Source organism: Streptomyces sp. Z423-1 (assembly GCF_013009255.1).
GTDB classification, from domain to species: Bacteria; Actinomycetota; Actinomycetes; order Streptomycetales; family Streptomycetaceae; genus Streptomyces; species Streptomyces gossypiisoli.
Genome location: NZ_CP053109.1, coordinates 2956184 through 3417556, shown reverse-complemented (window position 1 = coordinate 3417556; position 461373 = coordinate 2956184). Strand labels below are relative to the sequence as shown.

Here is a 461373-nt window from a genome sequence, read left to right as displayed (position 1 = left end):
TCCTGCGCGGTACGAAGCCGGAGGATGCGGCCGTCACCGCCCTCAACACCTCGGGCCGCGCGGTGCTGTTCGCGGGCGGCACGGTCTGCATCGCGCTGGCCGGCATGCTGGTGATGAACCTGCGCTTCCTGGACGGTGTGGTCATCGCGACCTCCCTCACCGTCGTGTTCAGCGTCCTCGCGGCCGTCACGCTGCTGCCCGCGCTGCTGGGCCTGCTCGGCATGCGGGTGCTCAGCCGCCGGCAGCGGCACCGGCTGGCCCATGCGGGACCGGAGCCGGAGGAGGCGAGCGGACTCGCGGCGCGCTGGTCGTCGTACGTCCAAAGGCGCCCGCGTGCGATCGCGGCACTGGCGCTCGCGGTCATGGTGGTGTTGTCCCTCCCGGTCCTGTCCATCCGGCTGGGCGCCACCGACCAGGGCAACCACCAGGAGACGACGACCACCCGGCAGGCGTACGACCTGCTCGCCGAGGGCTTCGGCCCCGGCGTCAACGGCCCGCTCCAGGTCGTGGTGGACGGCCAGGCCCCCGACTCGCTCGTCTCACGCATCGAGTCGACCGAGGGCGTCGCCCAGGTGGCCGCCGTACCGCCCGTGAACGACGTCACCGTGATCCAGGTGGTGCCGACGACGTCACCGCAGTCCGAGGAGACCGACCGGCTGATCGACGTACTGCGCGACGAGGTGATCCCGGCGTCCGGCGCCGAGGCCCATGTAGGTGGCGTGACGGCGGTCTTCAAGGACTTCGCGTCGGTGACGGGCGACCGGCTGCCGTACTTCATCGCGTCGATCATCGCGCTCGGCTTCCTGCTGTTGCTGGTGGCCTTCCGCTCACTGGTGGTCCCGCTGACGGCGGCGGTGATGAACCTGATCGCGGCGGCCGCGTCCTTCGGTGTCCTGGTGGCGATCTTCCAGTGGGGCTGGGGCACGGAGCTGCTCGGCATCGGCAAGGAGGGCCCGATCACGGCGTTCCTGCCGGTCATCATGCTGTCCCTGCTGTTCGGCCTGTCCATGGACTACCAGGTGTTCCTGGTGAGCCGGATGCACGAGGAGTGGGTGCACACGAAGGACAACGCGCGGGCGGTCCGGGTCGGCCTCGCGGAGACCAGCCGGGTCATCAACTGCGCGGCCCTGATCATGATCTGCGTGTTCAGCGCCTTCGTCCTGAGCGGCGACATGGAGGGCGCGATGGCGGGCATCGGCCTGGCGGCGGCGGTCGCGTTGGACGCGTTCATCCTGCGTACGGCGCTGGTGCCGGCGGCGATGCATCTGCTGGGGCGGGCCAACTGGTGGCTGCCGGCGGGGCTGGAGAAGCGGCTGCCGCATCTGGCGGTGGAGCCGAAGGAGGAGCCGGTGGAGACGGTGCCCGAAGGGCCGTCGTCGGTGATCCACGGCTTCATCCGCACGGCGGACGGCGATCCGGTGGAGGGAGCGGCGGTGACGCTGCTGTCGCGTGGCGGCCGTCAGCTCGACCGGGTGACGTCCCTGGCGGACGGCTCGTACATCGTCGCGGTGCCGGGGCCGGGGGCGTATCTGCTGGCGGCGACGGCGAGCGGGCTGGGCTCCCGGGCACGGCATGTGGTCGTGGAGGAGGGGCCGTTGGTGTACGACGTGGAGTTGGCGGAGGTGGCTGAGGGGGAGGTGGACGCGGTCAACTAGCTGTCCGCTGTCCGCTGTCCGGCTTTCAGGATCTTCTCGACATCGAGGGTGACCTTGGCGCCGATGGATTCAGGGAGCGTGACGATCTCGCCTGGGGCGTGGACGCGGTGGTTCGCGTACTCGTCCTCGGCGGGGTCGGTAAGGACGTGGAGGCGCTGGTGCTTGCGGTCGACGATGACGTAGACCGGGACCTTGGCGTTGGCATAAGCGGTGACCTTGGTCTGGAGATCGATCTTCCAGTTGCTGGAGGTCACCTCCAGAACCAACCGGAAGGCGACGGGGTCGTAAGCGTTGTTCTCGACGTAGTAGTTGTCGATGTCAGCATCCACCACGGACAGGTCAGGTGTGGCGTAGTCCTCGGGACCATCGGGGAGCCAGATGCTGATGTTCTGCAGGACTTCGGTCTCGCTTCCGGCCAGCCCAGCCTCGGCGAAGGGGTCCCTCAGCCGGTCCAAGGCCCGTGCATGGGGGGCGTCCGGGGACGGGGTCACGAGGATCTGGCCTCCGATGATCTCGACGCGATAGCCCGGACGTCGCTCCATGATCTCGTCGGCCAGGACCGTTAGCGGCCGAGCACCGAAGGGCCGCTCAACAGCTGCTGCGGACATGACGTGCCTCCCGTGGGCTGGTGTCGAGAGCATCATCGTAGGCAGCCCTGATGCATGGTGTCCCGTGACGGACGCTTCACCCCAAAGTGGATCACTCCCCCCGCCGCTTGACTGCCGGATCCGGCAACACCCGCGTCATCCCCGGCAAGAAGTCCGTGAACAGCTCATGCACCTCCAGCACAAGCGGCCGCAGCACCCGGAACCGGGCCAGCGCCACCCCCCGCGCGGTGAGCCGCGCCCCCCGCTCGGCCAGCCGGTAGCTCCGCTCGCGCCCCTCGGTCCTGTCGAAGATCCAATAGAGCACGAGGCCCATCTGGGACAGCCACATCAGCTCCGGCAGCACGTCCCGCAGCTCCTGGGGGACCTTGGTCTTCGTGGCGCCCGCGAGCACCTCCCTGTGGACGCTGATCGCCTCCACGCGCGCGTGCTCCGACTCCGGGGAGAACGGGCTGAGCGGGCTGTCGGGATCGGCGGCGTTCTTGAAGAACTGCACCGCGAACTCGTGGTACGGCTTCGCCACGTCCAGCCATGCCCTGAGGACGCCCGCGAGCCGCGCCTCCAGGTCGGTCTCCCGGTCCAGCACCTCCCGGACCGCCGCCTGGTGCTCGGCGGCGATCCGGTCGTAGAAGCCCTGGATCAGGTGTTCCTTGCCGGCGAAGTAGTAGTACGCGTTGCCGACGGAGACCCCGGCCTCCTGCGCGATGGCCCGCATGGTGGTCTTGTCGTACCCGCGCTCCCGGAACAGCCGCATCGCCGTCTCCAGGATCAGCGCACGGGTCTGCTCGGACTTGGTGGGCACGTTCTGCGGGTTCTTGGCGTCCTCGGGCACGGAAAGAGCCTAGTCAGTGGGACAGGCGCCGCCCGCGCAGCCCGGTGGGACGTACATCCAGCCCAGGTCCGGCTCGTACGTCCACCCTTCCGCGCGCGGGTACGCCTGCCCGCCCCACTGCCCGCCGCGCCACTTCGCGGCGGCCAGCGCGGCCTTCCTGGCGACCCGCATCCCCGCCGGGGTGCTGAGGCGATGCGCGAGTCCCCTGTGCTCGCGCAGCGCCCACAGTGTCACGATCCAGGCGGCGGCGCCCTGATACACCTGGCCGCCGTCCCCGACGACGGTGACGTCGTCGAGGGTGGCGCGGTGATCGAGGCCGGGAAAGCGCTGACGGGCCTCGGCGGAACCGGCCGGCACCAGGTCCAGCGGCACCAGCTGCCGCTGCCGTACGAGCCAGTCGCGCAGGAAGGTGCACAGGGCGCACTCGGCGTCGTACAGCACGGTCAGCCGGCGAACCGGGACGCGCACCGCGCCCCGGCCCCCCTCCGGGACCGTTGCGGTGCTCCCGCCCCGGTCCCCCTCCGCGCCCGCGGTCCCCACGGTGCTCACGCCTTGGCCGTCGGAGCGACCCAGCCCTGCGGCGGGACCGGCGGCAGCTGCTCCCGCTCCATCGCCCCGCGCCGCCGGATCCGGTTGAGCACATACACGTTGCCCAGGTGCATCACCCCGAGCACCAGCAGCACCACGCCCAGCTTGGTCGACAGCGCCTCGAAGACGCCGCGCGTGTCGGTGATGGTCTCGTCGCCGCTCAGGTACAGCGCGACGAAACCGAGGTTGACGAGGTAGAAGCCGACCACCAGGAGGTGGTTGACGGCGTCGGCCAGCTTCTCGTTGCCGTGCAGTACCTCGGCCAGGAAGATCCGTCCGTTGCGGCTGAGCGTACGGGCCACCCAGACGGTCAGGGCGATGCTGACGACCAGGTAGATGACGTAGGCGACGACCGTGCGGTCCATGTCCCCCCACCCTTTCTTGAACGCGTTCAAAACGCTGACAGGGGAGACTGTAGCCCTGTTTTTGAACACGTTCAAGGTGGATGTGCGGGCGCCTGGCGTCAGGATCTTCGGCCCAGCTCCGGCCGTTTGCTGTAGTCCGTGAAACCGAGGACGTTCCCCCAGGGATCGGCGATCTCGACGGCCCACCCGGTGGCCACGGGGCTCGGCTCGTCGAGCAGAGGGATGCCCGCGGCGGTCAGCGCCTCGGCCGCCGCCCGCGCGTCCGGCACCTCCACCCACACCCGCGGGGACGGCCACGGCGGCGGCCGGTGCCCGAACTCGTCCTCCTGGCGCAACAGGAGCCCGGGCGTCTCGCCCCCGACCTTCAGCAACGCGATCCCGGCCTCGTCGAGCCGGAACCCCGTCGTGAACCCGGCCCGCTCGTAGAACCCCACGGCCTCACCGAGGTCCCCGACGGGCAACAGCACGTTGTCGAAACCGAGCAGCTCGTACGACTCGTCATCTGACATGCCGTCAGCGTAGGGCGGCGAGCGGCCGAACCCCGGCATTGTCAGTGGCGGCCCGTACTGTCGTCGGCATGGCAATCGTGACGTTCGTCGACGAGACGACGACGGGGGACAGGGGCGCGGGCTGGGAGCTCGAGGTCGCCGAGGAGTGGCTCACCGTGGGTGAGTTGATCCGGCGCCGGGTGTTCCAGGAGGTCGCCGAGTACAACGCGCGCACGCCGGGCGTGTTCCAGGGCCTGGTGCAGCCCTCGGACACCGAGCGGGTGCTGAACGGATACGCGCTGCGCACGGCCCGGCGGATAGACCCCGAGGCGCAGACCGAGCTGGCGCTGAAGGCCTTCGCGGGCAACGGCTTCCTGGTCCTTGTGGGGGACCGTCAGGTCACCGACGCGGACGAGGAGATCGAGCTGGCGTTCGGCACCGAGGTCACGTTTCTGAAGCTCGTCCCCCTGGTGGGTGGCTGATGATCACATCGACTTCCGAGTACGCCGCACAGGTCCGCGGCATCCTGGACCTGGTCGCCGCCGGGGACGCCGAAGGGGCGGTGCCCGAGCTGCTCGCCCTGGCCGAGACGATCGACGACGACTGGGGCTGGGAGGGCCGCAAGGTCCTCGACGCGGTGCGCGCCACCGACCGCCGGTTCCAGGCGGTCCTGCTGCACCACCTGGCCGCCCGCTACCACGAGGTGGAGGAGAGCGCGGTCGTACGCCGCCGGATCGTGCACCTGCTCGCCACCATCGAGGGTGCGGAAGTCGTCGAGGACCAGCCGCGCGCCACTCGCTCCGCGCTCATCCGGCTGGCCGCCGAGCGGGAGGCGCAGTACAACACCCTGCACCTGGTCCGGCTCGCGGAGCTGGAACTGGCAGAGGGGCGTGATCTCCCCGGCGACTTCGTCGCCCTGATCCGCCGCTCCCACCTCCTGCTCTGGAACGGCCCGGGCGAACTCGGAGCTCTCGTGAAGCGCCTCACCCACCCCGTCGTCAATCCCGGCGAGGCCTGGTCCGACCAGGCGCTGGCGGACCTCTCCGGCCGCGGCGAGGACTGGCACCGGCTGCTCGCCCACGCGGCCACCGCCACGGCCGCCCGCCCCTCGGCGAAGTGGGAGCGGACGGGCCGGTCCCTGATCGACGCCATCGGGCCGGAGACCGTGCGGGAGCGGGTGCTGCCCTGGCTGGGCCTGGTCGGCCGGCCGCGTACGCGCCCGCTGCTGCCCGCGTACTACGGCGCGAACCCCAACGACACCCTCGATCCCTACAACGCCACCGCGTTGCGCGGCCTGACCTGGCTGCTTTCCTTCCTGCCCGCCCACGCCGAGACCGCGCGAGCCCTCGGCACGCTGGTGGAGACCTGCCTGAAGAAGGTCGCGGGGCTCGGCCCGCGCAACCCCAAGGTCGCCAACGCCGCCGTCAACGCCCTGTCCCGCATCGACGGCGAGACCGCCCTCGCCGAGCTGGCCCGGCTCACCACCCGCGTCACCTACAAGGCCACGCTCAAGCTGCTCGACACCGCCCTCGACACCCGCGCGGAGGCACTCGGCCTCGGCCGGGACGAGATCGAGGAGCTGGCCGTGCCCGCGTACGGCCTCACCGAGGTCGGCCACGCCCGGTACGCGTTCGGGGACGCCGCCGCCGAGCTGCGCGTCGACGGCTCCCGGGCGGTGTTGAGCTGGCAGAACGCGGCGGGCAAGCCGGTCAAGGCCGTCCCGGCCGCCGTCCGCCGCGACCACGCCGACGAGCTGAAGAAACTCAAGGCGGCGGTCAAGGACATCGACAAGATGCTCACGGCCCAGAGCGAGCGGCTCGACCGGCAGTTCCTCGCCCGGCGCACCTGGACGTACGCCGCCTGGCGCGAGCGCTACCTGGACCACCCCCTCGTCGGCACGCTCGCCCGCCGCCTGTTGTGGACCGTCGACGGCACGACCGTCGGCTACGCGGACGGCGCCCTGCGCACCCTCACCGACGACCCGGTCACCCAGGGCACCGAGGTGGAACTGTGGCACCCGGTCGGCCACGAGCCCGCGCAGATCGTCGCCTGGCGGGACTGGCTGGAACGCCACGGCATCACCCAGCCGTTCAAGCAGGCCCACCGCGAGGTGTACCTGCTGACGGACGCCGAGCGCGCGACGCACACGTACTCCAACCGGTTCGCGGCGCACATCCTGCGCCAGCACCAGTTCCACGCCCTGGCCGCGATCCGGGGCTGGCGCAACAAGCTCCGCCTGTGCGTCGACGACGAGGCCCCGCCCGCCACCCGCGAACTGCCGCAGTGGGGCCTGCGCGCCGAGTACTGGATCGAGGGCGAGGGCGAGACCTACGGCGTCGACACCACCGAGTCCGGCAGCTACCTGCGGCTGCGCACCGACCAGGTCCGCTTCTACCCGATCGGCGCCCCGGAGAACTCGGCGCACTGCTGCGGCGGCGAGTACCGCATGTGGCTGCGCGACGGCGCCGCCCCGGTCGACCCGATTCCCCTCGCCGACATCCCGCCCCTCGTCCTGTCGGAAGTCCTGCGCGACGTCGACCTGTTCGTCGGTGTCGCCAGTGTCGGCAACGACCCGACCTGGCAGGACGGCGGCCCCGACGGCCGCTTCCGCGAGTACTGGACGTCGTACGGCTTCGGCGAACTGGGCCAGAGCGCCGAAACCCGCCGGGTCCTGCTCGAACGCCTGATACCGAGGCTCGCGATAGCCGACCGCTGCACGCTGGAGGGCCGCTTCCTGCAGGTGAAGGGCGAGCGCCACACGTACCGGATCCACCTCGGCTCGGGCAACATCCTGATGAGCCCGAACGACCAGTACCTGTGCATCGTCCCCAAGTCCGCACCTGGCGCCCCGCAGGCCGGTTACCTGCCCTACGAGGGCGATCGGATGCTCGCGGTCATCCTCAGCAAGGCGATGATGCTGGCGGACGACACGAAGATCACCGACCCGACCATCCTGAGCCAGCTCTAGGACCTGTCTGACAATTCCCGCCTGCCGGGCGACGCCTGGCACGCGCGGGGGCCCCGCCTCCGGTGCGTCACCGGTGGACGGGGCCCTCACCGCACGGAGCGGGACGGAGCGTGCAGCAGCTCAGTAGCGGCGCGTGATCAGTGCCTTCTTCACCTCGGCGATCGCCTTGGTGACCTCGATACCGCGCGGGCAGGCGTCCGTGCAGTTGAACGTCGTACGGCAGCGCCACACGCCGTCACGGTCGTTGAGGATCTCCAGACGCTGCTCACCGGCCTCGTCACGCGAGTCGAAGATGAACCGGTGGGCGTTGACGATCGCCGCCGGGCCGAAGTACTGCCCGTCGTTCCAGAACACCGGGCACGAGGAGGTGCAGGCCGCGCACAGAATGCACTTCGTCGTGTCGTCGAAACGTTCCCGGTCCTCGGCGGACTGCAGACGCTCACGCGTCGGCTCGTTGGTGTCCTTCGTGATCAGGAAGGGCATCACGTCCCGGTACGCCTGGAAGAACGGCTCCATGTCCACGACCAGGTCCTTCAGGACCGTCAGCCCCTTTATGGGCTCGACCGTGATCGGCTTCTCGGGGTTGATGTCCTTGATCAGGGTCTTGCAGGCAAGACGGTTCTTGCCGTTGATCCGCATGGCGTCCGAGCCGCAGATGCCGTGCGCGCAGGAGCGACGGAACGTCAGGGTGCCGTCCAGGTCCCACTTGATCTTGTGCAGACCGTCGAGGACGCGCTCCTTGGGGTCGATCTCCAGCTGGAAGTCTTCCCAGGTCGCGTCCGCCGAGACCTCCGGGTTGAAGCGGCGGACCCGGAAGGTGACGGTGATGTAAGGCGAGGCGGCGGAGTCCGCTTCGACCTTGTCCAGAACGGGGGTAGCCATCAGTACTTACGCTCCATCGGCTGGTAGCGGGTCTGGACGACCGGCTTGTAGTCGAGACGGACGGTTTCGGATCCGTCGGCGCCGACCTCGCGGTACGCCATGGTGTGGCGCATGAAGTTGACGTCGTCGCGGTTGGGGTAGTCCTCGCGGTAGTGACCGCCGCGGGACTCCTTGCGGGCCAGCGCGGACACCGCCATGACCTCGGCCAGGTCGAGCAGGTTGCCCAGCTCGATGGCCTCCAGCAGGTCCGTGTTGAACCGCTTGCCCTTGTCCTGGATCGCCACGTTCCGGTACCGCTCGCGCAGCTCGGCGATCTTCTCGACGGCCGTCTTGATCGTCTGCTCGGTGCGGAACACCATGACGTTGGCGTCCATGGTCTCCTGCAGCTCACGCCGCAGGGTCGCCACCCGCTCGGTGCCCGTCGACGTCCGCAGCCGCTCGATCTGCTCCAGCACGAGCGACTCCGGGTTCTCCGGCAGCTCGACGAAGTCCGCCTTCTGCGCGTACTCCGCCGCCGCGATGCCCGCGCGCTTGCCGAAGACGTTGATGTCCAGCAGCGAGTTGGTGCCGAGGCGGTTGGCGCCGTGCACGGACACGCAGGCGACCTCACCGGCGGCGTACAGGCCCGGGACGACGGTGGTGTTGTCCGCCAGGACCTCACCCTCGACGTTGGTCGGGATGCCGCCCATCGCGTAGTGCGCGGTCGGCTGGATCGGGATCGGGTCCGTGTACGGCTCGATGCCCAGGTAGGTGCGCGCGAACTCGGTGATGTCCGGCAGCTTGGCGTCCAGCTGCTCCGGCGGCAGGTGGGTGAGGTCCAGGTAGACGTGGTCGCCCTCGGGACCGCAGCCGCGCCCCTCACGGATCTCGGTGTAGATGGAGCGGGACACGACGTCACGGGACGCCAGGTCCTTCATCACCGGCGCGTACTTCTCCATGAAGCGCTCGCCGTCCTTGTTGCGCAGGATGCCGCCCTCACCGCGGGCGCCCTCCGTCAGCAGGATGCCCATGCGCCAGATGCCGGTCGGGTGGAACTGGAAGAACTCCATGTCCTCCAGCGGCAGCCCGCGCCGGTACACGGCCGCCTGGCCGTCACCGGTCAGCGTGTGTGCGTTCGACGTCACCTTGAAGAACTTGCCGCAGCCGCCGGACGCGTAGATCACGGCCTTGGCCTGGAAGACGTGGATCTCACCGGTCGTCAGCTCGTACGCCACGACACCGGCCGAGCGCTTGATGCCGTCGACCTCGGTGATCAGCTGGTCCAGGACGTAGAACTCGTTGAAGAACTCCACGCCCTCCTTGACGCAGTTCTGGTACAGCGTCTGGAGGATCATGTGGCCGGTGCGGTCGGCGGCGTAGCAGGAGCGGCGGACCGGGGCCTCGCCGTGGTTGCGGCTGTGACCGCCGAAGCGGCGCTGGTCGATCGTGCCGTTCGGGGTGCGGTTGAACGGCAGGCCCATCTTCTCCAGGTCGAGGACCGAGTCGATGGCCTCCTTCGCCAGGATCTCGGCGGCGTCCTGGTCGACCAGGTAGTCACCGCCCTTGACCGTGTCGAAGGTGTGCCACTCCCAGTTGTCCTCCTCCACGTTCGCCAGCGCGGCGGCCATACCGCCCTGCGCGGCGCCCGTGTGGGAGCGGGTGGGGTAGAGCTTGGTCAGCACGGCGGTGCGGCTGCGCTTGGTCGCCTCGATGGCGGCGCGCATGCCCGCGCCACCGGCGCCGACGATGACGGTGTCGTACTTGTGGATCTTCATGAGTAGTACCTCAGCCCCGTGCCTAGCGGATGTTCGGGTCGAAGGTGAAGATCACCAGCGTGCCCAGCAGGATCGTGAACACCGTGGCGGTGTACAGCAGGCCCTTCAGCCACAGGCGCGTGTTCGCGCGCTCCGCGTAGTCGTTGATGATCGTGCGCAGACCGTTGGCGCCGTGCAGCATCGCCAGCCACAGCATCAGCAGGTCCCAGACCTGCCAGAACGGGGACGCCCAGCGGCCGGCCACGAAGGCGAAGCCGATCTTGGAGACGCCGCCGTCCAGCACGAGCTGGATCAGCAGGTGGCCGATGACCAGGACGACCAGCACGATGCCGGACAGCCGCATGAACAGCCAGGCGGCCATCTCGAAGTTGCCGCGCGTGGACTTCGGGGTCTTCTTGGTGCGCTTGCGCGGGGGCTCGATGAGCGGCGCCGGGTTGTCGACCGTGTAGACGGAGGCGCCCTCGACGGGGCCGATACCGGAAGCGGTGGTCTCAGTCGTGACTGTGTTGTTCGACATATGCGCGCGTCAGCTCCCGAAGACTTCACGAGCGGCGTGGCCGAGGACGGGGTAGATCGCCCCGAGCATCAGCACGACCCAGACGGCCATGACGGTCCAGAGCATGTGCTTCTGGTAGCGCGCGCCCTTCGACCAGAAGTCGACGGCGATGACGCGCAGGCCGTTGAGCGCGTGGAAGAGGATGGCGGCGACGAGGCCGTACTCCAGCACGGCGACGAGCGGCGTCTTGTAGGTGGCCACGACCTCGTCGTATGCCTCGGGGGAGACACGGACGAGAGCGGTGTCCAGCACGTGTACGAACAGGAAGAAGAAGATGAGGACGCCGGTGACTCGGTGAGCCACCCAGGACCACATTCCTTCCCGGCCGCGGTACAGCGTTCCAGCCGGCACGGAAGAACCCTCCGGGAGCGGGGACTGGGGCCTGCCGGCTTCGGTGTCGGACGGGCCCGGCCGGGTACGGTCCACCGGCCCCCAGCATCGTAGCGACGCGCTGCCGCTGGGCTGAGCCGGGGTCTGGCGGTGTGATCAAAGTGGCACGCGGATGGGTGAGGTTTGCGGCTTATGGGGTGGGGTGTCCTGTTCAAGTGCCGGGTGCGGCGCCGTTTGTGCTGGTCGCGCAGTTCCTCGCGCCCCTGAGTAGCTCCACCAGCCGCCCCCTTGCCAGCCGGCGGAGTTCTTCTGCCGCTATGACCCGTTCCTCTTCCGGATCGTTTGTCAATCGTGACCGGATGGCTGCCAGGAGGCGGTCGAGGATCTCGGCCTGGGGCGCGTCGTCCAGGCAGATGACGAACACGTGTCCGAAGCGGGCCTCGTAAGCCGCGTGTGCCGCGCTCAGGGCCGTGTGGGCGGCGGAGTACGTGTCCGCCGGGAGCGTGGGCAGGGACTCGGCCGCCAGGGCCTCTGCCAGATCCGCCGAGGTCAGGTCGTACGCCGCCTCGTCCGCCGCCGCCAGCAGGGCGTCCGCGTCAGGGTACGGACGGTGGTCGGCGACCCGCCGGGCCCAGTGGAGGCTGTGGAGGCAGCTCAGCAGCATGCGCCGCAGGTCGTCGGCGGGGGCGGTGTTGAAGTGGTCCACCGGTATGGCGGTGCCGGGGAGGTCTGGGAGACGGTGCGCAGGCAGCGTGGGTCCTCGTGGGCGTCACATGTGTCGGCAGGCAGGGGATGCTGTGAGAGATGTGCCGTCACGCTATCGAGAGTGGTCACGGCGTGTCCGAGGGATGCCTGAAATTCACCCGGACGGGAGAGTTTAAGGACGCGCGGTGGACGCTGTTGGTCGTACGTTGGCGGGGTGAGCCAGCACAGGCGCCGGGCGTCGGCGCGGAGCGTGACGCGGAGGCGGTGGCTGATCGCGGTGGTTGTCGCCGCGGTCGTGCTGACCGGACTGGGCCTGGGGCTGTGGGCCGGAGGCGATGGCGCCGGACCGGCCGGTACGGCAGCCCGGGCGCCGGGCGTCACGTCCGCGAGCCCGTCCGACCCCGCGGCGGCGGCCGCGCCGACCCCGACGCCCACCCGCTCGTACCCCCTGTCCACGACCCCGCGCACGATTCCGGCCGTGCAGGACCACTCCCCGGCGCGCGGCCCCGGCTGGCGTCCCGAGCGGGGGCAGCGGGTCGTCGTGAGCGACGCCGGGCTCGCCGACGAGGGGCGGCTGATAGCCGGTGAGCTGGGGCTCACCTACGCGGGGGAGAAGGGGGACACGAAGGCGGGGGATCTGCGGCTGGCGCTGAGCGGGGCCGCGGGGGCGAACCAGGAGTCGTACACCATGACCGTCCGCGGCGGGCGGGTCAGCATCAGCGCGGCCGGGGAGGCGGGGGTCTTCTACGGGACCCGCACGCTGAAGCAGACCGTGCGCGGTGGGGGTACGGCGCCGGAGGGGGTCGTGCGGGACGGGCCCGCCAAGGAGCGGCGCGGGCTGATGCTGGACATCGCCCGCAAGCACTTCACGGCCGACTGGATCGAGGACCGGGTGCGGGAGCTGGGCGACCTCAAGTTCAACGAGCTGGGGCTGCACTTCTCCGACGACCAGGGCTTTCGTATCGAGTCCGACTCGCATCCCGAGGTCGTGTCGCAGCAGCATCTGACCAAGGCGGAGGTCCGGCGGATCGTCCGGCTGGCCGAGAGCCGGCACATCACCGTCGTACCGGAGATCGACTCGCCGGGGCATCTGGGTGCGGTGATCGCCGCGCATCCCGATCTGCAGTTGCGCAATGCGCAGGGGACCGCGGCCACCGGGGCCGTCGACATCTCCGATCCGGCGGCCGCGAAGATCGTCGACGAGCTGCTCGCCGAGTACGCCGGTCTCTTCCCCGGCAACCAGTGGCACCTCGGCGGCGACGAGTACCGGGCGCTCATGGCGTCCGACCCGGAGGCCTCGTACCCGCAGCTCGCGGCCGCCGCGCGCGAGGAGTACGGCCCCGGCGGGACCGTCGCCGACCTCGCCACCGGCTGGCTCAACGACCGCGCCGCCACGGTCCGCGCCCACGACCGCACCCCGCGCGCCTGGAACGACGGTTTCTACGCCGGTACGTCCGTGCAGGCCGACAAGGACATCCAGGTCGCCTACTGGACGGGCAAGGAGATCGGGGCGCGGCTGCCGGTGGAGTATCTGAGGGCGGGGCGCCAGGTCATCAACTACAACGACGAGTTCCTGTACTACGTCCTCGGGCAGCCGCAGACCTTCGTCTATCCGACGGGTGAGCGGATATACGAGCAGTGGACGCCGCGGGTGCTGCGCGGGACGCAGCCGGTCGCGGCGCGCTACGACGGGCAGATACTCGGCGGTTCGTTCGCGGTGTGGTGCGACCTCGCGAACTCCCAGACGCAGGCACAGGTCGCGGCGGGGATCCGGATGCCGCTGCGGGCGACCGTCCAGAAGCTGTGGGACGAGGGCGAGCCGGAGCTTTCGTGGGCGGAGTTCCACAAGCTGGCGGATCGGCTCGACTGAGGCTTCGCCGGTTCGACTGGGGCTTCTTCGGGGCCTGGCCGAGGCTTCTTCGGGGGTGGCCCAAGCCTCTTCGGGGCCTGGCCGAGGCTTCTTCGGGGCTGGCCGAAAACCGTTTCTTCCGATTCCTTCACCGACTCGGCGTCGTGCCGGTGTGACAGTAGGGCAGGATGGCGCGCAGTAAGGGGAAGTGCGGGCTCCGTAACGATGGCGCCCCGGGACGGGAGGCGTGGATGAGCCTGGTGGAACTGATCGCGCAGGCCGACGAACGGGGGCTGGCCGTCAGCGCGCTGGCTTGTTTGGATCGGTGCGTGCCTCTGCTGGGTGGCGACGACGAGGTACTGCGGCCGCTATGGGCGAACCTGGCGGACAACGGCGACGCCGGGGAGTGGGGTGCGCTGCTGGACAAGGCGCGCGGGCAGCTGGGCGTCGCGGACGTCGTGGACGCGGAGGACGTCGAGGACGAGGCCGCGTTGCTGGTCCGGCGGATGCTGGCCGCCGCCCCGGCCATGCGCTCCGGCGCCGAGGCGCGGGCGTGGGCCGACGGCTGCTCGGTGGCGTCCTTGCAGGTCCACCGGCTTCTCGACCCCGCGGGGGACGGCGCGGCCTCCGTCGACACGCGGCGCGAGGGCGGTACGGAGGCCATGTCCCCGCTCGTCGCCGCCGAACTGCGCCGCCAGATCACCGTCCTGGAACTCCTCACCGAACACGGCACAGCCGGCCTGCGCCGCGCCCTGGAGATCTCGACGGAGGGCCGCCGGGTCCTCCGCGCGGTGGTGTCCCGCCGGGCCCGGCAGGTCTGAGCTGATCCGAGTGCGGTGACTGTCCTGAGGGCGCGTCGGGGTCCGCGTGGGCTGTGTGCCGGGTGGCTTGGGGGTTTCACGTGATGCCGGGGTTCGCGATCGCGCGGTTGACCCCCGGAAGGCCCCGCAGGACCCCGCAGGGCTGAGTCCCGGATCCGGGATTGTCATCCGGCCCCTGCGAAGGGACTTGTGACTGTTCTGAGAGCGCGTCGGGGTCCGCGTGGGCTGTGTGGCGGTGGCTCGGGCATTCCGCGTGGCGCCGTCGTCCGCGCGGTTGGCCACCGGAGGGCCCGCAGGACCCCGCAGGGCTGAGTCCGGATCAGGGATCGTAAACCCGCCCCGGCGCAAGGATCCTGTGGCTGTCCTGAGAGCGCCTTGGGGTGGTCCTGCGCCGGTTGCGGGCAGTGGTCGAAAGCGCGTGACGAAACGGTGTCGCGGAGCGCTTTACCCAGTGTGACGACCGAGACTGTGACGACGACCCAAGCGGGGGCGACCCCGGAGAACAGGCCCTCGGCCGCGGCGAAGCCGGTGCGGTGGGCGGCGGACGCGGTGGCGACCCTGCGTGAGGGAGCGCGGCTGCGCCTCGACTACTCCGCGCCGTCCCTGTGGCGTGCCGACCGGATGATCGACGACCTGCGCCGGGAGGGGACGCCGTACGCCGCCGTGGAGAACATGCTGCGCGGGCTCGGGGCGTATGCCGGGGAGGTGATCGTCCGTCAGACCGGTGCCGAGTGGTGGGCGAGCGGCGGCGACCACTGGGTCCGCACGCCGGACGGCCGCCTGTGGGATCCGATCGACGAGGCGCGGCGGTGTTTCGCGGGCGACGGGTCGCTGCGGTTGCTGTGCCGGGACGCGACGAGCGGGGAGTCGCGGGGGTAGGCGCCGATGAGGCATGACGCGGCCGGGACCCTGTGAGTGAGTGAGTGAGTGAGTGAGTGGGTGGGGTCCCGGCCGCGTCGGGCCGGACCGGTCCTGCGATATCCAGGTCGAGCCGAAGCCGGTCAGGCCGGACGAGGTGCCCTTGAGGAGCATCGCCATGCCCGAGTTGGCGCGGTTCAGCGCCTGGGCGTGCCCGGGACCAGGTGTTTGGTTCAGTGTCTGGTTCAGCCGATGGCGATGCGCGGGCGGGCGGACGGCGTGATCCAGCTCATGATGCGGTCCATGGTGGCCCGGGGCACCGACACGCAACCCGCCGTCGCACCGCTGCCATTGACGTGCAGGAAGATGCCGGCGCCGCGGCCGGGGGTCGCAGGCCACCGGTTGAAGTTGATGACCAGCGCCTTGGCGTACTGGGTCGGGTAGTTGATGAGGTGCTCGCTGCCGCGGTCGCCGGACTCGGTGAGCGGGAAGTCCGCGCCCTCCTCGCCGTGCATGGAGTTGTAGAACTTCGACTCGGGGTCCTGCACCCACCAGTCGTCGTCGGTGACCACGTGATACGGCATCGCGGTGCCGCCGGCCACATGGCCGAAGCCCTCGGTGATCGTGTACGTGCCGGTGGGGGTGGTGTACGTGCCCTGCTGCCGGGTCGCCCCGTCGGTCACGCCGTTGGAGCCGACCCGGCCCGCGCTGGTGCTGAACTGCGCCTTCCAGCCGGAGGAGCCCTTCGCCCAGGCGGTGACGGTGGCGTAGGAGCCGCTGGCCTTCACGGTGATCAGCTGGGTGGCGTCGCCCACCTCGACCGGCACCGGGAAGTCCGGGGCGGCGGGTGCGGCCGGCGCCGGGTCCTGCTGACCGCCGGATGCCGAGCCCGAGCCCGAGCCCGCACCCGCACCGTTGTCCGCACCCGCACCCGCACCCGCACCCGTGCCCGCGCCACTCGCCGCGGTGCCGGTCTCCTTCGCGGCGGCGCCGGACGCGGAGGCGGAGGCGGAGGCGGACGGCGAGGCGGACGCGTCGCCGGAGGCGGACGGGCTGGCGGACGTGGAGGCGGAGGAGTTCGGCGACGCGGAGCCGGAGGTGTCGACAGAGCTCCCGTCCGGCGTTTGTGATATCTCGACCGAGTCGGCCGCCGCCTGCTGGTCGCCCGGGCCACCGCAGGCGGACATCACCCCCACGACGCTGACGACGGCGGCGCTGATCAGAACCTGACGGGGGAAGGCCTGCACGCTGGGCTCCTTACCAATGGGCGGATGTGTTCGGGGGGGCGGACGGTCCGCGGAGACGGCACGGCGACGAAGCGGGTGGGCGTCACGGCACGACGGAGGGACCGCGCGGGCGTATGCCGCACGGCCTGGGAGAGGTCGTGCAGAACCGGGCCCGGTTTTAGTTACGTGGCCGAACCGGTGTCAAGCGATGCGACAAAGAGGCCGATATGGGGCAGCGCGGACGTCAGCCCTCGTCAGTTCTCGTCAGCTCTCGGTCGGGTCCGCCCGCCCGGGCAGCGAGCCGGCGCAGGTGGCGCGGCCGAAGGTGCCGGTGGCGGTGGCGCTTTGCACGTGCCTGCCGCGGATGGTGAGGGCGCAGCGGGCCTGGCCGCCCTTCTCGCCGAGGACGATGCTGACGGTCGGTTCCTTGCCGAGCGGGACGTCGACGGTCTTGCGCCAGGGCAGAGCGGCGGCCTTGACGACGACGGCCTCTCCTGAGGCGCTGCGGGCCTGGTAGGTGATGTCGGCGGTGCCCTCGCCGGTCACTTCGTACGTCACCGCGGCGGTGGGGGTGCGGCCCTCCGGCTTCTTGTCGAACGGCCGTCCGTCCCGCCTCCTGGGGGATACGGGGCGGACGGCCGATCGGGGTGGCTACCGGGCGCGTGGGCCGTGGCCGGTGCGGCAGCGGGGGCAGTGGCATGGGGGCCAGGCCAGGGAGTCGGCGACTCGTTCCGGGTCCGGGGTGGCCGTGACTGTGCGCTGCCGGGTCCGGCCGACGTGTTTCCCGTCCGGGCCGACCCGGTAGGTCTCGATCGTCATGCGGGATGTGCCCGGCTCGGGCGGGGTTCCGGCGTTCACCGCTCACCACCCTTGCCGTGGCATGAGCAGCCACAGCGGCGCTGCAGCAGCAGGCCCCTGCTGTGGGGCAGGGGCACGTCCTTGGTCTGGCGGCACTGGCCGTGCAGGCTCCGGTACTCGCGCCGCTGCGCGAGACGGCATTCCGCCGACATCGTCGTCTCTGCGGCACTCGCGCTCATCGGACCAACCCCTCAGTGCCGGCCATGTGTCGGTCAAGGTCGACGCCGAAGTCCATCGCAAGGACCAGAGCGACCCGTCGACGGCGCTTCAGCGTCTGCTCTCGCTCGGCTTCGAGGACGTACGGCCGTACCAGTGCCGCCGCGTGCCCGTCGAGAAGCACGTCACGGCCGTACGGGGACCGGTGGGTGGGAAGGCTCGGGGTGGTGGTCGTGGGGGGTGCCTCGTGCCTGTGCTCGGGGGCCGGTACGGCGGGGTGCGCCGCCCGGCGCCTGCCGGTACCGGGCACGAGTGCACCGAGGATCCGGCGTAGGAACGCGTGGATAATGCTCACTGTCATCAACCTCCATGGGGTTGGTGGCCACGCCCCCGGACGGCGCCCACCGTCGCGGGGGTCTTCTGTGTCCTCTGATCGTGGGCCCCCTCACGGGACGTTTCTCCGTATGAGCGGGGACAGTTGGGCCTTACGGCGGTAGGGTCTTAAGAAGGCCCAAAGGTCCCTGTCGAGGGGGTTGACTTGAACGTCAGACTTCGTTCTGCCATGGATGAAGCGGGGCTCTCCGCTCGACAGCTTGCGTACCGGGTGGGGGTATCGCCGAAGCAAGTGGAACGATGGGTTTCGAATGAGGCGTTAACACCGCACGCCAGGAACCGCGAAGACGCCGCCCGCGCGCTGGGAGTGGACGAGGAAATGATCTGGCCCCAGGTAGTCAAGGACCGCATCAAGACCGGCACGGACCGCGAGATCACCCACAGCTACCCATACCGATCAGCAGCGCCGTCCTCCGTGTGGTCCGAACTGACCGAGGGCGCCACGCAAGAGATCTACCTCGCCGGGTACACGAACTACTTCCTCTTTACGTCCGTCCCGGCGTTCTCTGAGACGCTGCGCCGCAAGATCGATTCAGGGGTCCGGGTCCGTTTCCTGATCGGCGACCCGGAGGGCGAGGTGACGCGGCAGCGCGAGTCCATCGAGGACACGGCTCTGACGGTCTCCACCCGGATCCGAATCTCCTTGGAGCACCTGGACCGCCTCGGCTCCCTGGAAGGGCTGGAGACGCGATTCTCGGCCCCCGAGGACGCCGTGAACCACGTGAGCCTGAGCGTCTTCCGGTTCGACGACGACGCCCTTGTGACGCCCCATCTCGCGCGGCTGGTCGGCCACGACTCGCCCCTGCTGCACCTCCACCGGCAGGGCGACCGCGGCATGTTCGACCGCTTCCGTGATCACGCCGAGGAACTGTGGACCCGAGCTGTTCCGATCACACCCTGACGCAGAGAACGACGCGCGGCCCCCGTCACCATTTCACGATGAGGGCCGCGTACGTCGCCGACATGACCAACGAACGGGCCGCCGACCATCTCCCGCGTCATCCTGCGCCGCCTGCCCGACTAAGGCGCGTGGGCCGAGGCGGGCGAGCTTGAGCCGGCATGTAGCTGCAGGCCGCGGCCCCGGCCTGGGTCCAGATCACGCGTTCGAGGACACCCACCGCGGCCAGAAGGTCCACAACCTCACCGTCGACGGACAGCACACCTGAGAGGTGGTACCGCCATGGGGCTTTCCATGCGCATGCGGCGAATTGACCCGTCCGGCGTGGATGAAGGTCTGGACGCCCTTGAAGCAGAGTTCGAAGCAACTCTGGACGCTTCGGTCTACGAGGAGGAATGTGCCGCGGGAATTCTCTGCGACCTCGCCGAGGAGTGGCGAGCGGTTGAGACGACATTCAAGGGCCGGGGCAGCGGTTACGGTCCGATCAGCGATGTGCCCGTCATGGGCGGGATTCTTCTTGGACATGTGGACACTCCGCCGGACGCGATCGTGCTTCTGCCTCAGGACGGCGTCCGGGCGGCGGCGGATTTCCTGGCGCAGATCGACGTTCCTCGGCTGATCGAGGCCAATCGGGAGGAGCTGACGTGGCAGAACGCCGGCTCGCTGTCCGACTGGGTGATCGAAGGGATCATCAGGGACGCGGAGAACCTCAAGCGTTTCTACGGCCTCGCGGCAGCCGCCGGGCAGGTGGTCGTGAAGCGGATCTCCATGGAGTGACGTTCAGCAGCACGCCGGCCCAGCCAGGAGGCCGCCATCACCATCTCCCCGCCCATACCATCGGCCGAGCGCGAGCCGCTCTTCGTACCGAAGGCGATGACGACCGTGGTCGTGGCCGGTTCGTATGCCGCCTCTGAGCGGACACGGCCAAGACGGCGAGTGCGGGGCGGAAGGGGTTTGATGCCGCGTACGGGGAATGCTCGCTGTCAGTCACCGGAGAAACCCCAGAAGTAGATCTCTGCGGGTTTTCCCTCAGAGTCGTGCAGCACGACACATCGGCCGAACCAGCGTCGGCTCGCGAGGGGGCGAAGAGCCTCAACGTGGGCCCTGGTGAGTCGATCGGTGCCGACGACCCGCAGCGCCTCGGCTGATGAGACCGGTTGCACGGTGAAATAGTCGGGCTCTTCGGTTGGTTGGAGGACCCGGTGCATGTCCAGGATGGAGTGGGTGCCCTCCTCCTGGACCGTTTCGTCTTCCCACAACTCCTCCAGGGCTGCCGGCCTTGGCTTGGTGACCCCGTCGGGGAGGTCGTGGTCGCAGGGATCCCAGTAGTAGTCCTCAGTTTGGAAGACCTTGTGGCGCAGGTCGCGCAGTGCGGCCCCGAGGTCTTCCTGGTAGGGCACGTAGTAGTCCCATCCTGATGCGCCCACGACGCACCTGCTTTCTTGTGGTGTGTGCGACAGCGAGCCGGTAGCCAGCACGGTCGGCTGACAACGGCCCTGGGAGAGGGCGTGACCAGGCGTCGAGTGATGTGGGAACGGCGGTCTGCGCATCGAACGTCGTGCGCACCACGGCGTGGTGTCACCGTCCGCCACACTTCTTCAGGACCTGGGCGGCGCTGTAGTCGCGGACGCGGACATAGTCCTCGGCCAGGTCGTTTCCCGCGTACGACCAGGGCTCGGCGTCGATGTAGCCGTCCACCAGGCGGAACTGCTCGACCGCCGCCTCGTAGCGGTCCTGCCAGAACAACAGGCTCGCCAGGATGTGGCGCACCGGCGGGATCCGCGGATCGTGCGGGTTCGTCGCGGCCGCCACCGCGACGTCGGCCAGTGCCGCGTCCACGGCGGCGACGATCTCCGGGCGCTTGTAGTACTCGTCCTCGTCGAGGTCGTCATGCGCGATCTCGTACTCGAAGTACGCGTACAGCGGCAGCACGCTCAGCAGTTGGCCGGGGGCACCCTTTGCGGCCCCGGCCCGTGCGAAGGACTGCGCCAGTTCGTGCGAGCCGCGCCACTTGGCGCACCAGTACTGCAGCGCGGCGGTGTGGGCGGCCAGGTGGTACGGGTCGCGCTTGTCGATCTCGGCCCAGAGCGCCTCGAAGGCGGCGTGCGGATAGCCGAGGCCCATGGCCAGGGGGATCTCCACGATGTACGGGCAGGGGTCGTCCTCGCCACCGAGCGCCTGCGCCTCCTTGCAGGCCCCGTGTGCCCGCTCCAGCATCCGGTGGAAGCCCGCGAACTGCTCCTCGGTGGTGTGCCGTGCCGTCTGCGAGCCGCGGATCTCCCAGGCCAGGTCGATGAGCGACTCGGCCTGCACCAGGGCCGCGCCGGGGTCCTGCGGATGGGCGGTACGCCAGGTAAGCAGCCAGGAGTCGTCCTTCACGGCCTCGTTGGCCAGCAGGCTGGAGCGGCGGTCACGCTCATGCCAGTCGCGGCCCGCCTCAGCCAGATACGCCGCCCCCGCCTGCCAGTTCCCCGCCCGTACGGCCTCCAGAACGGCCTCGTCCCGTGGATCGGGGGCGGAGGAGCGCTCGGTGTCGAGCCGCTCGGCGGGCAGAAAGCCCAGCTGGGCGGCGGCCTTTGCCAGGTCTCGGCTGTGGGTGCGCCCGGTTGAGGATCTCCACCTGCGGTACCCGAACCAAACGGCGACGAGGATCCCGACGATCGGGATGATGCGGTCCATGGACCTTCCTTGAGCAGTAGGCGATCAGTGAGTGGGAGCGAACAGTTGGCGCAGCGCGCGTGTGTCCGGTACGTCGGCGACGGCCGCGTCCAGCGCGGACTTCAGCCACTCCTCGTAGCCGTCGGGCATTCGCAGCTTCGCGGACTCGGTCCAGGACAGCTCCCAGTGTGCCCAGCCGCGTCGTACCAGCTCATCGGCGACCAAACCGGACAGTGCCGCACGGATTTCCGGGCGGGCGAACTCCCGCGCCACACGGCCCGTCGCGCTCGCGGCCTCCTCCGACGTGGGCAGCCGTTCGGCCATCTGCCACAGCCGACCCGCGTCGATCGCGTCCAGCGCGGCCTCCAACGAGCCGTCGCCACCGTGCACGTCACGCACCGCCTGACGGAACGGTTCGGCGGACTCGGCCGCGTACTGTGCCATCGACGCGTGCACCAGCTGCGGCCAGTCCGCGGCCCGCCGCAGCTGCCGAGCCGCGGGCGACAGCGCCGCGTGCTCGACCTCGACGAAGGCGCGGGCCGGGTCGGAGAGCAGGGCCAGCGCCGGGCGCGCGCCGGCCGGACTCCGTCCGTCGTATGGCAGTTGCTCGATGCGGGCGACGCGGTCGGCGATCGGCGGGTGGGAGTCGTACGCGGAAGGCTCCTCCCGCGGCACCGACCTGCGCATCTCCTCCAGCTCTCCGGCACGCGCGGCGAGCAGATGACGCAGGCCGCCGAAGACCTCTCCGGGCGGTGGCAGTAGCCCGGCGCCGGTGCCGAGGGTCGCATACGACTCCATGTAGAAGCCGAACGCGGCGTCGAGTACAGGGATCTCACGGAGCGCCGACGAGGTGGCGTCGCGGCCGGCGATACGGGCGGCGGCGAGGTCGGCAGCGTACTCCTGCTGCCGCATGGTGCCGAGCATGGCGCGGACGTAGAGGTGTCCGTATGCCTTGAAGGGCATGGCCGCGAGCCGGTAGCTCAAGCCTGCGAAACCGATGTCGGCCTCGCGGGCCTCCTTGCCCTTGGCAGCCCTCCTCGCCTCCTTCTTCTCCAGCCGGGCCTGCTCCTTGGCGGCCTTCTTCGCGGAGCGGTCGTGGAGCGCGGCGACGGTGCGGGTGACCTGGGTCCAGCCGCGCCGGTTGATCGCGGAAAGCCGGGTGTCGTGGTTGCTGTAGTGGCCGAACTCATGGGCCAGGACAGCCGTCAGCTGCGGCTCGCTGAGCCCGGTCATCAGCGGCAGGCCGATGATCAGCCGCCGTTTGCCGGGCCGCAGCCCGAACAGCCTGGCATCCTCCGAGACGGCCGCGTTGACCTGCGTCACGAGATGGACCTCATCGGGCGCGCGGGTCCCGATCTGCTCGGCCAACGAGCGGACGAGAGCCCAGAGCTCGGGCTCCCGCTGCTCGGTCACCGGCACCCCGCCCGGATCGTCGCTCCGGGGTGCGCGCAGGGTGAACATGCCCTGCACGATCGGGATCGCGAGCAGGGCGGACACGATCCAGATCTTGAGGTAGGCGGTGCCGGAGGTGGACTGCGCGGCGGCCCAGTCGATGGCGACGAGGGCGCCGAGCAGGATGAAGCCGAGCAGGTAGAAACCGGCGAGCAGGACGAGAGCGCGCGCGGCGCGCAGAGTGGCTCCCACTACGGGCAGAGCTCCCCCCAGGGTGGGACATGGCAAGCAGCGTGGGGGGCCGGCGCGGGAGTATGCCCCGCCTCTGGATGTGGCTGCAAACGCTTGCGCATAGCGGCTGATACGCATACATCGATGACAACAGGGGCCAAACAGCGGGTAGCCGAGCCCATCCCGACCCAATGTCAGTGATCGCTGCCCTGCTGCCCGGCAACGTCGACAGCACGGGAGCACAGCATGGTGGAGCAGGCAGTACGACCCATAGTCGAGGCGATCGTCTCGCAGGCCCCGAACGGCTGGACGCACGCAGTACTGCACGGCCGGACAGGGCGGGGCGGTACCTCGGTGACCGCCTGGCTAGACCCCGCAGAGGGGCCGGTGAGCTGGCCGTGGCGTCCACTTCGGTCCCGCGTGCGACGGCAGCGAGAGAGGGGTCTGCCCGCCGGGAGCGGTCTTCGCGGCCCGAGAAGCTGACCCCGGCCGAGCGTGCCAAGAGCGACCGCGCCGGCCAGACCACCCATCCCGCCCGGTCCGACCCGGGCCGCGCAGCCGCTGCCGGCCCGCACGCCTGTACCAGCGTGCCGAGCCTCGAATGCCTCTGGCCGGGGGCATCAACGGTCTTTGGTGGGAGCATCGCAACCATGACGACCCCGCATCACATACCTCAGCCTCCGGACGATCTGGAGGCGTTGATACCCGAACTGGCCGGGCTCGGGAAGCGGACGACCCTGCTGCTGACGAAGGACGGGGACCCCACGGCCCGGGAGAGTTCCGTCGGTGGGCCCCTCCTATGGCCCGCCGGTGAACCCTGGCCGTACTGCGATCGGCCCGGGCATGAGGCCGGATGGCCGCACGTGACACCCCCGGCGGGGCCGGTGCCGATGGTCCCTGTGGTGCAGTTGTTTGCGCGGGACGTGCCTGAACTGCGGTTCCCCGAGGGTAAGGACGTGCTGCAGATTGTGTGGTGCGCGCTGCTGCATTGCGAGGATCCGATCTGCGCCGCGCGGCCCCGCATTCACTGGCGCAGCGAGGCGGAGGTGGTCGCGGGCGGGTTGCTCGGCGAGGTCCCCGTTCCGGGCGAGGGTGAGTACTGCGAGGACTTCATGCCGCGGCCAAGGAGGATGTCACCGACCAGTGCTCTGGAGTACCCGAACTGGGACATGCCCCGTGAGGTCAGGCAGAAGATCCAGCCCCGGATCGAGGAGATCGAGGCGCGGTACGGGTGTTACTACGTGGAATGGTGCGCACTCCAGACCAAGGTCGGCGGATACCCGGCCTGGACCCAGCCACCGGACTGGCCCTCCTGCGACCGCGGGCACCGTATGGAGCATCTGCTCAGTGTGACCGGGGAGGAGGACATGGACATGGGGGACGCCGGGGGAATGTATTTCTTCGTCTGCCGGGGGTGTCCGGGGCCGGAGCTGCCGTACGCGTTTCGGTACGACTGTCACTAGTCACTAAGGGCGTGGCCCGGTGGCGTCTGAGGCTGTGAACAAGGCGTGCAGATACGCAACCGCCGTGCGGCCGACTGACCGGACGCGCCCGGTGGCTGGTTCTCCGCACCCGGCAAGCGGCCGGCGCACGGCGGCCTGGTGGGTACGGGTCCGCAGGTGGCCGGTCGGCGTGTCCTCGACACGGCACCGAGGCGTGGCCGGTCAATGAGGAGGCGGGGCCGCGTCCTTGGCGGACGCGGCCCCGCGTGGTCCGCAGGGCGTCAGGCCGCCCAGACCTCGGCCTCGTCGGCCGGGACGGTGGTGGCCAGGCCCAGTTCCTTGCGGGCGGCGACCGTCTTGTTCGGGTCGAGGCCGGTGAACGCCGGGTCGTAGGTGAGGTAGAACGCGTTGACGTCGGTGGCGCTCGCGGCCTTCTTCCAGTGCTCGGCCGTCTTCTTCAGCTGCTCGCGGAGCTTGCCGATCTCCGTGCCCTCGATGTCCTGCAGGCCTTCGAGGTGGGTATCGAGGGCGCCCGCGACGGCCTTGGCCTGTGCCTTGTAGCCGTCGAGGTCCTCCTCGACGGAATCCGCGTCGGGCTGGTTCGCCCACAGAGCGTCGTAGACGGCGTTCGCACCCTTCAGGTACGCGGTCTGCTCGGGCTTCAGGGACTTCGCGTCGGCCTGCAGCGAGCCGGTGAACTTGCCCGACTCATTGGTGTAGGTGCAGCTCACGGCGCGGTCACCCGTCGCCCAGCTCTCCTTGGTCGGGGTGTAGTAGTAGAGGTCGACCCCCTTGGGGAGCGCCCAGGTGTCCTGGGCGAACTTCCCTGCCTCGACCGGGCACCGCTCGTCGGCGATCGCCGCGACCGCGTCGTTGCCGGGGTACGTCTTCTCTCCGTCGATGTCGAATTCGCCGACGACCTGACCCGCGTGCGCCTCGTCGCAGGGCACGATCTCGACGGCGAACGTCTCGCCCTCGACCTTGCCGTTCGGGTTGTAGCAGTCCCCGACGCCCAGCGAGAACACCGATCGCTGGCGGGCCATCTTCTTCGCGCCGTCCTTGGCGCTGTCGACGGCATCCGAGACGTCCGAGCACCCCACCGCGCCGATCGCGAGCAGGGCGACGACGGCGGCTATGCCGCGAACAGGACGGTATGGGGCGCGAATTGCCATGACGTGCACATCCTCTTACGGAAACCTTATGAAGGGCGTGCGCATCGTATGTCACTCCTGTGACGGGACGGTGCGAAGGTTCTCGCCGGTCAGGGCGACCCTGCAGGGCGACCGCGCAGGGCGGGCTCCCTGGCCGGGTGCGGGCGTGGGTGTCCCTCTGCAGTCCGGTGCGTACGGGGTGACGGCCGTTGGCGGCCCGCCCGATCTCGCCCGGAATCTGCTGTTTATCCCCTTGGTTGACGTGAACGCGCCCCGCTTGTTACCCGTCTTTTCCGGGCGAGGGGATCTTGCACCTGGGGGAGAGGGGCTGGGTCGCCGCGCCGCTGAAGCCGAGTCGTACCACTGATACGGGGGGAATTCCGCCGTGGGTAAGCGTGCCAGAAACCAGAGGCCTCGGGAGCGCCGGAAGGGGGTGCCCGAAGCTTCGGCGAGAAGTCGGGGCCGTAGAGCCCGTTCCGGCGTCCGGGGGCAGTCATCCGGCCGTCGCCGCGGCCTCGTGCGGACCGTCCTGTCCGGGGCCACCTTCACCGCTGTGATGCTCGCCTCCGGAGCCGCCGTCGCGTACTGGCAGGACAGCCGTGGGGCCGACGACCGGGCGGTGGCGGAGGACGCCGGGGACATGCTGGAGGCGCACGTCGACGAGGCCGACGCGACACCCGTCCCGGAGCCGAGCACCAGCCCCTCCGGCATCCCCCGCGCCTCCCCCTCCCCCTCCCCCTCCCCCTCCCCTTCCCGTTCCCCCTCCCCCTCCGCTTCCCCGTCCCCCTCCCCATCGGCCACGGCCGGCACCATCGACATCCCGGCCACCGGCCCCGGCACCTTCACCACCGCACAGGCCGACGGGACGGTCGTCGGCACCGGCAGTCGCGTCCGGCGCTACATGGTGATGGTGGAGGACGGCATCGACGTCTCCGCGAGCGCGGCCGCCGCCGAGATCTCCGCGGTGCTCGCCGACGACCGGGGCTGGACCCGCGACGGCGTGAACTCCTTTCAGCTCGTCAGCTCCGGGTCGTACGACTTCGTTGTGAGGATCGCCACGCCAGGCACTGTGGACGGCATCTGCGGGGCCGCGGGTCTGCTGACGCGCGGTGAGGTCAACTGCAGCGTGGGGACCGACGTGGTGGTCAACCTCAAGCGGTGGGTGCTCGGTTCGCCGCAGTTCGACGGGCCCATCGGCGAGTACCGGGCGCTGATCGTCAACCACGAGGTCGGTCATCGGATCGGGCACGGACACGAGGGATGTCCCGGGCCGGGGCAGTCGGCCCCCGCGATGATGCAGCAGATCAAGGGTCTCGACGGCTGCGTCGCCAACGCCTGGCCCTACGACCGCGGCGGCCGGTACCTGGGCGGGCCTGCCGTTCCCTGACGTGCGGTGGATGCGCCGCCTCGCGGACGTATCAGACGCCGAAAGGTTGTACGTCTGCTGTGACGTCGCTGTGTGCGAATGAACACGTTCGTTACCCGTGATGCTCAGGAGGCGACATCCGCTTGGTCAGCGGGAGGACAAGAAGGAGTCCTTGCGTTGACCGAACAGAGGGTGGTGTCCCGATGAGCAGAGCGGACGAACGCATACCGTGCGCACGTGAGATGCGCCCCTACGCCGCGACCTTCGTCGCCCGGGTCACCGCCCGCAACCGGTTGCCGCTGGACTACTCCGTGGCCAGCCTGCGCCTCGTCGACTTCCTGATCGACGGGCTGCGCAAGGGCGGCGGCGACCGGGAGCGGGCACGGAAGACGCTGGTCGGGCTCGGGGTGTACGTCGGTGAGGTGCTCGTGCGCCGCGCGGGGGCGGTGTGGGTGGACTTCGACGCCGACCAGTGCGCCTACTTCGGCCAGCGGGTCGGCGTGCGCATGCCGGACGGGCGGATCTGGAATCCCCTCGGCAAGGTCCGCAACCGGTTCGACGTCGGCGGCCCCGGGGAGTCGCTTCAGACCTTCTATCTGACCCTGCACGGTCGGTCCCGGAGCGCCGTCGCATGAGAAGGCGCCTCGCCGCGACGACCGCGATCCTGGTCTCCGCCGTACTCCTGGGGTGCTCGGCAGCCGACGTGCCGCCCTCCGAGCCGAGCCACCAGGACGCCGCACCCACCGGGGCCGAGCCCGCACCCACCAGGGCCGAGCCCGCACCCACTCCCGAGACCGTCGCGGAGTTCCTCACCCGGGCCAAGGAGGCGATGGCCGCGGAGGAGGGCTGGCGATTCACCGTGCGGGGGAGCGAGGAACTGGTCCTGCAGGGGCAGAAGAGCGGCGCGACCTACTCGGCTGACGTGTACCGGACCACCGGCGATCCGTGGGCGCTGCACTCCACGGGCAACATCCGGAGCAGCAAGGGCGTGACCAAATCCGAGGAGATCTACGTCGTCGACGGCGTCGGGTACGTGAAGGAGGGCGACGCCGCCTGGCGGCACGGGCCCCTCTCCGACCCGGAGATCGCGGACAAGGTCGAGGATCCGGTCGCCGCGCTCGACGCGTTCGAGGGCTACGGCGACGCGGTCTCCCTCACCGTCTCGGACCGGCGGATCGAGCTGCGCGTCCGCACGGCGTCCGGCGCGCTGACCGCCGTACGGGACCAGGGCGTCGTACGCAAGGCCCTGCGTGAACTCGCCCCGACCCTGGAGCAGCTGCGCGCAGCCGGGGTCACGGCGCCGGAGAGCGGGATCACCGTGGAGCGTGCCGAGGAGTCGCTCGTCCTCGACTCCTCGACCTACCAGGTCACTTCGCACACCTTCCGGTGTGTCCTCCGCATCCCCTACGAGGGTCGGACCATCCGCTACGGCCAGGACGTGACCGAGCGGACCTCGGGGCCGTACGAGGAAGCCGTCGTGCTGCCGGACGGGGTGGGGTGACGGACGCGCTGTGACACTTGCCTCCCGACCGACGCTGAGGACCGTGGAGGGCAAGGGCGGCCGTGCCGCACGGTACGGACCCGCTGTGAACCGGTACGGACGAGGACAGTTCTTGGGCCAGGCAGGCGAACCCCGCCGCGTGCACGCGTACGACGGGGAATTGGGCGCGGCCGTCGCGCGGGCCCAGGAAGGTGACGAGGCCGCCTTCGCGGTCGCGTACCGGCTGGTGCAGCCAGGACTGCTCGGGTACCTGCGCGGGCTGGTCGGCGACGACGCCGAGGACGTCGTGTCCGAGGCCTGGCTGGAGATCGCCCGGGACCTGGGCCGGTTCAAGGGCGACGGGGCCGGGTTCCGGGGCTGGACGGCGACCATCGCCCGGCACCGGGCGCTGGACCATCTGCGTCGGCAAAAGGTGCGGCCCCAGTCGTCGGCGCTCGAACAGGACATGCTGGAGCTGCCCGGTCCGCACAGCACGCACGACCAGGCGCTGGAGTCGATCTCCACGGAGCATGCCCTGGAGCTGGTCCGCGGCCTGCCACGGGACCAGGCCGAGGCCGTGCTGTTGCGGGTCGTCGTCGGCCTCGACGCCCCCGCGGCCGCACGCGTCCTCGGCAAGCGCCCGGGCGCGGTGCGGACGGCCGCGTACCGGGGGCTGAAGCGCCTGGCCAAGCAGCTGGGCGTCGAAGGTGTGACGGATGACGGCCCTCGGACGCTGGGGGAATCGAAATGAACAGCGAGTGTGACGGCGGCGGCCGGAGCGGCTTATCGCGACGTGTGCGTGAGTCCTGCGGGGCATGAGGGACGTACAGCTCTACGGGCCCCCACACTCACAGCTGTCACATCAACCGCATAAGCCACAGAAGAATCACATGGCGCACCTGGATCACGGAGACGGCGTGGGCCGGAGAGCCATACGGGCCGAGCAGGGGCAGTAAGTCACACAAGCCCCACAGGCCACATCCAAACAGGTCGGACAAGGACGGGAAGCAGACATGGGTGAACGGCAGATCGGCGGTGGGTCCCCCGGCCGTCGGCGTGTGCACCCTGACGGCTTCGCTTCCGGGCACGAGCGCGGGCACGCGGCCGGCCCGAAAACAGCCCCCGACGCCGCCGCGCTGGAGGCGCTGCTCTCCGCCGCCGTGCCGCGCGGGCACCGCCCGGACACCGAGGGCGAGCAGCGGGCCGTGGCCGCGTTCCGGGCCGCCCGGGACGCGGGGGCACACCGGGCGCGCACCCGCCGCCGGGACGACTGGCGGCCCCGCGAGCAGCGGCGGCTGGTGCTGCCGGTGAAGACCATGCTCTCCCTCTTCATCGCGAGCCTCGCGCTGGGCGGCGTAGCGGTCGCCGCGATCGGCTCGTCCGACTCGCCGGACGGCCGCGTCGACGACCGGGGCAGGCCCGCCCCGCCGACCAGCGCCCCCGACCTGCCGGGCGCCGAGCCGTCCTCCGCGGCGTCCGACGCCGCCCCCGCGAAGCCCGGCCACCCGTCCACCGCTCAGGACACCGAGGCCAGGTGCCGCGCCTACGACCAGGTCGAGGGCCGCGGCAGCGCGCTGGACGCCAGGGCCTGGCGGCGGCTCGCCACGGAGGCGGGCGGCGAGGACAGGGTGGCCGCGTACTGCGCCGAGCAGTTGGCGGGGGCGGCGGCCAAGCGCCGGCCGAGCCAGGCGGCCACGCCGGGCGGCGGAGCCGCCAACGCGACGAACGGTGCCGGCGACAACAGTGCCGGCAACGCGGAGAGCGGCGCCGGGAACGCGGAGAGCGGCGCGGGCAACGCGAACAGCGGCGCCGGGAACGCGAACAATGGCACGGGTGGCGACCAGGCCGAAACGGCCACCGGCAGCGGCAAGAAGGACTGACCCACGGGGAAAGAGGCCTGGCCTCGCGCGCTCCCGTGTCTCCACTCGGGGCGCCACGAGCCATGCGCCAAAGCACGTGAGCCATGCGCCAAAGCAACGGCCGGGGCCGCCACCCCCCACAGGAGAGGCCCCGGCCGTCGCGCGGCACGGGCCGCGCGGCGGCCCGTACTTTCTTCAGCGTCTTGACTGCGTTTTCTGTCACACCCCGGCGCGTCACGAGTCAGTTGCATCGACGACGGACATGGACGAAGAGCGGTTTCAAGACGTAACGTGCCTTTCGCGCCGGAGTGCGGAGGCGGAAGACCGCCGCAACCACAGCCGTCCTTGAACGGCAACCACTCATTGAGGAACCACAACGGCGAGAACCCGGTCCGCGAGAGCGGCGCCGGTTTAGGCGCAAAGAAGGGCGCGCGCGGTGGGGGACGACGCGGAGCTGACGGCCGCGGTGCTCGCGGCACAGGGCGGGGACGAGACCGCGTTCCGGACGGTGTATCGCGCGGTGCACCCGCGGTTGCTGGGGTACGTACGGACGCTGGTCGGCGACCCCGACGCCGAGGACGTGGCGTCCGAGGCCTGGCTGCAGATAGCCCGGGACCTGGAGCGGTTCGACGGTGACGCGGACCGGTTCCGGGGGTGGGCCGCCCGGATAGCCCGCAATCGTGCGCTGGATCACATACGGATGCGTGGGCGGCGGCCCGCGATCGGTGGTGACGAGACCGAGCTGACCGGCCGGGCCGCCGAGTCCGACACCGCCGGCGAGGCGATCGAGGCCCTGGCCACCGACCACGCCCTCTCCCTGATCGCCCGGCTGCCGCAGGACCAGGCCGAGGCCGTGGTGCTGCGGGTGGTGGTGGGCCTGGATGCGAAGACCGCCGCCGAGACCCTCGGCAAACGAGCGGGAGCCGTGCGCACCGCGGCGCACCGGGGCTTGAAACGACTCGCCGAGCTGCTCGGTGACCTCGGCGGCGATCCGGAATCGGCCGGTGTGCTCGATGCCCTGCCGCCCCAGCGAGAACCGCGCGATCGCGCGGTGACGTCCGCGACTGTGACGCCTACGCGCACGCGGACGCAGAAGGACATGTGATGGCCGATGAGCAGTACAGGTGGCTGGACCGCGAAACGGCGGAGCGTTTGCTGAGCGGAGAGCCACTGGACGCTGCCGACACCGCCACCCCCGAGGAGGCCGCCCGGCTCGCCCACACGCTTGGCGCGCTCTCCGCGAAACCCCCGCTGACCAGCGACGAACTCCCCGGCGAGGCCGCCGCCCTGGCCGCCTTCCGCAAGGTGCGGGCGGACCGCGACAGCGAGCGCGCCGCCCTTGACGAGCCCGGCCGGGTACGGCCGTCCGACGCCGGACTGGTGCGCATCGGCGGCCGCACCGGTGGCCGTACGACCCCTGCCCGGCGCCCGCGCTGGGGCCGTCCCGTGCGGCTGGGGGTGGCCGCGGCGCTGGCCGCCGCCATGGCCGGCGGGGTGGCCGTCGCGGCCGGAACCGGAGTGCTGGGCACGCCGTTCCTCGACGACGAACCCGGCCCCGCCGCCTCGGTCTCGGCCGCCGAGCCGCCCGAGCGTGCGCCGGTCTCGCCCCCGCCGACGCAGCGCGAGCGGCCCGGCTCGGCCACGCCGGACGGCAGCACGAGCGGCCCCGCCGGCGAAAGCGCCGATCCCTCCGGCGACGACACCCCCGCCACCGGCGGGGACACCGGGAAGCGCACGGGCGATCGCGGCCACTGGCGGAAGGTGGTCACCTCGGCCTGCCGCGACCTGCGCGACGGCAAGAGCCTGGACGCCAGGCACAAGCGGGCCCTGACGGAGGCGGCGGGCGGTTCCTCGCGCGTGCGCACGTACTGCGCCGCCGTCCTCGGCGGCTCCGACGCCCAGGAGGACAAGGGCTGGGGCAACGGCGACAACGGCGACAACGGCGATAAGGGCGACGGCGCGAAGGCGGGCGGCAAGGACGGCGACGAGGGCCGCAGCAGCGGCGGCGACGGCGGCCAGGACGGCGGCGAGGGCAGCGGCGAGGACGACGGGGAGAACGGCACAGCCCCCGGCCTCGGCGGCTCGGGTTCCGGCACCTTCTCGGGGTCGCGGGGCCTCGCGCCGGGCCTGCCCAGGAAGGCGCAGTCGCTGCCGGTGACCCCGAATCCCTCGTAGTCACTCTCCTGACCTGCGATTTTGTCATCCCCCAGAGATTTTTTCGCCCGGGGTGTGACATTTTCGGCCGCGGCGGCGCAGTACTGAGTGAGCCGACTGGTCATCGGCTGTCGCACGGAGCCGGGGTTCCCCCCGTACCCACGGCTCGTGCATCAGAGCGCGGGCGGGACACGTTCCCCCGGTCCCGCCCGCGCCCCGAACCTCACCAGTGGACGACGACCTTGTCGCCGTTCCGCACCTCCCCGAACAGCTGCGCGATCGCTGCCTCGTCCCGGACGTTGACACACCCGTGCGAGGACCCGGCATAGCCCCGGGCCGCGAAGTCGGACGAGTAGTGCACGGCCTGCCCACCGCTGAAGAACATGGCGTACGGCATCGGCGAGTCGTACAGCGTGGAGTGGTGGTGACGGGACTTCCAGTACACCTGGAACACGCCCTCCCGGGTGGGCGTGTTCGCCGAGCCGAAGCGCACCGGCAGCGTCGTGACCGTGCGGCCGTCGATCATCCAGCGCAAGGTGCGGCTCGACTTGCTGATGCACAGCACGCGGCCGGTCAGGCAGCGCGCGTCGGGTGCGTCGGCGGGCTGGCCGCCCATCAGGTACAGGTCCCACTTGCCGGGCTCGCGGGTCATCTTCAGCAGCCGCTGCCAGGTGACGGTGTCCGTGGTGCCCGTCTGCGGCAGCCCGCGCTTGCCCTGGAAGCCACGGACGGCCTGCTCGGTCAGCTCGTCGTACGTCCCCGTCGGGCCGTCGAACAGCCAGGCGATCTGCCGCAGCCTGGCCTGGAGTTCGCGCACGTCACGGCCGGAGTCGCCGGGTGACCACAGGACCGGCGGCGGGGCCGGGGCCGGGGCGGTCGGCTTCTCGGGGGCCTTGGTCGTGTTCTCCGGGGTCTTGGTCGTGTTCTCCGGCGCCTTGGACGTGGCGGGTGGCGGCGCGGCGGGCGCCGCATCGGTGACGTCGACATGGATCGGCCCCCGTGGCTTTCCGTCCGTGTCCACGGCCTGCGCGGTGCAGCCGCACACCGTCACCAGCGCCGCCAGCGCGGCGATCGCCCTCCCCGTACCAGCACTGCGCATGACAGCCCCCGTCTTCTCACCGAACTGCACTGCTGTCCCCTGAGATGGCTTCCCGCGCGTGACGGGTTGCGAACGGCACGGCATCGTTATGAAGGAAGGAGTGAGTCACTGCTCGGCGGAAGGCACCCACCATGGCGCGCGAGTCGGAGTCCGGACTGCCCATCGAACCGGTGTACGGGCCGGACGCCCTGGACGGCTGGGACCCGGCCGTACGGCTGGGCGAGCCCGGCGCGTACCCCTTCACGCGGGGCGTGTACCCGACGATGTACACGGGCCGCCCCTGGACCATGCGCCAGTACGCGGGCTTCGGTACGGCGACGGAGTCCAACGCCCGCTACCGGCAGCTCATCGCACACGGCACGACCGGCCTGTCGGTCGCCTTCGACCTGCCCACCCAGATGGGCCACGACTCCGACGCGCCCCTCGCGCACGGCGAGGTCGGCAAGGTGGGCGTCGCCGTCGACTCGATCGACGACATGCGCGTGCTGTTCGGCGCGATCCCGCTGGACCAGGTCTCGACATCGATGACGATCAACGCCCCGGCCGCGCTGCTGTTGCTGCTGTACCAGCTGGTCGCGGAGGAGCAGGGGGTGCGGGCGGACCAGCTGACGGGCACGATCCAGAACGACGTCCTGAAGGAGTACATCGCGCGCGGGACGTACATTTTCCCGCCCAAGCCCTCCCTGCGGCTGACCGCCGACATCTTCCAGTACTGCCGGGCCGAGATCCCCAAGTGGAACACCATCTCGATCTCCGGCTACCACATGGCCGAGGCCGGCGCGTCCCCCGCGCAGGAGATCGCGTTCACCCTCGCCAACGGCATCGAGTACGTCCGTACGGCCGTCGCCGCCGGCATGGACGTCGACGACTTCGCCCCGCGCCTGTCCTTCTTCTTCGTCGCCCGTACGACGATCCTGGAGGAGGTCGCGAAGTTCCGCGCCGCCCGCCGCATCTGGGCCCGGGTGATGCGGGAGGAGTTCGGCGCGAAGAACCCCAAGTCGATGATGCTGCGCTTCCACACCCAGACGGCCGGAGTGCAACTGACGGCACAGCAGCCGGAGGTGAACCTGGTCCGCGTCTGCGTCCAGGCCCTGGCCGCGGTGCTCGGCGGCACCCAGTCCCTGCACACCAACTCCTTCGACGAGGCCATCGCCCTGCCGACCGACAAGAGCGCCCGCCTCGCCCTGCGCACCCAGCAGGTGCTGGCCCACGAGACCGACGTGACCGCGACCGTCGACCCCTTCGCCGGGTCCTACGCCATCGAGCGGATGACGGACGACGTCGAGGCGGCCACCGTCGAGCTCATGACGAAGGTCGAGGAACTGGGCGGCTCCGTCGCCGCGATCGAACGCGGCTTCCAGAAGAGCGAGATCGAGCGCAGCGCCTACCGGATCGCCCAGGAGACGGACGCGGGGGAGCGGGTCGTGGTCGGCGTGAACCGCTTCACCATCGACGAGGAGGAACCCTACGAGCCGCTGCGCGTCGACCCCGCCATCGAGGCCCAGCAGGCGGAACGCCTGGCCAAGCTGCGCGCCGAACGCGACCAGCGGGCGGTGGACTCGGCCCTGGCGGCACTGCGGAAGGCGGCCGGGGGCGAGGAGAACGTGCTCTACCCGATGAGGGAGGCGCTGCGGGCGCGGGCGACCGTGGGGGAGGTATGCAACGCGCTGCGGGGGGTGTGGGGGACGTATGTGCCGAGCGATGCGTTCTGACCTGGGCGATTACTTCGTACGGGTGATCGGGGGCGGAAATGGCCCATCCCCGGTTACGCTCGTGAAGAGTGCTCCCGAAAGGAGGTTGCCGTGGCCGTGATAGAGCGTGAGATGACAATCGACGAGGCTGCCGACCGTCTCTCCGCCTGGCTGCCCGGGCACCGTGTGGAGATCCTTCGAGGGAGCCTTGTCGTGACGCCGCCGCCGGATGGGCCGCACCAGGGCACGGTGTTCGAAGTCGGCTACGAGATTCGGCGGGCCGGGGCCAAGGAGGCGGGTCTCAGGGTGCTTCCCGGCGTCGGACTGTGGCTGCCCACAGGGCCAGCGGATTATGCGATTCCGGACCTGTCCGTGGTGGACGCCGACTACCGCGACGCCTTGGTTGAGAAGAACTGCTACGCCCCACATGTCTTCCGGTTGGTGCTGGAGGTGACTTCCTCCAACTGGACCGACGACACCGCCAACAAGGTCGAGATCTACGCCGAGACGGGCATCCCTGTCTACATCGTGGCCGACCGCAAGCACGACGAGGTACTCCTCTACACCGACCCGGCCGACGGCAAGTACCCCGACCCGCAGCGCTTCGAGCGCGGTCAGAGGGTGCCGGTGCCGGAGTCCGTCGGCGTTCGCGTGGAACTCCCGGTCGACACCCTCCTCGACGGCTGACCGTCTCCACGCCCGTTCAGCGCGCCGCCGAACGCCGGGCGGCGCGGGCCTTGCGGAGGGTGCGGGTGAGGAGCGGGGGCAGCAGGTCGGTGGCCAGGCGGCGGGCGCGGCTGCGGGGCGTGCGGGGCGGGGACGGACGGGTCGTCGCGGAGGCGGTGGCCTGCGCGGCGGGCTTGGGCACGGTGGGCCCGGGGTCCTCCTGCGCATGACGGGACGGCGGGAAGTCGGGGGCCTTCATGCCGTTGGACTTCAGGCGGACGAGGCGGTGTCCGGCGGCCTGCTGCACGCTGAGCCCGCAGTCGCCGCGGCCGCGAACCATCGCCAGCAACTCCTCCTGCACCGGCTCGGGGGCGCCCCAGGTGCCGTAGAGCTTCTGCGTGCTCAGGCAGATCGGGCGCAGACCCCGGCTGAGCACGGCCTCCCAGACGGCGACGGAGACACCGGGCGTGTGCTCGGAGCGGAAGTCGTCCAGGACGACGATCCCGTCCGGCAGCAGGACATCCCGTGCGGCGCCGATGTCGTCGTACACATGCTCGTACAGATGCGAGCCGTCGATGTGCACGAACCGGCAGGAGTTCCGCTCGACCTCGCCGGGCACGAGCGAGCTGGGGCCCTGCACGACGCGCGGGAGTTCGTCGTGGAAGGCGAGGTAGTTGACCTCGAAGGCCTGGCGGGTGAGCGCGCTGTACGACTTCGTCGACTCGGCCCGGTTGGCGTCGTCCGGGGCGTCGCCCTCGAAGAGGTCGCACACGGTGTAGCGCTCGCCCTCCCGGAGATGGCGGCCCAGGAAGATCGCGCTCTTGCCCATGTAGACCCCGACCTCCAGCAGGTCGCCACGAACGCCCGCGGCCTCCTGCCGGTTCAGGAGCCAGTCGAAGAGCACCTGGTCGAGTACGGGGAACCAGCCCGGGACGTCGTCGAGCCGGCGGGGCCGCGGGGGTGCCTCATGTGCAGTGGTCATGGAAGGCGAGCACTTCCTCGTTGCGGTGATCCGGTCAGGAGCTGCCCGGCGCCTGCCCGGGTGGACAACCCGTCCAACCCCCGAGAAGGTGAATACCGGGTCAATTCGCTACGTACCGTACGCGGTCCTGGCCGTGCCGGTGGTGCGAATGGCGCCGCGCCCGGTGAACGATTACCGGATTGCTTCAGTTACCCCCGTCCGGGCCGAGTATGCCGCGAGTCCCGCGCCCGTCTCGCCCGCCCAGCCGGCGAACGCCCGCACCCGCGCCGCCCGCGGCAGTGCGGAGAGGGTCCGTCAGCAGGCTGACGGACCCTCATGTCATCGAAAATGCTGCCCTTGAGCCCTACTCCCCTACAAACCGGAGAAATCGGTGGGGGCGCCGCAGGCATTCGTGGCAAAGCGCCATCAGCTTGTCCGCGAATTCTTCCGGCATGATGTCCGGATCGGATCTCACTTCGGAAATCTCCGCCAGTAGGGATTCGACTTGCAGTCGGTTGAGCACCGTATCCCCGTAAGGATCCAAGTGTCCGAGGATGGGATACCTTTTGCGATCCACCCCTCGGAGGACCGGATCAAACTCCGGGTCTGCGGCAACCGATGCCACAAGCTCCCCTCTGCCTGATCTCACGTCGACCCTGATCATCAGCGGTCCACGTCGCTCGGGAGTCCCGGGTGCATGGTGACCAATTCTCCATCCCGACCACTGCGGACGATTGTGTAGATTCTAGTCGGCAGGCCGTGCCGATCGGTCCCCACTATGCCGTTGGCCGTGATGAAGTACCGAATGTTTCCCGTGGCCTCCTGATAGACGCCGATCTGCCCGGCGCTTCCCGTAGCCAGTTCTCCGAGGTCTACGCCATCGTCGAACAGAGACTTCGTAGCATCTGCCTCGGCACCGCCTCGCATATGGCGAGGAATGACGTGGTCCTCGATGGTATAGACGTCCTCGGCGCAACCGCCACTGTTATGCACCAATACCGGCGTCGCCCCCGCCAGCACATAGTACGTGTGGGTTTCGGCGATGGCGAGGTTGTAGGTGCGTGCGTGCTTGGTGAAGGCGTGGTTGGCCTGCACACGGACGGTGGACCTGTCGCTGCTCAGGAGGGTCATTCCCGGCCTGAGCCTGCTCGCCTTGATCCAGTCGTGCTCCGAAGGGCTCCAGAACGGATGCTCGGCGGTGGCGGTGAGCTCTTCGGGACCGTTGCGGCTCGCGATCGTCAGCGTGTTGAAGTCCTTGTCGTCTTCGGTGACGATCCGGCGCTGGACCTGGCGTGAGGCCGTTTCGCCGGTGAGTGGATCTGTCGCGAGGACGTCCTCGCCCTGCTTGATGTCCTCGATGTTCTTCTTGGAGCCATCTGCCATGAGCACCTTGGTGCCGGCCAGGAAGCACTGGCTGCAGCCGCGCCTGACCAGTTTCAGGTTGTCATAGGCCTTTTCCAGTGCCTTGAGCTTGGCGCTGATGAGGACGTCGACCGCGAGGGCCCCGCAGTGCTCGAAGTCCTTCTGGCCGAGGCAGGCTTCGAGTTCGCCGAGGCCGGTGAGCTCTTTGGTGACGCCCCACAGCTGCTCCATGGCGGCGCCGAATTCGTCGCCCATGGAGAGGATGTCGCACTCGACTTCGTTGTGCTGGCACCAGCGGGCGAAGCCCTGCGGGTCGCAGGGGACGAGCGCCTGGCCGCAGCGGTAGATCTCGCGGGCGCGCGCCCCGGCCTCGTTCATCGCCTTCTGCTTGGCCGCGACCGCGGCCTTGCGCCGGGCCTCTTCCTCCTCCCGGTACTTGGTGACCGCGATGGTGAACGCCTCGGTGGCCGCCCTGAGCGCGGCCTTTGCGTCCTCGCCGGCGGCGATCGACGACTGCCGTGCCTGTTCGGCGGCGACCCACGCGCTGGACGCCGAGGCCTGGGCCATCTCCGAGGAGAGCGTCGCGTCCGTGGCCGATCGGGCCGCGTCCTCGGCGGCGACGTTCGCGCTGTCCGCCGCCGGTGATGGTCGCGGCGTCGCCGTCCAGGGCGGCCTCGGCCGCGGCACGCCCCCATGCCGTGCCGTTCTTCATCGCAAGGACGGCCAGCTCACGACCCTGGCGGGCGACGGCCGCCAGGTCGGCACCCGGCTCGGCAGCCGCAGCGACCAACCGGTCCCGCTCGGTGTCCCGGTCCCGGGCCGCCTGCTCCAGCACGGCCAGCTGGGCGGTCCTGGCGTCGTGGGCCGCCTTCTGATCCCTCGCACGCTCGATACCGGCGTTGGTACGGCCCAGCAGTTCCTCGGCCTCGACCTCACGGGCGAGCGTGTAGACCCACTGCGCCTTGACGACCGCCCCGCTCGCCGCGTTCGCGGCCGCGGTGGCCGCGTTGGCATGCTCGGTCGACTTCGCCGCAGCGGTGGCGGCCTCGCCCGCGTGGTCGGCGGCCTCGTCCGCCGCGGTGGCAGCGTTGTTCGCGTGCGTCGCGGCGGAGCGGGCGGCATCCCGCGCCTCACCCGCCGCGGTGGCGGCCTTTCGGGCCAAAGCCTCGGCGGCGGACGCGGCACGGTTGGCCTCGTCGGCGTGGCGCCGGGTGGCCGCGGCGGCGGCGCGCGCACCCACCAGCCCGGGCTGAACGGCCTGCCGCTCACCGGCAAGGCATTCGGCATGACGATCCGCTAGCGGCAAACATCGCCTGCCGGGGCCCTGAACCGCCGATGGTTCAGGGCCCCGGCGGCGGACGGCCCCGGCAGCGCGGTGCGGGAGGCGGCGAACGCCGCGCCGGACCTCAGCCCTTCACCACGCGCCGCCCGACCGAAGCCCCGGTCAGCGACCGGCGCAGCAGCGGCGTCGCCCACTTCTCCACGTACCGGTTGAGCAGCCACGCCACCAGCAGCATCAGCGCGACGGTCGAGGTGACCGTGACCCAGGAGGACAGTCCGAAGTCCTGGTGCAGAACTTTGATCACGACCCACCCCAGGTGCTCGTGGACAAGGTAGAACGGGTAGGTCAGCGCGCCCGCCACCGTCAGCCACCGCCAGTCGGCCCAGCGCAGCCAGCCCAGGGCGACGGCGAGGACCGCGGCGAAGCCGAAGGTGACGATGAGGATGATGACGAAGGACGAGCGGTAGGAAAACTGGTCCGGCGTCTGCGGGTGCCACAGGTCGGCCACCGCGTAGTGCTGACCGGTCAGCCAGCTCACCGCCACGATGCCCCACGCGGTGATGTCCCGCCGGTCGCGGTGCAGCAGGTAGATGCCGATGCCGCCGATGAAGAACGGCGCGTACTCGGGCATCAGGACCAGGGACAGAATCGGTTCTCCGGAGGACTGCGCGATGGCCGCGGCCAGCGTCCACACCGCGCAGAACAGCACGATCCGCCGCCGGTTGGCCCCGGGCAGCACGATGAACAGGGCGAACAGCGCGTAGAAGCGGACCTCCACCCACAGCGTCCAGTCCACGCCGAGCACCCGGTCCGCGCCCAGCGGCTCCTGAAGCAGGGTCAGGTTCAGCAGCGCGTCGCTCGGCGACACCGCCTCGTAGGCCACCGCGGGCAGCGCGAACACCGCCGTCACCAGGATGACCGCCACCCAGTACGCGGGCAGCAGCCGCGCGACGCGCGAGGCGAAGTACGAGCGCAGCGACCGGCCCCAGCCGCTCATGCAGATGACGAAACCACTGATCACGAAGAAGATCTGGACGCCGAGGCAACCGTAGGACAGCAGCGTGTGCAGCGTGGGGAACTGGAACTTCGGCGACGATCCCCAGGCCTCGGTGACGTATCCGCCCCGGCCGCCGTAGTGGTACCCCGCCACCATCAGCGCGGCCAGCAGCCGCAGTCCGTCCAGGGCCCGGAGCCGGCCGCCCGCGGCCTTGTCCCGCTTCCTGTTCTTCGACGTCGGATGCTCCGGCGGCGACGAGGTCTGCCCGGCCGGTGCGTTCGTGAGCGCTGCCGTGCCGGACTGCGCTTTCGTCGTGCTCACGACCGTTTCGGTCACGCTGACACCCCTCGTACCGCATCTGCGGGCCGTGCCCGGCGCAGCCGGTGATCGAAATGCGCCGGTTCGAAAAGAACGAATGTACGTGCCAACCCTAGGGCTCGAAATGGCGTGGCCCCGTGCACGGCAGGTGTGATTAGCCCATCGGACCCCTGTAGTTCATCTTCCGGAAAGATGAAGGGCTGCTGTGAGTTCGATATCACAGGAGTGATGCCAGGGCCCGGTAGGGCGCTCAAGAGGCCCGCAGAAACGCCGAACGGGCCGCCTTGCCGAGGTAGGTGAAACGCGACTCGCCCGCCAGGTGCTTGTCCATAGCGTCCTTGACGCCCGGCCAGTTCGGGTCACCGAAGTCGTCGAGCACCACGATCGCGCCGGGCGCCGCTATCTCCTCGGCCCACTGCAGATCCGCGAGGACACCCTCGGCCGAGTGGTCGCCGTCCACGATGATCACACCGTAGCTGCGGTCGGACACGGCCGCGCGGGTCTCGGGGTCCTCCGAGAAGCCCTGCTGGATGCGGGCGGCGCTGCCCGCCTGCCCGGCCAGCGCGAGGTTGGTCCGTACGGCGTGCTCGTCGACCGGGGTGCCCGTCGGGTCGTTGCGCTGCTCGGTTCCGGGCTGGAGCTGCACACCGGCGAACGGGTCGACGATGGTCAGGCTGGGGCTGCGGCCGGAGCGCTCCATCATCCGTATCAGCCCGGCGGAGAACATGCCGTACAGCGTGCCGATCTCCAGGATCTCGTCGTTCGGCGGGTCGAGCAGGGGGATCGTGCCGAGCTTGCCGCAGATGTTCATGGTGCCGCCGGCGATCCGGCCGACCCCCAGCGACTCCAGCGCGACCAGCAGTCGGAACGCCGCGGCGACGTTGCGCTCCGCCGCCTCGCGGTCACCGCCGCCCAGCTTCGCGACCTCGGCCTGGAGGCGGTCCAGGGCGCCAGGGACCACTACCCGGGAGATACCGCGCGCCCGGGGGCCGACCAGCAGGTCGAAGGTGAACTGATGCTGCCTCAGCAGCTGGATGTCCCGCTTGAGTTCCTCGTTCTCCAGCTGTGCCCGGGCGACTGTGGAGCGGACCTGCCGCTCGATGCGCTTGTCGATGAGGTCGGCCACGGGGCGCAGGACGCGTCGGGAGACCGAGCTGCGAAGCAGGGAGCGGCTTTTCATGGAACCGATGACCTCTACATCTCTCTGAGAGTTGACCCCGGCGTCAGTTCGGATCACGGGTGGGGCAAAGGGTAGGCGTGCGACTGTCGAACGGAAGGTCTGCGAAGATGTCCTGCTGGGAAACTTCTGCCGAACCCCGAATGCCTCCTACGTGGAGGCAGGGTGCAAATGCCGTCCACCTGCGCGAACGGTGTGTCTGTAGGAGGAGACGATTTGCTCCCCAGTCCCACGCAGTTCACCGGATTGTCGTCTTGGTTTCTTAGTGTTCTCCAACCTTCCTCAACCTCTTGGCAAAGCCTTGCCATCTTTCGTCACACCCAGAGCAGGAGCACCATGACGAGGGTTCGCAGCAGATGGTCACGTCCCCGGACCGGGGACCTGGCATCCGCGCCCACCGACGCCGGCCCGCCGACTGCCGAAGTCACCCCGGCCGAGCTGGACGACTGCCTGCGCGCATGCGCCGTGCACAGCGGCAAGCTCGTGGGGAGCCTGCACTCCCGGCGCATCGGCCTCGCCGAGAAGCTGCGCGAGCTGCTCGCCGTCTGGGCCACCCAGACGCAGGCCGCCCCGGCCGTACCGACGGCGGGGGGACTGCTGCGGCGTGGCGCGAAGGCGGTCAGCGGCGGTGGCAGCATCACCAACGAGCTGCTCGACGCCCTCCTCGCCGTCGGAAACAAGGCCGTGGACTGCGGCTACGACGACGAGCTGAACCTCGCCCTGCTCATCAGCGACACCATCCTCACCCAGCGCAAGAACTCCCGCGCCGGCTGGCGGCTGCGCGGTCGGCTGCTGGAGGCCATGGGCCGTCCGGCGCACGCGGCCGAGGCCTTCGAGCGCTACCTGGACCTCACCAAGGACGACGGCTACGGCGTCCGCGCCCGGGTGACCGGCATTCGCACGGCCCTGGACCGGCGCGCCGAACTGCTCGCCCTGCTGGAGCGCTCCACTCCCGACGCCACCCGCTTCACCGGCGGCCCGGCGACCGATGTCTGGGCCGAGGGACTCGCCAAGCACGCCGCCGGTGACTGGGACGCCGCCCGGGCCCGCCTGGTCGGCGCGCTCATCGCCATGGACCGCGGGGAGGCTGCCGAGCAGGACTTCCAGGAGGCGCTCAGCCACTACCTGGACTTGTGCACCGGCGCCGCGGGCCGCCCCACGCCCGAGCTGACGGAGGCGATCGGCCTGTACGCCGAGTCCCGCCGCGTCCGGATGCGGGGCCCCTTGGCCGACCCCCTCTTCGGCGGTGTGCAGTGGCTCAGCCTCGGCGAGTTCCGCAACCGGATCGCCGGGAAGTCCATCTGCCTGATCGCCAACTCCGCCAGGGTGGGCGAGAGCTCCATGGGCGCCGAGATCGACTCGTACGACCTGGTGATGCGCTTCAACTCGTACCGGATCGATCCGGTGCACACGGGCAAGAAGACGGACATCCACGTCTCCATCCACAAGCACGCCTTCAACTGGGACAAGCCGGTAGACATCCGCCTGGTCACCGGCGGCAACTCGGCCGACTGGAAGTACTCGATGCGCAACAAGCTCGTCCCGGGCGCGCAGCAGTACGTCGGGGACGAGTCGCTGCGCTGGCCGGTGCGCAACATCGGCGGCTGGACCTCCGAGCAGTTCCCCGGCATCCCGACGTCCGGCTTCAACATGCTCTGGCTGCTCGACTTCCTCGACGTCAGCCCCACCATCGACCTGATCGGCTTCGACTTCTACGAGAGCGGCGCCTACCGCATCCCCGAGGCGATGAAGCTGCCGATCACGAACGTTCACGAATACAGCAGCGAGAAGGCATGGGTCATGGAACGGGCCCAGAGCGTCTCCGGCGTGAGGATTTCCCTGAGATGACCGCGACCCACATATCCGCCCCCGTCACCGCTGCCCGGCCAGCGGCACCCACCCCCGACGAGGGCTCCGCCCGCGCGCTCACCGGCAAGCGCCGGATCGCCTTCGCCAGTTTCGTCGACGAGAACTACCTGCCCGGCTTCCTCGTGCTGCTGCGCTCCCTCGCCCTGACGAACCCGGACGTGTGCGAGGACTTCATCGTCCTCCACGACGACCTGCGCCCGTCGTCCGTGGCCCGCATCCGCGCCCTGCACCCACGAGTGGTCTTCCGCCGGGTCGACGCCGACCACTACGACTCGTACAAGAAGGGCGACCAGGACAACTACCTGGTCCGCAAGGCGTACTTCATCCTCGACGTCTTCAAGATCCGCGACTACGACACCGTGATCACCCTGGACACCGACATGGTGGTCCTCGGCCCGATCAACGAACTGCTGTCGATGCGTAAGGGACTCGGCGCCGTCGCCCAGTTCTTCCACGGAGACAGCACCCGCATGCTCAACAGCGGTCTGCTCGTCATCCAGAAGGAGTTCCTGACCGACGAGTTCTGCGCCAAGCTGGACCAGGTCGGCCGCAGTGGGGCGTACGAGCTCGACAAGCACGACCAGGGCATCCTCAACGCCCTGCTCGACGGCGACTTCGTCGACCTCGACCCCAAGTACAACTTCGTCAAGCGGCGGCTGTCCGGCGACCTGCCGGTGCCCGACGACACCGCGATCCTGCACTTCACCGGCCGCCACAAGCCCTGGCAGGGCGGCGAGGCCGGTTACAGCCAGGCGCAGGAGCGCTGGCGCGAGTTCGACATCAGCGACGCCGAACTGCACGCCGCCTACGTTTCCCGCCCCGGCGCCCTCCACCACGACCTGCTCGTGCACTTCGGCACCCCGCACGTGGAGCGCACCGGCGACGTCGACACCGCCCGGAAGGTAGCCCTCGCGCACATCGGCGCCGGCGACTACCAGGCCGCCGTCGACATCCTGGAGCAGGTGCACATCCCGGTCGACGAGGCCTGGCCGCACGAGGTCTACGGGCACGCCCTGATGAGCGTCTCCCGCTACGAGGAGGCCCGCGCCCAGCTGCTCCTCGCGACTTCCGCGCCCAACCGCGCCGCTACCGCCTTCGCCCGCCTCGCCCAGATTGCCTGGGTGCACGGCGACGACGCCACCGCGCAGAAGTACGCGCTGCAGGGCCTCACCGTCGACCCCACGCACCGGGCCAGCCGCATCTGGCACCAGCGCGCCATCGGGGTTCCGGCCCAGCCGCAGGGCAGCCCCGACGACCAGCTCGCGCACGTCGCCTTCTACATGGACCGGCAGGGCAACGCCGGCGACAAGCTGCTCCCGGAGAGCGTCCGGCTCGCCTTCGACCCCGACACCACCTCCCGCCGCTGGCACTCGGTGCACGCCCACCGCCTGTTCGACGAGGCGGCCCTGGAGCGGGTCAACGCCCGGCGCGGCCTGGTCATCGGCGGCGGCGGCCTGTTCATCCCGGACACCATGCCCAACGGCAACAGCGCCTGGCAGTGGAACGTCCCGGACGAGCTGCTGGAGCGTATCGACGTCCCCATCGCGGTGTACGCCGTCGGCTTCAACGCCTTCGACGGGCAGTCCTACCGCGCCCAGCGGTTCCGGGAGTCGCTGCGCAAGCTGGTGGAGCGCTCCGCCTTCTTCGGGCTGCGCAACCACGGCTCGATCGAGAAGGTGCGCGCCATGCTCCCGGCGCACCTGCACGACAAGGTGCGCTTCCAGCCGTGCCCGACCACGGTCACCCGCCAGCTCGTGGCGAACTGGCAGGACCCGGTGACACGCGACGACACCATCCTCATCAACGCCGCCTACGACCGTGCGGGCCTGCGCTTCGGCCATGACTACGCCTACTTCCTGGCGCAGATGGCCAAGGCCGTCAAGGACCTCGGCACGCTCGGCGAGGTGCAGTGCGTGGCACACTCCCTCGACGACGAGAAACTCGCCTTCGACCTGCGCCGTGAGCACGGCGTGTCGATGCCGGTCATCCCGATGTACGACTTCGAGAACGACGACATCCGCGACCTGTACGCGCGCACCAAGCTGGTCATCGGCATGCGCGGCCACGCGGGCATGATCCCGTTCGGCTGTGGCACGCCCATCATCAGCCTGATCTCGCACCCGAAGATGGCGTACTTCCTGCGCGACATCGAGCGCCCCGAGTGGGGCGTCTCGGTCCACGACCGCGACCTCGCCGTGGTGCTCGTGGAGCGCTCCCGCGACCTGCTCGCCGACCACGCCAAGACGGTGGCCGACGTGCACGACCGGCAGCAGGAGCTGTGGAAGGTCACCCAGGCCAACGCGGCCGAGCTGCGCACCCTCCTGGGCGGCTGATCCATGACGGCCCTTGTCGTCGACGACGCTCCCGGGGCCACCCGGCCCCGGAAGCGCATGCGTCGCTCACCCCTGTGGTGGGCGGTGGTCGCCCTGCCTGCCGCCGCGGCCGTGGCGTACGCCGTCCTCACCCGCCGTCTCACCGGCGACCTGCACTACGTCCTCGGCGCCCTGCGCACCGGGGAGGCCGCGGGCTACTCACCGTCCGAGGTCTTCACCCACCGGCCGTTCTTCTACCGCTGGTTCGTCGCCGGCCTCGACGGGCTCACGTTCGGCGGCGTGATCACCCGCGAGACGATCATGGAGGCGGCGGGCGTCCTGCTGGCCGCCGCGGCCGCCTACGCACTCCACAGCGCGCTGCTGCGCCGGCTGACCGGCCGCGAGGCCGGCCTCACCGCGGGTGCCACCGGCCTCGCCCTGGCGCTCGCCCCGCGCACCGACTTCCTCCAGCCGGAGTGGGCGGCCGTGGTGCTGACGGTGTTCGGCATTGCCGCCGTGCTCGGCGTCGACCGCCCCTGGCCCGCGGCGCTGCTCGGCACGCTGCCGATGGGCCTCGCGGTGATGATGAAGTACTCCACCGCCGCCACGGCCGCCATCGGGCTGCTGCTGGTGTACGTCGTGGATCGCGGGCGGGCCGTACGGCTCGGTCTGCTCACGGCGGCCGGTTCGATCGCCCTGTTCGGGCTGAGCCTGCTCGCCGGGTCCCGCGAGTGGCAGTGGACCAAGGACATGCCGCAGATCAACCAGCAGGCGCTCAGCCGTACCGGCCTCGACCTCCCGGCCACCTTCCAGACTTCCGTGGACTGGCTTGCCGACCGGGCCCTGCTCTCCCCGGTGCTGCTCCTCCTGCCGGGAGCGCTGCTGCTGGTGCTGGCGCGGGTCCGGGGGCGGCGCCGGCTGGCCGAACTCCTCCTGGTCGCCGTGACGATCGGGCTCGGCGCACTGGCGGTCGTGGTCGTGCAGGGCAACTGGTTCTCGTACCACGGAGCCCAGCTGCCCGTCCTCGCCGCCGCGCTGTGGGGCCTCGCCGTGGGCGGCGCCCGCCGCTCACCGCCGTGGCTCTTCGGAGCCGTATCCCTCGTGTACGGCGTGCTGCCCGTGCTGTACACCGACAATCCGGCGGACCTGCAACGGCCCGCCACCCTCTGGGCGCTGGGCTTCGTCGCGCTGCTCGCGGCGGGTGTGGACGCGCTGGTCGAGGCGCGCCGGAAGCGGGCCGGCCGCAAGGGCCCGCGGGGCGTGTGGGCGGGCGCGTTGATCGCGCTGGCCGGGGTGGTGTGCCTGGCCGGGGCGATCTGGCCCGGCTCGCCGCACCGGGTGCTGGACGGCAAGGTGGTGGCGACCAGCGCGGAGTATCTGCGCGGGATGCGCAACAGCGAGGCTGTCGCCGAGCGGATGGACGCCGAGATGCCCAAGGATGCGCCGGTGCTCTACCTGGTGTTCGGCGACTCGGCGTACTACCTGGACCACCCGGCCCAGTGCCGCTACCCGATCGCCACGTTCCTCCAGCGCACCCGCTACATCGCGGACGTCGCCGAGCTGCCGTCGTACAAGGAGAACGCGGACTGCGTCGACCATGACACGGCGCCCTACGCGGTGCTGGACTGGCGCTGGTTCCGGCCCGGGAGCGTCGACCCGGCGCTCGAACGGCGGATCTTCGCGGTGTACGACTGCCCGCCCGCCCCGGCGGCCGGTGACAAGACGGTGCTGTGCACCCGCAGGAGCGGCGAGGGCCAGGCGGGCTGAGCCGCACACGCACGGGCGGCGCGGACCAGGCGAACTGATCCGCGCCGCTCCGGCGTCGCAGTGAGCTAGCTGTACTCGGTCATGACTTTGGTGACAGTCGGCTGATCGGTGGCTGGCCTCCGAGCGCAGTGTGTCGGCGGCCAGTGTTGTAGAAGTGCAGCCAGGGCGCGAGTGCGTCGGCGCGTTGAACTTCTGCTTCACACCCAGGCTTTGGCAGGCATCCTGGAATGCGCCGGATGTGCGGTAGTTCCTGGCGTTGTCGGTCATCACGCGCTCGATGCGGGCGATGCCGTGGCCGGCGAAGAACGCGGCCGGGCGGTTGAGGAAGGCCGCGCAGGTGGTGCCTTTCTCATCGGCCAGGATTTCGGCGCAGGCCAGGCGGGAGTGGTCGTCGACCGCGGCGTGCGCGTAGTCGTAGCCGATGCCCCGGCCCGGACGTCCTCGCTGCGGCCGTGGGCCCGCCAGCCACCGCCGTCGGGGATCTTCCCGAGCTTCTTGACGTCCACGTGGACCAGGCCGCTGGGCTGGTTGCACTCGTAGCGTGCGGTGCTGGTGCGCACCGCGCGGATCACCTGCCCGGTCAGCGGATCGCAGGCCGCCAGGGGCGGAATGTGGTGGCGGCGCAGGATCCGGCTCACCGTTCGGGCAGGGACCTGGGTGGCCTCAGCGATCTGCTCGGGTCCCCGGCGCAGGCATCGGCGGGCTTCAAGGACGCGTTCCTCAAGCTCGGGCGGCGTCCGTCTGGGACAGGTGCGGGGCGGCTGGAGCGGTCGTGCAGCCCCGGCCGGCCCTGGGCCCGGTAGCGGTTGACCCAGCGATGAGCACATTGCCGGGAGACTCCCAGCTCCTTGACGACATGCGCGACCGGACGCCGGTCGAAGACGACGCGACGCACCAGCAGGCATCTGCCGTGAAAGGTCAGCCGGGCATTAGCGTGGGCCACCAGGACCTCCGAGGTGAGTGAAGACGGCAATCTCCACTACGCCCGGAGGTCCCTCCATGATCAATAACCGGAGGCAGGCGTGTCGCCAACCTCCCGGCCGAGTACACCTAGCGCAGGCCCAGAGAGGCGGTGACCTTACGGGCCAGGGCCACCGAGTAGCTCTGGCCCCGGTCCTGCGGGTAGATCTGCGCCATCGTGACCAGCTTGACCCGGCTCATCGGCGTGTCGTGGCCGGGGATCAGCGACCGGTACTCCGGGGTCACCACCGGCTGGGCGAACCCGGCCTTCGAGAAGTGCCAGTTCTGGATCCAGGACTCCTCGAAGGCCGGGTTGATCCGCTTCAGATACGGCACGAACGCCTTCAGCAGCTCCGCCGGTTCGGTGGTGAAGCGCCAGTCCTCGCGCTCGACGTAATTGCCCACGTAGAGGATGTGCCGGCCGCCGTAGACGGCCGGGTCGATCATCCGGGTGTGCTCGACCACCGCGAGGAAGGGGAAGTCCGGCTCGTTGATGTTGAGCCAGTAGTACGGGATGACGCTGCGGTCCAGCTCCAGCACGAAGCAGGTGGCGCCCAGGTACTGGTTCTTCCACACCGTGTCGTTCGCGGGCAGCCCGGCCGCCTTGGCGAAAGCGGGCTGCGGGGTGGTGACGATCAGCTGGTCGAACTCGTAGCGCGAGCCGTCCGCGCAATCCACCACGGCGGGCGCGGCGTCCCCGTCCTGCCGGATGGTCCGCACTGCTTTGCCGAACTCGACCTTGCCGCCGCGCTCCTCGATCCCGTCGCGCAGCGCGGCGTACACCCGCTCGAACCCGCCGTCCACATAGCCGAGTTCGAATGTACGGCAGTGGATCCGGGCCCACAGCCACGCCATCGACACCTGCTCGGCGCGGTCGCCGAACTTGCCGCGCAGCAGCGGCTCCCAGATCGCCGCGGTGGCCTTCTTGCCGGCCCACTTGCGCAGCCAGGCCAGCGCGGTCAGGTCGTTGTACCGCTCGCCGCTGCGCACGGCCTTCAGCACCGCCGACGACCCGGCGAACCGCACCGCGTCGACCGGCGAGAACTCCGGGAAACGCAGCATGTCCACCGGCGAGGTGAAGTCGATCAGCTTTCCACCCCGGTAGATGCCGGTCGTCGGCTTGTGGAAGCGCAGCGCCTCACCGAGCCCCAGCTCCTCGATCAGAGCGATCATCGCCTTGTCGCTGCGGAAGATGTGGTGGTAATAGCGCTCCAGCGGAACGCCGTCCGGCTCCCCGCCGATGGCCAACGACGCGGCAAGACCGCCGAGTTCACCGGCTGCCTCCAGGATGGTGACCTGGTGGCCGGCGCGTACGGCGTCCCAGCCGGCCGTCAGGCCGGTGGCACCCGCGCCGATGATGCCGAGGTTCATGCGAAGCTCCACTTTCTGTTGAGCACGAACTGCAGCGCCAGGACCAGCGGCAGTGAGCCCGCCTTGACCAGGTTGGGGTCGATTCCCAGCGCGTCGGTGAAGACGACGAACAGCAGGTACGTCAGGGCGATCCCGGTCAGTCCCACGGCGTAGAAGCGCAGGAAGCGCACCACGATCCGGTCGCGCCGCTCGAAGGTGAACAGCGAGTTGAGGACGAAGTTGTTGGTGATGCCGAGGGTGGTGCTGATGACGTTGGCGACCTGCTCGTGCATCCCGGCCACGTTGTGCAGCAGCAGGAACGCCACGAGGTCGAGGGCGACGCCACTGCCGCCGATCAGCGTGTAGCGGAACAACTGGCGCAGGGTGCGCGCTCGGTCGCTTTTCGTCCGTACCTCGGGGACCGCTGCCTCCGTCGTGGTGTCAGACGCCACCTTGCTGGTCCCTCCGGCCACCGATGACCTCACGCACCAGATACAGCGGACGCCCCTGTGCCTCGCTGTAGATGCGCCCTATGTAGGTGCCGAGCACGCCCAGGGACAGCATCTGGGTGCCGCCGAGGAACAGCACCACGACCATCAGCATCGTCCAGCCGGAGACCGTGATGTCGGGCCGGAAGATCTTCATCCCCAGCGCGTAGAGGATGCCGAGCAGCGACAGCACCAGCACGACGAAGCCGAGCCGGGTGATCATCCGCAGCGGCACCGTGGAGAAGCTGGTCACGCCGTCGATGGCGAGCTTGGCCATCTTCTTCAGCGGGTACTTGGTCTCGCCCGCGAACCTCTCGTCGCGGTCGAACTTCACCTCGGTCTGCCTGAAGCCCATCGAGGCGACGATGCCGCGCACGAACCGGCTGCGCTCGCGGTACTTGCGCAGCTCGTCGGCGACGCGCCGGTCGATCAGCCGGAAGTCACCGGTGTCCAGCGGGATGTCGACCTCGGCGCAGGCGCGCAGGACGCGGTAGTACAGCGACGCGGTGGCCCGTTTGAAGGCGCTGTCCTGCCGGGTACGACGCCTGGCGTGCACGATTTCCGCGCCCTCCCGCCAGGCGTCGACCAGTTCCAGGCTGACCCTGGGCGGGTCCTGGAGGTCGGTGTCCATGACGATCACGGCGTCGCCCTGGGCGATGTCGAGACCGGCGGTGATGGCGATCTGGTGCCCGAAGTTGCGGGCGAAGTCGACCACCCGGACCCGCTCGTCGTTCTTCGCGAGGTCCTTGAGGATGCCGAGCGAGCCGTCGGCGGAGCCGTCGTTGACGTACACCAGCTCGAAGTCGAGTTCGGGGCGCTCGGCGAGGGCCGCGGTCAGTTCGGCATGGAAGGCGGCGATGCCATCCTGCTCGTTGTAGACCGGCAGCACGTACGAGATCAGGGGGCGCCCACTGGGCTGCTCGGGCTCGGCCGGCGTGAGCGGGGCCGGAGCCACGACCTGGGCGGGCGGACGTATGTCCTGCTGGGTCATCTCGATCCGCCCGCTTGCGCCAATGCTGTGAAGTGAAAAGGGGGTTGAACCATTGGGGGAAGCTATGGAACGTGTGTGAACATATGACTAACGAGTCGCGACAAGAAGTCGTCTTCCCTGTTTCACTTAATCGCGCGGCGTGAACAGCAGATTCCGTGTTCCGCTCGGCCGCCGCCGGTCCGAGGGAATGAGCGTGTCCTCCTTCTCGGCCACCCAGTGGGCGTCGTAGCCGAGCGGTCCGAACTCGGCGAGGAGCGGGTCCAGCGGGGCGCCCAGCAGTGCCTCCAGCATCACAGTCGGCCGGTCCCGCTTCAGCACTCGACGGGCGCCCTTCAGCACCGACATCTCATGACCTTCGACGTCGATCTTGATCAGGTCGAGCCTGGTGCCGGTGAACACCTCGTCCAGCGTGAGCAGTTGGACCCGCTTCAGCTCGGCGTCCCCGGCCGCGTGCTCCAGGGAGGAGCCCGTCGACAGCAGGTTCCCGGAGAAGCGGATGCCGATGTCGGCCCAGCCCGGCTCGCTGGAGAGGCCCGCCTGGTAGCGGCGGATGTTCTGCACGTTGTTCAGCCGGATGTTCACCGCCAGCCTCGCGTGCACATGGTCCACCGGCTCGAACGCGTGCACTTTCGCTTTCGGGTTGGCGAGTGCCGCGATCATCGAGAAGTACCCGACGTGCGCGCCGACGTCGGCTATCGTCGCGCTCTTCGCGGCCAGCCGTGACCAGGTGGCCATGCTGCCGGGTTCATACCTGAATCTCCCGTTCCACAAGGTGTCCAGGGCGACCGCGTCGTCGTTCACGCATAACATGACGAACGGCGGGCAGTGCGGGGAGTCGATCTCGGCGAGGCCCCGGTACGGGTGCTTCTTGCGGTGGGTGCGGATGATGTCGCTCGTGGAGACCGGCCGGACGGACGTCGCGTGGGCCAGCATCCGGGCGTTGGCGGTTTCGACCTGGGAGATACGCATGGCCGCGATCGTAGGGCCGTGATCGTCGTCTCTTGAAGGACTCGGACGTATTCCGTGCAGAATTGCCCATAACCACTGGTCAGAGCGCGGCGGCCCCCGAGATCAAAAATCAGGGAAGCCGCCACACCGGGGAATGAGACCCCTTGGCGAAGGGCGAACGAAGCGCGATTCTCTTTTCTGTTTCCGCGACTTTCGCGCCCTGTTCACCATCTCTTTACTTACCGCTTCACGGCCTTCTTCAGCGCCCGCGCCCGCCGCACCACCCGCCGTGCCGTGGAGTTGCGCGGCAGGAACGACAGCCGTGCCGGGATGCCGCCCGGCAGGCCCAGCGAGGTGAGCCGGCGCTTCCTGAAGTAGCGCTGGGTGCGCGGGTCGAAGTGCTGGGCGAGGAACCGTTCCGCGGCCGGGCGCAGGCTCGGGTAGATCTGCGGCTGCATGGTGAACCCGAGCGCGTTGATCAGACCGTTCAGCAGCTCGCCCGGCAGGGTGTCGGCGCCCTTCGTCTCCTCCAGGTCCGGCAGCAGCGCGTCGGCCAGCGCGACCGGCACGCGGTTGCTGTTCTGATACGGCGTCAGCCGGTCCAGCAGCTGCTCGGTGCCGATCCGGGCGACCGGCAGGTCGTAGAACGCGGACGCGGTGAACAGCGCGGTCGAGAAACAGCCGACGACCAGCGCGGGCCGCGCCTGGGCGAACAGCACCTCGGCCAGGACGGGGGTGTCCAGCACGGTGAGCTCGACGCCCAGCTTCTCCGCCTCGGCCTCCAGGGCGCGGCTGTAGCGGGCCGGCGCGGTGGGGTGCGGCTTGAACACGATGGCGCGGTGCCCGCGCTGCACGGCCCCGCGCATCATCCGCACATGCAGGTTCTCCTCCTCGGCGGGGGAGAGGATGTTCAGCGCGGACAGGTACTGGCCGAGCAGCAGGGCGGCGTTGTCCGGGAGGTCGGGCAGTTCCCCGGCGGCGCCGGTGAGCCCGCTCATGACCTTGAGGAACGCGTCCGACGGCACCACCTGCGCCGGCACGCCGAACTCGGTCAGCAGCAGCGGGGTGAGACCGGGCACGAGGTCCAGGTGGAGCAGGCGCCGGACCCGGGTGCCGACCAGCGGGTCGAGCTTGTTGCGGGTGGGGCCGTAGCTCATCAGGCCGTCGGCGTAGACGTGCACCGGGGCGCCGGTGAAGATCTGGGCCAGGCCGAGCGCCGGGTTGACCTGGATGGACTCCAGGACCAGCTCGACCCGGTCGTCGCCCAGCCCCCACAGCAGCCGCAGATAGCGCTCGAACAGCGGCAGGTCGTCGGGGCGCGGCGCCCAGGCACCGGGGTGGAAGGGGCGGATCGCCTCGTTGAAGGACAGTACGTCGTCGAAGTGGTCGCGCAGCGTGCCGAAGCCCGGCATCTCGTCGACGGCCGGAGTGGTCTCCGGCGTTGCCGAGTTGTTGAACACCAGCAGTACCCGGCGGTCCGGCGCCTCGAAGCAGTCGGAGTCGATCGCGGCGGCGAGCGTGGCGGCGCCGTACAGCGTGGAGACGCAGAAGATCTGGGTGGTACGGGACATCAGGCAGCCGCCTTCGCTGTGGTGATCCGGCGCCGCAGCCGCCGCAGCTTGGAGGCGCGCCGCAGGTCCATGGTGTCGAGTACGTCGCCGAGGGCGTCCTGCGGCATGCGCTTTATGGCCGCCGCGCTCATGATCCGCAGTTGCTTGGCCACGGACGGTTCGAACTTGTCGATCTCCGACAGATGGTGGGCGATGATCGCGCAGTAGGTGCGCACGGCCTTGGGCAGCAGCCGGTCGGCGTCGCGGTCCGCCGCCGTCTCCTCGATCACCTGGTCGAAGGCGCGGATGAAGTCGAGCTGACGGACGTCACCGATCTGCGTGAGGGAGCCGGTGACCCCGCGCCGGTAGAACACGCCGAGCAGGCTGACCACGGCGAAGGACTCCGTCTCGCGGTGCAGCTTCCAGATCCACGGCCGGTCCTCGGCCGTGCGCAGCCCGTCGGTGAAGTGCAGCACGCCCTTGTCCAGCAGCCGGCGGTGGAAGGCGCCGGCCCAGGCGTAGGCGTAGTCCACGGAGGTCGTGCGGTCGGCGGGCAGGATGTGGTCGCGCGGGTTCATCACCTCGTCGCGGAGCCCGACGGGCGCGCGGTGCACGGTGCGGGCGCGGTGGGTGGCCTGGACGTGGTCGGTGCGGACGAAGTCGCAGCCCAGCTCCTCGATGGCCGCGACCAGCTCGCTGTAGTAGCCGGGGGCGAGCCAGTCGTCACCGTCCAGGAAGGTGATGTACTCGCCGGTCGCGACGTCGAGGCCGGTGTTGCGTGCGGTGGCCAGCCCCCCGTTTTCCTCTCTGCGGATATAGCGCACCTGAGCGACCGCGGAGAGTTCTTCGGCCGCGCGTTCGAGGATCGCGGGCGTTTCGTCCTTCGATTTGTCGTCGACCAGGATGAACTCGAAGTCCGGCCTGGCATTCGCGCGAAGGCTTCTCAGGTTGTCCGGGGCGTATTGCTGCACGTTGTAGAACGGCACGATCACGGAAAGCTTGGGCACCTGCGAAACCCTAGGAGGCGGCCCTGCTGCGGACTTTTCCGCTGAGGGTACTGTGGGTGAACTCGATGTGTCGGAACGGTGCATGCCGTGTACTTCCTGGGCTTCGGCGAGCCAGTTCGGCTCTCAGTGGGGTGCTGTTAACTTTTCGTTGACACGAGGTTAGCCAGCAACTAGGAATTGCTTCCTAGCGTCTGGGGTGTGCCACCAAGTACAACGAAGCCCACGCGGATCGCAGTACTCGCCGACTCGGACACCCGCTGGAAATGGGGTGCGCTGACGGCGAGCCGTATCGCTCCGGGCCCGTCCATGGAAGCCGGACCGCAAGGCGAGGCGCAAGTTGCCCCTGCCCTGGACGGATTTCTGCTGCGCGGCCGGGCCACCCCCACGCCACGCCAGCTGGCCGAAGTGGGCGTCCGCGCCGACTCCCTCAAGGAAGTCACGGCCGTCGAATTTCTGCGCACCATGGCGCAGGAGTCGTACGACGTACTGGTCCTGTCCCTGGTCGGCGGCGGTGTGCAGGCGATGCTGCACGGCCTGAAGCGCGTCTGGGAGGACCGCGAGCAGCGGCCCGTCGTCGTCACCGGCTATGTCGGCGTCGTCTACGAGAAGCTCGCCGACGGTCTGCTGCTGCGGCACGGCGCGGACCTCGTCCTCGCCAACTCCCGCCAGGACGCCGAGCGTTTCCGCGCGGTGTACGACGGGGTCGGCGCCGACTCCACCGCGGTCACCGAGGTGGCACTGCCCTTCCTGGGCGGCGCGAAGTACGCCGGCGAGCACGACCCCTACACGGTGGTGTTCGCGGCGCAGCCGTCGGTCCCCGAGAACCGCAAGGACCGTACGTACCTGCTGAACCGCCTCATCCAGCACGCGCGGCTGCACCCCGAACGCGAGGTGCTGCTCAAGCTGCGCTCCAGGCCGGGCGAGCACACCACCCACATCGAGGAACTGCCGTACCAGAAGCTGGCGCAGAGGTTCGGCGAGCTGCCCCCCAACTTCCAGCTGGTCTACGGCAACATGGGCGAGGTCCTGGACCGCACGGACCTGCTCGTCACGGTCAGCTCGACGGCCGCGCTGGAGTCGCTGCACCGCCGGATCCCCACCGTCGTGCTCACCGACCTCGGCGTGCGTGAGGTACTCGGCAACCACCACTTCGTCGGCTCCGGCTGCCTGGCCTCCTGGGACCAGCTCGACGCCGGGCACCGGCCCACGCCGGACGCCGACTGGGTGGCCCGGCAGGGCGTCGCCGCCGACGGCTCGTACGAGACCGCCTTCGACGCGGCCCGGGAACGGATCGCCAAGCTGCTCGCGCAGCCCGGCGGACTGCCGCCCCTGACGCCGTACTACACACCGGCGACCGCCCCCGGCTATCTGCCCGGCATCCTCGCCCGGCACCACCTCGGCCCCGACGGCACCCCGCTGCCCGGCGCCCCCGCGCACGACAAGGAGCCCGGCCCGGTGCGGCAGATAGTGCGCCGCGCCGCACGCGGCGCCTACCGGCACGGCGTCCAGCGGGTCGCGCCCGTCATCCGGCGGATGGGGGAGCTGTGAGCCGCACCAACCCTGCTCAAGGAGTAGTTCCCATGTCCAACCCGGAAGCGGGCCGAGGCGCGACGGTGCGCCGGGTGCTCGCGGTGATCCCCGCGCGTGGCGGCTCCAAGGGCGTGCCCGCGAAGAACCTCGCCCCGGTCGGCGGCGTACCGCTGGTGGCGCGCGCGGTGCGTGAGTGCATGGCCAGCCGCCTCGTGACCGACGTCGTCGTCTCCACCGACGACCAGGCCATCGCCGCCGCCGCCCGCTCGGCCGGCGCCGAGGTCGTGCTGCGCCCCGCCGCCATCGCCGGTGACACCGCCACCTCCGAGGCCGCCGTCCTGCACGCCATGGACGCCCACGAGGCGCTGCACGGCTCCCCGGTCGACGTGGTGGTGTTCGTGCAGTGCACCAGCCCCTTCCTGATCCGCGAGGACATCGACGGGGTCGCGGCGGCCGTCGTGGAGAACGGCGCGGACACCGCGGTGACCGTCGCGCCGTTCCACGGCTTCATCTGGCGCAACGCCGACGACGAGGCGACGGAGGACGCCGGCGCCCCGGCCACCGGCGGCTACGGCGTCAACCACGACAAGTCCTTCCGCCCCCGCCGCCAGGACCGCCCCCAGGACTTCCTGGAGACCGGCGCCGCCTACGCGATGGACGCGGCAGGCTTCCGCGCGCACCAGCACCGCTTCTTCGGCCGCACCGAACTGGTGCGCACCGACCCCGCGCGCGTGCTGGAGATCGACGACCCGCACGACCTCGCCCGCGCCCGCGCCCTGGCCCCGCTGTTCGACGCGGACCGCCCCGGCGCCCTTCCGACCGCCGCCGACATCGACGCGGTCGTACTCGACTTCGACGGCACCCAGACCGATGACCGGGTGCTGATCGATGCCGATGGACGGGAGTTCGTCTCCGTGCACCGCGGGGACGGCCTCGGCATCGCGGCCCTGCGGCGCAGCGGCCTGAAGATGCTGATCCTGTCCACGGAGCAGAACCCGGTCGTCGCCGCCCGGGCCCGGAAGCTGAAGATCCCGGTGCTGCACGGCGTCGACCGCAAAGACCTCGCGCTGAAGCAGTGGTGCGAGGAGCAGGGCATCGCGCCGGAGCGCGTGCTCTACGTCGGCAACGACGTCAACGACCTGCCGTGCTTCGCCCTCGTCGGCTGGCCCGTCGCGGTCGCGAGCGCCCACGACGTCGTACGCGGCGCCGCACGCGCGGTCACCACCGTCCCTGGTGGTGTCGGCGCGATCCGAGAGATCGCCGGCTGGATCCTCGGACCCTCTCTCGACTCTCTCGACCCCTCCACGAAGTAAGGAACGTTCCTGCCATGAGCACCAACACCCGCCTCCGTACCTTCGGTTCCCGCGAGGTCGGCCCCGGCAAGCCCGTCTACATCTGCGGCGAGATCGGTATCAACCACAACGGCGAGCTGGAGAACGCGTTCAAGCTCATCGACGTGGCCGCCGAGGCGGGCTGCGACGCGGTCAAGTTCCAGAAGCGCACCCCGGAGATCTGCACCCCGCGCGACCAGTGGGACATCGAGCGCGACACCCCCTGGGGCCGGATGACCTACATCGACTACCGCCACCGCGTGGAGTTCGGTGAGGACGAGTACCGCCAGATCGACGAGTACTGCAAGTCCAAGAACATCGACTGGTTCGCCTCCCCGTGGGACACCGAGGCCGTCGCCTTCCTGGAGAAGTTCGACGTCCCCGCCCACAAGGTCGCCTCCGCGTCCCTCACCGACGACGAGCTGCTGAAGGCGCTGCGCGCCACCGGCCGTTCGGTCATCCTGTCCACCGGCATGTCGACGCCGAAGCAGATCCGCCACGCCGTCGAGGTCCTGGGCAGCGACAACATCCTGCTCTGCCACGCCACCTCGACCTACCCGGCGAAGGCCGAGGAACTCAACCTCCGCGTGATCAACACGCTGGAGAAGGAGTACCCGAACGTCCCGATCGGCTACTCCGGCCACGAGACCGGCCTGCAGACCACGCTGGCCGCCGTCGCCCTCGGCGCCACCTTCGTCGAGCGTCACATCACCCTCGACCGCGCCATGTGGGGCTCCGACCAGGCCGCCTCCGTCGAGCCGCAGGGCCTCACGCGCCTGGTGCGCGACATCCGCACCATCGAGGCCTCCCTCGGTGACGGTGTCAAGAAGGTCTACGAGTCCGAGCTGGGCCCGATGAAGAAGCTGCGCCGTGTCACGGGCGTCGTCGCCGAGGCGGAGATCGCCGCCGCGGCCGGCGAGCCGGTCCAGGTCTGACGCCCACGTCAGCCCCTGCAACCCCCACAACGCCCTACGACGGGACGGTCGTACGCCGATGAGCCCCCGCGCCGGGAATGCCGGCTCCCATACTCTCGCCTTCGTCGAGAGTCCGGTACAGCTGCTGAACGTGCTGGAGTGGGCGCATGTCCACGCACCCGGCGCGGGGCTCACCCTCGTGGTCCTCTCGCCCGTCGATCCGATGACCCGCGGCCAGCTGCGGCGGATGGCGGAACTGGCACGCGAGGAGGGCTACGAGGTCCGCTGGGAGGAGGCGCGCGGCGGCGCGTCGGCACCCTTCCAGACGATCGGCGGGCTCATGGGGGTACTGCGCCGTGCGGAACGGATCGTGATGGGCGATCCGTTCTCGCGGTACGTACAGCTGCTGCTGACCATCACGCGGGTGCGTGACCTGGTGGTCGTGGACGACGGGACGGCGACGATGGAGTTCGTCACCCAGCTCGCCCGCGGCGAACGCCTGGTCCGCTGGCACCGGCGGGGCGCCCGTCCCGGCCCGCGCGATCTGCTCTTCGCCCCGGTGTCGTCCTCCGCCCGGCGCCGCCTGACGCCGGGCGGGCGCCGCCGGGTCGAGGTGTTCTCCTCCATGCCGATCGACGAGACGCCGGGCGGTGTCACGGTCACCGCGAACGACTTCGCCTGGACCCGCGCCCGCTTCGGCCCGCCGCGCATCACCAAGGGCGCGGACATGGTCGGTACGTCGCTGGTGGAGACCGGCGTGGTGGACGGCGACCGCTATCTGGAGGCGGTGCGCTCCCTCGCCAAGACGCACGGCGCCCGCCGCTACTTCGCCCACCGCCGCGAGAGCGCCGAGAAACTCCACCGGCTGGCGGTCGAGGCGGGCCTGGAGGTGGTCCGCCCCGACCTCCCCCTGGAGCTGATCGCCCGCCGCGGCCCGGTGGGCCGCACGATCCTCAGCTTCCCGTCCACCGTCGTCCACACCCTCCCGCTGGCCCTGGCCGGCACGGACGTCCGCGTGGCCGTCTGCGACATCGACCCCGACTGGCTCACCCGGACGGCCTCACCCCGCGCCCAGGGATTCCTGGACGGGGTGACCGGGACGGCACGGGATGTGCATCGGCTGTCGGCGGTGCAGTCGGTCTAGGTACACCCGGCTGGGCGGTCCAGGTGCACCCGGCTAGGGCGCGGGCTCGCGGAGGACCAAGCAAGGACGCGGGTTTGCGGACCAAGCCAGGACGCCGGTTTGCGGACCAAGCTAGGACGCGGGCTTGCGGACCAGCACGAAGGCCTTGGGGAGTTTCTCGTCCTCCCCCGGTTCGCGCACGACGCGGGCGTACGGGGCGAGGCCGGCCTTGACCAGCAGATCCGCCACCTTTTCGGGCGTACGCCAGTAATAGTCGAGGGCGATCTCGTGCCCGAAGCGCTCCGTCAGGTGCATGCGCTCCTCCGTGTCGGCGGTCTGGAAGGCCAGCAGAACGGGAGCACCCGGCCGCAGGACGCGATGGAACTCGGCGAACGTGGTCGGCAGGTGGTCGTCGGGCACGTGGATGATCGAGAAGAGGGCTGCGATGCCGCCCAGCGCAGCGTCCGGCAGGTCCAGACGGGTCATCGTGCCCACGTGGAAGCGGAGCCCGGGGTGCGCCCGGCGGGCCAGAGCCACCATCCGGGGTGACAGGTCCACGCCGAACACCGGAACGCCGAGGTCGTGCAGCAGCGCGGTGACGTGCCCGGGCCCGGAGCCGAGGTCGGCCACCGGGGCGGGGGAGTGGGCGCGGGTCAGCTCCGCGAAGGCGCTGACCAGGGCCCGGTCGAGCGGGACGCCGCCCATCGCGTCCGGGAAGCGGGACGCGTAGTCGGCGGCGATGGTGTCGTACGAGGTACGGGTGGTCGCTAAGAAGGCCGTGTCCAGATCCAGATCACTCACGGTCGCGCACGCTACCGGGCGAGCGCCCGCCGTGGGCGTCCGTCAGGTGAACGGACGCGCGCGGGTGGGGCCCGGCGTGGTATGCGTGGAGAAGACGGTGGTACCCATGATCCGCCCGACCCGAGGAAAACGGGCGAGTTTACCCACCCCAACCGACACCTATGCGTCCGGCGGCCAGGTTTTCTTCCCCTAACGGGTTGAACTTTTGTTGATCTCGGGGCAGTTGACCGTCCGGGCGTCCTACCCTTCAGAGGGTGAAGCAACTGATGTCACTGGAGTCCGACGCCGATCTCCTGAAAGCGGCCGGAGCGGCGGGAGCCGTACTTCCCGGCACGCTCCCCGAGCCACTGCGTGCCGAACTCGTCGCGTTCCGTCGCGACTTGCACATGCACCCGGAGCTCGGCAACCAGGAGTTCCGCACGACCGCCGCGATCAAGGCCCGGCTGGAGAAGGCCGGCCTCCGGCCGCGCGTCCTCGCCTCGGGCACCGGGCTCGTCTGTGACATCGGCGTCGACGGCGACCAGTGGCGCGACGGGCCCGAGATGCTCGCCATGCGGGCCGACATCGACGCCCTGCCCATCCCGGACGCCAAGATCGAGTGCCCGTACCGTTCGACCGTCCCCGACCGGGCGCACGCCTGCGGCCACGACGTCCATACGGCCGTGGTGCTGGGCGCCGGGCTGATCCTCGCCGACCTGCACCAGCGGGGTCTGCTGCCGCAGCCCGTACGGCTGGTCTTCCAGCCCGCCGAGGAGGTGCTGCCCGGCGGCGCCGCCGACGCCATCGACTTCGGCGTGCTCGACGGGGTGAAGCGGATCATCGCCGTGCACTGCGACCCCCGGGTGGACGCCGGGATGATCGGCCTGCGCGAGGGCCCGATCACCTCCGCCTGCGACCGCCTGGAGATCGCCCTGGACGGCCCCGGCGGCCACACCGCCCGCCCTCACCTGACCACCGACCTCGTGACCGCCGTCGCCCGCGTGGTCACCGACGTGCCCGCGCTGGTCGCCCGGCGCGTCGACACCCGCAGCGGCCTCGCGGTGACCTGGGGACGCATCGAGTCGGGCCACGCCCCGAACGTCATCCCGCAGCACGCCGAGCTTTCCGGGACCGTGCGCTGCCTCGACATGGACGCGTGGCGGGAGGCCCCCGACATCGTCCACGCGGCGATCGACGAGGTGGCGAACCTGCACCGCGCCAAGTCGGAGATCAACTACGTCCGCGGGGTCCCTCCCGTCGTCAACGAGCCCGGCGTCACCCAGCTCCTCGCCGACGCCATGACCGCCCGCCGCGGCCCCGAGTCCGTCGAGAACACCGACCAGAGCCTCGGCGGCGAGGACTTCTCCTGGTACCTCGAACAGGTCCCCGGCGCCATGGCCCGCCTCGGCGTCCGCCCACCGGGCGAGCGCACGGTCCGCGACCTGCACCAGGGCGACTTCGACGTGGACGAGTCCGCGATCGCGGTCGGCGTGGAACTGTTCACGGCCGCGGCCCTCCTCGACGCAGGCCGGTAGCCACCCCCGGGGGCCTCTTCGGTAAGGGACCCGTCCGGTTGCGCCGCCTGTTCAGCAGGGGCAGCCTGGTGCGCGTAGCGGGCGGACTCTGCCCTGAAGCGCGCCGGGATCGCCCCAGGTGCACACCATTCGAGCCGGTGGTTCACAAGGACGTAACCGGCCATCGGCACGAATGGATAACGGCCGCGCAGAACCCCGTTCCCAGGAGTGTCTACGCGCGTTAATGTGCGCCGAACCGAGCACCCACTGCGGGGCTTTGGAGAATGGGGAGCTTCACGATGCGTCGGATATCCAAATTGACCCGCGTCGCGGTGGGGGTCGCGTCGCTCGCACTCGCCGCGACGGCCTGCGGTACCACCAGTGGTGAAAGCGGTGGCGATTCAGGTTCCAAGGAGGACCTGGGCCTCGCCATCGCGTACGACATCGGCGGCAAGGGCGACCAGTCCTTCAACGACGCCGCGTACGCCGGCCTGCAGAAGGCGGCCACCGAGTTCGGCTACAAGACCGCCGACGTGGAGCCCACCGAGGGCGAGACCGACGCCGACAAGGAGCAGCGTCTGGCCTCCCTGGCCCGGCAGGGCTACAACCCGGTCATCGGCGTCGGCTTCGCCTACGGCCCCGCGATGGAGGCCGTGGCCAAGAAGTACCCGGACACCACCTTCGGCATCGTCGACTCCGTCGTCAAGGGCGAGAACGTCGCCTCCCTCGTCTTCGCCGAGGAGCAGGCCTCCTACCTCGCCGGCGTCGCCGCCGCCAAGGCCACCAAGACCAACACCGTCGGCTTCGTGGGCGGTGTGGACATCCCGCTGATCCACAAGTTCGAGGCCGGCTACAAGCAGGGCGTCGAGGAGACGAGCGGCGGCAAGGTCAAGGTCATCTCGCAGTACCTGACGCAGACGGCCGAGGAGGGCGGCTTCTCCAGCCCCGACAAGGGCAAGGCCGCCGCCGAGGGCCAGATCGAGAAGAAGGCCGACGTCGTCTACCAGGCGGCCGGCCTGTCCGGCCAGGGCGTCATCGAGGCCGCCGCGAAGGCCAAGGTCTGGGCGATCGGCGTCGACTCCGACCAGTACCAGCAGGAGGCGCTGGCGGCGTACAAGGACTCCATCCTCACCTCCGCGCTCAAGGACGTCGGCGGTGCGGTGTACGCGCTGGCCAAGTCGGTCGAGGACGGCAAGCCGCTGACCGGCACGCAGACCTTCGACCTGAAGGTGAACGGTGTGGGCCTGTCCGACAGCAACCCGGAGTACGCGAAGATCGCGGGTCTCCAGGAGGCCGTGGAGAAGGCCAAGGAAGGCATCATCGACGGGTCGATCAAGGTCAGGACCGAGTAAGCGGCGCCGCCCGGAAGGGCCGGCGCGAGAAGCGGGTGGGCGTGCGGGAGCGTCCGCCCGCTTCCGGGTTTTGGGGCCCGGGCCATGCCTGCGGCGGCCCGTGCCGCTGTGTGGGGGCTGGTGTCGCGCCTTCCGGCCGCGGTGGGGTCGGGGCCGCGCCGGGGGGTGTCCGTCCTCGGTCTGCCGATGACCTCTCTTGGCAGGGCGCCGGGCGTTTACGGCAGCCGCTGCGGGCGGACACCCCCCGACACGTCCCCTTCCGCCGTGGGCGGCTGCGGGGCCGTGTCATTCCGCGTAGCCACCTCCGTTTGCGTGCGGCACGGCCTCGCACCACTTCGCGGAACACGATCGTGTGCGGCAGCCGCTGCGGGCGGACACCCCCCGACACGTCCCCTTCCGCCGTGGGCGGCTGCGGGGCCGTGTCATTCCGCGTAGCCACCTCCGTTTGCGTGCGGCACGGCCTCGCACCACTTCGCGGAACACGACCGTGTGCGGCAGCCGCGGGGCCGTGTCATCACCCATCGCCACCCTCCCTTCGCAGGCCGCAAGGCTCCGACCTGGGCCCGAGTGGCGTTGGCCACGGCCGCATAACAAGGTGGACAGAAGGGGTTTTCAGGCAGGTCTACGCGCGTTAATCTGCGGCGGAGCCAGCGCCGAAGCTGAACCGTACGGCGCTAAGCGATCCCGGGGAAGTGCCGGCACGCCCCCCGGACCCGCCAGTACGACAGGAGCACCACACATGCGCCGGGTTTCCCGCCTCGCGGTCGCAGGCGCAGCGACCGCCTCCCTCGCCCTTGCCCTCTCCGCCTGCGGCGGTACCTCGACCCAGAGCTCGTCCGCGGAGTCGAAGGGCGACAAGGGCCTCGCCATCGCCTACGACGTCGGCGGCAAGGGCGACCAGTCCTTCAACGACGCCGCGTACGCGGGCCTGGAGCAGGCGAAGAAGGAGTTCAAGTACGAGACGGCCGACATCGAGCCCACCGAGGGTGAGACGGACGCCGACAAGGCGCAGCGCCTGGCCTCGCTGGCGAAGCAGGGCTACAACCCGGTGATCGGCGTCGGCTACGCCTACGCGCCGGCCGTCAAGGAGGTCGCGGCCAAGTACCCCGACACCACCTTCGGCATCGTCGACGACGCCCAGGTCCAGGCGGACAACGTCGCCGACCTGGTCTTCAGCGAGGAGCAGGCCTCGTACCTGGCCGGCGTCGCCGCCGCCAAGAGCACCAAGAGCAACGTCGTCGGCTTCGTCGGCGGCGTGGACATCCCCCTGATCCACAAGTTCCAGGCGGGCTTCGAGCAGGGCGTCAAGGACACCAACCCCAAGGTCAAGGTCCTCTCGCAGTACCTCACCCAGACCGCCGAGGAGGGTGGCTTCTCCAGCCCCGACAAGGGCAAGACGGCCGCCGAGGGCCAGATCGAGAAGAAGGCCGACGTCGTCTACGCGGCGGCCGGTCTGTCCGGTCAGGGCGTGATCGAGGCCGCCGCCGCCAACAAGGTGTGGGCGATCGGCGTCGACTCCGACCAGTACAAGCAGGAAGCCCTCGCCAAGTACAAGGACTCCATCCTCACCTCCGCCACGAAGGACGTGGCCAAGGCGGTCTACAACCTGGCGAAGTCCGTCGAGGACGGCAAGCCCGAGACCGGTATCGTCAAGGGCGATCTGAAGACCGGCGAGGTGGGCCTCGCGGACTCCAACCCGAAGTTCGCGAACAACGCCGAGCTCCAGGAAGCCATCGAAGCGGCCAAGGAGAAGATCATCAGCGGCGAGATCAAGGTCAAGAGCAGCTGACAAGCAGGTGCCGAGCAGTCGGTAACCGCGGGGTTACGTCCGCTCAACGGGGTACGGGGAGGCTGTCTCCCTGTACCCCGTTGGCTCGGCGCGTCACCCCTTCGTATGCCGTAGGGGCGCTACGCGCGTAGACGACCCCCGTCCCCAGGAGAGTGCGCCATCAACGCGTCCAGCAGCCCTCCGGCCGGAGCGGCGGTCCACGGTCAGGCGACCGCCGTCGAACTCGCCGGGATCACCAAGCGTTTCCCGGGCGTCGTGGCCAACCACGACATCCACCTCACCGTCCGCAAGGGCACCGTGCACGCCCTCGTCGGCGAGAACGGCGCCGGCAAGTCGACGCTGATGAAGATCCTCTACGGCATGCAGAAGCCGGACGAGGGCACCATCACCATCGACGGTGAGCAGGTCACCCTGCACAGCCCGGCCGACGCCATCACGCGCGGCATCGGCATGGTGCACCAGCACTTCATGCTGGCCGACAACCTCACGGTCCTGGAGAACGTGGTCCTCGGCAGCGAGAAGCTCTACGGCATCGGCGCCAAGGCCCGCCGCAAGATCCAGGAGATCTCCGACCGCTACGGCCTCGGCGTGCGCCCCGACGTCCTGGTCGAGGAGCTCGGTGTCGCCGCCCGCCAGCGCGTGGAGATCCTCAAGGTCCTCTACCGCGGCGCCACCACGCTGATCCTCGACGAGCCGACCGCCGTGCTCGTGCCGCAGGAGGTGGACGCGCTCTTCGCCAACCTGCGCGAGCTGAAGTCCGAGGGCCTGTCGGTCATCTTCATCTCCCACAAGCTGGGCGAGGTGCTGTCGGTCGCCGACGAGATCACCGTCATCCGCCGCGGTACGACCGTCGGCACGGCCGTCCCCTCCGAGACCACGCCGCGGCAGCTCGCCGAGATGATGGTGGGCAGCGAACTGCCCACGCCGGAGACCGCCGAGTCGACGGTCACCGACCGCCCGGTCATCAGCGTCGACAAGCTGCGCCTCGCGGCCCCCGGCGGCAAGGCCCTGCTGGACGACATCACGTTCACCATCCACGCGGGCGAGGTCCTGGGTATCGCCGGCGTGGAGGGCAACGGCCAGACCGAGCTGGTCGACGCGCTGATCGGCCTGCGGCACGCCGACTCCGGCACGATCACCCTCGCCGACGAGGAGATCACCGCCTGGCCCACCCGCAAGCGCCGCGAGCAGGGCGTCGGCTACATCCCCGAGGACCGCCACCGCCACGGCCTGCTCCTGGAGGCCCCCCTCTGGGAGAACCGCATCCTCGGCCACGTCACCGAGAAGCCCAACGCCAAGGGCGTATGGCTGGACCCCAAGGCCGCGCAGGAGGACACGCGCCGGATCGTCGAGAAGTACGACGTCCGCACCCCCGGCATCGACGTCACCGCCGCCTCCCTCTCCGGCGGCAACCAGCAGAAGCTGATCGTCGGCCGCGAGATGAGCCACAAGCCGCGCTTCCTCATCGCCGCGCACCCCACCCGTGGTGTGGACGTCGGCGCGCAGGCCGCGATCTGGGACCACATCCGCGAGGCCCGCCACGAGGGCCTGGCCGTGCTGCTGATCTCCGCCGACCTGGACGAGCTGATCGGCCTGTCCGACACGCTCCGGGTGATCTACAACGGCCGGCTGGTCGCCGACGCCGACCCCGCCACCATCACCCCGGAGGAGCTGGGTTCGGCCATGACCGGTGCCGCCACCGGCCACCTCGAACACGAAGAGACCCCCGAGACCTCGGCCGACGTGTCCAAGTCCCCCGAGTCTCCGGAAGACGAGGCCCGCTGATGAAGAAGTTCGACAAGGAGCGGGTGCTCCTCGCGGTGGCCGGACCGGTCATCGCGCTCGCCGTGGCCTTCGTGCTGAGCGCGATCGTGCTGATCGCCTCCGGCAAGAACCCGGTCGAGCCGTTCGCCGTGATGTTCGAGCAGGCCGGCTTCTCCGACATCCAGGTCCTGATCATCAACCAGGCGTCGATGTACTACATCGCCGCGCTCGCGGTGGCCATCGGCTTCCGGATGAACCTGTTCAACATCGGCGTCGACGGCCAGTACCAGCTCGGCGCCATGCTGGCCGCGATCGTCGGCGCCCACATGAACCTGCCGGCGGTGATCCAGATCCCGCTGCTGCTCCTGACCGCGGTCTTCACCGGTGCCTTCTGGGCCGGTATCGCCGGTGTCCTGAAGGTCACCCGGGGCGTCAGCGAGGTCGTCGCGACGATCATGCTCAACGCGATCGCCACCTCCGTCATCGGCTACCTGTGGCTGCCGACCGTCTTCGGCGTCAAGGTCGGCAACAACAACACCACCGGCGAGATGCACTCCTCCGGCTGGATCCCCGGCATCGACATGGGCCCGGCCGGCGAGATCTACGGCCTGGTCGTCCTCGCCGTACTCCTCGGCATCGGCTACTGGGTCGTCCTCAACCGCACCCGCTTCGGCTTCGACCTGCGCGCCTCCGGCGCCTCCGAGACCGCCGCCGCGGCCTCCGGTGTCGACCCCAAGCGGATGACGCTCACCGCCATGCTGATCTCCGGCGCCATCGCCGGTCTCGCGGGCCTGCCGATCCTGCTCGGCGACACCCACACCTACAGCCTCAACTTCCCCACCGGCATCGGCTTCCTGGGCATCGGCATCGCCCTGCTCGGCCGTAACAGCCCGGTCGGTATCGCGTTCGCCGCCCTGTTGTGGGCCTGGCTCGACAAGGCCTCGCCGGAGCTGGACTTCCACGGCTACGACAAGGAGATCGCGGTCATCATGCAGGGCCTGATCGTGCTCTCGGTCGTCGTCTCGTACGAAGCCGTCCGCGAATGGGGTCTGCGCCGCCAGCAGCGCCGCGTCGGCGCCGAACTCGCCGCCGGTCACGTCCTCGGCGCCCACAACACGAAGGAGGTGGCTGGCCGATGACCACCGCGACCGACCTCAACCAGCCCACGCTCAAGCCCGGGGCGCCGACCGGCCGCCGCCTGTCGTGGCCCGTGCTGCTGCTGGTCATCGCCGGAGCCCTGGCGCTGACCTCGCTGGTGCGGATCATCACCGGCGCCGACGGCATCACCAACGTCAGCCAGATGTCCACCGCGCTCCAGCTCGCCGTCCCCATCGGCCTCGCCGGTCTCGGCGGCCTGTGGGCCGAGCGCGCGGGCGTGGTCAACATCGGCCTCGAAGGCATGATGATCCTCGGCACCTGGTTCGGTGCCTGGGCCGGCTTCCAGTGGGGCCCGTGGACGGGTGTCCTGGTCGGCATCATCGGCGGCTGCCTCGGCGGCCTGCTGCACGCCTTCGTGACCATCACCTTCAACGTCAACCACATCGTCTCCGGTGTGGCCATCAACATCCTCGCCCTCGGCGCCACCCGCTACCTGGCCCCCCTCGCCTTCGAGGGCCACGCAGGCGGCTCCGCCAAGCAGTCCCCGGCGGTCGACTCCCTCGGCCACTTCACCGTGCCGGGCCTCTCCGACGGCCTGAGGGAACTCAACAACCAGGGCTGGTTCCTGATCTCCGACATCGCGGGCCTGCTCGGCGGCCTGGTCACCGACGTCTCCTGGCTGACCCTGATCGCCATCGCCCTGATCCCCGCCACCTGGTGGATCCTGTGGCGCACCCCGTTCGGTCTGCGGCTGCGCTCCTGCGGTGAGAACCCGGTCGCCGCCGAGTCGCTCGGCGTCAACGTCTACAAGTACAAGTACATCGCCGTGATCATCTCCGGCGGCCTGGCCGGCCTCGGCGGCGTCTTCCTCTCCATCGTCGCCAACCCCTTCTACCTGGAGGGCCAGGTCAGCGGCCGCGGCTTCATCGGCCTCGCCGCGATGATCTTCGGCAACTGGATGCCGGGCGGCCTCGCCCTCGGCGCGGGCCTGTTCGGCTACACCGACAGTCTCAACCTGCGCGGCGGCGCGGAGAACGTCCACGCCCTGCTGCTGCTCGGCGCGCTGCTGCTGATCATCGGCGCGATCTGGATGGCGATCCGCAAGAAGTACGTCCCGGCAGTGATCACCCTGGTCGTCGGCGCCCTGGTCTTCGCCTGGTACGCCACCACCGACGAGGTCCCCAACCAGGTCGTCTCCGCCACGCCGTACGTCATCACCCTCGTCGTCCTGGCCCTCTCCGCCCAGCGGCTGCGGATGCCGAAGGCCAACGGTCTGCCCTACCGGAAGGGACAAGGCAAGTGACACCGACGGCCGACGTCGACTGGGAGGCGCTGCGCACGGTGGCCCGGGAGGCCATGACCCACGCGTACGCCCCCTACTCCGGCTACGCCGTCGGCGTCGCCGCCCTGGTCGACGACGGACGCACGGTCACCGGCTGCAACGTCGAGAACGCCTCGTACGGCATCTCCCTGTGCGCCGAGTGCGGGCTGGTCTCGGACCTGCAGCGCACCGGCGGCGGCCGGCTCACGCACTTCACCTGCGTGGACGGCCGGGGCGAACTCCTCGTCCCGTGCGGCCGCTGCCGGCAGCTGCTGTACGAGTTCGGCGGCCCCGACCTGCTGCTGGACACCCCGGCGGGCATCCTGCCGCTGTCGGAGATGCTGCCCCAGGCCTTCGGACCGGGCCACCTCAGCTCGTAACTCCCGTACGGCCCCTGGGACTTGACTCGCAGGGGCCGTACTCTTCGCAATCCCGGAAGGAAAGCCAGCCATGGCCATGGACGCCATCTCCGTCATCCGCACCAAGCGGGACCGCGGTGAACTCAGCGACGAGCAGATCGACTGGGTCATCGACGCGTACACACGCGGCGAGGTCGCCGACGAGCAGATGTCGGCGCTCGCCATGGCCATCCTGCTCAACGGCATGAACCGCCGCGAGATCGCCCGCTGGACGGCGGCGATGATCGCCTCCGGCGAGCGCATGGACTTCTCGTCGCTGTCCCGCCCCACGGCGGACAAGCACTCGACGGGCGGCGTCGGCGACAAGATCACCCTGCCGCTGGCCCCCCTGGTCGCCGCCTGCGGCGCGGCGGTCCCCCAGCTCTCGGGCCGGGGCCTGGGCCACACGGGCGGCACGCTGGACAAGCTCGAATCGATCCCGGGGTGGCGGGCCCTGCTCTCCAACGAGGAAATGCTGTCGGTCCTGGACGGCGTCGGCGCCGTGATCTGCGCGGCGGGCGACGGCCTGGCCCCCGCCGACAAGAAGCTGTACGCACTGCGCGACGTGACCGGCACGGTCGAGGCGATCCCCCTGATCGCCTCCTCCATCATGTCGAAGAAGATCGCGGAGGGCACGGGCTCGCTGGTCCTGGACGTGAAGGTGGGCTCCGGCGCCTTCATGAAGACCCTGGACGACGCCCGCGAACTGGCCTCGACCATGGTCGGCCTGGGCACGGACCACGGGGTGAAGACGGTCGCGCTCCTGACGGACATGTCGACGCCGCTGGGCCTGACGGCGGGCAACGCGCTGGAGGTCCGCGAGTCGCTGGAGGTCCTGGCGGGCGGCGGCCCCGCGGACGTGGTGGAACTGACCCTCGCCCTGGCCCGCGAGATGCTTCAGGCGGCGGGCGTCCGTGACGCCGACCCGGCGAAGGCCCTGGCCGACGGTTCGGCGATGGACGTCTGGCGCCGCATGATCGCGGCCCAGGGCGGCGACCCGGACGCCCCGCTGCCGACGTCGCGCGAACAGCACGTGATCAAGGCCCCGTCCTCCGGTGTCCTGACCCGCCTGGACGCCTACGACATCGGCATCGCCGCCTGGCGCCTGGGCGCGGGCCGCGCCCGCAAGGAGGACCCGGTACAGGCCGCTGCGGGCATCGAGCTGCACGCCAAGCCGGGCGACACGGTGACGGAGGGCCAGCCCCTGCTGACCCTGCACACCGACACCCCGGAGCGCTTCGAGTACGCCCTGCAGGCGGTGCAGGGCTCGTACGACATCGCGGCGCCGGGGGCGGACTTCACGGCGTCGCCCGTCGTGCTGGAACGTATCGCCTGACCTGGGGCTTCCTCATTCGGATGAACGGGATCGGTGGACCACCACCGGTCCCGTTCGGCATGCTGGGATCGGTGACGAACCGATAGGAGACCGCCATGGGCGCACTCGCCGCCGAGTCCGGCTCCCCCGGTAACACGGACTGGGACCAGCTCGTCCGTGTCTGGGAGGAGACGAACGCTCCCGAGGGCAGCAAGGTGGAGATCATCGAAGGGATCGTCACCGTGTCGCCTCCGCCGTCCGAAGAGCACAACGACACTGCTGAGCTGGTTCAGCGCCGTCTCTACACGGCGATTCCGGATGATTGGGGCATCTATCAAACACTCGGCCTCGCGTGCCCGGAGACGGGCGGCCTCTTCATGCCCGACCTGTGCGTCGTGCCAAGGGCTGCCCTGCGTCGCGGAACGCGCGTGCACGCCGGCGAGGCGGAATTGGTCGTCGAGGTCACATCCAAGAGCAACGCGAACCACGACCGCATCAAGAAGGCCCACGGCTACGCTGTCGCGGGCGTGCCGCTCTACCTCCTCTTGGACGCGTGGCAGTCGGGGCGCCCCACGGCGACGCTCTACGGGGAACCGCAAAGCGGTACATACCGAGTCCTTGCTTCGGTGGAATACGGTGAGGAGCTGACGCTCCCGGCACCGTTCAAGCTGGTCCTCGACACTGGAGTCTTCCCGCTCAGCTGAGACCTGATCAGCCCAACACCGCCGCCACCACCACCAGAACCGGCACCGAAAGCACCGTCGACAACAAAATCGCCTCCCGCGCCAGCACCTCGCCCACCCGATAGCGGCTCGCGTACGTGAACAGGTTCTGCGCCGCCGGCAGTGCCGACGTCACCACCACGTCGAGCAGGGCCGCCCCCCGAAGGCCGAAGACACTCGCCGCCAGCATCCACGCGAGCAGCGGCTGGGCGACCGCCTTGAGGCCCACGGCGAGGAGCACCGGCCCCCGCTCCCCGCCCCGCAGCGGCAGTGTGCTGCCGCGCAGGGAGATCCCGAAGGCGAGGAGGACGGCCGGAACCGACATGTTCCCGATCAGCGTCAACGGATCCATGACGGGACCCGGAACATGCACACCCGTCGCCGACACCGCCACCCCTGCCAGCGACCCCAACGCCACCGGATTACGCAGCGGCGTGAGCAGACGCTGCCACAGCGGCCGCTTCTCCCCACCACCCGCGAGATCCAGGATCGTCAGCGCGATCGGCGTGACCCCGACCAGCTGGAACAGCAGCACCGGCGCCACCAGCGAAGCGTCGCCCAGCACATACACCGCGATGGGAATGCCGAGGTTGCCCGAGTTGACGTAACTGGAGCACAGCGCACCGATCGTCGTACGGCCCACGCCCCAACGGCGTACGACACCCACCGCCACGAACACGCCCGCCGCGGCCGCCGTACTCAGGGCCGTGACCAGCAGCCGACTGGAGAAGATCACCGACAGGTCGGCCCCTGCCAGGGTGGTGAAGAGCAGGGCCGGTGAGGCCACATGGAAGGCGAGCTTGGTCAGAACTTCGCGCCCCTGGCCGCCGAGGTAACCCCGCACACCGATCGCGTAACCGACGCCGATGACAATCGCGATCACGGCGAAGCCGCTCAACACCCCCTGCACAACGCCTCCTTGGCGAGGAGACGCGCACCGGACATCGCAGGCGGGGTTGATCCATGGGTCATACAGCTAACCCTCTGGGGCGGCCCTCGCCCAGGTCAATGTGATCCTCGAGGCGCGGTCGCCCGCGATGAGTTATGAGACCTGAGCCGGTCTACCGGTCGTGGATGCCATGACCCCCGCCGAAATCGTGCTGGCCGGCCCCGTCACCCGGGACGAGGTGACAGGGCTCTGCGATGACGTGCGGGCGTTGCTGGAGGCCACAGGGGCGCCAGTGGTCGTCTGCGATGTCGGAGGTCTCGGACCACCGGGCCTCGCAACCGTCGACCTCCTGGCCCGGCTGGCGCTGACGGCCAAACGGGCCGGGCGCGCCATCCGCCTGCGCGATCCCGACCCCGCCCTACACGCCCTCCTCGACCTGGTCGGCCTCCGCTTCGAGGTGGAGGGGCAGCCCGAACAACGGGAACCAGCGCTTGGTGTCGAGGAAGCAGTGGAACCCGATGATCCGGCCGTCTGAGATCTCCAGCACCTGCACCGCCCACGGGGCGAAGCCGCCCGACTCCGGGTCCGGCTTGTAGTGCGCGAAGCCCGGCAGCCCGTTGACCTCGACGGCCCGCAGCCGGGAGCCCGCGCAGTCTGCACCGAGGGTGGTCATGAAGCCGGTGATGTCGCCCGGGCCGCGCAGCCACAGGTCGAACGGCGGCATCGTCATCACGGCGTCCTCGTGGAGCAGGGCGGTCAGCGCCGTCATGTCATAGCCCTCGAATGCCGTGACGTACCGCTCCAGGAGCTTTTGCTGCTCTTCATCCAGGGCATCCGACACCGCCGCGTCGGCCCCCTTGTCGTCCCGCTCCGCGAGGGTCGCGCGGGCCCGCTGCAGCGCGCTGTTGACCGACGCGACCGACGTGCCGAGCAACTCGGCGACCTCGCTGGCCTTCCACGCCAGCACCTCGCGCAGGATCAGCACGGCCCGCTGCTTGGGCGGCAGTTGCTGAAGGGCGGCCATGAAGGCCAGCCGCACCGACTCCTTGGCGATCGCCGCCTCCGCCGGGTCCGCGGTCGAGGGCAGCACACGGGCGTCCGGCATCGGCTCCAGCCAGGTGTGGTCGGGGCGCGGGGACAGGGCGGCCTGGGCGAGCGGTGTGGACTCCGACAGGTCCATCGGCCGGGCGCGCTTGTTGCCCGCGTTCAGCATGTCCAGGCACACATTGGTAGCGATCCGGTACAGCCACGACCGGACGCTGGAGCGCCCCTCGAACTTGTCGAAGCTGCGCCAGGCGCGGACGAGGGTGTCCTGAACCGCGTCCTCCGCCTCGAAGGAGGAGCCGAGCATCCGGTAGCAGTAGCCCGTCAGCTCGACCCGGTGCTTTTCCAGTGTGGCGTCGAGGTCTGTCGTCGCCGTGCCGTTGCTCATGTCCACCCACCCCTGTGGCCGTCCCAGTGCCGCGCGCCCTTGCACCCAGCACTTCGGAAGCTACCGCAGCCCACTGACAATGGCGCCCCGAGTGGAGAAATGGCCAGTTCAGAGGGGGTGTGTGGTCATCTACCCGGCGTCGATGCCGAGGCCGCCACCACGGCGATGGCCGCACTCGCCCACGGCGGGAAGGGGCCGTGTCGGGGGGTGTCCGCCCGCAGCGGTTGGCGCGTCAACACGGGTGAGTTGGTAAGTGACCGATTTCGCGCCGTTCCGAGGACGGACACCCCCCGGCGCGGCCCCGACCCACATCCCGCACCGTAGGCGCGACAGCAACCACGCACACCACGCGCGCAGGCCGCCGCAGGCATCCGCACCCGCTGCCTACACCTGAACCGCAGCCACCCGAGCCGCCCGCGACCCCAGCACCGTAATCCCCACAACCCCCACCACCGCCAGCAGCCCAACCCCCACAGTCCCGGCCCAGCCCCCCGCGTGAAAGGCCATCGCCCCCACCGTGCTCCCCACGCTGGACCCGACGTAGTACGCCGACTGGTACAGCGCCGACGCCTGCGCCCGCCCCTGCGTCGCCGTCTTGCTCACCGCCGACGAGGCCACCGCATGCCCCGCGAAGAACCCCGCCGTGATCAGCACCAGCCCCAGCAACACCAGCACCAGGGAGTCGGCCAACGACAGCACCAGCCCCGCCGCCGTCGTCCCACCGCCCAGATACAGCGCACCTCGCCGCCCCAGCCGACCAACCAGCCGCCCCGCCGTCGACGCCGACACCGTACCCACCAGGTACACGAGGAAGACCGACCCCACCACACCCTGCGGCAGCCCGAACGGCTCCTCCGTCAGCCGATACCCGATCACCGTGTACACACCGCCGAACACGGTCATGAACAGCGCACCGATCGCGTACAGCCGACGCAGCAGCGGATCGCCCAGATGCCCACGCACCACCCGGAACAGCGTCCCCGGCCGCAGCGACCCCGCAGCGAAGTGCTTCGGCGCCGGCAGCAACACCCGGAACGCGACCGCACAGCCAACGGCGAGCACACCCAGCGCACCGACCGCCACCCGCCAGCCCCACTCCTGCGCGACCCACCCGGTGATGACCCGGCCGCTCATCCCCCCGACGCTGTTGCCCGCGACGAACAGCCCGATCGCCGTGACCAGCGCCTTCGGCCGGACCTCCTCCGCCAGATACGCCGTCGCCGACGCCGGCAGCCCCGCCAGCGCAGCACCCTGCACCGCCCGCAGCACGACCAGCGTGGTCAGCGACCCGGCGAACGGCACCAGCAGCGCCACGATCACCGCCACCGCCAACGACGCGGTCATCGCCGTACGACGCCCGTACCGCTCGGACAGCGCGGCCATCGGGATCACGAACAGCGCCAGACCACCCGTCGACGCCGCCACCGTCCAGCTCGCCTCGCTCGCCGTCACCCCGAGGTCCCCGGAGATCAGGGGGAGGAGAGCCTGCGTGGAGTACAGCAGCGCGAAGGTGGCCACACCCGCGAGGAAGAGGGCGAAGCTCATCCGGCGGTAGCCGGGGCCGCCCGGGGCCATACGAGAGTCGACGGCAGGAACGGAAGCAGCGGCGCCCACGGTGGTGGACGCCCCGGTACTGGCGGGAGTCATGCCTCGAAACTACGTACGCCCCCGCTCATCCGTCCAATGCATGGAATCGCCATAATCGTTCCCATGATGCATCAGCCAAGCTCACAGCCCCGACTGTCACCAACCAGTGACACAAAAGACAAAGACAAAGGCAAAGACAAAGGAACGGACGACATCGTCCCCCTCCTCGCCCCCCGCCTCGCGTACTTCGCCGGCGTCGCCCGCACGGAGCACGTCACCCGGGCCGCGCAGGAGATGAACGTCCCCCAGTCCACCCTCTCCCGCGCCATGGTCCGCCTCGAAGAGGACCTGGGCGTCGACCTGTTCGCCCGCCACGGCCGTACGGTCTCCCTGACCCCCGCCGGCCGCACCTTCCTCACCTCCGTGGAACGCGCCCTCGCCGAGATCGAGCGGGCCGCGGACGAGGTGCGCGCCGACGCCGATCCGACCACCGGCAAGGTCGCGTTCGGGTTCCTGCACACGATGGGCGCGGAGACCGTCCCCGGCCTGCTGCACGACTTCCGCGCGGACCACCCCCGGGTCCGCTTCAGCCTGGTCCAGAACTACGGCGAGGCCATGCTCGAACGCCTCCGCGCCGGCGAACTGGACCTCTGCCTGACCTCCCCGGTCCCCGACGCCCCCGACCTGGTGGCCCGCCGCCTCGACGAACAGAAACTCCGCCTCGTCGTCCCCGCCGACCACCGCCTCGCCGCCCGCAAGCGCGTCCGCCTCGCCGAGGCCGCGGAGGAAACCTTCGTCACCCTGGAACCCGGCTACGGCCTGCGGCGCATCACCGACGCCCTCTGCCGGGAGGCCGGCTTCAAGCCGCGCATCGCGTTCGAGGGCGAGGAGGCGGAAACCCTGCGCGGCCTCGTGGCCGCAGGCCTGGGCGTAGCCCTCCTCCCACCGCCGGCAGTGGCCCGCCCGGGCGTGGTGGAACTGACGGTCACGGCCCCACGCGCGGCCCGCGAAATCGGCGTGGCCTGGCTGGAGGGCCGCCCGGACACCCCACCGGTGGCGGCTTTCAAGAGGTTCCTGCTCTCAAGAAGGGGCAACTTGCTCCCAACCTGATCCTCCCAACCTGATCCTCCTGACCTGTGCGTCGCTACCGCCGCAACGACCGCCCGAACCCCGCGGCCAACGGCATCCGCAACCCCAACGGCGGCGGAGCAGCCAACGCATCCTGAACAGGCCGGGAAAACCCCCGCCCGAACAACACCCCCATCACGAAGTCCGCGGCCAGCGCCAGCACTTCATCCCGATGCTGACGCAATCCATGCCGATCCGAGTGGACTTCGAACCGGCACACATCCCGATTGACCTTCTTCACCCGCGCCGCATACCGAAACGACAGTTCGGGATCCGTCCGCTCGTCATTCGTGCCGTGCACGATCAACACCCGCCGCCCCACCAACTGTTTCACCGGTTCGGGCGAGGCCGCCATATCGTCCTCCGGCAGCCAGGGAGCGATCGCCAGCACGGAGTTGACGGCCTCGTGCCCGCCCGCGTGCAGCGCCGCCCGCCCGCCCATGTCGATCCCGGCCAGGCAGACAGGGACGTCGCCGTACCGTCGTACCGCCTCGTCCGCCGCCCAGGAGGCGTCCCGGGCCAGCTGCGCCTCGCTGCCGTTCCACCCGCGACAGCGGTAGTGCACGACATGCGCGGCCAGCCCCTCCGTGCGCCCCGCGCGTACCAGTCGGCGCCCCAATCCCCGTACGGACGCGGCCGCGAGCAGGGGAGAGGGCCTGCGGGCGGAGTCCGTCTCACCGCCGGGGAGCAGCAGCACCACTCCGCTCACCGCCGTCGGTTCCGGACCGAATGCCCGCCCCAGCCGGGCCGTGCGAACCGGCGTCGCTTGCTGTGCCATGACAGAACAGTGTCAGAAGCGCCGGTGTACGCCACCCGTCCGCACGGTCACCGTTACGTATCGACGGAAACGTCAACCCGGCGATCTACGCGCGTAGGAGTTAGAGTGCGAAAATGACGAGCCAGACTGACCGGATGGGGCACGCCCCGAGCTCGGACCAGATCCGCCGGGCGCCCAAGGTTCTGCTGCACGACCACCTCGACGGCGGGCTGCGTCCCGGCACCGTCGTCGACCTCGCCCGCGAGACCGGCTACTCCCAGCTCCCGGACTCGGACCCCGACAAGCTCGGTCTCTGGTTCCGCGAGGCCGCAGACTCCGGTTCCCTGGAGCGGTATCTGGAGACCTTCTCGCACACCGTCGGCGTCATGCAGACCCGCGACGCGCTCGTCCGGGTCGCCGCCGAGTGCGCCGAGGACCTCGCCGAGGACGGTGTCGTCTACGCCGAGGTGCGCTACGCCCCCGAGCAGCACCTCGAAGGGGGCCTGACCCTCGAAGAGGTCGTCGAGGCCGTCAACGAGGGCTTCCGGGAAGGGGAGCGGATCGCCCGCGCCAACGGCCACCGCATCCGCGTGGGCGCCCTGCTCACCGCGATGCGGCACGCGGCCCGCGCCCTGGAGATCGCCGAACTCGCCAACCGCTACCGGGACCTCGGTGTCGTCGGCTTCGACATCGCGGGCGCCGAGGCCGGCTACCCGCCCACCCGGCACCTCGACGCCTTCGAGTACCTCAAGCGCGAGAACAACCACTTCACCATCCACGCCGGCGAGGCCTTCGGACTGCCGTCGATCTGGCAGGCCCTGCAGTGGTGCGGCGCCGACCGGCTCGGGCACGGCGTGCGGATCATCGACGACATCGAGGTCGCCGAGGACGGCAGTGTGAAGCTCGGCCGGCTCGCCTCCTACGTCCGGGACAAGCGCATCCCGCTGGAGATGTGCCCCAGCTCCAACCTCCAGACCGGGGCCGCCTCCTCGTACGCCGAGCACCCGATCGGGCTGCTGCGGCGGCTGCACTTCCGGACGACGGTGAACACCGACAACCGGCTGATGTCGCACACCAGCATGAGCCGGGAATTCGAGCACCTTGTCGAGGCATTCGGTTACACGCTCGACGACATGCAGTGGTTCTCGGTCAATGCTATGAAGTCAGCATTCATTCCATTCGATGAACGGCTGGCCATGATCAATGACGTGATCAAGCCCGGTTATGCCGAGCTGAAGTCCGAATGGCTGTTCCAGCAGACCGCGTCCACCAGGGGATCTGCGACTTCCGAGGGCTGATCGGGGATCGGGGAATGCGGGCGGGCCTTCACGGTCCGTCCGCATTTCGATGTTTGCGGGGGCTGCCCTCGCGTGTTTACGGTCTGGGACCACTCCCCATTTCACGTCAGTCAAGGACGCAATTCACCATGAAGCAGTCTGCTGCCAAGACCCTCGGTGTCGCCGCCCTCGGTGCCGCCTTCGCCGCCGCCGGTGCGGGTGCCGCCAACGCCGCTCCGGCCGCACTTCCCGACGCCGGTCAGACCCTGGACACCGTCGCCCGGACGCTGCCGACCGAGCACCTCAACCAGGCCCTGCCGGGCTCCGCCGAGGCGCTGCTCACCCACGGCTCGACCGGTCCGGCCGCCACCCTGCTCGGCGGCCTGCCGATGCAGACCCTGCCCGCGCACGGCACCCCGGTGACCGGCGTCCAGCTGGCCTGAGCCAGACCACGTGCCGATGGGGCGCACCCTTGTCCGGGGTGCGCCCCATCGGCGTGTGCCCCTGAGGGAGGGCAGATCCGGGGGTATCAGGGGGCGTCACCAGGCCGTGCGGGCGGCCTTGTCCTCCGACGGGAGCAGGATCCACAGCGCGATGTAGAGCAGGAACTGCGGACCGGGCAGCAAGCAGGAGAGCAGGAAAATCACACGCATCGTCGTCGCGGAGGTGCCGAAGCGCCGTGCCAGCGCTGCGCACACTCCGCCGATCATCCGACCACTGGTGGGGCGGGCAAGGCGGCTCATCGTGGCTCCTTCGTGAGCGTCCGAGGCCTCCCTTCTGGCTGCCTCGTTCTGACATCCACGCTACGGCGACGAAGGGGGCAAAGCGTCGCTCCATGGGGCGATCCCGACCCTGGGAATCGTCGGGGTACGACCCTGAGAGGCGTCCTCCCTGGGAGGCAGCGCCCGGCGCCGGGCCTCCGCCCTGCGGCGCAGCCAGTAACGGCCCGCCGGGACGACGGCGACATGGGTGAGGGTCACGCCCGTGGTGTTGAGCAGCAGCGAGTCGACGTCCACGACCTGGCCGGGCACGCCGGTCTGCAACAGCTCTATGCCGAGCGAGATCAGCGCCCCGGCGGCGACCGTGCGGATCAGGGAGCCGAGCGGCGAGACCCGCAGTCTGCCGCCCACCATCGGCAGCAGCACACCCAGCGGCGCCAGCAGCCCGACTCCGGCGCCGATACTGCGTGCCGCCTGCGGCCAGCCCAGCGCGAGATCGGCGCGGATACCGGCGAGCGGATGCAGATTGGCGGGCATCACCCAGGGCACGTCCAGCGGACGCAGCGTGTACCAGGCGACGAACGCGAGGTGCGCGGCGAGGAGGACACCCCCCGTCACCCGCACGCGGATCGCGGCGCTGCCGCCCCTGGAGCCTTGACGCTGCACGCCTCCCAAGACGCGGTCTTCGGCAGGATCGGTTCCGGGTCGGCACCCCCTACCCGGGTGAGGCCTGCGCCACACCTGCCGTCAGCCGTCCGTGACCTCCGTCGACGGCGGATCCGCCTCGCCCGGGCGGGCGCGGACGTCGTCCGTGCACTCGTAGCTGCGGGGCGGCGCGGCACCGGGGCCGCCGAGGATCACCGAGCCGTCGCCCTCGGCCGCCGCCGAGTCGGAGAACGTACAGACGATCTGGGCGAGCGCGGACGACGTGAGGTCCTCCGGGGCGGTCGACAACCGCAGCGTGTCCTCCGGATCCCGCGGCCGCGGCCCGCTCACCGTCATACCGCCGCGTACGTCCGAGGAGTACCCGGCCTGCTTCTCGGCCGCCGACGGCGTCTTGGCGAGCTCGTTCAGCAGGCCCTGCGCGACCAGCACCCGCCGCTCGGAGTCCTCCGTGCCCTGCGGCACCCGCACCGCCCGGTCGACGGTGACCAGCGACGAACCGCACAGCAGGAACACCTGTACGGGCAACCCGGGCGTGGACTGCGTGCTGATGTCCGGCGCGGCGAGCGAGCAGTGCGCCCGCGACGGCGCCGGCCCGAAGTCCGTCGGCACCTCGGTGGCCCGGATGCCGCAGCCGGCGAGCAGCGCTGCGAACACCGGCACCACCAGCAGACGAGCCTGCCTCACGAGTCCCCCTTCTTCTCCGAGCGCTTCTCCTCCGCCGCCCGCACCATGTCCGACGCGTCCCGCGGTAGCCGCAGCGTGAACACCGCGCCGCCCTCGGGGGAGTTGGCGGCGGTGATGTCGCCGCCGTGGATGTGGGCGTTCTCCAGGGCGATGGACAGGCCGAGGCCGCTGCCCTCGGAGCGCGGGCGGGAGGCGCTGGCCTTGTAGAAGCGGTCGAAGACATGCGGCAGGACGTCCTCGGGGATGCCGGGCCCGTGGTCGCGGACCTGGATGACGACCTCGCTGTCCTCCTCGCGCACGGCCACCCGCACCGGCGAACCGCCGTGCTTGAGCGCGTTGCCGATCAGGTTGGCGAGTATCACGTCCAGGCGGCGCGGGTCGAGGCGGGCGTGGATGCCGCGCTCGGCGTCCAGCTCGACCGCGTCCAGCCAGGCGCGGGCGTCGATGCAGGCGGTGATCTGGTCGGCGACGTCGACGTCGTCCAGGACCAGCCGGGCGGTGCCCGCGTCGAAGCGGGTGACCTCCATCAGGTTCTCGACCAGGTCGTTCAGCCGCCGGGTCTCGCTCACCACCAGCCGTACCGCGGGCTCGATCATCGGGTCGAGGCCGCCGCCCTCGGAGTCCAGCTCCTCCTCCAGCACCTCGGTCACGGCGGTGATCGCGGTGAGCGGCGTGCGCAGCTCATGGCTCATGTCGGCCACGAACCGCCGGGACGCCTCGTCCCGCGCGGCCATGTCCGCGACCCGCTTCTCCAGCGCCTCGGCCGCCCTGTTGAACGTCCGGGACAGATCGGCCAGTTCATCCGTCCCCGACACCCTCAGCCGGGTGTCCAGCTCACCCTCCCCGAGCCGCCGCGCGGCGACCCCGAGCCGGTGCACGGGCTTCAGCACGGTCGTGGCGGCGGCCTGCGCGAGCAGCGCGGAGCCGATCAGTGCGAGACCGGTGGCGATGCCCAGCGACCAGGCCAGCGAGTTGAGGTCCTTGGCCTCCGGCTCCAGCGACTTCACCATGTAACCGGTCGGCCCGCCCCCGATCACCCGGGTGCCCGCCACCAGATACGGGGTGCCGTCGTCGACGATCCGCTGCCAGTACAGGTGGTACGGCGACTTGTTGTTCGACGTCAGCGGCTGCCGCTTGTTCACGGCCGTGCGCAGCGACTGCGGTACGTCCGCCAGCGCGAAGCCGTCGTTGAGGCCGCCGGAACTGCCGTACACCGCCTTGCCGCTCGCGTCCTCGGCGACCAGGAGCACGCTGAAGCGCTGGCTGCTGCTGGCCATCTGGCCCGCGGTGCGCTGGAGTTCGTCCTGGGTGGGGTGGACGGGCAGGGCGCCGGCGCGGTTCTTCATCTCCTGCTCGAAGTCGCGCAGCACCGCGTCCTGGGTGCGGGTGAGCACGGCCTCGCGGTTGAGCCAGTAGGCGATCCCGGACGCGGACACCGCGGCCGTCAGCGCCACCAGCCCGAACACGACGACAAGCCGCAGCCGCAGACTGGTGAAACGCAGCGTCGACAGAGCTCCCTTGCGTGCCGCGGCCAAGCCGCGGAAACCCCCTTGCTGATCTGTCACTGAGGCGGGTCCAGCCGGTAGCCGACACCCCGCACGGTGCGGATCAGCGTCGGGGACGATGGCACGTCCTCGACCTTCGCGCGCAGCCGCTGGACGCAGGCGTCCACGAGCCGCGAGTCACCGAGGTAGTCGTGCTCCCACACCAGCCGCAGCAACTGCTGCCGGGACAGCGCCTGACCCGGCCGCCGGCTCAGTTCGAGCAGCAGCCGCAGCTCGGTCGGGGTGAGCTGCAGGTCCTCGCCGTTCTTCGTCACGGTCATCGCCGCGCGGTCGATGACCACACTGCCGAAAGTCGCCGCGTCGTTCGCCTCCCGCTCGCCGCGCCGCAGCACGGCCCGGATCCGCGCGTCCAGCACCCGGCCCTGCACCGGCTTGACGACATAGTCGTCGGCCCCGGACTCCAGCCCGACCACGACGTCGATGTCGTCGCTGCGGGCGGTCAGCAGGATGATCGGCAGCTGGTCGGTGCGCCGGATGCGCCGGCACACCTCGAACCCGTCGATGCCGGGCAGCATCACATCCAGCACGATCAGATCCGGTCGCTGCTCACGCAACAGCTTTAGACCGTCCTCACCGCTGGCAGCGGTCGCCACCCGGTGTCCCTGGCGCGTCAGTGAGAGCTCCAGGGCCGTGCGGATGGCGTCGTCGTCCTCGATCAGCAACAGGGAAGGCACGGGCTCATTCTGGCCCATGGTGGGTCGGCGTTTCGACACTCGGGCGACTGCGTAGCCGTATCGCTCTCCTCTGTGACCGCGCTGTGGGTGCGCTGCGCACGACATACGACCCACCCCTGTGACAGGTCTGTGACAGTCGGCGGACACGGCCATGAAGTGGGCTCGGCAAGCTTTTCGGCACAGGCAAGGAAGCAAGACCGAGCAAGGCCGACACCGGCAAGTCCACGACGGGGGGCGCGAGATGAACACGCTGCACGGCACCAGCACCAGCGCAGTGGTCACGCGTCTGCACGACGTGAACGGGGGCCGGGGTTCCGAGAAGTCCGGTGCCGTGAGCGGGCGGGGGTGCGCTCGCGGCACCGGGCGTCAGCACACCGCGTACATGACGGTGGTTGACGGTCTCACGGGGGAGACGCACGGGGGAGCCGCGTACAGGGAGGAGTCGGGGGAGAGGCGCTCGCTGACCGAGGCGGAGTTCACCGCCTACGTCCAGGAACGCCGCGCCTCCCTGTACGCAACCGCCTACCACCTCACCGGCGACCGCTTCGAGGCCGAGGACCTGCTGCAGAGCGCGCTGTTCTCGACGTACCGGGCGTGGGACCGGATCAGTGACAAGGCGGCGGTCGGCGGATACCTCCGCCGCACCATGACCAACCTGCACATCAGCGCCTGGCGGCGCCGCAAGCTCAACGAGTACCCGACCGAGGAACTGCCGGAGACGCCCGGCGACACGGACGCGATGCGCGGCACCGAACTGCGCGCGGTCCTGTGGCAGGCGCTCGCCCGCCTCCCCGAACTCCAGCGCACGATGCTGGTCCTCCGCTACTACGAGGGCCGCACGGATCCGGAGATCGCGGAGATCCTCGACATCAGTGTCGGCACGGTGAAGTCCAGCATCTGGCGGTCGCTCCGCCGGCTGCGCGAGGACGAGGTCCTCAGCTTCGGCCGTGACGAGCAGCACGCCTTCGGGGAGCTTGTCGCCTGAAGGCCGGGCCCCGGGGGAGTACGGGGGAGTACGGGGCCGGGGGGGATCACGGGGGAAGCACGGAGGGGGATCACGGGGAATACGGGGGAAGGGGAACACGGGGGAATACGGGGGAGCGGGGCTGGAGGGCCGGGGGGTCCGTCCAGTCCCGCCTTCGTGTGTGTGCCCTTGCGGTGCTACGCCGCCGTACGCGCCGTCGTGCAGCGCCCCGCCGCCGCTGCGGCCAGGCGGCCCATCGCCTCGTCGCGGTCGCAGGCGTACGCGCCGAGCGCGGTCTGGCGGGCGACGATGGAGCGCTCGGCGCGCATCAGGCGCCAGCCGCGGCGCAGCAGGAACGGCACCGACTTGCGGCCCTCCTTCAGATCGCGCACGAAGCGGCGGCGGAAGGTGCGCACCGGGCCGCGGCTCAGGCACAGCGCGTCGGCCAGCACACCCAGCTCACGGCAGCGGGTGACGATCTCGGCGGCGAAGATGCCCTCCGCGATGAACAGCGGGGTCCGCCCGATGTCGAGGATCTCGGCGCCGGTGCGGGCGCTGAGCGCGATGTCGTAGACGGGGATGTCCGTACGGCCCGTGCGGCACAGTTCCTCGATCGCGGCGACGGCCGCGGCCGCGTCCCACGAGTCCGGGTGGTCCCAGTCGATGTCGGAGCTGCCGGTGACGAGCGGCAGCGTCGGGTCGGTGCCCTCCTTGTAGAAGTCGTCGAGCCGCAGGACCGGCAGGCCGGAGCGGGCGGAGAGGAGGGACTTGCCGGAGCCGGACGGGCCGCACAGCAGCACGACCCGGGTGGGTATGGGCGGATGGGAACCCAATGTGTTGTCCTTCTCACCTGCGGTCTCGGGGCGGTCCGGGCGTAACTCTCGCCCGCGGGCATCGGGCCATTATCCCTGCTGCCGCCCGGGCCCGGGAGCGTGCGTCACGAGGCGACGGGATCGGTGGGCGGCCGGGCGTACCGTGCCACCGTGGATACCGATCGTCTCGCCCAGCAGCTGTCCGCCGTGGTCGGCCCGGACCATGTGCTGGGCGACCCCGCGCTGTGCGCCTCGTACGAGACCGACTTCACCGGCCGTTACCGCGGCCGGGCCCGGCTGGTGGTGCGGCCCGCCGACACCGCGCAGGTGGCTCAGGTGCTGCGCTGCTGCCATGCGGCCGGTGTGCCGGTCGTGACGCAGGGCGGCAACACGGGGCTGGTCGGCGGGTCGGTGCCCACGCCGGACGGCGGTGAGGTCGTGCTGTCGCTACGGCGGCTGGACGGCATCGGCGCGGTCGACACGGCGGTGGGGCAGGTGACCGTGGGCGCCGGTGTGGTGCTGTCCGACCTGCACCGCCGCGTCGCCGCGCACGGGCTGGAGTTCGGCGTCGACCTGGCCGCCCGGGACTCCGCGACGCTGGGCGGGATGATCGCGACCAACGCCGGCGGCGAGCGGGTCGTGCGGTACGGCACCACCCGGGCCAACGTGGTCGGGCTGGAGGCCGTGCTGGCCGACGGGACCGTGCTGGACCGGCTGGGCGGGCTGCCCAAGGACAACACCGGGTACGACCTGACCAACCTGCTGATCGGCAGTGAGGGGACGCTGGCCGTGGTGACGCGGGCCCGGTTGCGGCTGGTGCCGCGGCTGCCGGAGCGGGTGACCGCGCTGGTGGGGCTCGACTCGCTGCAGAGGGCGCTCGATGTGGTGGCGCGGCTGCGGGTGCTGGAGTCGCTGGAGCTGGCCGAGTTCTTCATGGCCGAGGGGCTGGCGCTGGTGCTGGCGGCGAGCGGGCTGCCCGTTCCCTTCCGTACGGCGTACCCGGTGTATCTGCTGGTGGAATGCGCGGGGCGGCGTGATCCAGCCGAGGAACTGGCCGGCGTACTCGACGCGGCGGGGCCGGGGGAGACGGCGGTGGCACTGGCGGATGCCGACCGGCGGCGGCTGGCCGCCTATCGGGAGCGGCACACCGAGTCGATCAACGCGGCGGGCGTTCCGCTGAAGCTGGACGTGACCGTGCCCTTGGCGGAGCTGCCCGGCTTTGTCGCCGACCTGCCCGGCGTGCTGGCGGGGCGGGGGCGGCCGTATCTCTTCGGGCATCTCGCGGAGGGCAACCTGCACGTCAACCTGCTTCAGGTGGCGGCGGAGGACGAGGAGGCGGTCACCGCCGCGGTGCTGGAGCGGGTGGCGGCCGTGGGCGGGAGCATCAGCGCCGAGCACGGGGTGGGGCGGGCCAAGGCACGCTATCTGCACCTGAGCCGGTCGGAGGCGGAGATCGCGGTGATGCGGTCGGTGAAGGCGGCGCTGGATCCGGCGGGGGTGCTCAATCCGGGGGTGGTGCTGGCGGGAGACACGGCACGGCCCTTGTCCGGGTGCGGCCCCCGTTTGTAGCGGCCCCCGTTTGAAGGGACTCGCATTACTCTCCAGCCTGCGGTGGGGCCCCAGCCGAAGTCGCGGCTGTCGCCTGCGTCGCCGCGGCCCCCTCCTCGGCCTCCCACCGCAACAGATCCCCCGGCTGACACTCCAGCACCTCACACAGCGCGGCGAGCGTCGAGAACCGGACGGCCTTCGCGCGGCCGTTCTTGAGGACGGCCAGGTTGGCGGGCGTGATCCCGACGCGTTCCGCGAGCTCGCCCACGGACATCTTCCGCTTGGCCAGCATCACGTCGATGTCGACGGCGATCGGCATCAGATCACCCCCTTCAACTCGGCTTCCATCCGCGCCGCCTCGACGTCCCGCGCAACGGCCTGCGCCAGCAGCATCCGCAACACCAGCACGATGAGCGCAACGCCCAGCACGGCCACGACGACCCCGCCGATGAGCAGTACGATGCCCGGCGCAACGGCCTCACCCGGCGCGAGCATGTACCCGAAGGCGCTCAGGAGAACGGCGGCCGCACCGATCGCCCAGATCACGACATCGACGTATCGAAAGGCGGCGTGCGAGAACACGGTGCCCCGCTGAACCATGGTCACCAGCCGCCACACACAGGCGAGTACGACCTGCACGGTGACCACACCCAGGATCAGCACGACGAGATACGCGGCCCGCGGATACGCCAGTTCCGAGCCGCCCTCCTCCAGATCGGCCCCCACCAACGGCACCATCACGGCCTGCACAAACACGGACCCCGCCAGCAACACCACCAACACGATCCGCAAAGCAAGCGTCGTCAGCTGCCCCATTGCCTCTCCTTCCATCGACGTACGATAGAAACCTATCGAAAATCGATAGACTGGGCAAGTGGTGACCGTTCCACTCCGTCCGTGCATGCGTCGATCAGGCCCCGGCGTCGGCCTCGCAGCCGCCGCCGAACGCTCGGCCCACGTCATCGGCATCGATCCCTCCGAGGTCATGCGCGCCATGGCCCGCCGCCGCTGCGCCCCGCTGATCACACGCGGCCGCCTCCGCCTCAGCCCCGGCACCGCGGCCCGCACCGGCCGACCGGACGCCTCCGTCGACGTCGTGATCTCTGTCAACAACCTCCAACTCTGGCCCGATCTCCCCGCCGCACTCGCCGAACTCCACCGCGTCCTGCGCCCCGGCGGCCGCCTCCTCCTCTCCGCCCACGAGAAGTGGCTCCCCACCGACCTCCGCACCCTCGCGGCCACGGTCCAAGCAGCCGGCTTCGGCACAGTCCACACCTGGACCTGGGAGCCCCCGACCCGCATGGCATCGACGGCGACGCTGCTGAGCGCGGTACGCACCTAGAAACCACGGAGCACCGGTCGCAACCACAGGGGCGTGTCACCCAGCTCAACGACCAGGGACACCGGCCGCTGCGGACCGTGGCCACCGACGGGCCCGGAGCCGGACTGAAACCGCACCCAGAGGGATTTTGTGATCTGCTGGAGGAGTCGGGCCGACGCGTCGTCCCGCGGCCGACAGCGGTCGGTGCGGCCGGCCGGGAGCCCCGCGGTGAAGCGCCGGGTGGTCGCAGCGGGGCGGCGGGACGGCCCCTGGGAGGAGTTCCATGCTGCACCGCCGCATTGCCGCCCCCGCGCCGGCACAGCCGGGCAACCTCCTGCCGCGGCGTGATCTCGCTGCCGCGTGGATCCTCATGGTCCTGCTCGCCGGGCCGGCATGGGTACTCACTGTCGCCCAGTCTCGCGACATGGCCATGGAGCCGGGAACGATGGGTCTGGCGCTGCCGCTCTTCCTGCTGCTGTGGGTGACCATGATGGTGGCGATGATGTTCCCGTCCATGGCGCCGGTGGCGATCACCTGGGCCCGGGCGATCGGTAGGCAGTCGGTCGGCGTCGCCCGCGCTGCTCGGATTGCCCAGTTCGCCGGGGGCTATCTGCTCGCCTGGACGGCATTCGGTCTGGTCGCGTACGCGGCATTGGCAGCGACCGCGAGGCTGGTGGACGGCCATCCCGATGCGGGTCGCTGGCTGGGCGCCGCCGCATTCCTGCTCGCGGGGCTGTACCAGTTCGGGCCGCTGAAGCGCGTATGTCTGCTGCATTGCCGCAATCCGCTGTCGCACCTCGTCCGGTACGCGCGCTTCCGGTCGTGGGCCCGCGATCTGCGTGTGGGGGCGCATCACGGGCTCTACTGCGTGGGCTGCTGCTGGGGCCTGATGATCGTCCTCGTCCCGCTCGGCGTGATGAACGTGGCGGCCATGGCCGCGTTGGCGGCGGTCGTCTTCCTGGAGAAGCTGTGGCGGTGGGGCCTGTGGCTCACCTGGGCGGTCGGCATCGCCTTCCTGGTCCTGGCCGCACTCGTACCCTTCCAGGAATGGCTGCTGCCCGGCCTGCAGATGTCCGAGCCCGCGATGTAGCCGTTCGCCTCCTGGGCCGGTGAGGCGCACGCTGGAATGGAGGCCGCCTCGCGAACCCGAGAGCGGGCTCGGGACACGCGGTCTCGCCGTTCCCAGTGAGCTCGTCCGGGCTCGTCAGGAGGGAAGCGAGATGACAGAACAGGCCACTACCGGTACGCGCTGGCACCTGGCCGGCGACTGGTTCGACGTGTGCAAGTGCGCCATTCCGTGCCCCTGCACGTTCGCCCAGCCCCCCACCTACGGCGACTGCGAGGGCGTGCTGGCCTGGCACATCCGGGAAGGCAACTTCGGCGACGTGCGGCTGGACGATCTCAACGTGCTGATGCTCGGCTCCTTCGTCGGCAACGTCTGGGCCCGCGAGCACACCGACGCGTACGCCGCGGTCTTCTTCGACGAGCGCGCCGACGACCAGCAGCGCTCCGCCCTTCAGAGCATCTTCGGCGGTGAGGCGGGCGGATGGCCGGCAGAGTTCGGTGAGATATTCGGCCCCGAGATGCGAGGCATGGAGTTCGCTCCCATCCGAGTCGAGATCGACGAGGGCCTGGGCGCCTGGCGCGCGGAGATCCCCGGGCGGGTATCGGCAAGTGCCGAGGCGCTGACCGGGCCGACCACTCCGGAGGGCGCACGCGTACAGGTGCACAACGCACCCGGCGCTGAGGTCGGGCCCGGCCAGGTCGCGACCTGGGGACGGGCCACCACCGACCGCGCCGACGCCTACGGCTTCTCCTGGGAACGCTCGGGGAAGTCGAGCAAGTACTTCCCCTTCGACTGGAGCGGCCCGGACTGAGAGTCCGCGCCGCGGGACACACGACCACCTGGTCTCACCCACGCCACACCAAGATGAAACGGACATCAGTGCATCTGCTGACGATCAGCGGCTTGGGGCCGGTGCCGGCTCCGCGGTGCCGGCCGGTCGGCGGACTGGCCGGGTGGCCGGCGCGGCTGCGAGCACATGGGGCTCTGGTCGTACATCGGCGAAGCGGCTGTGCGGGTTCCAGGTGGGGAAGGCGCGGGCCAGGTCGCGGGGACCGGTCACCGCGATGTGGCCGGACCGCACCGCCTGGGCCCAGGTATTCCAGCCCATGTGCCATCGGGTGAACGCTGCCGGATCGGCGACCACGACCAGGTCCTCCTCCCCGCCCGGGCTGTGCACGCATACCTCGGCGCCGCCGTGCTCGTACAGCAGCCAGAACCGGTTCGGGGGCCTGAGCGCCGGGAAGTCCAGGCGCACCACTACGCGGTGGTCGGGGAGCGCGGCGGGGTCGGCGGAGCGGCACATCGCCCACAGCACCGGGTACGGGTCGAGGTGCTCGGGTGCCAGCTCCAGCCAGCGGACGCCCCACGCGCCCAGCGCCAGGCACACCTGCCACAGGTCCGTGCCGGCCTCGGTCAGGCGGTAGCGGACGGAGTGTCCCGGTCCCTGCTCGCGGCTCAGCAGGCCGTGCCGCTGAAGCTCACGCAGCCGGGCGGCGAGCAGCGTGCGGGACAGGCCCGGCGCGCCGCGCAGGATGTCGCTGAACGTCTCGCAGCCCAGCGCCAGGTTCCGCACGATCAGCGGTGTCCAGCGCTCGGCGAACACCTCGGACGCGCGAGCGATCGGGCAGTACTGGCCATAGCCGCGCACGCACTCCAGTGTGCGCTCACCCCGCCGAGCTGGTCCAGATCCTGGACTTCCGCAGGGCTCGGCGGGCGGCGAGGGTGGATCTGTGGGGGGCCAGGACGGACTGGGCGGAGGAGACAGTGATGCGGGAGATCCCGGGCTTCGCGGGGCAGCTCATCACTCCCTGCGACACGGAGTACGACAACGCGCGGGCGCTGTGGAACGGCGCGATCGACCGGCGGCCGACGGCGATCGCACGGTGCGGCGGCGCGGCCGACGTCCAGGCGGTGGTCCGCTACGCCCGCGAGCGCGGCCTGCCGCTGTCGGCACGCGGCGGCGGACACGGCGTCGGCGGTGCGGCAGTGTGCGACGGCGGGCTCGTCGCCGACCTGAGCCGGATGCGCACCGTCCAGGTCGATCCGCGCACCCGGACGGCGACCGCGGCGGGCGGCGTGCTGTGGGGCGAGCTGGACCAGGCGGCGCACCGGTTCGGCCTGGCGACCACGGGCGGGATCGTCACCCACACCGGCATCGCCGGCCTGACGCTGGGCGGCGGGATCGGCTGGCTGATGCGCGCCCACGGGCTGACCGCGGACAACCTGCTCCACGCCGGACTGGTGACCGCCGACGGAGAGCGGCTCACCACCGATGACCGCCCCGAACTGCTGTGGGCCCTGCGCGGCGGTGGCGGCAACTTCGGCGTGGTGACCCGGTTCCGGTACCGGCTGCACCCGGTCACCGAGGTGCTCGGCGGGCCGGTGCTGTGGCCCCTGGACGACGCCCCCGGCCTGCTGCGCCACTACCGGGACTGGATCTCCGAGGCACCCGACGAGCTGACCACGATCGTCAGCCTCCGCAAGGCCCCGCCCCTGCCCGCCCTGCCCGAGGCGCTGCACGGCCGGCTGGTGTGCGCGATCACGTCCTGCTGGTGCGGCCCGCCGGAGGCGGGAACCGCCGTGCTGGCACCGCTGCGCTCCTACCGGCGTCCGCTGGCCGACCTGACCAGGCTGCGGCCCTACCCGGAACACCAGGCGCTGCAGGACCCGACGGTGCCGCACGGCTGGCACTACTACTGGAAGTCCAGCGAGGTGGCGGCGTTGCCCGACGACCTGATCGACGTGCTGGTCGAGCACACCGCCCGGGTCGCCTCGCCCCGCTCGTACACGCTCGTCTTCCAGCTCGGGGGAGCGATCGCCCGGGTGCCCGAGGACGCCACTGCCTACCCGCACCGCGACGCCGGCCACGCGATCAACATCAACGGCGCGTGGCTGCCCGAGGAACCGGTGGCCGACCGGGAGACGGCATGGGTGCGCGACTTCTTCCACGCGGTCGCACCCCACCAGGCCGGCGTGTATGTGAACTTCCTGGGGAACGAGGGCCAAGCCCGCGTCCTCGCGGCCTACGGTGAGGCGACGTACCGAGAGCTGGTGCGGATCAAACGGATCTACGACCCGGAGAACGTGTTCCGGCACAACCAGAACATCGACCCGGCGTCCGCCCCACTGGCGACCGCCCAGGACGTCGTGCAGGGCCGCGCAGACAACCGTGGTGCCGAACGAAAAGTCAGGGCGGGGCCGGCCATGGCGGTGCGGGCCGGGCCGTACCGCTCGACGACCGCCCCCACGGCGATGGCGAGCCGGTCCAGCACCACTTCGTCGAGCGAGTCGGGCGTGCCGAGGCGTTCCAACCAGACGGTGCCGATCTCCTCCTCGTCGAGGGCGCCGGCATCGTGGTGGCGGCGGGGCACGGCGGGGTGATGGTCGGTCGGCCTGCCGTCGGGCGATACGCGGATCTCCGCCCGTGCCGTGCAGCCGGAACCCGGTCACGCACTCGGCCAGGCCCGCCGAGGCCCGGGCGAGCGCCGGGAGATCCACCCGCCGGCAGCCACAACGCCCGAACCCCGCCCGGCGGTCCCCGCTACCCCACCGCCAGCAATATCGCCAGCAGTACCGCCCCAGCCACCGCCGGCCCCGCGAGCTCGTACGCCCAGCGGACGGTCACCTCGCCCTGTGCCGTCCGGTCCTTCTCGCGGGCCTCCAGCGTCTGGCGCAGGTCGTGCATGATCTGGTCGCTCTCGGCGCGGGCAGGGCCGTCGTGGACATCGACGTCCGTCAGTCCGCCGAGACCACGGCGGCGGGCCTTCCCGTCCCCGGCGGCCTGGGCCGCGCGCCGTGCCTCCTTGCGGGCGGCCCGGCTTCGGGCGCGGATGGAGACGGGTATCGCCCACAGCTGGTACTTGGCGCCGGCCTTGGTGATGACCTCGTTGGTGTACCCGGAGCGCAGGGAGGCGACCTCGCCCCAGGGCAGCACGATCACGCGGAAGGGGTTTCGGACGCGCAGCCTGTCCTCACCGGCGTACACGGCGGGCCGCACGGTGAAGGCGACGACCAGCGGCACCACCAGCAGCAGCGTGGCGAGCGCCAGCCACGGGGTGCGGCCTTCGCCCACGATGATCGCGTCCACACCGAGCCATCCGGTGAGGCCGAGCAGCAGGACGCCGCCGACGAGACCCATGGGCGACCGGTAGATCCGGTCCCGGGTGGTGGGGCGCGGAGGCTGCGGCGCTGGTGACTGCTGGTCCGGGGTCGTCATGCCTTCGATTCTGCCCGACGCCACTGACAGCGCCCATCGCGGCACCTCCACCCGCAGCCGCCCGCCGCCCCGCCCGCAGCCGCCTGCCGCCCCGCCTGCAGCCGCGCGCCGCCCCGCCCGCAGCGGCCCGCCGCCCCGCCTGCAGCCGCGCGCCGCCCCGCCCGCAGCCGCGCGCCGCTCATGCGCGCACCGCCCCCACGCTCATGCGCGCACCGCCCCCACAGGATGAGCATCGGGGGCTGTACAGCCGCTACGCGCGTAGATATGCTCGTCTGGTGACCATGCCCACCACTGCACACACCCTCACGGACGCAGCGGCCTCCGACAGTACGCTGCGCCGCTTCCTGCACGGGCTGCCCGGCGTCGACGCGGTCGGCCTGGAGGCGCGCGCCGCCTCCCTCGGCACCCGTTCCATCAAGACCACCGCGAAGGCGTACGCCATCGACCTCGCCATCTCGATGGTCGACCTGACGACGCTGGAAGGCGCGGACACCCCGGGCAAGGTCCGGGCGCTCGGCGCCAAGGCGGTCCACCCGGACCCGACGGATCGTACGACCCCGGCGACCGCGGCCGTCTGCGTCTACCCCGACATGGTGGCCACCGCCAAGCAGGCCGTCGCCGGCTCCACCGTCAAGGTCGCCTCGGTCGCCACCGCGTTCCCGGCCGGCCGCGCCCCGCTCTCCGTGAAGCTGGCGGACGTGCGCGAGGCCGTGGCCGCCGGCGCCGACGAGATCGACATGGTCATCGACCGCGGGGCCTTCCTCGCGGGGCAGTACATGAAGGTGTACGACGAGATCGTGGCCGTGAAGGAGGCCTGCGGGACGTCGGCCCGTCTGAAGGTCATCTTCGAGACCGGCGAGCTGTCGACGTACGACAACATCCGCCGCGCCAGCTGGCTCGGCATGCTGGCGGGCGCCGACTTCATCAAGACGTCGACCGGCAAGGTGGCGGTGAACGCGACGCCCGCGAACACCCTGCTCATGCTGGAGGCCGTGCGCGACTTCCGCGCCCAGACGGGTGTCCAGGTCGGTGTGAAGCCGGCCGGCGGCATCCGCACCAGCAAGGACGCGATCAAGTTTCTCGTCCTGGTCAACGAGACCGCGGGCGAGGACTGGCTGGACAACCACTGGTTCCGCTTCGGCGCCTCCTCGCTGCTGAACGATCTGCTGATGCAGCGTCAGAAGCTGGCCACCGGCCGCTACTCCGGCCCCGACTACGTGACGGTGGACTGATCACCATGGCACCTGTATTCGAGTACGCACCCGCGCCCGAATCCCGCGCGATCGTCGACATCGCCCCGTCGTACGGCCTCTTCATCGACGGTGAGTTCGTCGAGGGCTCGGGCGAGGACCGCAACAAGACGATCAGTCCGGCCACCGAGGAAGTGCTCGCCGAGTACACCCAGGCCACCGAGGAGGACGTCGACCGCGCGGTGAAGGCCGCCCGGAAGGCCTTCGGGAAGTGGTCGGCGCTGCCCGGCTCCGAGCGCGCCAAGTACCTGTTCCGTATCGCCCGGATCATCCAGGAGCGCAGCCGCGAACTCGCCGTCCTGGAGACCCTGGACAACGGCAAGCCGATCAAGGAGACGAGGGACGCCGACCTGCCCCTCGTAGCGGCGCACTTCTTCTACTACGCGGGCTGGGCCGACAAGCTGGAGCACGCCGGCTTCGGCCCGAACCCCCGGCCGCTCGGCGTGGCGGGCCAGGTCATTCCCTGGAACTTCCCGCTGCTGATGCTGGCCTGGAAGATCGCCCCGGCGCTCGCGACCGGCAACACGGTCGTCCTCAAGCCCGCCGAGACGACCCCGCTCTCCGCCCTCTTCTTCGCGGACATCTGCCGCCAGGCGGGCCTGCCGAAGGGTGTCGTCAACATCGTGACCGGCGACGGCCGGACCGGCGCCGCCCTGGTCGCCCACCCCGACGTCAACAAGGTCGCGTTCACCGGCTCCACGGCGGTCGGCAAGGAGATCGCGCGCACGGTCGCGGGTACGAGGAAGAAGCTCACCCTGGAACTGGGCGGCAAGGGCGCCAACATCGTCTTCGACGACGCCCCGATCGACCAGGCCGTCGAGGGCATCGTCAACGGCATCTTCTTCAACCAGGGCCAGGTGTGCTGCGCGGGCAGCCGTCTCCTCGTACAGGAGTCGATCCAGGACGAGCTGCTGGAGTCCTTGAAGCGGCGCCTGTCCACCCTCCGCCTCGGCGACCCGCTCGACAAGAACACGGACATCGGCGCGATCAACTCCGCCGAGCAGCTCGCCCGGATCACCGCGCTCGCCGACCAGGGCGAGGCGGAGGGCGCCGAGCGCTGGTCGCCGGCCTGCGAACTGCCGTCGTCCGGCTACTGGTTCGCCCCGACGCTCTTCACGAACGTCACGCAGGCGCACACGGTCGCCCGCGACGAGATCTTCGGCCCGGTCCTGTCGGTGCTGACGTTCCGTACGCCGGACGAGGCCGTCGCCAAGGCCAACAACACTCCGTACGGCCTCTCGGCGGGCGTCTGGACGGAGAAGGGCTCCCGGATCCTGGCGGTCGCGAACAAGCTGCGCGCGGGTGTCGTCTGGTCCAACACGTTCAACAAGTTCGATCCGACCTCGCCGTTCGGCGGCTACAAGGAGTCGGGCTTCGGCCGCGAGGGCGGCCGCCACGGCCTGGAGGCGTACCTCGATGTCTGAGAAGTCCGAGAACAACCGTCTGACGGTCTTCAAGACCTACAAGCTGTACGTCGGCGGGAAGTTCCCGCGTTCCGAGAGCGGCCGGGTGTACGAGGTGACGGACTCCAAGGGCAACTGGCTGGCGAACGCGCCGCAGGCGAGTCGTAAGGACGCCCGGGATGCGGTCGTCGCCGCGCGCAAGGCGTTCGGGGCGTGGTCGGGGGCGACGGCGTACAACCGCGGGCAGATCCTCTACCGCATCGCGGAGATGCTGGAGGGGCGCCGGGACCAGTTCGTGCGCGAGGTCGCGGACGCGGAGGGCCTGTCCAAGTCCAAGGCTGGGGCGGTGGTCGACGCGACGATCGACCGCTGGGTGTGGTACGCGGGCTGGACCGACAAGATCGCCCAGGTGGTGGGCGGCGGCAACCCGGTGGCGGGCCCGTACTTCAACCTCTCGACGCCCGAGCCGACGGGTGTGGTGGCCGTGGTCGCCCCGCAGGACTCTTCCTTCCTGGGCCTGGTCTCGGTGATCGCGCCGGTGATCGCGACCGGCAACACGGCGGTGGTGATCGCCTCCGAGAAGGCGCCTCTGCCCGCGCTGTCTCTGGGCGAGGTCCTGGCCACCTCGGACCTCCCCGGCGGCGTCGTGAACGTCCTCTCCGGCCGTACTGCGGAGATCGCCTCGCCGCTGGCCGCGCACCAGGACGTCAACGCGATCGATCTGGCGGGCGCGGACGACGTACTGGCGAAGGAGCTGGAGATCGCCGCGGCGGACAATCTCAAGCGGGTGCTGCGTCCACAGCCTGTGGATTACACCGAGACGCCGGGGACCGACCGCATGACGGCGTTCCTGGAGACGAAGACGGTGTGGCATCCGACGGGGGCGTTGGGGGCGTCGGGGTCGTCGTACTGACCGCAGCCGACTTGGAGGGCCGCGCCTCACCTTTGGGTGGGCGCGGCCTTTCGGTGCCGGAGACGACGACGTGATCCGTATCCTCGTCACCCAACTCCGCCGTACCGCCTGACTGCTGCTGCTGCGGGTGCGGGCGTCTCCGTAGTGGTCGGCGGGTTGCGGCGGAGTTGGTTCCAGTGGTCGCCCAGTCGTCGGCTGCGGTCGCAGTGGCTGTCGTCGGATCTGCAGATCCAGCACTTCGTCCCGTGAATGGCCCAGCGGCGGAAGGCCAGTTGGGCAGGGCTCCAGTGGTCGCCCGTCACCTGCCCGCAGTTCAGGGCCTCGTACTGGCGGCACAGGGCGTCGATCGAGCGGGCCGGCCGCTGGGCGTGGGCGATGTCGGCGGGCTGGCTGCGGCCGGGCTCGACGCCCATATGGCGCCGCGCCTCACTGATGCAGGCGAGAGCTGCCGTGCGGGCTTCCGTGTCCTCCGGGACGGCCAGGGTGGCGGTCTCGACCTCGGGGGTGGCGAGCATGAGGTGAGCAGGCGGTGTGCGGTGGTGCGCATGGTCTCGATGTCGATCGGGAGCGGGGTGTTCAGGGTCATGGCAGTTCACCCCTGGAACGGGCGTTGGCGGCAGCGACGGCGGCCCTGAGGCTGTCGGTGGTGGTGACCGGCCTCAGGTTCTGCGGTTCGGCGTCCCACTCCATGCCGCCCGCGGCCGGGCGCAGTTGCACGTACGGGCCCTGGAAGCCCATCACCTTGCCGATCTTCCTGGCGCCGGCGTCCTCGACGGTCTCGCCGAGACGTGGCTCGTACGGCGTCGTCACTACTGCGCCTCCCCAGTGGGCGCGACCAGCAGGCGAGCGCGCACCCAGGGCGACAGCACGTAGGCACGCACCAAGGGCCCGGCGTCGTCCGGTGCAGTGGTCGGCTCGGTGATCGGCCACAGGTTCGGTGCTCGCTCGCGCCGAGATGGAGACCGGGTCACCGAGCGAGTCGGACGCGGCGCGCGTCCTGGCTCGACGGACGATGAGGGCCTCGCCGAGTGTGGTCGGCTTCAGTCCTCTTTGGCTGGCGTCCCACTCCAGTTCGCGGCCAGCCACTGCAGTGGGCGAAGGCGGAGGCGTCGTTGGTATGGCCGGGCGTGAGCACGATCGACAGCGGCAGGCCACGGCCGTCGATGGCGAGGTGGACCTTGGTGGTCCGCCCGGACACACATGAAGTGAACCGAGTTACCTCCCGCGGGTCTGACGCGCTCGCCATCTGAATCAGGGCGCGCTCGGCCACACCAGGATCATGTATGCGCCGCAGTACGCCGATCCGAGCACCGCCCCTGTGAGGGCGAGCGTGCGCAGTCGGCGGGAGGCTCTGGACAGGTGCAGGGCGAGGGGGAGCAGGAGGGGGAAGGCGGGGAGCAGGAAGCGGGCCCGGGGGAAGTAGACGCCGCCGCTGCCCAGGACGATCGCCAGCATTACGCCGGTGAAGACGAGAAGGGGGAGCGGCTGGCGGTCCGCGAGTGACAGGGCGAACAGCGCGATCGAGGCGAGGAGTGTGCCGGTCACCATGAGCAGGAACAGTTCCGGCGTCGAGTCCTCGAACAGCAGGTGCCGTAGTTGTTCGACGGTCCGTACGCCGCCGTCCCACTCGTTGCGCCACAGCCGCTGTACGGCGAAGTAGCCGTCCCAGCGGTCCAGGCGCAGGCCCACCCAGCCGACGTACCCGAGCCAGCCGAGGGGTGCGAGCAGGGCGGCCAGGAGGGCTCTGGGGTGACGGAACGACGTCAGGGCGGTGACCGTGACCGCCGCGGCCACCGCGATGCCGGTCGGGCGGGTGAGGCCCGCGAGGGCGGCGAGGGTGGCGGCGGTGAGCCAGCGGCCGGTGAGGACGGCGTACAGCGACCAGGCCGCGCAGGCCGTGAACAGGGACTCCGTGTAGCCCATCCACTGGACGAGGCCCACCGGCAGTGCCGCCCACAGGGTGGTGAGCAGGATGCCGGCCCGGCGGCCGTGCAGGTGGTCGCCGATCGCGAAGATGCCCCAGGCGGCGAGCAGGGAGGCGGCGATCGCCAGGGTCAGGCCGGTGGAGGCGGGGGAGAGGGGGGAGACCGGGGTGAGGGCTCTGAGGAGGAGGGGGTAGAGGGGGAAGAACGCGAGGTTGTTGGCGTCCTGGCGGGTGCCGAGTTCTGTGGTGTAGCCGTGGGCCGCGATGCCGAGGTACCACTCGGTGTCCCACTCCGCCGCGAGGGCCTGCCAGACGTCCTGGTCCCGGATGTGTGACCAGAGGGTGAGGGCGAGGAGGCCGGTGGTGCGGACGCCGGTGTAGGCGAGGAGGGCTGGGGTGGCGTGGCGGAGGGCGGTGCGCAGGGTGGTGGTGACCGGCGTGCGGGTGGGCGGGAGGCAGGCCGTGGGGGTTCGCGTCGAGGCCAAGGAGGGTGCTCCAACCAGGTACTCGGCTGTGGTGCGGTACCGGTCCACCGTTCACCCGGGGGTGGGGTGCGGTGGGGAGCGGGTGTGGTGTGCGGCGGGTCAACCACCCGATGGGGTGCCTCCGGCCGGGGGAGGCACCCCGGTTCGTCAGATGCCTGCCGCTTCCGACAGGTCCCGCTTGATCGCCGTCAGCAGGGTCGTGGCCTTGGCGCGGGCCGTCGGGAGGTCGGCGTGCGTTGCCACCGGGACCACCACCTCCAGGTAGCACTTCAGCTTCGGTTCCGTGCCGCTGGGGCGGACGATGACGCGGGCGCCTTCGAGGGTGTAACGCAGGCCGTCCGTGGGCGGGAGCTTGTCCGTGCCCTGGGTGAGGTCCTCGGCGTTCGTGATCGGCAGGCCCGCGAGGTGGGTGGGGGGCTGCTCGCGGAGCCTTCGCATGGCGTCGGCGATGACCGAGAGGTCCTGGACGCGGACCGAGAGCTGGTCGGTTGCGTGCAGGCCGTGTTCGACGGCCAGGTCGTCGAGCAGGTCGGGGAGGGTGCGGTTGTCCGCTTTGAGTACGGAGGCGAGTTCCGTGATCAGGAGGGCCGCCGTGATGCCGTCCTTGTCGCGTACGCCGTCCGGGTCGACGCAGTAGCCGAGGGCCTCCTCGTAGCCGTAGCGGAGGCCCTCGACGCGGGCGATCCACTTGAAGCCGGTGAGGGTCTCCTCGTGGGCCAGGCCCGCCTTCGCGGCGATGCGGCCGAGGAGGGAGGAGGAGACGATCGACTCGGCGAACGTGCCCTGTGCTCCGCGGTTGACCAGGTGGGCGGCGAGCAGGGCCCCTACCTCGTCGCCGCGCAGCATGCGCCATTCGTCGTTGTCCTTGACGGCCACGGCGCAGCGGTCGGCGTCCGGGTCGTTGGCGATGATCAGGTCCGGGTTCGTCTCGCGGGCCTTGGCGAAGGCGAGGTCCATCGCGCCGGGCTCTTCCGGGTTGGGGAAGGCGACGGTGGGGAAGTCCGGGTCGGGGTCGGCCTGCTCGGTGACGAGGGTGGGGGGCGGGAAGCCCGCGCGGGCGAAGGCGGCGAGGAGGGTTTCCTTGCCGACGCCGTGCATCGCCGTGTAGACGGTGCGGGCGGTGCGGGGGGAACCCTTGGACAGGACGGCGTCCGTGCGGGCCAGGTAGGCCTGCAGGACGGTGTCGTCGAGGGTTTCCCAGCCCTCGGTGGGGCGGAAGACGGTGGTGAGGGACGGGATCGCGGCGATCTCGGCGGCGATGTCCGTGTCGGCGGGCGGGACGATCTGGGAGCCGTCGCCGAGGTAGACCTTGTAGCCGTTGTCGCGGGGTGGGTTGTGGCTGGCGGTGACCTCTACGCCGGCGATCGCGCCGAGGTGCCTTATGGCGAAGGCCAGGACGGGAGTGGGGAGGGGGCGGGGGAGGAGCGCTGCGCGGAGGCCGGCGCCGGTCATGACGGAGGCGGTGTCGCGGGCGAAGTCTGCCGACTTGTGGCGGGCGTCGTAGCCGATGACGACGAGGCAGTCTTCGTGGCCCTGCTTCTTGAGGTACGCGGCGAGGCCGGCGGCGGCGCGGATGACGACCGAGCGGTTCATGCGCATGGGGCCGGCGCCCAGTTCACCGCGGAGGCCTGCGGTGCCGAACTGGAGCGTGCCGCTGAAGCGGGCGGTGAGTTCGGTGACGTCCTTGGTGTCGATCAGGCGGGCCAGTTCGGCGCGGGTTTCCGGGTCGGGGTCCTCGGTGAGCCATGCCTGGGCCTGTGCGAGGAGGTCGTCTTGCACGGTCGGTCAGCCTCTCGTTGTGGGTGGTGCGGGGGCGGGTGCGGGTGCCTGCGGCGGCCTGTGCGGGTGGGTGGGGGGTGCTGTAGCGCCTACGGTGCGGGTTGTGGTGGCGGGGCACTTTTGCCTGCGGCGGCCTGCTCGGCTGAGTGGGGCTTGCTGTAGCGCCTCCGGTACGGGTTGTCGTCGGGGCCGCGCCGGGGGGTGTCCGTCCTCGGAACGGCGCGACTCGGTCTCTTACCAACTCGCCCGTCTTGACGCGCCAACCGCTGCGGGCGGACACCCCCCGACACGGCCCCTTCCCGCCGTGCGCGAGTGCGGCGCCGTGGGCCCGACCGTAGTCCGACACGGTGGCCGAGGGCGGGACCGTCGCCCGCGTGGCTGCCCAGCCAGCTGCACCCGTTGTGGCGGGTTGCGTAAGTTCCGGGGGCAGCCGCTACGCCGGGTGGGTTACAGCCGTCCCAGGACCCGGGCCAAGAGGGAGCCCATCCGCGTCGCCGAGTCGCGGCCTGCCTGGAGGACCTCCTCGTGGTTCAGCGGCTCTCCGGTCATGCCGGCGGCGAGGTTGGTGACGAGGGAGATGCCCAGGACCTCCGCGCCCGCCTCGCGTGCGGCGATCGCCTCCAGGACCGTCGACATGCCCACCAGGTCCGCGCCGATCACGCGGGCCATGCGGATCTCGGCCGGCGTCTCGTAGTGCGGGCCGGGGAACTGGGCGTAGACGCCCTCCTCCAGGGTGGGGTCGATCTCCTTGCACAGGGCGCGCAGGCGGGGGGAGTAGAGGTCGGTGAGGTCGACGAAGTTGGCGCCGACGATGGGGGAGGTCGCCGTGAGGTTGATGTGGTCGCTGATCAGGACCGGCTGGCCGGGACGCATGCCCTCGCGCAGGCCGCCGCAGCCGTTGGTGAGGATGATGGTCTTGCTGCCGGCCGCTACGGCGGTGCGCACGCCGTGGGCTACGGCTGCCACTCCTCGGCCCTCGTAGTAGTGGGTGCGGCCGAGGAAGACCAGGGCGCGCTTGTCGCCGATCCGGTACGTGCGGATCTTGCCGCCGTGCCCTTCGACCGCCGGCGGCGGGAAGCCGGGGAGCTCGGTGACCTGGAACTCGGCGTCGGGGGCGCCCAGCGCGTCCACGGCCGGTGCCCAGCCGGAGCCCATCACGAGAGCGACGTCGTGGGACTCGGCGCCGGTGAGTTCGCGCAGGCGGGCGGCGGCGGCGTCGGCGGCGGCGTAGGGGTCGCCCTGGATGTCGTCCGGAAGAAGAGATGCGTTCACGCGGATGAGGGTAGCCGGTTTGGTCCTACGCGCGTAGATGACGGAGGTCACGGGAGTGCGATCGTTGTCTTGTCGTTTCCGACGAAACGATCGCGGTGGAGGGCGTTACTCGTCCGGGATGAGGACGTCCTTGTCGTTGAAGACCTCGACGATGAAGATCAGCAGTCGGCCACGGCTGACCGTGTACTCCACCAGGATGTTCTGCGTCAGCCGGATCGTACGGTCGTCACCGGTGGAGCTTATGGGGCGCGACACCGACAGGAAGGGGTCGCGGGCCAGCATGGCGATGCCCTTGTCGAACGCGGTGCGCTGCCGGTCGTCGAGCCGGTCACGGGCCTCGGCGGCCTGCACCGTGAAGAAGACGTCGTACGTGGTGGGGGCCATGCGATCTCCCGTTCGGGGCGACGGTCTGCCAAGTCTAGGAGCCGGTCTGTGTCAGCAGGGCCGCTTTCGTAGCTCCATCACGTAATCGTGCGGCGCGCCGGCCGATTCTGCCGCGTCGGCGATCTCGCCCAGGTAGCGGGCCGACGGGAGGCCGCCCTCGTAGCCGTTCAGGACGTACACCCAGGCCGGTTCCTCGCCGTCGAGGGTGTGGACGCGGACGCGGAGGCGGCGATAGACGTCGAGGCCGGCGCCGACCCATCGGTCGAGTGACTCCTCGTCCATGGGTGCGATGTCGTAGAGCGCGACGAAGACCTGGGACATCGGGTCCTCGACGAGCGTCGCGAGCGCGCCCTCCCAGCCCATGTGCTCGCCGCCGAACGTCAGCCGCCAGCCGTTCAGCCACCCCGTGGCTCGCATCGGCGAGTGCGGGGCGCGGCGGGACATCAGCCGCGCGTCGAGATTGCCGGCGTAGGCGGCGTAGAGCGACATGGATCGAGGGTACGGCAGTCGGCTCGCCTGCCACTTTCGTGTCACGGGTACCTGTGGTAGCTCGGGCGAGCCCCCCGGGCGGTCGCACATTGATGGGTGCGGGACAATGGGGTACGTGACTCGGATCGTGATCATCGGTGGCGGACCCGGCGGATACGAAGCGGCGCTGGTGGCCGCCCAACTCGGTGCGGAGGTGACCGTCGTCGATTGCGACGGTCTGGGCGGAGCGTCGGTGCTGACCGACTGCGTGCCGTCGAAGACGCTGATCGCCACGGCCGAGGTGATGACCAACTTCGACTCCTCCTACGAGGAGCTCGGCATCATCGTCGCGGACGACACGCCGCCGGACGAGATGGCCGCCCGGATCATCGGGGTGGACCTGGGGAAGGTCAACCGCCGGGTGAAGCGGCTCGCGCTCGCCCAGTCGCACGACATCACCGCGGCGGTGACGCGGGCCGGCGCGCGGGTGATGCGCGGGCGTGGGCGGCTGGAGGGCATGCAGGCCCTCGACGGGTCACGGAAGGTCGTGGTGCGGGCCGCGGACGGGAGCGAGGAGACGCTCACCGCCGACGCCGTGCTCATCGCCACCGGTGGGCATCCTCGGGAGCTGCCCGACGCCAAGCCCGACGGTGAGCGGATTCTGAACTGGACCCAGGTGTACGACCTCGACGAGCTCCCCGAGGAGCTGATCGTGGTCGGGTCGGGTGTGACCGGTGCCGAGTTCGCGGGTGCCTATCAGGCGCTCGGGTCCAAGGTCACGCTGGTGTCGTCCCGGGACCGGGTGCTGCCGGGTGAGGACCCGGATGCCGCGGCTGTCCTGGAGGACGTGTTCCGGCGGCGCGGCATGAACGTCATGGCGCGGTCGCGGGCCGCCTCCGCCAAGCGGGTCGGGGACCGGGTCGAGGTCACCCTCTCCGACGGGCGGGTCATCACCGGGTCGCACTGCCTGATGGCCGTCGGCGCCATCCCGAACACCGAGGGCATGGGGCTGGAGGAGGCCGGGGTCCGGCTGAAGGACTCCGGGCACATCTGGACCGACAAGGTCTCGCGCACGAGCGCTCCCGGCGTGTACGCCGCCGGTGACGTCACCGGCATCTTCGCGCTCGCGTCGGTGGCGGCCATGCAGGGCCGTATCGCCATGTACCACTTCCTCGGCGACGCGGTGGCCCCGCTGAACCTGAAGACCGTCTCCTCCAACGTCTTCACCGATCCGGAGATCGCCACCGTCGGCTACTCCCAGGCCGACGTCGACGGCGGGGTCATCGACGCCCGGGTGGTGAAGCTGCCGCTGCTGCGCAACCCGCGCGCGAAGATGCAGGGCATCCGGGACGGCTTCGTCAAGATCTTCTGCCGTCCGGGTACGGGGATCGTGGTGGGCGGTGTGGTGGTGTCGCCGCGCGCGTCCGAGCTCATCCATCCGATCTCGATCGCCGTCGACAACAATCTGACGGTCGAACAGATCGCGAACGCGTTCACCGTTTATCCCTCCCTTTCGGGGTCGATCGCGGAGGTGGCCCGGCAGCTCCACACCCGGAAGGCGACCGCCGAGGCCTGACCGTTCCGGCGACGGAAAGCGATTCCTCGCTGGTCACGGGGAGTTGCCGACCATGCGTTCGGCATAAGCGGCGGGAGTAGGCTCCTATACCACTTCCCGCTGTTGTGTGCGAACAACTTCTGTTATTCGGCGCAAACTGCTGAAAGCAGACGGTCGTTGGGGTTACTGTCAGTTTCGTGTTCGCTGCAGAACGTCGCCAGTTGATCCTCGAAATGGTGCGAGCGAACGGGGCCGTGTCGCTCCGTGAGCTCGCCCGCGTCGTCCAGACCTCCGAAGTGACCGTACGGCGGGACGTGCGCGCACTGGAGGCAGAAGGACTCCTCGACCGCCGGCACGGCGGTGCGGTATTGCCGGGCGGATTCACGCGGGAATCCGGCTTTCCGCAAAAGTCACATCTCGCGACCGCCGAGAAGACCGCCATCGCCGACCTCGCCGCGAACTTCGTGGAGGAGGGCGAGGCCATCGTGGTCGGGGCCGGTACGACCACCCAGGAGCTGGCCCGCCGGCTCGCCCGGGTCCCCGGCCTGACCGTCGTCACCAATTCCCTCCTCGTGGCGCAGGCCCTGGCCCACGCCAACCGGGTGGAGGTCGTGATGACCGGCGGCACGCTCCGCGGTTCCAACTACGCCCTCGTGGGATCGGGAGCGGAACAGTCCCTCCAGGGCCTGCGGGTGTCCCGGGCCTTCCTCTCCGGAAGCGGCCTGACCGCCGAACGCGGTCTGTCCACGTCCAACATGCTCTCGGCATCCGTCGACCGGGCCCTCGTCCAGGCCGCCGCGGAGGTCGTGGTCCTCGCGGACCACACCAAGCTCGGCACGGACACGATGTTCCAGACCGTCCCGACCGATGTGATCACCCGCCTCGTGACGGACGAGCCGCCGGCCCACGACGACCGTGCCGCCACCGAACTGCAGGCGCTGGCCGACCAGGGCGTGCAGATCGCCGTGGCCGGGACGGGAGCCTCGGGAAACGCCGGGAACGCGGGCGGTGAGGGGGCTCCGACGCGCCAGCAGCGCCGGGACGTGGCCCTCCCGGGCCCCCGGCGCGGCCAGGTTCCGGGGCCCGGATCGCCGCTGCGTACGGCGGCCGTCCTCGGCGAGCAGGCACCGGGCGGCGAGCGGGCCAGGGTGGCCGATCTGCGGCGCCGTTAGGCTGCGCGCGCCGGTGGGTCCGGGCGCCTGTTCGCCGTAGGGGTTGGGGTGTGAGTGCGAGTGCGGATTGTTCGCGGTTGCTCGCGCAGTTCCCCGCGCCCCTTTGGGTGGGCACCGGAACGTGTGTCGCAGGTATGCCGTCAGTCTCTGTAGGGGCTGGGATGTGTGCGCGAGTGCCGGTCGTCTGTGGTTGCTCGCGCAGTTCCCCGCGCCCCTTTGGGTGGGCGCGGGGAACGTACGTCGCACGATCTGCCGTCAGTCCTTGATCTCGCAGATCACCGCGCCCGACGTGATCGACGCGCCGACCTCCGCGCTCAGGCCCTTGATGGTGCCGGTCTTGTGGGCGTTGAGGGGCTGCTCCATCTTCATCGCCTCCAGGACGACGACCAGGTCGCCCTCCTTGACGGCCTGACCCTCCTCCACGGCGATCTTGACGATGGTGCCCTGCATCGGCGAGGCGAGGGTGTCGCCGGACGCGACCGGGCCGGACTTCTTCGCGGCGCGGCGCTTCGGCTTGGCGCCGGCGGCGAGGCCGGTGCGGGCCAGGGACATGCCGAGGGAGGACGGGAGGGAGACCTCCAGGCGCTTGCCGCCGACCTCGACGACGACCGTCTCGCGGCCCGGCTCCTCCTCCGCCTCCAGATCGGTGGGGGCGGTGAAGGGCTTGATCTCGTTGACGAACTCGGTCTCGATCCAGCGGGTGTGGACCGTGAACGGGTCGGTGGAGCCGGTGAGCTCGGGCGCGAACGCCGGGTCCCTGACGACCGCCCGGTGGAACGGGATGGCCGTCGCCATGCCCTCGACCTGGAACTCCTCCAGCGCCCGCGCGGCCCGCTGCAGGGCCTCCTTGCGGGTGCGGCCGCTGACGATCAGCTTGGCGAGCAGCGAGTCCCAGGCGGGGCCGATCACGCTGCCGGACTCCACGCCCGCGTCCAGCCGGACGCCCGGCCCGGACGGCGGGGCGAACGTGGTGACGGTGCCGGGGGCCGGGAGGAAGTTACGGCCCGGGTCCTCGCCGTTGATGCGGAACTCGAACGAGTGACCGCGCAGCGGCGGGTCGTCGTAGCCCAGCTCCTCGCCGTCGGCGATGCGGAACATCTCGCGGACGAGGTCGATCCCGGCGACCTCCTCGGTGACCGGGTGCTCCACCTGGAGGCGGGTGTTGACCTCCAGGAAGGAGATCGTGCCGTCGAGGCCGACCAGGAACTCGACGGTACCGGCGCCGACGTATCCGGCCTCCTTCAGGATGGCCTTCGACGCCCGGTACAGCTCGGCGACCTGGGCCTCCGACAGGAACGGCGCCGGGGCCTCCTCGACCAGCTTCTGGTGGCGGCGCTGGAGCGAGCAGTCACGGGTGGAGACGACGACGACGTTGCCGTGCTGGTCGGCCAGGCACTGGGTCTCGACGTGCCGGGGCTTGTCCAGGTACCGCTCGACGAAGCACTCACCCCGGCCGAACGCGGCGACGGCCTCGCGGACCGCCGAGTCGTACAGCTCGGGTACCTCTTCGAGGGTCCGGGCGACCTTCAGGCCACGGCCACCGCCGCCGAACGCGGCCTTGATGGCGATCGGCAGCCCGTGCTCCTGAGCGAAGGCGACGACCTCCTCGGCGCCGCTCACCGGATCGGGCGTACCGGCGACGAGCGGGGCGCCCGCGCGCTGGGCGATGTGCCGGGCCGCCACCTTGTCACCCAGGTCGCGGATGGCCTGCGGCGGCGGGCCGATCCAGATCAGCCCGGCGTCCAGGACCGCCTGGGCGAACTCGGCGTTCTCCGACAGGAAGCCGTAACCCGGATGGATGGCGTCCGCCCCGGACTCGCGGGCGGCCTTCAGGACCTTCTCGATGTCGAGGTAGCTGGTGGCGGGGGTGTCACCACCCAGGGCGAACGCCTCATCCGCGGCGCGGACATGCAGAGCGTCCCGGTCCGGGTCGGCGTAGACGGCCACGCTCGCGATCCCGGCGTCCCGGCAGGCCCGGGCTACGCGGACAGCGATTTCGCCACGGTTGGCGATGAGCACCTTGCGCACGATTGAGGCTCCCTCCTTGAAACAAGCCGAGTTTAGGGACTGCCGACACGGCACTTCGACCCGTCCCCAATGGTGAGCTTGCCCACACGGAGCGTGATGCGAGGCTCGCTCGACCCACGAAATCCCTTGTCGCGGCGCGGTACGCAGGACTCCTCCGGAAAACCCTAGCCGTCCTGTGTGGTCAAGGTCTCTGTGAGAGCGTGCTGCGGCCCACTCCGATTCTTTGTCGAGTCCCTACGAATGGCCCAATGATTCTTTGCTCGCGGCCGAACCCTTGTCCCGCGGTTTACCCGTTAGTAGCGTTCGCGATGTATTCGAACGTACTCGGGGTAACGGCACCCTGTGGCGGTGCGGCGGTTCGAAAGTGGGTGGGGACCGGTGGTGCGCAGGCCGGTGGCGTGGATCGTGGCGCTGGTGCTCTTCGCCGAGGCGTTCGGCATCGCGGCACTGCAGTGGTTCATGGGGGTGGTGGTCGACAACCAGGACATGTCCCTGGCGGGCCTCGACCCGGACGTGATGTCCCTGTCCTCGAAGATCGGCGGCGTGGCCTTCGGGCTCTACTTCGCCCTGTGCGGGCTGATCGCCCTCCTGGTCGCCGTGCGCGACCGCACCCCGGCCGGCCTCGGCCGCGTTCTGCTGATCAGTGCGGCCGTGGTGCACGGCGTGCTGGGCGCCGTCACCTGGGGGCTGGTGGGCCGGTACGCGTTCCTGTTCATGATGGTGGTGATGGGCCTCGTCGTACTGCTCCTGATGACGTACGACGGTCAGCAGCGGCCCGCGTCCGGGAAGCCCCAGGACGGCACGGACGGCGACGCCCCGGTCACCGACGGCCCGGTCAGCCCTCCGCCGGCGCCCACAGCTCCGTGATGCCCACGCCCAGCTCGGCCAGCAGCCGCCGTACCAGGGGCAGGCTGATGCCGATCACATTGCCGTGGTCGCCGTCGATGCCGTCGATGAACGGCGCCGAGCGGCCGTCCAGGGTGAAGGCCCCGGCGACGTAGAGGGGCTCGCCGGAGGCGACGTACGCGGCGATCTCCTCGTCGGTGGGGTCACCGAAATGGACCACCGTGGAGGCGGTCGCGGACGCGTACCGCCCGCTCAGCGTGTCGTAGACGCAGTGGCCCGTCTGGAGCGTCCCGGCGCGGCCGCGCATCGCCTTCCAGCGCGCGGTGGCCTCCTCGGCGTCGGCCGGCTTGCCGAGCGCCTCGCCGTCCAGGTCGAGCACCGAGTCGCAGCCGATCACCAGGGCGCCCTTGACGTCGGGCCGGGCGGCCACGACGGAGGCCTTCGCCTCGGCGAGGGCGAGCGCCAGCTCGGCGGGCGTGGGTGCGGTCACGGCGTCCTCGTCGACGCCGCTCACGACCACCTCGGGGTCGAGCCCGGCCTGCCGCAGCAGCCCGAGCCGGGCGGGGGACTGGGAGGCGAGCACGAGGCGGCGGCGCGGCTGATCAGTCATGCGGCCAGAGTATCGGCGTACTCCGAACGGCTCATCCCAGCCCGAGCACGATCATCGTGAGCACCACGGCCAGCGCCATGAGAACGCCCAGCCGCCGCAACATCTCCTGCGCGTCGCGCAGTTCCTTCGGCGGCTCGTTCTCCGGGTCGGACCACAGCATGCCTTCGATCGTCAGTCGGCGGCGCCGGGCGGCGCCTGAGTACGCGTACTCAAGTTTTGAATAAACGGGTCCTGGGTTCCATTAACCGAAGGGAGGGCTTCTGGCGTCAGTCGCTGCGTCAGGTCATGCGGCTGACGGCGGGCGGCGACCGGCTGCGCGTGCGGCTGTCGAACACGTACGGCACCTCACCCGTGCGGCTGGCGGGCGCCACGGTGGGGCGCGGGCAGCTGCTGAGCGAAGTCGTGGACCTCGCGGTGGGCGCGCTCGCGTCGGTCGGTAGCTGGTGGTGAAGGCCCGGGCGTGGAAGGTTGCGGGGTCGGCGACCGCGTCCAAGTGCAGCGTCACGGTGGTACTTCGTGACCGCCGTCGAGGTGGACGCCGGGCGCACCGACGGGATCGCTCTCTTCGGCGACTCGCTCACCGACGGCTTCGGCTCCACTCCCGGCACCGACCGCCACATCGGCCGATCCGGCGGACCCGGACCGGCCGCACCCGGCGTACGACTTCGGCGATCACCTGCACGCGGACGACGCGGGCTACGAGGTGATGGCCGAAGCCGTCGCGGACGTGCTTCAGGCCGGCCAGTAGGTACGCGCCCACGCCGTCGGCCCCGGCTGGGGCACACGCCGGCCGGCGAGGCGGGCCGGGTCGGACCAGGAGTCCCGCGGGCCGGGTGCGCCGGGCGGCACGGCCGATGCCGCCGCGGCGCGGGCCCGGACCACCGCCAGGGCGGCGGCCAGCTCCTCGGGGGTCGGGTTGCCCCGTACGACTCTGATCGTCACAGCGGCTCCTTACAGGGGGATGTTGCCGTGCTTCTTCGGGGGCAGGGATTCCCGCTTGGTGCGCAGCTGACGCAGGCCGCGCACGATGTGGCGGCGGGTGTCCGACGGCATGATCACCGCGTCGACGTAGCCGCGCTCGGCCGCGATGTAGGGGTTGAGGAGATGGTCCTCGTACTCCTGGATGAGCCGCGCCCGGGTCGCCTCTCCTTCTCCTGTGTCCTCCGCCTCGGCGATGGTGCGGCGGTGCAGGATGTTCACGGCGCCCTGGGCGCCCATCACGGCGATCTGCGCGGTCGGCCAGGCCAGGTTGAGGTCGGCGCCCAGGTGCTTGGAGCCCATGACGTCGTAGGCGCCGCCGAAGGCCTTGCGGGTGATGACGGTGATGAGCGGGACGGTGGCCTCGGCGTACGCGTAGATCAGCTTGGCGCCGCGCCGGATGATGCCGTCGTGCTCCTGGTCGACGCCGGGCAGGAAGCCGGGGACGTCGACGAAGGTGATCACCGGGACGTTGAACGCGTCGCACGTCCGGACGAACCGCGCCGCCTTCTCGCTGGCGGCGATGTCCAGGCAGCCCGCGAACTGCATCGGCTGGTTGGCGACCAGGCCGACCGGGCGGCCCTCCACGCGCCCGAAGCCGGTGATGATGTTCGGCGCGAACAGCGGCTGCGTCTCGAAGAACTCGGCGTCGTCCAGGACGTGTTCGATCACCGTGCGCATGTCGTAGGGCTGGTTCGCGCTGTCCGGGACCAGCGTGTCCAGCTCACGGTCCTCGTCGCTGAGGGCGAGGTCCGCCTCCTCCGGGAACGCCGGGGGCTCGCTGAGGTTGTTGGACGGCAGGTACGACAGCAGCTGCTTGACGTACTCGATGGCGTCCTTCTCGTCCCCGGCCATGTGGTGGGCCACGCCGGAGGCGGAGTTGTGGGTGCGGGCGCCGCCCAGCTCCTCGAAGCCGACGTCCTCACCGGTGACGGTCTTGATGACGTCCGGACCGGTGATGAACATGTGCGACGTCTGGTCGACCATGATCGTGAAGTCGGTGATGGCCGGGGAGTAGACCGCACCGCCCGCGCAGGGGCCCACGACGAGGGAGATCTGCGGGATGACACCGCTGGCGTGGGTGTTGCGGCGGAAGATCTCGCCGTACGCCCCGAGGGAGGCCACCCCCTCCTGGATGCGGGCGCCGCCGGAGTCGTTGATGCCGATGACGGGGCAGCCGGTCTTCAGCGCGAAGTCCATCACCTTGACGATCTTCTGCCCGTAGACCTCGCCGAGCGCACCGCCGAACACGGTGAAGTCCTGCGAGAAGACGGCGACGGGACGGCCGTCGACGGTGCCGTAGCCGGTCACCACACCGTCTCCGTAGGGGCGGTTCTGCTCCAGGCCGAAGTTGGTGGAGCGGTGCCGGGCGAACTCGTCCAACTCCACGAAGGAGCCCTCGTCGAGCAGCAGCGTGATCCGCTCACGGGCCGTCAGCTTGCCCTTCGCGTGCTGCTTCTCGACCGCGCGAGCGGAGCCGGCGTGCGTCGCTTCCTCGATGCGGCGCTGGAGATCCGCGAGCTTGCCCGCGGTAGTGTGGATGTCGATCTCGTGACGCTCTTGACGCTCTTCCGGCTCGGACATCGGGATGCGGCTCCCTGCCTGCTCAAAAGGGGGGACGGTTACTCATCCGTAGCGTAGTGGGGGGCCTACCGATCAGCAGTGCGGCGTTTACCACACCTAGGGTGGCTTGCATGACGCCCCGAGATGCATCAGAGCCGAACAACCGCTGGACCGATCTGGAGCGGCCGCCCCTGAACGCCGCGGCGCTGCGCAAGGCGCTCGTGCGGGCAGGCGGGCTGTGGTCCGAGGTGCACGTGGTGCAGCGCACCGGTTCCACCAACTCCGACCTGGTGGCCCGGGCCGCCAAGGGCCTGGCCGAGGGGGCGGTGCTGGTCGCGGAGGAGCAGACCGCCGGGCGCGGCCGGCTGGACCGCGAGTGGACCGCTCCGCCGCGCTCCGGCCTGTTCTTCTCCGTCCTGCTGCGCCCCACGGAGGTGCCGGTGACCCACTGGGGCTGGTTGCCGCTGCTCACCGGCGTCGCCGTGGCGACGGGCCTGTCCCGGGCGGCGGGCGTCGATACGGCACTCAAGTGGCCCAACGACCTGCTGGTGACCGTCGGCGGCGAGGAACGCAAGGCCGGCGGCATCCTGGCCGAGCGGGCGGCGGACGACGGCGTGGTGATCGGCGTCGGCATCAACGTCACGCTCCGCGAGAACGAACTGCCGGTGCCCACGGCGGGCTCGCTGGTGCTGGCCGGGGCCGTGAACACGGACCGGGACCCGCTGCTGAGGGCCGTACTGCGGTCGCTGGAGGAGTGGTACCGGCGGTGGCGGACGGCCGGCGGTGACGCGGCGTCCAGTGGCTTGCAGGAGACGTATGCCGCCGGGTGCGCGACGCTGGGGAGGGTGGTGCGGGCCGAACTGCCCGGAGACCGGACGATCATCGGAGAGGCGGTCGCGGTGGACGGGGACGGGCGGCTGGTGCTGGCGACGGAGAAGGGCGTGCAGGAGCCGGTCGGCGCCGGCGACATCGTGCACTTGAGGGGCGTTTAGCCGCGATGCAGGCAGGAGTGACCTGGGGCACAGCTGACGTAAAGTTGGGGCCGGTCGATATCTGACCGCGGCAGATCGGAAGGGCAGCAGGCGTGACCGTCGACGACACGGGCTCCGGTAGGGACCCGCAGGGCGCCGACTCCGGCGAGGACCCGCTCGCCCTGCGGCTCGAACAGCTCATCCTGGGCGCCGAGCGGCGCTACACGCCGTTCCAGGCGGCCCGCAGCGCCGGTGTGTCCATGGAGCTGGCGTCCCGCTTCTGGCGGGCGATGGGCTTCGCCGACATAGGCCAGGCCAAGGCGCTCACCGAGGCGGACGTCCTGGCGCTGCGCCGCCTGGCCGGTCTGGTCGAGGCGGGACTGCTCAGCGAGGCGATGGCCGTGCAGGTCGCCCGGTCCACCGGGCAGACCACGGCCCGGCTGGCCGAGTGGCAGATGGATTCCTTCCTGGAGGGCCTGACCGAGCCCCCCGAGCCCGGCATGACGCGCACCGAGGTGACCTATCCGATCATCGAGCTGCTCCTGCCGGAACTGGAGGAGTTCCTCGTCTACGTCTGGCGGCGCCAGCTCGCCGCCGCGACCGGGCGGGTCGTGCAGGCCGCCGACGACGAGGAGATGGTCGACCGCCGCCTGGCCGTCGGCTTCGGGGACCTGGTCGGCTTCACCCGCCTGACCCGCCGCCTGGAAGAGGAGGAGCTCGGCGAACTCGTCGAGGCCTTCGAGACCACCGCGGCCGACCTGGTGGCCGCGCGGGGCGGGCGGCTGATCAAGACGCTGGGCGACGAGGTGCTGTACGCCGCGGACGACGCGGGGGTCGCGGCGGAGATCGCGCTGCGGCTCGTCGAGACCCTGGCGAACGACGAGACGCTGCCCGAGCTGCGGGTGGGCATCGCCTTCGGCACGGTGACCACCCGAATGGGTGATGTGTTCGGTACGACGGTGAACCTGGCCTCCCGGTTGACGTCGATAGCTCCACGGGACGCGGTCCTGGTCGACAGCGCGTTCGCCGAGGAGCTGATCCGCATCGGCGAGGCCCCCGCCTCCGAGGCGGCGGCGGCCGAGGCCGCGGCGGCCGCGGAGAAGGAGGGCGAGGAGCCGCCGACGTACCGCTTCGCACTCCAGCCGATGTGGCAGCGGCCGGTGCGTGGGCTGGGCGTGGTCGAGCCGTGGCTGCTCACGCGACGGGACGGGATGTCGTAGCGGGGGGTGCGCCTCAGCGCCGGCCCAGAGGGCCCAGGCACAGGTCGATGACCGGCAGGCAGAGGCCGGGGTCGTCGGGTGGGGTGGTGGGGGTTCCGGGGTTGGGTGGCGGGGTGGGGCTGGTCGTGGGCGGGCCCTGGGGTGGGGCGGGGCGGCTGGTGCTGCCGGGAGTGGTGCTCGCGTCCGGGGCATCCGGGACGGTCGTGGCCTTGCCGGAGGGCGGGGGTGGGGCGTAGGGCTGTGCGACGGCATTCGAGGACGACGGGACGGGGATGGTGTGCGTCGTTCCGTGCGTGGGGAACGCGCTCGGCCTGCCCAACGGGGCGGGTACGGAGGCGCCCGCGGCGGGGGCGGTGGCGGAGGTGTTGGTCGCCTGCGCGTGCTCGCTGTCGACTGCCGCATCGGGGCTGGGTCCCGCCGCCGTGGCTCCGGCACTGCCGTTTCCGGAGTCGGGCGACGCCAGGCGTACGAGGCTCAGCACACCGGCGGCGAGAGCGAGGCCGCCGGCGGTGAGGAGGGCCTTGCGGGGGCGGGGGCGACGGTGGCGGCCGCGGCCGGTGGGGGCGGCGGTGTCGGGGTGGTTGGTGGTGGCTGCCGTGCCCTGGGGTGTACGTCCCGCCGTCGTGGCCTGAGGCGTACGGCCCGGCGCCGGAGTGGCGCCGTCGACGCGGCCGTTCGCGCCCGAAGGCGCTGCCCCGCGTTCGCTCGTGCCGTCGTGTCCCGTGCCGTTGCTCCGGCCGTTCCTCGTCCGGATGTTCGTCGACGTGTCGGTCCTCATGGCGGTTCCTCCCCGATGCGCTCGCGCCCCCCGGTGCGCCGTAGCGGTGCGCACGCTATGCGCTCCCCCGGGGCAGGGAGAGGGAGTCGGGCCTGATGTCACTCGAACGGGGTGTCGGGGGGTGAGTCGGGAACCCGGGACGCGCGGGGGCTCGGCCTTCCCCCGGAGGGGCGGGGCTGGAATGATCGGGGCGAGTGTTGTTAACCCGCGTTAACCGGGAGGGTGTCGTGAGCGAGGAGCGGTTCGGGGAGTTCGTGCTGGTGCGGCGGCACGAGGACGGGCATGTCGCGGAGCTGGCACTCGACCGGCCCAAGGCCATGAACGCCGTGTCGACGGAGATGGCCAGGTCGATCGCCGGGGCGTGCGCGGCGCTGGGGGCGGACCGGGACGTACGGGTGGTCGTGCTGACGTCGACGCATGAGCGGGCGTTCTGCGTGGGGGCCGACCTGAAGGAGCGCAACTCGTTCAGTGACGCCGAGCTGGTACGGCAGCGGCCGGTGGCGCGGGGGGCGTACACCGGCGTACTGGAGCTGCCGGTGCCGACGGTGGCGGCGGTGCACGGGTTCGCGCTGGGGGGCGGTTTCGAGCTGGCGCTGTCGTGTGACGTGATCGTGGCGGACGGTACGGCGGTGGTGGGGCTGCCGGAGGTGTCGGTGGGCGTGATTCCGGGGGGCGGCGGTACGCAGTTGCTGCCCCGGCGGGTGGGGGCGGCCCGGGCGGCCGAGCTGATTTTCACGGCGCGGCGGGTGGCGGCGGCCGAGGCGCGGGAGCTGGGGCTGGTGGACGTGCTGGTGGAGGAGGGCCGGGACCGGGAGGAGGCGCTGGCGCTGGCGTCCCGTATCGCCGCGAACTCGCCGGTCGGCCTGCGGGCGGCGAAGCGGGCGCTGCGGCTGGGGCACGGGCTGGACCTGCGGGCGGGCCTGGAGGTGGAGGACGCGGCGTGGCGCTCGGTGGCGTTCTCGCGGGACCGGGCGGAGGGGGTCGCGGCCTTCAACGAGAAGCGGAAGCCGCGGTGGCCGGGGGAGTGAACGGGGCGCGCGGCTTTCCAGGCGCCCGGTGTCCCAGGCACCCGGCGTCGCGCTGACCGAGGCTTGGCCGCGCAACCCGGCGTCGACGGGGCGCGGCTCGCGCCCACGCGTGCCGTCGGGGGTCGCGCACAGGCGCGCGTTTTTGCAGGCATCCGGTGTCGCGGTGGGCCGGGCGTTGGTCGCGTGATCCGGCGCCGAGAGGCGCCGCCCGCGCCCGTCCGTACCGCCCCAGCGGCATGACAGCCTGCGGTATGACGAACTCCGCCCCGCTGCCCGCCACGGCACAGCCCGGCCCGCGTCGCAGTGGCGGGGGACGAGGTTGTCGATGGCGTACGTCGTCTCACCCCACCGCCCCCGAAACATCCCCATTCCCCCCAAACCTCCCTAGCCTGGAGTGATGGGTGAGGAGAGCCGGCTTGCGGCTGTGGTGGCGTTGGCGCAGGGGATGGCTGCGGCGCAGTCGGTGCGTGAGGCGTGGCGGGCCGCCGCGCTCGGGGCGTGTCGGGCGTTGGACGGGAGCTTTGCCGCGCTGTCGGTGTGGGAGCGGGACCTCGGGCGGCTGCGGGTGCTGGTCAATGTGGGCGAGCGGGCGGACGACGAGGAGGAGTTCCCGCAGGACGAGGCCTACCCGGTCCACCAGTTCGCCGAGATCACCGAGTTCCTGCACGAGCAGTGGGCCGGCGGCGGCGAGCCCGACGCCTGGGTGGAGACCGCCGACGGGCCCACCACCAGGCGCGCCGGTTTCTGTCATCAGCGGGTCGCCGCCCTGCGGCGCAGGGGACGCGGGTGCTGCGTCGTCGCCCCCGTCGTCCTGCACGGCCGCGCCTGGGGCGAGCTGTACGTCGCCCGGCCCCTCGGCGTCCCCGTCTTCGACCGCGCCGACGCCGACTTCGCCACCGTCCTGGCCGCCGTCGTCGCCGCCGGGATCGCGCAGACCGAGCGGCTGGAGGAGGCCCGCCGGCTCGCCTTCACCGACTCCCTCACCGGCCTCGCCAACCGCCGCGCCGTGGACATGCACCTGGACGAGGCCATCGAGCGGCATCGCAGGGACGGCGTCGTGGTCAGCCTGGTCGTCTGCGACATCAACGGGCTCAAGCGCGTCAACGACACCCGAGGGCACGCCTTCGGCGACCGGCTGCTCGAACGGTTCGGCTCCGTGCTCTCCCTGTGCGGCGCCATGCTGCCCGGCGCCCTCGCCGCCCGCCTCGGCGGCGACGAGTTCTGCCTGCTCGCCGTCGGTCCGCCCGCCGACGACGTCGTCAAAGTCGCCGACGAACTGTGCCGCCGCGCGGCCGAGCTGGAACTCGGCGACGGTGTCGCCTGCGGCGTCGCGTCCACCGAGCACCCGATCGGGCCGGTCCGCTCCGCCCGCCGCCTCTTCCGGCTCGCGGACGCCGCCCAGTACCAGGCCAAGGGCATCCGTGCCGCCAAGGCGGTCGTGGCCGGCCGCGAGGGCCCCGACGACCCCGTCGTACGCCTCGCCGACGCACCCCCGGAGGGCCCCACCCCCGAACGCCGCAGCTTCCGCGGCCGCCGCTGACCGAAGAGCCCGCAATCGGCACCCGCCGCCGGGCGAAGTGCATGCGGCCCGTGTCCGCCCGCCGGGCGAAGTGCACGCGGCCCGTGTCCGCCCGCCGAGCTTCCTCCGGGCCGCCCAGTCCTCTCCTGCGGCCCAGTGTCCTTCCCGCCGTCGCGCCTCCCCGCGCCGCCAGGTCCCTTCGCGCTGTCGGGCCCTCCCTTTGCGCCGCCGAGTTCTCTTCGCACCGTCGAGCACTTCTTCGCGCCGCAGGGCCCCCCTCCGCCCAGCCCCCTTCCGCGCCGCCCAGCCCTCTTCGGGCAGCTCAGCCCTCTCCGCGCCGCCCAGATCCTCCAACGCCGCCCAGATCCCCCCGCGCCGCCGAGCCCCCTCCGCCCAGTCCCCTTCGCCCCGTCGCGCATTCCGCGCGTCCCAGATCCCCCCGCGCCGCCCAGTCCCCTTCCGCGCCGCCGAGCTTCCCGCGCCGCCCAGTCCCCTTCCGCGCCGCCGAGCTTCCCGCGCCGCCCAGTCCCCTTCCGCGCCGCCGAGCCTCCCCGCGCCGCCGCCCCCCCGCTTCCGCCCCCCCGCTTCCGCCCCACCCCCTCCGCCCCGCCCAGCCCCAAGCAATACCCCCCCCCGGAATTCGCGACACCAACCCCACCCGGTAAGGGCCACGTCCCACCCCCACCCGTGACATCCTCGAATTCACTGCGTACGCTCCTGAATATGGATATGCACACTGTGGTGGTAGGGACGTCCGGTGTCACCGCGTCCGACGTCCTCGCCGTGGCGCGCGCCGGCGCCCGGGTCGAGCTCTCCGGCGAGGCGGTGGCCGCCCTCACCGCGGCCCGCGAGATCGTGGACGCCCTGGCGGCCAAGCCCGACCCGGTCTACGGCGTCTCCACCGGCTTCGGCGCCCTCGCGACCCGGCACATCGGCCAGGAACTGCGCACCCAGCTCCAGCGCAACATCGTCCGCTCGCACGCCGCCGGCATGGGACCCAAGGTCGAGCGGGAGGTCGTACGGGCGCTGATGTTCCTGCGGCTGAAGACCGTCTGCTCCGGGCACACCGGCGTACGCCCCGAAGTCGCGCAGACCATGGCCGACGTACTGAACGCCGGGATCACCCCCGTCGTGCACGAGTACGGCTCCCTCGGCTGCTCCGGCGACCTCGCGCCGCTGTCCCACTGCGCCCTCACCCTGATGGGCGAAGGGGACGCCGAGGGTCCGGACGGAGTCGTCCGCCCCGCCGCCGAACTGCTCGCCGCGCACGGCATCGAGCCCGTCGAGCTGCGCGAGAAGGAGGGCCTCGCCCTGCTCAACGGCACCGACGGCATGCTCGGCATGCTGCTCATGGCGCTCGCCGACCTCGACACCCTCTACAAGTCCGCCGACGTCACCGCGGCCCTGTCCCTGGAAGCCCTCCTCGGCACCGACAAGGTCCTCGCCCCCGAGCTGCACGCCATCCGCCCGCACCCCGGCCAGGCCGCCAGCGCCGCCAACATGCTGGCCGTACTGAAGGGGTCGGGTCTGACGGGGCATCACCAGGACGACGCGCCCCGCGTCCAGGACGCCTACTCCGTGCGCTGCGCCCCGCAGGTGGCAGGCGCCGGACGGGACACGATCGCGCACGCCCGCCTCGTCGCCGACCGCGAACTCGCCTCCGCCGTCGACAACCCGGTCGTCCTGCCCGACGGCCGCGTCGAGTCCAACGGCAACTTCCATGGCGCCCCGGTCGCCTATGTGCTCGACTTCCTCGCCATCGCCGCCGCCGACCTCGCGTCCATCGCCGAGCGGCGCACCGACCGGCTGCTGGACAAGAACCGCAGCCACGGGCTGCCGCCGTTCCTCGCCGACGACGCCGGGGTGGACAGCGGGCTGATGATCGCCCAGTACACGCAGGCCGCGCTGGTGAGCGAGATGAAGCGGCTCGCCGTACCGGCGTCCGCGGACTCGATCCCGTCCTCCGCGATGCAGGAGGACCATGTGTCGATGGGCTGGTCGGCGGCGCGCAAGCTGCGCACGGCCGTGGGCAACCTCACGCGGGTCGTCGCCATCGAGATGTACGCCGCCACGCGCGCCGTCGAGCTGCGCGAGGGGCTGACCCCGGCCCCTGCCACGCAGGCCGTCATCGACGCCGTACGGGCCGCCGGGGTGGCCGGTCCCGGGCCGGATCGTTTCCTCGCCCCGGACCTGGAGGCCGCCGACGCGTTCGTGCGGGACGGGCGGCTGCTGGCGGCGGTGGAGACGGTCACCGGACCGCTCCAGTAGGACGATCGAGGACGGTTGAGGGGCCCTGCCGTACGACCGGCAGGGCCCCGGGGACTACTTGAGCTTGGCGACCTGCGCCTTGACCACGGCCGCCGGGATCTCGGCCGTCTCGCCGGTACCGAGCGCGGCGAAGTTCACGGTGTAGAACGTGGCGATGGTGCTGCCCTTGCGCACCACCTCGGTGTGGAAGGTGGCCTTGCCCTCGCCGTCCATGTCGACGTCCTCGGCGAACGCCACGGACTCGTCACCCAGCCCGGAGCCCTGCACCGCGGCGACCTTGGTGACCTTCGAGTCCTCGCCCCCGGTGGCGAGTCCGTACCCGCCGGAGCAGGCCGAGACGCCGTCGGACACGGCCTTCATGGCCTGCTCGGCGCCGTCACCTTCGTACGAGGAGAGGCCGACGAACGTCATGTTGACGTTGAAGGCGTCCGCGATGTCCTCGGGCTGCGCGGTGGCGGTCGACGCCTTGTCCTCCGCGACGGTGTTGCTGGCGTTCGCGTCCGTGTCACCCGGGGCGAGAGCGGCGGTGGCCCAGGCGAGCGGGTCGCACTCCGCCTTGTCGGTCTTCACCTCGGTCTTGGACTTCGGGAGGGTGTCGTCCCCCGAGGTGACCTTGTAGCCCTTGACCTCGCCCTCCGCGAGGAGCAGCTTTTCCAACTCGGCCGCGCTGAGCGCCTTGGCGGCGGCCTGAGTGGGCGAGGAGGAGGACTCCGTGTTCTTGGAGTCGTTCTTGGAGTCGCTGGAACCGTCCGACTCCCCGCCACAACCGGTGATGAGGGCGAGCGACAACGCGCTCACGGCGACCGCGGCGCCCATGCGCGCCCTCGATGATCTCTTCATGAGCGGACTATGAGGCTCCGGTCAAGGACACGTCAAGTCAAGTTTTCCCAACCTTTTCAGAACCCAAGGCGCTCTCGGCGCACCGAATACACCACAAAACCGGCGCCGAGGGTCAAGAACAGCGTGCCGCCGACGACGTACGGGGTGCTGTTGAAGCTGCCGGTGTCGGCGAGCCGGGGCCCGTCGGTCGTCGAGCCGGCCGTGTCCGTGGTCAGGGGCCTGGCCTGAGTCGTCGGCGTCACCGTGGACTGCTCTCTGGCCGGGCCGTCCCCCGTCGCGTTCGCGGAGGGGACGAACCACAGGGCCCCCAGCAGGGTGCCCGCGGCGGTGGCGGTCAGCAACGGACGGCGAGCGGATGACACGGAATATCGATCCCCTTGTGACGCTGGCGAATTGGCCGTGTGGGGCGATGCTAGTGAAAGCCGCGGGTCGTGGGAAAGTCGCGGGGGCCCCTGGCCGTACCCTCCGATCATGAGCACTCCAGAGACATCAGGTTTTGTACGGCTTCGGGTGGAACTCGTCCTCCAGGTCGACGACCCGGAGGCCGTGACCCGGGCGGCACAGCGGCGGATCTCCGAGGACGTCGACATGCAGGCCGAGGAGCGGGCCCACGCCGAGAGCGCTGTGACGGAAGACACCGCGGAGGCACTGGCGTATCTCGTGGATCCGTTCGACCTGGTCAGCGAGGTGCCCGGGGTCGAACTCCAGCAGGCCTCCTGGAGCAGCGAGCAGGTGGACTACGACCCTGACTCGCCGGACTGGGACCTCGACGACGATGATGTGGACGACGACGAAGACGAAGAGCGGGTCGGCTGACGCGGCTTGGGGAAAACGTGACCTCGGGCGGCAACCGCCGTCCGGGGTTTTGTCGTCTCAGGGGGCGCACGGACCGCACTCGCACCACCTGCCACCGTCCCCGGGGGACGTGGTGAGCCCCACACATCGAGGGAATGTGGAACGGGAGGAACCGGTCGTAGCGTTGAAAGTCTTGACGGGGACTCTTGGGGATCTGGGGAATTGGCAACGATGGAGAAGCGTGTGATGACGAACAGTAAGCGGCGCAGGGGCCTCCGGGCCGCGACCGCACTGCTCGGCGGCGTACTGGTGCTCTCGGCGTGCTCCAGTGGCGAGGAGGCCTCCGGCAGCGACGGCGGCAACGACACCTCGCAGGCCAAGGTGGACGAGGCGGCGGCGCAGAAGACCTCCGAGGCCCAGATCGAGATCACCCCCAAGGACGGCTCGACCAACGCCTCCATCAACAACTCCGCCGCCGTGACCGTGAGCAAGGGCACGCTCACCGAGGTGACGATGACGACGGCCGACGGCACGGCCGTCGAGGGCGAGATCTCGGCCGACAAGACCAGCTGGAAGCCCAGCGTCCAGCTGGAGCGCTCCACGCGCTACAAGGTCGCGGTGACCGCGAAGGACGCCAAGGGCCTGGAGGCCCACGAGAACGCGTCCTTCACCACGGTCTCCCCGAAGAACAGCTTCATAGGCACCTTCACGCCGGACAACGGCACCACCGTCGGCGTCGGCATGCCGGTCTCGATCAACTTCGACAAGGCGATCACCAACAAGGTCGACGTCCAGAAGGGCATCACCGTCACCTCCAGCAGCGGCCAGGAGGTCGTCGGCCACTGGTTCAACGCCAACCGGCTCGACTTCCGGCCCGAGGACTACTGGAAGGAAGGCTCCACCGTCACGCTGAAGCTGGCGCTCGACGGCGTCGAGGGCGCCGCGGGTGTGTACGGCGTCCAGCAGAAGACGGTCTCCTTCACCATCGGCCGCAACCAGGTCTCCTACGTCGACGCGCAGACCAAGCAGATGAAGGTCACGCAGGACGGCAAGGTCGTCAAGACCATCCCGATCTCCGCCGGCTCGCCCGAGAACAAGACGTACGAGGGCCAGATGGTGATCTCCGAGAAGTTCAAGGAGACCCGGATGAACGGCGCGACGGTCGGCTTCACCGACGACGACGGCGAGGGCGAGTACGACATCAAGGACGTCCCCCACGCCATGCGCCTGACCACGTCCGGCACCTTCATCCACGGCAACTACTGGGGCGCCGACTCCATCTTCGGCAACGTCAACACCAGCCACGGCTGCGTCGGTCTGAACGACACCAAGGGTGCCAACGACCCCAAGACCGAGGGTGCGTGGTTCTACAACAACTCGATGATCGGTGACGTCGTGGTCGTCCAGAACACCGGCGACAAGACGGTCGCGCCGGACAACGGACTCAACGGCTGGAACATGAGCTGGGAGCAGTGGAAGGCCGGGTCCGCGGTCTGACGCACGCCCTCTGACGCACGCCCTCTGACACAGGCTCAATACGAAGGCCGCCCGACCCAGGGCGGCCTTCGTGCTCCTTCGCGCTTCCTGACTCCTTCTCATCCGCCTCTTATTCCAGCCTTATCCCGTCATCACGGTGCGTCCCTAGCTTGCGGCGCATGTTCTTCACCTACCTGAGGCGCGAACTGCGCCGCCGCAGAAAGGCGGCCCTCGTCGTCGCCTCCGGCCTCGCGCTTGGCATCGCGCTGGTCATCGTCGTCAACTCCGTGGCCTCCGGCATGGGGCAGGCCCAGGACAAGGTCCTGCAATCGCTGTACGGCCTCGGCACCGACATGACCGTCACCAAGGCCGCCGATCCCCAGGAGGAGGGGCAGGCGCAGCGGCCGAGGTTCCGGTTCGACGCGCAGGACGGCGGCTCCGACGAGGAGCAGAGCAGCGACCGGGTGATGGTCCAGGGCTTCGAGACCCTGGCGAGCTCGACGGTGGCGAAGGTCGGCTCGCAGGACGGCGTCTCGAACGCGGTCGGCGGTCTGAGCCTGCAGGTCGTCAAGGTCAGCGGCCAGTTCACCCGCGGCCAGTTCCAGCAGGGCGGCGGTGGCGCCGGCGGCGACCAGCCGTCCGTTCAGCCGGGCGAGGGCCGGGTCCAGGGCGGCGGCGCGGACTTCGACGTCAACAGCTACTCCGTCTTCGGCACCGACGTCACCGAGCCCGAACTCGGCCCGCTGACCTCCTCGAAGATCACCAGCGGCCGTACCTTCACGTCCTCCGAGACCGACGCGAAGGTGGTCGTCGCCGACGCCTCCTACGCCAAGGAGAAGGAGCTGGCCGTCGGTGACACGGTCACCGTCAAGGGCGTCGAGTACGAGGTCATCGGCATCGCCACCCCGGAGAGCGGGGACGCCGCGGCCAACCTCTACATCCCGCTCAAGCAGGCGCAGACCCTCAGCGACTCGGCGGACAAGGTCACCACGATCTATGTCCAGGCGACCGACTCGCAGCAGATCGACGCCGTCAAGTCGGAGATCCAGAAGAACATCTCCGGTACGACCGTGACGACCTCCGCCGACCTCGCGGACACCGTCTCCGGCTCCCTGTCCACCGCCTCCGACCTCGCCACCAGCGTCGGCAAGTGGCTGTCGATCGTGGTGCTGGCGGCGGCGTTCCTGGTCGCCGGGCTGCTCACGTCCTCCGCGGTGTCCCGGCGGGTGCGGGAGTTCGGCACGCTGAAGGCGCTGGGCTGGCGGTCGGGGCGGGTGACCCGGCAGGTGGTCGGGGAGGCCGTCGTCAACGGGCTGGTCGGCGGTGCGCTCGGGATCGCGCTGGGGCTGGCGGGGGCGTACGTCGTCACCGCGATCAGCCCGACTCTGCAGGCCGAACTCGGCGGCGGTGGCGGGACGACCGGTCCCGGTGGCGGCGGATTCGGCGGCGGTCCCGGCCGGCAGGCGGCGGCCCGCACCCTCGACGTCGCCCTCACGGCCCCCGTCAGCGTGACGACCATCGCCCTCGCGGTCGCCCTGGCCGTGACCGGTGGGCTCGTCGCGGGCGCGTTCGGCGGGTGGCGGGCGTCGCGCCTGCGGCCGGCGGATGCGTTGCGGCGCGTGGAGTAGTCAGGCGAGTCGCGCTCCGGCGCTCCGGCGCAACGGTCAACACCCCCAACGCATCCCGCATCCCAGGAGTTGCACCACCATGTACCAACTCAGAGGCGTCACCAAGCACTACAGCCGAGGCAAGGACACCGTGCACGCGCTGGACGGCGTCGATCTCACCATCGCCGACGGCGACCGGCTGGTCATCCAGGGCCCCACCGGCGGCGGCAAGTCGACGCTGCTGCAGATGCTCGGCGGACTCGACCGGCCCACCTCCGGTGAGGTCGTCCTCGACGGAACCGACCTGGCCCGGCTGCCCGAGGCCCGGCTCACCCGGGTGCGCAGCGAGAACATCGGCTTCGTCTTCCAGAGCTTCAACCTCATCCCGACGCTCACCGCCCAGGAGAACGTCGAGACCGCCCTCGTACCCCTCGGAGTCAAAAACAAGGAACGGCGTGAACGGGCCGCCGAGGCGCTGCGGTCGGTCGGGCTCGCTGAGCGGCTCGGGCATCTGCCCGGGGAGATGTCCGGCGGCCAGCAGCAGCGGGTCGCCATCGCGCGGGCGCTGGTGAAGCAGCCGAAGGTGCTGCTGGCCGACGAACCCACCGGAAACCTCGACGAGTCGATGCGCGACGAGATCATGGACGTTCTCGAACGCACCTGGAAGGAGCTGGGGTTGACCTTCGTCATGGTCACCCACGACTCCGCCATCGCGAAGAAGGCCCCGCGGGTGGCGACGATCCGCAAGGGGCGGATCACGGTGAAGGAGAACGCCAACTCATAGGGCTGCGCGCCCTCTTGGCCAACTCCTGTTCACGGAGATGTCGTCCTTCCGGCCAACTCGTGACGGACCGATCTATTGAGGTCGCTGATCACCCCCCGGCATACTGCATGATTCCGGGGGGTGCACGGACATCTGTGCAGAACCACCCCCGGCCGGGTGAACGGGGAATTCGCCCGGTTCCTCAACTCCAGGGGGAGTTTTGCGCAAACAAGTGAAGAGAGCCGGCGCCGCCGCGGTTGCCACCGCGGCCGCCGTCGCCCTCGCCGCGGGACTGACCAGCCCGGCGAGCGCGAAGCCGGAACAGAGCCCGAACGGCCCTGCGAAGCTCACGTCTCACCACCGCATCACCCTGATCACCGGCGACCGGGTCTCCGTGGACGCCAAGGGCCGGGTCGTCGGCGTCGACCGAGCCGAGGGCCGCGAGCACATACCGGTACAGATCCGTAAGGCCCAGGGCCGCACGCTCGTGATACCCGCCGACGCGGCCCGTCTGGTCGCCACCGGCAAGCTGGACCAGCGGCTGTTCGACATCACCGAGCTGAACAAGCCTGCGACCCGCAAGGCCCAGAAGAACGGCCTGAAGGTCATCGTCGGCTACCAGGGCGCCGCCACCGCCGCCAAGGCCGACGTCCGCGACGCGGGCACCCTGCGCCGCAGCCTGAAGACGCTGAACGCGGACGCCGTGCAGACCGCGCCCAAGGACACGGCCGAGCTGTGGGACGCGGTCACCAACGGCGACAAGACCGTCTCCGGCATCGCGCACGTCTGGCTCGACGGTGTCCGCAAGGCCACCCTCGACAAGTCCGTGCCGCAGATCGGCGCCCCCAAGGCCTGGGCCGCCGGCTACGACGGCAAGGGCGTGAAGATCGCCGTCCTCGACACCGGCGTGGACGCCACGCACCCCGACCTCAAGTCCCAGGTGAAGGCGTCGAAGAACTTCACCACCGCCGCCGACGCCACCGACAAGCAGGGCCACGGCACGCACGTCGCCTCCATCGCGGCCGGCACCGGCGCGAAGTCCGGCGGCAAGTTCAAGGGCGTGGCGCCCGGCGCCGAGATCCTCAACGGCAAGGTCCTCGACGACAGCGGCTTCGGCGACGACTCCGGCATCCTGGCCGGCATGGAGTGGGCGGCCGAGCAGGGCGCCGACGTCGTCAACCTCAGCCTCGGCGGCATGGACACCCCGGAGATCGACCCGCTGGAGGCGGCCGTCAACCGGCTCTCCGCCGACAAGGGCATCCTCTTCGCCATCGCGGCCGGCAACTCCGGCCCGGAGTCGATCGGTTCGCCCGGCAGCGCGGAGGCCGCGCTGACCGTCGGCGCCGTGGACGACAAGGACACGCTGGCCGACTTCTCCAGCACCGGCCCGCGCCTCGGCGACGGCGCCATCAAGCCGGACGTCACCGCGCCCGGCGTGGACACCACCGCGGCCGCCGCCAAGGGCAGCGCCATCGCCCAGGAGGTCGGCGAGAACCCGGCCGGCTACCTGACCATTTCGGGTACGTCGATGGCGACCCCGCATGTCGCGGGCGCGGCGGCGATCCTCAAGCAGCAGCACCCGGACTGGACGTACGCCGAGATCAAGGGCGCGCTGACCGCGTCCACCAAGGGCGGCGCGTACACGCCGTTCCAGCAGGGCTCGGGCCGTATCCAGGTCGACAGGGCCATCAAGCAGACCCTGATCGCCGACCCGGTCTCGGTGAGCTTCGGCGTCCAGCAGTGGCCGCACACCGACGACACCCCGGTCACCAAGCAGCTGACGTACCGCAATCTCGGCACCACCGACGTCACGCTGGACCTGAAGGTCACCGCCACCAACCCCAAGGGCCAGGCGGCCCCGGCGGGCTTCTTCAAGCTCGGCGCGACGAAGGTGACCGTCCCGGCGGGCGGCAGGGCCTCCGTCGACATGACCGTCAACACCAAGCTGGGCGGCACCGTCGACGGCGCGTACTCCGCGTACGTGACCGCGACCGGCGGCGGGCAGTCCGTCCGTACGGCCGCCGCGGTGCAGCGTGAGGTGGAGTCGTACGACGTCACGGTCAAGCACATCGGCCGGGACGGGAAGGGCACGGGCGACTACAACACCGCGCTGCTCGGCTACTCGGGCCTGGGCAACGGCCGCGCCTACCAGGTTCCGGTCGCCGCGTCCGGGACCACCACGATGCGCGTGCCCAAGGGCACCTACCTGCTGGACGCCTGGATCGCCAAGGACTTCGTCGACCTGAAGGGCGGCCTCGACTGGCTGGTCCAGCCGCAGCTGACCGTCACCAAGAACACCTCGGTGACGATCGACGCCCGTAGGACCAAGGCCGCCACCATCACGGTCCCGGACGCCGTGGCCAAGCCCCGGTCGGCGCAGATTTCCTACTTCCTGGAGAGCGCGGGCATCGGCTTCGGCTTCGGCGCCGGCTCCTTCGCCGATCTGCGGATGGCCCACCTGGGCGGCGAGATCGCGAACGGCCTCAGCCAGACCTGGGGCGGCCAGTGGACGAAGGGCGCCGCCACCGAGTACGACGTGGCGACCACCGCCAACGTCAAGAAGATCCAGGGTGACAAGGTCCGGCGGTTCAGCAAGAGCGAACTCGCCACGGTGAAGGGCTACCTCGGGGCCTCCTCCTCCGGCAAGACCGGCGCGCTCGTCCCCGTCGGCTTCTTCCCCGCCGACTTCTACGCGGGTGAGCCCGTCGAGCAGAAGCTGCCCGGCAGCCGCACGGTGTACCTGTCGACGACCCAGGGCATCGAGTGGACGTTCGACTTCGAGCAGTACGGCGGCAAGGACGCCCAGGGGAACCCGATTCCCGAGGCCTACTACACGCTCGGCAACCCGCTGAAGCTCAAGGCGGGCAAGTCGTACACGCGGCACTTCAACAAGGCGGTCTTCGGTCCGACCCTGAACTCCGAGTTCGGCCTGTACCGCGAGGGCAACGACATCTACGGCTATCTGCCGCTGTTCGCCGACAGCTCCAAGCACCCGGGCTCGTCGCTGTTCAGCTCGGTGACCACCACTCTGTACCGCAACGGCACCAAGGTCGGCTCCCACGACGACCCGCTGTTCGGCGAGAAGGCGTTCACAGTCCCGGCCGGTGACGCCGAGTACCGGCTGACCACCTCGGTGAAGCGGGACGTCAAGGTCGCGGCGACGTCCCCGCGGATCGACGCGAGCTGGACGTTCCGCTCCAAGAAGCCGTCCACCGAGCAGGCCAAGCTGCCGGCGTCCACCGTCCGGTTCAACGCGCCGCCCGGCCTGGACGGCCGCGCCCCGGCCGGCCGCACGGTCACCTTCCCGGTCACCGTCGAGGGCGCGGCCAAGGGCAGCAACCTCAAGTCGCTGGGTGTGTGGGTGTCGTACGACTACGGCAAGACCTGGAAGAAGGTCACCGTCAAGAAGGGCAAGATCACCGTCAAGAACCCGGCCAAGGGCAAGGGGATCTCGTTCCACGCGAAGATCACCGACAAGAAGAACAACAAGTCGACGATCTCGATCTACAACGCGTACTACGGCAAGTGATCGCGTGTCGCTGTCGCCGGCTTCGCTGAAGCCGTGAGCGAAAGCCCGCCGGACGTTCTGCTTCCGGCGGGCTTTCGTGCGCGGTGCGCCGTATCGGGGCTGACGGGTGGTCAGCGAGGCGACATGACCTCGTAGAGATTCCCGGCCTCATCCACGAAGTACAGCCCACGCGCGCACAGCGGGTGATCGACGCGGCCGTTGTCGGGGGCGGAGGGGTCGTTGCCGAAGGGCACACCGAGCGCGCCCAGCCGGGCGAGGACGCCGTCGAAGGTCTCGGGGTCGACGTCGAAGGCCAGGTGATGCCCCTCCGGCCGGTCCACGGTCATGAAGTCCAGCGTCAGCTGGTCGTTGACCCGAACGGGCGCGAAGTGACCGCCGTGCCCTTCGGATGGCAGCACGTCCAGCCCCATGACCGTGGCGAAGAAGCGGGCGGCGGCCGTGTTGTCGAGGGCCGGGACGATGGTGTGGTTGAGGGTGATGGTCATGTGTCGTCGTCGCTCCTTGACCGGTCGGTGGGGTCGAGTACGCCGTGCAGGATGACGTCGGCGAGTTCGGCGGCGGTCGGCCCGAACTCGCCGAGGGCGTTGCCGCGGAGCTGGGCGAAGAGGGTGCCGAGGAAGACGGCGGCGACCTTTTCCGGCGGAAGCCGGAGGGCGTCGCGCTCGGGTGCGAGCAACTCGGCGACGGCGTCGCGCAGGGCACGGTTGGCGGCTTCGCGGGCGTCGGGGCCGGCGATTTCATGGGCCCCGGGGTCGGGCTGCTCGGTGGAGGGGCGGCCGGGGCGGCGCCCCGACGCGTGCAACGCGCCGATGACGGTGCCCATCCGCTCCAGGTGGGCGTGCATCGCCTCGGCGGCCTGGGTGAGCCGTTCGTGCGGGGGCAGTTGGAGGTCGATCGAGGCCAGCTCCCGCACCACATGCTCGGGCCCGACCGCCTCGGCCACACAGGCGTCCAGCAACTCGTCCTTGTCCGCGAACACCCGAAAGATCGTGGCCTCCCCGATCCCGGCGGCCCGCGCGATCCGTCCGGTGGTGACGGCGGCACCGTACTCGGCGACGAGGGGCAGCGCAGCGGCGACGATCATCTTCCGCCGCTGATCGGGAGTCATGCCGGGGGCGCGGCGGCGGGGGGTTTCGGGCATGCGACGACGGTATGGAGTGAGTACTCACTCCGTCAAGAGGTCGCCTGCGGCAAGGGCTGGACGGAGTACGGCGCGAAGGAGCGCCTCAGCCCCCACTTCCATAAGGCCGAGTGATGATCTCCAGGTTGTGCCCGTTCGGGTCCTCGAAGTACGTGCCCCGGCCGTCGTCTCTGTGGTTGATCTCGCCGGGGCGGGTGTGCTTCGGGTCCGCCCAGTAGGTCAGGCCTGCCTGCTGGATGCGGGCGAAGATCGTGTCGAACTCGGACTCCGAGACCAGGAAGGCGTAGTGCTGGGGCGTGATGTCGCCCTGCGTGTTCATGTAGTCCAGGGACACGCCGTTCGGGATCTCGACGGGGGTGAAGGGGCCGTACGGCGGGCTCACCTCAAGGCCGAGGAGGTCGGCGAGGAAGCGGGCCGAGGTCTCCTTGTCGTGGGCGGCGACGATGGTGTGGTTCAGCTGGACCGTCATGGGGGCCTCCTCCGGTCTGCTCCGGATCCACCGGTCACGTTCCGACTTCCACGCTAGACCTGCCGGTCATCGGCTCACAGCGGCGCCCTCACCTCGCTCGTCGGCGGCCCGTACCTCCTCTGGGTACTGGGCCGCCGACGAGCGACGTGAACGATCAAATCGTGGCGGTGTCGATCACGAACCGGTACCGGACGTCGCTCGCCAGCACCCGCTCGTACGCCTCGTTGATCTGGTCCGCGCGGATCAGCTCGATCTCGGCGCCGAAGCCGTGCTCGGCGCAGAAGTCCAGCATCTCCTGGGTCTCGGCGATGCCGCCGATCGCGGAACCGGCGAGCGTCTTGCGGCCCATGAGCAGGGGGAAGACGTTCAGCGAGATCGGCTCCTCGGGCGCGCCCACGTTCACCAGCGCGCCGTCGGTCTTCAGCAGTCCGAGGTAGGCGCCGAAGTCCAGCGGGGCCGACACCGTCGACAGGATCACGTCGAAGCTGCCCGCCAGCTCCTCGAAGGTCTTCGGGTCGCTGGTGGCGTAGTAGTGGTCGGCGCCCAGCTTCAGCCCGTCCTCCTGCTTGCGCAGGGACTGGGAGAGAACGGTGACCTCGGCGCCCAGGTGGTGCGCGATCTTCACGGCCATGTGGCCGAGACCGCCCATGCCGAGGACGGCGACCTTCCTGCCGGGGCCGACGTTCCAGTGCTTCAGCGGGGAGTACGTGGTGATGCCGGCGCACAGCAGCGGCGCGGCCTCGTCCAGGGACAGGCCCTCGGGGATGCGTACGACGTAGTTCTCGTCGACGACGATCTTCTGCGAGTAGCCGCCGTAGGTCGGCTCGCCGTTCTTGTCGAGCGCGTTGTAGGTGCCGACCATGCCGATGCCGGTGCAGTACTGCTCCTGACCGGCCTTGCAGTTGTCGCACTCACGGCAGGAGTCGACCATGCAGCCGACGCCCACCCGGTCGCCGACGGCGAACCGGGTGACGCCGGGCCCGACCTCGGCGACGATGCCGGCGATCTCGTGGCCGGGCACCATGGGGAAGATGGCCTCGCCCCAGCCCTCACGGGCCTGGTGAATGTCGGAGTGACAGATTCCGGCGTACTTGATGTCGATCAGGACATCGAACTCACCGACCTCCCGCCGCTCGATCGTGGTCCGCTCCAGCGGAGCCTTGGCGGCGGGGGCGGCGTATGCGGTGACAGTGGTCATGCCGGGGGTCTCCTAGCGATGTGATCGCGCCCGGCTGCCTTCTTGACCGGGCACGCCCTCCAGGCTGCCGCCGGATCGCACATCCACCCAGGTCACGGCTTTGCGTACGTCCGCCGTGCCTACCACTGGCGGGGACAGGTTCATGTACGTACGACCATGAATACTGGACGTATGGACGAACAGCCCCTGCCCCTGCCGGAGCCCGGCGGCGGACCGGCCGTGCCCGTGCCGGACCTCGGCGGCGGCCTGGACCGGCGCGCCGAGCTGAGCGAGTTCCTGCGCAGCCGGAGGGCCCGGCTGAAGCCGGAGGACGTGGGGCTGGCGGACTACGGACGGCACCGCAGGGTCCCGGGACTGCGCCGCGAGGAGCTGGCACAGCTGGCCGGGGTGTCGGTGGCGTACTACACGCGGCTGGAGCAGGGCAACGGGCGGAACGTGTCGGCGGAGGTGCTGGACGCGATCGCCCGGGCGCTACGGCTGACCGACGCCGAGCACGCCCACCTCACGCACCTGGCCAAACCGAAGCAGCACAAGAAGAAGCCGGCGGCACGCAACCAGCCGGTGCGGGGCGCGCTGCGGCAGCTGCTGGACATGTTCGACAGCGTCCCGGCGTACATCGCGGGCCGTCGTTCGGACATCCTGGCCTGGAACCGGATGGCCGCGGCCGTCTTCGGCGACTGGGCGGAGCTGCCGGCGCAGGAGCGTAACTGGGCGCGGCTGGTGTTCCTGAAGCCGGAGTACCGCGACCTGTTCGTGGACTGGGACCAGAAGGCGTCCGACATCGTCGCCTTTCTGCGCATGGACGCCGGCTGCCACCCGGACGACCCGCGCCTGTCGGCCCTGGTGGGCGAACTCTCCGTCAAGAGCGCGGAGTTCCGGCAGCTGTGGGCCACCCACGACGTGAAGGAGAAGAGTCACGGCGTCAAGCGGTTCCATCACCCGCTGGTGGGTGAACTGTCCTTGTCCTTCGAGACGTTCCGCCTCGTCGACGACGCCGAGCAGTCCCTGATCACGTACCACGCGGAGCCGGGCTCCCCGTCCGCGGAGGCACTGCGCCTCCTGGCCAGCTGGGGCCGGGACGCGACCCGGGCCGGGACGGGGTCCTCGACGTCGTCGAACTGAGCCGACGGCAGCCCGCCGGGGGCCGGCGGCAGCCGACTGAGGGCTAGAAGAGGCCGTTCAGGCCCCACCACTCGCCGTCGGTCCGCTCGCCGGGCAGCAGGCCGCCGCCGGTGTCCCGGCCCCGGTAGGTGACCAGCCAGCCCAGGTGGCCCGGGTAGCCGTCGATCACGTACTTCTCGTTGGTCACCGTGGCGAGGTCGGGGCGTCCGTCGCCGGAGAAGTCTCCCACCGCGATGAGGTTCGCCATGGCGTTCCAGCCGCCCGAGCCGATCAGCTTGCGGGCGCCGAGCCTGGCGGTGGAGGTGCCCGGGTAGAGCCACAGCTTGCCGGTGGACGCCTCCCGCGCGTACAGGTCGGGACGGCTGTCACCGGTCACGTCGCCGATGCCGACGAGGGCGTTCATGCTGTTCCAGCCGCCCGTGCCAATGAGCTTGCGGGCGCCGAGCCTGGCGGTGGAGGTGCCCGGGTAGAGCCACAGCTTGCCCGTGGCCTTCTCGACCGCGATCAGGTCGGAGCGGCCGTCGCCGGTGAGGTCGCCGAAGGCGGTGATCTTGTTCATGGCGTTCCAGCCGCTCGCACCGAGCAGCATGCGGGCGCCGAGGGAGCCGGTGCCGGTTCCGGGGTAGAGCCACAGCTTGCCGGTGGACGCCTCGCGGGCGAGGACGTCCTCCCGGCCGTCACGGCTGAAGTCGCCGTGCCGGGTCAGGGCGTTCATGCTGTTCCAGCCGCCGGTGCCGATGAGCTTGCCGGTGCCGTTGCCCGGCGTGAGCCAGAGCCGTCCGGCCTTGTCCCGGGCGATCACGTCGGCCTTGCGGTCGCCGTTCATGTCCCCGAAACCCTGCACCTTCGGGGAGGTCTCGGAGTACCAGCGCGGGTAGGCGGTCTGGCTGCACTCCCGCTTGGTACGGACGAACTTGATCGAGCTGGTGGTCGCGACCGGATCCCCGTTGTACTCGCCGGGCGTGTTCGGATCCTGGGCCCAGTAGCCGCCCCACGGCTCGTAGTTCTTGTCCTCGTAGACGCAGGCGATCGACTTCGTACGGTTGACGTACGAGCGGATCTTGTTGTCCCAGCTGCCCAGGTCCGCGACGCTCTTGTTCGTCTTCCACATCGTGCCGTTGGCGCTTTCGCCGGTCCACCCGCAGAAGTAGCCCGCCGGGCAGTCGTACGAACTCGCGGCCGCCGGAGCGGCGTTCACGGCGGCCAGGCCGGTGCCGGCGAGCGTGATGCCGACGAGTGTGGCCACGCTCCGGTTGAAACGGTTCTGCATATGCGGTTTTTCCCTCCCATTGACGCGCGCCGGAATCTCGCCCCGTGGGCCCGCCGGCGCAGCCAGGTGATGGTAAGGCAGCGACGCGCCGCACCGCGCCGAGGCTCACGCATTTCCGTTGCGCTGAATGGCCCCGTACAGTGCGCGGCGGTCATGGGAGCTGCTTAGCCTCACGACAGGCACAGTCACAAGGAATGGAATGGTCCTATGCCTGTCGTAGAGATCAAGGTCATCGAGGGCGTCTTCACCCATGAGGAAAAGCGCCAGCTGGTGGAACGCCTTTCGGAAACACTCATCGAGATCGCGGGTGAGCCGATGCGTCAGTCCACGCACGCGTTCATTACTGAGACCCCGAGCGCCGAGTGGGCTATCGGCGGCGCCGCGAAGAAGGCCGATGACATCAAAGCCATGCGGGGCTAGTCAGGCGTCCGACCCGGGGCGATGCCCGTCGGGCACGACGCCCCGCGTTGGTCCCGAACGGGGTACTTAGCAGGAGTGGCGAGGACGACGTCTGCGCCGCCGTCGTACGGATGGTGGATGCGTCGAAGTCCCGTGTCGGTGATGAACACCTCTACGAGCGCCTCGTCGGCGACGGCGCGCAGCAAGTCATCAGCGCAGCCGTGTCGCCACCGGCGCCGATCGGCGTAGAGGCGCGTGTGGATGTGGAACTCCGGGTCCGGGTCGTCGTCATCGGACTCGATCCACCAGCGGACGCCGTCGGGGTGCAGTTCCTGTCGTGGTGTCCGGTAGCCGGCCGACCCGGTCGTTCTCGGACTCCGGGTAGCGCTTCGAGCCGGGGAGACCGTGGAAGCGTACCCAGCGATCCGCGTACGTGCTGCGGAACGTGTGGGCGATGGGCGGGCCCGACGGCCGTCGTTCCCGCCACAGCGCTTCCAGCAGCGTCGGTGTGACGCCAGTGCTCACCCGTCGGCCTTGGCGACACCGATCGGGCACGACACCCCCGTGCCGCCGATCCCGCAGTAACCCGCCGGGTTCTTGTCCAGGTACTGCTGGTGGTACCCCTCCGCCGGATAGAACGGCCGGCCCTCCGCCGGGAGGATCTCCGTCGTGATCCTGCCGTAGCCCGAGCCGGTCAGGACCTTCTGGTACGCCTCGCGCGAGGCCTCCGCGGTCGCGGCCTGCTCCGGGGTGTGGGTGTAGATCGCCGAGCGGTACTGCGTGCCGACGTCGTTGCCCTGGCGGAAGCCCTGCGTCGGGTCGTGGGCCTCCCAGAAGGTCTTCAGGAGGCGGTCGTACGAGATGACCTTCGGGTCGTAGACCACGCGGACGGCCTCCGTGTGGCCGGTCAGGCCCGAGCAGACCTCCTCGTACGTGGGGTTCTCGGTGTGGCCGCCCTGGTAGCCGACGAGGGTCGTCCACACCCCCGCCGGGAGCTGCCAGAACTTGCGCTCGGCGCCCCAGAAGCAGCCGAGACCGAAGTCGGCGATCTCCAGGCCCTCGGGGTAGGGACCGAGCAGCGGATTGCCCAGGACGGTGTGGCGGTCGGGGACCGTGAAGGCGGGCTCCGGGCGGCCCTTCAGTGCCTGCTCGGAGGTGGGCAGGGTGGGCGTACGGCCGAACAGCATGTCGGGGCTCCTTCTTCCCGGGCTTACAACGGGGCCTTCCCGGTCTCCGCGGGGCGGCACCTGAGGAACATCCGAGCGCTGCTCCGCATTCCGTCGTGCATCGGCCTGCCCGCGGCCACCACCTGCGCCGACGCGTCGCGGTGGCGGCCGCGGGCGTATGCGGCAGTCCGGTTGGTGACCAGCCCCGGGCCCTCCCCCTCAGCGCAGCAGCGTCGCCGGGCTGCCGCCGTTCGCCTCGTACCCGGCCACCGCCAGCGCCCGGTAGACCGCGAACTCCGCGGCCGGGTCCGGGGACAGTGTCCAGGGCAGGGCCCCCACATGGCCGTCGATGTGTATCAGCTGGCTCATGGCCTCCGCCCAGCGCTCGGAGCGGACCAGGAAGAACACCAGCAGATGACGCACGTGCGCCAGCATCGGGTCGTCGGTGCGGGCCGAGTGGACCGCGTGCAGGGCGCCGTGGATCGCCTTGGTCACGACCTCGCTCTGGTAGAAGCCGGCGACCAGGTTGACCTCGGGGAGGTGCTCGAACACCGCGAACAGCGGCATCGCCGCCAGCAGCGAGCCCTGCGGCGCGCGGGCCGCCGCGGCCTCCGCGAACTGGGTCGCCAGCTCACGCGAGCCGTGCCACTTCTCGCACCAGTAGTGCAGCGCGGCCAGGTGCGCGCCCATGTGGTTCGGCGCGCGGTCCAGGATCTTCAGCCAGAGCTGCTCGAACTCCGCGCGCGGGTAGGCCAGGCCACGGGCCACCGACAGCTCGATGATGTACGGGATCGGGTCGCCGGGGGCGAGCAGCGCCGCCTCGCCGCACGCCGCCTTCGCCTCCTCCATGATGATCCGGAACTCGTCCGTGCCGGGCGTCGCCGTCCGCCAGGCCTGCTGCACCAGGAACTCGGCGTGCACCGTCGCACCGCCCGCGTCCTTGGGCGCCTCGGCCCGCCACACGCGCAGCCACTGGCCGCCCGGCGCCTCGCTGACGCCGCCCGGCCGCTGCTGCAGCTCCAGTGCCGCGGCACCGGCGAAGGCCTGCACACGCTGCCAGCGCCGCTCACCCTCCGCCTCCGTACCCGCGAGGAGCTGCGCGGCGGCCCGATGGTCCTGCGTGCGCTGCACCAGGTCCAGGACGTCCAGCAGGTCCTGGTCGGGGCCGGGCATGCGGACGTCCAGCTCCTCCTGCCGCACGAAGCCGTAGTTCGCGGGGTCCGCGGCGTCCGGGTGGCCCGGCTTGACCAGCTCTATCCCCCTGCGCCGGCGCATCACGAACGGACCCAGCACGAAGCCGATCATGAGCAGGCCCATCAGGACCCAGAGAATCTCCATGCCTCAAGCGAACCAGACGCCGCCGACAATTGGCCAACTCCCTCAGCCGGGCCTGTGGACAACTTCGCCGGGCCTGTGGGCAACCACGACGGACGTGCGGTGCGTGCCGCGTCTCGCGGGGGTGCGCGGAACCGGGCGACCAGCGACGAACGACCCGCCGACTCGCGAAATACCCCCCCGGGCCCTGCGGCACCCCCGGCGGAGCGCTTACGCTCGGTTCCCATGAGCGACAGGCACATCAGTCAGCACTTCGAGACGCTCGCCATCCACGCGGGCAACACGGCCGACCCCCTCACCGGCGCGGTCGTCCCGCCGATCTACCAGGTGTCCACCTACAAGCAGGACGGGGTAGGCGGTCTGCGCGGCGGCTACGAGTACAGCCGCAGCGCCAACCCGACCAGGACCGCCCTGGAGGAGAACCTCGCCGCCCTGGAAGGCGGCCGCCGCGGCCTCGCGTTCGCGTCCGGACTGGCGGCCGAGGACTGCCTGTTGCGTACGCTGCTCAGCCCCGGCGACCACGTGGTCATCCCCAACGACGCGTACGGCGGCACGTTCCGGCTGTTCGCGAAGGTCGTCGCCCGGTGGGGCGTGGAATGGTCGGTGGCCGACACCAGCGATCCCGCGGCCGTACGGGCCGCCATCACCCCGAAGACCAAGGTGGTGTGGGTCGAGACCCCCTCCAACCCGCTGCTCGGCATCACCGACATCGCCGCCGTCGCCCAGGTCGCCCGGGACGCCGGAGCCCGGCTCGTCGTCGACAACACCTTCGCCACGCCGTACCTCCAGCAGCCCCTGTCGCTCGGCGCGGACGTCGTGGTGCACTCCCTGACCAAGTACATGGGCGGCCACTCGGACGTCGTGGGCGGCGCGCTGATCGTCGGCGACGCGGAACTCGGCGAGGAGCTGGCCTTCCACCAGAACGCCATGGGCGCGGTCGCCGGGCCCTTCGACTCCTGGCTGGTGCTGCGGGGCACCAAGACCCTCTCCGTGCGCATGGACCGGCACAGCGAGAACGCCGTCAAGATCGCCGACATGCTCACCCGGCACGCGCGCGTGACGCGTGTGCTGTACCCGGGGCTGCCGGACCACCCCGGTCACGAGGTCGCCGCCAAGCAGATGCGCGCGTTCGGCGGCATGGTCTCCTTCCAGGTCGAGGGCGGCGAGGAGGCGGCCGTCGAGGTCTGCAACCGTGCCCGGGTGTTCACCCTGGGTGAGTCGCTGGGCGGCGTCGAGTCGCTGATCGAGCACCCCGGCCGGATGACGCACGCCTCCGCGGCCGGCTCGGCCCTGGAGGTCCCCGGCGACCTGGTGCGCCTGTCCGTGGGCATCGAAAACGCCGACGACCTGCTGGAGGACCTCCAGCAGGCGCTCGGCTAGGTCCTGTCGGCACATTCCCGTCGTCCGCGCCCGGAGGGCGGGGCCGGCCGGCGGCGATGGGGGTGCCCCCGCGCGAGCCGGTTCGAGCGTGGGGGAGCGTGCGATCGCAAGGCGTCGGGCCGCCCGCGATGGGGTCCCCCCGCTCGAGTGAAGCCGAGAGTGGGGGAGTGGGGGAGGAGTCACGTGGGCGGTTCGGCAACGCGGCATGGAGGTCGGTCCCCCGCCCCTAGGGCGTAGCGGCTACCAGCCGGTGAGCGGTGGAGTCGTCTCCGACGGCGGCTCCACCCACGGCCGCACGGTCAGTGCCCAGACGGTGAACGCCACGGTCGCCGCGCACAGCAGCAGCCAGGCCAGACGCAGGGCGAGGGCCCGGCGCCGCAGCAGTCGGTCGCCGAGGCGCACGGCGTCGGCGCAGAGGTCCGGCGGCACCCGGGGTGGCGTCTGCTCCATGATCCGCCGTGCGGCGGCCTCCCGTTCGGCCCGGCTCACCGCGGCCTCCCGATCATGACGCCGCCACCTTCGCGCCCGTCACGGCGGGCGTGGGCGGCCGCGGCGGGTGCAACAGGGTCGCCGTGGCCCGGTCGCAGATCGCGTGGACGCGTTCCGTGGGCAGTCCGAGCAGCGCCGCCGTCTGTTCCTCGGGGACCCCCTCGTACAGCCTGAGCACCAGGACCAGACGCTCCTGCGGGGCGAGGTTCGCGAGCGTGCTGCCGGGGTGCGGGCGGGCCCGGCCGAGGGCGCCGTACTGGTGCCAGGCGCGGTGCGCGAAGCGGACGGCGAGGTACGCGCGCGTGCGGTTGTACGGGTCTTCGCCGCGCAGCCGGTCCCAGGAGGCGTACGTGTGGGCCAGGGCCAGCGTCAGCAGGTGCCGCGCGCGCGGGTTGGCGTTCGGGGTCTCGGCGGTGAGCAGCGTGGCGGTGTGCAGCAGCCGCCCCGCCGCCCCGGCGACGAACGCCTCGAACTCCCGGGCCCGGCGGGCACCTTGGGACGCTTGCCGTTCTCGCACCGCGCCTCCCGCCTGAGGCCGACCTGAGGAAGCGGATCCCGCCGCCGCACCGGCGCATTCGGCGTACCGGCTGCGAACCCGCGCACGAGGACCCGGTCTCATATGAGGGCAGCCGCGCCCTTTCGGTCAAGAGCCGCGCATGGTGGGGATGCCGATTGCCGGGGCATGTATTGCAGGGGGCATGTATTTCGGGGGCGCGCACGCCACCGCTGAGGGCACCCGCCCTGACCCGGGCGCCACGCGCGCGTGCACATCCCTGACGCGCGGCACCCCCCTCCCAGTAAGCCAACAGCTCCCAATAGGGCAGCGGCTCTCAGGAACCCGACGGCGCTTCCGCCCCCGGCATCCCGTGGGCCGCCATCCGGGCCGAGAGGGCGTGATTGAAGCGGGTGAGGAGCGTGCAGAACGCCTCGCGCTCCTCCGGCGCCCAGTCGTGTGTCAGCTCGGCCATCAACTGACGCCTCGACGAGCGCACTTCCTCCAGTCGCGCCGACCCGCGCGGGGACAGCTGCAGCACCACCGCCCGTCCGTCCTCGGGGTGCGAGGTCCGCTTGACCAGGCCCGTGTCGACGAGCGGAGCCACCTGCCGGGTGACCGTCGACGAGTCGATGCCCATGCTCGCGGCGAGCGCCTTGACGCCCATCGGCCCTTCCTTGTCGAGCCGGTTGAGCAGCAGGTACGCGGCACGGTCCATGGAGTTGCGCACCTGCCCGACCCCGCCGAGCCGGGTCTGTTCGGCACGCCGGGCGAACACCGCCACCTCGTGCTGCAGCGCGTCGAGAAGGCCGGTGTCACCGACGGTCGTCATGTCCATCGACATTTCAGGTGTTGTGGGCATGGCCGGGGGCTCACTTCATGCTGGGTGCTGGGTTGGGGGACAGGGTACGCGGCCGGGCGGCAGGCCGTACCGGCGCTGCACAAACCCGTCTCGGACGTTGGTCACAGCGGCTGTCGCGGCGTGTGAACTGCGAGACTTGACTCATGAACTACCGCAAGGCCGACACCTTGCCCCCGGTCACCCTCGACGACGTGCGCGGAGCGCAGAAGATGCTCACCGGCGTCGCACGTGTCACCGCGATGGAGGGCAGCAGATATCTGACCCAGCTGGTGGGCGCCCCGGTCCACCTCAAGTGCGAGAACCTCCAGCGGACCGGCTCCTTCAAGCTGCGCGGCGCCTACGTCCGGATCGCCGGCCTGCTGCCCGAGGAGCGCGCGGCCGGTGTGGTCGCCGCGAGCGCCGGCAACCACGCGCAGGGCGTCGCCCTGGCGTCCTCACTGCTCGGCGTCCACTCCACCGTGTTCATGCCGAAGGGCGCCCCGCTGCCGAAGATCAGTGCGACGCGTGACTACGGCGCCGAGGTGCGCCTGTACGGACAGGTGGTCGACGAGACCCTGGCCGCCGCGCAGGAGTACGCCGCCGAGACCGGCGCCGTGTTCATCCACCCCTTCGACCACCCGGACATCATCGCCGGTCAGGGCACCGTCGGCCTGGAGATCCTGGAGCAGTGCCCGGAGGTGCGCACGATCGTCGTCGGCATCGGCGGCGGCGGTCTCGCGGCCGGTATCGCGATCGCGGTGAAGGCGCTGCGGCCCGATGTGCGGATCGTCGGCGTGCAGGCGGCGGGCTCGGCGGCGTACCCGCCGTCGCTGGCGGCAGGCCGCCCGGTGTCGATCGAGAACCCCGTGACGATGGCCGACGGCATCAAGGTCGGGCGGCCCGGCGACGTGCCGTTCGCGATCATCGGAAACCTGGTGGACGAGGTCCGTACGGTCAGTGAGGATGCGCTGTCCACCGCGCTGCTGCTCTGTCTGGAGCGGGCGAAGCTGGTCGTGGAGCCGGCCGGGGCGAGTCCGGTGGCGGCGCTGCTGAGCGATCCGGGGGCCTTCGAGGGTCCGGTCGTGGCGGTGCTGTCCGGCGGCAACGTGGATCCGGTGCTGATGCAGCGCGTGCTGCGGCACGGCATGGCGGCGCAGGGCCGCTACCTGGCCGTACGGCTGCGGCTGACGGACCGGCCGGGTGCGCTCGCGACGCTGCTGGGGGTGTTGTCAGTGGTGGACGCTAACGTCCTCGACGTGAGCCATGTGCGGACCGACCCACGGCTCGGGCTCACGGAGGCGGAGGTCGAGCTGCACCTGGAGACGAAGGGCCCGGCGCACTGCGTCGAGGTCGGCGAGGCCTTGCGCAAGGCGGGGTACACCGTCATCGACTGAGCTGCCGGGACGGCATACGACCGGCAAAGGCCGAGGTCAGGCCGGTTGCCCGGTCAAGATCGTGAACTCTTCGCCGCTCGTTCGGGTGAAGTCCATTGAGAGACGCGATACATCGCGTTATGGTGTGTCTCGTGGCCCCACCCATCAGGCGGAACAAACCCCACAGACCCAGTTTTTCCGAAGCATCCCCGACGACGTGGAGACTCATATGCCAGGCGCTATCTATGCCGAAGGCCTGGTCAAGACCTTCGGCGACGTAAGGGCACTGGACGGCGTCGACCTCGATGTCCCCGAGGGCACGGTCCTCGGCCTGCTCGGGCCGAACGGCGCGGGCAAGACGACGACGGTCCGCTGTCTGACGACCCTGTTGCGCCCCGACAGCGGCCGTGCCGTCGTCGCGGGCATCGACGTACTCGAACATCCCGACCAGGTGCGGCGCTCCATCGGCCTGTCCGGCCAGTTCGCCGCCGTCGACGAGTACCTCACCGGCCGGGAGAACCTCCAGATGGTCGGCCGGCTCTACCAGATGAACGCGAAGGCCGCGAAGGCCCGCGCGGGCGAGCTGCTCGACCAGTTCAACCTCGCGGACGCCGCCGACCGGCCCGCCAAGACCTACTCCGGGGGCATGCGCCGTCGGCTCGACCTGGCCGCGGCGCTGGTGGTCTCGCCGCCCGTGATGTTCATGGACGAGCCGACGACCGGCCTCGACCCGCGCAACCGCCAGCAGCTGTGGGACGTCATCAAGCAGCTCGTCTCCGGCGGTACGACGCTCCTGCTGACCACGCAGTATCTGGAAGAGGCCGACCACCTCGCGCACGACATCGCGGTGGTCGACCACGGCCGGGTGATCGCCCGTGGCACCTCCGACCAGCTCAAGGCCCGCACCGGCGGCGAGCGCGTCGAGGTCGTGGTGCACGAGCGCGAGCACATCACGGCCGCCGCCGAGGTGCTGGCCGGCTTCGGCAAGGGCGACACCACCGTCGAGGAGCACACCCGCAAGCTCACCGTCCCCGTCACCGGCGGCGCCAAGCTCCTCGCCGAGGTGATCCGGGAGCTGGACGTCCGAGGCATAGAGATCGACGACATCGGCCTGCGCCGCCCGACCCTCGACGACGTGTTCCTGTCCCTGACGGGACACGCGGCCGAGGCCAAGGACGCGGACGAGCACGACGAGGGCGGTACGTCCGCCGACACCAGGGGCCGCAAGCGCAAGAAGGAGTCCGTCAAGTGAGTGCCGTCACCGACGCCGCCCCGCGGGCCGCCCGCCCGCATCCGCTCGGCCAGTCCGTCCGGGACTCCCTGGTCGTCGCCAAGCGCAACCTGATCCGGATGTCCCGGATCCCCGAGATGATCATTTTCGGGCTGTTCCAGCCGATCATGTTCGTGGTGCTGTTCAGCTATGTATTCGGCGGCTCCATGAACATCGGCGGCAGCACGGACCCCGGCGTCTACCGCGAGTTCCTGATGGCGGGCATCTTCGCCCAGACCGTGACCTTCGCCACGGCCGGCGCAGGCGCGGGCATCGCCGAGGACATGCACAAGGGGCTGGTCGACCGTTTCCGCTCGCTGCCCATGGCCCGCGGGGCGGTGCTGACCGGGCGCACCCTCGCCGACCTGATGCAGACCGCGCTCACCCTGCTGGTGCTCGCGATAGTCGCCCTGCTGGTCGGCTGGCGCACCCACACCAGCGTCGGCGAGGTGCTCGGCGCGTTCGGGCTGCTGCTTCTGATGGGATACGCGTTCACCTGGATCGGCGCGCTGATCGGTCTGTCCGTGCGGACGCCCGAGGCGGCCACGTCCGGCGGACTGGTCTGGCTTTTCCCGGTCACCTTCGTGTCGAACGCGTTCGTGGACTCCAGCCGGATGACGCCCTGGCTGCGGCACATCGCCGAGTGGAACCCGTTCAGCGCCACGGTCCAGGCCTGCCGAGAGCTCTTCGGCAACCCCGGGGTCTCCAACTCAGGGGCCTGGCCCATGGAGCACCCGGTCTGGGCGTCACTGATCTACTCCGCGCTGATCATCCTCATATTCCGGACCCTGGCGGTGCGGAAGTACCGCTCGGCGACGGCGTGAGGCGCCTGTGCCGGGGCCAGGTGGGCTGACCTGGGTATGGCGAAACCCCCGGCATCACGCGGGACGCTGTCTCGCGTGGACGCCGGGGGCCTGTCAAGAACGGGCGGACCGAGGCCGGTGCCGCAGCGGCTCATCGCCGCGTCCGCGGGGTCAGCCGCTGTACGGCTCGGCCTTCAGGATCCTCACCGAGGCCTTCTTGCCGTTCGGCAGCTCGTACTCCGCGTCCTCGCCGACCTTGTGTCCGATCACGCCGGACCCCAGCGGGGACTGCGGCGAGTAGGTCTCGATGTCGGCGCTCGCGTACTCGCGTGAGGCGAGCAGGAACGTCAGCGTGTCGTCCTCGTCACCGTCGAAGGCGATCGTCACGACCATGCCGGGCGCCACCTCGCCCTCCGCCGATGCCGGAGCCTCGCCGACCTTGGCGTTCTCCAGGAGCTGGGTCAGCTGGCGCACGCGAAGCTCCTGCTTGCCCTGCTCCTCCTTGGCCGCGTGGTACCCGCCGTTCTCGCGCAGGTCGCCCTCCTCGCGCGCGGCCGCGATCTTGGCGGCGATCTCCGTGCGCGCAGGACCAGTAAGGTACTCAAGCTCGTCCTTGAGCTTGTTGTACGCCTCCTGGGTCAGCCAGGTGACGTTCTCGCTGGTCTGGGTCACAGGTGCTCCTCGTCGGTACTGGGAATACAAAGCATCGCCCTACCCAGAAGAATGTTCCTTCATGAGTGGGCGAAACCACGAGCCTAACAATTCAATGGCGGAAGGGGGAGGACATTAGTGCCCAAAATCACGTCAACGCAGGTCAGGGCTGCGTATAAGGAATGACGTCAGTCGGCGTGACAGCCCAGCAGCTCCGCCGTGGTGCCCGGCGCCGTGGTGCGCAGCGTGACCACCTCGGTGATCCGGGTGGCGTCCCCGCCGAAGCGGAAGTCGGCCCGGCCGACCTCGGCGCCGTCGGCCGCCTGGGAGCGGACCGTGCAGTAGCCGGAGGCGCCCGCGTCCTTCTCGACCGCCAGCTTCACCTTCACCGCATCGTCCGAGAGATCGAAGCTGATCACTTCCGCGCTGATCTTGTTCTGCGCGATGTAGTGGTAGGCGAAATAGCCGATCACCGCGATGAGCAGCGCGCCGAGGACCGTTCCGGCGACCTTGAGGGTGCGGTCGGCGCGCTCGTCCGAGGATCGGCCGTAACGGCCCTCGGGCAGTCGCGTGCTCGCCGTACTCATGATCGTCCTCTCGGCCGGAGCGGGATGAAGGTCCCGAAGGGGGCTTCCGGGCCGTACCCCGGAATTAATCGCGCCCCGATTCGGTCACTATAGAAGCCGCCGTTCGCACCCGGTCACACCGGGCGCCGACCAAACGAGGATTGAGTCTTGACTGACCACTTGCGACTGATGGCCGTTCACGCGCACCCCGACGACGAGTCGAGCAAGGGCGCGGCCACCATGGCGAAGTACGTGTCCGAGGGGGTGGACGTGCTGGTGGTGACCTGCACGGGCGGGGAGCGCGGCTCCATCCTCAATCCCAAGCTGCAGGGCGACAAGTACATCGAGGAGCACATCCACGAGGTACGCAAGCGAGAGATGGACGAGGCGCGCGAGATCCTCGGCGTCAAGCAGGAGTGGCTCGGCTTCATCGACTCCGGCCTGCCCGAGGGCGACCCGCTGCCGCCGCTGCCGGAGGGCTGCTTCGCCCTGGAGGACGTCGACAAGGCGGCCGGTGAGCTGGTGAAGAAGATCCGCTCCTTCCGTCCGCAGGTGATCACCACCTACGACGAGAACGGCGGTTACCCGCACCCCGACCACATCATGACCCACAAGATCACGATGGTGGCGTTCGAGGGCGCGGCGGACACCGAGAAGTACCCGGAGAGCGAGTACGGACCGGCGTACCAGCCTCTGAAGGTGTACTACAACCAGGGCTTCAACCGGCCGCGCACCGAGGCGCTGCACCAGGCGATGCTCGACCGCGGCCTGGAGTCCCCCTACGGCGAGTGGCTCAAGCGCTGGGACGACTCGGGCCACAAGGACCGCACGCTCACCACGTACGTCCCGTGCGCCGACTTCTTCGAGATCCGCGACAAGGCACTGATCGCGCACGCCACGCAGATCGACCCCGACGGGGGCTGGTTCCGGGTGCCGATGGAGCTGCAGAAGGAGATCTGGCCGACCGAGGAGTACGAGCTCGCGAAGTCCCTCGTGGATACCTCCCTCCCCGAGGACGACCTCTTCGCGGGCATCCGCGACAATGCCTGACATGAGCGCAAGCGCGAGCCTGGCAATGACCCACCTCGTCTCCCTCGCCAAGGAGGTCGACGAGGACAAGGTGACCCCCGGCGTCCTCGGCTTCATCGTCTTCGCGGTGATGGCCCTGGCCGTCTGGGGCCTGATGAAGTCCATGAACCGGCACATGGGCCGAGTCGACTTCAAGGAGGCTCCGGACGCGGCGGAGGCCTCCGGCAAGGGCACCGCGGAGACGGGCACCTCGGGGAAGACGTCACAGGGCTGAGCCATCCCGCGCGGTCTGCGGGCGCAGCTGATCGGAGCGTGCGCCCGCCGACCCGCCGGTCCGTGCGGCGTCCGCCACTCAGGACACCGCCGCCACCGCCTCAGGACACCGCCGCCACGGCCTCAAGACACACCGCCGCCACCGCCTCAGGACACCGCCGCCACCGCCACCCCCATGACCTCCCGGGCATGCCGTCGGGGCACCATGCCCAGGCGCCAGGCCTGCCAGCCGGCCTCCAGTTCCACGCCCCGCTCCAGCAGCAGCTGGTACGTCTCCAGGTAATCGTCGAGCTTCTCGTCCCGCGCGGTATGCCCGGCCCGGGCCAGCTGGGCCAGCTCCTCCTGCGCCACCGCCGTACCGACCTCCGCACCCCCCGGGGAGGCATACGGCAGCAGCGTGCAGCGCAGGAAGCGGGCCCAGTCCTCGCCCCGGCGGTCGCCGTACGACGTGAAGAGGCCGACCGCCTCGTCGCACAGCGCCAGCGCCGCCGCCGTACGGGCGTTGCCCGCGTCCACCACCGCCAGCTCCAGGCACGTCCACGCCTCCCCGTGCGCCACCCCGATGCGCTGGAAGTCGGCGCGGGCGTCGACCAGCAACTGGCGGGCGAAACCGGAGTTGCGCAGGGAGCCCGTCTGGGCCGCGCGCTGGTCTCTCGTCGCCCGCGCCGAATGGTGCCGCGCGCAGGCCAGGCCGTACACGTCGCGCATCCGGGAGAACATCGTCCGTGACCGCTCCAGTTCCCGGACCGCCTGATCCAGGTTGCCGGACTCCTCCAGCGCCTGTCCCAGGTAGTACAGCGTCCACGCCTCGCCCCGCGCGTCCTCGTTGTCGCGGTGCCGGGCCGCCGCCTGGCGCAGCTCCTCCAGCGCCGGAAGCGCGTCGCCCGCGACCAGCCGGGCCCGGGCCAGCTGGGTCAGGGCCCACGCCTGCCCCCGGGCGTCGCGCGTACGGCCGTACAGCTCAAGGGCCCTGCGCAGCTCGGTCTCCGCGCGGGGGACGTCGCCGAGGCGCAGGTACAGCTGGCCGAGCTGGAAGTGCGCCCAGGCCTCGCCGTGCAGGGACTCGCCGGCGCGGTGCAGTTCCAGGGAGCGGTTCAGCAGGTCCAGGGCCTCGGCGAGGTGGGCGCGGTCGCGTTCCACCGCCGCCAGCGCGTGCATCGTCCAGGCCCGGTCCGTGGCCAGCGACGGCGCGGCCTGCATGTCCAGCGCCTCGCGCAACCGCGTCGCCGCCTCCGTCAGATTGCCCTGGTGGTGCAAGGTGATGCCGAGCGAGCACAGGGCCCGCGCCGCGCCCGCGTCATGGTGTGCCTCCCGATACAGGTCCACCACGGACGTCAAGGTCGTCCGTGCTTTGTCCAGCTCACCCAGTTGCCTCGCCGCGATGCCGGTGCGCCACTGGACCGAGCGGATCAGCAGGCCCTGGTCGACGGCCTGGGCGAGTTCGCTGATCTCGCCGAGGCGGTAGAGGTCGCCGCGCAGCAGGCAGTAGTCGCACAGCGCGCCCAGCAGGTTCAGCACCGCCCCCTGGTTGACGCCCTCCGCGTGCCGCAGCGCCGCCGTGATGAAGCTGGACTCGTCGTCCAGCCAGCGCAGCGCCTCGTCCAGGGACGTGAAGCCGTGCGGGCCGAAGCGGTCCGAGCGGGTCGACATGTTGCCGTCGACCAGGCGCAGCACCGAGTCGGCGAGGTCGGCGTAGTTCACGATCAGCCGCTCCTGCGCCGCCGCCCGCTCGCCCGGATCCTCCTCGTCCGCCAGCCGGGCGTGCGCGAAGGCGCGGACGAGGTCGTGCAGCCGGTAGCGGTTGCCGCGGACGTGGTCGATCAGGCCCGCGCGGGACAGCGCGACGAGATGCCGGGTCGCCTCGGCCTGGTCGGTGGCGAGCAGGGACGCGGCGGCGGCGGCACCGAGCGAGGCCCGCCCGGCCAGGGCGAGGCGCCGCAGCAGCCGCCGGGCCGGTTCGCCCTGGTCGGTGTAACGCAGCCACAGGGCCCGTTCGACCGGCTCCACGGGGCCGTACGCGCCCAGGTCCGACGCCAGTCGGCGGGGCGAGCGCGGGCCCAGGGAGGAGCCCGCGATGCGCAGCGCCAGCGGCAGGCCGCCGCACAGCTGCCGGATCCGGTCGGCGGATTCGGCGTCGTACGGCCCTGTCTCGCCCTGCGCCGCCGCGCCCATCAGCTCCTCCGCGCCGGCCGCGTCGAGCGGCTCGACGGGCAGCTGGTGCACCCACGCCGGAAGGTCGCCGGGCAGGTCGAGCGGCGCCCGGGCGGTGACCAGGACCAGGCTGTCGGACCGCTCGGGGATCAGCGCGCGCACCTGTTCGGGGTCGGAGGCGTCGTCGAGGACGACGGTGACGGGTACGCCGGTCAGATGCTGGTGGTACAGCTCGCTCAGCCGCTTGACCTGCTGGTCCGCCGACGAACGCTCCCGGAACAGCAGTTGCTCGCGCGGCGCGCCGAGGCGGTTCAGCAGGTGCAGCAGTGCCTCGCGGGTGGACAGCGGCGGCTCGTCCCGGCTGTCGCCGCGCAGATCGACCACGCACGCGCCGCGGAACTGGTCCTTCAGGTCGTGGGTGGCGCGCACCGCGAGAGTGGTACGGCCGCTGCCGGGCGCCCCGTGCAGGACGACCACCGTGGGCCGGGTCTGCGTACTGGCGCGCGCCGCCTGCACCCACTGCCGGATCCGCGCGATCTCCTGCCGCCGCCCCGCGAACGGGCCGACCGGCTCCGGGAGTTGACCGAACGACTGTGCCAGCACACTCCGCCCGCGCGCCGCCCCGCTCTTGTCGGCGCCGAGCAGCTTGGGCCCCGGCTTCTTCGGCCCGGTCGACGCGGCCAGCACCCGCTGCTGATCGAGGAACGGGCGGATACCCCGTACCTCCAGTGCCGTCAGCCACTGCAACCGCAACTGTTCCGGTCCGCCGGGCTGTCCCACCGCTCCGGCACGCTGGTGCGCGGCGGGCAGATGGGAACCGGCCACCTTCACCACGGTCGTCGCCGCGCCCACCACGCCGACGGTCACGCCCGCACCGAGCGCGGTCGTCGTGCCCGTACCGAGCGCCAGATCGGCCACCACGGCGGCCACAGCGGCCACACCGGCCACAACCAGCGGCGTCCCGGCGCCCTCGCGCGCATACCGCTGCCCGAAGGTCAGCCGGCCGGCCTCCGTCTCGTCCAGGGCCCGCGTGTAGGCCTCGTACTCCTCGGCGGCGGTCTGCGCCATCGCGTCCAGCGCGCCGCGCGCCCGGGCGAGGAGCACCTTCCCGTCGGTACGGCCGCCCGACCGCCGTACCTCCTCCTCCACCGCCCGCATCAACAGCCGCTCGGCCTCCGCCCGATGACTGTCCCGCATGTCCCGTCCCCCTCCGGCGACAACTGCTCCGGCTACGAGTGTCCTTCCGCGAGCCCGCGATGGCGAGAGGGCGGCGATCACCGGTCGGGGAAGATGCCCGGCCGGTCGTTTCGGCAGCCCCCACCCCGTCGGGCAGGATGGAGGTATGCCGAACCGACTGGCGCACGAGACGTCCCCGTACCTGCTGCAGCACGCCGACAACCCCGTCGACTGGTGGCCCTGGTCGGACGAGGCGTTCGACGAGGCGCGCAGGAGTGACAAACCGGTCCTGCTCAGCGTCGGCTACAGCAGCTGCCACTGGTGTCACGTCATGGCCCACGAGTCCTTCGAGGACGAGGCCACCGCCGCCTACCTGAACGAGCACTACGTCAACATCAAGGTCGACCGCGAGGAGCGCCCCGACGTCGACGCCGTCTACATGGAGGCCGTGCAGGCGGCCACCGGGCAGGGCGGCTGGCCCATGACGGTGTTCCTCACGCCGGAGGCCGAGCCCTTCTACTTCGGCACCTACTTCCCGCCGGCCCCCCGGCACGGCATGCCCTCCTTCCGGCAGGTCCTGGAAGGCGTCAGCCACGCCTGGCGGGACCGCCGCGACGAGGTCACCGACGTGGCCGGGAAGATCGCGCGGGATCTGGCGGCACGGGAGATCGGGTTCGGCGGCACCGAGGCGCCCGGCGAGCAGGAGCAGGCGCAAGCGCTGCTCGGGCTGACCCGGGAGTACGACGCGCAGCGCGGCGGCTTCGGCGGGGCGCCGAAGTTCCCGCCGTCCATGGTCATCGAGTTCCTGCTGCGCCACCACGCCCGGACCGGCGCCGAGGGCGCGTTGCAGATGGCGCAGGACACGTGCGAGCGGATGACCCGGGGCGGCATCTACGACCAGCTCGGCGGCGGCTTCGCGCGGTACTCCGTCGACCGGGACTGGGTGGTGCCGCACTTCGAGAAGATGCTCTACGACAATGCCCTGCTGTGCCGGGTGTACGCCCACCTCTGGCGTGCCACCGGTTCCGGCCTGGCCCGGCGGGTCGCGCTGGAGACCGCCGACTTCATGGTCGCCGAACTCCGCACCGAGCAGGGCGGTTTCGCCTCCGCGCTGGACGCCGACAGCGACGACGGTACCGGCAGGCACGTCGAGGGCGCCTACTACGTCTGGACCCCCGCGCAGCTGCGCGGGGTCCTCGGCGACGACGCCGACCTCGCCGCCCAGTACTTCGGCGTGACCGAGGAGGGCACCTTCGAGGAGGGCGCCTCGGTCCTGCAACTCCCGCAGTCCGACGCTGTGTTCGACGCCGAGAAGGTCGAGTCCGTCAAGCGGCGGCTGCGGGCGGCGCGCGCCGAGCGGCCCGCGCCCGGACGGGACGACAAGATCGTCGCCGCCTGGAACGGCCTCGCGATCGCCGCCCTGGCCGAAACCGGCGCCTACTTCGATCGCCCCGACCTGGTGGAGGCCGCCGTCGCCGCCGCCGACCTGCTGGTCCGCGTCCACCTCGACGACCACGCCCGTCTGGCCAGGACCAGCAAGGACGGCCGGGTCGGCGCCAACGCGGGGGTTCTGGAGGACTACGCCGACGTCGCCGAGGGCTTCCTCGCGCTGGCGTCCGTGACCGGCGAGGGTGTCTGGCTGGAATTCGCCGGTCTGCTGCTCGACCACGTTCTCGTCCGGTTCACGGACGAGAAATCAGGCGCGCTGTTCGACACCGCCGCCGACGCCGAGCAGTTGATCCGCCGGCCGCAGGACCCGACCGACAACGCCACCCCGTCCGGCTGGACGGCCGCCGCGGGCGCCCTGCTGAGCTATGCCGCCCAGACCGGCGCCGAGCCCCATCGCACCGCCGCCGAGCGGGCGTTGGGCGTGGTGAAGGCGCTCGGGCCGCGTGTGCCGCGGTTCATCGGCTGGGGCCTCGCGGTCGCCGAGGCCCGGCTGGACGGGCCGCGCGAGGTCGCCGTCGTAGGGCCCGCGCTCGATGACGAGGCGACAAAGTCCCTGCACCGCACGGCACTTCTGGGGACCGCGCCGGGTGCGGTGGTCGCGTACGGCGTGCCGGGGAGTGACGAATTTCCGCTCCTCGCCGACCGTCCGCTGGCCGGCGGTGAACCGACGGCGTACGTCTGCCGTAATTTCACCTGTGACGCCCCGACGACTGACCCGGAGCGGCTGCGGGCCGCGCTGTACACCTGACCGGATACCGAACACGGCTGCGCAATTGCACCCGTGTTCGGACACGTCCACCTAGGCGCCGTACCGTTCCGAAACAAGCTATTTATCGGAACAGCTACCGCGCTTCACAGTTCCCCCCTACTCTCTCCACAGTGCCGAGGTGGACGGACAGTGCCGTCGCGGCAGGGGGGATTTTTCAAGATCTGGGGGGATCTTTTGCTCACGTCTGTCTTCATTGCCGTTGTTTCGCTGGCCTTGTTCGGGATGGCGGCTTTCACTCTGTGGTGGCAGATGCACGCGTGGCGCACGCCCGAAGTGCTGGCCTCCACCCGTTTCAGCCGGCCGGACGGCGCCGAGCACGTGTCGTTCTCGCTGCTGCTTCCGGCGCGGCACGAGCAGGCCGTGCTGGACCACACCATCCAGCGGCTGCTGCAGTCCACGCACACCGACTTCGAGATCATCGTCATCGTCGGGCACGACGACCCGGAGACCACCGAGGTGGCCCGGCGGGCGGCGACCCGTGACCCGCGTGTGCGGGTCGTCGTCGACACCCACGAGAAGAAGAACAAGCCGAAGGCCATGAACACGGCGCTGCCGCACTGCCGCGGCGACATCGTGGGGGTCTTCGACGCCGAGGACCAGGTACACCCCGAGCTGCTCGCCCATGTCGACCACGCGTTCCGGTCCACCGGCGCGGATGTCGTCCAGGGCGGCGTGCAGCTGATCAACTTCCACTCCAGCTGGTACAGCCTGCGCAACTGCCTGGAGTACTTCTTCTGGTTCCGCTCCCGACTCCATCTGCACGCGCAGAAGGGCTTCATCCCGCTCGGCGGCAACACCGTCTTCGTGCGGACGGACGTCCTCAAACAAGCAGGCGGCTGGGACCCCAACTGCCTCGCCGAGGACTGCGACCTGGGCGTGCGCCTGTCCAGCGTCGGCAAGAAGGTCGTCGTCGCCTACGACTCCGACATGGTCACCCGCGAGGAGACCCCGGGCAGCCTGATGTCCCTGCTCAAGCAGCGCACCCGCTGGAACCAGGGCTTCCTGCAGGTCTACCGGAAGCGGGACTGGAAACAGCTGCCGGGCTTCCGCCAGCGGCTGCTGGCCCGTTACACCCTGATGACGCCGTACCTCCAGGCCATCTCGGGCGTCATCATCCCGCTCAACGTGGCCATCGCGCTCTTCCTCGACGTCCCGGTCGGCGTCGCCTTCATCACCTTCCTGCCGGCCGTCACCGCGCTCGTCACCTTCGTCTTCGAGCTCGTCGGGCTGCACGACTTCGGCAAGCAGTACGGGCTGCGGGTCCGCTTCGTGCACTACCTGAAGCTGATCATCGGCGGCCCCTTCTACCAGGTGCTCCTCGCCGGAGCCGCCGTGCGCGCAGTGTGGCGCGAGCAACGCGGCCGTAACGACTGGGAGTTGACCAGCCACGTCGGCGCACACCTCGCGCACGTGAACCGAGAGGATGTTCCTGCGTGACCTCCACCCTTCCCGCGGCGACCGGAGTCAAGGTCCCCGCGCAGCGGACAGCTGCGCCCAGAACCGGGCCCACACACCGCGCGACGCCGCCCAGAAGACTCCGTTCCTCCCGTCCCGACCTCATCCTGTGCGGCGTCCTGCTCGTGGCGATCCTCGTCGTGCAGGGCTGGAACATCGCCGACTACCCGACCCTCAGCGACGACGAGGGCACCTACCTCGCCCAGGCCTGGGCCGTGCAGGAGGGCCGGGGCCTGGCCCACTACACGTACTGGTACGACCACCCGCCGCTCGGCTGGATCCAGCTCGCCCTGCTGACCTGGATCCCCGCGTACGTCGCGCCGGAGTCGATGACCGTCGGCTCGATGCGGGCCGTGATGCTGCTGATCAGCGCGATCAGCGCGGTCCTCGTGTACGTCGTCGCGCGCCGGCTGTCGCTGCCCCGCTGGGCTGCCGGGCTCGCCATGGCGCTGTTCGGGCTCTCCCCGCTGTCGGTGGTCCTGCAGCGCGAGATCTTCCTGGACAACATCGCGGTGATGTGGACGCTGCTCGCGTTCGCCCTCGCCGCCTCCCCGAGCCGCCACCTCTGGCACCACTTCGGGGCGGGCATGGCGGCCGCGGCCGCGGTGCTCACCAAGGAGACGATGCTGCTCGTGCTGCCGGCCGTGCTGGTGACCATGTGGCGCCACAGCCACCAGGACACCCGCAAGTTCGCCATCACCGGCGCCATCACCGCCTGCGCGCTCATCGGCATCTCGTACCCGCTCTTCGCCCTGCTCAAGGGCGAGTTGCTGCCGGGCGACGGGCACGTCTCGCTGTGGGACGGCATCGTCTACCAGATGAGCCGCCCCGGTTCCGGCTTCATCCTCGAACCCGGCACCGGCTCCTACGGCGTGCTCCAGTCCTGGCTGTACTACGACCGCGTGCTGCCCCTCGGCGGACTCGCCGGCGCGCTGCTGCTCGTGGTCACCTGGCGCTGGTCGGTGACCGCGCGGGCGCTCGCCGGGCCCGCGCTCGCCGTGGCGATCCTCGCCGGGATGGCCCTGCGGCCGGGCTATCTGCCCGCCATGTACATCATCCAGGCGCTGCCGTTCCTCGCCCTGGTGCTCGCCGGGGGCACGGCCTCCGTCGCCCACGCCGTGCTGCGCCGGTGGCGCCGGGCGGGCGAGAAGAGATACGTGACCGGCGGGCGGTACGCGCTCGCCGCCGTCCTGGCGATCGCCGCGGGCGCCTACGTCGTACCGAAGTGGTACGACGGCGACCGCACCGCCATGACCGCCGACGCCAACGCCCCCTACCGGGCCGCCTCCGAATGGATGGCCACCGAGGTCGAGGACCCGGAGGACACCCGGGTGCTGGTCGACGACGCGATGTGGCTGGACCTCGTGCACCAGGGCTACCGGCCCGGCCTCGGCGTCATCTGGTTCTACAAGGCCGACCTCGACCCGGCCGTGACGAAGACCATGCCGAACGGCTGGCGCGACCTCGACTACGTGGTCGCCTCACCGACGGTACGACGGGACGCGGTCGACCTGCCGAACGTCAAGGCCGCGATGGAGCACTCGACGCCGGTCGCCGTGTTCGGCGCCGGTGAGGACCGGATCGAGATCCGGCAGATTGTCAGCGCCGGGACGGGAGGCGACCGATGAGCCAGGAGTCCGTGGTCCCCGGCGAGCTGGGCGATCCGGCGGCGTATGCCGCGGACGTGCCCGAGCCGGGCGCCGTCACCATCGTCGTACCGACCTTCAACGAGTCCGCCAACATCCGCCAACTGCTGCACCAGATCACCGAGTCGGTGCCGTCCCGGCTGCCCTGCGAGGTCGTCTTCGTCGACGACTCCACCGACGACACCCCGGAGGTGATCCAGAAGGCCGCCCAGGACTGCCCCTTTCCGGTGACCGTGCTGCACCGCGAGGAGCCCGTCGGCGGGCTCGGCGGCGCGGTCGTCGAGGGCATCAAGGCGGCCGGGTCGGACTGGATCGTCGTCATGGACGGGGACTGCCAGCATCCGCCCTCCCTGGTGCCGGAGCTGGTCGCCACGGGGGAGCGGGCGAACGCCGGACTGGTCGTCGCCTCCCGCTACATCAAGGGCGGCAGCCGCGCCGGGCTCGCCGGCAGCTACCGCGTGGCCGTCTCACGCGGGGCGACCTGGCTGACCAAGTCGCTGTTCCCGCGCAAGCTGCACGGCATCAGCGACCCGATGAGCGGCTTCTTCGCCATCCGGCGCAGCGCCGTCACCGCCGAGATCCTCCAGCCGCTCGGCTACAAGATCCTCCTCGAACTCGCCGTGCGCAGCCGCCCCCGCGAGGTCACCGAGGTCCCGTTCGTCTTCCAGGACCGGTTCGCCGGGGAGTCCAAGTCGACCGCGCAGGAGGGCCTGCGTTTCCTGCGCCATCTGGTCGGGCTGCGCACCGCCTCGCCGGTCGCCCGCATGATCGTCTTCGGGCTGATCGGCGTGACCGGCTTCCTGCCCAACCTGCTCGGCCTGTGGGCCCTGACCAGCCTCGGCATGCACTACCTGCCCGCCGAGATCCTCGCCAACCAGCTCGGCGTCGCCTGGAACTTCCTGCTCATCGAGCGGCTGCTGTTCCGTGACCGGCGCCGGCACCGGGCCTGGTGGGACCGGCTGGGGCGGTTCGCGTTGCTGGCCAACGCCGATCTGGTGCTGCGGATTCCGCTGATCGCGCTGCTGGTCGGTGTGTTCGGGATGGCCGTGCTGCCCGCCACCGCGCTGGCGCTGGTCATCACCTTCGTCCTGCGCTTCGTAGGGACCGAAGCGCTGGTGTACCTGCCTCGCAGGAGCCGCACAGCAAGGAGCACCGTATGAGATCAAGACGCAGAACCGCACTGCTGGCCGTGGCAGGCCTCACCGGCGGTCTGCTGCTGACCGCGCCCCAGCCCGCCTCCGCCGCCAACCTGATCAAGAACCCCGGCTTCGAGACGGCCGGCACCGGCGACATGCCGTACTGCTGGTCGAAGTCCGGCTGGGGCGACAACGACTTCACCTACGAGACGGTCGCCGACGCCCACTCCGGCAGCAAGGCGATGAAGGTCGAGCTGACCCGCCGCGTCGACGGCGACCGCAAGGCGCTGATCACCGAGTCCGCCGACTGCGCGCCGGTGGTCACGCCCGGCAAGCAGTACGACCTGTCGCTCTGGTACAAGACGACCACGCCGGACGCCAACATCACCGTGTTCCGGCACGACGCCACGGCCGGCTGGCAGTACTGGACCGACCTCAAGACGCTGGAGATGGCGGGTGCCTGGACCGAGGCCACGGTCCGCACCCCGGAGGTCCCGGCCGGCACCGACCGCATCTCCTGGGGCGTCTCCGTCTACGGCACGGGCTCCGCCACCACCGACGACTACACGATGGAACAGGTCGCCGACCCGGTCCCGGAGCCGGAGTGCACGGGCACCGCGGAGGAGTGCGCCAACGGCAAGTGGGAGGTGCTGCCCGCGCAGAACCCGGTCCGCTCGATGCACTCCGTCGTGCTGCACAACGGCAAGGTGCTGCTGATCGCGGGCTCCGGCAACGACCCCGAGATGTTCGAGGCGGGCACCTTCACCTCCGCGGTCTACGACCCGGAGAACGGCACGTACAAGGTCATCCCCACGCCGGACGACATGTTCTGTGCCGGGCACGTCCAGCTCCAGGACGGCCGGGTGCTGATCATGAGCGGTAACAAGGGCTATCCGTCGGCGGACGGCACGATCGGCTACCAGGGGTACAAGGACTCGTACATCTTCGACCCGGCGACCGAGACGTACATCAAGACGAACGACATGAACGACGGGCACTGGTACCCGTCGGCGACCATCCTCGGCAACGGTGACGTGATCTCCTTCGGCGGGCTGAAGGAGGACTCCACCGGGTCGGTGACCGCCGAGTTGTTCTCCGAGGCCGAGCAGCAGTGGCAGCCGCTGTGGAAGGTCAACCAGACCTGGTCCTACTGGGGCCTGTACCCGTCGATGATCCTGATGCAGGACGGCCGCCTGTTCTACTCCGGCAGCCATGTCTTCGGCAACAACATCCCCGGCACCGGCTCGGCGATCTACGACTACGACGCCAACACCGTCACCCAGGTGCCCGGCCTGCAGAACAAGGACGAGCGGGACCAGTCGGCGAGCGTGCTGCTGCCCCCGGCGCAGGACCAGAGGGTCCTCACCCTCGGCGGCGGCAACATCGACTCCAACCCGGAGGGGAACCGCCTGACCGACATCATCGACCTCAAGGAGCCGAACCCGACGTACGTCGCCGGACCGCCGATCCCGCAGGGCACGGTCGACCTTGGCAACGGGCCCGTCCCGCAGACCGGTGACCAGGGCAAGATGTACGTCTCCGCGGTGCTGCTCCCGGACGGCAAGGTCCTGGAGACCGGTGGCGCCCTGCACAACCGCGCCAACCCGGTCTACGAGTCGTCGATCTACGACCCGGCCACCAACACCTTCGACCCGGTGGCCGCCGACCCCGAGGCCCGCGGCTACCACTCCTCGGCGTTCCTGCTGCCCGACGGCCGGGTGATGACCACCGGCGACAACCCGGGCAACGGCAGTTGGAACCACAACGTGTCGATCTACACCCCGCCGTATCTGTTCAAGGGCGAACGCCCGACGATCACGTCGGTGATCGACACGGAATGGAACTACGGCGACACCCAGCGGATCACGGTCGACCGCCCGATCGCGAAGGCGGAGCTGATCCGCCCGGCGGCGGTGACGCACTCCTCCGACCCGAACCAGCGGTTCGTGGACCTGCCGCTGAGCGTGGACGGCAACAACATCGACCTCAACGTCACGAGCAACCCCAACCTGGCCCCGCCCGGCTGGTACATGCTCTTCGCGGTCGACGCCAACGGCGTGCCGTCGGTGGCCAAGTGGGTGCACCTGTCGGGGCCGCAGGCCCTGAAGGCCACCGACGCCTCCGCACACGTCCACTCCTTCGCCGACGACCTGTCCGGCAAGGTCACGGGGCCCGGCAAGAAGCGGGCGTCGCAGAAGGTCCCCACGACCGTCTCCGGCTGCGACCGCCACTACGGCTCCGCCAACGTCTGCGTGCCGACCACCTTCCCGGCGGACGTGAAGAAGACGACGGCGGCCCGCTGCACCTGGCTCAAACAGCACGACTACGGCCGCCTGAAGGTCAACGGCAAGGACGACCCGCTCCTCCTCGACCCGAACAAGGACGGCGTGGCGTGCGGAAAGGGTGATGTGCGCCGGCGTTAGCCCCGGCTCGGGAACTCGGTGAGGGCGCGCTCCACGATGGCCACCAGCTGCTCGTGGTGTGCGCCCTTCCAGTACGCCCGGCCGCACTCCCGGCACTGGGCGAAGACGTCGTACGACCGCTGTGTCCCGCCCTTCAGTTGCTGCGCCACCTCGTCCTTGGTGGCTTCCCGGAGCAGGCCGTTGCAGGCGGTGCACCGGGTCCAGGGGCGCAGTTCGGGGGAGAACCGGTCGAGGACGTCGCGGAGTTGGTCGTCGGGGCGGGTGCTGTAGACGTAGGCGCCCGCCCACAGTTCGCGGCGGCGCAGCAGACCCCGGTCGCGGCTGAGCATGACGCGCCGCTCGGCGGCCGAGCGGGCGGCGAGGGCCGGGTCGCCGATGTCCGTCGACTCGTAGGCCGTGTCCACGCCGAGCAGGCGCAGCCGGCGGGCGAGGGTGCCGAGGTGGACGTCGAGGAGGAACCGCAGCGGGGCGCCGGGGACGTGCTGCGGGCGCTCGACCGCGCGGACGGAGACCGTCTCGCCGTCCTTCGGGATGTGCGCCGGCCGCACCTGGCGGCCGTCCACGACGAGCGCGCCGACCTCGGTGAGCGGGACGCCGAGGGACTCGACGACATGGCCGAGCGTCGAGACCCCGTCCGTGCTGAGCGCGGTGGCGCCGCGCCGCCGGCCGTGCGGGACGAACAGGTGCAGGTCGGTGGCGAATTGGACGTGGATCTCGGGTCGGTTCACGGGACCAGGATGTCAGGCGGGCGCTCGTAAAGGGCCAGGGCCCGGTCGACGAGGTCCGCGAGGTCGTCCCGGAAGCCGGTGCGGGCCCAGTACTGGGACACCTCCATCAGCCCGCCGATCAGGGACATCGCGAAGACCCGCACCTCCAGGCTCTGCGGATCCCGGCCGGTGCGCTCGCCGATGGCCTCGGCCAGCACGTGCCCGGTCTCCGACATGCTCTCCGTCATCCGGGACCGCACCGCCGGTACCTCCGCCAGCAGTCGGCACCGCAGCCGGGTGACCTCGCGCGCCTCGCCGGTGCCGAGGCCGATGGCCTTGTGCATGATCTGCCGCATGAACTGAGGCCAGGGCTCGTCCGCCGGACGGGCCCGGAGCTGCTCCAGCAGCAGCGGGTCGTGCTCGTCCGTGAGGACGATGTCCTCCTTGGCCGGGAAGTAGCGGAACACGGTCGACGGCGACACCTCGGCGCGGTCGGCGATCTGCTCGATCGTCGTCGCCTCGTACCCCTGCTCCTCGATCAGCGCGTAGGTGGCGGTGCGGATCGCCTCCCGCGTCTTGATCTTCTTCCGCTCGCGGAGCCCCGGCCGGGGGCGGTCGGCGGGGGTGGAGGAGTGCGCAGCCGTCATGACAATGAGAGTAGCTCCATGATGAGAGTTGCTCTCAAAAGATGCCGACTGTTACGCGTGCTGGTACGCCACCATCGAGATCCCCACGTAGTGCACGACGAACGCCGCCAGCGTGAACGAGTGGAACACCTCGTGGAAGCCGAACCAGCGCGGTGACGGGTTCGGTCGCTTGATGCCGTAGACGACCCCGCCCGCGCTGTAGAGCACCCCGCCGACGATCACAAGGACCAGCACCGCGATACCGCCGGTGCGCAGGAAGTCGGGCAGGAAGAAGACCGCCGCCCAGCCCATCGCGATGTAACAGGGCGTGTACAGCCAGCGCGGGGCGCCGACCCAGAAGACGCGGAAGACTATGCCCGCCAGCGCCGCCGCCCAGATCCCCCACAGCAGCCAGCGGCCCTTGCTGCCCGGCAGGAGCAGCAGGGTCAGCGGGGTGTAGGTGCCGGCGATGATCAGGAAGATGTTGGAGTGGTCCAGGCGGCGCAGGACGCCGTCCATCCGCGGGCTCCAGGTGCCCCGGTGGTACAGCGCGCTCACGCCGAACAGCAGGCAGGCCGTGAGGGCGTAGATCCCGCAGGCTATGCGGCCGCGTGCCGAGTCCGCGAGGGCGGTCAGGGTCAGGCCCGCGACCAGCACCGCCGGGAACATGCCGAGGTGCAGCCAGCCGCGGAGCTTGGGCTTGATCGGGTGCGGCAGGGAGAGCGCGCTGGAGATCCGGTCGGCGACCGGCGAGTCCTTGGGCGCGTCGGAGGCGGACGCAGTCATGTGCCGCATCGTACCTACGGAACCGTAAGTGACGGGTCAGTGTGCCGAGGGTAGTGGTCATCGTCTCACGGCAGTTGGAGCCCGCGAGACGGCGCCCGCATCCCTCAAGAGTCGGTCATTCGAACCCAACGTGCATGTAAAGAAACAAACGGGAACACGGAGGTGGTGGCCTTGCTCACGCCGCTCAGGTGGGCGGTCCTCTGGACAAATGGGCGGTCACCTCGGATGATCAAATGAGTGCGGTCGGCACCGGATGAGCGCCAAAGGGAGTAAGCGAAGCATCCGGGTCGCGGCCCCCACGGGGCAGACAGACAAAAAATCCCTCACTTAGGAGCGATCGTGGCGCGCGACATCGCGGCTCCCCCCAGTACCGTCCCGACCAACCACCAGGAGCTCGTCTCCTGGGTCAACGAGATCGCCGAACTGACCCAGCCGGACAACGTGGTCTGGTGCGACGGATCCGAGGCCGAGTACGAGCGACTGTGCGGAGAGCTCGTCGAGAAGGGCACCTTCCGTCAACTCGACCCGATCAAGCGCCCCAACTCCTACTACGCGGCGTCCGACCCGACGGACGTCGCCCGCGTCGAGGACCGGACGTTCATCTGCTCCGAGAAGGAGCAGGACGCCGGCCCGACCAACCACTGGAAGGACCCCGCCGAGATGCGGGAGATCTTCACCGGTGACAAGGGCCTGTTCCGCGGTTCGATGCGGGGCCGCACCATGTACGTCGTGCCCTTCTGCATGGGCCCGCTCGGCTCCTCGCTGTCCGCGATCGGCGTCGAGATCACCGACTCGGCCTACGTCGCCGTGTCCATGCGCACCATGACGCGCATGGGTCAGCCGGTCCTCGACGAGCTCGGCTCCGAGGGCTTCTTCGTGCGAGCCGTGCACTCGCTCGGAGCCCCGCTGGAGCCCGGCCAGCAGGACGTCTCGTGGCCCTGCAACCAGACCAAGTACATCTCCCACTTCCCGGAGACCCGCGAGATCTGGTCCTACGGCTCCGGCTACGGCGGCAACGCCCTGCTCGGCAAGAAGTGCTACGCCCTGCGCATCGCCTCCGTGATGGCCCGCGACGAGGGCTGGCTGGCCGAGCACATGCTGGTCCTCAAGCTCACCCCGCCGCAGGGCGAGCCCAAGTACGTCGCCGCCGCCTTCCCGAGCGCCTGCGGCAAGACCAACCTCGCCATGCTGGAGCCCACGATCTCCGGCTGGACGGTCGAGACGATCGGCGACGACATCGCCTGGATGCGCTTCGGCGAGGACGGCCGCCTGTACGCCATCAACCCCGAGGCCGGTTTCTTCGGCGTCGCGCCCGGCACCGGTGAGCACACCAACGCCAACGCGATGAAGACGCTGTGGGGCAACTCGGTCTTCACCAACGTGGCGCTCACCGACGACAACGACGTCTGGTGGGAGGGCATGACGGAGGAGACCCCGGCCCACCTGACCGACTGGAAGGGCAACGACTGGACGCCCGAGTCCGAGACGCCGGCCGCCCACCCCAACGCCCGCTTCACGGTCCCGGCCGCGCAGTGCCCGATCATCGCGCCCGAGTGGGAGGACCCCAAGGGCGTGCCGATCTCCGCGATCCTCTTCGGCGGCCGGCGCGCCACCGCCGTACCGCTGGTGACGGAGTCCTTCGACTGGAACCACGGCGTGTTCCTCGGCGCCAACGTGGCGTCCGAGAAGACCGCCGCGGCCGAGGGCAAGGTCGGCGAGCTGCGCCGCGACCCGTTCGCGATGCTGCCGTTCTGCGGCTACAACATGGGCGACTACATGGGCCACTGGGTCGACGTCGCCAAGGACAAGGACCCGCGGAAGCTCCCGAAGATCTACTACGTCAACTGGTTCCGCAAGAACGACGACGGCGCGTTCGTCTGGCCCGGCTTCGGTGAGAACAGCCGCGTCCTGAAGTGGATCGTGGAGCGGCTGGAAGGCAAGGCGGAGGGCGTCGAGACCCCGATCGGCATCGTGCCGACCAAGGAGGCCCTCGACACCAACGGCCTGGACCTGGCCGACGAGGACCTGGACTTCCTGCTCACCGTGGACAAGGAGGTGTGGCGCGAGGAGGCCGCCCTCGTCCCCGAGCACCTCAACACCTTCGGTGAGCACACGCCGAAGGAGCTGTGGGACCAGTACCACGCCCTGGTGCGGCGGCTGGGCTGAGGCCCACCCGAAAGACTCCACGGCCGGTCTTACCGACAGTGCCCTGACCAGCAACATCGTCACGGCCGGCCGTGGTGACACAGGAGACCGGGGCCCCGCACAACGGCGTGCGGGGCCCCGGCCCTGTTCAGTTGGAGCGGTCCTCCAAGTAGCGGGTGTGCGACTCCTGCCGCCGGGCCTCGATCTCCCTCAGCTCCGCCGCCAGCTTCGCCGCCTCCTCGTGCAGCAGCGCCAGCTGCCGCTCCAGATGGCGCTCCGGCGGCTCCTGGCCCGGCGTCATCCGGTGCCACCACCGGGTGCGTACGAACGCGTCGACGGCCTCGGGAATGTCCTGCCGCACCGCCCGCGACAGCGCGTGCACGCCCTCCGGGTCCTGGGCCAGCACCTCGGCGACCCAGCCCGGCTCCAGCAGCGCCGCCAGCAGGTCGGTCAGCTCGGTCAGGCGCCCGGACGCGGCGGGCGGCAGCTCCACGTCCGCGAGGTAGGCGCCCAGCCGCTCGAAGTCGCCGCGCAGTTCGCCCAGTTGGGCGGACGGATCCGGGAAGTCGGGCAGCGCCGGCCGCTCCGGCGGTGCGATCAGCGCGCCCGCCCCGTACAGACCGGCGACGACGACGGGCCAGTACGGGCCCGCCACGCCCGTGAACGTCAGCACCAGCCCGAGCAGTCCGCAGGCGCAGCCGGTGAGGTTCTTGCGGGACTCCAGGTACGTCAGTGCCCTACTGGTAGCCACGGATCTCCTCGAAGGCGCCGTCCAGAGAGCCCTGCTGGGCGTCGAAGAGACGGCCGCCGGTCAGCTCGGCGATGTGCTCCAGCTCGGCGCGGTCGGAGTCGCCGAAGAGGATCGGGAAGACGGGGATGTCGCGCTGTTCACCGGTGAGCGAGCCGTGGAACGCCTCGAAGTCCTGGGCGCTCGCGCCGACGGTGTTCTCGCCGTCGGTCATCAGCACGATCGACGTGAACATGTCCTCGTCGGCGCCCAGATGCTCGTACGCCTTCTCCAGCGAGGTGTAGATCGCCGTGTCGCCCTCGGCCTGGAGTGCCCGGGTGTCGCGGCGGATCGCGTCGAGGCCGGTCTTCGGGTTCGCGGGGTCCACGACATGGGTGCGCACGCTCTTCACGTCCGACCCGAACGGCATCAGCGTCACCTCCTCGCGGTCCCGGAAGTCCCCGGTCAGTCCGGTGAGCGCCGACTTCAGCCGGTCCAGCCGGTCGCCCTGCATGGAGCCGGAGGTGTCCAGGACGTACACCGTGCGCGAGGGGCGGCGCAGTTCGTTCTCGTACGAGTCGAGCAGTCCGTCGGCGACGGAACGGCTGCCCGGGAAGGGCAGTTCGCGCCGCCGGGTGGTCTCCAGGCCCGGTGCGGGGGTGACGGAGGCGACGACCGGGCGGCGGTGGGTGCGGTCGGTGATCGCGCGCTGGGTCTCCGGCGTGCGCAGGGCCTCGGCGAGGCGGCGGACGTCCTCGCGGGCGGTGGCACTGGCGGAGGCGAGCGAGGAGAGCGGGTAGTCGGCGGTGACCACGCCGTCCTTGGGGCGGATCACGGTCAGGTCCGGGATGCTCTTGAGGACCGACTCGTAGTTGAGCAGCGCGTCGACGTTGCCGCGCCGCGTGTAGGCGCTCGCCAGCCAGCCCGACGAGCCCGAGGTCAGCTTCTGCCCCTGGAAGAACTCCCGCAGCCGCGGAGTCGCCTTGCGCACATCCGCGTCGGTGAGCGCGGACTGGGCGCCGGACAGGGCGGAGGCGACGGAGACCAGGGTGGAGAAGCCGGAGTTGGAGCGGGCCGGGTCGGTCATGCCGTACGTCAGCTCGCCGTCCCGGACGGCCTTCTCGACCTGGGACCAGGTGACGTCCTCGGGGGTCCAGCCGAGGGCCCGGACGGTGGCCGGCTTGACGCCGATCGCGACCGGGCTCGACATGATCGGCGTCTCCGAGACGACCTTGCTCCGGGCCTCGGGACGCAGCCGCAGATAGTCGTTGGAGGCCAGCCACACCGCGTCGTACGCCTGGTCCGCCTTGCCCTCCGCCAGCAGGTCGACGGCGTCGATGGTGCCCGTGTAGGTGGGCCGGACGGTGATGCCGGTCTGCTCGCGGAGCTGGTCCAGGACCGGGGACATGTCGCTGAGCTCGCTGGAGGCGAGGACGCGCAGCGTGCCGGGCGTGTAGGCGGTGGGATCGTCGTCGGGATCGTCCTGCCCGGTGGTGCAGGCGGTGAGCAGGGTGAGCGCGGCGAGGGTGAGGGCGGCGATCCGGCGTCTCATATCTGGCCTCCTTCCAGGGCGCCCTGCGAGCGGCTGCGCTCCAGATGGGCACTGGCGTTGTGGAGTTCGTTCGTCAACGACTCGACGGTGGCGGCCATCGCCTCGGTGGCCTGCACCTTGTAGGTGTCGATGGCGTCGAGCGTGCGGTAGATCTGCTGGAAGGCGGTCCGCAGGGTCTCCGCGCCCACCGCCGGGTCGGCGGCGATCCGCTGGATCTCGCCGGACTGCGTGGCGAGCATCTCGGCGTTGCCCCGGATCAGGCCCTCGGTGGTGCCGCGCAGGGCGTTGACCTGGTCGACGACCTTCTTCTGGTTGTCCAGGGCGGAGGCCAGCATGACGGAGATGCGCAGCGCCGAGACGGTGGTCGTGGCGGCCCGGTCGACGCCCTTGATCAGCTCCTCGTTGTTGCGGCGTACGACATCCATGGCGAGGTAGCCCTGCGCGCACACCGCGAGCTGGGTGAGCAGGTCCTGGTGCTTCTGCCGGACGGGGAAGAGGACGTCGGCGCGCAGGGTGTCGGCCTGCTGGGGGTCGGTGACCCCGCCGATGTGCTCCTCGACAGCCCGGTCCAGGGCCTCGGTCAGCACGACGTACTCCTGGAGCTTGCCCATGGTCTCCCACAGCCGGACCCGCTCGGTCTGCAACGCTGCGTTGTCGCGGCGCAGTTCGTCCTGCCCGCCGCGCAGCGACCCCACGATCTTGTTCAACGTTCCCTGCGCGGAGGCGTACTTGGCGACGTGATCGCGCAGCTTGTTCCCGCCGGGCAGCCGGGACAGGAACTTGCGTCCCTTGGCGGCGGGCAGGTCGCGCGGGTCGAGGTCCTCGACGACCCGGCGCAGCTCCACCAGCGACCCGGCGACCTGCGCCTGGGCGTCGCCGCCCTTGCTGGGCAGGCTGCGCACGGTCCGCTCCAGCATGCGGTTGGACTGCGCGGCCGCGGTGCGCATCTCGCCGGCGCCGAGCGCGGTGATCTCGCCGACCTTGCCGGCGAACTCGGGGGAGCGGGCGTCGAGGGCGGCGAGTCCGGCGACGTACTCGGCGGCCTTGCGGGCCATGTCCGTACGGACGCCGTCGTCGACGGGGACGAGTCCGCCGGCCTTCTCGCGCGGGACGGGCGGGACGGGCTCGGGTGGGGTGAGGGTGAAGGAGTCGTCGCGGCCGGCGCTGGTGTTCTGGCTGGCGCTGTGGCCGAGGTCGTAGTCGCTCATCTGGCTGCTCCCCCTATCCGCGCGCCCGGCGTGCCATCTCGTGCAGCACCTCGTAGGTGGGCACGGGCGCCTGCCGTACGCCGGTCAGCTTCTGGTTGAGGTAGTCGGTGTGGTCGGCGGTGGCCGCGGTGAACTCGGCGGTGGCGCCCTGCGGGCGGAATCCGTACCGGACGGCCAGCTCGCGCAACGTCGGGTCGGTGGACAGCAGTCGGCCGAGCTCGCGGCCCTCGTCGTTCAGCGGTACGACGGTGTGGTCGCTGGTGGCGGTGGTGTCCGGGTAGAGGACGGTGAGGTCGTCGATGCCCTGACCCTGGGCCAGCAGAGCGGCGACCTGCGACTCGTAGACCAGGACGAGCGGGTTGCCGGCGCCGCTGATGAAGTCCCGGAAGGGACCGTCCGAGCTGGACTGCTGAGCGCCCTGCACGGTGACCAGCTTGCGCAGCAGCGGCGCGGTGCGCTCGACGTCGGCATCGCTCGCGACCACCGTGCCGTCGTTGTCGACGTAGGAGGCGGCGGCGAGGTAGAGGGCGCCGGAGTTGGAGGCGACGGGATCGGTACTGGCGATGAAGAGCGTCCCGCTCAACTCGCCGTACCTCTCCGCCCCCTTGAGCTGCTGCCAGGTGCGGTCGTCGCGGGCGGCGTCGAGATAGGCGCTCATCCTCAGCGTGCCGCGGTGGGGTGCGTCGAGCGTGACGAGCCCGTTGGCCTCAAGCACCTCGGCGGCGTTGCGGTGGGCGACGACGACGAGGGGCGAGTAGAAGGGGCGCGGCAGCGGCTGCTGCGCCTTGTACTTCTCCGCCAGCGCGTCGGCGGGTGCCTTGCTGGACGGGAAGGCGAAGTCGTAGCCCTTCAGGTCCAGGCCCTCCATGGCCCACGAACCGGACGGCTCCGCCCGCACGGTGTAGCCCTTGGCGGCAAGGGCGTCCACCACCTGGGGATCGGCGAAGAACTCCATCTTCTCCGACCCCACCACGCCACGCACGGTCTTCGTTGCCGCGCTCTGTTCCCCGTTGTCCCGGCCCGCCACGACGGCCGCCACCACGCCGCCGATCAGCAACACCGCGAGGACAATACCTGTGATTCGTCTCACGCCCGGAGCGTGCTCCCGGAACCCAACGTTCCCCGTGTCCTGGGGTGAACGGGGGGTGGCGGACGGATCCCGGTATGCAACAGGAACCAGGGATTCCGCTACGTCGTGCGTGGTGGTACGTACAGCTGTTTGATGGGCCTGTCCCCTCTGCCTGGGAGGACACCGTCCTGGCGCGCGGCTTCCACCATCTCGCGTGCGCGGCGCTCCGCGTCCTTCAGGAGCGTCTGGGCCTCCAAGCGGAGCTGCTCGGCGCGGCCTTCGATCTCGGCGAGGTGTTTCTCGGCCTTGGTCTGACGGGCCGTCAGGTCACGTTCGGACTGCTCGCGGCGTTTGGCGAGATTGGTCTCGAAGTCGGCGGCGGCCTGGGCGGCCTTGGCGCGGGCCGCCTCGTAGACGGCGTCGGCCTCCTCCCGCTTGGCCTGTGCCTCACGAGTCGCCTGGTCACGCAGGCGCTCCGCCTCGCGAGCCGCCCGCTGGAGTTCCACGAGGCGCCCCTGTGCGGTCTGCGACGCGTCGGCCATCTCCCGCCGCACCTCCGCCACCCGCTCCTCCAGCTCCTCGCGCTCCGCGTCCTCCTCGGTACTGGCCAGCTTCCGCTCCAGCTCCGCGCAGCGGGCCCGCGCGTCGTCACGGTCACGCTCGGCCTGTTTCAGTTCCGCTTCCAGCCGGTCGATCTCCCCGCGCAGCTCATGGCACTGAGCTTCCAGGTCCCGTTGCCGACCGCGATAGACCTCGATCTGCGCGGCCGTACGCCCCCGCTCCTCGGCCGCACTGCGCGCGATCTCGCGCTGCTGCCGCTCCAATCGGTTCAGTTCGCGTTTCTGGTCGGAAACACTGAGCGTCAGGTCCCGGATCTGGAGTTCGGCCTGCTCCCTGGCGAGGATCGCCTCCTCCAGTTTGTCGCTGGCCATCTGCAGCCGGTAGCGGCCCGGCTGCTGGGCGAGCAGTGCCTCACGGTGCAGGCGGTAGGCGTAGGCCTGTACGTCGGGGCTGATGTCGACGCCGTGCGCCTTGCAGGCGGACTTCAGCAGGGCGTCGATGAAGTTCTTGTCCGGGAGGCGCTTGCCGCTGAGATACCGGGAGACGGACGGCGGGCTGACGTGGTGGTACGCGGCGAACTGCCGGAGGGATTTCCCCGTCGCTTTGAACAGGCCGCGCAACGCGCGGACGAAGTCACGGACTTCGGGCTGGAGACCGTCCGGGAGGGGACCGAGCCCGGCGACGTCCTCCACGTCCTCGAACGGCGTTCCCCGGCCCCCGTCGCCGCCCGCCCAGCGATCGTCACCGCGCACATGCCCTCCTCGCGCCCAGCGTTTGCTCGTACCTCCAACTGTGGCCGCTCACAGGGGGCGCCGACCTCGGTTCGGCGAAGACTTGTGTTGCCGATCCCGGGAAACGGTGACCGTTTCCGTTCCGCAACACCGCGCGTCACCGCGAGGGTGAAGGCGGAGGAACGGTGTGACGCACGCCGTTGTCGACGGTCGAAGGAGTCGGAGTGAAAAGTCCGTTGCTGTCCCTGCGCGCGGCGGTGGTCCTGCTGATGGGAGTACTGGTCGGGGTCGGCGCGGGAGTGCTCGGCGCTCTCGGCGGAGCCGCTCCGGCCCAGGCGGTCCTCACGGGGGTCGCGGCCTTCGGTGTCGCGGTGCCGTTCTTCGACCACCTCGTCGGATGAGCCGGGAATCGCCCAGGGCTCTGTGGTGATCGGGGAGGGTGATGTGTGGCGCCCGGTCCGCGCGTCGCTGCGGGTGCGCGCGGACCGGGGCCGTTCGGGAGAGCCCGGCAGGGCTCAGTGCGCGGCGAGTTCGTGCGGTTCGAGCAGCGCCGCGTGGGCGTCCATCCGCTCGGCCGCCAGAATCGCCGCCGCCGTGTCCGCCCGGGACGCCGCGACGACCAGCGCGCGCCCGGCGAGGGCATGGGCCCGCCGGTGCAGCGCGGCGAGGTGTGGCGCGGCGGTCGCGGTCGCCGAGGTGCGGGCCGGCGTACGGCCTCCCCGCAGCCGGGCCACCTGCTCCGCGAGCCGTGCGGCGGCGGTGTCCAGGTCGTCGGACGGGGCCAGCGCGCGCAGCTCGTCGGTGACGGCGAGCAGTGCCGCGAGGTGCCCCGCGAGCTGGATGTCCAGCTCTTCCTCACGTGACCGGTGGGGGAAGTCGGAAGGGGTGCCGGCCATCGTGTGGACCGACTTGGCGCGGATCGGTTCGTACATGGGATGGCCTCCTGGTGCTTGGCAGAAACCATCCTAGCTTGGATTTCGTCTAAAGTTGAGCCGCTCACAAATAAGGAGTGCCTGCACACCCGGCGTGAGCGTCAGTGCTGGCTGTAGCCGTCCAGGAAGGTGCCGATCCGGCCGATCGCGTCCCGCAGATCGCCGACCGTCGGCAGGGTGACGACCCGGAAGTGGTCCGGCTCCGTCCAGTTGAAGCCGGTGCCGTGCACGACCATGATCTTCTCGCGCCGGAGCAGGTCGAGGACCATCCGGCGGTCGTCCTTGATCTTGAAGACCTTGGGGTCCAGGCGGGGGAAGAGGTACAGGGCGCCCTTCGGGCGGACGCACGTCACGCCCGGGATCTGCGTCAGCATCTCGTAGGCGACGTCCATCTGGTCGCGCAGGCGGCCGCCCGGCAGCACCAGGTCGTTGATCGACTGGCGTCCGCTGAGTGCCGCGACCACCCCGTGCTGCCCCGGCATGTTGGCGCACAGGCGCATGTTCGCCAGGATCGTCAGGCCTTCGATGTAGGAGTCGGCGTGCGCGCGGGGGCCGGAGATCGACATCCAGCCGACCCGGTAGCCGGCCACCCGGTACGCCTTCGACATGCCGTTGAAGGTGAGGGTGAGCAGATCGGGGGCGACGGCCGCGGTCGGGGTGTGCCGGGCGCCGTCGTACAGGATCTTGTCGTAGATCTCGTCCGAGCAGACCAGCAGGTTGTGGCGGCGGGCGATGTCGGTCAGGCCCTTGAGCATCGCCTCGTCGTAGACCGCGCCGGTCGGGTTGTTCGGGTTGATGATCACGATCGCCTTGGTGCGGTCGGTGACCTTGCGCTCGACGTCGGCGAGGTCCGGCATCCAGTCGGACTGCTCGTCGCAGCGGTAGTGCACGGCCGTACCGCCGGACAGGGACACGGCGGCCGTCCACAGCGGGTAGTCCGGCGCCGGTACGAGGACCTCGTCGCCGTCGTCCAGCAGGCCCTGCATCGCCATGGTGATCAGCTCGGAGACGCCGTTGCCGATGAAGACGTGCTCGACGTCCGTCTCGATGCCGAGGGTCTGGTTGTGCATGACGACCGCCCGGCGCGCGGCCAGCAGGCCCTTCGCGTCGCCGTAGCCGTGGGCCGTCGACACGTTCCGGAGGATGTCCTCCAGGATCTCCGGCGGGCACTCGAAGCCGAAGGCGGCCGGGTTGCCGGTGTTCAGCTTCAGGATGCGGTGACCGGCCGCTTCCAGGCGCATCGCCTCTTCGAGTACCGGGCCCCGGATCTCGTAACAGACGTTGGCGAGCTTGGTCGACTGGATCACCTGCATGTCTGGGAGCTTACGGCCGCGTAACGCATCACGGCTCGTGCTTTCCGCCACATGAGACGCGGGGTTGGGGTGGGCGCATGCCGCCGCTGTCCCTCTGAAGCCGCTGCTGTCCCTGCGGTCACGCCAGTCCCTAGAATGCGTGGCCATGTCAGAGCCCCCCAGAACGGGTGAACCTCAGGGTCCCCCGAAGGTGTACCTGCCGCAGTCGCAGCCGGAGCGGATACCGGCCTACGAGGAGTACGCCGACCCGGCGGCCGCGCACGGCTGGCAGAACGCCTACGACGAGACGCGCGAGCTGCCGCCGGTGCCGGCCCCCGGGCGACCCCGGGGCTCCCGCCGCAAGCCCAGCCCCTGGCGGCAGCGGCGGGTGGCGGTGGCGGCCGGTGCGGCGGGCGCGGTGTCCGTGGCGGCGCTGATCGCCGGGTTCTCCTTCTCGGGGTCGTCCTCCGGCGGCGGCACGCAGGGCAAGCAGGACCGGACGAACTCGACGTCGGACGACCCGGAGGAGGCGGCGACGCCGTCCCGTGCGAAAGCGGGCGGCGACGACGGCACGCCCTCCGCGCCCGCCTCGGAGAGCGCCCGCGTTCCCGTCCCGGCTCCGGCCCCGAACTCCTCGAAGGGCGGCGACGGCGTCTCCCAGGCCCCCGGCACTGCCCCCGCCACCAAGGCGTCCACGACCGCGCCCGCCGCGACTCCGACTCCCACGGCGACCGCCCCCGACGATGGTCCGGGGAACGCCAACGGCAACCCGGGGAACGGCCGGGGCGGCACCAAACGGCCCAAGTAGCCCCGGATTCACGCGCGATGACGCGTCACCCGAGGACCTGAACGCCTTCTTGTCCCCTCCTGTCATGCACCGAACAATGTGCATGACAGGACAACAGAGGGGACCCCACATGAACAAGCCTCTCCTGGCCGCACTCGCCGCCCTGGTGTTAACCGGGGCAGCCGCGGCCCCCGCGGTCGCCGCCACCCCGGACACGGAGGCCGCGCCCGCGATCCAGGCCGTCGACTTCGCCGGTACCGTCGCGCTCAGCAACTGCTCCGGCTCCGTGATCCGGATGCCGGACTCCGCCGACGACGACCCCGCGCTCGTGCTGAGCAACGGGCACTGCCTGGAGAGCGGCTTCCCGGAGCCCGGCGAGGTCATCGTCGACCGGCCCTCCACCCGCTCCTTCGGGCTGCTGAACTCCGCCGGGACCCGCGTCGCCACGCTGCGCGCCGGCAAGATCGCGTACTCCACGATGACCGACACGGACGTCGCGGTCTACCAGCTCACCCGCACCTACGCGCAGATCCGCGGCTCCTACGGCATCGACGCGCTCACCCTTGACGACACCCGCCCGGCCGCGGGCACCGCCATCAGTGTCGTCTCCGGGTACTGGAAGCGGATCTACACCTGCTCGATCGACGGCTTCGCCCACCGGCTGAAGGAGGGCGACTGGACCTGGAAGGACTCCGTCCGGTACACCTCCGCCTGCGACACCGTCGGCGGCACCTCGGGCTCCCCGGTCGTCGACCGGTCCACCGGCCGCGTCGTCGCCGTCAACAACACCGGCAACGAGGACGGGCAGCGCTGCACGCTGAACAACCCGTGCGAGGTCGACGCCAACGGCAACGTCACCGTCCGCCGGGGCATCAACTACGCCCAGCAGACGTATCAGCTCACCGCCTGTTTCGGCCTCGACAACAAGCTCGACCTGTATGCGAGCGGGTGCACCCTGCCCAAGCCGTAGCTCAGGCCGGGGCGGGCGATCACACCGGCGTCCTGCGGACCGCCCGCCCCGCCAGTACGTCCGTCCGCCGGCCGTCCTCCATCACGAACCGGCCGTCGATCAGGACGTACGGGATGCCCGTCGGGAGCGTGCGCGGCTGGTCGAAGGTGGCGCCCGCCGCGACCGTGGCCGGGTCGAAGAGCACCAGGTCGGCCCGGTACCCCTCACGGATCACGCCCCGGTCCGGCAGCCGCAGCCGGGCCGCCGGGCGCCCGGTCAGACGGGCCACGCACTCCTCCAGCGACAGCACCCCCAGCTCGCGCACGTACCGGCCGAGATAGTGCGGGAACGTGCCGTACGCGCGCGGGTGCGGCTTGGCGCCCTGCAGGATGCCGTCCGAGCCGCCGGTGTGCACCCGGTGCCGCATGATCGCCCGGACGTTCTCCTCGTGGCCGACGTGCTGGAGGATCGTCGGCCCGAGCCGGTCCTCGACCAGCAGCCGGCGGGCGGTCACCCAGGGCGCCTCGCCGCGCAGGGCCGCCGAGTCCTCGACCGTACGGCCCACATACGCCTGAAGGGCCGGTTCGGTCACGCCGGAGATCTCGATCGTGTCCCACTCGACCGGTACGCCGTGACAGCCGTCCGCGCCGACCACCTCCAGGTCGTGGCGGATCCGCTCGGCGGTCGGGTCGTCCGTCAGCCGCCGCAGCACCTCCTCCGGGCCGCCCTCGCTCGCCCAGCTCGGCAGCAGCGCCACCAGGGTCGTACAGCCGGGCGTGTAGGGGTACGTGTCCAGGCTGATGTCCGCTCCGGCCGCGAGGGCGTCGTCCAGCAGCGACAGCAGCTCGGGCGCGCGGCCCTTGTTGACGCCGAAGTTCATCGTGGCGTGGGCGAGGTGCAGGGGGCAGCCGGCCTCCCGCGTCAGGGCGACCATCTCCTCGTACGCCTGAAGGGCCCCGGCCCCGTACGAGCGGTGGTGCGGGCAGTAGTAGCCGCCGTACCGGGCCACCACCCGGCACAGCTCCGTCAGCTCGGCGTCCTCGGCGTACATGCCGGGCGTGTAGGTGAGCCCGGACGACATCCCGACCGCGCCCTGCTCCAGGCCCTCCGCCACCAGCTGCCGCATCCGGTCCAGCTCCTGCGGCGTGGCCTCCCGGTCCTCCCAGCCGACGGCCAGCGCGCGGACCGTCCCCTGGGGGACGAGGTAGGCCGCGTTGACCGCGATGCCCCGGTCCAGCCGGTCCAGGTACTCGCCCACCGACCGCCAGTCGAAGTCGAGGCCGTCGCCGTGCCCGTTCCAGCCGGTGATGGCACGGCGGACCTCGGCGAGGGTGCGGTCGTCGACGGGGGCGTACGACAGCCCGTCCTGGCCGATGACTTCGAGCGTCACGCCCTGCGCGGCCTTCGCGCTGTGGTCGGGATCGCGCAGCAGGGCGAGGTCGCTGTGCGCGTGCATGTCGATGAAGCCGGGGGAGAGGACCAGGCCCTCCGCGTCCAGCTCCCTCGTCGCGCTGGGGCGTTGACAGCCCGCCGCCGCTGCCTCCTTGACGACCGACACGATGCGGCCGTCGTCCACCACCACATCGGCGCGGTACGCGGGGGCGCCGGTGCCGTCGACGACGTCCGCGTCACGGATGACGAGGTCTGCCATGCCGGGCCTCCTAGAAGAACGTACGGACGTAGTCGACGACCGTGCCGTCCGCCTCGGCCACCGGGATCAGCTGCCACTTGTCGAACGACGTGCACGGGTGGGACAGCCCCATGCCGAGCCAGTCCCCGACCTCCAGGTCCGCCTCGGGGGCGGTGCGCAGCCAGGCGTGCTGGTCGGAGAGCGCGGTGACCTCGACGCCGGTCGCGGGGCGCTCGGTGCCGCCCCGGCGGGTGACCTGCGCGAAGGGCAGATCCAGGTCGTACGCCGCGTCCCGCTTGCCCGCGTTGACGAAGGCCTGCTCCGGCGTCGGCCGGGACACCACCTGCGCCCACAGCCGGAACGCGGGCTCCAGGGCGCCCTCCTCCGCGACCCGGTTGAAGGGGGTCAGCTTGCGGTAGTGGCCGTCGTCGTGCGAGACGTACGCGCCGGAGCGGAGCAACTTCAGTACCGGGGCGCTGAGTCCGGGGATCTCCGCGAAGACGTCCGCCACCGCGTCGAACCACGCGCTGCCGCCCGCGCTGATCACGATCTCGTCCAGGCCCTGGAAACGCCCCGCCTTGTCGAAGTCCACCGCCAGCGTCACCAGCCGGCGCAGCCAGGCGTGCACCCGCTCGGGGTCGGCCTCGGGCACCTCGCCCTCGTAGCCCGCGACGCCGACCAGGCGCAGGGTGGGTGCGGCGGCCACCGCGTCGGCGATCGCCGCGGCCTCGGCCTCCGTGCGGACACCGGTGCGGGCGGCCTCACCGGCGGCGAGTTCGACGACGACGTCCAGGGGGCGGTCCGGGCCGCCGCGCAGTGCGGCGTCCATCAGCTCGACGCCGCGCACGGAGTCGACGTAGCAGACGAACTCGAAGGCGGGGTCGGTGGCCAGCTCGCCGGCGATCCAGCGCAGGGCGGCCGCGTCCACCAGTTCGTTCGCGAGGAAGATCCGCCGGATCCCGAACGCCCGCGCCACCCGCACCTGGTGCGGCACCGCGAGGGTGATGCCCCAGGCGCCGCGCTCGATCTGCCGCTGGAAGAGCTGCGGGGCCATGGTCGTCTTGCCGTGCGGGGCGAAGGCGAGGCCGTGGCGGGTGGCGTACGTCGCCATGAGGCGGAGGTTGTGTTCCAGGTGCTCGGCGGAGAGGGCGAGGACCGGGGTGGTGAAGCCGTCGGTGAAGAGGTTGCGGCGCTGGGCGGCGAGTTCGGCGACGGTCAGGCCGTGGGCGTCGGGCGGGAGGCCCTTGAAGCGGTGGTCGACGCGTTCCTCGGCGAGGCGGGCGAGCGCTTCGGTGGCGGGCGTGGAGCCGGGGTCGACGGCCATGGAGCCTCCCTGATCTGGTGCGTTGCCGCTGCGTTGCACTTTGTGCAACGCTCGTTGCGTATGTCGCTTACTGCTGTCTAACATCTCGGCCAACGCGGGGTCAACGGAGCCGCCACGACCCGCGACGCCGACCGAGGAGTCCCCACCATCGTGACCGCCAACGCTGACCGCACCGCCCCCGACGTCGTGGACGTCGTCGCGCTCGGCGAGTCCATGGTCACGTTCCTGCCCTCCCGCCCGGGCCGCCTCGCCGACGTGCCGTCCTTCGACCGGGGGATCGGCGGGGCGGAGTCCAACGTGGCGTGCGTGCTCGCTGCCGCCGGGCATTCCGCGCGGTGGGTCAGCCGGGTCGGCGCCGACGGGTTCGGTGACCATCTGGTCGAGGCGATCGGCGCGTACGGCGTCGACGTGTCCTGCGTGGGGCGTGACCCGGCGCGTCCGACGGGCGTGTACTTCCGCACGGCGGGGGACCGGGGCGGGGACGGGCATGAGGTGGCGTACTACCGGGCGGGGTCGGCGGCTTCGGCGATGGGGGTGGAGAACGTGGACATGGCGGCCGTGCGGGCGGGCCGCGTGCTCCATCTCTCCGGCATCACGGCCGCGCTGTCGGCGGACTGCCTGAGGCTGCTGCGCGAGCTGACGGCTCCCGCCGCCGGGCGCCCGCTGGTGTCGTTCGACGTGAACCACCGGCCGGGGCTGTGGCGGGACACCGACGGTTCGCGGGTGCTGCTGGAGCTGGCGCGGGGCGCGGACATCGTGTTCGTGGGCACCGACGAGGCGGAGGCGGCGTGGGGTGTCACCGGCGGGCCGGAGAAGATCCGCGCGCTGCTGCCGGAGCCGCCCGTGCTGGTGGTGAAGGAGGGGGCGCGGGGGGCCACGGTGTTCGAAACCGTCAAGCCGCGGGCAGTCGTGCCGCCCGGGGCGATGGGGGTCCCCCCGCTCGAGCGAAGCCGAGAGTGGGGGAGGGTGGGCGCGGGCGGCACCCCGCCAGCGCCGGGCTGCGCGACCGACCCCACGCCAGCCCAGACGCCGCCCGCCTTCGTCCCGGCCCCCCACGTCACCGTCGCGGCAGCGATCGGTGCAGGCGACGCCTTCGCCGCCGGTTTCCTCTCCGCCACCCTGCGAGGCCTGCCCGTAAAGGACCGCCTCCGCCACGGCCACCTCATGGCGGCAGCCACCCTCACCGTCCCCGGCGACCTCGCCACCCCGCCCTCCCGCGACCACGCCGACCGGTTGGCCGCCCTGGACGACGACGCGTGGGGGAGACTTCGACTCGGCCCCGGTTGGACAGACGCCAGGGACCGGGCCGAGGAGGAGGTACGTACGCCATGAGTCAGACCGTCGACCGCGCGCTGAGCATCCTGCCGCTGCTCGCCGAGGGCCCCGCCGACCTCGGGCAGGTCGCCGACCGCCTCGGCGTGCACAAGTCCACCGCGCTGCGCCTCCTGCGCACCCTCCACGAGCACGGCTTCGTCTACCGTCAGTCCGATCAGCGCTACCGCCTCGGCGCCCGCCTGTTCGCGCTCGCCCAGGAGGCGATGGAGAACCTCGACATCCGCGAGATCGCCCACCCCCATCTCGTACGGCTGAACGAACAGTGCGGGCACACCGTGCACCTCGCGGTGTACGAGGAGAACGAGGTCCTCTACATCGACAAGGTGGAGAGCCGCTACCCGGTGCGCATGTACTCGCGGATCGGCAAGCCGGTCGCCATCACGGTCGCCGCCGTGGCGAAACTCCTCCTCGCCGACCTCCCCGAGCACGAGCGCCGCGCCCTCGCGGAGAAGCTCGACTACCCCATGTACACGTCCCGTTCGACACCGAACCCCGAGGCCTTCCTCAGGGAGCTGGCCAAGGTGCGCGAACAGGGCTGGGCCACCGACCTCGGTGGCCACGAGGAGTCCATCAACTGCGTCGCCGCACCGATCCGCGGCGCCGACGGCCGGGTCGTCGCCGCGATGTCGGTCTCCGCGCCCAACGTCGTCGTCACCGGCGACGAACTCCTCGCCCTGCTCCCGCTGGTGCGCCGCGCCGCGGACGCCGTCAGCGGCGAGTACTCCGGCAGAACCCCGACGAAGGACGTCGTATGACCGAGAAGATCGCCCTCACCCCGAAGACCCACACCACGCCGCCCGCGAAGTTCTCGCACGGCGTGAAGAAGGGCAACATCCTTCAGGTCGCCGGCCAGGTCGGCTTCCTGCCCGCCGTCGAGGGGCAGCCCCCGACACCGGCCGGCCCCACCCTGCGCGAGCAGACCCTCCAGACCCTCGCCAACGTCCACGCGATCCTCCAGGAGGGCGGCGCCACCTGGGACGACGTGATGATGGTCCGCGTCTACCTGACGGACGTGGACCACTTCGCCGAGATGAACGACATCTACAACGCGTACTTCGAGGAGCAGGGCCTCACCCAGCCGCCCGCCGCGCGGACCACCGTCTACGTCGGGCTGCCCGCCGGGCTCCTCATCGAGATCGACGCCCTCGCCGTCCTCGGCTGACGGCCTCGAAGGATCCTCGAAGAACCCCTCAACTCCCGCACACCGTACGCCGTCACGGCACGGCGCCCCCTCCCCTTGGGCGCCGTGCCGTGATCCCGCCATGCCCGAAAGCATCATGTGTTCACGCAGAGGACCCCCGAATGCCCCATATATCCCTCCCGCTCGCTGCCTCCGCCCCGGCCGAGACCCCACCCCACACCGGCGGCCTGCTCCTCCTCATCGACGGCACCGCGGGACTGCTGACGGTCGCCGCGCTCGGTATCGCGCTCCTGCTCTTCCTGATCATCAGGACCCGGCTCCAGCCGTTCGTCGCGCTGCTCGCGGTCTCCATCGCCGTCGGCCTGATGGCGGGCCTGTCGGTGACCGAACTCTTCGGCACGGTCCAGCGCTCCGACGCCGTCTCGACCATCGAGTCCGGCATGGGCGGCATCCTCGGCCATGTCGCGATCATCATCGGCCTGGGCACCATGCTCGGCGCGATCCTCGAAGTCAGCGGCGGCGCCGAGGTGCTGGCGTCCCGCCTGCTGAACCTCTTCGGCGAGAAGCGAGCGCCCCTCGCCATGGGCCTCACCGGCCTGATCTTCGGCATCCCGGTCTTCTTCGACGTGGGCATCTTCGTCCTCGCGCCGATCGTGTACGCCGCCGCCAAACGCTCCGGCAAGTCGATCCTGCTCTACTGCCTGCCCCTGCTCGCGGGCCTGTCCATGACCCACGCCTTCCTGCCCCCGCACCCGGGGCCCGTCGCCGCGGCCGGTCTGCTGCACGTGGACCTCGGCTGGGTCATCCTCATGGGCATCGTCTGCGGTATCCCGGCCGTGCTGGCCGCCTGGGCGTTCTCGGCGTGGATCGGCCGCCGGATCTTCGTGCCGGTTCCGCAGGACATGGTGGAGGCGGCGGAGGAGGCCAAGCGCGCCGTGCTGGACGAGCAGCGCGCGCCGAGCGAGCGGCCGGTCGCCCTCGGCACGGTCCTCGCCATCATCGGTACGCCGCTGCTGCTGATCCTCGCCGCCACCTTCTCCTCCATCGCGCTGGACCCCTCCACCCCGCGCTCGGTGATCGAGTTCTTCGGCCACCCGTTCGTGGCCCTCACGATCGCCCTGCTGCTGGCGTACTACGTCCTCGGCATCCGGCGCGGCTGGTCCCGCAAGTCCCTGGAGATGGTGTCGACCTCGTCGCTGAAGCCCGTCGGCAACATCCTGCTGGTCGTCGGCGCGGGCGGCGTCTTCGGCGCGGTCCTGAAGGCGAGCGGTGTGGCCCAGGCCCTGTCCGACACCTTCAACGACGTCGGCCTCCCGGTGATCGTCCTCGCCTACCTGATCTCGCTCGTCCTGCGGGTCGCCCAGGGCTCGGCGACGGTGGCGATCGTGACGACGGCGGGCATCGTCGCCCCGCTCCTCGCCGAGGGCGACCACTCACAGGCGTTCGTGGCCCTGGTCATCATGGCCATCTCCGCGGGCTCCATCTTCGCCTCCCACGTCAACGACGGCGGCTTCTGGATCGTCGCCAAGTACTTCGGCATCAGCGAGCGGGACACGCTGAAGACGTGGACGGTGCTGGAGTCGGTGCTGTCGGTGGCGGGGTTCGTGGCGGCGGCGGTGCTCAGTCTGTTCGTGTAACCGCCTCGTTCGTGTAACCGCCTTTGTACGAGGGCGCGTCCGGGGCCCGGTTCGGCCCTGGACGCGCCCTGATTCCGCCCCGTTCGCGACCGGCTCGTGCGCTGCAATGGAAGGGCGGAACGGGCTTGTGAGCGGCCGCGGGCCGGTGCGATGCTGATCGTCATGCCGTCGCCGCCGCCTCACCCGCTCGAACACGGAGTGGTCCTCGCGGAGGTGCGCAAGGTGCGACGAGCCGGAGTCGTCAGGCTGCGGGAGCTCGCCCTGCCGGTGCTCGCCGAGGTCGCCCGTGACCTTCCGCGGGGAGACGGCGAGTTGCCTGAAGGGCCGGTGGAAAAGGTGTTACGGCTCGCCGTCTCCCGGATGGGCGGCGGCACCCTGCAGACCGCCGCCGAGTACAGCCTCGGCCTCGCCCAGGGCACCCGGGACTGGCCGGCCGCCGACCGGCGCCGGCGGGCCGCGCAGGTGTACGGGGTGAGCGTCGAACGGTTCCGCAAGCACCACGAGTTCATGGTCCTCGGGCAGGTCGCGGAACAGATCGTGCAGGTCGCCGGGCGCACCCCGGTGACCGACGGTCCCGCCCCGGCGCCGTACGACCGCATCCCCGCCGCCCACCGGGCGCTGCGCGTCCGCGTGGAGCGCCGTACCGTGCCCGTCACCGTGCACGTCCACTCCGTGGACCTGCTGCGGGACATGGACGTCGTGGTCTCGCCCACGAACACCTACTTCGCGCTGCCCGCGCCCTACAAGTCGTCCATCTCCGCGACCCTGCGCCGGGCGGGGGCGCGCAGGGACCCCACCGGGGGACTCGTCGAGGACCGTATCCACGACGAGTTGGGGTCATGGGCCGCCCGGCACGGGGCTCCCGGCCGGGCGGCCCTGCCGGGCACGGTCGCCGTCACCTCCGCGGGCGCGCTGGCCGGTCAGGGCATCCGGCGCATCTACCACGTGGCCGTCGCCGTGCCCCGCCCCGAGACCAACGACTACGACGTACAGCCCGCCGACATCACAAGAGGCGTGGCCCGCGTCTTCGCCCTGCTCGCCGAGGAGGCCCGCCGGTACGACCCGCCGCTGCGGTCGGTGTGCCTGCCGCTGCTCGGCGCGGGCCGCGGCGGGCTGACCCCGCTGGAGAGCTTCGGCGCGCTGTGGACGGCCGTCGAGGCCGAACTCGCCCGGGGCGCCGACTGGGACATCCATTTCGTGGTACGCCGCCATGCGCGCGCCGATCTGCTTCAGCGGCTGCTGACATCCGTGGGGGAGGAGTGATGGGGAATCCTTCGTTCGAACCGGCCGACCCGTACGTCACCCTCGCCGCCGCCGCGGCCCGCTGGGACCGGGTCGCCGGGCGGCTCGGGCCGGACACCCGGGCCCGGCTGGCCGAGCTGCTCACCGTCGTCCGCCACGCCGACGCCCCCGGCCGCCACGACTGCGCGGTGCGGGCCGCCGGACTGTTGCGGGAGCGGTTGCCCGACGAGTTCGGGGCGGACGCGCACGCACGGCTCGTCGCCGTGCAGCAGGCACAGGGCGGAGCGCCGACCGTGCAGGGGTTCGCGACCGAGGACCTGGCCGTGCTGCTGATCGACGGGCACCGCATGGTGGGGCCGGTGCTAGGGCCGGTGCGGGAACGGCTGCTCGCGGAGCCCGCGCTGGACGCGGACACCGTGGAGCGGGGCGGCGGTGAGCCGTACGCGCCGGACCTGATCCGGCTGCGCGGCGCCGGAGGCCGGTTGCGGCTGCCGCGGTTCCAGTTCTCCGAGGAGACCCTGCCCTGGCTGGTCGTCCTGGAGGTCAACGCGCTGCTGGACGCCGACCGCGACCCCTGGGGCGCCGCCGACTGGTGGCTGTCCGCCAACGCCTGGCTCGGCACCAGCCCCGTCCGTCTGCTCGGCACCGGACGGGACCGGCAACTCGTGGAGACCGCCCGGTTTCTGATGGACAGTGAGGGTTGACCGACGTGCCCAACTACCGGCCGCCCGAGGCGCTCACCGGCACCCCCGGCAAGGTCACGCTGGCCCGCGGCACTCTGCTGTACCGCATCCACGGCTCCCACCGCGGCGCCGCCGACTTCAACCCCAGGCCGGCGCACTGCCTGTACGGAGGCGGCCGCTTCGACGCCACCTCCTGCGACCGGTACGGCTATCTGTACGCCGGCCTGAGCGCGGCCGCCGCCGTGTGCGAGACCCTGCTGCGCTCCCTGCCCTTCGACCCCGCCGGCGGCCCCCGCCTGCTGCCACGCCGGGCCGTCGAGGGACGCCGCCTCAGCACCCTCCGGCTCACCGCCGACCTGTGCGTGCTTCCGTTGATGACCGCGCAGGACCTGGCCGCCGTCCACCAGGACACCTGGCTGGTGCACACCGAGGCGCACGAGTATCCGTACACCAGGGACTGGGCGCACTGGATCCGCCGGCACACCCGGCCGTGGGCGCAGGGGATGGTGTGGTCGTCCAAGCGGGAACCGGCGGACCGGACCGTGGTGCTGTTCGGCGACCGCTGCCCGGACGGCGCGCTGCGCTGCGAGGAGGACGAGGCCGTGGACTTCGGCACGGCCGAGGGCCGGGAGTGGCTCAACTCCGTCCTGTTGCCCTACTACGTCCAACTCGCCCCGTAGGGCGGCATGTTGGTGACGATCCTGGAAAGCTCGACCCGTGACCGCTGACGACGCCCCCGGCCTCGTCGACGAACTCCGCGCCCAGCGCGAGGAGATCCTCGACGCCCTCTCCGCGACCGCCTCCGACGACCCGGAGGCACCCGCCCTGTGCGCGCTGGCCGGTGAGCTCAGCTACCGGCTGCACCTCCTGGCGGACGACCCCGACGACCTGGAGCTGGCCGCCCAGGCGTTCGAGCTCGCCTTCAAGGCGCCCGGCGACGACGAGGACTGGGCCGCCTGGCGCGTCGCGTTCGGGCACGTCCGGGCCCTGCAGTACGACATCGAGCCCCGCGCCGACCTCATCGACGTGATCTGGGCGCTGCTCACCGAGGGCACGGCCGCCCTGCCCCCGGACGACGCCGACTACACCTCCGTACGCGAGGTCGGCGCGCAGTTGCTCGCGGCCTGTGCCAAACAGCGCTACCTGCACTGCGACGGACCCGCCCGGCAGCGTCTCGAACTGCTCGACGAGGCGCTGCGCCGGCACGAGGCGGCCGCCGCCACCCTGGAGCCGGGCAGCCAGGAGGCCGTGGACCTGGCGGAGGCCCGCGGCTTTCTGTATCTGGAGCGCTGCGAGCTGGACCGGGTCACGGCGGACGCCGAGGCCGCCGCCGCCCACTACCGGTCCGTGCTCGACGCCGCGCTGCCCACCAGCGACCTGCCGCTGGTCCGCTACAGCCTGGGCCTCGCCCTGATGGTGCACGGCCGGGCGACCTCCGACCGGGAGGAACTGGAGCGGGCCCGCGAGGAGTTCGGCACCGCGCTGCTCGAAGCGCGGCAGCGGACCGGCCGTGAGCCGTCCTGGGCGTGGGAGGCCCAGATCCGCAGCGCCCTCGTCCGCTTCCTGCTCTGGGCCAACTGGAAGGACCAGGCACAGGCCGCCGCGGCCGAGGTCGAGCTGAACGGGCTGCTCGCCGACCCGGCCGACGTCGAGCGGCTCACCCCGGTGTTCCTCGACAGCTTCGGGCGGCTGCTGTACGAGCGGGCGAGCGCGCGGGGCGACGCGCCGGGACGGGACCGGGCGATCGGGCTGATCCGGCGGGCCATCGACATCTGGGTGCCCGAGCGGGACGGGCTGGTCACCGTGACCGCGTTCTTCCTCGGGCTGTTCCAGCAGAGCCGCTACCGGGACGACCCCGACCCGCGGCGGCTGCACGACATCGCCGAGGCCGCCGCGCTGGTCCTGAAGGACGAGAACTTCTCGGGCGAGCTGAGCAATGTCGCCCGTGCGATGGGCAGCTGGGCCTGGCACGCCCTGGAACAGGACCACGGCATCACCCCCGACTCCCCGGACGACATCCCCGAGGCGCTGCGCCCATCGAGCGCCCCCGACACCTATCTCGGTCTGCTCGGCGACCTCGAAGGCGGCCTCGGCTCCCTGAACTTCGCCGACACCGACGACGACTTCCCCGGCATCTTCAAGGGCCTGGGCGGCTCCGGTGTGGCCGCGGAGACGTTCGACCAGGGGTACGCGTTCTTCGCCGCCCAGGAGAAGCAGTCGGACCGCGCGGTCCTCGCCCTGAACCTGCTGTCCCACGGGATGCTCCTCGACCCGCACGGCACGCTCATCAGCGAGGCGCAGAAGACGGAACTCATCGACACCGTCCTGTCGTACGGGCAGGACGACCCCGAGTGGCAGCGCAAGGCGCACGCCGTCGTCGCCCAGGTCCGGCTGCGCGAGCAACTCAGCGGCTCCGGCCGCGGCATGGACACGGTCCTCGACCACCTCGCGCGGGCCGACGCGGCGGGCGCGGGCCCGGCACCGGGCGCCGACGACGGGGCGAACGCGGCGGGCGCGGGCGCCGTCCCGGCGCGCGGGACCGGCGACCGGCTCGGGCACGGCATCGACCTCGCCCGGTTCGCCGCCATGAGCCACCGGGGGCAGACCGCCGGAGCCCGCGACGACCTGGAGACGGCCGGCGAGATGTGGCGGCGGCTGCGCGACAGCCCCGCCCTGTCCCCGTACGAGCGCCGTGTGATGAGCGGCCAGCAGGCCGGGTTCGACGCACAGGCCGCCGCCCAGCGCGGCGAACTCGCGGCCACCGACGCGCACATCGCCGAACTGCTCGCCGTGCACACGGAACTCGACCCCGACGACGGCACCCGTATCGAACTGTGGACGATGCTGGAGAACGCCCGCTCCGCCCGCGACCGCCTCGCCCAGGAGCTGGGCGCCCCGCCCGCGCCTCCGCTCGCCGGCCGCCCCTCGGTGCCCGAACTGCGCCGGTCGGCCCGCGGGCTGCCGCGCGACCACCGGGCCTGGGTGCTCGGCGACAACGGCATCAACCGCTTCATGCGGGCCGGAGCGACCGGCGACCCGGCGGCCATCACCGAGGCGATGGAGCTGATCCAGGAGGCCTACGACCTGGTCGACGAGGGCAGCGACAGCAAGCTGCGCTACGGCTACTGCCTGGGCGTCGGCCACTGCGGGCTCGCCGAGACGCAGCGCTTCCCCACGGCCCGCGCCCGCCATCTCGCCCAGGGCATCGCCCTGCTGGAGGAGGCCTTCCGCACCGCCGGCGGCCCCGAGCACCGGCTCTACGCGGGCGCCGGACTCGCCCTCGGCCGCGCCTACCGCACCCGCGGCGAACTCCGCCGGGACGACAAGGGCCTCGGCCGCCGCACCGGTCTGGACGCGCTGCGCGGGCACGCCTGGGCGGCGCTGCTGCAGTCCGGTACCGAGCACGCCGCGCAGGCCGTGGCCATGGCGACCACGACCGCGCTGGAGGTCGCCGGCTGGTGTCTGCGCGACAACGCCCTCGACGAGGCCGTGCAGGCCCTGGACGCCTGTCGCGGCCTGCTGCTGCACGCCGCGACCACCTCCCGCACGGTCCCCGAACGTCTCGTCGCGGCCGGCCACGACGCCCTGGCTCAGGAGTGGCGTGCCGCGGGCCTCGCCACCGAAGCGGCCGACCCGTTCACTGCGATGCAGGCGCCGATGTCCGTCCCGAGCGCCCTGCGCCGCCGCGTCCTGGCCGCCCTCACCGGCACCGACGCCACCCAGGACCGCCTCCTCGACCCGCCGGCCCCGGACGAGATCGGCACCGCCCTGCGCACCCTGCGCAAGGACGCCCTCGTCTACCTGGTCCCGGCCGGTGAGGACACCCCCGGCACCGCCGTCGTCGTCACCTCCACCGGTGCCGTCCACTCCGTGCCCCTGCCGACGCTCACGGAGGACGCGGCCGCGCTGCGCGACTACGCCCGCGCCCCGCACGCCGACGCCGTACGGCTCGCGCAGGACGCACGCGACGCGGCGCCCTTCGTCGCGGCCCCGCAGGACCAGCGCGTGATGGGACCCGTCCCCGGCTGGTCCGGCACCCGGCCCGACCTGCCCTCCCTGCGGGAGCGGCTCGACCGGCTGTGCGGCTGGGCCTGGTACACCGGGATGCGCCCCCTGCTCGACGTCTTCGCCACCCGCACCGGGCGGGCACCCCGGCTCGTGTTCGTGCCGATGGGCACCCTCGGCCTGGTCCCCTGGCACGCCGCCTGGGCCCAGGGCCCGGACGGGCGGCGCCGCTACGCCCTGCACGAGGCGGAGATCTCCTACGCCGCCTCCGCCCGCCTGCTGTGCGACGTGGCCGCCCGGCCCGAGGCCGCCCACTCGGGCGCCGCGCTCGTCGTCGGCAACCCCACCGGGGACCTGCACTGGGCCGGTGCGGAGGCCGACGCGGTGCAGCGGGCCTTCTATCCGCGCGGCCGGTTCCTCGGGCGGCGCGAGGGCGGCGGCGCCGACGGGCCCGGCACCCCGCGGGAGGTGCTGTCCTGGCTGACCGGCACGGACGGTCCCGACGAGCAGGGTGCCGTACTGCACCTCGCCTGCCACGCCTCCATCGCCCGCACCGCCCGCCGCACCGCCCATCTCTCCCTGTACGACGGTGAGCTGGCGGCCGAGGAACTCACCGAGGCGGTCGCCGGGGCGAGCCGGGGCAGGCTCGGCCTGGTGGTGCTGGCCGCGTGCCGCAGCCATGTCTCGGGGCGCGGGCACAACGAGGCGTACAGCCTGGCGACCGCGTTCCTGGTGGCCGGTGCCCGCTCGGTGGTCGGCTCACTGTGGCCGGTGCCGGACGACGCGACGTCGGTACTGATGTTCCTGACCCACCACTTCCTGCGCACCGAGGGCGAACCGCCCGCCCGGGCGCTGCGCCGGGCCCAGCTGTGGATGCTGGACCCCGCCCGCGAACTGCCCGAAGGCCTGCCCGCCCGGCTCGCCGAACGGGCCGCGCACATCGACCCGGACGACCTGAGCGCCTGGGCCGGGTTCACGCACCTCGGCCAGTAGGCGGCACGACCGTGCGCAGGGCGATCGTCCGGGTCGCCCAGCGCCCGGGCGTGCCTCCGGTGACCGGACCCGCCTCGCGAGCCCCGGCGGGCGGCGCCTCGAACCGCAGGACTCCGGCAGGATCGCCCATCGCTTCCCGGCTGCCGGGACCGTCCGGGTCCCACGCCCCCAGCCGGAACGGGGCCGTGCTCAACTCTGCCTCCGCGACGATCAGTTTCAGCCAGTCCCGGCACTCCGCGCCGGGTACGACGGCCCGGTCGGCGGGCAGCGAGAGCTGGACGGGGTCGCCGTCCAGGGCGTACCCGGTGCGGCCCGGGCCGATGAAGTGGCCGGGGAAGAGTGCCGGGTCGGCGGCGTAGCGGTCGGTGAGGTCGAGCAGCACGCACCACAGCGAGCGGTGCGGGGAGCGGTTGTGCAGCCGGATCGACACCCACGGCTCGCGCGGTCCGGGCGTGCCCTCCGGGGCGTAGGAGCAGACGAGGTCGCCGCTGCCGTCCGGGACCAGGGGCCCGCCGTCGGCCGCGTCCCACGGGACGACCTCCACCTGGACGAGGTTGTCCAGCACGGAGGGCCGGGAGGTGAGGTCGCGCAGCTGGTGCCAGCGGGCGAGATGGACCAGGCAGTCCACCACGCGCCGGGCGTCGCCGTCTCCGGTGAACGGCAGCGGGGCCACGAAGTCCGTCCCGTCCCGGCCCAGCACGCGCGCACTGTCCCCGCGTACGACCACCCGGAAGTGCGGATCCCCGTACTCCTCGGGCCGGTCCACGACCCGCAGCAGCGGTGCGGGGCCGCCGCCGGGGCCGTGCGAGGCCACCGCCGCCCGCAGCAGGTCCGCCGCGTCGCCCTCGGCCACGCTCACCGTCGCGGGCGGGGTCGCCAGCGCGGTCAGGCTCACCGGGTACACCCGCTCGGGGTCGGGTGCCCAGCCGACCGGTTCCACCAGCGTCCGGTCGGCCCGCACCGAGCGGGCCCGCACGACCTCGCCCGGCAGCGCACCCTCCGGCCCGACCACGCCGAACTCCGTACCCTCGGCGCCCTCGCCGTCCCGCAGCCCGTGACCGGTGCCGCAGTCCACCTCCCAGCCCTGCGCCGCGCACCGCAGCAGATGCTCACCGGCCGCCTGCCCGACCGCACCCCCGAGGAACGGCAGATCGGCGGCCCCGCCCGGCGTCTCCGGATACAGCACCGGCCGCTGCCGCCCACCGGAACGCTGCACGCGCGCGTCGGCCGCGGACAGCAGCTGCCGGTACGTGGCGTCCGGGCCCGCCGCACGCACCGCGCTCAGCAGGGCGTACGTGAACGCCCCGTGCCGCCGGCCGCCGTAGTGCCCCTCGTACGACAGCTGGTCGAGCCGGCTCGCCGCCAGCAGCACATGCCGGGCGGGCCCCTGCGGCAGCCCGACCTCCCGGCCACCCGGCCCCGCCCACCCCGGGCGCGGTGGCGCGAACCGCGCGGTCAGACCCTCGGGCAGGTCGTCCCGGCTGGCGCCCCCGGAGTAGCAGCAGTCCAGCACCGCCACCACATGCGCCCCCCGGGCCGCGACCGCGTCCAGCAGGGCGCCGAGCCGCTTGTCGGGCAGCGGGCCGTCCGCGCACACCAGCGCCTGGTTGAAGCCGGTGGCCTCGATCAGCAGGTCCGCGCCCGTGGCGACCTGCTGCGTGCCGTGCCCGGAGAACCAGAACAACGCCGTGTCCCCGGGCCCGGCCGCCCCCAGGAACGTACGGATCCCGTCCTCGACCGCCGCCACCGTCGCCGCGCCGTCCAGCACGGTCCGCACCCGCGCGGCCCCCGCCGTACGGGCGGACAGCAGCCGGTGCGCCTCGGTGACGTCGTTGACACAGCCCTTCAGGGGCGGTGCGATCTCGGACGGATAGTCGTTGATGCCCGCCATGAACGTGTGGATCGACCCCATGCCGGGCAGTCTGTCAGCCCACCCCGGCCCGTGACGTGAGTGAACTGGGCGGCACCGGGGCGAGTTCGGGGCAGGAACCGGTTTTCCGCGTGCCAAGTTGCGGATCAGGTCGCACTATTGACTCAACGTCACTACTCTTCATCTCTCGCCATCGCTCATGCACTAGCTCGGGGGACACATGGGCCACTTGGAGCGGCCACGGCGCATCGTGCAGCCAGGCGGTGCCGGGACACCGCCGTCCACCTCGTCGGACGCCCTGCGCCGCACGGACCAGGGCCTCACCACCTCGGGCGGCGCCCGCCGCACCGTCGGCGCGCCCGGCCCGGCCGCACCCCTGCGCCGCGAGCGCCTCGCCCCCCGCCCGCAGGGACTGCGCGACGCCGTCGGCCGCCTCGACGCGGGCCTCGACGAGCAGGCCCGCCGGCAGCTCGCCCAGTGGATCGGCGAGGAGTACCAGGCCAGTTACGGCGAGGTACCGCTCGGCTTCTTCGCCCGCTGCTACCTCGGCCCGCCCTACGTGGACCACCAGCTCAACCTCTTCCAGGTGATCATCCGCCACTTCGCCCCGTCCGAGGCGGTGCCCGAGCCGTTCGCGGGCGCCCGGATGCTGGTGCGCTCCGGCGGCTACGCCTTCGTCGAGGTGTACTCCGGCGGACTGCTCCTGCCGGTCCTCGACGACGGGACCGTCGTACGTCCCTGAGCCCTCCCGGCGCGGCAGGCGCCCCTCGTACCCCATGTCATCGTGATCGGAGAACCGCATGTCCGAGGTGGACTACGCCCTGCACCAGAAGGTGCAGCAGGTCAGCAACCTCGTGGTCCGGCTCAGCGAGCAGGTCGGCTCCGTGTCCGGCCAGGTCTCGGCCGTCGAGGCCAACCAGCAGCAGACCCGCACCGAACTGCAGCAACTGCGCGACGAATTCCTCGCCTTCGTCAAGAGCGCCCAGCTCACCGCCAACGTGCAACGCGCCGAGACCCGCGTCGGCGTGATCCAGGACCAGGTCGACCACGAGTTCGGCCACCACAAGACGGTACGGCGCACCGCGGTCGGCATGCTCCAGGCCTTCGACGTCGGCCTCGTCTCCGAGGAGAACGTCCGCGCGGTCGGCGACCAGCTGATGATCCAGACGCCCCGCTACTGGCTGGCGCCCGCCCTGGTGGCGCTCGCCTCCTGGTCCGCCGACGACCGGACGCTGTGCGAACGGGCCGTCGAGGAGGCCTTCCGGCGCTCACCGGACCGCACCTCGCTGTTCTTCGCGCTGGTGCTGCGCCGCCAGAACCGCAGGGAGGCCGCCGTACGCTGGCTGCGGCACTACCTGCTCGCGCAGGACCCGACGGCGCTCGGCCGGGAGTTCGCCGTCATCCTGGAGTCCATCGCCCAGGGCGCCTTCGGGCTCGCCGGACGCGAGCTGCTGCACACCACCCTGGCCGGCTGGCGCGAACAGCTCATGGACAGCGCCGAGGGCCAGCAGAAGCAGATCGACCGCTGGCGCCAGGAGATCGACTCCCTCGCCCAGCCCTCCGCGGCCGCCGAGTTCCCGCGCATCGCCCAGGTCAGCCCGCAGTGGCCGCAGCTCGACGCCGTCCTCGGCAGAGCCCGCGCCCACCAGGTCGTCCTCGACAAGTACCGGGCCGTCATGGACCGCGAGTTCCAGCCCTCCGAACGGCTGGAGGACGCCGTCGACGACATCCTCGACCGGCTCGTCTCCGAGTACGACAGCGAGGAGCTGCCGCTCCGCCGCGACCTGGCGTTCAACCACGCGGTGATCGACCACGGCGGCGACCTCGACGCCGCCCGCAAGGCCGCCGACGCGGACTCCGCCTCGTACGACGAGACCCTCGACTATCTGACGGTGCAGACCACCGCCGCCCTCAACCCCACGGCCATCGGCGCCTCGCCCGCCACCCAGCGGCTCTCCGTCGCCGCCTGCCAGGAGTGGTTCCTCCAGGCGCACGCCGGGTTCACCCGCGACTACCGGGCCGCCGTCCCGCAGGATGTGCAGGCCCAGTTCGGCACCGCGTACACGGTCGCCGCGCAGACCTTCCAACTCCCGCCCTGGCAGGGCTCCTTCACCCGACCGCTGCCCGAGCTGGAAGCCTCGCTGTCCGCCCACTGGGACCAGCACATGGAGCCGTTCATCGCGGCCTACGCCTACCCGTGGACCAAGAAGGCGACCCCGCTCGCCCTCGTCGTCTTCGGCATCCTGGTGATCGTCGGCTCCATCTCCTTCCCCGTCGCCCTGGTGGTCGCGCTGATCGTCGGCGGCGTGTGGGGGCTCGTCCTGCACAACGGCGCCCAGGCCGCGACCCGCCTGCAGAACAACGCCCGGCAGATCCTCCAGCAGGCCAAGCAGGAGTCCGTGCACCACCTGCGCGCCGCCTCCGCCGAACTCACCGACTGGAACACCAAGTTCCGCGCCGCCGACGCCGTCGAGCCGCAGTGCCGGGAGTTCATCAACTCCCTCGCCACCGCGACCCGCGGCGCCTCACCCTTCGAGGGCCGCACCGTAGCCAAGGAGGACACCGCGTCATGAGCACCGCGCCCGGCCCCACCCCGGTGACCCCGCCCCCACCCCGCAGGCCCCAGGGCGACCCCCAGTACGCAACGCCCGGCATCTCACCCTGGGGCGCCAGCCGCAGGCCCGCCGGGGAGCGCGCCACCAGCAGGGTCCGCAAGATCGCCGAGGGCCTGCCCGACTGGGAGCCCCTGCCCCCCGGCGAGACCGTCGTCCGCAGGCCGGGCGGCACGGTGTGAATACGTACTCCTACTGGGGACACGGCGGCCCCTACGAGACCTGGGTGGACTTCCTGCACCGCTGGGCCGCCGCCGAACAGGCCGCCGACCCGGCCACCCTGCCGTCCCTGTCCGAGGACGACTTCCCCGGCGAGACCTGGGAACGCTTCGCGCTCCACCTCGGCGAGGCCCTCGACAAACGCCTGAAGTCCTGGGACCGCCACCTCGCCCAGGCACTCCTCGCGGCCCCCGACGAGTTCTCGGCGGGCCGCGCCCTGGCCCAGGCGCGGGCAGGCCTCGAGGAGGTACGGGCGGTGGCGGGCCACCCCGGTCTGCCCGAAACCCTCCGCACCCGGTTCACCGAACTGGTCGAGTCCCAGATCACCGACTTCCAGTCCCAGATCGAACGCAACCTGAACAACCTGGCGGCGACGAACGGCTCGGACATCCGCTGGATCGAACAACGCAGGCGGACGGTGCGGGACAACGCCTTGACGGCACAGCCGAATGCACCGACGGCGGACCCTTGGGCACAGGCCCACGTGGGTGACCGCCCCCGCCGCAGAGTCGTGACGGATTAAACGAACGTGACTGTCCCCACCTAGGGGCGCGGGGAACTGCGCGATCAACCACAACGCACCCGCACCCGCCCACGATGCGAAGGCCCCCATGTCGAACTACACCGAAAGCCTCCACCACCTAGACAGCTACATCTCCGCCCGTGTCCCGGTGATCGGCATGCGGACCATCGAACAGCAACGCGCCCTCCGCCTCCTCAGGGACGCCGCCCTCCAACCCCGCCGCAGCAGCATGCCGTTCTGGATCTACACCAGAGCCACCGGCCTGCGCGACCTGCGCACCAACGCCGCCGTCCAGGACGACCGCTCCCTCACCGGCGCCATGGACTTCGCCGCCGCCCAGTTCAGCAGCCGCGCCAACGCCACGATCGTCCTCGTCGACCCCGACCACCTGGAGTCCGACACCCCCGTCACCCGGCACATCGCCGAACTCGCCCGGCTCGCCGACAACAACATGGGCAGCATCGTCCTGATCACGGACGCCCCCATCTGGAGCGGCCTGCAACGCCTCGGCATGAGCCTGCACCTGGACCTGCCGGACGCCGACGAGATGTACGGCACCCTCGCCGGCTTCCTCGGCGACCACCGGGGCCACATCCCCATCGAGTGGGACGAGGACGACACCCGGCGCGCCGCCGAGTTCCTCAGCGGCGTCACCGAGGCCGAGTGCATCAACCTCATGGCGACCATCGCCGCCAAGGGCTCGATCCTGAAGTCCGACGTCCTCGGCCTCGCCCAGGCCAAGGACCGCATCTTCAGCAATCTCACCGGCCTGGAACGCGTCCAGCTCAAGGAAGGCAACTACACGGTCGGCGGACTGACCAGCCTGCGCGAGTGGCTGCGGCGCAAGCACGACATGCTCCACGCCGACCTGCGCGACTCCGAACTCCGCCCGCCGCGCGGCGTACTGCTCGTCGGCGTGCCCGGCTGCGGCAAGTCACTGTCCGCCAAAGCCATCGCCCACGAGTGGCAACTGCCGCTCTACCGGCTCGACATGGCCAGCATCCACGGCAAGTACCTGGGCGAGTCCGAGGGCCGGTTCCGGGAGGCGCTGTCGATGGCGGACCGGGTGGCGCCCTGCATCCTGTGGATCGACGAGATCGAGAAGGGCCTCGCGGGCAAGGACGACATGTCCGGCGTGCCGCAGCGGATCATCGGGCAGTTCCTGTTCTGGCTCCAGGAGTCCCGGTCGCGGGCCTTCGTCGTGGCCACCGCCAACGACATCCGCAGCCTGCCGCCCGAGCTGCTGCGCAAGGGCCGGTTCGACGAGCTGTTCTTCGTCGACCTGCCGGACAGCCAGGACCGGCGGGAGATCATCGAGCTGTACTACCGCCGCTATCTCAAGACCGACCCCGAACCCGAGCAGGTGGACCGGCTGGTCGACCTCTCCGAGGGCTTCGCGGGCTCCGACATCGAGTCCACCCTGCACGACGTGGGGGAGGAGGCGTACCGGCTGGGCGGCGCCGACCGGCTGAAGCCGTCGTTCGTGCTGGACACCTTCGCCAACACCGTGCCGCTGAGCCGGGTCAACCCCGAGCAGATCGAGGAGATCCGCGCGTGGGGCCGGGAGCGAGCGGTACCGGCCGGCCGTTCGGTGACGACCGCGGCGGCGGGCGCGGCCACGCCGTCCCGGAGGATCGTCTTCATGGACGAGTGACCTCTGCCGCCCCCGGCGCCCCACGGCACAGCAATGTCCGCCATACTGCCCGCTGTGGAGCAGCGCATAGGTACGAGCAGTCAGCCCCTGGACGCCGGGGTGAACCCGGCCCACATCCCCGGGCTCACCGGCCCGGAGAAGGCCGCCGAGCCTGAGCCCGAGGATGCGGCGCCGGTCGAGGAGGAGGTCACCGAGGAGGCCTCCGACGCAGTGGAGCCCGAGGCCGAGGAGGCCGACGAGCCGGAGGCCGAGGAGCCGGAGGCGGCCGACGGCCCCGTGTTCGAGGCCGCCGACCGCCGGGCCCGTATCGTCGCCGACGCCAGGGGCGTACGCCTCAGCCTCGACGACGAGAACTGCGAGTTCCGCTGGGACGAGATCGGCGCGATCGAGACGGAGTCACCGCGCTTCGGCAAACGGTTCACCGTGACCGTGCACACGCCGGACCGCCGCTGGTACCCGATCGAGATCGAGGCGAAGACGAAGTCCCAGCACAAGGAGTGGGACGAGCAGCTGGACGAAGTCCTCGACGCCTACTTCGAAGAAGACGCCAAGGACGACGCCAAGGACGACGCCGAGGACGACGACTAGCAGTACTGGTCTTCCTTCCCGATCGACCGGTACATACAGTCCGCGTTCTCCAGCAGCTGCAACACCGCGTCCCGGTTCCGCGAGGTCTCCCGCTCGATCACCTCATCGGGCGGGTAGAACCCACCCCCGGAGAACCCGCGCGGATACATCTCGAACGTGTACCCGAAGATCTTCTGCGAGCCCCACAGATAGTCGTCGATCGACCCGTCCGTGATGTACAGGTCGCTCGACTGCTCCGGCGTGTAGCCGTTGCTCGCGGCCATCTTCTGCCCCACCGCGGCGAAGGCGTTCCGGTCGTCCGCCGTCATCCCGGGGGCCGTGTCGGAGTACGTGTACCCGAACGGCCAGAGCACCAGCTCGCTGTACGTGTGGAAGTCGATCCCGGCCTTGATCTGCTGCGTCCCGCCCACGACGCGGCTGCGCACGAAGTTCGCGACGACCTTCACCTCGGGCGCCGACTCGGGCGCCGAGCCGCGGTAGGTGTCGGAGGACGGCGAGCCGGAGGACCCACCGCAGCAGCCCCAGCGGTAGTTCCAGTTCCGGTTCAGGTCGGTACCGACGTACGACGACCCGGAGTTGGGCTGCCGGTTCTTGCGCCACGACCGGTAGGAGCCGGTGGCGATGTCGTACTCGCCGCCGTCCGGGTTGAGGTCGGGGATGATCCAGATCTCGCGGCCGTTCACCATGTTCGTCACCCGCGAGTCGGTGCCGTAGTCGGACGTCAGCTCGCGCAGCAGATACAGCGCCATCTCGACCGTGAGGTGCTCACGGGCGTGCTGGTGGTGGGTGAACAGCACCTCGGGCTCGGCCTCGTCCGTGCCGACGTTGTCGCTGATCTTGATGGCGACGATGTTCCGGCCCTGGTACGACGTGCCGATCACGCGCTGGCTCGCGATGCCCGGGTTCGCCGCGACGACCGAGTTGATCTCGCTCGTCATCTCCGCGTAGTTGTGGTAGCGGGAGTCGGCCGACGGGAAGTCGTAGAGCCGGACGTCGTCCTCGCCGGCGGACCGGTCGGGGACGGCGCCGAGCGGGGCGATCTCGTAGCCCTGCGCCCGTAGTTTCCTGATCTGGTCCGCGCGGCCGGAGACGACGACGGTGTGGTCGTCGGCCTCGTCCACGGTCACGCCCGCCCGCTGGATCGCCGTACGGTCCTTGGCGGACGAATGCGTGTGGATCTCGTACTGGCGGATGTCGTCCGCCGAGGCCGCCGCCCTGCCCGCGCTGTCGGCGGTGGCGTCGGTGGCCGTCGCCGAGATCGGGGCCGCGAGGGCGAGGGTCAGCAGGGTGGCGAGGGCGGCGGTGCGTCGGCCGCTTCGGACGCCTGAGCCGCGGATGCGAAGTCGCATGAAATCTCCTTGGTTCTCCAGGAATTCCGGGGTCTCCGGAAGTGGGGAGTGAGCTGGAGTGGAGCTGTGGGGGTGGTTCTCCGTGCGACGTACGACGTTCTGGTGCGGGTGTGGCGCTCATCGTGAGCGCCTGGCATGACCAGGTCAAGAGTGGGCCGCCAAGTGGCCGCCGGAACCGGTGCAAATCCGCCGGGCGAGGGGCCGCGCAGTGTACGCGGGCCAACCCCACCGGAATGAGTCCCCGGCAAAGAACACCCGCGGGTGTGAGCGGCGCGTGCATATGTGTACGCGTCGGGGAAGAGTGAAGTTCGCGCACACGACCCCACCCACCCCCGAAGGACTGGCTGATCATGGGCGGATCAGCGCCACGACGGGATTGCCGGCTGCCGGTCGAGACGACCAGCTTCGTCGACCGGCGGGCCGAACTGGCCGAAGGCCGCGAACTGCTGGCCCGGGCCCGTCTGGTCACGCTCACCGGACCCGGCGGCGTCGGCAAGACCCGGCTCGCCGGACGCATCGCGGCCCGCGTCGCGCGCGCCTTCCCCGACGGCGTGCGCGTCGTCCACCTCTCCGGCCTGCACGACCCGGCGCTCGTACCGGTCGCCGCCGCGGACGCCCTCGACCTGCACGACCACTCCGCACAGCCACCGCTGGAGGCGCTGGTGGCCCAGGTACGGGAGCGGAGGCTGCTGCTCGTCGTCGACAACTGCGAGCATCTGCCGACCGCCTGCGCGGAGTTGGCGGCGGCGCTGCTGCACGGCACCACCGGCGTTCGCGTGCTCGCCACCAGCCGTCACCGGCTCGGCCTCACCGAGGAACACCTCCTGGAGGTACGGCCCCTGCCCGTGCCCGACCCCGACGGCGACCTGTCCGCCGCCGAACCGGGCCCGGCGCTCGCCCTGTTCGCCGACCGGGCCGCCGCCGTCGTCCCCGGCTTCCGGCTCACGCCCGCCAACCGGCCCGCCGTGGCCCGCCTGTGCCGACGCCTCGACGGCCTCCCGCTCGCCATCGAACTCGCCGCCGTGCGCATGCGCGTGCTGTCGGTGGAACAGCTCCTGGAACGCCTCGATGACCGCTACCGCCTGCTGTCCGCCGGCAGCCCCTCGGTCCTGCCCCGGCACCAGACGCTGCGCGCGGCCGTCGACTGGAGCCACGACCTGTGCACCGAGCGGGAACAGCTGATGTGGGCGCGGCTGTCGGTGCTGGCCGGGAGCTTCGACCTGGAGACGGCGGAGGCGGTCTGCGCGGACGGTGCGCGGGTGCGGTCGTACGACGTCCTGGAGGCCGTGGCCGGCCTGGTCGACAAGTCCGTACTGTGCCGCGAGCCCGGCCCCGACGGCGTGCGCTACCGCCTTCTCGACACCCTGCGCCACTACGGCCTGGAACGGCTCCGGCAACACCCCGGCGAGGAACTCGCCGCCCGCCGCCGCCAACGGGACTGGATGCAACAACGGGCCGCCGCCTGTGAACGGGCGTGGTTCGGCCCGGGCCAACGCGAGATCGTGGCGCGGCTGCGGGCGGACCAGGACAACCTGCGCGCGGCCCTGGCCTTCGGCCTGACGGGTGCCGACCCGATGCCTGGCCATGCCCTGGGCTCCGCCGCGGACGGCGCCCCGATCCCTGCCGCTGGTGACGGCCCGGCTTCAGCCGACGCGTTGACCGTGCCCGCCGAGGCCGGTCCGGCTTCAGCCGACGCGTTGGGCGTGCCCGTCGAGGTCCGCCCGAGGCCTGCGGCGGAGGTTGGTCCGGCTTTCGTCGATGGCTTGGCCGTCTCCTCCGAAGTTGGTCCGGCCTCTGCCGACGCGTTGGGCGTGCCCGGCGAGGTCCGCCCGAGGCCTGCGGCGGAGGTTGGTCCGGCTTTCGTCGATGGCTTGGCCGTCTCCTCCGAAGTCGGTCCGGCCTCCGCCGATGCTCTGGCCGTCCCCGCCGACGCCCTGGCCGTCCCCGCCGACGTCCGCCCCACCCCCGCCGACGCCCTTGCCAGCCTTCGGCTGGCCGGGACCCTCTGGTTCTACTGGCATGCCTGCGGTGCCCCCCGTGAGGGCCGGTACTGGCTCGACCGGGCCCTCGACGCCTGCCCCGAGCCCACGCCCGAGCGCGCCCGGGCCCTGTGGGTCGCCGGGCTGCTCGCCGATTGTCCCGAGGACCTCACCCGGGGCCGCCGACGCGCCGAGGAGGCCCGAAGCCTGGCCCGGCGGCTCGGGGTCGAGGCCGAGGCGGCGCACGCCGAGTACGTGCTCGGCGTCATCCTGCTGTTCAGCGACGACCTGCACGCCGCCCTCGCCCACTTCCGCGCCTGCGTCGAACGCGGCCGCGTCCCCGGCCAGCACCTCAGCCTCGTCGGCCTCGACCGCGTAGAACTCGCCTGCGCTCTCGGCTTCCTGGGCGAGGCCGACCAGGCCATCGCGGTCTGCGAGGACGCCCGCCGGCTGTGCGAGCGGCACGGCGAGGAGTGGGTGCTGTCGTACGTCCACCGCATGCTCGCCCTCGCCCACACCGTCAAGAAGGACCGCCGCCGGGCCGAACGGCACGCCCGCGAGGCCCTGCGTCTCAAACTCGCCGTGAACGACATCGTCGGCATCGGCCTCACCCTCGACCTGCTGGCCCAGATCGCGGCCCAGAACGGCGCCCACGACCGCGCGGCCGTCCTGCTCGGCGGCGCCGACCGGATCTGGGCCGACGTCGACCGCGACCGCTGGGGCTCCGCCGCCCTCGACACCACCCGCCGCGGCACCGAGACCCGGGCCCGCGAGGCACTCGGCGCGGCCGCCTACGAGCGGTCGTACGAGCACGGCGCCACCCTCGGCCTCACCGGCATCGCCGGCTACGCGCTGGACGAGCACCCCGAACAGCAGGGCCCGGAGCAACCCACTGCCCAGCGCCCCCAACCCGGCGTCCGCCTCACCCGCCGCGAGACACAGGTCGCCGAACTCGTCGCCGAGGGCCTCGCCAACCAGCAGATCGCGGACCGCCTGGTGATCGCCCGCCGCACCGCCGAAGGCCACGTCGAACGCATCCTCAGCAAGCTCGGCTTCAGCAACCGCAGTCAGATCGCCGCCTGGATCACCGCCCAACGCTGACCGCACCACCCACACCCGCACTACCCGAAACCCGCCCGCACTACCCGAACACCCGAACACCCGCACACCCACACACCCGCACATCCGACAGGAACACCCCATGCCCACCCCACCCGCACTCGCCCAAGGCACCTTCGACCACCGCATGGCCGTCTTCGCCACCGACGAGGAGTTCGTCGCCGCCGCCCTGCCCTTCCTCACCGAGGGCCTCGCCGCCCCCGACGAGCCCCCGCCCGTCGCCATCGTCGCCCCCGGCAAGCTCGACCTCCTCCGTGACGCCCTCGGCGGCGACGCCCGTCGCGTCGGCTTCGTCCCGCACACCGAGTGGTACACCGGGTCCGCCGCCAACGCCGTGGCGCAGGGCGCCGGTTACCTCACCGCACACGCCGGCCCCCAGGGCCGTATCCACCTGCTGATGGAACCCGACTGGGGCGGCCGCGCCGGACGCTCCGCCCGCGAGAGCAGCGAGTGGATCCGCTACGAGGCCTTCGCCAACCTCCTCTTCGCCCCGCTCGCGACCACCGCCCTGTGCGCCTACGACACCCGCGTCGCGGGCCCGGCCGTGGTCGCCGCCGCCCGCCGTACCCACCCCGGCACCGGCGTCTACGAGGACCCGCTGCGCATCGCCGCCGAACTGGACGCCGTACCGCTGGCGCCGCCCCCGCGCGACGCGCACCCGCTGCCCGCCCCCGAACCGCACGCCGTGCGCACCTGGGCCGCCGACCACGGCCTGCCCGCCGCCGACGCGGACCTGTTCGCCGCGGCCGTCTCCGAGGCGGCGGCCACGCTCGACGTCGTCAGCCACGTCCTGCTGTGGGACGAGGCGCCGAACTGCTTCTGCGAGCTGCGCTCACCGCGCCGTGTCGACGACCCGCTGGCCGGTTTCGTACCGCCGCCCGCCACCGAGCCCGCCCCCGGGCAGGGGCTGTGGTTCGCGCGGCAGGTGTGCGCCTACGTCGACGTACGCGACGACGCGTCGGGCGCGGTCGTCCGCCTGCAGTACGCGTAGCCCGATCCGTATGCGCACCCCCACGCAGGTATGGAAACAGGTAGTCCTCCCCGTGTGCACCAGACCCGATACGCCGCACTCTGAAGCCATGCTGCAACTCTCCGGGGGAGGCCGCCCGGACCCCGACCCCCGGTACGGCGCCTACCCACAACCACCCATGGGCGCGGGCCACTTGAGCGTCGAGTACGACCCGCGTCCGTCCGCCGTCCGCGAGGCCCGCGCGGAGGTCCGGCGGCAGCTGGAGAGCTGGGGCCTGGCCGACCGGGACGGTATCGGCGACGACCTGGTGTCCACCGCCGAACTGCTCGTCAGCGAACTGGCCACCAACGCCCTGCTGCACGCCGCGAGCCGCTTCCGGCTCACGCTGACCGCCGCCCACGGCGTGCTGCGCTGCGAGATCTCCGACGGCGGCCGGCGGGTCCCGCAGGTGCTCGACGCGGGCACCTCGGAGAGCGGCCGGGGGATGTTCCTGGTGGAGGCGCTCGCCCGGCGCTGGGGCTGCCACCAGGACGGGCCGGGCAAGACCGTCTGGTTCGAGCTCGGCACGTGCGCGTGCGACGGCTGCGGTCGGCGACAGCCGTAGCGCTCGGCCCGGTCGGCGGTCCCGGCGGCACGCCCAGCCGCCGGGGCCCTTCCCCGAATACCCGGGGCCCCTTCCCCGAATACCCGGGGCCCCCTTCCCCGAACACATCGAGTGAAGATCCCGCACGCCCTCTTGTCGCCCGCCCGTCCATGGGCTTACTTGACCTTCATGGCGGACACCACGGGAAACACCAGCGACACCGGGGCGACACCCGGTTCCCTCTCCACCTCCGACTCCACCCCACGTAAAGCCAGTTGGAAGTACATCGGCCCCGGAATCGTCGTCGCGGCGACCGGTGTCGGGGCCGGCGACCTGGTGGCGACCCTGATCGCGGGCAGCAACTTCGGCTACACCCTCCTGTGGGCCGCCGTCATCGGCTGCCTGGTGAAGATCTCCCTCGCGGAGGCGGCCGGCCGCTGGCACCTGTCCACCGGCCGCACCCTCTTCGACGGCTGGGCGAGCCTGGGCCGCTGGACCACGTACTTCTTCGCCGTCTACGTCGTGATCTGGGGTTTCGTGTACGGGGCGGCGGCGATGTCGTCGAGCGCGCTGCCGTTGCAGGCGCTGTTCCCGGACGTGATGGACCTGAAGTGGTGGGGGATCGCCTGCGGTCTGGTGGGCCTGGTCTTCGTCTGGTTCAACAAGTACGCCGTCTTCGAGAAGGTCATGACGGTCCTGGTCGGCGTCATGTTCGTGGTGACGGTGTACCTGGCGATCCGGGTCACCCCGAATCTGGGAGATGCCTTCGCGGGCCTTCTGCCCGTTCTCCCCGACGAGAAGGGCTCCATCCTCAACACCCTCGGCCTGATCGGCGGCGTCGGCGGCACCATCACGCTGGCCGCGTACGGCTACTGGGTCAACGCCAAGGGCTGGACCAACACCGGCTGGATGAAGGTCATGCGGCTGGACAACCGGGTCGCCTACGCCACCACCGGCGTCTTCGTCGTCGCGATGCTCTTCGTCGGCGCCGAGCTGCTGCACGCGGCGAACATCGCCATCGAGAGCGGCGACAAGGGCCTGATCCAGCTGGGCGGCATCCTGGAGGACGAGTACGGGACGGTGACCGCGAAGTTCTTCCTGATCGGCTTCTTCGCCACCTCCTTCACCTCCCTGATCGGCGTCTGGCACGGCGTGAGCCTGATGTTCGCCGACTTCGTCGCGCGCTACCGTCGCCGCGACGCGGCCAAGGGCGAGGAGATCGCCTCGGGCAAGCGGGAACGCTCCTGGCCGTTCCGCGCGTACCTGCTGTGGCTGACCTTCCCGCCCATGGTCCTGCTCTTCCAGGGCCAGCCGTTCCGGCTGGTCATCATCTACGGCGTCCTCGGCGCGGCGTTCCTGCCGTTCCTCGCCGGCACGCTGCTCTGGCTGCTCAACACCGACCGCACGCCCAGGGAGTGGCGCAACGGCTGGGTGAGCAACGGGATGCTGGTGATCGCGGGGCTGCTGTTCCTGGTGCTGTGCGTGAAGCAGATCTGGGACCAGCCGTGGTCGGAGTTCTTCTAGCGGTCGGAGTTCTTCTGGCGGTCGGAGTTCTTCTGGCGGTCGGAGATTTTTTGGTGGTCACTTGAGCTGGGCGGCCCACTGGGGGTCGAGGGCGATCTCGCGGAGCTGCTCGATGGTCAGGGCGGGGGCTTCGCGGGTCGCGGGGCTGTGCTGGGCGCCGGAGTTGAACGCGCTGATCACGACACGGAAGCCGTTGGTGCGCATGGTGTCGGCGGTCCACATCACGACCCCTGCGCCGCCCTTCTCGCCGGGCCCCTGCCGGGTGGTGACCAGCGTGCCGTCGGGGAGGGTCTCGGCGTCGCCGTAGAGCTCGTCGGCCACGTCCCGCATGTCGGGCTGCACGTTGATCTGTACGAGGCTCTGCCCCTTGCCGTCGTCGACGACGACGTACCCGAAGTCGCCCTCGCCGCCCTTGCTCACCACTTTCGCGTCCTCGGGGAGGAGCGTTACGAGCGTGTTCACGGCGGAGCCGGTGAGCGTCGCCTGAGGGGCGGCGGGCTTCCCGGAAGCCCCCGGCTCCTTCCAGCCGTCCGGGGCAGCCGGGACGAGGGGCAGCCACTGCGAGGCCGTGACGATCACCTTCAACTCCGCCAGGGACAGCGGCGGTTCGGGCCGTGTGAGCGGCGCGTCCTTCTCGGCCTCGGCGTTCCACTCAGTCACGGTGACCTGCTCGCCCTCGGGGGTCACGAGTTCCGCGCGCCACAATTTGGTGTCCACGCGGCGGTCCGGATACTCGTACCCCTGGAAGAGCATGAGCATCGAGCCGTCGGACAGCCGGCTGGTCGTGCAGCTGTCGTGCGGGACATAGACCTTGTCCGGGCAGGTGGTGGCCTCTTGGGCCGTCCGGCTGCCCGGTTCGACCCGGTTCAGCGCGACGCTGACCGCGCCGCTGCCCTCGCCGTCGTCGTAGACGAGCCGCACGGACGGCATGGTGCCGCCCGAGCCCTCCGCGCCGCTGACCTTCCCCGCGGGCAGCAGCTGCTTCAGCGTGGCGATCATGTGTTCGGCGGAGACGGCCTGCGGGGCGGTGGAGGTGGCGGGCGCGAAAGGCGTACGACCGGAGCCCACGGACTGCTGCTCGGCGGCGTCCGTGACCTTCCCGGTTCCGCTCCCCGGCAGGACCAGCGCTCCCGCGACGCCCACGAGGGCGATGCTCGCCGCGCCGCCGGCCACCGCGGCCCGGCGCCGCAGGCGCAGCTTGCGCCCGCGGGCCCGGCCGGCGGCGATCAGGGCGGGGCGGTCGGTGTCGAAGGTGTCCCCGGTCTGCCGCAGGGCGGCGCCGAGCCGCTCCTCGAAGGGGTCGTCGTAGTGCTCTGTGGGCATGCCGAATCACCGTCTCTTGAGGGTGGGTGGTGAGGTGAAGTGACGAGGGCGAAGGTCAGGTCGCCGCGTACTCGGCGAGGTCCTCGCCGAGCGACATCCGCAGCCGGGCGAGGGCGCGGGAGCAGCGGGTCCGTACGGCGGCCGAGCTGGTGTTCATCGCCTCGGCCGTCTCCTGGATGCTGCGGTCCTCCCAGTAGCGCAGTACGACGACCGCCCGGTCCTTGGCGGGCAGCCGCGCGAGCGCCTCCAGCAGGGTCAGCCGCAAGGTCGTGTCGCTGTCGGCGGCGGCCGTCTCCGGCAGTACGTCGGTAGGCCGCTCGGTGCTGATAATCGGGTCGCCGCCGGTCGGGGCCCGCTGATAGACAGAAGCGATGGAGGACGACGACCCGCATGGGTTCCAGGCAGGGCAGTCGGGGCTGATCGTGAGGGTCCCGGAGGCGGAGCCTGCAGTGCGAGCGTGGCGTGACCGGCTTGACCCCTCGGCCCGTGCCGGTGTTCCGGCCCATGTCACCGTGCTCTTCCCGTTTCTCGATGCGAGCCGGATCGACCAGGGAGTCTGCGCCGCGATCGGCGAGCTACTCGGTCGGCATCAGTCCTTCGAGGCCCGGTTCGACCACTGCGGCCGGTTCCCCGGAGTGCTGTATCTCGCCCCCGAACCGGACACCCACTTCCGGCGCCTCACCGAGGCGATCGTCGAGCGGTGGCCGGAGCACCCGCCGTTCGGCGGGCAGTTCGACGATGTCGTCCCGCACCTGACCGTCGCCCAGGGCCAGGACGAGGCTGTCGTGGAGAAGGCCGAGGCCGACCTGCTCACCGGTCTTCCCATCGTTGCCCAGGTGTCTTCGGTCGATTTGCTGGTCCACGACGGGAGGCGGTGGCGGCAGCGGTCCTCTTTCCCGCTGGGACAGGCCCGATTGCGGTGATCCGTCAGCCGTTGCCCCTGATGCCCAGAGGTCGACGCGGCCGTAGCGGGCGATGGTCCGGCAACAGAACAGCGCCGGCCGCGTCCCATCACCCACGGCCGGCGCCAAGAGCAGTTCAAGGGCTACGGCAGCCCCTCCACATGCGGCCCCACCGCGTTCGACCACGCGTTGCCGCTCGCCGCGTCCCAGTTCGTCGACCACGTCATCGCGCCGCGCAGGTCCGGGTACGTCCGCGGTGGCTTGAAGGAGCCGCAGTTCGTCGCACGGGTCAGGCAGTCCAGGGCGTTGTTCACCACCGTCGGTGAGACGTACCCGCTGCCCGCCGCCCGCGTCGAGGCGGGGAGGCCGAGGCCCACCTGGGACGGGGCGAGGCCGTTCTCCAGCTGGATGCAGGCCAGCGCCGTCAGGAAGTCCACCGAGCCCTGGCTGTAGACCTTGCCGTCGCAGCCGAGCATCGAACCGCTGTTGTAGTACTGCATGTTGACGACCGTGAGGATGTCCTTCACGTTCAGCGCCGTCCGGAAGTACGCGTTCGACGTCGACTGCATGTCGAGCGTCTGCGGCGCCATCGTGAGCACCATCGACGGGCCCGCCTTCGCCGACAGCGAGCGCAGCGCCTGCGTCATGTACGTCGCGTTGAGGCCGTTCTCCAGGTCGATGTCCACGCCGTCGAAGCCGTACGTCTGCATCAGCGAGTAGACCGAGTTCGCGAAGTTCGTCGCCGATGTGGAGTCGTTCACCGATACTCGGCCCAGCTCGCCGCCCACCGAGATGATGACCTTCTTCCCCGCGCCCTGCTTGGCCCTGATGTCGGCCTTGAACTGGTCCACCGTGTAGCCGCCCAGCCCCGCCGAGTCCAGGTTGAACGTCACGGCCCCCGGCGTCGCCGTCGCGTCCGCGAACGCCACCGCGATGATGTCGTAGTGGCCCGGCACGTCCGACAGCCGCTGCACGGTCGCCCCGTTGTTGAAGTTCTGCCAGTAACCGGTCACCGCGTGCCGGGGGACATCGGAGCCGCCACCGCCCGTCGGCGCCGTCGTCCCCGTCACCGCCACCGACTTCGGCGACTCACCCGCCGCGTTGGTCGCCGTGACCTGGAAGCTGTACGACGTCGACGCCGCGAGCCCGGTCACGGTCGCCGACGTGCCGGTCACGGCCGTCACCTTCGTACCGTCACGGTAGACGTTGTAGCCCGTCGCGCCCGAGACCGTGTTCCAGGACAGGGACACCGACGAGGATGTCGTCCCCGACACCGACGGACCGCTCGGCGCGCCCGGGATCGTCGGTGCCGGGTCGCCGCCCCCGCCGCCGTCGGGGCCGAACACCGAGACGTCGTCCGCGTAGTAGGCCGCCTGGCCGTACCAGCCGTGCGTGTAGATCGTCACCGAGCGCGTCGAGGAGCCCGTGGTGAAGGTCGTCGACAGCTTCTTCCACGAGGACGAGTCGGGGGTCCACGTCGAGACGTCCGTCGTGCCCGTGCCCGTCGCGCCGAGGTAGGCGTAGCCGCCCTGCACCCACGCGCTCAGCGTGTACGTCGAGCCGGGCTGCACCGCCACCGTCTGCGTGCAGCGCGCGTTGTCCTGCCCGGCCGGCGTCGCCTTCAGCGCGGAGGAGCCGCCGTGCACCGGCGAGGAGACCGTCGTACCGCTGCCCGCGGAGCAGGTCCAGTTGCTCAGGCCCGACTCGAAGCCTGCGTTCTTGGCGTTGTTGATGTCCGCGGCGGATGCCTGGCCGATCGTCGACACGGTGAGCGCGAGGGCGGCGGTCACCGCGCCCGACCAGATGCGTGTACGTCTGCGTCTGCGTGCGTGGTCCATGGGTGCCTCCGGTGGGGGGAGAGGGGGCTTCCGGGTTTCCGGGCCTACCCAAGTTGGTCCAGACCAATTCAACTGTCAAGAGGTCCAGACCAATTCGGCCCACACGTCAGCCGCCCGTCGGTGCCTCACCCTCTCGGGTTCGGTCCGGATGCACACCCTGCCCCGATTTGACATCTCTTGTGCAATGCGAGTTGCCGTCCGGCTACGGAAACGCTGTTCTCCGGTCACGGGGGCGTGGTTACAGTGCTCAGGTAGTCACGCAGTGAAGTCGTCCCGGTGCACAACAGTTGCGCCGGCGGGCCGGACTTGGGTGGGAACGGGGAGCTGCGCGTGCCAACAGCCGTTGCCGTGACCAGTGCCGACATGGCGCTGCCGCCGCAGGACGAGCGGACCCTGCCCGCCGTCGTCCTGCACGACGTGGACAGACGCCCGCTGGAGCAGGTGCTCGCCGAGATGCAGGCTCTGATCGAGACGCACGGGCATGTGATCGTCGCCTGCTCGCGGGCCGTTCCGGCGGCAGTGGAGCGGCGGCTGCACACCGTCCGCTCCCTGCTGGAGAGTGACCGGATCGCCCTCTTCCGCCCCGATCTGCCACCGCTCGGACTCGCCGTCCTCGCCCGCCAGTTGAGACAGCTCGCCTCCTGCGACCTCGGCCCGGGCGTCCTCGCCTCGGCGGGCCGGCTGCTCACCCACTACGTCCACGCCGGAGCACTCCTCGGCTCCGTCGCCCGGCTCGACCGCGTTCCCGTCGGCCTCAAGTCGCACGCCAAGTCCTGGGTTCCGGGCAGCCAGTTCGGCGTGATCGCCCACCCCGAGCCGCAGCTGGTCCGGATCGGCCCCGAAGCGCGGCTCGCGGGACCGGAGTTCGGCACCTGCATGCTGCTTGCCCGAGGGCAGCTCCAGTCCGACTGGGTCACCGCCGCGCTGGCCCCCGCCTGGCGCGTGCAGGGCCTGCGCGAGGCGCAGCTGCCCGCCGAGTCCGCCGCCTGGTGGGGGACCGGCAAGCTGATCGAGTTCTGCACCTATCTGCCCGACCTGCCGGTGCTCTACCAGCTGGTCAGCTCCGTACGCCGCAGCAGCTGCCACTGGTGCGGCATCGACGTCATCGGCGACCGGTGCGTGTTCTGCTCCGCGACGGCACCGTCGTACGAGAACCAGCTCCAGCTTCCGGCGGGGTGACCCGCTGCCCGACAAGGCCCCCGACAAGGCCCCCGACAAGGCCCCGACGGGACCCCCGACGAGACCCCCGACGAGACCTCCGACGAGACCCCCGACCCGTTCGACCCCACCCCCCAACGAGGTTGCACGCTTCATGAACTCCCGTCAGCGCCGCGGCGTGATACTCCTGCTTCTGTCCGTCCTGTGCGCCCTCGGCGCGTTCGCGGGCGTGCTCTCCGTCATCAACGACGTGCAGTCCAAGGTCGGCCCCGAGGTCACCGCGTACCGGCTGAAGGACAACGTGGCCCCCTATACCGCCCTCACCGCGGACAAGTTCGAGCAGGTCAAGATGCCCGAGCGCTGGCTGTCGGAGACGGCGGTCACCGATCTGCGGCAGATCAGGGGCAAGATCGCCGTCACCACCCTGCGCGAGGGCTCCCTGCTGCAGAGCGACATGATCGTGGATCAGCCCGCCCTGCGGCCCGGGCAGCAGGAGGTCGCCATCATGATCGACGCGGCGACCGGAGTGGCCGGCAAGATCACGCCCGGATCCACCGTCAACGTGTACGCCACCTTCGCGGGTGAGCGAGAGGGCGCCCCCGCCCAGTCGAAGATCATCGTGACGAACGCCCAAGTGATCGACGTCGGCGATCTCACCGCCCTGGAACCCGACGCCGACGACCGCACCCGGCGCGCCACCGAGGCGGTGCCCATCACCTTCGCGCTGTCCACCATCGACGCCCAGCGCATCACGTACGCCGAGTCGTTCGCCGAGCGCGTCCGGCTCGCCCTGGTCGCGCCCGGCGGCGACACCACCGTCCCCGACGAGGACCGCACCTACGAACTCGCGAAGGACAAGTGAGGCCCGCATGCCCACGAGGATCCTGCCGGCCGTCGGCGACGCGGACGCGGTCCGTTCGGTCACGACCCTGCTCAGCCAGCTCCCGGACGCCGAACCGGTGGCCCCGGTCGTCGACTCCACCCAGCTCATCGACACCCTCGCGCGGCTGGCCGCCGAGTCCGTCGACGAACTGCCCGAAGTCGTCGTGGTCCACGAACGCATCGGCCCCGTCCCGGCCCTGGAGCTGATCCGCGAGGTGGCGCTGCGCTTCCCGGCCGTCGGCGTCATCCTCGTCACCTCCGACGCGAGCCCCGGCCTCTTCCAGGCCGCCATGGACTCCGGCGCGCGCGGCCTGGTCGCGCTGCCGCTGTCGTACGAGGAACTGGCCAACCGTGTGCAGGCGGTCGCCCAGTGGTCGGTTGGGGTACGACGGCACCTGGGCCACGGCGGTGACGTCTTCACCGGCGTCGGCGGCACCGTCGTCACGGTCAGCGGCGCCAAGGGCGGGGTCGGGGCGACGCTCGCCGCCATCCAGCTGGCGCTCGCCTCGCAGGCGTCGGGCCGCTCCACCGTGCTGGTCGACATGGACCTCCAGGCCGGGGACGTCGCGTCGTATCTGGACGTCCAGTTCCGGCGTTCCGTCGTCGACCTCGCCGCCATCACCGACATCTCGCCGCGCGTCCTCGCCGACGCCGTCTTCCGGCACGACACCGGCGTCGCCCTGCTGCTCGCGCCCGCCGAGGGCGAACGCGGCGAGGAGGTCACCGACCGCGCCGCCCGGCAGATCGTCAGCGCCCTGCGCTCCCGCTACGAGACCGTCGTCATCGACTGCGGCGCCCAGCTGAGCGGCGCCGGCGCGGCGGCGGTGGAGATGGCCGACACCGCCCTGCTGGTCACCACGCCGGACGTGGTCGCCGTCCGGGGCGCCAAGCGGACGGTGCGGATGTGGGACCGGCTGCAGATCCGCAAGGCGGAGGAGACCACGGTCGTCGTCAACCGGCACACGCGCGGTACGGAGATCCAGCCGCCCCTCATCCAGAAGATCACCGGCACGTCGGTCGCCGCGACGGCCGTGCCCGCCAACTTCAAGGAACTGCAAGGGGTGGTGGACGCCGGGCGCGTGCACGAACTGGACAACAGGAGCGCGGTGAAGCAGGCCCTGTGGGGGCTCGCCGGGGAGCTGGGGCTGGTCAAGGCGCCGGTGGGCGACCGGAAGGGCGGCCGGCTGCGCGGGGATCGCGGGTCGGGGAGCTTCCTGCGGCGGAGGGACGGATGAGGGCGACTCGTCTTGTCCGGGGCCGGGACCGGGACCGGGGGCAGGTCACCATCGAGTTCCTCGGGATGACACCGCTGATCATTGTGACGCTGGTGCTGCTGTGGCAGTTCGTACTCGTGGGGTACACCTACGCGCTCGCGGGGAACGCTGCGGACGAGGCGGTACGGGCGGGCACGGCGGCGGAGGACCGCCAGGCGGCCTGCCAGGAGGCGGGCGTACGGCATCTGCCGTCCGCGTGGGAGGGGGGTGCCGAGGTGTCCTGCGGCGAGAGCGGCGGCCTGGTCACGGCCGACGTGCGTCTTGAGGTGCCGGTGCTCTTCCCCGGCTCGGTCGGCTTCCCGTTCCCGGGAGTCGTCGGCCACGCGGGGGCCGTCGTGGAGGAGTCGGACTGATATGGCGTACGACTACGAGGGCCGGACTGGAGCGGCGTACCAGCGCAAAAGCCGCGATCACGGGCAAGTCGCCCTCGAATACCTCGGGTTCATCCCGATCCTGATCCTCGTCGCGATGGCCGCCGTGCAGATCGGCCTGATCGCCTACGTCGCGCAGCAGGCCGGTACGGCCGCCCGCACCGGCGCGCGCAGCGCCTCGCTCGACGGACCCTACGCGCAGGACTGCCGGAACGCCGTCAGCTCCTGGCTCGACGCCGCCTGTACGAGGGCGGATCTGGGCGACGAGGTCGAGGTCACCGCCACGATCGACATCCCGTCGATCGTCCCCGGCTGGGACTTCGGCCCCGCTCGCAAGACCGCCACCATGCCGATGGACCGCTGAGCAGGGAGTTACGGCGATGAGTCTGCGGGCACGGATCAACTCCCCGGAGGAGAACGGCAGCCGGGGCGAGGACGGGCACCTGGTCGCCTCGTACCGGGCCAAGCTGCTGGAGGAGATCGACCTCGCGGAGATGAGCGCGCTCGCGGCAGCCGAGCGCAGGGCGCGGCTGGAGCGGGTGCTCGGGCACATCATCAGCCGTGAGGGCCCGGTGCTGTCGACGGTCGAGCGGGCGCAGCTGATCCGGCGGGTCGTCGACGAGGCGCTGGGCCTGGGCATCCTGGAGCCCCTCCTCGAAGACGCGTCGATCACCGAGATCATGGTGAACGGCCCGGACGCGATCTTCGTGGAGCGCGGCGGCCGCGTGGAGCAGCTGCCGCTCCGCTTCGCCTCGAACGACCAGCTGATGCAGACCATCGAGCGGATCGTCTCCACGGTCAACCGCCGCGTGGACGAGTCGAATCCGATGGTCGACGCCCGCCTCCCGTCCGGTGAGCGCGTCAACGTCATCATCCCGCCGCTGTCCCTCACCGGCGCCACGCTCACCATCCGCCGCTTCCCGCGCTCCTTCACACTCCAGGAGCTGATCCAGTTCGGCTCGCTGGACGAGCCGATGGTGTATCTGCTGGCGGGGCTGGTGCAGGCGCGGTTCAACATCATCGTCTCGGGCGCCACCGGCACCGGCAAGACGACGCTGCTGAACGCGCTGTCCGGGCTGATCCCCGAGAGCGAGCGGATCATCACCATCGAGGACTCGGCGGAACTCCAGCTCCAGCAGCACCACGTGGTCCGGCTGGAGTCCCGGCCGCCCAACGTGGAGGGCCAGGGCCAGGTGACCATCCGCGACCTGGTCCGCAACTCGCTGCGCATGCGCCCCGACCGGATCGTCGTCGGTGAGGTCCGTGGCGGTGAGTCGCTGGACATGCTCCAGGCGATGTCGACCGGCCACGACGGCTCGCTGGCCACCGTGCACGCCAACAGCGCGGAGGACGCGCTGATGCGATTGCAGACCCTGGCCTCCATGTCCGACGTCGAGGTGCCCTTCGCGGCGCTGCACGACCAGATCAACAGCGCGGTCGATGTGATCGTGCAGCTCACCCGGTTCGCGGACGGGGCCCGCCGGGTCACCGAGGTCGCGCTGCTCGACAGCCACGGCGGAGATCCGTACCGGCTGGCCACGGTCGCCCGCTTCAACGCCCGGCCGATGGCCGCCGACGGCCGGATCCACGGCAGTTTCGAGTACTTCCCGCTCACCCGCCGCACCGCCGACCGCCTCTACATGGCGAGCCAGCCCGTCCCCCAGGCCTTCGGCGTCGCCCAGTCCGCGCAGCAGCTGGCCACCCGAGAAGCCAGGTAGGCAGGAGCCGACCCATGGAACTGACGACCCTCGTCTCCCTCACCACCGGCGTCACCCTGCTGACCTGCGTCCTCGCCGTGGCCGGCCTGCACGCCTACGCCATGGGCAGGGCCCAGCGCCAGGCCCTCGTGGAGCGCCTGTCGTCCACCGGCCAGGTCCAGGTCACCGGCCGCCGACGCCGGTTCCGCACTCTGGACCGCCGCCTGCGCCGTACGCAACTGGGCCGGAAGCTGGAGCTGCGGCTGCTGGCGACCGGCCTGGACGTGACCCCCGGCGAGTTCTTCGTCGCGATGCTCGCCGCGGTCGCCGGGCTGTGGCTGATCGGCCAGGCCACCCTCGCCCCCTTCTTCGGCCCGATCGCCGGGCTGCTGGGCATCTGGGTGGCGATCCAGTTCCTCAACTGGCAGCGCCAGAAACGCATCGAGAAGTTCATCAACCAACTCCCCGAACTGGCCCGCATCCTGGCCAACGCCACCCAGGCCGGCCTCGCCCTGCGCACCGCGATCAGCATGGCGGCGGAGGAGCTGGAGGCGCCGGCGGGTGAGGAACTGGCCAAGGTGGCCAACCAGTTGGCGGTGGGCGCGTCGATGGACGAGGCGCTGGGGGAGATGGCCGACCGGTTGCCGTCCCGGGAGCTGGTGGTCCTGGTCACCACCCTCGTGCTGTCCAACCGGGCCGGCGGCCAGCTGGTCAGCGCGCTCAGAAACCTCACGGAGACGCTGGAGGAGCGGAAGGAGACCCGCCGCGAGATCCGCACCCAGCTCTCGCAGGTGAGCATGACGTCGTACGCGGTCCCGGTCATGGGCGTGGGCTCGCTGCTCCTCATGAACGGCGTCAAGGACGGCGCCCTGGACCGGATGACGGGCTCCCCGGTCGGCCAGGCCTGCGTGATCATCGCGTTCGCGCTGTACGCCGTCGGCTTCGTGATGATCCGCCGTCTGTCCCGTATCGACGTCTGAGCGGCTTGGAAGGGAGGGATCCGGCATGGCACTTCTACTGGCACTGCTGATGGGTGCGGGCGTCTGGGGGATCTTCGCCGGAATCCGGATGTACCGGGCGGAGGCGAAACTCCCCGGCGACCTCGTCCTCGCCCTGGAGGTCGGCTCGACCCGCACGGGTGCGGTGGACTCGCTCATCGACCGGATGGGCATGCGGTACGCCCCCGCCGTACTGCGTCTGATGGGCCCGAAGCAGGTCGCCAAGTACCGCCGCAAGATCGACCTGGCGGGCAACCCCGGCGGCCTGACGATCGACCGCTACGCGGCGCGCAGGGCGGTGTACGGCTTCCTGGGCGGCGTCGGCGGCCTGGTGTTCCTGGTGCAGGGCAACGTACTGATGACCCTGCTGCTGTTCGCCTTCGGCGCGTTCTGGACGGAGGTCGGTCTCTGGTCGGCGATCCGGGTCCGCAAGGACGTGATCGAGCGGACCCTGCCGGACTTCCTCGACGTCCTCGCGGTCGTGGTCAGCGCCGGGCTCGGCTTCCGCCAGGCCCTGGACCGGGTCGCCTCGCGCTACGAGGGCCCCTGGGCCGACGAGCTCCGCATCACCCTGCACCAGATGGACCTCGGCATGAGCCGCCGCCAGGCCTTCGCGGAACTGCGGCGACGCAACGACTCCGAGCAGGTCGCGATGTTCGTGACGGCGTTGCAGCAGGGGGAGGAGCTGGGGGCGCCGATCGTGGACACGCTGGTGTCGCTGGCGAAGGACATGCGGCGCACGGACGCGCAGAACGCCCGGCGCAAGGCGGCGCGGGCCGTGCCCAAGGCCACGATGATGATCACGACGTTCATGGTGCCGGCGACGATGCTGCTGCTGGGGGCGGGGTTGCTGCTCGGCTCGGGGACGGACTTCGGCACGCTCACGGGTGAGTGACGGGGATGACGATCACGCCGACGCCGCCGGTGGGGTGGGTGCGGGAGGGACCGTCGGGACTGACCATGGCGCACGAACGGAAAGCCGCCGATGGCGCTGAGCACCCACAGGGGCCACCCGCACTGTCGATCCAGCTCAACGCACTCCAGGCAATGTGCCGCCAGGTCTTCGGGTTCCGCCTGGCCATGATCGCCCTGGCCGCCCCAGCAGCCCTCCTCAACGCCTCCCCCGGCATCGGCGTACGCCTGGTCGGCGCAGCAGTCGTAGTCACCTTCATGGCCTCCTACGTCCTCTTCAGGGACTGGGAACGCTTCGGCCCCTTACTCCTCCGCCACCCCACCCTCCTGGCCCTGGACACCCTCGTAGGCTCCTTCCCCCTCATCTCCGCAGGCCCCGACAGCACCCTGGCCTACGTCAGCGTCTGCACCCCCCTCCTCGCCGGCCTCGTCTACAGCTGGCGAGGCGCCGCGGTCTTCGCCTCCCTCCAGTCCCTGATCCTCCTCCTGGTCCACGCCACCCTCACGAAGACCCCCGACGCGACCCCCGCCGAAACCCTCCTCCTCCCCGGCCTCTGCGTGATCACGGGCGCCCTGGGCTCCACCCTCCGCAACCTCATGCTCCGCTTCGGCGAAGCCACCCACGCCCTGACCACAGTGCAGGCCCGCCTGGCCGTCACGGAGGCGGTGGCGGCGGAACGCGCCCGTCTGGCCCGCGAACTGCACGACTCGGTGGCCAAGACCCTGCACGGCGTGGCCCTGGCGGCGGACGGCCTGGCGGGTTCGGCCGACAAGCTGAACCCATCCCTGCTCAAACACCAGGCGGAGTTGGTGGCCCGCTCGGCCCGCAGAGCCGCAGCCGAGTCCCGCGAACTCCTCACGGACCTACGCCGCGTATCCGACCCGACGCACGGCACGGCGCTCCTCGCGGAACTGGCAGCCCGCACAGCGGACTTCACCACCCGCACCGGCGTCCCCGCCACCGTCCACCCCACCGGCGGCACGGCCGTACCCCCCGTCCCCCCGGCGGCGGCCCGCCAACTCCTCACGATCGCGGCGGAGGCCATGGAAAACGCCCACCGCCACGCAAGCCCCACCCGGATCGACGTAACGGCGGGCATCCACGGCGACCTGCTCGTCCTCAGCATCCACGACGACGGCCGCGGCCTCCCACCCGGAACCACCCTCGAACAACTCCGCCGAACAGGCCACTTCGGCCTGGTCGGCATGGTCGAACGCGCCGCCTCGGTAGGCGCCCGTATCCGCATCGGCCGGGGCAACCACCCCAAAGGCACGGAGGTACGCCTGGAACTCCCACTGGCGGCCCTCAACACCCACCACCACCCATCCTGACCCCCTACCCATCCACCCGAGAGGAGGCCGACGATGACATCCCTGCGTGTGGTCGTGGCCGACGACAACCCCGTGGTCCGCGCGGGCCTCACCGCGCTCCTCTCGGGCCGTGAGGACATCACGGTCGTGGCGGAGGCGGCGGACGGCCGAGAGGCGTACGAGGCGGCCAGGGCCCACCACCCCGACGTGATCCTCCTGGACGTCCGCATGCCGGGCGTGGACGGCATCGCGGCGCTCCCGTACCTCGTGAAGCTTGCCCCCGTCGTCATGCTCACCTACAGCCGCGAGCCGGAGATCGTCGAGGAGGCGCTGCGGCGAGGGGCGGACGGTTACCTGGTCCACGGTGAGTTCACGGCGGACCAACTGGTGGCGGCGGTACGGGACATCGAGCAGGGCAGGCCGCACTTCACCCCGACGGCGGCGGGGGCGCTGCTCGCCCAGCTCAGAGGCACGCAAAGTGCGACTGCAAACTCCGAACCCCATACCTCGCCAGAACGCTCCCCCGTGGGGCTGGGCCGTACCCCAACACCCCCTATTTCTCCGGAAAACCTTTCGCAAGTGCAACCGGCTATGGCACAGTCGTCGTCATACCGGTCACGGTTCCAACTCAGCGCGAGGGAGGCGGAGATCATGGACCTCATCGCATCCGGCATGAACAACCAGCACATCGCCGCCACGTGCTTCATCAGCGAGAAGACGGTCAAGAACCACATCAACCGCATCTTCGCCAAGCTCCACAGCACCAGCCGCTCGGAAGCCACGGCGAAGTGGCTGGGGTTGGGGTGACGACGATGGACCGTCCGTCAGCGCAAGATTGGGCCCACGATTGGGCCCCGGGGCCCTCTGCCAACCCTGGTGTTCCGCCGTACGCTCCCGGCACCGAAGCCGAGTCACCCGGAGGGGAACGCCATGAACAACTGGATGAACACCACGGTCTCGCACCTTCGCGCCCGCGTCGCCCGCAACGACAAGGGGCAGACGGCGGTGGAGTATCTGGGGATCATTGCGGTTGTCGTGGCGATTGTGTTGGCGATTACGGGGACGGATATCGGCAACACGATCTACACCGCGATCACCGACAAGATCGCAGAGGTCGTAGGCGGCTGACACGGCCGAGCAGGTACGACGACACAGGGCAGGCCTTCCCCATCTACATCACGGTGGTGGCGGGCCTGCTCTTTCTCGCATTCGCGTACCTGGCGGTCGGCCAGGCCGGGGCGACTCGCAATGAGGCTCAAACGGCTGCGGACGCGGCGGCGCTCGCAGCAGCCCAGGATCTCCGGGACCAGCTCGGGGACCAGTGGCTGGAGAACGTGTTGGACCCGGACTCGTGGCCAGGCATCTTCGACGGCAACGTGGGGGCTGCCAACTCCTGCTGGCGCGCAGATCAGCTTGCCGCGCAGAACGACGCGCGAGTAACTGGCTGTGACCGGGAACTCCTCGGCTACACGGTCGACATCGAGACCACTGAGCCCGTCGGAGACACCATCGTGCCCGGCACGGAGGACATGCACGCGGCGGCAACCGCCACGGCCGTCATCGAGCCGCGCTGCACCTTCGAACTCCCCGGCGAGGACGCGGGAGACGACGTCCTGCCGACCCTCAACTGCAAGGACAGAGACTGGAACCTGGACCCGGAGGACCTCGACATCCTGCCGGAACCTGAGGAACTTTTCGACGTCCACCTGGCCGAGTCGCAAGCGAACGACGAGTGATGAAGGAAGCGGAGTCATGAGCATTCGGTTCACGACGAAGGCCCGCAAGGGGATGGTCGCATTGACCGTCGCGGCCGGATTGGCCCTCGGTGTGGCCGGCTGTGGTGGTGGCGGTGGCAGCGAGGACGAGAAGCCGGACAGTTCGGCCTCCGCTTCACAGGACAGGGGATCCCAGCCGAGCGCCCAGGAGGGCCAGGACGAGGTACCACTGGCGGAGCTGAAGGGTTCGAACGGCCTGCTCCTCCAGATCACCTCAGCTCAGCGTGACGCGGGAGGCTTTGTCACGGTAAGTGGCAACCTGAAGAACGACGGTGCCGAGCGAGTCACTGTGAACGGTGCGGTAAGGGGCAACGAGACCGAGATTCTTCGGCACGGAATGTCACTCGGCGGTGCGACCCTCGTCGATAGCAAGGACAAGAAGCGCTACTACGTGTTGCGCGACACGGACGGCCGCCCACTGACGACCACAGGCTTCTCCTCGCTCAAGGCGGGCGAGTCCCTGGCTGTATTCATGCAGTTCCCGTCTCCGCCTACCAGCAGCGCCGAAGTCGCGCTGCAGTTGCCGACCTTCGCCAGCGCCACCATCACGATCTCCGGGTGAGGCCAAGATGACCGCAACCTCACGCCTCCCCCTGACTCTCACCACCGCCACATTCCTCCTCGCCACGACCCTCACCACCACCACAACAGCCCACGCCAAAGACGACCCCAGCGTCCCCCCAGGCACCGAAGCCACCGCCTCCGCCCCCGTCGAAGTCGACCCCAACGACCCCGACCTCAAGCTTCCGGAAGGCGCCACCCTCGCCGAACCCAAAGTCCTGGACATCAAGCAGGTCGTAGAAGACCAGAGCGGCGACGAACGCCGCGAGGACACCAACGCGGACGTCAAGTTCGCCCTCCAGGCCGAAGTCCTGTTCGGCAAGGACAGCGCAAAGCTCAGCGCCGAGTCGAAGGCCCGCATCTCCGCGATCGCCGAGGAGATCAAGACCCAGAACGCCACAAAGGTCCGCGTCTTCGGCTTCACGGACAACCTCGGTTCCTCCGCCCACGGCGACGCCCTGTCCCGCCGCCGCGCCAACGCCGTACACGACGTCCTCGACTCAGAGCTCAACGACCCCAACATCACCTTCGAGGTACGCGGCTACGGCGAGCAGTACCCCATTGCCGACAACTCAACGGAGTCCGGCCGCAAGAAGAACCGCCGGGTGGAGGTGTCCTTCCCGCGCACAGACAGCTGATGCGACGGCGATGACCCCCGAGCAGATCAAGACCTGGTCACCGCATGAGTACAGATACTCAGGTGCCGTGGTCGCCGGCGCGGATGGGGCCGTGAGGAAAGGCCGCTACCGTACCCCTCGATCACCACAACGTCGCTGTCGCGCGTTCGCATCAGCTCATTGGCGCACGACAGGACACGGGGAGAGGGCACACATGGCGTGGGATGAGTGGGAGCAGCTCAAGACCGCGGCGGTCGAGCGCCACTCTGCGCAGATGCAGCTCAATCAGCTGTCGGCCGATCAGCAGGCTTCGGGCTCGGACGGCAGCGGTGGTCGCGGAGGGCCCTGGGACAGCGGCGGTGGTTCCGGCACGCTCAGGTCCGTCAAGGCCGCGTGGACCAAGGCGGGTGAAGGTGTCGGCTCGTTGCGGGAGAGCATCAGCCAGGCACTCGCGAATCTGGAGGAGGGCCAGACGGGCCTCGGCAAGGATCACGGATGCCTGACAGCTGCTGCCCAGCGGGACGTCTACGAGTCCTGGCAGCGCTACGTCAAGAGCGTGAGCGGTCGGTGTGGCGCACTGGCGGAGATCCTTGAGAAGACGGGCAGCGACCAGCTGAAGACCGACGAGGCGGTCAAGGCGGAGATCGCGAAGCTGAAGATCGAGTACGAAGACACGCCCGCTCTCGGCGGTCAGGCCAAGGGCCGGTGATCGGGGGGAGCCATGGACTACGCGACGTTGAAAGCCCTCAAGCCAACCGAGTTCTCGGATGCGGCGGACGGGTTCCGCAGAACGGGCGACATGGCCAGTGCGGCCCAGGACCGTATTGAGAAACAGATCACCGCAGCCATGCGGAAGTCCCTGGAGGGCGAGGCCGCGAACGCAGCGCTGGGCCAGTTACGGGAACTGGCGGAGAACTTCCACTACACCCGGGTCGAATGCGGTCTGATCAGCACGGCGCTCGACGGGTTCGCGTACGACCTGGAGGCGGCCAAGAAGAAGCTGGACGCGGCGGTCGAGGGTGCACAGGCCGAGAGGTTCACCGTGAACTCCGACGGGTCGATCAACTATCCGCCGGGCGGGGAGAAGGTCGACGGCGAGCTTCCCAAGGGCGGCACGGTGACCGGCTTGACAGACGCGACGGCCTCCGCGCTGGGCCGTCAGGCCGCCAACTTCGATCCCAACCCCCATCACGGCCGCGCCCAGCAGTACGCCGACCAGATCGCCACCGCCCTCAAGGAGGCCACTGAGGCCGACGAGAAGTGGGCGCCGAAGCTGCGGGCGCTGAAGGCCGATGACGACCTGACGGTCTCCGACCGGGACTGGGCGGACGTGAAGAAGGACGCAGGCGGTGTCCTCAAGGTAGCCGGAGACTATCTGGACAGCATCAAGGAACCGCCCAAGGACGGCAGTCCGAAAGAGAACGCGGAGTGGTGGGACAGCCTTACCGCAGAGGAGCAGGCCGCCTACGTGGCCCTTCACCCCGCTGCTGTCGGTGCCCTCGACGGACTGCCGTCCGACATCCGTGACGAAGCCAACCGCGCGGTCCTGGCGGAGACCCAGGCGACGTATCAGCTGGAGCTGGCCTCCATTCCCCAGGAACCGAACAAGTTCGCGCCCAATCCCAACGGCAGCTATCCGGCCGTAGTCCAGACCCAGGCTTGGCAGGATTGGAACGAGAAATACGGGGAGCGGCACGCCTTCCTGACAAATTCTCTCAAGGGCATGAACGCCATCCAGAGTCGATTCGACGCCACTGGCAAGGACGGCCTGCCTCCGGCATACCTCCTCGGCTTCGACACCAAGGGCAATGGTCACGCGATGGTCGCCAACGGCAATCCGGACACGGCGGATCATACGGCGGTATACGTGCCGGGGACCAAGTCGCGGTTGGAGGGGGCCGGTGGAGACATCGGTCGAATGCAGGAAGTGTGGGACGCGAGCGATCAGCTGGCTCCTGGGGAGTCGGTGTCGACGATCACATGGATCGGCTACGACGCCCCGCAGAGCGTAGCCCCAGAAGCCATGGATAAGCACTGGGCCCACGAGGGAGCCCCCAAACTGAATCAGTTCCTCGACGGACTCCAAACCGTTCAGGGCGGCGCTGACGCCAGCCATACCACGGTGATTGGTCACAGTTACGGGTCCACCACCGTTGGTGCCGCATCGCAACAGGGCGACCTGGCCGCCGACGACATCGTGGTGGCGGGCAGCCCAGGCATGCTCGCCCCCGACGCGGACGATCTCGACGTCGGTAGGGACCACGTGTGGTCCGAGGCCGCGCGTGACGACCTTGTGCCGGTCGGTGGCAAGGTGGCCGGGCTCGGCGGCCTGAAGTGGGACGTCGAGACCTGGAACGGCGTGCCCTACAACGTTGGGTACGTCCAGGTCGTCCCCTCCGACGAAGCTTTCGGCGCCCACCGTATGGACGTGGACACAAGTGGGCACAGCGGCTACTGGGACCACGGTTCCCAGAGTCTCTGGAATCAGGCCGCGGTTGTTACTGGTCGCTACAACCAAGTCAAGGAAGACGATTGATCTCCCCTACCACCCTGCGGCGGAATTCACTGCGCTATGCCGGCCTGGCCGCGGCTGTTGCTCTGTCACTCCTCACGGCAGGATGTTCGAAAACGGTGAACAATACTGGACAATCTCCCACCCATGGATCTGCTGACTCTGCGGCTGCCACGGTCAATGTGGACGAGGCCCGCGAGAGGGCCAAGACCGTCTCCAGTGAGATTCACGACATGATCGGCATCCGGAAGGGAGAGGTAACCAAACGTGGTCCAGGCGTGTCGACATGCGAGGACGACCCAGAACACCTGTACAAGACTCGTCATCCATGGTCGCTCTACGGCGTCCCCGAGGAAGACCTCAAGCAAGGCTTCCAGCGCCTCAGGGATGCGCTCCCCAAGAATGGCTGGAAGATTGTGGACTATGGCCCGAACAGCAGCAAGGCCAAGTCCCTTGAACTCACGGCAGACTCAGAGACCGAACCCTATTCAGTGAACGCCGTACTGATCGTTTCTACGCCCACCAATCCCAACGAGAAACAGCCACTGCTCGCCGTAACCGTCGTCTCCGGCTGCTTCCGTGCGCCCGAGGGGACCAAACTCGACCAGGAGTTTTAGTCCGGCTCGTGATCTCCGAACCCAGCGGGCTTGCGGTCGCGATCCGCATCGTCTTTCTCGACGTCGCCTGGAGGCGGTGCCTGGTCCGCTTCGCCCGTGACGCCAGCGGCACCTCGTGCGATGGTCCGGGGAACGCCGGCCGGCCGAGCGCCCTCGCTACAACAGGTGGTCCGCCTTACCCGCCTTGATGTCCCGGATGAGGGTACGGAGGGCCTCGCGGGTATCGGTGAGGTGGCGGTCCTCTTGGCCGGCGACGGCGATGTAGGCGTTGCCTTCGGTGTCGGTGCCTATGCGGAAGCAGTTGGCGCCTTCGGCGCAGAAGGGTTCTTCCCAGGTGATGTCTGACATTGGGGATCCTCAGAGGTCGCTGGCGATACTGCGGACAAAATCGCGTGAGTCGGTTGACGAGAGCGAGGCTGCCTCCATCCAGTCCAAGTGGGCACGGTACTTTTCGAGTTGGGACTGGCCGTGGAGGAACTCGGGACCATGGGCCGAGTCGAGTTCCACGGTGTCGAGTTGCGGCACCACACCCTCTGCGTAGATCACCGCCTGCCCGGCTCCGGGGAATGCCCCGGCCTTGAACGGGATGACGCGTACGTCGATGTTCTCGCGCTCGGACAGTTAGCAGGGGTGGTCGAGCTGCCCCCGCATCACTTTGGCGCCACCGAACTCGACGCGCAGCGCGGCCTCGTGTACGTAGCCGACGTACGTGATCGGGACCTCCCGGTGCAGTACTTGCTGGCGCTGCATGCGCAGGGCGACGCGCAACTCGACCTCCATGGGGGACAGGGGCGGCAGCGCGGCGGCGAACAGGGTGCGGGCGTAGGCATCGGTCTGGAGGAGGCCAGGGACGTGCATGGCCAGACCGGCGCGCACCCCCTTCGCATGCCACTCCAGTTCGGCGATGTCCAGTAGTTCTGAGGGGAGTTGGCCCCGGTACACCTCCCACCACCCGCGCTTGCGGTCCCCGGCCATGTCGGCCAGCGCGTCGACGTACGCGGTGTCGCGGCAGTCATAGTTGCAAGCCAGGGTCTTCAAACGATCCGGAGAGATGGCCCGAACGCCTGCCTCGATGTTGGAGATCTTCGTCCTGTCGAGGCCCAGCAGCCCTGCCGCGTACTCCGTGGACACCTCCGCCGAGAGACGTATCTTCCGTAGCTCTGCGCCAAGTCGCTTCTGACGTTCGGTGGGTGTTGCCCTCGGCGGCATGTGCACTTCCTCCAGTGGTCGCGGCGCCAGTGTGCCCCTTGCGCGTCCGCCTCCGCCGCCAACGGAAGCGCATCACGCGTGCCCGCCCGCACCCTCCTCCCCTGGGAGGGGCGGGCCGCGTCAGGGAGACGAGCCACCGAGCGGAGCCAAGTCGCCTACTGACTCCCGCAGTTTCCATGTCCGCAAGCCTGACGTCCTGCCCGGTCGCCCCCGCCCGCGTCGATCTCCCGTCCACACCCCCGCCTCCCGAGGCCCTCTCCTACAGCCTCACCCTCCTCGCCGCCCCGCCCACCCCGGCGATCGCCCGCGCTGCGACCCGTACGATCCTCAAGGCGCACTGCCTGGAGGACGTGACCGACGCGGCGGTGCAGGTGGTGAGGGAACTGGCCGCTCTACGACAGTTATCCCCGCCACACCCACCCCCGCCTGGCGGCGGCCTGCGAGGCGCGACGCCGGGCGGCGTTGCGGGTGCTGGCCTGTGTGGTGCGGGCGTGCGAGGGCGATTGGGGGTTCGGGGAGGCGCGCGAGCCGGGTGGCCGCACGCGTATGTGGGCGCCCTGCGCCCCGATCGCCCCTGAGCGGTCCCCGACCCGACCCCGAAAAGACCCTGACAGGGGCACCACGTGGGCGGCAGTGCACCTAACGTGACGGCGGTGCCCCGGCCGGGTCCGCACGCCCTGACACAACCGCTCTCTTCACGAGGAGGATCCATGCCGTTAACGGGCAGATCCGCACTGCGGCGCATCGCCGCGCGGGGCACGACCATGGCCGTGGGAGCCGCCATGGCCGTCATCACCGGCCTCGCCGCCGCTCCTGCGGTCCACGCGTCGCCGCCTGCCACCGGGGCCCTGCGGTGGGCACCGTGTGACGACCCGGCGAAGCCGGGAGCGGAGTGCGCCACTCTTTCGGTGCCGGTCGACTGGGCCCACCCGGACGGGCCGAGACTCGACCTGGCTGTGGCCCGCCGCAAGGCCACCGACCCCGGCGAACGCGTCGGCTCGATGGTGTTCGGCCCCGGTGGGCCGGGCGACTCGGGTGTGGAGATGGTGGTGCGCCGCATCAGCCGGTTCAGCCCCGAGGTCCGCCGCAGGTTCGACATCGTCAGCTTCGACCCGCGCGGCGTGGGCGGCAGCAACCCGGTGACCTGCTCCGGCGACCTGCTTGCCGAGCGGCCTTCCCCGGAGCTGAAGAGCCAGGCGGACTTCGACGCCACCATGGCGTACAACAGGCGGCTCCGTGCCGACTGCCGGGCCCGTACCGGCCCGGTGCTCGACCACCTTGACACCGCCCAGACGGTCCGGGACTTGGACGCCCTCCGGGCCGCCCTCGGCGAGCGGAAACTGACCTTCCACGGAAGCTCGTACGGCACGCTGCTCGGGGCGCAGTACGCCGAGACCTACCCGCGCCGCGTGCGCGCGATGGTGCTGGAGAGCGTCATGGATCACAGCGTCCCGACCACCCGCGACTTCCTGCAGTCCGCGGCGGCCACGGCAGAGGATTCATTCCAGGAGTTCGTGAAGTGGTGCGACGGTGCCGCGGACTGCGCGCTGCACGGCCGAGACGTCCGCGCCGTCTGGCAGGGGCTGTTGGCCCGGGCCGGTCGCGGCGAGCTGGAGGATCCGGCGAAGCCGGGCACCTCGCTGTCGTCTTCGGACCTGGTCAACAAGATCGCGTTCCGGAAGTTCTACGGGGCCGACTACGCGGGCCTGGCCACGGCGATCGCGGGGATGGACGCGAGCAAGCCGCTGCCCGCGTCGCCCACTTCGGTAGCGCCGCTGCCTCCGGCCACCCCGGTCTTCTGCGCGGACTGGCACCTGCCAGTGCGGGACTACCGTGAGTACGCCTCACTTGTCGCCATGATGAACAGGACCGCGCCTGACCTGCCTCACCTGCTGCCGCTCCACATGGCAGCGGCATGTCTGGGCGCGCCGACCGCCAACCCACAGCACCGCCTGAACGCACACGGCGCACCGCCGATCCTGGTGTCCAACGCGCTGCACGACCCCGCCACCGGCTACCCGTGGGCGGTCTCGGTGGCCCGGCAGCTCGGCCGCAGCGGCGTACTCCTCACCTACGAGGGCCATGGCCACGGCAGCGTCACCAGCGGCCCGTGTATGGAGGACGCCGTGGACAGCTACCTCACCGACCTGGCGGTCCCACCACGGGGCACCAGCTGCCCTGCCATGCCGTCCTGACAGCTTGCCGATCCGCCGGCATCGCCACACGCTTACGCGCCGAGGATGCGGATGCCGACTCGGGCGCAGTTTCGCCCAGTTCACGTTCATGATGCGGAGTCAGACGTTCCATAACTGCGCAAAGCCTTGCTGCCTCACGGGCGCCATCCTATTCTCCGGGCGAGAAACCGCTTTCCCGCTTGTCGGGGAACTGCTGCGGCGCCCCTCCTTCGTCGTCGTTGACGTGCGCAGATCCCGCGCCGACCCGGCGCGGATCCTGCATCCGCGTCGCGACGCATCCGCAGCCTGGGGGGCGTCGGCCAAGTTGAACCACCTTGCGTGACCTGGCGCGGCCTTCGCGTCGGGGAGTTCAGATAGCAGAACTTGGTTCGACGACCTGATCGACACGGACCGGCCGACTCGAGCAGCGCACCCGCACCGGCCCGAGCAGCGCCCCCTCCGGGACAGGCAACGGCACGCAGGAACGACCTGCGTCCGACGACGAACAGGACGGAGCGAGGATGAGACGATCACGAACAGTGCGGTTCCCCGCCGCACTGGCCACGCTGGCCCTCGCGGTCGCCGCGGCCGGCACGCTGCTGTCGATGCCCGAGGCGTCGGCCGCGACCGGCGGCGTCACCGGCTACGCCACCCAGAACGGCGGCACCACCGGCGGAGCCGGCGGTCAGACCGTACGGGCCACCACCGGAACCGCGATCCACGCGGCGCTGTGCAACCGGGCGAGCAGCAGCACCCCCATCACCATCCAGGTCGAGGGAACCATCAACCACGGCAACACCAGCAAGGTGTCGGGCGACAGTTGCAACACCGCCGACGACGTCATCGAGCTGAAGGAGATCAGCAACGTCACCATCGTCGGGGTCGGCAGTGGAGCCGTCTTCGACCAACTGGGCATCCACATCCGCGCATCCAGCAACATCATCATCCAGAACGTGACCGTCCGGAACGTCAAGAAGTCGGGCTCGCCCACCTCCAACGGCGGTGACGCCATCGGCATGGAGAGCAACGTCCGCAACGTCTGGGTGGACCACACCACGCTGGAGGCGTCGGGCGGGGAGTCGGAGGGCTTCGACGGCCTCTTCGACATGAAGAACAACACCCAGTACGTGACCCTGTCCTACAGCATCCTGCGCAACTCCGGCCGCGGCGGCCTCGTCGGATCCAGCGAGAGCGACACCTCGAACAGCTTCATCACGTACCACCACAACCGGTACGAGAACATCGACTCCCGTGTGCCCCTGCTGCGCGGCGGCATCGCCCACATCTACAACAACCACTACGCCGGCATCAACGACTCCGGCATCAACTCCCGCGCCGGGGCCCGCGCCAAGGTGGACCACAACTACTTCGAGGACTCCAAGGACGTCCTCGGCACCTTCTACACCGACGCGGCCGGCTACTGGCAGGTCAGCGGGAACATATACGACAACGTGACGTGGTCCAGCCCGGGCAGCGAGAACAACCCGGCCGGACCCGACCCGCAGTCCAACACCACCGTCAGCATCCCGTACTCCTACGCCCTCGACGCGGCCAGTTGCGTGCCGAGCGTCGTGAGCGCGACGGCGGGCGCCAACAAGGGCCTTCAGGTGTCGGACGGCAGCTGCTCCCCACAGCCGCCCACACCGACACCGACACCCACGCCCACGTCGACACCCACACCCACACCGACGCCGACGCCGACCCAGCCCAGCGGGACCAACCTCAGCATCGGAGCCGGCTCCGACGGGTCCAGCAAGGCCTCCGGCACGAGCTACGGCAACGTGCGGGACGGCGACATGAGCACCCACTGGTCGCCGTCCGGCTCGACCGGTTCCATCTCGATCAAGTGGGGCTCCGCCACCTCGGTTTCCAAGATCAACATCAGGGAGACACCGGGCAGCGCGGGCACCATCGGGTCCTGGCGGGTCATCAACCACGACACCGGCGCCGTCCTGACCTCCGGCAGCGGAGCGGGCGTCATCTCCTTCCCCCAGGTCTCACTGAGCAAGATCACCTTCGAGATCACCGGTTCGTCCGGTACCCCGCAGGTCGCCGAGTTCGAGACCTACGCCGGATAGCGGCACGCTCCTCCTGCCGCCCCCCCCGAGTGCGGCGGGGGAGGCGGCCAAGGGGCACCCGACCCGACCGTCCGATCACGAACCGGAAGCCCCAGGCCCGATCCGCCCCACGCCGCCTCCGATCACCGAGGCGCAAGCCCAGGCCCGATCCGCCCTACGTCGCCTCCACCGTCACCCTGACCCCCACACGCACCCCCCACCCCGCCATCACCCCGGCCTCCGCCTCCAGCACATGCCGCGCCCGCACCCGCGGCGCGCCCAGCCGCCCCGGCCTCATCGTGCGTACGGCGATGACGACCAGGTCCCGGTCGAGGTAGGCGACGTCGATCGGGATGCGCATCCGGAAGGTGTGGACGCTGTTCGCGGGGGACAGCAGGAGTGCGCCGTGCACCGCGTCCCGCCCGAGCAGTCCCCTCGTACGGGCCCGGTACGACGTCGCGATCTCCAACGGCACCGTCGCGCCCCCGTGCACGACCAGCTCCCCCCGCCCGTCCCGCCAACGCCGCCCCACGCCCACGCCCCCTCCGCCGTACGTCCGCCTCCGGTGTGCGAACCGACCGTATCGGCACTCCGCGAACCGGCCTCAGCGACGCAGCGCCCACCGCTGCACCGACTCCAGCGGCCCGTGCGAGAAGCGGCGCAGCCACAGGGTCGAGCCCGCAATGAGGAACGCGCAGATCAGCGCCCACATGGCCATCACCCACCATGGCCCACCGTCCGGTCCGAACCGCTCGGTCAGGCCGAGGCCGACGCCGTAGCAGAGCAGGGTGCACAGGACGTTCTGGAGGACGTACGAGGACAGGGCGGTGCGGCCGACCGAGGACAGGCCCTGGGTGACCGAGGCGGGGAGGCGGCCGCGGTCGAGTACGACGCCGATCAGGCCCAGGTAGCCGAGGGCGACCACCGGAGCCGCCACATAGCGGCCGAGGAAGAAGAAGTCCTCGCCGCCCAGGGTCAGCGCCGCGTTGAGCGGGACGCCAGCGCCCAGTCCCCAGACCGCCATCCGGGCGCGCAGCCGACGGCCACGGTCGGTCGGGGCGAAGGCGCCGGTGCGGTACAGGCTGACGCCGAGCAGGAAGAGGAAGACCAGCAGGCCGAAAGTGACGACCGGCTCCATACGCAGGGCGACGGCGTTCTCCAGGCGGAAGCCGATCTGGTCGGGCCAGCTGCCGTGCGCGTACAGGTCGACGGACTTCGCGGAGACCTGGCCCGGTCCGGAGTCGTCCGCCAGCAGGGCCAGCGTGATGAGGGACATCAGGGCCACGTGCAGGCTCACGGACGTCCACATCAGCACGCGTCGCAGCCGCTCGGAGCGTACGAGCAACCGCGCCACCAGCAGGGCCGTGACGGCGTACCCCATCAGCACGTCGAAGCCGAACACCAGCAGGAAGTGGAGCGTGCCCTCGGCGAAGAGGAACAAGGCGCGGGGGCGGTAGCCGCGCGGCCACGGGGCGCCGTGGCGCCGGGCGGAGTCGTACTGGATGGCCAGGCCCACGCCGAAGAGGATCGTCAGCATCGACAGGAACTTGCCGTCAGCCACAAACCGGAACAGCGCCTCCACCGGTTCGTCGAACGGATCCGCCACGGGCGCACCCTGCAGAAACGCCCACTCCGCACCCGGCGTGGCGAAGATCCACACGTTCGTCATCAGGGTGCCGAGGATCGCCACCCCGCGCAGGACGTCCAGCAGGGGCAGTCGGCCGCCCGTGGGGGAGGGGCGGGAGGCGGTGGCGTCCGTGGACGCACGCGTGCTGTTCGACGGGATACCAGCCATGCGTCCAGGCTCCCGGCCCGCCCCGCCCCGAACGTCCTGCGGCCGGACGAAAACGTCGTACATCCTTCGATGCAGGCACCGATCCCCCTCAACCCCGAGGTGAGCCGGGTGAGCCATGGGAACCAACGAGCCGACCGGGCAAATCAGTTGTCCGTTCACCGTACGGTGGGTAGGAAGGGCGCATGACCGCACTCGGCGCTGTGTTCCGTCCCCAACTGCCCCCCGAGCGGCTGCGCGCCCTCGCCCAACTGGCCGACGAGACCGGCCTCGACGAACTGTGGCTGTGGGAGGACTGCTTCCGCGAGGGCGGTGTCTCCACCGCCGCGGCCGCCCTGGCCTGGACCGACCGTGTCCGGGTCGGCGTCGGTCTGCTTCCCGTGCCGCTGCGGAACGTCGCCATCACCGCGATGGAGGCCGCCTCCCTGCACCGCATGTTCCCCGGCCGTCCGGTACTCGCCGTCGGGCACGGCGTGCAGGACTGGATGGGCCAGGTCGGCGCCCGCGCCGGCTCGCCGCTGACGCTGCTGCGCGAGCACCTCACCGCGCTGCGGGCGCTGCTGCGCGGCGAGCGGCTGACGACCGAGGGCCGGTACGTCAGGCTCGACGACGTCGCCCTCGACTGGCCGCCGCCGGGCCCGGTCGAGATCCTCGCCGGCGCCACCGGCCCGCGCACGCTCCAGCTGTCCGGCGAGGCGGCGGACGGCACGGTCCTCACCGCGGGCACACCCCCGGAGGGCGTACGCAGGGCCCGTCGGCTCATCGACGAGGGGCGGGCGTCGGCCGGCCGCACCGACCCGCACCGCGTCGTCGTCTACCTGCTCACCGCCACCGGCCCCGACGCCGACGCCCGCCTGCGTGCCGAACTCACCGCCGAGGGCCTCGCCGATGTCCCCGACCTCGGTGTCGCCGGGGACGCGGGGGCCGTCGCCAAGGCCGTCGAGCGGCTCACCGAGGCCGGTGCCGACACGGTGATCCTGCAGCCGACGGGCGACGAACCCGACCCCGAGGGCTTCGTCCGCTTCGCCGCGCGGGAGGTCAGGCCCCTGGTCCCGTAGCCGCCGCCGGGCGGTGGTCGCCCGTCGTGCCGTCTATGAGCTCGCGCAGGATGTCCATGTGGCCCGCGTGTCTGGCCGTCTCCTCGATCATGTGGACGATCACCCAGCGCAGGGACACGGGATACCCCCGCCATGCCGGGATGCCTGTGTCGTCCAGCGACAGCTCGGTGATCGTGCGGTCGGCGGCGGCGCGGGCACGGCCGTAGAAGTCGATGATCTGCCGGGTCGTCTCGCCCTGGTCGGCCCGCATGTCCTCGTTCTCGTACGGGTCGAACCACAGCGGCTCCACCTCGCGGCCGAAGGTCTCCACCAGCCAGCCGTACTCCACCGACCCAAGATGTTTCACCAGGCCGAGCAGGCTCGTGCCCGACGGTGTCATCGGCCTGCGCAACTGCTCGTCGTCCAGGCCCTCCAGCTTCCACAGCACCGCGTCCCGGTGCCGGTCCAGACTCGCGTGCAGCGTCGCCTTCTCGCCGTCCCGGTACGGCATGCCCGCCCCCTCGTTCGCCCCGCCCTCGTTCCCCATGCCAGGAAAATTAGCAGCGGCCACTGACAACGCCCTGCGACGATCAAGCGCATGCAACACGACCACCACACCACGCAACCTCGCCGCAGCTTCGAGGAACTCGTCGCCGAAGGGGCCGCCGTGCCCACCGAGGGCTGGGACTTCTCCTGGTTCGAAGGGCGGGCCACCGAGGCGCGGCCGTCGTGGCGGTACGCCGAGTCGCTCGCCGGGCGCCTCGCACGCGCGCGTGCCGCCCTCGACATCCAGACCGGCGGCGGCGAGGTCCTCGACTTCGCGCTCGGCGCCGCCGCGCACCCGCCCCGCCTGCTCGCCGCGACCGAGGGCTGGCCGCCGAACGTCGCCAGGGCCACCGCCCTGCTCCGCCCGCGCGGCGTCGTGGTCGTCGCCGCGCCGGACGACGCACCGCTGCCCTTCGCCGACGCCACCTTCGACCTCGTCTGCAGCCGCCACCCCGTCCAGTCCCACTGGGACGAGATCGCGCGCGTGCTCCGGCCCGGCGGCACGTACTTCGCCCAGCATGTCGGCCCCAGCAGCGTCTTCGAACTCGTCGAGTACTTCCTCGGGCCGCAGTCCGAGGAGGTGCGCGGGGCCCGCCATCCCGACCGCGAGCGCGCGGGCGCACAGGCGGCGGGACTGGAGGTCGTCGAGTTGCGCGCGGAGCGGCTGCGGATGGAGTTCCACGACATCGCCGCCGTCGTCCACTTCCTGCGCAAGGTGATCTGGATGGTCCCCGGCTTCACCGCCGAGGGGTACGAGGACAAGCTCCGTGCCCTGCACGAGCGGATCGAGACGGAGGGCCCCTTCGTGGCCCACAGCACCCGCCACCTGTTCGACGCCCGCAAACCGGCCGACTGAAGCAGGCCCTACGCGTGCGGCCCCGCCGTCACCTCGCCGATCACCAGGTCCGCCCCACCCCCGGCCGCCGGCACCGCCGCCACCCGCTCGGCCTGCTCCGCAAGCTCCCGCTCCTGCCGTGCCGTCAGCCTCCCCAGCGGCTCCACCGTGACCGTCGCGCGCCGTCCCTGGCGCCGCTGGTGCCACACCCGGCCACCACGCCGTCGACCAGCAGCAGCGGATAGTTGCCCGCCTGGCCCCGGGCCGGCGCCCGTTCGCGGGCGCGCCCCGGGAACAGCAGCTCGCGCGGCTGCGCGGCGATGCCGTACGCGTCGAAGTACGGCAGCAGCCGCACGCCCCGCACCGGCCCCTCCGGGAACTCCGTGTCGCCGGCCACTGCCGCCAGCCACTTCGCGAACTGCCGCGGGGCGGCCGGTCCGTAGGCGTGCAGATGGCGGCAGCACACGGCGCCCGACTGGCCGGCCAGGTGCAGCACCGTCCGCCGGCGCGGCCACAGCTCCTGCAGGGGCAGTTCGCGGATGTCGAGCAGATGGACGGTCCCGCGCGGGCCGTACGTCTTGATGAGCGAGCGTTCCTCCCAGAGGGCGGCGCGTACGTCCGCCCGCGTCACGCCGGTGGCCCGTACCCCCACCGACAGCTCGGCCGCGGACATCACCTGGGCGTGCGCCCCGCGCATCGCGGCGACGATGTCGGCCACCGGAGTATTGGCCGGCGCCGGATTGGCCAGGAACTGCCGTGCCAGTCGTCGGTCGCAGGCCTGGTCCCAGGTGATCCCTTTGCTCTTCACGGTGCGAGGGGCGAGCCCTGGCCAGGGTTTTCCACATTGTTATCAGCAGCGACTCGCGTCACCCCTGACACATCGAGTAAGTTCAGACCAAGGTAATTCGCGTGAGCAAAGCTGCGCGGGCGGCACCGCGCGGTGGAGGGGGCTGCGCGGTGCCCACTGCCCCCTCCCGGGTGTCAAGCCGTCGGCGGCGGGCGGGTCGCCCGTCAGAGGGACGCCGGAAAAGTCCTCCGCGTCCCCTGGGGCCGGGCCGTGAACAGGCCGTGAACCAGGCGTTCCGCGGCCACCGGCGCGTTGCCGGATGATTTCGGAGAGTAATTGTCTCGCGCCGATGCACGCAGCAGCCCTTACGAAGGGTTATGGTGGAAGCCCCCCCTCGGGCCGGTCCGTCTCCCCCCCACGGACCGGCCCGTTTTTTCTGCCTCAAACACCCGCTGGGGCGCTGTCGTACCGCACGCAGGGGTAGGCTTCGCCCTCGGGGACCGTCATACGGACAGGGGTTGCGCTCGACCGCACCTGTCCGATCCGTACGGAGGGGCTGACAATCACGTGAACCTGCGCGACAAGCTGCGCGGCCTGCTGGTCAGGCTGTACGCACGCCGGGTGGAAGGCCACCTGGACCACGCCCAGGTGCCCAAGCACATCGGCGTCATCGTGGACGGCAGCCGGCGCTGGGCGAAGGCGGCCGGCTCCACCCCTGTCGACGGTCACCGCGCCGGTGCCGAGAAGATCGAGGAGTTCCTCGGCTGGTGCACCGAGACGGACGTCGAGGTCGTCACCCTCTGGCTGCTGTCGACGGACAACTTCAACCGGCCCCCGGAAGAGCTCGGCCCCCTGCTCGGCATCATCGAGGACGTCGTCCGCGCCCTGGCCACCGACGGCCGCTGGCGCGTCCATCACGTCGGCGCGCTCGACCTGCTGCCGCCGGGGATGCAGACCACCCTCAAGGAGGCGGAGGAGTCCACCGCCCACATCGACGGGATACTCGTCAACGTCGCCATCGGCTACGGCGGCCGCCAGGAGATCGCCGACGCCGTACGGTCGATGCTCCTCGACGCCCATGAGAAGGGCACCTCCATGGAGGACCTCGCCGAGGCCGTCGACATCGACATGATCGGCCGCCACCTCTACACGGGTGACCAGCCCGACCCCGACCTGGTCATCCGCACCAGCGGCGAGCAGCGGCTGTCCGGATTCATGCTGTGGCAGACGGCCCACTCCGAGTACTACTTCTGTGAGGTCTTCTGGCCGGCCTTCCGCAAGGTCGACTTCCTGCGCGCCCTGCGCGACTACGCGGCGCGCCACCGCCGCTACGGCGGCTGACGGACCCACCCCGACCGCCCGGGACGTACGGCGCTTCACACGGAGTTCACCGGCACGCCGTCATATGCCGTGGCATGGCGGCGCGTTTTCGAGGGCATAAGGCAAGCAGGTCGACTCCCGAACCACGGGTGTCGGATCTCAGCGGACGGCACGGGGCCGTCCGCCCGGGAGGCCCCTTGCACCAGCCCGATCGTGCGGTCACAGCACGGACCCAGAGGCGAAAGGGCCGGTTCCGGCCCGTGCATCGAGGCCGGCAACCGGTCCAGATCGTCTCCGTCGCTCCCCGACCTCATCCGAGGGGGTACGTCCTTCCGTGGTGACCAGCACAAAGCGCCACAAGCCCGACCGGCGCACCTATGTTCTCGACACCAGCGTCCTGCTGGCCGACCCGAACGCTTTGAACCGCTTCGACGAGCACGAGGTCGTGCTCCCGGTCGTGGTGGTCACGGAGCTCGAGGCCAAGCGGCACCATCCCGAACTCGGCTACTTCGCCCGGCAGGCCCTGCGCCTGCTCGACGACTACCGCGTGCGGTACGGCCGTCTGGACGCCCCCATCCCGATCGGGGACCTCGGCGGAACGCTCCGTGTCGAGCTCAACCACTCGGACCCCAGTGTGCTGCCGACCGGCTACCGCCTGGGGGACAACGACTCCCGCATCCTCGCGGTCGCGCGGAACCTGCAGGCCGAGGGGTTCGACGTCACCGTGGTCTCGAAGGACCTCCCGCTTCGGATCAAGGCGTCCTCCGTCGGCCTGCTCGCCGAGGAGTACCGCGCCGAACTGGCCATCACGGACTCCTCCGGCTGGACCGGAATGTCCGAACTGACCCTGCCCGGTGAGCAGGTGGACATCCTCTTCGAGGAAGGCCACGTCTACGTCCCCGAAGTCGCCGACCTGCCCGTCCACACCGGCCTCACCATCCAGTCCGAGCGCGGCAAGGCGCTCGGACGGGTGACACCGGAGGGCAACGTCCGCCTGGTGCGCGGCGACCGGGAGGCGTTCGGCATCAAGGGGCGCAGCGCGGAGCAGCGGATCGCGCTCGATCTGCTGCTCGACGCGGACATCGGGATCGTGTCGATGGGCGGCCGGGCCGGCACCGGCAAGTCGGCGCTGGCGCTGTGCGCGGGCCTGGAGGCGGTCCTGGAGCGCCGCCAGCACGAGAAGATCATGGTCTTCCGCCCGCTGTACGCGGTGGGCGGGCAGGAACTGGGCTATCTGCCCGGCACCGAGGCCGAGAAGATGAGCCCCTGGGCGCAGGCGGTCTTCGACACGCTGTCCGCGGTCACCAGCCGCGAGGTCATCGAGGAGGTCACCGCGCGCGGGATGCTGGAGGTGCTCCCGCTCACCCACATCCGCGGCCGCTCGCTGCACGACGCGTTCGTGATCGTGGACGAGGCGCAGTCGCTCGAACGGAACGTCCTGCTGACCGTTCTGTCCCGAATCGGCGCGAATTCACGGGTCGTTCTGACGCACGATGTGGCACAAAGGGACAATTTGCGGGTGGGGCGGTACGACGGTGTGGTCGCCGTCGTGGAGAAGCTGAAGGGGCATCCGCTCTTCGCCCATGTGACCCTGACGCGGTCCGAGAGGTCCCAGATCGCGGCGCTTGTGACCGAAATGCTGGAGGACGGGGCGATCTGAGCCCCGTGTCCCATCTCGGGGCGGTTACGCGGTAGTTGGCGCCGTTCGGCAAAGGCTCAGAGCCTAGTCGGGCGGCGCCTTCGCGTGTCACGCTTTCTCGAAATCGCCAGGACCAAACGGCATGTGAGCTTTCACACGCAACTCGGAATTGCCTCGCGGTGTCGGGTTACGGCAGAGTCTCAATCCTGTCAGGCCCCGCATGCGACACACCTGTACCCCCAGCGGTACGGCACAACAGAGGCATCACAGCTAACTCCACAGCGTCGTCGTATGCCGCCCGAGCACCATGTGGCGCTCCTCAACCGGGAGTTGCCCACCGGGCCCGTGCCTTCCGTGACCCGCAGTTGGGGAGGCCAGTGCCAGGGGCACGATTGCGTCCGCCAGGGTCACCGAAGCGGGCGATGCTGGAAGGAAACCGTGTGAGCCGGATTTCGGTCCGGGGATTCGCAGTGGCCTCGGCCACCGCGGTCACCGCTGTCGGAAGCGTCGTCGGCGTTGCCTCGGGCAGCACCGCGCAGACCAATGACGCCGAGGCGACGGCAACCGACCTGACGCTCCTCGCGGACATACCCGCGGGCCAGCAGGCCCAGGTGCAGACCGCGTCCCTGACGCAGCAGGCCGACGTACAGGCCATCGCCGCGGACGCCAGCGCCAAGAAGGAAGCCGAGGAGGCGGCGCGCAAGGCGGCCGCCGAGACCGCGATCGCGAAGAAGGAGGCCGCCGAGAAGGCGGCCCAGGCAGCCAAGGAGCGCGAGGAGGCGGAGAAGGCGGCCAGCCGCTCCGCCAGCCGGGACGCGTCCGACTTCCCCGCCCAGGGGTCGTACACCATCGCCGAGATCCAGTCGATGGCGGCGGCGATGGTGCCGAGCGGGCAGTTCCAGTGCTTCAGCAACATCGTGGATCACGAGTCCGACTGGAACTACCGGGCGGTCAACCCCTCCTCCGGTGCCTACGGCCTCTTCCAGGCGCTGCCCGGCTCCAAGATGTCCTCCGTCGGCGCGGACTGGCAGACCAACCCGGCCACCCAGATCAAGTGGGGCCTCAACTACATGAACGAGCGCTACGGCAGTCCCTGTGACGCCTGGGCGTTCTGGCAGGCCAACCACTGGTACTGAGCCCCCGGTCGGGCAGCCTCCCACTCAACTTTTCCGAGCCCCTCGCCGTCCTTCGGTGAGGGGCTTCGGGCATGTGGAGTTCCCGCCATGTACGGTCGGACGGGACGGCTCCGGGGGGAGTGGTGGGGACAGCAGGGGTAAAGGGACGGATCATGTCGCGAGTGCCAGGGTGGCTCGGTCGGGTCGGTGCCCGGCTGACCGAGATGGGGCAACGGTGGGAGCAGCGCCGCGCCGAGGCCGAGCGAGCGCATGCCGAGCCGGAGGTGGAGCCCGAGGAGTCGGCCCAGAAGGCGGAGTCCCCGCAGTACGCGCCTGACGTTCCGGTCGTGGCCCGTACCGATCCGGCGCAGGCCGTGCCGTGGGGGATGCGGGTCGCCGCGGAGGCCGGGTGGCGGCTGCTGGTGCTGGCGGGGACCTTGTGGGTGCTGATGCGTGTCATCAGCGCCGTGCAGCTGGTCGTGCTGGCCTTTGTGGCGTCGCTGCTCATGACGGCGGTGCTGCAGCCGACGGTGGCGCGGCTGCGGCGGATGGGCGTGCCGCGGGGGCCGGCAACGGCGATGACCGCGATCCTCGGGTTCGTGGTGATGGGCCTGATCGGCTGGTTCGTGACCTGGCAGATCATGGAGAACATCGACAACCTCTCCGACCAGGTGCAGGACGGCATCGACGAGCTGCGCCGCTGGCTGCTCGACAGTCCCTTCCACGTCACGGACAAACAGATCAACGACATCGCCGAGAACCTGCGGGAGGCGATCGGGGCGAACACCGACCAGATCACGTCCGCGGGGCTGGAGGGTGTGACGGTCGTCGTCGAGACGCTGACCGGGATTCTGCTCGCGCTCTTCTCGACGCTCTTCCTGCTCTACGACGGCCGCCGGATCTGGGAGTGGACGCTGAAGCTGGTGCCGGCGGCGGCGCGGCCGGGGGTGGCGGGGGCCGGTCCCCGGGCCTGGCGGACGCTCACCGCCTATGTGCGCGGCACGGTGGTGGTCGCTCTGATCGACGCGATCTTCATCGGCCTCGGCATCTACTTCCTGGATGTGCCGATGGCTGTGCCGCTGGCGGTGTTCATCTTCCTCGGGGCGTTCATCCCGCTGGTGGGCGCGGTGATCTCGGGTGCGCTGGCAGTGGTCGTGGCGCTCGTGACGCAGGGCGTCTTCACGGCGGTGATGACGCTGGTGGTCGTGCTCGCCGTGCAGCAGATCGAGGGGCACATCCTGCAACCGTTCATCCTGGGGCGGGCGGTACGGGTGCATCCGCTGGGGGTTGTGCTGTCGGTGACGGCGGGCGGCCTGGTGGCGGGGATCGGCGGCGCGGTGGTGGCGGTGCCGCTGGTGGCGGTCACGAACACGGTCGTCGGCTACCTGCGCGCCTACTCCCACGAACGAGCCCTACGCCACTCCCCACCCCCACGAGGCGCCACAGCGACGGACAGCGCGCCCACCCAGCTACCCGACACGAGCCCCTGAGCGGCGACGGCCGCCCCAGGAATCCGAGCCCCGACCTCAAACGCCAAGACCCCGCCCACCAACGGTGGACGGGGTCTGCGTGTGCAGTCAGTCGCTCTGCGGCTACTCGGCGAGGGCCGCCTCGGCGTCCAGGGTTACCGCGACCGCCTGGACGACGGAGGCGATCTTGAAGGACTCCTGGATGGTCTCGCGGTCGACGCCGGCCTTGCGCAGGACCTGCTCGTGGGAGTCGAGGCACATGCCGCAGCCGTTGATGGCGGAGACGGCGAAGGACCACAGCTCGAAGTCGACCTTGTCCACACCGGGGTTGCCGATGACGTTCATCCGCAGGCCCGCGCGCAGGGTTCCGTACTCGTGGTCGGACAGCAGGTGCCGCGTGCGGTAGAAGACGTTGTTCATCGCCATGATCGCCGCAGCGGACTTCGCCGCCGTGTACGCCTCCGGCGACAGCGCCGCCTTCGCCTCCGGCTCCAGCTCACGCAGCACGATGGGGGAGCGGGAGGCTATCGCCGTCGACAGCACCGTGCCCCACAGCTGCTGTGCCGGGAGGTCGGAGTTGCCGATGACCGAGCCCAGGTTGAGCTTCAGGTCCTTGGCGTAGTCCGGGATGCGGGACTTGAGAGAGTCGAGGGACACCCCGGATCACTCCCCGGCCAGCAGGGCGACCGGGTCCAGCGTGTCCTCGCCCTTGTTCCAGTTGCACGGGCACAGCTCGTCCGTCTGCAGGGCGTCCAGGACTCGCAGGACCTCCTTCGGGTTACGGCCGACCGAACCCGCGGTCACCATGGAGAACTGGATCTCGTTGTTCTGGTCGACGATGAAGACCGCACGCTTGGCGAAGCCGTCCTCGCCCTCGATGCCCAGCTCGCGCATCAGCTCGTGCTTGGAGTCGGCCATCATCGGGAACGGCAGGTCCCGCAGGTCGTCGTGGTCCTTGCGCCAGGCGTGGTGCACGAACTCGGAGTCACCGGAGAAGCCGAGAACCTGCGCGTCACGGTCGGCGAACTCGTCGTTCAGCTTGCCGAAGGCGGCGATCTCGGTCGGGCACACGAAGGTGAAGTCCTTGGGCCAGGCGAAGATCACCTTCCACTTGCCCTCGTAGGTCTTGTGGTTGATCTCCTCGAACTCCTTGCCCTTCTCCAGCGAGACGCAGGCAGTCAGTTCGAACTCGGGGAACTTGTCACCGACAGTGAGCACTGGCTCTCCTTGCAGCGCAGCGAAAAACACCCGCTTTTGGCGGGTGTTTCCCATGGGTTGGACGAGCCCCGATCGTGGCACAACGCGCATTGATTCGGGAAATAGCTACACTCGGTCGAGTTGATCGGAGGTAGCTATCAGTGACCGTTGGTAACGCCGGCAGGAGGCGTCAGCCCAGTCTTGCCCAGCTGCGGGCCTTCGCCGCCGTCGCCGAGCATCTGCACTTCCGCGACGCCGCCGCCGCGATCGGCATGAGCCAGCCCGCCCTCTCCGGTGCCGTCTCCGCGCTGGAGGATGTTCTCGGCGTCACGCTTCTCGAGCGTACGACCCGCAAGGTGCTCCTCTCGCCCGCCGGCGAGCGGCTCGCCGTACGGGCCAAGGCGGTGCTGAGCGAGGTGGGGGCCCTGATGGAGGAGGCCGAGGCCGTGCGGGCGCCGTTCACCGGGGCGCTGCGGCTCGGCGTCATCCCGACCGTCGCGCCCTACCTGCTGCCGACCGTCCTGCGGCTCGTCCACGACCGCTACCCCCACCTCGACCTCCAGGTGCACGAGGAGCAGACCGCCAACCTCCTCGACGGGCTCACCTCCGGGCGGCTCGACCTGCTGCTGCTCGCCGTGCCCCTCGGCGTCCCCGGCGTGAGTGAACTGCCGTTGTTCGACGAGGACTTCGTGCTCGTCACGCCCCTCGACCACTGGCTCGGCGGGCGCGAGGGCATTCCGCGCGAGGCGCTCAAGGAGCTCAACCTGCTGCTCCTGGACGAAGGGCACTGCCTGCGCGACCAGGCCCTGGACATCTGCCGGGAGGCGGGCCGCGAGGACGCGCCGGTGACCACCACGGCCGCCGGGCTGTCCACGCTCGTCCAGCTCGTCGCCGGTGGGCTGGGGTGCACGCTGTTGCCGCGTACCGCCGTCAAGGTGGAGACGAGCCGCAGCAATCAGCTGCTCACCGGGTACTTCTCCGATCCCGCGCCGACCCGACGTATCGCGCTGGCGATGCGGACGGGCGCGGCACGCGGGGCGGAGTACGAGGAGCTGGCGGCCGCACTGCGCGAGGCACTGCGGCCGCTTCCCGTGCGGGTGCTGGACGGGGGCGAGTAGCTCACTCGGTGCGCAGGCCCTCCGGGCGCATCAGTCGCAGCAGGGGCGGCAGGCTGAGCAGCGTGACGAGGAGTACGACGCCCGCGCCGATGCCGATCATCGCCAGCAGGCTCGCCCAGTCGACGCTCACCCCGGTGGCCGTCATCTTCAGCAGCACCGCGCCCAGGGTCAGGCCCACCACCGAGGCGAGGGCCAGGCCGAGCACGATCGGGATCGCCGTCTGCCACAGCACCGACAGGCCCAGGGTGCGGCGCCGGGTGCCGAAGGCCACCAGGGCCGACAGCAGCTTCCTGCGTTCGCGCAGCTGTTCCAGCTGGGAGACGAGCAGACTCGCGCCGATCAGGGCCAGCACACAGGTGGCGCCGACGAACAGGCCGGTGCGGATGGAGTCGTAGCGCTCGGAGCGCTGGCTGGACGCCCACAGCATGGGCTCGGAGAGCGGGCTGATCGCCGCCGCCGTGTTGCGGGCCAGGTCGTAGACGTCCGGTACGGACTCGTCGAGCCGGAGATAGACCTGGCCGCCGAGGCTCTTCGCGGCCGGGGCGGGCAGCGCCTTCGGGGTGACGAGGAGGCCGCCGCGCTCGGTGCCGGTCATGTCCACGGCCGCCTCCGCCCGCTTGACGGCCGGCAGCGTCCAGGGGGTCCCCGTGCTCTCGTGTCCGCCCTCGAAGCCGGGATCGAAGTAGAGCGTCCGGCCGGGCTTCGCCATGTCGGAGATGCCGGTGTCGTACTCCGCACCCGATACGGCGAACACGTCGCCGTCGCGGCACGACGGCAGCTTCGCCACCTCCCGCAGGGCGGCGCAGTCGCCGACCGTCACCTGGGTGCTGAAGTCGGGGTCGGTGGGCTTCTCGCCGACATAGCCCTCCGAGTACGCGTACACCTTGCGCACCCCTTCGGTCCGCCGGAAGTCCGCCGCGGCCCGCGCCAGCGGCATGCCCTCCGGTACGGACACCTGCATCTGCGCGCGGGTCTCGTCGTACGGGGTCTCCTGGGTGAAGTCGTCCTCCACACCGGCGAACAGCATCTGCAGCGCTATCGCGCCGGCCACCGCCACGGCGATGCCGTTGACCGTGCGGGCCGCCGTGCCGCTGCTCAACTGAAGGCGACGGACCGCAAGTTGCCAGGCGACCGGACCGCTGCCGAGCCGGGCGACGGCTGTCTCGACGATCCACGGCAGCAGCGCGGTGACGCCGATCAGCAGCAGCATCACACCGCCGATGACCAGGTACTGGTTGAAGTCCCCGCCGTCGCTGCCCTGGCCGATCATCGGGGCGAGCATCGCCAGGCCGCCGATCGGCAGCAGCAGCCGCCACCACAGCCTGCGGCGGCGCGGCTTGGCCGTGCGGACCACGCCGAGCGGCTCGATGACCACACCGCGCAGCGCGAAGAGGGTGACCAGGACGGCGGCCGCGGGGACCGTGACCGCGACCAGCACGGCGAGGGCGGGGGAGGGGTTGAGGTAGCTCGGGAAGACGCTGACCCCGAACACCTCCAGCTGCCCCGCGATCTGGCGCCCGATCAGGAAGAAGCCGGTGCCGAAGACCAGGCCCAGCACGGCCCCGGCGAGCGCCTCGCCCGCCGCGACCCGGCGGGTCATCCCGCTGTCGGAGCCCACCAGCCGCAGCGCCGCGAGCCGCCGGTCGCGTCCCTCGCCGCCGAACCGTACGGCCGCCGCGACGAAGACGCCCACCGGCATCAGCAGGACCACGAAGACGACCAGGACGAGGAGGATCAGGACCGGGTCCCAGGGGTCGGAGGTGCCCTGGATCGGCTCCCCGAACCGTTCGATGCGGACGATCCGGCTGTCGTCGAGCTTCGACGCGAGGCTGTCACCGCCCCGGTAGAAGGCGAGTTCGGCGGAGCCGACCAGACCGGGTTCGGCGATGGTGCCGACGATCCGGTCGGACAGCCGTTCGCGGAGCAGTTTCCCGTCGGGCGACTCAAGGAGCGCCTTCAGCTTCGGGGAGACGAACATCTCGCCCGGCGCGGGCAGCCTGTCGAGGCCCGGCGGCAGGGGCGCCTTCGGGCCCTCCGGCTCCAGTTCGCGGCCGCGGATGTCCTTGTCGCGGAAGGTGGTGCCGACGTTGGCGACGAGCAGGGTGGCGTCCGTCTTCCGCGGCTCGGTGCCGCTGAACGTGAAGTCGGTGCGGGCCTGTTCGCGCTCGTGCCGGGCGTCCAGCGCGTTCGGCAGCGCGGTGGTGAGCAGCAGCAGCGCCACGCCGAGCCCGACGCCGACCGCCGTGAGCACCGCACGCACCCAGCCGCCCCGGCCGGTGAACGCGAACCCGGCGCCCATGGCCAGGTCCCGGCACCACTGACGGGCCCTCATACGACGCGCTCCATGTCCCGGGACCTGCCGTCCCGTACGACGATCTCGCGGTCGGAGTAGGCGGCGACCCGTGCCTCGTGCGTGACCAGGACGACGGCCGCGTTGGTGGAGCGGGCCGCGTCCGTCAGCAGCTCCATCACGCGCTCGCCGTTGAGGGAGTCCAGCGCGCCGGTCGGCTCGTCGGCGAACAGCACACGCGGGCTGGTGACCAGGGCGCGGGCCACGGCGACACGCTGGCCCTGACCACCGGAGACCTCACCGGGCCGCTTCTTGCCTATGCCGTCGACCTCCAGGCGCTCCATCCAGGACAGGGCGGTGCGCTCGGCGGCCTTGCGGGACGTGCCGTTCAGGCGCAGCGGGAGGGCCACGTTCTCGACGCAGGTGAGTTCGGGCACCAGCTGGCCGAACTGGAAGACGAACCCGAACTCCGAGCGCCGCAGCGCGCTGCGCTGGGCGTCGTTCATCGTGGCCATCTCCCGGCCGTCGTAGCGGATCGAGCCCTCGTCGGGCGGGACGATCCCGGCGAGGCAGTGCAGCAGCGTGGACTTGCCGGAGCCGGAGGGGCCCATCACGGCGACGACCTCGCCGGGGTGGATGGAGAAGTCGGCGCCGTCCAGGGCGGTCGTGGGGCCGTACGTCTTGCGCAGGCCCTCGGCCACGAGCAGGGAACCGGAGGGAGTCACTTCGCCACCACCTCCGCCAGCTTGTCGAGCCGCGCGGCGGTCAGTTCCAGCCAGCGCAGATCGGCCTCCAGATGGAACAGCGCGTGGTCGCAGATCAGCTGATCCGCGAGATCGCCCTTGCGTTTGCGGTCGGTGAGGATCCGCATCATCCGCAGATGCTCCGAGCGCTGGGTGTCGAGGATGTCGGCGGCGTTGCGCCGGGTGAGCAGGGCGAGGACGACCTTGGTGTACAGGGTCGACTGGAGGTACGGCTCGGGCTTCTCCGGCGTCGCGAGCCACCGCTCCACGTCGGTGATCCCGGCGTCGGTGATCGCGTACCGCTTGCGCTCCGGCCCGCCGCCCGGCTCGATGCCGTCGACCTCGACGAGGCCGTTCTTCAGCAGGCGGGACATCGTCGAATAGACCTGACCGTAGTGCAGCGGCCGGTCCTGACCGAACTTCTCGTCGAAGGCCCGCTTCAGGTCGTAGCCGTGGCGGGGGCCGGACTCCAGGAGCCCGAGAAGGGTGTGACCGATGGACATGCGGAGCACTCTACACACCGCGTATACGTCGCGTGTATACGCGCAGTGTGCAGCTCATGGCATGCGGTACGTCGCCACTGGTGGGGGTCGATTGTCACGGTTCTGCTACTGCGGTCGGGGCCTCCGGGAAGCCGGTCTGCTACTGCGGCTCGGAGTCCCTTGGTGGCCGGCCCCGGCGGGGCAGGGGACCGGCGTCCCCCGGCAGTCGGCCCGCGTCCTTGAGGGCCTTGCGGAGCAGGAACTCGATCTGCGCGTTGGCCGACCGCAGCTCGTCCGACGCCCAGCGGGCGAGCGACTCGTACACCGACGGGTCCAGCCGCAGCAGCACCTGCTTGCGCTGCTGCGGCGGCCGCCGCTTCGAGGAAGCCTCGGACGGTTCCGTCACTGGTAGAGAGACCCGGTGTTGACGACCGGCTGCGTGGCCCGGTCACCGCACAGCACCACCATCAGGTTGGACACCATCGCCGCCTTCCGCTCGGGGTCCAGCTCCACGATGTCCCGCTCGGTCAGCCGGCCCAGCGCCATCTCGACCATGCCGACCGCGCCGTCCACGATCTGCCGCCGGGCCGCGACGACCGCCCCGGCCTGCTGCCGCTGGAGCATCGCCGAGGCGATCTCGGGCGCGTAGGCGAGGTGCGTGAAGCGGGACTCGATGATCTGCACGCCGGCAGCCTCCACGCGCGCGTGCAGTTCGACGGCGAGCTTCTCGGTGATTTCCTCGGCGTTCTCGCGCAGCGAGAGGCCGTCCTCCTCGTGGGCGTCGTACGGGTACTCGATGGCGATGTGCCGTACGGCCGCCTCGGTCTGGGTGGAGACGAACTCGATGTAGTCGTCGACCTCGAACGTGGCCTGCGCGGTGTCCTCGACCTTCCACACCACGACCGCGGCGAGCTCGATCGGGTTGCCGTAGGCGTCGTTGACCTTCAGTACCGCGGTCTCGTGGTTGCGGACGCGGGTGGAGATCTTGGTGCGGGAGGTGAGCGGGTTCACCCAGCGCAGGCCGTCCTGCCGGATCGTGCCCCGGTAGCGCCCGAAGAGCTGGACGACCCGGGCCTCGCCCGGCGCCACCATGTTCAGCCCGCACATCGCGACGAACGCGCTGATGGCGATCAGGACGCCGAGGACGATCAGCGCGGCCTTGGCGCCGGCCGCGGAGACGGTCGTGGCGGCGACCACCATGGCGATGCCGCCCAGCAGCCCGATCAGGCCCAGGAGCAGGGCGAGTCCGCCGCCGATGCTGTGCGCCGGGAACTCACGGACGCGTGGGGCGGGCATCTGCGGGACGTCGGCGACGGCCGGCGAGTCGTGCGTGGACATAGTGGACATATGAGGTCCCCCGTTTCTAGCTCAGTTCTATCTAAGTGATAGCACTTTACCCTCTCACGACAACCCCAACCCCCTCTCGGGCGTCGGTTCCATGGGGAAGCGTGCTGATTCTCACGCCCACAAAAGACCGAATGAGTCGGACTTTGTCACAGAGAGCGGTGTTAGCTTTCTGAGCTGACCTGAGCCATGACACCGATGTGACAGCCGAGAGCGGAGCGGAGCGAGCGGACTCATGGGACGAGCGGAAGACAGACGAGCGCGACAGCGCGGTGGCCACCGCGCGGCGCCGAAGCGCCGCCGTTCGTCGAGCGCACCGAGCGCGCCGAGCGCAGTGAGCCCGGCGGGCCCGACCGGTCCCGGCCGCCGCGGGGCCAAGCCCGGCAAGTCCGGGAAGACCGGCATACGCAGGCTGTTCACCTGGAAGAAGATCCTCGGCACGTTCCTCGGCCTGTGCCTGCTCGGCATCGGCGGCTTCATCCTGCTGTACCTGCTCGTGCCGGTCCCCGAGGGCAACGCGGCGGCTAAGCAGCAGAGCAACGTCTACAAGTACAGCGACGGTACGGTCCTGGCGCGCGAGGGCGAGGTCAACCGCGAGGTCGTCAACCTGGCCAAGGTGCCCAAGGACGTCCAGCGGACCTTCGTGGCGGCCGAGAACAAGACGTTCTACCAGGACAACGGCGTCGACCTGAAGGGCACGGCGCGCGGTCTGTTCAACACGCTCAGCGGGAAGGGCGCGCAGGGCGGTTCGACGATCACCCAGCAGTACGTCAAGAACTACTACCTCAGCCAGGAACAGACGGTCACCCGCAAGCTGAAGGAGCTGGTGATCTCGCTGAAGGTGGACCGCCAGATGTCCAAGGACGACATACTCGCGGGCTACATCAACACCAGCTACTACGGCCGGGGCGCCTACGGCATCCAGGCCGCCGCGCAGGCCTACTACCGCGTCGACGCCGACCAACTCACCGTCGAGCAGGGCGCGTACCTCGCCGCGCTGCTCCAGGCGCCGAGCCAGTACGACTGGGCGGTCGCCTCGCCGACCAGCAAGGAACTGGTGAAGAACCGCTGGAACTACGTCCTGGACAACATGGTCGAGGAGGGCTGGCTGAACGCCTCCGAGCGCCAGGGCATGGAGTTCCCGGTGCCGAAGGAGCCGCAGGGCACGCCCGGACTGGAGGGCCAGGTCGGCTATCTGGTCGACGCGGCCAACGCGGAGCTGGCCCGGCAACTGGTGGCCGGCGGGTCGGCGCAGAACATGGAAGACGCCCTCGCCGTGGTCAAGCGCGGCGGCTGGACCATGACGCTGAACATCGACAAGAAGAAGCAGAACGAGCTGGAGCAGGCCGCCAAGGAGCAGCTCACCAGCAAGCTCGACCCCAAGAAGCGGAAGGTCGACGGGAACATCCAGCCCGGCGCCGTGTCCGTCGACCCGAAGACCGGCAAGGTCGTCGCGATGTACGGCGGCGTGGACTACGTCAAGCACTACCGGAACAACGCCACCCGCCGCGACTACCAGCCGGCCTCCACCTTCAAGCCGGTGATCCTGGCCGCCGCCGTCGAGGAGGACGCCGAGACCCAGGACGGCGAGCCGATCACCGCGAACACGATCTACGACGGTGACAGCAGGCACCAGGTCATGGACAACGGCAAGAAGGTCGGCTTCGCCCCGCCGAACGAGGACGATGTCGACTACGGCGACGTCACCGTGCAGACCGCGATGAACAAGTCCATCAACTCCGTCTTCGCGCAGATGGGCGTCGACGTCGGCATGGAGAAGGTGATGGAGGTCGCCGGCGAGCTCGGCATGGACACCGACGGAATGCAGGCGGTGCCGGCCCAGACGCTCGGCTCCATGGGCGCGAGCCCGCTGGAGATGGCGGGGATCTACGCCACCCTCGACAACCACGGCAAGAAGGTCACGCCGGCGATCCTGGCCTCGGCCGAGCACAAGGACGCCGTGGTGGACCTGCCCAATCCCATCGGCGAACAGGTCATCAGCCGCGAGGCCGCCGACACGGTCACCTCGGTGCTCACCGGCGTGGTCGACGACGGTACGGCCCGCGTGGCGGTGCGCGACAACCCGGCGCGTGACGGGCAGCAGGTGGCCGGCAAGACCGGTACCTCCGACTTCGGCAGGTCCGCCTGGTTCACCGGCTACACCCCGAACCTGGTGACGTCGGTCGGCCTGTTCGGCGAGGACGCCAAGACCGGCGGCCAGGTGAACATGGCCGGCGCCACCGGCACCCTCCCGGGCAAGGGCCGCGTCAACGGCGGTGGTTTCCCGGCGAAGATCTGGGCGGCGTACACCTTCGGCGTGATGGACGAAGTCACCAAGTTCGACCTGGAGACCACGCAGGGCGCGGCGGTGAAGCCGTCGCGGACTCCGACCCCGACGGAGACCCCGACGACCGAGGAGCCGACGGAGACCCCGACCACCGAGGAGCCGACGGAGACCCCGACGACTCAGGAGCCGACGGAGACGCCGACGACGACTCAGGAGCCGACGCAGACGCCGACGACTTCTCAGCAGCCGACGGAGACCCCGACCACGGACCAACCGACGGACGAGACCACACCGGAGAACCGGCTCTTCCCGAACGACGAGCAATGAGAGAGGGCGCCCGGCACACAACGCCGGGCGCCCTCAACGCCTTCGGGGGCGAAACCTTACCCACTGTTCAGCTCGAACCACACAACCTTCCCGGTGCTGAGCCGAGTAGCCCCCCACCGCCGAGCCATCCGGTTCACCAGATACAGCCCACGCCCACCCTCATCGGTCGCCCGGGCCTGCCGCAGCCGAGGCAGCTGCGGCACATCGTCGCCCACCTCGCACCGCAGCACATCGGTCCGCAGCAACCGCAGCGTCACCGGCCGCGACGCATACCGCACCGCGTTGGTCACCACCTCACTGACCAGCAACTCCACGGAGTCGGTCAGCTCCTCCAGCCCCCACCGGACCAGCGCCCGCCGCGCCAGCCGACGGGCCTTGCCCGGCGCCATCTCCTCCGGCTCCAGGGACCAGTACGCCACATCACTCGGCGCGATCCCGTGGAACCGGGCCGCGAGCAGCGCGATGTCGTCGTCCCGGTCGCCCGGCCCGAGCATGTCCAGCACCTCGTCGCACAGCGCTTCGAGCGGCGGCGGATGATCCGGCCCCGTGAGCTGCGCGGTCGCGGCGAGCTTCTCGCGCAGTTGCTCTATGCCGGTCCACACGTCCCGCAGCCGGGACTCGACCAGCCCGTCCGTGTACAGCAGCAGCGTCGCCCCGGCCGGCGCGTCCAGCTCCACGGCCTCGAAGTCGACGCCGCCGACCCCGATCGGCGCGCCCGCCGGAACCCGCAGCACCTCGGCCCGCCCGCCCAGGTGCAGCAGCACCGGCGGCGGGTGGCCGGCGTTGGCGATGGTGATCCGGTGCGACACCGGGTCGTACACGGCGTACAGGCAGGTCGCCATGCGGTCGGTGCCGAGCCGCTGCGCCTGTTCGTCGAGGTGGTGCAGCACCTCCTGCGGCGGCAGATCGAGCCCGGCGAGCGTCTGCGCCGTCGTCCGCAGCTGACCCATGATCGCGGCGGACGTCATGGAGTGCCCCATGACGTCACCGACGACGAGCGCGACCCGGCTGCCGGGCAGCGGGATGGCGTCGTACCAGTCGCCGCCGACCCGCGCGGTCTCGGCGGCCGGCAGGTAGCGGGAGGCCAGCCGGACGCCCGTCGGCTGCGGCAGGGTCTCGGGGAGCATGGTGCGCTGCAACTCGTCGGCGATGTACGCCTCCCGGCCGTACAGCACCGCCTTGTCGATGCCGAGCGCGCTGTGCGTGGCGAGCTGGGCGGCGATGAGCAGGTCGTCGGCCTCGAACGCCATCCGCTCCGGGCGGCGCAGGAAGACCGCGGCGCCGATGACCCGGCGGCGGCCGCGCAGCGGGGCGAGGATGGCCCGCTGGCCGGCGGGGATCACCGCCTCGCCGTCCTCGCCGAGCAGTTCGGGCAGCGCGGCGCGGGCGGCGGGCGCGTCGGCGAACACGGGACGTACCCCGCGCAGCACCTCGGCGAGCGCGCCACCGGGCCGGACCTCGCACAGTTCGGCGGTCAGCGTCGACAGCTCCGACGGCTCCGGCTGGGCCACCGGCATGAATCCGCCCTCGGTGTCCCGCTCCTCCGGGATCCGGTCGGTCCGGCGCAGCCGCAGCACGACCGGCCCCGTGGGCCGCTCGTCGCCGACCGGCAGCGGGTCGCGCAGATACACGAGGATCGCGTCGGAGAAGGTCGGCACGGTCGCCCGGCACAGCCCCATCACGATCTCGTCGAGGTCGATGCCGCGGGCGATCCGCCGGGTGGCCGCGCCGACGAAGCGCAGCCGGTCGCCGTCCCGTCGCATCGGCGTGGGCCGACCCGGCGGGGTGACCTGGCCGGTACGGCGCTCCTGGCCGCCGGGGCCGGAACGCTCCGGGTCGGTGCCGGGCTGCGCCGGGATGGCCTCCGGCGCGGGGCGCGGGCGGTGGTCCCCCACGCTCGGCTTCGCTCGCGCGGGAGGTGTTCCCATGGGCTCGTCGGCGGTCGGCTGGGAGTGCTCGGGTCCGGTGCCGTCGCTGGGTGTCACGGACGGGCCCGGGGGCGTCTCTCCGGTGCTGCGGGCCTGCGCGGGTAAGGCGGCGGCGCCGGGCGTCAGCGGAGCCGCCGGGGTACGCAGGAGCGCCCCGCGGGTATCCGCGGGGTCGGTGCCCGCCTGGGGGCGCTCGAAAGAGGTCGGCTGCTCCGTCACGCGTGTCGAATCCATCCGTCCGGGCCCGTGCGCGCCTTGCACCGCGCGTGCAGTTCGTCCCGCAGAAGTCCCGATACCCGGAATACATGCCCCAGGAACGGAATTCCCGCGTGGTCAGAGGCTGTTCCTGTGTCCTCGTACCCCTCGCTCACGTCCTGCCGCCCCTCGGTGACATCCGGTCAAGCACACTGTGCGCCCCGCGAGTTGCCGCCGCGCGCCCTTGCGGAGGACGATCCTACGTTTCCTGCCCGGGGGCGCAGCAAGGGTCTCATGAGGACACATGCGCCGGCATACGGTCCCAGTCCTCCGGAAGTGAGGGTACGGGCCAGGACGGATCCGGACGCCAGTGCTGCCAGCCGTCCGAGAACGGCGGCCCCCAGGCACGGATCACCTCCACCGCGAACCGTCCCGCGTCCCGGACCCGCTCGGCCTGCGCGGCGTCCATCAGACCGTCCCGCTGGGCCTGCGCGAACTCGTCCTCGTCCCGCCAGTGCCACGTACGGTCCGGGTGCACGGAGATGTCGAGAAAGTGGTCCTCGGAGTCCACCCCGCCGCCCCAACGCGCCAGCGGCTGCTCAAGATTGACGTACCAGTTCTTGAACCGCCAGCCCGGGTCCCAGAACAGCCACACCGACCAGGGGTCACCGGGCCGGGCCAGCTTCAGCACGCCGGTGCCGAACCAGCGGTCGCGCTGCACGGTCCGCGGCTTGGTGTAGCGCGTCTGAAGGGGCTCCAGATGCACCGGCGTCCCGTCGGCGAGCACCGGCCTGACGCACTCCGTGCCCGGCGCCAACCACACCGCGAGCAGGTCGGCGTCGTCACGGACGACGGTGACGGGGCGCGCTATGTGGAAGCGGTCGCCCGCGTTCTCCCGGTAGCGCCACAGGATGTGACTGCCGGGTGCCCAGAAGGCCGTAGCTCCGCCCGCTTCCACGCGTCTCACCGCTCCGTCGTCCGTCATGCACAGATATTAGGTGTCACCGGCATACGACGCTGCGGCACGCGTCACGGTTCACGCGCCCGTCACATGGCCGAACGGCCGGTCACGGATGCGTCATCCCCAGGACGTCCAGGGCCTCGTCGAGCTGCTCCACCGTGAGGTCGCCGCGCTCGACGTACCCGCTCTCCAGCACGACCTGACGGATCGTCTTCCGTTCGGCCAGCGACTTCTTGGCGACCTTGGCGGCCTCCTCGTACCCGATGTACTTGTTGAGCGGCGTCACCACGGAGGGGGACGACTCGGCGTACTCGCGGGCCCGTTCGCGGTTGGCGGTGATGCCGTCGACGGTCCGGTCGGCGAGCAGGCGGGAGACGTTGGCGAGCAGCCGGACGGACTCCAAAACGTTCTTGGCGATCACCGGCAGCATCACGTTCAGCTCGAAGTTGCCGGACGCGCCCGCCGTGGCGACGGTGGCGTCGTTGCCGACGACCTGCGCGCAGACCATGAGCACGGCCTCCGGGACGACCGGGTTGACCTTGCCGGGCATGATCGACGAACCGGGCTGCAGATCGGGCAGGTTGATCTCGGCCAGCCCGGTGCGCGGTCCGGACGCCATCCAGCGCAGATCGTTGGCGATCTTCGTCAGTCCGACGGCGATGGTCCGCAGCTGCCCGCTGGTCTCCACGATCCCGTCCCGGGCGCCCTGCGCCTCGAAGTGGTCGCGGGCCTCGGTGAGCGGCAGACCGGTCGTGCGGGCGACCTCCGCGATCACCGCCGCCGGGAAACCGGGCGGGGTGTTGATCCCCGTGCCGACCGCGGTGCCGCCGAGCGGGAGTTCGGCGAGCCGGGGCAGCGAGGCCTGAAGCCGCTCGATGCCGTACCGCACCTGGGCGGCGTACCCCCCGAACTCCTGGCCCAGCGTCACGGGCGTGGCGTCCATCAGATGCGTCCGCCCCGACTTCACCACGTCGGCGAACTCCCGAGCCTTGCGCTCCAGGGAGCCTGCGAGGTGCTCCAGCGCCGGGATCAGGTCCCGCAGGACGGCGGCGGTGGCGGCGATGTGCAGCGAGGAGGGGAAGACGTCGTTGGACGACTGGGACGCGTTGACGTGGTCGTTGGGGTGGACGTCCCGGCCGAGCCGTTCGCTCGCGAGGGTCGCGATGACCTCGTTGGTGTTCATGTTGGACGAGGTGCCGGAGCCCGTCTGGAACACGTCGACGGGGAAGTGCTCGTCCCACCGCCCCTCCGCGACCTCCCGCGCCGCCTCCTGGATGGCGTCGGCGATGTCCTTGTCGAGGACGCCGAGCCTGGCGTTGACGGCGGCGGCCGCGGCCTTGATGCGCGCGAGGGCCTCGATGTGGGCGCGCTCCAGCCGCTGCCCGGAGACGGGGAAGTTCTCCACGGCCCGCTGCGTCTGCGCCCGCCACTTGGCGTCGGCGGGGACACGCACTTCGCCCATGGAGTCGTGCTCGATCCGGTATTCGCTCATACCGGGTACAGCGATCGGGGATGCGGGGATGTTCCGGGGGCTTGGGCCGAACGGAGCCCGAGCCCCGCTTGCTCAGGACGGAGCCCAAGCCCCCGTTCACTCAGGCCAGGCCGGGCCCCCGTACCGGAATCGATGTGAACGTCGGCGCGGGTGCCGGGTCCTTGAAGAAGTCGTTGCCCTTGTCGTCGACCACGATGAAGGCCGGGAAGTCCTCGACCTCGATCTTCCAGACGGCCTCCATGCCGAGCTCCTCGTACTCGACGACCTCGACCTTCTTGATGCAGTCCTGGGCGAGGCGGGCGGCGGGGCCGCCGATGGAGCCGAGGTAGAAACCGCCGTGCGCCGCGCACGCGTCGGTGACCTGCTGGCTGCGGTTGCCCTTGGCCAGCATCACCTTGGATCCGCCCGCCGCCTGGAACTGCTCGACGTAGGAGTCCATCCGGCCGGCCGTCGTCGGGCCGAAGGAACCGGATGCGTAGCCCTCGGGGGTCTTCGCCGGACCGGCGTAGTACACCGGGTGGTCCTTGAGGTACTGCGGCATCTCCTCGCCCGCGTCCAGCCGCTCCTTGATCTTGGCGTGCGCGATGTCGCGGGCCACGACCAGCGGGCCGGTGAGCGAAAGCCGGGTCTTGACCGGGTACTTGGTCAGCTCGGCGAGGATGTCGTCCATCGGCTGGTTCAGGTCGATCCGGACGACGTCAGAGGACTCGTCGAGGTGCTCGTCGGTCGTCTCCGGCAGGAACCGCGCCGGGTCCGTCTCCAGCTGCTCCAGGAACACACCCTCGGCGGTGATCTTCGCGACCGCCTGCCGGTCGGCCGAGCAGGACACGGCGATGGCGACCGGGCAGGACGCGCCGTGCCGGGGGAGGCGGATCACCCGGACGTCGTGGCAGAAGTACTTGCCGCCGAACTGCGCGCCGATACCGATCTTCTGCGTCAGCTCGAAGACCTTCTCCTCCAGCTCCTTGTCCCGGAACCCGTGCCCGAGCGGTGAGCCCTCGGTGGGGATCTCGTCCAGGTAGTGCGCGGAGGCGTACTTCGCGGTCTTCAGCGCGTACTCGGCGCTGGTCCCGCCGACCACGATCGCCAGGTGGTACGGCGGGCAGGCGGCCGTACCCAGCGAACGGATCTTCTGCTCCAGGAACTTCATCATGGAGGCCTCGTTCAGGACGGCCTTCGTCTCCTGGTAGAGGAACGACTTGTTGGCGCTGCCGCCGCCCTTGGCCATGAACAGGAACTTGTAGGCGCCGCCGTCCGTCGCGTACAGCTCGATCTGCGCCGGGAGGTTGGAGCCGGTGTTCTTCTCCTCCCACATGGTGAGCGGGGCCATCTGGGAGTAGCGGAGGTTCAGCTTGGTGTACGCGTCGTAGATGCCGCGCGACAGGGCCTCTTCGTCCCCGCCCTCGGTCAGTACGTTCTGCCCGCGCTTGCCCATGACGATCGCCGTGCCGGTGTCCTGGCACATGGGGAGCACACCGGCGGCGGCGATGTTGGCGTTCTTCAGCAGGTCCAGGGCGACGAACTTGTCGTTGCCCGACGCCTCCGGGTCGTCGATGATCCGGCGCAGCTGGGCCAGGTGGGCCGGGCGCAGGTAGTGCTGGATGTCGTGGATGGCCTCCTCGGCGAGCTTGCGCAGCGCCTCGGGCTCGACCTTGAGGAACGTCCGCCCGTCGGCCTCGAAGGTGGAGACACCCTCGGAGGTCACCAGCCGGTACGGGGTGGTGTCCTCCCCCATGGGGAGCAGATCGGTGTACTCGAACTCAGGCATCTCGCCCATTCCTCACTCACGGCAGACAGCGGCTGGCCTCCATTGGCAAGCGTCCACCAGCGTAGGACGTACCACTGACGGGGAGCTTGTGAGGTAAGGCTCAGTTCGCGGTTGCCGGGTGTGGCAGCTTCTGGGGTGCCTGCCTCGGGGTGCCTGCTTCGGAGTGTCCGCCTCGGGGTGTCGCGATCTATCGTGTTTGGGTACGCTGCTGTCGTGGACCTTCAGAAGCAGACCGCGCCCGCCGCCGAGCTCCGCGCCTCCGACGCCGACCGCGACCGTTTCGCGGACATCCTGCGCGACGCCCTCGCCGAGGGCCGCCTCACCGCCGAGGAGCACGCCGAGCGAGTGGAGGGTGTCTACCGCGCCAAGACGGTCGGCGAACTAGAGCCATATGTGCGGGACCTGCCCGGCGCGCACCGGGCCCGCGCGACCCCCGCGTACACCCCCGCGCCCCACCGTCCTACGGCCGGTGCGATACCCGCGGACCCGGACGAGAACGTGGTCGCGGTGTTCAGCGCCTCGGTGCGGAAGGGGCGCTGGCGGGCGGGTCGCCGTATCCATGTGTACTCGATCTTCGGCAGCGTCGAGCTCGACCTCAGCGAGGCGATCTTCGAGTACCAGCAGGTCATGATCAAGGCCTGGTCCATCTTCGGAAACGTCGAGGTCCGCGTGCCCGAGAACGTCTCGCTGCGCGGCACGGGCGGCGGCATCCTCGGCAACTTCGAGGTGGACACGCTGGACGGGGGCGACTCCGACGTGCCCGTCGTCTTCGTGGACGGCTGGGCCGTGCTCGGCAACATCGAGGCGCGGCCGAAGCGCGGGAAGCTCGTGGCGGACATTCTCGATCGGGTGCAGCGCAAGGTCGACAAGGGTTTGCGTAAGCACCTGGACCGTTGACGGTTGTGAAGTCGACCTGATCCGTAGGGATTCGGTCACTGGCCGAGCCGTCCCGGGCGGCGCATCCGCACCCCCGGATTCCTGCGGTTCGGGACTCCCTGCATAGGCGCGCGTACAGCGGGTAGACCTTGCTGCATCGTCTCTCGCTCGCGAAGCCGTCGTCAGGAGTAGACCGTGCCGCAACTGCCGCTTTCGTCCCTGCAGGTAGCTGGCGTTCCGGCCCAGCGGGTGCCAGCACGAGACAGGGACCAAGACGCCCCTTGGCACACGGAGGCCGTGTGCCGGCGCGACGAGGCCGGCCTGTTCTTCGCACCCTCCAAGGAGCCCACCGCCGCCCGGCTCTCCCGCGAGGAGGCGGCCAAGCGGGTCTGCGCACGCTGCCCCGTCATGGTCGAGTGCCGCGAACACGCCCTCCTCCAGCCCGAACCGTACGGCGTCTGGGGCGGCCTCACCGCCGCCGAACGCCGAGTGGTCCTGGCGAGGCGCCGCCGCCGCGAACTGGAACTGAAGAAGGCGGCCCGAGCGACCAACCGCATAGCGGCAGCGGGCTGACGCCCGTACACGCAAAAAGGCGCCCCCTCCGCACAGGGGGCGCCTTTGCGATGCCGGGAACTGCATGCCCCTCAGGGGCACGGGGCTGCGTTCACGGTGCGGCTCCGCCGCGTGGGCGCGACCAGCCACCACGAACCCGCAGCCGCCGACGCGCCACAGCCCTCCCGTTGATCAGGCGCTACTTCGCCCGGTCGAAATCAATCGCGCTGTACGCCCGCAGCTTGCTCAGCCGGTGCTCGGAATCGATCCGCCGCACGGTCCCCGACTTGGACCGCATCACGATCGAGTCCGTCGTAGCGGTCTCCGACCGGTACCGAACCCCCCGCAGCAACTCCCCATCGGTGATCCCGGTAGCCACGAAGAACACGTTCTCCCCGGTCACCAGATCCTCGGTCGTCAGCACCCGGTCGAGGTCGTGCCCGGCGTCGAGCGCCCGCTGCCGCTCCTCCTCGTCCTTGGGCCACAGCTTGCCCTGGATGGTTCCCCCGAGGCACTTCACGGCACAGGCCGAGATGATCCCCTCCGGCGTCCCGCCGATCCCCAGCAGCAGGTCCACACCCGTGCCCTCGCGCAGCGCCAGGATCGACCCCGCCACATCCCCGTCGGAGATCAGCTTGATGCGCGCGCCGGTCTCCCGGACCTCCTGGATCAGCCCTTCGTGCCGGGGCCGGTCGAGGATGACGACGGTCACATCCTCCGGGGTGGCCCGCTTGGCCTTGGCGACCCGCCGGATGTTCACCGACACCGGCGCGTCGATGTCGACGAAGTCCGCCGCCTCGGGCCCGGTGACCAGCTTGTCCATGTAGAACACGGCCGACGGGTCGAACATCGACCCCCGCTCCGCCGCCGCCAGCACCGCGATCGCGTTCGGCATGCCCTTCGCGGTCAGGGTCGTACCGTCGATCGGGTCGACGGCGATGTCGCACTCGGGTCCGGTCCCGTCACCGACCTGCTCCCCGTTGAAGAGCATCGGCGCCTCGTCCTTCTCGCCCTCCCCGATGACGACGACGCCGTTCATGGAGACGGTGGAGACGAGGGCGCGCATCGCGCGCACCGCGGCACCGTCGGCCCCGTTCTTGTCACCGCGTCCCACCCAGCGGCCGGCGGCCATCGCCGCGGCTTCGGTCACCCGGACGAGTTCCAGGGCGAGGTTGCGGTCGGGGGCTTCGGAGGGGACATCGAGTTCGGACGGCAAGTGATGCTCGGTCATCGGAGCGCACCTTTCTGATACGACGACGGCCGGATGAGGGTTCGGCCACGACTCTATCCTCAGATCGGCAGAATGAGCAGAGCCCCCCACGGATGAGCAGCCGGGGCACCTGCGACGATAGGGTACGTGGCAGGTACGAACGGCAAGCAGAAGACGGTCCGGGACATGGTTCTCTCCCTGGGCCTGATCGTGCTGGCGGGATTGGTCATGTACCTCTTCATCCCGCACGACGACGACAAGGAACCCAACGTCCCCCGGGTCGACTACCGGGTCGAGCTGCTCACGGCCCGCCGTGCCGCCGCGTACCCGGTGGCCGCGCCGGAGGGCCTGCCGCAGACCTGGAAGGCGACGTCGGTCCGCTTCGACGGCCGGGAGCACGACACCTGGCACCTCGGCTTCCACGCTCCCGACGGCGAGTACGTCACCGTGAAGCAGTCCATGGACAAGCGGATCCCGTTCATCGAGGACGCCACCCAGGGCGCGGACGAGACGGAGGTCACCGAGGAGATCGGCGGCCGTACGTGGATCCGCTACACCGGCGGCCGGTACGACGCGCTCGTCCTCGCGGAGGACGACGACGCCAAGGGCGCGACGACGGTGGTGGCCGGCACGGGTTCGTTCGAGCAGCTGGCGACGATGGCGAAGGCGCTGAAGACGTCGTGACAACGTGAGAGTCGTGACAACGTAAGAGTCGTGCACAACGTGAGAGAGGCCCCCGGCGTGCGTTCGCCGGGGGCCTTTCCCATGTCGGTTCGGTCACACGGTGGTGACGACGTCCTCGTACGACAGGCGCGGTGAGCGCGGGAACCACGCGTCCGGGCCCGGGCGGCCGATGTTGACGACCATCAGCGGGGTGTGGTCGTCGTCCAGGAACTCCTTGCGTACGCCCTCGAAGTCCAGGCCGGTCATCGGACCGGCGGCCAGCCCGGCGGCGCGGATGCCGATGATGAAGTACGCGGCCTGGAGGGCGGCGTTCAGCGCGGCGGCGTTCTCGCGCACCGGGCGGTCGGCGAAGAAGGCGTCCTTGGCCTGTGGGAAGTGCGGGAAGAGGTGCGGCAGCTCCTCGTGGAACTCGTTGTCCGCGGAGAGGATCGCGACCAGCGGCGCGGCGGCCGTCTTGGTCTGGTTGCCCTCGGCCAGGTGCTGGACCAGACGCCCACGGGCCTCGGGGGAGCGGACCAGGGTGATGCGCAGCGGGGACTGGTTGAAGGCGGTCGGGCCGTACTTGACCAGGTCGTAGATCGCCTGCACCTGCTCGTCCGTGACGGGCTCGTCGGTGAAGGAGTTCGCGGTGCGGGCCTCGCGGAACAGCAGGTCCTGGGCGGCGGGGTCAAGAACGATGGACATACGTGAACCTTCTGGGGAGGTGCGACGGATCCGATGTGCGTCGGATCCGGGTGCCGGATCGGTTGACGTCATCGACGGTACGCGAGTGAAGTTCAACGTTCAACTAAACGCGGAGCGTAGTGATCCGCTTCACAACCAACCCTGCTGCGATTACTCCGGATGCCTGCTCTGCTGCTCGCCGGTGACTACTCGGCGTCGCCCTCGCCGACCGCCTTCCCGCCGGTCTCCTCCGCCGCCTCCTCGGCCAGCGCCGCGTCCAGCCGGGCCCGTGCGCCCTCCAGCCACCGCCGGCACACCTTCGCCAGCTCCTCGCCGCGCTCCCACAGCGCGAGGGACTCCTCCAGCGTCGTACCGCCCGCCTCCAGCCGCCGTACGACCTCGATCAGTTCGTCCCGCGCCTGCTCGTAGCCCAGCGCCTCATCCACCCTGCTGCTCATCCGCCCACCCTAAGAGTCGACTCGTACGGAGAACTCACCCTCGGCCACCCGCGCCCGCAGCCGCTCGTCGGACGTCACCTCGTCCGGTGCGCGGACCACGTGGCCGTCGGCCTTCTGCAGCACCGCGTACCCCCGCTTCAGGGTCGCCGCCGGTGAGAGGGCCACTACGCGCGCGTGCGTGTGCGTCAGCTCCGACTCGGCCCGGTCGAGGTGGTGCCCCAGGCATCGCCGCCCGCGCTCGATCAGCGCCGCCACCTGGTCGGCACGCTCGTCGATCATCCGGTGCGGGTCCTCTATCGAGGGCCGCGCCAGCGCGTGCGCCAGCCCCCGCTCCTCCCGCTCGACGAACGCCGCCATGCACCGCCGCGCCCGGTCCCGCAACTGCCGTACCCGCTCGAACTCCTCGCCCACGTCCGGTACGACCTTCTTCGCGGCGTCGGTGGGCGTGGAGGCCCGCAGGTCGGCGACGTGGTCCAGGAGGGGGTTGTCGGGCTCGTGCCCGATGGCCGACACCACGGGCGTACGGCAGGCCACGACCGCGCGGACGAGCTGCTCGTCGGAGAAGGGCAGGAGGTCCTCCACGCTCCCGCCGCCGCGGGCGACGATGATCACATCCACGTCGTCGATCTCGTCGAGCTCCTTCACCGCCTGCACGACCTGCGGCACGGCGTGCACGCCCTGCACGGCGACATTGCGCACCTCGAAGCGCACGGCCGGCCAGCGGTGCCGGGCGTTCTCCAGCACGTCCCGCTCCGCGGCCGAGGCCCGCCCGCACACCAGCCCGATCAGCTGCGGCAGGAACGGCAGCGGCCGCTTCCGCTCCGGCGCGAACAACCCCTCGCCCGCCAGCTTCTTCTTCAGCTGCTCCAGCCGCGCCAGCAGCTCCCCGACCCCCACGGGCCTTATCTCGGCGGCCCGCAACGACAGCTGCCCCCGCGGCGCGTACCACTCCGGCTTCGCCAGGACGACGACCCGTGCGCCCTCGCTCACCACGTCGGCGACCGCGTCGAACACCTGCCGGTAGCAGGTGACGCTCACCGAGATGTCGTACGACGGGTCCCGCAGCGTCAGGAACACCACGCCCGCGCCCGGCCGCCGCGACAACTGCGTGATCTGCCCCTCGACCCAGACCGCCCCGAGCCGGTCGATCCAGCCCCCGATGAGCCGCGACACCTCACCGACGGGCAGGGGCGATTCCGGGGACGTGTTGACTGCCATGCCGCGAGCGTAATGGGCGGCACCGACATCCCGGCCCGACCTCAGACGCCGGAGGGACCCTTCCCGCGGGCCTGCGCCATCAGCACCAGCGCTCGTGTGCGCGATCTTTGGCCCCCCGAACGCGGCCTTACGATGGGTGCCATGACTGCTTCGACTGGCCGCCGTGTCCTGCTCGCCGCCCCCCGGGGCTACTGCGCGGGTGTGGACCGCGCCGTGATCGCCGTCGAGAAAGCCCTGGAGCAGTACGGCGCTCCGATCTATGTCCGGCACGAAATCGTCCACAACAAGTACGTCGTGCAGACCCTGGAGAAGAAGGGCGCCATCTTCGTCGAGCAGACGGAGGAGGTCCCCCCGGGCAACATCGTGATGTTCTCCGCGCACGGCGTCGCCCCGGTCGTCCACGACGAGGCCCAGCGGGGCCAGCTGGCCACCATCGACGCGACCTGCCCGCTGGTCACCAAGGTCCACAAGGAAGCCGTCCGGTTCGCCAATGAGGACTACGACATCCTCCTGATCGGTCACGAGGGCCACGAGGAGGTCATCGGCACCTCCGGCGAGGCCCCCGACCACATCCAGCTCGTCGACGGCCCCGGCGACGTGGCGAAGGTCGAGGTCCGTGACCCGTCCAAGGTCGTCTGGCTGTCCCAGACCACGCTCTCCGTCGACGAGACCATGGAGACCGTCGACGCCCTGAAGGAGAAGTTCCCGCAGCTGATCTCGCCGCCCAGCGACGACATCTGCTACGCCACCCAGAACCGCCAGCTCGCGGTGAAGCAGATGGGCGCCGAGGCGGATCTGGTGATCGTCGTCGGCTCCCGCAACTCCTCCAACTCCAAGCGGCTCGTCGAGGTCGCCAAGCTCGCCGGCGCGCGCGAGGCCTACCTCGTGGACTTCGCCGAGGAGATCGACGAGGCCTGGCTGGAGGGTGTCTCGACGGTCGGCGTCACCTCCGGCGCCTCCGTTCCCGAGGTGCTCGTCGAGCAGGTGCTGGAGTGGCTGTCCCAGCGCGGCTTCGAGGACGTCGAGATCGTCAAGGCGGCCGAGGAGTCCATCACCTTCTCGCTGCCCAAGGAACTCCGCCGCGACCTGCGCGAGGAGGCGGCGGCGCTGATCGCGCAGCGGACGGAGGCGGGGGGTTCCGCCGAGGGGTCCGTCGAGGGGTGAGCACCGGGGCAGCGGTGGTCGGCGGCGTCGATGCGGTGGCCGTCGGCGCCCCGGAGCGGCCGGGAGCGCTGGTCGGGTACGGCTCCGGCGTCGTGACTGTCGGTGGGCCGTCGTAACGTGGTGCCATGCAGATCTTCGGCGTGGACATCGGTGGATCCGGGATCAAGGGCGCCCCTGTGGACCTCGACAGGGGCGACCTCGCGGACGAACGTTTCAAGGTGCTGACCCCCCACCCGGCCACGCCGGACTCGGTGGCCGACGGGGTCAAGGAGGTCGTCGACCACTTCGGCTGGACGGGGCCGGTCGGCGCGACGTTCCCGGGTGTCGTCACGGGCGGCGCCATGATCCGTACGGCGGCGAACGTCGACAAGGCCTGGATCGACACGGACGCGAGCGTGCTGCTGGGCGACCGCCTGGGCGGTGTTCCGGTGACCGTGGTGAACGACGCCGACGCGGCGGGCGTCGCCGAGATGGCCTTCGGTGCCGGGCGCGACCGCAAGGGCACGGTCATCATGCTGACCTTCGGCACCGGCATCGGCAGCGCCGTCTTCACCGACGGCGTCCTCGTCCCCAACACCGAGCTGGGTCATCTCGAACTGCACGGGCACGACGCCGAGAAGCGGGCCTCCAGCAAGGTGAAGGAGGACCACGGGATGTCGTGGGAGGACTGGGCGCACCGCGTCCGGCAGTACCTCGCGCACGTCGAGATGCTCTTCTCACCCGAGCTCTTCATCATCGGCGGCGGCGTGAGCCGCAAGGCGCACAAGTTCCTGCCCCACATCGAGGGCATCAAGGCGGAGATCGTGCCGGCGGAACTGCAGAACAACGCGGGGATCGTGGGGGCGGCGATGAGAGCGGCGAACGGGGGATAGGGCCTCGCCGGGACGCGGGCTCACACCGGCGGGCGGTTCCGCGCCGCCCGCCGCCGCATCAGCCGGACCTTCCGCACGGTGACGATCGACCCGGCGACGAGAGTCCCCCCGTACAGCCACCCCGCCTGCGTGGCCAGCGCGGTGAACAGGCCCACGGCCCGCCCGCTCAGCCCCTCCCCGCTGTCGGCGACGAACACCAGCCCCAGTGCGAAGGCGATCGGCACCACGACCGGCACGGTCACCAGATCCACCTCCCGCACCCACACCGCCGCCAGCACGCACACCGGCAGGAACAGCACGCCGTACACGACGAGCGACGACCCGAACAGCAGCGCGTCGAGACAGCCGAGCGTCAGCATCACGGCACCGCAGAACAGGCCGCAGCCGAGCCCGGTGAGCCGCGGGTTGGGCATCCGGCGTACCGCCTGGACGATCGGCGGGGCAGGTCGCCGTACCGCTGCGGCAGGCCGGGCCGCACCGGCGGGACGGCGTTCGGGCCGGCCCACGGCGGGCTTGGCCGGGCGCGGCGAAGAGCCACCGCCGGCCCTGCCGCCGCGCCGTGCCTGCGGTGGCAGGGGCGTCGGCGGTGAGATTCCGCGTCGCGGTCCGTGCTGAGGAGATCGCGGCCTGTGTTGCTCCACTGGCCTAACTTAGGTCGTTTAATGTGCCGAATAGCCCGTCCGACACGCCGTTGGGCAGAGCTTGGCCAAGCGTTCGACAGGGCGCCCGGGCGGAGTCCGGCACCCCGTAAACTGGTGGATCGTACCGGCTCGGGCACCGGCCAGACCTCTGGCTCCCGGCCCCCGGCCCCCGGCCCACCGGCCCCCAGGCCCCTCTCACGTACGGGAAGTCGCAACGTGTCGCTCACGATCGGAATCGTCGGTCTGCCGAATGTCGGCAAGTCGACCCTGTTCAACGCCCTGACCAAGAACGACGTGCTGGCGGCCAACTACCCGTTCGCCACGATCGAGCCCCACGTGGGCGTGGTCGGTGTGCCCGACGCGCGGCTGAACCAGCTCGCCGGGATCTTCACGTCCGAACGGACCGTCCCGGCGACCGTGGAGTTCGTCGACATCGCTGGTCTGGTACGCGGCGCGAGCCAGGGCGAGGGCCTGGGCAACAAGTTCCTGGCGAACATCCGCGAGTCCGACGCGATCTGCCAGGTCATCCGGGCGTTCAAGGACGAGAACGTCGTCCACGTCGACGGCAAGGTCTCGCCCAAGGACGACATCGAGACGATCAACACCGAGCTGATCCTGGCCGACCTGCAGACGATCGAGAAGGTGCTGCCGCGGCTCCAGAAGGAGTCGCGGATCAAGAAGGACGTGGCGCCGAAGGTCAAGGCGGTCGAGGAGGCCCAGGAGATCCTGGAGAAGGGCGACACGCTCTTCGCGCACGGCATCGTCCAGGGCAGCGAGCGCGCCGAGCTCCTGCACGACCTGCACCTGCTGACGACGAAGCCCTTCCTGTACGTCTTCAATGTCGACGAGGACGAACTGGTCGACGAGGACTTCAAGAACGAGCAGCGCGCGCTGGTCGCCCCCGCCGAGGCGATCTTCCTCAACGCCAAGCTGGAGGCGGACCTCGCCGAGCTCGACGAGGAGGACGCCATGGAGCTGCTGGAGTCGGTCGGCGCGACCGAGCCCGGCCTGGCCACCCTCGCCCGCGTCGGCTTCAACACCCTCGGCCTGCAGACCTACCTCACGGCCGGCCCCAAGGAATCCCGCGCCTGGACGATCAAGAGGGGCGCCACGGCTCCCGAGGCCGCCGGCGTCATCCACACCGACTTCCAGAAGGGCTTCATCAAGGCCGAGGTCATCTCCTTCGGCGACCTGGTGGAGGCGGGTTCGGTGGCCGAGGCCCGCGCGAAGGGGAAGGCGCGGATGGAGGGCAAGGACTATGTGATGCGGGACGGGGATGTGGTGGAGTTCCGGTTCAATGTGTGACCGACGTTACTGTGTGTTGCCTTCCCGCCCTGACTTGGTGCTGACTCCTAGCTGTTCGCTGGCGGGGTGAGCTTGTCGAGATCGAGGCTGATCTCGACAGGCACAGGGCGCTTGAGGGTGCCCCGGAAAATGCCCGCGGGCGAGTAGAGGCCAGTCGGTTCGTCGAGTTCGTAGACGTGGACGACAGGGGAGCCGTGTTCGTCCTCGATGCACCAGTAGTGCGGGATGCCGGCCTCCGCGTACTTGCGCAGCTTGACCGTGCGGTCCCGGTGCGCGGACTCGGGTGAGACGACCTCGATGACGAGTCGCACCTCGTCCGGCGCGAACCAGGTGCGGTCTCCGTCGTAGTCGGCCGTGGTCAACAGCAGATCCGGCTCGGGCCGGTTTCGCTCGTCCAGCTTTATCGTCATCTCGCGGCCGACCCTGACATCGCCGGGCGCCTGCTCCATGAGAGCGACGGTGAGCATGGTGACGAGGTGGCCGTGCCACCACCTCTGCGGCGACACCCTGAAGACAAGCGCTCCGTCGATCAGCTCGGTGTGCCGAGGCGCCTCGGGAAGGCGGTCCAGATCCTCCGCGAACCAGCCCTCCGGGCGCGGCGGGCGCATCCAGTCGGGCAGTGCGGTCATGGCTCAACCGTAGCGACTTGACGAGGAGCGGGCCACGAGATCGTCAACGGGAAGACTGCATGGATTCCATCGCGCAGCGCGGGTTTCAGCGCCGTCGTCGACAACCCCGTGCTGCTCGTGCATGTCTCCCTGCGGGCTCCGGTCGATTCGCAGGGCGCCGTGAACGTCCGTCGGGGCCGGTGTCGCGGTGGGAGGATGCGGGGAGGGCGGAAGAGGGGCGGAAGGCGTGGGGCGGGGCGAGAGGGACACGGTCGCACGGGGAGCGCGACTGTACGAAGCGGTGCAGGCACTGGTCGGTGACCACGGCAGGGCGGTCGAGGCGGTCAGGGCGGCGCTGAAGCCGATCCACGACGCGGCGGTGAAGCGGGAGCTCGACGCCATACCTGTCGCCCGGCTGCAGGACGTCACCGAAGGGCGGCTGCGGTTGGGGAGCGTCGAGAAGAACGGGCTGCGCACCGTGGGCAGTGTTCTCGAAGCGGGCCCTTACCGATTGCGGCAGATTCCCGGTGTGGGGCAGCGCACCGTCGACCAGATGCTCGCCGCTGCCCGTCGGCTCTCCGAGGCTGTGCACGAGACCGTGGCCGTCCACATCGATGTCGACCGGCCGGAACCGAGCACCACCGCGCTCGTCACAGCGTTGCATGTGCTGGTGGAGGCGGGTCCGGACGCTCGTCGTGCGGTCGACAAGGCTGCCGTCCTGTCGAAACGGCTCGGTCCGCTGCTCGCCGATGCCAGGCCCGCCGCCGGGTGGTTCCGGATGCTTCTGGCGGGCCGGGACAAGAAGGCTCGCGCCTTGGCGGCGATCACTGAGGTCCGGTCGCTGGTGGACGAGGCGGAGCAGGCGGGCCTGCGCGAGCTGCTTGCCCAGGCATCGGTGGACCTGCTCCGCGGATCTTCGTCCGACATTGCGGCGTGGGTGGACTTCGAAGTCCGTTCTGCCGAGTACTACGGCCTGCTGGCCGAGATATCCGGGCGGCTGCCTGAGGTGGCCGCCGCCGAGGGCTTCCTGCCGGATGAGATCGCCGAGCGGGTACGGACCCAACACCTCGACGACGCACACCGGCGCGTCTCCCTGCGCGGTTACCAGGCGTTCGGCGCGCGGTTCGCACTGGCGCAGCGCCGGGTGATACTCGGCGACGAGATGGGCCTCGGGAAGACCATCCAGGCGATCGCCGTGCTGGCACACCTGGCCGCCGAAGGACAGAGTCACTTCATGGTCGTCTGCCCGGCGAGCGTCCTCGTGAATTGGACGCGGGAGATCGAGGCCCGTAGTGCCCTGCGTGTCATGGTGCTCCACGGCCCTGACCGGGACTACGCGTTCGCCGACTGGAAGGGGCGAGGCGGGGTCGCGGTGACCACGTTCGATGCGCTGCGCGGCTTCCCCGCGCCGGGTGGCGGGGAGGTCGGATTGCTCGTGGTCGACGAAGCGCACTCCGTGAAGAACCCGAAAGCCAAGCGGTCCCAGGCGGTCGCCTCGTGGGCGGAACGTTGCGGGCGCACCCTTTTCATGACCGGAACCCCGATGGAGAACAGGGTCGTCGAGTTCCGCAACTTGGTCCGGATGCTTGATGGCGACGTCGCGGACTCCCTCGGAGAGAGCGACGCGTTGGCTGGATCGGTCGCTTTCCGCAAGGCCGTGGCCCCGGTCTACCTGAGGCGCAATCAGGAGGACGTACTGACGGAACTCCCGAGTCTCCAGCAGACCGACGAATGGGAGGAGTTGAGTGCGTCGGACGAGGAGGCATACCGAGAAGCCGTACGCGCAGGCAACTTCATGGCGATGCGCAGGGCCGCGTACATGCGCCCTGAGAAGTCGGCCAAGCTGGACCGGCTCCGAGAGATCGTTCAGGAGGCCGGCGAGAACGGGCAGAAGACGGTGGTCTTCTCCAATTTCAAGGACGTACTGGGCGTTGTGAGGGAAGCACTCGTGGCCGGAACCATCGACGGCACTGCGGTGCTCGGTCCGCTCACCGGAGGAGTCCCGGCCGGGCGGCGGCAGCAGATTGTGGACGACTTCGCCGACGTCTCGGGCCCCGCGGTGCTCCTGGCCCAGATCCAGGCAGCAGGCATCGGCCTCAACATGCAGGCAGCCTCCGTCGTCATCATCTGTGAACCCCAGATCAAGCCGACCATCGAACATCAGGCGGTGGCCAGGGCTCACCGCATGGGTCAGGTCAGGCCGGTTCGCGTGTACCGTCTCCTCGCCACCGGAGGCGTGGACGAACGCATGGTGAAGATGCTGGAGGCCAAGAATCGCCTGTTCGATGCCTACGCCCGTCGCAGCGCCGTGGCCGAAGCCTCTCCGGACGCGGTCGATGTGTCGGACACTGAGCTGGCGCGCCGGATCGTCGAAGAGGAGCAGGCGCGGCTCGGCATGGCGGACGAGAGGCTCATGGCACCTTCGTCGCAGGACCGAACGGCCTGACCAGTCCCGGCGAGCCGGTCTTCGTCGCCCGCTTCGCGGCGGATCTCGTCCGGCCCTGGTGCGAGCAGCCCGCTGAGTTCCGGCGGGCGGTGCTGCACGGCACCGGCGAGGAAGCCGTGGAGATCGCCTACGAGGCGACCGTGAAGAAGAGCGGCACAGCGGTCAGCGTCCGCGACAGCCGCCCCTGGCCGGGGGCGATCGCCGAGGCGGAGCGGCTGTACAGCGGTGCGGCCAGTCCCGCCGTCCGGGAGACGTACGAGCCGTTCGTCCGCAATGAGCCCTGTGCCGCGTGCGAGGGGACGGGCCTGGGCGCGGTCGCGCGTACCGTGCGGCTCGGCGGGCGGCGCCTGCACGAACTCCTCGACCGTCCGGTCGAGGACGTGCTCGACTGGAGCGAAGGCCTGGCCGCGACGCTCGGGCCGGCCCAGCGGGAGGCGGCGCAGGCGGTCCTGCCCGCGCTCCAGGCTCGGCTCAGGCTGCTGGTCCGGCTCGGAGTCGGACACGTCCAGCTCTCCCGCCCGGCTCCCACGCTGTCCGGCGGGGAACTGCAGCGGGCCCGGGTGGCGGCCCAGCTGCGCACCGATCTGTCGGGGGTGGCGTTCGTCCTGGACGAGCCGTCCGCGGGGCTGCACCCGGCCGACAAGGCGCGGCTGGGCGAACTCATCGAGGAGCTGCGTGGCTCCGGGAACACCGTGCTCATGATCGAGCACGATCCCGAGCTGATCTCCGGGGCGGACTGGGTGATCGACGTCGGCCCGCGGGCCGGGCGTGGGGGCGGACGGCTGGTGGCCCAGGGCACTCCGCGGGAGGTTGCGGCCGTCCCCGAATCGCTGACCGGCCGCTATCTGGCGATGCCGGGTGGACGGGTGCGGCGCGCCCGGCGCCCGGTGCGCGCCGACCGGATGCTCAGCCTGACGGATGTCGACGTGCGGACGGTGCGGGCCGACCGGATCGACATCCCGCTGGGCGCGCTGACCTGCCTCACGGGCGTGAGCGGCAGCGGCAAGAGCACCTTGCTCCTGGACGGCGTGGCCGGTGCGGTGCGGGCCCGGCTGGAGGGTACGAGCGCGCCGGGCGTCGGCGGGGTCGACTGGACCGGCCCGCTGCACTGGGCGACCGTGGTCGACCAGGAGCCCATCGGCAGGACACCGCGCTCCAATCCTGCGACGTACACGAAGGCGTTCAACCTGATCCGCAACCTCTTCGCGGGCACCGAAGCCGCCGCCCGCCGCGGGCTGACGGCGGGCTCCTTCTCCTTCAACTCGCCGGGCGGACGCTGTGAACCGTGCACCGGGTACGGCGTGCGGCAGGTGGACATGAACTTCCTGCCCGACGTCTGGGTCACCTGCGACGTCTGCGACGGCAGGCGGTTCGGGCCCGAGGTGCTGGCGGTGACCTATCGGGGGCTGGCGATCGACGAGGTGCTGGACCTGACGGTCGACGAGGCGAGTGGGCTGTTGGACACGCACGCGCTGCGGCCGGTGCTCACGGCGCTGCGGCAGACGGGGCTGGGCTATATGCGGCTGGGGCAGAGCGCCACCGTGCTGTCCGGCGGCGAGGCGCAGCGGCTGAAGCTCGCCGCCGCACTGACCAAGGGTGCGCGGCAGCCCGGACTGGTGGTGCTGGACGAGCCGGTCACCGGTCTGCATCCGGCGGACGTCCAGGTGCTGGTCGACGCGTTCGACATGCTCCTCGCCGCAGGCAACACCGTGGTCCTCGCCGAGCACGACCTGCACCTGGCCGCCGCCGCGGACTGGCTGATCGACATGGGCCCGGGCAGCGGTGCGGCCGGCGGCAGCGTGCTGCACTGCGGCCCTCCGGACACCCTCCGCCCGGACTCGGGCCCCACCGCCGGATATCTGCGCGGGCTGCTGCCCGGCCAGGGTTCTCCCGGAACATCAGTCGATGCCGTATAGTCGGAACCGACTAAAGGAGGTAGGTAGATGGCGCTGCGCAAACGGCCGGTGTCCAACCTGCTCGGGCTCGCGGTGCTCGGGCTGCTGCTGGAGCAGCCGATGCATCCGTACGAGATGGCCGCGACCCTGCGGGAGCGCAACAAGGACACCAGCTTCAAGGTCAGGACCGGCTCGCTCTACGACGTCGTGGACGCCCTGGTGCGGGCCGGCTGGATCGCCGAGCACAGCACCGAACGCGCCGGGCGCCGGCCGGAGCGCACCGTGTACGCCCACACCGACCTGGGCCGCAAGGAGTTCATGAGCTGGCTCGACGAACTGGTCCGCACCCCGGTGAAGGAGTACCCCAGCTTCCTCGCCGCGGTGAGCTACCTCGGCGCCCTCGGGCCCGAACGCGCCGTCCAGGCCCTGCGGGAACGCATCGTCCGCCTGGACGAGCAGATCGAGGAGGCCCGCCAGGCGCGGACCGCGGTGCTGGACCAGCAGACGCCGCGGCTGTTCGTGATCGAACTCGAATACGCCCTGACCATGGCCGAAGCCGAGCGGGACTGGGCTCGGCGCATCGTCGCCGAGATCCACGACGGCACCCTCGCCTGGCCCGAACTCACCACCAAGGAAGGCCGCGAGGTATGGACCGACCAGGACCAGACGGAAGACAAGACGGACAACAAGACGGAGAAGCAGCAGGCATGAGCGCACCACCCGCGACGCACCAGCGGGCCGAACCGTATCCGCCAAGGAAGGCATTACCCATGATCCAGGCCAAGGGGCTGGCCAAGACGTTCACCACCAAGCAGGGCCCGGTCGAGGCGGTGGCCGGAGTCGACTTCACCGTCCACGCGGGCGAGATCGTGGGCTTCCTCGGGCCCAACGGCGCCGGCAAGACCACCACCATGCGGATGCTGACCACGCTGCTCCCGCCGAGTTCGGGCACGGCCGTCATCGCCGGCCGCGATCTGCTGCGCGAGCCTGCGAAGGTCCGCACACACATCGGCTACGTCTCCCAGGCGGGCGGCGCCAAGCCAAGCTCCCCGGTCCGGCGGGACCTCGTCCTCCAGGGCCGCCTCTACGGCATGTCCCGCCCCGAGGCCGAGGCCCGCGCCGACGAGGTGATCACCCAGCTCGGCCTGGACGAACTCGCGGGCCGGGTCATTCAGACCCTCTCCGGCGGCCAGCGCCGCCGCGTCGACATGGCGCTGGGCCTGATGCACCAGCCGAAGCTGCTCTTCCTCGACGAACCCACCGCCAACCTCGACCCCGAGAACCGCAACGACGTCTGGGAGCACATCCGCCGCCTGCGTGAGGAACGCGGTACCACCGTGTTCCTCACCACCCACTACCTCGATGAGGCCGACAGCCTCTGCGACCGCGTCCTGATCATCGACAAGGGCCGCATCATCGCCGAGGACAGCCCGCGGAGCCTGAAGGCCGCCATCTCCCACGACACCATCGAGATCGAGGTGGACGGCGACACCGCACGGGCCACCGACCTGCTCACCGCCCACCGCGACGTCCACGAGGTGTCGGTGAACGGCATGGTCCTGTCGATCAGTTGCCGCGACGCGGAGCGTCTCCTGGCCGACCTGCTGCGCACGCTGGAGTCCGCGCGCATAAGGGTGGAGTCCCTGCGGGTGCTGAAGCCCACGCTCGACGATGTCTTCATGACCATGACCGACCGGCGTTCGCAGCGCGGCGCTGACGCCGTCCACGCCTGAGGGGAGCCAAGGATGCACACGATCCGCGACGCGGCGATCATCTTCCGCGACGAGGCCGCCGCCGTGGCCCAGAAGAGGATGGGTCTCCTCATCGGTCTCGTCCAGCCATTCGTCTACATGGCCCTGTTCGGGCCCCTGCTGGTCAAGATGCTGCCGGAGGACGGCCCGGCCGCCTGGCAGGTCTACATCCCGGGCCTGCTGGTCCAACTGGGCCTGTTCGCCACCGGCTACGCCGGGTTCGGTCTGATCCCCGACGTCCGGTCCGGCTACCTGGAACGGCTGCGGGTGACCCCGGCGAGCCGGCTCGGCCTGCTGCTCGGCCGGGTCCTCTGGGACGTCCTGGCCCTGTTCATCCAGTCGGTCGTCATCGTCCTCATTGCCCTGCTCTTCGGCCTGCGCGCGCCGTTCGGCGGCATCGTGGCCGCCATCGCCCTGATGATGCTCGTCGGCATCAGCCTGGCCTTCCTCTCCTATGCGCTGGCCATGAAGCTGACGTCGGAGTGGCTCTTCGCCCCCGTCCTCAACGGCATCGCCCTGCCCCTGATGCTGCTGTCCGGCATCCTCCTGCCCCTGACCTACGCCCCCGGCTGGCTCCAGGCCATCGGCAACGCCAACCCCCTGCGCTACGCGGTGGACGCCATGCGTGACTTCTTCACCGGCGACTACACCTCCCACCATGTCGTGACCGGCGTGGCCGTGGTGCTCGGTCTGATGCTCGTCTCGGCGGTGGGCGGCACCCGCGTTTTCGCCAAGTACAACGCGTAAGCCGTCCGGCCCCGCTGTACGCCCTGGCGGCGCAGCGACGGGAGCGGCAGGCGGAGCAGGAGGAGAGGGAGTACTGGGACCTGGTCGCCGCCGACGGAGTGGGTGCGCGGCCCGTCCTGCGGCGCCTGCGCGGGGGCGCGTGTTCCCGGACCGCGATTCCGTTGGTGCTGCTGCCGACGCGGGCAGTGCGTTCGGGAACGAGCCATGCACATCATTACGGACCCTGAAACTCCCCTTCCGTTCGCCGGATTCTGCCAGCTTGGCGCCTGCGCCGGATCCGGAATGGCTCCCCTGTTCGGAGCGCCCTTTCGGCCAAAGTGCATACGGCATGTTCAAGGCGGAGAAGGGCGCCGTTAGCATCTCTTGCAGCGCCGCGGGAATCAGCCTGCCGCGCCCCCTTCCTTTTCAGGAGGAATTATGGGCGAGTCGCACAACGAGCAGACCATCCTCGACGAAATCGAAGACCTCGACAGCCTGGAAGTTCTGGAGGCCGAGGACCTGGAAGAGAGCGTCGCGTTCCACGCGTTCCGCTTCAAGTCAGTGTCTTGAGGCCTGACCCGAAGGGCTGACGCAGGCGTGCCGCCGGCCGGTGAAAGCCCCGGCGGCAGGCTTCTCAAGAAAGGTCTCGCACCTTCCGGTGAGAATTTATCTTCGGCTGCTCCGAAATCGGCGCTTCGCCGGGCTCTGTCTGGCGCAGGCCGTTTCTCTGCTCGGTGACGCATTCTTTCCGATCATTGTCGTGGTGGCCGCGACGCAGTCGGGGACGACGGCGGAGACCATCGGCGCGGTATTCGCCGCACGCTTTGTCGCACTCGGCGGTGTCGTCCTCTTCACCGGCGCGCTCCTCGACCGCGTCAACCCCGTCATCCCGGCGGTCACCGCGGACGCCACCCGTCTCTTCGCGCTCATCGGGCTGGCCCTCTTCTGGGACGGCCGGCTGGACACCGTCGTCCTCGGCGTCGCCGTCCTCATCGGTCTGTGCGAAGCGGTGAGCGAACCGGCCCTGCTGCTCATCACCCCGCGTGTCCTGCGCAAGGACACGCACGCGACCGCGGAGCCGGACGGCAGGACCGACGACCCCGACGGCGAGGAAGCCGGAGTCACCGCCGCGTACGGCCTCCTCGAAAGCATGCGCAACACCTCCGGCATCGTCGGCCCCACCCTGGCGGCCACGCTCGTCGCCGCCCTCGGCTTCTCCGCAGGAGCCGTCGTCGCCGCCGCGGCCTTCGGCCTGTCCGCGGTCGCGACCCGCTGGGCGGGCGCCCGCTACGCGGCGCCCCCTGTGGCGGTCGGCTCTGCGGCGGTCGGCTCTGCGGGGGTCGGCTCTGCGGGGGTCAGCCCTGCGGGTGTCGGCCCCGTGGCGGAGGGCCCTGCGGCGGTCGGCTCTGCGGGGGTCGGCTCTGCGGGTGTCGGCCCCGTGGCGGACGGCCCCGTGGCGGACGGTCCTGCGGCGGTCGGCTCTGCGGTGGACGGTCCTGCGGCGGTCGGCCCCGTGGCGGTCGGCCCTGCGGGTGTCGGCCCCGTGGCGAACGGCCCTGCGGCCGACAGCGCTGCGAAAGCCGACCCCGTCGAAGCGGCCACCGGCGGACCCGGAGAGTCCGAGGAATCGCTGCTGCGCTCCGCCCTCGGCGGGCTCGCCGTGCTCTGGCGAGTGCGGTGGCTGCGGTATGTGCAGCTCCTCGCCGTCGTCCACGTCCTGCTCGCCGTCGGACCGTGGATGGTCGCCCTGCCGGTGTTCCTGCTCGAAGCGGGACACAGCGTCACCGTCTACGGCTTCGTGCTCGGCGCCTTCGCGGCCGGCACCGTCGCCGGCGCGCTGGTCGGCGGGCGCATCACCGGCCGGCACCGGGGACTGTACGCGCTGGCGATGCTCGGCCTGTTCGGCGTGACCGTGCTGGCGCCCGTGGCGACCGGATCGGTGCTGCTGCTGACGGCCGCGTTCGTCGCGGGCGGCATCGGCCAGCAGGCGTTCGACGTCGTCAAGATGGCCGGGCTGCGCCGGGAGGTGCCCGAGCAGTTGCACGGCCGGGCGTTCTCCGCCGACTTCTTCTTCTCTTTCGCCTCACTGCCTCTCGGCCAGTTGCTCGGCGCCGTGCTGCTCCGCTTCGCCGACGCCCGGACGATCATGCTGTGGGCGGCCGTCCTCGTCCTGGTGACCACCGCCGCCGCGGCGCTCAGCCCGGACGCACGCCGCTTCTCCTCGGAGCCGAAGCCGAAGCCGAAGCCGGAGCCGAAAGCGAAGCCAGAGCCCGAGCCGAAGCCAGAGCCCGAGCCCGAGCCGAAGCCAGAGCCGGTGCCGCCCCCCGAGACGCCCCCGGCGTCACCGCCCGTACCGGCGCTCGACGCGCCGTTCCCTGGGAGGGCGCGGGATGCCGGGACACGTTGACCTGTTCGAGGAACACGGAGAGGTCGCGGCGCTGTGGCCGCAGAGCCCCTACCGCGGCCGCACCGTCGTCTGCTTCGACCGCCACCTCGACCTCAAGCCCCTCGCCCCCGGCGGGGAGGAGGCCCTGCGCGCCGCGGCGCGTGCGGGGACGTCCCCGGCGGAGCTGCTGCGCCGGCTGCCGGTACGCGGTGTGCCCGGCGCCTTCGGGCTCGACGACTTCTGGTCCGCCGCCGCCCTCGCCGCCGGCCTCACCGACCTGGTGTGGGTGCCCAGTTGGACCTCGTCCGAGGGCTGGGAGAGCCGGGCCGTGGGCTGTGTCTCCCTCATCGCCACCGGCGGCGCGCCGGCCGATCCGCAGACCGGCGACTGCTGCCTGGCGGTGACGCTGTGCGGCGTACGGCTGTCGGTCGTACCGCCCGATCTCCTCACCCGCCACCTGGACCGGCACGTGACCGGCGAGGTCATCACCGACATCGACCTGGACTGGCTGGTGGACGAGCACGGCGCGCCCGACCACTCCGTGGACGACCTGGCCGACCTGGTCGCGGCCTGCGGGGGCGAGCTGTCCGCGATGACGTGGTCGACGCGGTCCGGATTCCTGCCCGGCGAGTTCCGCGGGGTGGGCCCGGATGTCGCGGGGCGGCTGGGGCTGCGGGCCCGCGAGTCCTCCTTCCTGCCCGCCACTCCGTGGCCGGAGGACCTGATGCTGCGCGTCCACCAAGGCGCCGGGCCGCCCACCTTGGACGAACGCGACGAGCCCGGCGCGGCGGACCCGGCGTCGGGAGTGACGGCGGCCCTGCAGGGCCTGGCGCATGCCTCGGCAAGCCCCGCGCAGGCCCAGGAGTGCTACGAGCGGGCGGCCGCCCAGGGGTACCGGTCCAGCTGGCTGGCGTACAAGATCGGCGCGGCGCACTACGCGCGAGGCGACCAACGCGCCGCCCGGGACCGGCTGCGCGAGGCCATCGCGCTGGACCCGCGCGACACCCTCGCGATGCACGCGCGCGTCCTGGCGGCCCGAGCCACCCTGCGCCTGGACGGGCCGGGCCCCGCGCTGGCGGAATTCCGGGCCGTGGGCGAGGAGCTGCCGCTGCGCGCCGGTGTCTGGCGAACCGTGCGGGTGCTCGCCGACGCGCTGGGCGACCCGGAGAACGCGCAGCTGGCCCGGGACCGTCTGGACCTCGTCGAACGGCTGACGCGGGCACGGACCACCGGTCGGAGTACGGGGCGGGGATGAGTGATGACCGACGTACTGCTGGTGATGCCATGAGCGACATGGTGCTGGTGATGCCATGAGCGACGTACTGCTGGTGATGCCGCCCGTGAGCGAAGCCGTGCAGTTTCCCTACTTGGCGTTGCCGCAACTCACCGCGGCCTGGACGGCCCAGGGCTACCGGGTCCGCGCCGTTGACCTGAACCTGGAGTACCGCGCTCGTGTCCTGGTCCGCCGCCACGACCCGGCCGCGGCGGACGGCCCGGCCCTCAGGGCGGGCGCGCCGAGCGCGGGCGAGGTCTTCCGGACCGTCAGCGAGCGCTACCGGGCGCGGCACGGCACCAGGATCCTGGAGACCGCCCGCGACCGCTCCACCGGCTTCGCCCAGGAGACGGCCATCCAGGCGATGGTCCGCTACGTCACCCGGCAGGCCACCGAGGACGGCTGGATCGTCCCCGGCCCGCTGCTGCTGTCCGAACTGGACAAGCTCGTCGCCGCCGCCCGCGACAGCTGGTCGGCGCGCTGGTGCGCCGACCGCCTGGAGGAGCTGCTGTGCGAGGATCCGCCGCGGGTGCTGGCGTTCTCCGTACCGTTCTTCAGCCAGGTCGTCCCCGTCCTCACCCTGTGCGCGCTGCTCAAGGAACGGCGGCCCGCGCTGCGGATCGCGCTCGGCGGGCCGACCGTGCAGATGTGGGCGGCACTGCTGCGCCGGCACGTCGCCAGCTCCCGCGCGGTCGACCACTGGTGTCTGGGCCACGGCGAGGGCTTCCTCGCCCGCATCCTGGGCGGCGGGCGAAACGACGCGCCACGAAAAGACGCGCCACGACACGACGCGCCACGACACGACGCGCCACGACACGACGCGCGACCGGACACCGCTGCCGTCGGCGGCGCCCTGGGGGAGCCGGCGGGGCTCGCGGACGGCTTCGTGCTGAGCGAGCAGCCGATGCCGGACTTCGGCCAGTTCGACTTCTCCCTCTACACCAACATGGCCCACCAGTTCCCCTACCGGCTCACGGTCGGCTGCTACTGGGGCAAGTGCACCTTCTGCTCGTACGGCAACCGCTACCGCGACGCCCGCGCCTTCCAGCAGATCGCTCCGGAGGTGGCCGCCGAACACCTGGTGGCGCTGGCCGACCGGCTGGAGATGACCGATGTGGCGGTCACCGACGAGAACACCGGCCTGCGCCACCTGCTGCGCGTGACGGAGGCGGTCCGCAGGCACGGGGCCTCGCTGACCTTCCGGATCCGGGCGCGCCTGGAGCGCGAACTGGCCGACCCCGGCTTCTGCGAACGGCTGCGCGCGGCAGGCTGTGTGCAGCTGTCGACCGGATTCGAGACGGCCCACCAGGACATCCTCGACTCGCTGCACAAGGGCCAGGACGCGGTGCACGCCGAACGCGCCGTACTGAACCTCACCCGGGCCGGAATCGTCACCAACTTGTCGTTCATGGACGGCTTCGACCACGACGACGCCGTCCAGGGCTTTCGCGACACGGTCGGGGTGATCCAGCGCCATCCGGCGGAGATGGGCCTGGACACCATGCAGTTGGTCGTCGCCGAACCGGGCAGCTACCTGTGGGCCGAGCGGCGCGGCCGGGACGACGACGCCTACCTGGTCACCAACGACGGCCTGGCCTTCGCCGCCGGACGGGTCGGCGGCGCGCTGCTGGAGGACACCGCGACGGAGGAGGCCCGGCAGCGGCTGCTGCGCATGACCGTCGAGGCGGTGCCCGACGCCGAACGGTCCGTCCGGCCCGACCTGTCGCCGCGCGCGCCGGACCGCTCCGCAGCGGCACCGGCGGTCGCCGGGCCGGTGGTGCGAGCCCGGCCGCGGTTCGGGGTGGCGCTCGACTCCGTCCGTGCGCGCTGGTTCCTGGCCGATGTCGCCTGGCCCCGGATGGCGGCCGTACCCGCCGGCGTGGAGCGCACCCCCGACGGCGGCCTCGTCGCCGAGGAGGAGCGGGCGCGCCGCTGGCTTGCGCAGATGGTCGACAAGAGGCTGCTCGTGCTGGACACACCGGAAGCGGAGAGTGCCTGATGGAGAAACTGGGGCTCGGGCTGGGCATGGACCTCGTCTGGGGCGAGCGCATCGGATTCGACAGGACGGGGCAGGGCCGCCCGACCGACCAGGTGGCGGCGTTCCTGCGGCGCAACGCGCGGACGTACGACTACATGTTCGTCGCCTTCCAGCCCATCGACTACGGTCCGCTCACCCCCGAGCGGTACTTCCCGGCGTACGACGAACTCTTCGCCCTGTTCGGCGACGGCCGCCCGCGCGCCTTCCACCACACCCTGCTCAACACCGGCAGCCCGGAGCCGTACGAGCGGGCAGCCGTCGCGGACTTCACCAACGCGCTGATCGAACGCTACGGATTCCGCTGGGTCATCGAGGACTTGGGGATCTGGTCGCTGTCGGGACGCAGCCTGCCGTACCCGATGCCGCCCGTACTGACCGCGGAGGGACTGCGGTGCTGCGTCGCCGGGGTCGCGGAGTGGCGCGAGCGGTTGCGGGCGCCGCTGTCCGTGGAGTTCCCCGGCTTCACCGAGGGCGGCACCTTCCTGGTCGGCACGATGGATGCCTTCGCGTTCTTCGACACCGTCATCCGGGAGACGGGCGCGTACGCGACGATCGACATCGGCCACATCCTCGCCTACCAATGGCTGATGGGGCGGACCGGAGCGCGCATGTTCGAGGGACTGGAGGCGCTCCCGCTGGACCGCTGCCACGAGGTGCACCTGTCGGGCTGCCAGATCGTCGACGGCCGCTTCCGCGACCTGCACCACGGCGTGCTGCTGGATGAGCAGCTCACCTTGCTGGAACACCTGCTGCCGATGATGCCGCGACTGACCGGAGTCACCTACGAGGACCCGAAGTTCACCGTCGACGGGGCGCTCGTGCCCAAGTCGCGGAGGAACGCGGAGCGCCTCTTCGCCCTCGTGCGCGACTGGAAGGAGACCGCCCATGCCGCATGAGGCTGCCGAGGCCAATGTGGCCGATGTGGCGGAGGCCGATGTGGCCGATGTGGCCGAGGCCGGACCGCACGGGCGCATCCTGCGGGTGCTGGACCGGCTGCTGTACGACGCGCAGTTCCGCTCCGCGTTCATCGCGGACGGTCCCGGCGGCATGAGGCCGCCGCTCGACGCGGACCTCATCGAGGTCTTCGACCGGGTGGACCTGACGGAACTGCGGCTGGTCGGGCGCAACATCCGCTCGGCGGTGGTCAGCGGCGGCACCGGCACGGGGCAGGGACTCAAGGGCGCCTTCGCGCGGACGCTGGAGACAATCCGGGAGCGGCACGGGCTCGGTGTCAACGCGGTGGCCGAACTCTTCCTCGCCTCCGCGCAGTTCCAGTACTTCCGCGACGTGCCCTACTCCCCTCAGGGGCGCGGACTGACGCTGCCCGAGTGCTTCCACCGGTTCATGGCGGCCGGGCCGTCCTTCGACCCCGAGGGCACGCTGGAGCCGCTCGTCCACTACGAGGCCGCCTGCGCCATCGCCCGTGCGATCGCCACCGGCGCGGGCGCCACCTTCGACGTCACGCTGCGCGGCGCCGCCTTCCACGGCGGCGTGTTCTGCGCCTTCCGCGACTACGCCGAGGCACCCGCCGCCTGGGAGCTGCACCCCACGATGTTCCTGGCGGGTGCGGGGCGCTGTGTCATCGGCCCGGCCGGGCGCCCCCTCTTCGACGCGCTGACCTCCGTCCTGGCCGGTCATGACGTGGGGATGGCACCGGACGTACGGGCGAAACTCCAACAGCGACTGCGTTCATGGGGGCTGGGATGAGCACACGACCACCGCTGGAGACAGCCGGGTTCGACCTGGAGCTGTTCTACCGCGAGCACTGGCGCCGCCGCCCGATCGTCTGGCGCGGCTGTGGCCCGCGCTTCCTCGCCCCCGCGCTCGACTGGCCCGACATCGAGGCCCTGGAGCGCCGACTGGAGCAGACGCCGCCGGCGGCGGCGTCCGAAGCCCGGGTACGGCGGCGCCCCGACGGCGCGGTGCTCTTCGTCAACCAGGCCCAGCACACCCTGCCGGAACTGGCCGATGCCTGCGTGAAGCTGGCCGGCCTGTTCGGCTGGGACGAGTGCACGGCGGACCTGTCCGTGACCCGGGGGCGCGGGGCGGGGATCGGCTGCCACTTCGACCACAGCGACAACTTCGTCGTGCAGCAGCAGGGTTCGAAGACCTGGCTGGTGGGCCTGCCCGAGGACACCGAACCGGAGCGGCAGCGCAAACGCATGCTGGAGACCAAGGGCTTCGTCCCCTCCGGCCGCCTGCCCGAGGAGCCGTACAGCGTGGTGCTGCACCCCGGCGACGTGCTCTACCTGCCGCTGTTCGCACCCCACGAGGGCGTGGAGGGGGACGGCGGCGACGGCTCTGTCAGCGTCTCCTTCTCCTACAACGCCCGGAGCGCACTGTCCCGGCACCTCAAACCGCTGCTGAGTGCGCTGTCGCGGGAGCCTGCCTGGTGGCAGCCGCTGCCGCTGGGCGCGCCCGACACCGATCGGCTGGAGGACGCGCTGCGCCGCGCCCTGCGGGCGGTCACGGACGCGCCCTCACGGTGACCGACGTCCTGGACGCGGCACTGGACACGGCGCGCGTGCGGCTGGGGCCCCGGGCGCGGATCGACCGGGACGAGCGGGACGGGCTGTGGCGGGTGCGGATCAGCCTCGGCGCCGCGCACCACGGCACCACGCCCCAGTGGGGTGCGGCCGCCTACGACCCCGTCTTCGTGGCGGGACGGATACCGCACGGCATACGGCAACTCCTCGCCGACCAAGCCCTGCTGCGACTACGCATGCCGCTCGCGGGGCCGGTGGCCGGCCCGGCGCTGTTGTCGCCCACGGCGGCCGGGGTCCTGGTCCACGAATGCTTCGGACACACCAGCGAGGCCGACAACTACCTGGCCGACGGCGGCGCCCTCGGCCGCGCCCTCGGCGACCGCTGGACACCGGCCGCGCTGACCGTGCGGGACCGGCCCGGGGCCCACCCGTACGCGGGCAGCTACGCGCACGACGACGAGGGCACCGCCGCGCGGACCATCACGCTACTGAGCGAGGGCCGCTGGACCGGGCTGCTCACCGACCGGGGCACCCGAGCACTCAGCGGCGGCCGCAGCACCGGGCACGGACGGGGCCGCCGGGGCGCGGTAGCCCCGCGCTGCAGCGTGCTGGAGGTCGCGGCCGGCCGGGACACGGCGGAGGGACTGCGCGACCGGCTGGGCGACGGCTGGCTGCTGGGCACGGCGATCGGGGGCTTCTCGGTGCGCGGACACCTGATCCTGGAACTGCTGTGGGCGCGCCGGGTACGGGCGGGTCGGCCGACCCGCGAGATCGTCGGACCGGTGGCGATCTGCGCCCGCAAGGCCGCCCTGGCGGGCCGGATCACGGCCGTCGGCGACGACGTGACGGTGCACAGCACACCCTACACCTGCGTCAAGGACGGCCACGAGGTCGGCTCCACCCTCATCAGCCCGTCCCTGCTGCTGGACCGCTGCGTCCTCCGCCCGCTCGCGGACGTCGAACGGCTGCTGGCCCGCTCCACCGCCCTGCGGACATGAAGCCGAGGCGCGCGCAGCCGGTCGGCCAGCGCCTTCCGGCCACCCGTCGGCACGCCTCCGCATACCCCCGCACCAGCGCCCGCTCCCCGTCCTCCCGCCGCCACGCCAGGGCGTAACGGCTCGGTGAGAGACCGCGCACCGGACGTGTCGTAGGTGAGCCGGACGCGTGCATACGTCTCCGGCGGCGACGGCACCCAGGCCGGGGACCCGGCGAAGGCGGCGGCGCTCATCCGGGTCGCGCTGGAGGCCGACCGGACGCCGCAGCGGCTTCGACGACTGAGCGACCGGCGAGGCCCTCCCGGAGCGGATTCGGCTCCGGGAGGGACTTGACGTGTCGTCATGTCAGCCGTATGGCGGCCCGGTTACATCCGTGCAGGGCCCTTGTGCAATTCCTGTGGAAGCCTCAATCTTTCGGCTGACGCACAGGTGTGAGCACAGTGTGGGTTGACATGTTCCTGCCCATCCGGTGAGCCGTCTGTGGCGTCGCCCCCACACCAGCGCACCACCGATTGAGGAGGACCCCTCAGATGGCAGTGATGCGTACTCCCCGCCGCACCTCGCGGCGAAGACTGGCCGCGATCGGCGCCCTGACCAGTACGGTGCTCGCCGCGGGCCTCGTCTCCGCCCTCCCCGCCCAGGCGGCCGAAGGCCACATCCAGTACGAGGGCGCGGCGAACGCCGTCGCCGACAGCTACATCGTGACCCTCAAGGCGGACCGGGCCCGCTCGGGCTCCGCCGAGGGACGCGCGCTGGCCAAGAAGTACGGCGCCTCCATCGAGCGTACCTATACCAAGGCCCTGAACGGCTACGCGATCGAGGCCGACGAGACCGAGGCGAAACGTCTCGCCGCCGACCCGGCCGTCGCCTCCGTCGTCCAGAACCGCACGTTCACCATCGCCGGGACCCAGCCCAGCCCGCCCTCCTGGGGCCTGGACCGCATCGACCAGCGCAACCTCCCGCTGAACAACTCGTACACCTACCCGGACTCGGCCGGGCAGGGCGTGACGGCGTACGTCATCGACACCGGCGTCCGCATCACCCACAGCGACTTCGGCGGCCGCGCCTCCTACGGCTACGACGCCATCGACAACGACAACACCGCCCAGGACGGCCACGGCCACGGCACCCACGTCGCCGGCACGGTCGCGGGCACCGCCTACGGCGTCGCCAAGAAGGCCAACATCGTGGGCGTCCGCGTGCTGAACAACTCAGGATCCGGTACGACCGCCCAGGTCGTCGCCGGTATCGACTGGGTCGCCCGGAACGCGGTCAAGCCGGCCGTCGCCAACATGTCCCTCGGCGGCGGCGCCGACTCCGCCCTCGACACCGCCGTACGCAACGCCATCGCCTCCGGCGTCACCTTCGCCGTCGCGGCCGGCAACGAGTCCACCAACGCCTCGACCAGGTCACCCGCGCGCGTGACGGAGGCGATCACCGTCGGCGCCACCACCAGCTCCGACGCCAGGGCGAGCTACTCGAACTACGGCTCGGTCCTCGACCTGTTCGCCCCGGGCTCGTCCATCACGTCCGCCTGGAACAGCAGCGACTCGGCCACCAACACCATCTCCGGTACGTCGATGGCGACCCCGCACGTCGCCGGAGCGGCGGCGCTCTACCTGGCCGACAACCCCTCGGCCACGCCCGCCCAGGTGTCCACGGCACTGACGTCCGCGGCCACCACCGGCGTCGTCGGCAACCCCGGCTCCGGCTCGCCCAACCGGCTGCTGTACGTCGGCGACGGTGGCGGCAACCCCGACCCGCCCGGCGACCGCTTCGAGAACACCGGTGACTACGCGATCAACGACAACGCCACCGTCGAGTCCCCGGTGACCGTCTCCGGCGTCTCCGGCAACGCGCCCTCGTCGCTGGCCGTCGAGGTGCACATCGTGCACACGTACATCGGTGACCTCCAGGTCCAGCTGATCGCCCCCGACGGCACGGCGTACACGCTGAAGTCGTACGGCACCGGCGGCAGCTCGGACAACATCGACACCACCTACACGGTGGACGCCTCTTCGGAGACCGCCAACGGCACCTGGAAGCTCCGCGTCAGCGACAACGCGTGGTGGGACACCGGGCGCATCGACGCCTGGGCGCTGCAGTTCTGACCCTCCATCACCTCTGATCGGCCGTCCCGTCCTCGCGGCAGGGCTCCGGGTCCGTGACCCAGCCCGCCGCGAGGACGAGGCGCGTACGGCGGTCGAGGGCGAGGAAGCCGAAGGGCCGGTCGAAGGTGGCGCGGGCGAGGGTGGTGACGTAACGGAACTCGGGAATCCCGGCCGCCGCCACGGCGACCGCCGTCACCGCTCCGGCCCGGAAGCCCAGCGCGCCGAACCGCGCCATCGCCGACTGCCGGGCCGAACCGACGGCCAGCGGGGCGTCACTGATGCCGGGGAAGTGGCCCTGCGTGGCGTCCCGCGCCGTCGTCAGCCCGAACAGGCGGTGCGCCGCCAGCAGATCGTGCTCGGCCGTCATGCCGTACGCCACCGTCCGCACCGAGAGCGTCGGCGGCTGCGGGGTGACGCATCGCGTCTTCTCGATGCGCAGGCCCGGTCCCGCGTCCCCGTACGGGAGCCGGGGCCCTGGCACCACCGGGTGCCGGCCCGCGAGGATGTCCACGCCCGCCGTCAGCACCTGCGCCGGTGTCATCCGCTCCTCGCCGAGCAGCAGGTGCACGCTGACGCCGTTGTCGCCCAGCACTTTCAGCTCGGTGACGGCACCGTCGGGCGTGTCGGCGATCCCGACCCGGTCCAGCAGGGCGCTCCGGCGGCTCAGCCCGACGAGGGTCCTGCCCCGCCAGGGGCCGTCGGCAGGCCACAGCGGCGTCTCCTCGAAGGGGCGAAGCCAGTCCGTCCGCAGGGCCAGCGCACTCGCCAGCACCATCTCGGTGCCGTCCGTGAGCCCGACCGGCATCCGCTCGATCAGTCCGCCGGTCCGCTTCTCCGCCCAGGCGTCGAGCGCCGCCCGGTCGGCACCGAGGTCGCCCGTGAGCACCCCGTGCGCCTCGGCGGGCAGCCCGGCCTCCCAGGTCTCCTTCAGCTCCAGCGTGCGCTTCCTCCACAGACCCAGGGCCGAGTCCAGGCCCGGGATCGAGGCCATTGCGGCGAGCAACTCGCGTGCGGCGCCCGCGGCTTGGCCGGCGGGCAGGCCGACCGCGTCCGCCAGCTCCGCCCGCGCCGCGCCCCCGACCCCGTCCGCGAGGAGGGCGAGCAGGGGCCACACCCCGGCCGCCGAGAAGGCCGTACCGTCCGTGACGGTCCGGGCCCAGCGGGCCGTCAGCCCGTTCACCGCGCCTGTCGTGGCCCGCGCAATCCGCATTCCGCCCCCGCTCGTCGCCCGCTTACCATGCGCCAGGTCCTACGACTCGCAGAGCCGTAGGCCCGTCCTCGTCCGCAGCCCTGAAACAGGAGCACCGTACCTGTGTCCATACCCCCGCCCCCTGGGCCCCAGCAGCCGCAGGACCCACAGGGTCCCTACGGCCCGTACCCGGCTCCGCACGCTCAGGGGCCGTACGGCGGTCAGGGACCGTACGGCGCCCAGGGACCGTACGGCGGTCAGGGGCCGGGGCCGTACGGTCCCCAGGGACCGGGGCCGTACGGCCCCCAGCCGCCGTACGGGCCGTGGGGTCCGTACCCGCCGCAGGGGCTGCCGCCGGTCAACGGTCTCGCGATCGCCGCACTCGTCCTCGGCATCCTCTGCTTTCTGCCGGCCGTCGGGCTGGTGCTCGGGCTGATCGCCTTGCGGCAGATCAAGCGGAAGGGCGAGCGCGGGAAGGGCATGGCGGTCACGGGGGCCGTGCTGTCGACCGTCGGGCTCGTACTGCTGACCGTGTCGCTCTCGACGGGCGCCGTGTCCGGCTTCTGGGAGGGCTTCAAGGAGGGCGCGCGGGACAGCGTGATCGCCTCGCCGGACAAGGGCGAGTGCTTCAACTTGCCCAGTGGCTCGCTGGAGGGGGAGACGTACGACGTCGACGTGGTGCCCTGCTCCGGCAAGCACGACGGCGAGGTGTTCGCCACCGTCACCCTGCCCGGCGGCGCTTTCCCCGGCAACGACCACATCACGACGGTCGCCGACGACAAGTGCTACGCGCTGACGGCCGACTACGCCATGGACAGATGGGCCCTGCCCGACGACGTCCACTGGTACTACCTCACCCCGACCCGGCAGAGCTGGAGCCTCGGCGACCGTGAGATCACCTGCTTCTTCGGCAACACGGACGAGCAGGGCAGCCTGACCGGCTCTCTGCGCAACGACGAGAGCACGCTCGACGCGGACCAGGTCGCCTACCTGAAGGCGGCCCGCGCCATCGACGCCGTACTGGTGGAGGAGCCCGAGGCGTACCCCGAGGAGGACCTCGCGGCGAACGGGGCGTGGGCGCAGGACGTGCACGACGTGCTGGCCGAGCAGGGCCCGGCGCTGGACGCGCACACCTGGCCCGCCGACGCCGAGCGGCCCATGGCCGACCTGGTGAAGGAGCTGGATTCGGCCCGGAAGGAGTGGGCGAAGGCGGCGGACGCCGGGGACGCGGACACCTTCTACGTGCACTACGACGAGGCCTACGGGTTCTACGACGGTCCGGCCACCGTCACCGCGCGCGAGGCCCTGGGGCTGGACACCAGTCCGCCCGCCGACGATTCGGCCGAGGGCGGCTCGGACACGGACGTGTGATCGCCTCTATAGCGGGGAGAAAGTGCCTGCGTAAGCCTGCGGGGGGCAGAAGTAATCACATCGAGTGATTCTCTGGCCTCCACTTGCCTGGCACAACCCAGGGTTGCCACGCTGTTGCTGTCTGTACAACCTGATGGGAGCGGCCAGTGACATTCGGTGAGCAGCCGGCGTACCTGCGCGTCGCGGGTGATCTCCGCCAGAAGATCGTCGACGGTCTGCTGCCGCCGCACACCCGGCTGCCGTCGCAGGCGAGAATCCGCGAGGAGTACGGGGTCTCGGACACGGTCGCGCTGGAGGCCCGCAAGGTGCTCATGGCAGAGGGGCTGGTCGAGGGCCGCTCCGGTTCCGGGACCTATGTGCGGGAGCGGCCCGTGCCCCGGAGCATCGCCCGCTCCGGGTACCGCCCGGCCAGTGGTGCCACGCCGTTCCGGCAGGAGCAGGCCGACGCCGCCGCGCGCGGCACCTGGGAGTCCAGCAGCGCGCAGGCCGAGGCGAGCGGCGCAGTCGCCGAGCGGCTCGGCATCCGGCCCGGCGACCGGGTGATGTGCACCAAGTACCTCTTCCGGGACAGCGGCGAGCCGATGATGCTGTCCACCTCCTGGGAGCCCCTCGCCGTCACCGGGCGTACACCGGTGATGCTGCCCGAGGAGGGCCCGCTGGGCGGCATGGGCGTCGTCGAGCGCATGGCCGCCATCGACGTCGTCGTGGACAACGTCACCGAGGAGGTCGGCGCCCGCCCCGGACTCGCCGAGGAACTGCTCGCGCTCGGCGGTGTCCCCGGACATGTCGTCCTCGTCGTGCAGCGCACCTTCTACGCATCCGGGCGCCCGGTCGAGACGGCCGACGTCGTGATCCCGGCCGACCGCTACCGGGTCGCGTATCACCTCCCGGTGAAGTAGCGCACAACTTTGCGGCAGTTGCTCCCGGCACAGAGGTGCCGGGGGCCTTTTCATATGCGTTCACACGCCGTCACGCGCCTTCACGAGGCGGTGGATTCCGGACGTTTTCGCAGGTGGCCCACGGCATGCCCGGTATGCCGCTGACCGGATGCGCGGAGGTGCGCGGGCGGCGCGTTCGACGTCGCGCGCCCCCCTGGTGCTGGCTTGTTGCGTACCTCTTTGTAAAAAGCCGTATTCGCTGCGTGAAGGTTGGGCGTAGGCTCGGGCATATGCGGATTGCGGTTTCCTTAGCGGGCGGGGCGCGCGGGCCGAGGGCGGGAAGCGGAGGGGCGCGATGAACGACAGCACGGTGACTCTTCCGTGGCTGGTCATACGGCAGGACGACGGCGGCAATCGCTACAGCGTGGGCAGGTATGCGACGCGGGCCGAGGCCCAGAAGATCGCGGACAGCCTCGACAGCCGGGGGCACAAGCAGCTCTATTGGGTCGAGCGCATCGGGCAGGCCGGGGAAGACCAGGCGTGAGCAGCGCCGCCCGGGCGCTCCCGTAGGCTCCGGCGCATGACGGAACGGATCGTGGTGGTGGGCGCCGCCCTGCTCGACGGCGGCCGACTCCTCGCCGCGCGCCGCAGCGCGCCCCCCGAGCTGGCCGGCCGCTGGGAGCTGCCCGGCGGCAAGGTGGAGCCGGGCGAGGCGCCCGAGGCGGCGCTGGTGCGGGAGTTGCGCGAGGAACTCGGCGTCGAGACGGAGGCCGTGCGGCGGGTGCCGGGGGAGTGGCCGCTGAGATCGCCGTACGTCCTGCAGGTGTGGACCGCACGGCTGCTGGCCGGATCTCCCGAGCCGAAGGCTCTCCAGGACCATGACGAACTGCGCTGGCTGACGGCCGGGACGCTGTGGGGTGTGGAGTGGCTGGAGCAGGATGTCGGGGCGGTGCGGGAGGTGGCGCGGATGCTTGACGCCGGTGGGGCGGAGGGCTGACGCATGACCGGGGTGAACCGCGGGCTCAATCGGGGCACGACGGGGTGAACCGCGGACTCGTAAAGGCGCGACCGGTGTGAGCTGCGGGGCTCGTAGGGGCGCGGCTGGCGTTGGGCTGCGGGGCTCGTAGGAGCGCGACCGGCGTGATCCGGCGCCGCGGCCGCCTTTCTCGGTGCGCGCCTTCGCCCCGTACGCCGTTGGTGCCACTGTGCGCCCTCCCTGGCGGTACTGCGCCGGGGATATCGGGTACGTGCCCATTAACCCCACGAAACCGGACATGGTGGGCTCACTGTCCTGGGAAGTGATCGGCGTGCTCGACACCGAAGGTGACCGCGTCGAGTGGACCTTTCCCGCCGACCCCACAGCCGTGCGCGCCGCGCGCTCCGTCGTCCGCCGCCAGTTGCACGGCTGGGCGCTCGACTGTGTCAGTGACACCACGGCACTGCTGGTCAGCGAACTGGTGACGAACGCGCTGCGGCACGCCACAGGCCCCATCGGAGTACGCCTGGTGCGCCCCGCCGACCTGCCCGACGTCCTGCTCGTGGAAGTCTCCGACCCCCTCCCGGACCTGCCCCACGAACGCGCCGCCCACCCCGAGGACGAGAGCGGGCGCGGGCTGCAACTGGTGGCCTCCTCCTCGCGCCGCTGGGGAACCAGGCCCGGGGAGTCGGGCAAGACGGTGTGGTTCGAACTCGCCGTCCCGGGTTGAATGCGGGATCCGACCGGAAGCCGTTGCCCGAAGGCGTGATTCGAGGGCGTGTCCCCTGGTTAGAAGACTGGAAGTGTTGTCGCGGCACGGTCCGAAAACCGCCTGGACCGTGCTGTGATCGTGAACACCGTGTTGTGCGGCGCCGTAGTGCTGGATACTGCGGGCAGCCGCCCCCGGTGACCGGTGCCGGACGCGGTGAGCTGGAGGGGACGGTTCGCGTGAGCGAGATACCAGCGAAGGCCACGGAGTCCGAGGACCCGTCGGACGGCGCAAGAACACGGGCCGCGGGTGCCTACGGAGAGCCGGCGTCTTCCGATGCGCTGTGGCAGAGCAGTCCGCCCGGCTCGATCTACGACTACATCAAGGTCGCGTCCTTCTCCATCGGCCCCGACGGACTGATCGAGCAGTGGAGCCTGCGCGCCGAGAACCTCTTCGGCATCCCGGCCGCGCGCGCCGTCGGGCTCGATCCCATCGATGCGTTCATCGACCCCGATCTGCGCGCGCGCGGACAGCGGAAGATGGCCGAGATCCTCGACGGGCGGGAGTGGACCGGTGTCGTGCCCTTCCGGCTGCCGGACACGGCCGACGGCGGGCGCGGCGGCACGGGGCTCGCCGAGGTCTATGTGATGCCGACGCGCACCGAGGACGGCGAGAAAGCGGCCGTCTGCATCGTCGTCGACGTACGCGTGCTGCGCCGTATCGAGACCGACCTCGCCGCCTCGCAGTCGATTTTCGGTCAATCCCCGTTCGGCTTCCTGCTGATCGACCCCGACCTGAAGGTGCGGCGCGCCAACCAGCGGTTCGCCTCCGTCTTCGGCGGCACGCCCGACGACCACCGCGGCCGCGGGGTCCACGACTATCTGCCGCGCGGTGAGGCCGAACGGGTCGCCGCGACCCTGCGCCGGGTCCTGGACACCGGCGACAGCATCACGGACATGCACGTCACGGGCTTCGTACCCGGCTCCGACGAACGCCGGCACTGGTCGGTCAACCTCTACCGGGTGCACAGCGGAAGCGGCCGCCCGATCGGCATCGCCTGGCTCGGAATCGACATCACCTCCCGTCGCGCCGCCGCCCGCGAGGCCGCCGCCGCCCGGCGCAATCTCGCCCTCCTCAACGAGGCCGGTGCGCGCATCGGCAACTCCCTCGACCTGGAGACCACCGCGCGCGAACTCCTCGACGTCGTCGTCCCCGGCTTCTGCGACCTGGCCACGGTCGACCTGTACCAGGGCCTGCTGGTCGGCGACCAGATCCCGCAGGGTCTCGCCGACGGCAGCGCCGAACTGCGCCGCGTCGCCTTCGCCAGCGCGGTCTCCGACGCGCCCTTCGCCGGCACCGGCAAGCCGGTCACGGTCGGCGCGGTCCACCACTACCCCTTCAACTCGCCCTGCGCCGACGCCCTGCGCACGGCCCGCCCGCGGACCGTCCCCGCCGAGGAGGGGGGCCTCGTCCAGTCCACCCTCGCCGTGCCGATGGTCGCCCACGACACCGTCGTAGGACTCGCGCAGTTCGCACGGACGAAGGGCAGCGAGCCGTTCGGCGACCGGGACCGCGACCTGGCGGTGGAGCTGGCCGCGCGGGCCGCCGTCTGCATCGACAACGCGCGCCTGTACCGCCGTGAGCACGAACGCGCGTTGATACTGCAACGGTCCCTGCTCCCGCCCGGCGACCCGGTCGCCTCCGGCCTCGACATCGCCTGCCGCTACCTGCCCGGGAACGCCTCCACCGGCCGCCCCAGCGAGGTCGGCGGCGACTGGTTCGACGTCATCGAACTGCCGGGTCACCGTACGGCGTTGGTGGTGGGCGACGTCATGGGCCGCGGCCTGCGCGCCGCCGTCGCCATGGGCGAACTCCGTACGGCGGTCCGCACGCTGGCCCAGCTCGACCTCGAACCGGCCGAGGTGCTCTCCCACTTGGACGAGATCGCCCGCGGCCTGGGCACCCCCGGCGGCATCCAGCAGGCCACGCGGGCCGCCCGCCGCCCCCGCGAGGCGGACCTGTCCGAGGTGTACCTGGCGACGTGCGTGTACGCGGTCTACGACTCCGTCACCCGCCGGTGCACCTTCGCCAACGCGGGCCATCTGCCGCCGGTCCTGGTCGAACCCGGCGAGGCGGCACTGATGCTCGACGTACCGCCGGGACTGCCGCTGGGCGTGGGCGGGGAGCCGTTCGAGGAGGTCGAGGTGGAACTCCCCGAAGGCGCGCTTTTGGCTCTCTACACGGATGGACTGGTCGAATCCCGCGACCACCCGCTGGACGAGGGCCTCCAGGCCTTCGTCGGGGCGCTCACCGACCCGGCCCGCCCGCTGGAGGACGTCTGCGACCAGATTCTCAACACCCTCGACACCCACCACGGCGAGGACGACATCGCCCTGCTCATGGCCCGCGTCCAGGGCCTGCCCGCCGAGTCGGTCGGCGACTGGACGCTGCCGCGCGAGCCGCGCAGCGTGGGCCGGGCCCGGGAGTACGCGCGCGGCCAGCTCCTCAGCTGGGACATGGAGCCGCTGGTCGACACGACGGAACTGCTGGTCAGCGAACTGGTCACGAACGCGCTGCGGTACGGCGAGGGCGAGATCAGACTCCGTCTGCTGCTGGACCGCACCCTGGTCTGCGAGGTCTGGGACTCGGGCCTGGTCCAGCCCCGCCGCCGCCGCGCCCGCGACACCGACGAGGGCGGCCGCGGCCTCCAACTCGTCGGCCTGTTGTCGGCCGCGTGGGGCTCCCGCCGGACCCACCGCGGCAAGACGGTGTGGTTCGAACTGCCGTTGCCGGACGGGGAGAACGGGGTGGTGGATCCGGCGGAGGCGTTGTTGAGTCTGTTCTGACGCGTGTGGCGGCTCAGCCGCTCACCGACGGAGCGCCTTCTGGGGCATTCAGCAAGGCCTGCGGCAGGTAGGCGGATCGGACGCGCAAGTTCCAGCCGTGTACCTGGACTGCCAGAGCGGCCAGGACGATCGTCCTCTGCGGCAGCAGGCTTCGGGGCGCCGCATCAGAGGGCGCGCTTTCCCTGTGCTGGACAAGGCGATGCGCCATGGCCTGTTCGAACTTCGGCTGGTCATCCTCCAAGAGCACGCGCAACAACTGCTGGTCCGGCGTCAAGGCGCCGAGGGCGTCTAGACTCAGCGCGGCATCAAGACGCTCGTCGACCTCCGGCATGCACAACGTCACCGAGGGCCAATCCCGGGGCAGATGACCACGGGCCTTGGTCAGGTAGCAGGCAAGGGTGTCCATCTCCACCAGTTCCGCCGGATCCGATTTCGATTCCAGCTGTGAGTACGGCACACCGTCGTGGATCGTGGACGCGTGGCCGCGCAGCAGCAGCCCGATGACGCGGTCGCGTTCCCAGACCATGCCGCTGATCACGCACAGAGCGAAGGCGTCCAACCAGTCCCTCGCGGTGGACGCGTGCTCCACGGCGGCCCCGAGATCCTTGCCCTCGCTGCTGATGCTCTCGTCGATGAGAGGAAAAAAGATCTCTTGGTCCCCGTTGGGATGGCAGCCAAGATCCAAGAATCCCAGGGAGCACTCAGCCGCGGTGCGCAGGACGACACGTGACGGGGCGGTGCTGAGCTGGGGGTCCGTCACTGTGCGGGCAGCGACGTGGTCGAGGAGGTCGTCACGCATCGCCTGCAGTTCCTCATCGGAGTAGCAGTCGTATTGCATCGTGTGCCAGCGGCGGTGCACTCGCCGCTCGATGCCCTCCAGCGCCTGCTCGATCCGCTGCTCACTCATGTCATGCCGAGCTATGTCCTTGATCGTCATGCGCACCATCCTGGCAGCCGCCACTGACATCCCCGCTGCCCGGCGCAGCGGGACTCGGTCAGGGGCGTGGGTTCCTCTTGGACGGACTGGCGGAGATGCTGGCCTTCAACGCGGAGACCGAGGGGGTCATCGGTCAGGTGAGGTTTTACGAGGATGATCTGCCCGAACTCCTCGAAGCGACTGAGGCTCAGACCTCGAACTCGCCGAGCCAGCCGCGCTGGAGGAGGTGCTTGGGGAGGTAGTCCGACTCCACCTCGATCGGGATTTCTCCGTCGTAGGCGAGACAGGCGATGGCGAGCGGGCCCAGGGCGACACGGCCCTCGGGGTCCTTCGCCCGGTCCTCGTCAGCCATCCAGTACGCCTTGTGCAGCTCCAGGGCCTCCACGAGGGCCTGGTTGAAGCCATCGTGGTCCTTGCGCAGGAAGCGGTAGAAGAGGTTGATCGGCGGATACAGAACGTTCTGCAGCAGATCACGGGGCGCGACGGTCGCCACATCGGGGTTCGAGCCCTGCAGCGCCGCGGTTAGTTCCTCCACCATCCCCGGCCGCTGCAGCCAGTACGCCTGCAGGGCGGCCACCCAGTGGTAGACGTACTCGTCGAACTGGCCCTCGGGAGAGCGCAGGCGGTCCATCGGGATCTCACAGAGCCGGGTCATGCGTTTCTGGTCGCGGCAGATGATCGAGAGCCAGAATGTGGTGAGCCAGCTCCCGGCATCGGCGTACGGGCGAGGACCGAGAGCCGGGATGTGACGGATCTTGTGGTTGATGCGACAGTCGACGGCCCCCTCGCTCTGCCCGGTCACGGCGAACAGCGCCGAGCCGAACTGCAGGGCGTTGACGGTCGCCTCCCACGTTTCGAGCTGGGCGGCGCGGGGGTCCACGGTGCAGTGGGCCTGCACGCTGAGCAGGGCCGTGCTGAACATGAAGTCGATCTTGTTGGGGTGTCGCTCGATCTTCTCAGCGTCCGCGGTGACCTCTTCACTGAGCGCCTCGGCCCAATTCGCGGAGTCAGGGCCGGGTCCTCCGTGGCGGGCGATCTTGACGGTCACGGGGTGCTCCTGTCGGCGATGTCGAACTGCCTCATGCTGTAGCCAGCGTACTCGCCGGCGTTTTCCTGGCCCTTGACGACTATGTAGTCAAGCTTGCCCTCGTCCAACGCCTCTTCCAGTTCTCGCGCGAGACGCCGTTCGGACAAGTTGGTTTCACCACGCTTCTTCATCTCGCGGATGATGTCCAGGAAGTACTCTCTCGTCCCCTGGGAGACCCGCTTGCCGCTGGGTAGATTGCGGGCTCCCAGATCGGTCTTCACGTTGCTCTTGGCCTCGACAACGACGAAGCCGCCGTCCTCGCGCCGCCACACCTGGTCGAACTGGTCGTTGCCGTTGGCGGGGCCGTCCAGTGGCTCCCGGGTGGCGTTCGGGTAGTGCTCCGGAATGACGTGGTGCTCGGCGATGGCCTCGCCGTACGCCTCCGCGTTGTCCCGCATGTCGCGGTGCGCGGCCTTGTACTCGTAGGTGCGCTCGACCTGATCCCAGTGCGTGTCGGGCGTGGGGTTGTTCTTGTGCGCCTCTACGGCCTCGGCCTTGTGGCCGGCGGCGGCTGTGTCATAGCCGATGGCGTAGTGCCGATTCGCCGCTGCCTCGTCGAGAGTCCTGAGAGCCTCGGGGCTCGCGGTCTCGCGCCCGACCTTGATCGCGTCGCCGAGGTAGTGGGGCCGGATGGGGTCCGGCGCGTCCTTGACCGAGATCCAGGGGTGCTGGGGTGACTCCCGGGTCAGCTGGGGAGGAGTCGTCCCACTCTCGTCGGTGAACTCCAGGTTCTTACGGTTTCCGTTGGACTTGTAGAACTCCTCGAAATACCCGGGTTCGTGGTTGGCACGGTAGACCTGGATCTCGTGGACCTGCTCCGGTGTGAGCGAGCCCTCCGGTCCGTAGGGGTTGTCGCCTTCACGCATGAAGCTGGGCCGGGCGGCTCCCGCGTCCCGGGCGGGTGCGCTGCCTTCCGGCGTGGGCGCCGCGTTGTCCCCGCCTGCGGCGGCCTCGTCGCCGGTACGGCCGATGTCGTCCAGCCCGCCGCCCGTCGGGCCGTCGGCGCGGGGCAGCGTGTCGGTGGTGCTGCCGCCGGGCAGGTCGTGGCTGCCGGTCGGGCCACGGCCGAGGTCGTCGGCGCGGCCGCCGGGGAGGTTGTCGCCGACGTTGCCCGGAAGATGGGTGTCCACGCTGTTGGTCGGCATGTTGTCGCCGACCCCGCCCCCGGGGAGGTTGTCCGCGGTGCCGCCGGGGAGGTGGTTGCCCAGACCGGTGCCAGGCAGGTCGGTGCCCGCGTGGACGGCTGGGGTGACGGGGACGTCCTCGCCGACGCGGCCGATGTCGCCCAGGTCGTCGAGGCCGTCGCCCAGGCGGATGTGCTGGCCCGCCTGCTCGGCGGTGTGGGCTGCCGCGCCGGCCATGGCCGGTTCGCGGAGTGGGGAGTCCACGCGGGGGACGTCCGCTCCGGCGGGCGGGGTGCCGGTGTCGGGCTGGTCGACGAGGTCGCCGGGGCCGTCGTCGGACTTCTGGATGACGTTGCCGCCCTCGTCGAGGATGTTGCCGTCGGGGTCGTAGTAGCGGGCCGGGGCGCCGTCCTCGGTGGGCAGCTTCACCGTGCCCTCCGGCAGGGCCGGGGCGTCGTCGGGCAGCTTGACCGCGCCCTCGGGCAGCTCCACCGCGCCCGCGGGAACCGGGGTGCCTTCCGGGAGCCTGACCGCGCCGTTGCCCAGGTCGACCGCGCCCGCGGGGAGCGGGGTGCCCTCGGGCAGGGTGACCGCACCGCCCTCGGGGATCCGGATGCCGCCCGCCGGGATCGCCGCGCCTTCGGGGAGGTTCACCGTGCCGTCGGGCAGCCGGACCGCGCCCTCGGGCAGGGTGATCGCGTTCTCCGGAAGCGCCGGGATGTCGATGGTGCCGACGCCCTTCAGCGCCGCACTGATGTCCCCGATCTTCGACAGACCGGCCCCCGCGCCCTTGGCGATGTACGTCATCGGGTCGATGGCCCTCGCCGTCGTGCCCAAAACCCGCGCCACCGCACCGGCCTTGCCCGCACCCGCCACACCGGCGCCCGCACCACCCGTGAACACCGTCGTCAACACATTGAAGGTGACCGCACCGGCCGCCCGGGCAGGGTTCTTGCCCCACTCGTCCCACGCCACCAGCGCCTTGCCCGTCTCCTTCATCGCGGTGCGCGAATCACGGATCCAGGACGGCAACTTGTCGTCCGGCAACGCCCAGAACAGGGTGCCCACCCCGGGGATCGAGGAAAGCGCCAGACCGGTCGCCAGCTGCGCCAGGCCCTTCCAGGCCTGCCCCATCGCCTCCCAGCCGCCGAAGCCGACCAGCGTGCCCAGACCCTTGATCGTGCCCCAGATACCGTCGACGATCAGGCCGTCCCACACGAACGACTTCACCCAGTGGCCGACCTCGTACCAGTGATGCTTCTCCTCCACCGGGTCACCCCAGGGAAGCTTCGCATTCTTCATGTCCTCCGCGGAGAACCCGTACTGGTCCGCACGCTCCGAACCATCACCGGCCACCATCTGCGTCCCGCCCCACAACGCGGTGATCTTGTTGTGGCACGTCCGCTCCGCCGCCCAGAACGCGGCCACCGTCGCGGTGATGTCATCACGCAGCTGGTTGTGCTCGCCGACCTTGTCCTCGTCGTACTCCCACTCGTCATCGTCCCTGACCGAGTCGACGAACGTCTGTGCCTTGGTCTTGAGCTCCTTCAACTTCGCGACCAGCGGGCGGATTTCGGTGGCATACGACGACAGCGCACCCGACACCTTCTCCAGGTCATCGGCGAAAGCGTCCGCGCGGTCCTTCACCGGCTTGGTCGTGGCGAACAGCTGCTCGGCTTCCGGCGCCTGGTAATACGCCGACAAGCCCTGGAACTGGGAATGCACATCAGCGCCCGCGTCCCGGACGTTCCCCGCGTCCGTCTTCAGCGCCGCGTAGTCCGTCTCCAACTGCGCCAGGTCACCGGTGAACTGTGGGATCTGTTCCGGCTTGATCACGCTCAACCGCCCCCGCTCGTCCGCGCGTCATCGGACCGACTCTCCATCAGATCCGATCATCATATAAGAGGGGGCGTTGCGTCTGACGGGGCGCGAAGTTTGTTACCAGAGTGGGAAGTTGCGGCGCGCACGGGTCCGCGGCCCGCCGAAACTCGCGGGTGCGCCGGGAGTTGAGTCCTCGGGCAGCAGGATCCCCCCGAGCAGCGCTCCGCCGATGCCGGTGGAGTGCGGGGCCGTTCCGGCAACCGGCGTGCCGTGCATACGGACGTCCTGTTCGGCCAGATGCAGGGCCGTGCGGGCAAGGGTGTCCGCGGTGAGGGCCTCCTCGGTCAGGAGACGTTGCGCCGCCGCGAGGCGTGTCCGGGCCTCGGCCCCCACCACCCCCCGATGCGTCGCCACGAAGTCGCCCGCCGCCGCCGTGGCACTCCGGGCGACCAGCTCACCGGCCACCGGCAGCACCCCGGCCCGCCCCGCCGCGACCGGCATGACGGCCCGCACGATCCGGCGCAGGGTGTCGAGGGGGTCGTACGGCCCGGTGGTCAGCGTTTCTCGTACGGCGGTCAGGACCGCGTCGGCGTGCATGATGCGCGACTCCAGCTCGCCGAGCGGGATATCGGCTTCGGCACCCCTCATCATTTCCGCCACGCGTTCCCGCGCCCCCGCGATCTCCGCCTCCGCGCCCGTGAGGGTCGCCGGTATCAGCGTCCCGGCCGTCGACACCTCTCCGGCGAGGCGGTCGACGGCGGTCACGAAGATCGCGGCCTGATCGACCGCGCCCTCGGCCACGCGTAGGTGGGCGGCGGCGCGCTCGGGCTCGCCCAGGTCGGCGGACTGCCGGGCCTGGTTGAGGTGGAGGGTGGTGAACACCAGGCGATCCTTCGCCTGTTCGACGAACCCGACGACCGGGGCCGCCGCCGTGGACGCGTACCGCCTGCCGAGCTTCGCCAGGGCCGCCTCCGCGGTCGACGTACGGCCCGCCACCGCACGGAACCTCGCCTCCGCGACCTCCAGCGCCGCCCCGATCCCCCGCTCCAGTCCCCGCACCGCGTCGAACCCCGCCGCCTCCGCGTCCAGCCGCCGCCCGGCCTCCGTGCACCGTCCGACGATCCCGGCGAGCGCCTGCCGCCGGGCCGATGCCTCGGACGGGACCCCGTCGTCGTACCGCTGCCGCATCGCGAACGCGGCCGACAGCTCCCACTCCGCCTCCCGTACCGCCCGGGCGAAGGGGGCCATCGCCTCACGGCCCGACGCGGCCTCGGCGAAGGCGAGTTCCTCGCGGCTGGTGTGTACGCAGTCGTCGGCCTCGACCAGTGACTCCTGTGCCTGTTCGTCGAGTTCGGGCAAAGGGGAGGGGGTGGGGAGCGTGGCGGACGGGAGGCCCCCCGGTGTCGTGCGGGTGCGGGTCCGTCGGGCCCGGCGGACGTAGGCGTACACGGCCAGCACCGCCGCCGCGCCCAGGGCGATGAGCGGGAGGACGAGGTCGGCGGTGGGCGTCTCCTCCACCGTCACCTCCACGTCCTCCTGCGCCGCCGCGCTCGGGGCGGGGCCCACCGGAGTGATCACGCTCGGACGGTCACCGCTCGACGAGGCCGTCAGCTCGGGCCACAGCAGCCACAGGACCGCGACCACCCCGCCGATCAGCCCGTGCGCGACCCGGATGGATATGTGCGAGGTCGCGCGCCGGGGTCGGCCGCGTAGCGAGGGTGGCGTCACATTTCGGAGCGTATGAGCAGGAATGCGGCTCCGCGAGTGGTGTGCGTCCCTTACGGGAACACGGCGGTCCCGTACGGCGGTCTCGTCATGTAATCCGTTCGTCGGACAAACGGCATATGTGCTTTCCCTTCAAGGGTTCCCCTGTTAGTTGTGGAGTGGCTGCGGGCGTCCTGCGTCCCACGCCACTTCTCCTATCCCTGTGAGGGGTCACCGTTTCATGCGAGCACTACTCACCAGCAAGGTCGCTCGGCGTGCCCTGCGGCCCATCACGACACGGATCGACCGGCGCGTGGAGCGCGAGGTCCGGCGGGCGCTCGGGAACACCTCCTACGGCGCCGTGCTCCAGGAGCTGAAGCAGGTGTGCAACCGCCAGCGGCCCCTGGAGCTGTTCTTCGACGGGACCGGGCGCGGTGTGTCGCGGTTGCCGTCGGCGTCCCACCTGAACGAGCTGATCGACGAGCTGACGCGGTTCACCGGGGACCGGGCGGACGCCGAGCGGTCCGTCGCGCAGGCGTTTCGGCTGCTCATCGCGATGGAGGCGCTGGGCGTGGGCCGCATGGCCGGCGGCACGATGAACATCTGCGGCAAGCTCTCCGCCGTACCGCTGCTCGATCCGCCGAACGACGACATCCTGGAGATCGGCACGCTGTACGGCATGTTCGGCGCGGCCCTGATCCGGATGATGGAGCGGGCGGGGCGGGACCCGCGGCTGACGATCGTCGATCCGCTGGCCGGTGAGCAGCTCCAGCCCGGTACCAGCATGGGCGCGGATGCGACGGGCACGCCGGTGCGCGAGGCCGCCGTGCGCGGCAACCTGGCGCTGGCGGGCGCCGCCGGTGCCGCGGCCCGGATCCAGCAGGGCTTCTCCGAGGACCCCGAGGTGCGCGCCGCCGTCTCCGACCGTGCCTACGGCGTGGTCGTCGTCGACGGCGACCATTCCGCCGAAGGGGTGGCCAAGGACCTGGAGTGGGCCGAGCGGATCGTCGCGCCCGGCGGGATCGTCGTACTCGACGACTTCGGGCACCCGAAGTGGCCGGGCATCAAGGAGGCCTTCGAGAAGCACATGACCTCCGACACCCGGTTCACCTTCCTCGGGCAGGCCGCGCACTCGGGGTATCTGCGGGCCTCAGCCGCCTGACGACGCGGACCGGCGGCGGATCTTGTTGCCGAGCCAGACCAGCGGGTCGTACTTGCGGTCGACGGCCCGCTCCTTCAGCGGGATCAGGGCGTTGTCCGTGATCTTGATGCCCTCGGGGCAGACCTCCGTACAGCACTTGGTGATGTTGCAGTAGCCGAGGCCGTGTTCGTCCTGGGCGGCGCGTTTGCGGTCCAGGCCGGACTCGGCCGCCGCGTCCAGCGGGTGCATGTCCAGCTCCGCGACCCGCATCAGGAAGCGGGGGCCCGCGAAGGCCTGCTTGTTCTCCTCGTGGTCGCGGACCACATGGCAGGTGTCCTGGCACAGGAAGCACTCGATGCACTTGCGGAACTCCTGTGACCGGTCCACGTCCTCCTGCATCATGCGGTACTCACCGGGCCCGAGGCCGGGCGGCGGGACGAAGGACGGGACCTCCCGCGCCTTGTCGTAGTTGAAGCCGACGTCCGTGACGAGGTCGCGGACGACCGGGAAGGCGCGCAGCGGAGTGACGGTGATCGTCTCCTCGCGGTCGAACACCGACATCCGGGTCATGCACATCAGCCGGGGCCGCCCGTTGATCTCGGCGGAGCACGAACCGCACTTGCCCGCCTTGCAGTTCCAGCGCACGGCCAGGTCGGGGGCCTGGGTGGCCTGGAGGCGGTGGATGATGTCCAGGACGACCTCGCCGTCGTTGACCTCGACCTTGAAGTCCTCCAGGCCGCCCCCGTCCGCGTCCCCCCGCCACACCTTGAAGCGGGCCTCGTAGCTGCTCATTCGTACAGCTCCTCTTCGGCGAGGTACTTGACCAGCTCCTCCTTGTCGAACAGGGCGAGCAGGTCGGGGCGGATGGGCTCGGTGGTCTCGCGGGTGAGGGTGATCTGGCCCCGGAACGGGTCCGTGGCCGCCAGACCGCCGGTGGGGTCGGTGAGGCCGCAGAGCAGGTTGATACGGCGCCACCTGCGGTCCATCGACGGGTGGTCCTCGCGGGTGTGGCCGCCGCGCGACTCGTTGCGCTCCAGCGCGGCCCGCGCCACGCACTCGCTGACCAGCAGCATGTTCCTGAGGTCCAGGGCGAGATGCCAGCCCGGGTTGAACTGGCGGTGGCCCTCGACGCCCGCGCGCCGGGCCCGTACCCGCAGCTCGGCCAGCTTCTCCAGGGCCTGCTTCATCTCCGGCTCGCGGCGGATGATGCCGACCAGGTCGTTCATGGTCTGCTGGAGTTCCTGGTGGAGCGTGTACGGGTTCTCCGGCGGGCCACCGGCGGGCTCCTCGATCTCCGCCTCGGCGGAGAAGGGACGCAGGGCCTCCGCCGCCGCCGAGGACACCTGGTCGTCGTCCACCCGGGGGCGGTCCGCCTGCGTGCCGGCCGCGTACTCGGCGGCGTGCAGCCCCGCCCGGCGCCCGAACACCAGCAGGTCGGAGAGCGAGTTCCCGCCGAGCCGGTTGGAGCCGTGCATGCCGCCCGCCACCTCACCGGCCGCGTACAGCCCCGGCACCCCGCGCGCCGCCGCCGAGTCGGAATCGACGGCGATGCCGCCCATCACGTAGTGGCAGGTGGGCCCGACCTCCATCGCCTCGGCCGTGATGTCGACGTCGGCCAGCTCCTTGAACTGGTGGTACATCGACGGCAGCCGGCGCTTGATCACCTCGGCGGGCATCCGCGTCGACACGTCCAGGAAGACACCGCCGTGCGGGGAGCCCCGGCCCTCCTTGACCTCGGTGTTGATGGCCCGGGCGACCTCGTCGCGGGGGAGCAGCTCGGGGGGACGCCGGTTGTTGTCCGGGTCCTCGTACCAGCGGTCGGCCTCGTCCTCCGTCTCGGCGTACTTCTCCTTGAAGACGTCCGGGATGTAGTCGAACATGAACCGCTTGCCGTCGGAGTTCCGCAGCACGCCGCCGTCGCCGCGGACGGACTCGGTGACGAGGATGCCCTTGACGGAGGGCGGCCAGACCATGCCGGTCGGGTGGAACTGCACGAACTCCATGTTCAGCAGGGGCGCGCCCGCGAGCAGGGCGAGCGCGTGGCCGTCGCCGGTGTACTCCCACGAGTTCGACGTGACCTTGAACGACTTGCCGATGCCGCCCGTGGCGATCACCACGGCGGGGGCTTCCAGGACGAAGAAACGGCCCGATTCCCGCTCGTAGGCGAAGACACCGCTCACCCGGGAGCCGTCCTTGAGGACCCTGGTGACCGTGCACTCCTGGAAGACCTTCAGCCGGGACTCGTAGTCGCCGGTCTCCTTGAAGTCCTCCTGCTGGAGCGCGACGATCTTCTGCTGGAGGGTGCGGATCAGCTCCAGGCCCGTGCGGTCGCCGACGTGGGCGAGGCGCGGGTACTCGTGGCCGCCGAAGTTGCGCTGCGAGATCCGGCCGTCCTTCGTACGGTCGAACAGTGCGCCCCAGGTCTCCAGCTCCCACACCCGGTCCGGGGCCTCCTGGGCGTGCAGCTCGGCCATCCGCCACTGGTTGAGGAACTTGCCGCCGCGCAGGGTGTCACGGAAGTGCACCTGCCAGTTGTCGTGCGGGTTGGCGTTGGCCATCGCGGCGGCGATACCGCCCTCGGCCATCACCGTGTGCGCCTTGCCGAACAGCGACTTGCAGATCACGGCCGTACGGGCGCCCCGCTCGCGTGCCTCGATGGCGGCACGCAGTCCGGCGCCGCCCGCGCCGACCACGACGACGTCCCACTCCTGTCGCTCCACCACGGACATCAGAAAAACCTCGGATCGTCGAAGACACCGGACGCGACGAGATAGACGTAGAAGTCGGCGAGCGCCACGCTCACCAGCGACGTCCAGGCGAGCAGCATGTGACGGGCGTTCAGCCTTCCGACCCACTGCCACATCCGGTAGCGCACCGGGTGCTTGGAGAAGTGCTTGAGCTTGCCGCCGACGATGTGCCGGCAGGAGTGGCAGGAGATCGTGTACGCCCAGATCAATACGATGTTGACGAGGAACACCAGGGTGCCGAGGCCCATGTGGCCCCACTCGTAGTTCTCGTCGCGGAAGGCGAGCACGGTGTCGTACGTCAGGATTCCGGCGACGAGGATCGCGGCGTAGAAGAAGTACCGGTGGATGTTCTGCAGCACCAGCGGGAAGCGGGTCTCACCGGAGTACTTCTTGTGCGGCTCGGCCACCGCGCAGGCCGGCGGGGACGCCCAGAAGCCCCGGTAGTAGGCCTTGCGGTAGTAGTAGCAGGTCAGGCGGAAGCCGAGCGGGAAGATCAGGATGATGATCGCGGGGGAGAGGCCCCACCAGCTGCCGAAGAGCTCCCAGTTCGGTCCCGCCTTCATCGGCTCGCAGTTCTCCGCCAGGCAGGGGGAGTAGAAGGGCGAGACGTACGGGGCCGCGTAGTAGTCGGCGTTCGCGAAGGCCCGCCAGGTCGAGTACACGATGAAGGCGAGCAGCCCGGCGGCGGTGGCGGCCGGTGCCAGCCACCAGCGGTCGGTCCGCAGATGCGGGGCGGCGATCGCGGCACGGGTGACCGATCGGACGCCGCCGGGGGGATGGGGATCTGTGGTTGTGGGTTCCGTACCAGTGGCCAAGGTGTGACTCCGGTCGGTTGCGGACTCGGGTCGGTTCAGGGAGCGCGTCGGTCGCGGGCGCCGAGTCCCTCGTCGTCCGTGTCGACCCACAGGCTGTTGTCGTACGGGGTGTCGGGGATGGTGACGAGCTCCGGGCGCCGCTGCGCGGCCGGTGTGCTGGCCGCGTCGCGGAGCAGTGCGACGCTCTCGCGCAGGTGTTCGCAGTCGGTGCGGACGCGCCGTATGTCGAGCCCGCCGGTGCCGAGCTGCTGCTCCAGGCGGCCCAGCGACCGGGACAGGTCGTCCAGGCAGCGCTGCATCGATGTCAATTCGTCGTGCACGGACATGACGTGACCTCACTTCCGTCGGCCCGGTGGCCGTGGGTGGCAACGGTCATGCGCCTGCGAGTGTTGCGCGTCACACCTGTCGCTGGGAAGGGATGTGCACCGATTGGCCGAGGCGTGCAGGTGCATTCCGTGGTGCGTTGCGCCGCACGGGTGAGCTTCCCGGCGGTCGTCGCCGTGTCGCCCGGTGTTGCCGAACCCTTTCCTCTTCAGTGGCCGCATACAGCCGAAAACATCTGATCAGCTCCATATACCGCCAAAAGTGATCGTAACCCCCGCGGCTCCCGGAGGTAAGCAGAGATGTCCCACGACGGCGTCGGCCTGCGCGCGGTGATGCGCTCCATCGCCTTCCTCACCGCGGGTGTGCTCGTGGTGCCCGCCCTGGCCGGGTGTGGCTCGGACGACAAGGCCGGCAAACCGCTGGCCGGACAGGACATCGCGCCGGCCGCCCGGGCGCAGGTCGCCGACGGGGGCACTCTGCGCTGGGCCGTGGATGCCGTACCGGAGACGCTGAACACCTTCCAGGCCGATGCCGACGCGACCACCACGAAGATCGCTCAGGCCGTGCTGCCGTCGATGTACCGGATGAACGACAGCGGGCGGCCGGAGATCAACCCCGACTACCTGGAATCGGCCGAGGTCGTCGAGACCGAGCCGCGGCAGGTGGTCCTCTACAAGCTCAACCAGCAGGCCGTCTGGAGCGACGGCCGGGAGATCGGCGCGGCCGACTTCGCCGCCCAGTGGCGGGCCCTGTCCGGGAAGGACAGCGCCTACTGGACCGCGCGCAACGCCGGGTACGACCGCATCGAGCGGATCGAGCGGGGCAAGAGCAACCTGGAGGTCAAGGTCACCTTCAGCCGGCCCTACGCCGACTGGAGGTCGCTGTTCACGCCGCTGTACCCGAAGGAGGTCATGGGCACGCCCGACGCCTTCAACGACGGGGCGCGTGCGAAGCTCAAGGTCACGGCCGGGCCGTTCACCGTGCAGCAGGTCGACAAGAAGAAGGACGAGGTCACCCTCGTCCGCAGTCCGCGCTGGTGGGGGGAGCCGGCCAAGCTCTCCAAGATCGTGCTGGTGGCCGTACCGCGCGAGAAGCGGGCCGAGGCGCTGGCCGCCGGGACCGTGGACCTGGCCGACATCGACGCCGCCACCGCCCAGCGCATCGACATCGCCTCGCGCCCCAAGGGGACCGCTACGCCGCTCCAGGGCGCGAAGGCGGAGGGCGCCGCGGACGCGGGGACGCTGGCCCGCTACGAGGTCCGCAAGTCACTGGAACCGGCCTTCACCCAGCTCGCCCTCAACGGTGCCGACGGTCCGCTCGCCGACGAACGGGTCCGCCGGGCCGTGGCCCGCGCCCTCGACCGCGAGGAGCTGGCGGAGACCGTCCTGAAGCCGCTGGGGCTGCCCGCGGTGCCGGTCGGCAGCCACCTCGCGCTGTCCGGGCAGGCCGCGTACGCCGACAACAGCGGGGCGCTCGGCGGCCAGGACACCAAGGAGGCGCAGGCGCTGCTCGCGGACGCGGGGTGGGTGCGCGGGGGGCCGCTGAAGGAGCCGAAGAAGACGGAGGAGAAGAAGGAGGAGGAGAAGGCGGCGGGGGCGGAGGGGGAGTCGGCGTCGGCATCGGCGTCACCGTCGTCGGGGGCCGGGGCGTCGGCGGGGGCGGACGACGGGACGTACATCGTGGGGGAGGACGGGAAGGCGGGGGAGGACCCCGAGGGGCGCGACCGCCAGGACCAGGAGGACCGTCCGGAGGGCCCCGGGAACCTCGCCCAGGACGGCAAGCAGCACGTCCGGCAGGGGAGTGGGGCGCAGGGGGCGTACGCCCCCAAGGGCACCGCCGCGCCGGGGGCCGCGGCCGGGCCGCTCGCCAAGGACGGCAAGCCGCTCACGCTGCGTTTCGTACTGCCGTCGGGGCCGGGGTCGGACACGCTGCGCAGGGTCGCGGACCGGATCTCGCGCATGCTGCAGCGGGTGGGGATCCTCACGGAGACGAAGAAGGTCTCCGACGCGAGCTACTTCAAGGATCACATCGCGAACGGTGAGTACGATCTCGCGCTGTACTCCTGGCCCGCGTCGGCGTTCCCCGCGACCGACGCCCGGCCGATCTACGCCAAGCCGGTACCGGCCGCCGACGGTTCCCTGACCATCGAGCAGAACTACACGCGGGTCGGCACGAACCAGGTCGACCAGCTCTTCGACCAGGCCATCGCCACGCTGGACGAGGAGGAGGCCCGCGACCTCGTCCGCAAGGCCGACTCCCGCATCTGGGCCGCGGCCGGCTCCATCCCCCTCTACCAGCGCCCCCAACTCACCGCCGCCCGCAAAGACCTCGCCAACACCGGCTCCTTCGGCTTCGAGACACCGGTGTACGAGGACATGGGCTTCCTGAAGAAGGCCGGGAAGGCAACGCCGGCGGCTCGGAGCTGAGCAGGGGCTTCGGCTCGGCGGGCGACGCGGCAGGGAATGGCGCGACGTGCACCGGCGCCGACGCGGACTGGGGGACGTCCGGCGTCCGACGCCGTACGCACCTGTTCGCAGCCGTGCCCCGGCGGCTGTGTCGCAGCTGTGCCCCGGCGGCTGTCGCAGCCGTGCCCTGGCTGTCGTCCCGTGCAGCTGCCCGCGGCCGTGCGCCGGGCGGCCGTCGTAGCCGGCCCCGGTGGTCGTCGCGGTGTGTTTTCCGCTGTCTCAACCGCCCCAGCGGCCCAGCCCGACCCCACCGCCGCAGCCGTGCTGCGGACACTGTCGCGCCGCCGCAGCCGTGCTGCGGACACTGTCGCGCCGCCGCAGCCGTGCTGCGGACACTGTCGCGCCGCCGCAGCCGTGCTGCGGACACTGTCGCGCCGCCGCAGCCGTGCTGCGGACACTGTCGCGCCGCCCCAGCCGCGCTGCTGGCACCGTTGCGCCCGCCCCAGCCGCGCTGCGGACACTGTCGCGCCGCCCCAGCCGCGCTGCGGACACTGTCGCGCCGCCCCAGCCGCGCTGCCGGCACCGTCGCGCCGCCCCAGCCATGCGCTGCCGTCGTAGCCGTCCCGGCTGCGGCAGTCATGCCGCCGGGGCGGCCCGGGTGGGCGCAGCGGCACCCCGTAGCGGCGGGCTGCGAGGCCGACCCCGCTCGGGGTCGGCGCAAACGGCGGCCCCGCCCGGCGTCGACGTAAACGCCGACCTGCCCAGCCGCCCCCCATAACGCCCCCCACCTGCGCCAACGCATCCCCGCAAGCCCCACCCGGCGCAGCCCCGTACCATGGGGTGAGGCCGTGGCGTGTCAAGCCCGGCAGGGCGCGCGTAACACAGTCCTACGCGCAGCCGTCCTCACCATCCCGGGAGTACGCCGCAATATGGCCACGCGCCACGACATCCGTAACGTCGCCATCGTCGCCCACGTCGACCACGGCAAGACGACCATCGTCGACGCCATGCTCAAGCAGGCCGGTGCCTTCGCCGCGCATCAGCTGGAGTCGGTCGACGACCGCGTCATGGACTCCAACGACCTGGAGCGTGAGAAGGGCATCACGATCCTCGCCAAGAACACCGCGGTGAAGTACCACCCGAAGGACGGCGGGGACCCGATCACCATCAACATCATCGACACCCCCGGCCACGCCGACTTCGGCGGCGAGGTCGAGCGCGGGCTGTCCATGGTCGACGGTGTGGTGCTGCTCGTCGACGCCTCCGAGGGGCCGCTCCCGCAGACCCGCTTCGTGCTGCGCAAGGCGCTGCAGGCCCGGCTCCCCGTCATCCTGTGCATCAACAAGACGGACCGCCCGGACGCCCGTATCGACGAGGTCGTCAACGAGACCTACGACCTCTTCCTCGACCTGGACGCCGACGAGGACCAGATCGAGTTCCCGATCGTCTACGCGTGCGGACGGGACGGGATCGCCTCCCTCACCAAGCCCGAGGACGGGACCGTCCCCACCGACTCCACCAGCCTGGAGCCGTTCTTCTCCACGATCCTGGAGCACATCCCGGCCCCGACCTACGACGAGGGCGCCCCGCTCCAGGCGCACGTCACCAACCTCGACGCCGACAACTTCCTCGGCCGTATCGCGCTGCTCCGCGTCCAGCAGGGCGAGCTGCGCAAGGGCCAGACGGTCGCCTGGATGAAGCGCGACGGCAGCGTGAGCAGCGTCCGCATCTCCGAGCTGCTGATGACCGAGGCCCTCACCCGCGGCCCCGCCGAGAAGGCCGGCCCCGGTGACATCTGCGCCGTCGCCGGTATCCCGGACATCATGATCGGCGAGACCCTGGCCGACACCGAGAACCCGGTCGCGCTGCCGCTCATCACGGTCGACGAGCCCGCGATCTCGATGGTCATCGGCACCAACACCTCCCCGCTGGTCGGCCGCGGCGCCACCGGCAAGGGCGCCGACAACAAGGCGGCGGTGAAGGACCGCAAGGTGACCGCCCGTCAGGTCAAGGACCGCCTGGACCGCGAGCTCATCGGCAACGTCAGCCTCCGCGTGCTGGACACCGAGCGTCCGGACGCCTGGGAGGTACAGGGCCGCGGCGAGCTGGCGCTGGCCATCCTCGTGGAGACCATGCGCCGCGAGGGCTACGAGCTGACCGTGGGCAAGCCCCAGGTGGTCACCAAGGACGTCGACGGCAAGGTCTACGAGCCGGTCGAGCGCATGACCATCGACGTGCCCGAGGAGCACATGGGCGCGGTCACCCAGCTCATGGGCGTCCGCAAGGGCCGGATGGACAACATGTCCAACCACGGGTCGGGCTGGGTCCGTATGGAGTTCGTCGTCCCGTCCCGCGGCCTGATCGGATTCCGGACGGAGTTCCTGACCCAGACCCGCGGCACGGGCATCGCGCACTCCATCCACGAGGGCTTCGAGCCGTGGTTCGGCCCCCTGCAGACCCGTAACAACGGCTCGCTCGTCGCGGACCGTTCCGGCGCCGTCACCGCCTTCGCGATGACGAACCTCCAGGAGCGCGGCGTGCTCTTCGTGGAGCCGGGCACCGAGGTGTACGAGGGCATGATCGTCGGCGAGAACTCCCGCTCCGACGACATGGACGTCAACATCACCAAGGAGAAGAAGCTCACCAACATGCGCTCCTCCACGGCCGATGTGACCGAGTCCATCGTGCCGCCGCGCAAGCTGTCGCTGGAGCAGTCCCTGGAGTTCTGCCGCGACGACGAGTGCGTGGAGGTCACCCCGGAGGCGGTGCGCATCCGCAAGGTCAACCTGGACGCCCGCGAGCGGGCCCGCGCCGCGAGCCGCGCCAAGCACGGCTGACGGGCCTCTCAGGGGCCCTCTGACAGGACCCGGCACCCTCCCGTCGCGGGAGTGGGCCGGGTCCTTGTGCTGGGCGCGTTCAGCAGCCTGTCAGCAGGCCGTGAAGCCCTGTTCGGATATCGGTGCTCCGACGATCAAGTTTCGGACATGTAAACAAAAATCCCTCCCGCTATGCCCGATTCGCCGATTTCACGTCTCACCTGTCAAGCGCGCGCAGGTGTCAATCTTTGCAATTTTTGCTCAAAAAATGGACGGTAGGGAGATCCCTGTGCCTTCCGCCCTTGACGCGCGTTGATGCCCTTGGCGAAAGTTCCCCCAAACCACAGAACCTGCCGGTATCTGTGCTGCGCTCAGCTCTCCAACCCCCCGGGGGAAGAACACACATGACCAGTCCAACCAAGGCCGAGGGCTCGGGGTCCACGGTCGCCTTGGACCCAGAGCTCGAGGTGACCTCCGAGGTCGCCAAGGGAGCGAAGAAGCTTGAGGGTCGTTCCCCCGGGCAGTTGATGTGGCAGCGCTTCAAGCGCGACCGTACAGGGATGTTCTGTGCCGGCGTAGTGATTTTCTTCTTCGCCATCGCCCTGCTGGCGCCCGTGCTCACCGCGATCAGTGGCACGAACCCGTACACCCTGTACGGACAGGACCCCACCTACGCGGACAAGCCCGTGCTGGACGAGTTCGGTCTTCCGCTGGGCTACTTCGGCGGGGTCTCCGCCGACCACTGGTTCGGTGTGGAGCCGCAGTACGGCCGTGACCTCTTCGCCATGCTGATGTACGGCATGCGGACCTCGCTGTACATGGCGGTGGGTGTGGCCACCCTGCTGACCATCACCGGCGTGATCATCGGCGTCGTCGGCGGCTACTTCGGCGGCCGCGTCGACTTCTGGCTCGGCCGGGTCACGGACTTCTTCCTGTCCTTCCCGTCGCAGCTGTTCTTCATCGCCTTCATGCCCGTGGTCACCGCCTTCTTCGTGGACCCCAGGGAAGAGACGCCCACGTACTTCCGGGCGCTGGCCATCCTGATCGTGCTGTGGGTCCTCGGCTGGATGGGCATGGCCCGACTCGTCCGCTCCGTCGTGCTGGCACTGCGTGAGCGCGAGTTCATCGAGGCTGCCAAGGTCTCCGGCGCATCGCCGGCGCGGATCATCCGCAAGGAGATCCTGCCGAACATCGTCACACCGGTGCTGGTGCAGTACACGTACCAGCTGCCCAGCACCATCCTGACCATCGCCTTCCTCTCCTTCGCGGGTGTCGGCTTCGTGGAGCCCACCCCGGACTGGGGACGACTGTTCGCCGCCGGCGCGCAGTACACCCAGCAGGACCCGGCCTTCATCTTCTTCCCGGGCGTGGCGCTGGTGATCTTCATCCTGTGCTTCAACCTCCTCGGAGACTCCGTACGGGATGCCTTCGACCCCAAGTCCGGGCGCTAGACCGTCCATTGGTGGGGGGTGGCTGCCGCCCCCGCGTCGGCCTACCAGCCGCGTCAGGCAGTACTCATGGATAACAACGACAGGTAGGTGCATTCGCCTCATGAAGTCGCTCAACTCGCGCAGAGCGCGCGCCATAGTGGTCGCCATCGCGGCCGGCTCCCTCGCGCTCACCGGCTGCTCGGAGAACACCGGCGGCAGCTCCGGAAAGGACTCCAAGAAGGACCAGGAGAAGGCCAAGGAGCAGTCGCAGGGCGTTGCCTACCTGGACGCCGCGGCCTCGGCCGGCCCGGCCGAGGAGGTCCCGGGCGCCAAGCCCGGCGGCACCATCACGGTCTACCAGGAGTCGGCCCTGACCCACATGGACCCGGGTCAGATCTACGTCTCCGACGCCGGTCAGTTCTCCAACCTGGTCTTCCGCGGCCTGACCAACTTCCAGGAGGACGGCAAGGGCGGCGTCGCGGTCGTCGGTGACCTCGCGACCGACTCGGGCAAGGCGTCCAACGACAACAAGACCTGGACGTTCACGCTCAAGGACGACCTCAAGGACGCCAACGGCAACCCGATCAACTCGGCCGACGTCCGTCACACCATCGAGCGTCTGTACGCCGAGTTCATCTTCGACGGCCCGACCTTCCTGCAGTCCTGGCTGAGCGGCGCCGACTACCGCAAGGCCCTGCCGGACGGCGGCTTCGGCAACAAGCACCTGCCGGACTCGGTCCTGGAGACCCCGGACGACAAGACCATCGTCTTCCACTTCGACAAGCCGCGCCCCGACCTGCCGATGGCGCTCGCCATGCCGGGCTACTCCATCGTGCCGGAGGAGACCGACACGAAGGAGAAGTACGACCAGGCCCCCGTCGCCACCGGTCCCTACAAGATCTCGGAGTTCAAGGCGGGCAAGTCCCTCAAGCTCGTCAAGAACGAGAACTGGGACCCGAAGACCGACGCCGTGCGCCACCAGTACGTGGACGGCTGGAACTTCCAGTTCGGTGTCACCGAGTCCACCCAGACCAAGCGTCTGATCGCCGACCAGGGCGACGCCAAGAACGCCATCCAGTTCACCGGCACCGTCGACGCCACCCAGATCCAGGACGTCATCGGCGACCCGGAGGTCAAGAAGCGCACGATCCAGGGCTACGCGCCCTACGTCATGCAGCTCACCTTCAACCTGGACCGGGTCAAGAACAAGACGGTCCGTGACGCCGTGACCTACGCGGTCAACTCCAAGTCGCTCATCGCCGGTGAGGGCGGTGCCTACGGCGGTGACGTCGCCCCGAACCTGTTCGCCCCGACCCTGCCGGGCTACGACGCGACGTACGACCCGTACGGCCGCCTGAAGATGCCGGCCGGCAACATCGAGAAGGCCAAGGAACTGCTCGCGGACGTCCCGGCCGCCGAGAAGAAGCTCGTCTTCGCCTACGCCAACTCCGAGGCGGGCCAGAAGCGCAAGGTCGCCATCGAGGACGCGCTGACCAAGGTCGGCATCGACGTCGTCGCCAAGGAGATCGACGCGGCCAGCTACTACGAGCAGATCGGCAAGGTCGACAACCCGTACGACATCTACATCACCGGCTGGGGCCAGGACTGGCCGTCCCCGGCCACGGTCGTCACCCCGGTCTACGACGGTGACCTGATCGGCGACGGTCAGTCGAACTACTCGCACATCAATGACCCCAAGGTCCAGGAGCTGATCAACAAGGCCATCACCCAGCAGCCCGAGGAGGCGGCCAAGACCTGGCAGGAGGCGCACAAGCGCATCCTCGAAGGGGTCAACCCCGCGGCTCCGCTGTGGTACGTCAAGCAGTTCCAGCTCTACGGTTCGAACATCGGCGGTGCCCGCTACAGCACCGAGTCCAGCTACATGGACGTCACCCGACTGTTCCTGAAGTCGTAACTCTCTACGGCTGATCGCGGGGGTACGCACCAGGCGGAGCGTGCCCCCGCGGTTCCGTGAAACCATCCACCGTCTCCGCAGAGAGCAGCCCCCACCGCCATGCTTCAGTTCATCCTCCGGCGCTCAGTCGGTGCTGTCTTCACCCTGATTCTCATCGGCGCCGCGACCTTCTTCCTCTTCGTCGCCGCGCCATCCGACTACGCCTCCCTGGCCTGCGGCAAGGACTGTTCGCCCGAAAGACTGGAAGACATCCGCCACGCCCTGGGACTCGACCAGCCGCTCGCGCAGCAGTTCTGGGAGTTCATGTCCGGCATCGTCGCCGGCCGCGACTTCCCGCAGGGCGACTGCCCCGCTCCGTGCCTCGGACGGTCCTTCTACTACAACGAGAACGTCTGGGACCTCATCCTGGACCGCCTCCCGCTGACCGTCTCCCTCACGGTCGGCGCCCTGGTCGTCTTCCTCACTGTCGGCATCGGCGCGGGCATGCTCGCCGCCTACCGGCGCGGCACCCTCGTGGACAAGGCCGCCACCGGCGCGTCCATGGTGCTCAGCTCGTTCCAGATCTACTTCCTCGGCCCGATCGTGCTGCTGATCCTCGTGTACAGCACCGGTTGGATGGAGGACCCCAAGTACGTGCCGTTCACCCAGGATCCGGTCGGCTGGCTGGTCGGGCTGTCCATCCCGATGGTCGTGATGGCCACCATCTTCACCGCGCAGTACACCCGTATGGCGCGCTCCTCGATGATCGAGCAGCTCCAGGAGGAGCACGTGCGCACGGCCCGCGCCAAGGGCATGCCCCGCAAGTACGTCTTCTTCCGCTACGCCTGGCGCGGATCGCTCATCCCGATCGTCACCGTCCTCGGCATGGACCTCAGCGCCCTGCTCGGCGGCGGTGTCGTCACCGAGATCACCTTCTCCCTGCAGGGCATCGGCCGCCTCGCCGTGGACGCCGCGGTCAACAAGGACCTCCCGCTGACGATGGGTGTCATGCTGGTCGGAGCGTTCTTCATCCTGCTCCTGAACATGATCGTCGACATCGCGTACGCCTGGATCGACCCGCGCGTCCGGCTCTCCTAGGAAGAACGAACCACCGTGACCACACTGACCAAGACCGAGGACGCCCCGGCCCCGACCGGGCCCGAGAGCTTCCTCTCGGTCCGTGACCTGCGGGTGCAGTTCTCCACCGAGGACGGCATCGTCAAGGCCGTCGACGGCCTCTCCTTCGATGTCGAGCGCGGCAAGACCCTGGGCATCGTCGGCGAGTCCGGCTCCGGCAAGTCCGTCACCAACCTGACGGTCCTGGGCCTGCACAACCCGCGGACCACCACCATCGACGGCGAGATCGTCCTCGACGGCAAGGAACTCGTCACCGCCACCGAGAAGGAGCTGGAGAAGCTCCGCGGCAACAAGATGGCGATGATCTTCCAGGACCCGCTGACCGCCCTCTCGCCGTACTACACGGTGGGCCGCCAGCTGTCCGAGCCGTACATGAAGCACACCGGCGCCTCCAAGAAGGAGGCCAAGGACCGGGCGATCCAGATGCTGGAGAAGGTCGGCATCCCGCAGCCCAAGGTGCGCTTCGACGACTACCCGCACCAGTTCTCCGGCGGTATGCGCCAGCGCGCGATGATCGCCATGGCGCTGATGTGCGACCCCGACCTGCTGATCGCCGACGAGCCGACCACCGCGCTAGACGTGACCGTGCAGGCGCAGATCCTGGACCTGCTCAAGGACCTCCAGCAGGAGTTCGGCTCCGCGATCATCTTCATCACCCACGACCTCGGCGTGATCTCCAACATGGCCGACGACCTGCTGGTGATGTACGCCGGCCGGGCCGTGGAGCGCGGCAGCGTCAAGGAGGTGCTGCGTACGCCGAAGCACCCGTACACCTGGGGGCTGCTCAGCTCCATGCCGCGGCTGGACGGCGACATCCACCAGGAGCTCACCCCGATCCCGGGCACCCCGCCCTCGCTGCTCAATCCGCCGTCGGGCTGCCCCTTCCACCCGCGCTGCGCCTTCAAGGACAAGGTGTCCGGCACCCTCTGCACGGACGTGCGGCCGCCGCTCGGCGAGGGCCGGGCCGCCGCCTGCCACCTCACGGCCGAGCAGAAGCAGACCATCTTCATCGACGAGATCCAGCCCCGGCTGCGCTAGGGAGAACCGAGATCATGAGCGACAACCTCACCCTCCCCGCACAGCAGGCCGCCACGGGCACCGGGTCCGAGACCCTCCTGGAGGTCAAGGGCCTGGCGAAACACTTCCCGATCTACGGCGGTTTCCCGATCAAACGCAAGGTCGGCGCCGTGCAGGCGGTCGACGGGGTCGACCTGACCGTCGGCGTCGGCGAGAGCGTCGGCCTGGTCGGCGAGTCCGGCTGCGGCAAGTCGACCACCGGTCGGCTGATCACCCGGCTCCTGGAGCCGACGGCTGGGCAGATCACGTACGCCGGGCGGGACATCACGCACGCCTCGCGCCGCCAGCTGGCGCCGGTGCGGTCCGAGATCCAGATGATCTTCCAGGACCCGTACTCCTCGCTGAACCCGCGGCAAACCGTCGGCACCATCATCAAGTCGCCGATGGAGGTCAACGGGATCAACCCCGAGGGCGGCCGGGAGAAGAAGGTCCGTGAGCTGCTGGAGCTGGTCGGCCTCAACCCGGAGCACTACAACCGCTTCCCGCACGAGTTCTCCGGCGGCCAGCGCCAGCGTATCGGCGTCGCGCGGGCCCTCGCGCTGAACCCGAAGCTGATCGTCGCCGACGAGCCGGTCTCCGCGCTCGACGTGTCGATCCAGGCGCAGGTGGTCAACCTGCTGCAGAAGGTGCAGGACGAGCTGGGCATCGCCTTCCTGTTCATCGCCCACGACCTGGCCGTCGTACGGCACTTCTCGCAGCGCGTCGCGGTGATGTACCTCGGCAAGGTGGTCGAGGTCGGCGACCGGGACTCGATCTACAACCGGCCCCGGCACCCCTACACCCACGCCCTGCTGTCGGCCGTGCCCGAGGTGGCCATGGACGACGAGACCGAGGAGCGCGAGCGGATCCGCCTGTCCGGCGACGTCCCCTCCCCGATCCACCCCCCGTCCGGCTGCCGCTTCCGCACTCGCTGCTGGAAGGCGCAGGACAAGTGCGCCACCGAGGAGCCGCCGCTGGTGCAGATCTCCGGCAACCGCGCCGGCCACCTGACGGCCTGCCACTTCCCGGAGGAGCCGACCACGGAGGCCCGCAGCGAGGACGTCGTCATGGACCCGGCGCTGAAGGCGCTGGAGGAGGCCCAGGACCAGCACTGAGCCCGCCCTTGAGGCCCCTGGGACCCGTGTCTTTCGGTTCCCGGGGGCCTCACGCCGTTCCGGTGGAGCCCTAGGGCCTGTCGTTTGGATCATGTCGGCGTCGCGGGGCCTGGCACGCGCATCTGCGGCGTTGTCGTCGGTTGCCGACGCTCCGCGTCGCCGCCCTCCTCTGCCTTGCAGCTGCACGCGCCAGGCCCCGCTCGGGTCGGCTGGGAGGGCGCAGTCTCTTTCAGCCGACCTGATCCAAACGAAAGGCCCTAGCTGTTCTGCCCACGGAGGTTGGTGACAGCGATCACTGCCGTGTGATCTTGAAATGGGTGAGGGCCTTCTGGCCTGGTGTGGATTGCGACATCTGCACCAGCAACAGAAAGGCCCTCGTGCCCCACCGTAATGCACCCCTGACCGAGACCGGCCGCCTGCGCCTGGCCCGCTGCGTCGTAGACGACAACTGGAGCCTGCGACGGGCCGCAGAACGCTTCCAGGTCTCGCCGACCACGGCCCAGCGGTGGGTCGACCGTTACCGTCGGCTCGGCGAGGCCGGCATGGCCGACCGCTCCAGTCGTCCGCGCACCAGCCCGCGCCGCACCCCGACCCGCACCGAGCGCCGGATCATCAAGGTCCGCATCCTGCGCCGGTGGGGACCGGCCCGCATCGCGCACCTGCTGCACCTGGTGCCCTCGACGGTGCACCGCGTCCTGGCCCGCTACGGCCTGGCCCGCCTTGCCCACCTGGACCGGGCCACCGGCCGTGTCATACGCCGCTACGAACGCGACCGGCCCGGCGAACTGGTCCATGTCGACATCAAGAAGCTCGGCAACATCCCCGACGGCGGCGGCCACAGAGTCCTCGGCCGGGCCGCAGGCCGCAAGAACCGCACGAACGCCGGCTACAGCTACCTGCACACCGCCGTCGACGACCACTCCCGCCTGGCCTACAGCGAGATCCACGCCGACGAGAAGAAGGAGACCGCCACCGCCTTCTGGACCCGCGCCCACGCCTTCTTCATCCAGGCCGGCATCACCGTGGAACGGGTACTGACCGACAACGGCTCCTGCTACCGCTCCCGCAACTGGCGCGACCTGCTGGCAGCGGCCGGGATCACCCACAAACGAACCCGGCCCTACCGGCCACAGACGAACGGCAAGGTCGAACGCTTCAACCGCACCCTGCTGGACGAGTGGGCCTACGCCCGCCCCTACAGGTCCGAGGCCGAACGACGCCAGGCGTTCGACGAGTGGCTGCACACCTACAATCACCACCGCGGACACACCGCGCTGAAAGGCCAGCCACCCTCCAGCCGCGTCCCCAACCTCTCAGGGCAATACACCTAGCCCGTCCGCCGTACCACGCTGATGATCTCCGGGCTCGCGCCCGTGAACGGCCCCCGCCCCCAGTCCCCGTACCGCTGCCCCACGACGAGACCCGCCCCGCCGAGGAACCGGTCCAGCGTGTCCACGTCGAGGAACCTGATCGTGCTGCGGCTGACCTGCGGCACGTCCCAGCGCGGACCGTCGAACGTCTCGGTGAACGCCACCCGCTCGCCCCGGACCGGCGTCAGCGCCTCGTGCCACACCCGCACCACGTCCCCGTCCGGGCCGCGCACCTCGTGGATCCGCTCCGGGGTCCACGACTCCCAGGCGCGGGCGCCCGGATTGCGGGTGTCGAACACGAACTCCCCGTCCGGTCGCAGGCTCTCGCGCACCGCGGTGAGCGAAAGCCGCACGTCCTCGTCGCCGAGCAGCTCCTGAAAGGCGTGCCCGGTCATCACGACCAGGTCGAACTCCTCCCGCCACGCCGTGCAGCGCAGGTCCCCGAGCACCCACTCCACCTCGCGGGTCCCGCGCCGGCCCTGCACCAGCATGGCCGCGGCCGGGTCGAGCCCGGTCAGCCGCCCTGAGTGCCCGGCCTGCCGGGCCCGCCGCAGCAACCGCCCGGTACCGCAGCCCACGTCGAGCACGGAGTCGGCGGACATCACCAGGTCGAGGTAGAAGTCGTCACCCGGCCCCCATGGATTGAGGGCGTCATACAGCTCGGCGAGGAAGGCGTCACCGAAGGAACGATCAACCATCCGGGCAGTGTGCCTGCTGTACGGCCGATCAGTACAGGAATCCGGGATTTACGTCGGGGGAACGGATGCCGCGTGCGGCCGGTAGCCCGGAAGAGCCGCCCCCACGTGCGTTACGCACCGTATGCGCCGATATTGGCTGATAGCGGGTCAGGATAGTAGCCGACAGTCGACAAGGGTCAGCGCCCCGGCGCTGGCGGCAGCGCATCCCGAGGAGGCACCCCATGCGTGGAGCACGGCACGCCCGATGGGCCGCGTGTGCGGCGGCGCTCGCCCTCGTGGCCACCGGCTGCGGCGGAGGCGGCGGGAGCGGTGACAGCGGCGCGGTGCTCAGCTCCTCCTGGGGCGACCCGCAGAACCCGCTGGAGCCCGCCAACACCAACGAGGTGCAGGGCGGCAAGGTCCTCGACATGATCTTCCGCGGCCTGAAGAAGTACGACCCTCAGACCGGCAAGGCCGAGGACATGCTCGCCGAGAGCATCGAGACGACCGACTCGCGGAACTTCACCGTCACCGTCAAGGACGGCTGGACCTTCAGCAACGGCGAGAAGGTCACCGCCCGCTCCTTCGTCGACGCCTGGAACTACGGCGCGAACCTGCGGAACAACCAGCGCAACGCCTACTTCTTCAGCTACATCGAGGGCTACGACAAGGTGCACCCCGAGGACGGCGGCGAGCAGAGCGCCGAGACCCTGTCCGGCCTGAAGGTCACCGGCGAGCGCACCTTCACCGTGCGGCTGAGTCAGAAGTTCTCCAGCTTCCCCGACACCCTCGGCTACGCCGCCTTCGCCCCGCTGCCCCGCGCCTTCTTCGACGACCACGACGCCTGGCTGGCCAGGCCCGTCGGCAACGGCCCGTACGCCGTCGACTCGTACGTCAAGGGCTCCCAGATGTCGCTGCGCGCCTGGGACGGCTACCCCGGCCCCGACAAGGCGCAGAACGGGGGCGTGGACCTGAAGGTCTACACCGACAACAACACCGCCTACACCGACCTCATGGCCGGCAACCTCGACCTGGTCGACGACGTTCCGGCCGCGCAGCTGAAGAACGTCAAGAGCGACCTCGGCGACCGCTATCTCAACACCCCGGCCGGCATCCTCCAGACCCTCGCCTTCCCCTACTACGACAAGAACTGGAACAAACCCGGCATGGACAAGGTCCGCAAGGGCCTGTCCCGGGCGATCGACCGCGAGCAGATCACCCAGACCATCTTCCACCGGACCCGCACCCCGGCCACCGACTGGACCTCACCGGTCCTCGGTGAGGACGGCGGCTACAAGGCGGGGCTGTGCGGTGAGTGGTGCGAGTACGACGCCGCCGAGGCCAAGAGGCTCATCGAGGAGGGCGGCGGGCTGCCCGGCGGCCAGGTGAGGATCACGTTCAACGCCGACACCGGCTCGCACAAGCAGTGGGTGGACGCCGTCTGCCACTCCATCAACAACGCCCTCGACAGCGACCGCGCCTGCGTCAGCAACCCCGTCGGCACCTTCGCCGACTTCCGCGGCCAGATCACCGACCGCGAGATGACCGGCCCGTTCCGCGCCGGCTGGCAGATGGACTACCCGCTGATCCAGAACTTCCTCCAGCCGCTCTACTACACCAACGCCTCCTCCAACGACGGCAAGTGGAGCAACCAGGAGTTCGACGACCTGATCGACCGGGCCAACGCCGAGACCGACACCGCCAAGGCCGTGGCGACCTTCCAGCAGGCCGAGGAGGTCGTCCGGGACAACATGGCCGCCATCCCGCTGTGGTACCAGAACGGCAGCGCCGGCTACTCGGAGCGGCTGTCGGACGTCCGCCTCAACACGTTCAGCGTCCCCGTCTACAACGAGATCAAGGTCAGCTGAGGCGGCGCCATGGGACGGTACGTCGTCCGGCGGCTGTTGCAGATGATCCCGGTCTTCTTCGGGGCCACCCTGTTGATCTTCCTGATGGTCAATGTGATGGGCGACCCCATCGCGGGCCTGTGCGGCGAACGGGAGTGCGACCCGGCGACGGCCGCCCAGCTCAGGAAGGAGTTCGGTCTCGACAAGCCGGTCTGGCAGCAATACCTGACCTACATGGGCAACGTCTTCACCGGCGACTTCGGCACCGCCTTCAACGGCCAGCCGGTCACCGAGCTGATGGCCAGCGCCTTCCCCGTCACCATCCGGCTGACCGTCGTCGCGATCCTCTTCGAGATCGTCATCGGCGTCACCCTCGGCGTGGTCACCGGCCTGCGCCGCGGCCGCCCCGTCGACACCGGCGTCCTGCTGGTCACGCTGGTGGTCATCTCCGTCCCCACGTTCGTCACCGGCCTGCTCCTGCAACTCCTGCTCGGCGTCGAGTGGGGCTGGGTCCGGCCGTCGGTGTCCTCCGAGGCCCGCTTCGACGAGCTGATCCTGCCGGGCCTGGTCCTCGCCTCCGTCTCCCTGGCCTACGTCACCCGCCTCACCCGTACCTCCATCGCGGAGAACCGCCGCTCCGACTACGTCCGCACGGCCGTCGCCAAGGGCCTGCCCAGGCGCCGGGTCATCACCCGCCACCTGATGCGCAACTCCCTCATCCCCGTGGTCACCTTCATCGGCACCGACATCGGCGCCCTGATGGGCGGCGCCATCGTCACCGAGCGCATCTTCAACATCCACGGCGTCGGCTACCAGCTCTACCAGGGCATCCTTCGCCAGAACACGCAGACCGTCGTCGGCTTCGTGACCGTGCTGGTCCTGGTCTTCCTGCTCGCCAACCTCCTCGTCGACCTCCTGTACGCCGTACTCGACCCGAGGATCCGCTATGTCTGACACCAGGGAACCCGCGCGCGCCGTCGCCGGCACGGGCATGGGCGGTGCGATGGACCTCGCCGCGAGCGAGGCGGAGACGCTGGAGCGCGCGCCGGGCGGCCCGGACGGCGGCGCCCCGACCGGCAAGCCCCGCTCCCTGTGGTCCGACGCCTGGCACGACCTGCGCCGCAACCCGGTCTTCCTCGTCTCGGCCCTGGTGATCCTCTTCCTGATCTTCATCTCCCTGTGGCCGTCGGCGATCGCCTCCGGCAGCCCGCTGCACTGCGACCTGGCCAAGGCCCAGGAGGGCTCCCAGCCCGGCGCCCCCTTCGGGTACGACGGTCAGGGCTGCGACGTCTACACGCGCACGGTCTACGGTGCCCGTACGTCCGTCTCGGTCGGCGTCTGCGCCACACTCGGGGTCGCCGTCCTCGGCAGCGTGCTCGGGGGGCTCGCCGGGTTCTTCGGCGGCGTGGGGGACTCGATCCTGTCCCGGATCACCGACGTCTTCTTCGCGATCCCGGTCGTGCTCGGCGGCCTGGTCCTGCTGTCGGTGGTGACCAGCAGCACCATCTGGCCGGTCATCGGGTTCATGGTGCTGCTCGGCTGGCCGCAGATCTCCCGGATCGCCCGCGGCGCGGTCATCACGGCCAAGCAGAACGACTACGTCCAGGCCGCCCGCGCCCTCGGCGCCTCCAACGCCCGTCTGCTGCTGCGGCACATCGCGCCCAACGCGGTCGCGCCGGTGATCGTCGTGGCGACCATCGCGCTCGGCACGTTCATCGCGCTGGAGGCCACCCTGTCGTACCTCGGCGTGGGTCTGAAGCCGCCCAGCGTCTCCTGGGGCATCGACATCTCCGCCGCCTCGCCCTACATCCGCAACGCCCCGCACGCCCTGCTCTGGCCCTCCGGGGCGCTCGCGGTCACCGTGCTGGCGTTCATCATGCTCGGCGACGCGGTGCGCGACGCCCTCGACCCCCGGCTGAGGTGAGGTGCCGTCATGCTGCTCGACGTCCGTGATCTGCACGTGGAGTTCCGCACCCGGGACGGGGTCGCCAAGGCCGTCAACGGCGTCACCTACAGCGTGGACGCGGGCGAGACGCTCGCGGTGCTCGGCGAGTCGGGCTCCGGCAAGTCCGTCACCGCGCAGGCCGTGATGGGCATCCTCGACATGCCGCCGGGGCGGATCACCGGCGGCGAGGTTCTCTTCCAGGGCAGGGACCTGCTCAAGCTGAAGGAGGAGGAGCGGCGGAAGGTCCGGGGCGCCGAGATGGCGATGATCTTCCAGGACGCGCTGTCCGCGCTGAACCCCGTGCTGAGCGTGGGCGACCAGCTCGGCGAGATGTTCGTCGTCCACCGGGGCATGTCGAGGAAGGACGCCCGGGCCAGGGCCGTCGAGCTGATGGACCGGGTGCGCATCCCGGCCGCCAAGGAGCGGGTGCGGCAGTACCCGCACCAGTTCTCCGGCGGGATGCGCCAGCGCATCATGATCGCGATGGCGCTCGCCCTGGAACCCGCCCTGATCATCGCCGACGAGCCCACCACCGCCCTCGACGTCACCGTCCAGGCCCAGGTCATGGAACTGCTCGCGGAGCTGCGGCGCGAACTGAACATGGGGCTGATCCTCATCACCCACGACCTCGGCGTGGTCGCCGACGTCGCCGACCGGATCGCCGTGATGTACGCGGGCCGGATCGTGGAGTCGGCGCCGGTCCACGACATCTACAAGGCGCCCGCCCACCCGTACACGCGGGGCCTGCTGGACTCCATCCCGCGCCTGGACCAGAAGGGCCAGGAGCTGTACGCCATCAAGGGCCTGCCGCCGAGCCTGCTGAACATCCCGCCGGGCTGCGCCTTCCACCCGCGCTGCCCGATGGCCCGGGACGTGTGCCGGACGGACGTGCCCCCGCTCTACGAGGTGTCCGAGGAGCGGGGGAGTGCCTGCCACTTCTGGAGGGAGTGCCTGCATGGCTGAGCCGGTCCTGGAAGTACGTGGACTCGTCAAGCACTACCCGCTCACCACGGGCATCCTCTTCAAGAAGCAGGTCGGCTCGGTGAAGGCCGTCGACGGCGTCGACTTCACGCTCCACCGCGGCGAGACCCTCGGCATCGTCGGGGAGTCCGGCTGCGGCAAGTCGACGGTCGCCAGGATGCTGGTGAACCTGGAGAGGCCGACGGCCGGGGTGATCCGGTACAAGGGCGAGGACATCACCCAGCTGTCCGGCAAGGCGCTGAAGGCCGTACGGCGCAACATCCAGATGGTGTTCCAGGACCCGTACACCTCCCTCAACCCCCGCATGACGGTGGGCGACATCATCGGGGAGCCGTACGAGATCCACCCGGAGGTGGCGCCGAAGGGCGACCGGGGCCGCAGGGTCCAGGAGCTGCTGGAGGTCGTCGGCCTCAACCCCGAGTACATCAACCGCTACCCGCACCAGTTCTCCGGCGGCCAGCGCCAACGCATCGGCATCGCACGGGGGTTGGCGCTGCGCCCCGAGATCGTCGTCGCCGACGAGCCGGTCTCCGCGCTGGACGTGTCCGTCCAGGCCCAGGTCGTCAACCTGATGGAGCGGCTGCAGAACGAGTTCGACCTCTCGTACATCTTCATCGCGCACGACCTGTCCATCGTCCGGCACATCTCGGACCGGGTCGGGGTGATGTACCTCGGGCGGATCGTGGAGATCGGCACGGACGAGGAGATCTACGACCACCCCACGCACCCCTACACCCAGGCCCTGCTCTCCGCCGTCCCCGTGCCCGACCCGGAGGCCCGTGAGCGCCGGGAGCGGATCATCCTCGCCGGTGATGTGCCCTCCCCGACGCACATCCCGTCCGGCTGCCGCTTCCGCACCCGCTGCTTCAAGGCCCGGGAGCGCTGTGCCCTGGAGGTCCCGGCGCTGGCGGTCCCCGCGGAGTTCCGGCTGACCACGGGGCCTGCGGCGCACGACTCGGCCTGTCTCTTCGCCGAGGAGAAGCAGGTCGTACCCCCCGAGGAGACGCGGTAACACTCCGGCAACTCCGCCGACCCGGTTCCGATATACGGACGCGTCAGTCTCTACAACGTACGGCCGTGCGGGTGCCGTGAACAGGCCGGGGCGCGCCATGTCGCCCCGGCCTGTTGCTCTTCCTACGCCATCCCCAGCGACCGCTTCAGGAAGTCGAGCTGGAGCAGCAGCAGGTTCTCCGCGACCGTCTCCTGCGGGGTCATGTGCGTGACGCCCGAGAGCGGCAGCAGCTCGTGCGGGCGGCCGGCGGCCAGGAGGGCGGTGGACAGGCGCAGCGAGTGGGCCACGACCACGTTGTCGTCGGCCAGACCGTGGATGATCATCATCGGCCGGGCCGGCTCCACGGCGTCCACCAGGCCCGCGTCGTCGATCAGCGAGTTGCGCCGGTAGACGTCCGGCTGTTGGTCCGGGTGGCCGAGGTAGCGCTCCTGGTAGTGGGTGTCGTAGAGCCGCAGATCGGTGACCGGCGCGCCCACGATCCCGGCGTGGAAGACGTCCGGCCGGCGCAGCACCGCGAGCCCGGCCAGGTAGCCGCCGAAGGACCAGCCGCGGATCGCGACCCGGGTCAGGTCGAGCGGGAAGTCGGCGGCGAGGGCCTGGAGCGCGTCCACCTGGTCCTGGAGGACCACCGACGCCATGTCGTCCCGGACCGCCTTCTCCCAGGCGGGTGAGCGGCCCGGGGTGCCCCGTCCGTCGGCGACGACGACCGCGAATCCCTGGTCGGCGAACCACTGCGAGGTGAGATACGGGTTGTGCGCGGCGACCACCCGCTGGCCGTGCGGACCGCCGTAGGGATCCAGCAGAACCGGCAGGGGAGTGTCACCGTGGTAGTCACGCGGCATAAGCACGGCGCACGGAATCCGCCGTGCGCCCCCCTCGGTGAGGGTCACGCGTGGGGACATACCAGGATCTTCGGCGTACGACGGGATGCTCGCCACCGGCTTGCCCTCGCGCAGCACCCGCACCGTGGCGCCCGGCCGGTCCGGCGCCGCCGAGACGAGCACGGTCACGTCCCCGGCGCGCACCGCCGAGTGCACGCCGGGCTCCTGCGACAGCCGCTCGACGCCGAGTTCATTGACGCGATAGACGTGCACCTCGCCGATTTCCGGCGCGGCCGCCTCCTCGCCCGCCGACGCCGACACCAGCACATCGTCGTCCGACACGTCGAGCACCGCGCGCACATGCAACTGCGGCCCGGTCAGCGGGCGTTCACCCACCGCCAGCACCCGCGCGCCGCCCTCGTCGGCGATCCGCACCAGCTGCCCCGAGGGGGACCAGCACGGCACCCCAGGGAAAAGATCCAGCCAAATCGGATCTTCGTCGGCGTGCACCATCCGGGTGCCCCCGGTGTCCGGATCGACGGCCAGATACAGCTGACTGCGCTGGTCGCGCGCCTGTACGAGCAGCAGTGGCGCACCCGCCGCTGACCAGTGCACTCGCGCCAGATACGGATACCGCGCCCGGTCCCAGCCGACCTCCGTGCGCGTCCCGTCCAGGTCGATCACGAACAGCCGTACGTCCGCGTTCGCCGTCCCGGCCGCCGGATACGGAACGTGGTGTGGCTCACGTTCCGGCTGGGCCGGATCGGAGATCCACCACCGCCGTACCGGCGTGTCGTCCACGCGCGCCACCAGCAGCCGGTCGGACTCCGGCGCCCACCAGAAACCTCGCGAACGCCCCATTTCCTCGGCCGCGATGAACTCGGCCAGACCGTAGGAAACCGACTCCCCGTCAGGTTCCGCGAGCGCCCGGTCCCCCTCGCCCTCGGCGCCGATCACGCGCAGGGCGCCCTGCGCGACGTACGCGATGTGCCGCCCGTCGGGGGACGGGCGCGGGTCGATCACCGGTGCGGGGACGGGGAGTTCGCGTGCCGTGCCGGCCCGCAGCTCCGCCGCGAAAAGCCGCCCCGACAAGGCGAAAGACGCCAACTCCACGGCCGTGTCGGTGGCGTAGCCGACGATGCCGGCGCCGCCCTCCCGGCTGCGTTCGCGGCGCGCCCGTTCCTCGGGCGAGAGGTCTTCCGCCGCCCCGCCGAGCAGGGCGCGCGGGTCGGCCGCCGGGCGCTCGGCGGCGTCCGCCAGGTCGAGCACCCACAGGGCGTTCGCCCGGTCCGTGCCGGAGGGCGAGCGCAGGAACGCGACACGGGAACCGTCGGGAGCCACGGTGAACGAACGCGGCGCGCCGAGCGTGAACCGCTGGGTGCGGGCGTGCCGTCGGGGGAAGGAGTCAGGCTCGGTCGTCATGCCCCGACCATATTGGCCATGCGCCCCCTTGTGCGGCTGTGCGCCATTCGATGCGCGCGTACGGATAGTTATGATCACTAGCGCTGTGTGGGTATGAACCTGCTGGCCGCTGTATGGATTTACAAGTTCCCTCGCACTGTTTTCCCCACATCCCGGGTTCTTGGAGGTGAGCCGCCGTGGCACTCTCGATTTCGGCGGTGGTGCTGCTGGCGATCATCGTCTTCCTGCTGATCAGGAAGTCGGGGCTGAAGGCCGGGCATGCGGTCGTGTGCATGCTGCTGGGCTTCTACCTCGCCTCGTCCACCATCGCGCCCACGATCAGCGAGCTGACCACCAACATCGCCGGCATGATCGGCAGCATCAAGTTCTGAGCGGCCCGCTCTGCTCGTAGGGTGGGGGCCATGACGGAACTGCCCGCCCGGCGTCTGCTGCTGGTGCACGCGCACCCGGACGACGAGTCGATCAACAACGGCGCGACCATGGCCAGGTACGCGGCCGAGGGCGCCCATGTGACCCTGGTCACCTGCACCCTCGGTGAGCGCGGCGAGGTCATCCCGCCCGAGCTCGCGCATCTGACCGGCGCCGCCCTCGGCGAGTACCGCCTGCGCGAGCTGACCGCGGCCATGCGCGCGCTCGGCGTCCAGGACTTCCGTCTGCTCGGCGGCCCCGGCCGCTACCAGGACTCCGGGATGACGGGCCTGCCCGACAACGACGACCCCGGCTGCCTGTGGCAGGCGAACGTCGACGAGGCCGCAGCCCACCTCGTCGAGGTGATCCGCGAGGTACGGCCCCAGGTCCTCGTCACCTACGACCCCGACGGCGGCTACGGCCACCCCGACCACATCCAGGCCCACCGCATCGCCATGCGCGCCGCCGACCTGGCCGCCGAGGCGGGCATCGGCCTCGCCAAGGTCTACTGGAACCGCGTCCCGCGCACCGTCGCCGAGGACGCCTTCGCCCGCCTCCAGGACGCGCTGCCCGACCTGACCTTCGCCAAGAGCGCGGTGATCGACGACGTACCCGGCGTGGTCGACGACGAGCGGATCACCACCGAGATCGACGGCACCGCGTACGCCGCCGCCAAGGCCGCCGCGATGGCCGCGCACGCCACGCAGATCGACGTCGCCGAGCCGTACTTCGCGCTGTCCAACCAGCTCGCACAGCCGCTGTTCAGCACCGAGTACTACGAGTTGGTGCGTGGTCAGCAGGGTGCTCGGGGCCGGGAGAAGGACCTGTTCGCCGGGATCGAGGTGGCGTCATGAGCGACCGGCACTCGATGCTCGCGCAGCCACTGCACCGCCCCTCCGCCGGGCGGATGGCCGCCCACCTGGGCCTGTTCGTGCTCGGCCTGGTGGTCGGAGTCGCCGGATCACTGGTGCAGGCCGCGTGGTTCCCGGGCGGGCTGCTGCTGGCCCTCGCGGGCGCGGCCGGGGCCTTTCTCGGCGGGGCGTGGGCGACCCGCGGCCGGGGCGGGGCCCTCGCGGGCGCGGCCGGCTGGATGCTCGCCGTCATCCTGCTCACCGCCAGCCGTCCGGAAGGGGACTTCCTCTTCGCCGCCGGCGTCGGCTCGTACGCCTACCTGCTCGGCGGCATGGCCGTCGCTGTGATCTGTGCCACCCTCGCTCCGACGCGGCAACCCGGTGGCCGGTCCGTCCGACTTGGCGAATGACGTACCAGTTCGCCGTCACGCGCTCGTGCGAGTCCCGTGTGGGTTTCCCCAGCGGTCGCGGGATACCCGCCCGAAGTGGCCAGTATGGTGGAGCCGCCGCCGAGCTGCCCGCGTATCTGAGGTCGTAACGGGCGGTGGAGCCAACCGGGAGAACCTGCCTTGAGTCGTGAAACTGACAGTCCGTCCTCCGGGCCCAACGGGCGCGGGGGTACCGCATACCCCTCGGGCACGCCGCCCTACGGCACCCCCACGGCTTCCGACAACGGTGCGGACGCGGGCCGTTCGGGCGGACCGTCCGAGGAGCGCAAGACCGAGACGACGCTGACGACCCGGATCCGGATCAACATCCCCGGATCGCGGCCCATTCCGCCGGTCGTCGTACGCAAGCCCGTCGCGGACACCGAAAGCGCCGACGGTGGCGGCGCCGAGACGGCGCCGCCGGGCGCGGCCACCTCCACCGGCACCGTCGAGTCTCCCGCCGAGCAGCAACAGCCGGGGACCGGCGAGGAGAAGACGAGCGACTGGTTCGCGCCCCGCAAGTCCGGGACGCCCAAGCCCGGTCAGGGCGGCGGCACCACCAACGGCACGGGCCCGTCCGGCGGTTCGGTCGCTCCCGGCGCCCCGGTCACCGCCCCGGGCGGCGCGCGTCCCGGCGGTGTCGTCGGTTCCATGAACCTGCCGGGCACCTCCCGGCCCGGAGCGCCGAACGGCGCCCGCCCCGGCGGCACCAACGGCGCCGGGCTCCCCGGCGCGACCGGCGGCCCGGTGGCCCCCGGCCACGGTGGCGGCACCGGCTCCTTCGACGTCACCGAGGCGCTCGCGGCGGGCCCGCTGGGCAACGGCAACGGCAACGGCTCCCGCCCGGGCGAGCCGCGCCGCGACGACCTGCCGTACTTCACGGAGCCCGGCCAGAACGGACCGAACGGCCAGGGCACGCCGAACGGGCAGGACCCGTACGGCACTCGGACGCCGTACGGCGGTCAGGGCGCCGCGCCCAACGGCCAGAACGGCCCCAGCGGTTACGGTGGCCTGGGCGGCCCCGGCGGACCGGTCGGCCCGCAGGGCCCCGCGGGCCCGACCCGCGGCCCCGTCACCGGCGACAGCCCCCTCGCGACCCCGAACGCGGCCGGCGCACCCGGCACCGCCCCGCACCCCGGCCCCGGCGGCGGGCTGAGCGACGACACCGCGATCCTCACCCCGCAGAAGCCGGCCCCCGAGCCGCCCCCCGGCAGCCCCTTCGCCCCCGTCGACAACGTCTCCGGGGACACCCTCAGCAGCGGCATCCCGATCGTGCCGCCCGCCGACCGGAGCACGCCGTTCGGGCCGGGGGCCCCCACCGGCGGGCCGCTGCCGCACACCCCGCCGAAGCGGCCAGAGCCGGCGCAGCAGAGCGCTCCAGCCGCCGCGCCCAAGAAGAAAAAGAAGGGCCGCAACAAGCTGGTGCTGCTCGGCGGCGGCGTGTTCGCCATCGCCGGTGTGGCCTACGGCGCCGGTCTGCTGATGAACCACTCCGACGTGCCCAAGGGCACCACCGTGCTCGGCGTGGACATCGGCGGCGGCACCCGCGACGACGCCGTCAAGAAGCTCGACGAGGCCCTCGGTGACCGCTTCGACATACCGGTGAAGCTGTCCGTCGACGGCGAGACCGTCTCGCTCAAGCCGGACCAGTCGGGCCTGCAGTTCGACGCCGACGCCACGGTCGGCGCCGCCGCGAAGAGCGACTACAACCCCGTCTCCGTGATCGGCTCGCTCTTCGGGCAGGAGCGGGTCGTCGAGCCGGTCATGCCGGTCGACGAGGAGAAGCTGCAGTCCGCCCTGCAGACCGCGGCGGGCGGCGCGGGCAGCGCCACCGACGGCACGATCAGGTTCGAGTCGGGCAAGGCGGTCGCCGTCTACGGCAAGGCGGGCAAGGGCATCGACGTCGACCGGGCCACCGAGGCCGTCGAGGAGGCCTACCGCACCCAGGTGGAGACCGGCACGGCCACGCCGGTCCAGGTGCCGACCACCACCAAGCAGCCGACGGTGTCCAACGCCGAGGTCGACCGGATGATGAAGGAGTTCGCCGAGCCGGCGATGTCCGCCAACGTCACCGTCCGGACCGACGCGGCCCACACGATCGCCTTCAGCCCGGAGAACTCCCTGTGGAAGTTCCTCCGCGTCAAGGCGATCGACGGCAAACTCGTCGACACCTACGACGAGGCCGCCCTTCAGGAGCTCTACGGCAAGACCTTCGACGGCGTCCTCATAACCCGGGCCACCGGCCAGAAGACCCCGGTCACGGTCCAGGACGTCATCGGCGCCCTGCGCCCGGCCCTGAAGAGCACGACGAGCCGCGTGGCGACGATCGACACCAACCCCAACTAGGGCGTGTTTCGAAAGTAGCGTCGTCCGCCCGGAGGGCGGGGCCCGCGGCGTCTGGTGCGGTGCATCGCAAGGCGGAGGGTCGCCCGCGTACTGGGCGTACGCGGGCGATCCCGACAACGCAGCGAGGCGCCGTGCCAGGCGTCGCGGGCCAGACGGGACTTTCGAAACACGCCTTAGGGCCTGTTGCGCACGGGGCACCCGTCCGCCGGGCGCCCCTTCGTCGTCCGTGCGGGTCTGTCACCTCGTACGCATGACATCCGTCATCCGGCAGTCGGGACCGCCGACACTGCCGGGCGCCGGGCCCGCCCGGACACGATGGTTGCCATGACGACAACAGCGACCACGGCGGTCGCCTTCGACCAGGTGAGCAAGAGCTACGGCACCGTCCGCGCCGTAGACGCCCTGACGCTCACCCTGCATCCCGGCCAGACCGTGGCCCTGCTGGGCCCCAACGGCGCCGGCAAGTCGACCGCCCTCGACCTGCTCCTCGGCCTCAGGCAGCCCGACACCGGCACGGTCCGCCTCTTCGGCAGCACCCCGCGCGAGGCGATCGTCGCCGGGCGGGTGGGCGCGATGCTGCAGAGCGGCGGACTGATGGACGGCGTCACAGTCGCCGAACTGGTGCGGCTGGCCTGTGCCCTGCACCCCAGGCCGTACGCCGTTACCGACGTACTGTCCCGCGCGGGCATCGACCGCCTCGCCGACCGCAAGGTCGACAAGCTCTCCGGCGGGCAGTCCCAACGCGTCCGGTTCGCCCTCGCCACCGCCGGCGACAGCGACCTGATCGTCCTCGACGAGCCGACCACCGGCATGGACGTCACCACCCGCCAGGCCTTCTGGACCACCATGCGCGACCAGGCCGACCACGGCCGTACGGTCCTCTTCGCCACCCACTACCTCGAAGAGGCCGACGCCATCGCCGACCGCGTCCTCGTGCTGCACCGCGGCCGGCTGCTCGCCGACGGCACCGCCGCCGAGATCAAGGCGAAGGCAGGAGCCCGCAGGATCACCTTCGACCTCGACGCCCCGATCGACGAACCCGCCCTGCGCGCCCTGCCCTTCGTCTCCTCCCTGGACGTCTCCGGATCCACCGTCCGCATCCGCTCCACGGACGCCGACGCCACCGTCCACGCCCTCTACGCCCAGGGCTCCTACCCCCGCAACCTCGAAGTCGCCGGCCTGGGCCTGGAGGAGGCCTTCGTCGCCCTCACCACCGCCGAGGAGGCGCGCACCGCATGAACAACCTGGTCACCCTCGAACTCACCCGCGCCCTGCGCAACCGCAAGTTCCTCTTCTTCTCGGTGATCTACCCCTCGGTGCTGTTCCTGCTGATCTCGGGAACCGCCGACAGCACGGCGACGATCGACGGAACGGGCCTGACCCTCCCGACGTACATGATGGTCTCCATGGCCTCCTTCGGCGCCCTGACCGCCGTCCTGATGGGCAACAGCGAGCGCATCGCGAAGGAGCGGGAGAACGGCTGGGTACGGCAGCTGCGGCTGACCCCGCTGCCCGGGCGCGGGTACGTCCTCGCCAAGACGGCGAGCGCGGCCGTGGTCAGCCTGCCGTCGATCGTGATCGTCTTCGTGGTCGCGGCGGTGGTGAAGGGCGTACGCCTGGACGCCTGGCAGTGGCTCGCCCTGACCGGCGCGATCTGGGCCGGCAGCCTGGTCTTCGCCGCGCTCGGCGTGGCCATCGGCTACCTGGCGAGCGGGGACGCGGTCCGCCCGATCACGATGATCGTCTACTTCGGCCTGTCCATGCTCGGCGGCCTGTGGATGCCCACGACGGCGTTCCCCGGCTGGCTCCAGGACATCGCCGAGTGGCTGCCCACGCACGCGTACGCTGCCCTGGGGCGGGCCATCGAACAGAGCCAGGCCCCGCAGGTCGGCGACATCGCCGTCCTCGCCGTCTCCTTCCTGCTCTTCGCGGGCGGGGCGGCCTGGCTGTACCGGAAGGACTCGCTGAAAGCGTGAGCGGCATCGGCGTCGGTATCGGGCAGCGCCCGCAGAACCGCAAGCAGCGGATGATCAAGACCCTGTGGACGGGCATCTGGCTGGTCTACCTGAGTGCGCCCGTCACCGACCTCCTGCACGGCGGCCACAGCACCGGCGTCCGCGTCCTCGGCTGGATCGGCCTGGCGGCCTTCGTCACCTGGTACATGATCCTGCTGTTCCGAACCGGCCGCTGGGACAGGAACGCCGCGGTCCTGAGCGCGCTGGCGGTCCTGGCCGCCCAGTCGACGGTCCTCGCCGTCACCCTCGGCCGCGAGTGGCTGGTCCTCTACGTCTACGTCTCGATCGCGTCCGGCGCCGCGCTGCCCCTGCGGTACGCGCGCTGGACCATCCCCGGCGTCTCGGCCCTGATGACGTCCGTCGCCCTGGCCGTCCCGGACGGCACCGCCTACCTGGCCGGGCTGCTCATCCCGGCCCTGCTCGGCGGCTTCGCCATGACCGGCGTACGCGAACTCGTCCGCACCACCGTCGCCCTGCGCGAGGCCCGCGCCACCGTCGCCCACCTGGCCGCCAACGAGGAACGGCTGCGGCTCGCCCGCGACCTGCACGACCTGCTGGGGCACTCCCTGTCCCTGATCACCCTCAAGAGCGAACTGGCCGGGCGGATGCTCCCCGACCACCCCGACAAGGCGGCCCAGCAGGTCGCCGACATCGAACAGGTCAGCCGCCAGGCCCTCGTCGACGTCCGCGAGGCCGTCACCGGCTACCGGCGCCCCCTCCTGGCCGCCGAACTCGCGGGCGCCCGGGTCGCCCTGACCGCGGCCGGGGTCACCCCCGACATCCCGCTGGAACCGGACGTCGCCGACGTCCCCGAGGAGAGCGAGTCCGCCCTCGCCTGGGCGCTGCGCGAGGCGGTCACGAACGTCGTACGGCACAGCGGCGCCAGCCGCTGCACCGTCACCCTGGCCCGTCGGCAGACCCTCGACGGCCCGGTACTGGAACTGTGCGTCGAGGACGACGGCCCGGGAGCGGGCGGCGGCACCGGCGAAGGCCCGGGCCACGGCCTGACCGGCCTCGCCGAGCGCCTGCACAAGGCGGGCGGCACGTTGGAGGCGGGCCCGCTGAAGCAGGGCTTCCGCCTGGTCGCGAGGGTCCCCGCCGACCCGGCCGTAGGATCCGGGACATGAGCCGCACGATCAGGGTCCTGCTCGCCGAGGACCAGGCGATGGTCCGCGAGGCACTGGCCGCGCTGCTCGGCCTGGAGGACGACATCGAGGTGGTCGCCCAGGCGGCGCGCGGCGACGAGGTGCTGCCGCTGGCCCGCACGCACGACGTCGACGTGGCCCTCCTCGACATCGAGATGCCGGGCGCGACCGGCATCGAGGCGGCGGCCCGGCTCCACCAGGAGCTGCCGGACGTACGCCTGGTCATCCTCACCACCTTCGGCCGCCCCGGCTACCTCCGCACCGCCATGGAGTCCGGCGCCGACGCCTTCCTGGTCAAGGACGCCCCGGCTGCCCAGCTGGCGGAGGCGATCCGCAAGGTGCTCTCCGGGGAGCGGGTCATCGACCCGACCCTGGCGGCAGCGGCCCTGGCGGAGGGCGCGAACCCTTTGACGGACCGCGAACGAGAGGTACTGCGAGCGGCAGCGGACGGCTCCACGAACGCGGAGCTGGCGGCAACCCTGCACCTGTCCCAGGGCACGGTCCGCAACTACCTCTCGACGGCAATCCAGAAGCTGGCGGCCCGCAACAGAACGGAAGCGGCACGGATCGCTGAGGAGAAGGGCTGGCTGTAAGGACCGGTCAGGGCAGCGCCGCCAGGGGCGCGGGGCTGTATCGATGTGCGGCTCCGCCGCGTGGGCGCGACAAGCCACGACGAACCCGCACCCGCCCGATCAGTTCAACATGGCACGAGCGGCCTGCGCCTCCCCCCGAACCCGCTCCGCCGCCCCCTCATCCACAGCCCCTACGACCTCCGCATACGCATCCAGCTCCGCCGCAGCCCCCAGAAAATCCGCCCGCCGCACCAGCAACTGCGCCCGCTCATACCGCAACCGAGCCGGATGCGACGGCAGCAACAACGCAAACTCCACAGCCCACAACCCCACATCCGACCGCTCGACCCGCGCGGCGGCCCACGCCCGGATGTTGTTCAGGATCCGCAGCACCACATCCAACGGATCCGCAGGCTCCAGCATCGAAGGATCCAGCGGCGTCCCGGTGGCCCCCACCACCAGCAACTCCGCGTCCTTCCCACTGAGCACCCGCCCCCCGTCGAACGGATCCGCCAGCACCTGCTCATCCGCCTCGCCGAGCCCGACGACGAAGTGCCCCGGCAAGGCCACCCCGTACACCGGCGCCCCCGCCCGCCGGGCCACCTCCATCCACACCACCGACAGCAGAATCGGCAACCCCCGCCGCCGCACCAGCACGGCATGCAGCAGCGACGACTCCAGCCGCTGATAGTCCGCGGCGGAGCCGCGGAACCCGCACCGCTCGCCCAGCAGCTCCCGCAACGCCACGGCCCACGCCCGAGCTCCACCCGGCCGGAACGGCAGCAGCCCGGCCAGCCGGTCCAGTTCCACCTGCGCGGCGTCGATGCCCGCCTCGTCCAGCGTCCCGTCGGCCTGGGCGCTCACCAGCAGACACAGCGTCGCCAGATCGGGCCGCTCGGCCCGCGCCTCCTCGGCGAACCGGCGCCGCAGCCCGGCGGACCGCTCCGGCGGTGGTGGGAAGGGTGGACGCATGGCTACCTGCCCTCCGGCTCCCGGAAGTGGTGGTACGTGTGATGCACACCGAAGCCCAGCCCGGCGTACAACGCCCGTGCACCGGCATTGTCCGTCTCGACCTGGAGCCACGCCGCCGAAGCGCCCTCCTCCAGCGCCCGCCGGGCCAACGCGGCCATCACCTCGCTCGCCAGCCCCCGACGCCGTAGCGCGGGATCCACCTCGACGGCGGCGAACCCGGCCCACCGCCCGTCGACGACACACCGTCCGATGGCCGCGGGCACATCGCCCTCCCCGGGCACACTCGCGAACCACACCGAGCTCCCGCTCCCCAGCACCCGCAGCGCCACCTCACTCACCCCCTTGCGCTGATACCGGGCCAGCCACCCCGCGTCCGCCTCCCGGGACAGCACCACCCCGGCACCCTCGGCCCGATCCGCGACCGGCGCGAGCCCCCCGACCCACAGCTCGGCGGACACCTCCCGCACCCACCCCCGCCGCTCCAGCTCCGCGCACAGCAGCTCCTGCGTGCCCTCGGCTCCGGTGGCGGTCTGGATGTACGAGGGCAGGCCGCGGTCGCCGTACCAGCGCCGTACGACGGTCAGCGCCTCGTCGAGCGACACGCCGGGGTCGCCGAGCGGGAGCACGGAGTTGGCGCGGCGGGTGAACCCGGCGGCGGCGCGCAGCTCCCACTCGCCGAGCCGCTCGCTCTCCAGCGGCCGCCAGGCGCGTGCGGCGACCCGGGCCAGCTCCTCGTAGGAGGCCGCGGGGCCGCGTCGCCGGGCCGGGGTCGGAGGGACAACCTTCCCCGCGACCAGCGAGGATTCCTCGATCCGGACGCGTTCGCCGTCCCGCCGTGTGATCATGAGCACACCCTTGTCCCAGGATGTGAGAACACCCACCGTGTCGGTGAATTTCTGCTCCGTGACACGAGGGTCCCCCAACCGCCGTACGGAGACGCGTTTGCCCACGTCAGCAGCGGTGATACGGACCTCAAGGCGTCCAGCCGCCGATATTTCCACAGGTCGGTTCACCCCTCCTGTTCGGATCGTGCCCAGGAACGGAGATACTAGGGGCGGGCATCGACGACGCCGCGCTCCCGCGCGCCAGGCGGCGGAGCCTGAGGAGGCCCGCCAGCGCCCTATCCGAGGAGGAACGACAGCGTGACCTACGTCATCGCGCAGCCTTGTGTCGACGTCAAGGACAAGGCGTGCATCGAGGAGTGCCCGGTCGACTGCATCTACGAGGGCTCCAGGTCCTTGTACATCCACCCGGACGAATGTGTCGACTGCGGGGCATGTGAGCCGGTCTGCCCGGTCGAGGCGATCTTCTACGAGGACGACGTGCCGGAGGAGTGGAAGGACTACTACAAGGCGAACGTCGAGTTCTTCGACGAGCTCGGCTCGCCCGGCGGTGCGAGCAAGCTCGGCCTGATCGAGCGGGATCACCCCTTCGTCGCCGCGCTGCCGCCGCAGGCCGACTGACGCCGTAAGCGGCCCGAACCGCGCCGCCTCGGTCCCGTACGGCCCGATCACCCCGATCGTCGCCGCACGGGACCGAGTCGTTTGCCGCAGCAGAAAGTGAGCCAGACACCGTGTCCGCAGTCTCCGACCGCCTGCCCACCTTCCCCTGGGACAAGCTCGCGCCGTACAAGCAGACGGCCGCCGCGCACCCCGACGGCATCGTCGACCTCTCCGTCGGCACCCCGGTCGACCCGGTCCCCGAGCTGATCCAGAAGGCGCTGATCGCCGCCGCCGACTCGCCCGGCTACCCGACCGTGTGGGGCACGCCCGAACTGCGCGACGCGATCACCGGCTGGGTACGGCGCCGCCTCGGCGCCCGGGACGTCACCCACCACCACGTCCTGCCGGTCGTCGGCTCCAAGGAACTCGTCGCCTGGCTCCCCACCCAGCTGGGCCTCGGCCCCGGCGACAAGGTCGCCTACCCGCGCCTGGCCTACCCGACGTACGAGGTGGGCGCGCGCCTGGCCCGCGCGGACTACGAGGTGTACGACGACCCGACGGACCTCGACCCGGCGAACCTGAGGCTCCTCTGGCTGAACTCGCCCTCCAACCCGACGGGCAAGGTGCTGTCGAAGGCGGAACTGACCCGGATCGTCGCCTGGGCCCGCGAGCACGGCGTCCTGGTTTTCTCCGACGAGTGCTACCTCGAACTCGGCTGGGAGGCCGACCCGGTCTCGGTCCTCCACCCGGACGTCAACGGCGGCTCGTACGAGGGCATCGTCTCGGTCCACTCCCTCTCCAAGCGCTCCAACCTCGCGGGCTACCGCGCCGCCTTCCTCGCCGGCGACCCGGCCGTCCTCGGCCCGCTGCTGGAGATCCGCAAGCACGGCGGCATGATGACGTCCGCGCCGACGCAGGCGGCGGCGGTGGCGGCGCTGGGCGACGACAACCACGTCCGCGAGCAGCGCGAGCGTTACGCGGCCCGCCGTACCGCCCTGCGCGAGGCCCTGCTGGGCCACGGCTTCCGCATCGAGCACAGCGAGGCCAGCCTCTACCTGTGGGCCACCAGGGACGAGTCCTGCTGGGACACGGTCGCCCACCTGTCCGACCTGGGCATCCTGGTCGCACCGGGTGACTTCTACGGCCAGGCGGGCGAGAAGTTCGTACGCGTGGCCGTGACGGCGACGGACGAGCGGATCGCGGCAGCGGTGAAGCGGCTCGCGTGAGGCTCTGAGCACAGCTGTGAGCCTCTGAGCACAGCCGTGATGCTCTGAGTACAGCCGTGAGCCTCAGAGCACAGCCGTGAGAGCCTCTGAGGCACAGCCGTGAGGCTCTGAGCACAGCGACGGGGCCCAGGAACAACGTCCTGGACCCCGTCGCCCGGTGAGCGGCGCCCGGCACTCAGCCGATCGGCAGCCCGGTGGTCGGCAGCGACTGCGTGGTCAGCCCGCCCTTGGTCAGCCCGTCGGTCGGCAGCGCGCCCGTGGTCGCGGTCGACGCGGCGTCACCCACGGCGACCCCGGCCGCCCCAGCGGTGTCACCCACGGCCTTCTGCACGGCCGGCGTCGCCTTCTTCGCGGCCTGGCCACCGGTCTTGCCCGCGGCCGGCACCGCCGTCTTGACCGCCTTGCTGCCGGTGTCCCCGGCGGTGCCGGTGACGCTCTGCGCCGCACTGTCGACGGTGTTGCCGACGCTCGCCCCGTCCAGGGCGGAGAGCCCGCCGAGGTTGGGGGTGGCGGGCAGTTCGGGGGCCGCGCTGGCGGAGCCGGCCGCACCGACCCCGGCAGCCGCTCCCGCTGCGACGAGCAGCGCGGCACGGGCGATCCGACGGGTCAGGGGGAGGGACATGGTGCTCCTTCGACGGAGATAACGGTGACGTGTTCAACCGCGCCCGGGAGTTGACCCGCGATGTCGGTCGCGTTCTGGGTCTCGCTCTCGGGCTCGGACGCACTGACTACCGCTCGAAGCCCCCGAAGGTTGCGGCGAGCCAACGTAAAGAGTTGGCAATGCGTCGCATTATCGGCTGTGGATAAAAACGGGCAAAGAACACCCGGTCCGAAAGTCTGCCGAATCCTTACAGCCCCGTGTTCCCAAGGGCTTTGACGCATACGAGGGTGAGGGCGCGAAAACCTGAGCACCCCGTCGCCCCGAGTGGACGCACGTAACCCCTGGGAGTGACCGCTCGCACTACTGCGCAGTGACAATGCGGACGGCGTTCGCGGTCCCCGCGCTCTCCGCCCGGTCCGCATTGCTCGCGTCCCCCGCCGCGGCACGCCACCGGCTGTCGGTGTGCCCCGCGACCCACTCCCGCCCGGCGTACGAGACGCGTTCGATGTGCAGCGCGGAGGCGTTGGCGACGGCCCAGTGGGCGAACTGCCAGCCGCGCTCCCGGGCGCTGCGCCCGTCGGTGTCCTCGGTGACGGGCACGGTCACCGTCCGCCCGCTGGTCTCGGTGACCAGGGTCGGCGTGGGAGAGGGCGTCGTGGCGCCCACCTCGGCGCCGGCCTGCTGCACGGCGTCCCGCCCGAAGTCCCGTACGAGCGCGGAGCGCACCGCGTCCGGACCGGCGGTCGCGGTCGCGCCCGGCCGTCCCTCGCAGGTCAGCGTGGCCGCCGAACGCCCGGTGAGGGCGGCGGCCAGCAGGGTGGCGTCGGGCTCGTGCTTGGCGTACGCCTGCGGGAAGCCGCTGCGCTGCACGCGCTGGGCGGCGACGGTGAGGGGCAGCCGGGTGTAGCCGGGGACCTTGACCAGATGGTCGTAGAACATGCCCGCCGAGTAGATCGGGTCCATGATCTGCTCCTCGGTGCCCCAGCCCTGCGAGGGCCGCTGCTGGAACAGCCCGAGCGAGTCGCGGTCGCCGTGGCTGATGTTGTGCAGCGTGGACTCCTGCAGGGCGGTCGCGAGGGCGATGGTGACGGCCCGTTCGGGCAGCCCGCGGGCGGTGCCGACGGCGGTGATCGTCGCGGCGTTGACGGCCTGTTCGGGGCTGAACTCGTACGTCGCCCCGTCGCCGTCGGCCGAGACGACCTTGCATCCCGGGCCGCCGGTGCCTCCGGTGATGTACTGCACCGCGAGATAGCCCGCGACCGCGAGCAGGACCACGAAGGCCGCCCCGATACGGAGGAGGCGGCCACGACGCTGGAGAGTAGGGGACGGCTCTGGCACGCGTACAAGGTACTGGAGAGTACGGAGTGACTGGAGCCTGGTGCGGAAAGTACTCCCAGGTCGGGGAGGTTAGGGTCAAGGTATGGCCGACTCCCCGCTTGACCTCACCCTGGACGCCGCCCAGCTCACCGCCCAGCTCGTCGACTTCCCGTCGGAGAGCGGCAGCGAGAAGCCGCTCGCGGACGCGATCGAGACCGCGCTGCGCGCCCTGCCGCACCTCACGGTCGACCGCTACGGCAACAACGTCATCGCCCGCACCGACCTGGGCCGGTCGCAGCGGGTGATCCTCGCCGGGCACATCGACACGGTGCCGATCGCCGACAACGTGCCGTCCCGGCTGGACGAGGACGGTGTGCTGTGGGGCTGCGGCACCTGCGACATGAAGGCGGGCGTCGCGGTGCAGCTGCGCATCGCGGCCACGGTCCCGGCCCCCAACCGCGACCTGACCTTCGTCTTCTACGACAACGAGGAGGTCGCCGCCGACCTCAACGGCCTCGGGCACGTCGCCGAGGCGCGCCCGGAGTGGCTCCAGGGCGACTTCGCGGTGCTGCTGGAGCCGTCCGACGGCCAGGTCGAGGGCGGCTGCCAGGGCACCCTGCGCGTGCTGCTGACGACGACGGGCGAGCGGGCGCACTCGGCGCGCGGCTGGATGGGCTCCAACGCGATCCACGCGGCGGCCCCGATCCTGGCCCGCCTCGCCTCGTACCAGCCCCGCTACCCGGTGATCGACGGCCTGGAGTACCGCGAGGGCCTGAACGCGGTGCGTATTTCGGGTGGTGTGGCCGGAAATGTCATCCCCGACGAGTGCGTGGTCACGGTCAACTTCCGCTACGCCCCGGACCGTACGGAGGAGGAGGCGATCGCCCACGTCCGTGAGGTGTTCGCGGACTGCGGCGTGACCGACTTCATCGTCGACGACCACAGCCCGGGCGCGCTGCCCGGCCTGTCCCACCCGGCCGCGGCGGCCTTCGTCGAGGCGGTGGGCGGCACCCCGCAGCCCAAGTACGGCTGGACGGATGTCTCCCGCTTCAGCGCGCTGGGCATTCCGGCGGTCAACTACGGTCCCGGCAACCCGCACTTGGCGCACAAGCGGGACGAGCGGGTGGAGACGGCGAAGATCCTGGCGGGTGAGGAGCGGCTGCGGTCCTGGCTGACGGCGTGACGAACGTGCGGGGCTGTGAGGGGCGCTTTGTTTCGTCGGACATACACATGTCCCCCTCCCGTAACCGGCGTGGATCTACGCTGAGGTGGAAATACCCCGCAAGCGGAGGGAGCGCACATGGCCACCGGCAACCCTGAGGGTCAGCACAAGCCGCCGGAGGAGCAGCGCCTCGGCCCGGTCCTCCGTCGGCGGAGCCAGGTGACGGCGAGCACGACGGACCAGCGCCTGCTGGACGCGGGCGGCCCGTCGGACTGGGTCCACACCGACCCGTGGCGCGTCCTTCGCATCCAGTCGGAGTTCATCGAGGGCTTCGGCACGCTCGCCGAACTCCCGCCCGCGATCAGCGTGTTCGGCTCCGCCCGTACGCCGGTGGAGTCCGCCGAGTACGAGATCGGCGTGCGCCTCGGACGAGGCCTGGTGGAGGCGGGCTTCGCGGTCATCACCGGCGGCGGCCCCGGGGCGATGGAGGCGGCCAACAAGGGCGCGTGCGAGGCGGGCGGCATCTCGGTCGGCCTGGGCATCGAGCTGCCCTTCGAGCAGGGCCTCAACCCCTATGTCGACATCGGCCTGAACTTCCGCTACTTCTTCGTCCGCAAGATGATGTTCGTCAAGTACGCGCAGGGCTTCGTGGTCCTGCCGGGCGGCCTGGGCACGCTGGACGAACTCTTCGAGGCCCTGACCCTGGTCCAGACCCAGAAGGTCACCCGCTTCCCCATCGTCCTGTTCGGCACCGACTACTGGGGCGGTCTGATCGACTGGCTCCGCAAGACCCTGGTCGCCCAGGGCAAGGCGGCGGAGAAGGACCTTCACCTGTTCCACGTGACGGACGACGTGGACGAGGCGGTGGCGCTGGTGTCGAAGGAGGCGGGCCGCTAGCGCTGCGCTTGAGCCGGTTCCTTGAGTCACCCGGCGTCTGTCCCACACCCGGCGTCTGGGTGACGCCCCCTGGGGGCTGCCGCCCCCAGCCCCCCCGCTTCGGCCTCAACGGCCTCGTCTTCAAGCGCGCCGGACGGGCCGAGGCGTTGGGACTGACGCAGGACGAGCGGGGCTGGTCGGAGAGGGCGTGGGTTCCGTCTGCCGGGTGGGCTGGAGGCGGGCTGGGGCAGGCTCGGGGAGGCGTGCCGGGGCGCAGGGGCGGAGCGTCGCCGGGGGTGCATGGGGCGGAGGCCCTGGGGGTGCAGGGGGGCGCAGCCCCGCCCGGGGTCCAGGGGTGCCGCCCCGCCCGGGGTTCAGGGTGCCGCCCCGCCCGGGGTTCAGGGTGCCGCCCCGCCCGGGGTTCAGGGTGCCGCTTCGCCCGGGGTTCAGGGCGCTGCTCCGCCCGGGGGTCAGGGGCGCCGCCCCGCCCGGGGGTCAGGGGCGCCGCCCCGCCCGGGGTTCAGGGCGCCGCTCCGCCCCGGGGTTCAGGGGCGCCGCTTCGCCAGGGGGCCAGGAGACGGAGTGCAGCCAGAGGTCCAGGGGACGGAGTGCCGCCAGGGGTCCAGGGGACGGAGTCCCCGGCGGGGTCTGGGGCGGAGCCCCAGTGGGGGGCACCTCTTGTCCAACCGAGTCGGGTGGGCGGGTGGGCAAGGGGGGTGCAGGGGCGGAGCCCCGCCGGGGGTCTGGGGCGGAGCCCCAGAGGGCCACCTCTTGGCCGAGCGAGTCGGGTGGGTGGGTGGGCGAAGGCCTCAGGCCAGCCCCCTGCGGGCAACCGCCGGCTCACGCCAACCCGCGATCGCCGCCACCATCTCCAGCACCTGCCGAGTCTCCGCCACCTCATGCACCCGGTACACCTGCGCCCCGAGCCACGCGGACACCGCCGTCGTCGCCAACGTACCGATCACCCGTTCCTTCACCGGCTTGTCCAAGCTCTCCCCGACAAAGTCCTTGTTGGACAGCGACACCAACACCGGCCACCCCGTCTCGACCATCTCCCCGAGCCGCCGCGTCGCCTCCAGACTGTGCCGCGTGTTCTTCCCGAAGTCGTGCCCGGGATCGATCAGCACCGACTCCCGAGGCACCCCCAACGACACGGCCCGCTCAGCCAGCCCGAGCGTCACCCGCAGAATGTCCGCCATGACGTCGTCGTACGTCACCCGGTGCGGCCGCGTACGCGGTTCCGCGCCCCCCGCATGCGTACACACCAGCCCCACCCCGTACCGCGCGGCGACCTCCGCCAGCCGCGGATCCACCCCACCCCACGCGTCGTTCAGAAGATCCGCCCCTGCCTCGCACACCGCCTCCCCGACCTCGTGCCGCCAGGTGTCCACACTGATGATCACGTCCGGGAACCGCCGCCGCACCTCCGCCACGAACCCCACCGTCCGCCGCGCCTCCTCCCGCGCGCTCACCTCCTCACCGGGCCCCGCCTTGACCCCGCCGATGTCGATGATCGCGGCCCCCTCGGCCACCGCCTGCTCCACCCGAGCAAGGGCGGGCTCGTCGCGAAACGTGGCCCCTTGGTCGTAGAACGAGTCCGGGGTCCGGTTCACGATCGCCATGATCACCGGCTCGCGCGGGTCGAACTCCCGCCTGCCCAGCCTGAGCATCCCCTGTGACCTCTCCTCGTTCCTGGTCCTGGACCCCGTCTTGGACCCTGTCCTGCCCTGCCCCAGGCCCTTTGCGACCGCCTGCGACCCTAACTGTCAGAGTCGCATGGCACGATCGGACCCTGACACATCCGACGTCGGCGTACGCCACACGTATGCCGGCACACTCCGCGTGGGGACCTCAGCGATGGTTATGTTCTTTTTCCTGGTCGTCGCCCTCGCCGTCGTGGTCGCCGCGGTGACCCTCGCCGTGGTCGGCGGCGGCGAGCACGGCCCGCTCCCCGAGGCTGCGCCCGAGCGGCTGCAGGACCCGCTGCCCCCGGACCGCCCGGTCAGCCGCATCGACATCGACGCCCTGCGCTTCCCCCTCGCCGTCCGCGGCTACCGCATGGCCGACGTCGACGACGCCCTGAACCGCCTCGCCGCCGAGCTCGCCGAGCGGGAGGCCCGGATCGCCGACCTGGAGTCCGCCCTGGCCGGCGCCCAGGCCGCCGCCCGCGTCAGCACGGACCGGACCGCCCGGGAAGAGGACCACCGGTGAGCGACGGCACCGCCCTGGCCGGCCCGGACGGCGCGCTGCGCTGCCCCTGGGCCCTGTCGACGCCGGACTACGTGACGTACCACGACGAGGAGTGGGGCCGCCCGGTCCACGGCGACGACGCGCTGTTCGAGCGGTTGTCCCTGGAGGCCTTCCAGTCCGGCCTGTCCTGGATCACCATCCTGCGCCGCCGCCCCGGCTTCCGCGCCGCCTTCGCCGACTTCAAGATCGCCACGGTGGCCGGCTTCACGGACGCGGACCGCGACCGCCTCCTCACCGATGCCCGCATCATCCGCAACCGCGCGAAGATCGACGCCACCCTCGCCAACGCCCGCGCGCTGGCCGACTGGGCGCCGGGCGAGCTGGACGCGCTGATCTGGTCGCACGCCCCCGACCCGGCCGCCCGCCCGGTCCCGAAGACCATCGCCGACGTCCCCGCGGTCACCCCGGAGTCGACGGCCCTGTCCAAGGTCCTGAAGAAACGGGGCCTGCGCTTCGTGGGCCCGACGACGGCGTACGCGCTGATGCAGGCCTGCGGCCTGGTCGACGACCACCTGGCAGACTGCGCCGCACGCCGCGTCGACTAGGGCCTGTTGCGAAAGTCCCGCCTGCCCTGCGACGCCCGGCACGCACTCTCGCCGCACCGCGCGAAAGCCCACGTAGCGCCGCTACGAGGACTTCCGCGCGGCACGCCGAGAGCACGCACCGAACGCCGCGGGGCCCGCCCTCCGGGCGGACGACGGGACTTTCGCAACAGGCCCTAGGCCCTGCCCAGCACGTGGACCCGGCTCAGCGTCCCAGGTACTTCGGCTTCTCCTTGTTCACGAACGCCTGCACCGCGATCCCGTGGTCCTCCGACGCCCCCGCCCGCGACTGCAGCTCGTCCTCCTTCTGCAGCGTCTCGGCCAGGGAGTGGCTGAGCCCGTACCCCACGGCCTCCTTGATCGCCGCGTACGCCACCGTCGGCCCCTCGGCCAGCGCGCGGGCCACCTGCTCGGCCTCCGCCCGCAGCTGAGCCGTCGGCACGACCCGGTTCGCGATGCCCAGCTCGTACGCCTCCTGCGCCTTGACGCTGCGCGGGAAGAGCAGCAGGTCGGTGGCGCGCCCGGGCCCGATCACACGCGGCAGCGTCCAGGAGACGCCGGAGTCGGCGGTCAGCGCCACGCCCGCGAACGACGTGTTGAAGGCCGCCGTGTCCGCCACGACCCGGTAGTCCGCGGCCAGCGCGAAGCCGAAGCCGGCCCCGGCGGCGACCCCGTTCACGCCCGCCACCACGGGCTTCGCCATGCCGGTCAGCGCCCGCACGATCGGGTTGTAGTGCTCGCGCACGGTGCTCATCGTCTGCCCCTCGCCCGCCTCCCGGTCGGCGGCCAGCAGCCCGATGTGCTCCTTGAGGTCCTGGCCCACGCAGAACGCCCGGTCTCCGGCCGCGGTCAGCAGCACCGCCCGCACGGCGTCGTCGGCCGCCGCGGACTGGACCGCGTCCCGGAGGGCGACCTTGGCCTCGATGTTCAGCGCGTTCATCGCCTCGGGGCGGTTCAGCGTGATCGTCGCGAGCCCGTCGTTCACCTCGTAGAGCACGGTGTCGGCCATGGCGTATCCCCTCCGGGTCGGCGGCTTGCGGCGTACCGCTCGGTACGTCCTGATCGGTACGTCCTGTCTGAGGACAGCATGGCGGAGATCACCGACAACGGCCCCGAGCGTCCGTGTGAGCTGCGTCAAAGAATTCGGGTCGGTTTCCGGTCCGCGGAAGTCCGTGCGGCTGCGCAGTATCGCAGTCACATCGCCGAATTGAGTGGTTTTGCTCGCGCGCGTTGCCCAAGCGATGCCGACTGATGTTGGTCATCGGGTCGTGAGATGCGGGATAATGGCTGGGAAGCAATGTGTTCGATGCCGGTGTCGCGTGTCTGGCTTCACGGACCGCGCGTGCCCTTCAGCGGGCCGTCGGCCTTGACGATGAGCTGGTTTTCAGGAAGGGGAACGAGCATGGCGGCCATGAAGCCGCGGACGGGCGACGGCCCGCTCGAGGTGACCAAGGAGGGGCGGGGCATCGTCATGCGCGTTCCGCTCGAAGGCGGCGGTCGGCTCGTCGTCGAGCTGACCCCGGACGAGGCCGACGCGCTCGGCGACGCCCTCAAGAAGGTCGTGGGCTGACCCGCAGGCGACCATACCCTTTCAACCGCCCCGGCACCGCATCCGGTGCCGGGGCGGTTGCATGTCCGGCAATGTCCGGTACGAAGGTGCAGGCCACAGGGGTCATACAGGGGTCACATAGGTCACAGCGTCACCGCTTGACCGCGCACAGCAGCCCGTCGCCCACCGGCAGCAGCGACGGCACCAGCTCCTGGCTCTCGCGCACCGCGCGCAGCAGCTCCCGCAGCCGCAGCACCTCCGTCGGCTGCGGTCCCGAGTCCACCGTGCGCCCGTTGGCGAAGACGCCCTCGAACGCCACGAGCCCGCCAGGACGCAGCAGGCGCAACGATTCAGCGAGGTAGTCCAGTACCTCCAGCCGGTCACCGTCGCAGAAGACGAGGTCGTAGCCGGCGTCCGCGAGCCGGGGCAGCACGTCCAGAGCCCGGCCGGGGATGAACCGGGCCCGGTTGCTGGCGAACCCGGATGCGCGGAAGGCCTGCCGCGCGAACTGCTGGTGCTCCGGCTCGGGGTCGACGGTGGTCAGCACGCCGTCCGGACGCATCCCGTGCAGCAGATGGATCCCGGAGACACCGGTGCCGGTGCCGATCTCGGCGACCGCTTTGGCGTCCACGGAGGCGGCCAGCAACCGCAGCGCCGCGCCCGTGCCGGGCGACACCGAGCGCAGCCCTGCCTCCCGGGCCCGGTCGCGGGCCCAGTGCAGCGCGTCGTCCTCGGCGACAAAGGCGTCGGCGAACGCCCAGCTCGTCAGCCGGTTGCCGGTAATGACCCTCTCCTGTCCCCGTGGTTGCCTGGGCGTGACTGTATCCGTTGGCGCCGGGAACCCGCAGATGGGACCGGGCGTTTAGAAGGGTGGGAAACGACGGCGGGGGACACAGTTGGATCACGACGACGGGCGGGACGGCGAGCAAGTACTGACGCAGCCGTATGAGCCGTATCAGCACAGATCAATTTCTCGTAAAACCGCTTATGGGGAGCTAACGGGCGAGGTGGCTATGGTAGGGGCTCCACTGGACACCACCAGAGCTGACAGGGGAGGTGCGGCTGCGCCTGTGGCCCACACAGGAGTGCTGCGGCGCTTCCTCGGGTCGGCGGGCAGGCCGAAATCCGTGAACGACACCGCTGCTGACCACCACCACGCCGCCGGCCACGACCGGACCGCGACCTTCTCCACCGACGCGGACGGGCAGGCGTGGACTCCGCCCACCTGGGAGGAGATCGTCAGCACCCACAGCGGTCGTGTGTACCGGCTGGCCTACCGCCTCACCGGTAACCAGCACGACGCCGAGGACCTCACCCAGGAGGTCTTCGTCCGGGTCTTCCGCTCCCTGTCGACGTACTCGCCGGGCACGTTCGAGGGCTGGCTGCACCGCATCACGACGAACCTGTTCCTGGACATGGTCCGCCGCAAGCAGCGCATCCGCTTCGACGCCCTCGGCGAGGACGCGGCCGAGCGGCTGCCCAGCCGCGAGCCGTCCCCGCAGCAGGTCTTCAACGACGCGCACTTCGACGCGGACGTCCAGCAGGCCCTCGACACCCTCGCGCCCGAGTTCCGTGCCGCGGTCGTCCTGTGCGACATCGAAGGACTGTCGTACGAGGAGATCGCCGCGACCCTCGGCGTCAAGCTGGGCACGGTCCGCTCCCGGATCCACCGCGGCCGTTCCCAGCTGCGCAAGGCCCTCGCACACCGGTCCCCGGAGGCGCGCGCCGAGCGCCGCTCCTTCGTGCCCCGTATCCCCGCTCTGGGGGGAGGGGGCGCGTCCGCGTGAGTGGCACACGACCGACGGCTGCCGAGGAACGCCTCGCAGAGCAGCACCTGGGAGACCGACTCGCCGCCCTGGTGGACGGCGAGCTCGGTCATGACACGCGCGAGCGTGTGCTGGCGCATGTGGCGACCTGCCCGAAGTGCAAGGCGGAGGTCGATGCCCAGCGCCGGCTGAAGAACGTCTTCGCGGAGGCCGCCCCGCCGCCGCCCTCCGAGAGCTTCCTGGCCCGCCTCCAGGGGCTCCCCGGAGGAGGTGATCTCGACGGTGGTGTCCCACCGGTCGGGGGAGGATTCGGCGGTGGGCTGCCCACGGCACGGCCCGGCGCCACCGGCGTCTTCGGCATGAGACGCGGCGAGCGCTTCGATTTCGAGTACGTTCCCACCGCCGCGCACGCCTCCGTGCTGCCCGCCTCCGCACAGCGCGGCTTCCGTATCCATGACGTCGGCCGCAGTGAGGCCGAGCGGGCGGCGGCCTCGCGCGGGCGCCGGTTCGCGTTCGTGGCCGCCGGGGCGGTGTCCCTGGCCGCGATCGCCCTGGGCGGCGTCACCACGGGAGCGCCGGGCGACACCGACGCCCGGGGCGGCTCGGGAAGCAATGTGACCCCGGCCCGCCCGGGTTCGGGTACGTCGACGGCGCCCGAGAACCAGCGGCGCCGCGGCGTCGGCCCAGTGCTCGCCCAGGGCCAGGGCGGCCGGACGCTCGGGGACACGCCGGTTGCCCCGACGGAGGTGTCCGCGCCGTTGCTGCCCGGGGTGGCGGCACAGCCGGTGCACGGGCTGACGGCTCCCGTGTTGACCGGCGCGGCCGCGATGTCGCCGCTGATACGTCCGCCGGCGGCGACCCCGCCGATCACGCTCACCAGCTGGTCGACGGCACCGGAGGTCATGGCTCCCGGCCTGCTCGCGGCACCCGTCACCGACGGGACGCCCACTCCCTCCGCGTCCTCTCCCGGCATGCCCCGCTGACCGGGCCCTGCGGCGCGATGCGCGAACCTGGTTGAATCCAGGGTGAACCGCGCCGACGCCACGGTGTCCGGCGCGGAATCGACGAACTGCGGCCACACCAACGACGAGCCGTGCCGCGGCCAGCTGTGGGGAGAGCATGAACGAGGGCAGCGTGCCGACGCCGGGCAAGGGGGAGGGCGACTTCGAGCTGAGGCGCCCGGAGGATGTGCCCGAGGAAGCCTCGTCCGACGAGGCGTCGCAGGGTGAGGCTTCGCGGGACGATACGTCGCAGGCATCGAAGGGTGACATGACCGCGTCCGGTGCGCAGGCGGACGCGGTTCCGGTCTCCCCGCCCGCCGTCGAGGACGTCAGGCCCCTCCACGATCCCGACCCGTACAGCACCCCGCCCTACGGCGAGCCCGGCCCCTGGGCACCCGCTCCGCCCGTACAGCATCCGGCGACCACGCCGCCCACACACGGCACGGCGATGACACCACCGCCGACGGCGCCGCCACCGCACGGGATGCCCGCGACGCCGGTTCCGACGCCCGCAGCGCCGGCGCCTCCAGCGCCTGCCGTGCCGGGCGCTGCGTCTGCCGTTCCGGGTCCCGCGTCTGCCGTTCCGGGCCCCGCGCATGCCGTTCCGGGCTCGGCACCAGCCGTACCGTCTCCCGCGTCTGCCGTTCCGGGCGCCGCACCGGCCGTGCCGGGCCCCGCCCCAGCCGTACCGGCCCCCACGCAAGCCGTTCCGGCCCCCGCCCCGCCCCCCGTCACTGGCATGCCCGCGCCACCGCCAACCACCGACACCCCACCGTCACCGGCATCACCAGACGCCCCCACCTCCCCCAACTCCTGGCACCGCTACGACCCCTGGGCCGCGCCAAGCCCCACCCCCGGCGCGGGCGTCGCCGCCGCCCCGCTTCAGCAGACCGGCGCCGCGATACCCACCGAGCAGCAGCGTCGTCAGCGGGCCAAGAAGGTCATCGTCGTCGGTACCGTGCTCGTCGCCCTCGTGTCCGGCGGCGTCGGCGGGGTCGTCGGCGCGTATCTGGAGCGCAACGGCGGGGTCGGGCAGGTGGAGTTGCCGCAGGCCGGGCAGGAGGCCGCCGGGCGGGACGCCGACAGCGTGGCCGGTATCGCCGCACGGGCCCTGCCCAGCGTGGTCACCCTGCACGTCAGCGGCTCCGGCGAGGCAGGCACGGGCACCGGCTTCGTGCTCGACGGCCGGGGTCACATCCTCACCAACAACCATGTCGTGGAGCCCGCCGGCGCGGACGGTGACATAACGGTCACCTTCCACAGCGGCGAGACGGCGAAGGCCGAGCTCGTCGGCCGGGACGGCGGCTACGACCTCGCGGTCGTCCGCGTCCGCGGCGTCAGCGGTCTCAAGCCGCTGCCCCTCGGCAACTCCGAGAACGTCCAGGTCGGCGACCCGGTCGTCGCCATCGGCGCCCCCTTCGACCTGGCCGGGACGGTCACCTCCGGCATCATCAGCGCCAAGGAGCGCCCCATCACGGCGGGCGGCGAGAGCGGCGACGCCAGCGACATCTCCTACGTCGACGCCCTGCAGACCGACGCCCCCATCAACCCGGGCAACTCCGGCGGCCCCCTGCTCGACGCCCGGGCCCGCGTGATCGGCATCAACTCCGCGATCCGTTCCGCCAACGACGGCACCGACCTGGGCGGCGGCCAGTCCGGTTCCATAGGCCTCGGCTTCGCCATCCCGATCAACCAGGGCAAACGCGTCGCCGAGGAACTGATCAACACCGGCAAGGCGACCCACCCGGTCATCGGCGTCACCCTCGACATGAGCTACACCGGCGACGGGGCCCGTGTCCGCGCCCAGGACAGCGACGGCGACGCCCCCGTCATCCCGGGCGGGCCCGGCGACAAGGCCGGGATCGAGCCGGGCGACATCATCACCGAGGTCGACGGCCAGCGGATCCACTCCGGCGAGGAACTGATCATCAAGACCCGCGCCCACCGCCCCGGCGACCGGCTGGAGCTGACCCTCCAGCGGGACGGCGAGGAACGGACGATCTCGCTGGTGCTCGGCTCCTCGGACGGCGACTGAGCGAACTCACACAGATCCAGAACACAGATCTAGTACTCACATGGATCTCGAAATCACACAAATCTCACAGATAGGACAGCGAACCCCGGCCCACAAGGCAAACAGCCGGAAAAACGCTCACTTACCCACACGTGGGGGGCACGGGACGGTACCGATCGGACAGGATCGACGGGTACCGTGGATCCGGCCCGGGACACGCAAGGAGCTTTCAGGTGTTCAATGACATAGGACCGCTGGAGCTGGTGACGCTCGTCGTCCTCGCCGTGCTCGTGTTCGGTCCGGACAAGCTCCCGAAGGTCATCCAGGACGTGATGCGCACCGTCCGGAAGATCCGTGAGTTCTCGGAGAGCGCCAAGCAGGACATCCGGCAGGAACTCGGCCCGGAGTTCAAGGACTTCGAGTTCGAGGACCTCAACCCCAAGACGTTCATCCGCAAGCAGTTGGACAACGACGACCTGGGGCTGAAGGAGATCCGTAACGGCTTCGACCTGAAGAAGGAGATGGCCGAGGTCACGGACGCGGTCCACGGCCGCGACCCGGAGCCGTCCGCCGCCTCCGGCTCCTCGGGCGCTCGCATCGACATGACGAAGAAGTCCGTCGACATGATGAAGAAGCCCGACGACCGCCCGCCCTTCGACGCCGACGCCACCTGAGACCGGCGGGACATCCCGCCCACCGGCGGGACCCCCCCCCGCCCACCGGCGGGACACCCCTCCCCAGCGGGACACCCGCCCCGCACGCGCGCCACCTCGCTGGACGCGGCTCCGATGCACCACAGCCTTCACGCGCCCCCACAGCTCGAACGCGACGTCCCCGCGACCCACGCGCCGGGCGTATTCCCGGCTGCCCGCAGAGGTGTGGATATGCTGCCGAGTTGTTGTGCGGACCGGACGAGTACGCCCGAAGGGGGGCGGGCCGTCCGTTCCGACGAGAGCGAGGAGGCGTCCGGGCAATGGAGACGACGAGTCGGGCAGTCGCGCAAGCGCCGGCCGCGGAGGGCGGGCAACAGGTCCCCTCCGCCCGGCGTACGGTCGACGGCTACCTGCGTGCGCCCTTCCCGTGGTACGGCCTTGACGAGGCGTTCACGGGCCCGCGCTGGCTGATGCAGGTGGGTATGACGGCCGACGGAGCCGTGGAGCACGGTTCGATCGGTCACGGTGACGAGCCCTCGGTGCGTGCCGAAGGGGTCGCCGAGGAGCGCGAGCGGTTCGCGGTGGTGGTGACGGTCGCCGCGAATCCCGTGCGGCGCACTGCCGACGGTACGGGGCTGCTGGAGGCGACGTCGGTCTCCTCGGCCGCCTGGCTCGCGGGGGTGGGGCTGCTGTCCTTCACCTGGCCCGGGCAGATGGACCACAGTCTGCGGGACGACTGGCTGGAGCAGCAGACCGAGACGGCGTGGGTCCTCGCGGACGATCTCGCCGGTGCGGACTGGTCGACGCTGTCTCTTCCCGTCGACGGTGTGCCGACGCCCTTCCACTACCGGGAGTCCGAGTTCGGGTGGGTGCTCGCGGGGTCCACGCAGGAGGGGGTTCACTTGGGCGCGTACGGCCGGGGGATGAGTGCGTACGGGCTGGGGTTCGCGATGATCAAGGACATCGCCGAGTACGCGTGAGATCAGGGGCGCCGGTGGGAATCGGCGCCCCTTCGCCGTGGGGCACAAGGAGTGTGGGCGGCTGCGGGTGGTCTGTGGTTGTCCGCCCCCGCGCGGCGGAGCCGCGTATCGATACGGCCCCGCGCCCCTGAAGGCGCCACCCGCACGCCCGTCAGAACTTGTTGCGGGGCGTGATCCCCAGCGACAGGCCCGCCAGACCCCGCTGCCGGCCCCCCAGCTTCCCCGCGATGGACCGCAGGGCCGCGCCCGCCGGGGAGTCCGGGTCGGTCAGCACCACCGGCTTGCCCTCGTCGCCGCCCTCGCGGAGGCGGACGTCGATCGGGATGTTGCCGAGGACCGGGACGTTCGTACCCGTGGTCCTGGTCAGGCCGTCGGCCACCACCTGGCCGCCGCCCGTGCCGAAGACGTCGACCATCTCGCCGCAGTGCGGGCAGGGCAGGCCGGACATGTTCTCGACCACGCCGACGATCTTCTGGTGGGTCTGGACGGCGATGGAACCGGCCCGCTCCGCCACCTCGGCCGCCGCCTGCTGCGGGGTCGTCACGACCAGGATCTCGGCGTTCGGGACCAGCTGGGCGACGGAGATCGCGATGTCGCCCGTGCCCGGAGGCAAGTCAAGCAACAGAACATCCAGGTCGCCCCAGTACACGTCCGCCAGGAACTGCTGGAGCGCGCGGTGCAGCATCGGGCCGCGCCACACGACGGGGGCGTTGCCCGGCGTGAACATGCCGATGGAGATGACCTTCACGCCGTTCGCGGACGGCGGCATGATCATGTTCTCGACCTGGGTGGGCCGTCCGTCGGCGCCCAGCATGCGCGGCACCGAGTGGCCGTAGATGTCGGCGTCGACGACACCGACCTTCAGGCCGTCGGCCGCCATCGCCGCCGCCAGGTTCACCGTGACCGACGACTTGCCGACGCCGCCCTTGCCGGACGCGACCGCGTACACCCGCGTGAGCGAGCCGGGCTTGGCGAAGGGCACCTCGCGCTCGGCCTGGCCGCCGCGCAGGGCCGCCGCCAGCTCCTTGCGCTGCTCGTCGCTCATCACGTCGAGCGTGACGTCGACGCGCGTGACGCCGTCGACCCGGGAGACCGCCTCGGTCACCCGCTGCGTGATCGTCTCGCGCATCGGGCAGCCCGAGACCGTCAGGTACACGGTGACCGCGACCGCACCGTCCGCACCGATCTCCACCGACTTGACCATCCCGAGCTCGGTGATGGGCCGGTTGATCTCGGGGTCGTTCACCGTCGCCAGTGCTTCGCGCACCGCGTCTTCCGTAGCCATAAGGACGATGGTACGGCGCCGCACACATCCTCCGGAAAGCCCGTCAGCGGTCGTCTACGTCACGCACCCCTGACCGATCTGCCGGGAATACACGGTGACCGTCGGGGTGGCCGTCCTGGAGTTCCCTGACCATGTCCTGCAACTCGGAGCGGAGCCAGTCCCGGGTCGCCACCTCGCCGAGCCCGACGCGCAGGGCGGCGATCTCCCTGGTCAGGTACTCGGTGTCCGCGATCGACCGCTCGTTCTGCTTGCGGTCCTGTTCGAGGTTGACCCGGTCCCGGTCGGCCTGCCGGTTCTGTGCGAGCAGGATCAGCGGGGCGGCGTAGGAGGCCTGGAGGGAGAGCATCAGGGTCAGGAAGATGAACGGGAACTCGTCGAAGCGCAGCGGCGCCGGCGCGGACACGTTCCACAGCAGCCACGCCACGATGACGACGGTCATCCAGACGATGAACCGGCCGGTACCGATGAAGCGGGCGATGCGCTCCGACAGCTTCCCGAACGCCTCCGGGTCCCACTCGGGCAGGATCCGGGGCCGGCGAGGAAGTGGCTGGTCGAGCCGGGCGCGCGGGCGCGTGGTCGCCGTGGCCCCGGCCGGCAGGCGCTCCCGGCCGATTTCGCGCCCCAGCTCGCGCCGCACCACCTCACGCTCCGGAGCCATGGGCGGCCACCCCCTCACCCTCCTCCAGCTCGAACTCGGTCTCGCGCCAGTCCTCGGGCAGCATGTGGTCCAGTACGTCGTCCACGGTCACCGCGCCCAGCAGCGACCCGGACTCGTCGACGACGGGCGCCGCGACCATGTCGTACGTCGCGAAGAACCCGGCGACGAGCGGCAGCGCCGCGCCCGGCGCGAGGGGTTGCAGGTCGTCGTCGAGGATCGAGCTGACCAGGGTGTACGGCGGGTCGCGCAGCAGCCGCTGGAAGTGGACGGTGCCGAGGTACTTGCCGGTCGGCGTCTCGTCGGGCGGGCGGCAGACGTACACCTGGGCGGCGAGGGCGGGGGAGAGGTCGGGGTTGCGGACCCGCGCGAGGGCGTCGGCGACGGTGGCGTCCGGCCGGAGCACGATCGGCTCGGTGGTCATCAGACCGCCCGCGGTGCGCTCCTCGTACGCCATCAGGCGCCGCATCTCGGCCGCGTCGTCGGGCTGCATCAGGCTCAGCAGCCGCTCCTTCTCCTCCTCCGGCAGCTCGGAGAGCAGGTCGGCGGCGTCGTCCGGGTCCATCGCCTCCAGCACGTCCGCGGCGCGCTCCTCCTCGAGCTTGCCGAGGATCTCGACCTGGTCGTCCTCCGGCAGCTCCTCCAGGACGTCGGCGAGACGGTCGTCGTCGAGGGCGGCGGCGACCTCGGCGCGCCGCTTGGGCGAGAGGTGGTGCAGGACGTTCGCCAGGTCCGCGGGACGCAGCTGCTCGAACGTGGCGAGCAGGCTCTCGGCGCCCTGACCCTGCTCCTCCAAGGAGAAGCCGGTGACGGCGGACCACTCCACGGTCAGCGTCTCGCCCTTGGCCCGCCGGAAGGTGCCGCCCTTCTTGCCCTTGCGGACGAAGACGCGGTCGATCTCCCAGTCGCGGCGGGCCGGCAGCTGCCGCACCGACAGGTCGAGGACGGTGACCTCCTCGCCGGTCTCCATGAGCGTGACGCGCCGGTCGAGCAGCTCGCCGAAGGCCAGCCGCTCGGTGGGGCGCTGTTCGAAGCGGCGGACGTTGAGCACGCCGGTGGTGATGACCTGTCCGGACTCGATGCCGGTGACCCGGGTCATGGGCAGGAAGATGCGGCGGCGGGTGGTGAGTTCGACGACCAGCCCGAGCAGCCGCGGCGGCTTGCTGCCGACCCGCAGCATGACGACCAGATCGCGTACGCGGCCCACCTGGTCGCCGTTCGGGTCGAAGACGGCGGTGCCGGAGAGATGCGAGACGAAGATCCGGGGGGCGCCCGCGGCCATGGCTGCGCCTCCTTTTCCTGCCGTACGTTGCGTTTGCTCCGCTTGTGCGGAATTGCTCACTCGGATGGGCTTCAGGCTAGCCCGTCCCGATCGGATCCGCCCTGGTGAGCGGTCCGGACGGACTGGCTCCGCCTGCCGCTCACCGCCCCGGTACGCTGCGGTACGCCGCTGGAGGACCGACGTCAGAAAGGCAGCACCATCTGTGACTGCGATGCGCCAGGGCCATACGCGCCGGACCACATGGGTGAGCGCGTTGTGCGCACTGGTTGTGGCGGGGACGGGGCTGACCGGGTGTAGCAGCGAGGACCCGGACGCGGGCACGAACGGGGTCGGCAAACTGCCCGCCGACAAGATCCAGGCCAAGACGCGTACGGCGGCCGAGTCCGCGCAGGCGGTACGGCTGTCGGGGACGGTCGTCGCGGGCGGGAGCACCTACAAGCTGGACATGCGCCTGAAGTCGGACGGTGGCACCGGATCGGTCAGCGCGCAGGGGGCGACCTTCCAGCTGCTGCGGGTCGGTGAGGAACTGTTCCTCATGGCGGACGCGGAGTTCTGGCACGACGGGCACGACGAGGGGGACGCGGCCGCGGCCGACAAGCTCGACGGCAAGTACGTCAAGGTGCCGAAGGGAGATCCCTCGTACAAGCGGTTCAGCGGCTTCACCGACAAGGACGTCCTCTTCGACAGCCTGCTGACCCTGCACGGCACCCTGGCGACGGACGGCCGCCACGAGGAGTCCGGCGTGCGCACCATCCGCATCACCGGCGACAAGGGCTCCGGCGGCACCCTGGACGTCTCCCTGGAGGGCCGGCCGTACCCCCTGCGCCTGGTCCGCGCGGGCGGCGCGGGCACGCTCACGTTCTCGGACTGGGGCAAGGACTTCCCCCTGGAGCAGCCCGCGAAGGACAAGACGGTGGACTACGGCCAGCAGTTGCCGACGTCGTAGGCCGCCGCCCTACGTGCGCCTGCGCTTCTTCTTGTTCTTGAAGAGCAGGTGCGGCAGCCCCGCGGGGATGGGCTCACGCGTCGTCGCCGGCGTCGGCAGCGGCGCCTCGGCCAGCGAGCCGTCCGGCAGCGGCGAGGTCGTGCCGGTCGGCTCCAGGCGCAGCACCCGGCACTCGCGGGCCCACCGCTCCGGCATCGCCTCGCCGTCGGGGGCGTTGAGCCGCTTGCCCTTCAGCTCGGCCACGGCCGCCTCCCACTGCTCGGAGCCGGAGCGCAACTCCACCACCCGCGCCGTCCAGGCGACCAGCCGCCCGCCCTTGTCCTTGCTGCGGACGGTCACCTCGGCCGCGCCGCCGTCGGTCAGCCCAGGCAGCGGCTGCTCGCCCGGCCCGTCGCCGACCACGCAGGCCGCACCCTCGTACCACACATGCCACAGCGCACGCGCCACCGGCGCCCCCGCGCCCCGCACCCAGATGAGCCCGGACTTCTTCGTGGCCTCCTCGACGAGGGCCTGGTCGAGCAGCTCGCTAGTCATGGGAGCAGCGTAGCCAGAGGCGCTCACAGCCAGCCGTTGCGCTTCAGCGTCCGGTGGATGCCGAAGCAGATCATTGCCGTGATGCCGAGCACCATCGGGTAGCCGAACTTCCAGCGCAGCTCGGGCATGTGCTCGAAGTTCATCCCGTACACGCCACACACCATCGTCGGTACGGCGATGATGGCGGCCCAGGACGTGATCTTGCGCATGTCCTCGTTCTGCGCGACGGACGCCTGTGCGAGGTTGGCCTGGAGGATGGAGTTGAGCAGCTCGTCGAAGCCGGTGACCTGCTCCTGCACCCGGGCGAGGTGGTCGGCGACGTCCCGGAAGTACTTCTGGATGTCGGGGTCGACCAGCCGCATCGGCCGCTCGCTCAGCAGCTGCAGCGGCCGCATCAGCGGCTGCACCGCCCGCCGGAACTCCATGACCTCACGCTTGAGCTGGTAGATCTGCCCGGCGTCGGTACCCCGCGGCGCGCCCTTCCGCCCCGGCGAGAACACCTCGGTCTCCACCTCGTCGATGTCGTCCTGCACCGCGTCGGCGACCGCGATGTATCCGTCGACGACGTGGTCGGCGATGGCGTGCAGCACCGCCGAGGGGCCCTTGGCGAGCAGCTCGGGGTCGTCCTGCAGCCGGTGCCTGAGCGCCCGCAGCGAGCCCTGCCCGCCGTGCCGGACGGTGATGAAGAAGTCCCGGCCGGTGAAGCACATCACCTCACCGGTCTCGACGACCTGGCTGTTCGCGGTGAGTTCGTCGTGCTCGACGTAGTGGATGGTCTTGAAGACGGTGAACAGGGAGTCGTCGTAGCGCTCCAGCTTCGGCCGCTGGTGCGCCTGGACGGCGTCCTCGACCGCCAGCGGGTGCAGCCCGAACTCACTGGCGATACCCGCGAATTCCGCCTCGGTGGGCTCGTGCAGCCCGATCCACACGAAGCCCCCGTCGCGCCGCACCCGGCGCATCGCCTCGTGCGGGGTGAGCGGCCGGTCGGTCTCGACGCGGGCGCCGTCGCGGTAGACGGCGCAGTCGACGACGGCAGTGCTGGTCCGGGGGTCGCGCGTGGTGTCGTACACGCCGGTGTCCTTGCGCAGCGCGGGACGCGACGGGCGGACCGCGGCACGGAGGTCACGGATCATCGACATGGCAGGCTCCTTCGCGGGCGAGCAGCGTAAGGCCGCGGGCGACGGGTGGAACTGCCCGGAATGGGGACGTCCTGACTTGCGGATGTTTGGCACGTCCACAAAGCGGGGAGCACCGCACCGTTGCGGTGGCGAGCTTCGCTGCTGATTCAGCTGCTGATGCAGGTCATACAGATCAAGCAGAGGCAAAACGGAACGAAATGCTCTTCCGTGGAAACACGCAGGAGATGCGCATGCGAGAGGTGGCGACAGGCTAGAGCCGGAGCAACATCAGCGGCCGGAAGAGCGGGTGGTACTGCACGGTCGACTTCGATCCATTGCAGCCCCACCTCCTCCGGCCGGTCCCTCGTAAGGGAGTGTCGTCGGCGTCGGGACTTGATCGCGACGCTTCTGCGTGCTGCCCCGAACCACCGGCCAAGAGTATCAGCAGACCTAAGTGTCAAGGCGCTGCTTTGCCCGGTCCTGACGAGTTCTATGCTCACCGCATGGCTGATGTTCTCCCACTGGTCGAGGCCAGGTTGCGCTCCGCGCTCGGCGAACCGGAGGCGCGCGCCGCGGTCACCTTCCTCGGTACCGACCGCATCGAGGTGCTGCGTTTCCAGGAGGGGGACATCGTCCGGTACGCCACCCTCGGCATGTCCGCGCAGCCCATGACGGACCCGACCGCGGTCCTCGCCGACCCGGTCAAGGGCCCGCGCGCCGAACTGGTGCTCTCCGTGCGATCCGGGCTCGCCGACACCGACAAGGTGCTCCGCCCGCTCGCCGTCCTCGCCGCGTCCCCGCAGGTCGAGGGCGTGGTCGTGGCCCCCGGCGCCTCCCTGGACGTCGGCGAACCGCTGTGGCCGGGCGCCCCCTTCACCTCCGTACTCGTCGCTGAGCCGGGCGGCCTGGTCGAGGACCTGGAACTGGACCCGCCCCTCGACCCCGTCCGCTTCCTGCCGCTGCTCCCCATGACCCCGAACGAGGCCGCCTGGAAGCGCGTCCACGGCGCCCAGGCCCTCCAGGAGCGCTGGCTGACCAACGGAGCGGACCTGCGGGACCCGGCTCGCAAGTCGGTCCCGCTGGACTGACCGCGGGGCGTACCGGGCGTGAGGAAGCTCACCAAACTCCGTCCGGCAACGGTCAGTTGACGAAGACGCCCACCCCCGTCCTCCGTGCCGTGCCGCGCTTCCAGCTCCTCCGCCTGCGCCCTCGGTGCCGTCAGCGCCTTCCGCCGTACGACGGACCACGGCCGCGCCCAGCAGCGGGCCCCACGCCATCCCGAGGTGATCAGGAAGTACGACGTGGAGAGCAGCGAGACCTGGCCGGCGGTGGCGTCCAGGCCCTTGGCGAGGGACGGCAGGATCGGGGCGACGAGCCGTGTTTTGCGGTGCCGGTTCCCCCCGGACGGGTGATCGTCCTTGACGTGGCGCAGAAGGGGTAGGACCGTGGGGCCCTATGAGGGGCGAACCCAGTTGCCCGAAGTGTGGTGGCCGGGTCAGGGCTCCCGGACTCTTCGCCGATTCCTGGCAGTGCGATGTCCACGGCACCGTGCATCCGCTGCAGCCCGTGATCCCGCCCAGCGTCGAGGCCCTCAGCGTCGTGGTGGCTCGCACGCAGGTACCGGTGTGGATGCCGTGGCCCCTGCCGGTCGGCTGGCTGTTCACGGGTGTGGCCTGTGCCGGTGACGACAGAAGCGGTGGTCGTGGCACCGCGGTGGCCTGCTCGGGGCCCGGTCCGCTCGGCGGCATAGGGGAACTGATCCTGGTCGCCGAGGAACTCGGCGTCGGCCTCGGCGCGCGGTACGCCGGGATCGACGGGCCGGACCCGGGACCGTACATGAACGTCGAGAAGCCGCCCCAGGTGAAGGTCCTGGCCGCGGGGCGGCCCACGCCGCTGTGGCTTGTCTCCGGCGCGCCGACAGATCGGGCGGTGTTCGCCGGGGAGGCCATGGGGTTGTGGCTGTGGGCCGTGGTGTGGCCCGAGCAGTCGGGGCTGCTGATGTACGACGAGCTGGTGCTGACGGATGTGCGGGAAGCGGGGGCGGAGGTGGAGCTGGTGCCGTGCGGTGCGCTGTCGCCGCGCCTGCTTGAGCCGTAGGGCACGCGCCCCTACCGGTAATACCGGGGCGCCCGCGCCCCTGTACCGGGGCCTGCACTCGTCGCTTTACCGGCGTGCACTGGTCGCTCGTTTATCCTTGGGACGTCCTTTCCGTCCCGTCACCGCTGGAGTCTGCGTCGTGCGAATAGATCTGCACACCCACTCCACCGCCTCCGACGGGACGGACACGCCCACTGAGCTGGTGCGGAACGCCGCCGCTGCCGGGCTGGACGTCATCGGGCTCACCGATCACGACACCACCCGGGGCCACACCGAGGCGATCGAGGCGCTGCCCGAGGGGCTCACGCTGGTCACCGGGGCTGAGCTGTCCTGCCGTATCGACGGCATCAGCATGCACATGCTGGCCTACCTCTTCGACGCCGAGGAGCCCGCGCTGCTCGCCGAGCGGGAGCTGGTGCGGGACGACCGGGTGCCGCGGGCCAAGGGGATGATCGCCAGGCTGAACGAGCTGGGCGTGCCGGTCACCTGGGAGCAGGTCTCGCGGATTGCCGGCAACGGATCCGTGGGGCGGCCGCATGTGGCGTCCGCGCTGGTCGAGCTCGGTGTCGTACCGAGTGTCGGTGATGCCTTCACGCCGGACTGGCTGGCCGACGGCGGGCGGGCCTTCGTGGAGAAGCACGAGACCGATCCGTTCGAGGCGATCCGGCTGATCAAGGGTGCGGGCGGAGTCGCCGTGTTCGCGCACCCGGGGGCCGCCAAGCGGGGGCGTACGGTGCCGGAGTCGGCGATCGTCGAGATGGCCGCCGCCGGGCTCGACGGCATCGAGGTCGACCACATGGACCACGACCCGGACACCCGGGCGCGGCTGCGCGGGCTGGCCAAGGAGCTGGGGCTGCTGGTCACCGGGTCCAGCGACTACCACGGCAGCCGCAAGACGGTCGCGCTCGGCGAGTACACGACCGACCCCGAGGTGTACGGGGAGATCACCCGGCGGGCAACGGGCGCGTTCCCGGTGCCGGGGACCGGCGGAGCCTGAGGCGCACGCCCCGCACGCTCACGCCCGTCCGTCATCCCACGCTTCACCTCATCGCAAGGCCTGTACTTCCGTCATGTTCGACCTCGCCGTCTTCGGCTCTCTCTTCCTCACCCTTTTTGTCATCATGGATCCCCCAGGGATCACTCCGATCTTCCTCGCCCTGACCGCGGGGCGGCCCGCCAAGGTGCAGCGGCGGATGGCCTTCCAGGCCGTCTGTGTCGCCGGTGGCGTGATCACCGTGTTCGGGGTGCTGGGGCATCAGATCCTCAACTACCTGCACGTCTCCGTGCCGGCGCTGATGATCGCCGGCGGCCTGCTGCTCCTGCTGATCGCGCTCGACCTGCTCACCGGCAAGACCGACGAGCCCAAGCAGACCAAGGACGTCAACGTCGCCCTCGTACCGCTCGGCATGCCGCTGCTGGCCGGGCCGGGCGCGATCGTGTCGGTCATCCTCGCCGTGCAGCAGGCGGACAGCGTCGGCCTGCAGGTTTCGGTGTGGGCCGCGATCCTCGCCATTCATGTGGTGCTGTGGCTGGTCATGCGGTACTCGCTGCTGATCATCCGGGTCATCAAGGACGGTGGTGTGGTCCTGGTGACCCGGCTCGCGGGCATGATGCTGTCCGCGATCGCCGTGCAGCAGATCATCAATGGCGTCACGCAGGTGATCCAGGGGAGCTGAGCCCGCTGCGGACATACAGCAGGGCCCCGTACGGCGTGTCCGTACGGGGCCCTGAAGCTGGGATGCGGGATCCGCGTTACGAGGCCGTGGTCTCGGCCGGGCGGATCCACAGTCGCTGTCCGATGGCGGCGGCCTGCTGAACGATCCGGTTGACGGAGGCGGCGTCCACGACGGTCGTGTCCACGGGCGTGCCGTCCACGTCGTCGAGTCGCATGATCTCGAAGCGCATGGCTTCTCCCTTCGTCTGGTCATCCTCCTGAGGAGAACTACGGGGATGGCCGGACGGCGGGGTGCCTCCGGCTCCATACGTATGCAACGGCCTGCCTGTTACAAACATTCCCTACGCTAATGAAATTTTTCGAACGTCTAATTACTGCTTGGTAAGCAGCTCTGTCGAGACTAACCGGGACCGGTTGTGTTCGCAGCGTGACCGACGGGACAATAGAGATGATGAACGACGACCTCGCGGCCCTGGCCGCCCGCATCGACCACACGAACGAGCTGCTCGAGCGCATGCTCGCCGAGGTGGCGAAGACGCCCTCGACCCACGCCATCTTCGTGGACGCGGGGTATCTCTACGCGGCCGCGGGCCGGTTGGTCGCCGGGACCGAGGACCGGCGCGCCTTCGACCTCGACGCCGAGGGGTTGATCGAGGCGCTCATCGACAAGGCCCGCCAGATCTTCGCGGACAGCCGGCTGCTGCGGGTCTACTGGTACGACGGCGCCCGGCGCCGCATCCACACCACCGAGCAGCAGTCCATCGCCGAGCTGCCCGACGTCAAGGTCCGCCTGGGCAACCTCAACGCCAACAACCAGCAGAAGGGCGTCGACTCACTCATCCGCACCGACCTGGAGTCCCTCGCCCGGCATCGCGCCATCAGCGACGCGGCCCTGCTCGGCGGCGACGAGGACCTGGTGTCGGCGGTCGAGGCGGCGCAGGGGTACGGGGCGCGGGTCCATTTGTGGGGCATTGAGGCACCCGAGGGCCGCAACCAGGCCGAGCCGCTGCTGTGGGAGGTCGACAGCCAGCGCACCCTCGACCTCGACTTCTTCAAGCCGTACGTCTCCCGGCGCACGGCCGCCGTCTACGAGCCCACCGCGGCCGCCCGGCCCGCCCGCGAGGACGTCCGCTTCGTGGGCGCCCAGATCGCGGCGAAGTGGCTGGCGGCGCGGGGGCGGGAGTCGCTGGTGGAGCTGCTGCCCGGACATCCGTATCTGCCCGGGTCGGTGGACCAGGATCTGCTCGTGGAGGCCGAGGGGCTGCTGCAGTACTCGCTGCGCGGGCAGGCGGACCTGCGGCGGGCGCTGCGGGACGGGTTCTGGGAGCACCTGCAGACGCAGTACTGATCCGGCGGGGGGCCCGTCGTGTGGGTCTGGCCCGGCGTGTGGGCCTACCGGTTGTGTGGGTCTGGCCCGGTGTGCGGGTCTACCGGTTGTGTGGGTCTGGCCCGGCGTGTGGGCCTACCCGTTGCGCGGTCTGGCTCGTTGTGCGGGCCTGATTGTTGTGCGGGCCTGACTCCTCGTGCGGGCCTACCCGGCGTGCGGGCCTGACCCGGCGTGCGGGTAACCCGTCGTGCGGGCCTTAACCCGTCGGTACGGGCCTAACGCGTCCTGTGGGCCGTGTCCCAGAAGTCGGCGATCGCGTGGGCCGTCGGCAGGGGCTGTTCCGCGTTCGGTGAGTGCTCGGCGTCGTCGATGACCGTGCGGTGGGCGTGCAGTCGTACGGCCATGTCGTCCAGGAGCGGCAGCGGCCAGGTGTCGTCCCGCACGCCCGACAGGACGTGGAACGGCAGCGGGACGGCGGCGAGTTCGGCGACGCGGTCCGGCTCGGTGGCCAACTGGCGGCCGGTGGCGATGAGTTGCGCGGGCTTGTTGCCGAGCCAGCGGCGGCGCAGGAGTTCGGGGCCGCCGATGCCGCGGGCCGGGCCGCCGACCTCCTCCGGGGGACCCATCGCCTCGATCACCTCCCAGACCTCGGCCATCGTCATCACCGCGAGCGCGTCCCGCAGCAGCTTCACACGCTGTTGCTGGGAGACCGAGATCTGCGCCGGGCCGGACGACATGAGGGTGAATGAGACGAAGGGGGAGTGGTCCAGCAGGATCGCCGCACGGGCGATCTGGCCGCCCAGGGAGTGCCCGAGGAGATGCAGGGGCGTGCCAAGGGCCTCGGCCTGTGCCAGGACGTCGCGTGCCAACTCCGGCTGGGCGTACGCCGTTTCGTCGTCCGCCGGCCCGTCCGACTCGAACTGTCCCCGACCGTCCACGGCCACCGTCCGGTACCCGCGCGCCGCGAGTGGCCCCTGCATCAGCCGGAAGTCCTCCTTGCTGCCCGTGAAACCGGGGACCAGCAGGGCCGTGCCGCGCGGCTCGACGCCGGGGGCGACCGGCACGTCCACGACCGCGAAGTCACCGCGTGGGGTGTGGAGGGGGTAGGCGCGGGCGCCGGGGGGCGGGGTGGGGGTGGCGGGCGTGGTCACGGGGTGAGGGTAGCGGGTGGGGGGTGTGGGGGGGGATATGTGGGGGAGGGGTGGGGACGGTACGGGAATTGGTTGCCGCGCGTTGCGTTGGGGGCGTCCGCCGCTCGCCCCGTGCCGCACTGCCGAACGCCGACGGCCCGGTCCCACGGTGAGGTGGGCCGGGCCGTCGGGTGGCGGTGATCAGCTCTCCGCTGCCTCCGCGGTGGCCGTGGCCTTGCGGGTGCGGCGTGCCTTCGGCTTGGGCTCCGGCTCCTGCGTGGCCTGCGCCGGGATCTCGGCGGTCGCCTCCGGGGCGGGGGCGGTGGCCTTGCGGGTGCGGCGTGCCTTCGGCTTGGCCTCCGCGGTGTCGGCGGCCGCTTCGGGTGCGGTGGCGGCCGTCTTGCGGGTGCGCTTGGGCTTGGCCTCGGCGTCCTCGGTGGCGGCGGCCGTCTTGCGGGTGCGCCTCGGCTTGGTCTCCGTGCCTTCGGCGGTGTCGACCGCTGCCTCGGCCGGGGCCGCTGCCGCCTTACGGGTCCGCTTCGGCTTGGCCTCGGCGTCCTCCGTGGTGGCGGTCGCCTTGCGGGTGCGCTTGGGCTTGGTCTCCGTACCCTCGGCCGTGTCGACCGCTGCCTCGGCGGTGGTCGTGGCCTTGCGGGTGCGTCGAGCCTTCGGCTTGGGCTCCGGCTCCGCCACGACGGCCTGGGTGGCCTGGGCGGCCTCGGTCGGCTCGGCGGTCTTGCGCGCGCGGGTGCGCTTGGGCTTGGTCTCCGTGCCCTCGGCGGTCTCGACCGCCGCCTCCGCCGCTGCGGCAGCCGCCTTACGGGTGCGCGTGCGCTTCGGCTTGGCCTCGGTGGCCTCGGCGGTGTCGACCGCTGCCTCGGCCGGGACGGCCTCGGCGGCCTGCGGGGCCTCGACGGTCGCCCCGGCCTCGACGGCCTCCATGGCCTGAACGGGCTGCGCCTGCGCCGACTTGCGCGTGCGGCGGCGGCGCGGCTTCGCCGGCGTCTCCTCGGGGTGCACCGTGGCGGCGCCCTCGGCCGTCGTCACCGCGGTCTCTGCGTTCTCCGCGGCCTCCGTCACGGGCGACTCGACCACGGCCGTCGCCTCCGCCGGGGCGCCGGCCCGGGTGCGGCGCCGGCGGCGCAGGGTGCGCGGCGCGGCGGCGTCCTCCGGGGTCGCCTCGGCGGTCGTGGACGCCGGGGCCTCCGTCGCGTCCAGCGGCGTACCACTGCGCGTACGGCGGCGGCGCCTCGGCGTACGGGACGAACGCTCACGGTCGGCGGAACGGGACTCGTCCCGGCCGCCGCGGCCACCGCGACCGCGCCCACCGCGGCCGCCCGGCTCGCCAAGGTCCTCCAGCTCCTCCGCGTCGAGCCCGGCGCGCGTGCGCTCCGAGCGCGGCAGGACGCCCTTGGTGCCCTCGGGGATGCCGAGGTCCGCATACAGGTGCGGGGACGTCGAGTACGTCTCCACCGGGTCGTTGAAGTCCAGCTCCAGCGCCTTGTTGATCAGCTGCCAGCGCGGGATGTCGTCCCAGTCGACGAGGGTGATCGCCGTACCCGTGTTGCCCGCGCGGCCCGTACGGCCGATGCGGTGCAGGTACGTCTTCTCCTCTTCCGGCGACTGGTAGTTGATGACGTGCGTCACACCCTCGACGTCGATGCCGCGCGCGGCGACGTCGGTGCAGACGAGGACGTCCACCTTGCCGTTGCGGAAGGCGCGCAGCGCCTGCTCGCGGGCGCCCTGGCCGAGGTCGCCGTGGACCGCGCCGGAGGCGAAGCCGCGCTGCTTGAGCTGGTCCGCGAGGTCGGCCGCGGTGCGCTTGGTGCGGCAGAAGACCATCGCCAGACCACGGCCGTCGGCCTGCAGTATGCGGGCGACCATCTCGGGCTTGTCCATGTTGTGCGCGCGGTAGACGTGCTGTGCGATGTTCGCGACCGTCACGCCCTCGTCGTCCGGCGCGGTGGCGCGGATGTGCGTGGGCTGCGACATGTAGCGGCGGGCGAGGCCGATGACCGCGCCCGGCATGGTCGCCGAGAACAGCATCGTCTGGCGACGCACCGGAAGCATGTTGATGATCTTCTCGACGTCGGGCAGGAAGCCCAGGTCGAGCATCTCGTCGGCCTCGTCGAGGACCAGGCACTTGACGTGGTTGAGGTTGAGTTTCTTCTGCCCGGCCAGGTCCAGCAGGCGGCCCGGGGTGCCGACGACCACGTCGACGCCCTTCTTCAGGGCCTCGACCTGCGGCTCGTAGGCCCGGCCGCCGTAGATCGCGGTGACGCGTACGTTGCGCACCTTGCCCGCGGTCAGCAGGTCGTTGGTGACCTGCGTGCACAGCTCGCGCGTGGGGACGACGACGAGGGCCTGCGGGGCGTCGGTGAGGGCTTCGGGCTGCGCGCGCCCGGCCTCCACGTCGACGGGGACGGTGACGCGCTCGAGGAGCGGAAGGCCGAAGCCCAGCGTCTTTCCGGTGCCGGTCTTGGCCTGGCCGATGACGTCCGTGCCGGAGAGGGCGACGGGGAGGGTCATCTCCTGGATGGGGAACGGGGTGATGATGCCGACGGCCTCCAGGGCCTCGGCGGTCTCGGGGAGGATCCCGAGCTGTCGGAACGTCGTAGTCAGGGTGCTGCCTCTTCTGTGTGCGCGGTACGAGGCGAGCGCGGGGGTCGTGTCTGACCGTGCCGGGGACGTCGGCCGCCGTAGGGGCGCGCCGTAGGACACGGGACCTCTGCCAACGCTCCAGCGTTCGTACCGCTGAGGGGGTCCCTCCGATCGTCGTACGCACAGTGCCGTACGGTCAGGGAGGGCTGTCGGGTCGGAGCCGATCGGGCCACCGACCGGGCATCCTCATACGTGCGGCCTGTCGAGATACGGCGAAGACGTCGTCGTACCAGCAGGCGCATTACCACCATACCCCGGAATCGCGCACATGCGATGGCCGATTCGGTGACGTAGCCATCGTCACACTTGCGCACGCGTTCCTTGGCGACTTCGTGGCCACACTGATTGACCAGGGACTTCCACCCCGCGGCGAGCGGGCTATTGTGCGCTTCATGACGACCTCTGACAAGCCTGAGCCCGCCGCCGAGACCACCGACGCCGCAGCACACACCGGGGTCGCCGCCCAGGACTGGGCGACCGCCGCCACCGATCCGCAGTACAAGGCCGCGGTCGTGGACCTGCTGGGTGCGCTCGCGTACGGGGAGCTCGCGGCGTTCGAGCGGCTCGCGGAGGACGCCAAGCTGGCGCCCACGCTGGAGGACAAGGCGGAGCTGGCGAAGATGGCGTCGGCCGAGTTCCACCACTTCGAGCGGCTGCGCGACCGGCTGACCGAGATCGGTGAGGAGCCGACCGCCGCGATGGAGCCGTTCGTCGCCGCGCTCGACGGCTTCCACAAGCAGACGGCGCCCTCGGACTGGCTGGAGGGGCTGGTCAAGGCCTACGTCGGCGACTCCATCGCCAGCGACTTCTACCGTGAGGTGGCCGCACGACTGGACGCCGACACCCGCTCCCTGGTGCTGGCCGTGCTCGACGACACCGGCCACGCCGGGTTCGCCGTCGAGCGGGTGCGCGCGGCGATCGACGCCGACCCGCGCGTGGGCGGGCGGCTCGCGCTGTGGGCGCGACGGCTGATGGGTGAGGCCCTGTCCCAGTCCCAGCGGGTGGTCGCCGAGCGCGACGCCCTGTCCACGATGCTGGTGGGCGGCGTCGCCGACGGCTTCGATCTCGCCGAGGTCGGCAAGATGTTCTCCCGGATCACCGAGGCGCACACGAAGCGGATGGCCGCGCTCGGGCTCGCTGCCTGAGGGCGACGGCTCGCTGCATCAGGACGACGGCCTCAATGCCTGAGGGTGACGGTTCGCTGCAAGGGGCGACGGGCTTGCTGCCCAACGGTGATGGCTCGCGCAAGGGGCGACGGGCTTGCTGCCCAACGGTGATGGCGGCGGGCTCGCTGCCTAAGGGCGGCGGCGGGTGCGGCGGCGGCTCAGGCCGTCGCCGATCGTCGGCGGAGTCTTCCCGCCGGGCGCAGCAGCAGGGAGAGGGACGCGGCCGAGACGATCGCCGCGCCGAGGAGCACCAGCAGGAACGCGCCGGCCTCCAGTGCGGTGTGCATGAGGAAGGCGCCGAAGAGGGCTCCGGCGACACCGGTCGACAGGACCAGGGGGCGGGCCGGAAGACGGTGCGGCAGGCGGGCGGCGTAGACCCACGACAGGGCCAGGCCGAGAATCGCGGAGCCGAGTGCTTCCAGGAGCATGTCAGGTTCCTCCCACATGGCCGGCCTGCCCGAAACGGTCGTAGCCCGTCATACCCCTGACCTGCGGAATCCAATCCTTCCCTGTGCGGGAGGTGTGCTCCGTCTGTGAAGCCGTGAGTGAGGCGTCGAAAGCGGGCCGAAACGGGAGGGCCCGGCGGCTCGTACCGGCCGCCGGGCCCTCCCGTCCGCTTCTCTCCGCAGCCGCCTACAGCGCGCCGAAGCCCACCTTGCGCGGTGCCGGCTCGCCGAGCTCGACGTACGCGAGACGGTCGGCCGGGACCAGGACCTTGCGGCCGTGCTCGTCCACGAGGCTGAGCAACTGCGACTTGCCGGCCAGCGCCTCGGCCACCACGCGCTCGACCTCCTCGGCACTCTGACCGCTCTCCAGAACGATCTCGCGCGGCGCGTGCTGAACGCCGATCTTGACCTCCACGGCTATGTCCCTCCGAACGGTCAGTGAAGTGCGCGGGCGTCCGCGCCGTACCCAGCACACATTAGCCCGGTGAGGGGACGCGTACGCTCCACGCGAGAACGCCAGGAGCGAACAGCCGACGGGAACAAACGCGCAGGCGTCAGTGGTGCGACTGCTCGCTGCCGTGCAGGGGGAAGCCCGCGATGCCCCGCCAGGCCAGCGAGGTCAGCAGCTGCACCGCCTGTTCGCGCGGCACGCTGCGGTCGCTGTGCAGCCAGGAACGGGCCACCACCTGGGCGAGGCCGCCGAGCCCGGAGGCGAGCAGCATCGACTCCGCGCGCGAGAGGCCGGTGTCCTCGGCGATCACGTCACAGATCGCCTCCGCGCACTCGTTCGTGACCTTGTCGACGCGCTCGCGCACGGCGGGCTCGTTCGTCAGGTCCGACTCGAAGACCAGCCGGAACGCGCCGCCGTCGTCCTCGACGTACGCGAAGTACGCGTCCATCGTGGCCCGTACGCGCTGCTTGTTGTCGGTCGTCGACGCGAGCGCGTTCCGTACGGCCTGGATCAGGGACTCGCAATGCTGGTCCAGCAGGGCCAGGTAGAGATCGAGCTTGCCCGGGAAGTGCTGGTAGAGCACCGGTTTGCTGACGCCGGCGCGCTCGGCGATGTCGTCCATCGCGGCCGCGTGATAGCCCTGGGCCACGAAGACTTCCTGGGCGGCGCCCAGCAGCTGGTTCCGGCGGGCACGGCGCGGCAGGCGCGTACCACGCGGGCGTGCCGCCTCAGTTTGCTCGATGGCTGTCACGCCGCCTCCCAATGTCGTCCACATGCGGTGTGCGCCGCGCGGCCATCGTACTTTTCGGTAACCGTGCTGTGCGCGGTGCGAGCGCAGAATTTCACGGACCGGACGGCCGCGAAAGTCGCACAGAGCGTTTCGAACTAGTGCAGAGCGGGCAAAAATGGGCCTCGTTCCCGCTCAAGAGGTACCTGGTGTCGTCATACGTCACCGATAGTCATCCTCGTCGAGACTCACGACCCGGGCCTGTTCCGCGAGGTCACCCTCGCTGGCCCGGTCGGGCTCCACTCCGGCCAGCGAGTCGTCGCGGTCCGGCGTGATGTCCGCGTGCTGTTCGGCCGCGTCGACCTCGGGGGCCTCGACGTCGAACTCCTGGGCTTCCTCGGTCTCCTCGTCCTCGAAGGTGTCGGGATCGGTGGGGTCAACGGCCATGGCGGGCTCCCTTCCTACGAACGTCCCTGGGAGAAGCAGGGGCCACAAGCGGGTGCCCTCATTACGAGCGTAGGAGACACCCGATCGGGACGCTATCGATCCGCGTCCGGAACGTCACGCGCTGCGCATCCCGCGGGCGGGGTCGTGCGGATCCGCGCGGACCCGCACGACCCCGCGCGGATCCCCGCTTGTGGATCTTCCGCGTCTGTGGATCTTCCGTGCCCGCGATCGTCATAACCCATCGCTGTGACGGTGGTCTCCCGTGTCTGTGTCGCCGAACACATGAACCACCGCGTGATCACCTCGTAACATTGCCGCATGTCTTCGACCGAGTTGCCGTACGTGCCGACCGCCAACGTGCTCCCGAAGGTGGCGCCCGTCAGGGTCGCGGAGGGCGAGCGGCTCAAGTCGGTCCGGCTGCCCGGCATCACGCTCACGGTGCGTTCGAGGCCACCCGCGCGCGGGGGACTCCCGCCCGCGCTGTACGTCCATGGCCTCGGCGGTTCCTCACAGAACTGGTCGGCGCTGATGGAGCTGCTCGACGCGGACGTCGACTGCGAGGCCGTCGACCTGCCGGGCTTCGGCGACTCCCCGCCCCCGGACGACGGCGACTACTCGGTCACCGGGCACGCGCGCGCGGTCATTCGCTACCTCGACGCATCCGGGCGCGGCCCGGTGCATCTGTTCGGCAACTCCCTCGGCGGCGCGGTGACCACCCGCGTCGCCGCCGTTCGCCCCGACCTCGTCCGGACGCTGACGCTCGTGTCGCCGGCGCTCCCCGAGATCCGCATCCAGCGCAGTGCCGTTCCCACGGCCCTGCTGGCGCTGCCCGGAGTGGTCCAGCTCTTCACCCGGTTCACCACCGGGTGGACGGCCGAGCAGCGGGTCCGGGGCGTCCTGACGCTCTGCTACGGCGACCCCGAGCGGGTGTCGCCGGAAGGTTTTCGCAACGCCGTGCAGGAGATGGAGCGGCGGCTGCAACTGCCGTACTTCTGGGACGCGATGGCGCGCTCCGCGCGCGGGGTCGTCAACGCGTACACCCTGGGTGGCCAGCACGGGCTGTGGCGCCAGGCCGAGCGGGTGCTCGCCCCCACGCTCCTCGTCTACGGCGGCCGCGACCAGCTTGTGGGCTTCCGCATGGCCCAGAAGGCCGCCCGCACGTTCCGTGACGCGCGCCTCCTGACGCTTCCGAACGCCGGGCATGTGGCGATGATGGAGTACCCGGAGACGGTGGCGAAGGCGTTTCGTGAGCTGTTGGCGGAGGCGGAGGCAGGGGCCGCTGCAGGGGCGGATGCAGAGGCCAAGGTGAGAGCGACTGATGATGTTGCCTCGGCCGGGCGAGGGTCCGGCGACGGGGCTTCCATGGGTAGGGGCTCCGCGGGTGGGGGCTCCTCAGGTGGGGGCTTCGCTGGTGGGACCGAGTCCGCGAGCGCGGGGAGCTGAGGGGCGAGGTGGGACGCCACAGTCGCCGTGGTCCGGCACCCAAGGGTGAGGCCACGGACAAGGGGCCACGCCGCCGCGCGCCCGGGTCTTCGGGAGGTCAGCGGGGGTCGGGGATACAGGGGGTTGCGGAGGAGACGCCTGCGCGGGGGGTGCCGCGGTTGCCCGACGGCACTCCGGCGCACGGGGCGGCTGGGTTCGCGGACGGTACTCCGGTGCAGGGGGTGCCCCGTTTCGCGGACGGTACGCCGGCGCAGGGGGTGCCCCGTTTCGCGGACGGCACTCCGCGGCAGGGGGTTCCCCGTTTTACGGACGGTACTCCGGCGCATGGAGTCCCACGGCTGCCGGACGGTACTCCGGCGCACGGGGTCCCGTGGCCACCGGACGGCACTCCGGCGCACGGATTTCCCCATCTTGCGGACGGCACCCCGGCACACGGGGCGCCGCGCTTTCCCGACGGCACTCCCGCGCGCGGGATGCCGCGTCTGCCCGACGGTACGCCCGCGCATGGCTTCCCGCGTCTGCCGGACGGCACCGCTGCCCACGGTTTCCCTCAGGTCCGCGGCGGTCATCCCGAGCAGCGTGAAGATGGGGGCGGTTGGGGTGATTCGAGCGGGCGCACGGCTGCGGAAACCGGCGCTCCGGTGTTTCCCCGCCAGCGACAGGCGCCCCCCGGCCCACGCCAGGACTACCTCAACGCCTTCGACGAGCAGGACGACGTCTTCGTACGTCGCACTCCCGCCCCTGCCTCCACCGCACACCCCTCGGACCCGTACGCCTCCGTCACCGACTGGGACACGGAAGCCGACACGGACGACGAGGCACCCCCGACCGGCGAACCCGCGTCCCCCAAGGGCGGCAAGGGCCGCGCCTTCGCCGGTATAGCGGCCGCCGCCGTGACCACCGTGCTGGCCGTGATCGTCGCCGGGCAGGTCACTGGCCGGGGCGAGGACAGCGCCGCGGAATCCCAGTCCGCCACCGACCAGTCCAGGGACGTCCGCGACTCCGCGTCGCGGGGGGAGGGGCGGCCGACGCCGTCCGATACGCCGAGCCCGACTCCGCTGACGTACGAGCAGAAGATGGACCGTACGTATCCGCTGAGCGCGACGCTCGACGGCTCGGGGAAGTTCGATGCGATCCCCGGGATCGACAAGGCACCGGGGACGGGACAGAAGTACACCTACCGTGTGGACGTGGAGCAGGGGCTCGGCCTCGACGGTGAGCTCTTCGCGCAGGCCGTGCAGAAGACGCTGAACGACGACCGGAGTTGGGCGCACAACGGCGGCCGTACCTTCGAACGGATCCACTCCGGGAAACCCGACTTCGTGATCACGCTCGCCAGCCCCGGCACCACCGCCGAGTGGTGCGCCAAGTCGGGCCTGGACACGACCGTCGACAATGTGTCCTGTGACTCCGCCGCCACCGAACGCGTGATGATCAACGCCTATCGCTGGGCGCAGGGTTCGGAGACCTACGGCGACAAGATCCACGCCTACCGGCAGATGCTGATCAACCACGAGATCGGCCACCGCCTCGGCTACTCCCACGTCACCTGCGACAAGGCCGGCGAACTGGCGCCCGTCATGCAGCAGCAGACGAAGTTCCTGGAGCACGACGGCATCCGCTGCAAGGCCAACCCCTGGCCGTATCCGACGAGTTGATCCCGCTGTCTGCAGTATGACGATCCGTACGCGCGCGATCTCCTAGCGCGACGAAACGCGTCCCGCACGGGAAAGTTACGACCGTTCACCCCTTTTGGTGGCGCGACGGACAACCGTCCGTCGCGCCACCGGCTTGTCCGCATACGTTCTTTCCCGCTGCGAGCCGTCGGCCCAACGGCGGCTCCCCTTAGGGAAGATCGGGGGTGTATTCGTGCGCATAGGACTCCTCACGGAGGGTGGCTATCCGTACGTGAGCGGTGACGCCAGTCCCTGGTGCGACCGGCTCGTGCGCGGACTCGCGCAGCACGAGTTCGACATCTACGCGCTCAGCCGCAGCGAGTGCCAGGAGGACGAGGGCTGGCTCCCGCTGCCGTCCCAGGTCCGCCGGGTCCGTACGGCACCGCTGTGGGCGGCGGAGGACGACGGGGTCGCGTACGGCCGCCGCGCGCGCCGGCGGTTCGCCGAGTGCTATGGGGAGCTGGCGGCCGTACTGTGCGCCGGGGTGGCCGCTGAAGGGGACCGGGTCTCCGAGGGATCGGACGGGTCCTCCGCTCGGGAGGCCCGATCTTCGGTCACTGTGGCGGACGAATCTTCTGTCACCCTGGCGGACCGTTTCGCCAACGCCCTCTACGGACTTGCCGAACTCTCCCGCGAGGAGGGCGGACTGGTGGGCGCGCTGCGCTCCGAGACCGCCGTACGCGCCCTGGAGCGCGCCTGTCGTGCGCCGGGCGCCCTCCGTACGGCGCACGAGGCGCGCGTGCCCGATCTCCTCACTGTCGCCGCGCACCTGGAACACGCCCTGCGCCCCCTCTCGCTCGACTGGTACGAGGACGACGGGCTCGGCTCGGCCGACCTGTGCCACGCGGCGTCGGGCGGCGCGGCGGCCCTGCCCGGCCTGCTGGCCCGGCACTTCACCGGCGTACCCCTCCTGGTCACCGAGTACGGGGTGCGGCTGCGCACGCACTACCTCGCCGCCGGCGACTCCTCGCCCGCCGTACGGTCCCTGCTCGCCGCCTTCCACGGCAGGCTCGCCGCGGAGATCTACCGACAGGCCGCGTGCATCACGCCCGGCAACGCACACGCCCGCCGTTGGCAGGAGCGCTGCGGCGCCGACCGTACGAAGCTGCGGACGGTGTATCCCGGCATGGACGCGGGCCCGTTCGCCGAGGTGGGGGAGTCCCCGGAGCGTGCGGCCCCCGACACCCTGGTCTGGGTCGGCCGTGTCGAACCGGCCAAGGACCTGATCTCGCTCCTCCACGCCTTCGCGGAGATCCACAAGGAGGAACCGGGCACCCGCCTGCGCATCGTCGGCGCCCCCACCGGCCCCGAGGGCACCGCGTACCTCACCCACTGCCAGGCACTCGCCGCCCAGCTCTTCCCCGACGAGGCCGACGGCCCGCACGCGGTCGGCGACAACCCTGTCTCCTTCGAGGAGATCGGCGGCCCGGAGACCCCGACCCTCGCCGACGCCTATGCGTCCGGCGCCTTGATCGTCCTGTCCAGCGTCGTCGAGGGCTTCCCGATCAGCCTGGTCGAGGCCATGTTCTGCGGCCGGGCGACGGTTTCGACCGACGTCGGCGCGGTGGTGGAGGTCATCGGCGGTACGGGACTCGTGGTGCCCCCGCGCAATCCCCGGGCGCTCGCCGAGGCGTGCGTGGCGCTGCTGCGCGACCCCGAGCGCCGTGAGCGCCTGGGCGCCGCCGCGCGCGCCCGCGCCCTCGAACTGTTCACCGTCGAGCAGAACGTCGCGGCATTTCACGGCATTTACCTGGAGATCGTCTCGCACTGCCCCGCCCGCCGCGCCGCGCTCGACGACACCGGCGAACCCCTCCCCTTCGCCGTCCCCGCCGAGGCCCACGTCCCCGGCCGCTGGACCGCCGCCGCGAGCCGCATGGTGGCCCGCGGCGGCCCCGGCTGGGCGGCAGTCCCACCCGTACACGCCACGCGCGTCCCCGCGGCGGAGGCAGTCCGATGACCGACGTACACCAACGCGACCTCTCCGGCGCTCCGAGCAGCCTCGGCGCATGGGACGCCCGCTCGGAGCAGTGCCTCACGACGGAGCCACCGGCCGACCCCGCTCCCCAGCGCACCCAGCGTCGCGGACCCGCGGACCCGGTGAAAGCCCTGATGCACCGCCACCGCGACCTGTGCGAACGCGCGGTGGACCCCCTGGAGATCGCCGCAGGCCTGGAGGCCCACGGCATCACCGACCGCACCGCCGCCCGCTACCGCCACAAGGACGTCTTCTCCCTGGCGGAGGAGATGTTCGCCCGGATCCCCCACGACAACGACACCCCCACACCCCCACACCCCCCACCACCTCCCGCCCCCACACCACCTGGCTCCTCCGCACCCTCCTCCCCGGCACCACCTGTGCCGCAACCATGGCCGCCCTCCACCTCACCCACGGCCAGACCCGCCTCCTCGCAGCCACTGCAGGCACCCTGGCCGTCACCCTCTCCCTGCGCGCGGCCCTGATCCGGGGCCCGCTGAGCGCACAGCGTTCCGGCACCCCCGGCACCCTCATCTGGACCTGCTGGCTCCTCGCCTATGCCGCCCTGGGCGACGGCCTCCTCAAGGCAGCGGCGTCCGGAGGCCCCGAGGCCCTCCCGACCACAGCGCCGGACGCCCCCTGGCCCATCACCACGGCTCCCCTCCTCACCCTCACCATCTCCTGCGCCCCCGCGGCGTGGCTGGCGCACCACTTCGCCACAAGGGCCCGCCAGAAACTCGCGACAAGCCGAGCCCTGGAGGAATTCGCCGCATCAGTACGCCCCTTCCTACTGGGCACTGTTGGCCTGTTCCTGGCAGCCGTGGCAGCCGTGGCAGCCCTCCTGCCCCTCACCGCCGTCTTCTCTGTCGATGAACCCACCCCGTACGCCCAAACCCTCACGCTCGCGGCCCTCCTCTTCCTGGCCCGCCTCCTCGCCCTCCACGGCTTCACTCACGCCCCCGCCGTGATCCTCACGGCAACGGCCACGGCCCAGGCCACAGCCCTGGCCACCCTCTTCGCAGCCCGCCTCCCGCACTGCGCCTTCCTGGCCACCCCCGTCGAAACCCTGATCGACACCTGGGGCCCCGGCGCGATCCCCACCCTGACCTGCGGAACAGCGGCCCTCGCCCTCCTGATCCACGCCACCCGCAAACTTCCCCGCGCCTCGGCGCACGCCAGAACGGCAACGCGATGGTGAGCCGAGCCACCCCCGTACGGATGGCCGCGCACGCACGGAAGGGGCCGTGTCGGGGGGTGTCCGCCCGCAGCGGTTGGCGCCTCACGCCACGGGCACGAACCGACGAAACGCACTGGCACCACCGGCACCACTGGCACCACTGGGCCCGCAAGCCCCGCAAGCCCCGCAAGCCCCGCAAAACACGTGTCTGCGCCCGCGTCCCCCAAGGCGCCGCAGGCCACCGCACCACCCCTTCTGAAGGAGACCTCCACATGACAACCTCCCGACCCGCCAGCCCGGCCCCGGGAGCCGCCCGATGAGAGTCCTACTGATCGGAGCCAACGGCTACTTGGGCCGCTTCGTCGCCGACCGCCTCCTTGCCGACCCCGCGGTCCAACTCACCGCCCTCGGCCGCGGCGACGACGCCGACGTCCGCTTCGACCTCGCCTCCGGCAGCCCCGGCGCCCTCACCCGCTTCCTCGATGCCGTCCACCCCGGCGTCGTCATCAACTGCGCCGGCACCACCCGAGGCGGCGCCCGCGAACTCACCCGCCACAACACGGTCGCCGTGGCCACCGTCTGCGAGGCCCTCCGCCGCAGCGGCTGCGGCGCCCGCCTCGTCCAGATCGGCTGCGCCGCCGAGTACGGCCCCAGCCAGCCCGGCTCCTCCACGGCCGAGGACGCCGTCCCCCGCCCCGGCGGCCCGTACGGCGTCAGCAAACTCGCCGCCACCGAACTCGTCCTCGGCTCCGGCCTGGACGCGGTCGTCCTCCGCGTCTTCTCCCCGGCCGGCCCGGGCACCCCCGCCGGCTCCCCCCTCGGCCGCCTCGCCGAGGCCATGCGCCGCGCCATGCAGACCGGCGACGGCGAACTCAAACTCGGCGGCCTCGGCGCCCAACGCGACTTCGTCGACGTACGCGACGTGGCCCGCGCCGTGCACGCCGCCTCGCTCTCCGCCGCCCAGGGCGTCATCAACATCGGCTCCGGCCGCGCCGTCCGCCTCCGCGACGCCGCAGCGATCCTCGCCCGCGTGGCGGGCTACGGCGGCGCCCTCCACGAACTCGACGGCCCCCCGGGCGCCCTACGCCCGCCCTCGGCCACCCCCGCCCCGAACCCCTGGCCCACCCCCGCACAACCGACCCCCTGGGCCACCGCACCGACCCGGACCACGCACCTCACGGAGCCCACAGCGCCACCCACGGATCCCAGGGCGGGCATCCCCCGCACCTACCGCAAGCCGCACACTCCATGCACACCAGTACCGCCGGCTACCCCTATCCGGACGGCTGCGGCAGCTGGCAGCAGGCCGACGTCCGCACCGCCCGCGACCGCCTCGGCTGGCGTCCCCGCATCAACCTCGAGGAGTCCCTCGCCGACATCTGGATGGAGGCGGCATGCCGTATCTGATCAGGACGAAGACGAGAACCGCTGACACCGACGTCCGCACCGGCTTAGGTGTCCCCGGCCATGCCCACCCCCTCCTCGCCCCCACCGAGTGGGCCGAACTCACCCGCCGCGGCGCCGCCCTGCACTGGGTCGTCCTGAACATCGCCGACGGCCCCGGCGTCCTGCCCGATCCGCACTGCCTTGAGGCGGCCGGCCGACTCCGCAACGCCGGCGTCCGCGTCCTCGGCCACCTCGACATCCGGTACGGAGCCCGCGGCTTCGGTGAGACGATCGTGGACGCCCGCCGGTATCTCGACTGGTACCAGGTCGACGGCTTCCTCCTGGACCGCTGCCCGGCCGACCGCGCCACGCTCCCCGAGATCCACCGCACCGCGACCACCCTGCGTGCCCTGTGTGACGATGCCCACATCGTCCTCGGCCACGGCACCCACCCGTATCCCGGCTATGCCGAGTGCGCCGACCAGTTGGTCACCTTCCGCGGCCCCTGGAGCGACTACCGCTGGTCGCAGGCGGCCGAGTGGACCGCCGACCACGGGCCCGAGCGTTTCTGTCACTTCGTGCACGGAGTGCCCCGCGGCCATCTGGACGAGGCGCTGCGCATCGCCCGCTGGCAAGGCGCCGCGACCATCTACTTCACCGACCGCACGGACCGCTGCGGCCGCACGGACCCGTGGGAGACCATGCCCGGCTACTGGGACGAAATCGTCTCGCGTGTCGGGACAGGTGTCTCGGAATGAAAAAGGCCGTGGCAGTGTTACGGGGAGAACAACTGTAGTGATTGACCGACCAACGGAGTCCCCGTGTCGCTGCCACCCCTGGTCGAGCCGGCCCCCGAGCTCACCGTAGACGAGGTCCGCAGGTACTCCCGCCACCTGATCATCCCCGACGTAGGGATGGACGGGCAGAAGCGGCTGAAGAACGCCAAGGTGCTCTGTGTCGGCGCCGGTGGCCTGGGCTCGCCGGCCCTGATGTACCTGGCCGCGGCGGGCGTCGGCACGCTCGGCATCGTGGAGTTCGACGAGGTCGACGAGTCCAACCTGCAGCGCCAGATCATTCACAGCCAGGCGGACATCGGCCGCTCCAAGGCCGAGTCGGCCCGCGACAGCGTGCTCGGCATCAACCCGTACGTGAACGTGGTCCTGCACGAAGAGCGGCTCGAGGCCGACAACGTGATGGACATCTTCAGCCAGTACGACCTGATCGTCGACGGCACGGACAACTTCGCGACCCGCTACCTGGTCAACGACGCCTGCGTGCTGCTGAACAAGCCGTACGTCTGGGGCTCGATCTACCGCTTCGACGGCCAGGCTTCCGTGTTCTGGTCCGAGCACGGCCCCTGCTACCGCTGCCTGTACCCGGAGCCCCCGCCCCCCGGCATGGTCCCCTCCTGCGCCGAGGGCGGCGTGCTCGGCGTGCTGTGCGCGTCCATTGGCTCCATCCAGGTCACCGAGGCCATCAAGGTCCTCACCGGCACGGGCGAGCCGCTGGTCGGCCGCCTGATGATCTACGACGCCCTGGAGATGCAGTACCGCCAAGTCAAGGTCCGTAAGGACCCCAACTGCGCGGTCTGCGGCGAGAACCCCACCGTCACCGAACTCATCGACTACGAGGCCTTCTGCGGCGTCGTCTCCGAGGAGGCCCAGGCGGCGGCCGCCGACTCGACGATCACTCCCAAGCAGCTCAAGGAGTGGATCGACGACGGCGAGAACATCGACATCATCGACGTCCGCGAGATCAACGAGTACGAGATCGTCTCGATCCCGGGCGCCAGGCTGATCCCGAAGAACGAGTTCCTCATGGGCACCGCCCTGGAGAGCCTCCCGCAGGACAAGAAGATCGTCTTGCATTGCAAGACGGGTGTCCGCAGTGCGGAAGTCCTGGCGGTCCTGAAGTCCGCGGGCTTCTCCGACGCCGTCCACGTCGGCGGTGGCGTCATCGGCTGGGTCAACCAGATCGAGCCGCACAAGCCGGTCTACTGATCCGGCCCGGCTTCCCGTCCGGCGGGGGCTCCGCGTGCCACGGGTGCGCGGAGCCCCCGCCGGCGTCATGAACAGACCTTGCCGTCCTTCGGCACCGTGCCGTTCAGCACATAGGCGTTGATCGTGGAGTCGACGCAGTCGCTCCCGCTCCCATAGGCACCGTGCCCGTCGCCCTTCCAGGTGAGCATCACGCCGACGCCCCTGCCCAGCTCGTCCGCCATCCTGCGGGCGCCCTCGTACGGTGTCGCCGGGTCGCCCGTGTTGCCCACCACGAGGATCGGCGCCGCGCCCGGGGCGCTCACCTCCGGGGTGTCGAACTGCCCGGCCACCGGCCACTCGTGGCACCAGCCCGCCGTGTCCCAGCCGAGGAAGGGCCCGAACACCGGCGAGATCTCCTCGAACTCCGGCAGCAGCTTCTTCGCCTCCTCGGGCGTGGGCCGCTGCTTGTCGTCCAAGCACGATATGACCCGTTGCGAGTGGGTCGTCGTGGTGTAGCGGCCCGAGGCGTCGCGCTCGTTGTAGCGGTCGGCGAGTGCCAGCAGCGCGGAGCCGTCGCCCTGTTCGGCGGCTTCCAGGGCGCTGGTGAGAGTGGGCCAGCTCGACTTGCTGTACAGCGGCAGGATGATGCCGGTGAAGGCGAGGGTCTGCGTCAGCTTCCGCTCGGTCGAGGTCGGCAGTGGCTCCGCGTCGATCCGCTGCAGCAGGTCTGCGATCTTCCGGGAGCCCTGCTCCGGGTTCTGGCCGGTGGACTTCAGGTAGTCGTTGAGCGCGCGCTGGAAGCCCAGCGTCTGGTTCTTGGCGTGGCCCACCGCGTCGGCGCTCGGGTCGACGACCGCGTCCAGGACCAGCCGCCCCACGTTCTTCGGGAACAGATGGGCGTAGACGCCGCCGAGTTCGGTGCCGTAGGAGATGCCGAAGTAGTGCATCTTCGAGTCGCCGAGGACGTGCCGCATCAGGTCCATGTCGCGGGCGGTGTCGGTGGTCGACACATGCGCCAGCAGCTTCCCGGCGGACTCCTCGCAGCCCTTGCCGAAGGCGGCGGAGTCCCGGAAGTACGCCATCTCCTCGGCCGATGTGTCCGGGCTGATGTCCACCGCCTCGGCCGCCTGGATCTCCTTGTCACTGCGGCAGCGGATGCCCTCGCTGGCGCCCACCCCGCGCGGATCCCAGCTCACGAGGTCGTACCGCTCATGGAGCACCGAGACGGTGGAGGCGTACGCCGGCATTGTCGACACACCGGAGCCGCCGGGTCCGCCGAAGTTGAACAGCAGTGAGCCGATGCGGTCGTCGCCGTCGGCCTCGGAGCGAATCAGGGCCAGGTCGATCGTCCTGCCCTCCGGCTTCGCCCAGTCCAGCGGCACCTTCAGCGTCGCGCACTGCCACTCGTCACCCGGCGGCGCAGGGGCGTCGTCGGTGGCCTTGCATGCGCCCCAGTCGAGTTTCTGGCCGGTGAGAGAGGCGGGCAGACCCGACGCTGCCCCGCCGGAGGATTCGGCCGCGGGCGGGGCGGACGTCCCCTTGCCGTTGTCGGACGAGTCGTCGGACGAGCCGCCGCAACCCGCCGCCAGTAGTCCGGCGGCGACGGTCAGCGCCGTCCACCGTACGAAGCGTGCCATGGCCACGATCCCCCCTGTCAGGTCGTCCGCGCTCGATCGCGAACTGCTGTCCCGCCATGGTAGGCCGATCAAGCCGAACCCGTCGGAGCCTGTGGATAACCTTCTGACCTGCACGTTTGCTGCGGGGTCGGGCTGCACGTCAGGAGCAGACCGTCCCGGCCGCCGGGATCCGCCCGTCCAGCAGATAGCCGTTCACCGCTGACTGCACGCACTTGTTCTTGCTGTCGTACGCGCCATGCCCCTGCCCCTTGTACGTCAGCTCCACGCCGACCCCCTTGCCCAGCGCCTGGACCATCCTGCGCGCACCCACGTACGGCGTGGCCGGGTCGCCGGTGTTGCCCACCACGAGGATCGGCGCCGAACCGGGCGCGCTCACATCCGGATGGACGGCGGCACCGGGCACCGCCCAGTCGGTACAGCTGATCAGGCTCCAGGCCAGGAACTCGCCGAACAGCGGCGAGGCGGCCCGGAACTCTGGCAGCTTCTGTTGCACGTACTCGGTGGTGTACCGCGGCTTGTCGTCGGCGCAGTTGATGGAGACGTTGGCCGCGGTGAGGTTGCTGTACTCGCCGTTCTGGCTGCGGCCGTTCAACGAATCGGACAGCAGCATCAGGATCTGGCCGTCGCCGTCGTACGCCTGTTCAAGGCCCTCGGTGAGGTACTCCCAGAAATCCTGCGAGTACAGCGCCTGGGCGATGCCGGTGGTGGCGGCGGTCTGGGTCAGCTCGCGGGGGAAGATGCCGGGGATCGGCTTGCGGTCCAGGTCCCTGAGCAGCTTGGCGATGCGGTTCTTGACGTCCTGCGCGCTGTCCCCGACGGGGCAGTCCTCCACCTGCGACACACAGTGCTGCGCGTAGTTGTCGAGCGCGAGCTGGAAGCCCTTGGCCTGCCCGAGCGAGCCCTGTTCGGGGCTCTGTGTGGGGTCGACGACGGCGTCGAAGACCGCCCGGCCCACGTTCTTCGGGAACAGGTGCGCGTAGACGCCGCCCAGTTCGGTGCCGTAGGAGATGCCGAAGTAGTACAGCTTGTCGTCGCCGAGCACCTGGCGCATAAGGTCCATGTCACGGGCCGCGTCGGTGGTGCGCACATGCGGCAGCATCCTCGCGGAGTTCTCCTCGCAGGCGGCGTTGAAGTCCTCGACGTTGTCGACGTACTCGGTGCGCTCGCGGGCGTCGTCGGGTGTGGCGTCCTGCTGGAAGAACGCGTCGAGTTGTTGGTCGTTCTCGCACCACACCGGGGCGCTGCGGCCGACGCCGCGCGGGTCGAAGCTCACCAGGTCGTAGCGGGTGCGCAGGGTGTCGTAATCCGCGCCGAACGCGGGCAGTGTGGTGACGCCCGAGCCGCCGGGCCCGCCGAAGTTGAAGATCAGCGAGCCGATGCGCCTGCTCGCCTCGCCGCTCGCCTTCGCCCGGATCAGCGCGATGTCGATGGTGTCGCCCTTGGGGTCGTCCCAGTCGAGGGGCGCTTTCATGCTCGCGCACTGCCACTCGGTGCCGCCCGGCAGGGGCGACGGCGCGCTACCACCGCCCTGCGCCTGGGACGGCGCCGGGCAGTCCTTCCAGCTCAGCTTCTGGGCCGTCAGGTCCTCGTCCTTGGCGTCCTCCCCGCACCCCGCCAGCACAGCGGACAGCAGCACGGCGGTGACAGTCAGGGCGGCGGCGCGCAGACGGGAAGGATTCGCCATGCATCCATCCTGCGCCCGCAGCCGCCGGGGCGCTCGGGGCGCGGGCCGTACGAGGTACGCGCGCGTGGTGTGGCTTGGGGGAGAAGGGGTACGCGCGCGTGCGGCTCACCCGTCGCCCGCCCCGGTCCCCTACAGCGCACCCTTCCGCTACAGCGCACCCTTCCGCGTCAGATGGTTGAACGCCAGCCAGCCCGGCAGCACCGGCAGCCACAGTGTCAGCAGCCGGTACAGCAGTACGGCCGGGGCGGCGACCTCGCTGGGCAGGCCGACGGCGATCAGACCGACGGTCAGGGTCGCCTCGACGGCGCCCACACCGCCCGGCGTCGGGGCGGCCGAGCCGAGCGCGTTGCCGGCGAGGAAGACCACGGCCACGCTGGCGAGGCTGATCGAGGTCGTCTCGTTGCCGAAGGCGCGGATCGAGGCGTCCAGGCACATCACGAAGCAGGCGGTGAGCAGCAGCATCCCGCCGATGCCGGTGATCAGCTTCTGCGGCCGCTGGAGCACGTCGAGCATGCGCGGCACGACACCCGCGAACAGCGACCGCACGCGCGTGGAGACGAATTTCCGCAGGAACGGCACCGAGGTCACCACGAGTACCAGTACCGCCACCGTCAGCAGACCCGCGATGACCGTCCGGGACGGCGACAGGGACGGGGTCTTCTCGATACCGGTCAGGTAGCCGAACGCCAGCAGCATCAGGATGTGGGCGCCGAGCCCGAACAGCTGCGACGCGCCGACGCTGGCCACCGCGAGCCCGGGCCGCACGCCCGAGCGCTGCAGGAAGCGGGTGTTGAGCGCGACACCGCCCACCGCGGCCGGCGCCACGATCTTCACGAACGACCCGGCGACCTGCGCCGCCACGGTCCGCGGGAACGGCACCCGCTCGGGCACAAAGCCCAGCAGCGCCATCGCGGCGGCCACATAGCTCAGCGCCGAGAACAGCACGGCGGCGATGACCCAGCCCCACTCGGCGTTGGCCACCAGCGGCCCGAACTCGATGTGCGTGAGCTGGGTGAGCAGGAAGTACGCGCCGATCGCGCCGGCGATGAGACTGATCAACGTGCGCGGCCGCACCCGCTCCAGACGGGCCGGCTCGACCGGCGCCTGTGGCCGGATCCGCAGCACCTCGTGCCGGATCTGCGTGAGCAGATCTTCCTCGCGTGCCTCCTCCAGAGCCTCGTCGATGGCCCGTTTCTCGGCCCTGTTCTGCGCGCGTACGGCCTTTTTGTCGGGCTTTTCGAGGACGACCGCGGCGTCGCCCCCGGCCGCCTCCGGACGGGCGTGCCTGGCCTGCCGGGAGGCCTCCAGCACCGCCTCGCGCTCGCGCTCCGCCCGCTCCCTCGCCAGCCGCCGCAGCGTCGCGCGCGTGGAGCGCGTCAGCGCGATGGGCTGGAGCATCGGCAGACAGTCGGCCACCGCGTCGGGGCCGAGCACCTCGACGGCGGAGGCCACCGCGCGCTCGGCGCCGACCCGCAGGGCCAGCGTCGTCATCAGTTGCGCGACGTCCATGCGCAGCAGCAGTTCACCGGCCGCGATCTCGCCGCCGCGCAGGTCGGTGAGGACCACCGTGCCGGAACGATCCACCAGGATCGCGTCCCCCGCGAGCCTGCGGTGCGCGATGCGCCGCGACTGAAGCGCCCGCACCTGGTACCAGGTGTTGCGCAACAGCTCGTCGGTGATCTCCTCGTCGGGCAGCGAGTCGAGGGTATGGCCGCCGGAGTGCTCGTAGACGAGCATCACGGCGTCGGGGCCGAGTTCGGAGGTGGCGATCAGCTTGGGCGCGTTCGCGCCCGCCGCGATCGCCGCGTACGCCAGCAGCGCCTCCTGTTCGAGGGCCTGCCGCAGCGACTGGAGGCTGCGCCGGGTGGCGAAGCCGCGCAGGGTCAGGTTGCGCCACACCCGGTAGAAGAAGCCCTGCGCCTGCTGCTCACGGTCGACGACCGTGACGTCCAGCGGGGGGCCGTCCTCCAGGGTGACGAAGTAGCGTCGGCCGCGGTCGCCGACGTCCGCGGCGTCCAGGGTGTCCTGGCGGGCCGCGCTCACCGGGTGGAAACCGACCGTCCGCAGGCCCGCCATGAGTGTCCGGCCCGTCGGGCGGACGTTGGGCGAGCCGACCGCGTACAGCGTGCCGTAGGCCACGGTCCAGCCGATCAGCACCGTCAGGATGATCGAGAACGGGGTCGTGTAGCCGGTGACGAGCATCGAGAAGGCGTCGAGAAGCACCACGATCCACAGCACCGTGCGCCAGCGGGGTCTGCGGGACATGCCGACGGCCGTCATGTACGCGATGACCGGGGCCAGGTAGCCGTGCACCGGGTCGGTCAGGGCGTTGATGTCGCCGGGGGAGGGCTGGGTGAGCGCCCCCTGGATCGAGTCGGGGGCGGCCTGGGCGACCCACAGGTCGGTGGCGAGCGTCAGCCCGTGGGCGAGGACGGCGGCGAGCACGCCGTCGGCGATGCGCAGCCCGTCCCGCTTGATCAGCCGCTCGATCGCGAACGCGACCGGCACCAGCAGGATCGCGATGCTGGACGCCAGCCCCGCGATCTTGATGAGCAGGTCGGGCGCCTGTCCGGTGCCCTTGTTGATGTCCTGTTCGAGCCCCGAGGTGGTGCCGTGCGCGAACGCGGCGATGGCGAGCAGTACGGCGATGGCGAGCACGCCCACCAGGAGCCGCATCAGGTCGGAAGGGCGGTGCACGCGCGCGGGGAGGAGCGGCTCGTCGCCCGCGACCTCGTCGATGTGGGACTCGACCTCGTCGATGTGGGACTCGCCGGAGTCACTGCCGGTGTCGCGTCCGGTCGTGCTGCCGGAGTCGTCGCCCGTGCCGCGTCCGGTCGTGCCACCGGAGTCATTGCCGGTGCCCCGGTCGGCCGCGCGGTCGGTGTCCTCGGCAGCGCCCCGCCCGGCCGGCTCCTCGGCCCCCTTCACCCGTGCCCCGCCCGCGTCGGCGGTGTGCGGGCGCGACGAGGCATCAGGGGTGCTCTCCGCGTCATCGGGGTGCACACCCTGCTGCTTCATCGTCTCTTCTTGGTCTCGTATCACCAGTCACCGCCCGCACGATGGTGGCATGCTCCACCGACACACGGGGGCATGAGGGTGCAAATGCGGGGGCGCACAGTCTGCCCGAACCGCCGGCCCGGGGCGAGGGTTACGCACGGTGGCGAGCGCGTCGCATTGTCGGAGGCGTGCGGCAGGATGGGGCGAATGAGTGAGGACAGCCTTCCTGGAGACGCCCGTCCGGAGTACACGCAGGACCTGCCGGAGTACGCCGAGCGGGTCCTGGAGGTCGCCGAACTGATCCCGGCCGGGCGGGTCATGACGTACGGCGACGTCGCCGAGTGGCTGGCGGAGGGCGGCCCTCGCCAGGTCGGCCGCGTGATGGCCCTCTACGGAGGTGCCGTTGCCTGGTGGCGCGTCGTACGCGCGGACGGTGTCCTGCTCCCGGGGCACGAGCTGGAGGCGCTCGGCCACTACCGCGCGGAGGGCACGCCCCTGAAGGAGGCGGCTCGGACGGCCGAGGGCCACCTGCCGCGCGTCGACATCAGACGCGCGCGGTGGGACGGCGGCGAACACCCGGAGGCTCACACCTGACAGCTTCCGCCATGAGACGCGTCCGCGGGTGACGCTTGATCCGTACGGGGGAAACAGGGCACATCCGTGGCATGACGTACTTTCGTGGTGCGAGGGACATGCGGGTCCTGTGCGCCCGATGGGAAGAAGCGGAAGCCCTGCTTCCGTCCAGCCCGTCGGCGTAGCGTCGGCTGCACGTGTCCCCCTCACCCCGCGACCACCGCCTTCCACGCAGGGCGGTCGCCCCACCAGCACACCCTCCAGGACCGGCGAACCACGTGAGCTCCTCTTCCTCCACCAGGCGCCTGTCGCACCACCCGGTGCGACAGGGGAACCGTGGCGCTTACCGACTGGTGCGTACCCCACCGGCCCGTTCGGATCCCCCTCGTCTGGACGCGGCACAGCGCGCGGTGGTTGACCACGAGGCCGGTCCGCTGCTCGTTCTCGCCGGCCCGGGGACCGGCAAGACCACCACTCTGGTGGAGTCCGTCGCGGCCCGCATCGCGCGCGGAGGGGATCCCGAGCGGATCCTGGTGCTGACGTTCAGCCGCAAGGCGGCCGTCGAACTGCGCGACCGTATGGCGCTGCGCATGGGGGCGGCGCGCGCGCCCCAGGCGACCACCTTCCACTCGTACTGCTACGCCCTGGTCCGCGCCCACCAGGACAGTGACCTGTTCGCCGAACCGCTGCGGCTGCTGTCCGGCCCCGAGCAGGACGTCGCCGTCCGCGAGCTGCTCGCGGGCCAGCCCGACCTGGAGCGGCTCGGTCTCGCGCACGTGCGCTGGCCGGACGAGCTGCGCGCCTGCCTGACCACCCGCGGCTTCGCCGACGAGGTCCGCGCGGTGCTCGCCCGCAGCCGTGAGCTGGGCCTCGGCCCCGATGCCCTGGACGCCTTCGCCCGCCGTATCGGCCGCCCCGACTGGCGGGCCGCTGCCGCGTTCCTCGCCGAGTACCTCGACGTCCTCGACCTGCAGGGCGTGCTCGACTACGCCGAACTGGTCCACCGCGCGGTGCTCCTCGCCCGCCGCCCCGAGGTCGCGGCGCAGCTCGCCGCGCGGTACGACGCCGTGTTCGTGGACGAGTACCAGGACACCGACCCCGCCCAGGTACGGCTGCTGCACGCCCTGGCCGGCGACGGCCGCACCCTCGTCGCCTTCGGCGACCCCGACCAGTCGATCTACGCCTTCCGCGGCGCGGACGTGAACGGCATCCTCGACTTCCCACGCGCCTTCCCGCGCGCGGACGGCCGCCCGGCCCCCGTCGAGGTCCTGCGGACCTCCCGCCGCTCCGCCGCCGCCCTGCTGACCGCGACCCGGTTGCTGACCCAGCGCATGCCGCTCACCCGGCTCCCGGCCGACAAGGTCCGCGCCCATCGCGAGCTGGCCCCCATAAGGGACGGTGGCCGCGTCGAGGTCTACACGTACCCGACGCCCGGCACCGAGCTGGACAACATCGCCGACATCCTGCGCCGGGCCCATCTGGAGGACGGTGTCCCGTGGGGTGAGATGGCGGTCCTGGTACGCGCCGGATCCCGCACCATCCCCACCGTCCGCCGCGCCCTCACGGCCGCCGGCGTACCCCTCGACATAGACGGCGACGATGTGCCGCTGCGCCACGAGGCGGCGGTGGCACCGCTGCTCACGGCCCTGCGGGCGGTGGCCGAGGCGGAGGCGGAGGGACGCACCCAGGCCGATGGGGGATCGACCGGGGACGAGTCCGCAGTCGTACCGGCTGAAGCCTCCGATACGGGCGTACCGGCCGAAAAGGGAAACGCTTCCGTGGGGTCCGAGCAGGGCCCGTGCTGGCTCGACACCGAGACCGCCCTCACCCTCCTCGCCTCACCCCTCGCCGGCATGGACGCCGCCGACCTGCGCCGGCTCGGGCGGGCCCTGCGGGAGGAGGAGCGGGCGGGCGGCAACGCCGTGCCGCCGCCGTCGGACGAGCTGCTCGCCCGGGCGCTCGCCGAACCCGAGCGTCTGGTGGCCCACGACCCGGCCTACGCGCGCGGTGCCCAGCGCCTCGGCGCGTTGTTGCAGAAGGCGCGTGAGCGGCTCGCGGGCGGTGGTACGGCCGAGGAGGCGCTGTGGGACCTGTGGGAGGGCACGCCGTGGCCCGCGCGTCTGGAGCGGGCCGCCCGCCGAGGCGGCGCCGCCGGACGCAACGCGGACCGCGACCTGGACGCCGTCTGCGCGCTGTTCGCGACCGCGGCCCGCGCGGAGGAGCGCACCGGCGGGCGCGGCGCGCTCAATTTCCTTGAGGAGTTGCAGGCCGAGGACATCGCCGCCGACACCCTCGCGGGTCGTGCCGTACGCCCCGACGCCGTACGCCTGATGACCGCGCACCGCTCCAAGGGGCTCCAGTGGCGCCTGGTCGTCGTCGCGGGCGTCCAGGAGGGCCTCTGGCCGGACCTGCGCCGCCGCGGCTCCCTCCTGGAGGCCGACCGCATCGGCCGCGACGGGCTCGCCGAACCGCTCACCCCGGGCGCACTCCTCGCCGAGGAACGCCGCCTGTTCTACGTCGCCACCACCCGCGCGCGTGAACGCCTCGTCGTCACCGCGGTGAAGGCCCCCGCCGACGACGGCGACCAGCCCTCCCGCTTCCTGACCGAACTCGGCGTCGAACCCAGGGACGTCACCGGCCGGCCGCGCCGCCCGCTGTCCGTCGCCGCGCTCGTCGCCGAACTGCGCGCCACGACCGTCGACCCGCGCGCGTCGGACGCACTCAGGCAGGCCGCCGCCCGCCGGCTGGCCCGGCTCGCCGCGCTCGCCGACGCGGACGGCCGCCCGCTGGCCCCGTCCGCGCATCCGTACCGCTGGTGGGGCATGTTCGAGCCGACCGAGTCCAAGGTGCCGCTGCGCAACCGCGATCAGCCCGTCGTGCTCTCGGGCAGTGCCCTGGACCAGCTCGCCAACACCTGCGCCCTGCAGTGGTTCCTCGGCCGTGAGGTGAAGGCCGACGCGCCCGCCACCGCCGCCCAGGGCTTCGGCAACGTGGTGCACGTCCTCGCCGACGAGGTCGCCTCCGGCCGCAGCCCCGCCGACCTCGACGTCCTCATGGAGCGCCTCGACTCGGTGTGGGACGCGCTCGCCTTCGACGCCCCGTGGAAGTCGGCGCAGGAGAAGGAGCACGCGCGCGTGGCGCTCGAACGCTTCCTCAAGTGGCATGTCATGGACCGCACGGGGCGTACGCCGGTGGCGAGCGAGCACGATTTCGACATCACCCTCGAAGCGGGCGACTACGAGGTGCGCATCCGCGGCTCCATGGACCGCGTCGAGGCCGACGGCGAAGGACGCGCGTACGTCGTCGACTTCAAGACCGGCAAGCAGGCTCCTACCTCCAAGGAGGTGGCCCGCCATCCCCAGCTGGCCGTCTATCAGCTGGCCGTGCGCGAGGGCGCGGTGGACGAGGCGTTCGACGGCGTGCGTCCCGAGCCGGGCGGCGCCGAACTGGTGCAGCTCCGCCAGGGCGCCGCCCAACGGGACGGCGGCGAGACCCTGCCCAAGGTGCAGGCCCAGGAACCCCTGGAGGGGGAGTGGGCCGGCGAGCTGCTGGCCACGGCGGCGGGCAAGGTGCTCGACGAACGCTTCACGCCGACGACCGGCCAGCACTGCACACACTGCGCATTCCGGGCGTCGTGCAGCGCACGCCCCGAGGGTCGCCATGTGATCGAGTGACGTACGGCACCACACGGGCTGACCTGTGCTTCTCTTGCCCCGGCGGCCGATCGGGCATCCGTTGTCAGTGCCCGCCGCTAGCCTCTGAAAGGTGTCCGCACGTATCACCGATCCCGAGCAGCTCAAGGAGCTCCTCGGGATTCCGTTCACCCCGGAGCAGACGGCCTGCATCACCGCGCCGCCCGCCCCGCAGGTGATCGTGGCCGGAGCCGGGTCCGGCAAGACGACGGTGATGGCGGCACGCGTGGTGTGGCTGGTCGGCACCGGTCAGGTCGCACCCGAACAGGTACTCGGCCTCACCTTCACCAACAAGGCCGCCGGTGAACTCGCCGAACGGGTTCGCAAGGCGCTCGTCAAGGCGGGCGTCACCGACCCGGACGTCATCGACCCGGACAATCCGCCCGGCGAGCCGGTGATCTCCACGTACCACGCCTTCGCGGGCCGCCTGCTGACCGACCACGGCCTGCGCATCGGCCTCGAACCGACCTCCCGCCTGCTCGCCGACGCCACCCGCTACCAGCTCGCCGCGCGCGTCCTGCGCGAAGCCCCGGGCCCCTACCCCGCGTTGACCCGCTCCTTCCCGGACCTGGTCAGCGACCTCCTCGCCCTCGACGCCGAGCTCGCCGAACACCTCGTACGGCCCGAAAGCCTGCGCGTGTGGGACGCCGAGCTGCTGCGCACGCTGGAGGGCGCCAAACTCACCAACGCCGACCTGCGCAAGGTCCCCGACACCGCCGCCGCCCGCCGGGAACTCGCCGAACTGGTCCTGCGTTACCGGGCCGCCAAGCGCGAGCGTGACCTGCTCGACTTCGGCGACCAGATCGCCCTCGCCGCACAGCTCGCAGGGCTCCCCGACGTGGGCCGCATCCTGCGCGACGAGTTCCGGGTGGTCCTCCTCGACGAATACCAGGACACGTCCGTCGCCCAACGCGTCCTCCTGGCAGGCCTGTTCGGCGGCGGCACCGGCCACCCGGTGACCGCCGTCGGCGACCCCTGCCAGGCCATCTACGGCTGGCGCGGCGCCTCCGTCGCCAACCTCGACGACTTCCCCGAGCACTTCGCCCATCCCGACGGCACCAAGGCCGAGCGTCAGGCCCTGAGCCAGAACCGCCGCAGCGGCGGCCGCCTCCTCGACCTCGCCAACGGCCTCGCCGAGCCGCTGCGCGCCCTGCACGCGGGCGTGGAGGCCCTCCGCCCGGCCCCCGGCGCCGAACGTGACGGCATGGTCCGCTGCGCCCTGCTGCGCACCCACGCCGAGGAGATCGACTGGATCGCCGACTCCCTCGCCCATCTTGTCCGCACCGGCAAGGAGCCCGGCGAGATCGCCGTCCTGTGCCGTACGGCGACCGACTTCGCCGAAATCCAGGGCGCCCTCGTCGCCCGCGACATCCCCGTCGAGGTCGTCGGCCTCTCCGGGCTGCTGCACCTGCCCGAGGTGGCCGACCTGGTCGCCGTCTGCGAAGTGCTTCAGGACCCGGGCGCCAACGCCTCCCTGGTCCGCCTGCTGACCGGCCCGCGCTGGCGCATCGGCCCACGTGACCTCGCCCTGCTCGGCCGACGCGCCCGGCTGCTCGTGTCCCACGCGCGCGCGGAGGGGGACGACGACCCCGACCGCAGGCTCGCCGAGGCGGTCGAGGGGGTCGACCCGGCCGAGGTGATCTCGCTCGCCGACGCCCTGGACACGTTCCTGGAGACCCCGCTGGAGGGCGGCGGGGACGACGACGGGCTGCCGTTCTCGCCGGACGCGCGCGTGCGGTTCGCTCGCCTCGCCGCAGAACTCCGCGACCTGCGCCGCTCCCTGTCCGACCCGCTCATGGACGTCCTGCACCGCGTCCTCGCCGTCACCGGCCTGGAGGTCGAACTGTCGGCGTCCCCGCACGCCCTGGCCGCCCGCCGCCGTGAAACCCTGTCCAACTTCCTGGACATCGCCGCCTCCTTCGCCGCCAATGAGAGCGAGGCCGGGCTGCTCGCCTTCCTGGGCTTCCTGCGCACCGCCGCCCAGTACGAGAAGGGCCTCGACAACGCGCTGCCGGGCGGCGAGAACACCGTCAAGGTGCTCACCGCGCACAAGTCCAAGGGCCTGGAATGGGACGTCGTCGCCGTCCCCGGGCTCGTCACCGGGACGTTCCCCAGCAGCCAGGGCCGCGAGAAGTGGACCGCCCAGGCCAAGGTCCTCCCGCACGAGCTGCGCGGCGACGCCGACACACTGCCCGACATCCAGACGTGGGACGCGCGCGGCATGAAGGCCTTCCACGAGGCCATGAAGGACCACCAGCACACCGAGGAACTCCGCCTCGGCTACGTCACCTTCACCCGCCCCCGCTCCCTCCTCCTCGGCTCCGGCCACTGGTGGGGCCCCACCCAGAAGAAGCCCCGCGGCCCCTCCGACTTCCTCCTGGCCCTCTACGAACACTGCGCCGCCGGCCACGGCGAGATCGAGGCGTGGGCGGAGGAACCCACCGAGGACGAGGAGAACCCGGCCCTCCACCAGGCGACCGCCGACCAGCTGTGGCCGCTGCCCCTGGACACCGACGCCCTGGCCCGGCGCCGGGCGGCGGCCGAGACGGTCCTGGCCCACCTCGACGCCCTCGCCACCCACGACACCGGCCACCCTGGCGCCGTACACGACCCCGACACGTACGACGACCCGGACTGGCCCGCACCCCCGGACGACGAGATCCCCTACGAGGAGGACGCGCACGAGGAGGACGCATACAAGGAAGAGGACCCGGCCGACTGGGACTCCTGGGACACACACCGGCCGGCGGACACAGACCCCCACGGGACCGCGGACACGCCCCACTCCCCGCGGGGTGCCCGCCCAACCGTCCCGCACCAAGCGACGCCCCGGGACCTCGACGCAACGCAGGGCACCCGCCCGCACTCCCCGCTGCCCGAGCCGGGCCCCCTCACCCCCGAGGAGGCGCGCACCATCGCCTCCTGGGACCGCGACCTCGACGCGCTGACCGGCGAGCTGCTCCGCGCGCGGGAGTCCGTCACGGAGGTCGTGCTGCCGACGTCGCTGACCGCGTCCCAGCTGCTGCGCCTGGCCGCCGACCCGGACGGCTTCGCCCAGGAGCTGGCCCGCCCCATGCCGCGCCCGCCGCAGCCCGCGGCCCGTCGGGGCACGCGCTTCCACGCCTGGGTGGAGGCCCGTTTCGAGGAGCTGACGCTGCCCATGCTGGAGCCGGAGGAGCTGCCGGGCACCGAGGCCGAGATCGCCGACGAACGTGACCTTCAGGCCCTTAAAGAGGCGTTCGAACGAACCGAGTACGCCCACCGCACGCCCTACCGCGTGGAGGCGCCCTTCCAGCTGGCCATCGCGGGCCGCGTGGTAAGGGGCCGTATCGACGCCGTCTACCGCGACGGGGACGGCGACGGGACGACGTACGAGATCGTCGACTGGAAGACCGGCCGGAGCCACACCGCCGACGCCCTCCAGCTCGCCGTGTACCGGCTCGCCTGGGCCGAGCAGCAGGGCGTGCCCCTGGAGTCGGTCACGGCCGCGTTCGTATACGTGCGGACCGGGGAGGTCGTACGGCCGGACGACCTCCCCGACCGGGCCGCGCTGGAGCGGCTGCTGCTGGACGAGCCGTACGGTGACGAACCGCACGAACAGGGTGTCAGTGCGGGCCGATAGGCTCGTGAGCATGAGCCCGACCCCGGACAGCGCCGTCCGCACGTACATCGACCAGTACCGCGCCGCCTTCCTCGACGACCTCGCCGAGTGGCTGCGCATCCCGTCGGTGTCCGCGCAGCCCCAGCATGCCCCCGACGTGCGGCGCAGCGCCGACTGGCTCGCGAGCAGGCTCAAGGAGACGGGTTTCCCGACCGCCGAGGTCTGGCAGACACCGGGCGCCCCCGCGGTCTACGCCGAGTGGCCCTCGGACGACCCGCAGGCACCCACGGTCCTGGTCTACGGCCACCACGACGTGCAGCCCGCCGCACGCGAGGACGGCTGGGACAGCGACCCCTTCGACCCCGTCATCCGGGGAAACCGCCTCTACGCGCGCGGGGCGGCCGACGACAAGGGCCAGGTGTTCTTCCACACCCTCGGCGTCCGCGCCCACCTCGCGGCGACCGGCCGCACCGCCCCTGCCGTCACCCTGAAGCTGCTGATCGAGGGCGAGGAGGAGTCCGGCTCGCCGCACTTCCGTGCCCTCGTAGAGGAGCAGGCACGCAGGCTCGCCACCGACGCCGTGATCGTCTCCGACACCAGCATGTGGGACGAGGACACCCCCACCGTGTGCACCGGCATGCGCGGCCTCGCCGAGTGCGAGATCCGGCTGTACGGCCCCGACCAGGACATTCACTCCGGTGCCTTCGGCGGCGCTGTTCCCAACCCGGCCACGGCCGCCGCCCGCCTGGTGGCCGCCCTGCACGACGAGCACGCGCGCGTGGCCATTCCCGGCTTCTACGACGGCATCGTCGAACTCACCGACCGCGAGCGCGAGCTCTTCGCGGAGCTGCCCTTCGACGAGCGGCAGTGGCTGCGCACGGCGAAGTCGTACGCCACTCACGGCGAGGCCGGGCGCACCACCCTGGAGCGCATCTGGGCCCGCCCGACCGCCGAGGTCAACGGCATCGGCGGCGGCTACCAGGGCCCCGGCAGCAAGACGATCATCCCGTCCTCGGCGATGGTCAAACTCTCCTTCCGGCTGGTTGCCGGCCAGGACCCGGACCACATCGAGAAGGCCGTCAGCGCCTGGGCTGCCGAGCAGGTGCCCGCCGGGATCCGCCAGGAGATCACCTTCGCCGCCGCCACGCGCCCGTGCCTGACCCCGCTGGACCACCCCGCCCTCCAGTCCGTCGTACGGGCCATGGGCCGCGCCTTCGAGAAACCCGTCCGCTTCACGCGCGTGGGTGGCTCGGGACCGGCCGCCGACCTCCAAGAAGTCCTCGGCGCACCCGTCCTCTTCCTGGGCATCTCCGTCCCCTCCGACGGCTGGCACGCCCCGAACGAGAAGGTCGAGCTCGATCTGCTCCTCAAGGGCGCCGAGACCACCGCGTACCTCTGGGGCGACCTCGCCGAGCACTGGCGCCATGCACCCTGACCGTCCCGGCCGAGGGTGTGCCCCGCGCCGGGCACACTGGAAGGGCCGCCCGCACCACGGAGCCCCGCCGGACCCGGTCGCCGCCTGCCGTACGTCCCGCTGAACCGCCGCCGAATCAACCGTTCCACCGGGGGAGTTGGAAGCACCCGTGACCACCTGGACCGACCACACCGCCGACCGACCCATCTCGCTCACCGCCCCCAGCGGCATCGACCGTGCCGCACACCACCGGCTCGACGAGGCCTGGCTCGCGGCGGCATGGAGCCACCCCACGACCCGCTGCTTCGTGGTCTCCGGCGGCCAGGTCCTCATCGACGAGACGCCCGACGGACGTACCGAACTCGTCATGAGCCCGTCCTTCGAAGCCCCGCTCACCGAGGCGCACCGCTACTTCCTCGGCATCGACGACGCCGGCGTCAGCTACTTCGCACTGCAGAAGGACGCGCTGCCCGGCCGCATGGACCAGTCCGCGCGCCCGGCGGGCCTGCGCGAGGCGGGCCTGCTGCTGTCGCCGCGCGACGCGGGCCTGATGGTGCACGCGGTCGGCCTGGAGAACTGGCAGCGCACCCACCGCTTCTGCTCCCGCTGCGGCGAACGCACGGTCATCGCGGCCGCCGGGCACATCCGCCGCTGCCCCGCCTGCGGCGCCGAGCACTACCCGCGCACCGACCCCGCCGTGATCATGGCCGTCACCGACGAGGACGACCGCATCCTGCTCGGCCGCCAGGTCCACTGGCCCGAGGGACGCTTCTCCACGCTGGCCGGCTTCGTCGAGCCCGGCGAGTCCATCGAGCAGTCGGTACGCCGCGAGGTCCGCGAGGAGGCCGGCATCACCGTCGGCCAGGTCGAGTACATCGCCAGCCAGCCCTGGCCGTTCCCCTCCAGCCTCATGCTCGGCTTCATGGCCCGCGCCACCTCCACCGAGATCGACGTCGACGGCGACGAGATCCACGAGGCCCGCTGGTTCTCCCGTGATGAACTGCGCGCCGCCTTCGATTCCGGCGAGGTGATGCCGCCGTACGGCATCTCCATCGCCGCACGGCTGATCGAGATGTGGTACGGCAAGCCGTTGCCGACGCGCAGCGCGATCTGACTGCGTACAGGAGCGGCCTGCCCTGGGGCGTGGTGATCATCGGGCTCTCGGTCGCGAGGGCCGGAAGGGGGACGCGGGCGTGCAGGTGTACATCAGTGCTGACATGGAGGGCGTCACCGGACTGGTCGCCGCCCAGGACGTGCAGGCCGGCGGCCAGGACTACCAGCACGGCCGGGCCATGATGACCGAGGACGTGAACTCGGCCGTCCGCGGGGCGCTCGCGGTGGGCGCCACCAGGGTTCTGGTCAACGACGCGCACAGCACCATGCGCAACATGCTCGTGGACCAGTTGCACCCCGAGGCGGAACTGGTCAGGGGCAAGCCCAAGCGGATGGGCATGCTCGAAGACCTGGACCCGGAGTTCGACGCGGTGCTGTGCGTCGGCTACCACGCGCGCGCGGGCGCCCTCGGCGTGCTCAGCCACAGCTACATGGGCCACGAGATCGAGGACATGTGGCTGGACGACCGGCCCATGGGCGAGATCGGGTTCGCGCATGCCACCGCCACCGCGCTGGGCGTTCCGGTGGTGATGCTGTCCGGCGACGATGTGGCCTGCGCGGAGATGATGGCCTGGGACGCCGACGTCGTGACGGTGCCCGTGAAGTACGCCCGAGACCGCTTCAGCGCCCGGCTGCGGCCCGCGACCGAGGCACGCACGGCGATCGAGGAGGCGGCCGCCGAGGGCGTGCGCCGTGCTGCCTTCCAGCCCCGGCCGTCCCCCGACGAGTCCCCGGCGACACTGGCGGTGCGCTGGCAGTCGGCCACGGTCGCCGCCCAGCTGGAAGCGATCCCGGGAGTCACGCTGCGGGACTCGCGCACGGTCCAGGTGACCGGGCCCGTTCCTCAGCTCTTCCGGCTCTTCGGGATCTTCATGCGGGTGGCGTCCTCGGTGACCGATCAGCAGCCGTACTGCTGAGGGGCATGACGCAAGAAACATGACGCAAAAAAAGAGGCCCTCGCCGGAGACTGTCCAGCGAGGGCCGTCGGCACGTCAGACGCTGAGCGCCTGCTTCACCTGGGCCAGGCTGGGGTTGGTCATGACGACCTCCTCGCCACCCGCGACGGGCACGATCCGCACGGTCGGCACCGTCTGATTCCCGCCGTTCGCCTTCTCCACGAACGCGGCGGACTCCGGGTCCTGCTCGATGTTGATCTCGTTGTACGCGATGCCCTCGCGGTCGAGCTGGCTCTTCAGCCGACGGCAGTAGCCGCACCACGTGGTGCTGTACATCGTCACAGTGCCCGGCATGTCTCTCGCGCTCCTTCGGCGGGTCGGGGAAGTGGTCGCAGTGGGGCAACGTACGCGATGTCGGTGCCATTCCCGAGGGGGGTATGTGGGGGAGGTGATGCCTGCGGGCGTCAGACGTGACGCCTGTCGCATTAATACGACTGCAGGGCCCCGCCTGTGGATAACCGGCTCACCTGTCTCCGGCGACCTGGCAGCATGGCCGTGTGACAGCAGCAACGCACTCCACCCTCTTCCCGCAGGTACCGGACACGGCCGACGCGGTGCTCGAAGGGCTCGACCCCGAGCAGCGCGAGGTCGCCACCGCCCTGCACGGACCGGTGTGTGTGCTGGCAGGCGCCGGCACCGGAAAGACCCGCGCGATCACCCACCGGATCGCCTACGGGGTGCGCGCCGGAATCCTGCAACCCTCCAGCGTGCTCGCCGTCACCTTCACCAACCGGGCCGCCGGCGAAATGCGCGGCCGCCTCCGTCAGCTCGGAGCCGCCGGCGTCCAGGCCCGCACGTTTCACTCGGCGGCCCTGCGCCAGCTCCAGTACTTCTGGCCGAAAGCCGTCGGTGGTTCCATGCCCCGGCTCGTCGACCGCAAGGTCCAGCTCGTCGCCGACGCGGCCGCCGCCTGCCGTATCCGCCTCGACCGGGGCGAGCTGCGGGACGTCACCGGCGAGATCGAGTGGTCCAAGGTCACCCAGACCGTCCCGTCCGACTACGCGCTCGCAGCCGCGAAGGCCGGCCGCGAGGCACCCCGCGACCCCGCCGAGATCGCCCAGGTCTACGCCGCCTACGAAGACCTCAAGCGGGACCGCGCGGTCATCGACTTCGAGGACGTCCTGCTGCTGACCGTCGCCATCCTCCAGGACCGGCACGACATCGCCGACCAGGTGCGCGCCCAGTACCAGCACTTCGTGGTCGACGAGTACCAGGACGTCAGCCCCCTTCAGCAGCGCCTGCTCGAACTCTGGCTCGGCGACCGGGACAACCTGTGCGTGGTCGGCGACGCCAGCCAGACGATCTACTCGTTCACGGGAGCAACCCCCGACTACCTCCTCGACTTCCGCACCCGCCACCCCGGCGCCACCGTCGTCAAACTGGTCCGCGACTACCGCTCCACACCCCAGGTCGTCCACCTCGCCAACGGACTGCTCGCCCAAGCCCGCGGCCGCGCCGCCGACCATCGGCTGGAACTGGTCTCCCAACGCCCCTCAGGTCCCGAGCCCGTCTACACCGAATACACCGACGAGCCCACCGAGGCCGAGGGAGCCGCCCGTCGCATCCGCGAGCTGCTCGACTCCGGCGTTCCCGCCAGCGAGGTCGCCGTCCTGTTCCGTACCAACGCCCAGTCCGAGACCTACGAGCAGGCCCTCGCCGACGCCGGGATCCCCTACCAACTGCGCGGCGCCGAGCGGTTCTTCGACCGGCCCGAGGTGCGCAAGGCGGGCATCGCCCTGCGCGGGGCCGCCCGCTTCGGCGGCAACGACTCCCTCCTCGACGAGACCGTCGACCTGCCCTCCCAGGTCCGGGCCGTGCTGTCCGGAGAGGGCTGGACGACCACGCCCCCGGCCGGCTCCGGTGCCGTCAGAGAGCGCTGGGAGTCCCTGGCCGCGCTCGTCAACCTCGCCCAGGACTTCGCCGCCGCCCAGCCCGGCGCCACCCTCGCCGACCTCGTCGCGGAACTCGACGAACGGGCGGGCGCCCAGCACGCCCCGACCGTGCAGGGCGTCACCCTCGCCTCCCTGCACTCGGCCAAGGGCCTGGAGTGGGACGTCGTCTTCCTGGTCGGCGTCGCCGAGGGCATGATGCCCATCACCTACGCGAAGACCGACGAACAGATCGAGGAGGAACGCCGCCTCCTCTACGTCGGCGTCACTCGCGCCCGCTCGCACCTGCACGTCTCCTGGGCACTCGCCCGCTCACCCGGCGGCCGCCCGAACCGCCGCCCCAGCCGCTTCCTCGACGGACTGCGCCCCGGCTCCGCCGCAGCCGCGGGCCGCAACGGCGCCGGGGCCGCGGGCGGCATCGAGCGCGGCTACTCCAGAGGCGCGAGCGGCACGAGTGGTCCCGCCGCACCCAGACGCACCCAGCGCGCCCCCGCCCGCTGCCGCGTCTGCGGACGTACGCTCACCGACGCCGGCGAGATGAAGCTGATGCGCTGTGAGGACTGTCCCTCCGACATGGACGAGGGACTGTATGAGCGATTGCGGGACTGGCGTGCGATCCAGGCCCGGCGCAGCGGTCAGCCCGCCTTCTGCGTCTTCACCGACAAGACCCTGATGGCGATCGCCGAGGCCACCCCGGACGACGAGAGCGAACTCGCCCGGATCCCAGGGGTCGGCATGCGCAAGCTCAACCGCTACGGAGCCGACGTTCTGGCCATCTGCGCAGGCCAAGAGCCCGCAGGAGAGGAAGACGGGGACTGATGACAACTCGTCGAAAAAATAGTTTGCGCATGCCCCAGCAATCCCCATAGGTTCTTACGCACGGGGACAGCGGCCTTCCTGAGGCCCTGATTCCGTGTTGTACTTGCATACCCGTCGGACTGGCTCACCCCAGTCCCCCGAGACGCCGAGAGGAGGCGAGTCCAGTGATCAGCATCAAGAACAGCACCACCTGCATCGTCAAAATGACCGATCGCTCGGTCGCCTCCGTGTGCATGCTCGGCGCCTCCAACCCGGGCACCGGTCTGTCCGGCATTCCTGCCGTGCGTCCGGCGTCCGCCCCGTCCCTCGCGGGCCTTCCCGTCCGCGAGCGGGATGAGCGACCGACCAAGGCACTGGAAGCGGCAGTACTGGCACAGGCCCAGGCCTATGCCTTTACGGCGACCGGTGCCGGATTCCGGAAGCAGACGACGCAGCACCACCTGATGTGGGCCTTCCGTGGGCCAGAACCCTGGAGTGATCCAGCCTGATCGGCAATCAGGCCGGCGCCTTCAGGGCCGCGGAACCCCCTCCGGGATCCGCGGCCCTTCTGTTTGTCCCGAACGGGACGGCGGAGCGAAGGGGCCTCGGGACAAGAAAAGAACCCGGTACCAGCCGCCACCCGGTCCAACCGGACCGGAACGACCAGACGAGGAAGACGACACCGTGCAACTCGAAGCGCACGCCCCGTCCGTACCGCCTTCGGAAACGATCCCCCCGCCCGGCCTCACGGAGGACTCCACCTTGACCCCGCTCACCGCGCTCACCGCGCTCGACGACGCCATCGAGAACCTCGGCGTGCCCGTCCCCTGCCGTTCCTACGACCCGGAGGTCTTCTTCGCCGAGTCCCCGGCGGACGTCGAGTACGCCAAGTCCCTCTGCCGCACCTGCCCGCTGATCGAGGCCTGCCTCGCCGGCGCCAAGGAGCGGCGTGAGCCCTGGGGCGTCTGGGGTGGCGAGCTGTTCGTCCAGGGTGTCGTCGTCGCCCGGAAGCGGCCGCGTGGCCGCCCGCGCAAGAACCCGGTCACGGCATGAACACCGCAGGAACGATCGACCGTCCCCTCACGCACGACCCCCAGAAGCAGGCCCCGATGAAGCCGTCCACCAACGAGCCCACCGGCTCCGCGACCCCAGAAGTCACCACCACCGGCGCGAACGACTCGCGTCAGAACAGGACCCGAGAGATGCAACTCATCCCAGAAGCCCTGGCTCGTGCGCATATGCACGACCGGCTGCATGAGGCGCAGGAGCAGCGCCGGGCCATGAGCTTGGTGGCCGCCCGCCGGATGCAGCGCCGGGCCGAGCGCGCCTCGCGGCGCGCCCGGCGGGCGCTGGCCATGGCCGTCATGCAGTAACCGCCCCACCTGAAGCGGTGGCCTCCCGACCCGAGGAGGCACGTGCTTTCCGGCGGGGGCCGGTCCGACCGAACGGACCGGCCCCCGCGGTGCGTTGTGCCCGCAGATCCACCGGCCACGGCGATATCGTCGCCGGGTGATGAGTCTTCCCGGAGGCAGCGACAAGGGCGGCTCCGCCCCGGAACCCCACCCCATCGTCTGTGCCCGCTGCGGCACCCAGGCCCGCGCTCCCCAGCCGACCTGGACCTGCTCCGTGGAGAACGGCAAGCGCCGATACTTCTGCGAGGCCTGCTCCCGGGAGAACTTGAGGGCTATTGAGGGGCGACTGGATTCGGCGTGGTGGTGAGGGCCCGCGTCTCCGGGGCCCCTCCTCCTCATTACCTTCGCCGGCTCCGGAGGCATCGACGGAAGCTCTCCGTAGTGTGGTTGGCTCACGCCTCAGCCGCCGCCGAGTCCCCCTCCTCCACAATGTCCTCCAGCACGAACCCCGGCAGCCACTCCTCCAGTTCCTCGCGCAGGCGGACCGTGGCGTTCAGTTGGCACAGGACGCCGATCGTGCTGAGGGTCACTCGGTGTATCAGGAGGTACGCCGGGGGGAGGTTGAGCTGCTTGCCGAGTTGGTATGCGGGGGAGCGGATGTCGGCCACGCGGGCCGCCTGGCTGCGTATCCAGCCGCGGGTGAAGGTGAACTCGTCGACCCGGGCCGGTTCGATGATCGGGAGGAGATAGTCGAGAACCGCGTCGGGGTCTAGTTCGATGGACTCCTTGATGAAGCCTTCGGCGCAGAGCAAGTCGTGGACGGCCTGGGCTTCGCCGTCCAGCGTCATGCGCAGGGAGTCGCCGATGGGGGTCGGCAGCCCGCCCGGTAGGCGGTCGACCGTGCCGAAGTCCAGGACGCCCAGGCGCCAGTCGTCCTCCCCGGCCGGACCGCCGGGCAGGAGGCGGAAGTTGCCGGGGTGCGGGTCGGCGTGCAGCAGGCCCGTGCGGGCGGGGCCGGAGAAGAGGAAACGGGCGAGGAGCTGGCCGGCCCGGTCGCGTTGCTCCTGGGTGCCGTCCGTGATGATCTCCGACAGCGGGATGCCCTCGATCCACTCGGTGATCAGGACCTCGTCGCACTGATGGACCACGGCGGGCACCACGACGTCCGGGTCGCCGGCGAACTCATCGGCGTGCGCCTGCTGGGCCTGGGCCTCCAGCCCGTAGTCCAGCTCCTCCGAGACGCGGTCCTTCAGCTCCGCGATCAGCGGCTTGATGTCCATGCCGGGGATCAGTGGCCCCAACAGCCGTGCGAAGCGGCTCAGTTGGTTGAGGTCGGACAGCAGGGCCTCGCCGGCTCCCGGGTACTGCACCTTGATCGCGACCTCGCGGCCGTCGTGCCACACCCCGCGGTGCACCTGGCCGATCGAGGCCGCCGCGGAGGGCTTGTCCTCGAACTCCAGGAACAGCTCCCGCCACTCCTCGCCTAGCCGCTCCGCGAGCACCGCGTGCACAGTGCGCGTCGGCATCGGCGGCGCCGCGTCCTGGAGCTTGGTCAGGGCCGCCCGGTAGGGCCCGGCGATCTCCTCGGGCAGCGCCGACTCGAAGACGGACAGGGCCTGCCCGAACTTCATCGCGCCACCCTTGAGCTCACCGAGCACCTTGAAGAGCTGCTCCGCGGTGCGCTGCTGCAGTTCGCGGCCGACGAGTTCCGCGGACTCGCCGACGATCCGCTTGCCCAGGCCCCAGGTCGCCCGCCCGGCGAAGCCGAGCGGCAGCGCGGCGAGCTTGGCGGTCCGGGTGACCGCCTTGCGGGGAAGATCAGACATGCGCCCTCCAAGTCCCTGCCGGCCGCGCCGCGCCTGCCCGACGGCATACGTCCGTTGACGACCGTTCCACCGCCATTGTCTCGTGTGCTTCCCCGTCCTTTGAGGCGCGTTCCCCCTTGGGTCTCTCCGTACCCTTCTCGGCCGCCTCACACGGGCATGCCGGATGCGCCCAGACCGGTCGCGCGTGCCAGTGGAGGGCTGGGACGGAGATCTCCCAGCGGGCTCCCGCGCTGGTGGGACGGCGGCCGTCGAGGAAGGCGAGGGCGTGTGCGGCCGTCAGGCCGGCGACCGAGGTGGCCAAGGTCACGTCGCAGGGGCGGACGTGGCGCTGCCGGCCCGAGCGCCACTGGGCGACCAGGCGGGGCCAGGTGGGGTCCCGGTCGGTCCGGTGCTCGTGGAGGCAGCGGGCGCAGCCCGTCTCGCCGGGCAGGACGAAGGGGCCGACCATGCCGGTGCCCTCGACGACTCCGGCATATAGGTGGGGCGTGCCGGAGGCGATCAGAGGCTCGGCGGTGTCCGGGGCGGGGGCGTGCACGGTGACGTCGTCGCGTGGAGCGAGGATCACCAGGGAGAAACCAGGGTCGGCCGGTTCTGTCGGTGTGCGGTGGTCGTGGCGGGGCGGGCGGTCAGGTGCGGCTCTGCGGACGACGCGGCGGGCGGCCTCGTCGCGGCGTTCGCCGATGGATTCGGCGGGCAGCCCGCCCGGTGCCACGTCCCAGGGTTCCACGCAGCCGACGTCGCGTACGTCCACTTCGCCGACGCCCGCGCTCGACAGCAGCGCGGCCACCGTGGCGCCCACGCGGCCGGCGCCCCGTACCTGCACCCGCAGGGAGCGGCGGGCGGCGAGGTGTCGGATGGCGTCGCCCGGTTCGGCGGTGGTCAGGGACAGCGTGGCCAGGTCCGGGCGGAGCCGGTCGAGGACGGCCTGTTTGCCGCGGAGGGCGTCGGCGGCGGGTCCGCCGCCCTTGGCGTCGTCGAGGAGTCCGGATCGGGCCAGCCGCCGGATCAGTTCGTCGACGTGGCCGTCGGGCAGGTCCATGCGGCGGCCCTCCTCGCGCAGGAGTGGCAGCCCGCGCGTGCCGTTGAGCAGCTCCAGGAAGCTGCCCGTCGCGGTGTCCATCGGACCGAGCGTCATCGCGTGCGCCGGCGTCATGCCGAACTGCACGGTGTTGAGGTCGCGCCAGCCGCGCCGCAGCGCGGGTTTCACCATCGGATGCATGACAGGCCCCCGTAGTCAGGAAAGTCCCTGAATGTCAGTGTTTGCCGAACGAGGTGGCCGGGCTGGTCCGGGCCGACCGGGTCCTTGCCGACGAGTGCCAGCATGCCCGGACCGGCGGTGCGGCGTCGAAAGTTGTCCACAGGCTGGGGATGTTTGTCGTACAAATCAAACGCATGGTGGGGGATCGGAATCGAACCGTCCCGGACTCGGGACTTCCCCCGTGTGCAGCGGGTAACGTCGGGGCGTGTCCGCCGACCCACTGCACCGCGCCGGAAAGCCGCACCGCAGCACGACGAGCCCGCCGCCGAGCGGTTCGAAGGCGAGCGTGATCGAGGTGCGCCGGAGTGCCCGTCGACGCCGGACGGTCTCCGCGTACCGTGAGGGCGATCGCACCGTCGTTCTCATCCCAGCCCGGATGTCCGAGGCGGAGGAGCAGCGCTGGGTGAGCGTCATGCTCGACAAGCTGGCCGCCCAGGAGAGCAAGCGTGTGCTGGGCGACTCCGAACTGGAAGAGCGCGCCGAGCGGCTGTCCGCCCAGTACTTCGACGGCCGCGCCAGGCCCACGTCGGTGCGTTGGGTCACCAACCAGAACACGCGCTGGGGTTCGTGCACTCCCTCGGAGGGCAGCATCCGCCTGTCGCACCGGCTGCAGGGCATGCCCGAGTACGTCGTCGACTACGTGCTCCTCCACGAGCTGGCGCATCTGCTGGTGCCCGGGCACGGGCCGCGCTTCTGGCGGCTGCTGGAGGCGTATCCGCGCACCGAGCGGGCCCGGGGCTACCTCGAAGGGGTGGTCGCCGCCGACCGATTGCCGCATCTGCCCGCCGCGCGCGGGGAGTGATCCGCTCTCGCCGCACCTGCTTCGGGCGTGGCTGAGAAAGAGGTTGTGTACCGGGTCTGTACCGACTTCGGCCGGTGTCCGAGTTTGCCGTTAGCCTGGCGCGACGCACTCGCACTTCGGGATGGGGGACGGTCGTTACGCATGGCCAGGGAATTCCAACGCGGCCACAAGGCCCGGATCAGTGACCTCACCGCGGGCACGGATCTGTACGTAGGCGTGCAGATTTCGGGTCCCGGACTGACCTTCGACATCAGCTGTTTCGGTTTGGACGCCGACGAACGGCTCTCGGACGACCGGTACTTCGTCTTCTTCAACCAGCCGAAGTCTCCCGAGGAGGCCGTCCAGCTCCTGGGTGCCCAGGCGGGCGACACCGAGTCCTTCCGGGTCACGCTCGACAAGATCCCGCCGCAGATCCAGAAGCTGTCGTTCACGGCGACCATCGACGGCGCCGGGCAGATGTCGCAGATCAGTCCCGGCTACATCCGCATCGTCGCGGGCGGCGAGGAGGTGGCCCGGTACTCGTTCAACGGCTCGGAGTTCTCCACCGAACGGGCCGTGATGCTGGGCGACTTCTACCTGAAGGACGTCTGGCGGTTCGCGGCCGTCGGACAGGGCTTCGACGGCGGCCTGGACGCGCTGCTGAGGAACTTCGGCGGCGAGGTGCTCGAAGAGGAGACGCCGGCCGAGCCGCAGCCCCAGACCGGTGCCGCTCCCGGCTTCGCGCCGCCCGCACAGGCCTCCGCGCCGCCCGCGTTCGGCGTCCCGACCGGACCGGCCCCGACTCCCCCTCCGGCACCGGCCCCCGCGCCCGCCCCGGCGCCCGCGCCGCAGCCCGCCGCGCAGGGATTCGCGCCGCCTGCCGGCGCCACCCCGCCCCCGGCACCCGCCCCGGCGCCCGCGCCCCAAGTGCACACCGCACCCACCGTCGTCGCGCCCATGACACCGCCCGGCGGCGCCCCCGTACCGCCGCCCGCCCCGGCGCCCGCGCCGCCCTACGGCGGCCAGCCGCAGCCCCCGTACGGGCAGCCGCCCCAACAGCAGCCCCCGTACGGCCAGGCCGCCCCGGGCCAGACCGCCCCGCTGCCCCCGGGCTACGCCCAGCCGCCCGCTCCTCAGGCCCCCACGCCGCCCCCCGGCTACGGCCAGCCCACCCCGCCCCCGGGCTACGGCCAGCAGGCCCCCTACGGGGCGCCGCAGGGCGCGTCCCAGGGCGCCCCTCAGGCACCCGGTGTCGCCGGTGCGCTCCAAAAGTTCAAGGAGACGCCCACCGGGCAGCGGTGGACGCAGCAGAACAAGAAGCTCGTCCGCGTGGACCTCGGCATCGGCGGCCAGCCCGTGCTGGCCCGGCAGGGCAGCATGGTGCTCTACCAGGGCAAGGTCGACTTCAGCTACAAGGGCGCCGGGTTCGCCGGCCGGATCGTCGGCAACGCGACCGGCCAGGAGATGCAGCTGATGCGCTGCACGGGCCAGGGGCAGGTGTTCCTCGCCGAGAACTCCACCATGCTGCACCCCATCGAACTCCAGGGCGACGGCATCTGCGTCTCCGCCGAGAACGTCCTCGCGTTCGACGAGAGCCTCCAGTACGAGGTACGCCGCATCGAGGGACACGGCATCCCCGGCGGTGCGCTGTTCACCATGCAGTTCACCGGCACCGGCACCATCGTCGTCAAGACGCACGGCACGCCCGTTGTGCTCCCGGTCACGCCGACGACGTTCGCCGACTGCAACGCCGTGGTCGCCTGGTCGGCCGCCTCCCAGGTGGTCGTCTCCAGCCAGGTGCGGATGCGCCGCAACGCCTACCCCGGCGACACCGGGGAGAGCGTCAACCTCCAGTTCCGGGGCGCGCCCGGCAACTTCATCGTCGTCCAGCCGTACGAGATCTAAAGGGAGAGCCCGTCATGAACCAGCCGCTCGCGGGCTACGCCCCCGCACCCGTCACCGCCCGCATGGAAAACCACGGCAACCACATGCTGAAGGTCGCCATGCAGACCGGAAACGACCTCCTCGCGCGCGTGGGGTCGATGGTCGCCTACGAGGGCTTCATCCAGTACGAGCCCAACCCGTCGGCCGTGCGCCAGATCGCCCGCGACTGGGCGACCGGCGAGGGCGCGCCCCTGATGAAGTGCTCCGGCGACGGACTGCTCTACCTCGCCGACTACGGCGCCAACGTCGTCGTGATCAACCTCAACGGCGACGGCATCTCCGTCAACGCCACCAACCTGCTCGCCTTCGACGCGCATCTGACGTGGGGCGTCGAGCGGGTGAAGGGCCTGGCGAAGTTCGCCGGGCAGGGGCTGTGGAACACCAAGATCTCCGGGCAGGGGTGGGTCGCGCTGACCTCCCGGGGCAAGCCGATCGTCGTCGACTGCGGCGGTGGCGAGGACGAGACGTACGTCGACCCGGACGCGCTCGTCGCCTGGTCCCCGAACCTCAAGGTGAAGGGCAAGCGCAGCTTCAAGGCGCAGTCACTGATCGGCCGGGGCAGCGGCGAGGCCTACCAGATGGCCTTCTCCGGCCAGGGCATCGTCGTCGTCCAGCCCAGCGAGGACAGCACCGACCGTCTCCGGATCCGGGGCTGAGGGGGAGCACCACACCATGCAGAGTCCGCTTTTCGCCTACAACGACCAGCAGACCCAGGAGCGCTGGAGCCTGCAGAACAAGCACATGCTGCGCGTCACCCTGGAGGGCCACGACGACATCCTGGCCCGCAAGGGCACCATGGTCGCCTACCAGGGACTCGTCGAGTTCGACGCCGAGTTCCAGAGCAACCAGCAGTCACGCGCGCGTGCCCGCACCGGTGAGGGCCTGGACCTGATGCGCTGCCACGGGCAGGGCACGGTCTACTTCGCCAACCTCGCCCAGCACATCCACGTCGTCGACGTGGACCAGGACGGGCTCACCGTCGACAGCAGCTATGTGCTGGCGATGGACTCCGGGCTGCACCACGAGGTCATCGCCGTCGACAGCCTGTACGGCATCTCCGGGTCCGGGAAGTACCAGCTCAACATCACCGGCCGCGGCCGGGTCGCCCTGATGACCTCGGGCGCTCCCCTGATGATGCAGGTCACGCCGGACAAGTACGTCAACTGCGACGCCGACGCGATCGTCGCCTGGGCCACCGCACTGCGTGTGCAGATGCAGGCCCAGACGCACTCCTCCGGGGTGTGGCGGCGCCGGGGCAACACCGGTGAGGGCTGGGAGCTCAGCTTCATGGGCACCGGCTATGTGCTGGTCCAGCCCAGCGAGCTGCTGCCGCCGCAGAACGCCCAGATCGGCTCGGGTCTCGCCGCGCAGTACGGCATGGGGCAGCAGGGCGCTCGGGGGCAGAACCAGGGGAACGCCTGGAGCTGACCGTCCGCAAAGCAAACGTAAGGGGCGCCCGCCCACGCGGACGCCCCTTACACGTCAGAGCCTGGCGCGGGTCGCCTCCACCAGTCGCACGACCGAGTCGTCGGCGACGTCCGCGACCTCGTCGTACGGGAACCAGCGCAGGTCGAGGGACTCGTCGCTGATCGCCTCCACGGCTCCGGCCGGAGCGACAGCCGCGTACTGGACGTCGAGGTGCCAGGCGCACGGCGTGTGATGCCGGTCCAGGCGTACCGGACCGCCCGGCAGCAGGGTCAGACCCCCGATCCCCGACTCCTCGGTGCCCTCGCGCAGGGCGGCGGCCGCCACGGAGACGTCCCCCGGCTCGCAGTGGCCGCCCATCTGCAGCCACATACGCAGCTTCCGGTGCAGCGTCAGCAGCACCCGGCCGCGCTCCGGGTCGATCACCAGGGCGCTCGCCGTGATGTGGCCGTCCGCGCATGACTTCCACATGCCGTCCGGGTGGGCCGCCAGGTGGTCGAGGTAGACGTCACGCAACTCTTGCTGGTCCTCGTAGCTCTTGAGTACGAGGACCGCGTCGTCATACAGGCTCACTCGGCGTCGTCGCCCTTGTCCTCATCCTTGGCCTCGTCCTGGCCCTTCTTCCTCAGGTCCGGCTTGTCCGCCGCCTCGCCGAGCATCTTGTCCAGCTCGGAGAAGTCCAGCTGCTCGCGGTGCACGAAGCCGTCCGGGTCGTCCAGGTCGTTCGCGGTCGGCAGCATGTCCGGGTGGGCCCACAGGGCGTCCCGGCCGTCGACACCGCGCGCGTCCGTCAGGGACGCCCACAGGCGGGAGGCGTCGCGCAGCCGGCGCGGGCGCAGCTCCAGGCCGATCAGCGTGGCGAACGTCTGCTCGGCCGGGCCGCCGGTGGCGCGACGGCGGCGCAGGGTCTCACGCAGCGCGTCGGCGGACGACAGGCGCGGCTTGGCGGCCGCGTGCACCACCGCGTCCACCCAGCCCTCGACGAGCGCGAGCGCCGTCTCCAGACGGGCCAGCGCCGCCTTCTGCTCCGGCGTGTCCTCCGGCTGGAACATGCCCTGCTGGAGCGCGTCCTGCAGCTGCTCGGGGTTCTGCGGGTCGAACTGGCCGACCACGTCCTCCAGCTTGGCCGTGTCGACCTTGATGCCGCGCGCGTATCCCTCGACCGCGCCGAACAGGTGCGAGCGGAGCCACGGCACATGCGCGAACAGGCGCTGGTGGGCGGCCTCGCGCAGGGCGAGATACAGCCGCACCTCCTCCTTGGGCACGCCCAGGTCCTTGCCGAACGCCTCGATGTTCACCGGCAGCAGCGCGGCCCTGCCGGCCGGGCCGAGCGGCAGGCCGATGTCGGTCGAGCCGACGACCTCGCCCGCGAGCACGCCCACGGCCTGCCCGATCTGCGTACCGAACATCGCGCCGCCCATCGAGCGCATCATGCCGATCAGCGGGCCGGCCATGGCCTGCATCTCCTCCGGCAGGACGTCGCCCATGGCGGCGCCGACGCGCTCGGCGACCGGGTCGACGAGTTCCTGCCACGCGGGCAGGGTCGCCTCGACCCACTCCGCGCGGCTCCAGGCCACGGCGGAGGCGGCGCCGGACGGCAGGGACGTCGCGTCGTCCAGCCACAGGTCGGCCAGGCGGACTGCCTCCTGGACCGCGGTGCGCTCGGCGGGGCCGACGCTCGCGTCCTTCGTGCCGTCCGACGTGCCCTGGGAGACCGTCTGGCGGGCGATCTGCTTGGCCATGTCCCAGTTCACCGGGCCGCCCTCGTAGGAGAGCATCTGGCCCAGTTGCTGGAACGCGGCGCCCAGGTCGGTGGGGTTCAGCGATCCGAACATGGCAGCGAGCGGATTGTCCGCACCGGGGCCACCAAAGCCTCCGGCACCGGGCAGCCCGCCGAATCCGAACGGGTTGGCCGGTCCCTGACCACCACCGCTCTGCTGGTCCTTCTTCTTGCCCTCGTCGCCGTCTTCCGGCTCCTCCGGCGGAAGGCCGAATCCGAATGGGGTGTCACTCACGGGATTCCTCGGCTGTTAAGGCCGCCGGTCTTCCCCGACGGCACGACTGCCCGACAACACCACCCAGCCTAGACACCCCGGGCGGTTCGGGCCTCGGTGCTTCGCCGACTCACGGCCTGCGGCAGGATGGATGCCACCTGGTACGTACGCGTCACTCGCGCTCGTATGTGAAGACAACCGCTGGAGACACCCGGTGAGTTCCCCAGATCCGCAGGTTCGCGCAGCGCGAAACCTGTCAACCACTCCCGCCCTGCGCGGGCCCGTCGTCGCGGTCACCGGCGCCGCGTCCGGCGTGGGCGCGCTGCTCACCGCGCGGCTGGCCGCGTCGGACGAGATCAAGCAGGTCATCGCCATCGACGAGCGGCGCGGCGAGTGCGCGGCGGCCCAGTGGCACATCCTCGACGTGCGGGATCCGGCGATCGCGGAGAAGCTGCGGGGCGCGGACGTGGTGGTGCACCTGGCGCTCGACCTGGACCTGGAGACGGACGCGGCCGCCCGTACGGCGTACAACGTGCGCGGGACGCAGACCGTGCTGACCGCCGCCGCGGCGGCCGGGGTGCACCGGGTGGTGCTGTGCACGTCGGCGATGGTCTACGGGGCGCTGCCGGACAACGAGCTGCCGCTGTCGGAGGACGCCGAGCTGCGGGCCACGGCGGAGGCCACAGGGGTGGGGGACCTGCTGGAGATCGAGCGGCTGGCGCGGCGGGCGCCGCGGGCGCACCCGGGGCTCAATGTGACCGTGGTGCGGCCCGCTGTCCTGGTGGGAGGCACGGACACCGCGCTGACCAGGTACTTCGAGTCGCCCCGCCTGCTTGTCGTCGCCGGGTCGCGGCCGGCCTGGCAGTTCTGTCATGTCGAAGATCTGTGCAGTGCTTTGGAGTACGCCGTCCTGGAGAAGGTCGAGGGGGAGCTCGCCGTGGGGTGCGACGGGTGGCTGGAGCAGGAGGAGGTCGAGGAGCTGAGCGGGATCCGGCGGATGGAGCTGCCGTCGGCGGTGGCGCTGGGGGCGGCGGCCCGGCTGCACCGGATCGGGCTGACGCCGTCGCCCGCGGGGGATCTGGCGTACACGATGTACCCCTGGGTGGTCAGTGGGAGCCGGCTGCATGACGCCGGGTGGCGGGCCCAGTGGACCAATGAGGAGGTGCTCGCCGAGCTGCTGGAGGAGGTTTCCGGGCGGCATACGGTGGCCGGACGGCGGTTGGGGCGGAAGGACGCGACGGCTGCGGGGGCCGCGGGGGCGACGGTGGCTCTGCTGGGTGCGGCGGCTGTGGTGCGGCGGGCTCGGAAGGCTCGGCGGCGGCTCTGAGAGTGCCGCGGGCCGCGACGGGCGGGCGGCTGTCGCTCGCCCGGGCTTGCGGGGTGCCGCTGCGCCCAGCCGTGCCGCCCAGCCGTGCCGCCCAGTCGTGCCGCCCAGTCGTGCCGCCTAGCCGTGCCGCCTAGCCGTGCCGCCCACCCGTGCCGCCTAGCCGTGCCGCCCACCCGTGCCGCCCAAGCGGCACGACTGCCCGCAGCTGAGCCGGTTCCTGTAGAAGGCTCCAAGCCGGTACGCGCGTGTGCCGGGTGAAAGCGCCATTCCCGGTGTCCCCCGCGTGCGGCACGATGGACGCATGGCAGCCACCAACGATCATCCTGGCGAGCAGGGCGCACAGCAGCCCATCAAACTGATCGCCATCCGCGAGTCGGCCCTCTCCCTCGACGAGGTCTTCCGGGCCGTCGGGGACGACGCCGCCGGGGGGACCGCCCTGTTCGTGGGGACCGTGCGCAATCACGACGGAGGTACCGACGTCGACGCGCTCGGGTACTCCTGTCACCCGAGTGCCGAGGCCGAGATGCGGCGGATCGCCGAGAAGGTGGTCGCCGAGTTCCCGGTGCGGGCGCTGGCCGCCGTCCACCGGGTGGGGGATCTGAGGGTCGGGGATCTCGCCGTCGTGGTCGCCGTGTCCTGTCCGCACCGCGGGGAGGCCTTCGAGGCCTGCCGGAAGCTGATCGACGACCTCAAGCACGAGGTGCCGATCTGGAAGCACCAGAAGTTCTCCGACGGTACCGAAGAATGGGTCGGCGCGTAGCGCCGTCGTTGAGGGGTGGTGGTCGGGCGACGGGAGGGCGGGTGGGGCCTGCTGACCCTCCAGCCGGGCGACTCCGGTTGCGTAACCGCACCCCCGGCATGAGCGTTGTCAGTGCGGATGGTTAATCTGTTGATCATTCAGTTCGCGGACGCTCATGGGGTTGGAGGTCGGCATGGCGGCGCTCGCCTGGTTGCTGATTCCGCTTGGGGCTGCTGTCGGCGCGGGCCTGTGGGGCAGTTGGGCCAACAGAACCCGCAAGGCCCGTAGCGACGGCCCCGAGCTGGACGGCTACGCCCGCTTCCGCGCGGCCATGGAGAAGTCCCACACCGGCCGGTGACCCCGTCAGGCGGCCCTGACAGTGCGCTGACAGAGCCGTCCCGTACTGTCGTGACATGCCACGCCGCACCGCGACGATGCTCGCCTCCACCCTCATGCTGATCGCGCTCCTGTGCGCGGGAGTGCTCATCCCCGTGCCGTACGCGGAGATGTCCCCGGGGCCGACGGTGAACACGCTGGGGGACCACGACGGCGAGCCGGTGCTGCAGATCTCCGGACGCAAGACCTACCCGACGGACGGTCACCTCAACATGACCACCGTCCGCGTCACCAGCGCCGACTACCGGATGAACCTCGTCGAGGCGGTCTACGGTTGGCTGGCACACGACAACAAGGTCGTCCCGCACGACACCCTCTACCCGAACGGCAAGACCGAGGAGGAGTCCACCCAGGAGAACGCCGAGGAGTTCAGCCAGTCCCAGGAGAGCGCCAAGGTCGCCGCCCTGAAGGAACTCGGTGTCAAGGTGGAGTCCTGGGTGATCGTCTCCACCGTCGTGAAGGACTCCCCGGCGGAGGGCAGGCTGCACGCCGGTGACGTGATCAAGGCCGTCGACGGTACGGCGGTGAAGGCGCCCGGCGATGTGGCCGAGCTGGTGACCAAGCACAAGCCGGGCGAGGACGTCGTCTTCACGATCGTGCCCGCCAAGGAGCAGGCCGCCGCCGAGAAGGAGAACCGGGAGCCGCTGAAGACGGAGAAGGTCACGATCACCACGACGACCTCCGACGACGCCGGCGAGAAGCGCGCCATCGTCGGGATCTCGGCCGGAACCGACCACACCTTCCCGTTCACCATCGACATCAAGCTCGCCGACGTCGGCGGCCCGAGCGCCGGCCTGATGTTCGCGCTCGGCATCTACGACAAGCTCACCCCGGGCTCCCTCACCGGCGGCTCGTTCGTGGCCGGCACCGGCACCATCGACGACGGCGGCAGGGTCGGCCCGATCGGCGGCGTCCAGATGAAGACCGTGGGCGCGCGCAGCATGGGCGCCCAGTACTTCCTGACGCCCGCCGACAACTGCGCGGCCGCCGCCAAGGACACCCCCAAGGGCCTCACCCTCGTCAAGGTCAACACCATCGACGACGCCCTCGGCGCCCTGAAGGACATCCGCGACGGCAACACCGCCGACCTGCCGAAGTGCACGGCCAAGGGCTGATCAGGGGCCACAGACCTACGACGCCGGGGGCAGCCCCATGATCGGGGGTGCCCCCGGCGCCGTATACCGGGCACGCGTGCGCGTACCCGGCGTCGTACCGGAACCCCTCAGTCCGCGAACGTCGCCGCCAGTGCCTCCGCGAGGCCCGGTACCAGCTCCGAGCCGGTGAGGACCTCCGTCGGGGAGTCCTTCTCGCGCAGCCGCAGGGCCGACTCGCGTGCGCCGTCGCGCAGCACGGCGACCGTCATGCGGACCTCCTGGCGCTCGGGATGCCGGGCGACCCACTTGGCGAGCGCGGCCTCGTCCAGATCGTCCGGGACCTGGGCCTCGGCGGACGGCGGCAGCATCAGCCGCTCCACCGTGAGCGCACAGCCGACCACCGCATCAGGCCAGGCGATGGTGCCGAGGAACTCGTCGAGCGGCTTGTCCGTTGGGATTTCGTCCTGTTCGATCGGGGTGAGACCGGCGGCGTCCGGCTCGTCACCCAGGCCGAGCTGCGCCGCCAGCGCGGGTTCCTGGGACCTCAGCTGAGCGGTGTCTACGAGGGCGAAGAGGCGTGCGGGCTGGTCCCAGCCGAGGCCGGAGGCGTACTCGTCGATCTCGAGTACGGCCCGGGTGAGCGGGCTCGCCGCCATGGGTGTGTTGGACATGGTCACAATCCTGCCTCGTTCCCACCCGGAATCGGGAACCGAGTAAAGCGTGAGTAAGTTGCATAGGTGAGGGCCTACGATCACGGGGCCCATCGACGGCCCGCGAAAACGGGGGCCTGACAGACCAACAGCGATTTTCGAGGTGCCACCTTGGCTTTCCAGATGCCGGACCGCGGCGGAGGCCCGACGGGGCCACGGATCAGAGTGGGCCGCCCGTCCCGGCGTGTCCGGACCCTGCTCATGACACTGGGCGTCCTTGCCGTGCTCGGCATGGCGTTCACCATGTTCGCGGGCTTCTGGACGGACTGGCTGTGGTACCGGTCGGTGAACTACTCGTCCGTCTTCACCACCACCCTGTGGACCAAGATCGGACTCTTCGTCGTCTTCGGCCTGCTGATGGCCGTCGCCGTCGGTTTCAACATCTGGCTGGCCCACCGGCTGCGCCCCCCGCTGAGCGCGATGTCGATGGAGCAGCAGAGCCTCGACCGCTACCGGATGGGCATCGCGCCGTACAAGAAGTGGCTGCTGTTCGGGATCACCGCCCTGGTGGGCCTGATCGCCGGCGCGTCCGCGTCCGGGCAGTGGCGGACCTGGCTGATGTGGGTCAACGGCGTGCCGTTCGGGCAGAAGGACCCCCAGTTCCAGCTGGACGTCGCGTTCTACGCCTTCGACCTGCCCTGGTACCGGTTCCTGCTCGGCTTCGGCTTCGCCGCCGCGATCCTCTCCCTGATCGCCGCCGCGCTCACCCACTACCTGTACGGCGGGCTGCGCGTCACCAGCCCGGGCGCGCGCGCCACGGCCGCCGCGACCGGCCATCTGTCGGTGCTCATCGGCTTCTTCGTCGCGCTGAAGGCGGTCGCCTACTGGCTCGACCGGTACGGCCTGGCGGTCAAGTCCAGCGACTTCAAGGCGACGGACAACTGGACGGGCCTGAGGTACGTCGACGCCAACGCCTATCTGCCGGCCAAGACGATCCTGTTCTGCATCGCCGTCATCTGCGCCCTGCTGTTCTTCTCGACGATCTGGCGGCGCACCTGGCAGCTGCCGCTGATCGGCTTCGGTCTGATGGTGCTGTCGGCGATCCTGATCGGCGGGCTGTACCCGGCGATCGTGCAGAAGTTCCAGGTCCAGCCGAACGAGCAGGCCAAGGAAGCCCCGTACGTCGAGAAGAACCTCACGGCGACGCGTGAGGCGTACGGCATCGACGGCACGCAGGTCACCGAGTACTCGGGCACGGCGAACACCAAGGACGCCGGCAAGCTGCGGGACGACGTCGACGCCACGGCGAGCATCCGCATCATGGACCCGAACATCGTCTCGCCGACCTTCCAGCAGCTCCAGCAGATGCGGAAGTACTACGCGTTCCCGACCAACCTGGACGTCGACCGCTACGGCTCGAACGGCAACGAGCAGGACACGGTCATCGGTCTGCGCGAGCTGAACTACGCGGGCATCGACAAGAAGAACTGGATCAACAACCACTTCCGCTACACCCACGGTTACGGCGTGGTCGCCGCGGAGGGCACCTCCGTGGACTCCGGGGGCCGCCCGGTCTTCACCGAGTCCGACCTGCCGTCCAAGGGCAAGCTCGGCTCGTACGAGCAGCGGATCTACTACGGCGAGAAGACCAACACGTACTCGATCGTCGGCGGTCCCCAGAAGGAGATCGACTACTCCGACGACAGCGGTGAGAAGACCTACAGCTACGAGGGCAAGGGCGGCGTCAACCTCGAGAACCCGATAAACCGTGCCGCCTACGCGGTGGCGCTCAACGAGCCGCAGATCATCTACTCGGGCGCGATCGGCGACGGTTCGCGGATCCTGTACAACCGCACGCCCAAGGAGCGCGTCGAGGCGGTCGCCCCGTGGCTGACCATCGACGGCGACGCCTACCCGGCGGTCGTCAACCACCGGATCCAGTGGATCGTCGACGCGTACACGACCACGAACGGATACCCGTACGCCTCGCGCACGACCCTCGGCGACACCACAGCCGACTCGCTGACCGCGACCAACGACCAGCGTGCGGTGGTGGCCCAGCAGAACCAGGTCAACTACATCCGCAACTCGGTGAAGGCGACCGTCGACGCCTACACCGGCGAGGTCAAGCTCTACCAGTGGGACACCCAGGACCCGGTCCTGAAGACCTGGATGAAGGCGTTCCCCGGCACGGTGGAGCCCAAGTCGAAGATCTCCGACGATCTCATGGCTCATCTGCGCTACCCGCAGGACCTGTTCAAGGTCCAGCGGGAGCTGCTGACCCGCTACCACGTGAAGGACGCCGACACCTTCCTCAGCGGCAGCGAGGTGTGGCAGGTGCCGGACGACCCGACCAACAAGTCGGGCGACGCGGTGCCGCCGTACTACCTCAGCATGAAGATGCCCGACCAGAAGGAACAGGCGTTCTCGCTGACGACGACGTTCACGCCCAACGGCCGTGACAACCTCAGCGCGTTCATGGCGGTCGACGCCGAGGCGGGCAAGAGCGACTACGGCAAGATCAGAATCCTGAAACTGCCGACGAGCACGACGGTCAACGGACCCAAGCAGGTACAGAGCCAGTTCAACTCCCAACAGGACATCGCCGAGGCCATCCGGCTGCTGAGAGGCGGCGACTCGGAGGTGGAGTACGGCAACCTGCTGACGGTGCCACTGGACGGCGGACTGCTCTACGTCGAACCCGTCTACGTACGCGGTGGTGGACTCCAGTACCCGCTGCTGCGCAAGGTGTTGGTGAGCTACGGCGGCAACACCGCGTTCGAGGACACCCTCGATGAGGCCCTCAACAAGGTGTTCGGTGCGGAGGGTTCGACCCCGCCGCCGGAGGAGGACACCGGCGAGAGTGACGGCGACACCGCGACGCCGCCGCCGACGAGCGACAACCCGACGGTCCAGGATGCGCTCAACGACGCCCAGAAGGCCTTCACGGCCGGCCAGGAAGCGTTGAAGAAGGGCGACTGGGAGGCGTACGGACGGGCGCAGGAGGACCTGGAGGCGGCGCTGCGGCGGGCCGAGGAGGCACAGGCGCGGGCCGCGGGCACCGGCGGTGCCACCAGCAGCCCGAATCCCACGAGCAGCCCGAATCCCACCACCAGCCCGAATCCCACCACCAGTCCGAATCCCTCCAGCAGTCCGCAGAGCGGCTGATCGAAAAGCTCCTCCCGCGTCGTGATACGGTTGCCAAACAACGACGCGGGGTGGAGCAGCTCGGTAGCTCGCTGGGCTCATAACCCAGAGGTCGCAGGTTCAAATCCTGTCCCCGCTACTGAAGTCGACGCGCTGTCGGCCCAGGCGAAGGCCCGGATCCTCCAAGGGATCCGGGCCTTCGTGGTGTGCGAACGCATGTGCCGACGCCCGGTATCGCCGTGCCGCCATGGGGAGTTGGGAGATCTGTGTTTGACTTGTCTCTCTGTGGGCATGTCGACAAAACGCTGAAGTGACCTCACTGGCTGCGGTATACCAGGTGTACCCAGGTTGCAGGTGGTGCGACGATGGACGTTATGGGGGACAAGGCAACTCTGTTCGAGACAGGGCGATTTGTGACGCCTTCCGGCCAGGAGGAGACCCGGGACGACGAGACCGGCGAGGCGGCCGAGGAGGCGCGTCAGCGGCTCGCCGCCGAGGCCGGTGACGTCGACGCGATGAGCGTCCTCGGGGCCATGCTGCTGCGCCGTGGCGACCTCGACGGAGCCGAACCCCATCTGCGTGCCGCGACCGCCGAGGGCGACCGCGCCGCCGCGAACAACCTGGGCGTCCTGCTGCACCAGCGGGGTTACGCCGACGAGGCCGCCGGATGGTGGCGGATCGCCGCCGTCGCCGGCAGCGCGGCTGCCGCGCACGCGCTCGGGCGGCACCACCGGGAGCGGGGCGACGAGCCGGCCGCTGAGTACTGGCTGCGGCAGTCCGCCGAGCAGGGGCACGTCCTGGGCGCGTACGCGCTGGCCGATCTGCTGGAGCACCGGGGGGACGACGCCGCCGGGCAGTGGATGCGGGTCGCCGCCGAGCGGGGGCACCGGGAGGCGGCGTACCGGCTGGCGCGGACGCTTGATCGCAGAGCGGCACGGGAGGGCGGGACCGGAGCTGACAACGGTGTCGGGACCGTCGGCGGTGCCGCTCCGGGTGCTCCTCCGCAGGAGGAGGCCGAGCAGTGGTACCGGCAGGCCGCCGCACGCGGGCATCGGCGGGCCGCGCTGCATCTCGGGGCCATCCTGGAGAAGCGCGGGGAGCTGAAGGAGGCCGGGCGCTGGTATCTGACGTCCGCCAAGGACGGGGAGCCGCGGGCCGCCTGTGCGCTCGGGTTCCTGTTGCGGGACGCGGGGGACGAGGAGAGCGCCGCCGTGTGGTGGCTGCGCGCCGCGCAGGACGGCGACGGGAACGCGGCGAACGCGCTGGGCGCGCTGCACGCCGAGCGGGGGCAGACGCAGACCGCCGAGCGGTGGTACCGGGCGGCCATGGACGCCGGGGACGTCAACGGGGCGTACAACCTCGGGCTGCTCTGCGCCGAGCAGGGGCGGATCGGGCAGGCCGAGCAGTGGTACCGGCGTGCGGCGTACGCCGGGCACCGGGAGGCGGCGAACGCGCTGGCGATTCTGCTGCTCCAGGGGGGCGACGAGACCGGGGCGGAGCCGTGGTTCTCCAAGGCCGCGGAGGCGGGGAGTGTCGATGCCGCCTTCAACCTGGGGATTCTGTACGCCAAGCGCGGCGAGGACGTGGCCGCGTTGCGCTGGTACGAGCGGGCGGCGGCCGCCGGGCACACCGAGGCGGCGTTGCAGGTCGGGATCGCGCGGCTGCGGGACGGGGACGAGCCGGCGGCGGAGCGGCATCTGCGGTGCGCGGCGGGGGGCGGCAGCGCGGAGGCGGCGTACCGGCTGGCGGCCGTGCTCGACGCGCGGCGGCCGCCGGTGTCGCCGCATGAGCTGGGGGAGCCGTCGCACGAGAAGTCCGAGTGCGAGGAGTGGTACGAGCGGGCGGCGATGCAGGGGCACCGGCGGGCGCAGGTGCGGGTGGGGATGCTCGCGGCCGCGCGGGGGGACGTGGTCGAGGCGGCTCGGTGGTACCGGGCGGCGGCCGAGGCAGGGTCGCGGAACGGGGCGTTCAATCTGGGGCTGCTGCTGGCTCGGGAAGGGAGTGAGCCGGAGGCGGCGGTGTGGTGGACGCGGGCGGCCGATGCGGGGCATGGGCGGGCGGCGTTGCGGCTCGCCCTCGTCTACGCGCGTCGGGGAGAGCTGGCGGAGGGGCAGCGGTGGGCCGACCGGGCGGTGTCGCTGGGGCCGGGCGAGGTGGCTGAGCGGGCGGCGCGGTTGCGGGATGCGTTGCGGGAGGAGATGTCTGCTTGACGCCGTTGGGGGCAGGGCTGGGGGACTGGTGGCTCGGCGTTGCTGCGGGGGTGGCGGCGTTGGTGTGGTCGGGTGTGGCTGGTTGCCGGGTGCTGGTGCTGGTGCTGGGGGGGGCGGAGCCACTCGCCCGCGCCGGCGGGGTGCCTCCCCCACTCTCGGCTTCGCTCGAGCGGGGGACCCCCATCGCCCACCCGTGCCGCCCCAGCGGCACGACTGCCCGCAGCTACGCGGCTGCGCGGCGCCGAGGCTGTGCGGGCGCTAGATGTATTGATCACGAGCGTTGTTGACGGTCACAGGTCTTGATCGTGGCGAAGGCCCCCGTGTGTGGTGGAGGTGTCGAATCTTCACCGCACGGAGGCCTTCGTGTCCCACCGTAATGCCCGGTTGACCGTTCATGGCAGGCGGCTGCTCGTCGAACGCGTGTGTTCTGGACGGCCGGTCGCCCACGTAGCTGCCGAGATGGGCATCTCACGAGCCACGGCCCACAAGTGGCTACGCCGTTGGCGCACAAGCGGCGAGGCAGGACTCATCGACCGCCCCAGCAGGCCACACACCACACCCCACCGCACCCCGGCCACCGTGGAGGCCCGCGTGTGCAGGATGCGACAGACCCACAAGCTCGGCCCCGCCCGCATCGGCCCGATCCTGGGCCTGCCCGCCTCCACCACGCATCGCATCCTGGTCCGCCACGGCCTGAACCGGCTGGCCCACCTGGACCGGCCCACCGGGCAGGTCATCCGCCGCTACGAACGCGACCGGCCCGGCGAACTGCTCCACGTCGACGTCAAGAAACTCGGCCGGATCCCCGACGGCGGCGGCCACAAGGTCCTCGGCCGCCAGGCCGGCCGCGCCACGCGCAACAGCATGGGCTTCGACTACGTCCACTCCGCCGTCGACGACCACACCCGGCTGGCCTACAGCGAGATCCACGGCGACGAGAAGGCCGCCACCTGCGCAGACTTCCTGCGCCGGGCCGCAGCCTTCTTCACCGCCTGCGGCATCGACCGCATCGAGCGGGTCCTGACCGACAACGCCTGGCCCTACCGCAAGAGCTTCGCCTGGCAGCAGGCACTGGCCGACCTCGGCGCAACCGGCAAACTCACCCGCGCCTACCGGCCGCAGACCAACGGCAAGGTCGAACGCTTCAACCGCACCCTGCTCGATGAGTGGGCCTACGTGCGGCCCTACACCAGCAACACCGAACGCACTGACGCCCTGGCAGACTTCCTGCACACCTACAACCACCACCGCTGCCACACCGCACTCGGCGGCCAGCCACCCATCACCCGCGTGAACAACCCTGCGGGTCAATACAGCTAGAGCCGTGCGGCGACATGCTGCGCGGCTGCGCGGGGCCGAGGCTGCGACGGCGCCACAGCCGCGCGGGCAGCACGGCCCCCACAGCTGCGGTCCGCAGCGCGTGCGGCGGTAGGGGTCGCGTCGGTAGGCGCGTGAGCAGGGGTTCTTAAGTGATTTGCTTCTGTCGGTGTTCTTGACGTAACGTTGCATTCACCGACGCGGGGTGGAGCAGCTCGGTAGCTCGCTGGGCTCATAACCCAGAGGTCGCAGGTTCAAATCCTGTCCCCGCTACTGAAAACCGAGGGCCGGAATCCAGTCACTGGATTCCGGCCCTCGGTTTTTGTGCTGCTTACGCCGACGCGCAGTTCGGGCACAGGCCGCGGTACGTCACCTCGACGTCCGAGACCGTGAAGCCGAAGCGCTCCGAGTCGGGGAGGTCGGCCAGCGGATTGCCCGTGGGGTGGACGTCGCGGATCGCGCCGCACTGGGCGCACACCAGGTGGTGGTGCGGGCTGCGCGCGTTCGGGTCGTACCGCTTGGCGCGCTTGTCCGTGCTGACCTCGAGCACCTCGCCGAGGGAGACCAGCTCGCCCAGCGTGTTGTAGACGGTCGCCCGGGAGATCTCGGGCAGCTTGGCGACAGCCCGGGCGTGCACCTCGTCGGCCGTCAGATGGACGTGTTCGCCGTCGAGAACCTCGGCCACGACGCGCCGCTGCGCGGTCATCCGCCATCCGCGTCCGCGCAGCCGTTCCAGAAGGTCACTCATGAGGCCCAGCCTAGCAGCAGAGGGAACAATTCCCGAACAGGTGTGACTTTGGAGCTGGACTTGATCTGGATAAAGTCTATTGTAGGATCGAGTACGGCTCTGGTCGAGGGACAGGAAACCGGCCGAGGAGCAGGAACACGCAAGGCATGACGCAGGAGGCGCACGTGACCCAGGGACCGCTCACGACGGAGGCCGGTGCTCCGGTCGCCGACAACCAGAACAGCGAGACCGCGGGTGTCGGCGGCCCCGTACTCGTCCAGGACCAGCTCCTGCTGGAGAAGCTGGCCCATTTCAACCGTGAGCGCATCCCGGAGCGTGTCGTGCACGCCCGCGGCGCCGGTGCCTACGGCACCTTCACGGTGACCGCCGATGTCACGCGGTACACGCGGGCCGCGTTCCTCTCCGAGGTCGGCGAGCAGACCGAGGTCTTCCTGCGCTTCTCGACCGTGGCCGGCAACCTCGGCGCGGCGGACGCCGTCCGCGACCCGCGTGGCTTCGCGCTGAAGTTCTACACCGAGGAGGGCAACTACGACCTCGTCGGCAACAACACCCCGGTGTTCTTCATCAAGGACGCCATCAAGTTCCCGGACTTCATCCACACCCAGAAGCGCGACCCGTACACCGGCTCGCAGGAGGCGGACAACGTCTGGGACTTCTGGAGCCTGTCTCCCGAGGCCACGCACCAGGTGACCTGGCTGTTCGGCGACCGCGGCATCCCGGCGTCGTACCGCCACATGGACGGCTTCGGTTCGCACACCTTCCAGTGGAACAACGAGGCGGGCGAGGTCTTCTGGGTCAAGTACCACTTCAAGACCGACCAGGGGATCAAGAACCTCACCGCCGAGGAGGCGGAGGTCCTCGCGGGCAAGGACCCCGACTCGCACCAGCGCGACCTGCGTGAGGCCATCGAGCGGGGCGAGTACCCGACCTGGACCGTGGGCGTGCAGATCATGCCGGCGGCCGACGCGGCGACGTACCGCTTCAATCCGTTCGACCTGACCAAGGTGTGGCCGCACGCGGACTACCCGGTCGTCGAGATCGGCAAGCTGGAGCTCAACCGCAACCCGCGGAACGTCTTCGCCGAGGTCGAGCAGTCGATCTTCAGCCCCGCCCACTTCGTGCCGGGCATCGGCCCGTCCCCGGACAAGATGCTCCAGGGCCGCCTCTTCGCGTACGGCGACGCCCACCGCTACCGCGTCGGCATCAACGCCGACCAGCTGCCGGTGAACCGTCCGCACGCCGCCGAGGCGCGCACCAACTCCCGTGACGGCTTCCTGTACGACGGCCGGCACGGCGGTGCGAAGAACTACGAGCCGAACAGCTTCGGGGGACCGGCGCAGACCGGCCGTGCGCTGTGGCAGCCGTTCGACGGCTTCACCGCCGGCACCGGCAACCACCCGGCGCCGGTGCACGCCGAGGACAACGACTTCGTCCAGGCGGGCAACCTCTACCGGCTGATGGCGGAGGACGAGCAGGACCGCCTGATCAACAACCTGGCGGGCTCCCTCTCCCAGGTCTCGCGCGAGGACATCGTCGAGCGCGCGATCGCCAACTTCCGTCAGGCGGGCGCTGACTTCGGCAAGCGGCTGGAGGCCGCGGTCCAGGCCCTGCGCGGCTGATACCACCAGCACTGGACCGCTTGCCGAGTGGACGGGCCGGATCTCCTGTACGAGGGGATCCGGCTCGTTCGTAGCCTGTGAGCATGTCTGCTCAGGCAGGTACCCGCTGTACCTGCTGCCGTACCGGTGCCCAGCAGCGGATGATGTCGCGGACCGAGACGATGCCGGCCGGTTCGCCGCCGTCGAGGACGATGAGGTGCCGGAAGCCGCCGTGTGCCATGGCGCCGGCCGCCTCCTCCAGCGTCCACGACGGGGCCGCGAACACGACGTCGGTGGTGGTGTGGTCGTGGGCGTGTTCGGTGTCGGGGTCCTGGCCGAGGCCGACGGAGTTCAGGATGTCGCGCTCGGTGAGGATGCCGATGCCGCCGGCGTCGGGGTCGTGGACCACGGCCGCGCCGACCCGGCGGGCGGACATCAGCGCGGCGGCCTGCCGCAGGGTGTGAGTGGGGCCGATGGTGAGGACGACTGTGCTCATGGCGTCACGTACGAGCATGGATGGAGCCACCTCCTGGAGTGTCCCCGCCGTGTGTTCCGTTTGTTCACCGTTTCACAAGTTCACAAGTGGGGGGACTTTCAGGGTGGCAGGTAAAGCGGGGGTCAACAAGTGGGCGTTCAGTAACGCTGGTTGAGGTACGCCAGCAGCTCGTCGTGCAACAGGCCGTTCGACGCCGCCGCGTTGCCGCTGTGCGGGCCGTGGCGGCCGTCGAGGCCGGTGAAGGTGCCGCCGGCCTCGGTGACGATGATCGCGTTGGCCGCCATGTCCCACAGGGACAGTTCCGGCTCGGCGCACATGTCGACGGACCCCTCGGCCACCATCATGTACGGCCAGAAGTCGCCGTACGCGCGCGTGCGCCAGACCTCGCGGGTGAGGTCCAGGAAGCCGTTCAGGCGGCCCTGCTCCTCCCAGCCGGAGAGGGAGGAGTACGCGAAGGATGCGTCCGGCAGCTTGGCGACGCGCGAGACGTGCAGCCGGCTCGCAGAGGTGAGGCTGCGGCCACTGAAGGCGCCGTGGCCCTTCGCCGCCCACCAGCGGCGGCCGAGGGCGGGAGCGGAGACGACGCCGACGACGGGCTGGTAGCCGCCCTCCGACGCCTCCATCAGGGAGATCAGGGTCGCCCAGACGGGGACGCCGCGTACGTAGTTCTTGGTGCCGTCGATGGGGTCGATGACCCAGCGCCGGGGGCCGGTGCCCTCGACGCCGTACTCCTCGCCGAGGACCGCGTCGCGCGGGCGGGCGCGCTGGAGGTGGTTGCGGATGAGTTCCTCGGCGGCCCGGTCGGCCTCGGAGACCGGCGTCATGTCGGGCTTGGTTTCGACCTTCAGATCGAGGGCCTTGAAGCGGTCCGTCGTCGCGGCGTCGGCGGCGTCCGCGAGGACGTGGGCAAGACGCAGGTCGTCGAGATAGTCGGGCATGTGAGGAACGGTATCTGTCGCGGTCGGTACGGGGCTACAGGGGGCGATCGTGGGCGGGTTGCGCGGCGTACGCCCGGGCGGGGCGGGGGCGCACGGCCCGGCGCGACGGGGCCTGCGTACCCGCCCCCTCGAATCCTCAACCCTCGAACCTCCCAACCTCCGAACCCTCGAACCTCTGAACCCTCGAACCTCCGAACCCCCGAACCTCCGAGCCCCCGAACCCCAACGATCTGCACGAACCCTTGACAGTGCCCCCACAGCCGTCAAATCTGGGCGCAAAGTCCGTCCCTCCAGGGAGGCGATGATGCCTGCTGCCCGGGAGTCCCTGCTGGACGCCGCCTATACGGCGCTCGCGCGGCGGCCGTGGGCCGCGGTGCGGATGGTGGACGTGGCCGCGACGGCCGGGGTGTCCCGGCAGACGCTGTACAACGAGTTCGGCAGCAAGGAGGGGCTCGCCCGGGCGCTGGTGCGCAGGGAGGCCGACGGGTATCTCGCCGGTGTCGACCGGGCCCTCAGCACCCACAGCGACCCCCGCGAGCGGCTCATGGCGGCCGCCGAGTGGACCATTGTGGCCGCCCGCGAGAACACGCTCGTCCGCGCCATGCTCACCGGCTGCTGGAGCGAGCGGCTGCCCTCGCCGACCCTCGAAGCGGTGCCGTCCTCCTCCGCCGTCCCCGCGCAGCGCCGGGCCGACGGCCCGCTGCCCTCGCCCGGCGACTTCGTGGCGCTGGTCCGCGACCGGGCCGTCGCGGTGCTGGCCGAACCCGGCGTGCCCAGGGCGGACACCGCCGACCTGGCGCGCTCCTGCGAACTGGTCGTCCGGCTCGCGCTGTCCTGCGTGGCCGCACCGCCCGGGGAAGGCGGCGTCACGGACCTGATGCGCGGCGCCCTGCACCGGCAGCCGGTATAGACCAAGTACAGAACAGGTGTAGACCAATTACCAAGCACAGACCAGGTGCAGACCAGTTACAGATCAGGTACAGACCCGTAGGCCTCAGTGCGCCGACCCGGACAGTTGCAGCCCGATGATGCCGATGATGACCAGGCTGATCGAGACGATCTTCAGCGTGGAGACGATGTCGCCGAGGAAGACCATGCCGTAGATGGCGGTCCCGGCCGCGCCGATGCCGGTCCACACCGCGTACGCGGGACCCACGTCGAGTTTCTTCAGCGAGAGCGTCAGCAGACCGAAGCTGCCGATCGCGAAGACGCAGAACGCGATGGTCGGCCAGAGTCTGGTGAAGCCGTGCGACAGCTTCAGACAGACCGCGAAGCCGGTTTCGAGCAACCCGGCCACGATGACCAGCAGCCACGCCATGTGCTGTCCTCCCCGTTTTCTCCACGTACTGTGACCGCGTGTCAGGCGCTTGTCAGGTTGACATCCGGGCATCCGGGCATCCGGCTTTTGCGATTATGCCCTTACCGGACCCGCCGCAAGACAAACCCCGCGTGAAGAGAAACAACGCGACGGTCAGTCGCCTTCCTTCCGCTCGCGCGTGGCCAGCAGCCGCCGCAGCGAGTACAGCCGGGCGGGGTCGGCATGTCCCTCGGCCACCCACTCGTCCAGCGCGCAGTCCGGCTCGTCGTGACTGCACGCGCGCGGGCAGCCCTCCGTGCCCGGCTCCAGGTCGGGGAAGGCGTGGATGACCCGGGACGGATCGATGTGCGCGATCCCGAACGACCGTACGCCCGGGGTGTCGATCACCCAGCCGTCCGTGCCGGTCAGCGGCAGGGCGAGCGCCGACGTCGTGGTGTGCCGGCCGCGTCCGGTCACCGCGTTCACACGCCCCGTCAACCGCCGCCGCTCCTTCGGCACCAGCGCGTTGACGAGGGTCGTCTTGCCGACGCCCGAGTGGCCGACGAACGCCGTGACCTTGCCCTCCAACTGCTCGAACACCCGCTCCGCCGCATCGCCGCTGTCCAGTTCCTCGCGGCTGGTGACGACGTACGGGATGTCCAGGTCGCCGTACAGCTCCAGGAGCGTGTCCGGCGGGGCAAGGTCCGACTTGGTCAGCACCAGGAGCGGGTCGAGGCCGCCGTCGTACGCCGCGACCAGGCAGCGGTCGATCAGGCGTGGGCGTGGTTCGGGGTCGGCGAGTGCGGTGACGATGGCGAGCTGGTCGGCGTTGGCGACGACGACGCGTTCGTACGGGTCGTCGTCGTCCGCGGTGCGGCGCAGCACCGAGGTGCGCTCCGCGATGCGCACGATCCGCGCGAGCGTGTCCTTCTTGCCGGACAGATCGCCGACGAGGGCGACCCGGTCGCCGACCACCGCCGCCTTGCGGCCCAGCTCGCGGGCCTTCATGGCCATGACCACGCGGTCCTCGACCAGACACGTCAGGCGGCCCCGGTCGACGGTGAGGACCATGCCCTCGGCCGCCTCCTCGTGCTTGGGGCGGATGTTCGTACGCGGCCGGGTGCCCTTGCGGCTGGGGCGGGAGCGGATGTCGTCCTCGTCGGTGTGCTTGCCGTAGCGGCGCATGGCGTGTCCCCTACGCCCCGAGCATCCCGGTCCACAGTTCGGGGAAGTCCGGCAGGGTCTTCGCCGTCGTCGCCACGTTCTCGATCTGTACGTCCTCCACCGCGAGGCCGATGATCGCGCCGGCCGTGGCCATGCGATGGTCGTCGTACGTGTGGAAGATCCCGCCGTGCAGCGGGCGCGGGCGGATGTGCAGACCGTCGGCGGTCTCGGTGACGTCACCGCCGAGTTCGTTGATCTCCTTGGTGAGCGCGGCCAGGCGGTCCGTCTCGTGCAGCCGCAGATGCGCCACGCCGCGCAGCGTGGAGGGGGAGTCGGCGAGGGCGGCGACCGCCGCGATGCCGGGGGTCAGTTCGCCCACGTCGCCGAGGTCGACGTCGATGCCGTGGATCGCGCCCGAGCCGGTGAACACCAGGCCGTAGTCGGTCAGTTCGCAGGAACCGCCCATTTCGGTGAAGATCTCTCGCAGCCGGTCGCCGGGCTGGGTGGTGCGGGACGGCCAGTCCGGGATCAGCACCTTGCCGCCGGTGACCAGGGCCGCCGCCAGGAACGGCTGGGCGTTCGACAGGTCCGGCTCGATCGTCAGGTCCCGGCCGAGCAGGGCACCGGGCGTGACCCGCCAGACGTTGCGCTCGCCGCCCGACTCGGGGGTGTCGACCTGCGCGCCGACCGCGCGCAGCATGTCGACGGTCATCCGGATGTGCGGCATCGACGGCAGCGTGGAGCCGATGTGACGGACCTCCACGCCCTGGTTGAAGCGCGGGCCGGACAGCAGCAGGGCGCTGACGAACTGGGACGACGACGAGGCGTCGATCTCGACCGGGCCGCCGTCCAGCGCGCCCCCGCCGTGCACGGTCAGCGGCAGCGCGCCACGCCCGTCGTCGTCGATCCGGGCACCGAGCACGCGCAGCGCGTCGATGACGCCGTTCAGGGGACGCTCGTACGACCTCGGGTCGCCGTCGAAGCGGATGGGGCCGTCGGCGAGCGCGGCGACCGGCGGCAGGAAGCGCATCACCGTGCCGGCGTTGCCGACGTCGACCGTGGCCGGGCCGCGCAGCCCCGCGGGGAGCACCCGCCACGCCTCGCCGGTGCCGTCCGGGCCCACGCCCTCCTCGATGCCGACGCCCATCGCCCGCAGGGCACCGGCCATCAGCAGCGTGTCGCGGGAGCGCAGCGGGCGGCGCAGCCAGCCGGGCTCGGAGGCGAGGGCGGCGAGCACCAGGGCGCGGTTGGTGACCGACTTGGATCCGGGCACATGGACCGTCGCGTCGACGGCTCCGCTCGCGTGCGGGGCGGGCCAGAGGGCGGTGTCTGCGGGGTTCTGCGCCATGGGCCCCACTCTAGTAGGCGGCGGTGGTTCGGGTACGGGTGCGTTGTGGCTGGTCGGGCAGTCACCGGCGCGCCGACGCGGGCCGCTCACACCTCCAGGAGCCAGCGCCCGCCACCGATCAGGGAACTCAGCGACACCACGTGGAAGAGGAACAGCCACAGCCCCGCCGGTACGTTCGTCAGCCGCGACAGCTGGTCCGCGTCCGAGTCGCCCGCGCCTCCCCGCCGCCGCTTCGCCTGGAGCTCGAACGCCGGGCGCACCCCGCCGAGCAGCAGGAACCACACCACCACGTAGGCGAACCCCGCTTGCACCTGGGGCCCGGCCAGCCAGGAGACCAGGACGAACGCGCCGCCGGTCAGGAAGACGGTCAGGACGCCGTACGCGTTGCGGATCATCACCAGCATCGCCAGCAGCAGGGCCGTCGCCACCCACAGCAGCAGGGTGATGTGCCCGGTGGCGAGCAGCGCGGCGCCGCCGAGGCCCAGCAGCGGGGGCGCGGTGTATCCGGCGGCCGCGGTGAGGATCATGCCGATGCCGTACGGCTTGCCCCGGCTGACCGTGAGGCCGCTGGTGTCGGAGTGCAGACGTATGCCGGTCAGGGTGCGGCCGGTGAGCAGCGCGATCAGGCCGTGGCCGCCCTCGTGGGCGATGGTGATGGCGTTGCGCGCGACGCGCCACAGCCCGTGCGGGACGATCACGGCGAGGGCGGCGGCCAGGGTGGCGAGTACGACCCACAGGTCGGGGTCGGGCTGGGTGCCGACGAGCTCGTCCCAGAGGGAGGTGGCTGTGGTGCTGTCCATGTTCCGGCGGCGCTCCCTCTGATCGGCGGGGTCTGGCAGTGTGGCACGTACGTGCGGACGGTATCTGAGACGCGGACGTCGCAGCGATCGTTCCTGACGGGAGACGTGCAGGTCACAGCGTTGGAGCCGCGGAGTGACCGGGGAGGGGGGCCGTGCGGGACCGGTCCCGGCGCGGCGCCACTACCGTGCCGACATGCCGCGACTCGATCGTGATCAGCGTTCCAGGGGCGGGCGCTCCCGCCGAAAAGCCGGACTTGTGCTCGCCCTTGCCGTGAGCCTGCTCAGCGCCGGGTGTTCGAGCGAGCAGCCCGCGCCGCGGCCGTCGTCCCCCCGTCCGACGCCCTCGTCCTCCGCCTCCGCCTCGTCCTCCGCCTCCGCCTCTACCTCTGCCCCCACCTCCGCACCAGCGCAGCCGATCAAGTACACCCGGGAGCAGCTTGCGGCGCGGCCGTGCCTCGCCCTCGACGAGCGTGACCGCGCCGCCCTCGGGATCAGTGGCCCGGGGAAACAGTCGTCCGGCGAGCACGGGGCGCAGTGCGCGTGGAAGCTGGCCGGCCAGTACGTCAGCCTCGCACTGGATCTGCCCCTGTCCTACGCGAAGACCATGACCAAGAACGGGCGGGTCTCGCAGGTGCCGGTGGGGCAGCACAGGGCTGTCCAGTCCGAATTTCAAAGGATCTGCTTCATCTTCGTCGCGGTGGACGATGTCAATCGCTTGATCGGCACCACGACCATTCCGGACCGCGGGGTGTCGCAGGACGGAACGTGTCCCGCGGGGGCGTCGGTCGCCGCCGCTGCCCTGACCCATATCCGATGACGACCAGGCCCTCTCCGGCCTCCCCGAGCCGTAGGCGCCTCGACCGCGCTCGGCAACGGTCTGCCACTCTTGGACGTGTGAGGCGGCATGATCCAGCGGTCTCGCAGGTCGGAGGGGCGGTCAGATATGTGCGGACGGTATGCGGCGAGTCGTAGGCCCGAGGATCTCGCAGGGATCTTCGAGATCGAGAAGTGGGAGCCGGAGGAGACCCTGGAGCCCGACTACAACGTGGCTCCCACCAAGGAGGTCTACGCCGTCCTCGACCGCCCCCTGAAAGACGTGGCCGACCCGCGCCCGGTTCGGCAGCTGCGCAAGCTCAAGTGGGGGCTCGTCCCGTCCTGGGCCAAGACACCCGAGGGCGGCGCCCGGATGATCAACGCGCGCGCCGAAAGCGTCCACGAGAAGCCCGCCTTCCGCCGCGCCTTCGCCGCCCGGCGCTGCATCCTGCCCGCCGACGGCTACTACGAGTGGGTCACCGGCAAGCAGGAGCGGGACCTGGAGGTCGAGGGCAAGAAGAAGCGGCCGCGCAAGCAGCCGTACTTCGTGCTGCCCGCCGACGGGTCCGTCTTCGCGATGGCCGGGCTGTACGAGTTCTGGCGGGACCGGACGCTGCCCGACGACCACCCGCAGGCCTGGTGGGTCACCTGCTCGGTGCTCACCACCGAGGCCGAGAGCAGCCCGCTGGCGGTGGCCCCCGCCGAGGGCCCGTACGCGCTCGCCGACATCCACCCCCGGATGCCGCTGATGCTCCCCCCCGACCGCTGGGACGCCTGGCTCGACCCGTGCCGCACCGACCCGGACGATCTGCGCGAGCTGCTCGCCCCGCCCCCGCCCGGCCTGATGCGTGCCTACCCGGTGAGCACGGCCGTCTCCAACGTCCGCAACAACGGCCCGGACCTGCTGAAGGAGCTGGAGGGACCGGTGGAGGGCACACTCTTCTGATGTGACTGATGTGTCCCATATGAATCCCGATGTGACCGGCGTGACCACCCAGACCGTCGAGACCGACGCGGGCACCGCCCGTATCACCTGGCACAAGGCGCGCAAGCCCCGGCTCGTCCTCGCCGTCAGCCACGGCGCCGGCGGCGGCATCGAGGCCCGTGACCTCACGGCGCTCGCGGACGTGCTGCCCCGGCACGGTGTGACCGTCGCCCGGGTGGAGCAGCCCTGGCGGGTCGCCGGGAAGAAAGTGGCACCGGCGCCCAAGACGCTGGACGTCGGCTGGCGCGGCGTCTGGCCCGCGCTGGCCGCACCGGGGCTCCCGGTGGTCTCGGGCGGGCGCAGCGCGGGCGCCCGGGTCGCCTGCCGCACGGCGACGGAGCTGGGCGCGGCTGCCGTCCTCGCCCTCAGCTTTCCGCTGCACCCGCCGGGCAGGCCGGAGAAGTCCCGCGCCGGGGAACTGCTCGGCGCGGGGGTGCCCACCCTCGTCGTACAAGGGGGTAATGACCCCTTCGGGAAGCCCGAGGAGTTCCCCGACGGGGAGTACGAGCTGGTCGAGGTGCCGTACGGCGATCATGGCTTCGCCGTACCGAAACGCGCCGAGCTCGGTCAGGATCAGGCTGTCGCGATCATCACGGACGCGGTGGTGCAGTGGACCGGGTCACTGGAGTAAAGATTCGGGAATGCTCCGGTCCCGACCACTGTTGAGGCGGACAGAAGTGCTGATGACCAGCACCGACGTCGTAGGAGAGGAAGTCCGCCGCATGGGTTCGACCTTCTGCCCGGCCCGCAGCAGCCGTACTGACCTGGACTGGACGGTGCTGCACGCGGCCAAGACCGCCCCTATTCGGGCGGCGGCGGGTGCGGATCGTCGTCTATCCTCCGATTCTGGTGGGACCGGGTTCGGTCCTGCCCAGATTGCTGAGGAGGTGGGTCCGGTCACCGGTACCGACGCAGGGACCGACAACGGCCAGGCGGAGCTGCCCGAGGGCCAGGGCAACAGCGCGGAGACGACCGCGGAGCGCAGTGCGCGCTTCGAACGGGACGCGCTCGAATTCCTCGACCAGATGTACTCGGCCGCGCTGCGCATGACGCGCAACCCGGCCGATGCCGAGGACCTGGTGCAGGAGACGTACGCCAAGGCGTACGCGTCCTTCCACCAGTTCCGCGAGGGCACCAACCTCAAGGCGTGGCTGTATCGGATCCTCACCAACACCTTCATCAACTCGTACCGCAAGAAGCAGCGCGAGCCCCAGCGCAGTGCGGCCGAGGAGATCGAGGACTGGCAGCTCGCCCGCGCCGAGTCGCACATGTCGACGGGCCTGCGCTCCGCCGAGTCGCAGGCGCTCGACCACCTGCCCGACTCGGACGTGAAGGAAGCGCTGCAGGCGATCCCCGAGGAATTCCGCATCGCCGTCTATCTCGCGGACGTAGAGGGCTTTGCGTACAAGGAGATCGCGGACATCATGGGGACACCCATCGGTACGGTGATGTCCCGGCTGCACCGGGGCCGCCGTCAACTGCGCGGCATGCTCGAGGACTACGCCCGTGAGCGCGGGCTGGTCCCGGCCGGCGCCGGAGAGTCGAACGAAGCGAAAGGCTCGGGCTCATGAGCTGCGGAGAGCCGCACGAGACTGACTGCAGTGAGGTCCTCGACCACCTGTACGAGTTCCTCGACAGTGAGATGCCGGACGTCGATCGCGAGAAGTTCCAGCACCACTTCGAGGAATGCTCGCCGTGCCTGGAGAAGTACGGCCTGGAGCAGGCCGTGAAGAAGCTGGTCAAGCGGTGCTGCGGGCATGACGACGTGCCCACCGACCTGCGGGCCAAGGTGATGGGGCGGATCGACCTGATCCGCTCCGGGCAGGCCGTGCCCGAGCACGACGTGACGGCCACCGCGCAGGAGTCCTGACTCCGCTTGCTTCAACGCACCCGGTGCTCGTCACCCGAATGCGTTAATCGGCCGTCCGTCGGCCCGCGATCCCACCGCACCGCCCTAGGCTCCGGAGCCTGACACAGGCATGGACCGGGGGAGGGCGTCGTTCATGGAGGCGGTTCCGGCACGGGCACGCGTGTATGTGGCCTGTGTCGTCCTCGGCGCGCTGATGTGCCTGCTGCCACTGCCCACGCCGCGGACGCCCTGGACGGCGATGACGCTGCTCGCCGTCCTCTACGCCGGCGGGGAATGGCTGGCCCGCAGGAGGTTTCCCGGCACCTTCTATCCCGTCCTGCTCGCCGCGGTGTTCCTGCTGCCGGCGCCCGCCGCCGCGCTGGTCGCGCTGTCGGGTGCGCTGCTGTCGCCCGTCGAGCAGCGCCCCGCCTGGCTACGACGGGTCTGGCGGGCCGCCGAGCTCGTGGTGGCCGTGTGGGCGGCCGGGCGGGTGTTCCGGGCGCTGGGCGGGCGGGACGCCGTGGAGGCGTCCGACGTTCCGTACGCGCTCGGCCCGGCGGCGGGCGCGGTGCTGGCGTTCTGCGCGGTGCTGACCGTGCTCGACGGGGGCATTCTGGTCGTCGCCGAACGCGTGCCGCTACGGCGGGCCTGGCGAGGCCTGCTGCTGCGGTCGCTGGCGCCGGTCGGGGTGCACGGACTCGCCGGACTGATGATGGCCGTCCTGTGGCGCAGCCCGTACGGCCCCCTGGCGGCGCTGCTCGTGCTGCTGCCGATGGGCGTGTCCTGGTGGGCGTTCGCGCAGTACCACCGGGAGCGGGGCGCCCATCAGGCAACCATCCGGGCGCTGGTGCAGGCCGTCGACATCAAGGACGAGTACACGCGCGGGCACAGCGAGCGGGTCGGCCAGGCCTCGATGATGATCGCGCGCGAACTGGGCATGGACGACGAGCGGGTCGAGGTGCTGCGGTTCGCCGGGATCCTGCACGACGTGGGGAAGCTCGGGGTGCCCACGCGGCTGCTGCGCAAGGACGGGCCGCTGACGCCCGAGGAGCGGCGGGTGATCGAGCTGCATCCGGAGTACGGGCACGAGATGGTGCGGGGCATTTCGTTTCTGGGCGAGGCCCGGGCCGCCGTACTGCATCATCACGAGCGCCTGGACGGGAGCGGGTATCCGTACGGGCTCGTCGGGAGTCAGATTCCCGAGTCCGCGCGGGTGGTCGCCGTTGCCGATGCGTTCGACGCGATGACGTCCACCCGGTCCTACAGCAGGGCTCGGCCTGTCGCCGTCGCGTTGGCGGAGCTGGAGCGGTGTGCGGGGCGGCAGTTCGATCCGGTGATGGTGGCTGCGCTGGTGCGGGTGGTACGACGGTCCGGGTGGGACCCCGTTGTCACCGCTGACGGCGTGGCGTCCCGTCGCATTCCCTCACCCGCACCTGATTCCAGTCGGACGGGAGCGCACCATTGAAACGCGGTCGAGCCCTCCCCCTGATCCACGGCTCCGCCGCCGTCCTCGCCCTCGTCTCCCTCGGCGCCACCTTCTGGACCGGCGTCGAGCAACGCGGCATCGCGCTCGCCTTCGGTGCGCTCGTCGCCCTCGGTGAACTCACCCGCTGGTACGGACCGCAGGTCAGGGAGGCCGCGCCGCTCGGGGCCGCCGGGGCGTTGTCGTACGCCCTGCTCGGGGAGGACGCCGGGCGGGCCACCACCCACGGAGTCGCCCAGGTCGTCAGCGTCGTGCTCGCCGCCTCACTCGTCGGGTGTGTGCCGCACATCGCGCGGGGACGCGGACCGGTCTTCGACCATCTGGCGCGGCGGGTGCTCACCGTCGGGTTCGCCGCCGTGTGCTTTCAACCGCTGTACAACCACGGCACGTTCGCGGACTGGAGCGGCCCCGCCTACGCGCTGCTGCTCATCGCGCTGCTCGCGCTCACCGCGCTGTGCGACGCCGTGCTCGCCGCCGCGCTGGCGCACTCCCGCACCGGGTGGCCGTTCGGGCCGCTGCTGCGGGACGAGCTGCGGGGCACGCTCGGGATCGGGTCGGCCGTGGGTGCGACCGGTGCCGTGATGGCGCTGGGCGTCGCGGTCGTCGGGTTGTGGGCGCTGCCCGTGTTCTGTCTGCCGCTGCTGCTCACGCAGGTGTCCCTGCGCCGCTACGCCGCCGTGCGGACGACGTACCGTCAGACCATCGCCTCCCTGGCCCGGGCCACCGAGATCGCGGGGTACACCCCGGCCGGGCACGCGCGCCGGGTCGCCGCGCTGAGCCGGGCCGTCGGGCGGGACCTGGGGCTGAGCGAGCCGGAGCTCACCGTGCTGGAGTACGCGGCGCTGATGCACGACATCGGGCAGCTGAGCCTGGTCGACCCGGTGCCGGCCGGGGCCACGGCCGGGCTGCCCGACGCCGAGCAGCGGCGGATCGCGCTCTTGGGCGGGGCGGTCGTACGGCAGACCGGGGTGGACGCCGAGGTCGCGGTGGTGGTGGAGCGGCAGGCGGATCCGTACCCTGAGCAGCCACCGGCCGCGCGGATCGTGCGGGCGGTGAACGCGTACGACGAGAAGGTGCGCGACGCGGGCCCCGGCGGGCCGCTGACCGCGCTGGAGGAGCTGCGGCTGGGGACCGCGGGGGACTACGCTCCGGACGTCGTCGAGGCGCTGGCCCGGGTGCTGTCGAGGGAGGGTCTGACCCTGCCCTCGGCTGGGTAACCCATGGGTAATGAGCGCCCTTCCAGCCGCACGTGGTTGGATGCGAAGGAGAGGGTGTCCGGGGGCACAGGCCAGCCCACTGAACGGAACTGGCAGGCGGGAATCGTGAGGATCTTCGGCAAGGGACGGCACCGGCCCTCCGCCTCCTGGCGGCAGGCCACCGACCGGGCGTTCACGCTCATCGGGGACGGCCGGTACGAGGACGCGGGCGCGCTGCTGACGCGGGCCGCCGACCTGGAGCCCTGGCTGTCGGAGTCCTGGTTCAACCTCGCCCTGCTGCACAAGTTCCGGCACGACTGGGAGCAGGCCCGCGCGGCCGGTCTGCGGGCCGTCGCCCTGCTCGACCGGGAGACCGGCGCACCCGACTGGTGGAACGTCGGCATCGCCGCCACCGCCCTGCAGGACTGGCCGCTGGCCCGCCGCGCCTGGCAGGCCTACGGGCTGCACGTGCCCGGCGGCGCCACGGACTCCGGCGAGCCCGCCGGCATGGACCTGGGCAGCGCGGCGGTACGGCTGTCGCCCGAGGGCGAGGCCGAGGTCGTGTGGGGGCGGCGGCTGGATCCGGCGCGGATCGAGGTGCTGTCCATCCCGCTGCCGTCGTCGGGCCGGCGCTGGGGTGAGGTCGTGCTGCACGACGGGGTGCCGCACGGGGAGCGGACCACGGCTGCCGGGCACTCGTACCCGGTGTTCGACGAGATCGAGCTGTGGGCGCCCTCGCCCGTGCCCACCTGGGTGGTCCTCCTTGAGGCGGCCACCGAGGCCGACCGGGACGCCCTGGAACAGCTCGCCGCCGACGCCGGGTTCGCCGCGGAGGACTGGTCGTCGTCCGTGAGGCTGCTGTGCCGGCTGTGCTCCGAGTCACGGATGCCGGCCGACGAGGGCGACGGGGAGCATCTGGACCCGCACGATCACAGTGAGCCCGGGCATCCGGGGCCGCTGGGGCATCGGACCGACGGGCAGCTGTGGGTGCCGGAGCGGGAGTGCGGGTTGGCTGCGCCGGCTTCACTGGTTCGGGGGTTGCTGGACGGGTGGGTCGCGGACTCACCCGATTCGAGGGACTGGCGGGATCTGGAAGAGGTCTGCTGACCGGCCGCCGTACCCTGTATCAGCATCACACCCCAGTTTTCCCAGGAAGGCGTACGTCGGTCATGGCGCAGCAGGACACCGATCAGCAGCACGCGGGCGTGCTCCCCGTGGACGACGAGGGCTTCGTCATCGACACCGAGGAGTGCGAGGAGCGCGAGGCGGCCTGGCGTGAGCGGGGCACCTCGCGGCCGATCACCGTGGTCGGGAACCCGGTGCTGCACAAGGAGTGCAAGGACGTCACCGACTTCGGCGAGGAGTTCCAGCAGCTGGTCGCCGACATGTTCGCCAGCCAGCGCACCGCCGAGGGCGTGGGCCTGGCCGCCAACCAGATCGGCGTCGATCTGAAGGTGTTCGTCTACGACTGCCCGGACGACGAGGGCGTCCGGCACGTCGGCGTGGTCTGCAACCCCAGGCTCGTCGAACTGCCCGCCGACAAGCGTCGGCTGGACGACAGCAACGAGGGCTGTCTGTCGGTGCCGACGGCGTACATGCCGCTGGCCCGCCCGGACTACGCCGAGGTGACCGGGCAGGATGAGCGGGGCAACCCGATCAAGGTGCGGGGCACCGGTTACTTCGCTCGGTGTTTGCAGCACGAGACCGACCATCTCTACGGCTACCTCTACATCGACCGGCTCTCCAAGCGGGAACGCAAGGACGCGCTGCGGCAGATGGCCGAGAACGAGCCCCGCTACCCCGTGGTCGCGAACGACTGACACCTCACCCGTCCCCCGCGTACGGCGTCTGATCAGGTCTGCTCACCTGACCAGGCGCCGTTCGTCTGTCCGACGCACGTTCGATCGGATGTGTGCCGCGAGTGATCCAGAATCAGTCATGAGGCGGGAGGATCTCGGCACTGTGGGGTAGTGAATGAAGCAAATCCGTTCCCAGAACGGTCAGTTGTGGTGCTGAATGGGATGTGCGGGATACGCAACGGCGCACGCCCGGCACAGCGGCAGGGGTGTGCGCAACTGGCGGCTGAGAGGGGTTTGTTCGTGCCTGCTTTCCCACACAGCACCACAGCGACCGCAACCGCGGTCGCGATCCCACCCTCGCTGTCTCTCCCGGTGATCGAGGCGGCGTTTCCCAGGCAATTGCACCCGTATTGGCCCAGGCTCCAGGAGAAGACCCGTGCATGGCTCCTGGAAAAGCGGCTCATGCCGGCGGACAAGGTTGAGGAATATGCCGACGGCCTGTGCTACACCGATCTCATGGCGGGGTACTACATTGGCGCCCCCGACGACGTCCTGCAGGCGATAGCGGACTACAGTGCGTGGTTCTTCGTCTGGGACGACCGGCACGACCGCGACATCGTCCACCACCGCCCCGTGGCCTGGCGCCGGCTGCGGGCCCGGCTGCACGAGGCGCTCGACTCCCCCCAGGACCATCTGCACCACGGGGATCCGCTGGTCGCAGGGTTCGCGGACAGCGTGCTGCGGTTGTACTCGTTCCTGCCCCGCACCTGGAACGAGCGGTTCGCCCGGCATTTCCACGCGGTGATCGAGGCGTACGACAGGGAATTCCACAACCGTATCGAGGGAGTTGTCCCGACGGTCGAGGAATACCTGGCGCTGCGCCGGCTCACGTTCGCGCACTGGATATGGACCGATCTGCTGGAGCCGAGCGCCGGGCAGGAACTGCCGGACGCCGTGCGAAAGCACCCGGCCTACCGGAAGGCGGCGCTGCTGAGCCAGGAATTCGCCGCCTGGTACAACGACCTCTGTTCCCTGCCCAAGGAAATCGCGGGCGAGGAGGTGCACAATCTCGGAATCAGTCTCATCACCCATGAGGGACTGACTCTCGAAGAGGCAGTCGTCGAAGTACGGCGACGCGTCGAGGAGTGCATAGCCGATTTCCTCGTCGCCGAACGGGAGGGCTTACGCTTTGCGGACGCCCTCGACGACGGCACCGTTCACGGAAAGGAACTGAGCGCTGCCGTGCGCGCCTGCCTCGGGAATATGCGGAACTGGTTCAGTTCCGTCTACTGGTTCCACCACGAGTCCGGCCGCTACATGGTCGACAGCTGGGACGACCGGTCCACGCCCCCGTACGTCAACAACGAAACGGCAGGTGAGAAATGACCGTCGAGTCAGTCAAGCCCGCAGCCGAGGCGCGCCCGGCTGCGGAACTGCGTGAACCGCCCCTCGCGGGCGGTGGTGTCCCGCTCCTCGGCCACGGCTGGAAGCTGGTGCGCGATCCGCTGGCCTTCATGGCCCAGCTGCGCGACCACGGTGACGTGGTCCGGCTGCGGCTCGGCCCCAAGACGGTGTACGCCGTCACCACCCCGGCGCTCACCGGCGCCCTGGCGCTGAGCCCCGACTACAAGATCGACGGCCCGCTGTGGGAGTCCCTGGAGGCCTTGCTCGGCAAGGAGGGCGTGGCCACCGCCAACGGGCCCCGTCACCGGCGCCAACGCCGCACCATCCAGCCCGCGTTCCGGCTCGACGCGATCCCCGCCTACGGGCCGGTCATGGAGGAGGAGGCGCACGGCCTCACCACCCGCTGGCGGCCCGGCGAGACCATCGACTGCACCTCCGAGTCCTTCCGGGTGGCCGTGCGCATCGCGGCCCGCTGCCTGCTGCGCGGCGAGTACATGGACGAGCGCGCCGAGCGGCTGTGCCTGGCCCTCGCCACCGTGTTCCGCGGTATGTACCAGCGGATGGTGATCCCGCTCGGGCCGCTGTACCGGCTGCCGCTGCCCGCCAACCGTGAATTCAACCGGGCGCTGGCCGATTTGCATCTCCTCGTCGACGAGATCGTGGCCGAGCGCCGGGCATCCGGTCAAAAGCCGGACGATTTGCTGACGGCATTGCTGTCGGCGAAGGACGAGAATGGCGAGCCCATCGGGGAACAGGAGATCCACGACCAGGTGGTCGCGATACTCACCCCGGGGAGCGAAACCGTGGCCTCCACGATCATGTGGCTGCTCCAGGTGCTCGCTGAGCATCCGGAACACGCGGACCGGGTCCGGGACGAAGTTGAATCCCTGACCGGTGGCCGGCCCGTCGGATTCTCGGACGTCCGCAAGCTCACGCACACCAACAATGTCGTCGTGGAGGCGATGCGTTTGCGACCCGCCGTATGGATACTGACCCGGCGGGCGGTCACCGACACGGAACTCGGCGGCTATCGCATTCCGGCCGGGGCGGACATCATCTACAGTCCGTACGCGATACAGCGCGATCCGCGATCGTACGCGGACAACCTGGAGTTCGACCCCGACCGGTGGCTCCCGGAACGCGTCAAGGACGTGCCGAAATATGCCATGAGTCCGTTCAGTGTGGGTAATCGCAAGTGCCCGAGCGATCACTTCTCGATGGCCCAGCTGACGCTCATCACGGCGGCGGTGGCGACGAAGTACCGCTTCGAGCAGGTGCCCGGATCGAACGACGCGACCCGGGTGGGCATCACGCTGCGTCCGCACCGGCTGCTGCTCACGCCGGTGCCCCGGTGACGGTCAGGCGGCCTCCGGGCCCCTGAACGTGCGCCGGTAGGCGTTGGGGGTCGTCCCCAGCGCCCGGACGAACTGATGGCGCAGCGCGGCCGCGTTGCCGAACCCCGTTCGGCCGGCGATCGCGTCCACCGTCTCGTCCGTCGCTTCCAGCAACCGCTGGGCCAGCAGTACGCGTTGGCGCAGGATCCAGCGGTACGGTGTGGTCCCCGTCTCCTGCTGGAAGCGGCGGGCGAAGGTGCGCGGGGACATCAGGGCGCGGGCGGCGAGCTGCTCGACGGTCACCTCCTGGTCGAGGTTGCGCTCCATCCACACCAGCACCTCGGCGACCGTGTCGCACTCGGAGCGGGGCAGCGGCCGCTCGATGAACTGCGCCTGACCGCCGTCGCGGTGCGGGGGCACCACCATCCGCCGGGCGATCTTGTTGGCGACCTCCGGCCCCTGCTCCTTGCGCACGATGTGCAGACAGGCGTCGATACCGGCGGCCGTACCGGCCGAGGTGATCACCGGATCCTCGTCGACGTACAGCACGTCCGGCTCGACGACCGCCCGCGGATACTGCCGTTCCAACTCGTCGGCATGCCGCCAGTGCACGGCACACCGCCGCCCGTCCAGCAGCCCCGCGGCGCCCAGCACGAAGACCCCGGAGCACACGCTGAGCACCCGCGCACCCCGCTCGACGCCCCGGCGCAGGGCGTCGAGCAGCTCGGGCGGAAAGGTTCGCGACTCGTAGCACGAACCCGCCGGTACGGCGATCAGGTCGGCGCTCTCCAGGCGTTCCAGCCCGTGCTCGACCTGCATGGAGAAGCCGGCGCTCGACCGCAGCGCCGGCCCCTCGGCGGAGGCGACCGCGAAGTCGTACACCGGCAGCCCTTCGTCGCTCCGGTCGATGCCGAAGACCTCGCAGATCACGCCGAGCTCGAAGGGATTCACGCCGTCGACGAGGACGGCGGCCACATTCCGAAGCATGCCTCCAGTGTGCCCCAGCGGTGGCAGCAAATCGAGGTTCTACGGCAGTCCTGCCACTGTTGGTAAGGAGCATCCGGCGCGACAGTGGTGTCCATGAACGCGAACCAGATCGAAGCACTCATCGGAATGCTGGCCGTCGCCGGACTCTTCGTGATCATGTTCCTCCCCGCACTGATCGGCATCGCGCACGAGCGCCGCGTCGACCGAGAGATCAGGGAGGCCCAGGATCACGCCAAGGAAAAGGAGGATCAGAAGTCCTCGTCCAGGTCGACCGTGCCCTCCACGGCGACCTGGTACGCCGAGGGACGCCGTTCGAAGAAGTTGGTCAGCTCCTGAACCCCCTGGAGCTCCATGAAGGAGAAGGGGTTCTCGGAGCCGTACACCGGGGCGAAGCCGAGGCGCGTCAGACGCTGATCGGCGACGCACTCCAGGTACTGGCGCATCGAGTCGGTGTTCATGCCCGGGAGGCCGTCACCGCACAGGTCGCGCGCGAACTGCAGCTCGGCCTCGACGGCCTCCCTCAGCATGTCGGTGACCTGCTGCTGGAGCTGGTCGTCGAAGAGGTCCGGCTCCTCCTTGCGGACGGTGTCGACCACGTCGAACGCGAAGCTCATGTGCATGGTCTCGTCGCGGAACACCCAGTTGGTGCCGGTCGCGAGGCCGTGCAGCAGACCCCGGCTGCGGAACCAGTAGACGTATGCGAAGGCGCCGTAGAAGAACAGGCCCTCGATGCACGCGGCGAAGCAGATCAGGTTGAGCAGGAAGCGGCGCCGGTCGGCCTTGGTCTCCAGGCGCTCCAGCTTCTCCACCTCGTTGATCCACTTGAAGCAGAACTCGGCCTTCTCGCGGATCGAGGGGATGTTCTCCACGGCCGCGAAGGCGGCGGCGCGGTCCTCCGGGTCGGGGAGATAGGTGTCGAGCAGCGTCAAGTAGAACTGGACGTGCACGGCCTCCTCGAAGAGCTGCCTGCTCAGGTACAGGCGCGCCTCGGGGGAGTTGATGTGCTTGTAGAGGGTCAGCACGAGGTTGTTCGCGACGATCGAGTCGCCGGTCGCGAAGAAGGCCACCAGACGGCCGATCAGGTGCCGTTCGGCGGGCGTGAGCTTCGCGAGGTCGGCGACGTCCGAGTGGAGGTCGACCTCCTCGACGGTCCAGGTGTTCTTGATGGCGTCCCGGTAGCGCTCGTAGAAGTCCGGGTAGCGCATCGGGCGGAGAGTCAGCTCGAAGCCGGGGTCGAGAAGGTTCTGGTTACGGGGGGACATTACTGGCAGGCCTCGCAGGACTCGGGGTTTTCCAGGGAGCAGGCGACCGCGTCTTCGGGCGCCGACTGCTGTACGGGGATGGTCTTTTCGGGCTGAGCCTGGGCCTGGGCTGCGCGGGCGATACGGGTCGCCGGGCGCGAGCGCAGGTAGTACGTCGTCTTCAGGCCCGACTTCCAGGCGTACGCGTACATCGAGGAGAGCTTGCCGATGGTCGGCGTCTCCATGAAGAGATTCAGCGACTGGGCCTGGTCGAGGAACGGGGTCCGGGCCGCCGCCATGTCGATGAGGCCGCGCTGCGGGATCTCCCACGCCGTGCGGTACAGCCGCCGTACGTCCTCGGGGATCCAGGCGAAGTCCTGCACCGAGCCGTTCGCCTCGCGCAGCGCCTCACGGGTGCGGGCGTCCCAGACGCCGAGGGCCTTCAGTTCCTGCACCAGGTAAGAGTTGACCTGGAGGAACTCGCCGGACAGGGTCTCGCGCTTGAAGAGGTTGGACACCTGCGGCTCGATGCACTCGTAGACACCGGCGATCGAGGCGATGGTCGCGGTGGGCGCGATGGCCAGCAGCAGGGAGTTGCGCATCCCGACGGCGGCGATCCGCTCGCGCAGCGCCGCCCAGCGCTCCGGCCAGGTCCGCTCGACGTCGAAGTGGTCCGGGTGCAGCACGCCCCGCGCGGTACGGGTCTTCTCCCACGCGGGCAGCGGCCCGTTGCGCTCGGCGAGGTCGGCGGAGGCCTCGTACGCGGCGAGCATGATGCGCTCGGCGATGCGGGTGGAGAGTTGGTGGGCCTCGGGCGAGTCGAAGGGCAGCCGCAGCTTGAAGAAGACGTCCTGCAGGCCCATCGCGCCGAGGCCGACGGGGCGCCAGCGGGCGTTGGAGCGGCCCGCCTGCTCGGTCGGGTAGAAGTTGATGTCGACCACGCGGTCGAGGAAGGTGACGGCGGTGCGGACGGTGGCGTCCAGCCGCTCCCAGTCGATGCTCTGAGTCGCCGTATCGACAAAGGCACCCAGGTTCACCGACCCCAGGTTGCAGACGGCCGTCTCCCCGTCGCTGGTGACCTCCAGGATCTCCGTGCAGAGGTTCGAGGAGTGGATGACCTGGCCCGGCTCGGCGGTCTGGTTGGCGGTGCGGTTGGCGGCGTCCTTGAAGGTCATCCAGCCGTTGCCGGTCTGCGCGAGGGTGCGCATCATCCGGCCGTACAGCTCGCGGGCGGGCAGGGTCTTCTTCGCCAGGCCCTGTTCCTCGGCCTTGCGGTACGCGGCGTCGAACTCCTCGCCCCACAGGTCGACCAGCTCGGGCACGTCCGACGGCGAGAACAGCGACCACGGCGCGTCCGCGTTCACCCGGCGCATGAACTCGTCCGGGATCCAGTGCGCGAGGTTGAGGTTGTGCGTACGGCGGGCGTCCTCGCCGGTGTTGTCCCGCAGCTCCAGGAACTCCTCGATGTCGGAGTGCCAGGTCTCCAGGTAGACCGCCGCCGCGCCCTTGCGCCGGCCGCCCTGGTTCACGGCGGCGACCGAGGCGTCCAGCGTCTTCAGGAACGGGACGATGCCGTTGGAGTGGCCGTTGGTGCCGCGGATCAGGGAGCCGCGGGAACGGATCCGGGAGTACGAAAGACCGATGCCGCCGGCGTGCTTGGAGAGGCGGGCGACCTGGTGGTAGCGGTCATAGAGGGAGTCCAGCTCGTCCTTGGGGGAGTCGAGGAGGTAGCAGGACGACATCTGGGGGTGCCGGGTGCCGGAGTTGAAGAGGGTGGGGGAGGAGGGGAGGTAGTCGAGGCGGCTCATGAGCCCGTAGAGCGCGGCGACTTCCTCGACGGACCTCACCGTGTCGTCTTCGGCGAGCCCTGCGGCGACGCGCAGCATGAAGTGCTGGGGCGTCTCGATGACCTTGCGGGTGATCGGGTGCCGGAGCAGATAGCGGCTGTACAGGGTGCGCAGGCCGAAGTAGCCGAAGCGGTCGTCGGCGTCCGGGTCGACAAGCGCGTCGAGCCGGGCGGCGTGCAGGCGTACGAACTCGGCGGTCCGGTCGGCGATGAGCCCCTCCCGATGCCCGACCGTGACGGACTCGGTGAAGGACGTCACGCCCTGGGAGGCGGCCTCGGCGGCGATGGAGACGGTCAGCAGCCGGGCGGCCAGCCGGGAGTAGGCGGGGTCCTCGGAGATGAGGCCGGCGGCGGCCTCCGTGGCCAGCTCGCGCAGCTCCGTCTCGTCCGCCCGGGCGGACCGGCCGCGCAACGCGGCAGCGGCCACCCGGCCGGGGTCGGCGTCGGGGAGGTCGGCGGTCAGCTCGGTCAGGGTCCGCAGCAGTGCGGTTCCGGGGCCGTCGGACTCCGGGGTCGCTGAGGCCGGTTCGGCTGGCGCGATGGTCACGGGGGGCTCTCCCTCGCTCGGCACGGGGGCCTTGCGGAGGACAGGGGGCAGCACACGAGCGCACGCGGCGTCGCGTCCACCGGCCCATTCCACGAGGCCCGGACGTCAGGGCACCCGGACCGGTTGGCCGGGCGCACTGTCGGCAGGTCCTCGGACTGACTCTCGTACCACGACATGCGGGCATACGTGTACGAGTACACCGTTGCGGGACAGTTCCGGATTCGCACCGGATTCCCCTGCGACGACAGCGAGCATGAGCATACATGTTGTGCCGGGTGCGGAAGGCACCCCCATATGTTGTGTCGCCGATGACTTCAGAGCGTCAACTCATAGGTGATGAGCGTGATGTCGTCGAGGTGGGGGACCGGGTTCCAGTCGCGGTCCGGTGTGCGGGTGAAGCCCAGGCGTTCGTAGATGCGGTGGGCTGCGTGCATGGTGCGCTGGGTCGACAGGACGATGCCCGTGCAGCCGTGTGTGGTGCGTGCCCGGTCGATGCAGGCGCGTACGAGGGTCTCGCCGATGCCTCGGCCGCGGGCCTCGTGGGCGACGGCGAGCATGCGGATCTCGGCCTCTCCGGGGCGCGCTATGTCGGCCATGGGGCCGCCGGACGGGACGAAGGTCACGCCGCCCAGGATCCGGTCGTTCTCCGCGGCCACCAGGACCTCGGCTGCGGCGGCCCGTTTGGCGACGTTTCTGAGTTCGCCGAGGTATGTGTCGCTCTCGCCGAAGTCGAGGAGGCCGTCCTGGAGGTAGGCCTGGGCTGTGATGTCGCCGAGGGTCTCGTATTCGGTGGGGTCCGCGGGGCGGATGGCTATGTCCATGGAGGTGAGTGTGTACGACAGCGGGCCGCCGTGGTGCTTGGTGCCGGCGGCCCGCTGCGGGTTGTTTCTCAGTGGCTCGACCCCGCGGTCGCCGGGGGGAGTTCCACCTTGACGCCCGGGTCGCCCGCGTCCGCCGTGTAGTCCTCGGGGCTCGTCTCATCCGTACCCTCGGGGGCCTTCGCCGCCCTCAGGACGAAGGTGAGGACCACCGTCACCACCAGGTTGAGGACGAACGCCGTGAGGCCGATGTAGCCGATCTCGCCGATGCCGGGGATCTCCGCCGAGGAGCCGCCGAAGTGCTTCTGCGTCGGCGAGGCGACGCCGTACGCCGCGACCGTGCCGTAGATCATTCCGACCGCCCAGCCGGCCAGCAGCGCCCAGCGGTGGAACCAGCGGGTGAACAGACCGCCGACCAGGGCGGGCATGGTCTGGAGGATCCAGATGCCGCCGAGCAGCTGGAAGTTGATCGCGACCGTCTTGTCCATGCCGAGGACGAAGACCAGCGCGCCGACCTTCACCAGCAGGGACACCAGCTTGGAGACCTTGGTCTCCTGAGCGGGCGTGGCGTCCGGCTTGATGAAGTCCTTGTAGATGTTGCGGGTGAAGAGGTTCGCCGCCGCGATCGACATGATGGCCGCCGGGACCAGCGCGCCGATGCCGATCGCCGCGAACGCCACGCCCGCGAACCAGGCCGGGAACATGTTCTCGAACAGCTGCGGGATCGCCAGCTGGCCGTTCTCCACCTTGATACCGGCCGCGATCGCCATGAAGCCGAGCAGGCCGAGCATGCCCAGCATCAGCGAGTACAGCGGCAGGATCGTGGAGTTGCGGCGGATCACGTCCCGGCTGCGACTGGACAGCACCGCCGTCACGCTGTGCGGGTACATGAACAGCGCGAGGGCCGAGCCCAGCGCCAGCGTGGCGTACGTCCACTGCGAGGCCGCGTTCGGTACGAGTGCGCCGGCACCCGCCGCCGTGTACTTCTCGCTCGCCGCGCTGAAGATGTCGTCGAAGCCGCCCAGCTTGATCGGGATGTAGATGATCGCGACGGCGATGACGATGTAGATCAGCGTGTCCTTCACGAACGCGATCAGGGCCGGCGCCCGCAGACCCGACGAGTACGTGTACGCGGCCAGCACGCCGAAGGCGATCAGCAGCGGCAGGTCCTTGATGAACCAGTTGGTGTCCTCACCGCCGCCGATGCCCATCACGTCCAGCACGGCCTGGATGCCGACCAGTTGGAGGGCGATGTACGGCATCGTGGCGAGGATGCCGGTGACCGCCACCGCGAGGGAGAGGCCCTTCGAGTCGAAGCGGCCGCGGACGAAGTCCGAGGTGGTGACGTATCCGTGCTTGTGGGAGACCGACCACAGACGCGGCAGGAAGATGAACATCAGCGGGTAGATGAGGATCGTGTACGGCACCGCGAAGAAGCCCGCCGCGCCCGCCGCGTAGATCGCCGCCGGTACGGCGACGAAGGTGTACGCCGTGTAGAGGTCGCCGCCCAGCAGGAACCAGGTGATCCAGGTGCCGAACGACCGGCCGCCCAGGCCCCATTCGTCGAGGCTGTGCTCGTTCTCGGCCTTGCGCCAGCGCGCGGCGAGGAAGCCCATCACCGTGACGGCGACGAAGAAGAGGATGAAGACGGCGAGTGCGACGCCGTTCACGCCGTCGTTCATGCTCCCGCACCCCCCTGCGCCTTACGGGCGCGCTGGTCGCGCTGCCACAGCCGGTACGCGATCATGGTGAGCGCGGTGGAGATCACGACCCAGGCCATCTGGTACCAGTAGAAGAACGGGATGCCGATGAACACCGGCTCCATCTTCGCGTACGAGCCCACCCAGAGCATGGCCACGAAGGGCGCTATCAGGCAGAGGGCGACGACGACCCGTAGCGGCGTCACCACCGGCCCTCTGTTCACATCTGGGGCATCTGACATCTGACGGCTCCGTCCCCTCGCTGATCACCTGGTGTAATGCGCAGGCAATCTAGGTCACGGTGTCCCGCCACCGGAAGCCCTTGTTCACATACCGGTACCTCGGCAGCAGCGGAAGCCTCGCCGGGGGTCCCTTTCCTCCCGGCCTGTCCGCGTTCGCTCCTTCTCCCCCGCGTGGTGCCCCCGGCCTGGCCCGGCCCCCGGCTGCTACGCCTCGGGCCGCTTCAGCCGTGCCACGAACTTGTACCGGTCGCCGCGGTACACCGACCGGACCCACTCCACCGGCTTGCCGTCGCGGTCCAGGGAGTGCCGGGACAGCATCAGCATCGGCAGGCCGACGTCGGTGCCGAGGAGCCCGGCCTCCCTGGGGGTGGCCAGCGAGGTCTCGATGGTCTCCTCGGCCTCCGCGAGATGGACGTCGTACACCTCGGCGAGGGCGGTGTAGAGGGACGTGTACTTGACGAGCGACCTGCGCAGGGCCGGGAAGCGCTTGGCGCTCAGGTGGGTGGTCTCGATGGCCATCGGCTCGCCGTTGGCCATGCGCAGCCGTTCGATGCGCAGGACGCGGCCGCCGGGGGTGATGTCGAGCAGCTCGGCGAGCCGGTCGTCGGCGGTGACGTAGCCGATGTCCAGCAGCTGCGAGGTGGGTTCCAGGCCCTGGGCGCGCATGTCCTCGGTGTACGAGGTGAGTTGCAGCGCCTGCGAGACCTTCGGCTTGGCGACGAACGTGCCCTTGCCCTGGATCCGCTCCAGCCGCCCCTCGACCACCAGTTCCTGCAGGGCCTGGCGCACGGTGGTGCGCGAGGTGTCGAACTCCGCGGCCAGCGTGCGCTCGGGCGGGACCGGCGTGCCGGGCGGCAGCGTCTCCGTCATGTCGAGCAGATGCTTCTTCAGGCGGTAGTACTTGGGTACGCGCGCGGTACGGACGGCCGTCCCGTTCTCGTTCTCCGCACTGCTGACCTCAGTGCTCATGCTCCGCCTTCCCGGGCTGCGTATGCGGCTCACATCGTGGCACGGCAGCGTACCGGCATGTCCTCGGTACGCTGCGTGATCCCTTCTGTATACCGTCGCCTTCTGTTTTGGTCTAGTCCACAGCGTGAGTGGTCTAGTGGCAGTGTGCCTTGCTCGGCCGGTGTTTTCGAGGGCTTGTTACTTAAAGGTTCTTGCATATGTAGGTCCCATAACAGCTGGTCAAGGCCCTTCGAGCGCCCTTGACACCCTTCATGGTCTGGTCCAAGCTCCCCGTACTGGTCTACACCATTGGTCCAGGTCCCGGCCCATGGGCAGGGGGGTGTGGCATCCCTGAGGAGGGTGGCGTGAAGCGCAAGCTGATATCCGCGATCGGTGTCGCGGCGATGATGGTCTCCATTGCGGCGTGCGGGGGCGACAAGGGCGACGAGGGCAAGGCCGGGGCGGACGGCTACGCGGGCCAGACGCTCACGGTGTGGGTGATGGACGGTTCCTCGCCGGACCAGTGGCAGAAGGACGTCGCCGCCGCCTTCGAGAAGAAGACCAAGGCGAAGGTCAAGTTCGAGATCCAGCAGTGGAACGGCATCCAGCAGAAGCTGACCACCGCCCTGTCCGAGGAGAACCCGCCGGACGTCTTCGAGATCGGCAACACCCAGACCCCGGCCTACGCCAAGACCGGCGGCCTCGCCGACCTCGCGGACCTGAAGTCCGAGATCGGCGGCGAGTGGACCGAGTCGCTCAACAACTCCTCGGTCTTCGAGGGCAAGCAGTACGCGGCGCCGTGGTACTTCGCCAACCGCGTCGTCATGTACAACAAGAAGGTCTGGGCCGACGCCGGCATCAAGGACACGCCCAAGACCCGCGACGAGTTCTACGACGCCCTGAAGACCATCGGCGAGAAGACCGACGCCGAGCCGATCTACCTGCCCGGCCAGAACTGGTACCACTTCGTCGGCCTGGTGGTCGGCGAGGGCGGCGAACTGGTCAAGAAGGAAGGCGACAAGTACGTCTCCAACCTCGACGACCCGAAGGTCGCCGCCGCCATGGAGACGTACAAGAAGTTCCAGGCCCTGTCCAAGGCGCCCAAGGACAAGGACGAGGCCACCCCGCAGCAGGGCGAGGTCTTCGCCAAGGGCGACGTCGGCGCCATCATCGCGATGGGCTGGGAGTCCGGCATCGCGATCGAGGCCAACCCCAAGATCGAGGAGCAGATCGGCTACTTCACCATCCCCGGTGCCACGGCCGACAAGCCCGAGGGCGTCTTCCTCGGCGGCTCCAACCTCGCGGTCGCCGCGGGCAGCCAGAAGCAGGAGCTCGCCAAGGAGTTCCTGAAGATCGCCCTGTCCGACGAGCACGAGGGTCAGCTGGCCAAGCTCAACGGCGTCATCCCCAACAAGGAGTCGCTGCAGACCAACCTGACGGGCAACGCCGCCGCCGAGGCCGCCGCGCCGGCCGCCGCGGGCGGTGGCACCACGCCGCTGATCCCGGAGTGGGCCGCCGTCGAGAACGCGCCCAACCCGATCAAGACCTACATGACCGCCGTGCTGAACGGCAAGACCCCGGCCGAGGCCGCCCAGCAGGTCAAGGACGAGTTCAACAAGCGGCTGTCGCAGGAGAGCTGAGCGCATCGGGGGTGGGAGCCGTCACGCGGTTGCCACCCCCGTGCTCCACGTAGGTCGAGAGAGAGATCGCGAGCATGACCGTGCAGACCGAACGGCCGCCCTCCGGTCCGGTGGATGTGGTGAAACCCCGCGGCCCGGACTCCGGCGGGCCCGGCCCGCGCGCAGCGGAACGCCTCGGGGCGTTCGCCCCGTACCTGTTGCTGCTGCCGGCCTGCGCCGCCACCGTGCTGCTGCTCGGCTGGCCGCTGCTGAAGGACGTCCTGCTGTCCTTCCAGAACCTCAACATGGCGCAGCTGATCCAGCACGTCACCGAGTGGAACGGCATCGACAACTACAAGGAGGTCCTCACCGGCGAGGACTTCTGGCGGGTCACGCTCCGCTCGATCCTGTTCACGGCGGCCAACGTCGTCCTGATCATGATCCTGGGCACGCTGGTCGGCCTGCTGCTGGCCCGCCTCGGCAGGCGGATGCGGGTGACGCTGATGATCGGGCTGGTGCTGGCCTGGGCGATGCCGGTGGTGGCCGCGACCACCGTCTACCAGTGGCTGTTCGCCCAGCGCTTCGGCGTCGTCAACTGGGTACTGGACAAGCTCGGCTGGCACTCGATGGCCGACTACAGCTGGACCAGCAGCCAGATGTCGACGTTCTTCGTCGTGACCGTGCTGATCGTGTGGATGTCCATCCCGTTCGTCGCGATCAACCTGTACGCGGCGACCACCACGATCCCGGGCGAGCTGTACGAGGCCGCCGCGCTGGACGGCGCCGGCGCCTGGCGGAGCTTCACCACGGTGACGCTGCCGTTCCTGCGGCCGTTCCTCTATGCGACGACCTTCCTGGAGATCATCTGGGTCTTCAAGGCGTTCGTGCAGGTCTTCACCATCAACGGCGGCGGCCCCGACCGGCTCACCGAGATCCTGCCCGTCTACGCCTACATCGAGGGCGTCGGCAACCAGCACTACGGGATGGGCGCGGCGATCGCGGTCCTGACCATCCTGATCCTGCTCGCCCTCACCGCCTATTACTTGCGGATCGTGCTCAAGCAAGAGGAGGACGAGCTGTGAAGCGCTCGCTCTTCGGCCGCCTGTGGCCCAACGTCACGGCCGTCGTCCTGTTCATCGGCTGCGTCTTCCCCGTCTACTGGATGTTCGCGACGGCCTTCAAACCGACCGGCGACATCATCTCGGAGGACCCGGTCTGGTTCCCGACCGACGTGACCCTTGAGCACTTCCGGACGGCGACCGACGCCGACCACTTCTGGACGTTCGTCACCAACTCGCTGACCGTCACCGTCCTCGCCGTCGTCTTTTCGCTGATCATCGCGCTGGCAGGCTCGTTCGCCCTGGCGCGGATGCGGTTCAAGGGGCGGCGCGGCTTCGTCGTGGGCTTCATGGTCGCCCAGATGGCGCCCTGGGAGGTCATGATCATCGCGATGTACATGATCGTGCGGGACGCCTCGATGCTGAACAGCCTCGTACCGCTGACGGCCTTCTACATGATGATGATCCTGCCCTTCACCATCCTCACGCTGCGCGGCTTCGTCGCCGCCGTGCCGAGGGAGCTTGAGGAGGCCGCGATGGTCGACGGCTGCACCCGGGTCCAGGCCTTCCGCCGGGTCATCCTGCCGCTGCTCGCGCCGGGCCTGATGTCCACCTCGATGTTCGGCTTCATCACCGCCTGGAACGAGCTGCCCCTCGTCCTGGTGCTGAACAAGGACATCGAGGCCCAGACACTGCCACTGTGGCTGACCAGCTTCCAGAGCGTCTTCGGCAACGACTGGGGCGCGACCATGGCGGCGTCCTCGCTGTTCGCGATCCCGATCCTCATCCTCTTCGTCTTCCTGCAGCGCAGGGCCGTCAGTGGTCTGACCGCCGGCGCGGTGAAGGGATAACGCCCTCGATGACCACATTCGCCAGCGACACCGACACACTGACACGTGACGCGCTGACGGTCCTCCAGCCCGGCTTCACCGGCACCGCGGCCCCCGACTGGCTGCTGCGCCGCCTCGGCGAGGGCCTCGCCTCGGTCGGCCTGTTCGGCCGCAACATCGCCTCACCCGAGCAACTCGCCGCCCTGACCGCCCAGTTGCGTACGGAACGGGACGACGTCCTGGTCGCCATCGACGAGGAGGGCGGTGACGTCACGCGCCTGGAGGTGCGGACGGGCTCCTCCTTCCCCGGCAACCACGCCCTCGGCGCGGTGGACGACGTGGAACTGACCAGGGAGGTGGCCGCGGAGCTGGGCCGCCGCCTCGCGGCCTGCGGGGTGAACTTCAACTGGGCCCCGTCGGCGGACGTGAACTCCAACCCGGGGAACCCGGTCATCGGCGTACGGTCCTTCGGCGCCGACCCGGCGCTGGTCGCCCGGCACACCGCGGCCTACGTCACCGGCCTGCAGTCGGCGGGAGTGGCGGCCTGCACCAAGCACTTCCCCGGCCACGGCGACACCAACGTCGACTCCCACCACGCCCTGCCCCGCATCGACGCGGACCCGACCGTGCTCGGGGACCGGGAACTGGCCCCGTTCCGCGCGGCGATCGCGGCGGGCACACGGGCGGTGATGAGCGCCCACATCCTCGTCCCCGCCCTGGACCCGGACCGCCCGGCGACGCTGTCGGGCAAGGTACTCACGGAACTGCTGCGCGGCGACCTCGGCTACGACGGCCTGATCGTCACCGACGGCATGGAGATGCAGGCCATCGCGGCCACCTACGGCATCGAACGCGGCAGCGTCCTCGCCGTCGCGGCCGGCGCCGACGCGATCTGCGTGGGCGGCGGCCTGGCCGACGACGAGACGGTACGGCGCCTGCGCGACGCCCTCGTGGCGGCGGTGCGCGCCGGTGAACTCGCCGAGGAGCGGCTGGCGGACGCGGCGGCACGGGTCCGCAGGCTGGCGGCCTGGACGGCCTCCGCGGCGAAGGCCGTCGGCCAGGGCGGTGCCGACAGCGAGGTGGGCCTGCGGGCGGCCCGACGGGCGGTGCGGGTGACGGGGGCGGACACCTTCACGCCGCTCACCGAGGCGCCCTACGTCGCCGCCCTCACCCCGGTCGCCAACATCGCCGTCGGCGACGAGACGCCCTGGGGCGTGGCGGCGGAGCTGACCGCCCTGCTCCCCGGCACGGAGGCGGGCACGTTCGTGGGGGATGACGCGGGCAGCGCGGCCCTGGCGGCGGCGGGGGAGCGCCGTATCGTGGCGGTCGTCCGCGACGAGCACCGGCACCCGTGGATGGCGACGGCCCTCGACACGCTTTTCCGTGCCCGGCCGGACACGATCGTGGTCGAGATGGGCGTTCCCCAGGCGGCCCCCCGGGGCGCGCCGCACATCGCGACGTACGGCGCGGCCCGGGTGTGCGGGCGGGCGGCGGCGGAGGTCATCGCCGGGGTGTGAGAGCTGCGTCCTTTCCTTGGGACGTCCTCTCCTTTGGACGTCCTCTCCCGGGGAGAGGAGGATCGGAAGGGTGAGACCACACCGAGGGCTCTGCCCGGAGGTGATGCTGTGATGACACCCCCCAGTGAACGATCAAGCCGGTCCGCCGCAGCCGTCGACACGAGACCGGCGCCGCGGGCGGTGGGCGCCGCCGACGTGGGGCTGCTGCTCCTCCGGCTGGCGGTGGGCGTGATCCTGGCGGGTCACGGCGCGCAGAAGCTGTTCGGCTGGTTCGGCGGGCCGGGTCTCGACGCCACGGGGAAGGGTTTCGCCGAGCAGGGGTACGAGCCGGGCGTCTTCTTCGCCGGGCTGGCGGGAGCCTCCGAACTCCTCGGTGGCCTGGGCCTGGCCGTCGGGCTGCTCACCCCGCTCGCCGCGGCGGCCGCGGTCGGGGTGATGATCAACGCCATGTCGGTGGCGCCCGAGTACAGCCTGTGGCCTGCCGGACCCCCGTCGTTCGCATACCCCATGCTCATCTCCGTCGCCGCCCTCGCCATCGCCGCCGTGGGCCCCGGCCGCCTCTCCCTCGACACCTTCTTCCCCTGGCGGGACGGCGGCTGGATCCCGTTCCTCGTGGCCCTGGGCTTGGGCGTGCTGGCGGGGGTGCTGGTGTTGGCGTTGTGAGGCGTACATGGCCGGGGGAGGGGCCGGGCTGGTGCGGGGTCCGGGGGGCGGAACGGTCCTGGTGAAGGTCGGCCGGTCCGGGGCGCGGTGACGGGTGCCGGGCATGGCAGGCCGGTCCGGGGCCCGGTGACTGGTTTCGGCGGTGCGGCAGATTGGTTCCGGTGGTGGCTGACCGGTCCCGGGCAAGGCAGACCGGCCCAGCCCGCGCGCGGTCCTGGCCACGACTGCCCAGTCCGGGACCCCAGACGGGCCCGGTCGCGACAGACCGGCCCGGAAAAAGACCCCCCTGCAAGGACAGACCGGCCCCGTCACCACCAGAACCCCATCAGCCCGGCGATCACCGCGCCAGGTCGACTAAATGCCCTGCCACTCCGGCTTGTTGGCGTACGTGTGCCGGAAGTAGTCCGCCAGCTTCAGCTCGGACGCGGCGGCCTCGTCGACCACCACGGTGGCGTGCGGATGCAACTGCAGTGCCGACGCCGGGCACACCGCCGCGACCGGCCCCTCCACCGTCGCAGCCACCGCGTCCGCCTTCCCCTCACCCGTCGCCAGCAGCACCAGGTGCCGCGCATCCAGGATCGTCCCGATGCCCTGCGTGATGACATGGTGCGGGACCTGGTCGATATCGCCGTCGAAGAACCGCGCGTTGTCGATCCGGGTCTGCTCGGTCAGCGTCTTGATCCGCGTCCGTGAGGCCAGCGAGGAGCACGGCTCGTTGAACCCGATGTGCCCGTCCGTCCCGATCCCGAGCAACTGCAGATCCACGCCACCGGCCTCGGCCAGCGCCCTGTCATACGCCTCGCACGCACCGGGAATGTCCTCGGCCGTGCCGTCCGGCCCCATGAACGCGTCCATCCCGATCCCGAGCGGCCCCAGCACCTCCCGCCGCAGCACCGACCGGTACGACTCCGGATGCTCGGCCGGCAGCCCCACGTACTCGTCGAGCTGCGCTATCCGCGCCCGCGAGGCGTCCACCGCGCCGGACCGCACCTTGGCCGCCAGCGCCTGGTAGATGGGCAGCGGCGTCGAGCCGGTGGCCACGCCGAGCAGGGCGTCGGGCTTGCGCCTGAGCAGCTGCGCCATGGCCTCGGCGATCAGCTCGCCGCCTGCCTCGGCGTCGGGAACGATGACAACTTCCACGCTGGGCCTGCCGATCTGAAGAGGGGACTCGAAGGGCACCCGGAAGGGGCCATGTGGTTTAGACCAATCTAACAGAGGGGCCCACCCGGACCCAGGTGAAGACAAGCCGAAGACCGCGTGCTTGCGGAGGCGGGAGCCTGGGCGGGGGAGTGGAATGGTGCTGTCAGAAGACAGGGCCTACAGCGACACAGAACCGCAGCGCCGCAGCGCCTCCAGCACCGCAGCGACACACACCACAACGTGGTTCAGCGAGACAGCGAGACAGGGCCGAGACGCAGAGGAACCCACATGACCGCCACGACCCCGTACCCTCACGACCCCCACGCCCCGCACAGCGAGGTCCCCGGCCGGATCATGGCGCGTGAGATGGCCGAGCAGCCCGCGGTACTGCGCCGGATCCTGGACAAGGGCGCCCCCGCCATCCGCCAGGTGGCCCAGGACATCGCCGCCCGCACGCCCCGCTTCGTCCTGCTGACCGCCCGCGGCAGCTCCGACAACGCCGCTCTCTACGCCAAGTACCTCCTGGAAGTCCGCCTGGGCCTGCCCTGCGGCCTCACCTCCATGTCCACCACCACGGCCTACGGCGCCCGCCCCGACCTCACCGACGTCCTCGTCATCACCGTCAGCCAGTCCGGCGGCTCCCCGGACCTGGTCGCCTCCACCCGGGCCGCCCGCGAGGCCGGTGCGATCACCCTCGCCGTCACCAACAACCCGGACTCCGCGCTGGCCGGCGTCTCCGAGCACCACATCGACATCCTGGCCGGACCGGAGAAGGCGCTCCCCGCAACCAAGACCTACACGGCCTCCCTCCTCGCGCTCTACCTCTTCGTCGAGGGCCTGCGCGGCGGCGACGGAGCCCCGGCCGAGGTGCTGCCCGGCCTCGCCGAGCGCCTGCTCGCCCGGCGCGACGAGGTCCGCGCCCTCGCCGCCCGCTACCGCTTCGCCGAGCGCATGGTGATCACCTCGCGCGGCTACGGCTACCCAACGGCCAAGGAGGCCGCCCTCAAGCTGATGGAGACCAGCTACATCCCGGCCCTGGCCTACTCCGGCGCCGACCTCTTGCACGGTCCCCTCGCCATGGTCGACAACGTCTCCCCGGTCATCGCGGTCGTCACCGACGGCAAGGGAGGGGAGGCGCTCCAGCCCGTCCTCGACCGGCTGCGCGGCCGGGGCGCCGACCTGGTCGTCATCGGCCCCAGGAGCCAGGTCGAGCGCGCCTCCGCCGGTTTCGTCCTGCCCACCGAGGACGTCGCCGAGGAGATCCAGCCCATCCTGGAGATCATCCCGCTCCAGCGCCTGGCCTACGAGGTCACCATCGCCCGCGGCCAGGACCCGGACGCACCTCGCGCGCTGGCGAAGGTGACGGAGACGCGCTGAGAGATCACCACGGAGGCGAGGCGCATACGAGGCGCATACACGAGGCGCATACGAGGCGCATACAAGGGGGCGAAGGGCGGCATCCAAGGGGGCACACCTACGTCAGCGAACCCCCGGTCGCGTCCACCCAGCTCCCTGTCACCCACCGTCCCCCGCCCGAGGCCAGGAATGCCACCACATCCGCGACGTCGGCGGTCTCGCCCACCCGGCCGAGCGCCGATATCGCGGCGGCTTGCGCCCACCCGCCCTCGGTTCCGTACAGCAGCCCCGCCGTGATGTCGGTGTCGATGATCCCGGGCGCCACCGAGTTCACCGTGATGGCCCGGGGGCCGAGCACCTTGGACAGGTCCCGGGAGAAGACGTCCAGCGCGCCCTTCGTCATCGCGTACGCCATGTAGTCCGGCATCACCGCGGTCCGGGCGAGCCCCGACGAGACGTTGATGACCCGGCCGCCGTCCCGCAGTCGCGCCATGCCGTGCCGGACGATGAAGAACGGCGCTTTCACGTTCACCGCGAAGACCTTGTCGTACTCCTGCTCCGTGATCTCGTCGATCGGGCGTGTGTTCGCGATCCCGGCGTTGTTCACGAGGATGTCCAGTCCGTCGGCGTGCCGGTCGAACTCCGCCCACAGTGCCTCGGCGTCCCCCGGCAGCCCCAGCTGCACGCCGATCGCGAACGCCGAGCCGCCCGCCGCCTCGATCGCGGCCACCGTCTCCTTCGCCGCCGCCTCGTTCCTGCCGTAATGGACCGCGACCCGCGCACCGTCCCGCGCCAGCCGCTCGGCGATGCCTCGCCCGATGCCCCTGCTCGCGCCCGTGACCAGCGCCGTCCTGCCTGTGAGCACGCCCATGCCGCAGCCCCCTTCTCGTTTTTCTAGCGGTCGCTACAGAAAGACCGTACAACATCTCGCCGACAGTTCTCTAGTGCCCGCTATAAAATGCCCTCCATGGCGAGCAGTCCGAAGACCGGGAACGCCGGGGAGAGCAAGGCGAAGGGCAGGCCGCGTGGCCGCCCCCGCTCCTTCGATCGCGCGACCGCGCTGGAGAAGGCCCTGATGGCCTTCTGGGAGCGCGGCTACGAGGCCACCTCCGTCTCCGATCTCACCCGCGTCATGGACATCGGCGCGCCCAGCCTGTACGCGGCCTTCGGCGACAAGCGCTCCCTCTTCGAGGAGGTCGTCCAGGAGTACGGCACGAGATACGGCTTCTTCACCGAGCGCGCCCTCGCCGAGGAACCCACCGCCCGGGCCGCCGTTGAACGGACCCTGCGCGAAGCCGCCGTCCAGTACACGGAACCCGGGCATCCGCACGGCTGCCTCGTCATCCACGCCGCAGCCAACTGCAGCACCCCCGAGGTCGAGCAGTCCCTGCGGGCCCGGCGCAACGCCAACATCGCCGCCTTCGAAAACCGCATAAAAGCAGACATCGCCGCAGGTGAGCTGCCCCCGGACACCGACGCGGCCGCCCTCGCCCGGCACGCCGGCGCCATGATCCAGGGCATGTCCCAACAGGCGCGCGACGGCGCGAGCCGTGCGGAACTGGAGTCTCTCGCGGAAATTGCCATGGCCATCTGGCCCCGAACGTGAGCCAGGCGGGTTAGGCTGCGAAGCGCCAACTCCACACAGTCTTCAACAACAAACCGCCCCCAACGCATGGACACGGGTAGTGGTCTAGTCCACAATGCGTGCAGGGCGACGTAGAAACGAAGAGCCTCCGTCTTCCCCGCACAGGAAGACGGATCGAGGAACCGGTGCTCTCTGCCCTGACTGCCCCGGCTCCTCATCCTTCGGCCGACCGGGACCGCACACCCCACGGCCGATGTTGCTCCGGGCTGCGGTGCCGGGAGGGTTGAGGGTCCCTCCCAGGCGCCGCGGCCCGCGGGTGTTTCGGTCCCGTCCAGACACTTTTAGGACCAGCACAAACCCCCAGGTACGCTCGCAGACGTGCCCTCCATGAACGAACTGGTCCGCCAGCACACCGCCCTCGACGACTCCGATCTCGAGTGGCTCCATCTGCTGGTCTCGGAGTGGCAGCTGCTCTCCGACCTCTCCTTCGCCGACCTGGTCCTGTGGGTCCCCACCCGCGACGGCACCCGCTATGTCTCCGTCGCCCAGATGCGGCCCAACACCGGCCCCACCTCCTACCAGGACGACATGGTCGGCCACCTCGTCCCGCGCGGCCGCCGCCCCATGCTGGACGCGGCGCTGGACGAGGGCCGGATCGTGCGCGAGGGCGACCCGGAGTGGCGCGAGGAGGTCCCGGTCCGCGTCGAGTCGATTCCGGTACGACGGGAAGGCCGCGTCCTGGGTGTCATCGCGCGCAACACCAACCTCCTCACCGTGCGCACCCCGAGCCGCCTGGAGCTGACGTACCTCCAGAGCGCCTCGGACCTGGCGCAGATGATCGCGGCCGGTGCCTTCCCCTTCGCGAACCAGCAGCTCGACATGGACGCCTCGCCCCGCGTGGGCGACGGCCTGATCCGGCTCGACGCGGACGGCATCGTCCAGTACGCCTCCCCGAACGCGCTGTCCGCCTACCACCGCATGGGCCTCGCCGCCGACCTCGTCGGCCACCATCTCGGCCGTACGACCGCCGAACTCGCCCCGACCCGGGGCCCGGTGGACGAGGCGCTGGCCAAGGTGGCGAGCGGCTGGGCGCCACGCGAGTTCGAGATCGAGGCCAACGACGGGGTCATCCAGTTCCGGGCCATTCCGCTCAAGCCCAAGGGCACCCGCATCGGTTCCCTCGTGCTGCTGAGGGACGTCACCGAACTTCGCCGCCGCGAACGGGAGTTGATCACCAAGGACGCCACCATCCGGGAGATCCACCACCGGGTGAAGAACAACCTCCAGACGGTGGCTGCGCTGCTGCGCCTCCAGGCCCGGCGTATCGAGTCCGAGCGCGGCCGCGCGGCCCTGGAAGAGGCGGTACGCCGGGTCGGCTCGATCGCGATCGTGCACGAGACGCTCTCTCAGAACCTGGACGAGCGGGTCGAGTTCGACGAGATCGCCGACCGGGTGCTCGCGATGGTCGCCGAGATCTCACCGGGCAAGGTCACCGGCCGGCGCAGCGGCCGCTTCGGCATCCTGGACGCCGAGGTCGCCACCCCGCTGTCGATGGTGCTCACCGAGGTGCTGCAGAACGCCCTGGAGCACGGCTTCCGTGAAGGCGACACCGGCACGGTCGAGGTGTCGGCCGTGCGGGGCGGTACGACGAAGGAGGCCCGCCTGCTGGTCACGGTCCAGGACGACGGGGTCGGCCTGCCCGCGGGCTTCGACCCGCGCACCTCCGGGAACCTCGGCCTGCAGATCGTACGGACGCTGGTGGAGGGCGAGTTGGGCGGTACGTTCGACATGGTCCCGGCGCCGGAACGCGGCACGCGGGTCATCCTCGACATCCCGGTGCGCGCGCAGAAGTGACCTGTGCGCGCAAAAGTGACCTGCGTGCACAGCAGGGAACCGACGCACGCGCACAGCAAAGAACCCCGGACCGTAGGAACGGTCCGGGGTCAGTGCGCATCAGGGGTACTGCGCGCTGCGGCTCGGGGGGCGGGAGATGCGTACTCGCTGTACGCGCCGCCAAGCTCAGGCTGTCACGCGGGGTGGGTAGATCAGGCGGAGGCCTGACGGGCCCGGTTGCGGGCGGCGCGGCGCTTCATGGCGCGGCGCTCGTCCTCGCTGAGACCACCCCAGACGCCGGAGTCCTGGCCGGACTCGAGCGCCCACTGCAGACACTGCTCAATCACCGGGCAGCGACGGCAGACGGCCTTGGCTTCCTCGATCTGCAGCAGCGCAGGACCGGTGTTGCCGATGGGGAAGAAGAGCTCGGGGTCTTCCTCGCGGCAAACGGCGTTGTGACGCCAGTCCATGGCTGCTACCTCTCCTTGGTATTACGTGAAGATTGCTTGTGAATGTGAACGCTTTCACGAATCCCTCAACAAGTGAAGGGCCGACCGCCGAGTCTTCCCCGGCGTGGTCCTTGGTGTGAAGAGGGGTTCCGGTGATCTGTGGAGGCCGGTGTTGCGGGCCGTCCCGATCGCCATGTAGAGACTCGCAAACCTCGGCGGCGGATACAACCCCTTCAGGAAAGTTTTTTTTGATTCCTCGGTGTCGACTAGGTCACAGCCGTACTTCCATGGGGTGGATCCTGGCCTAAACGTTCGAGTGAAAGGACTTTAGCGTCTTCTGCTCACACAATCACACGCAGTGCACGGCGTACGCCTGTGAACGTCACGCTGGTACGCAGCCCGAGGTGGTCACCGTCCATCTGAAGGGGCAGCGGCGCCTTCGAATGCAAGGTGAACTCACTCAGGTCGTGCAGGGAGACGGCGTGCTTGCCATGGGGTCCGCGCTCGGGGGACGAAGTGAGCAACTGGGTGCCATACCGGGCAACCGCGCCCGTCGACATCCGGCTGAGGCCGAACACATCCAGTCCGGTGTCGAACGACGCCTTGGGCGAGGCGTACATCGGGCGATCGCCGAGAAACGTCCAGGGGGCGGTGTTCGACGCTATGCACAGGAGCAGATCCGTCACCGGGTCCTCGCCCGCCCGCTCCAGGGTGATGGTGCCCTGCCGGCGGCTCGGCTCGCCCAGCAGCTGGCGCAGCACCTGACGGACGTAGAGCGCGTGCGTCGACTTCCGGCCGCGCTCGCGCTGCTGCTCGACCCGGCCCACGACGCCGGCGTCGAAGCCGAGTCCCGCGTTGAAGGTGAACCAGCGGGACGGCACCGCCTCGTCCTCGGTGCCCTTCGTGCCCGAGGTCAGACCCAGTCCGACGGTCCGCTCGCTGCGCTCGCGCAGCGCGTCCAGCAGGGCGCCGGTGGCCTCGACGGCGTCGTTGGGCAGGCCCAGGGCGCGCGCGAAGACGTTGGTGGAACCGCCGGGGACCACGGCGAGGCCGGGGAGGTGGCCGGGGTCGGGGCCGTTGTGCAGGAGGCCGTTGACGACCTCGTTGACCGTGCCGTCGCCGCCGAGGGCGACCACGAGGTCGATGTCGTCGCTCTCCGCGGCCTGTCGGCCCAGGTCGCGCGCGTGCCCGCGGTATTCGGTGGTGACCGCCTCCAGCTTCATCTCACTGGCGAGCGCATGAATCAGGACATCGCGCGTACGTGCGCTTGTGGTGGTTGCCGCCGGATTGACCACGAGAAGTGCACGCATGACTGGCAGGGTACCTACTGGGCGGTACCGGGCACAGGCCGGACCGGGAACCGGTGGGAGATCGAGGCGTGAGCCCGGACACGGGTGACCGGAGCCGTGCGGGGGCCTGACCCGGGCCTTCCTCGGGGCCTTCCGAGGCTTCGGGAACCCGAGGGCTACCCTTCTGGGGTGAGCGCTCAGCAGAACCCCACCCCCGCTTCCGAGGCCGCCGCAGAGGCCGGCCCCCGTCCCGTCCGGCTGACCGTGGCGGCCGCGCTGGCCGCGCTGGAGGGGCTCGCGCTGGTGGTCGGCGGCGCCTGGATCCTCGTACTCGGACTGATCGGGCACCCGGACGACCGGCAGCAGGCCGTGACGGGCGGCGCCACGCTGATCGTGCTCGCGCTGCTGCCGCTGCTCGCCGCGCGCGGGCTGCTCGGCCGGCGCAGCTGGAGCCGCGGCCCGGCCGTCATCACGCAGATCATCTCGCTGCCGGTGGCCTACAACCTGCTCCAGGCCGACAGCATGGCCATCCCGGGCGGCATCGCCCTGGCGGCCGTCGCGGTCGCGTCCCTGGTCCTGCTGCTCAACCCGGAGACGACCCGGGCCCTCGGAATCCGGGGACCCGGCAACGCGGAGAAGTAGCGCCGACTACTCCTCGACCAGCAGCTTCTCCCGCAGCTGCGCCAGCGTCCGGGCCAGGAGCCGGGACACATGCATCTGCGAGATGCCGACCTCCTGCGCGATCTGCGACTGGGTCATGTTGCCGAAGAAGCGCAGCAGCAGGATCCGCTTCTCGCGCGGCGGGAGGTCCTCCAGCAGCGGCTTGAGCGACTCGCGGTACTCCACGCCCTCCAGCGCCTCGTCCTCCGCGCCGAGGGTGTCGGCGACGGCCGGGGACTCGTCGTCGGTGTCGGGGACGTCCAGGGACAGCGTGGAGTACGCGTTGGCGGACTCCAGGCCCTCCAGGACCTCCTCCTCCGAGATCGCCAGCTTCTCGGCGAGCTCGTGGACCGTGGGGGAGCGGCCGTGCAACTGCGACAGCTCCGCGGTCGCCGTGGTCAGCGACAGGCGCAGCTCCTGCAGCCGGCGCGGCACGCGCACCGCCCAGCCCTTGTCACGGAAGTGCCGCTTGATCTCGCCGACGACCGTCGGGGTCGCGTACGTCGAGAACTCGACGCCGCGGTCCGGGTCGAAGCGGTCGACCGACTTGATCAGGCCGATGGTGGCGACCTGGGTGAGGTCGTCCAGCGGCTCGCCGCGGTTGCGGAAGCGGCGCGCGAGGTGCTCGACGAGCGGCAGGTGCATCCGGACCAGCCGGTTGCGCAGCTCCGCGTACTCCGGGCTGCCCTCCTTCAGCTGGCGCAGCTCCACGAACAGGGCGCGCGCACCGCTGCGGTCCTGCGGGTCGTGCTGCGTGGGCTGTGCGCCGCGCGCGGCCGGCGTGTCAGGCGTGGCAGACGTGTCGTGCGCGTCGTGCTGCGCGTCGGGCACGTCCTGCACGTCCTGCTCCGCGTATCGCTCGTGCTCGCTCATCGTCCCGCCCGTCGCCCTTCCCCGAGCCCTCGTCTCCTCCCCCACTCTCGACTTCGCTCGAGCGGGGGGACCCCCATGGACAGGGGACACCCCCATCCGCAGCTCCAGAGGCGCACTCTGCACGGCACCCTCCTGATCCCGCTGCCCGTCGTCCAGGAAGCCGGCCTCCGTCGAGTCGGAGTCGTCCTCCGGGTGCGGCCGGGCCTGCTCGGGGATGCCGTCGATGCCGTCCGCCATGCGACGGGCACCGTTCGGACCGTCCCCCGAGCCCTCGGCTCCGCTCGCGCCGGGGGCGCCTTCGGGCACCCCCGGTGGCAGCTCCCGTGTGCCGCGCTCTTCGTCCCGCACCGGCCCGTCCCCGTTCCTCACGCCGGCCCGGGTCCCGCGCCGCGCTGTTTGTAGAGGCTGATCGAAACGGTTTTGTCGTCGTCCACGGCGGAAGAGACCTTGCCTGCGAGGGCGGACAGCACGGTCCAGGCGAAGGTGTCCCGCGAAGGGGCGTGACCGTCGGTCGTGGGCGCCGAGACGGTGACCTCCAGCGAGTCGTCGACGAGCCGGAAGACACAGCTGAGCACCGAGCCGGGCACGGCCTGCTGGAGCAGGATCGCGCAGGCCTCGTCCACCGCGATGCGCAGGTCCTCGATCTCGTCGAGGGTGAAGTCCAAACGGGCCGCGAGGCCGGCCGTGGCCGTCCGCAGCACCGACAGGTAGGCACCCGCAGCCGGCAGCCGGACTTCCACGAAGTCCTGGGTCGCGGGCTCGCCTGCGATCTGGGACACCCTCACCTCCAAGGTGGTACAAGCTCTACGGGGCCGAGGGTCGCCCCTCGGGGTAACGCGATGTGTGTTCAGCGGTGACGCTACCGCGCTCGGAACCTACCTGTCCCTGGTACCCCAACCCCTTACTGTCACTCATAGTAAACACATGAATACGCACAGTGGCTAGAGGGTGGGCGCCCCCAATTGGGGAGAGCGCGCGCCGGGTTGACGTACCCACACGTCAGACGCTCGAACCGTCCGGCAGGGGAGGTCACGAGCCGGTCACACGAGCACGTGGTCCACGAAACACCATC

Annotated in this window: 414 protein-coding genes, 2 tRNA genes, 8 pseudogenes and 1 riboswitch (2 of these 425 only partly in view); of the genes and pseudogenes, 249 read left to right on the top strand and 175 right to left on the bottom strand. The window is 70.7% G+C overall.

The window, feature by feature from the left end; genetic code table 11:
- On the top strand, window positions 1-1655 hold the 3' portion of the coding sequence (locus HJD23_RS15310) for an MMPL family transporter (RefSeq protein WP_171118789.1). It extends 757 nt beyond the left edge of the window; only the last 1655 of its 2412 coding nucleotides appear in the window; its start codon lies off the left edge, out of view; it ends in the stop codon at window positions 1653-1655.
- On the opposite strand, the gene HJD23_RS15305 is transcribed toward HJD23_RS15310, so the two are convergent.
- The 5 genes from HJD23_RS15305 to HJD23_RS15285 all read right to left on the bottom strand — a co-directional run bounded on the left by HJD23_RS15305 (window position 1652) and on the right by HJD23_RS15285 (window position 4554).
- Complete coding sequence (locus HJD23_RS15305; RefSeq protein ID WP_171114270.1) at window positions 1652-2263, bottom strand: Uma2 family endonuclease; 612 nt, start codon at window positions 2261-2263, stop codon at window positions 1652-1654. The genes HJD23_RS15310 and HJD23_RS15305 overlap by 4 nt on opposite strands.
- 91 nt (window positions 2264-2354) lie before the next feature.
- The gene (locus HJD23_RS15300) at window positions 2355-3092 is read right to left on the bottom strand and encodes a TetR family transcriptional regulator (protein ID WP_171114269.1); all 738 of its coding nucleotides are present in this window, start codon (window positions 3090-3092) and stop codon (window positions 2355-2357) included.
- A gap of 9 nt (window positions 3093-3101) precedes the next feature.
- Window positions 3102-3560, bottom strand: a complete 459-nt coding sequence (locus HJD23_RS15295) for a DCC1-like thiol-disulfide oxidoreductase family protein (protein WP_171118787.1) — start codon at window positions 3558-3560, stop codon at window positions 3102-3104.
- A gap of 77 nt (window positions 3561-3637) precedes the next feature.
- Window positions 3638-4045: a hypothetical protein gene (locus HJD23_RS15290; RefSeq protein ID WP_171114268.1), complete on the bottom strand. Its 408-nt coding sequence runs from the start codon at window positions 4043-4045 to the stop codon at window positions 3638-3640.
- Between the two features lie 98 nt (window positions 4046-4143).
- A complete protein-coding gene (locus HJD23_RS15285) occupies window positions 4144-4554 on the bottom strand; it encodes a VOC family protein (protein WP_171114267.1) in 411 nt (136 codons plus the stop codon).
- Window positions 4555-4622: 68 nt separating this feature from the next.
- Here HJD23_RS15285 and HJD23_RS15280 point away from each other — a divergent pair, with 68 nt between their 5' ends.
- Window positions 4623-5015, top strand: coding sequence for a hypothetical protein (locus HJD23_RS15280; protein ID WP_171114266.1), 393 nt, complete (start codon window positions 4623-4625; stop codon window positions 5013-5015).
- A complete protein-coding gene (locus HJD23_RS15275; RefSeq protein WP_171114265.1) occupies window positions 5015-7501 on the top strand; it encodes a DUF4132 domain-containing protein in 2487 nt (828 codons plus the stop codon). Before HJD23_RS15280 ends, HJD23_RS15275 begins: the two co-directional genes overlap by 1 nt.
- Window positions 7502-7621: 120 nt before the next feature.
- Here the strand turns inward: HJD23_RS15275 and HJD23_RS15270 are convergent, their stop codons facing one another.
- From HJD23_RS15270 to HJD23_RS15250, 5 genes are all read right to left on the bottom strand, one after another.
- A complete protein-coding gene (locus HJD23_RS15270) occupies window positions 7622-8383 on the bottom strand; it encodes a succinate dehydrogenase iron-sulfur subunit (RefSeq protein ID WP_171114264.1) in 762 nt (253 codons plus the stop codon).
- A complete protein-coding gene (sdhA, locus tag HJD23_RS15265; RefSeq protein WP_171114263.1) occupies window positions 8383-10137 on the bottom strand; it encodes a succinate dehydrogenase flavoprotein subunit in 1755 nt (584 codons plus the stop codon). The genes HJD23_RS15270 and sdhA overlap by 1 nt, the downstream gene beginning before the upstream one ends.
- A gap of 22 nt (window positions 10138-10159) precedes the next feature.
- Window positions 10160-10654: a succinate dehydrogenase hydrophobic membrane anchor subunit gene (locus HJD23_RS15260; protein WP_171114262.1), complete on the bottom strand. Its 495-nt coding sequence runs from the start codon at window positions 10652-10654 to the stop codon at window positions 10160-10162.
- 9 nt (window positions 10655-10663) lie between these two features.
- Window positions 10664-11044, bottom strand: a complete 381-nt coding sequence (gene sdhC / locus HJD23_RS15255) for a succinate dehydrogenase, cytochrome b556 subunit (RefSeq protein WP_171114261.1) — start codon at window positions 11042-11044, stop codon at window positions 10664-10666.
- A gap of 190 nt (window positions 11045-11234) precedes the next feature.
- Entirely contained in the window at window positions 11235-11774 is a 540-nt protein-coding gene (locus HJD23_RS15250; protein WP_197973045.1) for a 2-oxo-4-hydroxy-4-carboxy-5-ureidoimidazoline decarboxylase, read from the bottom strand.
- Window positions 11775-11942: 168 nt separating this feature from the next.
- On the opposite strand from HJD23_RS15250, the gene HJD23_RS15245 reads away from it, so the two are divergent.
- From HJD23_RS15245 to HJD23_RS15235, 3 genes are all read left to right on the top strand, one after another.
- Entirely contained in the window at window positions 11943-13598 is a 1656-nt protein-coding gene (locus HJD23_RS15245) for a glycoside hydrolase family 20 protein (protein ID WP_171114259.1), read from the top strand.
- Between the two features lie 230 nt (window positions 13599-13828).
- A complete protein-coding gene (locus HJD23_RS15240; RefSeq protein ID WP_171114258.1) occupies window positions 13829-14398 on the top strand; it encodes a hypothetical protein in 570 nt (189 codons plus the stop codon).
- A gap of 468 nt (window positions 14399-14866) precedes the next feature.
- Window positions 14867-15277 (top strand): hypothetical protein, encoded by a 411-nt coding sequence (locus tag HJD23_RS15235; protein ID WP_171114257.1) that lies wholly within the window; start codon window positions 14867-14869, stop codon window positions 15275-15277.
- A gap of 224 nt (window positions 15278-15501) precedes the next feature.
- On the opposite strand, the gene HJD23_RS15230 is transcribed toward HJD23_RS15235, so the two are convergent.
- From HJD23_RS15230 to HJD23_RS15210, 5 genes are all read right to left on the bottom strand, one after another.
- A complete protein-coding gene (locus tag HJD23_RS15230) occupies window positions 15502-16503 on the bottom strand; it encodes a L,D-transpeptidase family protein (protein ID WP_240980716.1) in 1002 nt (333 codons plus the stop codon).
- 243 nt (window positions 16504-16746) lie between these two features.
- A complete protein-coding gene (locus tag HJD23_RS15225) occupies window positions 16747-17040 on the bottom strand; it encodes a hypothetical protein (protein WP_171118783.1) in 294 nt (97 codons plus the stop codon).
- A 93-nt stretch (window positions 17041-17133) separates the two neighbouring features.
- Window positions 17134-17340 (bottom strand): hypothetical protein, encoded by a 207-nt coding sequence (locus HJD23_RS15220; RefSeq protein ID WP_171111905.1) that lies wholly within the window; start codon window positions 17338-17340, stop codon window positions 17134-17136.
- On the bottom strand, window positions 17337-17519 hold the full coding sequence (locus tag HJD23_RS15215; protein ID WP_171114256.1) for a hypothetical protein: 183 nt from the start codon (window positions 17517-17519) through the stop codon (window positions 17337-17339). The genes HJD23_RS15220 and HJD23_RS15215 overlap by 4 nt, the downstream gene beginning before the upstream one ends.
- On the bottom strand, window positions 17516-17857 hold the full coding sequence (locus tag HJD23_RS15210; RefSeq protein ID WP_171134030.1) for a hypothetical protein: 342 nt from the start codon (window positions 17855-17857) through the stop codon (window positions 17516-17518). The genes HJD23_RS15215 and HJD23_RS15210 overlap by 4 nt, the downstream gene beginning before the upstream one ends.
- Window positions 17858-18034: 177 nt before the next feature.
- On the opposite strand from HJD23_RS15210, the pseudogene HJD23_RS44730 reads away from it, so the two are divergent.
- The 3 genes and pseudogenes from HJD23_RS44730 to HJD23_RS15200 all read left to right on the top strand — a co-directional run.
- Window positions 18035-18196: pseudogene (locus HJD23_RS44730) on the top strand (helix-turn-helix transcriptional regulator); the annotation flags it as partial.
- A gap of 12 nt (window positions 18197-18208) precedes the next feature.
- A complete protein-coding gene (locus tag HJD23_RS15205) occupies window positions 18209-18790 on the top strand; it encodes an XRE family transcriptional regulator (protein ID WP_232107987.1) in 582 nt (193 codons plus the stop codon).
- A 279-nt stretch (window positions 18791-19069) separates the two neighbouring features.
- Window positions 19070-19564 (top strand): DUF1877 family protein, encoded by a 495-nt coding sequence (locus HJD23_RS15200; RefSeq protein WP_171114253.1) that lies wholly within the window; start codon window positions 19070-19072, stop codon window positions 19562-19564.
- Between the two features lie 206 nt (window positions 19565-19770).
- On the opposite strand, the gene HJD23_RS15195 is transcribed toward HJD23_RS15200, so the two are convergent.
- From HJD23_RS15195 to HJD23_RS15185, 3 genes are all read right to left on the bottom strand, one after another.
- Window positions 19771-20214: a hypothetical protein gene (locus HJD23_RS15195; protein ID WP_171114252.1), complete on the bottom strand. Its 444-nt coding sequence runs from the start codon at window positions 20212-20214 to the stop codon at window positions 19771-19773.
- 151 nt (window positions 20215-20365) lie between these two features.
- On the bottom strand, window positions 20366-21466 hold the full coding sequence (locus HJD23_RS15190; protein ID WP_171114249.1) for a hypothetical protein: 1101 nt from the start codon (window positions 21464-21466) through the stop codon (window positions 20366-20368).
- Between the two features lie 24 nt (window positions 21467-21490).
- A complete protein-coding gene (locus HJD23_RS15185; protein ID WP_171114248.1) occupies window positions 21491-23089 on the bottom strand; it encodes a M48 family metallopeptidase in 1599 nt (532 codons plus the stop codon).
- Window positions 23090-23718: 629 nt separating this feature from the next.
- On the opposite strand from HJD23_RS15185, the gene HJD23_RS15180 reads away from it, so the two are divergent.
- Window positions 23719-24531, top strand: coding sequence for a DUF1963 domain-containing protein (locus HJD23_RS15180; protein ID WP_171114247.1), 813 nt, complete (start codon window positions 23719-23721; stop codon window positions 24529-24531).
- A 260-nt stretch (window positions 24532-24791) separates the two neighbouring features.
- Here HJD23_RS15180 and HJD23_RS15175 read toward each other — a convergent pair whose 3' ends face one another.
- A complete protein-coding gene (locus tag HJD23_RS15175; protein ID WP_171114246.1) occupies window positions 24792-25682 on the bottom strand; it encodes a septum formation family protein in 891 nt (296 codons plus the stop codon).
- A gap of 496 nt (window positions 25683-26178) precedes the next feature.
- Here HJD23_RS15175 and HJD23_RS15170 point away from each other — a divergent pair, with 496 nt between their 5' ends.
- The 7 genes from HJD23_RS15170 (at window position 26179) to HJD23_RS15140 (ending at window position 32541) form a co-directional block, all read left to right on the top strand.
- On the top strand, window positions 26179-27048 hold the full coding sequence (locus HJD23_RS15170; RefSeq protein ID WP_240980715.1) for a DUF3152 domain-containing protein: 870 nt from the start codon (window positions 26179-26181) through the stop codon (window positions 27046-27048).
- A gap of 182 nt (window positions 27049-27230) precedes the next feature.
- The gene (locus tag HJD23_RS15165; RefSeq protein ID WP_171114245.1) at window positions 27231-27662 is read left to right on the top strand and encodes a hypothetical protein; all 432 of its coding nucleotides are present in this window, start codon (window positions 27231-27233) and stop codon (window positions 27660-27662) included.
- Window positions 27659-28528 carry a hypothetical protein gene (locus HJD23_RS15160; protein WP_171114244.1) on the top strand — a complete coding sequence of 290 codons (870 nt, stop codon included), beginning with the start codon at window positions 27659-27661 and terminating at the stop codon, window positions 28526-28528. The genes HJD23_RS15165 and HJD23_RS15160 overlap by 4 nt, the downstream gene beginning before the upstream one ends.
- A gap of 112 nt (window positions 28529-28640) precedes the next feature.
- The gene (locus HJD23_RS15155; protein ID WP_171114243.1) at window positions 28641-29258 is read left to right on the top strand and encodes an RNA polymerase sigma factor; all 618 of its coding nucleotides are present in this window, start codon (window positions 28641-28643) and stop codon (window positions 29256-29258) included.
- A 262-nt stretch (window positions 29259-29520) separates the two neighbouring features.
- A complete protein-coding gene (locus HJD23_RS15150) occupies window positions 29521-30387 on the top strand; it encodes a hypothetical protein (protein WP_171114242.1) in 867 nt (288 codons plus the stop codon).
- Window positions 30388-30802: 415 nt separating this feature from the next.
- Complete coding sequence (locus tag HJD23_RS15145) at window positions 30803-31471, top strand: RNA polymerase sigma factor (protein ID WP_171114241.1); 669 nt, start codon at window positions 30803-30805, stop codon at window positions 31469-31471.
- Entirely contained in the window at window positions 31471-32541 is a 1071-nt protein-coding gene (locus HJD23_RS15140) for a hypothetical protein (RefSeq protein WP_171114240.1), read from the top strand. Before HJD23_RS15145 ends, HJD23_RS15140 begins: the two co-directional genes overlap by 1 nt.
- 202 nt (window positions 32542-32743) lie before the next feature.
- Here the strand turns inward: HJD23_RS15140 and HJD23_RS15135 are convergent, their stop codons facing one another.
- Complete coding sequence (locus HJD23_RS15135) at window positions 32744-33619, bottom strand: L,D-transpeptidase family protein (protein WP_171114239.1); 876 nt, start codon at window positions 33617-33619, stop codon at window positions 32744-32746.
- 131 nt (window positions 33620-33750) lie between these two features.
- On the opposite strand from HJD23_RS15135, the gene HJD23_RS15130 reads away from it, so the two are divergent.
- A complete protein-coding gene (locus tag HJD23_RS15130) occupies window positions 33751-35331 on the top strand; it encodes a methylmalonyl-CoA mutase family protein (protein ID WP_171114238.1) in 1581 nt (526 codons plus the stop codon).
- 90 nt (window positions 35332-35421) lie between these two features.
- Window positions 35422-35997 (top strand): Uma2 family endonuclease, encoded by a 576-nt coding sequence (locus HJD23_RS15125; RefSeq protein WP_240980714.1) that lies wholly within the window; start codon window positions 35422-35424, stop codon window positions 35995-35997.
- A 16-nt stretch (window positions 35998-36013) separates the two neighbouring features.
- Here the strand turns inward: HJD23_RS15125 and HJD23_RS15120 are convergent, their stop codons facing one another.
- Both HJD23_RS15120 and HJD23_RS44985 read right to left on the bottom strand, forming a co-directional pair.
- Window positions 36014-36958 (bottom strand): class I SAM-dependent methyltransferase, encoded by a 945-nt coding sequence (locus tag HJD23_RS15120; protein ID WP_171114237.1) that lies wholly within the window; start codon window positions 36956-36958, stop codon window positions 36014-36016.
- 642 nt (window positions 36959-37600) lie between these two features.
- Window positions 37601-38866 (bottom strand): polymorphic toxin-type HINT domain-containing protein, encoded by a 1266-nt coding sequence (locus HJD23_RS44985; protein ID WP_171114235.1) that lies wholly within the window; start codon window positions 38864-38866, stop codon window positions 37601-37603.
- A 22-nt stretch (window positions 38867-38888) separates the two neighbouring features.
- Here HJD23_RS44985 and HJD23_RS15110 point away from each other — a divergent pair, with 22 nt between their 5' ends.
- Entirely contained in the window at window positions 38889-39599 is a 711-nt protein-coding gene (locus tag HJD23_RS15110; protein WP_171114234.1) for a hypothetical protein, read from the top strand.
- A gap of 106 nt (window positions 39600-39705) precedes the next feature.
- On the opposite strand, the gene HJD23_RS15105 is transcribed toward HJD23_RS15110, so the two are convergent.
- Window positions 39706-40899: an acyltransferase gene (locus HJD23_RS15105; RefSeq protein ID WP_240980713.1), complete on the bottom strand. Its 1194-nt coding sequence runs from the start codon at window positions 40897-40899 to the stop codon at window positions 39706-39708.
- Window positions 40900-41146: 247 nt separating this feature from the next.
- Window positions 41147-42076 (bottom strand): class I SAM-dependent methyltransferase, encoded by a 930-nt coding sequence (locus tag HJD23_RS15100; protein ID WP_171114232.1) that lies wholly within the window; start codon window positions 42074-42076, stop codon window positions 41147-41149.
- A 333-nt stretch (window positions 42077-42409) separates the two neighbouring features.
- Here HJD23_RS15100 and HJD23_RS15095 point away from each other — a divergent pair, with 333 nt between their 5' ends.
- The 3 genes from HJD23_RS15095 to HJD23_RS15085 are packed head-to-tail and all read left to right on the top strand — an operon-like array spanning window position 42410 to window position 48021.
- Window positions 42410-43921, top strand: coding sequence for a glycosyltransferase family 29 protein (locus HJD23_RS15095; RefSeq protein ID WP_171114231.1), 1512 nt, complete (start codon window positions 42410-42412; stop codon window positions 43919-43921).
- Window positions 43918-46275, top strand: coding sequence for a glycosyltransferase (locus HJD23_RS15090; RefSeq protein WP_171114230.1), 2358 nt, complete (start codon window positions 43918-43920; stop codon window positions 46273-46275). The genes HJD23_RS15095 and HJD23_RS15090 overlap by 4 nt, the downstream gene beginning before the upstream one ends.
- 57 nt (window positions 46276-46332) lie before the next feature.
- Complete coding sequence (locus HJD23_RS15085; protein WP_171114229.1) at window positions 46333-48021, top strand: hypothetical protein; 1689 nt, start codon at window positions 46333-46335, stop codon at window positions 48019-48021.
- Between the two features lie 79 nt (window positions 48022-48100).
- Here the strand turns inward: HJD23_RS15085 and HJD23_RS15080 are convergent.
- The 7 genes and pseudogenes from HJD23_RS15080 to HJD23_RS15050 all read right to left on the bottom strand — a co-directional run bounded on the left by HJD23_RS15080 (window position 48101) and on the right by HJD23_RS15050 (window position 55315).
- Window positions 48101-48964 (bottom strand): annotated as a pseudogene (locus HJD23_RS15080) (IS481 family transposase).
- 107 nt (window positions 48965-49071) lie between these two features.
- Window positions 49072-50352 carry an NAD(P)/FAD-dependent oxidoreductase gene (locus HJD23_RS15075; protein ID WP_171114228.1) on the bottom strand — a complete coding sequence of 427 codons (1281 nt, stop codon included), beginning with the start codon at window positions 50350-50352 and terminating at the stop codon, window positions 49072-49074.
- Window positions 50349-50783, bottom strand: coding sequence for a GtrA family protein (locus tag HJD23_RS15070; RefSeq protein WP_171114227.1), 435 nt, complete (start codon window positions 50781-50783; stop codon window positions 50349-50351). The genes HJD23_RS15075 and HJD23_RS15070 overlap by 4 nt, the downstream gene beginning before the upstream one ends.
- Window positions 50773-51810 (bottom strand): glycosyltransferase family 2 protein, encoded by a 1038-nt coding sequence (locus HJD23_RS15065; RefSeq protein WP_171114226.1) that lies wholly within the window; start codon window positions 51808-51810, stop codon window positions 50773-50775. The genes HJD23_RS15070 and HJD23_RS15065 overlap by 11 nt, the downstream gene beginning before the upstream one ends.
- A gap of 126 nt (window positions 51811-51936) precedes the next feature.
- Window positions 51937-52779 (bottom strand): FkbM family methyltransferase, encoded by an 843-nt coding sequence (locus tag HJD23_RS15060; RefSeq protein WP_171114225.1) that lies wholly within the window; start codon window positions 52777-52779, stop codon window positions 51937-51939.
- Between the two features lie 218 nt (window positions 52780-52997).
- A complete protein-coding gene (locus tag HJD23_RS15055; protein WP_171114224.1) occupies window positions 52998-54329 on the bottom strand; it encodes an alpha-2,8-polysialyltransferase family protein in 1332 nt (443 codons plus the stop codon).
- Entirely contained in the window at window positions 54329-55315 is a 987-nt protein-coding gene (locus HJD23_RS15050; protein ID WP_171114223.1) for a glycosyltransferase family 2 protein, read from the bottom strand. The genes HJD23_RS15055 and HJD23_RS15050 overlap by 1 nt, the downstream gene beginning before the upstream one ends.
- Window positions 55316-55513: 198 nt before the next feature.
- Between HJD23_RS15050 and HJD23_RS15045 the strand changes: the two genes are divergently transcribed.
- The 4 genes from HJD23_RS15045 to HJD23_RS15030 are packed head-to-tail and all read left to right on the top strand — an operon-like array spanning window position 55514 to window position 60234.
- Complete coding sequence (locus HJD23_RS15045) at window positions 55514-56863, top strand: DUF6716 putative glycosyltransferase (protein WP_171114222.1); 1350 nt, start codon at window positions 55514-55516, stop codon at window positions 56861-56863.
- Between the two features lie 32 nt (window positions 56864-56895).
- Entirely contained in the window at window positions 56896-58158 is a 1263-nt protein-coding gene (locus HJD23_RS15040) for an N-acylneuraminate cytidylyltransferase (protein ID WP_171114221.1), read from the top strand.
- Between the two features lie 14 nt (window positions 58159-58172).
- A complete protein-coding gene (locus HJD23_RS15035; protein WP_171114220.1) occupies window positions 58173-59111 on the top strand; it encodes an N-acetylneuraminate synthase family protein in 939 nt (312 codons plus the stop codon).
- Window positions 59112-59169: 58 nt separating this feature from the next.
- Entirely contained in the window at window positions 59170-60234 is a 1065-nt protein-coding gene (locus HJD23_RS15030; RefSeq protein WP_171114219.1) for a hypothetical protein, read from the top strand.
- Between the two features lie 111 nt (window positions 60235-60345).
- Here HJD23_RS15030 and HJD23_RS15025 read toward each other — a convergent pair whose 3' ends face one another.
- Window positions 60346-61005 carry a class I SAM-dependent methyltransferase gene (locus tag HJD23_RS15025; protein ID WP_232107983.1) on the bottom strand — a complete coding sequence of 220 codons (660 nt, stop codon included), beginning with the start codon at window positions 61003-61005 and terminating at the stop codon, window positions 60346-60348.
- A 275-nt stretch (window positions 61006-61280) separates the two neighbouring features.
- On the opposite strand from HJD23_RS15025, the gene HJD23_RS15020 reads away from it, so the two are divergent.
- The 9 genes from HJD23_RS15020 to HJD23_RS14980 all read left to right on the top strand — a co-directional run bounded on the left by HJD23_RS15020 (window position 61281) and on the right by HJD23_RS14980 (window position 72248).
- The gene (locus HJD23_RS15020; protein WP_171118776.1) at window positions 61281-62528 is read left to right on the top strand and encodes an amidohydrolase; all 1248 of its coding nucleotides are present in this window, start codon (window positions 61281-61283) and stop codon (window positions 62526-62528) included.
- A 278-nt stretch (window positions 62529-62806) separates the two neighbouring features.
- Window positions 62807-63859, top strand: coding sequence for a BMP family ABC transporter substrate-binding protein (locus HJD23_RS15015; protein ID WP_171114218.1), 1053 nt, complete (start codon window positions 62807-62809; stop codon window positions 63857-63859).
- A 739-nt stretch (window positions 63860-64598) separates the two neighbouring features.
- Window positions 64599-65648: a BMP family ABC transporter substrate-binding protein gene (locus HJD23_RS15010; RefSeq protein WP_171114217.1), complete on the top strand. Its 1050-nt coding sequence runs from the start codon at window positions 64599-64601 to the stop codon at window positions 65646-65648.
- 159 nt (window positions 65649-65807) lie between these two features.
- Window positions 65808-67433 (top strand): ABC transporter ATP-binding protein, encoded by a 1626-nt coding sequence (locus tag HJD23_RS15005; RefSeq protein ID WP_171118774.1) that lies wholly within the window; start codon window positions 65808-65810, stop codon window positions 67431-67433.
- Entirely contained in the window at window positions 67433-68551 is a 1119-nt protein-coding gene (locus tag HJD23_RS15000; RefSeq protein WP_171114216.1) for an ABC transporter permease, read from the top strand. The genes HJD23_RS15005 and HJD23_RS15000 overlap by 1 nt, the downstream gene beginning before the upstream one ends.
- Window positions 68548-69813 (top strand): ABC transporter permease, encoded by a 1266-nt coding sequence (locus HJD23_RS14995; protein WP_171114215.1) that lies wholly within the window; start codon window positions 68548-68550, stop codon window positions 69811-69813. The genes HJD23_RS15000 and HJD23_RS14995 overlap by 4 nt, the downstream gene beginning before the upstream one ends.
- The gene (locus HJD23_RS14990) at window positions 69810-70211 is read left to right on the top strand and encodes a cytidine deaminase (protein WP_171134029.1); all 402 of its coding nucleotides are present in this window, start codon (window positions 69810-69812) and stop codon (window positions 70209-70211) included. Before HJD23_RS14995 ends, HJD23_RS14990 begins: the two co-directional genes overlap by 4 nt.
- 70 nt (window positions 70212-70281) lie before the next feature.
- Window positions 70282-71565, top strand: coding sequence for a thymidine phosphorylase (locus HJD23_RS14985; RefSeq protein ID WP_171114213.1), 1284 nt, complete (start codon window positions 70282-70284; stop codon window positions 71563-71565).
- A 95-nt stretch (window positions 71566-71660) separates the two neighbouring features.
- Window positions 71661-72248 carry a Uma2 family endonuclease gene (locus HJD23_RS14980; protein ID WP_171114212.1) on the top strand — a complete coding sequence of 196 codons (588 nt, stop codon included), beginning with the start codon at window positions 71661-71663 and terminating at the stop codon, window positions 72246-72248.
- A gap of 7 nt (window positions 72249-72255) precedes the next feature.
- On the opposite strand, the gene HJD23_RS14975 is transcribed toward HJD23_RS14980, so the two are convergent.
- Window positions 72256-73176, bottom strand: coding sequence for an AEC family transporter (locus HJD23_RS14975; RefSeq protein WP_171114211.1), 921 nt, complete (start codon window positions 73174-73176; stop codon window positions 72256-72258).
- Between the two features lie 169 nt (window positions 73177-73345).
- On the opposite strand from HJD23_RS14975, the gene HJD23_RS14970 reads away from it, so the two are divergent.
- Window positions 73346-73690: an STAS domain-containing protein gene (locus tag HJD23_RS14970; protein WP_171114210.1), complete on the top strand. Its 345-nt coding sequence runs from the start codon at window positions 73346-73348 to the stop codon at window positions 73688-73690.
- On the opposite strand, the gene HJD23_RS14965 is transcribed toward HJD23_RS14970, so the two are convergent.
- Together HJD23_RS14965 and HJD23_RS14960 are read right to left on the bottom strand one after the other, a co-directional pair.
- Window positions 73574-74587 (bottom strand): sigma-70 family RNA polymerase sigma factor, encoded by a 1014-nt coding sequence (locus tag HJD23_RS14965; RefSeq protein WP_171114209.1) that lies wholly within the window; start codon window positions 74585-74587, stop codon window positions 73574-73576. The two genes, HJD23_RS14970 and HJD23_RS14965, sit on opposite strands and share 117 nt — an antisense overlap.
- A gap of 384 nt (window positions 74588-74971) precedes the next feature.
- Window positions 74972-76234 carry an MFS transporter gene (locus HJD23_RS14960; RefSeq protein WP_171114208.1) on the bottom strand — a complete coding sequence of 421 codons (1263 nt, stop codon included), beginning with the start codon at window positions 76232-76234 and terminating at the stop codon, window positions 74972-74974.
- Between the two features lie 63 nt (window positions 76235-76297).
- Between HJD23_RS14960 and HJD23_RS14955 the strand changes: the two genes are divergently transcribed.
- Window positions 76298-77284, top strand: a complete 987-nt coding sequence (locus tag HJD23_RS14955; protein ID WP_171114207.1) for a LysR family transcriptional regulator — start codon at window positions 76298-76300, stop codon at window positions 77282-77284.
- 34 nt (window positions 77285-77318) lie between these two features.
- Here HJD23_RS14955 and HJD23_RS14950 read toward each other — a convergent pair whose 3' ends face one another.
- Window positions 77319-78080 carry an alpha/beta hydrolase gene (locus HJD23_RS14950; protein WP_171114206.1) on the bottom strand — a complete coding sequence of 254 codons (762 nt, stop codon included), beginning with the start codon at window positions 78078-78080 and terminating at the stop codon, window positions 77319-77321.
- A gap of 113 nt (window positions 78081-78193) precedes the next feature.
- On the opposite strand from HJD23_RS14950, the gene HJD23_RS14945 reads away from it, so the two are divergent.
- Window positions 78194-79357, top strand: coding sequence for an adenosine deaminase (locus tag HJD23_RS14945; protein WP_171114205.1), 1164 nt, complete (start codon window positions 78194-78196; stop codon window positions 79355-79357).
- 128 nt (window positions 79358-79485) lie between these two features.
- Window positions 79486-79779 (top strand): ATP-binding protein, encoded by a 294-nt coding sequence (locus HJD23_RS14940; RefSeq protein ID WP_171114204.1) that lies wholly within the window; start codon window positions 79486-79488, stop codon window positions 79777-79779.
- Between the two features lie 96 nt (window positions 79780-79875).
- Here the strand turns inward: HJD23_RS14940 and HJD23_RS14935 are convergent, their stop codons facing one another.
- The 5 genes from HJD23_RS14935 to afsQ1 all read right to left on the bottom strand — a co-directional run bounded on the left by HJD23_RS14935 (window position 79876) and on the right by afsQ1 (window position 83644).
- On the bottom strand, window positions 79876-80079 hold the full coding sequence (locus HJD23_RS14935; protein WP_171114203.1) for a PspC domain-containing protein: 204 nt from the start codon (window positions 80077-80079) through the stop codon (window positions 79876-79878).
- 60 nt (window positions 80080-80139) lie between these two features.
- Complete coding sequence (locus HJD23_RS14930; RefSeq protein WP_171114202.1) at window positions 80140-80721, bottom strand: VanZ family protein; 582 nt, start codon at window positions 80719-80721, stop codon at window positions 80140-80142.
- A gap of 81 nt (window positions 80722-80802) precedes the next feature.
- Window positions 80803-81405, bottom strand: a complete 603-nt coding sequence (locus tag HJD23_RS14925) for a hypothetical protein (protein ID WP_171114201.1) — start codon at window positions 81403-81405, stop codon at window positions 80803-80805.
- Window positions 81402-82970 (bottom strand): HAMP domain-containing sensor histidine kinase, encoded by a 1569-nt coding sequence (locus tag HJD23_RS14920; protein ID WP_240980712.1) that lies wholly within the window; start codon window positions 82968-82970, stop codon window positions 81402-81404. Before HJD23_RS14920 ends, HJD23_RS14925 begins: the two co-directional genes overlap by 4 nt.
- Window positions 82967-83644 (bottom strand): two-component system response regulator AfsQ1, encoded by a 678-nt coding sequence (gene afsQ1, locus HJD23_RS14915; RefSeq protein ID WP_171114200.1) that lies wholly within the window; start codon window positions 83642-83644, stop codon window positions 82967-82969. The genes HJD23_RS14920 and afsQ1 overlap by 4 nt, the downstream gene beginning before the upstream one ends.
- A gap of 241 nt (window positions 83645-83885) precedes the next feature.
- Between afsQ1 and HJD23_RS14910 the strand changes: the two genes are divergently transcribed.
- Window positions 83886-84629, top strand: a complete 744-nt coding sequence (locus HJD23_RS14910) for a SigE family RNA polymerase sigma factor (RefSeq protein ID WP_171114199.1) — start codon at window positions 83886-83888, stop codon at window positions 84627-84629.
- 176 nt (window positions 84630-84805) lie between these two features.
- Here HJD23_RS14910 and HJD23_RS14905 read toward each other — a convergent pair whose 3' ends face one another.
- Window positions 84806-85441, bottom strand: a complete 636-nt coding sequence (locus tag HJD23_RS14905) for a uridine kinase (protein ID WP_171114198.1) — start codon at window positions 85439-85441, stop codon at window positions 84806-84808.
- Between the two features lie 150 nt (window positions 85442-85591).
- Between HJD23_RS14905 and HJD23_RS14900 the strand changes: the two genes are divergently transcribed.
- A complete protein-coding gene (locus HJD23_RS14900) occupies window positions 85592-86989 on the top strand; it encodes an FAD-binding oxidoreductase (protein WP_171114197.1) in 1398 nt (465 codons plus the stop codon).
- 25 nt (window positions 86990-87014) lie between these two features.
- On the opposite strand, the gene HJD23_RS14895 is transcribed toward HJD23_RS14900, so the two are convergent.
- Window positions 87015-87287, bottom strand: a complete 273-nt coding sequence (locus tag HJD23_RS14895; protein WP_171114196.1) for a helix-turn-helix transcriptional regulator — start codon at window positions 87285-87287, stop codon at window positions 87015-87017.
- Entirely contained in the window at window positions 87287-87784 is a 498-nt protein-coding gene (locus tag HJD23_RS14890) for a DUF2975 domain-containing protein (protein WP_171114195.1), read from the bottom strand. Before HJD23_RS14890 ends, HJD23_RS14895 begins: the two co-directional genes overlap by 1 nt.
- Window positions 87785-87869: 85 nt before the next feature.
- On the opposite strand from HJD23_RS14890, the gene HJD23_RS14885 reads away from it, so the two are divergent.
- From HJD23_RS14885 to HJD23_RS14875, 3 genes are all read left to right on the top strand, one after another.
- Entirely contained in the window at window positions 87870-88310 is a 441-nt protein-coding gene (locus HJD23_RS14885; RefSeq protein ID WP_171114194.1) for a class I SAM-dependent methyltransferase, read from the top strand.
- A 262-nt stretch (window positions 88311-88572) separates the two neighbouring features.
- Window positions 88573-89379 (top strand): DUF2182 domain-containing protein, encoded by an 807-nt coding sequence (locus tag HJD23_RS14880; RefSeq protein WP_171114193.1) that lies wholly within the window; start codon window positions 88573-88575, stop codon window positions 89377-89379.
- Between the two features lie 130 nt (window positions 89380-89509).
- Window positions 89510-90166, top strand: a complete 657-nt coding sequence (locus HJD23_RS14875) for a DUF1326 domain-containing protein (protein WP_171114192.1) — start codon at window positions 89510-89512, stop codon at window positions 90164-90166.
- An 84-nt stretch (window positions 90167-90250) separates the two neighbouring features.
- Here the strand turns inward: HJD23_RS14875 and HJD23_RS14870 are convergent, their stop codons facing one another.
- Window positions 90251-91003, bottom strand: a complete 753-nt coding sequence (locus HJD23_RS14870) for a helix-turn-helix domain-containing protein (RefSeq protein ID WP_171114191.1) — start codon at window positions 91001-91003, stop codon at window positions 90251-90253.
- 119 nt (window positions 91004-91122) lie between these two features.
- Between HJD23_RS14870 and HJD23_RS14865 the strand changes: the two genes are divergently transcribed.
- Window positions 91123-92736, top strand: a complete 1614-nt coding sequence (locus tag HJD23_RS14865; protein ID WP_240980711.1) for an FAD-binding oxidoreductase — start codon at window positions 91123-91125, stop codon at window positions 92734-92736.
- Between the two features lie 160 nt (window positions 92737-92896).
- Here the strand turns inward: HJD23_RS14865 and HJD23_RS14860 are convergent, their stop codons facing one another.
- Window positions 92897-93571 (bottom strand): PH domain-containing protein, encoded by a 675-nt coding sequence (locus HJD23_RS14860; protein ID WP_171114190.1) that lies wholly within the window; start codon window positions 93569-93571, stop codon window positions 92897-92899.
- A 281-nt stretch (window positions 93572-93852) separates the two neighbouring features.
- Between HJD23_RS14860 and deoC the strand changes: the two genes are divergently transcribed.
- The 3 genes from deoC to HJD23_RS14845 are packed head-to-tail and all read left to right on the top strand — an operon-like array spanning window position 93853 to window position 97137.
- A complete protein-coding gene (gene deoC, locus HJD23_RS14855) occupies window positions 93853-94803 on the top strand; it encodes a deoxyribose-phosphate aldolase (protein WP_171134143.1) in 951 nt (316 codons plus the stop codon).
- Between the two features lie 5 nt (window positions 94804-94808).
- Entirely contained in the window at window positions 94809-96245 is a 1437-nt protein-coding gene (locus tag HJD23_RS14850; protein ID WP_171107470.1) for an aldehyde dehydrogenase family protein, read from the top strand.
- Window positions 96238-97137, top strand: a complete 900-nt coding sequence (locus HJD23_RS14845) for an aldehyde dehydrogenase family protein (RefSeq protein WP_171107472.1) — start codon at window positions 96238-96240, stop codon at window positions 97135-97137. Before HJD23_RS14850 ends, HJD23_RS14845 begins: the two co-directional genes overlap by 8 nt.
- A gap of 86 nt (window positions 97138-97223) precedes the next feature.
- On the opposite strand, the gene HJD23_RS14840 is transcribed toward HJD23_RS14845, so the two are convergent.
- The 7 genes from HJD23_RS14840 to HJD23_RS14810 form a co-directional block, all read right to left on the bottom strand.
- A complete protein-coding gene (locus HJD23_RS14840) occupies window positions 97224-97733 on the bottom strand; it encodes a DUF6415 family natural product biosynthesis protein (RefSeq protein ID WP_277347775.1) in 510 nt (169 codons plus the stop codon).
- Window positions 97720-97947 (bottom strand): hypothetical protein, encoded by a 228-nt coding sequence (locus HJD23_RS14835; protein ID WP_171107476.1) that lies wholly within the window; start codon window positions 97945-97947, stop codon window positions 97720-97722. The genes HJD23_RS14840 and HJD23_RS14835 overlap by 14 nt, the downstream gene beginning before the upstream one ends.
- A 441-nt stretch (window positions 97948-98388) precedes the next feature.
- On the bottom strand, window positions 98389-99546 hold the full coding sequence (locus HJD23_RS14830; protein ID WP_332111349.1) for a hypothetical protein: 1158 nt from the start codon (window positions 99544-99546) through the stop codon (window positions 98389-98391).
- 147 nt (window positions 99547-99693) lie between these two features.
- On the bottom strand, window positions 99694-101325 hold the full coding sequence (locus tag HJD23_RS14825) for a phospho-sugar mutase (RefSeq protein WP_171107480.1): 1632 nt from the start codon (window positions 101323-101325) through the stop codon (window positions 99694-99696).
- A 447-nt stretch (window positions 101326-101772) separates the two neighbouring features.
- Window positions 101773-102597, bottom strand: coding sequence for a purine-nucleoside phosphorylase (locus HJD23_RS14820; protein ID WP_171107482.1), 825 nt, complete (start codon window positions 102595-102597; stop codon window positions 101773-101775).
- A gap of 105 nt (window positions 102598-102702) precedes the next feature.
- The gene (locus HJD23_RS14815) at window positions 102703-102981 is read right to left on the bottom strand and encodes a hypothetical protein (protein WP_171107484.1); all 279 of its coding nucleotides are present in this window, start codon (window positions 102979-102981) and stop codon (window positions 102703-102705) included.
- A gap of 51 nt (window positions 102982-103032) precedes the next feature.
- On the bottom strand, window positions 103033-103470 hold the full coding sequence (locus tag HJD23_RS14810; RefSeq protein WP_171107487.1) for a gamma-glutamylcyclotransferase: 438 nt from the start codon (window positions 103468-103470) through the stop codon (window positions 103033-103035).
- Between the two features lie 106 nt (window positions 103471-103576).
- Here HJD23_RS14810 and HJD23_RS14805 point away from each other — a divergent pair, with 106 nt between their 5' ends.
- The gene (locus HJD23_RS14805; RefSeq protein WP_171107489.1) at window positions 103577-105025 is read left to right on the top strand and encodes an NAD(P)H-quinone dehydrogenase; all 1449 of its coding nucleotides are present in this window, start codon (window positions 103577-103579) and stop codon (window positions 105023-105025) included.
- 176 nt (window positions 105026-105201) lie between these two features.
- Window positions 105202-106176, top strand: a complete 975-nt coding sequence (locus HJD23_RS14800; protein ID WP_171107491.1) for a DeoR/GlpR family DNA-binding transcription regulator — start codon at window positions 105202-105204, stop codon at window positions 106174-106176.
- Window positions 106177-106431: 255 nt separating this feature from the next.
- On the opposite strand, the gene HJD23_RS14795 is transcribed toward HJD23_RS14800, so the two are convergent.
- Entirely contained in the window at window positions 106432-108204 is a 1773-nt protein-coding gene (locus tag HJD23_RS14795; protein ID WP_171134028.1) for a biotin carboxylase N-terminal domain-containing protein, read from the bottom strand.
- A gap of 348 nt (window positions 108205-108552) precedes the next feature.
- Here HJD23_RS14795 and HJD23_RS14790 point away from each other — a divergent pair, with 348 nt between their 5' ends.
- The gene (locus HJD23_RS14790; protein ID WP_240980710.1) at window positions 108553-109071 is read left to right on the top strand and encodes a hypothetical protein; all 519 of its coding nucleotides are present in this window, start codon (window positions 108553-108555) and stop codon (window positions 109069-109071) included.
- Here the strand turns inward: HJD23_RS14790 and HJD23_RS14785 are convergent.
- Window positions 109040-109660: a nucleoside triphosphate pyrophosphatase gene (locus HJD23_RS14785; RefSeq protein WP_171118383.1), complete on the bottom strand. Its 621-nt coding sequence runs from the start codon at window positions 109658-109660 to the stop codon at window positions 109040-109042. The two genes, HJD23_RS14790 and HJD23_RS14785, sit on opposite strands and share 32 nt — an antisense overlap.
- Window positions 109661-109691: 31 nt before the next feature.
- The gene (locus HJD23_RS44725; protein WP_141310337.1) at window positions 109692-109820 is read right to left on the bottom strand and encodes a hypothetical protein; all 129 of its coding nucleotides are present in this window, start codon (window positions 109818-109820) and stop codon (window positions 109692-109694) included.
- A gap of 125 nt (window positions 109821-109945) precedes the next feature.
- Between HJD23_RS44725 and HJD23_RS14780 the strand changes: the two genes are divergently transcribed.
- Together HJD23_RS14780 and HJD23_RS43795 are read left to right on the top strand one after the other, a co-directional pair.
- Complete coding sequence (locus HJD23_RS14780; RefSeq protein WP_240981028.1) at window positions 109946-110110, top strand: hypothetical protein; 165 nt, start codon at window positions 109946-109948, stop codon at window positions 110108-110110.
- A gap of 172 nt (window positions 110111-110282) precedes the next feature.
- A pseudogene (locus tag HJD23_RS43795) lies at window positions 110283-110408 on the top strand (SGNH/GDSL hydrolase family protein); the annotation flags it as partial.
- Here HJD23_RS43795 and HJD23_RS14775 read toward each other — a convergent pair.
- Both HJD23_RS14775 and HJD23_RS14770 read right to left on the bottom strand, forming a co-directional pair.
- Window positions 110393-110602 (bottom strand): acyl-CoA carboxylase epsilon subunit, encoded by a 210-nt coding sequence (locus tag HJD23_RS14775; protein ID WP_171118381.1) that lies wholly within the window; start codon window positions 110600-110602, stop codon window positions 110393-110395. The pseudogene HJD23_RS43795 and the gene HJD23_RS14775 sit on opposite strands and share 16 nt — an antisense overlap.
- Before the next feature lie 9 nt (window positions 110603-110611).
- Window positions 110612-112222, bottom strand: a complete 1611-nt coding sequence (locus HJD23_RS14770) for an acyl-CoA carboxylase subunit beta (RefSeq protein WP_171118379.1) — start codon at window positions 112220-112222, stop codon at window positions 110612-110614.
- Window positions 112223-112332: 110 nt separating this feature from the next.
- On the opposite strand from HJD23_RS14770, the gene HJD23_RS14765 reads away from it, so the two are divergent.
- Window positions 112333-113193, top strand: coding sequence for a biotin--[acetyl-CoA-carboxylase] ligase (locus HJD23_RS14765; protein ID WP_171118376.1), 861 nt, complete (start codon window positions 112333-112335; stop codon window positions 113191-113193).
- Window positions 113194-113285: 92 nt separating this feature from the next.
- Complete coding sequence (locus tag HJD23_RS14760) at window positions 113286-114392, top strand: adenylate/guanylate cyclase domain-containing protein (protein ID WP_171118374.1); 1107 nt, start codon at window positions 113286-113288, stop codon at window positions 114390-114392.
- 13 nt (window positions 114393-114405) lie between these two features.
- On the opposite strand, the gene HJD23_RS14755 is transcribed toward HJD23_RS14760, so the two are convergent.
- Window positions 114406-115170 (bottom strand): hypothetical protein, encoded by a 765-nt coding sequence (locus HJD23_RS14755; protein WP_171118372.1) that lies wholly within the window; start codon window positions 115168-115170, stop codon window positions 114406-114408.
- A gap of 227 nt (window positions 115171-115397) precedes the next feature.
- On the opposite strand from HJD23_RS14755, the gene HJD23_RS14750 reads away from it, so the two are divergent.
- The 3 genes from HJD23_RS14750 to hutH all read left to right on the top strand — a co-directional run bounded on the left by HJD23_RS14750 (window position 115398) and on the right by hutH (window position 119985).
- Complete coding sequence (locus HJD23_RS14750; RefSeq protein ID WP_171118370.1) at window positions 115398-116198, top strand: enoyl-CoA hydratase-related protein; 801 nt, start codon at window positions 115398-115400, stop codon at window positions 116196-116198.
- A 397-nt stretch (window positions 116199-116595) separates the two neighbouring features.
- Window positions 116596-117738, top strand: coding sequence for a GGDEF domain-containing protein (locus HJD23_RS14745; protein ID WP_171118369.1), 1143 nt, complete (start codon window positions 116596-116598; stop codon window positions 117736-117738).
- 708 nt (window positions 117739-118446) lie between these two features.
- Window positions 118447-119985, top strand: a complete 1539-nt coding sequence (hutH, locus tag HJD23_RS14740) for a histidine ammonia-lyase (protein WP_171111644.1) — start codon at window positions 118447-118449, stop codon at window positions 119983-119985.
- Window positions 119986-120039: 54 nt separating this feature from the next.
- Here the strand turns inward: hutH and HJD23_RS14735 are convergent, their stop codons facing one another.
- Entirely contained in the window at window positions 120040-120825 is a 786-nt protein-coding gene (locus HJD23_RS14735; protein ID WP_171109926.1) for a hypothetical protein, read from the bottom strand.
- A 56-nt stretch (window positions 120826-120881) separates the two neighbouring features.
- Window positions 120882-121187, bottom strand: coding sequence for an LPXTG cell wall anchor domain-containing protein (locus HJD23_RS14730; protein ID WP_171109927.1), 306 nt, complete (start codon window positions 121185-121187; stop codon window positions 120882-120884).
- 109 nt (window positions 121188-121296) lie between these two features.
- On the opposite strand from HJD23_RS14730, the gene HJD23_RS14725 reads away from it, so the two are divergent.
- From HJD23_RS14725 to HJD23_RS14705, 5 genes are all read left to right on the top strand, one after another.
- A complete protein-coding gene (locus tag HJD23_RS14725; RefSeq protein WP_171109928.1) occupies window positions 121297-121641 on the top strand; it encodes a hypothetical protein in 345 nt (114 codons plus the stop codon).
- Window positions 121642-121866: 225 nt separating this feature from the next.
- Complete coding sequence (locus HJD23_RS14720) at window positions 121867-123117, top strand: Ig-like domain-containing protein (RefSeq protein WP_232107928.1); 1251 nt, start codon at window positions 121867-121869, stop codon at window positions 123115-123117.
- 158 nt (window positions 123118-123275) lie between these two features.
- Complete coding sequence (locus tag HJD23_RS14715) at window positions 123276-124724, top strand: ABC transporter permease (protein ID WP_171109930.1); 1449 nt, start codon at window positions 123276-123278, stop codon at window positions 124722-124724.
- Between the two features lie 79 nt (window positions 124725-124803).
- Window positions 124804-125487 carry an ABC transporter ATP-binding protein gene (locus HJD23_RS14710; RefSeq protein WP_171109931.1) on the top strand — a complete coding sequence of 228 codons (684 nt, stop codon included), beginning with the start codon at window positions 124804-124806 and terminating at the stop codon, window positions 125485-125487.
- Between the two features lie 211 nt (window positions 125488-125698).
- On the top strand, window positions 125699-128995 hold the full coding sequence (locus tag HJD23_RS14705) for a S8 family peptidase (RefSeq protein ID WP_240980709.1): 3297 nt from the start codon (window positions 125699-125701) through the stop codon (window positions 128993-128995).
- Window positions 128996-129105: 110 nt separating this feature from the next.
- On the opposite strand, the gene HJD23_RS14700 is transcribed toward HJD23_RS14705, so the two are convergent.
- The 4 genes from HJD23_RS14700 to HJD23_RS14685 all read right to left on the bottom strand — a co-directional run bounded on the left by HJD23_RS14700 (window position 129106) and on the right by HJD23_RS14685 (window position 131803).
- Window positions 129106-129480, bottom strand: a complete 375-nt coding sequence (locus HJD23_RS14700) for a VOC family protein (protein ID WP_171109933.1) — start codon at window positions 129478-129480, stop codon at window positions 129106-129108.
- Window positions 129477-130136: a TetR/AcrR family transcriptional regulator gene (locus HJD23_RS14695; RefSeq protein ID WP_232107927.1), complete on the bottom strand. Its 660-nt coding sequence runs from the start codon at window positions 130134-130136 to the stop codon at window positions 129477-129479. The genes HJD23_RS14700 and HJD23_RS14695 overlap by 4 nt, the downstream gene beginning before the upstream one ends.
- An 85-nt stretch (window positions 130137-130221) precedes the next feature.
- Window positions 130222-130605, bottom strand: a complete 384-nt coding sequence (locus HJD23_RS14690; RefSeq protein WP_171109934.1) for a VOC family protein — start codon at window positions 130603-130605, stop codon at window positions 130222-130224.
- A gap of 154 nt (window positions 130606-130759) precedes the next feature.
- On the bottom strand, window positions 130760-131803 hold the full coding sequence (locus HJD23_RS14685; RefSeq protein WP_171109935.1) for an NAD(P)-dependent alcohol dehydrogenase: 1044 nt from the start codon (window positions 131801-131803) through the stop codon (window positions 130760-130762).
- A gap of 171 nt (window positions 131804-131974) precedes the next feature.
- Here HJD23_RS14685 and HJD23_RS14680 point away from each other — a divergent pair, with 171 nt between their 5' ends.
- The gene (locus HJD23_RS14680; RefSeq protein WP_171109936.1) at window positions 131975-132925 is read left to right on the top strand and encodes a helix-turn-helix transcriptional regulator; all 951 of its coding nucleotides are present in this window, start codon (window positions 131975-131977) and stop codon (window positions 132923-132925) included.
- Between the two features lie 43 nt (window positions 132926-132968).
- Here the strand turns inward: HJD23_RS14680 and HJD23_RS14675 are convergent, their stop codons facing one another.
- A complete protein-coding gene (locus tag HJD23_RS14675) occupies window positions 132969-134195 on the bottom strand; it encodes an FG-GAP-like repeat-containing protein (RefSeq protein WP_171109937.1) in 1227 nt (408 codons plus the stop codon).
- A 207-nt stretch (window positions 134196-134402) separates the two neighbouring features.
- On the opposite strand from HJD23_RS14675, the gene HJD23_RS14670 reads away from it, so the two are divergent.
- Window positions 134403-134615 carry a tautomerase family protein gene (locus HJD23_RS14670; protein ID WP_171109938.1) on the top strand — a complete coding sequence of 71 codons (213 nt, stop codon included), beginning with the start codon at window positions 134403-134405 and terminating at the stop codon, window positions 134613-134615.
- A 500-nt stretch (window positions 134616-135115) separates the two neighbouring features.
- Here HJD23_RS14670 and msrA read toward each other — a convergent pair whose 3' ends face one another.
- Window positions 135116-135781 carry a peptide-methionine (S)-S-oxide reductase MsrA gene (gene msrA, locus HJD23_RS14665; RefSeq protein WP_171109939.1) on the bottom strand — a complete coding sequence of 222 codons (666 nt, stop codon included), beginning with the start codon at window positions 135779-135781 and terminating at the stop codon, window positions 135116-135118.
- 198 nt (window positions 135782-135979) lie between these two features.
- Entirely contained in the window at window positions 135980-137098 is a 1119-nt protein-coding gene (locus HJD23_RS14660; protein ID WP_171109940.1) for a hypothetical protein, read from the bottom strand.
- 222 nt (window positions 137099-137320) lie between these two features.
- Between HJD23_RS14660 and HJD23_RS14655 the strand changes: the two genes are divergently transcribed.
- A complete protein-coding gene (locus HJD23_RS14655) occupies window positions 137321-138475 on the top strand; it encodes a cystathionine gamma-synthase (RefSeq protein ID WP_171109941.1) in 1155 nt (384 codons plus the stop codon).
- A gap of 240 nt (window positions 138476-138715) precedes the next feature.
- Here HJD23_RS14655 and HJD23_RS14650 read toward each other — a convergent pair whose 3' ends face one another.
- From HJD23_RS14650 to HJD23_RS14640, 3 genes are all read right to left on the bottom strand, one after another.
- Window positions 138716-138964: a hypothetical protein gene (locus HJD23_RS14650; protein WP_171109942.1), complete on the bottom strand. Its 249-nt coding sequence runs from the start codon at window positions 138962-138964 to the stop codon at window positions 138716-138718.
- A 13-nt stretch (window positions 138965-138977) separates the two neighbouring features.
- The gene (locus HJD23_RS14645; protein WP_171109943.1) at window positions 138978-139481 is read right to left on the bottom strand and encodes a sigma factor-like helix-turn-helix DNA-binding protein; all 504 of its coding nucleotides are present in this window, start codon (window positions 139479-139481) and stop codon (window positions 138978-138980) included.
- Window positions 139482-139794: 313 nt separating this feature from the next.
- Window positions 139795-140301 (bottom strand): MarR family transcriptional regulator, encoded by a 507-nt coding sequence (locus HJD23_RS14640; protein ID WP_171111648.1) that lies wholly within the window; start codon window positions 140299-140301, stop codon window positions 139795-139797.
- 161 nt (window positions 140302-140462) lie between these two features.
- Between HJD23_RS14640 and ilvA the strand changes: the two genes are divergently transcribed.
- From ilvA to HJD23_RS14625, 3 genes are all read left to right on the top strand, one after another.
- Entirely contained in the window at window positions 140463-141692 is a 1230-nt protein-coding gene (ilvA, locus tag HJD23_RS14635; RefSeq protein WP_171109944.1) for a threonine ammonia-lyase, read from the top strand.
- 208 nt (window positions 141693-141900) lie between these two features.
- On the top strand, window positions 141901-142923 hold the full coding sequence (locus tag HJD23_RS14630; protein WP_171109945.1) for an ATP-binding cassette domain-containing protein: 1023 nt from the start codon (window positions 141901-141903) through the stop codon (window positions 142921-142923).
- Window positions 142920-143765 (top strand): ABC transporter permease, encoded by an 846-nt coding sequence (locus tag HJD23_RS14625; RefSeq protein ID WP_171109946.1) that lies wholly within the window; start codon window positions 142920-142922, stop codon window positions 143763-143765. Before HJD23_RS14630 ends, HJD23_RS14625 begins: the two co-directional genes overlap by 4 nt.
- A 150-nt stretch (window positions 143766-143915) precedes the next feature.
- Here HJD23_RS14625 and greA read toward each other — a convergent pair whose 3' ends face one another.
- Window positions 143916-144416, bottom strand: a complete 501-nt coding sequence (gene greA, locus HJD23_RS14620) for a transcription elongation factor GreA (RefSeq protein ID WP_171109947.1) — start codon at window positions 144414-144416, stop codon at window positions 143916-143918.
- 167 nt (window positions 144417-144583) lie between these two features.
- The gene (locus HJD23_RS14615) at window positions 144584-144982 is read right to left on the bottom strand and encodes a DUF4307 domain-containing protein (RefSeq protein ID WP_171109948.1); all 399 of its coding nucleotides are present in this window, start codon (window positions 144980-144982) and stop codon (window positions 144584-144586) included.
- 168 nt (window positions 144983-145150) lie between these two features.
- Here HJD23_RS14615 and mca point away from each other — a divergent pair, with 168 nt between their 5' ends.
- Together mca and HJD23_RS14605 are read left to right on the top strand one after the other, a co-directional pair.
- On the top strand, window positions 145151-146011 hold the full coding sequence (gene mca / locus HJD23_RS14610; protein ID WP_171111650.1) for a mycothiol conjugate amidase Mca: 861 nt from the start codon (window positions 145151-145153) through the stop codon (window positions 146009-146011).
- The gene (locus HJD23_RS14605; protein ID WP_171109949.1) at window positions 146004-146264 is read left to right on the top strand and encodes a hypothetical protein; all 261 of its coding nucleotides are present in this window, start codon (window positions 146004-146006) and stop codon (window positions 146262-146264) included. Before mca ends, HJD23_RS14605 begins: the two co-directional genes overlap by 8 nt.
- Window positions 146265-146410: 146 nt before the next feature.
- Here the strand turns inward: HJD23_RS14605 and HJD23_RS14600 are convergent, their stop codons facing one another.
- The gene (locus HJD23_RS14600; RefSeq protein WP_171109950.1) at window positions 146411-149611 is read right to left on the bottom strand and encodes a tetratricopeptide repeat protein; all 3201 of its coding nucleotides are present in this window, start codon (window positions 149609-149611) and stop codon (window positions 146411-146413) included.
- Window positions 149612-149756: 145 nt separating this feature from the next.
- Between HJD23_RS14600 and HJD23_RS14595 the strand changes: the two genes are divergently transcribed.
- From HJD23_RS14595 to HJD23_RS14575, 5 genes are all read left to right on the top strand, one after another.
- Complete coding sequence (locus tag HJD23_RS14595) at window positions 149757-151787, top strand: thioredoxin domain-containing protein (protein ID WP_171109951.1); 2031 nt, start codon at window positions 149757-149759, stop codon at window positions 151785-151787.
- Window positions 151788-151982: 195 nt separating this feature from the next.
- Window positions 151983-153245 carry a glycosyltransferase gene (locus HJD23_RS14590; protein WP_171109952.1) on the top strand — a complete coding sequence of 421 codons (1263 nt, stop codon included), beginning with the start codon at window positions 151983-151985 and terminating at the stop codon, window positions 153243-153245.
- Window positions 153242-154891, top strand: coding sequence for a phospholipid carrier-dependent glycosyltransferase (locus HJD23_RS14585; RefSeq protein WP_171109953.1), 1650 nt, complete (start codon window positions 153242-153244; stop codon window positions 154889-154891). The genes HJD23_RS14590 and HJD23_RS14585 overlap by 4 nt, the downstream gene beginning before the upstream one ends.
- Complete coding sequence (locus HJD23_RS14580; RefSeq protein WP_171109954.1) at window positions 154888-156069, top strand: glycosyltransferase family 2 protein; 1182 nt, start codon at window positions 154888-154890, stop codon at window positions 156067-156069. The genes HJD23_RS14585 and HJD23_RS14580 overlap by 4 nt, the downstream gene beginning before the upstream one ends.
- Window positions 156066-158468, top strand: coding sequence for a galactose oxidase-like domain-containing protein (locus HJD23_RS14575; RefSeq protein ID WP_171109955.1), 2403 nt, complete (start codon window positions 156066-156068; stop codon window positions 158466-158468). The genes HJD23_RS14580 and HJD23_RS14575 overlap by 4 nt, the downstream gene beginning before the upstream one ends.
- Here the strand turns inward: HJD23_RS14575 and HJD23_RS14570 are convergent.
- Genes HJD23_RS14570 through HJD23_RS14560 form a run of 3 tightly spaced genes read right to left on the bottom strand, consistent with a single transcriptional unit; the run spans window position 158465 to window position 160587 of the window.
- Entirely contained in the window at window positions 158465-159196 is a 732-nt protein-coding gene (locus HJD23_RS14570) for a Mut7-C RNAse domain-containing protein (protein WP_171109956.1), read from the bottom strand. The genes HJD23_RS14575 and HJD23_RS14570 overlap by 4 nt on opposite strands.
- A complete protein-coding gene (locus HJD23_RS14565; RefSeq protein ID WP_171109957.1) occupies window positions 159193-159822 on the bottom strand; it encodes a TetR family transcriptional regulator in 630 nt (209 codons plus the stop codon). The genes HJD23_RS14570 and HJD23_RS14565 overlap by 4 nt, the downstream gene beginning before the upstream one ends.
- Before the next feature lie 51 nt (window positions 159823-159873).
- Window positions 159874-160587, bottom strand: a complete 714-nt coding sequence (locus tag HJD23_RS14560; RefSeq protein ID WP_171109958.1) for a hemolysin III family protein — start codon at window positions 160585-160587, stop codon at window positions 159874-159876.
- A gap of 339 nt (window positions 160588-160926) precedes the next feature.
- Here HJD23_RS14560 and HJD23_RS14555 point away from each other — a divergent pair, with 339 nt between their 5' ends.
- A complete protein-coding gene (locus HJD23_RS14555; RefSeq protein WP_171109959.1) occupies window positions 160927-162753 on the top strand; it encodes a phosphoenolpyruvate carboxykinase (GTP) in 1827 nt (608 codons plus the stop codon).
- A gap of 127 nt (window positions 162754-162880) precedes the next feature.
- On the opposite strand, the gene HJD23_RS14550 is transcribed toward HJD23_RS14555, so the two are convergent.
- The 5 genes from HJD23_RS14550 to HJD23_RS14530 all read right to left on the bottom strand — a co-directional run bounded on the left by HJD23_RS14550 (window position 162881) and on the right by HJD23_RS14530 (window position 168601).
- A complete protein-coding gene (locus HJD23_RS14550) occupies window positions 162881-163483 on the bottom strand; it encodes a hypothetical protein (RefSeq protein WP_171109960.1) in 603 nt (200 codons plus the stop codon).
- Window positions 163470-165011 (bottom strand): substrate-binding and VWA domain-containing protein, encoded by a 1542-nt coding sequence (locus tag HJD23_RS14545; protein WP_171109961.1) that lies wholly within the window; start codon window positions 165009-165011, stop codon window positions 163470-163472. Before HJD23_RS14545 ends, HJD23_RS14550 begins: the two co-directional genes overlap by 14 nt.
- Complete coding sequence (locus tag HJD23_RS14540; protein WP_171109962.1) at window positions 165008-166219, bottom strand: toxic anion resistance protein; 1212 nt, start codon at window positions 166217-166219, stop codon at window positions 165008-165010. The genes HJD23_RS14545 and HJD23_RS14540 overlap by 4 nt, the downstream gene beginning before the upstream one ends.
- Before the next feature lie 13 nt (window positions 166220-166232).
- Window positions 166233-167309, bottom strand: coding sequence for a substrate-binding domain-containing protein (locus HJD23_RS14535; RefSeq protein ID WP_171109963.1), 1077 nt, complete (start codon window positions 167307-167309; stop codon window positions 166233-166235).
- A 98-nt stretch (window positions 167310-167407) separates the two neighbouring features.
- Entirely contained in the window at window positions 167408-168601 is a 1194-nt protein-coding gene (locus HJD23_RS14530; protein WP_171109964.1) for a helix-turn-helix transcriptional regulator, read from the bottom strand.
- Between the two features lie 203 nt (window positions 168602-168804).
- On the opposite strand from HJD23_RS14530, the gene HJD23_RS14525 reads away from it, so the two are divergent.
- Window positions 168805-168981: a hypothetical protein gene (locus HJD23_RS14525; protein ID WP_171109965.1), complete on the top strand. Its 177-nt coding sequence runs from the start codon at window positions 168805-168807 to the stop codon at window positions 168979-168981.
- A gap of 114 nt (window positions 168982-169095) precedes the next feature.
- Here HJD23_RS14525 and HJD23_RS14520 read toward each other — a convergent pair whose 3' ends face one another.
- Window positions 169096-169512, bottom strand: coding sequence for a hypothetical protein (locus HJD23_RS14520; protein ID WP_171109966.1), 417 nt, complete (start codon window positions 169510-169512; stop codon window positions 169096-169098).
- Window positions 169513-169613: 101 nt separating this feature from the next.
- Entirely contained in the window at window positions 169614-170825 is a 1212-nt protein-coding gene (locus tag HJD23_RS14515) for a pyridoxal phosphate-dependent aminotransferase (protein WP_171109967.1), read from the bottom strand.
- Between the two features lie 145 nt (window positions 170826-170970).
- Between HJD23_RS14515 and HJD23_RS14510 the strand changes: the two genes are divergently transcribed.
- Together HJD23_RS14510 and HJD23_RS14505 are read left to right on the top strand one after the other, a co-directional pair.
- Window positions 170971-171612 (top strand): hypothetical protein, encoded by a 642-nt coding sequence (locus HJD23_RS14510; RefSeq protein ID WP_171109968.1) that lies wholly within the window; start codon window positions 170971-170973, stop codon window positions 171610-171612.
- Between the two features lie 109 nt (window positions 171613-171721).
- The gene (locus tag HJD23_RS14505) at window positions 171722-172561 is read left to right on the top strand and encodes a serine protease (RefSeq protein ID WP_171109969.1); all 840 of its coding nucleotides are present in this window, start codon (window positions 171722-171724) and stop codon (window positions 172559-172561) included.
- A 19-nt stretch (window positions 172562-172580) separates the two neighbouring features.
- On the opposite strand, the gene HJD23_RS14500 is transcribed toward HJD23_RS14505, so the two are convergent.
- Both HJD23_RS14500 and HJD23_RS14495 read right to left on the bottom strand, forming a co-directional pair.
- Window positions 172581-174191: a D-aminoacylase gene (locus tag HJD23_RS14500; protein ID WP_171109970.1), complete on the bottom strand. Its 1611-nt coding sequence runs from the start codon at window positions 174189-174191 to the stop codon at window positions 172581-172583.
- Window positions 174192-174201: 10 nt separating this feature from the next.
- Window positions 174202-175494: an amino acid deaminase gene (locus HJD23_RS14495; protein WP_171109971.1), complete on the bottom strand. Its 1293-nt coding sequence runs from the start codon at window positions 175492-175494 to the stop codon at window positions 174202-174204.
- A gap of 150 nt (window positions 175495-175644) precedes the next feature.
- Here HJD23_RS14495 and HJD23_RS14490 point away from each other — a divergent pair, with 150 nt between their 5' ends.
- The 8 genes from HJD23_RS14490 (at window position 175645) to HJD23_RS14455 (ending at window position 186530) form a co-directional block, all read left to right on the top strand.
- Window positions 175645-176826, top strand: a complete 1182-nt coding sequence (locus HJD23_RS14490; protein ID WP_171109972.1) for a sugar kinase — start codon at window positions 175645-175647, stop codon at window positions 176824-176826.
- Window positions 176823-177584: an IclR family transcriptional regulator gene (locus HJD23_RS14485; RefSeq protein ID WP_171109973.1), complete on the top strand. Its 762-nt coding sequence runs from the start codon at window positions 176823-176825 to the stop codon at window positions 177582-177584. Before HJD23_RS14490 ends, HJD23_RS14485 begins: the two co-directional genes overlap by 4 nt.
- A complete protein-coding gene (locus HJD23_RS14480; RefSeq protein WP_171109974.1) occupies window positions 177581-177991 on the top strand; it encodes a RidA family protein in 411 nt (136 codons plus the stop codon). The genes HJD23_RS14485 and HJD23_RS14480 overlap by 4 nt, the downstream gene beginning before the upstream one ends.
- A gap of 140 nt (window positions 177992-178131) precedes the next feature.
- Window positions 178132-179607 (top strand): gluconate:H+ symporter, encoded by a 1476-nt coding sequence (locus HJD23_RS14475; RefSeq protein WP_171109975.1) that lies wholly within the window; start codon window positions 178132-178134, stop codon window positions 179605-179607.
- 162 nt (window positions 179608-179769) lie between these two features.
- Entirely contained in the window at window positions 179770-180870 is a 1101-nt protein-coding gene (locus tag HJD23_RS14470; protein ID WP_171109976.1) for a hypothetical protein, read from the top strand.
- Window positions 180870-181553: a hypothetical protein gene (locus tag HJD23_RS14465; protein WP_171109977.1), complete on the top strand. Its 684-nt coding sequence runs from the start codon at window positions 180870-180872 to the stop codon at window positions 181551-181553. The genes HJD23_RS14470 and HJD23_RS14465 overlap by 1 nt, the downstream gene beginning before the upstream one ends.
- A gap of 5 nt (window positions 181554-181558) precedes the next feature.
- Entirely contained in the window at window positions 181559-182212 is a 654-nt protein-coding gene (locus HJD23_RS14460) for an RES family NAD+ phosphorylase (RefSeq protein WP_171111652.1), read from the top strand.
- A gap of 37 nt (window positions 182213-182249) precedes the next feature.
- Window positions 182250-186530, top strand: coding sequence for a CHAT domain-containing protein (locus HJD23_RS14455; RefSeq protein ID WP_171109978.1), 4281 nt, complete (start codon window positions 182250-182252; stop codon window positions 186528-186530).
- Here HJD23_RS14455 and HJD23_RS14450 read toward each other — a convergent pair.
- On the bottom strand, window positions 186511-188442 hold the full coding sequence (locus tag HJD23_RS14450; protein ID WP_171109979.1) for a caspase family protein: 1932 nt from the start codon (window positions 188440-188442) through the stop codon (window positions 186511-186513). The genes HJD23_RS14455 and HJD23_RS14450 overlap by 20 nt on opposite strands.
- 178 nt (window positions 188443-188620) lie before the next feature.
- On the opposite strand from HJD23_RS14450, the gene HJD23_RS14445 reads away from it, so the two are divergent.
- From HJD23_RS14445 to HJD23_RS14420, 6 genes are all read left to right on the top strand, one after another.
- Window positions 188621-189142, top strand: a complete 522-nt coding sequence (locus tag HJD23_RS14445; RefSeq protein ID WP_171109980.1) for a hypothetical protein — start codon at window positions 188621-188623, stop codon at window positions 189140-189142.
- A 58-nt stretch (window positions 189143-189200) separates the two neighbouring features.
- Window positions 189201-190973, top strand: a complete 1773-nt coding sequence (locus HJD23_RS14440) for a hypothetical protein (RefSeq protein ID WP_171109981.1) — start codon at window positions 189201-189203, stop codon at window positions 190971-190973.
- Window positions 190970-191194: a hypothetical protein gene (locus tag HJD23_RS14435; protein WP_171109982.1), complete on the top strand. Its 225-nt coding sequence runs from the start codon at window positions 190970-190972 to the stop codon at window positions 191192-191194. Before HJD23_RS14440 ends, HJD23_RS14435 begins: the two co-directional genes overlap by 4 nt.
- Window positions 191191-191754: a hypothetical protein gene (locus HJD23_RS14430; RefSeq protein ID WP_171109983.1), complete on the top strand. Its 564-nt coding sequence runs from the start codon at window positions 191191-191193 to the stop codon at window positions 191752-191754. Before HJD23_RS14435 ends, HJD23_RS14430 begins: the two co-directional genes overlap by 4 nt.
- Before the next feature lie 88 nt (window positions 191755-191842).
- A complete protein-coding gene (locus HJD23_RS14425) occupies window positions 191843-193408 on the top strand; it encodes an AAA family ATPase (protein ID WP_171109984.1) in 1566 nt (521 codons plus the stop codon).
- Between the two features lie 33 nt (window positions 193409-193441).
- A complete protein-coding gene (locus tag HJD23_RS14420; protein WP_197972902.1) occupies window positions 193442-193996 on the top strand; it encodes a hypothetical protein in 555 nt (184 codons plus the stop codon).
- On the opposite strand, the gene HJD23_RS14415 is transcribed toward HJD23_RS14420, so the two are convergent.
- Window positions 193993-195345, bottom strand: coding sequence for a M14 family metallopeptidase (locus tag HJD23_RS14415; protein ID WP_171109985.1), 1353 nt, complete (start codon window positions 195343-195345; stop codon window positions 193993-193995). The genes HJD23_RS14420 and HJD23_RS14415 overlap by 4 nt on opposite strands.
- A gap of 350 nt (window positions 195346-195695) precedes the next feature.
- Here HJD23_RS14415 and HJD23_RS43785 point away from each other — a divergent pair, with 350 nt between their 5' ends.
- From HJD23_RS43785 to HJD23_RS14390, 4 genes are all read left to right on the top strand, one after another.
- A complete protein-coding gene (locus HJD23_RS43785) occupies window positions 195696-198425 on the top strand; it encodes a LuxR C-terminal-related transcriptional regulator (RefSeq protein WP_240980708.1) in 2730 nt (909 codons plus the stop codon).
- A gap of 100 nt (window positions 198426-198525) precedes the next feature.
- Window positions 198526-199434, top strand: coding sequence for an MEDS domain-containing protein (locus HJD23_RS14400; RefSeq protein WP_171109986.1), 909 nt, complete (start codon window positions 198526-198528; stop codon window positions 199432-199434).
- 157 nt (window positions 199435-199591) lie between these two features.
- Window positions 199592-200017 (top strand): ATP-binding protein, encoded by a 426-nt coding sequence (locus HJD23_RS14395; RefSeq protein ID WP_171111658.1) that lies wholly within the window; start codon window positions 199592-199594, stop codon window positions 200015-200017.
- 168 nt (window positions 200018-200185) lie between these two features.
- Complete coding sequence (locus HJD23_RS14390) at window positions 200186-201520, top strand: Nramp family divalent metal transporter (RefSeq protein WP_171109987.1); 1335 nt, start codon at window positions 200186-200188, stop codon at window positions 201518-201520.
- A gap of 57 nt (window positions 201521-201577) precedes the next feature.
- On the opposite strand, the gene HJD23_RS14385 is transcribed toward HJD23_RS14390, so the two are convergent.
- Together HJD23_RS14385 and HJD23_RS14380 are read right to left on the bottom strand one after the other, a co-directional pair.
- Window positions 201578-202843: a hypothetical protein gene (locus tag HJD23_RS14385; protein ID WP_171109988.1), complete on the bottom strand. Its 1266-nt coding sequence runs from the start codon at window positions 202841-202843 to the stop codon at window positions 201578-201580.
- A 55-nt stretch (window positions 202844-202898) separates the two neighbouring features.
- Window positions 202899-203168 (bottom strand): annotated as a pseudogene (locus HJD23_RS14380) (sigma-70 family RNA polymerase sigma factor); the annotation flags it as partial.
- Between the two features lie 46 nt (window positions 203169-203214).
- Between HJD23_RS14380 and HJD23_RS14375 the strand changes: the two are divergent.
- Complete coding sequence (locus tag HJD23_RS14375) at window positions 203215-203766, top strand: 2'-5' RNA ligase family protein (RefSeq protein WP_171109989.1); 552 nt, start codon at window positions 203215-203217, stop codon at window positions 203764-203766.
- 122 nt (window positions 203767-203888) lie between these two features.
- Here HJD23_RS14375 and HJD23_RS14370 read toward each other — a convergent pair whose 3' ends face one another.
- Window positions 203889-205583, bottom strand: coding sequence for a glycoside hydrolase family 18 protein (locus HJD23_RS14370; RefSeq protein WP_171109990.1), 1695 nt, complete (start codon window positions 205581-205583; stop codon window positions 203889-203891).
- Between the two features lie 330 nt (window positions 205584-205913).
- Here HJD23_RS14370 and HJD23_RS14365 point away from each other — a divergent pair, with 330 nt between their 5' ends.
- From HJD23_RS14365 to HJD23_RS14285, 17 genes are all read left to right on the top strand, one after another.
- Complete coding sequence (locus HJD23_RS14365) at window positions 205914-206762, top strand: hypothetical protein (RefSeq protein WP_171109991.1); 849 nt, start codon at window positions 205914-205916, stop codon at window positions 206760-206762.
- Window positions 206763-206895: 133 nt separating this feature from the next.
- Entirely contained in the window at window positions 206896-207603 is a 708-nt protein-coding gene (cpaB, locus tag HJD23_RS14360; protein WP_171109992.1) for a Flp pilus assembly protein CpaB, read from the top strand.
- Between the two features lie 7 nt (window positions 207604-207610).
- On the top strand, window positions 207611-208858 hold the full coding sequence (locus tag HJD23_RS14355) for an AAA family ATPase (protein WP_171109993.1): 1248 nt from the start codon (window positions 207611-207613) through the stop codon (window positions 208856-208858).
- Window positions 208855-209250 (top strand): TadE family protein, encoded by a 396-nt coding sequence (locus tag HJD23_RS14350; RefSeq protein ID WP_171109994.1) that lies wholly within the window; start codon window positions 208855-208857, stop codon window positions 209248-209250. Before HJD23_RS14355 ends, HJD23_RS14350 begins: the two co-directional genes overlap by 4 nt.
- Window position 209251: 1 nt before the next feature.
- Entirely contained in the window at window positions 209252-209632 is a 381-nt protein-coding gene (locus tag HJD23_RS14345) for a TadE family protein (protein WP_171109995.1), read from the top strand.
- Window positions 209633-209648: 16 nt separating this feature from the next.
- Window positions 209649-210986: a CpaF family protein gene (locus HJD23_RS14340; RefSeq protein WP_171109996.1), complete on the top strand. Its 1338-nt coding sequence runs from the start codon at window positions 209649-209651 to the stop codon at window positions 210984-210986.
- A 14-nt stretch (window positions 210987-211000) separates the two neighbouring features.
- Window positions 211001-211945, top strand: a complete 945-nt coding sequence (locus tag HJD23_RS14335; protein ID WP_171109997.1) for a type II secretion system F family protein — start codon at window positions 211001-211003, stop codon at window positions 211943-211945.
- A 25-nt stretch (window positions 211946-211970) separates the two neighbouring features.
- A complete protein-coding gene (locus HJD23_RS14330; RefSeq protein WP_171109998.1) occupies window positions 211971-212858 on the top strand; it encodes a DUF5936 domain-containing protein in 888 nt (295 codons plus the stop codon).
- Between the two features lie 65 nt (window positions 212859-212923).
- The gene (locus tag HJD23_RS14325; protein WP_171111662.1) at window positions 212924-214207 is read left to right on the top strand and encodes a histidine kinase; all 1284 of its coding nucleotides are present in this window, start codon (window positions 212924-212926) and stop codon (window positions 214205-214207) included.
- Window positions 214208-214240: 33 nt separating this feature from the next.
- Window positions 214241-214993, top strand: a complete 753-nt coding sequence (locus tag HJD23_RS14320; RefSeq protein ID WP_171109999.1) for a response regulator transcription factor — start codon at window positions 214241-214243, stop codon at window positions 214991-214993.
- Window positions 214994-215116: 123 nt separating this feature from the next.
- Entirely contained in the window at window positions 215117-215314 is a 198-nt protein-coding gene (locus tag HJD23_RS14315) for a hypothetical protein (RefSeq protein WP_171110000.1), read from the top strand.
- On the top strand, window positions 215311-215922 hold the full coding sequence (locus tag HJD23_RS14310) for a pilus assembly protein TadG-related protein (RefSeq protein WP_171111664.1): 612 nt from the start codon (window positions 215311-215313) through the stop codon (window positions 215920-215922). Before HJD23_RS14315 ends, HJD23_RS14310 begins: the two co-directional genes overlap by 4 nt.
- A 16-nt stretch (window positions 215923-215938) precedes the next feature.
- Window positions 215939-216523 (top strand): hypothetical protein, encoded by a 585-nt coding sequence (locus HJD23_RS14305; protein ID WP_171110001.1) that lies wholly within the window; start codon window positions 215939-215941, stop codon window positions 216521-216523.
- 7 nt (window positions 216524-216530) lie between these two features.
- The gene (locus HJD23_RS14300; RefSeq protein ID WP_171110002.1) at window positions 216531-217160 is read left to right on the top strand and encodes an OmpA family protein; all 630 of its coding nucleotides are present in this window, start codon (window positions 216531-216533) and stop codon (window positions 217158-217160) included.
- Between the two features lie 193 nt (window positions 217161-217353).
- Window positions 217354-217848, top strand: coding sequence for a hypothetical protein (locus HJD23_RS14295; RefSeq protein ID WP_171110003.1), 495 nt, complete (start codon window positions 217354-217356; stop codon window positions 217846-217848).
- 12 nt (window positions 217849-217860) lie between these two features.
- The gene (locus tag HJD23_RS14290; RefSeq protein WP_171110004.1) at window positions 217861-219675 is read left to right on the top strand and encodes an alpha/beta hydrolase; all 1815 of its coding nucleotides are present in this window, start codon (window positions 217861-217863) and stop codon (window positions 219673-219675) included.
- Window positions 219676-219833: 158 nt separating this feature from the next.
- Complete coding sequence (locus HJD23_RS14285; protein ID WP_171110005.1) at window positions 219834-220268, top strand: hypothetical protein; 435 nt, start codon at window positions 219834-219836, stop codon at window positions 220266-220268.
- Between the two features lie 156 nt (window positions 220269-220424).
- On the opposite strand, the gene HJD23_RS14280 is transcribed toward HJD23_RS14285, so the two are convergent.
- Together HJD23_RS14280 and HJD23_RS14275 are read right to left on the bottom strand one after the other, a co-directional pair.
- Window positions 220425-220616, bottom strand: a complete 192-nt coding sequence (locus HJD23_RS14280) for a hypothetical protein (RefSeq protein WP_171110006.1) — start codon at window positions 220614-220616, stop codon at window positions 220425-220427.
- 9 nt (window positions 220617-220625) lie between these two features.
- Window positions 220626-221477: pseudogene (locus tag HJD23_RS14275) on the bottom strand (helix-turn-helix transcriptional regulator).
- A gap of 710 nt (window positions 221478-222187) precedes the next feature.
- Here HJD23_RS14275 and HJD23_RS14270 point away from each other — a divergent pair.
- Window positions 222188-223672, top strand: coding sequence for an alpha/beta hydrolase (locus HJD23_RS14270; protein WP_171110007.1), 1485 nt, complete (start codon window positions 222188-222190; stop codon window positions 223670-223672).
- Window positions 223673-224172: 500 nt separating this feature from the next.
- Window positions 224173-225729: a pectate lyase gene (locus HJD23_RS14265; protein ID WP_171110008.1), complete on the top strand. Its 1557-nt coding sequence runs from the start codon at window positions 224173-224175 to the stop codon at window positions 225727-225729.
- Between the two features lie 154 nt (window positions 225730-225883).
- On the opposite strand, the gene HJD23_RS14260 is transcribed toward HJD23_RS14265, so the two are convergent.
- Together HJD23_RS14260 and HJD23_RS14255 are read right to left on the bottom strand one after the other, a co-directional pair.
- Window positions 225884-226240, bottom strand: a complete 357-nt coding sequence (locus tag HJD23_RS14260; RefSeq protein ID WP_171110009.1) for a DUF192 domain-containing protein — start codon at window positions 226238-226240, stop codon at window positions 225884-225886.
- A 72-nt stretch (window positions 226241-226312) separates the two neighbouring features.
- On the bottom strand, window positions 226313-227503 hold the full coding sequence (locus HJD23_RS14255) for a DUF418 domain-containing protein (RefSeq protein WP_171110010.1): 1191 nt from the start codon (window positions 227501-227503) through the stop codon (window positions 226313-226315).
- Between the two features lie 182 nt (window positions 227504-227685).
- On the opposite strand from HJD23_RS14255, the gene HJD23_RS14250 reads away from it, so the two are divergent.
- Entirely contained in the window at window positions 227686-228558 is an 873-nt protein-coding gene (locus tag HJD23_RS14250; RefSeq protein WP_171110011.1) for an LLM class flavin-dependent oxidoreductase, read from the top strand.
- On the opposite strand, the gene HJD23_RS14245 is transcribed toward HJD23_RS14250, so the two are convergent.
- Window positions 228539-229048 carry a DinB family protein gene (locus HJD23_RS14245; protein WP_171111666.1) on the bottom strand — a complete coding sequence of 170 codons (510 nt, stop codon included), beginning with the start codon at window positions 229046-229048 and terminating at the stop codon, window positions 228539-228541. The genes HJD23_RS14250 and HJD23_RS14245 overlap by 20 nt on opposite strands.
- A gap of 87 nt (window positions 229049-229135) precedes the next feature.
- Here HJD23_RS14245 and HJD23_RS14240 point away from each other — a divergent pair, with 87 nt between their 5' ends.
- Window positions 229136-229939: a class I SAM-dependent methyltransferase gene (locus HJD23_RS14240; protein WP_171110012.1), complete on the top strand. Its 804-nt coding sequence runs from the start codon at window positions 229136-229138 to the stop codon at window positions 229937-229939.
- 8 nt (window positions 229940-229947) lie between these two features.
- On the opposite strand, the pseudogene HJD23_RS14235 reads toward HJD23_RS14240, so the two are convergent.
- Window positions 229948-230711: pseudogene (locus HJD23_RS14235) on the bottom strand (crosslink repair DNA glycosylase YcaQ family protein).
- A gap of 561 nt (window positions 230712-231272) precedes the next feature.
- Here HJD23_RS14235 and HJD23_RS14230 point away from each other — a divergent pair.
- The 4 genes from HJD23_RS14230 to HJD23_RS14215 all read left to right on the top strand — a co-directional run bounded on the left by HJD23_RS14230 (window position 231273) and on the right by HJD23_RS14215 (window position 236269).
- Window positions 231273-232046 carry an isoprenyl transferase gene (locus tag HJD23_RS14230; RefSeq protein WP_171110013.1) on the top strand — a complete coding sequence of 258 codons (774 nt, stop codon included), beginning with the start codon at window positions 231273-231275 and terminating at the stop codon, window positions 232044-232046.
- 313 nt (window positions 232047-232359) lie between these two features.
- Window positions 232360-233685 (top strand): PhoH family protein, encoded by a 1326-nt coding sequence (locus tag HJD23_RS14225; RefSeq protein WP_171110014.1) that lies wholly within the window; start codon window positions 232360-232362, stop codon window positions 233683-233685.
- Between the two features lie 401 nt (window positions 233686-234086).
- Complete coding sequence (locus HJD23_RS14220) at window positions 234087-234800, top strand: transglycosylase SLT domain-containing protein (RefSeq protein ID WP_171110015.1); 714 nt, start codon at window positions 234087-234089, stop codon at window positions 234798-234800.
- Between the two features lie 152 nt (window positions 234801-234952).
- Window positions 234953-236269 (top strand): AI-2E family transporter, encoded by a 1317-nt coding sequence (locus HJD23_RS14215; protein WP_171110016.1) that lies wholly within the window; start codon window positions 234953-234955, stop codon window positions 236267-236269.
- Between the two features lie 102 nt (window positions 236270-236371).
- On the opposite strand, the gene HJD23_RS14210 is transcribed toward HJD23_RS14215, so the two are convergent.
- Together HJD23_RS14210 and HJD23_RS14205 are read right to left on the bottom strand one after the other, a co-directional pair.
- Complete coding sequence (locus HJD23_RS14210) at window positions 236372-236905, bottom strand: alkyl hydroperoxide reductase (protein WP_171110017.1); 534 nt, start codon at window positions 236903-236905, stop codon at window positions 236372-236374.
- 6 nt (window positions 236906-236911) lie between these two features.
- Window positions 236912-237466, bottom strand: coding sequence for a peroxiredoxin (locus HJD23_RS14205; protein ID WP_171110018.1), 555 nt, complete (start codon window positions 237464-237466; stop codon window positions 236912-236914).
- Between the two features lie 140 nt (window positions 237467-237606).
- On the opposite strand from HJD23_RS14205, the gene HJD23_RS14200 reads away from it, so the two are divergent.
- Window positions 237607-238563: a LysR substrate-binding domain-containing protein gene (locus tag HJD23_RS14200; RefSeq protein ID WP_171110019.1), complete on the top strand. Its 957-nt coding sequence runs from the start codon at window positions 237607-237609 to the stop codon at window positions 238561-238563.
- A 1-nt stretch (window position 238564) separates the two neighbouring features.
- Here HJD23_RS14200 and HJD23_RS14195 read toward each other — a convergent pair whose 3' ends face one another.
- From HJD23_RS14195 to HJD23_RS14175, 5 genes are all read right to left on the bottom strand, one after another.
- Window positions 238565-240895: an ABC transporter permease gene (locus tag HJD23_RS14195; protein WP_171110020.1), complete on the bottom strand. Its 2331-nt coding sequence runs from the start codon at window positions 240893-240895 to the stop codon at window positions 238565-238567.
- Window positions 240892-241578 (bottom strand): ABC transporter ATP-binding protein, encoded by a 687-nt coding sequence (locus HJD23_RS14190; RefSeq protein WP_171110021.1) that lies wholly within the window; start codon window positions 241576-241578, stop codon window positions 240892-240894. The genes HJD23_RS14195 and HJD23_RS14190 overlap by 4 nt, the downstream gene beginning before the upstream one ends.
- The gene (locus HJD23_RS14185) at window positions 241575-242099 is read right to left on the bottom strand and encodes a PadR family transcriptional regulator (RefSeq protein ID WP_171110022.1); all 525 of its coding nucleotides are present in this window, start codon (window positions 242097-242099) and stop codon (window positions 241575-241577) included. The genes HJD23_RS14190 and HJD23_RS14185 overlap by 4 nt, the downstream gene beginning before the upstream one ends.
- Before the next feature lie 139 nt (window positions 242100-242238).
- Window positions 242239-242484 carry a hypothetical protein gene (locus tag HJD23_RS14180; protein WP_171110023.1) on the bottom strand — a complete coding sequence of 82 codons (246 nt, stop codon included), beginning with the start codon at window positions 242482-242484 and terminating at the stop codon, window positions 242239-242241.
- The gene (locus HJD23_RS14175) at window positions 242481-243416 is read right to left on the bottom strand and encodes an SPFH domain-containing protein (protein ID WP_171110024.1); all 936 of its coding nucleotides are present in this window, start codon (window positions 243414-243416) and stop codon (window positions 242481-242483) included. Before HJD23_RS14175 ends, HJD23_RS14180 begins: the two co-directional genes overlap by 4 nt.
- A gap of 241 nt (window positions 243417-243657) precedes the next feature.
- Between HJD23_RS14175 and HJD23_RS14170 the strand changes: the two genes are divergently transcribed.
- Window positions 243658-246036, top strand: coding sequence for a transglycosylase domain-containing protein (locus HJD23_RS14170; protein WP_171110025.1), 2379 nt, complete (start codon window positions 243658-243660; stop codon window positions 246034-246036).
- A 56-nt stretch (window positions 246037-246092) separates the two neighbouring features.
- Here the strand turns inward: HJD23_RS14170 and HJD23_RS14165 are convergent, their stop codons facing one another.
- The 4 genes from HJD23_RS14165 to HJD23_RS14150 all read right to left on the bottom strand — a co-directional run bounded on the left by HJD23_RS14165 (window position 246093) and on the right by HJD23_RS14150 (window position 252389).
- Window positions 246093-248198, bottom strand: coding sequence for an ATP-binding SpoIIE family protein phosphatase (locus HJD23_RS14165; RefSeq protein WP_171110026.1), 2106 nt, complete (start codon window positions 248196-248198; stop codon window positions 246093-246095).
- A 253-nt stretch (window positions 248199-248451) separates the two neighbouring features.
- Window positions 248452-249144, bottom strand: a complete 693-nt coding sequence (locus HJD23_RS14160) for a DUF402 domain-containing protein (RefSeq protein WP_171110027.1) — start codon at window positions 249142-249144, stop codon at window positions 248452-248454.
- A gap of 82 nt (window positions 249145-249226) precedes the next feature.
- Complete coding sequence (locus HJD23_RS14155) at window positions 249227-250612, bottom strand: class II fumarate hydratase (protein ID WP_171110028.1); 1386 nt, start codon at window positions 250610-250612, stop codon at window positions 249227-249229.
- Between the two features lie 100 nt (window positions 250613-250712).
- On the bottom strand, window positions 250713-252389 hold the full coding sequence (locus HJD23_RS14150) for a fumarate hydratase (RefSeq protein ID WP_269475828.1): 1677 nt from the start codon (window positions 252387-252389) through the stop codon (window positions 250713-250715).
- Window positions 252390-252593: 204 nt separating this feature from the next.
- Between HJD23_RS14150 and HJD23_RS14145 the strand changes: the two genes are divergently transcribed.
- Both HJD23_RS14145 and HJD23_RS14140 read left to right on the top strand, forming a co-directional pair.
- Window positions 252594-253277 (top strand): DUF1707 domain-containing protein, encoded by a 684-nt coding sequence (locus HJD23_RS14145; RefSeq protein WP_171110030.1) that lies wholly within the window; start codon window positions 252594-252596, stop codon window positions 253275-253277.
- A gap of 174 nt (window positions 253278-253451) precedes the next feature.
- Window positions 253452-253829: a WhiB family transcriptional regulator gene (locus HJD23_RS14140; protein ID WP_171110031.1), complete on the top strand. Its 378-nt coding sequence runs from the start codon at window positions 253452-253454 to the stop codon at window positions 253827-253829.
- Between the two features lie 178 nt (window positions 253830-254007).
- On the opposite strand, the gene glpX is transcribed toward HJD23_RS14140, so the two are convergent.
- A complete protein-coding gene (glpX, locus tag HJD23_RS14135) occupies window positions 254008-255039 on the bottom strand; it encodes a class II fructose-bisphosphatase (RefSeq protein ID WP_171110032.1) in 1032 nt (343 codons plus the stop codon).
- A 126-nt stretch (window positions 255040-255165) separates the two neighbouring features.
- On the opposite strand from glpX, the gene HJD23_RS14130 reads away from it, so the two are divergent.
- Window positions 255166-255702 carry a DUF4245 domain-containing protein gene (locus tag HJD23_RS14130; RefSeq protein ID WP_171110033.1) on the top strand — a complete coding sequence of 179 codons (537 nt, stop codon included), beginning with the start codon at window positions 255166-255168 and terminating at the stop codon, window positions 255700-255702.
- Window positions 255703-255795: 93 nt separating this feature from the next.
- Here the strand turns inward: HJD23_RS14130 and HJD23_RS14125 are convergent, their stop codons facing one another.
- The 3 genes from HJD23_RS14125 to xseA all read right to left on the bottom strand — a co-directional run bounded on the left by HJD23_RS14125 (window position 255796) and on the right by xseA (window position 258041).
- Window positions 255796-256386 carry a malonic semialdehyde reductase gene (locus HJD23_RS14125; RefSeq protein WP_171110034.1) on the bottom strand — a complete coding sequence of 197 codons (591 nt, stop codon included), beginning with the start codon at window positions 256384-256386 and terminating at the stop codon, window positions 255796-255798.
- A gap of 185 nt (window positions 256387-256571) precedes the next feature.
- Window positions 256572-256823 (bottom strand): exodeoxyribonuclease VII small subunit, encoded by a 252-nt coding sequence (locus HJD23_RS14120; RefSeq protein WP_171110035.1) that lies wholly within the window; start codon window positions 256821-256823, stop codon window positions 256572-256574.
- Window positions 256824-256832: 9 nt separating this feature from the next.
- Entirely contained in the window at window positions 256833-258041 is a 1209-nt protein-coding gene (xseA, locus tag HJD23_RS14115; RefSeq protein ID WP_171110036.1) for an exodeoxyribonuclease VII large subunit, read from the bottom strand.
- A 132-nt stretch (window positions 258042-258173) separates the two neighbouring features.
- Between xseA and HJD23_RS14110 the strand changes: the two genes are divergently transcribed.
- Complete coding sequence (locus HJD23_RS14110; RefSeq protein ID WP_171110037.1) at window positions 258174-259205, top strand: 4-hydroxy-3-methylbut-2-enyl diphosphate reductase; 1032 nt, start codon at window positions 258174-258176, stop codon at window positions 259203-259205.
- Window positions 259206-259330: 125 nt separating this feature from the next.
- The gene (gene ppgK / locus HJD23_RS14105) at window positions 259331-260077 is read left to right on the top strand and encodes a polyphosphate--glucose phosphotransferase (protein ID WP_171110038.1); all 747 of its coding nucleotides are present in this window, start codon (window positions 259331-259333) and stop codon (window positions 260075-260077) included.
- A gap of 20 nt (window positions 260078-260097) precedes the next feature.
- On the opposite strand, the gene HJD23_RS14100 is transcribed toward ppgK, so the two are convergent.
- Window positions 260098-260718 carry a DUF6542 domain-containing protein gene (locus HJD23_RS14100; RefSeq protein WP_171110039.1) on the bottom strand — a complete coding sequence of 207 codons (621 nt, stop codon included), beginning with the start codon at window positions 260716-260718 and terminating at the stop codon, window positions 260098-260100.
- Between the two features lie 216 nt (window positions 260719-260934).
- Here HJD23_RS14100 and ychF point away from each other — a divergent pair, with 216 nt between their 5' ends.
- Window positions 260935-262023, top strand: a complete 1089-nt coding sequence (ychF, locus tag HJD23_RS14095) for a redox-regulated ATPase YchF (protein WP_171110040.1) — start codon at window positions 260935-260937, stop codon at window positions 262021-262023.
- A gap of 47 nt (window positions 262024-262070) precedes the next feature.
- On the opposite strand, the gene HJD23_RS14090 is transcribed toward ychF, so the two are convergent.
- A complete protein-coding gene (locus tag HJD23_RS14090) occupies window positions 262071-262652 on the bottom strand; it encodes a Uma2 family endonuclease (protein WP_171110041.1) in 582 nt (193 codons plus the stop codon).
- Between the two features lie 226 nt (window positions 262653-262878).
- Between HJD23_RS14090 and HJD23_RS14085 the strand changes: the two genes are divergently transcribed.
- The 13 genes from HJD23_RS14085 to HJD23_RS14030 all read left to right on the top strand — a co-directional run bounded on the left by HJD23_RS14085 (window position 262879) and on the right by HJD23_RS14030 (window position 278630).
- Window positions 262879-265077 (top strand): DEAD/DEAH box helicase, encoded by a 2199-nt coding sequence (locus tag HJD23_RS14085; protein WP_171110042.1) that lies wholly within the window; start codon window positions 262879-262881, stop codon window positions 265075-265077.
- Entirely contained in the window at window positions 265074-266993 is a 1920-nt protein-coding gene (locus HJD23_RS43775; RefSeq protein WP_171111668.1) for an excinuclease ABC subunit UvrA, read from the top strand. Before HJD23_RS14085 ends, HJD23_RS43775 begins: the two co-directional genes overlap by 4 nt.
- Before the next feature lie 27 nt (window positions 266994-267020).
- On the top strand, window positions 267021-267683 hold the full coding sequence (locus HJD23_RS14075; RefSeq protein ID WP_171110043.1) for a PadR family transcriptional regulator: 663 nt from the start codon (window positions 267021-267023) through the stop codon (window positions 267681-267683).
- 59 nt (window positions 267684-267742) lie between these two features.
- Window positions 267743-268705: an ATP-binding cassette domain-containing protein gene (locus tag HJD23_RS14070; RefSeq protein ID WP_171110044.1), complete on the top strand. Its 963-nt coding sequence runs from the start codon at window positions 267743-267745 to the stop codon at window positions 268703-268705.
- Window positions 268706-268717: 12 nt separating this feature from the next.
- Window positions 268718-269470, top strand: a complete 753-nt coding sequence (locus HJD23_RS14065; protein WP_171110045.1) for an ABC transporter permease — start codon at window positions 268718-268720, stop codon at window positions 269468-269470.
- A gap of 417 nt (window positions 269471-269887) precedes the next feature.
- Window positions 269888-270019 carry a hypothetical protein gene (locus HJD23_RS44720; RefSeq protein ID WP_260463143.1) on the top strand — a complete coding sequence of 44 codons (132 nt, stop codon included), beginning with the start codon at window positions 269888-269890 and terminating at the stop codon, window positions 270017-270019.
- Between the two features lie 193 nt (window positions 270020-270212).
- The gene (locus tag HJD23_RS14060; RefSeq protein ID WP_171110046.1) at window positions 270213-271856 is read left to right on the top strand and encodes an MFS transporter; all 1644 of its coding nucleotides are present in this window, start codon (window positions 270213-270215) and stop codon (window positions 271854-271856) included.
- Entirely contained in the window at window positions 271840-273090 is a 1251-nt protein-coding gene (locus tag HJD23_RS14055; protein ID WP_171110047.1) for a hypothetical protein, read from the top strand. The genes HJD23_RS14060 and HJD23_RS14055 overlap by 17 nt, the downstream gene beginning before the upstream one ends.
- A 55-nt stretch (window positions 273091-273145) precedes the next feature.
- Window positions 273146-275107 (top strand): radical SAM protein, encoded by a 1962-nt coding sequence (locus HJD23_RS14050; RefSeq protein ID WP_171110048.1) that lies wholly within the window; start codon window positions 273146-273148, stop codon window positions 275105-275107.
- Window positions 275107-276042, top strand: coding sequence for a DUF692 family multinuclear iron-containing protein (locus HJD23_RS14045; protein WP_171110049.1), 936 nt, complete (start codon window positions 275107-275109; stop codon window positions 276040-276042). Before HJD23_RS14050 ends, HJD23_RS14045 begins: the two co-directional genes overlap by 1 nt.
- Window positions 276032-276853 (top strand): hypothetical protein, encoded by an 822-nt coding sequence (locus HJD23_RS14040; RefSeq protein WP_171110050.1) that lies wholly within the window; start codon window positions 276032-276034, stop codon window positions 276851-276853. Before HJD23_RS14045 ends, HJD23_RS14040 begins: the two co-directional genes overlap by 11 nt.
- Window positions 276850-277635, top strand: a complete 786-nt coding sequence (locus HJD23_RS14035; RefSeq protein WP_171110051.1) for a cupin domain-containing protein — start codon at window positions 276850-276852, stop codon at window positions 277633-277635. Before HJD23_RS14040 ends, HJD23_RS14035 begins: the two co-directional genes overlap by 4 nt.
- Window positions 277632-278630: a metallopeptidase TldD-related protein gene (locus HJD23_RS14030; protein ID WP_171110052.1), complete on the top strand. Its 999-nt coding sequence runs from the start codon at window positions 277632-277634 to the stop codon at window positions 278628-278630. Before HJD23_RS14035 ends, HJD23_RS14030 begins: the two co-directional genes overlap by 4 nt.
- A gap of 40 nt (window positions 278631-278670) precedes the next feature.
- Here HJD23_RS14030 and HJD23_RS43770 read toward each other — a convergent pair.
- Window positions 278671-278778 (bottom strand): annotated as a pseudogene (locus HJD23_RS43770) (LysR family transcriptional regulator); the annotation flags it as partial.
- A 5-nt stretch (window positions 278779-278783) separates the two neighbouring features.
- Between HJD23_RS43770 and HJD23_RS43765 the strand changes: the two are divergent.
- Together HJD23_RS43765 and HJD23_RS14025 are read left to right on the top strand one after the other, a co-directional pair.
- Window positions 278784-278900, top strand: a pseudogene (locus tag HJD23_RS43765) (short-chain dehydrogenase/reductase); the annotation flags it as partial.
- A gap of 257 nt (window positions 278901-279157) precedes the next feature.
- The gene (locus HJD23_RS14025; protein ID WP_171110053.1) at window positions 279158-280738 is read left to right on the top strand and encodes a S8 family peptidase; all 1581 of its coding nucleotides are present in this window, start codon (window positions 279158-279160) and stop codon (window positions 280736-280738) included.
- Window positions 280739-280745: 7 nt separating this feature from the next.
- Here the strand turns inward: HJD23_RS14025 and HJD23_RS14020 are convergent, their stop codons facing one another.
- Window positions 280746-281948 carry a serpin family protein gene (locus HJD23_RS14020; protein ID WP_171110054.1) on the bottom strand — a complete coding sequence of 401 codons (1203 nt, stop codon included), beginning with the start codon at window positions 281946-281948 and terminating at the stop codon, window positions 280746-280748.
- Window positions 281949-282050: 102 nt separating this feature from the next.
- Between HJD23_RS14020 and HJD23_RS14015 the strand changes: the two genes are divergently transcribed.
- The 6 genes from HJD23_RS14015 to HJD23_RS13990 all read left to right on the top strand — a co-directional run bounded on the left by HJD23_RS14015 (window position 282051) and on the right by HJD23_RS13990 (window position 288707).
- Complete coding sequence (locus HJD23_RS14015) at window positions 282051-283298, top strand: DUF4190 domain-containing protein (RefSeq protein ID WP_171110055.1); 1248 nt, start codon at window positions 282051-282053, stop codon at window positions 283296-283298.
- 146 nt (window positions 283299-283444) lie between these two features.
- The gene (locus tag HJD23_RS14010) at window positions 283445-284197 is read left to right on the top strand and encodes a GntR family transcriptional regulator (RefSeq protein ID WP_171110056.1); all 753 of its coding nucleotides are present in this window, start codon (window positions 283445-283447) and stop codon (window positions 284195-284197) included.
- 334 nt (window positions 284198-284531) lie between these two features.
- The gene (locus tag HJD23_RS14005) at window positions 284532-284720 is read left to right on the top strand and encodes an SPOR domain-containing protein (protein WP_171110057.1); all 189 of its coding nucleotides are present in this window, start codon (window positions 284532-284534) and stop codon (window positions 284718-284720) included.
- A 36-nt stretch (window positions 284721-284756) separates the two neighbouring features.
- Window positions 284757-285173: a (deoxy)nucleoside triphosphate pyrophosphohydrolase gene (locus tag HJD23_RS14000; RefSeq protein ID WP_171110058.1), complete on the top strand. Its 417-nt coding sequence runs from the start codon at window positions 284757-284759 to the stop codon at window positions 285171-285173.
- Window positions 285174-285453: 280 nt separating this feature from the next.
- Window positions 285454-285882 (top strand): ATP-binding protein, encoded by a 429-nt coding sequence (locus HJD23_RS13995; protein ID WP_171111670.1) that lies wholly within the window; start codon window positions 285454-285456, stop codon window positions 285880-285882.
- A gap of 218 nt (window positions 285883-286100) precedes the next feature.
- Window positions 286101-288707 carry a SpoIIE family protein phosphatase gene (locus HJD23_RS13990; protein ID WP_171110059.1) on the top strand — a complete coding sequence of 869 codons (2607 nt, stop codon included), beginning with the start codon at window positions 286101-286103 and terminating at the stop codon, window positions 288705-288707.
- A 13-nt stretch (window positions 288708-288720) separates the two neighbouring features.
- Here the strand turns inward: HJD23_RS13990 and HJD23_RS13985 are convergent, their stop codons facing one another.
- The 4 genes from HJD23_RS13985 to HJD23_RS13970 form a co-directional block, all read right to left on the bottom strand.
- Window positions 288721-289644 (bottom strand): immunity 49 family protein, encoded by a 924-nt coding sequence (locus HJD23_RS13985; protein ID WP_206326030.1) that lies wholly within the window; start codon window positions 289642-289644, stop codon window positions 288721-288723.
- Between the two features lie 187 nt (window positions 289645-289831).
- Window positions 289832-290692, bottom strand: a complete 861-nt coding sequence (locus HJD23_RS13980) for an immunity 49 family protein (protein WP_171110060.1) — start codon at window positions 290690-290692, stop codon at window positions 289832-289834.
- Window positions 290689-293691 (bottom strand): hypothetical protein, encoded by a 3003-nt coding sequence (locus tag HJD23_RS13975; protein WP_171134027.1) that lies wholly within the window; start codon window positions 293689-293691, stop codon window positions 290689-290691. Before HJD23_RS13975 ends, HJD23_RS13980 begins: the two co-directional genes overlap by 4 nt.
- A 102-nt stretch (window positions 293692-293793) precedes the next feature.
- Window positions 293794-295404, bottom strand: coding sequence for a hypothetical protein (locus tag HJD23_RS13970; RefSeq protein ID WP_171108185.1), 1611 nt, complete (start codon window positions 295402-295404; stop codon window positions 293794-293796).
- A gap of 217 nt (window positions 295405-295621) precedes the next feature.
- Here HJD23_RS13970 and HJD23_RS13965 point away from each other — a divergent pair, with 217 nt between their 5' ends.
- Entirely contained in the window at window positions 295622-296542 is a 921-nt protein-coding gene (locus HJD23_RS13965; protein ID WP_171108183.1) for a class I SAM-dependent methyltransferase, read from the top strand.
- Here HJD23_RS13965 and HJD23_RS13960 read toward each other — a convergent pair.
- The 4 genes from HJD23_RS13960 to HJD23_RS13945 are packed head-to-tail and all read right to left on the bottom strand — an operon-like array spanning window position 296531 to window position 300409.
- On the bottom strand, window positions 296531-297313 hold the full coding sequence (locus HJD23_RS13960) for a succinate dehydrogenase/fumarate reductase iron-sulfur subunit (protein ID WP_171108181.1): 783 nt from the start codon (window positions 297311-297313) through the stop codon (window positions 296531-296533). The two genes, HJD23_RS13965 and HJD23_RS13960, sit on opposite strands and share 12 nt — an antisense overlap.
- Window positions 297310-299250, bottom strand: a complete 1941-nt coding sequence (locus HJD23_RS13955) for a fumarate reductase/succinate dehydrogenase flavoprotein subunit (RefSeq protein ID WP_171108180.1) — start codon at window positions 299248-299250, stop codon at window positions 297310-297312. The genes HJD23_RS13960 and HJD23_RS13955 overlap by 4 nt, the downstream gene beginning before the upstream one ends.
- The gene (locus HJD23_RS13950; RefSeq protein ID WP_171108178.1) at window positions 299250-300083 is read right to left on the bottom strand and encodes a hypothetical protein; all 834 of its coding nucleotides are present in this window, start codon (window positions 300081-300083) and stop codon (window positions 299250-299252) included. Before HJD23_RS13950 ends, HJD23_RS13955 begins: the two co-directional genes overlap by 1 nt.
- Before the next feature lie 35 nt (window positions 300084-300118).
- On the bottom strand, window positions 300119-300409 hold the full coding sequence (locus HJD23_RS13945) for a hypothetical protein (RefSeq protein ID WP_171108176.1): 291 nt from the start codon (window positions 300407-300409) through the stop codon (window positions 300119-300121).
- Between the two features lie 297 nt (window positions 300410-300706).
- Here HJD23_RS13945 and HJD23_RS13940 point away from each other — a divergent pair, with 297 nt between their 5' ends.
- From HJD23_RS13940 to HJD23_RS13905, 8 genes are all read left to right on the top strand, one after another.
- Window positions 300707-302833, top strand: a complete 2127-nt coding sequence (locus HJD23_RS13940) for an ABC transporter family substrate-binding protein (RefSeq protein WP_171108173.1) — start codon at window positions 300707-300709, stop codon at window positions 302831-302833.
- 908 nt (window positions 302834-303741) lie between these two features.
- A complete protein-coding gene (gene typA / locus HJD23_RS13935; RefSeq protein WP_171108171.1) occupies window positions 303742-305649 on the top strand; it encodes a translational GTPase TypA in 1908 nt (635 codons plus the stop codon).
- 383 nt (window positions 305650-306032) lie between these two features.
- Entirely contained in the window at window positions 306033-307079 is a 1047-nt protein-coding gene (locus tag HJD23_RS13930; protein WP_171108169.1) for an ABC transporter permease, read from the top strand.
- Window positions 307080-307179: 100 nt separating this feature from the next.
- A complete protein-coding gene (locus tag HJD23_RS13925) occupies window positions 307180-308973 on the top strand; it encodes an ABC transporter substrate-binding protein (protein WP_171108167.1) in 1794 nt (597 codons plus the stop codon).
- A gap of 99 nt (window positions 308974-309072) precedes the next feature.
- Window positions 309073-310050, top strand: coding sequence for an ABC transporter permease (locus HJD23_RS13920; RefSeq protein ID WP_171108164.1), 978 nt, complete (start codon window positions 309073-309075; stop codon window positions 310048-310050).
- A 15-nt stretch (window positions 310051-310065) separates the two neighbouring features.
- Complete coding sequence (locus HJD23_RS13915; RefSeq protein WP_171108162.1) at window positions 310066-311127, top strand: ABC transporter ATP-binding protein; 1062 nt, start codon at window positions 310066-310068, stop codon at window positions 311125-311127.
- A 14-nt stretch (window positions 311128-311141) separates the two neighbouring features.
- A complete protein-coding gene (locus tag HJD23_RS13910) occupies window positions 311142-312260 on the top strand; it encodes a dipeptide ABC transporter ATP-binding protein (RefSeq protein WP_171108160.1) in 1119 nt (372 codons plus the stop codon).
- 377 nt (window positions 312261-312637) lie between these two features.
- On the top strand, window positions 312638-313591 hold the full coding sequence (locus tag HJD23_RS13905; RefSeq protein ID WP_171133972.1) for an IS481 family transposase: 954 nt from the start codon (window positions 312638-312640) through the stop codon (window positions 313589-313591).
- Here HJD23_RS13905 and HJD23_RS13900 read toward each other — a convergent pair.
- The gene (locus tag HJD23_RS13900; RefSeq protein ID WP_171107464.1) at window positions 313588-314328 is read right to left on the bottom strand and encodes a class I SAM-dependent methyltransferase; all 741 of its coding nucleotides are present in this window, start codon (window positions 314326-314328) and stop codon (window positions 313588-313590) included. The genes HJD23_RS13905 and HJD23_RS13900 overlap by 4 nt on opposite strands.
- A 221-nt stretch (window positions 314329-314549) precedes the next feature.
- Between HJD23_RS13900 and HJD23_RS13895 the strand changes: the two genes are divergently transcribed.
- From HJD23_RS13895 to HJD23_RS13875, 5 genes are read left to right on the top strand one after another with little or no spacing between them, the layout of a single operon-like run.
- Window positions 314550-316175: an ABC transporter substrate-binding protein gene (locus HJD23_RS13895; RefSeq protein WP_171107462.1), complete on the top strand. Its 1626-nt coding sequence runs from the start codon at window positions 314550-314552 to the stop codon at window positions 316173-316175.
- Window positions 316176-316184: 9 nt separating this feature from the next.
- Window positions 316185-317108, top strand: a complete 924-nt coding sequence (locus HJD23_RS13890) for an ABC transporter permease (protein WP_171107460.1) — start codon at window positions 316185-316187, stop codon at window positions 317106-317108.
- Entirely contained in the window at window positions 317101-318078 is a 978-nt protein-coding gene (locus HJD23_RS13885) for an ABC transporter permease (protein WP_171107458.1), read from the top strand. The genes HJD23_RS13890 and HJD23_RS13885 overlap by 8 nt, the downstream gene beginning before the upstream one ends.
- A 9-nt stretch (window positions 318079-318087) precedes the next feature.
- Window positions 318088-319062: an ABC transporter ATP-binding protein gene (locus tag HJD23_RS13880; RefSeq protein ID WP_171107456.1), complete on the top strand. Its 975-nt coding sequence runs from the start codon at window positions 318088-318090 to the stop codon at window positions 319060-319062.
- Window positions 319055-320092 (top strand): dipeptide ABC transporter ATP-binding protein, encoded by a 1038-nt coding sequence (locus tag HJD23_RS13875; RefSeq protein ID WP_171107454.1) that lies wholly within the window; start codon window positions 319055-319057, stop codon window positions 320090-320092. The genes HJD23_RS13880 and HJD23_RS13875 overlap by 8 nt, the downstream gene beginning before the upstream one ends.
- A 122-nt stretch (window positions 320093-320214) precedes the next feature.
- On the opposite strand, the gene HJD23_RS13870 is transcribed toward HJD23_RS13875, so the two are convergent.
- Window positions 320215-322335: a prolyl oligopeptidase family serine peptidase gene (locus tag HJD23_RS13870; RefSeq protein ID WP_171107452.1), complete on the bottom strand. Its 2121-nt coding sequence runs from the start codon at window positions 322333-322335 to the stop codon at window positions 320215-320217.
- Between the two features lie 176 nt (window positions 322336-322511).
- On the opposite strand from HJD23_RS13870, the gene HJD23_RS13865 reads away from it, so the two are divergent.
- The 8 genes from HJD23_RS13865 to HJD23_RS13830 all read left to right on the top strand — a co-directional run bounded on the left by HJD23_RS13865 (window position 322512) and on the right by HJD23_RS13830 (window position 330121).
- Window positions 322512-322706: a hypothetical protein gene (locus HJD23_RS13865; RefSeq protein WP_141313811.1), complete on the top strand. Its 195-nt coding sequence runs from the start codon at window positions 322512-322514 to the stop codon at window positions 322704-322706.
- A 30-nt stretch (window positions 322707-322736) separates the two neighbouring features.
- Window positions 322737-323597 carry an N-acetyl-1-D-myo-inositol-2-amino-2-deoxy-alpha-D-glucopyranoside deacetylase gene (gene mshB, locus HJD23_RS13860; RefSeq protein ID WP_171107450.1) on the top strand — a complete coding sequence of 287 codons (861 nt, stop codon included), beginning with the start codon at window positions 322737-322739 and terminating at the stop codon, window positions 323595-323597.
- Window positions 323594-324004, top strand: coding sequence for a DUF6113 family protein (locus HJD23_RS13855; RefSeq protein WP_171107448.1), 411 nt, complete (start codon window positions 323594-323596; stop codon window positions 324002-324004). The genes mshB and HJD23_RS13855 overlap by 4 nt, the downstream gene beginning before the upstream one ends.
- Before the next feature lie 159 nt (window positions 324005-324163).
- Window positions 324164-326368 carry a hypothetical protein gene (locus tag HJD23_RS13850; RefSeq protein WP_171107447.1) on the top strand — a complete coding sequence of 735 codons (2205 nt, stop codon included), beginning with the start codon at window positions 324164-324166 and terminating at the stop codon, window positions 326366-326368.
- Window positions 326369-326692: 324 nt separating this feature from the next.
- On the top strand, window positions 326693-327607 hold the full coding sequence (locus HJD23_RS13845) for an ABC transporter ATP-binding protein (protein ID WP_171109911.1): 915 nt from the start codon (window positions 326693-326695) through the stop codon (window positions 327605-327607).
- Window positions 327604-328344: an ABC transporter permease gene (locus tag HJD23_RS13840; protein ID WP_171109910.1), complete on the top strand. Its 741-nt coding sequence runs from the start codon at window positions 327604-327606 to the stop codon at window positions 328342-328344. The genes HJD23_RS13845 and HJD23_RS13840 overlap by 4 nt, the downstream gene beginning before the upstream one ends.
- Window positions 328341-329510, top strand: coding sequence for a histidine kinase (locus HJD23_RS13835; protein ID WP_171109909.1), 1170 nt, complete (start codon window positions 328341-328343; stop codon window positions 329508-329510). Before HJD23_RS13840 ends, HJD23_RS13835 begins: the two co-directional genes overlap by 4 nt.
- Window positions 329507-330121: a response regulator transcription factor gene (locus HJD23_RS13830; protein ID WP_171109908.1), complete on the top strand. Its 615-nt coding sequence runs from the start codon at window positions 329507-329509 to the stop codon at window positions 330119-330121. The genes HJD23_RS13835 and HJD23_RS13830 overlap by 4 nt, the downstream gene beginning before the upstream one ends.
- Window positions 330122-330220: 99 nt before the next feature.
- Here HJD23_RS13830 and HJD23_RS13825 read toward each other — a convergent pair whose 3' ends face one another.
- Window positions 330221-331072: a transglutaminase-like domain-containing protein gene (locus HJD23_RS13825; protein WP_171109907.1), complete on the bottom strand. Its 852-nt coding sequence runs from the start codon at window positions 331070-331072 to the stop codon at window positions 330221-330223.
- A gap of 2 nt (window positions 331073-331074) precedes the next feature.
- Window positions 331075-332073 (bottom strand): GNAT family N-acetyltransferase, encoded by a 999-nt coding sequence (locus tag HJD23_RS13820; protein WP_171111641.1) that lies wholly within the window; start codon window positions 332071-332073, stop codon window positions 331075-331077.
- Between the two features lie 141 nt (window positions 332074-332214).
- Between HJD23_RS13820 and fdxA the strand changes: the two genes are divergently transcribed.
- Entirely contained in the window at window positions 332215-332535 is a 321-nt protein-coding gene (gene fdxA / locus HJD23_RS13815) for a ferredoxin (RefSeq protein WP_141313802.1), read from the top strand.
- A gap of 110 nt (window positions 332536-332645) precedes the next feature.
- Window positions 332646-333740, top strand: a complete 1095-nt coding sequence (locus HJD23_RS13810; RefSeq protein ID WP_171109906.1) for a bifunctional succinyldiaminopimelate transaminase/glutamate-prephenate aminotransferase — start codon at window positions 332646-332648, stop codon at window positions 333738-333740.
- A gap of 175 nt (window positions 333741-333915) precedes the next feature.
- On the opposite strand, the gene HJD23_RS13805 is transcribed toward HJD23_RS13810, so the two are convergent.
- Both HJD23_RS13805 and HJD23_RS13800 read right to left on the bottom strand, forming a co-directional pair.
- Window positions 333916-334362, bottom strand: a complete 447-nt coding sequence (locus HJD23_RS13805) for an ATP-binding protein (RefSeq protein WP_171109905.1) — start codon at window positions 334360-334362, stop codon at window positions 333916-333918.
- A 339-nt stretch (window positions 334363-334701) separates the two neighbouring features.
- The gene (locus tag HJD23_RS13800) at window positions 334702-335679 is read right to left on the bottom strand and encodes a heavy metal transporter (RefSeq protein ID WP_171109904.1); all 978 of its coding nucleotides are present in this window, start codon (window positions 335677-335679) and stop codon (window positions 334702-334704) included.
- Between the two features lie 82 nt (window positions 335680-335761).
- Here HJD23_RS13800 and dapE point away from each other — a divergent pair, with 82 nt between their 5' ends.
- Window positions 335762-336841, top strand: coding sequence for a succinyl-diaminopimelate desuccinylase (dapE, locus tag HJD23_RS13795; protein WP_171109903.1), 1080 nt, complete (start codon window positions 335762-335764; stop codon window positions 336839-336841).
- 117 nt (window positions 336842-336958) lie between these two features.
- Window positions 336959-337717 carry a TIGR00730 family Rossman fold protein gene (locus HJD23_RS13790; RefSeq protein ID WP_171109902.1) on the top strand — a complete coding sequence of 253 codons (759 nt, stop codon included), beginning with the start codon at window positions 336959-336961 and terminating at the stop codon, window positions 337715-337717.
- A gap of 788 nt (window positions 337718-338505) precedes the next feature.
- Here HJD23_RS13790 and folP read toward each other — a convergent pair.
- Window positions 338506-339366, bottom strand: coding sequence for a dihydropteroate synthase (gene folP / locus HJD23_RS13785; protein ID WP_171109901.1), 861 nt, complete (start codon window positions 339364-339366; stop codon window positions 338506-338508).
- Between the two features lie 187 nt (window positions 339367-339553).
- Between folP and HJD23_RS13780 the strand changes: the two genes are divergently transcribed.
- Complete coding sequence (locus tag HJD23_RS13780) at window positions 339554-339907, top strand: DivIVA domain-containing protein (protein ID WP_171109900.1); 354 nt, start codon at window positions 339554-339556, stop codon at window positions 339905-339907.
- The gene (locus tag HJD23_RS13775; protein WP_171109899.1) at window positions 339904-340491 is read left to right on the top strand and encodes a DNA-3-methyladenine glycosylase I; all 588 of its coding nucleotides are present in this window, start codon (window positions 339904-339906) and stop codon (window positions 340489-340491) included. Before HJD23_RS13780 ends, HJD23_RS13775 begins: the two co-directional genes overlap by 4 nt.
- Window positions 340492-340693: 202 nt before the next feature.
- On the opposite strand, the gene HJD23_RS13770 is transcribed toward HJD23_RS13775, so the two are convergent.
- Window positions 340694-341497, bottom strand: a complete 804-nt coding sequence (locus tag HJD23_RS13770) for an enoyl-CoA hydratase-related protein (protein ID WP_171109898.1) — start codon at window positions 341495-341497, stop codon at window positions 340694-340696.
- Between the two features lie 393 nt (window positions 341498-341890).
- On the opposite strand from HJD23_RS13770, the gene HJD23_RS13765 reads away from it, so the two are divergent.
- Window positions 341891-342058 carry a DUF3117 domain-containing protein gene (locus HJD23_RS13765; protein ID WP_003966491.1) on the top strand — a complete coding sequence of 56 codons (168 nt, stop codon included), beginning with the start codon at window positions 341891-341893 and terminating at the stop codon, window positions 342056-342058.
- 130 nt (window positions 342059-342188) lie between these two features.
- Here HJD23_RS13765 and HJD23_RS13760 read toward each other — a convergent pair whose 3' ends face one another.
- Window positions 342189-342887, bottom strand: a complete 699-nt coding sequence (locus HJD23_RS13760) for an O-methyltransferase (protein WP_277347804.1) — start codon at window positions 342885-342887, stop codon at window positions 342189-342191.
- Window positions 342888-343122: 235 nt separating this feature from the next.
- Here HJD23_RS13760 and sigE point away from each other — a divergent pair, with 235 nt between their 5' ends.
- The 5 genes from sigE (at window position 343123) to HJD23_RS13735 (ending at window position 348451) form a co-directional block, all read left to right on the top strand.
- Window positions 343123-343824, top strand: coding sequence for an RNA polymerase sigma factor SigE (gene sigE / locus HJD23_RS13755; protein WP_171111637.1), 702 nt, complete (start codon window positions 343123-343125; stop codon window positions 343822-343824).
- Entirely contained in the window at window positions 343821-344786 is a 966-nt protein-coding gene (locus tag HJD23_RS13750) for a zf-HC2 domain-containing protein (protein WP_171109897.1), read from the top strand. The genes sigE and HJD23_RS13750 overlap by 4 nt, the downstream gene beginning before the upstream one ends.
- A gap of 136 nt (window positions 344787-344922) precedes the next feature.
- Window positions 344923-346839, top strand: a complete 1917-nt coding sequence (locus HJD23_RS13745; protein WP_171109896.1) for a trypsin-like peptidase domain-containing protein — start codon at window positions 344923-344925, stop codon at window positions 346837-346839.
- Window positions 346840-347051: 212 nt separating this feature from the next.
- Window positions 347052-347492, top strand: a complete 441-nt coding sequence (locus HJD23_RS13740) for a sec-independent translocase (protein ID WP_171109895.1) — start codon at window positions 347052-347054, stop codon at window positions 347490-347492.
- 299 nt (window positions 347493-347791) lie between these two features.
- Complete coding sequence (locus HJD23_RS13735; RefSeq protein WP_171109894.1) at window positions 347792-348451, top strand: hypothetical protein; 660 nt, start codon at window positions 347792-347794, stop codon at window positions 348449-348451.
- Between the two features lie 151 nt (window positions 348452-348602).
- Here the strand turns inward: HJD23_RS13735 and HJD23_RS13730 are convergent, their stop codons facing one another.
- The 3 genes from HJD23_RS13730 to HJD23_RS13720 are packed head-to-tail and all read right to left on the bottom strand — an operon-like array spanning window position 348603 to window position 351673.
- Complete coding sequence (locus tag HJD23_RS13730) at window positions 348603-349736, bottom strand: Mrp/NBP35 family ATP-binding protein (RefSeq protein WP_171109893.1); 1134 nt, start codon at window positions 349734-349736, stop codon at window positions 348603-348605.
- 43 nt (window positions 349737-349779) lie between these two features.
- The gene (locus tag HJD23_RS13725; protein ID WP_171109892.1) at window positions 349780-350394 is read right to left on the bottom strand and encodes a DUF1003 domain-containing protein; all 615 of its coding nucleotides are present in this window, start codon (window positions 350392-350394) and stop codon (window positions 349780-349782) included.
- The gene (locus HJD23_RS13720; RefSeq protein WP_171109891.1) at window positions 350378-351673 is read right to left on the bottom strand and encodes a CBS domain-containing protein; all 1296 of its coding nucleotides are present in this window, start codon (window positions 351671-351673) and stop codon (window positions 350378-350380) included. Before HJD23_RS13720 ends, HJD23_RS13725 begins: the two co-directional genes overlap by 17 nt.
- Before the next feature lie 211 nt (window positions 351674-351884).
- Between HJD23_RS13720 and HJD23_RS13715 the strand changes: the two genes are divergently transcribed.
- Entirely contained in the window at window positions 351885-352619 is a 735-nt protein-coding gene (locus HJD23_RS13715; RefSeq protein WP_171109890.1) for a hypothetical protein, read from the top strand.
- A gap of 9 nt (window positions 352620-352628) precedes the next feature.
- Here the strand turns inward: HJD23_RS13715 and HJD23_RS13710 are convergent, their stop codons facing one another.
- Both HJD23_RS13710 and HJD23_RS13705 read right to left on the bottom strand, forming a co-directional pair.
- Window positions 352629-353153 carry a hypothetical protein gene (locus HJD23_RS13710; protein ID WP_171109889.1) on the bottom strand — a complete coding sequence of 175 codons (525 nt, stop codon included), beginning with the start codon at window positions 353151-353153 and terminating at the stop codon, window positions 352629-352631.
- Window positions 353154-353176: 23 nt separating this feature from the next.
- Window positions 353177-354292, bottom strand: a complete 1116-nt coding sequence (locus HJD23_RS13705) for a magnesium and cobalt transport protein CorA (RefSeq protein ID WP_171109888.1) — start codon at window positions 354290-354292, stop codon at window positions 353177-353179.
- 482 nt (window positions 354293-354774) lie between these two features.
- Between HJD23_RS13705 and HJD23_RS13700 the strand changes: the two genes are divergently transcribed.
- The 4 genes from HJD23_RS13700 (at window position 354775) to HJD23_RS13685 (ending at window position 358044) form a co-directional block, all read left to right on the top strand.
- Window positions 354775-355359 (top strand): suppressor of fused domain protein, encoded by a 585-nt coding sequence (locus tag HJD23_RS13700; RefSeq protein ID WP_171109887.1) that lies wholly within the window; start codon window positions 354775-354777, stop codon window positions 355357-355359.
- A 367-nt stretch (window positions 355360-355726) separates the two neighbouring features.
- Window positions 355727-356368 (top strand): DUF6758 family protein, encoded by a 642-nt coding sequence (locus tag HJD23_RS13695; RefSeq protein WP_171109886.1) that lies wholly within the window; start codon window positions 355727-355729, stop codon window positions 356366-356368.
- A gap of 139 nt (window positions 356369-356507) precedes the next feature.
- Window positions 356508-357365, top strand: a complete 858-nt coding sequence (locus HJD23_RS13690; RefSeq protein WP_171109885.1) for a PHP domain-containing protein — start codon at window positions 356508-356510, stop codon at window positions 357363-357365.
- A gap of 73 nt (window positions 357366-357438) precedes the next feature.
- Entirely contained in the window at window positions 357439-358044 is a 606-nt protein-coding gene (locus HJD23_RS13685) for a MarC family protein (RefSeq protein ID WP_171109884.1), read from the top strand.
- A 76-nt stretch (window positions 358045-358120) separates the two neighbouring features.
- Here the strand turns inward: HJD23_RS13685 and HJD23_RS13680 are convergent, their stop codons facing one another.
- A complete protein-coding gene (locus HJD23_RS13680; protein ID WP_094057445.1) occupies window positions 358121-358273 on the bottom strand; it encodes a hypothetical protein in 153 nt (50 codons plus the stop codon).
- A 221-nt stretch (window positions 358274-358494) separates the two neighbouring features.
- Here HJD23_RS13680 and HJD23_RS13675 point away from each other — a divergent pair, with 221 nt between their 5' ends.
- A complete protein-coding gene (locus HJD23_RS13675; protein WP_171111635.1) occupies window positions 358495-359391 on the top strand; it encodes an NYN domain-containing protein in 897 nt (298 codons plus the stop codon).
- A gap of 254 nt (window positions 359392-359645) precedes the next feature.
- On the opposite strand, the gene HJD23_RS13670 is transcribed toward HJD23_RS13675, so the two are convergent.
- Window positions 359646-360521 carry an alpha/beta hydrolase gene (locus HJD23_RS13670; protein ID WP_171134026.1) on the bottom strand — a complete coding sequence of 292 codons (876 nt, stop codon included), beginning with the start codon at window positions 360519-360521 and terminating at the stop codon, window positions 359646-359648.
- A gap of 180 nt (window positions 360522-360701) precedes the next feature.
- Window positions 360702-363029: a DEAD/DEAH box helicase gene (locus HJD23_RS13665; RefSeq protein ID WP_232108033.1), complete on the bottom strand. Its 2328-nt coding sequence runs from the start codon at window positions 363027-363029 to the stop codon at window positions 360702-360704.
- A 515-nt stretch (window positions 363030-363544) separates the two neighbouring features.
- Between HJD23_RS13665 and HJD23_RS13660 the strand changes: the two genes are divergently transcribed.
- Window positions 363545-364306, top strand: coding sequence for a ferritin-like fold-containing protein (locus HJD23_RS13660; protein ID WP_171118919.1), 762 nt, complete (start codon window positions 363545-363547; stop codon window positions 364304-364306).
- A gap of 179 nt (window positions 364307-364485) precedes the next feature.
- Here the strand turns inward: HJD23_RS13660 and HJD23_RS13655 are convergent, their stop codons facing one another.
- The 4 genes from HJD23_RS13655 to HJD23_RS13640 form a co-directional block, all read right to left on the bottom strand.
- Entirely contained in the window at window positions 364486-364755 is a 270-nt protein-coding gene (locus tag HJD23_RS13655) for a hypothetical protein (protein WP_171115459.1), read from the bottom strand.
- Window positions 364756-364960: 205 nt separating this feature from the next.
- Window positions 364961-365188: a DUF3107 domain-containing protein gene (locus HJD23_RS13650; RefSeq protein ID WP_073940165.1), complete on the bottom strand. Its 228-nt coding sequence runs from the start codon at window positions 365186-365188 to the stop codon at window positions 364961-364963.
- Between the two features lie 139 nt (window positions 365189-365327).
- A complete protein-coding gene (locus tag HJD23_RS13645) occupies window positions 365328-365975 on the bottom strand; it encodes a TetR/AcrR family transcriptional regulator (RefSeq protein WP_171115461.1) in 648 nt (215 codons plus the stop codon).
- A 198-nt stretch (window positions 365976-366173) separates the two neighbouring features.
- On the bottom strand, window positions 366174-366398 hold the full coding sequence (locus HJD23_RS13640; RefSeq protein ID WP_171115463.1) for a hypothetical protein: 225 nt from the start codon (window positions 366396-366398) through the stop codon (window positions 366174-366176).
- Between the two features lie 318 nt (window positions 366399-366716).
- On the opposite strand from HJD23_RS13640, the gene HJD23_RS13635 reads away from it, so the two are divergent.
- The 8 genes from HJD23_RS13635 (at window position 366717) to moeZ (ending at window position 376055) form a co-directional block, all read left to right on the top strand.
- Window positions 366717-367841: an alpha/beta hydrolase gene (locus tag HJD23_RS13635; protein WP_171115465.1), complete on the top strand. Its 1125-nt coding sequence runs from the start codon at window positions 366717-366719 to the stop codon at window positions 367839-367841.
- 338 nt (window positions 367842-368179) lie between these two features.
- Window positions 368180-369499 (top strand): DUF3152 domain-containing protein, encoded by a 1320-nt coding sequence (locus HJD23_RS13630; RefSeq protein ID WP_232108032.1) that lies wholly within the window; start codon window positions 368180-368182, stop codon window positions 369497-369499.
- 211 nt (window positions 369500-369710) lie between these two features.
- Window positions 369711-371474, top strand: coding sequence for a DUF3492 domain-containing protein (locus HJD23_RS13625; RefSeq protein ID WP_171115468.1), 1764 nt, complete (start codon window positions 369711-369713; stop codon window positions 371472-371474).
- On the top strand, window positions 371471-371977 hold the full coding sequence (locus tag HJD23_RS43760; protein WP_240980706.1) for a hypothetical protein: 507 nt from the start codon (window positions 371471-371473) through the stop codon (window positions 371975-371977). The genes HJD23_RS13625 and HJD23_RS43760 overlap by 4 nt, the downstream gene beginning before the upstream one ends.
- The gene (locus HJD23_RS13620) at window positions 371884-372690 is read left to right on the top strand and encodes a hypothetical protein (RefSeq protein WP_240980705.1); all 807 of its coding nucleotides are present in this window, start codon (window positions 371884-371886) and stop codon (window positions 372688-372690) included. Before HJD23_RS43760 ends, HJD23_RS13620 begins: the two co-directional genes overlap by 94 nt.
- Window positions 372691-372985: 295 nt before the next feature.
- Window positions 372986-374101 (top strand): NAD-dependent epimerase/dehydratase family protein, encoded by a 1116-nt coding sequence (locus HJD23_RS13615; RefSeq protein WP_346770305.1) that lies wholly within the window; start codon window positions 372986-372988, stop codon window positions 374099-374101.
- Window positions 374064-374813 (top strand): spherulation-specific family 4 protein, encoded by a 750-nt coding sequence (locus HJD23_RS13610; RefSeq protein WP_171115474.1) that lies wholly within the window; start codon window positions 374064-374066, stop codon window positions 374811-374813. Before HJD23_RS13615 ends, HJD23_RS13610 begins: the two co-directional genes overlap by 38 nt.
- A gap of 63 nt (window positions 374814-374876) precedes the next feature.
- Complete coding sequence (moeZ, locus tag HJD23_RS13605; RefSeq protein WP_171115476.1) at window positions 374877-376055, top strand: adenylyltransferase/sulfurtransferase MoeZ; 1179 nt, start codon at window positions 374877-374879, stop codon at window positions 376053-376055.
- A gap of 65 nt (window positions 376056-376120) precedes the next feature.
- Here moeZ and HJD23_RS13600 read toward each other — a convergent pair whose 3' ends face one another.
- The 3 genes from HJD23_RS13600 to HJD23_RS13590 all read right to left on the bottom strand — a co-directional run bounded on the left by HJD23_RS13600 (window position 376121) and on the right by HJD23_RS13590 (window position 382373).
- Window positions 376121-377671 (bottom strand): alpha/beta hydrolase, encoded by a 1551-nt coding sequence (locus tag HJD23_RS13600; protein ID WP_171115478.1) that lies wholly within the window; start codon window positions 377669-377671, stop codon window positions 376121-376123.
- A gap of 139 nt (window positions 377672-377810) precedes the next feature.
- Window positions 377811-379355 (bottom strand): alpha/beta hydrolase, encoded by a 1545-nt coding sequence (locus HJD23_RS13595; RefSeq protein WP_171115480.1) that lies wholly within the window; start codon window positions 379353-379355, stop codon window positions 377811-377813.
- Between the two features lie 147 nt (window positions 379356-379502).
- On the bottom strand, window positions 379503-382373 hold the full coding sequence (locus HJD23_RS13590) for a lysylphosphatidylglycerol synthase transmembrane domain-containing protein (protein WP_171115482.1): 2871 nt from the start codon (window positions 382371-382373) through the stop codon (window positions 379503-379505).
- A gap of 186 nt (window positions 382374-382559) precedes the next feature.
- On the opposite strand from HJD23_RS13590, the gene HJD23_RS13585 reads away from it, so the two are divergent.
- From HJD23_RS13585 to HJD23_RS13560, 6 genes are all read left to right on the top strand, one after another.
- The gene (locus tag HJD23_RS13585) at window positions 382560-382946 is read left to right on the top strand and encodes an MGMT family protein (protein ID WP_232108016.1); all 387 of its coding nucleotides are present in this window, start codon (window positions 382560-382562) and stop codon (window positions 382944-382946) included.
- Between the two features lie 257 nt (window positions 382947-383203).
- On the top strand, window positions 383204-386599 hold the full coding sequence (locus HJD23_RS13580) for an ATP-dependent DNA helicase (RefSeq protein ID WP_171115486.1): 3396 nt from the start codon (window positions 383204-383206) through the stop codon (window positions 386597-386599).
- A 91-nt stretch (window positions 386600-386690) separates the two neighbouring features.
- Window positions 386691-390239 (top strand): ATP-dependent DNA helicase, encoded by a 3549-nt coding sequence (locus HJD23_RS13575; RefSeq protein WP_171115488.1) that lies wholly within the window; start codon window positions 386691-386693, stop codon window positions 390237-390239.
- Between the two features lie 10 nt (window positions 390240-390249).
- Window positions 390250-391653, top strand: coding sequence for a dipeptidase (locus tag HJD23_RS13570; protein WP_171115490.1), 1404 nt, complete (start codon window positions 390250-390252; stop codon window positions 391651-391653).
- 148 nt (window positions 391654-391801) lie between these two features.
- Window positions 391802-392746: an NAD(+) diphosphatase gene (nudC, locus tag HJD23_RS13565; RefSeq protein WP_171115492.1), complete on the top strand. Its 945-nt coding sequence runs from the start codon at window positions 391802-391804 to the stop codon at window positions 392744-392746.
- Window positions 392747-392825: 79 nt separating this feature from the next.
- A complete protein-coding gene (locus tag HJD23_RS13560) occupies window positions 392826-393662 on the top strand; it encodes a M55 family metallopeptidase (protein ID WP_171115494.1) in 837 nt (278 codons plus the stop codon).
- A 75-nt stretch (window positions 393663-393737) separates the two neighbouring features.
- Here the strand turns inward: HJD23_RS13560 and HJD23_RS13555 are convergent, their stop codons facing one another.
- Window positions 393738-393995, bottom strand: coding sequence for a mycoredoxin (locus HJD23_RS13555; RefSeq protein WP_141316067.1), 258 nt, complete (start codon window positions 393993-393995; stop codon window positions 393738-393740).
- Window positions 393996-394168: 173 nt separating this feature from the next.
- On the opposite strand from HJD23_RS13555, the gene HJD23_RS13550 reads away from it, so the two are divergent.
- From HJD23_RS13550 to HJD23_RS13530, 5 genes are all read left to right on the top strand, one after another.
- Window positions 394169-396409, top strand: coding sequence for an ATP-dependent DNA helicase UvrD2 (locus HJD23_RS13550; protein WP_197973144.1), 2241 nt, complete (start codon window positions 394169-394171; stop codon window positions 396407-396409).
- Between the two features lie 164 nt (window positions 396410-396573).
- Complete coding sequence (locus tag HJD23_RS13545) at window positions 396574-396897, top strand: hypothetical protein (RefSeq protein ID WP_171115498.1); 324 nt, start codon at window positions 396574-396576, stop codon at window positions 396895-396897.
- 175 nt (window positions 396898-397072) lie between these two features.
- Complete coding sequence (locus tag HJD23_RS13540; protein WP_019072119.1) at window positions 397073-397441, top strand: WhiB family transcriptional regulator; 369 nt, start codon at window positions 397073-397075, stop codon at window positions 397439-397441.
- Window positions 397438-397761 (top strand): hypothetical protein, encoded by a 324-nt coding sequence (locus tag HJD23_RS13535; RefSeq protein WP_171115500.1) that lies wholly within the window; start codon window positions 397438-397440, stop codon window positions 397759-397761. Before HJD23_RS13540 ends, HJD23_RS13535 begins: the two co-directional genes overlap by 4 nt.
- A gap of 139 nt (window positions 397762-397900) precedes the next feature.
- Window positions 397901-398107 carry a hypothetical protein gene (locus tag HJD23_RS13530; protein ID WP_171115502.1) on the top strand — a complete coding sequence of 69 codons (207 nt, stop codon included), beginning with the start codon at window positions 397901-397903 and terminating at the stop codon, window positions 398105-398107.
- An 85-nt stretch (window positions 398108-398192) separates the two neighbouring features.
- Here HJD23_RS13530 and HJD23_RS13525 read toward each other — a convergent pair whose 3' ends face one another.
- Together HJD23_RS13525 and HJD23_RS13520 are read right to left on the bottom strand one after the other, a co-directional pair.
- The gene (locus HJD23_RS13525; RefSeq protein ID WP_171115504.1) at window positions 398193-399566 is read right to left on the bottom strand and encodes an AarF/ABC1/UbiB kinase family protein; all 1374 of its coding nucleotides are present in this window, start codon (window positions 399564-399566) and stop codon (window positions 398193-398195) included.
- The gene (locus tag HJD23_RS13520) at window positions 399559-400785 is read right to left on the bottom strand and encodes a TOMM precursor leader peptide-binding protein (RefSeq protein ID WP_171115506.1); all 1227 of its coding nucleotides are present in this window, start codon (window positions 400783-400785) and stop codon (window positions 399559-399561) included. Before HJD23_RS13520 ends, HJD23_RS13525 begins: the two co-directional genes overlap by 8 nt.
- A gap of 244 nt (window positions 400786-401029) precedes the next feature.
- On the opposite strand from HJD23_RS13520, the gene HJD23_RS13515 reads away from it, so the two are divergent.
- From HJD23_RS13515 to HJD23_RS13500, 4 genes are all read left to right on the top strand, one after another.
- Entirely contained in the window at window positions 401030-401626 is a 597-nt protein-coding gene (locus HJD23_RS13515) for a M48 family metallopeptidase (protein ID WP_171115508.1), read from the top strand.
- 141 nt (window positions 401627-401767) lie between these two features.
- Window positions 401768-403510 (top strand): TerD family protein, encoded by a 1743-nt coding sequence (locus tag HJD23_RS13510; RefSeq protein ID WP_171134024.1) that lies wholly within the window; start codon window positions 401768-401770, stop codon window positions 403508-403510.
- Between the two features lie 14 nt (window positions 403511-403524).
- Window positions 403525-404205 carry an AIM24 family protein gene (locus HJD23_RS13505; protein WP_171117745.1) on the top strand — a complete coding sequence of 227 codons (681 nt, stop codon included), beginning with the start codon at window positions 403525-403527 and terminating at the stop codon, window positions 404203-404205.
- A gap of 16 nt (window positions 404206-404221) precedes the next feature.
- Window positions 404222-404977: an AIM24 family protein gene (locus HJD23_RS13500; RefSeq protein WP_171117747.1), complete on the top strand. Its 756-nt coding sequence runs from the start codon at window positions 404222-404224 to the stop codon at window positions 404975-404977.
- Window positions 404978-405031: 54 nt separating this feature from the next.
- Here the strand turns inward: HJD23_RS13500 and HJD23_RS13495 are convergent, their stop codons facing one another.
- Both HJD23_RS13495 and HJD23_RS13490 read right to left on the bottom strand, forming a co-directional pair.
- On the bottom strand, window positions 405032-405547 hold the full coding sequence (locus HJD23_RS13495) for an NUDIX hydrolase (protein WP_171117749.1): 516 nt from the start codon (window positions 405545-405547) through the stop codon (window positions 405032-405034).
- The gene (locus HJD23_RS13490; RefSeq protein ID WP_171117751.1) at window positions 405544-406989 is read right to left on the bottom strand and encodes a zinc-dependent metalloprotease; all 1446 of its coding nucleotides are present in this window, start codon (window positions 406987-406989) and stop codon (window positions 405544-405546) included. The genes HJD23_RS13495 and HJD23_RS13490 overlap by 4 nt, the downstream gene beginning before the upstream one ends.
- Window positions 406990-407182: 193 nt before the next feature.
- Between HJD23_RS13490 and HJD23_RS13485 the strand changes: the two genes are divergently transcribed.
- The 4 genes from HJD23_RS13485 (at window position 407183) to HJD23_RS13470 (ending at window position 410545) form a co-directional block, all read left to right on the top strand.
- Window positions 407183-408295, top strand: coding sequence for an SDR family oxidoreductase (locus HJD23_RS13485; RefSeq protein ID WP_171117753.1), 1113 nt, complete (start codon window positions 407183-407185; stop codon window positions 408293-408295).
- A 301-nt stretch (window positions 408296-408596) separates the two neighbouring features.
- Window positions 408597-409055, top strand: coding sequence for a molybdenum cofactor biosynthesis protein MoaE (locus HJD23_RS13480; protein ID WP_171117755.1), 459 nt, complete (start codon window positions 408597-408599; stop codon window positions 409053-409055).
- A gap of 154 nt (window positions 409056-409209) precedes the next feature.
- Window positions 409210-409392 carry a hypothetical protein gene (locus tag HJD23_RS13475; RefSeq protein WP_171111916.1) on the top strand — a complete coding sequence of 61 codons (183 nt, stop codon included), beginning with the start codon at window positions 409210-409212 and terminating at the stop codon, window positions 409390-409392.
- Window positions 409393-409447: 55 nt separating this feature from the next.
- Window positions 409448-410545 carry a PDZ domain-containing protein gene (locus HJD23_RS13470; RefSeq protein ID WP_171117757.1) on the top strand — a complete coding sequence of 366 codons (1098 nt, stop codon included), beginning with the start codon at window positions 409448-409450 and terminating at the stop codon, window positions 410543-410545.
- A gap of 107 nt (window positions 410546-410652) precedes the next feature.
- Here the strand turns inward: HJD23_RS13470 and HJD23_RS13465 are convergent, their stop codons facing one another.
- Window positions 410653-411195, bottom strand: coding sequence for a PPA1309 family protein (locus HJD23_RS13465; protein WP_171117759.1), 543 nt, complete (start codon window positions 411193-411195; stop codon window positions 410653-410655).
- 162 nt (window positions 411196-411357) lie between these two features.
- Between HJD23_RS13465 and HJD23_RS13460 the strand changes: the two genes are divergently transcribed.
- From HJD23_RS13460 to HJD23_RS13440, 5 genes are all read left to right on the top strand, one after another.
- Entirely contained in the window at window positions 411358-414342 is a 2985-nt protein-coding gene (locus tag HJD23_RS13460; protein WP_171119185.1) for a UPF0182 family protein, read from the top strand.
- A 44-nt stretch (window positions 414343-414386) separates the two neighbouring features.
- A tRNA-Met gene (locus HJD23_RS13455) sits at window positions 414387-414460 on the top strand.
- A gap of 226 nt (window positions 414461-414686) precedes the next feature.
- On the top strand, window positions 414687-416531 hold the full coding sequence (locus tag HJD23_RS13450; RefSeq protein ID WP_171117761.1) for an SEL1-like repeat protein: 1845 nt from the start codon (window positions 414687-414689) through the stop codon (window positions 416529-416531).
- A 363-nt stretch (window positions 416532-416894) separates the two neighbouring features.
- Window positions 416895-417851: an IS481 family transposase gene (locus HJD23_RS13445; RefSeq protein WP_171134023.1), complete on the top strand. Its 957-nt coding sequence runs from the start codon at window positions 416895-416897 to the stop codon at window positions 417849-417851.
- 196 nt (window positions 417852-418047) lie between these two features.
- Window positions 418048-418121 (top strand) — tRNA-Met (locus HJD23_RS13440).
- 58 nt (window positions 418122-418179) lie between these two features.
- Here HJD23_RS13440 and HJD23_RS13435 read toward each other — a convergent pair.
- Window positions 418180-418596, bottom strand: a complete 417-nt coding sequence (locus HJD23_RS13435) for a Fur family transcriptional regulator (RefSeq protein ID WP_171112070.1) — start codon at window positions 418594-418596, stop codon at window positions 418180-418182.
- A 164-nt stretch (window positions 418597-418760) separates the two neighbouring features.
- Here HJD23_RS13435 and HJD23_RS13430 point away from each other — a divergent pair, with 164 nt between their 5' ends.
- Window positions 418761-420215, top strand: coding sequence for a catalase (locus HJD23_RS13430; RefSeq protein ID WP_240980704.1), 1455 nt, complete (start codon window positions 418761-418763; stop codon window positions 420213-420215).
- A gap of 91 nt (window positions 420216-420306) precedes the next feature.
- Here the strand turns inward: HJD23_RS13430 and HJD23_RS13425 are convergent, their stop codons facing one another.
- Together HJD23_RS13425 and hisN are read right to left on the bottom strand one after the other, a co-directional pair.
- A complete protein-coding gene (locus HJD23_RS13425; RefSeq protein ID WP_171112068.1) occupies window positions 420307-420708 on the bottom strand; it encodes a CBS domain-containing protein in 402 nt (133 codons plus the stop codon).
- A 119-nt stretch (window positions 420709-420827) separates the two neighbouring features.
- Complete coding sequence (hisN, locus tag HJD23_RS13420) at window positions 420828-421628, bottom strand: histidinol-phosphatase (RefSeq protein ID WP_171112067.1); 801 nt, start codon at window positions 421626-421628, stop codon at window positions 420828-420830.
- 301 nt (window positions 421629-421929) lie between these two features.
- Here hisN and HJD23_RS13415 point away from each other — a divergent pair, with 301 nt between their 5' ends.
- On the top strand, window positions 421930-422538 hold the full coding sequence (locus HJD23_RS13415; RefSeq protein ID WP_171112066.1) for a TetR/AcrR family transcriptional regulator: 609 nt from the start codon (window positions 421930-421932) through the stop codon (window positions 422536-422538).
- An 84-nt stretch (window positions 422539-422622) separates the two neighbouring features.
- On the opposite strand, the gene HJD23_RS13410 is transcribed toward HJD23_RS13415, so the two are convergent.
- The 4 genes from HJD23_RS13410 to HJD23_RS13395 all read right to left on the bottom strand — a co-directional run bounded on the left by HJD23_RS13410 (window position 422623) and on the right by HJD23_RS13395 (window position 426237).
- Window positions 422623-422946 carry a multidrug efflux SMR transporter gene (locus tag HJD23_RS13410; RefSeq protein ID WP_171112065.1) on the bottom strand — a complete coding sequence of 108 codons (324 nt, stop codon included), beginning with the start codon at window positions 422944-422946 and terminating at the stop codon, window positions 422623-422625.
- Between the two features lie 153 nt (window positions 422947-423099).
- Window positions 423100-424110: a ribosome small subunit-dependent GTPase A gene (gene rsgA, locus HJD23_RS13405; RefSeq protein WP_171112064.1), complete on the bottom strand. Its 1011-nt coding sequence runs from the start codon at window positions 424108-424110 to the stop codon at window positions 423100-423102.
- 10 nt (window positions 424111-424120) lie between these two features.
- Complete coding sequence (gene aroA / locus HJD23_RS13400; protein ID WP_171112063.1) at window positions 424121-425437, bottom strand: 3-phosphoshikimate 1-carboxyvinyltransferase; 1317 nt, start codon at window positions 425435-425437, stop codon at window positions 424121-424123.
- A gap of 86 nt (window positions 425438-425523) precedes the next feature.
- Window positions 425524-426237, bottom strand: coding sequence for a M50 family metallopeptidase (locus HJD23_RS13395; RefSeq protein WP_171112062.1), 714 nt, complete (start codon window positions 426235-426237; stop codon window positions 425524-425526).
- A 193-nt stretch (window positions 426238-426430) separates the two neighbouring features.
- Between HJD23_RS13395 and HJD23_RS13390 the strand changes: the two genes are divergently transcribed.
- The 11 genes from HJD23_RS13390 (at window position 426431) to HJD23_RS13340 (ending at window position 437121) form a co-directional block, all read left to right on the top strand.
- Window positions 426431-427054, top strand: a complete 624-nt coding sequence (locus HJD23_RS13390) for a DUF3558 family protein (protein ID WP_171112061.1) — start codon at window positions 426431-426433, stop codon at window positions 427052-427054.
- A gap of 126 nt (window positions 427055-427180) precedes the next feature.
- The gene (locus HJD23_RS13385; protein ID WP_171112060.1) at window positions 427181-427996 is read left to right on the top strand and encodes an SOS response-associated peptidase; all 816 of its coding nucleotides are present in this window, start codon (window positions 427181-427183) and stop codon (window positions 427994-427996) included.
- A 19-nt stretch (window positions 427997-428015) separates the two neighbouring features.
- Entirely contained in the window at window positions 428016-428666 is a 651-nt protein-coding gene (locus tag HJD23_RS13380) for an alpha/beta family hydrolase (RefSeq protein WP_171112059.1), read from the top strand.
- 256 nt (window positions 428667-428922) lie between these two features.
- Window positions 428923-429606 carry an RNA polymerase sigma factor SigR gene (gene sigR, locus HJD23_RS13375; protein WP_189986292.1) on the top strand — a complete coding sequence of 228 codons (684 nt, stop codon included), beginning with the start codon at window positions 428923-428925 and terminating at the stop codon, window positions 429604-429606.
- Window positions 429603-429905, top strand: coding sequence for a mycothiol system anti-sigma-R factor (rsrA, locus tag HJD23_RS13370; protein ID WP_141311999.1), 303 nt, complete (start codon window positions 429603-429605; stop codon window positions 429903-429905). The genes sigR and rsrA overlap by 4 nt, the downstream gene beginning before the upstream one ends.
- Before the next feature lie 133 nt (window positions 429906-430038).
- Window positions 430039-431349 (top strand): HD-GYP domain-containing protein, encoded by a 1311-nt coding sequence (locus HJD23_RS13365; protein WP_171112058.1) that lies wholly within the window; start codon window positions 430039-430041, stop codon window positions 431347-431349.
- Window positions 431346-432584, top strand: coding sequence for an HD domain-containing protein (locus tag HJD23_RS13360; protein ID WP_171112057.1), 1239 nt, complete (start codon window positions 431346-431348; stop codon window positions 432582-432584). The genes HJD23_RS13365 and HJD23_RS13360 overlap by 4 nt, the downstream gene beginning before the upstream one ends.
- A gap of 105 nt (window positions 432585-432689) precedes the next feature.
- Window positions 432690-433670: a hypothetical protein gene (locus HJD23_RS13355; protein WP_171112055.1), complete on the top strand. Its 981-nt coding sequence runs from the start codon at window positions 432690-432692 to the stop codon at window positions 433668-433670.
- A 62-nt stretch (window positions 433671-433732) separates the two neighbouring features.
- Window positions 433733-434383 carry a peptide deformylase gene (gene def / locus HJD23_RS13350; protein WP_171112053.1) on the top strand — a complete coding sequence of 217 codons (651 nt, stop codon included), beginning with the start codon at window positions 433733-433735 and terminating at the stop codon, window positions 434381-434383.
- 279 nt (window positions 434384-434662) lie between these two features.
- Window positions 434663-435748, top strand: coding sequence for an epi-isozizaene synthase (gene cyc1 / locus HJD23_RS13345; RefSeq protein ID WP_171118520.1), 1086 nt, complete (start codon window positions 434663-434665; stop codon window positions 435746-435748).
- A complete protein-coding gene (locus tag HJD23_RS13340) occupies window positions 435745-437121 on the top strand; it encodes a cytochrome P450 (protein WP_171112051.1) in 1377 nt (458 codons plus the stop codon). The genes cyc1 and HJD23_RS13340 overlap by 4 nt, the downstream gene beginning before the upstream one ends.
- Window positions 437122-437124: 3 nt before the next feature.
- Here the strand turns inward: HJD23_RS13340 and HJD23_RS13335 are convergent, their stop codons facing one another.
- The 7 genes from HJD23_RS13335 to HJD23_RS13305 all read right to left on the bottom strand — a co-directional run bounded on the left by HJD23_RS13335 (window position 437125) and on the right by HJD23_RS13305 (window position 445450).
- Window positions 437125-438087, bottom strand: coding sequence for a helix-turn-helix domain-containing protein (locus tag HJD23_RS13335; RefSeq protein ID WP_171112049.1), 963 nt, complete (start codon window positions 438085-438087; stop codon window positions 437125-437127).
- A gap of 248 nt (window positions 438088-438335) precedes the next feature.
- Window positions 438336-439349: a ribonucleotide-diphosphate reductase subunit beta gene (locus HJD23_RS13330; RefSeq protein WP_171112047.1), complete on the bottom strand. Its 1014-nt coding sequence runs from the start codon at window positions 439347-439349 to the stop codon at window positions 438336-438338.
- On the bottom strand, window positions 439349-441721 hold the full coding sequence (locus HJD23_RS13325; protein WP_171112045.1) for a ribonucleoside-diphosphate reductase subunit alpha: 2373 nt from the start codon (window positions 441719-441721) through the stop codon (window positions 439349-439351). Before HJD23_RS13325 ends, HJD23_RS13330 begins: the two co-directional genes overlap by 1 nt.
- A 123-nt stretch (window positions 441722-441844) precedes the next feature.
- A riboswitch (cobalamin riboswitch) is annotated at window positions 441845-442012 on the bottom strand.
- A gap of 23 nt (window positions 442013-442035) precedes the next feature.
- Entirely contained in the window at window positions 442036-442542 is a 507-nt protein-coding gene (locus HJD23_RS13320; protein WP_171112043.1) for a GNAT family N-acetyltransferase, read from the bottom strand.
- Between the two features lie 68 nt (window positions 442543-442610).
- Complete coding sequence (locus HJD23_RS13315) at window positions 442611-444221, bottom strand: sodium:solute symporter family protein (RefSeq protein WP_171112041.1); 1611 nt, start codon at window positions 444219-444221, stop codon at window positions 442611-442613.
- Window positions 444218-444481 (bottom strand): DUF3311 domain-containing protein, encoded by a 264-nt coding sequence (locus HJD23_RS13310; protein ID WP_171112039.1) that lies wholly within the window; start codon window positions 444479-444481, stop codon window positions 444218-444220. Before HJD23_RS13310 ends, HJD23_RS13315 begins: the two co-directional genes overlap by 4 nt.
- A 204-nt stretch (window positions 444482-444685) precedes the next feature.
- Entirely contained in the window at window positions 444686-445450 is a 765-nt protein-coding gene (locus HJD23_RS13305; protein ID WP_171112037.1) for a GntR family transcriptional regulator, read from the bottom strand.
- Window positions 445451-445794: 344 nt separating this feature from the next.
- Between HJD23_RS13305 and HJD23_RS13300 the strand changes: the two genes are divergently transcribed.
- The 5 genes from HJD23_RS13300 (at window position 445795) to HJD23_RS13280 (ending at window position 451116) form a co-directional block, all read left to right on the top strand.
- Complete coding sequence (locus HJD23_RS13300) at window positions 445795-447069, top strand: extracellular solute-binding protein (RefSeq protein WP_171112035.1); 1275 nt, start codon at window positions 445795-445797, stop codon at window positions 447067-447069.
- A 74-nt stretch (window positions 447070-447143) separates the two neighbouring features.
- Window positions 447144-448130, top strand: a complete 987-nt coding sequence (locus HJD23_RS13295; RefSeq protein WP_171112033.1) for a sugar ABC transporter permease — start codon at window positions 447144-447146, stop codon at window positions 448128-448130.
- A complete protein-coding gene (locus HJD23_RS13290) occupies window positions 448127-448957 on the top strand; it encodes a carbohydrate ABC transporter permease (protein ID WP_141312016.1) in 831 nt (276 codons plus the stop codon). The genes HJD23_RS13295 and HJD23_RS13290 overlap by 4 nt, the downstream gene beginning before the upstream one ends.
- A gap of 8 nt (window positions 448958-448965) precedes the next feature.
- Window positions 448966-450453: a glycoside hydrolase family 3 protein gene (locus tag HJD23_RS13285; RefSeq protein WP_171112031.1), complete on the top strand. Its 1488-nt coding sequence runs from the start codon at window positions 448966-448968 to the stop codon at window positions 450451-450453.
- Between the two features lie 111 nt (window positions 450454-450564).
- Window positions 450565-451116: a DoxX family protein gene (locus HJD23_RS13280; RefSeq protein ID WP_171112029.1), complete on the top strand. Its 552-nt coding sequence runs from the start codon at window positions 450565-450567 to the stop codon at window positions 451114-451116.
- Between the two features lie 354 nt (window positions 451117-451470).
- Here HJD23_RS13280 and nagB read toward each other — a convergent pair whose 3' ends face one another.
- A complete protein-coding gene (gene nagB, locus HJD23_RS13275) occupies window positions 451471-452256 on the bottom strand; it encodes a glucosamine-6-phosphate deaminase (protein ID WP_171112027.1) in 786 nt (261 codons plus the stop codon).
- Window positions 452257-452544: 288 nt separating this feature from the next.
- On the opposite strand from nagB, the gene HJD23_RS13270 reads away from it, so the two are divergent.
- Entirely contained in the window at window positions 452545-453633 is a 1089-nt protein-coding gene (locus HJD23_RS13270) for an SIS domain-containing protein (protein WP_171112025.1), read from the top strand.
- 97 nt (window positions 453634-453730) lie between these two features.
- Here HJD23_RS13270 and HJD23_RS13265 read toward each other — a convergent pair whose 3' ends face one another.
- Window positions 453731-454483: an SDR family oxidoreductase gene (locus HJD23_RS13265; RefSeq protein WP_171112023.1), complete on the bottom strand. Its 753-nt coding sequence runs from the start codon at window positions 454481-454483 to the stop codon at window positions 453731-453733.
- A 96-nt stretch (window positions 454484-454579) separates the two neighbouring features.
- Between HJD23_RS13265 and HJD23_RS13260 the strand changes: the two genes are divergently transcribed.
- Complete coding sequence (locus HJD23_RS13260) at window positions 454580-455218, top strand: TetR/AcrR family transcriptional regulator (protein ID WP_240980703.1); 639 nt, start codon at window positions 454580-454582, stop codon at window positions 455216-455218.
- A 366-nt stretch (window positions 455219-455584) separates the two neighbouring features.
- Complete coding sequence (locus HJD23_RS13255) at window positions 455585-457051, top strand: PAS domain-containing sensor histidine kinase (protein ID WP_171118518.1); 1467 nt, start codon at window positions 455585-455587, stop codon at window positions 457049-457051.
- 191 nt (window positions 457052-457242) lie between these two features.
- On the opposite strand, the gene HJD23_RS13250 is transcribed toward HJD23_RS13255, so the two are convergent.
- Both HJD23_RS13250 and HJD23_RS13245 read right to left on the bottom strand, forming a co-directional pair.
- A complete protein-coding gene (locus HJD23_RS13250; RefSeq protein ID WP_003992873.1) occupies window positions 457243-457500 on the bottom strand; it encodes a WhiB family transcriptional regulator in 258 nt (85 codons plus the stop codon).
- Between the two features lie 320 nt (window positions 457501-457820).
- Entirely contained in the window at window positions 457821-458789 is a 969-nt protein-coding gene (locus tag HJD23_RS13245; RefSeq protein WP_171112019.1) for a diacylglycerol kinase family protein, read from the bottom strand.
- A gap of 168 nt (window positions 458790-458957) precedes the next feature.
- Between HJD23_RS13245 and HJD23_RS13240 the strand changes: the two genes are divergently transcribed.
- Window positions 458958-459410 carry a hypothetical protein gene (locus HJD23_RS13240; protein WP_171112017.1) on the top strand — a complete coding sequence of 151 codons (453 nt, stop codon included), beginning with the start codon at window positions 458958-458960 and terminating at the stop codon, window positions 459408-459410.
- A gap of 6 nt (window positions 459411-459416) precedes the next feature.
- Here the strand turns inward: HJD23_RS13240 and HJD23_RS13235 are convergent, their stop codons facing one another.
- From HJD23_RS13235 to HJD23_RS13225, 3 genes are all read right to left on the bottom strand, one after another.
- The gene (locus tag HJD23_RS13235) at window positions 459417-460649 is read right to left on the bottom strand and encodes an RNA polymerase sigma factor SigF (RefSeq protein WP_171112015.1); all 1233 of its coding nucleotides are present in this window, start codon (window positions 460647-460649) and stop codon (window positions 459417-459419) included.
- A gap of 17 nt (window positions 460650-460666) precedes the next feature.
- On the bottom strand, window positions 460667-461080 hold the full coding sequence (locus HJD23_RS13230) for an anti-sigma factor (protein WP_015657891.1): 414 nt from the start codon (window positions 461078-461080) through the stop codon (window positions 460667-460669).
- A 261-nt stretch (window positions 461081-461341) separates the two neighbouring features.
- Window positions 461342-461373: the 3' end of a UBP-type zinc finger domain-containing protein gene (locus HJD23_RS13225; RefSeq protein ID WP_171112013.1), read on the bottom strand. The gene runs 229 nt beyond the window's last position; only the last 32 of its 261 coding nucleotides appear in the window; its start codon lies off the right edge, out of view — the gene reads right to left on this strand; the stop codon is at window positions 461342-461344.

Coding starts and splice junctions, on each gene's coding strand:
- HJD23_RS15305 (WP_171114270.1), bottom strand. CDS start 2,263: ATGTCCGCAGCAGCTGTTGAGCGGCCCTTCGGTGCTCGGCCGCTAACG.
- HJD23_RS15290 (WP_171114268.1), bottom strand. CDS start 4,045: ATGGACCGCACGGTCGTCGCCTACGTCATCTACCTGGTCGTCAGCATC.
- HJD23_RS15285 (WP_171114267.1), bottom strand. CDS start 4,554: ATGTCAGATGACGAGTCGTACGAGCTGCTCGGTTTCGACAACGTGCTG.
- HJD23_RS15280 (WP_171114266.1), top strand. CDS start 4,623: ATGGCAATCGTGACGTTCGTCGACGAGACGACGACGGGGGACAGGGGC.
- HJD23_RS15275 (WP_171114265.1), top strand. CDS start 5,015: ATGATCACATCGACTTCCGAGTACGCCGCACAGGTCCGCGGCATCCTG.
- HJD23_RS15270 (WP_171114264.1), bottom strand. CDS start 8,383: ATGGCTACCCCCGTTCTGGACAAGGTCGAAGCGGACTCCGCCGCCTCG.
- sdhA (WP_171114263.1), bottom strand. CDS start 10,137: ATGAAGATCCACAAGTACGACACCGTCATCGTCGGCGCCGGTGGCGCG.
- HJD23_RS15260 (WP_171114262.1), bottom strand. CDS start 10,654: ATGTCGAACAACACAGTCACGACTGAGACCACCGCTTCCGGTATCGGC.
- HJD23_RS15240 (WP_171114258.1), top strand. CDS start 13,829: ATGAGCCTGGTGGAACTGATCGCGCAGGCCGACGAACGGGGGCTGGCC.
- HJD23_RS15215 (WP_171114256.1), bottom strand. CDS start 17,519: ATGAGCGCGAGTGCCGCAGAGACGACGATGTCGGCGGAATGCCGTCTC.
- HJD23_RS15210 (WP_171134030.1), bottom strand. CDS start 17,857: ATGACAGTGAGCATTATCCACGCGTTCCTACGCCGGATCCTCGGTGCA.
- HJD23_RS15205 (WP_232107987.1), top strand. CDS start 18,209: ATGATCTGGCCCCAGGTAGTCAAGGACCGCATCAAGACCGGCACGGAC.
- HJD23_RS15200 (WP_171114253.1), top strand. CDS start 19,070: ATGGGGCTTTCCATGCGCATGCGGCGAATTGACCCGTCCGGCGTGGAT.
- HJD23_RS15190 (WP_171114249.1), bottom strand. CDS start 21,466: ATGGACCGCATCATCCCGATCGTCGGGATCCTCGTCGCCGTTTGGTTC.
- HJD23_RS15180 (WP_171114247.1), top strand. CDS start 23,719: ATGACGACCCCGCATCACATACCTCAGCCTCCGGACGATCTGGAGGCG.
- HJD23_RS15175 (WP_171114246.1), bottom strand. CDS start 25,682: ATGGCAATTCGCGCCCCATACCGTCCTGTTCGCGGCATAGCCGCCGTC.
- HJD23_RS15165 (WP_171114245.1), top strand. CDS start 27,231: ATGAGCAGAGCGGACGAACGCATACCGTGCGCACGTGAGATGCGCCCC.
- HJD23_RS15160 (WP_171114244.1), top strand. CDS start 27,659: ATGAGAAGGCGCCTCGCCGCGACGACCGCGATCCTGGTCTCCGCCGTA.
- HJD23_RS15150 (WP_171114242.1), top strand. CDS start 29,521: ATGGGTGAACGGCAGATCGGCGGTGGGTCCCCCGGCCGTCGGCGTGTG.
- HJD23_RS15140 (WP_171114240.1), top strand. CDS start 31,471: ATGGCCGATGAGCAGTACAGGTGGCTGGACCGCGAAACGGCGGAGCGT.
- HJD23_RS15135 (WP_171114239.1), bottom strand. CDS start 33,619: ATGCGCAGTGCTGGTACGGGGAGGGCGATCGCCGCGCTGGCGGCGCTG.
- HJD23_RS15130 (WP_171114238.1), top strand. CDS start 33,751: ATGGCGCGCGAGTCGGAGTCCGGACTGCCCATCGAACCGGTGTACGGG.
- HJD23_RS15120 (WP_171114237.1), bottom strand. CDS start 36,958: ATGACCACTGCACATGAGGCACCCCCGCGGCCCCGCCGGCTCGACGAC.
- HJD23_RS44985 (WP_171114235.1), bottom strand. CDS start 38,866: ATGGCCCAGGCCTCGGCGTCCAGCGCGTGGGTCGCCGCCGAACAGGCA.
- HJD23_RS15100 (WP_171114232.1), bottom strand. CDS start 42,076: ATGAAAAGCCGCTCCCTGCTTCGCAGCTCGGTCTCCCGACGCGTCCTG.
- HJD23_RS15095 (WP_171114231.1), top strand. CDS start 42,410: ATGACGAGGGTTCGCAGCAGATGGTCACGTCCCCGGACCGGGGACCTG.
- HJD23_RS15090 (WP_171114230.1), top strand. CDS start 43,918: ATGACCGCGACCCACATATCCGCCCCCGTCACCGCTGCCCGGCCAGCG.
- HJD23_RS15085 (WP_171114229.1), top strand. CDS start 46,333: ATGCGTCGCTCACCCCTGTGGTGGGCGGTGGTCGCCCTGCCTGCCGCC.
- HJD23_RS15075 (WP_171114228.1), bottom strand. CDS start 50,352: ATGAACCTCGGCATCATCGGCGCGGGTGCCACCGGCCTGACGGCCGGC.
- HJD23_RS15065 (WP_171114226.1), bottom strand. CDS start 51,810: ATGACCCAGCAGGACATACGTCCGCCCGCCCAGGTCGTGGCTCCGGCC.
- HJD23_RS15060 (WP_171114225.1), bottom strand. CDS start 52,779: ATGCGTATCTCCCAGGTCGAAACCGCCAACGCCCGGATGCTGGCCCAC.
- HJD23_RS15055 (WP_171114224.1), bottom strand. CDS start 54,329: ATGTCCCGTACCACCCAGATCTTCTGCGTCTCCACGCTGTACGGCGCC.
- HJD23_RS15040 (WP_171114221.1), top strand. CDS start 56,896: ATGTCCAACCCGGAAGCGGGCCGAGGCGCGACGGTGCGCCGGGTGCTC.
- HJD23_RS15035 (WP_171114220.1), top strand. CDS start 58,173: ATGAGCACCAACACCCGCCTCCGTACCTTCGGTTCCCGCGAGGTCGGC.
- HJD23_RS15030 (WP_171114219.1), top strand. CDS start 59,170: ATGAGCCCCCGCGCCGGGAATGCCGGCTCCCATACTCTCGCCTTCGTC.
- HJD23_RS15020 (WP_171118776.1), top strand. CDS start 61,281: ATGTCACTGGAGTCCGACGCCGATCTCCTGAAAGCGGCCGGAGCGGCG.
- HJD23_RS15015 (WP_171114218.1), top strand. CDS start 62,807: ATGCGTCGGATATCCAAATTGACCCGCGTCGCGGTGGGGGTCGCGTCG.
- HJD23_RS15010 (WP_171114217.1), top strand. CDS start 64,599: ATGCGCCGGGTTTCCCGCCTCGCGGTCGCAGGCGCAGCGACCGCCTCC.
- HJD23_RS15000 (WP_171114216.1), top strand. CDS start 67,433: ATGAAGAAGTTCGACAAGGAGCGGGTGCTCCTCGCGGTGGCCGGACCG.
- HJD23_RS14995 (WP_171114215.1), top strand. CDS start 68,548: ATGACCACCGCGACCGACCTCAACCAGCCCACGCTCAAGCCCGGGGCG.
- HJD23_RS14985 (WP_171114213.1), top strand. CDS start 70,282: ATGGCCATGGACGCCATCTCCGTCATCCGCACCAAGCGGGACCGCGGT.
- HJD23_RS14980 (WP_171114212.1), top strand. CDS start 71,661: ATGGGCGCACTCGCCGCCGAGTCCGGCTCCCCCGGTAACACGGACTGG.
- HJD23_RS14970 (WP_171114210.1), top strand. CDS start 73,346: ATGACCCCCGCCGAAATCGTGCTGGCCGGCCCCGTCACCCGGGACGAG.
- HJD23_RS14965 (WP_171114209.1), bottom strand. CDS start 74,587: ATGAGCAACGGCACGGCGACGACAGACCTCGACGCCACACTGGAAAAG.
- HJD23_RS14960 (WP_171114208.1), bottom strand. CDS start 76,234: ATGACTCCCGCCAGTACCGGGGCGTCCACCACCGTGGGCGCCGCTGCT.
- HJD23_RS14955 (WP_171114207.1), top strand. CDS start 76,298: ATGATGCATCAGCCAAGCTCACAGCCCCGACTGTCACCAACCAGTGAC.
- HJD23_RS14950 (WP_171114206.1), bottom strand. CDS start 78,080: ATGGCACAGCAAGCGACGCCGGTTCGCACGGCCCGGCTGGGGCGGGCA.
- HJD23_RS14945 (WP_171114205.1), top strand. CDS start 78,194: ATGACGAGCCAGACTGACCGGATGGGGCACGCCCCGAGCTCGGACCAG.
- HJD23_RS14940 (WP_171114204.1), top strand. CDS start 79,486: ATGAAGCAGTCTGCTGCCAAGACCCTCGGTGTCGCCGCCCTCGGTGCC.
- HJD23_RS14935 (WP_171114203.1), bottom strand. CDS start 80,079: ATGAGCCGCCTTGCCCGCCCCACCAGTGGTCGGATGATCGGCGGAGTG.
- HJD23_RS14910 (WP_171114199.1), top strand. CDS start 83,886: ATGAACACGCTGCACGGCACCAGCACCAGCGCAGTGGTCACGCGTCTG.
- HJD23_RS14895 (WP_171114196.1), bottom strand. CDS start 87,287: ATGCCGATCGCCGTCGACATCGACGTGATGCTGGCCAAGCGGAAGATG.
- HJD23_RS14890 (WP_171114195.1), bottom strand. CDS start 87,784: ATGGGGCAGCTGACGACGCTTGCTTTGCGGATCGTGTTGGTGGTGTTG.
- HJD23_RS14885 (WP_171114194.1), top strand. CDS start 87,870: ATGCGTCGATCAGGCCCCGGCGTCGGCCTCGCAGCCGCCGCCGAACGC.
- HJD23_RS14880 (WP_171114193.1), top strand. CDS start 88,573: ATGCTGCACCGCCGCATTGCCGCCCCCGCGCCGGCACAGCCGGGCAAC.
- HJD23_RS14875 (WP_171114192.1), top strand. CDS start 89,510: ATGACAGAACAGGCCACTACCGGTACGCGCTGGCACCTGGCCGGCGAC.
- HJD23_RS14865 (WP_240980711.1), top strand. CDS start 91,123: ATGCGGGAGATCCCGGGCTTCGCGGGGCAGCTCATCACTCCCTGCGAC.
- HJD23_RS14860 (WP_171114190.1), bottom strand. CDS start 93,571: ATGACGACCCCGGACCAGCAGTCACCAGCGCCGCAGCCTCCGCGCCCC.
- deoC (WP_171134143.1), top strand. CDS start 93,853: ATGCCCACCACTGCACACACCCTCACGGACGCAGCGGCCTCCGACAGT.
- HJD23_RS14850 (WP_171107470.1), top strand. CDS start 94,809: ATGGCACCTGTATTCGAGTACGCACCCGCGCCCGAATCCCGCGCGATC.
- HJD23_RS14845 (WP_171107472.1), top strand. CDS start 96,238: ATGTCTGAGAAGTCCGAGAACAACCGTCTGACGGTCTTCAAGACCTAC.
- HJD23_RS14815 (WP_171107484.1), bottom strand. CDS start 102,981: ATGGCCCCCACCACGTACGACGTCTTCTTCACGGTGCAGGCCGCCGAG.
- HJD23_RS14810 (WP_171107487.1), bottom strand. CDS start 103,470: ATGTCGCTCTACGCCGCCTACGCCGGCAATCTCGACGCGCGGCTGATG.
- HJD23_RS14805 (WP_171107489.1), top strand. CDS start 103,577: ATGGGGTACGTGACTCGGATCGTGATCATCGGTGGCGGACCCGGCGGA.
- HJD23_RS14785 (WP_171118383.1), bottom strand. CDS start 109,660: ATGACTGATCAGCCGCGCCGCCGCCTCGTGCTCGCCTCCCAGTCCCCC.
- HJD23_RS44725 (WP_141310337.1), bottom strand. CDS start 109,820: ATGCTGTGGTCCGACCCGGAGAACGAGCCGCCGAAGGAACTGCGCGAC.
- HJD23_RS14780 (WP_240981028.1), top strand. CDS start 109,946: ATGCGGCTGACGGCGGGCGGCGACCGGCTGCGCGTGCGGCTGTCGAAC.
- HJD23_RS14770 (WP_171118379.1), bottom strand. CDS start 112,222: ATGTCCGAGCCGGAAGAGCGTCAAGAGCGTCACGAGATCGACATCCAC.
- HJD23_RS14765 (WP_171118376.1), top strand. CDS start 112,333: ATGACGCCCCGAGATGCATCAGAGCCGAACAACCGCTGGACCGATCTG.
- HJD23_RS14755 (WP_171118372.1), bottom strand. CDS start 115,170: ATGAGGACCGACACGTCGACGAACATCCGGACGAGGAACGGCCGGAGC.
- HJD23_RS14745 (WP_171118369.1), top strand. CDS start 116,596: ATGGGTGAGGAGAGCCGGCTTGCGGCTGTGGTGGCGTTGGCGCAGGGG.
- hutH (WP_171111644.1), top strand. CDS start 118,447: ATGCACACTGTGGTGGTAGGGACGTCCGGTGTCACCGCGTCCGACGTC.
- HJD23_RS14735 (WP_171109926.1), bottom strand. CDS start 120,825: ATGAAGAGATCATCGAGGGCGCGCATGGGCGCCGCGGTCGCCGTGAGC.
- HJD23_RS14725 (WP_171109928.1), top strand. CDS start 121,297: ATGAGCACTCCAGAGACATCAGGTTTTGTACGGCTTCGGGTGGAACTC.
- HJD23_RS14720 (WP_232107928.1), top strand. CDS start 121,867: ATGACGAACAGTAAGCGGCGCAGGGGCCTCCGGGCCGCGACCGCACTG.
- HJD23_RS14715 (WP_171109930.1), top strand. CDS start 123,276: ATGTTCTTCACCTACCTGAGGCGCGAACTGCGCCGCCGCAGAAAGGCG.
- HJD23_RS14710 (WP_171109931.1), top strand. CDS start 124,804: ATGTACCAACTCAGAGGCGTCACCAAGCACTACAGCCGAGGCAAGGAC.
- HJD23_RS14700 (WP_171109933.1), bottom strand. CDS start 129,480: ATGACCATCACCCTCAACCACACCATCGTCCCGGCCCTCGACAACACG.
- HJD23_RS14695 (WP_232107927.1), bottom strand. CDS start 130,136: ATGCCCGAAACCCCCCGCCGCCGCGCCCCCGGCATGACTCCCGATCAG.
- HJD23_RS14690 (WP_171109934.1), bottom strand. CDS start 130,605: ATGACGGTCCAGCTGAACCACACCATCGTCGCCGCCCACGACAAGGAG.
- HJD23_RS14685 (WP_171109935.1), bottom strand. CDS start 131,803: ATGACCACTGTCACCGCATACGCCGCCCCCGCCGCCAAGGCTCCGCTG.
- HJD23_RS14680 (WP_171109936.1), top strand. CDS start 131,975: ATGGACGAACAGCCCCTGCCCCTGCCGGAGCCCGGCGGCGGACCGGCC.
- HJD23_RS14675 (WP_171109937.1), bottom strand. CDS start 134,195: ATGCAGAACCGTTTCAACCGGAGCGTGGCCACACTCGTCGGCATCACG.
- HJD23_RS14670 (WP_171109938.1), top strand. CDS start 134,403: ATGCCTGTCGTAGAGATCAAGGTCATCGAGGGCGTCTTCACCCATGAG.
- msrA (WP_171109939.1), bottom strand. CDS start 135,781: ATGCTGTTCGGCCGTACGCCCACCCTGCCCACCTCCGAGCAGGCACTG.
- HJD23_RS14660 (WP_171109940.1), bottom strand. CDS start 137,098: ATGGAGATTCTCTGGGTCCTGATGGGCCTGCTCATGATCGGCTTCGTG.
- HJD23_RS14655 (WP_171109941.1), top strand. CDS start 137,321: ATGAGCGACAGGCACATCAGTCAGCACTTCGAGACGCTCGCCATCCAC.
- HJD23_RS14640 (WP_171111648.1), bottom strand. CDS start 140,301: ATGTCGATGGACATGACGACCGTCGGTGACACCGGCCTTCTCGACGCG.
- ilvA (WP_171109944.1), top strand. CDS start 140,463: ATGAACTACCGCAAGGCCGACACCTTGCCCCCGGTCACCCTCGACGAC.
- HJD23_RS14630 (WP_171109945.1), top strand. CDS start 141,901: ATGCCAGGCGCTATCTATGCCGAAGGCCTGGTCAAGACCTTCGGCGAC.
- HJD23_RS14615 (WP_171109948.1), bottom strand. CDS start 144,982: ATGAGTACGGCGAGCACGCGACTGCCCGAGGGCCGTTACGGCCGATCC.
- mca (WP_171111650.1), top strand. CDS start 145,151: ATGGCCGTTCACGCGCACCCCGACGACGAGTCGAGCAAGGGCGCGGCC.
- HJD23_RS14605 (WP_171109949.1), top strand. CDS start 146,004: ATGCCTGACATGAGCGCAAGCGCGAGCCTGGCAATGACCCACCTCGTC.
- HJD23_RS14600 (WP_171109950.1), bottom strand. CDS start 149,611: ATGCGGGACAGTCATCGGGCGGAGGCCGAGCGGCTGTTGATGCGGGCG.
- HJD23_RS14595 (WP_171109951.1), top strand. CDS start 149,757: ATGCCGAACCGACTGGCGCACGAGACGTCCCCGTACCTGCTGCAGCAC.
- HJD23_RS14580 (WP_171109954.1), top strand. CDS start 154,888: ATGAGCCAGGAGTCCGTGGTCCCCGGCGAGCTGGGCGATCCGGCGGCG.
- HJD23_RS14575 (WP_171109955.1), top strand. CDS start 156,066: ATGAGATCAAGACGCAGAACCGCACTGCTGGCCGTGGCAGGCCTCACC.
- HJD23_RS14565 (WP_171109957.1), bottom strand. CDS start 159,822: ATGACGGCTGCGCACTCCTCCACCCCCGCCGACCGCCCCCGGCCGGGG.
- HJD23_RS14560 (WP_171109958.1), bottom strand. CDS start 160,587: ATGACTGCGTCCGCCTCCGACGCGCCCAAGGACTCGCCGGTCGCCGAC.
- HJD23_RS14545 (WP_171109961.1), bottom strand. CDS start 165,011: ATGAGACGCCGGATCGCCGCCCTCACCCTCGCCGCGCTCACCCTGCTC.
- HJD23_RS14540 (WP_171109962.1), bottom strand. CDS start 166,219: ATGAGCGACTACGACCTCGGCCACAGCGCCAGCCAGAACACCAGCGCC.
- HJD23_RS14520 (WP_171109966.1), bottom strand. CDS start 169,512: ATGTACGAACCGATCCGCGCCAAGTCGGTCCACACGATGGCCGGCACC.
- HJD23_RS14515 (WP_171109967.1), bottom strand. CDS start 170,825: ATGCAGGTGATCCAGTCGACCAAGCTCGCCAACGTCTGTTACGAGATC.
- HJD23_RS14510 (WP_171109968.1), top strand. CDS start 170,971: ATGTCAGAGCCCCCCAGAACGGGTGAACCTCAGGGTCCCCCGAAGGTG.
- HJD23_RS14505 (WP_171109969.1), top strand. CDS start 171,722: ATGAACAAGCCTCTCCTGGCCGCACTCGCCGCCCTGGTGTTAACCGGG.
- HJD23_RS14500 (WP_171109970.1), bottom strand. CDS start 174,191: ATGGCAGACCTCGTCATCCGTGACGCGGACGTCGTCGACGGCACCGGC.
- HJD23_RS14495 (WP_171109971.1), bottom strand. CDS start 175,494: ATGGCCGTCGACCCCGGCTCCACGCCCGCCACCGAAGCGCTCGCCCGC.
- HJD23_RS14485 (WP_171109973.1), top strand. CDS start 176,823: ATGAGTCAGACCGTCGACCGCGCGCTGAGCATCCTGCCGCTGCTCGCC.
- HJD23_RS14480 (WP_171109974.1), top strand. CDS start 177,581: ATGACCGAGAAGATCGCCCTCACCCCGAAGACCCACACCACGCCGCCC.
- HJD23_RS14475 (WP_171109975.1), top strand. CDS start 178,132: ATGCCCCATATATCCCTCCCGCTCGCTGCCTCCGCCCCGGCCGAGACC.
- HJD23_RS14470 (WP_171109976.1), top strand. CDS start 179,770: ATGCCGTCGCCGCCGCCTCACCCGCTCGAACACGGAGTGGTCCTCGCG.
- HJD23_RS14465 (WP_171109977.1), top strand. CDS start 180,870: ATGGGGAATCCTTCGTTCGAACCGGCCGACCCGTACGTCACCCTCGCC.
- HJD23_RS14450 (WP_171109979.1), bottom strand. CDS start 188,442: ATGGGGTCGATCCACACGTTCATGGCGGGCATCAACGACTATCCGTCC.
- HJD23_RS14445 (WP_171109980.1), top strand. CDS start 188,621: ATGGGCCACTTGGAGCGGCCACGGCGCATCGTGCAGCCAGGCGGTGCC.
- HJD23_RS14440 (WP_171109981.1), top strand. CDS start 189,201: ATGTCCGAGGTGGACTACGCCCTGCACCAGAAGGTGCAGCAGGTCAGC.
- HJD23_RS14435 (WP_171109982.1), top strand. CDS start 190,970: ATGAGCACCGCGCCCGGCCCCACCCCGGTGACCCCGCCCCCACCCCGC.
- HJD23_RS14425 (WP_171109984.1), top strand. CDS start 191,843: ATGTCGAACTACACCGAAAGCCTCCACCACCTAGACAGCTACATCTCC.
- HJD23_RS14420 (WP_197972902.1), top strand. CDS start 193,442: ATGTCCGCCATACTGCCCGCTGTGGAGCAGCGCATAGGTACGAGCAGT.
- HJD23_RS14415 (WP_171109985.1), bottom strand. CDS start 195,345: ATGCGACTTCGCATCCGCGGCTCAGGCGTCCGAAGCGGCCGACGCACC.
- HJD23_RS43785 (WP_240980708.1), top strand. CDS start 195,696: ATGGGCGGATCAGCGCCACGACGGGATTGCCGGCTGCCGGTCGAGACG.
- HJD23_RS14400 (WP_171109986.1), top strand. CDS start 198,526: ATGCCCACCCCACCCGCACTCGCCCAAGGCACCTTCGACCACCGCATG.
- HJD23_RS14395 (WP_171111658.1), top strand. CDS start 199,592: ATGGGCGCGGGCCACTTGAGCGTCGAGTACGACCCGCGTCCGTCCGCC.
- HJD23_RS14390 (WP_171109987.1), top strand. CDS start 200,186: ATGGCGGACACCACGGGAAACACCAGCGACACCGGGGCGACACCCGGT.
- HJD23_RS14385 (WP_171109988.1), bottom strand. CDS start 202,843: ATGCCCACAGAGCACTACGACGACCCCTTCGAGGAGCGGCTCGGCGCC.
- HJD23_RS14375 (WP_171109989.1), top strand. CDS start 203,215: ATGGAGGACGACGACCCGCATGGGTTCCAGGCAGGGCAGTCGGGGCTG.
- HJD23_RS14370 (WP_171109990.1), bottom strand. CDS start 205,583: ATGGACCACGCACGCAGACGCAGACGTACACGCATCTGGTCGGGCGCG.
- cpaB (WP_171109992.1), top strand. CDS start 206,896: ATGAACTCCCGTCAGCGCCGCGGCGTGATACTCCTGCTTCTGTCCGTC.
- HJD23_RS14355 (WP_171109993.1), top strand. CDS start 207,611: ATGCCCACGAGGATCCTGCCGGCCGTCGGCGACGCGGACGCGGTCCGT.
- HJD23_RS14350 (WP_171109994.1), top strand. CDS start 208,855: ATGAGGGCGACTCGTCTTGTCCGGGGCCGGGACCGGGACCGGGGGCAG.
- HJD23_RS14345 (WP_171109995.1), top strand. CDS start 209,252: ATGGCGTACGACTACGAGGGCCGGACTGGAGCGGCGTACCAGCGCAAA.
- HJD23_RS14340 (WP_171109996.1), top strand. CDS start 209,649: ATGAGTCTGCGGGCACGGATCAACTCCCCGGAGGAGAACGGCAGCCGG.
- HJD23_RS14335 (WP_171109997.1), top strand. CDS start 211,001: ATGGAACTGACGACCCTCGTCTCCCTCACCACCGGCGTCACCCTGCTG.
- HJD23_RS14330 (WP_171109998.1), top strand. CDS start 211,971: ATGGCACTTCTACTGGCACTGCTGATGGGTGCGGGCGTCTGGGGGATC.
- HJD23_RS14325 (WP_171111662.1), top strand. CDS start 212,924: ATGGCGCACGAACGGAAAGCCGCCGATGGCGCTGAGCACCCACAGGGG.
- HJD23_RS14320 (WP_171109999.1), top strand. CDS start 214,241: ATGACATCCCTGCGTGTGGTCGTGGCCGACGACAACCCCGTGGTCCGC.
- HJD23_RS14315 (WP_171110000.1), top strand. CDS start 215,117: ATGAACAACTGGATGAACACCACGGTCTCGCACCTTCGCGCCCGCGTC.
- HJD23_RS14305 (WP_171110001.1), top strand. CDS start 215,939: ATGAGCATTCGGTTCACGACGAAGGCCCGCAAGGGGATGGTCGCATTG.
- HJD23_RS14300 (WP_171110002.1), top strand. CDS start 216,531: ATGACCGCAACCTCACGCCTCCCCCTGACTCTCACCACCGCCACATTC.
- HJD23_RS14295 (WP_171110003.1), top strand. CDS start 217,354: ATGGCGTGGGATGAGTGGGAGCAGCTCAAGACCGCGGCGGTCGAGCGC.
- HJD23_RS14290 (WP_171110004.1), top strand. CDS start 217,861: ATGGACTACGCGACGTTGAAAGCCCTCAAGCCAACCGAGTTCTCGGAT.
- HJD23_RS14280 (WP_171110006.1), bottom strand. CDS start 220,616: ATGTCAGACATCACCTGGGAAGAACCCTTCTGCGCCGAAGGCGCCAAC.
- HJD23_RS14270 (WP_171110007.1), top strand. CDS start 222,188: ATGCCGTTAACGGGCAGATCCGCACTGCGGCGCATCGCCGCGCGGGGC.
- HJD23_RS14265 (WP_171110008.1), top strand. CDS start 224,173: ATGAGACGATCACGAACAGTGCGGTTCCCCGCCGCACTGGCCACGCTG.
- HJD23_RS14255 (WP_171110010.1), bottom strand. CDS start 227,503: ATGGCTGGTATCCCGTCGAACAGCACGCGTGCGTCCACGGACGCCACC.
- HJD23_RS14250 (WP_171110011.1), top strand. CDS start 227,686: ATGACCGCACTCGGCGCTGTGTTCCGTCCCCAACTGCCCCCCGAGCGG.
- HJD23_RS14245 (WP_171111666.1), bottom strand. CDS start 229,048: ATGCCGTACCGGGACGGCGAGAAGGCGACGCTGCACGCGAGTCTGGAC.
- HJD23_RS14240 (WP_171110012.1), top strand. CDS start 229,136: ATGCAACACGACCACCACACCACGCAACCTCGCCGCAGCTTCGAGGAA.
- HJD23_RS14220 (WP_171110015.1), top strand. CDS start 234,087: ATGCTGGAAGGAAACCGTGTGAGCCGGATTTCGGTCCGGGGATTCGCA.
- HJD23_RS14215 (WP_171110016.1), top strand. CDS start 234,953: ATGTCGCGAGTGCCAGGGTGGCTCGGTCGGGTCGGTGCCCGGCTGACC.
- HJD23_RS14195 (WP_171110020.1), bottom strand. CDS start 240,895: ATGAGGGCCCGTCAGTGGTGCCGGGACCTGGCCATGGGCGCCGGGTTC.
- HJD23_RS14185 (WP_171110022.1), bottom strand. CDS start 242,099: ATGTCCATCGGTCACACCCTTCTCGGGCTCCTGGAGTCCGGCCCCCGC.
- HJD23_RS14175 (WP_171110024.1), bottom strand. CDS start 243,416: ATGTCCACGCACGACTCGCCGGCCGTCGCCGACGTCCCGCAGATGCCC.
- HJD23_RS14170 (WP_171110025.1), top strand. CDS start 243,658: ATGGGACGAGCGGAAGACAGACGAGCGCGACAGCGCGGTGGCCACCGC.
- HJD23_RS14165 (WP_171110026.1), bottom strand. CDS start 248,198: ATGGATTCGACACGCGTGACGGAGCAGCCGACCTCTTTCGAGCGCCCC.
- HJD23_RS14160 (WP_171110027.1), bottom strand. CDS start 249,144: ATGACGGACGACGGAGCGGTGAGACGCGTGGAAGCGGGCGGAGCTACG.
- HJD23_RS14155 (WP_171110028.1), bottom strand. CDS start 250,612: ATGAGCGAATACCGGATCGAGCACGACTCCATGGGCGAAGTGCGTGTC.
- HJD23_RS14150 (WP_269475828.1), bottom strand. CDS start 252,389: ATGGGCGAGATGCCTGAGTTCGAGTACACCGATCTGCTCCCCATGGGG.
- glpX (WP_171110032.1), bottom strand. CDS start 255,039: ATGACCGAGCATCACTTGCCGTCCGAACTCGATGTCCCCTCCGAAGCC.
- HJD23_RS14125 (WP_171110034.1), bottom strand. CDS start 256,386: ATGTCCATCGTTCTTGACCCCGCCGCCCAGGACCTGCTGTTCCGCGAG.
- HJD23_RS14120 (WP_171110035.1), bottom strand. CDS start 256,823: ATGAGCAGCAGGGTGGATGAGGCGCTGGGCTACGAGCAGGCGCGGGAC.
- xseA (WP_171110036.1), bottom strand. CDS start 258,041: ATGGCAGTCAACACGTCCCCGGAATCGCCCCTGCCCGTCGGTGAGGTG.
- HJD23_RS14110 (WP_171110037.1), top strand. CDS start 258,174: ATGGGTGCCATGACTGCTTCGACTGGCCGCCGTGTCCTGCTCGCCGCC.
- ppgK (WP_171110038.1), top strand. CDS start 259,331: ATGCAGATCTTCGGCGTGGACATCGGTGGATCCGGGATCAAGGGCGCC.
- HJD23_RS14090 (WP_171110041.1), bottom strand. CDS start 262,652: ATGACCGCACTGCCCGACTGGATGCGCCCGCCGCGCCCGGAGGGCTGG.
- HJD23_RS14075 (WP_171110043.1), top strand. CDS start 267,021: ATGGCGCTGCGCAAACGGCCGGTGTCCAACCTGCTCGGGCTCGCGGTG.
- HJD23_RS14070 (WP_171110044.1), top strand. CDS start 267,743: ATGATCCAGGCCAAGGGGCTGGCCAAGACGTTCACCACCAAGCAGGGC.
- HJD23_RS14065 (WP_171110045.1), top strand. CDS start 268,718: ATGCACACGATCCGCGACGCGGCGATCATCTTCCGCGACGAGGCCGCC.
- HJD23_RS44720 (WP_260463143.1), top strand. CDS start 269,888: ATGGGCGAGTCGCACAACGAGCAGACCATCCTCGACGAAATCGAAGAC.
- HJD23_RS14055 (WP_171110047.1), top strand. CDS start 271,840: ATGCCGGGACACGTTGACCTGTTCGAGGAACACGGAGAGGTCGCGGCG.
- HJD23_RS14050 (WP_171110048.1), top strand. CDS start 273,146: ATGAGCGACGTACTGCTGGTGATGCCGCCCGTGAGCGAAGCCGTGCAG.
- HJD23_RS14045 (WP_171110049.1), top strand. CDS start 275,107: ATGGAGAAACTGGGGCTCGGGCTGGGCATGGACCTCGTCTGGGGCGAG.
- HJD23_RS14040 (WP_171110050.1), top strand. CDS start 276,032: ATGCCGCATGAGGCTGCCGAGGCCAATGTGGCCGATGTGGCGGAGGCC.
- HJD23_RS14035 (WP_171110051.1), top strand. CDS start 276,850: ATGAGCACACGACCACCGCTGGAGACAGCCGGGTTCGACCTGGAGCTG.
- HJD23_RS14025 (WP_171110053.1), top strand. CDS start 279,158: ATGGCAGTGATGCGTACTCCCCGCCGCACCTCGCGGCGAAGACTGGCC.
- HJD23_RS14020 (WP_171110054.1), bottom strand. CDS start 281,948: ATGCGGATTGCGCGGGCCACGACAGGCGCGGTGAACGGGCTGACGGCC.
- HJD23_RS14005 (WP_171110057.1), top strand. CDS start 284,532: ATGAACGACAGCACGGTGACTCTTCCGTGGCTGGTCATACGGCAGGAC.
- HJD23_RS14000 (WP_171110058.1), top strand. CDS start 284,757: ATGACGGAACGGATCGTGGTGGTGGGCGCCGCCCTGCTCGACGGCGGC.
- HJD23_RS13985 (WP_206326030.1), bottom strand. CDS start 289,644: ATGACGATCAAGGACATAGCTCGGCATGACATGAGTGAGCAGCGGATC.
- HJD23_RS13965 (WP_171108183.1), top strand. CDS start 295,622: ATGCGAGCACTACTCACCAGCAAGGTCGCTCGGCGTGCCCTGCGGCCC.
- HJD23_RS13960 (WP_171108181.1), bottom strand. CDS start 297,313: ATGAGCAGCTACGAGGCCCGCTTCAAGGTGTGGCGGGGGGACGCGGAC.
- HJD23_RS13955 (WP_171108180.1), bottom strand. CDS start 299,250: ATGTCCGTGGTGGAGCGACAGGAGTGGGACGTCGTCGTGGTCGGCGCG.
- HJD23_RS13945 (WP_171108176.1), bottom strand. CDS start 300,409: ATGTCCGTGCACGACGAATTGACATCGATGCAGCGCTGCCTGGACGAC.
- HJD23_RS13940 (WP_171108173.1), top strand. CDS start 300,707: ATGTCCCACGACGGCGTCGGCCTGCGCGCGGTGATGCGCTCCATCGCC.
- typA (WP_171108171.1), top strand. CDS start 303,742: ATGGCCACGCGCCACGACATCCGTAACGTCGCCATCGTCGCCCACGTC.
- HJD23_RS13930 (WP_171108169.1), top strand. CDS start 306,033: ATGACCAGTCCAACCAAGGCCGAGGGCTCGGGGTCCACGGTCGCCTTG.
- HJD23_RS13925 (WP_171108167.1), top strand. CDS start 307,180: ATGAAGTCGCTCAACTCGCGCAGAGCGCGCGCCATAGTGGTCGCCATC.
- HJD23_RS13920 (WP_171108164.1), top strand. CDS start 309,073: ATGCTTCAGTTCATCCTCCGGCGCTCAGTCGGTGCTGTCTTCACCCTG.
- HJD23_RS13910 (WP_171108160.1), top strand. CDS start 311,142: ATGAGCGACAACCTCACCCTCCCCGCACAGCAGGCCGCCACGGGCACC.
- HJD23_RS13900 (WP_171107464.1), bottom strand. CDS start 314,328: ATGGTTGATCGTTCCTTCGGTGACGCCTTCCTCGCCGAGCTGTATGAC.
- HJD23_RS13895 (WP_171107462.1), top strand. CDS start 314,550: ATGCGTGGAGCACGGCACGCCCGATGGGCCGCGTGTGCGGCGGCGCTC.
- HJD23_RS13890 (WP_171107460.1), top strand. CDS start 316,185: ATGGGACGGTACGTCGTCCGGCGGCTGTTGCAGATGATCCCGGTCTTC.
- HJD23_RS13885 (WP_171107458.1), top strand. CDS start 317,101: ATGTCTGACACCAGGGAACCCGCGCGCGCCGTCGCCGGCACGGGCATG.
- HJD23_RS13880 (WP_171107456.1), top strand. CDS start 318,088: ATGCTGCTCGACGTCCGTGATCTGCACGTGGAGTTCCGCACCCGGGAC.
- HJD23_RS13875 (WP_171107454.1), top strand. CDS start 319,055: ATGGCTGAGCCGGTCCTGGAAGTACGTGGACTCGTCAAGCACTACCCG.
- HJD23_RS13870 (WP_171107452.1), bottom strand. CDS start 322,335: ATGACGACCGAGCCTGACTCCTTCCCCCGACGGCACGCCCGCACCCAG.
- mshB (WP_171107450.1), top strand. CDS start 322,737: ATGACGGAACTGCCCGCCCGGCGTCTGCTGCTGGTGCACGCGCACCCG.
- HJD23_RS13855 (WP_171107448.1), top strand. CDS start 323,594: ATGAGCGACCGGCACTCGATGCTCGCGCAGCCACTGCACCGCCCCTCC.
- HJD23_RS13845 (WP_171109911.1), top strand. CDS start 326,693: ATGACGACAACAGCGACCACGGCGGTCGCCTTCGACCAGGTGAGCAAG.
- HJD23_RS13840 (WP_171109910.1), top strand. CDS start 327,604: ATGAACAACCTGGTCACCCTCGAACTCACCCGCGCCCTGCGCAACCGC.
- HJD23_RS13830 (WP_171109908.1), top strand. CDS start 329,507: ATGAGCCGCACGATCAGGGTCCTGCTCGCCGAGGACCAGGCGATGGTC.
- HJD23_RS13825 (WP_171109907.1), bottom strand. CDS start 331,072: ATGCGTCCACCCTTCCCACCACCGCCGGAGCGGTCCGCCGGGCTGCGG.
- HJD23_RS13805 (WP_171109905.1), bottom strand. CDS start 334,362: ATGTCCCTCCCCCTGACCCGTCGGATCGCCCGTGCCGCGCTGCTCGTC.
- dapE (WP_171109903.1), top strand. CDS start 335,762: ATGGCCGACTCCCCGCTTGACCTCACCCTGGACGCCGCCCAGCTCACC.
- HJD23_RS13790 (WP_171109902.1), top strand. CDS start 336,959: ATGGCCACCGGCAACCCTGAGGGTCAGCACAAGCCGCCGGAGGAGCAG.
- folP (WP_171109901.1), bottom strand. CDS start 339,366: ATGCTCAGGCTGGGCAGGCGGGAGTTCGACCCGCGCGAGCCGGTGATC.
- HJD23_RS13780 (WP_171109900.1), top strand. CDS start 339,554: ATGGTTATGTTCTTTTTCCTGGTCGTCGCCCTCGCCGTCGTGGTCGCC.
- HJD23_RS13770 (WP_171109898.1), bottom strand. CDS start 341,497: ATGGCCGACACCGTGCTCTACGAGGTGAACGACGGGCTCGCGACGATC.
- HJD23_RS13765 (WP_003966491.1), top strand. CDS start 341,891: ATGGCGGCCATGAAGCCGCGGACGGGCGACGGCCCGCTCGAGGTGACC.
- HJD23_RS13745 (WP_171109896.1), top strand. CDS start 344,923: ATGAACGAGGGCAGCGTGCCGACGCCGGGCAAGGGGGAGGGCGACTTC.
- HJD23_RS13735 (WP_171109894.1), top strand. CDS start 347,792: ATGGAGACGACGAGTCGGGCAGTCGCGCAAGCGCCGGCCGCGGAGGGC.
- HJD23_RS13730 (WP_171109893.1), bottom strand. CDS start 349,736: ATGGCTACGGAAGACGCGGTGCGCGAAGCACTGGCGACGGTGAACGAC.
- HJD23_RS13725 (WP_171109892.1), bottom strand. CDS start 350,394: ATGGCTCCGGAGCGTGAGGTGGTGCGGCGCGAGCTGGGGCGCGAAATC.
- HJD23_RS13720 (WP_171109891.1), bottom strand. CDS start 351,673: ATGGCCGCGGGCGCCCCCCGGATCTTCGTCTCGCATCTCTCCGGCACC.
- HJD23_RS13715 (WP_171109890.1), top strand. CDS start 351,885: ATGCGCCAGGGCCATACGCGCCGGACCACATGGGTGAGCGCGTTGTGC.
- HJD23_RS13710 (WP_171109889.1), bottom strand. CDS start 353,153: ATGACTAGCGAGCTGCTCGACCAGGCCCTCGTCGAGGAGGCCACGAAG.
- HJD23_RS13705 (WP_171109888.1), bottom strand. CDS start 354,292: ATGTCGATGATCCGTGACCTCCGTGCCGCGGTCCGCCCGTCGCGTCCC.
- HJD23_RS13700 (WP_171109887.1), top strand. CDS start 354,775: ATGGCTGATGTTCTCCCACTGGTCGAGGCCAGGTTGCGCTCCGCGCTC.
- HJD23_RS13695 (WP_171109886.1), top strand. CDS start 355,727: ATGAGGGGCGAACCCAGTTGCCCGAAGTGTGGTGGCCGGGTCAGGGCT.
- HJD23_RS13685 (WP_171109884.1), top strand. CDS start 357,439: ATGTTCGACCTCGCCGTCTTCGGCTCTCTCTTCCTCACCCTTTTTGTC.
- HJD23_RS13680 (WP_094057445.1), bottom strand. CDS start 358,273: ATGCGCTTCGAGATCATGCGACTCGACGACGTGGACGGCACGCCCGTG.
- HJD23_RS13675 (WP_171111635.1), top strand. CDS start 358,495: ATGAACGACGACCTCGCGGCCCTGGCCGCCCGCATCGACCACACGAAC.
- HJD23_RS13665 (WP_232108033.1), bottom strand. CDS start 363,029: ATGACCCTCCCCGTCGCCCTCTCCGGCACGGACGTCATCGGCCAGGCC.
- HJD23_RS13655 (WP_171115459.1), bottom strand. CDS start 364,755: ATGCTCCTGGAAGCACTCGGCTCCGCGATTCTCGGCCTGGCCCTGTCG.
- HJD23_RS13640 (WP_171115463.1), bottom strand. CDS start 366,398: ATGGCCGTTGACCCCACCGATCCCGACACCTTCGAGGACGAGGAGACC.
- HJD23_RS13635 (WP_171115465.1), top strand. CDS start 366,717: ATGTCTTCGACCGAGTTGCCGTACGTGCCGACCGCCAACGTGCTCCCG.
- HJD23_RS43760 (WP_240980706.1), top strand. CDS start 371,471: ATGACCGACGTACACCAACGCGACCTCTCCGGCGCTCCGAGCAGCCTC.
- HJD23_RS13620 (WP_240980705.1), top strand. CDS start 371,884: ATGGCCGCCCTCCACCTCACCCACGGCCAGACCCGCCTCCTCGCAGCC.
- HJD23_RS13615 (WP_346770305.1), top strand. CDS start 372,986: ATGAGAGTCCTACTGATCGGAGCCAACGGCTACTTGGGCCGCTTCGTC.
- HJD23_RS13610 (WP_171115474.1), top strand. CDS start 374,064: ATGCCGTATCTGATCAGGACGAAGACGAGAACCGCTGACACCGACGTC.
- HJD23_RS13600 (WP_171115478.1), bottom strand. CDS start 377,671: ATGGCACGCTTCGTACGGTGGACGGCGCTGACCGTCGCCGCCGGACTA.
- HJD23_RS13595 (WP_171115480.1), bottom strand. CDS start 379,355: ATGGCGAATCCTTCCCGTCTGCGCGCCGCCGCCCTGACTGTCACCGCC.
- HJD23_RS13590 (WP_171115482.1), bottom strand. CDS start 382,373: ATGAAGCAGCAGGGTGTGCACCCCGATGACGCGGAGAGCACCCCTGAT.
- HJD23_RS13585 (WP_232108016.1), top strand. CDS start 382,560: ATGAGTGAGGACAGCCTTCCTGGAGACGCCCGTCCGGAGTACACGCAG.
- HJD23_RS13570 (WP_171115490.1), top strand. CDS start 390,250: ATGAGCCCGACCCCGGACAGCGCCGTCCGCACGTACATCGACCAGTAC.
- HJD23_RS13555 (WP_141316067.1), bottom strand. CDS start 393,995: ATGCCGGGCACTGTGACGATGTACAGCACCACGTGGTGCGGCTACTGC.
- HJD23_RS13535 (WP_171115500.1), top strand. CDS start 397,438: ATGAACACCGCAGGAACGATCGACCGTCCCCTCACGCACGACCCCCAG.
- HJD23_RS13530 (WP_171115502.1), top strand. CDS start 397,901: ATGAGTCTTCCCGGAGGCAGCGACAAGGGCGGCTCCGCCCCGGAACCC.
- HJD23_RS13525 (WP_171115504.1), bottom strand. CDS start 399,566: ATGTCTGATCTTCCCCGCAAGGCGGTCACCCGGACCGCCAAGCTCGCC.
- HJD23_RS13520 (WP_171115506.1), bottom strand. CDS start 400,785: ATGCATCCGATGGTGAAACCCGCGCTGCGGCGCGGCTGGCGCGACCTC.
- HJD23_RS13510 (WP_171134024.1), top strand. CDS start 401,768: ATGGCCAGGGAATTCCAACGCGGCCACAAGGCCCGGATCAGTGACCTC.
- HJD23_RS13505 (WP_171117745.1), top strand. CDS start 403,525: ATGAACCAGCCGCTCGCGGGCTACGCCCCCGCACCCGTCACCGCCCGC.
- HJD23_RS13500 (WP_171117747.1), top strand. CDS start 404,222: ATGCAGAGTCCGCTTTTCGCCTACAACGACCAGCAGACCCAGGAGCGC.
- HJD23_RS13480 (WP_171117755.1), top strand. CDS start 408,597: ATGGCAGCCACCAACGATCATCCTGGCGAGCAGGGCGCACAGCAGCCC.
- HJD23_RS13475 (WP_171111916.1), top strand. CDS start 409,210: ATGGGGTTGGAGGTCGGCATGGCGGCGCTCGCCTGGTTGCTGATTCCG.
- HJD23_RS13470 (WP_171117757.1), top strand. CDS start 409,448: ATGCCACGCCGCACCGCGACGATGCTCGCCTCCACCCTCATGCTGATC.
- HJD23_RS13465 (WP_171117759.1), bottom strand. CDS start 411,195: ATGTCCAACACACCCATGGCGGCGAGCCCGCTCACCCGGGCCGTACTC.
- HJD23_RS13460 (WP_171119185.1), top strand. CDS start 411,358: ATGCCGGACCGCGGCGGAGGCCCGACGGGGCCACGGATCAGAGTGGGC.
- HJD23_RS13450 (WP_171117761.1), top strand. CDS start 414,687: ATGGACGTTATGGGGGACAAGGCAACTCTGTTCGAGACAGGGCGATTT.
- HJD23_RS13435 (WP_171112070.1), bottom strand. CDS start 418,596: ATGAGTGACCTTCTGGAACGGCTGCGCGGACGCGGATGGCGGATGACC.
- HJD23_RS13425 (WP_171112068.1), bottom strand. CDS start 420,708: ATGCTCGTACGTGACGCCATGAGCACAGTCGTCCTCACCATCGGCCCC.
- hisN (WP_171112067.1), bottom strand. CDS start 421,628: ATGCCCGACTATCTCGACGACCTGCGTCTTGCCCACGTCCTCGCGGAC.
- HJD23_RS13415 (WP_171112066.1), top strand. CDS start 421,930: ATGATGCCTGCTGCCCGGGAGTCCCTGCTGGACGCCGCCTATACGGCG.
- HJD23_RS13410 (WP_171112065.1), bottom strand. CDS start 422,946: ATGGCGTGGCTGCTGGTCATCGTGGCCGGGTTGCTCGAAACCGGCTTC.
- rsgA (WP_171112064.1), bottom strand. CDS start 424,110: ATGCGCCGCTACGGCAAGCACACCGACGAGGACGACATCCGCTCCCGC.
- aroA (WP_171112063.1), bottom strand. CDS start 425,437: ATGGCGCAGAACCCCGCAGACACCGCCCTCTGGCCCGCCCCGCACGCG.
- HJD23_RS13395 (WP_171112062.1), bottom strand. CDS start 426,237: ATGGACAGCACCACAGCCACCTCCCTCTGGGACGAGCTCGTCGGCACC.
- HJD23_RS13390 (WP_171112061.1), top strand. CDS start 426,431: ATGCCGCGACTCGATCGTGATCAGCGTTCCAGGGGCGGGCGCTCCCGC.
- HJD23_RS13385 (WP_171112060.1), top strand. CDS start 427,181: ATGTGCGGACGGTATGCGGCGAGTCGTAGGCCCGAGGATCTCGCAGGG.
- HJD23_RS13380 (WP_171112059.1), top strand. CDS start 428,016: ATGAATCCCGATGTGACCGGCGTGACCACCCAGACCGTCGAGACCGAC.
- rsrA (WP_141311999.1), top strand. CDS start 429,603: ATGAGCTGCGGAGAGCCGCACGAGACTGACTGCAGTGAGGTCCTCGAC.
- HJD23_RS13365 (WP_171112058.1), top strand. CDS start 430,039: ATGGAGGCGGTTCCGGCACGGGCACGCGTGTATGTGGCCTGTGTCGTC.
- def (WP_171112053.1), top strand. CDS start 433,733: ATGGCGCAGCAGGACACCGATCAGCAGCACGCGGGCGTGCTCCCCGTG.
- HJD23_RS13340 (WP_171112051.1), top strand. CDS start 435,745: ATGACCGTCGAGTCAGTCAAGCCCGCAGCCGAGGCGCGCCCGGCTGCG.
- HJD23_RS13335 (WP_171112049.1), bottom strand. CDS start 438,087: ATGCTTCGGAATGTGGCCGCCGTCCTCGTCGACGGCGTGAATCCCTTC.
- HJD23_RS13330 (WP_171112047.1), bottom strand. CDS start 439,349: ATGTCCCCCCGTAACCAGAACCTTCTCGACCCCGGCTTCGAGCTGACT.
- HJD23_RS13320 (WP_171112043.1), bottom strand. CDS start 442,542: ATGGACATAGCCATCCGCCCCGCGGACCCCACCGAATACGAGACCCTC.
- HJD23_RS13315 (WP_171112041.1), bottom strand. CDS start 444,221: ATGAACGACGGCGTGAACGGCGTCGCACTCGCCGTCTTCATCCTCTTC.
- HJD23_RS13310 (WP_171112039.1), bottom strand. CDS start 444,481: ATGTCAGATGCCCCAGATGTGAACAGAGGGCCGGTGGTGACGCCGCTA.
- HJD23_RS13305 (WP_171112037.1), bottom strand. CDS start 445,450: ATGAGCACTGAGGTCAGCAGTGCGGAGAACGAGAACGGGACGGCCGTC.
- HJD23_RS13295 (WP_171112033.1), top strand. CDS start 447,144: ATGACCGTGCAGACCGAACGGCCGCCCTCCGGTCCGGTGGATGTGGTG.
- HJD23_RS13285 (WP_171112031.1), top strand. CDS start 448,966: ATGACCACATTCGCCAGCGACACCGACACACTGACACGTGACGCGCTG.
- HJD23_RS13280 (WP_171112029.1), top strand. CDS start 450,565: ATGACACCCCCCAGTGAACGATCAAGCCGGTCCGCCGCAGCCGTCGAC.
- HJD23_RS13270 (WP_171112025.1), top strand. CDS start 452,545: ATGACCGCCACGACCCCGTACCCTCACGACCCCCACGCCCCGCACAGC.
- HJD23_RS13265 (WP_171112023.1), bottom strand. CDS start 454,483: ATGGGCGTGCTCACAGGCAGGACGGCGCTGGTCACGGGCGCGAGCAGG.
- HJD23_RS13260 (WP_240980703.1), top strand. CDS start 454,580: ATGGCGAGCAGTCCGAAGACCGGGAACGCCGGGGAGAGCAAGGCGAAG.
- HJD23_RS13255 (WP_171118518.1), top strand. CDS start 455,585: ATGAACGAACTGGTCCGCCAGCACACCGCCCTCGACGACTCCGATCTC.
- HJD23_RS13250 (WP_003992873.1), bottom strand. CDS start 457,500: ATGGACTGGCGTCACAACGCCGTTTGCCGCGAGGAAGACCCCGAGCTC.
- HJD23_RS13245 (WP_171112019.1), bottom strand. CDS start 458,789: ATGCGTGCACTTCTCGTGGTCAATCCGGCGGCAACCACCACAAGCGCA.